The organism is Ewingella sp. AOP9-I1-14, from assembly GCF_052375995.1.
Classification (GTDB): domain Bacteria; phylum Pseudomonadota; class Gammaproteobacteria; order Enterobacterales; family Enterobacteriaceae; genus Ewingella; species Ewingella allii.
The window spans coordinates 57,363-518,735 of record NZ_JBQSVA010000003.1 but is presented as its reverse complement, the minus strand read 5'-3'; the positions used below and the strand labels follow the sequence as shown (position 1 = coordinate 518,735).

The window sequence follows — 461,373 nt, the reverse complement described above, 5'->3', positions numbered from 1 at the left end:
TTCCGACGCGATACCGGCAATTTCGCCGCGCGCTAACATCGCCGCTTTTAACTTTTCATTGGCGTAAAGGTCGAGTTTCATTTGAACTTCGCCCTGCACGTTTTCTACACCACTTGTACCGAGAATATCGACCAGCCCGGCTTTGTTGATGTCCCTATGAATGATTTTTGCGCCGAGTTTTATTGCTGAAAGGAGAGCGGTCAGCTCGCCGGTCGCATGGGGAAAATCCTGCTGCTTTTCAACAATAAATTCGCCTAACGTTTTCATGACGCATTCCCTAAATCTAGGATGGATAACGGTTTATTAATAAAACCTTAACATGAGCACGAGCAGTTTAGCCCAAATATATGGATGAATCCTAGGCAAATCCATTTCTTCTGGAGGATTCTGAGCGGTAGAATAGCGGCTGACTTAAAGGCATTAATGGAAAACATATGCGCATTCATATTCTTGGGATTTGCGGCACCTTTATGGGCGGGCTGGCAATGCTGGCACGCGCACAAGGGCATCAGGTTACCGGTTCAGATAACAACGTTTATCCACCAATGAGTACGCTGCTGGAGAATCAGGGTATTGAACTGATCCAGGGTTACGACCCCGCGCAGCTCGAGCCTCGTCCTGATCTGGTTATCATCGGCAACGCCATGACGCGTGGAAACCCGTGCGTGGAAGCCGTGCTGGAGCAGGGCATTCCTTACGTTTCTGGACCACAGTGGTTACACGACCACGTGCTGCCGGGCCGCTGGGTGATTGCCGTTGCGGGCACCCATGGTAAAACCACCACGGCTGGCATGGTCGCGTGGATCCTAGAAGCCTGCGGCTACGAGCCGGGCTATGTCATCGGCGGCGTGCCGGGCAACTTCGACGTCTCTGCACGTCTGGGTAACAGTCCGTTTATGGTGATTGAAGCCGACGAATACGACAGCGCGTTCTTCGACAAACGTTCCAAGTTTGTTCACTACAGCCCGCGCACGCTGGTGCTGAACAACCTTGAGTTCGACCACGCTGACATCTTCGACGACTTAAAAGCTATCCAGAAACAGTTCCACCATTTGGTTCGTCTGGTGCCGGGTCAGGGGAAAATCATCCTACCCGACAATGACACACCGCTGAAACAAGTGATGGCGATGGGCTGCTGGAGTGAGCAGGAGTTTGTTGGTGAAGCCGAAACCTGCGCCTGGGATGCCAAGAAGCTGACCCCGGACGCCAGTTCTTTCACCGTCTATCTGCACGGTGAGAGCGTCGGCGAAGTGCACTGGTCGCTGGTTGGCGAACACAACATGCACAATGGCCTGATGGCGATCGCCGCGGCGCGTCACGTCGGCGTTAAGCCAGAAGATGCCTGCAAAGCTTTGGGCGATTTCATCAACGCCCGTCGCCGTCTCGAACTGCGCGGCGAAGCCTATGGCGTGAGCGTGTATGACGATTTTGCTCACCATCCGACGGCGATTCTGGCCACCCTTGCTGCATTGCGCAGTAAAGTCGGCGGTACCGCGCGCATTTTGGCCGTGCTCGAACCGCGCTCTAACACCATGAAAATGGGCATGAGCAAGAATGAACTGGCGCCAGCGCTGGGCCGTGCCGATGAAGTCTTCCTGTTACAGCCTCAGCACATTCCTTGGCAAGTAGCAGAAGTTGCTGAGCACTGTGTGCAGCCTGCTCACTGGAGCGCGGATGTCGACTCGCTGGCCGATTTAGTGGTGAAAGCCGCGCAGCCGGGCGATCACATTTTGGTGATGAGTAACGGCGGCTTCGGCGGCATTCACACCAAACTGCTGGATGCTCTGGCGGCGAAATCTGTGGCGGTCGAGCAGGAATAAGCTTCAGCCTGTTGGAACCTTCTTAAACACAGCTCCGGCTGTGTTTTTTTATGGCTGAAAGGCAGCGGGGCGCGGAAAAAAGGATAAAAAAAAGCTCCCGCAATACACGGGAGCCAAAGGGTGTCGTCGGACAGGACGACGAGGGTCTCGGGAAGTTAAGAGCACGGCAGTGGCAGTGTCAGCTCTCTTTCCAGCCTCAACAGCGCTTATTCTTATCGCTGGGTGGCTATTGAAACCGGGACTTCAATGCAACAATTTTTCTACTTATGAGGGTGACTCGCTTCGCTCAATAAAGCTTATTTATAGAGTTCAGCCGTCGCGTGATATGCGCCTTCGTTATAAGCCTCAATCACACGATAAGAGGTCGCGCCTTTGCTGTCGGCTTTGTCAGACAGTTGCTGGCGGATATCCATAGGTACGCCGTTAACGCCGCTGACGCTAATGGTACCCATAGGTTGTAAATTCTGTGCCTGATCGTTGGTGACCAAGTTGGCAGCTGAAGCGCCAAATGAGATGGCAGAGAACAGGCTAAGTGCAGCGATAGTAGTAGTGATTTTCATGACAATTTCCTGATATTTATGACGTTGATGCAGGTTATTTGATAGCAACGTCGATTCATGTTTTGGATTCATCAGGTCTGTATTATCAAGATTGAAGGGCGTTTTTGCGCTCTGGAAACTTGGTGCGTTGCAGCGATAAATCCGTTTTTTAATGCTTCGGCCTCTATTTCTTAGGCCAGATAATTTACCTTACTCAAACTTCTCTTACTAAAACGTCTGCGACTTCAACGTCTTATTGGTAAATCTCTGCCGTTGCGTGGTAGTTGCCTTCTTGGCGAACTTCAATCACGCGGAAGGCTTTTGCACCTTGCTCATCGGCTTTATCAGATAGTGCCTGACGAATATCCGTAGGAGCACCGGCCACGCCGCTGACGCTAACCATACCGACGGATTGCAGATTTTTTGCCTGATCTTGTGTGACAGGTTGTGCTGCAAATGCGCCAAATGACAGTGCAGAGAGAATGCTGAATGCAGCGATAGTAGTTGTTACTTTCATGATTGACCTCGTCTCTTTTATTATGTAGTCCGAACAAACAGTGATTCACATCACGGAAATGAGTATACATCTAGTAACCCGAAATATTAATAGTTTGCTAATAGTTTTTGGTGTGGTTATAAGGGGGCTAGTAGTGTTTTTAATAACAGAAAAGAATAAAAAACGGCTTAAAATTGACCTTTTGAGGGTATTGTCTTGATAAATTAGTGGGTTATGTCATTTGAGCTATTTGTGCTGAATATTGCAGAGATTCACACTATTGAAACCAGCATGTGAAGATGGTGTGACTGGTAGGGTCGTATTTAACAGGATGACATCATGTCAGGCCGGTTGGAAAACAACCTGATAGGTGGGTTTAAGGGTTAATAATTTATAAATAACCAGAAAAGAAGGTAGAAAAGGGTGCTCGCAGGATACCGTTCAGTACTTCACGGGTCACCTGCGCATATAATGGAGTGGCTTTACGCTGAGGAAGAGCGCGATTAAAGCTCTTGTTCGAACAGACTGAGAATGGCTTCGTACAGCTGTTTCACGCTAAACCCGCGGGCTGGCGTGGTGAAAATGGTGTCATCCCCGGCGATGGTGCCAAGAATGCCTTCCGATTTGCCTAATGAGTCCAGCAGGCGGGCAATAAGCTGCGCTGCACCCGGGCTGGTGCGGATCACCACAACAGCATCGTTATAGTCGATATCCAGAACCAGGTTTTTTAACGGGCTGGTGGTGGTCGGGACACCAATCTCGGCCGGCAGGCAGTACACCATCTCCATTTTCGCATTGCGGGTGCGTACGGCACCGAATTTGGTCAGCATGCGAGAAACTTTAGATTGGTTGATGTTCTCAAATCCGTCCTCTTGCAAAGCAAGGACGATTTCGCCTTGAGAACTGAACTTCTCTTCCTTCAATAAGGCTTTGAAGGCTTTAATTAGATCTTCCTGTTTGGCAGGATTACGCATTTTGCACCCTAAGGTCATAACGATAGTGCGGGTGATTATGCATATATATGAATTTTTATGCAATAAAGATAATCACTCATTACCCTGAGTTGTGCGCAATGTCTGGTTATACCCATTTATCCAGCGATGAATTTAGTAATGAATATGCTGGAATTGTGCATTGTTGACATAAGACATAGTTATTAAATTGTTATGGAATTGATATTGTCCTAATGCCATCAACGGGTGTAATGTAACCGCCGGTTAACCTGTCGTGTTTCGTGACGCTATTTTTATGATGTCATTGATTTATGCCATTGATGCATAAGCAAATAATATTAAATAAAGCCGACATACAGCCAAAATTACCGCGTAGCTTCTCAATCTCAGGTATAGAGATTGTTGCAGTAGTGCAGTGGATGATGGTCACTACCTAGATGAATTCACGGCGCTTTTTAAGTTTATGATAATAAAGGAGTATAGGATGAAAGTTGCAGTTCTCGGTGCAGCTGGCGGTATCGGCCAGGCCCTCGCCCTTCTACTCAAGACCCAACTGCCTTCAGGTTCAGAACTCTCTCTGTATGACATTGCCCCCGTTACCCCGGGCGTAGCAGTTGACCTCAGCCACATCCCTACAGCAGTAAAAATCAAAGGTTTCAGCGGTGAAGATGCAACGCCTGCACTGGTTGGTGCTGACGTGGTGCTGATCTCTGCGGGCGTAGCTCGTAAACCGGGCATGGACCGTTCCGACCTGTTCAACGTGAACGCGGGCATCGTCCGTAACCTGATTGAGCAAGTGGCTAAAACCTGCCCGAAAGCACTGATTGGTATTATCACCAACCCAGTGAACACCACCGTTGCGATCGCAGCAGAAGTGCTGAAAAAAGCCGGTGTTTACGACAAAAACAAACTGTTCGGCGTGACGACGCTGGATGCTATCCGTTCAAACACCTTCGTGGCTGAACTGAAAGGCAAACAGCCTCAGGACATCGAAGTGCCTGTGATCGGCGGCCACTCAGGCGTGACTATCCTGCCACTGCTTTCTCAGATCCCTGGCGTCTCTTTCACTGAAAGTGAAGTCGCTGATCTGACTAAACGTATCCAGAACGCGGGTACGGAAGTGGTTGAAGCGAAAGCCGGTGGCGGATCTGCAACCCTGTCTATGGGTCAGGCTGCGGCACGTTTCGGTTTGTCTCTGGTTCGTGCTCTGCAAGGCGAAAGCAACATTGTTGAATGTGCATATGTTGAAGGTAAAGGCGAACACGCCCGCTTCTTCGCACAGCCAATTCTGTTGGGTAAAAACGGCGTAGCCGAGCTGAAAAGCGTGGGTACTCTGAGCGCATTCGAGCAGCAATCTCTGGATTCAATGCTCGACGTACTGCGTAAAGATATCGAGTTAGGTGAGCAGTTCATCAACAAGTGATATCTGCCTAAGCAGTGCCAAATCAACCGCCGGTCTCCCCGGCGGTTTTTTTATGCGTTGTTTGCAAGAACCTCAGGCTTTATTTGGGGAACGGATTTTTCGCTCAATTCTTTTAGAGGTCGTAGGATCAAAATATCTGTTCGGCCAAATGAGGGAAGGGTGGATACCTATTGCATCAGCAATAATACGCTCTCCTTTAGGCCACGGCCGCGATAATGCATTTGCTAGGGTTGATGAACTCAAACCGGCCTCTCGTGATACTGCCGCCAGAGTGGTGCCTTTCTTGCGTAATGCAGCAATAATGTCTGCCTGATGCCAATTTTCTTTATGTCCTTTCATACGTATTCCCTTTTATTATCGGCAAGTTGATCGTCGTAATATTGATATGATTTTTGGTATCAAGATCCAGAATATGAGCTTTAAAAATGGATGTTCTTGGTTTCTGAAAAGCTTTTCATTTTTGGGAAAATATCTCTTTATTCTTGCTAACGCAAATGAGTAATACAAATTGTTCTAAATTAATGGCGCAAGTTAATCAAAATCGCCTATTTATTAGGAGGATAAATGAATGACTTTTTTTGCTACTTTAAATATATGAATAAGATGTCTGACTAATTATCGACAGCCGTGAGGTCTTTGGTGGCAAGTGAGTGAGGGTTGTAAAAGATTTTCGCTCATCACTTTTGTTTTTATCTCTATGAAAAATATGGGTTTAATGATTTTGTTTGGTTTGTTGACTAACTGTTTAATACTTTCCAAAAAACACTGATTGTGTATTTATTAACTTTCATAAAAAAGATTAATCGATATCTGGGCTTCTTTTGTTACTTATTGAAGTGAGTTAATCAGCTTTATTACTTCTATTAAGTAGTGCTATAAGTTATCTGCTTTTATTAAATCTAAAGCTAAACGGAAAGCAGAACAGGCCATTTATGGACATTTTCATGGTCTCAGCGCGTTATAACAGCATTCTTTTGTGCAAATGCACAATATGAAAAGGAACGTTATGAAAAAAGAGTGGTTTTCAGCGAGGGAATTAATTGGTTTCGACGGTCTGCCAAATTCAACTCAGGGCATTCACAGTATGGCACGGCGTCAGGCATGGTTAAAACGCCGTCGTTGGGGTGTTCAGGGACGCGCCGTTGAATATCACATTGGCACTTTACCGATTAAGGCGATGAATAGCCTGGAAATGAAAGAGCAGTCCGCTGAATATGTTTACACTGCTCATCAAGATCCTCTGGCGATTTGGATTGAGAGCTACAAACAGTTAAAAGAAGATGAGCGGGATTTAATTATCAAATTCATTGTGCGGGAAGGGATGTCAGAGGTGTTAAATCGATTGAGCGCTAAGCCTTATACGCCTGATGTCTGAAGCCATGTGAAATGACAACTGTACCGCAGCCGAATCGCGGTACAGCCGTTTTAAGAGGCGTGAATTAGAAATCTCTTCTTACCGCAATATGCGCCAAGCCTTCCAGCGCCGTACGGTAAGGCGATTCTGGCAAGACCTGCAATGCGCGAATCGCCTTATCAGCTTCTTCTTCAGCGCGAGCGCGAGTGTAGTCCAGAGAACCCCACTGGTGCATCGCTGCCAGAACCGGCTCCAGCAGATGGCGGCCGTTTCCTTGCTCAATAGCACCACGGATCATGGCTGATTGCTCGGCATCGCCGTGCTTCATGGCGTGAAGCAGAGGCAGGGTGGGTTTGCCTTCGTTCAGGTCATCGCCGGTGTTTTTACCCAGCGTCTCGCCATTCGCATCATAATCCAGCAAGTCGTCGATCAACTGGAAGGCCGTGCCCAGATAGCGGCCATAGTCTTGCAGACCCTGAATTTGCTCGTCGTTGCCGCCGGCCAGCATGGCCGATGACTGGGATGCCGCTTCGAACAGGCGGGCCGTTTTGCTGTAGATAACCTGCATATAGATCTCTTCCGTAATGTCAGGATCGTTGCAGTTCATCAGCTGTAAAACTTCACCTTCGGCAATCACGTTGACGGCTTTCGCCATCAGCGCCAGCACCGGCATTGACTCTAAATCCGTCATCATCTGGAAAGCGCGGGTATAGATAAAGTCGCCAACCAGCACGCTGGCGGCATTGCCAAAGGCCGCATTGGCTGTCGCTTTTCCACGGCGCATATCAGATTCATCAACCACGTCGTCATGTAGCAACGTCGCGGTATGGATAAACTCGATAAGGGCGGCGATGGTCACATGCTTGTCGCCTTCATAGCCCAACGCGCGCGCGGTGAGTACGGCGATCATTGGGCGAATGCGTTTACCACCGCCACTAATGATGTAATAGCCCAACTGATTGATCAGTGATACATCAGAATTCAGCTGTTCCAGAATGGTTGCGTTGACCGCAGCCATGTCCTGCTCGGTGAGATCGATAATCTGTTCTAGGTTCATTGTGTTTTTTCGGCTGCGTTACTCTTCACCGCAATGAGATCTGGCTCACATTGGCACATGGCGCTAACTGTAAAGGGGATTGTACTTGAAAAACAATGGAGATAAATGCCATCTAGTGAACTGCGCTTTTTTTCTTCTTTTGTCGTGAAAGTGCTCTTGTCATATGCTGATTTTTTGCGTAGAATTCGCGCCCTATTGTGAATATTTATAGCGCCCTCTGGACTATACAAAGTTGAGTGCGCGGAAAGCGGAGTTTTATATGTACGCGGTTTTCCAAAGTGGTGGTAAACAACACCGTGTTAGCGAAGGGCAGACTATTCGCCTTGAGAAATTGGACATCGCAACTGGTGAAACAGTTGAGTTCGACCAAGTTTTGATGATTGCTAACGGTGAAGAAATCAATATCGGTCTGCCATTAGTTTCTGGCGGTTTGATCAAGGCTGAAGTTATTGCTCACGGTCGTGGCGACAAAATTAAGATCGTTAAATTCCGTCGTCGTAAGCATTACCGTAAGCAACAGGGCCACCGTCAGTGGTTCACTGATGTTACAATCACCGGCATTAGCGCTTAAGTTTAGGAGAGCGGAACAATGGCACACAAAAAGGCTGGCGGCTCCACACGCAACGGTCGCGATTCAGAAGCTAAACGTCTTGGCGTAAAACGCTTTGGCGGCGAAGCAGTACTGGCAGGCAGCATCATCGTTCGTCAGCGCGGCACCAAATTCCACGCTGGTAACAACGTGGGTTGCGGTAAAGACCACACTCTGTTTGCTTTGGCTGACGGTAAAGTCAAGTTCGAAGTTAAAGGCCCGAAAAATCGTAAATTTATCAGCATCGAAGCTGAATAAATTTCTCGAGTCTTAAGAAAATAGATGTAAGCCCCGCAATTCGTTGCGGGGCTTTTTACATTCTGGTTCGCCTAAGTATGGCAGGGACATGGACACGAAATCGCAGGCGCCTATAGGGATTCTGTTAGCGGTGATCACGGCAATGTGCTGGGGTTCGCTGCCTATAGCGATGAAGCAAGTGTTAGTGGTCATGGACCCTTTCACTGTCGTCTGGTTTAGGTTCTCTCTGGCCGCAGTGGTGCTGGGATGTATTTTGGCGTCACGGCATAGATTGCCGCCGATGCAAATGTTCAAAAGTCCTCGCTGGTTGATTTTATTGTTAGTCGCGACCTGTGGGTTATTGGGCAATTTCGTCTTATTTGGGTCATCTCTGCAATACCTCAGCCCTACGGCGTCGCAGGTTATCGGGCAGTTATCACCCGTCGGCATGATGTTCGCCAGCGTCATTATCTTGAAAGAGAAGATGCGCGTAACCCAAGTGATTGGGGCGGGCATGCTGATACTCGGCTTGGTACTGTTCTTTAATACCAGCCTGATTGAAATTTTCACACGTCTCACGGATTACACCCTGGGTGTATTGCTGGGGATAAGTGCGGCAACGGTTTGGGTTATTTACGGCGTTACGCAGAAGGTCTTATTGCGGCGGCTAGCCTCACCTCAGATCTTGTTTTTGCTGTACACTTTATGTTCTATCGCATTGCTCCCGCTGGCCAGTCCGGCGATGCTCTCGCAGCTCAATAGTTGGCAATTTGCCTGTTTATTGTTTTGTGGCGCGAATACGTTAGTAGGATATGGCGCATTAGCGGAAGCGATGGCGAGATGGCAGGCGGCACAAGTAAGTGCATTTGTTACCCTGACGCCATTGTTTACCCTGCTATTTTCAGATTTATTAGCACTTGCCTGGCCTAATATGTTTGCTGCACCAGTGCTTAACCTAATTGGTTATTTGGGAGCATTCGTGGTGGTGGCGGGAGCGATGTTTTCCGCAATTGGCCATCGTTGGTGGCCTGGTCGGACAGAACAAACCCTGGTGGCGACTCTTAAGCAGCCGGGTGAATGATTTACGGAGACGGTACACATGAAGTTTGTAGATGAAGCCACAATTTTGGTCGTGGCAGGTGATGGCGGTAACGGTTGTGTCAGCTTCCGTCGTGAAAAATATATCCCTCGTGGCGGCCCTGATGGCGGCGACGGCGGCGACGGCGGCGACGTCTATGTGCTGGCAGATGAAAACCTCAACACGCTGATCGATTTCCGTTTTGTGAAATCTTATCGTGCAGAGCGCGGCACCAATGGCCAGAGCAGCGATTGTACGGGTAAACGCGGCAAAGACATCGTCATCAAAGTCCCGGTCGGTACGCGTATTCTGGATCAGGGCACTGGCGAAGTATTGGGTGACATGACCCGCCACGGCCAGCAGCAGATGGTTGCCAAAGGCGGTTTCCACGGCCTCGGTAACACCCGCTTCAAATCATCCGTAAACCGTTCCCCTCGCCAAAAAACGATGGGTACCAAGGGTGAGATGCGCGACATCTCTCTGGAACTGATGTTGTTGGCTGACGTGGGCATGCTAGGTCTGCCGAACGCCGGTAAATCAACCTTCATTCGCTCTGTCTCAGCCGCTAAACCAAAAGTTGCCGATTATCCATTTACTACGCTGGTGCCAAGCTTGGGCGTTGTGCGTATGGATAACGAGCAGAGCTTCGTGATTGCCGATATCCCAGGTCTGATTGAAGGGGCTTCGGAAGGCGCAGGTTTAGGTATTCGCTTCCTGAAGCACCTTGAGCGCTGCCGCGTGCTGCTGCATCTTATTGATATCGCACCAATCGATGAATCTGATCCGGTTGAAAACGCTAAAGTTATCATCAACGAACTGCAGCAGTATGATGCCAAATTGGCAGAAAAACCGCGCTGGTTGGTGTTCAACAAAGTTGATCTGATTGAGAAAGAAGAAGCTGAAGCTCGTGCTAAAACCATCGCCGATGCTTTGGGTTGGGAAGGAGATTACTATCTGATCTCTGCCGCCAATCGCGAAGGCGTTAACGCGCTGTGCTGGGATGTGATGAAGTTCATCAATGAAAATCCTAAGCACATGGCTGTTGAGGCTGCCGTGCCAGAGAAAGTTGAATTCATGTGGGATGATTACCACCGTGAGCAACTGGCTGAAGTCGAAGCCGAAGATGACGACTGGGATGATGACTGGGACGAGGATGATGACGAAGGCGTAGAGATTATCTACGAACGTTAATTCTGCGTTTAAGTGATTGTTTACACGTCGATAAAGGCCGCTCTAGAGCGGCCTTTTTTCATGCATAAATTGGAGGTTCAGGCTGGGCTTAGTATTTGTCGATAAAGGTTTCTGGCAGCCAGCACTGGGCGCAAAGGCCTTGTATATCTTTGCGATTGCTCAATTGCAGATTGCCGCCGTGCAGTGCGGCAATGCGCACAATGATATTCAGCCCCAGCCCGCTGCCACCGTATCGCTGGTCAACGCGTTTGAAAGCCTGAGTCAGCTCACTGGCTGTCTGTTCATCAATTCCCGGGCCGTTATCTTCGACTTTTACCACTGCGCCCTGATTCTCACTCAGCAGGGTCAAGGCTATCTCACCACCCTCCGGGCCATACCTAAAGGCATTTTCCACCAGATTGCGCACCATCAGGCGTAATAGGATGGCGTCGCCCTGAATCACCCGCTTCTCAGGCAGGGAGTAGCGCAGAGACTGTTGGCGCAGGGTGAGCATCTCCTCCAGCTCCTCCTGCAGCGGCAGCACCACGTGCTCGACCAAGTCCACCTGATCATAATGCCCCTTCGCGAAGTTTTGCCCCGCCCGCGATAGCATCAGTAGCTGCTCGATAGTCAGCATCAGCTGATCGATGCGGCTAATCAAGGTCTTGCTGCCTTCCACACCTTTCTGCTCCATCAGCTCGAGATGCAAACGCACTCCGGCCAGCGGCGTGCGCAGCTCATGGGCGGCATCGGCGGTAAACAGCCGCTCTTGCTGAATGGTGTTGGAAAGCCGGGCAAAAAGCTGATTCAGCGCCTTAGTGACCGAGACGATTTCGCTAATTTCACTGTTAAGCGGCAGGGGGGATAAGTTGTCCGCCGAGCGAGTTTCCAGCCGATTCTGCAATTGGTTAAGTGGCCGAATGATCCAGCTTATAGCCCAGAAGGAGAGCAGCAGCGTGACGGCCATCATCAGTAGGGAAGGGGCAATCAGCGAGGCAATCGCCTCGGCTATCTCTTTCTCAACGTGGCTATTGCGCACCTTGGCAGAGAGCGTGTCGTTGACCAACAGGTTGATCTGTTCCTGACTCTCATGCCAAAGCCAAAATACGCTGGTGAGCTGAGTGACGAACAAGATCAGCGCCAGCATGACGAGCAGCCGACGCCGCATGCTGTTCATTCAGAGACCTCTAAACGATAGCCGTTACCGCGAATGGTGCGGATAACCTCTTTGCCTAATTTGCGGCGCAGGTTGTGCATATGCACTTCCAGCGTGTTGGAGCCGAGATCGTCATTCCAGGTGTAGAGATCTTGCTGTAGAAGTTCGCGATTCACGGTTTGGCCTGCCCGCATCATCAGCCGGGAAAGGATAGCGAACTCTTTCGGCGTCACTTCGACGGGAGCGCCATCTTTATAAACTTGCTGGGTGGAGAGGTTAATTTTGAGGTAGCCGACGATAACCTGATTATCGCTCTGCCCCTGATAGCGGCGGATTAAGGCTCTGACCCGCGCCAATAGCTCGACCAGCGCGAAAGGTTTAATCAGATAATCATCTGCACCGGCATCAAGGCCGTCTACGCGATCCTCAAGGGCATCGCGCGCGGTGAGGATCAGCACGGGGATGGAGATATGCTCCCGGCGCCACTGGCGCAGGAGAGAGGCGCCATCGCGATCGGGTAGGCCCAGGTCTAACACCACCAAGCTGTACTGGCTTGCCAGAATTAGGCCATGGGCCTCTGCCGCTGTCGATGCGCAATCACAAGCGTAATTCTCTCCGCTGAGGGCCAATGCCAGGCCCTGTCGTAAGAGTTCATCATCTTCAACGATCAGTAATTTCATCGTTTAGAACTCAGTTATTTTGATATACATCCCGATAGAGACGGCTTTCAAAACGAACCAACGGTGCTCTACGCGTGCGCTGATCTTCCGGCGGAACAGCATAGCCAGATAAGAACTGCACAAAGGCCATACGTTGGCCGCTGGCCGTCGTGATGAAGCCCGCGAGGTTATAAACGCCAGCCAGTGAGCCGGTCTTCGCAGAAACTTTTCCATCCACGCCCGCTTCGTGCAAACCGCCGCGATATTGCAATGTACCGTCATGGCCCGCCAGAGGGAGCATTGATATGAAGTTTAGCTCCTGATCGTGTTGAGCAATGTATTGCAGCACTTGCATCATGGTCGCAGGTGACAACAGGTCGTGGCGCGACAGGCCAGAGCCATCTACCTGAATAGAGTTACCTAAATCGATACCGGCTTTCTGGCGAAGGATCTGACGCACGGCGTCGGAGCCCGCACGCCACGTGCCCGGCACGCCAAAACGCTGGTGTCCTATGGTGCGGAACACGGTATCAGCAATCATGTTGTCCGATTTCTTCAACATGATGTGCAGCAAATCGTGCAGCGGCGCGGACTGCGTTTGGGCCAGAACCGTACCCACTGGCGTCGGCTGTGTCTGGCGCTTCAGCGTGCCGTCGATTTGGATCTCAGCCTGTTGCAGCTCATCTTTAATGATGGCACCGGCATAGCTCGCTCCGTCTTGAATGGCGAAGGCCAAAGGCAGAGGTTCGCTGCGCTGGGTCAGGCAGCCCGTCAGCGTGTAACGGTTGAGTTCGCCAGGCACCACGTCCAGCTCGCAATACTGCGCGTCAGGAGAGCCTTTCGCCAGCGTCCGCACTTCGCTAAACATGTGGACTGGATAGTATGATGCGACGCGAATGAAGGCGTTATCATTAGGTTTTGGCGCACTGTAGAGCGAAACCGAGAAGCAGTTTCGGTCGACAATCGCTGCCGCCGGTGGCGCGCTGAAGCACTGGGTTATATCGTTCCACGGCCAGCCCGGCGCTTTGTCATGGCTGGCGAAAACTGAGCTGTCGATGATCACATCGCCAGTGATTTGTTTGATGCCCTGCTTGCGTAATGCAGCCACCATATTGCGAATATTCTGACGCTTAAAGGTGGGATCTCCACCGAAACGCGCGACCAGATCGCCTTTCAGCACACCATCGCTGACGGTGCCTTTGGTTTCGAATGTGGTCGTAAACCGGAAATCCGGGCCTAGCTGGAGCAAGGCTGCCAGCGCGGTCAAAATTTTCATCGTACTGGCGGGCAAAGCCATCTGCTGCCCGTGATAGTCTATCGAAGGGGTTGTGGCTCCAATCTTCTGTACCAGTAACGCCAGGTTTGTACCGTCGGGCAGATACTCGGTGTAATTTTCGACCTGAGCTGCGTTTGCGTTCAAAACAAACGCGCAAGCTAATCCACTGACAATTTGTAAAAAACGCATTATTTTGAGTAAGGGCCTTGGGTAACTGCGGAATGACGTGCCGCCATACTACGATGCTACGAAGTGGGGTGCAACGAGGGCGAAAGTAAACGATGACCCTCAGGGAACTCTACGTTAAAATACGCATCAAAATGCAAAACCAATCCTGACTTGGGTCTTTGACTCCGGGTTAGGTTTTTTTTGTTTTTAGCCAGAGAGAGTCGGTCAAGAGCACTGACTTATTTCTACCTGATTCGATCAGGACGGTGTTTACCGAAAGGACAAGTTAGAGGTAGTTAATATATGAAACCGATTCCGATGACATTACGTGGCGCTGAAAGATTACGTGAAGAACTTGATCATCTTAAGAGCGTTCGTCGCCCGAAGATCATTGCAGATATCGCCACTGCACGTGAACATGGCGACTTGAAAGAGAATGCTGAATACCACGCCGCTCGTGAACAACAGGGCTTCTGTGAAGGTCGTATTCAGGAAATCGAAGCCAAGCTTTCCAATGCTCAGGTGATCGACGTAACCAAAATGCCGGCAACGGGTCGCGTGATTTTTGGTGCCACGGTATCCGTGATGAACCTTGATACTGAGGAAGAGCAAAAATACCGCATCGTGGGTGATGATGAAGCAGATTTTAAGCAAAATCTGATTTCTGTTAACTCGCCTATTGCTCGTGGTTTGATTGGCAAAGAACAAGATGACGTCGTGGTGATCCGTACGCCGGGCGGGGATGTCGAGTATGAAGTGCTGAAGGTTGAATACCTTTAATCTGCCTCAGCTAACCTGAATAAAAAGTGCCATTCTTCAGGCGCAGCGACCATTCAAAACGCTCACTTCCCGCGTGAATTACTTCACAGGGAAGTGAAAACTAACGTAAAAAGGCCGCGAGCGGCCTTTTATTGAAAGTAATAACGTGTCACCGTTCCACTTATCTACAGCGTTTTTCGTTAAACCTTAAACAATTAACGCGGTAAGATAATTTTGCGGTCTTCAGTCGAAGGGCGATAAAGTACCAGAATATTGCCGATGACTTGCACATTGCTCGCCTTGGTTTCACGCACAATAGCGTCAACAATCAAGGTCTTCGTTTCACGCTCTTCAGCGGCTACTTTCACTTTGATAAGTTCGTGGTGTTGCAGAGCCAGTTCGATTTCTGCGAGCACACCTTCGGTAAGGCCGTTATTACCTAGCATGACAACCGGTTTGAGTGGATGTGCCAGACCTTTCAGGTACTGTTTTTGCTTATTGTTAAGATTCATCGTCTTTTTTGCTTAAGTTGGGATTGAAAACGGGTCATTCTACCGCCATCTCATGGTTATCACCAAATCGGACTGCTTTGGCGCGAAGATTTGAGTGGCTTTAGCTATCGACGTAATGACGCTAAGAGCTTGTTCCAAATGCTCTATATGAGTGTTAATGGAAAATTAAATGGTTAATAAATAATGTCTAATAAAAAGCGTTCTGCAAGTTCCAGTCGCTGGTTGCAGGAACACTTTAGCGATAAATATGTGTTACAAGCACAGAAAAAGGGCCTACGTTCCCGCGCCTGGTTTAAACTGGATGAGATACAGCAAAGCGACAAACTGTTCAAACCAGGAATGACCGTGGTTGACTTGGGCGCTGCGCCGGGTGGTTGGTCACAATTTGCTGCCACCCAAATCGGGCATAAAGGCCGCATTATCGCATGCGATCTTTTACCTATGGATCCCATCGTTGGAGTCGACTTTCTTCAGGGCGACTTTCGTGATGAATTAGTTCTCAAAGCTCTGTTGGAAAGAGTGGGAGATAACAAAGTTCAGGTGGTCATGTCCGATATGGCCCCGAATATGAGCGGTACTCCGGCAGTCGATATTCCAAAATCGATGTATCTGGTTGAGTTAGCGCTGGATATGTGTCGTGATGTATTGGCACCAGGTGGAGGTTTCCTGGTGAAGGTGTTCCAGGGAGATGGCTTTGATGAATACCTACGGGAAATTCGCTCCCTTTTTACGAAGGTGAAGATTCGTAAGCCAGACGCTTCTCGTGCACGTTCGCGTGAAGTGTACATCGTAGCGACAGGGCGGAAACTGTAATACCCTAACGCTGTTTGTTAACACAGTTGTAATATGAGGTTAATCCCTTGAGTGACATGGCGAAGAACCTGATTCTCTGGTTAGTCATCGCGGTTGTATTGATGTCTGTATTTCAGAGCTTTGGGCCCAGCGAGTCTAATGGCCGTAGGGTAGATTATTCTACCTTCATGTCCGAATTGACCCAAGACCAGATTCGTGAAGCACGTATCAATGGACGTGAGATTGACGTTGTTAAAAAAGATAGCAACAAATACACGACCTACATCCCAGTTGATGACCCTAAATTGCTGGATACGCTGCTGAGCAAAAACGTGAAAGTTGTTGGCGAACCGCCAGAACAACCTAGCCTGCTGGCCTCTATCTTTATTTCATGGTTCCCGATGCTGTTGTTGATTGGCGTCTGGATATTCTTTATGCGGCAGATGCAGGGCGGCGGCGGCAAAGGGGCAATGTCCTTTGGCAAGAGCAAGGCGCGCATGCTGACGGAAGACCAAATTAAAACCACTTTTGCTGACGTCGCTGGTTGTGACGAAGCCAAGGAAGAGGTTAGCGAACTGGTAGATTACCTTCGCGAACCAAGCCGTTTCCAAAAACTGGGCGGTAAGATTCCAAAAGGCGTGTTGATGGTCGGCCCTCCAGGTACCGGTAAAACCTTGCTGGCGAAAGCCATCGCCGGTGAAGCAAAAGTACCTTTCTTCACAATTTCCGGTTCCGACTTCGTTGAAATGTTCGTGGGTGTGGGTGCATCTCGTGTGCGCGACATGTTCGAACAAGCGAAAAAAGCAGCGCCATGCATCATCTTCATCGATGAGATTGACGCCGTAGGTCGCCAACGTGGTGCTGGTTTGGGCGGTGGTCACGACGAACGTGAACAAACGTTGAACCAGATGCTGGTTGAAATGGACGGCTTTGAAGGCAACGAAGGCATTATCGTTATTGCTGCAACTAACCGTCCAGACGTACTTGACCCAGCGTTGCTGCGTCCAGGTCGTTTTGACCGTCAGGTGGTTGTTGGCCTGCCAGATGTTCGCGGTCGTGAGCAGATCCTGAAAGTCCACATGCGTCGTGTGCCACTGGCACCAGATGTTGACGCATCTGTGATTGCACGTGGTACGCCGGGCTTCTCTGGTGCTGACTTAGCCAACTTGGTTAACGAAGCGGCTCTGTTCTCTGCTCGTGGCAACAAACGCGTTGTTTCTATGGTTGAGTTCGAGAAAGCCAAAGACAAAATCATGATGGGTGCGGAACGTCGCTCCATGGTGATGACCGAAGCGCAGAAAGAATCTACGGCATATCACGAAGCGGGCCACGCCATCATTGGTCGCCTGGTTCCTGAGCATGACCCAGTACACAAAGTCACTATCATCCCTCGTGGACGTGCTTTGGGTGTGACCTTCTTCCTGCCAGTAGGCGATGCGATTAGCGCCAGCCGTCAGAAGCTCGAAAGTCAGATCTCTACCCTGTACGGTGGTCGTCTTGCTGAAGAGATCATCTACGGTGTAGAAAAAGTCTCTACCGGTGCATCCAACGACATCAAAGTGGCGACCTCCATTGCGCGTAACATGGTTACCCAGTGGGGCTTCTCTGAGAAATTGGGTCCATTGCTGTACGCAGAAGAAGAAGGCGAAGTGTTCTTGGGTCGCTCAGTCGCGAAAGCCAAACACATGTCTGACGAAACTGCCCGTATCATCGATCAGGAAGTGAAATCTCTGGTTGAGCACAACTACCAACGTGCCCGTAAGCTGTTGATGGAAAACATGGACATCCTGCATTCAATGAAAGATGCATTGATGAAATATGAAACCATTGATGCGCCACAAATTGATGACCTGATGAACCGCAAAGATGTTCGCCCGCCAGCTGGCTGGGATGAGTCTAGCGCGAAAAATGGTAACGACAGTTCCAATGACGGTGGCGCGCCTAAAGCACCAACGCCAGTAGACGAACCGCGTACGCCGAATCCAGGCAACACGATGTGTGAACAATTTAGCGGCAAATAAGCCGGTAATTGTGTCCCATTGTCGACGTTGTGAATAAAAACCTCGGGCTTGCCCGGGGTTTTTTTATGCATAATGTACGGACGACACAGAATATTTATCAGAAGCGATAGGACACCAGCATGCTGCTAAACGCCCAAGGGGTTTCGTTAGACCTCAGATTTCCTCAGGTCATGGGGATCCTAAACGTTACGCCAGATTCTTTCTCTGACGGTGGTCGCCATAACCGCATTGATTTGGCACTGCAGCATGCTCAGGCCATGGTTGATGCCGGCGCAACGATAATCGATATCGGCGGCGAGTCTACTCGTCCGGGCGCGGCAGAGGTCAGCGAGGATGAAGAACTTTCCCGCGTCATCCCCGTGGTCGAAGCTATTTATCGCCGGATGGAAGTTTGGATATCCGTCGATACCTCGAAAGCCGCGGTTATCCGAGAGTCAGCCGCCGCTGGCGCCCACATCATCAATGATATTCGCTCTCTGCAAGAGCCTGGCGCCCTAGAAGCCGCTGCGGCGAGCGGCCTGCCTGTCTGCCTGATGCACATGCAGGGGCAGCCAAAAACGATGCAACATTCACCGAAATATGACGATCTGATTGGTGAAATCGATAGCTACTTCGCCGCACAAATTGCGCGTTGTGTGAGCGCGGGTATTCCGAAAAATAAATTGTTGCTCGACCCAGGCTTCGGTTTCGGTAAGAATTTGAACCACAACTACCAGCTGCTCGCAAGGCTGGCTGAATTCCACCATTTTGGGTTGCCATTACTGGTTGGGATGTCGAGAAAATCGATGATTGGGCAGTTACTCAATGTGTCCCCGGAAAATCGGGTGAGTGGAAGTATTGCCTGCGCCGTTATTGCTGCAATGCAGGGCGCGCAAATAATCAGAGTGCATGACGTAAAAGAAACCGTCGAGGCGATGCGTATCGTTGAGGCAACACTTTCAGCAAGGGAAGAATAAAAATTATGAGCAACCGTAAATACTTTGGTACAGATGGCATTCGTGGCAAAGTTGGCGAAAGCCCGATCACGCCTGATTTCGTATTAAAGTTGGGCTGGGCCGCAGGTAAAGTCCTCGCCCGCCATGGTTCGCGCAAAGTCATTATTGGCAAAGATACCCGCATTTCTGGCTATATGCTGGAATCAGCACTCGAAGCCGGCCTTGCTGCCGCAGGTCTTTCCGCCTCTTTCACCGGCCCAATGCCAACTCCGGCCGTTGCTTACTTGACCCGCACCTTCCGCGCGGAAGCAGGTATCGTCATTTCAGCCTCTCATAACCCTTATTATGACAACGGCATCAAATTCTTCTCCATCGACGGTACAAAGCTGCCTGACGATGTTGAAGAAGCCATTGAAGCGGAAATGGATAAGCCGCTGACCTGCGTTGAGTCGGCAGAGCTGGGTAAAGCCAGCCGCATTGTGGATGCCGCTGGCCGCTACATTGAATTCTGCAAAGGCACATTCCCAAGCGAACTGAGCCTGAATGGCCTGAAAATCGTGGTTGACTGCGCAAACGGCGCGACCTACCACATTGCGCCAAGCGTGATGCGCGAGTTAGGCGCGAAAGTGATCGCTATCGGCTGCGAACCCGATGGGATGAATATCAACGAAAAATGCGGCGCGACGGATGTTCGTCTGCTGCAAGAGCGCGTTCTGGCTGAAAAGGCCGATGTCGGTCTGGCCTTTGATGGCGACGGCGACCGTATCATCATGGTTGACCATGAAGGCAACAAGGTCGATGGCGACCAGATCATGTATATCATTGCGCGCGAAGGTCTGCGCCAGGGCCAGCTGAAAGGCGGCGTGGTGGGCACCTTGATGAGCAACATGGGTCTTGAGCTGGCATTGAAACAGCTAGGTATTCCATTCACTCGCGCCAAAGTTGGTGACCGCTACGTTCTTGAGAAGATGAAAGAGAAGGGCTGGAGCATTGGCGCCGAAAACTCAGGCCATGTGATCCTGTTAGACAAAACCACCACCGGTGACGGTATTGTGGCCGGTCTGCAAGTGCTGACCGCCATGGCGCGTAACCACATGAGTCTGCATGACCTGTGCAGCGGCATGAAATTACTGCCACAGGTGCTGGTCAATGTTCGCTTTGCGGGTACCCATGACCCGCTGGAAACTGAAGAAGTGAAAACCATTACTGCTGAGGTTGAAAAACAGCTGGCAGGGCGGGGCCGAGTATTACTGCGTAAATCAGGTACTGAGCCGTTAATTCGCGTTATGGTGGAAGGTGAAGACGGCGCGTTAGTAGAAATGCTGGCTAACCGAATTGCTGATGCCGTAAAAGCGTCAAAGCCATAATTGAGTAATAGCACTGATTCTTAAAATAATTTGGGCCTTTTTTGAGCATGAAAAAGGCCCGAAATTTTTCTGACGCAAAGACTTTGACAGCTTTTGACGTTTTTTTCCGCAAACGAACAATCCTCGTCAAATTGCCCTTGCGTCCCCATACACCTTTGGTTAGTATTCACACCCGCTTCAGTGGGTCATTGAAACCCACTAAATTGGTGAGAAGCATTTAGCATGCGGTGAACCCGCAAGGATACAGGTACTACTATGTACGAAGCTCTTCTGGTGATTTTCCTTCTCGTAGCAATCGGCCTGGTGGCTATGGTTATGCTGCAACAAGGTAAAGGTGCTGATATGGGAGCCTCTTTCGGAGCAGGTGCTTCTGGCACATTGTTCGGTTCGAGTGGTTCCGGTAACTTCATGACCCGTACGACAGCTATTTTAGCGGCGCTTTTCTTCGTTATTAGCTTGATCTTGGGCAACATGAGTACCCATAAGGGCCAGCAAGGTAGTGAGTGGGAGAACTTAGGTCAGCCAGCGAAAACTGAGCAGACGACAACTGCACCAGCGGCTCCTGCAGCGCCTAACAGTGATGTTCCTCATTAATCTGTAGATTGAATGTTATTGCTCTTATAAAGAAGTGGAAGTAAGCTTTTCAATCAATGGCTTATGCTTGGACAGTAGAAGCGATTGTGAAAAATAAGTGCCGAGGTGGTGGAATTGGTAGACACGCTACCTTGAGGTGGTAGTGCCCGAATGGGCTTACGGGTTCAAGTCCCGTCCTCGGTACCAATCTTTGTGATAACTTGCTTTTAAGCGGTTATCGGCGTAGTATTTGCCACGTTTTCGGACGCGGGGTGGAGCAGCCTGGTAGCTCGTCGGGCTCATAACCCGAAGGTCGTCGGTTCAAATCCGGCCCCCGCAACCACTTTCCCTAAGTGTTTATTTCAAATAGACTTTCAGTTTTCTCCTGTCATGTTCTGTAGTTTCAATTTGAAATAACACTTTCGAAAGTTGCGCCGAAGTCGCTTTTCGGCGAACAGGGTCCAGTTTCATAAAGCCCCGATTTATCGGGGTTTTTTGTTATTTGGCAGCAGAATCACTGGGCTATTAGGCCCTTTTTTTATGTCTTGGGGGTGGGCTTGTCCACATTAGAACAAAAATTAACAGAGATGATTTCAGCACCGGTTGAAGCATTGGGCTTCGAGCTGGTAGGCATCGAGTTCGTAAGAGCTCGCCAATCGACGCTACGCATCTATATTGATAGTGAAGACGGGATCACAGTTGATAATTGTGCTGATGTCAGCCACCAGGTTAGCGCCGTGTTGGATGTCGAAGACCCCGTCACTGTTGCATACAACCTGGAAGTTTCCTCTCCCGGTCTCGATCGCCCTATGTTTACCGCTGAACATTACCAACGTTTTCTCGGTGACGAGGTGAGTCTGGTACTGCGGATGGCTATGCAGAACCGTCGCAAATGGCAGGGAATTATTAAGGCTGTCGAAGGCGAAATGATCACGGTTACTGTGGAAGGCAAAGATGAAGTGTTCGCGCTGAGCAATATCCAGAAAGCGAACCTGGTACCCCACTTTTAAAGTTTGGATGAGGCAACTAGGATGAACAAAGAAATTCTGGCTGTTGTAGAAGCGGTTTCTAATGAAAAATCACTCCCGCGCGAGAAGATTTTTGAAGCGCTGGAAACTGCGTTATCGACAGCGACTAAGAAAAAGTACGAACAAGAAATTGAAGTCCGCGTCACCATCGATCGTAAAACTGGTGACTTTGACACCTTCCGCCGTTGGGTTGCTGTTGACGAAGTTACGCAACCAACGCGTGAAATCACCCTTGAAGCTGCCCAATACGAAGACCCTTCTATTGAATTAGGCGGTTACATCGAAGATCAGATTGAGTCTGTCACCTTCGACCGTATTACAACTCAGACCGCGAAACAGGTTATCGTACAAAAAGTACGTGAAGCTGAACGTGCGATGGTGGTTGAGCAGTTCCGCGAACAGCAAGGCGAAATCGTCACTGGCGTGGTTAAGAAAGTTAACCGTGATAGCATCGCTCTCGATTTAGGCAGCAATGCTGAAGCGGTTATTCTGCGCGAAGACATGCTGCCACGTGAAAACTTCCGCTCTGGCGACCGTATTCGTGGCGTGCTGTATGACGTCCGCCCAGAAGCACGCGGCGCACAGCTGTTCGTCAGCCGTTCTCGTAACGAGATGCTGATTGAACTGTTCCGCATCGAAGTACCAGAAATTGGTGAAGAGCTGATTGAAATTAAAGCAGCAGCTCGTGACCCAGGCTCTCGTGCCAAAATTGCCGTTAAAACCAACGACAAACGCATTGACCCAGTGGGTGCATGTGTTGGTATGCGCGGTGCTCGCGTGCAGGCCGTGTCTAGCGAATTAGGCGGCGAGCGTATCGATATCGTATTATGGGACGACAACCCTGCCCAGTTCGTTATCAATGCTATGGCGCCTGCCGATGTTGCTTCCATCGTGGTTGACGAAGACAAACACACTATGGATGTCGCTGTTGAAGCCAGCAATCTGGCTCAGGCGATTGGTCGTAATGGCCAAAACGTACGTTTAGCCTCTCAACTGAGCGGTTGGGAACTGAACGTTATGACTGCGGATGACCTGCAAGCCAAACATCAGGCTGAGGCTCATGCCGCGATTGAAACTTTCACCAAATATCTGGCTATCGACGAAGATTTCGCCACTGTCTTGGTAGAAGAAGGTTTCTCAACGCTCGAAGAATTGGCCTATGTGCCAATGAAAGAATTGCTAGAAATCGATGGCCTGGATGAAGACACGGTAGATGCTCTGCGCGAACGTGCGAAAGAAGCATTAACTACACTGGCTTTAGCTCAGGAAGAAAGTCTCGGCGACAATAAGCCTGCAGAAGATTTGCTGAACCTGGCGGGTCTGGAACGTAGCATGGCATTTAAACTGGCTGCACATGGGGTTTGTACGCTGGAAGATCTTGCCGAGCAGGGTGTCGACGATCTGGCGGATATTGAAGGTCTTAGTGACGAACAGGCTGGTGAACTTATCATGGCCGCGCGCAATATCTGCTGGTTTGGCGACAATGCGTAATAAACTGTAGCAGGAAGGAACAGCATGACAGATGTAACCGTAAAATCGCTGGCAGCAGAGATTCAAACTCCGGTTGATCGCCTGGTACAGCAATTTGCTGATGCAGGGATCGACAAGTCTGAAGCTGACTCTGTCACCCAGCAAGAAAAAGAGACATTATTGGCGCACTTGAACCGTGGAAACGGTAGTGCTCCAAACAAACTGACCTTACAACGCAAAACGCGTAGTACACTGAACATTCCGAGCACCGGCGGAAAGAGTAAATCGGTGCAAATCGAAGTCCGCAAGAAACGCACTTATGTAAAACGTGATATGACCGAAGCTGAACAAGCCCAGGCCGAAGCGGAAGAGCAGGCGAAGCGTGAAGCGGAAGAACAGGCACAGCGTGCAGCAGCAGAGCAAGCCCAGCGCGAAGCTCAAGAAAAAGCGAAGCGCGCCGCCGAAGAGCAAGCCAAACGTGAGGCCGCTGAAAAAGCTAAGCGCGACGCAGCGGAAAAAGACAAAGTGACAAATCAACATACCGACGAAGTAACCAAACCAGCTCAGGCAGATAAAGCACGCCGTGAAGCTGAAGCCGCAGAGCTGAAACGCAAAACGGAAGAAGAAGCCCAGCGTAAGATCGAAGAAAACGCGAAACGCGTTGCTGAAGAGGCCCGTAAAATGGCTGACTCTGGCGTCTGGACTGAAGTTGTTGCGCCAAGCGAATCCGAATCCGCTGACTATCATGTCACCACTTCTACCCACGCTCGTGCAGCTGAAGACGAAAATGACGCCAAGGTTGAAGGCGATCGTCGCAGCCGTACTCGCGGTGGCAAAGCGACCAAGCAGAAGAAAGGCAATAAACTGTCTGAATCTAAAGCAGACCGCGAAGAAGCGCGCGCTGTAGGTCGTAATGGTAAAGGCAAACGTAAGCCAAGCACGCTGCAACAGAGCTTCAATAAGCCAGTTGTTGCTGTAAACCGTGACGTTGTGCTGGGTGAAACCATCACCGTTGCTGAGCTGGCGAACAAAATGGCTGTTAAAGGCTCTCAGGTCATCAAAACGATGATGAAGCTGGGCGCGATGGCGACCATCAACCAGGTTATCGATCAGGAAACTGCTCAGCTGGTTGCTGAAGAAATGGGCCATAAAGTTATCCTGCGTCGTGAAAACGAGCTGGAAGAAGCGCTGATGAGCGACCGTGACACAGGTGCGTCAGCAGCTGCTGAGCCACGTGCTCCAGTTGTGACCATCATGGGCCACGTTGACCACGGTAAAACCTCTCTGCTTGACTACATTCGTTCAACGAAAGTCGCAGCGGGCGAAGCCGGCGGTATTACCCAGCACATCGGTGCTTATCACGTTGAAACTGAAAACGGCATGATCACCTTCCTGGATACTCCAGGACACGCCGCATTTACCTCAATGCGTGCTCGTGGTGCTCAGGCAACGGATATTGTGGTTCTGGTTGTTTCTGCAGATGATGGCGTTATGCCACAAACCATCGAAGCTGTTCAGCATGCGAAAGCCGCTGGCGTGCCAATCGTGGTTGCAGTAAACAAAATTGATAAACCAGAAGCGGATCCAGATCGCGTTCGCACCGAACTGTCTCAGTACGGCGTTATGCCAGAAGAGTGGGGCGGCGAGTCTCAGTTCGTACACGTTTCTGCGAAAGCAGGTACAGGTATCGACGAACTGCTGGACGCTATCCTGTTGCAAGCCGAAGTTCTGGAACTGAAAGCAGTTCGCAGCGGCATGGCAAGCGGTGTTGTTATCGAATCCTTCCTGGATAAAGGCCGTGGCCCAGTGGCGACTGTTCTGGTTCAAGAGGGTACGCTGAACAAGGGTGATATCATCCTGTGTGGCTTCGAATACGGCCGTGTTCGTGCAATGCGTGATGAGTTGGGCCGTGACATTTCGTCTGCGGGTCCTTCTATCCCTGTGGAAGTGCTGGGTCTGTCTAGCGTTCCTGCTGCCGGTGACGAAGTGACTGTTGTACGTGACGAGAAGAAAGCTCGTGAAGTTGCCCTGTATCGTCAAGGTAAGTTCCGTGAAGTTAAACTGGCTCGCCAGCAGAAATCTAAACTGGAAAACATGTTTGCGAACATGACCGAAGGCGAAGTTTCTGAACTGAACATCGTTCTGAAGTCTGACGTACAAGGTTCTTGTGAAGCGATTTCTGACGCGCTGCAAAATCTGTCTACCGACGAAGTGAAAGTTAAGATTGTTGGTATGGGCGTAGGTGGTATCACCGAAACCGACGCAACGCTGGCTGCTGCTTCTAACGCTATCATCCTTGGCTTCAACGTACGTGCCGATGCATCTGCTCGCCGTGTCGTAGAAAGCGAAAGTCTGGATCTGCGTTACTACTCCGTCATCTATAACCTGATTGACGAAGTTAAGCAGGCGATGAGCGGTATGTTGGCGCCAGAATACAAACAGCAAATCATTGGTCTGGCTGAAGTTCGTGACGTGTTCAAGTCACCGAAATTTGGCGCAATCGCAGGCTGTATGGTTACTGAAGGTATGATTAAGCGTAACAACCCAATCCGTGTACTGCGTGACAACGTGGTTATCTATGAAGGCGAGCTGGAATCCCTGCGCCGCTTCAAAGATGACGTTGCCGAAGTTCGTAACGGCATGGAATGTGGTATCGGCGTGAAGAACTACAACGATGTGCGTACTGGCGATGTGATCGAAGTATTCGAAATCATCGAGATCAAACGTACCATCGCGTAATCTTAGCGACGTCGCTTATATCCAGTTGGGGGGCCTTGAGCCCCCCTCTTTGTCTGGAGATTGTCTGAAGGAGTTTTATCATGGCAAAAGAATTTAGCCGTACCCAACGTGTCTCCCAAGAGATGCAAAAAGAGATCGCCATCATCCTACAGCGCGAAGTCAAAGACCCGCGCGTAGGCATGGCGACCGTTTCTGGCGTTGAAGTGTCTCGTGATCTGGCCTATGCCAAAGTCTTCGTGACCTTTTTAGATGTTTTGACGACAGACAATCACGACCCTGATCGTGTTAAGAATGGCATTAAAGCTTTGCAGGACGCGTCTGGTTTCATCCGCACGTTGATTGGTAAAGCCATGCGTCTGCGTGTTGTTCCAGAGTTAACCTTTGCTTACGACAACTCACTGGTTGAAGGCATGCGTATGTCTAACCTGGTGACGAACGTAGTGAAGAATGACGCTGAGCGTCGTTCTGCTGCAGGTGATGACGAGGAATAACAATGAGTCGCCCACGTCGTCGCGGCCGTGATATTCACGGCGTTCTGTTATTGGATAAGTCCCTTGGTCTGTCCTCTAACGACGCGCTGCAAAAAGTAAAACGTCTGTATAACGCCAACCGTGCGGGCCATACCGGTGCGCTAGACCCACTGGCTACCGGTATGCTGCCACTCTGCTTAGGTGAAGCGACCAAGTTCTCGCGTTTCCTTCTGGACTCAGACAAGCGTTATCGCGTTGTTGCCCGCATGGGGCAGCGCACGGATACCTCTGATGCAGAAGGTCAGATTATCTCCGAGCGCGATGTCACCTTTAACCAACAGCAGTTGGATGAAGCACTGGATAGCTTCCGCGGCAAAACTCAGCAAATTCCTTCTATGTATTCCGCACTGAAATACGAAGGGAAGAAGCTCTATGAGTACGCCCGTCAGGGGATTGAAGTCCCTCGCGAATCTCGCCCGATTAACGTGTATGAACTGAAGCTCATTCGTTGGGAAGGCTTTGAGGTTGAGCTTGAGATCCACTGTTCCAAAGGCACTTATATCCGCACTATCGTTGACGATTTGGGTGAAAAGCTAGGCTGTGGCGCGCACGTGACTTACCTGCGTCGCTTGCAGGTGGCGACTTATCCTTTCGAACGCATGGTGACGATGGAACAGCTGCATGCGCTGATCGCTCAGGCGGAAGCCGAAGGCATTGAACCGCGCCTGTTACTGGACCCTCTATTATTGCCGATGGACAGCGCCTGTGAAGATTTCCCTGAAGTAAACCTTTTGCCAGTTGTGGCGGGATACGTGAAGCAGGGGCAACCCGTACAGGCTTCCGGCGCCCCGACGTCAGGCATGGTGCGCATCACCGAAGGCGAAGAACGTAAGTTCATTGGCGTCGGTGAAATTGACGATGATGGCCGCATTGCGCCGCGTCGTTTGGTGGTTGAATACACCGAGTAAGCCCTTTCTGCTCACCTTGCGATCGTATTATGCAAAGAGTAGAATAGCGCAGCTTATGCATTGGGTAGCTGAATTAGAGATCGGCACCCGTATTAATTATCTATAATATTTTGGAGTATGATTATGTCTCTAAGCGTTGAAGCTAAAGCTCAAATCGTTGCAGACTTTGGTCGTGGCACTAACGACAGTGGTTCTACCGAAGTTCAGGTTGCTCTGCTGACTGCTCAAATTAACCATCTGCAAGGTCACTTTGCAGAGCACAAAAAAGATCACCACAGCCGTCGTGGTCTGCTGCGTATGGTTTCTCAGCGTCGTAAACTGCTGGACTACCTGAAGCGTAAAGATGTAGCACGTTACACCAGCCTGATCGAGCGTCTGGGTCTGCGTCGCTAATCAAGCGAGTTTCAGTGTAAAGGGGCCTATAGGCCCCTTTATTCTAGGAAGCGACAGCAAATCAGGTTACTGTATGGCTGTTGTTTCTGTAGTACTTTTAAGAACATGAACTTCCGTTACAGATGTTTTCGCGCGGCTAATGAGAGACTTTATTGCCACTTTGTCAGGTATATAAGGATTGTCATTAGTCGCGAGAATGTAGTGAGAAGCTCGGATATTTATCGGCGTGAACTGCTGTCATAACAGCTGCGCGCCACAAAAAAGGATATTACATTGCTTAATCCGACTATTCGTAAATTCCAATACGGTCAACATACCGTAACGCTTGAAACCGGTATGATGGCTCGTCAAGCGACAGCCGCAGTTATGGTTAGCATGGACGACACCGCAGTATTCGTTACTGTTGTTGGCCAAAAGAAAGCAAAACCAGGTCAGAGCTTCTTCCCACTGACCGTAAACTATCAGGAGCGTACTTACGCTGCTGGCCGTATCCCGGGTAGCTTCTTCCGTCGTGAAGGCCGCCCAAGTGAAGGCGAAACGCTGACTTCACGTCTGATTGACCGTCCAATTCGTCCACTGTTCCCAGATAGCTTCCTGAATGAAGTTCAGGTTATTGCTACCGTGGTTTCTCTGAACCCACAGGTGAACCCAGATATCGTTGCGATGATTGGTGCTTCTGCTGCACTGAGCCTGTCTGGTATTCCATTCAATGGCCCAATCGGTGCTGCACGCGTTGGTTACATCAATGACCAATACGTTCTGAACCCAACCGCTGACGAACTGAAAACCAGCCGCCTGGACTTGGTGGTTGCCGGTACTCAGGGCGCTGTGCTGATGGTTGAATCTGAAGCTGAAGTATTGAGCGAAGATCAGATGCTGGGCGCAGTCGTGTTCGGTCACGAACAACAACAAATCGTTATCGACAACATCAACTCTTTAGTTGCTGAAGTGGGTAAAGAGAAGTGGGATTGGCAGCCAGAAGTCGTGAATGCAGAACTGCACGCACGCGTTGCTGCTCTGTCCGAAGCTCGTCTGGGTGATGCTTACCTGATCACTGAGAAACAAGAGCGTTACACTCAGATCAACACCATCAAAGCTGAAGTTATGCAGACTCTGCAAGCTGAAGATGAGACGCTGGACGCTGGCGAAATCTCTGATCTGCTGGGCAGCATCGAGAAAAACGTCGTTCGTAGCCGTGTGCTGCGTGGCGAGCCGCGTATTGACGGTCGCGAAAAAGACATGATCCGTGGTCTGGACGTGCGTACTGGCGTTCTGCCTCGTACTCACGGCTCTGCTCTGTTCACCCGTGGTGAAACTCAGGCACTGGTTACTGCAACGCTGGGTACTGCCCGTGATGCACAGAACCTTGACGAGTTGATGGGCGAGAAGACAGATAGCTTCCTGTTCCACTACAATTTCCCTCCATACTCTGTAGGTGAAACCGGTATGGTTGGCTCGCCAAAACGTCGTGAAATTGGTCACGGTCGTCTGGCGAAACGCGGTGTGTTGGCGATGATGCCTAAACCAGAAGACTTCCCGTACACCGTGCGCGTTGTTTCTGAAATCACCGAGTCTAACGGTTCTTCTTCAATGGCTTCCGTTTGTGGCGCTTCTCTGGCACTGATGGACGCAGGTGTACCAATCAAAGCGGCCGTTGCTGGTATCGCGATGGGTCTGGTTAAAGAAGACGAAAACTTTGTGGTTCTGTCTGACATTCTGGGTGACGAAGATCACCTGGGCGACATGGACTTCAAAGTGGCCGGTAGCCGTGACGGTATTACCGCACTGCAGATGGACATCAAAATTGAAGGTATTACCCGCGAAATCATGCAGGTTGCTCTGAACCAGGCTAAGGGTGCGCGTCTGCACATTCTGGGCGTGATGGAACAGGCTATCAGCACGCCGCGCGGTGATATTTCTCAGTTCGCACCACGCATCCACACCATCAAGATCAGCCCAGATAAAATCAAGGACGTGATCGGTAAAGGTGGTTCAGTGATCCGTGCGCTGACTGAAGAAACCGGCACTACCATTGAAATTGAAGATGATGGTACAGTTAAAATCGCTGCGACCGACGGTGAGAAAGCGAAATACGCTATCCGTCGTATCGAAGAGATCACTGCTGAAATCGAAGTTGGCCGTATCTACCAAGGTAAAGTTACCCGTATCGTAGATTTCGGTGCCTTCGTGGCTATCGGTGGCGGTAAAGAAGGTCTGGTCCACATCTCACAAATCGCTGATAAGCGTGTTGAGAAAGTGACTGACTATCTGCAGATGGGTCAAGAAGTTCCAGTTAAAGTTCTGGAAGTTGACCGTCAGGGCCGCGTTCGCTTGAGCATCAAAGAAGCGACTACGCCAAGCTCGGATGAAACTGCAGAGCCTTCAGCTGAGTAATATCTGTAACATTTGTTTTACAGCTCTCTGTCTATAAGGCAGAGAGCTGCTCGTATCATGAGCGCAGGATGCACTTGTGTTAAGCAGGCGGATGACAGGATGTTAATCCAATGTTTGTCTTCGGGAGTGGAAATGAAGCCTTTCTTGCGCTGGTGTTATGTTGCGACAGCACTTATGTTGGCAGGATGCAGCAACCATGATTGGCGTAAAAATGAAGTTCTGGCGATTCCGTTGCAGCCTACGTTGCAGCAGGAAGTCATATTGGCGCGCATGGAACAAATTCTTGCCAGCCGGGCTTTGACAGACGATGAACGCGCACAGCTGTTATATGAGCGCGGTGTACTGTATGATAGCCTTGGACTTAGAGCGTTAGCGCGAAATGATTTTTCACAAGCGCTGTCTATTCGTCCTGATATGCCAGAAGTTTTCAACTACCTGGGGATTTACCTAACGCAGGCAGGCAATTTTGATGCTGCCTATGAAGCGTTTGATTCTGTACTAGAGCTTGATCCAACTTACAACTACGCGCGTTTGAACCGAGGTATCGCACTGTATTACGGTGGCCGATTCTCGTTAGCGCAGGATGATCTGCAGGCGTTTTATCGAGACGATCCAAATGATCCCTTCCGTTCGTTATGGCTTTATCTTGCGGAGCGAGAAATCAATCCGAAGAATGCCGACGTAGCATTGCAACAGCGTTCCGACAAAGCGGACAGAGGGCAATGGGGATGGAATATCGTCGAATTCTACCTGGGTAAGATCAGCGAAAAAACGCTGATGGAACGCCTAAAGGCGGAAGCAACGGATAACACTTCGCTCGCTGAGCATCTCAGTGAAACTGACTTCTATTTAGGTAAGCATTACCTAAGTCTGGGGGACAAGAACAGCGCCTTGGCACTGTTCAAACTGACGGTAGCTAACAACGTTCATAATTTTGTTGAGCACCGCTATGCATTGTTGGAATTGGCGCTATTAGGCCAAGAGCAAGACGACCTATCAGAATCGGACCAGCAATAGCTGACGACACCAATCAGCCTTCTTAACCATGGTTTAACCATTTTTAAGCGCCTTAACGGGCGAGGGTTGCTTTGTTCGTTTTATAATCTAATTTGAGCCGGTTCACACTTTTCAATGAAAATGACAGAAAATTTTCTCGACGAGTTATGTAGACTGGCTGCCATTATTAATGAGGCACGTGTACATGACTACTGAGCTTGAAACCTCTTTTGCTGACCTGGGGCTGTCCGCTCCAATCATTTCTGCCCTTACCGATTTGGGCTACGAAAAACCATCACCAATCCAGGCTGAGTGTATTCCTCACCTGTTGAACGGCCGCGATGTTCTGGGCATGGCTCAGACCGGTTCCGGCAAAACTGCAGCCTTCTCTCTGCCACTGCTGCACAACATTGATGCTTCTTTGAAAGCACCACAAATTCTTGTTTTAGCACCGACTCGCGAACTGGCAGTTCAGGTTGCTGAAGCAATGACCGACTTCTCTAAACACATGCATGGCGTGAACGTTGTTGCCCTTTACGGTGGCCAACGCTATGACGTCCAGCTGCGCGCTCTGCGTCAGGGGCCACAAGTTGTTGTGGGTACCCCAGGTCGCCTGCTGGACCACTTGAAACGCGGTACTCTGAACCTCTCTAACCTGAGCGGCCTGGTACTGGACGAAGCCGATGAAATGCTGCGTATGGGCTTCATCGAAGACGTTGAAACTATCATGGCGCAGATCCCGGCTGAACATCAGACCGCGCTGTTCTCTGCAACCATGCCAGAAGCGATTCGTCGTATTACTCGTCGCTTCATGAAAGATCCACAGGAAGTGCGCATTCAGTCAAGCATCACTACCCGTCCAGACATCAGTCAGAGCTACTGGTCTGTGTATGGCCTGCGTAAGAATGAAGCGCTGGTTCGTTTCCTGGAAGCTGAAGATTTCGACGCAGCCATCATCTTCGTGCGTACCAAAAACGCTACGTTGGAAGTGGCTGAAGCTCTGGAGCGCAGTGGCTACAGCAGCGCAGCGCTGAACGGTGACATGAACCAGGCTCTGCGTGAGCAGACTCTGGAGCGTCTGAAAGATGGCCGTCTGGACATTCTGATCGCAACCGACGTGGCAGCACGTGGTCTTGACGTAGAACGTATCAGCCTGGTTGTTAACTACGACATCCCGATGGACTCTGAGTCTTACGTTCACCGTATCGGCCGTACCGGTCGTGCTGGTCGTGCTGGTCGCGCACTGCTGTTCGTTGAGAACCGCGAACGTCGCCTGCTGCGCAACATCGAACGTACAATGAAGCTGACCATTCCAGAAGTTGAAATTCCAACTGCGGATGTACTGGGTGAGCGTCGTCTGGCTAAGTTCGCCGCTAAAGTTCAGCAGCAGCTGGAAAGCAGCGATCTGGATATGTACCGTGCGCTGTTGGCTAAACTGCAACCCGCTGAAGAGCTGGACATCGAAACGCTGGCCGCAGCACTGCTGAAAATGGCTCAGGGCGAACGTCCACTGATCGTTGCTGCTGATCCAGTGTTCAAAAGCCGTCCGCCACGCCGTGAATTCGACGATCGTAATGATCGCGGTGACCGCCGTGAACGCCCATCTCGCGATGGTGATCGTCCTGCACGTGATGGCGATCGTCCACGTCGTGAGCGTCGTGACGCTGGCGAAATGGAGCTGTACCGTATCGAAGTGGGTCGTGATGACGGTGTTGAAGTTCGTCACATCGTTGGCGCTATCGCTAACGAAGGCGACATCAGCAGCCGTTATATCGGTAACATCAAGCTGTTCTCTTCGCATTCAACGATCGAGTTGCCGAAAGGCATGCCGGGCGAGATCCTGTCTCACTTTACCCGCACTCGTATCCTGAACAAGCCGATGAACATGCAGTTGCTGGGTGATGCACAGCCACAGGCTGCACGTCGTGAACGTCCTGCTGGTGCAGGCGGTGAGCGTCGTGGTAACGGTGCTCCGCGTCCTTTCAACGGTGAACGTCGTGAAGGTGGCCGTGGCCGTCCTTTCAATGGCGAACGTCGTGAAGGCAGCGCACCAGCCGGTGAGCGTCGCGCTCCAAGCCGTGCTCCGCGTCGTACTACTGACGCATAATTTGGCTTATGCTTCGGCAAACGTCAGATAAACAAAAACCAGCCTGCGGGCTGGTTTTTTTATGCGTGCAATATAGGAAGGAAGAAGAGGGCGTTAGCCGATCCGCACTTCTTTCACCAGGTCGCCCTGCAACTGCGAAACAATGTCGAAAGAGTGCAAGCGCGCCTGATGGTCAAAAATCTGGCCATTAATCATCAATTCGTCGGCTTCGGTTTCGCGCAGGATATTTTGCAGGCCGGTGCGGATAGTCTCTTTATTCCCCACCACTGACATGCGCAGTGCCTGATCTACGCCAAAGCGTTCAGACGCCGACCACAGACTTTCAATGTTATCCACCGGCGCTGGCAGTTTGCCCGGATTGCCGCGACGCAGATTGATGAACTGCTGCTGGTTCGAGGTGAACATGCGGCGCGCTTCTTCATCAGTATCGGCCGCGATGGCGTTGATGCACACCATGGCATGCGGCTTTTCAAGCTGCTCGGAAGGTTTGAACTGGCTGCGATAAATCGCCAGCGCCTGATACAGCATGTCTGGTGCGAAGTGGGAGGCGAAGGCAAACGGCAAACCTAGTGCTGCAGCCAGTTGTGCGCTATACAGGCTGGAACCCAGTAGCCACAGCGGTACGTGCAGGCCCTGACCCGGCACGGCTTGTACAGGCTGGCCCGGCTGGACATCGCCAAAGTAGTGCTGCAACTCCTGCACGTCGCGCGGGAAATTATCCACATCGCCAGACATATGGCGGCGCAGCGCAATCATCGTGCGCTGGTCAGTGCCCGGCGCACGGCCCAGGCCCAGATCGACACGGTCCGGATAGAGCGTTGCCAAGGTGCCGAACTGCTCGGCAATCACTAAGGGTGAGTGATTGGGCAGCATCACGCCGCCGGAGCCTATACGGATGGTTTTGGTGCCGCCAGCGATAAAGCCAAGCAGTACCGAGGTCGCCGCACTGGCGATACCAATCATGTTGTGGTGCTCGGCCATCCAGTAACGCTTATAGCCAAGCTTTTCAGCGTGTTGCGCTAACTCCAGCGAAGAATGAAAGGCTTGTTTAGGGCTTGAACCTTGAGGTACGGGGGCTAAATCCAGCACGGAAAGGGGAACGGTGTATTTCTCAGACATAGTCGTCGCTCACTCGTTGAGGGCTGAGGGCGAAGCCAATCGCCCGCTAATTATACAGGTCAGTATTACCGAATATATTTGGGCTGAATACTTGATTTGTGCTCTATGTATTTGGCTTTGGGTGAATGTATTTGGTTTAGTTTATAATTTTAACCAATATGTTGTTTCGTGTTAAAAAAACCAGACCGCACCCCGCTATCATGCGTCCTCTTCATGACCTGAAGACGCAAATAGCAACGGACGACGTTCGATGGAAATGGAAATGCCAATGCTCGAATCTCGAGGGTTCTCGCGCTGAGTTTCACTCTGGCAAATAAAAAGGAAGCTAAAACAATGAGTAAGAGAATGTTATTGACCCTGCTGTTAGTAGCAGTGGCCATTTCGCTGGCGGTACTTTTCCGCGCGGGCAACCAGGACTTATTATTGCAGGGAGAAGTGGACGCGCCGGAGGTGATTGTTGCGTCTAAGGCCAAAGGCCGGGTGATTGAACGCTACGTTGAGCGTGGCGATGATGTGAAAGCCGGGCAGCTGCTGATGTCTCTCGACAGTCCGGAACTGATGGCGCAGTTACGCTCACTGGAGGCGGCACGCGATCAGGCCAAATCACAGCTGGAATTGTCGATTAACGGCACCCGCGAAGAGAGCATCCGCAACCTGAAAGCGACGTTGGGACAGGCGCAAACTGAGTACACCAATGCACGCGACGAGTACAATCGTAATGCCAAAGTGGCCTCCAAAGGCTATGTTTCTGCATCAGATTTAGAGAATTCCCGCCGCGCGCGCGACAGCGCTTATCAGCAAGTATTAGTCGCCAAAGCCAACCTCGATGAAGGCGTTAATGGCGACCGTGCCGAGCAACGCCAAAGCTATGCCGCCCAACTGCGTCAGGCCGAAGAAGACCTGCTGGAAGTGAAAGCCCAAACGGATGACTTACAGGTCAAAGCGCCGGTTGATGGCGAAGTCGGGCCAATCCCGGTGGAAGTGGGGGAGCTGCAAAGTGCTTCCAGCCCGTTGCTCACTCTGCTGCGCTTGCCGGACGCCTATTTCGTTTTCAACCTGCGTGAAGACATCCTCGCCGGGATACATAAAGGCGACAAAATCAGAATTCGCGTTCCCGCGCTCAATAACCAAGAAGTGGAAGCCGAGGTGCGTTACATCGCGCCACTGGGGGATTACGCCACCAAGCGCGCCACCCGCGCCACTGGCGACTTTGACCTGAAAACCTTTGAAGTTCGGCTCTATCCGCTGCAAAAAGTGCCTAACATGCGCCAAGGCATGAGCGCGCTGTGGAACTGGAAAGAGTAGTGGCAATGTACCGGGTAAAAGCCGGCTGGCGCTGTTTTTCTCGCTCGTTCAACCGCGAAACGCGCGACGCCTTTCGCAAGCCGGTGATCCACTGGCTGGGTTGGATATTCCCTTTACTGCTGTTCATCCTGATCAGCAGTAACTTCTCCGAGGGTACCTTGCTGAACCTGCCGGTGTCAGTGGTGGATAACGACCACAGCACGCTGTCCAAAACGCTGATCCGCAAGATGGACGCCGGTTCGCACGCCCACGTGCAGACTTTTGACGGTGGGTTGCAGGAGGCTGAGCATCGGCTGCGCACCGCGCAGGATTACGCCTTGCTCTACATTCCGCCTGACTTTGAGGCCGACGCGCTGGAAGGCAAACAGCCAAGCGTGGTGCTCTATTACAACGCGCTGTTTTACGGCGCCGGGCTTTACTCCACGCAGGACTTCAGCGGTTTAATCACTGAATTAAATAGTCAATATCGGGCGATTCTGGCCAATGAAATGGGCAAAACCATGCCGCCGCTGGCGAGCGTGGAGCTGCTGTATGGCAGCCTGTTTAACGCCAGCGGCAGCTACATTTACTACCAGCAGTTTGCGGCGATGATCCACCTGATTCAGCTATTTACCGTGACGTGCATGATTTACGTGATGGCGCGCAGCCAGTCCCTGCTGGGCGCGCCGTCTTTTACCTTTGCGCTGTTGGGCAAACTCGCGCCTTATACCCTGTGTTTCACCACGCTGTTGCTGGTGGAAATCGCCATGCTGGTGGGTTTTTTTGACGCGAGGGTCAGTGGCAATCCGCTGTTTATGGTGTTGATTAGCTTCTTCTATGTGATTGCCGCCCAAAGCATCGGGCTACTGCTGTTCACCTTCACCAGCACCACGATCACCGCCTATACCCTGATGGGGATTTTCGTCAGTATCGCGCTGACTTTCTCGGGCATGGCGGTGCCGGAGCTGTCCATGCCACTAGTGGCGCGGATCATCTCGAATATTGAGCCGCTGACCCACGCCCTGTACGCGATGTTTGACATTTTCCTGCGGCAGGTGCCAGCCAGCGCTATCTTCAGCGTGTGCGCCATTTTGCTGATTTACCCGCTGATCACTGGATTACTGGTGCATAAGCGATTGTACCTGCGCCTTAAGAAGCAGGAGCCAGGAAAATGACGCTACGCCAATGGCTTACCACTTACTGGAAAACCTTCGTTAAAGTCCTGACCGGCATGCTCGACAAGCCAATGTGGATGATGTTGCTGATTTCGCTGTGCGTGATGAGCACGGTTTACGCCAATCGCACGGTGTGGGATTTGCCGGTGGCGGTGGTCGATCAGGACCACAGCACGGCCAGCCGGATGCTTATCCGCCAACTTGATGCTACCTCGAAAATCAAGATGAACAGCTATGACAGCGTGGATCAGGCCGAGAAGGATCTGGCGTGGCGCAAACTGTTCGCGGTGATCATCATGCCGGTCGATCTGGAGAAAAAGATCCTCGCAGGCAGCGACGTGGTGATCCCGGTGTACGGCGATGCCACCAACCGTCTGGCGAACGGCCAGATCCAGCAGGACGTGGTGGCGGCCTACCAGTCGATTTTGACCCAGTACAACACCGAATTGTTGATGCGTAGCGGCTTCAACAGTGAGCAGGCCAATGTGCTGCTGACGCCAATCGTCGGCCAGACGCTGGACCTGTTTAACCCCGGCATCAGCTTCGCGGCCATCATCTTCCCCGGCCTGCTGGTGATGTTGTTGCAACACTCTTTGCTGATCGCCAGCGTGCGGGTGAATATCACCCTCAATAGCGCGCCCGACGGCAAGCCTGCCATCCCGGTTTTCCTCGGCGGGCTGACGGCGCTAATCCCCATCTGGCTGTTCCTGTCCATCGTTCTGTTTGTACTCTGGCCTTGGATCTTGGGGTATCGGCAGACGGCGACCATACCCGAAATCATCATGCTGACCTTCCCGTTCCTGCTGGCGGTGCTCGGGCTGGGTAAACTGGTGACCGAATGTCTGCGCAGCGTGGAGATGATCTACCTGACGCTCTCTTTCATCACCATGCCGGTGTTCTACATTTCGGGGACCATTTGGCCGTTACAGGCTATGCCGACTTGGGTGCGGGGCGTGTCATCCATGCTGCCGTCCACCTGGGCCACCAAGGCGATTGCGGGGGTCAACCAGATGGGGCTGCCGTTCAAAGAGGTGGGCGGCGATATGCTGATGCTGCTGCTTCTCGGCGCGATTTATACCATTTTGGGTATTGGCTTGGGGATTTTGCGAGACAGCGGGCGGCTGCGTGGCCTGCTGCATCGCAAGAAACCGCTAAAGAATGATTAAGGGATGAAGCGTGGAGAACAGGCGCAGTCGCTGCGCCTGTTTTGGCTTTATTGCACTAATTCCAGCCCGGCGACGCGCTGCCAGTAGCCGTTACAGTCGGCTTTATCCTGCAACTCCAGCGCCGATAGCCCCTGTTCATTGCGGCGGAACTGCTCGAGCACCTGCAAGGTTTGCAGGCTTTCCGGCGACAGCCTGACGATATCCACCAAGCCCTGCATTGACGTTTGCTCATTGCCGAGGTTGTAGCAATAGCCGCTTTGGGTCTGAATGCCATTGAGCACGAACACCTGCTGGTTCTCCTGCGACAGCACTTTGCGGCCCTGCGGATACTTGATGCAGCAGGTTTCACAATCATCCTTGGCCCGATCTTCCGAGCGCGCGGTAAAGCAGCGCGCCGAGTAGGCCAGCGGCAAGTGGCCGTAGGAAAGCACTTCCACCTCGAACTTGCCGCCAATCCCCATGTCCTGACACTGATTGAGCAAGTTCACCAGCCAGTCGCGAGAAAGCTCCACCGGCATGCACCAGCGCGTCATGCCCTGTTGATGCAGAATCTTAAGAGTGGCGGCGTTGTAGCAGTTCAGCGCGTGCCCGGCGACAAACGGCAGTTTGCGCTCGGCCGCCATGTTCACCGCGCCAAAATCATTGGCTTCCAGCAGAAACTCGCCGTTTTCCACGTAGCGTTTCAACTCGTTCAGTTCCGACGGCGCTTGCAGCAGGGCGAGGGTTGAAAGCACCACCTGTTTGCCGCTGGCGGCGAGCTGGCGGGCGATTTCCAGCCAGTCATTGACCTTCATCTCGCGGCGTTTGGTACAGACATTTTCGCCGAGATAGATGATATCGGCGCTGCTGCTGGCGGCGGCCTGATAAAACGCCTCAACGTCCTGCTTCGGCCAGTAATAAAGGATGGCGCCTAAAGAGTATTTCATCGTTCCCCCTGCCATTATTGCCACTTGCGATGATAAGCACCGAGCGTGGTTTGGGTGCCTTCGGAAATAGAACCCAGCTGCGTCATCCACTGGGTATCCGTGGTGAACGCCTGCGGATTGGCCTTGCAGCGATCGATAGCGGCGCGCCAGACGCGGGTCACTTCGCTGACATAGGCCGGGCTGCGCTGACGCCCCTCGATTTTCACCGACGCGATATTGGCGGCAAACAGCTCAGGCAGCAGCTCCAGCGTATTCAGGCTGGTGGGCTCTTCCAGCGCGTGGTACTTCGCGCCGTCCACCAGATAGCGCCCCTTGCACAGCGTCGGATATCCGGCGTTTTCGCCTTCGTCATAGCGGTCAATCAGCACATTGTTGAGGCGCGACTCCATGCCCTGTGCCGTCTGCTGCCAGCGAACAAAACGCGCGGGAGAGCAGGCACCCACGGTGTTTGGCGACTCGCCGGTCAGATAGGAGGAGAGGTAGCAGCGGCCTTCCGCCATGATGCACAGGCTGCCAAAGGCGAACACCTCCAGCGGCACAACGCTGGTACGCGATAGCTGGCGGACCTGATGCATCGACAGCACGCGGGGAAGCACCACGCGGGCAACATCAAAATTGCGCTGATAAAATTTAATGGCTTCATCGTTGGTGGCCGAAGCCTGAACCGACACGTGGCGCTCAACCTGCGGGTAGCGTTTGGCGGCATAATCGAGCATCGCGATATCGGCCAGGATCAGCGCGTCGGCGCCCAGCTGCGCGGCCATGTCGACGGCGCGCTCCCAGCGCTCAAAGCCGTCAGGGTGGGCGAAGGTGTTAATGGCGATATGCAGCTTGCGGCGGTGGCGATGTACGTAATTTGCCGCCTCCTGCAATTTCTTCTCAGTAAAGTTCAGACCGGCAAAATGGCGGGCATTGGTATCGTCTTTCAGGCCGATATAGACCGCGTCGGCACCCTGATCAATGGCCGCTTTCAACGCGGGCAAATTACCCGCCGGGCAAAGTAGCTCCATGGTTTATTCCTGACTTTAGCCGGTAAAACTGCGCCGGTAAGAATGAAAGAGGGAGGCTCGCTGACGTAAAGCCTTCATCAGAGAGCATTTTACTGGGGACCTATTTTAGAGAAGGCGGACGCGCAGTATTTTGATTTGAGGCAGTTTATACCCGGTTGGAGCCGACTCGGGGCGAGGGTGGTTGTGCGCGCTTTCTTTCTGTTGCAGTATTTATTGATGCAGGACGCGGTACTGAATAGGCGATGTGGCAAAATAGGGCCCATCTCTTGAGCAAATCAGTGTCCAACGTTACTTAAAGGAGTGGTGCCAGTGTTGCAAAAACTACGAGCACGTATGGTGCGTCAGGGGCCGTCATTACTAAGTTTGCCGGTAAAATTCACGCCTTTCGCCGTACAGCGGCAGGTTTTGCAACAGGTACTTAGCTGGCAATTCCGGCAGGCGCTGGCCGAGGGCGATTTGGATTTTCTCGAAGATCGCTGGTTAAAAATCGAAGTCAGCGATCTTGGTCTAAGCTGGCTGATGTCAGTTGAAGATAGCAAGCTGGTGATTAGCGAGCAGGGCGAGGCGGATGTCAGTTTTAGCGGCAATGCTAACGATTTGGTACTGATCGCCGCGCGCAAGCAAGACCCTGATACGCTGTTCTTCCAGCGCCGGTTGCGTATCGAAGGAGATACGGAACTCGGGCTGTACGTCAAAAATCTGATGGACGCCGTCGATCTGGACAGCATGCCTTTGCTGCTGAAAAGCGGCTTAATGCGCCTGGCAGACTTCATTGAAGCAGGTTTACAAGAGGACCGCGAGCCTGGCGCTCCGGTAGTGCAAACATGTTAATTCGTACCGAAATACCGATTGATGCCGCCGGCATAGACCGTTTATTGCGCGAAGCTTTCAAGCGCGACGACGAAGCAGACTTGGTCAGAGAGCTGCGCGAAGACGGTTTGCTAACCCTCGGCGTGGTTGCCACCGATGACGAAGGTCAGGTGGTCGGCTACGTGGCTTTCAGCCCGGTTGATATCAAAGGAGAAGACCGTAATTGGGTCTCTCTGGCACCGTTGGCAGTCGATGAATCACTGCGCGGGCAGGGCTTTGGCGAAAAGCTGGTGTACGAAGGTTTGGACTCACTCAATGAGTTCGGCTACGCCGCCGTGGTGGTGCTGGGCGACCCCGCCTACTATGGTCGTTTCGGTTTCAAACCCGCAGCCCAGCACGACCTGCACTGCCGCTGGTCAGGCACGGAAGCCACTTTCCAGCTCTACACCCTGAGTGATGACGCCCTCAACGATGCCCACGGCGAAGTGACTTTCCCGGCGGCGTTTAATCGTTTTTGAGTCTGACGGGCTGCTTATAAAAAGCACGTATCCGTTGAAATATTAATCACTTCCTTCTATAGTATCTGTACGGTAAAAAACCGTACAGATATGCATTTCGTGCATCTCTCCAAATTATAAAATCACAAAAGAAGAGAATGGCTGCCGTCTGTGCGTTAGCAGTCTAGGAGTACCACATGTCAGCCTTGAAGAAACAGCGCATCGATCTGAGATTATCCGACGCTGATAAAAGCGCGATCGAAGAAGCTGCGGCAATGTCCAACCAGACCATCACGCAGTTTATGGTTGCCAGCGCCTCGAAACGTGCTGCCGAGGTTATCGAACACCATCGGCGACTCATCCTTAACGAAGAGTCGTGGAATTTGGTGATGGATGCCCTCAGCAACCCACCTGAACTGAATGATAGATTGAAACGAGCCGCCAAGCGTCTCGAGAATATGGAGTAAGAGGTGGACGATTTAACAATAGGGATGTTGGTTGAAGACGCCGAATATGATTTTGAGGCATTTGACTGCGGAGAGGAATCTCTCAACGTTTTTCTGGCCGAGCACCTTGTGCGGCAACACAGAAATCGCATTTTGCGCGGTTATCTGCTCATAACCAAAGAGCCAAAACCCAAGGTCTTAGGTTATTACACATTGTCGGGCAGCTGCTTTGAGAAGGCTGCTCTGCCATCAAATACTCAGAAAAGAAAAGTGCCTTATGAAAATGTCCCGAGCATTACATTGGGCCGTTTGGCGGTTCATAAAGATCTGCACGGGCAGGAGTGGGGAACCACGCTGGTAACTCACGCCATGAAGGTGGTTTACTTAGCTTCTAAGGCCGTTGGCGTTCACGCACTGTTTGTTGATGCGCTGAATGTGAAGGCAAAAGGCTTTTACCAGAAACTGGGTTTCATCCCTCTTGCTGGCGATAATGCCCATTCTCTTTTCTTACCGACTAAGTCGATAGAAAAGCTTTTCTCTTCCTAATTTACTGTTTACTTGACCAAATAACTCTCCAAACTCCCCGGCTGTTCTTTCACCAGTTTCTCTTTCTGCGCTTTCGTCAGTTTCTTCACTTTTAGTTCAAGCTTTGAGGCCAGTGAGCGATCTCCGGCGGCGCAGTGGAACACTAATTCTAGTTCGCCTTTACCGCGCAGCGCTTTGGCGCCTTTACCCGACTGATGCTGGGTCAGGCGGCGTTCGACTTCGGTGGTGATACCGGTGTAAAGCATGCCGGACGGCGTGCGCAGCATGTATAAAAACCAGCGTGATGGCTCGGCAGACTCGGACATTTTGAATGGCAACGCGATGCTATGAATTGAAGTTGAACGGCAAGTTTACCTTATCGCGCCGATAGCGCGCTAAACTGGCGGCAGTTAATTTTGAGGGGCAGTGCATGACTGACGCGACCGATGTAAAACATATCAGCACCTTTCTTGATGACAATCACGTGCTGGCGCTGTGCGCGTTGGCAGATGGGGAGATGTGGAGCGCCAACTGTTTTTACGTGGCGGACACGGAAATCATGACGCTCTATTTCATGACCGAGCTGAAAACCCAACACGGTGCGATGATGGCAAAAAACCCGCAGGTGGTGGGCACCATTGCACCCCAGCCGGAGAGCATTGCGCTGATTCGTGGCATTCAGTATCGCGGCGAGGCGGTGATTCTCTCTGGTGATGAAGAGCAGGCGGCGCGCCAGCGTTATTGCCAGCAGTTCCCCATTGCGGCAACGATGAAAGCCCCCGTTTGGGCGTTAAAACTCAATGAAATCAAGATGACCGACAATAATCTCGGGTTTGGCACCAAGTTGAGATGGCAGCGTAGCGAAAGCTAGATTGGCAGACACCAAAAGGGCCGGTTTCCCGGCCCTGTGGTTCAAACTATTCAGTCAAACTATCGCATTAGTTTGGCTATTTAGCTGAGTTATGCCGCCAGCACTCTAAGCGACTCGCGGTTAAACGCAGGTAAGTCATCTGGCGTGCGGCTTGTGACCAGCGTGTCGTTATCGACCACCACTTCTTTGTCGAAGAACTCGGCTCCGGCGTTTTTCACATCAACCACCACCGGTTTCACTGTAGTCAGCTTGCGTCCGCGAATGACATCCGCGTTAATCAGCAGCTGTGGGCCGTGGCAAATGGCGAAAATAGGCTTGCCGCTTTTGGCGAATTGGCGAGTAAACTCGACGAAGCGATCGTCGCCGCGCAGAGTATCTGGCGAGTGGCCGCCCGGCAGCAGCAGAGCGTCGAAGTCAGCGACTTTGACATCATCAATAGATTTATCAATGGTGACTTTGGCTTTGCCCTGCTTGCCATGAATGACATTTCCGGCTTTATGCTCAATGGTGATCACTTGGTGGCCGGCTTTCTTGTAGGCTTCCGCTGGCGAGGTGAATTCTGAGTCTTCAAATTCGTCAGTGATTAGGACTGCAATTTTCTTGCTCATCATGTCTCCCGTTGCTTAATGGAAAATGTCTTGATGTATAAAGCTTGGACCCCATGACGGCTGAGGTCAAACCGGATTCGTCCGAGTCTGTTTCTCCATCTGGCTTATAATCAGTCAGTAACAAGATATGTCTGATGGCGCTCCCGCGCAGAAAAGACAACGCTACGCGGCTGAATCGACATAAGGAAATATCATGGCAAAAGTACTTTTGCTGGGGGCCAGCGGGCTGGTGGGGGCGGAGCTGCTCTGCCTGCTTGAGCAAGACTCACGTGTGAGTCGCATTGTTGCCCCGACGCGGCGACCATTGGCCTCACTGAGTAAGCTGGTCAACCCCGTCGGCGATGATATCCCCGCGCTGGTGGCGGACCTGGATGAGCCGATAGACCTTTTTTTCTGCTGCTTAGGCACTACTCGCAAGCAGGCGGGAAGCGCGGCGGCTTTTCGCGAAATCGAATTCAAGATGGTGGTGAACAGCGCCATCGCAGCGCGTAAACTCGGCGCCAGCCATTGCCTGCTGGTCAGTGCCAACGGTGCCAACCCTCATTCACGTTTAATCTATAACCGCACTAAAGGTGAGATTGAACAGGCGCTGATTGCGCAGAAATGGCCACTGCTGACGCTGGTTCGCCCCTCATTGCTGGTGGGACAGCGCCAGCCTCCGCGCTTACTCGAACAGCTCAGCGCGCCGCTATTCAAACTGCTGCCCGGCAAATGGAAAGCCATCGATGCCCTCGACGTGGCGAAGGCGATGCAGCAACAGGCATTCAATGCCGGTCTGGGCGGTATCACCGTGCTGGAGTCCAACCAGCTGGCCGCTATCGCCCGTCAATAAAGCCCGTGATATTTACCAACTCAGCGTCTGCCCGTCTCGCGCCGCGATGACGTTTTCCGGCAATGGGTTGCTCTGGAGCCATAAATCCAGCTTGTGGCTGATATGGGTCAGATAGGTTTTGCCCGGTTTTAACTGCTCATGGATCGCCAGCGCCTGATGAACGTCATTGTGATTTTTGTCGGGGATGTCGCGCGGCGGGTGGCTGCAATCCAGCACCATGGCATCCAGTGGGATCTCCTCCAGATATTTTGCCGTCGCCAGCGGCAAACCGGCGGTATCGGTGAGGTAAGCCAGCGTCGCCCGCTCGGTTTTAATCAAATAGCCGAAGGTGATTTTAGAATGATTGAGCGGCAGCGGCGTCAGTTGCAGATTGCCGAAATTACGGGGGACAAAGGGTTGAAACGGCGGCCGAAAATTCAGAATGCCCGGATGTTTGAACAGGTCGTCACAGCCGTTTTCATCCGGCGGACCATAGACCGGGATCGCATTTCCAACACCCCAGCGCAACGGAAATAACCCCTGAACGTGATCCATATGATAGTGTGTAAGCCAAAAACGCTGAATTTCGCCCGCCGCAAACTGTTGGGCTAACTCCGGCAATCCTGCATCAATCAGCGTCACTCCCCCCTGATATTCCAACTTTGCACTGCAAGGCTGACGGCGAAACGCCGGGTCTTTACGCGCCTGTTCACACACGCCGCAGTCGCAGCCAAAAACGGGCACCTGCTGTGCTCCGCCGGTGCCGAGAAAGGTCAATTGCATGCACGGATCCTTTAATGGAGTACTCAAAGGTATTTTTCGACAAAGCTTTCGAGGTTGCGGAAATCAGGCATGCGCGCTCTTAGCGTCTCGTGATCCCAGTTCCACCACTGGCTGCGCTCGATTTTCTCAATCAAGCTGTCGTTAAAGCGCATGCCAATCTTCTTCGCCGGCACGCCCGCCACGATGGAGTAAGGCTCAACGTCTTTGGTTACCACCGCGGAGGTGCCGATCACCGCGCCATTGCCCACTTTCACGCCGGGCATAATCACCGCGTTGTGGCCGATCCAGACATCATTGCCCACGGTGACGTGATGCTCGCGGCGCCAGTCGAAGAAATTCACGTCATCTTCACCCAAATCATAGGCCGAAGCGCGATAGGTAAAGTGGTGCTGAGCAATGCGATTATAGGTCGGATGGTTGCCCGGATTGATGCGCACATAGGTGGCAATCGAGACAAATTTGCCAATGGTGGCGTAATGAATCTGGTTGTTACCGGCGGTATAGGAGTAGTCGTCGATAGTGGATTCTTCAAAGATGGCGTTATCGGAGATGTGAACGTAGCGCCCGGCACGGGACTTATTCATCACCACGTTTTCGCCAATTTTAGGCTGTGAGAAGTCGATTTCAGCGTTTTGCGGGTTTTCAACAATATCACTCATGGCTCAACCTTCTGGGGAGAAATAGGGTAGAGAAACGCGGTGGAAGGCGCAGCGAGTAGCTGCAACAGTCCTGCCAGCGTCTGTTGTAACTGGCCGTTGTTTTCCAATCTCTGACAATGGGCGGGCATCTGATTGGCGTACTGCGCCGCCCGTTGCAAACGATGCTGGATCTGCTCGCTGTTTTCCCGCCCGCGCTGCTCTAAACGCTGGCGCAAAACGTCTTCGGACACCTGCAAGCAGACCGGGATCAGCCGCTGGCCGTAGCGCTGCATCGCCTGTTCCAGATAAGCACGAGAGCCGTTGATCACCACGTTGCAGCCTTGCTGCATCCAGTGGTCTATCTCAATGCCGACCGCGTAATGGCAACCGTGAGCCTGCCACTCCAGCGCAAACAGGCCGCGCTCGGCTCGCTGGGAAAACTCATGCTGGCTGAGAGCAATATGGTTCTCCGAGCCAGCATTGGCAGGGCGAGTAATGTAGCGATGCGCCACCATCAAATTGGGTGGCAGGTCGTGGCGCAGGGCATCCAGCAGGCTATCCTTGCCTGCTCCCGATGCGCCCATCAAGTAAACGAGTCGGCTCATCAATCATTCCTTTATCAAAACACCTGAATCCCCTGACGCCACACGTTCTTCACATAGTGGTGGTCGGCGTGGGTGCGAGCCAGCACCAGATCGGCGCGTTTTCCTTCAGCGATCACGCCCCGGTCTTGCAAACTCAGCGCGCGGGCCGGGTTACGCGTCACCAGACCAACCGCCTGCGGCAGCGTGAAGTCGTTGCTGTCGTCATTGGCGATACGGAACACGGCGTCGAGCAGGCTGGCCGGGTAGTAGTCAGAAGACAGGATGTCGAGAATACCTAGTGACGCCAGATGATGCGCGGCGACATTGCCAGAATGCGAGCCGCCTCGAACGATATTTGGCGCACCCATCAACACTTGCAGGCCACATGCGTGTGAGGCCCGCGCAGCCTCTTCAGTGGTCGGGAATTCGGCAATCACGCTGCCCAGCGCGCGCGACTCTTCGACGTGCGCGGTGGTGGCGTCATCGTGACTGGCCAGCGCGATGCCCAGATTGCGGCAGTGCTCGGCGATGGCGTAGCGGTTCGGTTTGGCCCAGCGCAGGGAGTTCTGGATTTGATCTTCCTGAAACACCTCCATCTGGTCGTCATTCAGGTTGTATTTGCCCTGATAGTATTCGCGATACTTTTGCGGCGTGGCGAACTGGCGCTGGCCCGGCGAGTGGTCCATCAGGGAGACCAGCGACAGCACTTCGGTGTGCATCAGCTTCTCAAACAGCGGCAGAGTGCTTTCGTGCGGCAGCTCGCAGCGCAGGTGCAGGCGATGCTCGGCGCGGTTCAGGCCCGCCTTGCCGCTGTTGACCACGGCGTCGATCATCTTTTGCAGATTTTCCAGACGATGGCCGCCGTCGCGCACGTCGCCCACCGCCACCGCGTCGAGCACGGTAGTAATGCCGCTGGCGACCATCAGCGCGTCGTGGCTGCTCATCGCCGAGTGGGCCGGCCAGTCAACTTTCGGGCGCGGGGTGAAGAACTTGTCGAGGTTGTCGGTATGCAGCTCGATAAGCCCCGGCAGTAACCAGCCGCCTTCGGCATCGATCGCCTGCGGCAGTTGGCTGCTGGTGTCGGCGAAGGCGGTAATGACGCCGTCCTGCACTTCCAGCGAGCCTTTAACTACCTGATCTTCTAGGACCAAATTGACATTGTTAATGATCATGCTGGGATCTCCGCAGAGGGCGCTGGTGTCATGGCATAGAGTCTATCGGCGACGCGCTCGCGCACGTCTTCATCGTGGAAAATGCCTACGACGGCGGCTCCGCGAGCTTTGGCTTGCTGGATCAGGGTCACCACCGCGGCGCGGTTGGTGGCATCCAGTGAGGCGGTGGGTTCGTCGAGCAGTAAAATCGGGTAGTCGACGATAAAACCGCGCGCAATGTTCACGCGCTGCTGTTCGCCACCGGAGAAGGTGGACGGTGCGAGGTGCCACAGGCGCTGCGGCACGTTGAGGTGAGTGAGCAGGCGGCTGGCGCGATCTTCGGCTTCGGCTTTGTCGACGCCCAGTTCAATCAGCGGCTGCATCACCAGATTCAGGGCGCTAATGCGCGGAATAACCCGCAGGAACTGGCTCACCCAGCCGACAGTGTGGCGGCGCACGGCGAGAATTTCCCGCGCTTCTGAGCCCACCATGTCGATCCACTGGCCCTGATGCTCGACCCAAATGTGGCCGCTGTCCGGCAGGTAGTTGCCGTAGAGCGAACGCAGTAAGGTGGATTTCCCGCTGCCGGAGTGGCCGTGAAGCACCACGCACTCTCCGGCATCAACTTGCAGACTGGCGTTATTAAAAACCGGCAACCGTGCGCTGTTCTGGTTATGTAATACAAAGGTTTTACTGAGGTTTTCGACCCTGAGCTTTGTCGTCATTTTTGGTCACCTATTAAGACAGCACGGAAGACACGAGTAACTGCGTATAAGGATGATGCGGATCGTCGAGCACGCGGTCGGTTAAGCCACTTTCCACCACCTGACCCTGCTTCATCACCAGCAGACGATTGGCCAGTAGGCGCGCGACGCCCAAATCGTGGGTCACAATCACCACCGCGAGCTGCATCTCCACCACCAAGGTGCGCAGTAAGTCGAGCAGGCGGGCCTGTACCGATACATCCAGACCGCCGGTCGGCTCATCCATAAACACCAGGCGCGGGTGCGTCACCAGATTGCGGGCGATTTGCAGGCGCTGCTGCATGCCGCCGGAGAAGGTGGTTGGCATGTCGTCAAGGCGCGACACCGGGATTTCCACATCTTCCAGCCACTTTGCGGCCTGTTTGCGGATGTCGCCGTAGTTACGCTGACCAATGGCCATCAGGCGCTCGCCGATATTACCGCCAGCGGAAACCTGACGACGCAGGCCGTCCATCGGGTGCTGATGCACCACGCCCCAGTCGGTGCGCAGCAGGCGACGGCGGTCGCTCTCCGGCATGTCATAAAGCGACTGTGGTGCCTGCTGGCCGTTGTTATAAATAACCTGCCCCTGCTGCGGCGCGAGGCGGGCGGAGATTGACTGCAACAGCGTGGTTTTGCCGGAGCCAGATTCGCCCACGATGCCCAGCACTTCGCCCGGATAGAGATTAAAAGAGACATCGCTGAAGCCTTTGCCCGGCGCATACAGGTGGGTCAAGTTGTTGACCGACAGCAGAGGTTCAGCGTTGAGTTGGCGTGGAGTGGTCATCAGTGTTGCGCCTTATTCTGGGTTTGTTGGCTGTTCAGTTCGACCTGCTGGGCGCAGAAGTCGGTGTCTGAGCACACGAACATCCGGTTGCCGAGGTCGTCGAGCACCACTTCGTCGAGATAGCTGTGGTGCGAGCCGCAGATAGCGCAAGGCTCGTCCCACTGCTGCACGGTGAACGGGTGGTCCTCAAAGTCGAGGCTTTCCACCTTGGTGAACGGCGGCAGGGCGTAAATGCGTTTCTCGCGACCGGCACCAAACAGTTGCAGCGCCGGCATCATGTGCATTTTCGGGTTATCAAATTTCGGGATTGGCGACGGGTCCATCACGTAGCGATCGTTCACCTTGACCGGGTAGGCGTAGGTGGTGGCGATATGGCCGAAGCGCGCGATGTCCTCATACAGTTTCACCTGCATCACGCCGTACTCTTCCAGCGCGTGCATCTTGCGCGTCTCGGTTTCGCGCGGCTCGATAAAGCGCAGCGGCTCAGGGATGGGCACTTGGAAAATCAGCACCTGATCTTCGGTCAGCGGCGTTTCCGTGATGCGGTGGCGGGTCTGAATCAGCGAGGCATCAACGGTTTTCTCGGTGGTTTTCACCCCGGCGACGCTCTGGAAGAACTTGCGAATCGACACGGCGTTGGTGGTGTCATCCGCGCCCTGATCGATGACTTTCAGCACGTCTTGCTGACCAATAATGCTGGCGGTGATCTGAATACCGCCGGTGCCCCAGCCGTAGGGCATTGGCATTTCGCGACCGGCAAACGGCACCTGATAACCGGGGATCGCCACGGCTTTTAGAATGGCGCGACGGATCATGCGTTTGGTCTGTTCGTCGAGATAGCCGTGGTTATAGCCAGCGATGATGGGGGCGTGGTTATCACTGCTTTTCATGGTCTGAGTCCTGTGAAGTCGTTGAATCATGCTGCTGGCGCAGGCGTTTCAGCAGTTCCAGTTCGGCCTGGAAGTCAACGTAGTGCGGCAGTTTGAGGTGGGAAACAAAACCGGCGGCCTCGACGTTGTCGGCATGGGACAGCACGAACTCTTCGTCCTGCGCCGGGCTGTTCACCAGTTCGTTGTACTCTTTGGTCTGCAATGCGCGGTCGACCAGCGACATCGACATCGCCTTACGCTCGGCGCGGCCAAACACCAAGCCGTAGCCACGGGTGAAGTGCGGCGGCTTGTCGTCCGGGGTGACAAAGCCGTTCACCATTTCGCATTCGGTCAGCAGGATCTCGCCGATATCAATCGCAAAGCCCAGCTCTTCCGGCACGATTTCCACCGTCAGCCATCCGGTACGAATTTCGCCAGCAAAGGGGTGGGTGCGGCCATAACCACGCTGGGTGGAGTAGCTCAGGGAGAGCAGGAAACCCTCGTCGCCGCGCACCAGCTGTTGCAGGCGAGCCGCGCGAGAAGCGGGGTAAAACGGCGGGGTGCGGGTGATGTCTTCAGGCTCGCTGCCGTCGTCCTCTTCCTTCACCGCCAACTGTTGCGCGGTCAGCAGGTCAAACACGTGGCTGCACTGCTCTGGCAGGGTTTCGTCGGCGATGGGCGTGAACGGCGCTTCGCCTTCGGCCAGCAGGGCGAAATCCAGCAAACGGTGGGTGTAATCGTACGTCGGGCCAAGTACCTGTCCGCCCGGCAAGTCCTTATACACCGCAGAAATACGGCGTTCGAGGCGCATATCGCTGGTGTCCAGCGGCTGGCTGGTGGCGAGGCGTGGCAGAGTGGTGCGATAGGCGCGCAGCAGGAAAATCGCTTCGACCAGGTCACCGCTCGACTGTTTGATAGCCAGCGCGGCCAGCTGGCGGTCATAAATTCCGCCTTCGCTCATCACGCGATCTACCGCCAGACCCAGCTGCTGTTCGATTTGCGCGCATTCCAGTTCATCAACGCGGGTGTCGCCACGGCGCTCGTGCGCCAGAAGTTGATGGGCGGCAGCAATGGCTTTTTCGCCCCCTTTAACGGCTACGTACATCAGCAAACCTCCACGCGGGTGGTGCGCGGCACTGCAATCAGCTCGTCACCGCAGGTAAACATGAAATCCAGCCCCAGCGGGAAGCGGTGCGGACGGTTAAGCAGGTATTGGCGCACCGCGTCTGGCAATTGCGGGGTGATCACGCGTTCGGACTCAATGCCCGGCCCGGTCAGGCGCAGCGCAGGGCCGCCGCTCAAACCTTCGAGCTGCACAATCACGCTGGTGGCAAGCTCTGGAGACATTTCGTCGCCGCACGGGAAGGCCAGCAGGGTGGCGCTGTCGAGGGCCGGGTCTGCCAGCGCGAAGCTGACGGAGGAAGGCTCTTCGGTCAGAACCGCGCCAGTGTGGAAGCGCAGGTTGTTACGCAGAATGTCGTCATTCAGCGCGGCGCTTATCCACAGCGGCGTGTCTTGGTCAATCAGGGTTAACAGTACGCAGGCGCTGGCAGAGCCGAGCGCGCCGAAGCCCGGAACGGCAGGCAATTTGACGCAGGTTCCCGGCTCGCTGAGGGCTTTAAGGATGCGGCGAAAGCTAAACTGCGCATCGGCGACGGGATTTTGGAAGCTGGCAACAAGTGACATGGATTACTCTCCGCGAACCAAGGTGAAGAAATCGACGCGGCTGGCGGCCACTTCCCTGGCGCGCTGTTCGCGGCGCTCTTGTTGGGTAGCGGCCAGCGGGGCGATCAGGGATTTGTGCAACAGCTCATCCATGCCGTTTACCTGTAAAAGCGCGTCGATAATGGCGCACAGTTCGGCATGGGCTTTGTCGCGACCGGCGACATAGCTGTAGCCATAAACGCCGGAGTCGAGCTGCACCACGGCGCGAGTGACGGTCATATCACCCATCACAAAGCGTTTTCCGGTGCCACCCATGCGGCCTTGCAATTGGGTCAAGCCGGTTTCTGCGGCGCGCAGGCGTTCAAATTTTGGCGAGAGGTTCAGCGGTTGCCACAGCGCCAGAAGTTCGGCGGGCTGGCTGTGTGCCAGCACTGACATCCAGCGCTGGCGATTTTCGAGGGCGTGCATTCAGTGCTCCATTGTCAATTCAATCATGTCGGCGCGGGTCAGCCCGACGGAGTATTCCGCCACGTTGCCACTGCCGTCACAGGTGTTGAGAGTTCGCACGCACAGCAGCGGGGCCTGCGGGACGATTTCGAGTAATTTGCTTTCTTTCGCCAGTGCGCGGCGGGCGTTAATGCGGGTAGTGCGGCGGGTCAGAGTCTGTTTGATTTCAGTACGGATAAAGTCGTGCAGTGAACCATTGTGGAAATTTTGCAGAGAAGGCCACCAGTCGAGATCCGGCAGGTAGTGGTCGATAACGCTGACCGGCACCCCGTTCACCCGTCGCAGCGTGCGCAGGTGGATCACCGTGTCGCCCTCTTGCCGCGAAAGGGCCGTCGCGACGTGGTCTGTGCAAGGTCGCAGCACGGCTAACAATCTTTCGCTGGTGGGGTGACTGCCTTGCTCCAGCAGGTTCTGACTAAAACGGGCCTGCGAGTGCAGCGGGTAATCGTAAGGGCGCATCAGCACCAGGGTGCCAATCCCCTGACGGCGTTGCAGCCAGCCGCGCTCGACCAGCTCATCCACCGCGCGGCGCAGGGTGTGGCGATTGACTTGAAAACGGTCGGCCAGTTGTTGCTCAGGAGGAAGATAGTCGCCACAGCGATAGCCGTTGCGCAGTTCGAGTTCGAGTTCGGCAGCAATTTGCTGATATCGCGTGGGGTAACTGGTCGGATGTCTAGATAAGTTCATCATAATGAAAACCTCGCACGGTCTTAACGAGCAGACAAAACCTAAAAAGTTGAGCTGGCGGGGAAGCGATGAAGAGAGGGGAATACGCTTTCATAGTGCCAACCTCGTTTCGGTGTTGGCATCAGAATGGCCGAGCTAAGTGACAATTTGGTGAATGGCGGGTTGCAGATAAATGAAGAGTGGAAGACAGCTCGCAGGAAAGTGAGAGGGGAGTTTACGGGACAGTAGTGTTCAAATTACACTCAATGAGCGATAGGAAAAGGTAAGTCTCTCTCACATAAGGAATATGTATGTCTGAAGCAAATAATATGGATTTTCAGCCTGCCGAAAAGCCGGTATTACCCGAAACCGCCGCCGAAATTTGGTTGCGCGAAAATCAGCATGGCCTTGAGGCAGTCAAACGATATGCCGAAGAGAATGGCGCTTTCTCTGATTACCAGCGGGCTTTTTGATGGAGCAGTACGCTGTTTATGAGAATAAAGGTGGAGGAAAGGCCGCTTATCCTTTTCTGCTGAACATACAGCACCCTCTGGTTGAGGGCATTAGCCCTACCGTGATGGTCCCTTTAGTTCCGCTGGTTAAGTTAGCTGCTTTTCCGCCCAAAAAGCTGTGCCCACTGCTACGAGTGGAACATCAATCCTATGTTGCCATGACACACATGCTGGGTGGCGTACACTCGTGTGAGGTTGGGGAGCGGGTCAGTAGGCTTGATGGAGAAATTTACGACGTCAAAAATGCCTTTGATTTTCTACTGAATGGTATTTGAATAATAAGAGAGAGGAGTGAGATTCCTCTCTCTTCATTTACCTCACCACTTCACCTCAAGTAATGAATCACCTGATTTGAGCTGCCGCGCCAGATAAGGGCGGGGTCTTTCAGCTCTTGCACAAATTTGCCGTCCACCAACACGTTGATTAACTCGACCACTTGCTGCTGGTCGGCGGTTAATTCATCAAGCTTGTAGCCGGTCCACATCCAGACGTTTTTGCCGGGGCATTCGGCCTGAACACGTTCTAGCAGATGGCGTACTGCCGACAAATTTTGCGGATGCAAAGGGTCGCCGCCGGACAGCGTCAGCCCTTGGCGCGGGATCAATTCGTCTTGCAGGTCGGCAATAATCTTATCTTCATCTTGTTGGGTGAAGGGTTTGCCCGAGTCCAGCCGCCAGGTGCTTTTGTTGTAGCACCCTCGACATTCATGGACGCAGCCGGAGACGAACAGCACGCAGCGCGTTCCCGGCCCGTTGACGACGTCCACACTGTAATATTGATGGAAGTTCAAAGCGTTAGCCCAATTGCCCATTGCCTAAATGCTTGACGCGGCGTTTCACCTCTTCCTGCTTACCGGCGTTGAACGGGCGAGCGTCGGGGCTGCCGAGATAGCCACAAACCCTGCGAGTGACCGAGACGCGTGACGGCTCGTGATTGCCACATTTCGGGCAGGTGAAGCCTTTGCTGGTGCAGTCGAACTCGCCGGTGAAGTGGCATTCGTAGCACTCGTCAATTGGCGTGTTGGTACCGTAATAAGGCACCCGCGAGTAGCTATAGTCCCAGACATCTTCCAGCGCTTTCAGGTTATGTTGCAGGTTCGGGTATTCGCCATAGCAGATGAAACCGCCGTTGCTCAGTGGCGGATAGGGCGCTTCAAAGTCCAGCTTCTGATAAGGGTTCACCTTCTTCTCTACATCGAGATGGAAGCTGTTGGTGTAGTAGCTCTTGTCGGTGACGCCGGGGATCAGGCCGAACTCGGCGGCGTCCAAACGGCAGAAGCGATCGCACAGGTTTTCGCTCGGCGTACTGTAGAGGCTAAAACCGTAGCCGGTTTCCTCTTTCCACGCCTCGGTGGCTTCTTTCAGGCGATTGACGATGGCGATGGCCTTCTCGCGCAGCTGAACGGCGTCGAAAACGTGGGTCTGGTTGCCATACAGCGCGTTGATGGTTTCATGCACCCCGATATAACCCAGCGAGATTGATGCGCGGCCATTTTTGAAGATGGGCGCGATGTCGTCGTCAGCTTTCAGCCGGACGCCGCAGGCCCCTTCCATATAGAGGATTGGCGCGACGCGGGCTTTGATGCCGTCCAGCCGTGCAATGCGCGTCATTAAGGCCTTTTTCGCCAGCAGCAGTCTTTGGTCGAGCAATGCCCAGAAGGCCGTTTCGTCGCGGCCCGCTTCAAGAGCGATGCGCGGCAGGTTCAGGCTGATCACGCCAATATTGTTACGCCCGTCGTGCTGCATCTCGCCGTTCTCTTCATAGACACCGAGGAAGCTGCGGCAGCCCATTGGCGTTTTGAACGAGCCGGTGACTTTGACCACCTGCTCGTAGTTGAGAATGTCCGGGTACATGCGCTTGCTGGCGCACTCGAGCGCCAATTGCTTGATGTCGTAATTGGCATCGGCGTGCTGGCGGTTAAGGCCGTCGCGGATAGCAAACACCAGTTTGGGGAACACGGCGGTTTTGCGGTTTTTACCCAGACCGGCAATGCGATTACGCAGGATTGACTGCTGAATCAGGCGCGATTCCCAAGAGGTACCCAGCCCGAAGCCAAAGGTGACAAAGGGCGTTTGGCCGTTGGCGGTGTGCAGTGTATTCACCTCATATTCCAGCGACTGGAAGGCGTCGTAACACTCTTTCTCAGTGCGGCTGCGGGCGAAGGCTTCACAGTCTGCCACCTGCCACTCTTCGGCCACGGCTTTATGTTTGTTGAAACTCTCGGTCACAAAGGGGGCGAGGATCTCATCGATGCGATTGATAGTGGTGCCGCCATAAATATGGCTGGCGACCTGAGCGATAATCTGCGCCGTGACCGCCGTTGCGGTGGAAATTGACTTAGGAGTGTCAATTTCCGCATTACCCATTTTGAATCCCTGGGTCAGCATGCCTTTTAGGTCAATCAGCATGCAGTTAAACATTGGGAAGAAGGGCGAATAGTCGAGGTCGTGATAGTGAATTTCACCGCGCTCGTGAGCCAGAACCACGTCACGCGGCAAAATATGCTGTTTGGCATAGTGCTTGGCGACAATGCCCGCCAGCAGGTCGCGCTGGGTGGGAATGACTTTGCTGTCTTTATTGGCATTCTCGTTGAGCAGCGCCACGTTGCTTTGCTCGACCAGCCCGCGAATCTCCTGATTCAGCCTGCCGCGCAGCTCGCGCGTCACATCGCGGTCATGGCGATATTCAATATAGGCGCGGGCGAGTTTTTTGTAGGGGCCGGACATCAGCTGGTTTTCCACCGCGTCTTGGATCTCATTGATATCCACCTGCGATTTATCCAGCAGCGCCTCACTCACCACTCGGGCGACCTGTTGGCAATACTCTGCGTTATCGATACTGGCAGCACTCGCCGCGCGGCTGACAGCTTGATAAATCAGGCTGCTATCGAAAGGCACTTTGCACCCGTCCCGTTTGATGACGATCGGCAGTTGGTGGGGGGTATTGACGGGATCAGATTTCAACAGGTCAGCCTTCACAATTTAACTCCTTTTGGCGCAATGCCGCACTGCTCAAGGCCTGGAGCCTTAACAGCAGAGAATAGTGCATAACGCTATATGTTGGGTTGTTTTTCTTAATCGGCCCACAATATATAGTCTATAAAGAATTTCTGTATTCTTGAAATACGCCTTCCCTTGACCTAAAACAAAGATTCCCCGCATAAGTTTATAGAATGAGCAAACGGCCAAAACGGCCTGTTAAATGGCGTAAAAATTGCTTCCTTTTAAAGCAGTTATCGAGGTCACATTTCCCTGCAAATTGCCTGCAATAAGAGAAAATGCGGTGTCGGCTTGCTTGATACTTTAGGTTTAAACTGAATTGACCGCTGAGGGTCTACAGGGCAGGGCACGGACATGAAAAGATAGCCTCAACAGGCAGAGCGATGCCTCTCATATTACCTATTGAGGAAGTGAAAATGTCATCGATTTTAGTGTTAAGCGCCCACCGCACGCCGGACCAGTCTCGTATCAATAAGGCGCAGGTTGCCGCGCTGCGCGAGGTTCCGGGCATCACCGTGCACGAACTAATGCGTGAATATCCAGACTATAAAATCGACGTGGCGCGTGAGCACGAGTTGCTGAAAAACCACCAGCACATCGTCATGATGTTCCCGTTTTTCTGGTATAGCTCACCGGCGATTTTGAAAGAGTGGGAAGACGCGGTATTAACCTACGGTTTCGCCTACGGTACCAACGGCACGGCATTGCAGGGTAAGACTTTGCAGGTGATTGTTTCGACAGGTGGTGATGAAAAGGCTTATACGCCAGAGGGTTACAATCGTTATCCTGCCAAAGACCAGCTGTTGCCGTTCCACGCTGTGGCTAATCGTACTGGTATGGACTGGTTGGAGCCGCTGCTGATCCAAGGCGCGAACAACATGACTGACGAACAGGTTCCTCATCATGTTGAACGCACTCTGGCATTGCTGAAGAGCCAGCTTTAATCGCGCTGGCTCTGGGCTACTGCTTTATAACAGATAGAGGCACTCGTACGGTCGCAGGCAGTTGGCGACCGGCGCATCAGCATAGTTGCTGAAAATAGGTGCCTGCTGGTGGTTATCAATATTGAGGATCTGCTGCTCGCCGCTGAGGTTAGCAATCACCGTTAGCTGCTCCCCGTGCCAAGTACGACGATAGCACCACAGGTGTGGGTTATCTGGCAGCAGGTCTTGATAATCACCGTGCGTCAGCACCGGCAGCTCTTTACGCAGGCGAATCAGATACTGATAGGTGTAAAACACCGAATCGGTGTCCGCCAGCGCCTGCTCGGTGTTGATGTGGGTGTAATTCTCGCTCGGGGTGATCCACGGTGTGCCGGTGGTGAAGCCCGCATTGGCCGAGGCGTCCCATTGCATCGGCGTACGGCCATTGTCGCGGGATTTCGAGGCCAAAATCTCCAGCAGTTCTGCCTCGTTTCGGCCACTGGCCTTCAGCTCAGCAAACATGTTCAGGCTTTCCACATCGCGGTATTGCTCAAGATGCTGGTAGCCCGGATTGGTCATCCCCAGCTCTTCACCCTGATAGATGTAAGGTGTGCCCTGCATGCCGTGCAGCACCATCGCCAGCATCTTGGCGGCAGGCACGCGCAGCTTACCGTTTTCACCAAAGCGGCTCACGATGCGCGGCTGGTCGTGGTTACACCAGAACAGCGCATTCCACGCGTGGCCGTGCATCCCTTGCTGCCACTCATTGAAAATCTGCTTGAGCTGCACGAAGTCTGGCGCGGCCTTGGTCCACTTCTCACCGTTGGGATAGTCCACTTTCAGGTGGTGGAAGTTGAAGGTCATCGACAGCTCGCTGCCATCGTTGGCGGCGTATTTGCGGCAGTGCTCCAGCTTGGTTGACGACATTTCGCCGACGGTCATCAGGCCCAGCGGCTTGAAGACGTCGCGGCTGAATTCTTGCAGGAACTCGTGAATACGCGGGCCATCAGTGTAGAAACGGCGGCCATCGCCGATGTCGTCGGACGGGAAATCCTGCTGCTTGGAAATCAGGTTGATCACGTCGAGACGCAGGCCATCCACCCCTTTTTCCGCCCAGAATTGGCAGATCTTTTTCAGTGCTTCGCGTACCGGCGGGTGCTCCCAGTTAAGGTCCGCCTGCTCGCTGGCGAACAGATGCAGATAGTACTGCTCGCTCGCCTCGTGCCACTGCCACGCGCCGCCGCCAAACTTGGAACGCCAGTTATTTGGTGGACCTCCGGCGCTGTCGGCATCGCGCCAGATGTAGTAATCGCGATAAGGACTGGCGGGATCTTGTGCCTGTTTAAACCACTCGTGATGGGTCGACGAGTGGTTAAACACCATATCCATAACAATGCGGATCCCGCGGCGATGGGCTTCGGTGGTTAAATTTTCGAAATCTTCCAGCGTACCGTAATCCGGGTCGATAGCGCAGTAGTCGGCTACGTCGTAGCCGTTATCAACCTGCGGAGAAACGTACATTGGCGTTATCCACAGCGCATCAACGCCGAGGGTTTTCAGGTAGTCCAGACGGCGGGTGATACCGTTGATATCCCCCATGCCGTTGCCGGTGGTGTCCTGAAAACTCTTCGGGTAAATCTGGTAAATCACGCCGTTTTTCCACCACGGCAATTCACTGCTCATCGTCTTATCCTTTTCTTAATGCGTCATCTTTTACTAAACAATCGCCAGCTCGCCTTTACGCGCTTTACGCTTGTAAACCAGCACCGTCAGAATGATTGGAATGACGGTAGCGACCAGCATTGCCAGTGCGAATACGCCCCAGAACTGCGGTTTAATGGACAGAATGCCCGGCAGGCCGCCAACGCCGATACCGTTAGCCGTGACGCCGCTCAGGCCACAAATCAGGGAGGCCACTGCGGAGCCAATCATCGCGCAGAGCATTGGGAAGCGGTATTTCAGGTTGATACCGTACATCGCCGGTTCGGTTACGCCGAGGAAGGCGGAGATGGCGGCCGGGACTGAAACTTCGCGCTCGTTGTGTTTCTTAGAAGCAATAATGATGCCGACTACCGCCGCCGCCTGCGCGATGTTGGAGATAGCAATCAGCGGCCAAACTGGCGTGCCGCCGGTGCTCTGCACCATCTGCATGTCGATAGCCAACGTAGTTTGGTGCACGCCGGTGATAACCAGAGGTGCATAGAGGAAGCCAAACAGGGCGGCGCCAATCGGCGCGAAGCTGCCGGTCATCACGGCTTTCACCGCCCATGCCACGCCATCACCAATCATGCGGCCAAATGGACCAATCAGGGTGTGGGCCAGGAACACGGCGAGGATCAGCGACACCACTGGCACGATCACCAGATAGAGGTAGTTCGGCACGATTTTCTTCAGGGCGTTTTCGATAATGGCTAATGCCATACCCGCCAGCATAGAAGGAATGACCTGCGCCTGATAACCCACTTTCTCAATAGTGAACCAGCCGAAGTTCCACACTTCAGGAATTTGCTGGCCGAGGTTGTAGGAGTTCATCAGCTGTGGGGAAACCAGCGTGATACCCAGCACGATACCGAGGATCTCGGTGCCGCCCATTTTCTTCACCGTGGACCAACAGACCGCCACTGGCAGGAACATGAAGATGGCTTCACCCAGCAACCACAGGAAGTCGTAGATGGTTTTCCACATCGGGTGCATCTGGGCCAATGTCTGACCGCCGCTCATCGGGATATCACCGATGACGTTGCGGAAACCTAAAATCAAACCGCCGCTGATAAGAGCGGGCAGCAGGGGGAAGAAGATCTCAGCGAAGTGCGAAATGCCGCGCTCCACCCAGCTCATGTTCTGGCGGGCAGCCACCTTGGCGGCCTCTTTGCCGGTGTCATCTTTACCACTGCTGGCGATCAGGGCTTTGTAGTAATCGTCAACTTCAGGACCAATAACCACCTGGAACTGTCCGGCATTGGTGAAACACCCTTTGACCATTGGCAACTCTTCAATGGCTTTCGGATCGGCTTTCTCTGGATTGTTTAATACGAAGCGCAGGCGGGTAATACAGTGCGTGACCGTGGCGATATTTTCGCTTCCGCCGACCAGCTCTATTAGCCGATTAACAGCTTGCTGATTTACTTTGCTCATGGATTGACCTTATGTTCCCTTTGTACCTGACGCTAAGGAGGAGCCAAGGACGCTAGGGATATTGTGATTGTCGTTAGGGTACATTTCGACCTTTAGCATAGCCAAACCTATGGGAACTTGTCTGGGAACGTTCCCGGTTTTAAGCGGTAGATCACAATTTTTCTGCATGACTCAAAGTGAGGTATTCAGCTGGCCAATTGGCCGGGAATAATAATTTGCCTTAAGTCGGTTTTTTGGCTGAGTTGGGTGAGTAATTGGCGGGCAGCGGATTCGCCCCCCTTGCCATAACCCAGCTCGACCGAGAAGGTATTAGGGAAGAGGAAGCGGAGCAGGGGGTTGTTACCAATGCCGCACACCTGAACGCCGCTAACGTTCTGTTTTTGCAGGTATTTCTGTGCACCGAGCGCAATGGTGTCGGAGGCGCAAATCACCGCGTCGGTCTCAGGGAGCAAGACTTGAGAAATCAGCTCGAAGCCGCTTTCATAGTTCAGTTTGCCCAGCGCCATATGCGGCGTCAGGCCGTGTTCCGCGCAGTAGCTTTGGTAAGCCTGAAAACGCAGTTGGCCGGTGGTGGTATCTTGCGGCGAAACCCCGATAAAGCTTATCTGCCGATGGCCTTTCTCCAGCAGGGTGTCCATCAGCAGCCGCACCGCGCCCGCGTCGTCATAGCAAACCGAAGAAAACTGCGGCATTTCGCGCGCCATCATCACCAGATTGTCCTGCCAGCCTTGCAGCATCGCGGCTTCTAACCCGGAGAAGCCAAACAGCACCACGCCGTCGATATTTCTCTGCTTCAGCACCTGCAAATGCTCTTGCACCCGTTCGGCGCTGAACTGGCTTTCCATCACAATAGGGTCGTAACCCTGCTCGTAAAATAGCGGCAGCATGGCGCGCACTGCCTGATTCTCAGAGGGAGAATCAAGGCGCGACACGATGATCGCCACAATCTTATCGCTGAACCCGCGCATCGCCCGCGCCGACTTCGACGGGCTGAAATTATGCTGCTCAATCACCGCCAGCACCCTTTCGCGCGTGCGTGGGCTGACGTTGCCTTCATGGTTTAGCACGCGTGAAACGGTAGATTTACCGACCCCGCTCAGGCGGGCAATGTCATTAATGGTCAGGCGATTTTGCATGATTTTAGCGCTAATGATTGATCAGGTTTATGTTTGGTTGCAGTTAACCAGCGTAAACTGCGGGCGTTTGATAACCGCTGTATACCAATTTGCCGATGAGCTGATGGTTTTGCTCAGCCGATGAATTGTAATACCGGACGGGTATCTTTTCCTAAACGTTCCTTACCGGAGATGAAAACCTAATGGGACCCGACCCCAATTCTGTAGGTCCGTTGTGATCCGGTAAGCATCCGCTTTTTAGCTACTGCTTACCGTGACACTAACGCTTGAAAAAGTGCTGTACAGGTAAGCGGTGGCGATCGATTTTCGTTCGTCCCCCCAATTTTAATTTATCCAATCCCCTGCACGGGCTAGCCACGCCTGCGTGTTGCAGTGGGGCGGGTTTTGCTTTTGCCATGCCTAAATTTTAGATTCTGGGCGCAACAAAGGGTCGAACGATGTTCAAAACTATTACTCAACGGCTGCTAAATGCACTAAGCCGTAACTTACCACGCCGTCTGGTTCGCCGTGATCCCCTGCTGGGTGATGCATTGCAACAAAATGTGCACGGCGGCAAAACGCAGGAAATCCCTGCCAGCATGGCCAATCATAGCCTGAAGTGCGCCCGCGCGACGGAAGATCAGCTCTATCTGCAATTTGGCAGTCATCCTGAAGGGCTGACCGGCCCCGAGGTCGAGGCTATCCGCGAGCGCGTGGGCTTCAACCAGACTGACGACCAGCAGCCCGCCCCTTGGTGGCAGCACCTGTGGCACTGCTATCGCAACCCGTTCAACCTGCTGCTCACCGTGCTGGGGCTGGTTTCTTACGCCACTGACGACCTGACGGCGGCCTTGGTGATTGGCGCGATGGTGCTGATCTCCACCTTGATGCACTTCATTCAGGAAGCGCGCTCGAACCGCGCGGCGGACGCGCTGAAAGCCATGGTCAGCAACACCGCCACCGTGCTGCGTAGCGATGCTGAAACTGGCCGCAGTGAAACCTGCGAAGTGCCTATCAGCCAGCTGGTGCCGGGCGACCTGATTAAGCTTTCCGCCGGAGACATGATCCCCGCCGACCTGCGCATTCTGTCGGCCAAAGACCTGTTTATCAGCCAAGCCGCGCTGACCGGGGAGTCCCTGCCGGTCGAGAAGCAGGCCAACAGCCGCATGCCCGCCAATACCGACCCGTTGGAGCAAGACACCCTGTGCTTCATGGGTACTAACGTGGTCAGCGGCACGGCAATGGCCATTGTGATTGCCACCGGCGGCGAAACGTGGTTTGGCCAACTGGCCGAGCGCGTAACGCAAGAAGAGACGCAGCCGAACGCCTTCCAGGCTGGGATCAGCAAGGTCAGCTGGCTGCTGATTCGCTTCATGATGGTGATGACCCCTATCGTGCTGGTGATCAATGGCTACACCAAGGGCGACTGGTGGGAAGCGGCGCTGTTTGCGCTCTCCGTGGCCGTGGGCCTGACCCCAGAAATGCTGCCGATGATTGTCACTTCGACGCTGGCGAAAGGGGCAGTTAAGCTTTCAAAACAGAAGGTTATCGTTAAGCGTCTGGACGCCATTCAGAACTTTGGCGCCATGGACATTCTCTGCACCGACAAAACCGGCACCCTGACGCAGGATAAAATCGTTCTCGAGCGCCACACCGATGTGCTCGGCGTCACCAGTGATGAAGTGCTGCACTTGGCGTGGCTCAACAGCCACTATCAGACCGGCCTGAAAAACCTGCTCGACGTGGCGGTGCTGGATCGCGGTGATATCGCTAATGCGCTCAACTCATTGAAAGTCGATGAGATCCCCTTTGATTTCGACCGCCGCCGTATGTCAGTGGTGGTGTCTGACCATGCCGACAGCCATCGCCTGATTTGCAAAGGCGCGCTGGAGGAGATGCTGTCGATTTGCACCTTAGTGCAGCTCAACGGTGAGATTGTGCCGCTGACCGATGTGCTGCTGGCGCGTATTCGCCGTATTACCGACGACCTCAACCAGCAGGGGCTACGCGTGGTCGCCGTGGCGCACAAAGTGATGCCATCGCGCACCCAGGGTTACGGCATTAATGATGAATCCAGCCTGATTCTGGCCGGTTACATTGCCTTCCTTGACCCACCAAAAGAGAGCACCGCGCCTGCGCTGAAAGCCTTAAAAAACAAAGGCGTGACGGTGAAAATTCTTACCGGCGACAACCCGCTGGTGGCACGTAAAGTCTGTAAAGACGTCGGGCTGAAAGTGGATGAGATCCTGATTGGCAGCGATATCGAAAGCATGGATGACGCCCAGCTGCTGGCGGCGGCGGAGAGCACCACGGTGTTCGCCAAACTGACCCCGATGCACAAAGAACGCATCGTGCGCGTGCTGCGCGACAAAGGCCACGTGGTGGGCTTTATGGGTGACGGCATCAATGATGCTCCGGCGCTGCGCGCGGCGGATATCGGCATTTCGGTAGACTCGGCGGTGGATATCGCCAAAGAAGCGGCCGACATCATCTTGCTGGAAAAGAGCCTGATGGTGCTCGAGCAGGGCGTGACCGAAGGGCGTAGGACCTTCGCCAACATGCTGAAATATATCAAGATGACCGCCAGCTCCAACTTCGGTAACGTCTTCAGCGTGCTGGTTGCCAGCGCCTTCTTGCCGTTCTTGCCAATGTTACCGCTGCACCTGTTAATTCAGAACCTGATTTATGATGTGTCTCAGGTGGCTATCCCGTTTGATAACGTGGATGAAGAGCAGCTCGCCAAGCCGCAGAACTGGAACGCCGGGGATATTGGCCGCTTTATGGTGTTCTTCGGGCCGATCAGTTCAGTGTTCGACATTCTGACCTTCAGCCTGATGTGGTGGGTGTTCAAGGCCAACACGCCGGAAATGCAGACCCTGTTCCAGTCCGGCTGGTTTATCGAAGGCTTGCTGTCGCAGACGCTGATTGTGCATATGATCCGCACCCGCAAAGTGCCGTTTATCCAGAGCCGCGCCTCGTGGCCGCTGTGCGTGATGACCCTGTTGGTGATTGTTACCGGCATCGGCCTGATCTACACGCCAGCCGCCGGATTCCTGCAATTGCAGGCCCTGCCGCTGAGCTACTTCCCGTGGCTGATCCTGATTCTGGCGGGTTACATGGTGCTGACTCAGACAGTGAAAGGCTGGTTCGTTCGCCGCTACGGCTGGCAGTAACGGTGAGTTGTTAACATTAAGGCGGTGATTGTTAACTCAATCACCGCCTTTTTATTACACAAAGGCTATAGTTAATCCTTTACGATTCAGCAGGCTATGTCAGTCTGCTTTACCTCTAAGGGATCTTGCCAATGCCATTGCCATTCCGTCGTTCCTTATTTGCCTCGTCGTTACTCCTTGCTGTCAGCTCCTCGTCCTTGGCCGCTCCCGCCGGGAATTTGCCCCTTATGCCATGGCCGCAGCAGGTTGAAGTGGCCCCGCAGGCGGGGAAATGGGTGGTGGACAACAGTCTGTCGGTGGCGGTGAGTGGAGACAATCTCGGCGCGATCCCCCAGCGTTGGCGTGAACGCATTGAACAGCAGACAGGCTGGACGCTCCAGCCGCAGCCGACTCACGGCAAGCAGAGCAAAATTCAGGTAGTGATCAAACATAAAGTAGACGCCCTGCCGAAGCCCGACAGCGACGAAAGCTATGACCTTGACGTCACGCCGCAGGGCGCGACCATTACCGCCAACAGCCGATTTGGCGCGCTGCACGGCATGGAAACCCTGCTGCAATTGCTGCAAAACGACGGCGAAAACACTTTCCTGCCATTGGTGAAAATTCACGATAACCCGCGCTTTGCGTGGCGCGGCGTGCTGCTGGACTCCGCGCGGCACTTCCTGCCGATAAGCACCATTAAGCGCCAGCTCGACGGGATGGCCGCCGCCAAGCTGAACGTTTTGCACTGGCATCTGACTGACGATCAGGGTTGGCGCTTCGCCTCAGAGCACTATCCGAAGTTGCAACAGTTAGCCAGTGACGGCGAGTTTTACACCGTGGCCGAAATGAAAGAGGTGGTGGCCTACGCCACTTCGCTGGGCATCCGCGTGGTGCCGGAAATCGATATGCCGGGCCACGCCTCAGCGATTGCCGTCGCCTATCCTGAGCTGATTAGCGCCCCCGGCCCTTACCAGATGCAACGCGAGTGGGGCGTGCATGAGCCGACGCTCGACCCGTCTAACGAGCAGGTCTACCAGTTTGCCGACACCATCGTCGGCGAGCTGACCGCCATCTTCCCCGACCCCTATTTGCATATTGGCGGCGATGAAGTGAAAGACACCCAGTGGGTGAATTCCACGGCGATTCAGGCTTACATGAAGAAGCATAATATTGCCGACAGCCACGCACTTCAGGCCGCGTTCAACAAGCGTTTGCAGGAGATTTTGCATCAGCATCATCGCCAGATGGTGGGCTGGGATGAGATTTTCCACCCCGACTTGCCGCACGACATTGTGATCCAGTCATGGCAGGGGCCGGACTCGCTGGGGGCCAGCGCGCAGCAGGGGTATCAGGGGATCCTTTCCACCGGCTTCTACCTCGACCAGCCGCAAAGCTCGGCCTACCACTATCGCAATGAAATCCTGCCGCAGCCGCTTGGCGTGGAGCAAAACGTCGCCGAGGGTGAAAAAGCCCAGAGCTGGGCATTCTCCATGCCGCGCCTGAAAGGCAGCGCGGTAGACGGCAGCTTTACCCTGATTGAAGGCAAGCAGGGTTGGCGCGGATTCATTGATTTCAAAGGCAAAACCCGCCGTGCGGTGCGCGATATCGTTTGGCAGAATGACGGCAAAGTCAGCTTCGCGGTAGACACGTGGATGGGCGACACCCGCCCGGCGCTCACCCTGAAAGACGGCAAATTCGACGGCTATTTCCTGATTGGCAACGCGCGCTATCCGGCCACCGGCAGCCAGCTTGGCGAAACGCCGCAGGGCACGCCGCCAGTGGTGCCAGACGCCAAAGCAATGAAAAACATTCTCGGCGGAGAAGCCGCGCTGTGGCAGGAAAATATCACCTCGCAGATTCTCGATCTGAAGCTGTGGCCGCGCGGCTTTGTGGTTGCCGAACGCCTGTGGTCCGCCGAGGATGTGAAAGATGTCAACAACATGTATCAGCGTTTGGCGAAAGTGGATGCCTGGTCGGCGGTGTCGGTCGGGCTACAGCAGCATGCCGAAACCACCCGCCTGATGACCCGTCTGGCCAATAGCAGCGACATCACGCCGCTGCTGACCCTCTCCTCGGCCCTCGAGCCAGCGCAGTATTACACTCGCCAGCACCTGAAATTTAAGGCTGGAAACTACACCCAGTTTGAGCCACTGAATCGCCTGGTGGACGCGCTCCCTGCGGAGAGCAACGCGGTGCGCGAGTTGGATAATCAGGTTAAAACTCTGCTGGCTGACAGCAAAGACGCACAGGCCGCCGCCGCCATTCGCAATCAACTGACGCTGTGGCAGGCCAATACCGCGCAGGTTCAGCCTATTCTGGCGCAAAACTACGTGCTGAAGCCGGTACAGCCGGTGGCGGAGCAGCTCGGCAAGCTGTCCGAGCTGGGGCTGCAATGGCTGGATAAAATCCAGAAAGGCCAGAGTATCACCGCAGAAGAGCGCCAGCAGGCGCAGGCCCAGTTGGACGGCGCGGCGCAGATTCAGGATGAGTTGGTGATCGCGGCGGTCTATCCGCTGGAAAGACTGCTGCAGGGCGTGAAGTAAGGGAAAGTGCCGCCGGGAACACGCGGCGGCGCAATCTTATTATCAGGCAGGCTCGGGCGGCAGCTCTTGGCGTGGCTTGCCTGCCCGCATCAAGCACCACAAAGGCAGTGGCAGGGTGGTGGCCAGCAGAATCCACAGTAGCGGGTAAATCGACCCCACGCCGTCATTTTGCAGATTGATAAACAGCTTCACCGGTATCCCCTGCGGGAAGTAGCAGAACACCATCACGATGCCGAACTCACCAATCACTCGCACCCAAGCAATCGCCAGCCCGGCGGCTAAACCGCGCGCGGCGACCGGCAGCGTGAGCCGCCAGAACACCATCAGCGGCGAGGCGCCCAGCGTTTGCCCGGCCTCTTCGATATCCCTCGGGACATTTTCAAAAGCCACTCTGGCCGACAGCACAAAGTAGGGCAGCGCGCCGTAAACCTGCGCCAGTACAAAGGCCGGAGCATTGTTGTTCAGCGACACGCCGACGGCATTCAGCACTTCACCAATCGAGCCATAAGGCCCGTAAACCGAGATAAGCAGAATGCCCATCGCCAGCGGCGGAGTCAGCAACGGCACCAGCACCGCGACTTCCACCAGACTGCGCCAGCGATGCTGAGTGCGCGCCAACCACAGCGCCAGTGGCAATCCCAAGGCAATAATCAGCGGAATCGACACCATGCTCAGGCCGAGAGAGACGGCGACGGCCTGACCGTCACCGTAGGCGGTGTGGAAATCTGACCAAGGGGTGAGCACCGCCAGCGTGACAAAAGGAACCATCAGCAACGCCAGCGACGGCACGGATAGCCAGAATAAACGCACCTTACAGCGCTCCGCCTTTTGGCTTGCCGTAACCGTTTTGCTCTAACAGCGCCTGACCTTTGTCGCTTTGCAGGAAGCTGATAAAGGCTTTTGCCATCTCTGGGTGCGGCGCGTTTTTCAGCACGGCGGCGTAGAATACCAGCGGCTCGGTCTTAATGGTTTTGCTCTTGCCCTGCGGGTCAGTGATGTTGAAGCTCACCTTGCTGTACCACGGGGTTTCCATCTGCGGATTGCTCAGGTTGATCTCATCCGGCAGGCTGATGTAAGGCAGGCCCGCCGAGCGCGTGGCGCTTTCATAGCCCGAGGCAGCATCTACTTGCCCGGCTTCCAGACGGGTTAATAATCCACCTTCGCCGGAGATTTGTTGCTGATTTAGAGTGTCACCCAGCACGGTTTTGGTCAGCCCCGGCTGCTGGTAATAACGCTCTGCCAGCATCATGGTGAAGATAATGTTCTGGCCCTGTGGATCAGTGGTTGGGTCGGTACGGCCAAATTTCAGGCCCGGCGTTTGCAGCACTTTCCACCACGGCGCGGTGCCCGATTTCTGCTGTTTAATGGCGTTGAAAGCCTCGGCGTATTTGCCTTTCGGGTTATAGGCGATAACCATGCTGGTGCTCGCCACCGGCACGGCAGAGTCCACCAGACCGGCTTTTTTCAGCACTTCAATCGGGCCGGGGGTGATTGAGACAAACACGTCTGCCACCACTTTCTTCGACGCCAGCAGGTTCGCCATGCCATAAGCCCCTTGGCCCTGACCCTGATAATTGACGTGGTTCTGCTCGGCAAAAGTCGGCCCGAGGTGTTTGTCCATCACCACGCCCATCGAACCGGCGTAGGTCACGCGGAAGTCGTCAGCGGCATTGGCGGTTTGCACGGCGGTAAGGCTAAGAAGCAGGGCAGCGGCAGTCAGGATTTTCTTGCCAGAAAAAGTGGCGAGCGAAATGAACAGCGTCATGATAGTTATCCGTTATATAGTTAGAAGCATAACGATAATCCATCATTGCGACAGATTTATAAACCTGAATTCAACGGGACGATATGGACAAGGCTATCTTCTACTGGGCGCGAAGTTCATCTATAGAATTCATAAGGTGTTTAGCATTGGCGGTCGATTGCAATAAATAAGCCGTTTCCTCATGAGAATCAAAAAGTTCCAAGGGCATCAATACACAAGGTGCGCAGTTTTGGTGCGTTATGGTAAGAGGTGCCTGTTCCGTTGTGACTCGCGTCATCATGGCTGAAAGGTTTTTCTTCGCTTTGCTACAACTAATGCTTCTCATATAAATGTCCCTATTTGTTTAAGAAGTGCGCTCATTTTCTTCAATGAATAATGAGCGCATAAATTGTGTCACACCTTCTGGCATGCCGCCGCAGTAAAGATAACGTCGGTGGAGGAGTTCAGCGCGGTTTCTGCCGAGTCCTGAATGATGCCGATGATAAAGCCGACGGCGACCACCTGCATGGCGATGTCATTGGGAATGCCAAACAGGCTACAGGCCATGGGGATCAGCAGCAGCGAGCCGCCTGCCACGCCGGAGGCACCGCAGGCGCAGACCGCCGCCATCACGCTGAGCAGCAGCGCGGTGAGGATATCCACTTCAATACCCAGCGTGGTGACCGCCGCCAGCGTCAGCACAGTGATAGTGATTGCCGCACCGGCCATGTTGATGGTTGCGCCAAGAGGAATAGAGACGGAGTAGGTGTCTTCATCCAACCCCATTTTGCGGCACAGGTTCATGTTCACGGGAATGTTGGCGGCCGAGCTGCGGGTGAAGAAGGCGGTGACGCCGCTCTCGCGCAGGCAGGCGAAGACCAGCGGATAAGGATTACGACGGGTTTTTGCGAACACAATCAGCGGGTTGAAGACCAGAGCGACCAGCAGCATACAGCCCACCAACACTACTAGCAGGTGCGCATAGTCATACAGCGCGCCAAAGCCGCTGGTGGCGAGGGTTTCTGCCACCAAGCCAAAGATACCCAGCGGCGCAAAGCGAATCACCACGCGAACGATTTTCGTCACGGCTTCAGACACATCGCTAATCATCGTCTTACTGGTGTCAGCCGCGTGGCGCATAGCCAGCCCCAGACCAATGGCCCAAGCCAGAATGCCAATATAGTTGGCATCAATCAGTGCGCGGAACGGGTTCGACACGATGCTCATGATCAGTCCTTTCAGCACGTCGACAATACCGCCCGGCGGGGTGATGGCGACATCGGCGATTTTCAGATCCAGCGTCGAAGGGAACATAAAACTGACCACCACGGCGATCAGCGCCGCCGAGAAAGTCCCGAAAAGGTAGAGAAACAGGATAGGGCCAAGCACGGTTTTACGGCCCAGCGGGTGGTTCATGATCGAGGCAGTCACCAGTACCAATACCAGCAGCGGCGCGACGGCTTTTAATGCGCCGACGAACAAACTGCCGAGCAGCCCGACGGAGGTTGCAGCTGCCGGGGCAAGCCACGCCAGAGCAATACCAGCCAGCAGGCCGAAGAGGATTTGTTTAACCAAACTTGCGTGCAGGATACGTTGAAACAGCGATGGTGTTGATTGTTTTTGCATGTTGTTTTCCTTGTAGTGTTGCACCTTTCCCAATCCTGAGAGGTGGCCTAGCAGAATCTAGCTTAAAAAATAACGGGCACTTCGTGGTGCCCGTTTTGGCTTCTCATATTGCGAGCTATGCCCGCTTATTTTTCTAATTTTGCGCGGTCAGTTCGATGATTGACCCAAGTATTGATCAGCAGCGTCGTTACCAAAATGGTCGCGATCACGCCAAGCGATACGCCGACCGGAATATGGAACACATCGAGCAGCAGCATCTTGATACCGATGAAAATCAGAATCACCGCCAGACCGTATTTCAGCATCGAGAAACGTTCCGCCACGCCAGCCAGCAAGAAGTACATGGCGCGCAGGCCGAGGATGGCAAACAGGTTGGAGGTCAGCACAATGAACGGGTCAGTGGTCACGGCAAAGATAGCCGGAATACTGTCTACCGCGAAAATCACGTCGCTGAGTTCCACCATAATCAACACCAGCAGCAGCGGCGTGGCGAACAGCAGGCCGTTGCGACGCACGAAGAATTTCTCGCCGTGCAGCTCATCGGTCATGCGCATTTTACTGCGCAGCCAGCGGATCATCGGCTTCTCGCCAATCTCGCCATCATCCTCTTTTGCCAGCGCCATTTTGATGCCGGTAAACAGCAGGAATGCGCCGAAGACGTAGAGGATCCAACTGAATTGACCGACTAACCAGCTGCCCGCGAAAATCATCCCGGTACGCAGCACAATCGCGCCCAGCACGCCGTAGACCAGCACGCGGCGCTGGAGGTTTGCCGGAACAGAGAAGTAGCTGAACAGAATCAGCCAGACGAAGACGTTATCCACCGCCAGCGCTTTTTCCAGCAGATAGCCGGTGAGGAACATCAGCGCCTGTTTGTCCGCCACTTCGCGGCCAAACTCGCCGTTCAGGTACCACCAGAAGCCGTAGTTAAACAGCAGCGACAGGCCAATCCACACCAGCGACCACATCGCGGCACTTTTCATGGTCATCACCTGCGCGCCTTTGCGTCCCTGTAAGAACAGATCCACGGCGAGCATGATAACCACGACGACGGCAAAACTGCCCCAGAGCATCGGGTTGCCTACGGAATTCATCATTCTGTTATCCTCGAAAAAACATCAAAAAAAAACGGCCACGTCAGAAGACGTTAGCCGCTCTTATTGAGCTATAAGCAAACCTCGCCTGACGGCAAGGTCTCACTTACAACCCACTATGCTTTATCCTTCGAGCTGCAGGGGTACCTGCTACTCAAATGCTTCACATAGATGCTATTCACTCGATGAATATTTTGAATGAAATAAATAGCTGGATTGCCCGGAAACCGGGTGGCTGAGACGTGCGCTGTGACAGCGCGGGTCCAGACACCGTAATGACGATTATCCGACGAAGAAGTTACTCCCCTTTGCATGGCAGAAAGTAATCCAACCCGTGTCTAAAGTCAAACATTCTGACACATTATGAAATATTTAGCCTGCTAGCGCATTACGCTTGCCGAGCGCCGCAACAAACGACAGCAATAGCCCCTGAGCCAGCGGCGTGTCACTGAGTTGCTGCAATTTCTCAGCATAGTTGACGTTATCCTCAAACGCCTGCGCGTCCAGCCATTCCAGATAGGTTTTCATCACAGAACCCGAGAATTCAGGATGGAACTGCGTGCTGATGGCGTTCGGGCCGTAACGCAGGATCTGGTGTGGGTCGACGGAGGAGCGCGCCAGCACCGTGGCGCAGGCGGGTGGGGTGATCACGGCTTGCAGATGTATAAGGTTTGCCGCGAAGCGAGCGGGCAGGTGCGACAACAGCGGGTCGAGATGGCCGCTCGGCGTGAGTTCGATGTCCAAAGTACCGACTTCAATACCTTGCGCCAGATAATCCACTTCGCCGCCCAATGCATAGGCCATCAGCTGATGCCCGTAGCAAGCGCCAAACAGCGGCAGCTCTTGCAGCATCGCCAGACGCACCCAGTCGGCGGCGGCTTCGCTCCAGTCCAGATGCTCAGTCACCATGCTGCGCGAGCCGGTGATGATGGCGCCGCAGTAGTTTTCCGGCGGCAGGGGGCGTTCGCCCGCCTGCAGATCGACAATTTGCAGCTGCTGGGGATTGATGTCCCCCTGACGCAGGAACATCTGCGGGAAATTGCCGTGGACGTCCTGAATCGGCCCCGGTGCGTGGCCGGTTTGTAAAATCAGCAATGGCTTCAGATTGGCTGCGCTCATCTCAACTCCCACTCACATGTCGTCTATTTATCTGCCGGGAAAACCACGCCGGTCTGGCGGCGGATTTCGGTGAGCAGCTTGGCGGTAATACGCGAAACTTCCAGCCCCGGATGGCCTACGAACTGGTTATCGACCAGCAGCGCAAAAGTTTCAGCCTCATACAGCATGGTGTTGATGTGCTGTGGTTGGGTGAGATCTAACTTTTGGCTGCCGCGAGGCGTCAGGCTAAGTGTCTGGCATTCGGAGATTTTCTCCATCTGCAAGGTGCCTTCTTCTCCTTGGATCTCACTGGCAAGATGGGAGTCAGCGATTTTCGAATGGTTAATCACCACCTCGAAATCATCGGCATATTGCAGCACCACGGTGCCCTGACCATCGACGCCGCTTTCCAGCAGAGTGGCAGAGGCTTGAACTGAAAGGGGTTCGCCAAACAGGGAAACCGTGCTCGCCAGACAGTAATAGCCAATGTCCATAATCGACCCATTGGAGAAGGCCGGATTGAAGGTATTTGGGTTCTCACCCGCCAGATAACGCGGGTAGCGCGACGAATATTGGCAGTAGTTGAAAATGGCTTTGCGCAGCTTACCAATGCGATTTAGCGCGCCTTTCATATGCAGGAAATTCGGCAGATAGGCGGTTTTAAAGGCTTCGAACAGCACCACGTTGTTTTCGGTGGCGCAGGCAATCATCTCTTCGGCCTGTTGTAGATTCGACGACAGCGGCTTTTCGCAAATCACGTGCTTTTTATGGCGCAGGAACAGCAAAGATTGCTGGCAGTGCATCGAATTCGGGCTGGCGATATACACCGCGTCGATTTCGTCCGAGGCGGCGAGGGCGTCGAGCGAGTCGAAATAGTGCTCCACCGGATAATCGTGACCAAAGGCTTTAGCACCTTCGAGCGTGCGGGAATAGATCGCAGTGAGCTTCATTTTGCCACTCTCATGAGCGGCATCGATAAAGCGCTGGGTGATCCAGTTAGTTCCAATAACTGCAAAACGAATCATGGTTGCTCCAATCCCCTTCATCCTTCGAACCGCCTCGGCGTTATTTGCCTTGATGCAATCCGAATGATTTTGGGTAGGTATGGTGTATTTTGAGAAACACGCACCATCAGTATCACTGATAAAGTTTCCCGAATAACTCCAGATGCGTCAGGTACATGCGTGTGTCGAATTCTAGCTGATGGTAGTCGGGCGCCATATGACAGCAAAGGCTATAAAATGCCTTATTGTGCTCTTTCTCTTTAAGGTGCGCTAACTCGTGCACCACGATCATTCTCAAAAAGGCTTCCGGCGCGGTTTTGAATACCGTCGCCACGCGGATCTCAGCCTTGGCCTTCAACTTTCCGCCCTGAATCCGCGAAATGGCCGTGTGCAGGCCGAGCGCGTGCTTCATGACGTGAATTTTATTGTCATAGGCGACTTTGCTCAGCGGCGACGAGCTGCGCAAATATTGATTCTTGAGGTCCAGCGTAAACTGATACAGCGACTTGTCGGTGGTGAGTTCGTGCGGTTGCGGATAGCGCGACAGCAAAACTTGCCCCAGACGCTGCTGGTCAATCAATTGGCGTACCTGAGCCTGTAGCGACTCGGGATAACCTTGTAGATAGGTCAATTCAGGCATAACTGTTTGCTTTAGCTCTCATTGATCCAAAAAGAGTGCCGCAAAGGCGGCAGATAAAGCCTTTTTAACTGAAAAAACATTTTACTGATAGCCCAATTTAAGGGATAAACAGCGCAAATTGAATAATGAGGAGGGCCAATGAGCCAATTCGAACTCGAACAAGGTGATCAACTGCTGCAACTGGAACTGGAACGTTACCCGCAAGATGAGGCGGCGACGCAGTTGCAGGCATGGGAAGCTGCGGACGAATATCTGCTGCAAACCCTGACCACCGACGCGCTCAATGGCCGTCCTGTCCTGATCTTTAACGATGCTTTCGGCACGCTGGCTTGCGCGCTGCAACAGTTCGAACCGACCAGCATCAGCGACTCCTTCATGAGTCAGCTGGCAACGCGCCATAACCTGCGTTTGAACCATTTCGACGAAAGCCGCGTCGCCCAGCAAAGCAGTCTGGTCCCACTGCCTATTAATCCGGGCCTGGTGGTTATCAAGATACCAAAAACTTTGGCTCTGCTGGAGCAACAGCTGATTGCCCTGCGCGAAGTGGTGACGCCGGACACGCAGATTATCGCCGGTGCCAAGGCGCGTGACATCCACACCTCCACGCTACAGCTGTTCGAGAAGATTCTTGGTCAGACTAAAACCACGCTGGCGTGGAAGAAGGCTCGCCTGATTCACTGCCAGCCGACTTTGCCTGCGCAAGCCGCCGAGCCTGTTACCACCGAATGGGCGCTGGATGACAGCGAATTTCGCATCACCAACCATGCCAACGTGTTCTCGCGCACCGGGCTGGATATTGGCGCGCGCTTCTTCATGCAACATTTGCCGGAAGGCATTGAAGGGCGGATTGCTGATTTAGGCTGTGGCAATGGCGTGATCGGCATGACCGCGCTGGCGCTGAATCCAGATGCAGAGATGCTGTTTGTCGATGAGTCATACATGGCGGTGGAGTCGAGCAAGCTGAATGTCGAAAATAACCTGCCGGAAGATATCAGCCGCTGTCAGTTTGAAGTGAATAACATGCTGGCCGGCGTTGAGCGCGAAAGCCTGCACGCCGTGCTGTGCAACCCGCCATTCCACCAGGGTACGGTGATCAGCGATGACACCGCGTGGCGCATGTTCTGCGACGCCAAGCGCTGCCTGCAAACCGGCGGCGAGCTGCGCATCGTCGGTAACCGTCATCTGGACTACTACCAGAAGCTGCGCCGCCTGTTCGGCAACTGCACCACCATCGCCACCAATCAGAAATTCGTTATTCTGCGCGCGGTGAAGTCGGCGGCTAGAGGGTAGGTTTTTAATTTTTAGAATGCCTTCTTGGTGAATTTCAGGATGAAAGCACTGAGAAGGTGTTTCAGGAGAACGTTGTGGGAATTGATGTTTCTGCAAACAAGGATGTCACCTTTAATGCCACTCATGAGCACCGTGTCATCACGGCCATCCATTTAAATCCCAAAAAATCCAAAGTGGGGAAGAACCCGCGACTGGATATCTTCAGTATCTATACCCGTACTAAGCAAGGCGATGACCGCCGCGATGGTAACCCTTTGATTTACGGTTTGAAGAATATGCATGGTTTTACATTGAGCTATGCCAGCCTGCTTGAATTCAAACCAACGTTTTCAGCAATTGTTGATAAAACCCTCAACGGTTGGTCCTATCCCTATGTTCTCTCGATGCCGTCCTCTTCAAGGGTGGCTGAGCAGTTTGCGCGGCGTATAGCGCGAAAACTTGGCGCAGTTCTAATCAATAGTGCTTTCTCCAAAAGAACCGCCTCTGAGATCTTGGCGGACTACCATTCTCGCCATGTTGTTCCTAAAAGCAGACATAAGTCTGATGTGAATCGAGTATTAGCTGAACTGGCGAAAGTACCACCCAATACTCTGTTTTCAATGAAGAAAGTCGAAAACAATATCCGCGAATATTTCCGTCCGCTTAAGCTAAATCCGCATTTCGATTTTGCGCCCTTAGTGGGAGGAACGGTCATTTTAAGCGATGATTTACTTTCGACAGGAACAACGCTTTTGAATGCGCGAGATGCACTGCTTGAGGTCAAGGTGGCTTGTAACCAAGGGGTCTGTTTGTTGAGTGATTTATGAACGATGGTTTGCAATTAAGCCATGGCTGCCGTAGACTTCTTTCAGAGCCAACATACGCCCTTGGCTCTTTAAATATGAAGCAACTCGCGAGGGTTGTGGGTTCGCGCAGGCACTTTAGTGTTGGTCCAGTCGGTAAGCGACAAAATTAACACTTGATGAATGGCAGCGACATTCTCCAACTGGCAATGTTGTAAAAATGCATACTGGTGTCTGAAAACAGACTTTCAGTAGATTAAAAAGCCGCCGCAAGCGGCTTTTTTTTCGCACTTAAATCGCCATCGCCAATCTAGTTCCTTGATCAATCGCCCGGCGGGCGTCTAGCTCCATGGCCATCTCTGCGCCACCTATCAGATGCACGATTTTCCCGGCTGCCAGAAGGGGAACCTGCAAGTCACGCTGCGGCTCCTGACCCGCGCAAATAATGATGTTATCCACCGCCAGACACTCCTCCGCGCCGTCGCGCACGATGTGCAGACCTTGGTCATCAATGCGTTGATAGGTCACGCCGCTCCACATCTTCACGCCGCGTTGCAGCAGGCTGGCGCGGTGGATCCAGCCGGTGGTTTTGCCCAAGTTCGCTCCCACTTTGCTGGTTTTGCGTTGCAGCAGCACGATTTGCCGCGCCGCCGGTTCGGCTTGCGGGCCGTCGGCGCTCAATCCGCCGCGTTGGGTGAGGCTTTGATCGATGCCCCATTCGTGGCTGAAAGCGCGGCTGTCGAGACTGGCCGAAGGGCCGTTTTGCACCAGATATTCGGCGGTATCAAAACCAATGCCGCCGGAGCCGATGATGGCGACGCGTCGGCCAACCGGCTTTTTATCTCTGAGCACGTCGAGATAGGTCAGCACGCTCGGGTGGTCTATCCCCGGGATTTCGGGCAGACGGGGAAGTATGCCGCACGCCAAAACGATTTCATCGAAGCCATTGAGCTGGCTGGCATCCACTTTTTCGCCCAGACGCAGCGTCACCTGCAAAATAGCTAACTGGCGCGAGTAGTAGCGCAGCGTCTGGTAAAACTCCTCCTTGCCGGGAATTTGCTTGGCGATATTAAACTGCCCACCAATCTCACTGTTGGCGTCGAACAGGGTGACCTGATGCCCGCGACTGGCGGCCGTGATAGCGAAGGAAAGCCCCGCCGGGCCAGCGCCAACCACCGCCAGACGTTTGGCGTGCTGGGCCGGGATCAGCGGCATTTCGGTTTCGCGGCAGGCGCGCGGATTCACCAGACAGGAGGTGAGTTCGCCGACAAAAATCTGGTCCAGGCAGGCCTGATTGCAGCCAATACAGGTGTTTATCTCATCTGCGCGGCCCTGCGCGGCTTTCTGCACAAAGGCCGGGTCGGCGAGGAAGGGGCGCGCCATGGAGACCATATCCGCGCAGCCGTTAGCCAATAGCTCTTCGGCCACCTGCGGATCGTTAATGCGGTTGGTGGTGATCAGCGGAATGTTCACCTTGCCCATTAACTTGCGCGTCACCCAGCTAAACCCTGCGCGCGGCACCATGGTGGCGATGGTCGGCACCCGCGCCTCGTGCCAGCCAATGCCGGTGTTGATGATGCTGGCACCGGCCTGCTCAATGCCTTTGGCGAGGGCTTCTATCTCCTCCCAGTTCGAGCCTTCTTCCACTAAATCCAGCATCGACAGGCGATAGATAATAATGAAGTGTGGCCCGCAGGTCTGGCGCACGGCACGCACTATCTCCAGGGCGAAACGCATGCGGTTTTGCGCGTTGCCGCCCCACTGGTCGCTGCGCTGATTGGTGCGCGCAGCCAAAAACTGGTTAATCAAATAACCCTCTGAACCCATGATTTCCACGCCGTCATAGTCGGCCTGCTGCGCCAGCGCAGCGCACTTGGCGAAGTCGGCAATCGTCTCTTCAATCTGTTCGTGAGTCAGCGCCAGCGGGGAGAAACGGTTGATTGGCGCCTGCAACGCCGATGGTGCCACGGGGTTGGGCTGATAGCTGTAACGCCCGGCGTGGAGGATCTGCAAGGCGATTTTCCCGCCAGCCTGATGAACTGCCTCCGTCACAACTTGGTGATGGGCGATTTGCTGCTGCTGGTTGAGCACCGAGCCGCCGCGATAGACCACGCCTTGCGCGTTGGGGGCGATGCCGCCGGTGACAATCAGGCCCACGCCCGCGGCGGCACGCTCGGCATAGAAAGCTGCCATGCGCTGCGGCCCCTCTTCCAACTCTTCCAGCCCGGTATGCATTGACCCCATCAGCACGCGGTTTTTCAGCTGGGTAAAGCCTAAATCCAGCGGGGCTAACAGGTGAGGATAAAACGGCGCGTTGTGTTCGGTCATAAGTCAGACCCTTAAGTGGTCGGATGAGATAAGAGTCAATTTAGCCGCAGAACGCCAGATTGGAAAGGAGAGTGGTGCCGAATGTGATGCACTTCATAAAGATCATCCGATGTCGGAAAAACAACAAATAATGTCCATCGACGCTTATGCATTGAGATTAATTTATTAGCAGGCTTTGTCTTATGAAGAGTATTAAAAAGCATTTATTCCCTGTGCCAATAATTTCCCAACGAAATAAAAATAAGACCGTGGTTACCCCTATTTAATTTCTACCGGTTTATATAAAAGACATTATTTAAGAGTAATAAGATTATTTTTATAGTCGCGCTTCGAATCGATTCAGTTCAGGTGGTGGCTGGTCTAGGCTGGTGCTGCTTCACCCAACCTACCATTCCAACCTGGATATAAACTATGAATCTTATTGACCATACGGCATGCCGTCCATTCACCGAAGCTGGGCATTTATCACAAATAGCGGCCTATTATGAAGAGGGTCGAAATGTGATGTGGATGATGCTAAAAGCCTTCCCGCGCCCATGTTTTAATCAGCCTTTAATTGAAGACATTATGAAACTGACCTATGCGGCGAAAGCCTCGGGTCTGCGTTTTGATTTTTGGGTAACCGGATCGCTGGTGCCTAATATGTATAATGTAGGAGGAGATTTAAGCTTTTTTGTTGAGTCCATTCTCAATAATAAGCGTGAGGCACTGCGCGCCTATGCGCGAGCCTGCATTGACTGTGTACACGCCGCTGCGCGCGGCTTTGACGTAGGCGCCATCAGCCTGTCGATGATTGAGGGATCGGCGCTGGGTGGCGGTTTTGAGGCCGCGCTGGCGCACCACTATGTCTTAGCGCAAAACACCGCCCGGATGGGATTCCCAGAAATTGCCTTTAATCTGTTCCCCGGCATGGGCGGTTATTCGCTGGTTTCACGCAAAGCGGGAATGCGTCTGGCGGAGGAGCTGATCTCAACCGGCGAGTCGCACTCTGCGGAATGGTTTGAAAGCCGGGGGCTGGTGGATGTGGTGTTCCAGCCCGGCGAAGGCTTTCTCGCAACCCGTACTTTTATCGATACGATGCGACCAAAGTTAAACGGCATTCGGGCCATGCTGCGGGCGCGCCAGAGAGTGCTAAAGCTTTCGCGCTCCGAGTTGATGGATATCACGGAAGATTGGGTAGATTCAGCGTTTACGCTGGAGGAGAAAGATGTGGCGTACATGGAGCGTCTGGTGATGTTGCAAAACCGCCATACGGCTTCTCTGCGTAAATCCGGCTAGTCTGCTCATGATTGTCGTTAGCGCCGCCAGACGCTGTGACTGACGACTAGCGCGTAACGTTGTTCAAACTACCGGGTGAAGCAATTGCTTTCTGCACAAGCCAGTGCTCGAGCTCATCGGCGGGCATTGGTTTGGCAAACAGATAGCCCTGTTTGCTATCTACGCCAATTTCATCAATCAGCCGCTCTTCTTCATGGGTTTCAACCCCTTCGGCAACAACGGTCAATTGCAGGGTTCTTGCTACGGCAACGATAGCCCGGACCAGCGCCTGCGACACTGAATTATGATTAATACCGCGTACAAAGCTTTGATCCAGCTTGATGCAATCCAGCGGGATCCGCGCCAGCTGCGACAGGGAAGAGTAGCCGGTGCCGAAATCGTCCAGATGCACTTCCGCGCCCAACTTATGCAGTTGATTGATCATGGTGACGGCCGATTTTTCATCTTCCACCAGGCAGCTTTCGGTCAGCTCAAAATCCAGCATGCATTGAGTCATTCCGGCGTTTTGCATCGCCTCGGTAAAATCCGACACCAGCGAACTGCTGTTTAATTGGCGGCCTGACAGATTCACCGCCACGCGCAAATTCAGCCCTTTCTTCTGCCACTCGGTTGCCTGTTGGGTCGCGGTTTCGATAACCCATTTGCCTAGCGGCGCAATCAGGCCGGACTCTTCGGCGTAGGAGATAAAGCTCTGTGGCTGAATCACGCCGCGCTCGGGCGAGTGCCAGCGCAGCAGGGCTTCGACACTCTTTACTTCGCCATTGTTGGAGATTTTCGGCTGATAATAGAGCTTCAGCTGTTGCTCCTCGAGGGCTTTTCTCAGGTTGGTGTCGAGCCACATGTATTCGGAAACTTTTTTGTTCATCTCCGGTGAGAACACGCAGTGCGCGTTTTTGCCCGCCTCTTTCGCCACGTACATGGCCGTATCAGCGTTGCGGATCAGGCTTTCTGCATCTGTTCCGTGCTGCGGGCAGACCGCGATGCCGCTTGAGCAGCCGGTATAAACTTCGATTAACCCGATGCGGAAAGGGGCTTTGAGGCGGCCGAGGATCTGTTGGCTGATGGCTTCCAGCTTTTCGACCGACGCTTGGGTACTAAGAATAATGAATTCGTCACCGCCCAGTCGCGCCAGGGTTTCGGTGTCTTCTAAACAGCCCTGAATGGCGTGAGCCACCTCTTTGAGCAGGCGATCGCCAAACATGTGTCCGTAGGCGTCATTCACTTTTTTGAAGTTATCTAAGTCGAGATAAATCAGTCCGATAGAGGTGTTACCGCGCAGTTCCAGCGCGCTTTTCAGCTGGTCTTGCAGGGCGTTGCGGTTGGCAAGGCCAGTGATGAGATCGGTATTGGCTAAGACCCGCAGCCGTTCCTGCGCCATGCGCTCATCGGTGATGTCAGAGCCGGAGCAGATGAGGAATTTCTGCTGTTTTCCGCTGCCGCTGTGGACAAATTTATTGCGGAATAAGAACAGCCGCTGGCCTTTTACCGTGTTAATCCAGCGTTCTACTTCGTATGACTGCTCTTTTTGAAAGAAGCCGGTGATGTTCTGGCGAGAGGCGATGCCTTCTTCCATCGACATAAACATGTCGTAGGCGCTGCGGCCAATCACGTCCTGCTCGCGTAGGCCGGTGTACTCTTCGCTCAGACGGTTGAAGCGATGCACTTTGCCGTCTTGATCGATAATCACGATCACCGAGTTGGCTTCGGACACTACCTGTTCGGCGAAGGTCAGCCCCACTTCAAGGTCGTGCGCCACGGACGCGGTATCTTCGAAATCAGAGGCGGTGCCCGCCCAAACGTTGCTGTCTACCTTACGGCCAACCAAATAGAGACAAATCGGCACGCCGAACAGCGCGACGTCAATGGTGAAGCAAGAGGTGATGCCCGTCAGTTCGCGAATGCGCGCGGCTTGCAGGCTGGTGAGGGAAACGGCGACGTTGGTCACGCCCTGTTCCGCTGAGAGTTCTAATGCGTTGCTATCTGAACTTAACCGCCAGTAGGGGCGCGGTGTACCAAAATGCAGGTATAAAATGGAGTCATCTTGAGCGTCTTTCATGAAAGTTTCTCCGTGTCACCAGCAACCTGATCTGACAATGTTAAGCAACGTGCAATTAAAAGCGCGGGCCCTGAGAACAGAGGCCCGCTCTTGATTTTAGATGATTTTTATTACCAGCGATGGCGCTCCACGCGGCGCGCCATCACCTTCTCTGCGGCAGTTATTTCAGCAGGAAGCTACTTTGCTTCACATCCTGCGAATCCAATCCAATGAATACATTGAATTTGCCCGGTTCAGAGGCCCATTTGAGCTTGTCATTGAAGAAACGTAAATCTTTTTCATTGATCGCAAATGTAACGACTTTTTCTTCACCCGGCGCCAGATTTATTTTCTCGAAGTTTTTGAGCTCTTTAACCGGGCGGCTGATAGAGGCCGTCAGGTCACGCAGATAGAGCTGTACCACGGTCGCGCCGCTGCGTTTGCCGGTGTTTTTCACCGTCACGCTGGCAGTCAGTGGCTGCGTGGCACTCATGGTGGTCGAAGACAATGAAATATCAGAGACGCTGAACTGGGTGTAGCTCAAACCATAACCAAACGGGAAGAGCGGGCCATTGGTGATGTCGAAGTAGCGCGAGGTGTATTTATCTTCTCTCTGCGGATTCCGTGGTCGGCCAGTATTCAACTCGCTGTTGTATAACGGGATTTGACCAACAGAGCGCGGGAAGGTCATTGGCAGTTTGCCCGACGGGTTGTAGTCGCCGAACAGCACGTCTGCAATGGCGTGTCCGCCTTCTGTGCCGCTGAACCAGGTTTCTAGCATGGCATCGGCAATGTCATTTTCCCACGTCAGGGTCAGTGGACGGCCATTCATCAGCACGATCACCAGCGGCTTGCCGGTGGCTTTCAGCGCTTTAAGCAGGTCGCGCTGGCTTTGCGGAACGTTCAACTCAGTGCGGCTGGACGCTTCGTGCGCCATGCCCTGAGCTTCCCCCACTACCGCAACCACGACGTCGGCTTTCTCGGCGGTTTTCACGGCTTCATCAATCATTTCCTGCGCTGGGCGCGGGTCGTTAACCACCTGTTTCTCATAGGAGTTTAGGAAGTTGACGATGTTTTGATCGTTGGTGATGTTGGCGCCACGGGCATACAGCAGGGTGGCTTTGTCGCCAATCGCGTCTTTCATACCTTGCAGCACGGTGACGGTCTGGTTGGCTTTACCGGCAGCGGACCAGCTTCCCATGACATCACGCTGGCTGTCGGCCAGTGTACCAATCAGGGCGATGGTGCCTTTCTTCTGCAACGGTAGGGTTTCGTTCTGGTTTTTTAGCAATACCAGTGAGGTACGCGCCACTTCACGCGCCTCTTTGCGATGCAAACGGCTTTCTGCGTTGGTATCAACCGGGTCACTCGATGCCGGGCCAAGGTGGCGGTACGGATCAATGAACAGGCCCATATCCCACTTAGCATTCAGTACGTTACGCACCGCGCGGTCAATCTCTTTGACGCTAACAATCTTGTCGGCAACCAAACCTTTCAGGTACTTGCCGTACATGTCGTCGGCCATGTCCATATCGACACCGGACTTCAGTGCCATGGCGGCGGCCTGACGGTCATCTTCGGCCACGCCGTGCTTGACCAAGCCGCCGATAGCGCCGTGATCGCTAACGGTTAAACCTTTGAATTTCCACTGGTCGCGCAGAACTTGCTGCAACAGCCACGGGTTGGAGGTCGCCGGAATGCCATTCACCGAGTTCAGCGCCACCATCACGCCGCCCGCGCCTGCATCAAGCGCGGCTTTATACGGCGGCATGTAGTCGTTGAACATGCGCGTCAGGCTCATGTCCACGGTGTTGTACTCGCGGCCGCCTTCTACTGCGCCGTACAGCGCGAAATGCTTCACGTTGGCCATTACGCTGTCAGGGGCGGACGGATCGTTATTCTGATAGGCGCTGACCATTTCGTGGGCCAGGCGCGATGTTAAGTAGGTGTCTTCGCCAAAGCCTTCAGAGACGCGGCCCCAGCGCGGATCGCGGGTGATATCGACCATCGGTGAGAAGGTCATGTTCAGGCCATCGGCCGCGGTTTCAATGGCAGAGATACGCGCGCTGGTGGCGACGGCTTGCATGTCCCAGCTGGCGGCAAGACCAAGGCTGATAGGGAAGATGGTGCGCTGGCCGTGGACCACGTCATAGGCGTAGAACAGCGGGATTTTCAGGCGGCTGTGCTGTACCTGATCCTGAATGCGGCGAATGTCAGGTTTGGTCACGGTATTGAACATACCGCCAACTTTATCGGCGCGAACGTCAGCCATAATGGCTTCTTTCGGGTAGTCGGGACCAACGCTGACTAAGTTAAGCTGGCCGATTTTTTCGTCCAGCGTCATTTGGGTCATCAGATGAGAGACGAAGGCATCCCGCTCTTTTGTCTGATTTTGGGGAATGCTCGACGCTTGCTCAGCAAACGACGAGGTAGAACCTGCTATTAACACCAACGCGCCAATCAGGTGATGCGTATTCATCGAATATCCTTCAGACAAAAAACATGCGGCTTAGGTTAATGACAGCCCCTAGCCAGAACGCGAACAAGGTAATGATCATTATAAGAAAACTATAGCGTGAGAATCTAATACGTCGCCTCAATTATTAGCAATGAATAGTTTTCTGCAAAAACGACTTATTGACCGCGAGCCGTCACAGCTCGCAATTTACGCTGAATTAGGAATTGATGTGCAAATACTGATACGAGATAGCGCGCAATTTCCGTTATTTAGGAATATGCGCACAGTAATAAATAGGGCGAGGGGCGTTACAACAGCGGCATGTCAGTTGGCGTTTTGCTCATGACGTCGAAGAACACGTCTTTGGAGACTGACCAGAATTGCGCAACGGCTTCGGCATTGTAGCTAATACCCATCAGGCTCATGACGAAGAAACAGGTCACGGTCAGGCCAATCCCGCTACAGACGAAGGCCATGACATTATGGCTGGACTGGCGGCAGCGAATATTTAATTGGCTGGTGCAAAACATCAGAAACGCGCTCAGTAATTCCCAACGCATCATCATGAAACCTGCAGTTAACGTACCCATCGAACCTATTCCTCAACTGAATTAAGCACCTGAAATGCACCAATCCAAAGGCAGTCCTCGGGGGGGCTGAATACCGGGGTGGAGCAAGGAGGCGTAGAAATGAAAATGTGATTTGCGTCACATTGTAGCGAGGGTTAATTCGATGCGCAAAAAAAAGTCGATATAGGATTTGATCTTCGTCATCGAGCCATAAAAAAACCGCCCTTAGCGGCGGTTTTCGAGTGAAAAGGGAATGCGTCGAGCGCCATCAGGCACCGTAACCCATCACTTGCAGCAGGTGTTGCGCATGCTGCACGGCGTCCTGACGGTGGGTCACCCCCAGCTTCTGATACAGATTGCGAATGTGAGTTTTAATGGTGGTAGAAGCCACGGTCAGCTCGCCGGCAATCTGGTCATTACTGTAGCCGGAGTAGATAAGGCCGAGCACTTGCCATTCGCGCTGGGTCAGCGGGCTGGTGCGAATCAGCTCCGGCACCTGAGGATGGGTCAGTAATTTACTGACAAAGCCTTCGTCGAAATGGGCGAACTTGTGGCGATGGTGCTGGTTAATGTCGCGCAACACCTTCTGCGCCCGGCGCTGCTCCATCTCCGGCAGAAGATTTAACTGGATAAGCTGGCGCAACTGCTGCGCCATCATTTCGCCTTCGATAACAAAGTGGCTGACAAAACCCGTGCGGTTGGCTAATTCCAGCGCTTCAATCAGCACGCGCTGGGCTTCATTTTTGCGATCGGTGTGCCAATAGAGCAGGTTGCTGAGGATCAGATTGCGGTTGAGGTCACTGACCAGCTTCAGCTGGCGCGCGTAACCATTCAGCTCATCAATGATTTTTTCTGCTTCCTCATATTGACCCAGCAGGATGTGCACCCGGGCAATGTTGCGCCATTGGCCTTGCAGGAAGTGGTTATCCGCCATACCCGGTTTGGAGGTCTGGTTCAGCCAGCTGCGCGCCGCGTTTTTATCCCCGACCATCTGCCAGTAAATAACGCGCGGCTTATCAGTGTTGGTCAGCCAGTCAGTGTGATACTGCCCGCTCTGCAACAGGGCTTCGCAGCGCTGCAAATAGCGATGGGCATTGTCGAGATGCCCGCGCGCCAGCGAGCACTTCGCCAGCATCGCCAAACATTGCAACTGCTGTTGCGGCTGGAAGTTAGCCAGCACTTCCAGCCCTTCGCGCGCGGCGCTTTCGGCATCGTCGAGGCGCGCCCACGACCACAGCAGCTGTGAGCGCAGGCGCAGTAAGAATTCGTGCATCGGCAGCTGTTCGAGATGCTGCTCGCGCACCAGTTCGAAGGCTTTATCCTGCGTCTCGTAAGCCGCCTGCAAGAAGCCCTGAGCGATCAGAATTTCACTCTGCTGGAGCAAAGCCCACAGCGCGTAGTGATAGGCCTCATGGCGGCGGGCGATTTGCTCGGTTTGCTGCATCAGCGGCAGGGCGCGGGTCAAATCGCCTTTGCAGTGCTGGATCTCGCCGGTCACCGAGGTGGCAACAATGCGGCTGTAATAGCTTGAATAGGGAAGATATTTCAGCGCCTGCGCCGCCAGCTTCTCGGCTTTATCCTGCTTGCCGTCGTTGATGGCGACCTGCGCTCTCAGGGCGTCAAATTCGGCGCTGAGGGTTTTATCCATCTCGATTTGCTCGACCTGCATCTCGTTTTCGGCGCGCTCAAGCAGCATTTCTACTTCGCTGTAGCGGTGCTGGCTCTGCGCTAACCATGCCTGCAACAAGGCCAGTTTCGGGTTTTGAATCAGCCGCTCATAAGGCAGGGCGTTGAGACACTCTTCGAGCAGCACCAGCTCGCTTTGGTTGAACAGCGCCCAGGCGTGTTGCAGCAGAATGTCGCGCAGCATGTCGGTATCTTCGGCGCCCAACGCGTGGTGAATGGCCTCGGCGGGGAAGCCCAGCGCCAGCCAACCTTCGGCCGCCAAACGGTGGATAGCCGGGAGTTCAGCCGCCAGTTCCCACTGGCAGCGCTGGCGCAGGAAAGTGGCAAACAGCGGGTGGAAGTTAAACCATTCGCCGGAATCATCCATTCGGTGAATGAATAGACCCTGACGCTCCAGCTCTTCCAGCCGGTGCTGGCCGTTTTCCGCGCCGGTCAGTTGCACAATCAGCGAATCATTCATTGAGCGCAGTAAAGAGCAGCGCAGCAGGAAGTCGCGGGTTGGCGCGTCCACGCGATCCAGAACCTCATCCACCAGATATTCGGATAGATGGCTGGCATTCAGCCCGGCAAGTTTTTTGGCCGACTGCTGGGCCGAGGCCGTCGAAGTGTGCGACTGGCGGGCGGAGAGGGCAATCAGCTGGAGCGCGGTGGCCCATCCGGCCACGTCGTCGCACAGGCGGCTGCTGTCGGCTTGCTCGATAGGGTCGGCCAAACGGCAATCAAAGAACTGCTGGGCTTCGGAATGGTTGAAAGCCAACTGTGCGGCATTCAGCTCCAGCAGTTGGTCGCGCACGCGCAAATTGGCAATGCCAAGCTGCGGCAGGGTGCGTGACAGCACCATTAATGTGAGGTTTTCCGGCTGATGGCGCAGGAAGAAGCGCATGCCTTCGTGAATGGCGTCATTGGAAATCAGGTGATAATCGTCAATCACCAGTAACAGAGGTCGATGCCAATCAGACAGCTCAACAAAGAGCTGCGCAAACAGGGCTGACAGGCTGGCGTATTGATGCTTCTGACTGAGTGCCTCGCTCTTGGCGCAGTGGCCGCCGGTCGCCTGTTGAATTGCGGCGATCAGGTAGCTGGCAAAACGCTCGGGCTGGTTGTCGCTTTCATCAAGCGAATACCAGCCGAGGTCGTTTTTACCCGCGGCCCAGTGGGCAACAAGCGTGGTTTTGCCGTACCCAGCAGGGCAAGCAACCAGAACGAGTCGGTAATTCTGTGCGCTCGCCAATTTGGTTAATAGGCGATCGCGCACCACCGTATTTTGCAGTCGCACCGGGCGACTCAGTTTCGAAGGGATCAGCATTTTTATAGATTCTTATGAACTGTAAGCAAATGAAAGGTGTGTTTATTTATTTTACAGCGCGTAATTAATATTATTCCTAAGGTCTGCCAATGCCGAAAGTATTGCAAGGCTGTTACATAATTACGTGTCGTTTAGTTGCTCTTGATCACAGTTTAGGCCCCTGTTTTTGGCCGAAAAAATCCTGATTACGCTACGCCCTTTTCCTCCTCCCTGTCTAATCCTTTACGGGATGATGCTGCACTTTCTACTTGGTTGCAGCATAGCCTTATTGTTTCAGCTTTTTACCCTACACCTACTCTACAAATACCCCATAGAGGGAGCTTATGTTGCCATCCACATTAGAGAAAACCCGGTTTGAACACGCCCTGACGCGCCAATGGCAGCGCTTTGGTTTACAGAGTGCCCAAGACATGACGCCGCATCAGTGGTGGCAGGCGCTGAGCGGCGCGCTGTCCGAGCAGTTAGCCGCGCAGCCCACGCCTGCCAAGACTCAACAGCAGCAGCGCCACGTAAATTATATTTCGATGGAGTTTCTGATTGGCCGTCTGACCTCCAACAACTTGATTAATCTGGGTTGGTTCGACACCGTCAGGGACGTGCTGAAAGCGCAGGGCGTAGAACTGGCCGATGTCCTCGAGCAAGAAACCGATCCCGCGTTAGGCAATGGCGGGCTGGGGCGTCTGGCGGCCTGTTTTCTGGATTCGATGGCGACCGTGGGGCAGTCGGCCACCGGCTACGGGTTGAATTATCAATATGGCCTGTTCCGCCAATCCTTTAGCGAAGGCAAGCAGCAAGAAGCGCCGGACAATTGGCATCGCGAGAGTTATCCGTGGTTCAGCCATAACAGCCACCTGTCGGTGGATGTCGGCTTTGGCGGTAAGTTAGTGAAGAATGAGCAAGGACAGGAGCTCTGGCAGCCGGAGTTCACGCTGCGCGGCGAAGCCTGGGACCTGCCGGTGGTGGGCTATCGCAACGGCGTTACCCAGCCATTACGTCTGTGGCAGGCGACGGATGTGCATCCTTTTGACCTGACGCTGTTTAACGACGGGCAGTTCCTCAAGGCCGAGCAAAAGGGCATTGATGCCGCCAAGCTGACTAAAGTGCTCTACCCGAATGACAATCATCAGCAGGGCAAACGCCTGCGCCTTATGCAGCAGTATTTCCAGTGCGCCTGCTCGGTGCGGGATATTTTGCGCCGTCACCACTTCCTTGGACGCAAAATTGCTGAACTGCCTGATTTTGAAGTAATTCAGCTTAACGATACCCATCCGACCATCGCTATTCCCGAGCTGTTGCGCATTCTGCTCGACGAGCACCAGATGGAGTGGGACGCGGCTTGGGCTATTACCAGCCGGACCTTCGCTTATACCAACCACACCTTGATGCCAGAAGCTCTGGAGCGCTGGGATGAGAAGCTGGTGCGCAGCCTGCTGCCGCGTCATTTCTCGCTGATTAAGCAGATTAACGCGCGCTTTAAAAAGGTGGTGGAGAAGCAGTGGCCGGGCAACAAAGCCGTGTGGGAGAAGCTGTCGGTGCATCAGGACAAGCAGGTGCGCATGGCGAATCTCTGCGTAGTCAGCGGCTTTGCGGTCAACGGCGTCGCGGCGCTGCACTCGGATCTGGTGGTGAAAGACCTGTTCCCCGAGTATCACCAGCTGTGGCCGCAAAAATTCCATAACGTGACCAACGGCATTACGCCGCGCCGCTGGCTGAAACAGTGTAATCCGGCGTTGTCGGCGCTGATTGATGACAGCCTGAAAACCGAGTGGGTCACTGATCTTGATGCATTGCGCGGGCTGGAAAAATTCGCTGAAAATGCCAAATTCACCCAACGTTATCAACAGATTAAGCGCGAGAACAAAGTGCGGCTGGCGGAGTATGTGCAGCAGCGTATGGGGATCACCCTCAACCCAGACGCCATTTTTGACGTGCAGATTAAGCGCCTGCACGAGTACAAGCGCCAGCATTTGAACTTGCTGCATATCGTGGCCTTGTACCGCCAATTGCGCGAAAACCCGCAGCTCGACATGGTGCCGCGCGTGTTCCTGTTCGGGGCGAAAGCCGCGCCGGGCTACTATCTGGCGAAAAACATCATCTATGCGATCAACCAAGTGGCGGAAAAGGTCAATAACGATCCGATCGTCGGCGATCGTCTTAAAGTGGTGTTCATTCCCGATTATCGCGTTTCGGTCGCCGAGCTGATGATCCCGGCTGCCGACGTCTCCGAGCAGATCTCCACGGCGGGCACCGAAGCCTCCGGCACTGGCAACATGAAGCTGGCGCTTAATGGGGCGATGACCGTCGGCACGCTGGACGGCGCGACGGTGGAAATCGCCGAGCAGGTTGGCGAAGACAATATCTTTATTTTCGGCAACACCGTCGATCAGGTGAAAGCTCTAAAAGCTCAAGGCTATTCGCCGCTGCAATGGCGCAAAAAAGACACATTATTGGATGCCGTATTGAAGGATCTGGAAAGCGGCTTGTTCAGCCATGGGGATAAATCCGCCTTTAGCCCGATGCTCGACAGCCTGCTGTCAGGCGGCGATCCCTACTTAGTGTTAGCGGATTTTGCTGATTATTGTGAGGCACAACAGAGAGTTGACGTGTTGTACCGCGATCGGGCGGAGTGGACGAAGCGCACTATACTCAATACGGCCCGTGTTGGCATGTTCAGTTCAGACCGGTCGATCCGCGATTATCAGCAACGGATCTGGCAGGCGAAACGCTAAGGAGCAGCAATGGAGAGCAAACAGCTAGAACAAGCGGCGATCGAGGCTGGGATCGCCGCCGGTTATATCAATGCGCATGGTAAACAACAGGCTATTGCTGCCGCTACTAAACGGGATTTGCTGGAGGCGATGGGCTGGGCCGCGGGCGTTCCACACGCCGTCGAAGCCCCCGTGCCGGTAGTAAAAGTGTTTATTAAGGGCAGCCGTTTAGCCCTGCCGATTGGCGGCGAAGGCGAGTTTCAGTGGCAGTTGAAGTTGGAAAGCGGCGCGGTGCAGCAAGGGCGCACCAGCGCCAAAATGACCTTGGCCCTGCCGGGGCGCATTTCCAGCGGCTACCACCAGTTGACGCTGACGCAGGACGCGCAAAGCTGGGAGTGCAGCATCATCGTCGCGCCAAAACGCTGCTATGAACCCGATGCCCTGCTGGCGGGGAAAAAGCTGTGGGGCGCCTGCGTGCAACTCTACACGCTGCGTTCCGAGAACAACTGGGGCATTGGCGACTTTGGCGATTTACGCCAACTGGTGCAGGAGATGGGCAAACGCGGCGGCGCTTTCGTCGGCCTCAACCCCATTCACTCGCTTTATCCCGGCAACCCCATCGCCGCCAGCCCATACAGCCCGTCTTCACGGCGCTGGCTGAACGTGATTTACATTGACGTCAACGCGGTGGAAGATTTCCAGCTCAGCGAGGCGGCGCAGGCGTGGTGGCGCGAGCCGCAAACGCAGAAAATCCTTAAAGAAGTTCGCCGCAGCGCATGGGTGGATTACGCCCGCGTGGTGCCGCTCAAGCTCACCGGGCTGTCGCTGGCGCATCAGCGTTTTGTCACCCGTAGCGCGTCCGATCCGCTGCAAAAAGCCTATCGAAAATTTGTCCGCGAGGGAGGCGACAGCCTCTATCAGCAGGCGGCCTATGACGCGCTTTATAGCCATCTGGCAAAGCAGGGCGAGCAGCCACAAGGCTGGCCGCACTGGCCGGAAAAGTACCGCAGCGCGCAGAGTGCCGCCGTCAAAGCCTTCTGCCAGCAGTATGAGTCCGAGGTGGATTTCTACCAGTGGCTACAGTGGCTGGCGGAGTATCAGTTTGGCCGCTGTTACCACGACAGCCAGCAGGCGGAGATGCCGATTGGTTTGTATCGCGATTTAGCCGTGGGCGTGGTGGAAGGTGGAGCCGAAACCTGGGGCGATCGCGACGTTTATTGTCTGAAAGCCTCGGTCGGCGCGCCGCCGGATATCCTTGGGCCGCTCGGGCAAAACTGGGATCTGCGCCCGATGGATCCGCACGTCATGGTGCGCCGCGCCTATCAGCCTTTTATCGATCTACTGCGCGCCAACATGACCAGCTGTGGCGCGTTGCGCATCGATCACGTGATGACCCTGCTGCGCCTGTGGTGGATCCCTTATGGTGAAACCGCCGACAACGGTGCTTATGTGCAGTATCCGGTGGACGATCTGCTGGCGATTCTGGCACTGGAAAGCCAGCGCCACCGCTGCATGGTGATAGGAGAAGATCTGGGCACCGTGCCGGTGGAGATCGTCAGTAAGCTGCGCGAAGGCGGGGTCTACTCGTACAAGGTGTTGTACTTCGAGCGTGACGCGGAGAATAACTTCCGCGCGCCGCAGTCTTATCCGGTGCAGGCGATGGCGACCATCACCACCCACGATCTTCCTACGCTGCGCGGTTACTGGCAGGGGGATGATTTGGCGCTAGGCAAGAAGTTGGGGCTGTATCGCGACGAAGAGGTATTAACCGAGCTGTACGCCGATCGCGGTCGCGCCCGGCAGGGGTTGCTCAACGGGTTGCATCATTATGGCTGCGTGCCGAAAAGCACTGGTCACAATGCAGACGTGATGAGCATGACGCCGACGCTCAATCGCGGCCTCCAGCGTTATGTCGCTGATAGCGCCTGCGCCCTGTTGGGCCTGCAACCCGAAGACTGGCTGGACATGGGCGAGCCGGTCAACATTCCCGGCACCAGTGACGAATACCCCAACTGGCGGCGCAAACTCACCCGTACTCTGGAAGATATGTTCGCCGACGACGAAGTGAATAAGCTGATCAAGGACTTGGATAAGCGCCGCAGGAAGGTGTCGGTGAGTTGAGTTTTGGCTCTACTTCCTCCCCTAATTAGGGGAGGGATCAAATCAAAAGCCACAGCAAAACCGCACTACTCTAAATCCGGGTTATTGGCGATTTGCTCCACCGTCATTGGCCTGCCGAGCAAATATCCCTGCAACGAATCACAGCCTAGCTCGGTGAGGAAATCTTGCTGTTGGGTGGTTTCCACACCTTCGGCAACCACTTTCAGATTCAGCGTCTGGCCGAGGGCGATGATAGCTTGCACGATGCTGGCATCTTCGCTTCCCGCAATCAGATCATTAATAAAAGCGCCGTCGATTTTCAGTTCGCTGGCCGGTAAGCGTTTCAGGTAGAGCAGGCTGGAGTAGCCCGTACCAAAGTCATCAATCGAGGCTTTGACGCCAAAACGCGTGAGCTGCTCGAGGATCTCGACGCTGGCGTCGGGGTTGCGCATCGCGGTGGTTTCAGTCACTTCCAGCGTCAGCATCTCTGGCGGGATCTGATGCTTCTGCACAGTAGCAATCACCTTTTCCACCAGATTCGGCTGCTCAAATTGCAGGGCAGAGAGGTTTACCGCCACGGTCCAGGTGCGATGTCCCGCCAAGTGCCACTGGCGCAGCTGGCGACAGGCTTCGTTAATCACCCATTCGCCAATTGAGATAATAAGGCCGGTTTTCTCCGCCATCGGCAGGAAGACGTCCGGGCTGAGCATCACGCCGTGGCGCTCCCAGCGCAGCAACGCCTCAAAGCCGGTCACCGGGCCGTGTGGCGCGACAAATTTTGGCTGATAGTGCAGGCGCAGCTCGTCGTGCTCCACCGCCATGCGCAAATCGTTGAGCATTTGCAGCTGGTCTTGCGCATTGGCATTCATCGACGGCTGGAAAAAGTTGTAGCCGTTGCGCCCGGCATTTTTGGTGTGGTACATCGCCGCGTCGGCGTTGAGCATCAGCTCGCGCTCGTTTTCGCCATCGCCCGGATAAACCGCAATACCAATACTCACTGACACCAGCAGCTCGTAGCGCGAAACCTGGAAAGGTTTAGCAATCAGATGCCCGAGCTTGTCGGCCAGCGTCGCGGCGTCGTTGGGATCGCCGATTTCCATCAGCAGCACGAATTCATCGCCACCCAAGCGCGCCAAGGTATCCGAGGCGCGCAGGTGGGCCTGTAGCCGCTCGGTGACGGCAATCAGCAGCAAATCCCCCACGTGGTGGCCAAAAGCGTCGTTCACCGCCTTAAAGCCGTCGAGGTCGAAAAACAGCAGGGCGAAGGAGGATTGAGTACGCTCCGCTTTCTGGAAAGCCTGGCTTAGACGGTCTTCCAACAGGAGGCGGTTCGGCAAGCGCGTTAGATTATCGTGCAAGGCGAGCTGGGTTAGCTCGCGGTTGGCCTGCGCCAAAGAAGAAGCAAGAATCGAGGTGCGCGCCTGCAGGCGCGCATCCAGCACGGAAATAATCAGGGTGATGGCGAGCACGGCCAAGGTGACGACAATCACCAGCAGCGCCAGCCAGTTATTATTCACCCCGGAAACTGCCGCCATGCTGTGGCTATCGTGAGGGAAATTGGCGGCGGCCATGCCGATATAGTGCATGCCGACAATCGCGGTGCCCATGACAATCGCCGCGCCGACGCGCAGCATTTTGACATTCGGCGAGTGCTGGCGCAGGTGAAACGCCATCCACAGCGCGGCACCGGAAGCCACCACAGCGACCACCACTGACAGCGCCACCCAGCGAAGATCGTAATCTATGCCGGGCATCATGCGCATTGCCGCCATGCCGGTGTAGTGCATCGCCACAATGCCGCCGCCCATCAGCAGGGAGCCAAGCAGCAGGCTCTGGGTCGGCAGCCGGTCATGGCACACCAGCCAGAGGGCGAACGCGGAAGAAACGATGGCGATCAGCATCGAAAATAGGGTGATAAGCGGGTCATAGCCCATCGACACTGGCAAACTAAAGGCCAACATGCCGATAAAATGCATCGACCAGATACCAATCCCCATAGACAGCGCGCCGCCCGCTAACCACAGTTTCGACGCTCTTCCTTGTGTCGTTGCCACTCGTCCAGCCATGTCGAGCGCGGTGTAAGACGCGAGCATCGCAACGATGAAGGAGAACAGAATCAGGACATCGTTGTAATTACTGGAAAGCATGCAAACTCCACACAATAGGATATCTATATTAGGTGCTAATTTTGGCGCGGGATAATCGCATTAAATAATAATAAAGGCTATTGAATTAGCGCCTTTCTATTAAATTTACTTAAGCTTATTGCTCAATCCTTATAAATTCAGTTGCAAAACTCGTGAGAAGTAAACGTAATAGGAACAAGGTCTTTGCCTTTATAAAATACGCCAGCGAGCAGATGGTCTATAGTTAACTATTAATTTGGCTAATCAGTTTGGAGTTATAAACATGATCACGGTTCACCATTTAAATAACTCGCGGTCCCAGAGAGTACTCTGGATGCTCGAAGAGCTAGAATTGCCTTATCAAATTCAGCGTTATCAACGTGATGAAAAGACCATGCTGGCCCCGGCCTCACTGAAAAAAGTGCATCCTTTGGGGAAATCGCCGGTGCTGGTGGATAACGACCTGACGCTGGCTGAGTCGGGGGCGATTTTGGAGTACCTGCAAGAAACCTATGATGCACAAGGGAATTTCAAACCTACCGATCACTTCGCTCGCCAGCAGTATCGCTATTGGATGCACTATGCCGAAGGGTCGCTGATGCCGATTTTGGTGATGAAGCTGATTTTTGGACGATTAGGCAAACCGCCGATGCCTTGGCTGATCCGCCCGATTGCCGGTGCCATCGGCAAAGGGGTGCAGCAAAACTATCTGGATAAGCAGCTGGCGACTCATGGCGCCTATCTTGAACAGCATCTGACTGAAAACACATGGTTTGCTGGCGGCGACTTTAGTGCCGCCGACGTGCAGATGAGTTTCCCGGTGGAAGCGATGGTGTCGCGCGGAGGATTAGATAAATATCCGAAATTGCATACCTGGCTTTCTACCATTCATGCGCGGCCAGCTTATCAAAAAGCCTTAGAGCAGGGTGGCCCTTACCAAATTGGTAGCTAATCAAAATTCCAGTGTTCTCTATTTTTCAGCAACGCCGATTTATATTTTCAGCAATACATAAGTGTTGCTTAATATCTTCGAATCGGCGGGTCTGAATTTTGATAACGCAATAGGAATATTGTTAAGCTATTAATCCTCTCCGGTTTTATTTCTTTATCTCTTGGGCCTTTTTCCTCCCTTTCAAAATAGCGCGGTCTATTTTCTTTTCTTCTAATGCCTTGCCTGATTTTCCATTTTTTCATCACCGTTTTGGCATGTTGCACAGCCTGCTAACCATTCAAAATAGGCGGTTTGCGCAAATTCTGTGGCGATCTGGCTTTTTATTGAACAAATCGCCATAAAATGTCGTGAACGGGAGTTGAAAAGAGGGGGTTAATGGCTGGATAATCGTTTGCTTTGCAGTACCCGTGGTTTTTATTTCCGCCTTACGCGATGAGAGTTAAACGTTTGCCTTGGTTTTGCGCATCGATCTTGCAGGTTTTCGAGCACATTACGGCGGTTAGGGAAGCGAACGTGACGAAACGGTTTCGTAATGACCACGCAGGCATTTCAGCAAGACACTTCAGAGGGTTGCACATGGCTAGTCAACACAATCAAACGGGCAGTGGCGTTGCGCCTGCCGGTTCGCTTGATGCTTTCTTTAAAATATCTGCGCGTGGCAGTAACGTTCGTCAGGAAATCATTGCCGGTCTGACGACCTTTTTGGCGATGGTTTATTCCGTCATCGTGGTTCCGAGTATGCTGGGCAAAGCCGGTTTCTCCCCGAGCGCCGTGTTTGTCGCGACTTGCTTGGTGGCGGGCTTTGGTTCTCTGCTGATGGGGCTGTGGGCCAATTTGCCTTTAGCCATTGGTTGCGCAATCTCCCTGACTGCGTTTACCGCCTTCAGTCTGGTGCTGGGCCAGCACATTAGCGTGCCGGTCGCACTGGGCGCGGTATTCCTGATGGGGGTGTTGTTCACCATCATTTCCGTTACCGGGATTCGTTCGTGGATTTTACGCAATTTGCCGATGGGCGTTGCGCACGGCACGGGGATTGGTATCGGGCTGTTCTTGCTGCTCATCGCCGCCAACGGTGTCGGCTTGGTGATCAAGAACCCACTCGACGGCCTGCCGGTGACTCTCGGCGCTTTCACCTCTTTCCCGGTTATCATGACGCTGTTGGGCCTGGCGGTGATTTTCGGTTTAGAGAAACTGCGCGTGCCGGGCGGCATTCTACTGGTGATTATCGTGATTTCTATCATCGGCCTGATTTTTGACCCGGCGGTGAAGTATCAGGGACTGTTCGCCATGCCGTCTTTGTCAGACGCTAGCGGCCACTCGGTGCTGTTTAATCTCGACATCATGGGCGCGCTGAAACTGGCGGTTCTGCCAAGCGTGCTGGCATTGGTGATGACGGCAGTCTTCGACGCCACCGGGACTATCCGCGCGGTAGCCGGTCAGGCGAATTTGCTGGATAAAAACGGTCAGATCATCAGCGGCGGCAAAGCGCTGACCTCTGACTCCATCAGCAGCATGTTTGCCGGTTTGGTAGGTGCATCCCCAGCCGCGGTGTATATCGAATCCGCCGCCGGTACTGCCGCAGGCGGTAAAACCGGCCTGACCGCCACGGTGGTCGGCGTGCTGTTCTTGCTGATGCTGTTCCTCTCTCCACTGTCGTATCTGGTTCCTGCCTACGCTACCGCCCCTGCGCTGATGTACGTGGGTCTGTTGATGTTAAGCAACGTCACCAAACTGGATTTCACCGATTTCGTCGATGCGATGTCCGGCCTGCTGTGCGCGGTGTTTATCGTTCTGACCTGTAATATCGTGACCGGTATTATGTTAGGTTTCAGCGCGTTAGTGATTGGCCGCATCTTCTCCGGCGAATGGCGCAAGCTGAACATCGGCACGGTGATCATCGCCGTGGCGCTGGTGGTGTTCTATGCCGGTGGATGGGCAATTTAAGATTTTTGGGGGGCGAAAATCTGACGCCCTTTTAAGGTCAAGGTCGTGGGCATCGGCCCACACCGACCAAGGGAGGCGCAAAACAGCACCCACTGAAACGGCACGGTTGAAATGCCTCAAAACCGCAGTCAAAAATGGCGCTGAGCGAACGGTTCGAGACCTTAGGCTCGAAGCCTGAAGCGAAGGCACCGCCTAAGCGGCGACATTTTGCGGTGAAGAACCGAAGTGACTGAAACACGTCCATCCAACGAGCGATAGCGCGCAGTAAAGAGCCGGAGATTCTTAAGAGGCGCGGCGATAGGCGCCTCTTAAGGCCGGTTTGGGTGGCAACCCAAGGTTTTGAATTTGAAGTTAAGTCGGTGTGGGCCAACGCCCACGACCTTGAATTTGAATTTGAATTTAGTTTTTTAAATTAAAAATGCATTAAAAGGGGCGCGTGTGGCCCCAACCACACCCCTTTTCAGCACGCTCTGATTTAAACCGTAACGGTTTTTGATCTACTATTCCTTAGGTATGTGTCAGGCGCGCCTGATTGAAAGTCATAAAAATAAGAGTCTAAGGAAAGCATGGAAATCTTCTTTACCATCCTCATTTTGATTCTGGTGGTATCGCTCTCCGGGGTGGTGACCAGAATGTTACCTTTTCAAATCCCGCTTCCATTAATGCAGATAGCCGTCGGGGCGTTGCTGGCATGGCCGAATTTTGGCCTGCACGTAGACTTCGACCCTGAGCTGTTCTTGGTACTGTTCATCCCGCCACTGCTGTTTGCCGATGGTTGGAAAACTCCGACGCGGGAGTTTTTGCATCACGGACGTGAGATCCTCGGGCTAGCGCTGGTGCTGGTTCTGCTCACCGTGGTCGGCATTGGTTATCTGATTTATATGATGGTGCCGGATATCCCGCTGGTGGCGGCTTTCGCGCTGGCTGCGGTTCTGTCGCCAACGGACGCCGTGGCGCTGGGCGGCATTGTCGGCAAGGGGCGTATCCCGAAATCGATTATGGGCGTGCTGGAAGGTGAGGCGCTGATGAACGACGCGTCCGGTCTGGTATCCCTGAAGTTTGCTATCGCAGTAGCGATGGGCACCATGATCTTCACCGTCGGCGGTGCCTCGGTAGAGTTCCTCAAGGTGGCCATTGGCGGGTTGATGGCCGGTGTGGCGGTGACGTGGCTGTACAGTAAATCACTGCGCATCATGAGCCGTTGGAGTGGTGATGACCCGGCGACGCAGATCGTCTTCCTGCTGTTATTGCCGTTCGCCTCTTACCTGATAGCCGAACATATCGGCGTGTCGGGCATCCTGGCGGCGGTGGCGGCCGGTATGACCATCAGCCAGTCGGGCATCATCCGTAACGCGCCGCTGGCGATGCGCCTGCGTGCCAACAGCGTCTGGGCGATGCTCGAGTTTGTGTTCAACGGCATGGTGTTCATCATGCTCGGCCTGCAATTGCCGGGCATTCTGGAGAACTCGCTGGATCAGGCAACCCATGACCCGTCTATCGTCACCTGGCACTTGTTTGCTGACGTCGGCATTATCTACTTCGCCTTGCTGCTACTGCGCTTTGTCTGGCTGTGGGTGATGAAAAACATCAGTAACCGCTTCCTGAAAAAGAAACCGTTGCTGTTTGGCGCGTACAGTACGCGTGAACTGTGGGTAGCTTCCTTTGCCGGGGTTCGCGGGGCCATTACGCTGGCCGGTGTGCTCTCCATCCCGCTGTTCTTATCCGACGGCACGGCCTTCCCATCGCGCTATCAGTTGGTGTTCCTCGCCACCGGCGTCATCCTATTCTCGCTGATTGCGGGGGTGATTGCGTTGCCATTCCTGCTTAAAGGCGTGGTGGTGGCCGATGGCACGGCGTATCGCGAAGAAGAGCGCATGGCGAAGTCGATTGCCGCTGAAGTGGCTATCGAAAGCCTGCATAAGATGGAAGAGCGTCTGGCGGCGGATTCCGAAGAGAATATCGATGAGCAGACGCTTAAAGAGATCAGCTCGCGGGTGATTGGTACGCTGCGGCGACGCACGCTCAATAAAGATGATATTGAGACGGCGTTGAAGCTGGAAAACCTCGAGCGCCGCTTCCGCCTCACGGCGCTGCGCGCCGAGCGCGGGGAGCTATATCATCTGCGCGCGACGCAGAAAATCAGCAATGAAACGCTGCAAAAGCTGCTGCATGACCTCGATTTGCTCGAGGCGCTGCTGGTCGAAAAAGAGGTGTAAAGCCTCGCAACGCGCACGCTATCCGGCGTGCGCGTCTCTTTGCTGCTGCTTGAAGTGCTCCCGACACATGGCAATCCACGCCTGGGTGCTGTGCGACATATAACTTCCCTCCCGCCAAATCAGCTCTAGTTTCCACAGCATCTCCGGCTCGATAGGCATCCACATCAGGCTTGAATCCAGACGGCGGCAGATTGGCTCCGGCAGAATTGCCACGCCCATTCCCGCCTGCACCATCGCCGCCAGAAAGTCCCACTGGCCGCTGCGGGTGGCAATTTTAGGCGTGAATCCATGCGCCGCGAAGCTGTCCATCAGCATGCCGTGCAGCGCAAAATCTTCGTTATAAATCAGAATGCTTTCATCGGCTAATTCAGAAATCGGCAGGCGAGTGCGGTTGAGCCACTTCTCGCTGCGCGGCACCACGGCGCACATGGGGTAGCTAAAAAGCGGGATGGAAGTGAGGCCAAGACTTTCGTCAATCGACAGCAGGTTCATGGCTAAATCCAGTTCGCCGGAGACAATCGCCGACTGCACCGTGCGGCCGCCAAATTCGGAGATAATCAGCTCAATGCCGGGATATTTTTGGCGAAACGCGCCAATCAGCGGGGCCATCTGGGTACCCACCATCGGCGGGATGCCGATGCGCAACTGCCCGCGGGTGAGGGTGCTGATATCCTCCAGTTCGCTTTCCAGCTGGCGAAACTCTTCCAATATGTTCTGTCCGCGTTGATACAGCGCCTGTCCGCTGTCGGTCAATCTCAGGCGGCGGCCATCGCGAATAATCAGTGTACATTCAAGCTCTTCCTCCAGATGGCGCAGCATCTTGCTGATGGTTGGCTGAGTGACAAACAGCTTTTCCGCCGCGCGGGTAAAGCTCTGTTGGCGAACAACTTCGACAAAATAACGCAGGGTACGCACGTCCATAATGATCCTCTTAATCGACGTGTTTGCGGCGAAAGGCAAAACATGCCGATTTGGAATGATTTCGATGATTTTAATTCATTTCTATACCGGTTTTCCGCCAACGTATACTTCTTTCGTTCCCCTTTTTAACCCACCGAGGTTATTCCTATGTTGTTGGCGTTGCGCACTCGAGCGCCGTCTTATTTAAGTCGTCTACAGGTCCCCATTCAGGTGGTGCTGTACGCGGCTCTCTATCTGGTTGCGGACCGTCTGGTGACTTTGTTGCATCTGCCTCTGCCAGCTAACGTCGTTGGCATGTTCATGCTTTTACTCTTGATTATGTCCGGTATTTTGCCGCTGAAATGGGTAAAAGCCGGTTCCCGCTGGCTGCTGGCCGAAATGCTGCTGTTCTTCGTTCCTGCGGTGGTGGCAGTGGTAAATTACACCTCTCTGCTGATGGTCGAGGGCTGGAAAATATTCTTGGTGATCGCCGTCAGCACCACTCTGACGCTGGGTATTACGTCGCTGGTGGTGGACAGGATCTATCGTCTGGAGCTGCGTTTAGCGGAGCGGAAGGTGCGCGGTGAGTGACATTATTATTAGCGCCATCTGTTTTGTCGTAACCGTGTTGCTGTATTACGCCAACAAGAAGCTTTACCGCCAGCGCCGCACTCTTTTATTAATGCCGCTGGTGTTCACGCCGGTGGTGCTGGTTCTGCTGCTGGTGGTCGCCCGCGTGAGCTGGCAGGACTACATTGGTGAGACGCACTGGCTGCTGTGGCTACTCGGCCCGTCAACCATCGCCTTTGCCGTCCCAGTCTACGAGAATATGGCGATTATCCGCCGCCACTGGCTGTCGCTTTCTGCCGGCGTGGTGACGGCGGTGGTGGTCGCGGTGTTCAGCTCCGTCTGGCTGGCCCGGCTGTTTGCGCTGCCCGAGGTGATTCAGCGCAGTTTATCGGTTCGCTCCATCACCACGCCTTTCGCCCTGGCCGCCGCGAAGCAGGTGGGCGGGCAGCCGGATCTGGTCGCGCTGTTTGTGGTGATCACCGGCGTCTTCGGTATGGCGATAGGCGACATGATGTTCCTGCGTTTGGCGGTGAAAAGTAAGTTAGCGAAAGGCGCGAGCCTCGGGGCGTCATCCCACGGCGCAGGCACGGCCAAAGCCTACGATATGGGCGCCGAAGAGGGCGTGGTTTCAAGCTTAGTGATGATGCTGGCGGGGGTTGTCACCGTGGTGATGGCGCCGGCAATTGGGATTTTGATGTGGTAGTTCGGGTTTGCTCCTTTGTGAGAAATACTCCAGCCCAGCCCTCCCCTAAATAGGGGAGGGAGCAACTAGCCCTAAATTAATGAATCACCTGTGATAAAAACTCCCTGGTCCTTGCTGATTTCGGTGCGGCGAAGAACTCCATTGGTGGGGCTTCTTCTACGATCTCCCCGCGATCCATAAAGATCACGCGGTCCGCGACGGTTCTTGCGAACCCCATCTCATGGGTCACGCACAGCATGGTCATGCCTTCCTCGGCGAGTCCGATCATGGTGTCTAACACTTCTTTCACCATTTCCGGATCCAGTGCGGAAGTCGGTTCGTCGAACAGCATGATTTTCGGCTTCATGCAGAGGGAGCGGGCGATGGCGACGCGTTGCTGCTGCCCGCCGGAAAGCTGGCCGGGGAACTTGTGCGCGTGCTCGGCAATGCGTACCCGTTTCAGGTAGTGCATGGCCAGCTCTTCGGCTTCCTTCTTCGGCATCTTGCGCACCCAGCAGGGCGCCAGCGTGCAGTTCTGCAACACCGTCAGGTGCGGGAAAAGGTTGAAATGTTGGAAAACCATGCCGACTTCGGTACGAACGCGCTCGATATTGCGCGGATCGTCGTTTAACTCGGTGCCGTCCACGACGATCCGGCCCTGCTGGTGCTCCTCCAGATGATTAATGCAGCGGATGGTGGTGGACTTCCCCGAGCCAGACGGGCCGCATAGCACGATGCGCTCGCCCGGCTTCACGCGCAGGTTGATGTTTTTCAACACGTGGAACTGTCCGTACCACTTGTTAACGTCTTCCAGGGTGATCATCATTTTTTTAGCATCAATAGTGTGATGGTCGCTCATGTTTTACCTCAGTGTGCGGAACGTCCGGTGTGAAAGCGTCTTTCCAAATGTTGGCTATAACGCGACATGCTGAAACAGAAAATCCAGTAAACGGCGGCGGCGAAGACATAGCCTTCGGTCGACATGCCGAGCCACTCGGGATCGACGGTGGCTTGCTGCACGCTGCTGAACAGGTCAAACAGGCCGATGATGATCACCAGACTCGTATCTTTAAACAGCGCGATAATGGTGTTGACCAGGCCGGGGATCACCATCTTCAGGGCCTGCGGCAAAATCACCAGCCCCTGAGTTTTCCAATACCCCAGCGCCAGTGACTCGGCGGCTTCGGTCTGGCCCTTCGGCAGCGCCTGCAATCCGCCGCGCACCACTTCCGCGACATAAGCCGACTGGAACAAAATCACCCCAACCAGCGCGCGCACCAGTTTGTCGATGTTGGTCCCTTCCTGCATAAACAGCGGCAGCATCACCGAGGACATAAACAGCACGGTGATCAGCGGCACGCCGCGCCAGAACTCGATAAAAATCACTGACAGCACGCGAACAATCGGCAGGCGAGAGCGGCGAGCCAGCGCCAGCAAGATGCCGAGCGGCAAGGCTCCGGCGATACCCACTGCGGCGATGATCAGCGTCAGCGTCAGCCCGCCCCATTGGCGTGTTTCGACCACCGACAGGCCGAAGAAGCCGCCATAAAGCATGAACCAAGTGAATATCGGGAACAGCACCACCCAGGCGGCGATGTATCGGCCACGGCGCGGCATGGCGTGAATGAACATCGGTACCAAGGTGAGCAAGCCGACGATTAAGGTCAGATTGATGCGCCAGCGCTCTTCAAAGGGGTAAAGGCCATACATGAACTGGCCGAAGCGCGCATGGATAAACACCCAGCAGGCGCCTGCTTTGGTGCAGTCCGAGCGAGCCGTACCGACCCAGTTGGCCTGAAAAATAACCCAGTTGAGCAGTGGAGGAATAACCAGCCACATCAGCCACAGGCAGAAAATCGTCAGTAAGCTATTGAACCAGCTGGAGAACAGGTTTTTTCGCATCCACAGCAAAGCGCCGCCAACCGAGGCCGGGTGCTTATTGGTGGGCATGGCAGAGGGGAGTGTGCTCATCGTCATTCGATTCCCTTAACGTTCGACCAGCGCGATGCGCCGGTTGTAGATGTTCATTAAGAACGAAATCGCCAGACTGATGATCAAGTAGACGGACATGGTAATAGCAATAGTTTCAATAGCCTGGCCGGTTTGGTTGAGCACCGTTCCAGCAAACAGCGACACCATGTCGGGATACCCGATGGCGGCCGCCAGTGAGGAGTTTTTAACGATATTCAGGTACTGGCTGGTCAGCGGCGGAATAATCACCCGCATTGCCTGCGGCAAAATCACCTGACGCAGCGTCACCGGATTCGGCAGGCCGAGGGAGCGCGCGGCTTCATGCTGGCCGTGGGAAACCGACTGAATGCCCGAGCGAATCACTTCGGCAATAAAGGTCGAGGTGTAGACCGACAGCGCCACCGTCAGCGAGGCCAATTCAGGGATAAGCACCATGCCACCGCGGAAGTTAAATCCGCGTAGCGCCGGGATGTCCCAGTGAACCGCAGGCCCGAAGAACAGGTGCGCCAATGCCGGGAAGATCACCAGCATGGCAATCGCCCACGGCCAAATACGCCATACCCGCCCCGTGTGGATCTGGCGGAAATGGTTGTAACGCTTCAACGCCCAGATGCCAAACAGCGCCAGCAGCAGGGCGATGCCACTCTCCAGACTGCCCGGAGCCAGCTCGGGAGAGGGCAGATACAGCCCGCGATTGCTAATAAAGGCCACGCCAAAAGCCTCAAGGCTTTGACGAGGGCCGGGCAAGTTGCGCAAGACGGCGAAGTACCAGAAGAAGATTTGCAGGAGAGGCGGGATGTTGCGGAAGATCTCAATGTAAAGGGTAGAAACTTTGCGGATCAGCCAGTTTTCCGACAGGCGACCCAGCCCAATAATAAAACCGAGGATTGAAGCAAAAACGATACAGAGTGCCGAAACCAGCAGCGTGTTAAGCAGGCCAATCACGAACACGCGGCCGTAGGTGTCCCCTTCCTGATAGTCGATAAGATGTTGAACGATACCAAAACCTGCGCCGCTATTGAGGAAAGCAAAGCCCGAGGTGATGCCTCGTGTTGTCAGGTTGGTGATGGTGTTGTGCAGCAGATAGCCGAGACAGGCAACCAGCACGACGACGGCGATGATCTGATAGATCCACGCGCGCACGGCTGGGTTGGTCAGCGATAACGCACCTTTTCTAGCTGGGCGTTGTGGCATAGAAAGTACCTCAGAGATGAAGCCTGAAAACGGCGCGCTGGGGAACGGCCAGCGCGTCGTTTTTTATCATTACTTATTTAATTCAACTGCTTGGATTCCCAATAAAGAAGGGAATTAGCGAACCGGTGGTGCGTACTGGATCCCACCCTGATTCCACAATGCGTTTTGCCCGCGTTTGATTTTCAGTTCGCTGCCTTCGCCGACGTTGCGGTCGAAGCTTTCGCCGTAGTTACCGACTTGTTTAACGATTTTCACCACCCAGTCATTAGGCAATTTCAGGTCTTCGCCGTATTTGCCGGTTTTACCTAACAGGTTGCTCATGTCCGGCGTAGTCGGGTTAGCGGCCAGTTGCTCAACGTTTTTAGAAGTAATGCCCATCTCTTCGGCATTCAGCATGGCGAACAGTGACCAGCGCACTACCTCCAGCCAGTCTTCATCGCCACGGCGAACCACCGGGCCTAAAGGCTCTTTGGAGATCACTTCTGGCAGCACGATGAAGTCATCTGGCTTGCCGAGCTTGATACGCAGAGCGTAAAGCTGGGATTGGTCAGAGGCCAGCGTGTCGCAGCGGCCGGAGTCCAGCGCCTTGGCGCTTTCGTCGGAACGGTCGAAAGTCACCGGGGTGTAGGTCATTTTATTGGCTTTGAAGTAGTCGGCCACGTTCAGCTCAGTGTCAGTACCGGCCTGGATGCAAACGGTTGCGCCATCAAGCTCTTTAGCACTCTTCAAACCGGCTTTCTTATGGGTGAGGAATCCAATGCCGTCGTAGTAGTTAACGCCCGCGAAGATCATGCCCATACCCGCGTCACGCGATGAGGTCCAGGTGGTGTTACGGGAGAGGATGTCCACTTCGCCAGATTGCAGGGCGGTAAAGCGCTCTTTGGCGGTCAGTGGGGTGTATTTTACTTTTTCCGCATCACCAAAAACGGCGGCGGCGATGGCGCGACAGACGTCGACGTCGATGCCGGTGAATTTCCCTTTTGAATCAGCGTAAGAGAAACCCGGTAAGCCGTCACTTATCCCACATTGAACAAAGCCTTTCTTTTTCACAGCGTCCAGAGTTGTGCCTGCGTGAGCCTGACCTGCCAGCGTCATCATGCTGGCAGCAGCAATAAGGGTAGAAAGCAGTATTTTTTTCATAAGTCGTCCTGTGAGACATAACCAAAATTATTATTGTATGAATGCGCGAGGCACCCTGTCCGTTGCGGGGCATTGCCCTCTGCACGGGACATTGCAAAGGCAATGCCAACATGCAAAAACGCTTATCTATTGGGTTCTGTGATTGTTTCGCACAGTAACATTGATTTGCGTTATAGGATTTATTGCCCCAATCCTGTGCGTGGTCAATATTGCTGCAACAAAGTGGTGCGGCTTATTTTACTATTTGGAACTGGATCTCACTCTGGTTCCGCTGAGTGAGCCATGGCTAATCTATAAGCGCTATATGGAAGGTCAAAATGAGAGGAAAGTGGAATTAAAAAACTCTCAGGCGGGCGCCTGAGAGCCGGGGTATTACAGGGCTGCTTGAATCAATGCGCCAACCAGCGGCGGGAGCTGGCCTTTTAGCGCGGCGCGTTCCGGTTGGAAGAGCGTGGCGACGAAGAACGGGTGGTTTGGCAACTCGATCACGCGGATTTCACCCTGCTGGTCGTGGCCGGTCAGGCGCAGCGGCTGAGCTTCCAGCGCGGCCTGAAACTCAGTGTTAATCCCGTAGCGGCAGTGATAGCCCTCTTCGATATCCAACTTACCGTAGGCGCGGCCCGCGGTGCTGTCGGCCAGCAGAGTAATACCCGCTTTCTTCTCCACCATTTCGCAGGCCAGCGCGGCAATCACCAGCCGACCTTCGGTATCGGTTTCGCCATGGCCCGCATCCCGCCAGCCCATCACGTTGCGGGCATACTCGATAATCGCATGCTGGAAGCCGCCACAGGTGCCGAGAAACGGCCTCTGCTGCTCGCGCGCATAGCGAATGGCGCGCAATGCACCTTCGGTAGAAAGGTAAGGGCTGCCGGGCACGCACCAGAACGCATCGAACTCTTCAAGTGAAAGCTCAGCGTCAATGGTGTCGGTGTTAAGCCAGGTGGTGTGGATATCAAGGTCGAAAGTTTGTGCTGCGAGGTTTAATGCAAGGGGGATAGCTTGGTGGGCAAGAATGGCGGGGTTGTGGTCGCCGATTAGTGCCAAACGGACTTGCTGACTCATCACTTCTCTCCTGAGCAGGTAAAAGAGAATGTTATAGAAAAGTTAACTTGGCGTCATGAGAATTATTTTCATCAATAAAAAAGCCCGACCATTGCTGGACGGGCTTAATGCATGGCGATTCACTGCTTAGAGATAGAGTGAAGGCGCTCCCGTTGGGCGGGTTTTAAAGCGGCGATGCAGCCAGAGATACTGGTCTGGTGCGCGCATAATCTCTTTTTCCACCACGCGATTCATGTAGGCCGCGGCCGCCATTTCATCATCGATTGGGTAATCTTGCAGAGCAGGCTGGATAACCAGGTCATAGCCTTTACCCTTGTCTTTGCGCACCAGCACCACGGTGACCAGAGCCGGTTTCGCCAGACGCGCCAGCATGTAGGTGCCGCTGGTGGTGGCTGCCTGATCGACGGCGAACAGGGGAGCAAATACGCTGCCACGCGGGCCGTAGTCTTGGTCCGGAGCGAACCATACGGCTTCACCTTTCTTCAGCGCATGAACCATACCGCGCAGGTCTTTGCGATCCAGCATCGCTTTATTGGAGCGCATGCGTCCCCAAGTCTGCACGAACTCCATCGCTTTATTGTTGTGTGGGCGATACATCGCCATCATCGGCTGACAAATGCCCATGGCACGGCCACCCAGCTCAAGCGACATGAAATGCACGCCAATCACCAGTACGCCTTTCTTGTTCTGCTGCGCCATTTTCAGGTGATTCAGGCCACTGACGTCAAACCAGCGTTTTACGCGGGCGTCCGACCAGAACCACGCCATTCCCGTCTCCAGCAGGCCCATGCCCAGCGATTCGAAATTGCTGAGAATGCGGCGCTCAATTTGAGCTTCATCAAGATTAGGGAAACAGAGTTCTAAATTGCGGCGAGTGATGGAGACACGGCGTTTGAGGAAACGCATCGAGGTGCGGCCAAGCCAGTTACCAAGGCGGTAAAGGACCGGATAAGGCAGTTGAACAAGAAGGAACAGGACGCCCAAGCCAAACCAGGTCAGCCAGTAACGCGGGTGGAGAAACGATTTGCGAAAGCAAGATGGTGAAGTCATATAAGCTCAATCATCGGCATAATTAAATCTGAGGTACCGCGTTGGAAGTAGCTCGATCGCGATACAGGGGGTGTGTCAAAGATTGGGACAACGAAAGTGGGCAAATGTTTTAAACAACGCCGAACTTGACGCAATCTTTACACTAAAAGACGGGATCGCGGGCTAAAAGGCTTTCCGTAGGCGATGAGCGGGGCGAATACGACTTTAGGTGTGAAGTATATCACGCTCTGTTATCAATCCTGAGTGGGGAATCGTCCGATAACAACACTAATTCGTATCTTATTTTGTCAGGCGTTAAAATAGTCTTAGAATTAATGGTTTGAGCGATTGTAAGCTTTGTAAATTATGCAATAGGAGAAGTCTGAAGGTGATTGTGCTGGGCAAACGGCCGCTTCTCTGTAAAATATTTCACATTCTATTCCCACCGCATTAACTCTTTATGATCGTTCGTCCCCATCAACACTGGTTCCGCCGCCTGTTTGTCTGGCACGGCGCCGTGCTTTCAAACATTCTTTTCCGCCTCAGCCTGAACTTCGGTATGTCGATTGTCGCGGTGTTCAGCGTGCAGATTTACGAAGCATTGGGCATCCGCCTGACGCTGGCCCCGTTTAGCTTACTGGGCATCGCCATCGCCATCTTCCTTGGTTTTAGAAACAGCGCCAGCTACGCGCGCTTTAACGAAGCCCGGCTGTTATGGGGAAGCTTGCTGATCACACATCGCTCGCTATTTCGGCAGGTAAAGAGCCTGCTGGCGGACTCGCCGCAGGCCGTCGCCGCCTTCAGCCAGTTGCAGATAGCTTTTAGTTACGCGTTGAAGCACCAGCTGCGTGGGGAGGATGCCGCCAAGGATATGCAGCGCCTGCTGCCCGCTGAAGTGGCTACTGAGGTGTTGAACAGCCCGACTCCGGCTAATCGTCTTTTGCTACTCATGGGCAAATGGCTTGCCGAGCAGCGCCAGCAGGGGCGGCTGAGCGATATGCTCTTCCACAGCGTCGACCGCAACCTTAATGAGCTTTCCCACGTGCTGGGCGGCTGCGAGCGCATTGCCAACACGCCGATACCTTTCGCCTACAGCCTGATAGTCCATCGCACGGTTTATCTGTTCTGCACCTTGCTGCCGTTCGCACTGGCTCCGGCACTGGGTTATATGACGATTTTGGTGTCGGTGTTTATCTCCTACACCTTTATCTCAATTGATGCCTTAGCGGAAGAGTTGGAAGACCCGTTCGGCACGGCAGATAACGATTTACCGCTGACCGCGATGTGCCGGAATATCGAGATCAATCTGTTAGAAATGAATGACGTGCACCCACTGCCGGAGCACATTAAGCCGGACCAACATTACCGGCTGAGCTAAAACAAAAAGGCGCTCTCCTTGCGGAAAAGCGCCTTTTATCAACACAACTGATTAGTATCAGTTCATGCCGTATTTTTTCAATTTCTTACGCAGCGTACCGCGGTTGATACCCATCATCAGGGCCGCACGAGTCTGGTTGCCACGGGTATATTGCATCACCATGTCTAACAGTGGCTGTTCAACTTCAGCCAATACCAACTCATACAGGTCATTCACGTCCTGACCATTCAATTGAGCAAAATAGCCCTTAAGTGCTTGTTTTACCGAGTCACGCAGGGGTTTTTGGGTTACCTGATCCTGAGAATTAACGGTAGAAACGGTCAGTACGTCAGAATTCACGCGTTGTTCGAACATAGTTCTGTCAGCTCTTTTTTGTTACGCAAGATTTTCGAAATATGCTTCCAACGCCTCCAGCTGTTCGCTGGCATCCTCTATGGCGTTGAAGGAGCGCCGAAACTGGTCATTCGGGGCATGCTCCTGGAGATACCAGGAAACATGCTTACGAGCGATACGGAATCCCTTGCCTTGACCATAAAAGTCGTGCAATTCCCGTACATGCCCTAATAACAAGTGCTGAACCTCCCCAAGTGGTGGCGGCGGTAACAGTTCCCCTGTGTCCAGATAATGCTGGATTTCCCGGAAGATCCAGGGTCTCCCCTGAGCGGCACGTCCAATCATCAGAGCATCAGCTCCGGTGTAGTCGAGTACCGCCCTGGCTTTATGCGGGTCAGTTATGTCGCCATTCGCGATAATCGGAATGGAAACACTCTGCTTAACTGTCCGAATGCTGTCGTACTCTGCCTCTCCATTGAAGAGACAAGCACGGGTTCGGCCATGAATCGTCAGGGCCTGAATTCCACAGTCTTCAGCCAATTGTGCAATTTGTACACAGTTACGGTGTTCCGGTGCCCAACCAGTACGAATTTTCAACGTGACTGGCACATCTACCGCATTCACAACGGCAGAGAGGATCTGTTTGACCAAATCCGGATACTGCAACAAGGCAGATCCTGCCAGTTTGCGGTTCACTTTCTTGGCCGGGCAACCCATATTGATGTCAATGATCTGCGCACCGCTGTCCACGTTAATTCGGGCAGCTGCCGCCATATCTTCGGGATCGCAACCGGCAATTTGCACGGCCCGGATTCCCGGTTCATCGCTATGTACCATACGCAAACGGGATTTATCCGTACGCCACACTTCCGGATTGGAAGAGAGCATTTCGGAAACAGCCATCCCAGCACCCATCGCATGACATAAGGCACGAAACGGTCGGTCTGTTATACCGGCCATTGGGGCCGCAATCAGGCAATTTGTAAGTTGGTGGTGTCCGATGCGCATAGACTAGGAATGACCATACTGATGTCCGCAAGGGCGCGTATATTACGCATTTTTGAATCCAGATGAAAGGCCAAACTTTAACCAATAACCTAAGAAAATGCTTGCATTAGGCCTCTGAGGTCTGGGTTATGGGTTTTTATTGAGACTTAACATAGGGTTAATGAATAAAGGCTAAATTGTGCGCTTATGAAAATTCCTTAAAACTCGCTGTATATGCAGGTTAAGCCAGTTGAATCTAAGGCTAAATTTGCTGTTTTAAGTAGCAATAACCGCAAAATTTCCGTGACCCACCTCTCACCGTGGTCAAAAAATGAGTCATTTTTAGTAAGAATCCATAACCCTATGTTTGAGATAAAAAGCCAAGGCCGGGAGAGTCGAAAAAGCAGGGCGGGGCAATAAAACAGAAAAGCGCCGCCCGGTGAGCATTTAAGCCTGCGGGCGGCGGAGTATTAGGCTTTCTTGACGCCGGTAATGCGGCACCACTCTTCTTTTTCAGCCACTGGGTCTAGCTCGAACAGCGCCTCATAGGCTTCTGCGACGCCCTGCGCCTGACTTGCCAGCACGCCGGACAGCCCCAGATGGCCGCCTGCTACTGGCAGTACGCTGATAAGGGGCGCCAGCTCGCGCAGTGGGCCTGCAAGGATGTTAGCGACCACTACATCGGCCGACAGGTTGTCCGGCTGGTCTTTTGGCAGATAGAGCGATAGACGCTCGGAGACGCCGTTACGCTGCGCATTATCACGGCTGGCCTGAATCGCCTGCGGGTCGATATCAATACCGATAGCCTGCGCAGCACCCAGTTTCAGAGCGGCAATCGCCAGAATGCCGGAGCCACAGCCGAAGTCGATCACCGTCTTACCCTGTAAATCTAAACCGTCGAGCCACTCTAGGCACATGGCGGTGGTCGGGTGGGTGCCGGTGCCGAAGGCCAGACCCGGGTCGAGCATTACGTTGACGGCGGTTGGGTCCGGCACGTCGCGCCAGCTCGGGCAGATCCACAGACGCTGGCCGAAACGCATTGGGTGGAAGTTATCCATCCACTCGCGCTCCCAGTCTTTATCTTCCAACTGCTCGATTTTATGCACAAAGCCTTTGCCCAGCAGCGGCTCGTTTTCGAGCATAGCCACCACTTCCGCCATGTCGGTTTCTGCGTCATACAGACCGATAGCGTCGGTATCGCCCCACAGCAGCGTCTCGCCCGGCAGGGGTTCGAACACCGGATTGTCATGGGTATCCTGGAAAGTCACGGATACCGCACCACTTTCGATAAGCGCGTCGCTCAGCGTTTCCGCGTCATTACCGGTGGTGTTAATTTTCAGTTGGATCCAAGGCATAGCAATTCTCTTTTAAGCTTGCAGTAAATAGTTTGCCGCCCCTCAGGACGGCTTGAGCGCGGCTTCTGCGCGCGCATCGCCAAATTTATTGCCGATGTAAAACGCCAGCAGACTCAGGGTCAGCGACGGCACAATCGGGTGCAGACCGGCAAGGTGCAGGTCGAAACTGGCAAGCAGGGTATAACAAACCGCGCCAACAATCATTGAGCTAAGCGCGCCGGTGGCATTGGCGCGTTCCCAGTACAGCCCCAGCACCAGCGGCCACAGGAACACGGCTTCTAAGCCGCCAAAAGCCAGCAGATTCAGCCAGATAATCATTTCCGGTGGGCGCCATGCCGCCAGTAGCACCAGCAGACCAAGCACAAAGGTCGCCCAGCTTGAGAAGCGTTTGAGGCGTTTCTCATTGGTGATTTCTGCAGGGCGAATGCCAAGATAGAGATCTTTAACAATCGTCGCCGAGGACTGCAACAGCTGGGCATTGATGGTCGACATAATCGCGGCCATGGGTGCAGCAAGGAAGATCCCGGCGGCATAAGGCGGCAGCACGGTGATCATCAAGGTGGGGATCACCTGATCCGGGATTTTAAGATCAGGCAGGATAGCGCGACCTAATGCGCCGGCCAGATGCATGCCGAACATCAAAATCGCCACCACCAGCGTGCCGAGCACGATGCCGCGATGCACTGCCTTACTGTCTTTGTAGGAGATACAGCGCACGGCGGTGTGCGGCAAACCAATTACGCCGAAGCAGACCAGGATCCAGAACGAGGCCATGAACGGCAGCGACAGCACGTCATCCGCGCCGCTGACCGACACCAGTTTAGGGTCAATTTGTTGCAATTTATCGACCGCGCTGTGCAAGCCGCCCGCCGCGTGGATCACCGCAATCAGCAGCAAAATGGTGCCGAGCAGCATCACCAAACCCTGCATGGCGTCATTGAGCACGCTGGCGCGGAAGCCGCCGAAGGCCGTGTAGAGCGCGATGCTGATGCCGAAAATCAGCAGGCCGGTGTCGTAAGGGATGCCCGCCGCGGTTTCCAGCAAGCGCGCGCCGCCGATGAACTGCACGGTCATGGCGCCGAGGAAGGCAACCAGCAGACTCAGGCTCGCCAGCCAGACCAGCAGGCGGCTTTTGTAACGGCCGTACAGCATGTCGTTGAGCGTCACCGCGTTATAACGGCGAGCCAAAATAGCGAATTTCTTGCCCAGGATGCCGAGAGAAAGCCACACGGCGGGCAGCTGAATCATCGCCAGCAGCACCCAGCCCAGCCCAAATTTGTAGGCCGCGCCCGGCCCGCCAATAAACGAACTGGCGCTGATATAGGTCGCGGTCAGGGTCATGGCTAAGACGAAGCCGCCCATAGAGCGGTTGCCGAGGAAGTATTCAGTGAGGAAATTACCGGCCTGACGGCGGGTATAGGCATAAACCGACAGGCCAAAGACCAGCAGCAGATAGGCAATAAGAGGAAGTAAAACTTCAGTCTGCATGGGGAGTGTCCTCGAGCGAAATGTCGCGGTAAATCACCCGCACCATCAGCCAGCTTAGTAACACAAAAATCAGCGGAACCAACAAACAGGCCATTTCGAACCAGTGGGGCAGCCCGGTGATCCCCTGCTTGTCGTCGGGCAAATAGGCCGCCAGACACCAGGCCAGCAAGTAGGCCAGCGTCAGCCCAAAGGCCCAGCGCGCTTCGCGATTGGCTTGTCGAAAACGTGGGTCAGTGTCTTGAGTCTTCATCATAAAAGTCCCAAATGAAAAAAGGCCGGAATATCCGGCCTTGGTAAGAGAGTACGCAAGGTACGGTCTTATTTTTCCTGCAATCCGAGCTTCTTCTCTAGATAGTGGATGTTGGTTCCACCGTGCTGGAAGTTCTCGTCGCTCATGATGCGCATTTGCAGATCAACGTTGGTTTTGATGCCGTCGATGATCAGTTCAGCCAATGCGTTTTTCATGCGGGCAATCGCCACGTCACGGTTTTCACCGTAAGTGATCAGTTTGCCGATCATGGAATCGTAGTACGGAGGCACGGTATAGCCAGCGTAGATATGCGATTCCCAGCGCACGCCAAAGCCACCAGGAGCGTGGAAGCGGGTAATTTTACCCGGGCTTGGCAGGAAGGTATTTGGATCTTCAGCATTGATACGACATTCGACCGCGTGGCCCTGAATGCGTACTTCATCCTGTTTGATCGACAGCGGCTGACCGGCAGCGATACGCAGCTGCTCTTTGATCAAGTCAACGCCGGTGATCATTTCAGTCACAGGATGCTCAACCTGAATACGGGTGTTCATTTCGATGAAATAGAACTCGCCGTTTTCATACAGGAACTCAAAGGTACCCGCGCCGCGATAGTTAATGTCTACGCACGCTTTCGCACAACGCTCGCCGATGTAACGACGCAGCTCAGGCGTGATGCCCGGTGCTGGCGCTTCTTCGACAACTTTCTGGTGACGACGCTGCATGGAGCAGTCACGTTCTGCCAGATAAATCGCGTTGCCCTGACCGTCAGCCAAAATCTGAATTTCGATGTGGCGTGGGTTTTCCAGGTACTTCTCCATGTACACCATGTCGTTGTTGAAAGCCGCTTTGGCTTCCGCACGGGTCATGTTGATGGATTGTTCCAGATCTTTGTCGCTGCGAACTACGCGCATACCACGACCACCGCCGCCGCCAGAGGCTTTGATGATGACCGGGTAACCGATGCGTTTTGCATAGGCGCGGTTTTGGTCCATATCTTCGCCCAGCGGGCCGTCAGAACCTGGTACGCAAGGAACACCGGCTTTTTTCATCGCGCCGATGGCGGAAACTTTGTCACCCATCAGGCGGATAGTTTCAGCTTTCGGGCCGATGAAGATGAAGCCAGAGCGTTCAACTTGTTCAGCGAAGTCGGCATTTTCGGACAGGAAACCGTAGCCAGGGTGGATAGCCACCGCGCCAGTGATTTCAGCTGCAGCAATGATTGCCGGGATGTTCAGATAGCTTTTTACTGAAGGTGCAGGACCGATACAGACGGTTTCATCTGCCAGCAGTACGTGCTTCAGGTCGCGGTCGGCAGTTGAGTGCACGGCTACCGTTTTGATGCCCAGCTCTTTACAGGCACGCAAAATACGTAGCGCGATCTCGCCGCGGTTCGCGATAACAATTTTATCTACCATGGTACGCCTCGTTATTCGATGACGACCAGCGGCTCGTCGAATTCAACCGGTTGGCCGCTTTCCACCAGAATGGCTTTAACCACGCCAGATTTGTCTGCTTCGATTTGGTTCATCATTTTCATTGCTTCAACGATGCACAGGGTATCACCTGCGTTAACTTTCTGGCCGACTTCCACGAAGGCTTTCGCGTCCGGGCTTGGCGTGCGGTAGAAAGTACCCACCATCGGTGAACGAACGATGTGTCCGCTGATCGCAGCCGGTGCGGCTTCAGCTGGCGCCGCCGCTGGTGCAACTGCAGCAGCCAGACCCGGTTGCTGTTGTGGCGCAGGCATTGCGTACGCTTGTTGCATCATTGGGTAAGCTTGCGCAGGTGCTGCACGGCTGATGCGTACTGATTCTTCGCCTTCAGAAATTTCCAGTTCAGAAATGCCTGACTCTTCAACCAGTTCGATCAGTTTCTTAATTTTACGAATATCCATGGGTGTGATTCCGTACTCTTTTTGCGAAAAAAATTAATGGGTTTTAGACAAGCGGTTAACCGCTGCCTGTAAAGCAAAATGGTAGCCATCTGCGCCAAGTCCGCAGATAACGCCCACTGCGATATCAGATAGATAGGAGTGATGCCGGAACGGCTCGCGGGCGTGAACATTCGACAGGTGGATCTCGATAAACGGGATCTGCACTGCCAGCAACGCATCGCGTAGCGCTACGCTGGTATGGGTAAAGGCTGCGGGATTGATCAAAATAAAATCAGTGTTTCCGCGTGCCTGATGGATTCTATCAATCAGGAGGTGCTCTGCGTTGGATTGCAGATGGCTAAGCGCGACGTCTGCGGCGACTGCCTGCTGCTCCAAACCTTTAACTATATCGTTGAGCGTAGTGCTGCCGTAGGTTTCAGGCTCACGCGTCCCTAACAAATTCAGGTTAGGACCGTTTAGAAGCAAAATGTCAAACTTATGCGCCATTGTGAGCCTATCTCCGGCAATTAGACAAAGATTGTAGAAAATACCCTGATGTCACCGATTTGTCACCTATTTCGCGGCAAATCTACCCTGCTCATCAGCATGAGGTCGGGCATTATAATGATATCGTGGCAATTCGCAGCTAAATACTGGTCTTATCAGCGAAGATAATCAACCCTCAGAATGCTACTGAGGGTTTAGACTGTGGGATTATGCGGGGTAGAACACAGAAAAGTTAAGCCCGTTAACGCAGCCATTGGCGGAATTTTTTGTAGCGTAATGCTAACAAGATCGCTGCAATTGCCGCGTAGATGATGGGTTGTGGCGAGATAATTTTCACTGACCACATGTAGTGAATCGGTGCCAAAATGGCGACCACATAAATTAAGTTGTGCAATGTCTGCCATTTCGCCCCCAGCTTGCGCTGCGACCATAATGTCGAGGTGCAGGCCAGCGCCAGCAAGATTATCCAGCTGATAATGCCCAATGTCAGATAGGGCCGCGAAATCAATTCACTGCCCAGCAGCGCCAAATTGTTAATGCCCAACTCTAAGAACGAATAGCTGAGAAGATGCAGCGTTCCCCACGCAAAGCACCACAAACCCACTAATCTGCGCACGCGCATCAACAGCGGCTGTTTACCATAACGCGCAACGGGGGTAATAAGCAGCGTCGCCAGCAGCAATTTCAGAGTCATCCTACCGGTAAAATGCTGAATATCTTTCGATGGATCTGCACTAAACCAGCCCTGATTAATCGACAATATCAGCCAAATAAAGGGTAAGAACGCCGCCAGATGGATGACCACCTTCAGCCATTTAATTTGTGTCAGGCTTAAACGCCGCATCGCATTTCCCTCAAAATCATCAATAGTTCGCGCGCAAATCGAGGCCGCGGTACAGCGACGCCACCTGATCGCCATAGCCATTAAACAGCAGCGTCGGCTGGCGTTTAACATCCAAAATACCGCCAGAGCCGATGAAACGCTCGGTGGCCTGTGACCAGCGCGGATGGTCGACGTGCGGGTTCACGTTGGCGTAGAAACCGTACTCATTGGTCGCAATCTGGTTCCATGTCGTCGGCGGCTGGTTCTTGGTCAGGCTGATATTGACGATAGACTTGATGCCTTTAAAGCCATATTTCCACGGCACGGTCAGGCGAATTGGCGCGCCGTTTTGCGGTGGCAGGGCCTTGCCGTAGACGCCGACGGTCAGCATGGTGAGCGGGTGCATGGCTTCATCCATCCGCAGCCCTTCAACATAAGGGTAATCCAGCCCGCCGCCGATAAAGCGGTCTTTCTGGCCCGGCATGTGTTCCGGGTCATATAAGGTTTTAAACGCCACAAAGCGCGCATTGCCGGTCGGCTCGGCTAACTTGATGATGTTGCTCAGCTGGAAGCCAATCCACGGCACTACCATTGACCACGCCTCGACGCAGCGCATCCGGTAGATACGCTGCTCCAGCGGGAAGCGTTTCATGATGTCATCCATATCGAGGGTGATCGGCTTGCCGACTTCGCCATCAATCACGATTTTCCACGGCGAGGTCACCAACTGGCCCGCATTGGCGGCCGGGTCGGCTTTATCCAGACCAAACTCGTAGAAGTTGTTGTAGCCGGTGACTTTATCTTCTGGCGTTAACGTCAGGTCATTTTGATAGGCGGCGGGCTTGGTGAAGTCCAAAGGCTTTCCGGCTGGCGCTTTCGGCCGGTCGTGGCCTTTGAACCAGGATGAGATGTCGGCCTTGGCGGTCTGGGGAAGGGCCAGCGCCGCTGCGCTAAGGCCCAGTGCCTGCAATACTTTGCGACGATCGTGAAAGATGCTTTCAGGCGTGACGTCTGCCTCAGTCAGTTTGCGGGAATTGTTCATGGCGTACTCCAGAATTTCTTAATCATTATTGTTACTGAGGATTCTGGTTTAAGAATGGCTGTTAAATCGATTTTTGGCGAGAGGACTGGGGAAAATACGAAATTTCAGAGGAGAAGGGAACCAAGCAGCGCAGGGAGAGTTTTCCTGCGCTGCTGATTGGCTTAGCTGTTAGCGCACCTTGACCAGAGTGCGGCCCGTAATGGTGTTGGCCATAATTCCGGCGGCCGCCGCTGGCGCTTGTTCAAGGCTGATTTCCGTAGCGGCTTGCTCATAAAACGAAGCAGGAAGAGTCTGGGTCAGGCGCTCCCAGGCGTCCATTCGACGATGCAGCGGACACATCACAGAATCTACCCCTTGCAGGCGAACGTTGCGCAGAATAAATGGCATCACCGTGGTGGGAAGCTGGTAACCGCCCGCCAGACCGCAGGCCGCCACCGTACCGCCGTAGACCGTTTGCGACAGCAAGGTTGCCAGCGTGTGGTCGCCGACGGTGTCGATGGCGCCGGCCCACAGCTGTTTATCCAGCGCCCGGCCTTCTTTGCTGAACTCTTCGCGCGACAGCACGGTTTTCGCGCCGAGCTGCTTGAGATATTCGGTATTGCTGGCGCGCCCGCTGATCGCCACCACGTCATAGCCGAGGGTCGACAGCAGAGTGATCGCCGTGCTGCCTACGCCGCCGCTGGCACCGCTAACAATCACTTTGCCGCTGTCGGGCAGCACGCCGCCTTCCTCCAAAGCCATGACACAGAGCATGGCGGTGAATCCGGCGGTGCCGATAATCATCGCGTGGCGCGAGTCCAGACCTTCCGGCAGCGGCACCAGCCAGTCAGCTTTAACGCGCGCCTTTTCTGCCAGCCCGCCCCAGTGGTTTTCGCCCACGCCCCAGCCAGTGAGGATCACCTGCTGACCCACGCTAAAGCGTGAGTCTTCACTGCTACTGACCCGACCGGCGAAATCGATGCCGGGCACCATCGGGAATTGGCGGATAATTTTCCCCGTGCCGGTGATTGCCATTGCGTCTTTATAATTGAGGCTCGACCAGTCAACATCGACCACCACATTGCCTTCCGGCAAATCATCTATGCTGATATCACCCACGCTGGAAAGGGTCTGGCCTGCGTCTTGCTGTAATAAAAGTGCGCGCATTTTGAGCTCCATAAGATTTATCAATTGATTGTTTATGCAGTTGCTATGCTATGAATATAACGCAATAGGGGGGATAGGGACTGATATGAGACAAAAACGGTGCCACTGAGTGCAAATTTAGGCACAATTTTGCATAAATCTTTACCGGATCTGACATGCTTATGTTTTATGATAGCGGCGTTTAAACGGCGGCCTGACAATGAAGGAATATTCTCTGGTTTGCCTCCTTCATTTATAGGTTTCAGGTAAGGCACAAGGATGCGATTTACTAACAGACTCACCGCGCTTATTTCCATGCTGGTTTCAGTAGCTATGTTGCTGATGCTGCTCGGCGTGACGTTTAGCTTTGTCTATCTCAGCAAGCAAAATACTGAGCAGCATTTACGGGCGCTGGCGACCACTTTCGACCAATCTCTTCTGCAACACACTCCCGACGAAGCCCAGCGCTGGATGCCGACGGCAATGCGCATGCTGGATGTTTCAAGCATCACCCTGCTGGAAAATAAAAAACCCTTTTTGCAATACCGCGAGTCCGCCGATTTACACGCGGCCTGGGACAGCGGCTACCCCGACTATGCCGAGACAACCTTGCCGCTGATGCAGCACCCGTCGATGGCGCTGCACGTGGTGTATGTAGACCCCATTACCACTTACACCCATTCGCTGCGCTCGACCATCACCATCAGCTTCGCCATTATTTTGATGATTGTAGTGGTGCTGATGAGTTTCCGCTGGCTGCGCAGAGAGACGGCTGGGTTGGAACGACTGGAAGAGCGCGCCCAGCGCATTCTTCGCGGCGAGCGGGAGAATATTCGCCACGGTGATGTCTCCGAATGGCCGCCTTTTGCCAGTAGCGCCATTGATTTACTGATGGCGGATCTGGCCGAGGCCCGCGAGCAACGCAGCCGGGTCGACACGCTAATTCGTGCATTTGCCCAGCAAGATGCCCAGACCGGCCTGAGTAATCGGCTGTTTTTCGACAATCAATTGGCGACTCAGCTTGAAGAAAAGGGCGCGCACGGCGTGGTTATGCTGCTGCGACTGCCTGACTTCGACACGCTGCGCGAAATCCACGGGCAGGGGCACGTTGATGAACTGCGTTCCGCGATGATCAATCTGCTTTCGACCTTCGTCATGCGCTACTCCGATGCCCTGCTGGCGCGCTATTTCCACAGCGACTGTGCTGTGTTACTGCCTCACCGCACTTTAAAAGAAGCAGAAGTGATGGCGGCCCAACTGGTCAATGCGCTCGGCGCGCTGCCAACCTCTAACAATATCGATCGCGATGCCCTTCTATATATAGGTATCAGTGCTTATCGTTTTGGTCAGCAGGCGGAAGAGGTGATGGACCACGCCGAGCAGGCGACGCGCAACGCAGCCTTCCAGGGAAGTAACAGTTGGCTGGTTTATGACAGCAAAGTGCCTGAAAAAGGGCGCGGCAGCGTTAAATGGCGCACGCTACTGGAAAATACCCTATCGCGCGGCGGGCCGCGTCTTTATCATAAAGGCAGCTTTACCAAAGACCGCAAGCTGGATCATCGTGAAATTCAGCGCCGTATCTTTGATGGCGAGCAAGAGCTGCTGGCCGCCGAGTTTATGCCGCTGGTGGTGCAATTTGGCATGTCGCAAAGCTATGATCGCCAAATGCTTTCTCAGATAATTCCGTTACTGGCGCGCTGGCCGGACGAAACGTTGGCATTTCACCTGACGGTTGATTCATTATTGCAGCGCTCTTTTGTCCGCTGGTTGCGCGATACCTTGCTGCAATGCGAAAAAAAGCAGCGTAATCGCATTCTGATTGAACTTGCAGAGGCAGATCTCTGTCAACATACCGAGCGATTACGGCCCGTTGTCCGCCTGCTACAAGGAATGGGCTGCCGTCTTGCTGTTTCTCAAGCCGGGCTTACCGTGGTCAGCACCTCATATTTGAAAACTTTCCCGGTTGAACGGGTGAAACTGCACCCGGGATTGATTCGCGATATCGACAAAAGAATTGAAAATCAGCTGTTCGTACAAAGTCTGATTAGCGCCTGTGAAGGAACACAAGCCAAGGTTTTCGCTTCTGGCGTGCGCAGTAAAGAAGAGTGGGCAGTACTGTTAGAAAAGGGCATTCATGGCGGGCAGGGTGATTTTTTTGCTATCCCGCAGGCCGTGGAGCCCGTTAGCAAAAAATATTCACACAACGGTGATGTTTAAACTGATCGTAATGTGAAGATTTAACGTAGAATGGCGCAGCCTTTAACCGGTTACTGTCCAATGACGCCTGTTTGTAAAGTTTTTGGCGAATTGTGGCGGGAGTTCTCGGAGCGAGAGCAAGAATTCATGTGCGGTGTTGGTGCTTGTAAGTTGCTGGTTGTACACAGGTAAAGAGTGATTCTGGTTTAAATGAACAGGTCATTTTTCACCTCTGATTTCACAACCAAAAGTCATCGCAACTGTAAGCGGCCGACATCGTGGACAATTTCACCGAAGCAGAACGTTTTTGCGCCTTGTCGCTGCTTCGCGTGGTTGGTAAAGTAGGCGGATTTTATTTTCCGCCCCCAGCTAGCAGGATTATCCTTTCGTTATGTTTAAGAAATTTCGTGGCATGTTTTCCAACGACTTGTCCATCGACCTGGGTACCGCCAATACCCTCATTTATGTAAAAGGACAAGGCATTGTGCTGAACGAGCCATCAGTTGTGGCTATTCGTCAGGATCGTGCTGGTTCACCGAAAAGCGTTGCGGCCGTCGGCCATGATGCCAAACAGATGTTGGGACGTACTCCTGGCAACATCGCTGCTATTCGTCCGATGAAAGACGGCGTTATCGCTGACTTCTTCGTGACCGAAAAAATGCTGCAGCACTTCATCAAACAAGTTCACAGCAACAGCTTCATGCGCCCAAGCCCGCGCGTGTTGGTCTGTGTGCCAGTCGGCGCAACTCAGGTTGAACGCCGCGCTATCCGTGAATCTGCACAGGGTGCAGGCGCGCGTGAAGTGTTCTTGATTGAAGAGCCAATGGCAGCAGCGATCGGTGCAGGTTTGCCTGTCTCCGAAGCGACCGGTTCTATGGTTGTGGATATCGGCGGTGGTACTACCGAAGTCGCGGTTATCTCCCTGAACGGCGTGGTCTATTCTTCTTCTGTACGTATCGGTGGTGACCGTTTCGACGAAGCTATCATCAACTATGTGCGTCGTAACTACGGCTCACTGATTGGTGAAGCCACCGCTGAGCGTATTAAGCACGGTATCGGTTCCGCTTACCCAGGTGATGAAGTTCACGAGATTGAAGTTCGTGGTCGTAACCTGGCTGAAGGCGTTCCACGCGGCTTTACTCTGAACTCCAACGAAATTCTTGAAGCGCTGCAAGAGCCGCTGACTGGCATCGTTAGCGCGGTGATGGTTGCGCTGGAACAGTGTCCTCCAGAGTTGGCTTCTGACATCTCCGAGCGCGGCATGGTGTTGACCGGCGGTGGCGCATTGTTGCGTAACCTCGATCGCCTGCTGATGGAAGAGACCGGTATTCCGGTGGTTGTGGCAGAAGATCCGCTGACCTGCGTTGCTCGCGGCGGTGGTAAAGCGTTGGAAATGATCGACATGCACGGCGGCGACCTGTTCAGCGAAGAGTAATTTTAGCGACGCACGCTTTTGCTTAAGGCGTGCATAGCAAAGAATAAGTCTTGCCCGCCAAGGTGAATGTCCGTCTGGTGAAACCTGCTGCGTTAAAGTATGCAGTGTCAAATTGGGGTCGTGCATCGAACTACCTGAAGAAATGCGTATTCAGGTAGTTTTCGCTCGATCCGCTTCGCTTGCTACTTTTCCTGCTTAGGCTATCTTTCACTGGATTGGCTGAAACCTTCTGTTGCCGAGGAACTCGCATATTTTATGAAGCCGATTTTTAGCAGGGGACCTTCCCTGCAACTGCGACTTTTTTTGGCTATTCTCACGGCCATTGTCCTGATTTTTGCCGACAGTAAAGTAGGTACGTTCGTTAAGATTCGCACCTATATGGACACTGCCGTCAGCCCTTTCTATTTTTTGTCGAATGCTCCACGTGAATTCCTCGATCAGGTTTCCGCCACCTTCGCTACCCGCCAGTCTCTTGAACTTGAAAACCGCGCGCTGCGGCAGGAATTGCTGCTCAAAAACAGCGATTTGATGCTGCTCGGCCAATTCAAGCAAGAGAACGCGCGACTGCGCGAGCTGCTGGGGTCACCGCTGCGTCAGGATGAGCACAAGATGGTGGCTCAGGTGCTGTCGACCAGCAATGACCCGTATAGCGATCAGGTTGTCGTCGACAAAGGCAGCAACAATGGCGTCTATGTCGGCCAGCCGGTGATTAGCGATAAAGGCGTGGTGGGTCAGGTGGTCGCCGTGGGTGCCGTCACCAGCCGCGTATTGCTGATCTGCGACGCCTCCCACGCCTTGCCGATTCAGGTTTTGCGTAACGATATTCGCGTGATTGCCGCCGGTAGCGGCTGTGCTGACGACTTGCAGTTGGAGCACTTGCCGAGCAATACCGACATCCGCGTCGGTGACGTGCTGGTGACGTCCGGTCTCGGCGGTCGCTTCCCTGAAGGCTATCCGGTTGCCGTGGTTTCTTCGGTAAAAGTCGATAACCAGCGTGCTTACACCGTGATTCAGGCGCGCCCGACGGCGGGTCTGCAACGCCTGCGTTACCTGCTGCTGCTGTGGGGCTCTGACCGCAATGGCGATAAGCCACTGCCGCCGGACGAAGTGCATCGCGTCGCCAATGAGCGTCTGATGCAGATGATGCCTCAGGTCCTGCCGCCTCCGGGCGAAATGGGCCCTCCTGCTCCTATTCCTCAACCTGCTACTGGCACCATTACCACGCCAGTTTCGCCACGGCCTTCTAGCGGGGGCAGTCAATGAATCGCTACCGGAGCCACGGCCGCTGGATAATTTGGCTATCCTTTCTGATAGCCATGTTATTGCAAGTGATGCCGTGGCCGGACGAGATCTACATGTTTCGGCCATCCTGGTTGATGCTGATCCTGATTTACTGGGTCATGGCGCTGCCGCATCGCGTTAACGTAGGTACCGGATTTATCGTCGGTTTTGTGATGGATTTGATTCTTGGCTCGACGCTGGGCGTGCGCGCGCTGGCTTTGGCGCTGATTGCCTATCTGGTCGCCTTCAAGTTTCAGCTGTTCCGCAACATGGCCTTGTGGCAGCAAGCGCTGATCGTCATGCTGCTGTCACTGGCTGTCGACGTGGTGGTGTTCTGGGCCGAGTTTTTGGTGGTGAATGTCTCGTTTCGTCCGGAAGTGTTCTGGAGCAGCGTGGTCGACGGCATTCTCTGGCCATGGTTATTCCTGCTGATGCGCAAAATTCGCCGTCAGTTCGCTGTGCAATGAGGAAATGATGACTGAACTTTATCTGGCTTCTGGTTCACCGCGCCGCCGCGAATTACTGGCCGTGCTGGAGTTGGCTTTTGAACGTCTGGTGACTGACGTTGCCGAGCAAAAGCAGCCAGATGAAGCGCCAGCAGACTATGTTCTGCGCCTCGCCTGTGACAAAGCTTTAGCAGGCGTGGCCGTTGCGCCGCAGGACCTCCCGGTGCTGGGTGCTGACACCATCGTGGTGCTCAACGGGCAGGTTTTGGAAAAGCCGCGCGATGAAGCTCATGCCGCGCAGATGTTAACCGCATTGTCTGGCCGCCAGCATCAAGTGATGACGGCCATTGCTCTGGCAGACCGCCAGACGCATCGTAGTACGCTGGTTGTGACTGATGTCACCTTCCGCTCTCTATCCGCGGATGATATTCAGCACTATATTCTGAGCGGGGAACCCATGGATAAAGCGGGTGCATACGGTATTCAGGGAAAGGGCGGATGTTTCGTCCGTGAAATTCGCGGCAGCTACTACGCAGTGGTCGGGCTTCCTTTAGTGGAAACTCAAGAACTGTACAGTGAGTTTGCTGCATTACGCGAGCTTAGGAGAAAGCATGACAGCTGAATTACTGGTCAATGTTACGCCGTCCGAAACGCGCGTGGCTTACATTGACGGTGGCATTTTGCAAGAGATCCATGTTGAGCGTGAGGCCAAGCGCGGCATTGCAGGCAATATTTACAAAGGTCGCGTCAGCCGAGTTCTGCCGGGTATGCAGGCAGCCTTTGTTGATATTGGTCTAGAGAAAGCGGCTTTTTTACATGCTTCAGACATCATGCCGCACACCGAGTGCGTGGCTCGTGATGAGCAAAAGAATTTTAACGTTCGTGACATCGTAGAGCTGGTCCATCAGGGGCAAGATCTGATGGTGCAGGTGGTGAAAGACCCGCTGGGCACCAAAGGCGCGCGCCTGACCACCGACATTACTCTGCCTTCCCGCTATCTGGTCTTCATGCCGGGCGCCTCACACGTGGGTGTCTCACAGCGCATTGAGAGCGAAGCCGAGCGCGATCGCCTGAAAAATATTGTTCAGGAATATTGTGACGAGCAGGGTGGCTACATTATCCGCACCGCGGCAGAAGGGATTGGCGAAGAAGAACTTAAACAAGATGCCGCCTTTCTCAAGCGTTTGTGGACCAAAGTCATGGAGCGCAAGCGCCGCAATAAAACCAAGTGCAAACTCTATGGCGAGCTGGCGCTGGCGCACCGCGTATTAAGAGACTTTGCTGGCGAAGCGCTGGACAGAATTCGCGTAGATTCGCGCCTGACCTATGAACTGCTGGTGGAATTTACCAGCGAATATATTCCCGAAATGACCGCCAAGCTGGAGCACTACGCGGGCAAGCAGCCTATTTTCGATCTCTTTGACGTTGAGAATGAGATCCAGCGCGCGCTGGAACGCAAAGTCGAACTCAAGTCCGGCGGCTATCTGATTATCGATCAGACCGAAGCCATGACCACCGTGGATATCAACACCGGTGCCTTTGTCGGCCATCGCAATCTGGAAGAGACGATCTTCAATACCAATACTGAGGCGACCCAAGCCATTGCCCGCCAGCTGCGCCTGCGCAATCTCGGCGGCATCATCATTATCGACTTCATCGATATGGCGAACGAGGACCATCGGCGGCGGGTGCTGCACTCTTTGGAGCAGGCGCTGTCAAAAGATCGAGTGAAAACCGGCATTCACGGTTTCTCGGCGCTAGGTTTAGTCGAAATGACCCGCAAACGGACACGCGAAAGCGTCGAGCACGTGCTGTGCAGCGATTGCCCAACCTGTCACGGCCGGGGCACGGTGAAAACCGTCGAAACCGTATGCTATGAAATTTTGCGTGAAATTGTTCGCGTGCACCACGCCTATGACGCCGACCGTTTCCTGGTCTATGCTTCTGCGGCAGTCGGCGAAGCCTTGAAAGGGGAAGAGTCCCACGCGCTGGCCGAAGTGGAGATTTTCGTCGGCAAACAAGTGAAAGTTCAAATCGAGCCGCTCTACAACCAAGAGCAGTTCGACGTTGTCATGATGTGATTACCCGTCCGGCTTAGCGTTGCGGCGGCATAGGCCGCAACATAAATCATTGATTATGGGTAAATTTATTAAATTTCCATTGTAGTCCGGGGCCAACATGCCCGCGGAATGGAAACAAGGAGAGAAGTTTGAGGCGACTGCCGGGGATACTGTTAACTACCTGCGCAACAATTATCGTGATTGTTGCGTTGGCAATCAGTGGCTTGCGTCTGGCTTTGCCTCAGCTTCACCGTTTTCAGGATCAGCTGGTCAGCAAAATCGAGTCTGTGACCGGCGTGCCTATCGAACTGGACCAAATCAGCGGCAGCTGGAAAACCTTTGGCCCGACTCTTGAGTTAAAAAACCTTAGCGTGACCCTGCCAGACACCTCGGTGAAAGCCGAGCGCGTGACTCTGGCGCTGGATGTCTGGCAATCGCTGCTGCATTTCCGCTGGCAGTTCCGCGACCTGACTTTCTACAATCTCGACCTTGATACCAACGCCACTTTTGGTAATAAAACCAACGACGGCAAAGGTTTCGAAGCTAACCGCATCAGCGACATCTTCCTCAAGCAGGTCGACCATTTCGACCTGCGCGACAGCCATATATCCTTTATGACCCCTGCCGGGCAGCGCGCCGAAATCACTGTGCCGCAGCTGCGCTGGCTGAACAGCCGCAACCGCCACCGCGCCGAGGGGCTGATCAGCCTGTCGACCTTCAACGGCCAGCATGGCGTGGTGCAGGTGCGCATGGACCTTAACGACAACGACGGTTTGCTCAACAACGGCAAAATCTATCTTCAGGCCGACGATATCGACATGAAGCCTTGGTTTAGCCGCTGGCTGCGCAGCAACACCGGGCTGGAAAGTGCTGACTTCAGCCTCGCCGCCTGGCTGACCGTGCGCGGCGGCGACATCTACGCCGGTGACGCTTGGGTGAAAAACGGCGCGGCGACCTGGAGCAGCGCGGGGCAGGAGCATCGGTTAGACGTTGAGAACCTGACGCTGCACGGCAGCCGACAGGGCAATGGCTGGCAGGTCGATGCCCAGCAGCTCAACTTGAAAACTGACGGCGTGGCCTGGCCGAAGGGCCAAATCAGCGCGCTGTATCTGCCGGAAAACAATGAGTTTTTAGGGGCTTCGCAGGGGGATGAACTTCGCCTGAGAGCCACCAAGCTTCAGTTAGAGCGCCTTGGGCCGATTATCCCAACCTTCTCCTTCCTGACGCCAGAATTGCTCGAGCGTTGGCAGGAAATCCAGCCAAAAGGCTTAATCGACCAGCTGTCGTTAGATATTCCTCTTAAGCAGACCGACCACACGCGCTTTGCCGCCAAATGGCGCGATCTCAGCTGGGATCGCTGGCAGCTACTGCCGGGCGTGAATCACTTTAGCGGCCAGCTGAGCGGCAGCGTGCAGCACGGCCAACTGACGGTCAATTTGCAAGACAGCCTACTGCCGTATGGTGAGATGTTCCGCGCGCCGCTGGAGATCAGCGCGGCGCAGGGCACCGTCGATTGGAGCTATAGCCAAGAGGGCTGGGCGCTGTGGTCGAAGAGCCTGGATGTCAAAGCCAACGGCCTGTGGGCCAAAGGCGGCTTCCACTATAACCAGCCGGAGCACGGCGAGCCGTGGCTAAAAATCCTCGGCGGCATTCGTCTGTATGATGCAGGGCAAGCGTGGCGCTACTTCCCTGAGCCGCTGATGGGCAAACATCTGACGGATTATCTCAGCGAGGCGATTCAGGCCGGGCAGGTGGATAATGCCACGCTGACCTTCAACGGCAATCCGCACGACTTCCCGTTTAAAAAGCATGAAGGGCAGTTTGAAGTGTGGGTGCCGCTGCGTAACGCCACCTTCCAGTTCCAGCCTGAGTGGCCAGCCTTGACCAATTTGGATATCGACCTCGATTTCCTCAATGACGGCCTGTTCATGAAAGCTGAGCACACCAAATTGGGTAATGCCGACGGCAATAACGTGGTCGCCAACATCCCTGATTATCTGAAAGAGAAGCTGTTCATCGACTCCGACATTTCAGGTACCGGCAAAGACATTGGTGACTATTTTAAGGACACGCCGCTGAAGGACTCCCTCGGCGCGGCCCTAGATGAGCTGCAGATTGGCGGCAATGTGAGTGGTCGCTTACACCTTGATATCCCGCTGGATGGCGAAGAAGTTCGCGCCACCGGCGGCGTGACGCTCAATGACAACAGCCTGTTTATCAAACCGCTGGAAAGTACCATTGAGCACCTCAGCGGCCAGTTCACCTACGACAACGGCAACTTGCAGAGTAGTTTGCTCACCGCCAACTGGTTCGGGCAACCTCTGAACGTGCAGTTTAGCACGCACGAACTTACTGATAATTATCAAATTAATGTCGGTCTGGACGGCAACTGGGAACTGGGCAAAATCACCGGCATGCCGGATGCTGTTGCCAGCAAACTCAGCGGCAGCGCACCCTGGAAAGGGACGGTGGATATTTCACTCCCTCATAAGGGTGAGCCAAATTACAGTATCGGCGTAACCACCGACCTGAAGAGTGTAAGTAGTCACTTACCTAGCCCGCTCGACAAGAAGCCGGGCCGCAGTCTGCCACTGGCGGTAAATGCCAAAGGCGGGCTGAAGAGTTTTGAAATGAATGGCGTGCTGGGCGGCAAAGACCGTTTCAACAGCCGCTGGCTGCTGGGCAAGCAGCTACAGCTGGATCGCGCCTCCTGGCAGATGAATGCCCAGAAAACCCCGCCGCTGCCAGCGACCAGCAGCCTGACGTTGCACCTGCCTGAGCTGGATGGCGAGAGCTGGCTGGAGCTGATGTCGCCAGATAACGCCCCGAAAGCGCCAGTGCAGAAGAGTGCCAAAGGCGCGAAGAAAGCGGCCAATACCGCCGCTTCTTTTGGCTTCCCACATGAAGTGACGCTGACCACGCCGAAGCTCAAATTAGGCGGTCAGGTCTGGAATGACCTACTGATTAGCTCGACTCAGGCCAGCAATGGCATGAACATCACGGCGAAAGGCAAAGAGATCGACGGCACGCTGGCGATGAATGACCGTGGTCCGTGGCAAGCCAATATCCGCTACCTCTATTTCAACCCGCAGTGGACGGTGGCTGATGCGGCCAGCGGCGGTAAGTCAGGCCAGAATCCTTTTGCCGATGACAAAATTTCCTTCGCCAAATGGCCGGCACTGCTTCTGCGCTGTGAAGACTGCTGGTTCCTCGGGCAGAGCTTCCGCAAGGTGAATGCTGATATCACGCCGAGTGGCGATCAGCTGGCGCTGCGCAACGGCCTGATTGATACCGGCTCGGTGCGTTTAGACGTGCAGGGCGACTGGAAGCAGAACGGCAGCGTTGAATCTACCGGCCTGAAAGGCAAACTGTCGGGCAAAGATATTGAAGCCGCGACCTCCTTCTTCGGCGTCACTACCCCACTGCGCGGTGCGCCTTTCAACATCGACTTTGATTTGCACTGGAAATCTATTCCGTGGAAGCCAGATCTGAAAACCCTGAATGGCACCCTGAAAACTGACCTTGGCAAAGGTGAAATCGTGGATTTAGGCGGCGGCCGCGCCGGGCAATTGCTGCGTCTGGTCAGCTTCGACGCCCTGCTGCGTAAGCTGCAACTCGATTTCAGTGACACCTTCGGCAAAGGCTTCTACTTTGACTCTATCCGCTCAAACGCCTGGATCAAAGACGGCACGCTGCATACCGAGGACCTGCTGGTTGACGGGTTGGCGGCGGATATCGCCATGAACGGCAGCGTCGATTTAGTCAATCAGCGGCTAAATATGGAAGCGGTGATCGCTCCTGAAATCTCTGCCACCGTCGGGGTCGCCACGGCCTTTGCTATCAACCCAATCGTCGGCGCGGCGGTGTTTGCCGCCAGTAAGGTATTGGCGCCGCTGTGGAATAAGATTTCGTTAATCCGTTACCATATCGACGGCACCATTGCGGATCCAAAAATTAATGAAGTGCTGCGCCAACCGCGACCTGCAAAAGAGCCTGCCGCACCTTGAGTGCTGAACGCGCTGTGTTAGGCTGTTTAAAACCCGTGTTACGATAGAATTGTTTGGCGGCTAACGAATCACAGTTCAGGCCGCGACAATTCATCCCCAAAGAGAGTGAGAATCTATGAGTCTGGCATTAGTCAGTGAGCGGTTACTAACCGCTAACAATCTGAGTCATCAAGACCTGTTCGCTGTATTAGGTCAACTGTCTGAACGCCGTCTCGATTACGCCGATCTCTTTTTCCAATCCAGTTTCCACGAAGCCTGGGTGATTGAAGACAGCATTATCAAAGATGGCTCTTACAACATTGATCAGGGTGTTGGCGTGCGCGCGGTCAGTGGTGAGAAGACCGGCTTTGCCTACGCGGACCAAATTACCCTGAATGCCTTGCAGCAGAGTGCCACCGCCGCGCGCAGCATCGTGCGTGAGCAGGGCAATGGCAAAACCCACACGCTGGGTGAAATTGGCTATCAGGCGCTGTACCCGATCCTTGACCCACTTCAGAGCCTGTCTCGCGAAGAAAAAATTGAGTTATTACATCGCGTTGACCGCGTTGCCCGTGCCACGGACAAGCGCGTGCAGGAAGTCAGCGCCAGCATTACCGGCGTTTACGAAAGCGTATTAGTCGCCGCCACCGACGGCACTCTGGCGGCGGACATTCGCCCGCTGGTGCGCCTGTCGGTCAGCGTATTGGTTGAAGATGACGGGCGTCGTGAGCGCGGCTCTAGCGGCGGCGGCGGTCGTTTTGGCTATGACTATTTTCTTGAAACCGTGAATGGCGAAGTGCGCGCCGAAGCCTACGCCCGCGATGCGGTGCGCATGGCCTTGCTGAACCTCAACGCGGTAGCCGCCCCTGCCGGTGGTATGCCGGTAGTGCTTGGCGCAGGCTGGCCGGGCGTGCTTCTGCACGAAGCCGTAGGCCATGGCTTAGAGGGCGATTTCAACCGTCGCGGCACTTCTATGTTCAGTGGGCAGATGGGCCAACTGGTGGCGTCTGAACTCTGTACCGTGGTGGATGACGGCACCATGCCGGGCCGCCGTGGTTCACTGGCGATTGATGACGAAGGCGTGCCGGGCCAATACAACGTATTGATCGAAAATGGCGTGCTGAAGGGTTACATGCAGGACAAGCTGAACGCGCGCCTGATGGGCGTTGCGCCGACCGGTAACGGCCGTCGCGAGTCTTATGCTCACCTGCCGATGCCGCGCATGACCAACACTTATCTGCTGGGCGGCCAGTCTACGCCGGAAGAGATCATCAGCAGCGTGGAGTTCGGCCTGTATGCCCCTAACTTTGGCGGCGGCCAGGTGGATATCACCTCGGGCAAATTTGTGTTCTCCACCACCGAAGCTTACCTGATTGAAAAAGGCCGTATCACCAAGCCGGTGAAAGGCGCGACGCTGATTGGCTCGGGTATTGAAGCGATGCAGCAGATCTCTATGGTCGGCAACGATCTGGCGCTGGATAAAGGCGTCGGCGTCTGTGGCAAAGAGGGTCAGAGCCTGCCAGTGGGCGTAGGCCAGCCGACTCTGAAACTCGACAACATCACCGTCGGCGGCAGCGCCTAAGCCTTCGAGATAATAATAGAAAGGGAACCCGCGGGTTCCCTTTTTTTATGCTATTTCGGCCCGAGCTTGCCTTGCCGATAGCCCTGATAGACTTTCCCCACCTCTTTGAAGTACTCGGTCAGGTAGTTGATGCACACCTGCACTTTCAGCGGCATTTTGTCCTTTTCAGTGTACAGCGCGTAGACCGGGCGCGGGTCCGACTGATAATTGCCGAATAAAATTTCCAGCTCGCCGGAGTTAATCTCATTGATCACCCACATTAGTGGCACATAGGCGATGCCCACCCCGGCTTTCAGCCAGCGCGTTAAGGTTTGCGAGTCGTTGGTGACGAAGCGCCCCTGTGGGTTGATACGCGTGGTGATGCCTTCTGGCGCAATCAGCTCAAACTCGCTGTCGGGCCGCACGCTGTATTCAATCCATGAGAAATTCACCATGTCCGCCGGTTTTTCTGGCTTACCGTGCTGGCTGAGATAGCTGCGCGCGGCGCAGACGATCATCGGCATGGAGCCAAGCCTTTTGGAGAACAGGCTCGAATCCTGCAGTTTTCCCACGCGGATCACCACGTCGAGGCCGTCGGCAATCAGGTCCGGAGCCGGGATGCCGGTGACCAGATTCACTTTCAGGCCGGGGTACTCAATCAGCATCTCGGCGGTCATGGCGGCAAGAACGTTTTGTGCCATTGTCGACGAACTGCCGATGCGCAACGTGCCGGTCGGCGTGTTGTTAAAGGCATATAATTGCTCGTGTACTTCGCGTACATCCAGCAGCATTTTCATACAGCCTTGATAGTAAATCTTACCGGCTTCGGTGAGGCTCAGGCTGCGCGTGCTTCTGTTCAACAGTTTGACTTGTAAGTCATTTTCTAGTTTTGAGATCGTCTGGCTGATTGCGGAAACACTCATCTCAAGGCGGCGAGCGGCGGCAGTAAACGAGCCGCTTTCGACCACTTGAGCATAAACCGACATTCTTTTTAATCGTTCCATTGTTAACTCTGGCTTAAAAGTGATTGTGATCACAGAACGTTGATTACTTGATAATAAGCACGCTAATATACTTGCTCGGGTGAATACCTCGGGTTCGGCGCTCGCTGGCAACATAATGCTTACCTTCGCACACTTTTCTGGCAAACCCATTGTCTCTTTTTAACTCATTCTGGCTCTCAGAATGCAGTTGTATTGCCTAAAATAATGATAAAGCTCGGGCGTGTTGCGACGGGGCCTTCTGGTGAGAGTAACGCCACGAGACGAAAGCCCGTGACTATAAACTAAGGATTTTTGAATGAGTTTGCTTCCGGTAATGGTGATTTTCGGATTGTCGTTTCCTCCGGTGTTCTTCGAAGTACTGTTGGCGTTAGTGCTGTTTTTCCTGCTACGACGCCTATTACAACCCACCGGAATTTATGACTTTGTCTGGCATCCGGCGTTATTTAACACAGCGATGTACTGCTGTCTGTTCTACCTGATTTCCTGCTTCTTCATCTGAGGGTGTCGTGAAAAATTTCTCTATAAAAATAATACGTTACTTAATAACGTTAATCCTTGTGGTTCTTGCTGCCATCGCAATTTTCCGGGCATGGGCGTTCTATACCGAATCCCCTTGGACTCGTGACGCCAAATTTACCGCCGACGTGGTTTCTATCGCGCCGGACGTCACCGGCTTGGTGACGGATGTTCCCGTGGTGGATAACCAGTTAGTCAAAAAAGGCCAGACGCTGTTCAAAATAGACCAGCCGCGTTACCAACAGGCGCTGGACGAAGCCAATGCCGACGTTGCCTACTATCAGGCGCTGGTCGCGGAGAAAAAACGCGAAGCAGGCCGCCGCGTGAAGCTGGGCGTGCAGGCGATGTCGCAAGAAGAGATCGATCAGGCCAATAACGTCCTGCAAACGGCGCAACACCAGTTGGCAAAATCTCAGGCCGCACGTGACCTCGCGGTGCTTGATTTGCAGCGTACCGTAGTGACGGCTCCGGCTGACGGCTGGGTGACTAACCTCAATGTGCATCCGGGGAACTACATCAATCGCGGTTCGACCGCGGTCGCGCTGGTGAAGAAAAACACCTTCTATATTCTGGCTTATCTGGAAGAAACCAAGCTTTCCGGCTTGAAAAAAGGCGACCGCGCCGAAATTACCCCGCTGGGCAGCAATCGCATCATGCATGGCTCGGTGGACAGCGTCGCGGCGGCGGTCACTAACAGCTCGTCTTCTGCGGCAGCCAACGGGCTGGCGACGGTAGACAGTAATTTGGAATGGGTACGTCTTGCACAGCGCGTGCCGGTGAAAATCGTGCTTGATGATGTTGACCAGCAACACCCGTACCCGGCAGGGACCACCGCGACAGTGGTGATCACCGGCGATCACGATATCAAACATGAGCACCAGTCGCCATTCTCCAGAATGTTGCACCGTCTGCGTGAGTTCGGTTAATCGGCGATGAATAGCATACTGATCCCGCGTATCAGGTTCGCCTGCAAGCTGACTTTCGCCATTCTCGGCGCGTTGGTTCTCGGCTTCTATATGCAGCTGGAAACCCCGCGCTGGGCGGCGATGACCGCGGCGATCGTCACCTCCGGCCCGGCGATGGCGGCGGGCGGAGAACCCTTCGCCGGTGCCATTCGCCACCGTGGCTTCCTGCGCGTTATCGGTACCTTTTTCGGCTGTATCGCGGCGTTAGTCATTGTTATCGCCACGGCGCGTGCCCCGGTAGTGATGCTGCTTTTATGCTGCATCTGGGCTGGGGTCTGTACCTGGTGGTCCTCGCTGGTTCGCGTCGAGAACTCCTATGCGCTCGGGCTGGCGGGATATACGGCGCTAATTATCGTAGTGACTTCCGCCGCCACCCCTTTGCAGACGCCGCAGTTTGCCGTCGAGCGCTGTAGTGAAATCGTGATTGGTATTTGCTGCGCCATCGTGGCCGACCTGCTGTTTTCCCCGCGCTCGATCAAAACCGACATTGACCGGGCGGTTAGCCAACTGCTGCTAGACCAGTTCGCGCTGATGCGGCTGTGTATTAATCGTGGTGATAAAGAGGATGTTGACAAGTCGTGGGGCAATCTTATCAAGAGCACCACCGCGCTTAACGGCATGCGTAACAGCCTAATGATGGAGTCTTCGCGCTGGCAGCGTTGCAACCGGCGGTTGAAAGCATTGCACAGCACCTCGCTGAGTTTGATTACGCAGGCCTGCGAAACCTATCTTATTTTGCAAAACTCCCCTGACCGGGTGACGCCTGAGATCAAAGCGCTGTTTGCCGAACCGGCAGAGACGCCGCTGGAAGTGCGTCGGCGGATGAAACAGCTGCGTTTGGCGGTTTCTTCCTCCCATAGCAAAGATATTTTGCTCACCGTCACCAGCTGGATTGGAGCCGGAACGCGCGCGCTGCTGCTGATTAAGGGCATTCATACCAATAGCAGCATTAGCAATCTGGAAGCCGATTTGCTCAATACCGAGGTGGAAGTCAGGCCAGCCTCCGCCGAGCGCCACCACGCGCTGATTAACGGCATTCGCACCTTTGTCGCCAGCGCGGCGGGCTGCCTGCTGTGGCTATGGACCGGCTGGACCTCGGCGAGTGGTTGCGTAGTGATCATTGCGGTAGTGACCTCATTGGCGATGCGCACTCCAAATCCGAAAGGCATGGCGATAGACTTCGTGGTCGGCATGCTGCTGGCAATCCCGGTTGGCTCCATTTACTTCATGCTCATCATGCCCGCCACCCAGCAGAGCCTGTTCTTGCTCTGCCTTTGTCTGGGGATTTTGACCTTCTTCATTGGGATTGAAGTGCAGAAGCGTCGTCTGGGTATGCTGGGGCTATTGGCGGGTACTATCAACGTGCTGGTGCTCAGTAACCCAATGAAATTTAACGTAAGCGCATTTCTCGACAATGCAACGGGCCAGGCGATTGGTACCATTATCGCGCTGGTGGTGCTGCTGCTAATTCGCGACAAATCGCGCGATAAAACCGGGCGCACTCTGCTGAACCGCTTTATGAGCAGCGCGGTGTCGGCCTTAACCACCAAGGCGTATCGCCGTCGTGAGAACCACCTTCCGGCCCTTTACCATCAGTTGAATCAGCTGCTGGTGATGTTCCCGAATGACATTGATAAATACCGTCTGGCGCTGATGCTGATCATCGCGCACCAGCGAATGAAAATGGCGGAGATCCCGGTCAGCGAAGAGCTATCTGCCTTCCACAAGAAAATCCGTAATACCGCCGACCACGTGGTGTCGTCGGGCGAAGGCAAGCGAACTTACTACTACCAGCGGCTGTTGTCCGAGCTGAATGAGTATCAGCAAAAGCTAGTGGAACACGACGCGCCGCTCAAGGTGACAGAGCCGGTCAAACGACTCGCCGATATGCTGCACAAGTACCAGCACGCCTTTCTGGCCTAACGGTCAGACTCGCGTAAATCATGCCGGGGCCTTTAATGCTCCGGCTTTTTTTTTCCTTATGCCGCATGGACATGATGTGCGGTCTGAAGCCCGCAGTCCGTATTAGCCGCTATACTTAAGCGATTCAAGACTGAAACTTACATTCTTACGTCGTTGTTTTCGAACGATGTTTATTAGCAGGAGAGACAACCTTTATGTCAGCCAATCAACAGAAACTCACTTCTCACAAACTGTTTAAAACCGGGTTTTATGTGGGCGGCAAATGGCAAGAAGCCAAAGAAACTTTTGATGTGTTAAACCCAGCCACTGGCGACGTGGTGGCGAAAGTCGCCAAAGCAGGCAAAACGGAAACCAACGCGGCCATCAAAGCCGCCAGCGACGCACTGCCGGCATGGCGCAAAAAAACCGGCAAGGCGCGCTCTGAGATTTTGCACCGTTGGTATGAACTGATGATTGAAAACAAACAGTTCCTCGGCGAGCTGATGGTGGCCGAGCAGGGTAAGCCGCTGAAAGAGGCCTTGGGCGAAGTGGAGTACGCCGCCAGCTACCTGCAATGGTTTAGCGAAGAGGCCAAGCGCGCCAACGGCGAGATCATCCCGCCAGTGAAAGAGGGTTCACGCATCTTTGCGACCCGCGAACCGATTGGCGTGGTTGCGGCCATTACGCCGTGGAACTTCCCGCTGGCGATGCTGACCCGCAAACTCGGCCCCGCGCTGGCCGCGGGCTGTACCGGCTTGATTAAACCTGCCAACAACACGCCGCTGTCAGCCTTCGCGCTGCTGGAGTTGGCACAACTGGCGGGTGTTCCAGACGGGGTTATCAACGGCGTGGCCGGTGATACGCATGCTATCAGCGACGCCATCATGGCCAGCAACGAGGTGCGTAAAATCTCCTTCACCGGCTCGACCGAAGTGGGTAAAACGCTGGTGCGCAACAGCGCCGACACCATGAAGAAAGTGTCGATGGAGCTGGGCGGAAACGCGCCCTATATCGTGTTTGACGACGCCGACCTTGATGCCGCGGTGAAAGGCGCGGTGAGCTGCAAATTCCGCAACAGTGGGCAGGTTTGCGTGTGCATTAACCGTATTTACGTGCAGGACGGTGTCTACGACAAGTTCGTCACGGCGCTGGCGGAAGAAGTGCGCAAGCTGAAAGTCGGTAACGGCATGGACGACGGCGTGATTGTCGGCCCGCTGATTGATATCAAAGGGTTAGAGAAGGTTGAAGACCACGTCAAAGACGCGCTGGAGAAGGGCGGTCGTCTGGTGGTCGGTGGTCAGCGCCACGAACTGGGCGGCAACTTCTATCAGCCGACGGTGATTGCCGACGCCAACGACGACATGAAAGTGGCGGCAGATGAAACCTTCGGCCCGCTGGCGGCCTGTTTCCGCTTCAAAACCGAAGAAGAGGTTATCGAGCGCGCCAACGCCACGCCGTTTGGCCTGGCGGCATACTTCTATACTCAAAACTTGCAGCGCGTATTCCGCGTTGCCGAAGCGATTGAAAGTGGCATGATTGGGATTAACGAATCTGCGCTTTCTACCGAAGTCGCGCCGTTTGGCGGGGTGAAAGAGTCCGGGCTGGGCCGAGAAGGTTCGGTGTTAGGTCTGGAAGAATATTTACAGGTGAAAACCTTACATTTAGGTAATCTGTAGAGACATACTAAAATGCTGAATCAGTAATCTGAATGAGTATAAACAGGGCAATGATGAATCGATTGAAAGGGCTGCGTCAGCGCAGCGTTTGGATAAGTTTGTGCCTCGGGCTGTTGGCGGGGTCGTTCTCGTCTGTCGTTTTGGCGAAACAATCCTCTGATACGCTGGCTTGGTTGACCTCGGAGCAAACCGTGGTGAGCTATTTGCGGCAGAATCATCGGTTGCCCGACTATTACGTGACTAAACGGCAGGCACGTGATGCGGGATGGGACGCCCGCGCGGGCAATCTGTGTCAGGTCTTACCGGGTAAGGCCATAGGCGGCGACAGGTTCTCAAACCGTGAAGGGCGCCTGCCTAATGCTTATAAACGCGTGTGGCGCGAGGCGGATATCAACTATCGCTGCGGGCGGCGCGGCGCCGACCGCGTGCTGTTCGCCAGCGATGGCCTGATTTACGTCAGCCGCGATCACTATAAACAATTTGTTCGGGTGGAGTGACATCGATGAATAAAGTGGTCTTCGATTTTAATCATATTCCCGATTTGCCCGCGTTTTATAGCGAGTTTTCCCGACAATTTGGTCTGAGCGAGAGCTTTGGTGCCAATCTTGACGCACTCTGGGATGAGGTGACGGGAGGCATTACGCTGCCCGTTGAAATTGATTTTGCCCATCTGAATGCCAGCCGTAAACGGCGTTTTGGCGCACTGATTCTGCTGTTTGAAGAGGCGGAAGAGGAGCTGGACGGCGAGCTGCGTTTTAACGTGCAAGAGAAAGCGGCGGCAGCGACGGGTAAAGCTAAAGAGTAAGCGAAAGAGTAGGCGGGAGAGAGTGAAAAGTAGCAGCCACCCGGTGACTCGCGGTGGCTACTGCTGATGGCTGAAAAGACTTACAGGTCTTTGGCTTCGGCCAGCTCGCGCAGATATTGGAAAATCTGGCGGTAAGATTTAGGCGGCTTATTGGCTGCCTTTTCTTTTTGTGCGTTACGGATAAGCGCGCGCAGCTGCTGGCGATCGGCCTCTGGATAAAGCTCCAGCACCGGCGGGATCGCGTCGTCGCCATCTTCCACCAGACGGTCACGCAGCTGTTCCAGTTTGTGGAACAGGGAAACCTGCTGGTTGTGGCGGTTTTTCAGCTTATCCAGCGCGGTGGTGATAGGATCAACATCGCGGGAACGCAGCATTTTACCAATCAGCTGTAGCTGACGGCGGCGGCCTTCTTTCTTGATCTTCTGGGCTAAATCGATGGCGGCGCGCAGATCATCATCTAGCGGCAGCTTGTCCAGCGAGTTCTTGCCTAAATCGACCATCTCTTGACCCAAATCTTTCAGGGCTTCGGCGTCGCGTTTAATTTCACTTTTGCTGACCCAGATGATTTCATCATCTTCTTCGTTCTCGTTGCTCTCGGGAACGTCATCCAGCCAGTCGTCAATTTTCTTTGTCATGAGTGCTTCCTCCTTGGGAGGTTTTCCTATCATTTTTCATTGTGCTTTATTGCTTGGCGGCATTATGCATGGTTATGGGGTTTACCTCCACGTTCTGTTGCATATTAAGCCGCTTCCTAGCGTGTCGGGTGCGAAATAATGGGGCGTCTCTGTTAGACTCAAAGACAACGTAACCTCTTTTTTCTCATAAGTGATGGCAGGCTGATGAACGTAGTCAATCAAGTTGCAGAACAGCGTAAGACACTGGAACAGGCCGTAGCTCAGGCCCTCGAATTAGCGAAAGCCGGTTCAGACGGTGCTGAAGTCGCGGTCAGCAAGACCACCGGCATTGGGGTAAGCACCCGCTTTGGTGATGTTGAGAACGTCGAATTCAACAGCGACGGCGCGTTAGGCATTACCGTCTATTATCAGAATCGTAAAGGCAGCGCGTCATCTACCGATCTCAGCTCAGATGCCATTTCTCGCACCGTGCAGGCCGCGCTGGACATCGCCCGCTTCACGTCTCCTGACCCTTTCGCGGGCGTCGCCGATAAAGAGATGCTGGCTTTTGATGCGCCGGATTTGGACCTGTTCCACCCAACCGAATTAGACGCCGATCGTGGCATTGAGCTGGCAGCCCGCGCCGAGCAGGCCGCATTAGCCGCCGATAAGCGCATCACTAATAGCGAAGGCGGCAGCTTCAACAGCCATTACGGCATTCGCGTTTTCGGCAACAGCCACGGCATGTTGCAGAGCTACTGCTCGACGCGCCACTCGATTTCCGCCTCGGTGATTGCCGAGCACGATGGCGACATGGAGCGCGATTACGCCTATACCATCGCGCGTAAAATGAGTGATTTGGCGAATCCTGAATGGGTGGGTGCCGAGTGCGCACGCCGCACGCTGTCGCGCCTCTCTCCGCGTAAATTGCCAACGATGAAAGCCCCGGTGCTGTTCGCCTCTGAAGTAGCGACCGGCCTGTTCGGCCACTTGGTCGGCGCTATCAGCGGCGGCAGCATCTACCGTAAATCCTCTTTCTTGCTCGACAGTCTGGGCAAGCAGATTCTGCCGGAGTGGCTGACGATTGAAGAGCATCCGCACCTGCTGCAAGGCTTGGCTTCTACGCCGTTCGACAGCGAAGGCGTGCGCACCCAGCGGCGTGACATCGTCAAAGACGGCGTGCTGCAAAGCTGGCTGATGACCTGCTACTCGGCGCGCAAGCTCGGCCTGCAAACCACCGGCCACGCGGGCGGCATCCACAACTGGCGCATTGCCGGGCAGGGCGATGACTTCGCCGCTATGCTGCGCAAAATGGGCAAAGGCTTAGTCGTAACTGAGCTGATGGGCCAGGGCGTCAGCGGCGTGACCGGCGACTACTCGCGCGGCGCGGCGGGCTTCTGGGTGGAAAACGGTGAAATTCAGTATCCGGTTAGCGAAATAACCATCGCTGGCAATCTGAAAGACATGTGGCGCAACATGGTGAGTATTGGCAGCGACATCGAAACGCGCAGCAATATTCAGTGTGGCTCCGTGCTGCTGCCAGAGATGAAAATCGCCGGCGAATAATCGTTTTCTTCGCGTTATCCGCGCAGCGATCGCCCGATCGCTGCGTTTTTTTTATCCTTTTCCGCTCAGACATTACTTATTTACAAAAAAGCTCTGCCACTTTTTCCTTCGCCCATTTATTTTGTCATTGCTGAATAAGTAATGTCGTTTTTTAACAAAATTATAAATTTCTATTAACCTAGATGGATGACCCGAAAATGCGTAAACATTTGATAGCAATGGTTGCCGTTGCCCTACTTGGAAGCAGTTCTGTGGTTCTGGCGGCGGATGTCGGCACCAACATGGACACTATCGCCGATAACTACGGCAAAGCGCTGAAAGCCAGCAATGCACAGGATTTCGAAGCGAGCCTGGCGAACATGAAAGCCGCCGCGCTGGACGCTAAAAACGCAACCCCGCCAAAACTGGAAGGGAAAGCGGCCAACAGCCCAGAGATTCAGGATTACAAAAAAGGCATGGATGATTTAGTGGCCGGTATCGACAAAGCCTCTGCATTGGCGAAGGCTGGCAAACTGGATGACGCGAAGAAGGAAGCGCAAGGCTTCAAAGCGATTCGTGACGAGAACCATAAGAAGTTCAGATAAGATTTATACGCCCTCCCGATCATCGGGAGGGCGTGACGCTGACTAGCGGTACTCTCCGGCTGCTTCCGGCTGATACAACAACTCTAGCACTTTAACCAGGCTCTCTTTGCCATTGGGCATCGTCCACGTGATGCTACTACCCACGCGCAGGCCCAGCAGTGCCGCACCTAGCGGCGCCATCACGGACAGCTGCTCATCGGTATCTTTTAACGCCGCCGGGAAAACCAGCGTGCGAACATGTTCTTCCCCTTCGTTGCCTTCCGTGAAGCGTACCTTACTGTTCATCGTCACGACGGCGGCAGGCATCTCCTGCGGCGGCAGGATTTCAGCGCGATCCAGTTCTTCGTTTAATGCCTCTGCCACCGGGCTGCTTGCGTAAGCAGGCTTCGCCAGTAAGGAATCTAAACGTTCTGCATCCAGCTCGTTGATGGTCAGGGTCGGTTTGCTCATAGCATTATTCCTATTTCCTTCTGAGTCGCCATCGCGAGCGATGGTGTTGGGTGGCATGGTTGCCGATTGTCAAAAAGCAACACCCCCGCGCACTAGCGCAGGGGTGTTGGCGTTTTTCGAATTTCTCATCTGATACTAGGCAGAGATAGCGCAAAATGGAAGGGCTATCCTTTCATTCGTCACTACTAAAACTCCGTTAAGCAGTGAAATACCCTGAACCCTCGCCGTCTGATAGTCGTATCCCCAGATTAATCCCAGTTTTGAGAATGTGATCCGCTTAGGTCACTGCATTTCCACTTTGAACTGGAAAAAAACCATCTACACAGGAAATGCCCGCGGGGTTAGGGTAAAGACAGATGAAATAAACGCGCTTTTTTTAGCATTGCATGGCAAGGAGAGGGGTAACCGCGAGTGAATAACGGAACCGCATCTGTTAATACGGCAGGGCAAATTGGTTTGGAAGACGCAGAAGCAACCACAGAGAAAGTGTTAAAAGATATTCAGGTTATGTTGAACGCCGAAAATATCTATACCAATGATGTCCAGCAGCAGATGTTAGCCTCGCACGTTAAGGCAATGGTATTACGCTCTATTACCGGTGAGCCATTACCCGAGGTGGAAAAAGAGCTGTTTGACGAAATTTCTGCGGAGTCAATGCGAATGGCGGAGCGGGTTGTCGACCTGTTCGGTAATTTACCTATCGAAGAGGCTTATTTACTCTCGGTACATTTTGAAGTCGCAAAAGACAATAATTCTTAACAATTTAAATTTTACTCAATTTATCTGGAGAAAGAACTCATGGGACAAATTACCGTTGTTATCGGCGACCGTTTAGGGAAAGGCCAGAAAGTTGCAGCAGGCGTAGAAGCCGCAGGTGGCAAGGCTATCGTGGTGCCGGGCGTGGCCGCTGACATGAAATTAGGCGACGTGATGAAAGCAGAAAATGCCACCTTCGGCATCTCTTTCTGCGGCAGTGGCGGCGCGGGCGCAATTACTGCGCAAACCAAATACGGATATAAAGCAAAATATGGAATGCGCTCTGTGGATGAAGGCGTAACTGCAATTAACGAAGGCTGTAATGTATTAGGTTTCGGATTTATGGATAAAGAAGAGCTGGGTCAACGCCTGGTTGAAGCTTATATCAAGAAATTCGGCCAGCCGTAATGAAACAACAATTAACCACCACTGTTCGGGTTGAAGGAAAAGGCGAAAATAAGGCCGCCGCCTTTTCTGCCGCGCTGAGTCAGGTGCAAAGAACCGTTCTTAAATCTACGAATAATATCTTGCTGCGAATTGAACCGCAGGACGTCAAGGTGATCACCGCAGAAGAGACGGTAAGAAAGGAAAAGTTCCTGTTCTTTTTTCTGGCCAGAGAAAGGAAGAGTTATTACGTAGTGCTCGATATTACCGTCAATATGACGGCAATAGAGACTGACAAGGTAGTTTTTGTCACTAAATAAGGAGCCATTGAGTCAAGAATATTATTTCTTGGTGCAAGGCTCTAAAAACGTTAGCTATAAATGACAAGGATATACTGATGTTTTTAATTATTTTATTTAAGTCGCTTATTATCGGCGGATTGGTCGGCGTGGGCGTAGGTGCAGGTGCTGCACGTATGTTTCACGCGCCAAGCGTGCAAGGGATGGGGGCTTTTCGTACTCTTGGGGAATTAAATTCCTGTGAAGGCGATCCAGCTTCGCATTTCTCTTTCGGTTTAGGCTTCTTCTTCAACGCCTGGGCATCTTCTGTCGCTGCAGGTTCCTTCACACAAGACGTCGACCACCGCATTATTCCTCACTGGGCAGCCGCCTCGTTGATGGTGAAAAACCGCAACGTGTCTGAAACCCTGCATGATCCGCGCAAGATGGCCATCGCCGGTGCTGTTATCGGCATGATTGTCGTCGCGTTCCTTAACACCACCGCCTCCGCCGTACCGGCAGCCTTGCAGGTTACCGCGGTGAAAGTGCTGGTGCCCGCTGCTAACCTGTTGGTCAACACCGTCATGCCAGTGATCTTCTGGCTGGCTGCGATTGACGCAGGCCGCCGCTCCGGCTTCTGGGCCACCATCTTCGGTGGTTTGGCGCAGATGATCATGGGTAACGCCGTGCCGGGTCTGGTACTGGGTATCTTGATTGGTAAAGGCGTCGAAGAGGGCGGCTGGAACCATGTGACTAAGGTGATGATGGCGGCAATTATTGCGCTGTTCGTGCTCAGCGGGTTCTTCCGCGGTTTCGATGTGAAATTGCTGCAGTCCTTCATGTTGGATGTTCCGGCATGGTTGAACGGCATTCACAACTCTCTCAGCGGCAAGTAACAGGGGATTATGACAATGGAAGAACAAGCCAAAAGTGGTTTTTGGTACGCCGAGTGGTCGTTCCCGATCTTCGTCGGATTACTCTCCTCCGGGGTATTTGCCGGTACGCACATGTACTACCTGTACGGCATCGGTGCTTTTAACGAAGTCGCCTTCGTCTCAATGCTGCGTTCCGGCATGGATACCGGGGTGTATGGCGCAGTAGCGGCCTTCGGCGCGAGCTTCTTGTTCGCCCGTATTATCGAAGGTTCGCTGGTCGGTATTCTTGATATCGGCGGCGCTATCCAGACGGGTATTGGGCTAGGGGTTCCGGCGATTCTGCTGGGTGCTGGCATCGTGTTCCCGGTGGCGAACTTCGCGGCGTCTCTGGTGACTGGCCTGATTCTGGGGCTGGCGGTAGGTTACATCATCATTCTGGCGCGTAAATTTACCATCAACCAGAGTAACTCGACCTATGGCGCAGACGTCATGATGGGCGCGGGTAACGCCTCAGGCCGCTTCCTCGGCCCGTTGATTATCCTCTCCGCCATGGCGGCTTCAATCCCCATCGGTCTGGGGTCATTGCTCGGCGCGCTGGTGTTCTATATCTGGCAGAAACCGATCACCGGCGGCGCAATTTTAGGCGCGATGATCCTCGGTGCAATTTTCCCAGTATCGCTGTAGTAGAAAGCAATAAAACGAGTTAAATCAGGCGTCGGCGGCTCGCCGCTGACGCCTAAAAGCGGGACAGAACGGGTCGGGTGGCCACTGTGACTGCCCTGCGTTTACGGAGAATGGCGTATGTTGTATGACCTGATAATCCGACAGGCAAAAAGCTCAGACGGCAGCTTGACGGATATTGCAATTCACGACGGTAAAATCGCCGCCATCGGCCAGCTGGATTCCAGCGTCAGCGCCAAACGGATTCTCGAACTACAGGGCAAGGTTTTCGCCAGCGCCGGGTGGATCGACTCTCATGTTCACTGTTATAGCAAATCGCCGATTTATCACGACGAGCCGGATTTAGTCGGCGTCGCCAGCGGCGTCACCACGGTTATTGATGCAGGCAGCACCGGCGCGAACGACGTCGATGACTTCTACCAGCTGACCCGCCAGGCCAAAACCAACGTCTTTGCTTTCCTCAATATCGCCCGTACCGGCATCGTGACCCAAAACGAGCTGGCGGACATGGAGCAAATCGACAAAGTGGGCGTGCGCGAATCCATTGCCCGCAACCCCGGCTTCATCATTGGTATCAAAGCTCGTATGAGCAGCAGCGTAGTGGGCAAAAACGGCATTAAGCCGCTGATCCGCGCCAAAGAAATTCAGCAGGAAAACGACGACCTGCCGCTGATGGTGCACATTGGCAATAACCCGCCAAATCTGGATGAAATCGCCGATTTACTCACTTCGGGCGACATCATCACCCACTGCTACAACGGCAAACCCAACCGCATTTTATCGCCAGAGGGCGTGCTGCGAGATTCGATTAAACGCGCCCTGAGCCGCGGCGTGCGTCTCGACGTCGGCCACGGCAGCGCCAGCTTTAGCTTTGAAGTGGCCCAGTTGGCCATTCAGCAAGGCATTTTGCCGCACACCATCAGCTCCGATATTTACTGCCGCAACCGCGTCAACGGCCCGGTCCACAGCCTGGCCGCGGTGATGTCCAAGTTCTTTACCGTCGGCATGACGTTAGAACAGGTGATTGATTGCGTCACCTGTAACGCCGCCGACGCGCTTCGCCTGCCGTCAAAAGGACGCCTCGAAGTCGGTGCCGATGCTGACCTGACGCTGTTTGAGATCCAACACGCGCCGAAAGTCTTTCTCGACTCCGAAGGCCAGTCAGTGACCGGCGAACACCATCTGATCCCACTGGCCGCCGTGGTCGCTGGCGTCACCCTATTAACTGATGAAGGGAAATCAAATCATGTCTTCCAATGCTGATCTCTACGAAAAATATAAGCTAAAACAGGTCATTAATGCTTCAGGTCGTATGACCGCGCTGGGCGTGTCTACCCCGCGCCCGGAAGTGGCTGACGTGGTGAATACTGGTCTGAATCACTACTTCGAAATGAAGGATTTGGTCAATAAAACCGGGGCTTACATCGCCAAACTGCTGGATGTTGAAAACGCGGTAGTGGTGTCCTGCGCCTCGGCGGGGATTGCTCAGTCCGTCGCCGCCGTGATTATCAAAGACAATGCCTGGCTGCTGGAAAACCTGCACGCCGCGCCGCTGGACGTGCCGCACGACATCGTGCTGCCGAAGGGCCACAATGTAAACTTCGGCGCGCCGGTCGGCACCATGATCACCCTGGGTGGCGGTAAAATTGTTGAAGCCGGTTATGCCAACGAATGCTCTGCTGCCCAGCTGGCGGCCTGCATTACGCCGCGCACCGCCGCGATTATGTACATCAAATCGCACCACTCGGTGCAGAAAAGCATTCTCTCCGTGGAAGAAGCCGCCGCCGTGGCGCAGGAGCACAACCTCCCGCTGATCGTCGATGCCGCCGCTGAAGAAGATCTGACCTGCTACTACAACATGGGCGCAACGCTGGTGATTTACAGCGGCGCGAAGGCCATCGAAGGCCCAACCAGCGGCTTGGTGCTGGGCAAGCACCAGTACGTCGAGTGGGTGAAGCAGCAGGCCGGCGGCATTGGCCGCGCGATGAAAGTGGGTAAAGAGGGCATTCTTGGCTTAACGCAGGCGATTGAAAGTTACATCACTCAGCCGAAAACCACCGGGCAGGAGATGGTGGACAAGATGACGCCATTCATCGACAGCCTGAACCAAATCAACGGTGTGAGTGGCCGCGTGGTGTGGGACAGCGCCGGGCGCGACATTGCGCGCACCGAAATCACGTTCGACGAAGCCGTGCTGGGTTGGAAAACCAAAGCCATCGTGGAAGCGATGAAAGAGGGCGATATCGCGGTGTACTTCCGTGGCTACCGCGCCAACGAAGGCAAGATTGAAGTCGACGTGCGCAGCGTGACTCCGCCGCAGTTAGCCATCGTCGCTGAACGTTTCAAACAACTTTTTGATGGAGCAAAAGCATGAACCTGACCCCGAACTTCTACCGCGATCGCGTGTGTCTGAACGTGCTGGCAGGCTCCAAAGACAACGCCCGCGACATCTATGACGCGGCGCAGGGCCACGTGCTGGTTGGCGTGCTTTCCAAGAACTATGCCGATGTACCTTCTGCCGTGGCGGATATGAAAGAGTACGCGTCGCTGATTGAAAATGCCCTGTCCGTCGGGCTTGGCGCGGGCGATCCGCGCCAGTCGCTGATGGTCAGCCTGATTTCACAGCAGGTCCAGCCGCAGCACGTCAATCAGGTGTTCACCGGCGTGGGCACCAGCCGCGCGCTGTTGGGCCAAAACGACAGCGTGGTTAACGGCCTGATCTCCCCAACCGGCAAAGTGGGCTGGGTTAAAATCAACACCGGGCCATTGAGCGCCTCGCAGCCCGAAGCCATCGTGCCGGTCGAAACCGCCATTGCGCTGCTCAAAGACATGGGCGGCAGCTCGGTGAAATACTTCCCGATGGGCGGCCTGAAGACCCGTGATGAGTTCGCCGCCGTGGCGCGCGCCTGCGCCGAGCACGATTTCTGGCTGGAGCCGACCGGTGGTATCGATCTGGAAAACTTCGAGCCGATCATGGAGATCGCCCTCGAAGCCGGGGTGAGCAAAATCATTCCGCACATTTATAGCTCGATTATCGACAGCGCCAGCGGCGACACCCGTCCGGCCGATGTCAGAACCCTGCTGGCGAGCGTCAAAAAGCTCGTAAGCTGAGGTTTATTCTCGTATTCCAATCCGCGCCGTCAGTTCGCTGCGCTGTTAAACACCCTGCGTCGCCGTTTTATGGCGCAGGATCCCGCGTTTGTCTGGCAATCCCTTTGATTTGAGGAAATGTATGAGAAACTGGTTACTGATTTCAGGTTTAACATCCGCGATGCTGGCGATGTCTGCCACGCCGCTCTACGCAGCAGAAAAAGCTATGGCCCAAACTTCACACTATGCCTATGTCGGGACTTACAATCCCAATGGCGAAGGCGTCTATCGTTTTAAATTTGATAGCAAAACCGGCGCGCTGACTGAGCGCGTGCTGGCCAGCCAGTTGCCGAATCAGGCACAGATGGTGCTGAGCCATGACGGCAAAACGCTGTTCATTGGCAGCGAAATCGATAACTTCAATGGCGGCAAAAACGGTGCGATTGCGGCATATAAAATCAACCCGCAGGACGGCAGCTTAACGCTGATCAATCAGGTAGATTCACAGGGCGCAGGTCCGGTGTACCTATCGCTGACGCCAAAAGGCGATCACCTGCTGGTGGCTAACTACATCAGCGGCGTGGTGGCGACTTTCCCGGTGGATGCCAGTGGCAAACTGGGCGAAGCCAGCGATCATCAACAGGACTCGGGCCCGGCCGGTGCCGCCAAACCTGAAGCTGCGGCGCCGGGCAGCTTTGCCGCCAGCGACCACAACGGCCCGCACGCGCACATGATCGCCACCGATCCGAGCGGCAAGTTTGTCTTCTCAACCGATCTGGGTCTGGACAGGATCTATCAGTGGAAGCTGGACAGTGCCAGCGGCAAGCTGGAAGCCAACGATCCTCCGTTTATCAACGCCTCTTCCGCCGGTGCGGGGCCGCGCCATTTCGTGTTCCACCCGAACGGCAAAGTGGTGTTCCTGATTAACGAAGAAGCTTCGACCCTGACCAGCTATCGCTTCGACAGCGCCAAAGGCACGTTGACCCAGCTGCACGTGCTCTCTTCATTACCTGCTAACTTTAAAGGCACCAACTTTGCCGCCGGTATCGTGCTGAGCAAGGATGGCCATCACCTTTACGTGGCGAACCGCCTGCATAACAGCATCGCGCAAATCAACGTGACGGGCGAGGGGGCAATGACCTTCGCGGAAGAAGCCTGGACCCGTGGCGACTACCCGCGCACGCTGACCTTGTCGCCGGATGGAAAATACATTTACGCGATGAATCAACGAAGCGATAACATCACTCGATTCAAGATTGCCGCCGAGAGCGGTAAACTGACTTTTGTTGATGATTACACGCCAGTGGGCAGCCCGTCGCAGATGGTGATTGTTCCTTAAGCCGTTTTACCTCGTGAGGTAGGCGGAAAATAACGGGTGCGGGGTGACGCGGTTGGTCATCCCGCCTTGTCATTTCAAGTGGCAGTAGAATTGATGTTTCACAGCAACAACCGACTGGAAGGATTATGGTGAGATTTCCCTATCAACGACTGGCCCATCTGTTTGATGCCCTACAGGCCGAAACGCTGCCTCAGGACGAGCTGGCGAAGCGCCTTGACGTCTCCACTCGCACCGTGCGCGCTGATATTACCGCGCTGAATGAAATTATGGCCCAGTACGGCGCTTCCTTTGTGCATAACCGCGGTAGCGGCTATCAGCTGAAAATCGACGATCAGACGCTGTTCTCTGCGTTGCAGGAAACCAATAATCGTCGGGTCAGCCCAACGCCGCGCACCGCGCCGGAGCGGGTGAATTACCTGCTTATACGCTTTTTGACCTCAGCCTTTTCCCTCAAGCTAGAAGATCTGGCCGATGAATGGTTTGTCAGCCGGGGAACCCTGCAAAATGATATGGCTGAGGTCAGAGAACGTCTGGCACGTTACCACCTGAGCATTGAAACCAAGCCGCGTTACGGCATGAAGCTGTTTGGCGCCGAGCTGGCGATTCGCTCCTGCCTGACGGATTTGCTGTTCCAGCTGGAAAGCGACGAACAGAGCCATCCGCTGCTGAAAACCGAGAGTCTGGCGCTTGAGGCGCTGGGGCCGTTAACCGATTTTATGCACCAGTCGCTGGCGCAGTCCTCGATCCAACTGACCGATGAAGGTGAGCAGTACCTGATTCTGTACTGCGCGGTGGCGATTAAGCGCATTAGCGGCGGCTATCCGTTGACGGATTTTGATGCTGAAGAGGGCGACCCGGCGGTGAAGCAGGTCTCTACGCGCCTGGCGGCCGAGCTTAAGGCGCTAGTAGGTAAGGAGATCCCGGCGGCTGAAGAGGCCTATTTGCGGGTGAATATCGCGGCACGGCGGGTGCAGAACATCCTGCCGACGGATATTAATGCCGATGACGATGAGTCGCTGGTGGACTACATTCTGTCCTACATCAATGCGCACTATAATTATGATTTACAAGGGGATAAGCAGCTCCGCGCCGACTTGCTCACCCATATCAAAACCATGATAACCCGGGTGAAGTATCAGATTAACATCCCCAACCCGCTGCTGAGCAACATCAAACAGCACTACCCAATGGCCTACGACGTCACGCTGGCGGCGGTATCGAGCTGGGGCAAATACACCCCTTATTCGCTCAGTGAAAACGAAATCGGTTTTCTGGTGCTGCATATCGGCGTCGGGTTGGAGCGCCACTACAACATCGGCTACCAGCGCCATCCGCAGGTGATGCTGGTGTGCGATACCGGCAACTCGACCATTCGCATGATTCAGGCGCAGATCAGCCGCAAATACCCGCAGCTGGTGGTGACGCAAGTGGTGACGCTACGAGATTACGAGAAACTGGAGCACATCGACGAAGATTTCATCATCTCCAATGCGCGCATCACCGAGAAGAACAAGCCGGTGGTGGTGCTGTCGCCATTCCCCACCGAGTACCAGATGGAGCAGCTCGGCAAGCTGGTGCTGGTGGACCGCACGCGGCCCTATATGCTGGAGAAGTTTTTCGACGAGCGCCATTTCATGATAATCAATCAGCCGATGACCCAGGCCGAGCTATTCCACAAGGTGTGCAGCCAGCTGGAAGAAGAGGGCTATGTCGACGCAGAGTTCTATCCGTCAGTGGTCGAGCGCGAAGAGATTGTGTCGACCATGCTGGGCGAAGGCATTGCGCTGCCGCACTCGCTGGGGCTGCTCGCCAAGAAGACGGTGGTAATCACCCTGCTATCCCCGCAGGGCATTGAGTGGGGCGATGGCGAAACTGCGCACGTGATTTTCCTGCTGGCGATCAGCAAAGCGGACTATGAAGAGGCGATGGCGATTTACGATTTGTTCGTGACGTTTGTGCGGGAAAGGTCGATGAGCCGTTTGCTAAGTAGTGAGAGTTTTAATTCTTTTAAAGCGATAGCGATAGATTGTTTGAGTAGAATTTAAGAAAAATGCTGCTTTACCCAAAATAGTTCGAGGTGCAGCCAACGCACCTGCACCTTGAAATATGATGGGTCAATTAGTCTTCGTCGAAGCCGGAATTGATAAGATTAATCACGGCTTCCAAAGCTTGAACCTCATCGGAGCCGGTGGCTTCGATTTCAATCTGCTGGCCCTTTGGCGAGTCCAGCATCAGCAGCGCGATCACGCTGCTGGCCTCGGCTTCAATGCCTGCGTCGTTACGCAGCATCACTTCTGACTCAAAGCTCTGCACCAGTTCAAACAACTTCATTGCCGGACGAGCGTGCATGCCCAGCCGGTTTTTGATTTCTACCGTTTGTTTAACCGTCATGATTTGCGTTTTTCCAGCGTGCGATGGCGGGATTGCACATTCTTCCCGCGAGAACGGAAGTAGTCAGCCAGTTGTTCAGCGATGTAAACCGAGCGATGTTTCCCGCCGGTGCAGCCAATGGCGACGGTCAGATAACTGCGATTGTTGGTTTCCAGCATCGGCAGCCACAGTTCAAGGTAGCTGCGGGTCTGGTAAATGAAGTTATGCACATCGGTATGGCGGTCGAGGAACGCGGCGACGGGTTTATCCAGACCGGTCATCGGGCGCAGTTTCGGGTCCCAGTGCGGGTTCGGCAGGAAGCGCACGTCAAACACGTAGTCGGCATCAATAGGAATGCCGTGCTTGAAGCCAAAGGACTCAAACACCATGGTCAGTTCGCGCTCGCGCTTGCCCAGCAGGCGAGTACGCAGCATTTCAGCCAGTTCGTGAACTGACATCTCGGAGGTGTCGATGATCAGATCTGCGGAAGAGCGCAGCGGCTCTAGCAGGTCAGCTTCTTCATCAATCGCACTTTCGAGCGACAGATTTTTACTGGAAAGCGGATGCAGGCGACGAGTGTCGCTGTAACGGCGGATCAGCGTGTTGCGATCGGCGTCGAGAAACAGCAGCTGCGGCGAAAAGCTCGCGGGCAGCTGCGTCATTGCATGTTCGTAAACTTCCGGGGTTTCCGGCATGTTGCGCACGTCGATACTGACCGCGGCGGAGGTATTACGTTCAGCAAGGGTCTGTGCGAGCTGCGGCAGTAAGACCACCGGCAGGTTATCGACACAGTAAAAACCCATATCTTCCAGTGCCCGCAAAGCAACCGATTTCCCTGAACCGGAACGGCCGCTGACAATCATCAGCACCATGTTGTCACTCCCCTGCAATCAGTGTTCTGAATTCACTTTCCCGGAACACAATCCGGGAACCGTCATTGGCAAAATCGCGCCGGTAAACACTATTATCCGGCTGAACATTAAAGAGATCTTAAATCTGTATTCTTCTTATTATTCACTTTCGGTCATGATTTGGAACAGTTCTTCATCACTTTGCGCTCCGCGCAGGCGACGGCACACGGCTTTGTCCGCTAATTTCTTAGCTACCAAAGAGAGGGTGTGTAGATGGGTTTTACATTGATCGGCGGGGACCAGCAAGGCAAAAAGCAGGTCGACAGGTTGATTATCGATAGCGTCGAAAGCGATCGGCTGTTCCAGTTGAATGAACACACCTACGGCGCGCAGCGTATCCTCTTCCAATTTGCCGTGAGGAATGGCGATACCCGCACCGATACCGGTGCTGCCCATTCTCTCGCGGGTCAAAATGGCGTCAAAAATGACCTGTGGCGCCAGATTGAGCTGCTTGGCGGCGAGTTCGCTGATGATTTCCAGCGCGCGTTTCTTACTGGCGCAGTGAACGCCGCTTTTGGTGCACTCGGCATTAAGGACCGACGTTAACTGCATGGCTATATCGTTAATCATTTCATCATTCACTTTTTCGCTCTGACACCGGACAGGCTCTTTTACCCTAAATGACAGTTCGGCTCGCTGCCAGAAGGTCGCGAGCCGATACTCAAGGTCCGTAGTGCATAGAGACTATGTGGGTGCTAGTGCTGTTTCAGTTTATCTTTATGCTTATTGAGCTGGCGAGCCAGCTTATCAATCAGGAGATCGACGGCTGCATACATATCCTGATGATCCGAGGTGGCGTGCAACTCGCCTCCATTCACATGCAGCGTGGCTTCCGCCTTTTTCTGCACTTTTTCAACGCTCAACACCACGTATACCTGATTTATTCGATCAAAATATTGCTCAAGTTTGGCAAATTTTGTCGTAACAAATTCTCTGATAGGTTCCGTGATCTCGATGTGGTGTCCGGTAATGTTGAGCTGCATAATGTCTTCCTTCTCTGTTGAGGTCAAACTAACTGTTTACGTTGGTTTGAAGGCGGGATGGACAAAGACTCTCGGTATTTCGCTACTGTGCGACGTGCGACCATGATCCCTTGATCAGAGAGCATGGTGGCTAACTTGCTGTCACTTAACGGTTTGACAGGGTTTTCCGCCGCGATTAATTTCTTCACCAGCGCCCTAATGGCGGTAGATGATGCCTCGCCTCCGCTGTCAGTACTGACATGGCTGGAGAAGAAATATTTTAGTTCGAAGATACCGCGCGGGCTGTGCAGGAACTTCTGCGTGGTCACGCGCGATATGGTCGATTCGTGCATATCCACGGCGCTGGCGATGTCTGCCAACACCATAGGTTTCATAAATTCTTCGCCTGATTCAAAGAACGCCTGCTGCTGCTCGACAATGCAGCGCGTCACTTTTAACAGCGTGTCGTTACGGCTTTCTAGGCTCTTAATCAGCCACTTGGCTTCCTGCAAATTACTGCGAATGAACTGCCCGTCGCTGTCACTGCGCGTTGAGTTGCCCATCGCGGCATACTGCTGGTTAATCTTCAGGCGTGGAATGCTGTCTGAATTCAACTCGACGGTCCAGACGTTCGACACTTTACGCACCAGCACATCGGGGATCACATACTCAGATTCGCCGGTGTTGATCGACTGCCCTGGGCGCGGATCGAGCGACTGAATCAGCTGCATCGCACATTTAAGTGTATCTTCTTTTAAGCGGGTCGAACGCATAAGTGCGCGAAAATCATGATTGGCGAGCAGATCCAGATGTTCACTGACGATCAATTTAGCTTCGGCCAGAAAAGGCGTTTCCGCCACGTATTGCGATAGCTGGATCAGCAGGCAGTCGCGCAGGTCGCGTGCGGCAACCCCCACCGGATCAAAGCGTTGAACGCGCTTAAGCACGGCTTCAACCTCATCCATGCTTATCTCTTCATCGCCCATGCTTTCAAGGATATCTTCCAGCGAGACGGTGAGGTAGCCGGTGTCGTCAACGGCGTCGACGATAGAGGTGGCAATGGCGGCATCGGTGTCGGTGAAGGGGGTCAGTTCCACTTGCCACATGAGGTAATCTTGCAGCGTTTGGGTGGTTTCGCCCTGATAGATTGGCAACTCGTCATCACTGTAGTCATTACCAGTGCCTGACGGCGTTCCTGCGGTGTAAATCTCATCCCACGTGGCGTCGAGCGGCAACTCCTCGGGCATATCTTTCTGCTCAAGGGCTTCACGCGTATCTAAGCCTTCACTGGCCGTGGCTTCGACGGAATCAATTTCATCATGCAGATCGGTTTGCTCCAACAGCGGGTTGCTTTCCAGCGCCAGTTGGATCTCCTGTTGGAGCTCAAGCGTTGATAGCTGCAACAGGCGAATAGCCTGCTGTAGCTGAGGTGTCATGGCCAATTGCTGGCTAAATCTGAGCTGCAAACCTTGCTTCATATCTTGGCTTTACTTCCTGAACTGAACTACCCGCCGTCACTCAACGCGAATGAAAGCGGGCAGAATCGATGATTACAGACGGAACTCATTGCCGAGATAAACGCGTTTCACTTGTTCATCTTCCAGAATATCTGTCGGAGTACCATGAGCGATAAGCTTGCCCTGACTGACGATGTAAGCGCGCTCACAGACATCCAGCGTTTCACGAACGTTGTGGTCGGTAATTAATACCCCCAGCCCGCTGTCGCGCAGATGTTCGATAATCTTTTTGATGTCGATAACTGAAATAGGGTCAACGCCGGCAAAGGGTTCATCCAGCAGGATAAATTTCGGGTTTGCGGCCAGCGCGCGGGCGATTTCAACACGACGGCGCTCACCACCAGACAGGGATTGACCCAAGTTATCGCGCAGATGAGAGATATGGAACTCTTCCATCAGCTCGTTGGCGCGGTCGTTACGCTGCTCTTTGGTCAGGTCGTCGCGAATTTCCAGCACGGCCATCAGGTTGTTGAAAACGCTGAGGCGGCGGAAAATCGAGGCTTCCTGCGGCAGATAGCCAATACCGCGACGTGCGCGGGTATGCAGCGGCAGCAGACTGATGTCTTCATCATCAACCACAATACGACCCGCGTCGCGCTGAACGATGCCCACGACCATGTAGAAGGTGGTGGTTTTACCGGCACCGTTTGGCCCCAGCAACCCAACGATTTCGCCGGAGTTGACGGTCAGGCTGACGTCCTCGACCACTTTGCGGCCTTTATAAGCCTTAGCCAGATTTTCTGCGATTAACGTTGCCATAAATTATCACTTACTCTTTTTGGTCGGAGTTGTCGCCGGTTGCTGGCCTTTGTCTTGCAATTGTGAAGGCACCAGCACGGTGGTCACACGGCCGCCTTTATTGTCACTGAAGGCCTGCATCTGCTGTTTTTGCACCAGATAAGTAATTTTGTCACCTTTCACGTTGCTATCTTGTTGTTCCAGATAAGCATTGCCGGTCAGCGTCACCAGATCGCTCGCCACTTCATAGCGCACTTTCGAGGCGTGGCCACTGATTGGCTTGCCGTTATCCTGCATCTGATAGAAGGTCACGGGATTGCCGTAGCCTTCTACCACTTCTTGCCCGGAAACGCCGTTAGGGCGGATAACCACGACTTTATCGGCTTTCACCTGAATAGAGCCTTGATTCACCACCACGTTGCCCGTAAAGGTCGCGGTATTGGTGTTCACATCCAGTGCCTGGTTAGCAGAGTCGATGGTGATCGGCTTTGTGGTGTCATCTTTCAGCGCAAACGCCGGAATGCTGACGGCTAACAGAGAGCTGGTGATCAGGAGATTACGGATTCTGTTTTTTGTTTTGAATTTCATAAGAGGTATTTACCTTATCGATCAGCTCTGCGGTTTTGTTACGCAGATTTCCACGCATTTTCATGCCGTTAGATGTAAAGCCTGTGCCGTAAAGCGTCACTTCATCATCAGAGGCAACATCTTGCGTTACCAAATTGACAGAAGCGTTGTCGGTTCTAATACGCTGCAATTGCGAGGTATCAGGCGTCAGACTGTCGACCTGCACATGACCATACAAATAGAGCATCTTGTCATTGGTCATCTTGGCGCGATCTGAGCGAACCGTCCACACAGGAATTTTGTCTTTGTCATACATGGTCATTACCGGGTTGGTAAACCATGTTAATTGAGTCGTAGTGTAATATTTGACTTCGTCAGAGACTAGCTTGTAATTCAGGGCGCCCATAGGGTTATAAACGACCGTCACCGTGTGCTGGCTCTGATAAGTCGGGTCCTGATCATTTACTGTGACAGGGGCAGTGTTGTCTGAATCAGACAGGTTCCAGCCAATCAGGGCTAATACCACGATGGCCAGAACGATAGTTATCCAAAGCTTAGGTTTGTTCATATTGACAGCCCTTTGGCGTCCTCCAGCTTGCCCTGTGCCAGCAGAATGAGGTCACATATTTCGCGTACTGCGCCACGCCCACCGGGGATTTGGGTTACATAATGCGCCTTTGGAAGCAGAATAGGGTGCGCATCTTTTACGGCAACAGACAGACCTACTTCAGCCATCACCGGCCAGTCAATCAGGTCATCACCAATGTAGGCAACTTCATCAGCCTTTAAGGACAGTGTATCTAACAGTTCGCGGAAGGCCAAAAGCTTATCTGACTGCCCCTGATATAGATGACGAATTCCCAGCGTCTTGGCGCGATCTTCCAGCAATTTTGCATTTCTGCCGGTAATGATCGCCACTTCGACGTCGGACGTCAGCAGGCAGCGAATGCCATAGCCATCGCGTACATTGAAGGTTTTCAGCTCTTCGCCTTGATTACCCATATAAATCAGGCCATCAGACATCACGCCGTCCACATCACAAATCAGCAGGCGAATGGACTTAGCTCGCTCCAGCACATTGGCGCTGACCGGGCCATAACACGTATCCACCGTAGCTGCTTTATTACTCATTCAGGGCATTCCTCAATTAAATGACGCCAGCGCGCAGCATGTCGTGCATATGTACCACACCCATCAACTGGTCGCCATCGGCAACCATTACGCAGGTAATGTGTCGTTCCTGCATCAAGTTTAGGGCATCAACGGCCAGCAAATTCGGACGAACGCGGATGCCGCCCGTGGTCATGACATCAGCGATGGAGGCCTCATTGATATTGACGCCCATATCGAAGATGCGGCGTAAGTCACCATCAGTGAAGATGCCTTCGATTTTCATCAAGTCATCGCAAATGATGGTCATCCCGAGATTTTTGCGAGTGATCTCCAGCAGGGCGTCGCGCAGAGACGCATCGCGGCTGACGTGGGGGATTTCGCTCCCGGTGTGCATGATATCGCTGACGCGCAGCAGAAGCTTACGGCCAAGTGCTCCGCCGGGATGGGACATGGCGAAGTCTTCCTCGGTGAAGCCGCGAGCCTGTAACAGCGCCACGGCCAGCGCGTCGCCCATCACCATCACCGCGGTGGTGCTGGTGGTCGGCGCAAGGCCCAGCGGGCAGGCTTCTTCGGGAACGCGCACGCAGATATGCACATCGCCGGCTCGACCCATGGAGCTTTCCGGGTTGGCCGTCATGCAAATCAAGGGGATTGAAAGACGCTTCAGCACCGGGATCAGCGCCAAGATTTCGTGCGATTCACCGGAGTTGGAAATCAGGATAACAACGTCCTGTTTAGACACCATGCCCAGGTCGCCATGGCTGGCCTCGCCCGGGTGGACGAAGAACGCTGGCGTGCCGGTGCTGGCGAAGGTTGCCGCCATTTTGCGCCCGACGTGGCCTGATTTCCCCATCCCCATCACCACTATTTTACCGACGCAGGCGAACATCTTTTCACAGGCGCGGGTAAAATCGTCGTTGATGTATTGGTCGAGTTGCTCCAGTCCTTCGCGTTCCGTCTTCAGCACTGCTTTTCCTGCGGATTGATAATCAAACCCGCGCTCTAGCTCGAAATTTCCCATTTTTTCTTCCTGATGGGTCAAAAATCAACGCTGCCCGGCACAAAGTAGAGCAACGCGAGATAGGCGACAAAGCCGCATAATAACAAGGTTCCTGCCAGATGGCCGATGCGATGTTTGCGCATCAAACACAGGCCAGTTAGCACCACGCTGACGGCTAACATGACCCAGTAATCGCGGTGGAACGCCTCAGGGCTAAACGACCCTGGAGCCACCAGCGCGGGCAGGCCCAGCACCAAACAGGTGTTAAAGATGTTGGCACCGATAATATTACCCAGCGCGATGTCGTCTTCACCTTTCACCGCGCCAGCAATAAAGGTCGCCAGCTCCGGCAGGCTGGTGCCGATAGCCACCACCGTCAAACCGATAATCAGTTCGCTGACGCCAAAGTAGCGGGCAATCACCGTCGAGTTATCAACAATCATGCTCGACGCCAGCGGCATGATAATGAACCCCAGCGCCAGCCACAGGAAAGCGACCGTATTGCTACTGTCCTGCGGGAGCTCCGCCATCTGTTCATAGGTCAGGGTGTCCAACCCTTGCTTCTCGGCGGCGCGGGCAATTTTTATCATTAAGATGACAAAAATCGCGGCACTCGCCAGCAGCAGAAGGCCGTCCATTCTGCTCAATTCACCATCGCTAAGCAGAAAACCACAGAGCACGGTGACCAGTAACAATAAAGGGAGTTCGCGGCGCAAGATATCAGAACCCACGGAAAGTGGATGAATTAGGGCCGCTCCGCCCAAAATCAGAAGAATATTAATGATATTTGAACCGATGGCGTTACCCACGGCTAAATCCATCTGATCATTAATCGCGGCGGTGGTGGATACCACTAGCTCCGGCAAGGAGATCCCGATGCCAACCACGGTCATACCTATAATTAACGGCGGGATGCCAATTGAGCGGGCGAGAACGGCGGCTCCGTACACTAATCGATCGGCGGCATAAACCAGAAGCAGGAGGCCGACAACCATGAGTACGATAGCGAGAAGCATGAAAAGTCCTTTAATTAGGTATAATGCGAGGTTCGTAACCCGAACAGGCGACCAAAATGGTAGTCAAAAATGATCAACAAGCTTCAAACTGTCCTTAATACAGCCAGTCAAAGCTGCTATATGTTAGACGAATTGTTGATTTGTTTTAATCGTGTTTTCGAAGATTTTGACCCTCTGCCAGAGAAAAGTAAATCAATGGCAACTTTAGTGACGCAAACGCGGTAAGTTTTTGTAAAAATACCGGAGTTATGCGCTGATCCCTCTAACATCAGGGGTATCGTAAGCTGAAACAGTCCGAAGGGATAAACTGAATGAGTCAGAGCCAATCGAATCTGGTCGAGATCAAAGGCATGAGCTTCATGCGCGGCGATCGTCCCATTTTCGAAGAGATAAACATGACGGTGCCACGCGGCAAAGTCACTGCCATCATGGGGCCATCGGGGATCGGGAAAACCACCTTGTTGCGTCTCATTGGCGGCCAGTTAGCACCAGACAGTGGTGAAATCTGGTTCGACGGGGAAAATATCCCTGCCTTATCACGCAGTAAGCTCTACGAATCACGTAAAAAAATGAGCATGCTGTTTCAGTCCGGTGCATTGTTCACCGACCTCAATGTGTTTGAAAATGTCGCCTTCCCGCTGCGCGAACACAGCAAGCTGCCCGAAGAGCTGCTGCGCAGCACTGTTACCATGAAGCTGGAGGCCGTTGGCCTGCGCGGGGCAGGGGAACTGATGCCGGCGGAGCTGTCCGGCGGTATGGCGCGTCGCGTCGCCTTGGCTCGCGCCATCGCGCTTGATCCCGAACTCATCATGTTCGACGAACCTTTTGTCGGCCAGGACCCTATCACCATGGGCGTCTTGGTGAAGCTGATTGATGAGCTTAATCATGCACTTGGTGTTACCTGTATTGTCGTGTCGCACGACGTTCCAGAGGTCCTTAGCATCGCCGACTATGCTTATATCGTGGCGGCTCAGCATGTTATTGCGGAAGGAACGACGGAGGAATTGCAGAACAATCCTGACCCACGCGTCCGCCAGTTCCTGGACGGCATTGCGGATGGTCCGGTGCCTTTCCGGTTCCCAGCGGGTGATTATAAAACCGAGTTGCTTGGATGATGGAGTTGTATATCAATGTTAATTAAGGCATTAGCCTCAACGGGCCGCCGTGGCATTCAAACTTGCGCCTCTTTTGGTCGCGCCGGTTTGATGCTATTTCGCGCCCTGGTCGGTAAGCCGCAGTTTGCCAAGCAGTGGCCGTTGCTGCTCAAACAGCTGTACAGCGTGGGCGTGCTGTCACTGCTGATCATTTTGGTTTCAGGCCTGTTTATCGGCATGGTGCTGGGGCTGCAAGGCTATATCGTTCTGACCACCTACAGTGCTGAAGCCAGTCTGGGCATGATGGTGGCGCTCTCCTTGCTCCGCGAGCTGGGGCCGGTAGTCACGGCTCTGCTGTTCGCCGGGCGTGCGGGTTCTGCACTCACTGCGGAAATCGGCTTGATGAAAGCCACCGAGCAGATCTCAAGTCTGGAAATGATGGCAATTGACCCACTGCGCCGCGTTGTCGCGCCGCGCTTCTGGGCCGGGATGATCTCCATGCCTCTGCTCACCGCCATTTTTGTCGCGGTGGGGATTTGGGGCGGCTCTCTGGTCGGCGTTAACTGGAAAGGCATCGACAGCGGCTTCTTCTGGTCCGCCATGCAAAGTGCAGTAGAATGGCGTCATGACCTGCTCAACTGTTTGATTAAAAGCGTAGTTTTCGCTATTACCGTGACCTGGATTGCGCTCTTCAATGGTTATGATGCTATCCCAACTTCGGAAGGGATTAGCCGGGCAACGACTCGTACCGTGGTGCATTCGTCTTTGGCGGTGCTGGGATTAGATTTTGTGCTGACAGCACTGATGTTTGGGAATTAATCGATGCAAACGAAAAAGAGTGAAATTTGGGTTGGCGCATTTTTGATAATCGCCCTGTGCGCCGTGTTATTCCTTTGCCTCAAAGTGGCCGATATTCGTTCGATCGGTTCAGAACCGACTTACCGTATCTCTGCCACCTTTGACAACATCGGTGGCCTGAAAGCGGGCTCTCCGGTGAAAGTGGGCGGCGTAGTGGTTGGCCGTGTTAGCGCCATCACACTCGATAAAAACTACTCGCCAAAAGTGGAAATGGATATCGAGCAGAAATACAACCAGATCCCGAGCACCAGTACCTTGGCGATTCGCACATCTGGCCTGCTGGGCGAGCAATTCCTGGCCCTGAACATTGGTTTCGAAGACCCAGAGATGGGAACGACTATCCTTAAAGATGGCGGTTCAATTCAGGACACCAAATCAGCTTTAGTGTTGGAAGACCTTATCGGCCAATTCCTGTACAAGAGCGGTAACGATGGTAAAGATGCGAAATCCGGTGACGCACAGGCAGCGCCAGATGCTGTATCAGCCCCACAACCTGCGGCCCCAAGTCATTAAGTAGTTTCCATCGCAAAGCTTTATTAAGAGGAGCAAGGCATGTTTAAACGTATTATTTTGGCCACTCTGCTGGTGGTAATGGCACCCCTAGCCAATGCGGCAGTAGACAAGACCAACCCTTATAGCGTGATGAATGAAGCGGCGAAAAATACCTTTACCCGCTTGAAAACCGATCAGCCGAAAATCAAACAAGATCCAAACTATCTGCGTACCATCGTGCGTGAAGAGCTACTGCCTTTCGTGCAGATCAAATACGCGGGCGCTCTGGTGCTAGGCCGTTACTACAAAGATGCGACCCCAGCCCAGCGTGATGCGTACTTCAAAGCGTTCGGCGACTACCTGCAACAGGCTTACGGTCAGGCGTTGGCGTTATACCGCGACCAGACCTATCAGGTACAGCCTGAGCAGTCTTATGCCGGCCAGCAAATCATCGCTATCCGCGTTACCATCATCGACCAGCACGGCCGTCCGCCGGTTCGTCTTGATTTCCAATGGCGTAAAAACAGCCAGACTGGTGATTGGCAGGCTTATGACATGATTGCCGAAGGCGTCAGCATGATCTCTACCAAGCAGAACGAGTGGGCAGACATTTTGCGCCAGAAAGGCATTGATGGTCTGACTGAGCGTCTGAAACAAGCCGCTGCGCAGCCAATCACTCTGGATCAAAAATGAAAGGCCAACTGAGCTGGGAACATCAACCACCGCGCCTGATTTTGCGCGGTGAGTTGGATCGCGAAACCCTGCTGCCATTATGGAACCAGCGCCTGACTCTGATGGCGGGCGTTAACACTGTGGATGTTGCTGGCCTTGAGCGCGTTGATTCTGCCGGACTGGCGATGCTGGTTCACCTGCGTGAGCTGGCAGAGCAGGGCGGTGGCTCACTCAGCGTGACCGGCATGACCGACCGTTTGAGCACCTTGATCGCACTCTACAATTTGCAGGACATTATTCCTGTTAACTAAATGTGCCTTCCATGCCGGATAAAATAAGGCAATAGATACCGTGAGTTAGCCTGAAGTCATGGCTAAAGCGGCCTCCATACCGACAAGCCCCTGTGCGAAACTCTCGAACAGGGGCTTTTTCATGGTTTAAGAGTTGGCCGGATCTCTATAAGATGTTCGGCTGTTATGATCTCTTCAGAAGAATCGATTGCTATGGACACTAACGAAATTAAAGACGTGCTGATGAACGCATTGGCATTAGATGAAGCTCATATTACTGGCGACGGTAGCCATTTTCAGGCCATCGTGGTCGGCGCCATGTTCGACGGCATGAGCCGCGTGAAAAAACAGCAAACCGTGTACGCCCCGCTGATGGAATACATCGCTGATAACCGCATCCACGCCCTTTCTATCAAAGCTTATACCCCTGAAGAATGGCAGCGCGATCGCAAGCTGAACGGTTTTTAAGCTGCTGGTTCATCCGGCAGTTCCGCAATATTTGAAATGAAGTTTTTGAAATTAAGAGAGCCGTCATAATGGATAAATTTCGTGTACAGGGTGGGACTCGTCTAAGTGGCGAAGTGTCTATCTCCGGTGCAAAAAATGCCGCACTTCCTATCTTGTTTGCCGCGCTTCTCGCCGAAGAGCCGGTTGAGCTACAGAATGTCCCGCATTTAAAAGACATCGACACCACCATGAAGCTGCTTGGTCAGCTGGGGACTAAAGTCGAACGTAATGGTTCGGTTTTTGTTGATGCACGCGACGTAAATGAATTTTGCGCGCCATACGACTTAGTCAAAACCATGCGCGCTTCTATCTGGGCATTAGGCCCGCTGGTTGCTCGTTTCGGTCAGGGGCAGGTTTCCCTGCCGGGCGGCTGCGCTATCGGCGCGCGTCCGGTTGATTTGCACATTAGCGGCCTTGAGCAGTTGGGTGCCAAAATCGTGCTGGAAGAAGGCTATGTGAAAGCTTCTGTCGATGGCCGCCTGAAGGGCGCTCACATCGTGATGGACAAGGTGAGCGTAGGCGCGACCGTGACAATCATGTGTGCGGCAACCTTGGCTGAAGGCACCACCATCATCGAGAACGCGGCGCGTGAGCCAGAAATCGCGGACACTGCCGGCTTCCTCAACGCCATCGGTGCAAAAATCACTGGCGCAGGTACCGACAAAATCACCATCGAAGGCGTGAAGCGTCTCGGCGGCGGTGTTTACCGCGTCGTGCCTGATCGTATCGAAACCGGCACTTTCCTGATTGCAGCTGCTATCTCTGGCGGTAAAGTGGTTTGCCGCGATACTCGCCCTGACACGCTGGATGCCGTGCTGGCAAAACTGCGTGAAGCAGGTGCTGATATCGAAGTGGGCGAAGATTGGATCAGCCTCGACATGCACGGTAAGCGCGCGAAAGCCGTAACGCTGCGCACCGCCCCGCACCCGGGCTTCCCGACTGACATGCAGGCGCAGTTCAGCTTGCTGAACCTGGTTGCCGAAGGTACCGGCGTTATCACCGAAACCATCTTCGAAAACCGCTTCATGCACATTCCTGAGCTTATCCGCATGGGTGCTCACGCTGAGATTGAAGGCAGCACCTTGATTTGTCACGGTGTTGAGCAGCTGTCCGGTGCGCAGGTAATGGCGACCGACCTGCGCGCTTCGGCGAGTCTGGTACTGGCGGGCTGTATTGCGGAAGGCGTGACTATCGTTGACCGTATTTATCACATCGATCGCGGGTATGAGCGTATCGAAGATAAACTGCGCCAGCTGGGTGCAAAAATCGAACGTGTGAAAGGCGAGTAATTACGCCGTACTGCCCGACATATCCTGTCGGGCCACCCATAAAAAAGCCGGAAGATTGAATCTTCCGGCTTTTTTTATCGCTCTGGTTTTTATCGCCCGATCAATGCGACGGATATTCCTGAATGGTGACCTGTAGAGCAATCTTCTTGCCGTCGCGCATGATCTCAACCGGGATAACCGTGCCAGGGCGAATCTCTGCGACCTGGTCCATCGTCTCAATGGCTGACACCGCCGGTTTGCCGTTCACGCTGACAATCACGTCGCTCACCACGATACCCGCGTTGGCCGCCGGACCGTTTGGTGTCACTTCATTAACGATAATGCCCTGAATTCTATCTAAACCGGTATTTGGCCCGTGCAGAGGAGAAGCCTCGCGCCCGCCGATACCGATATAACCACGGATCACCCGACCATCGCGGATAAGCTTGCCCATGACTTTGGTGGCCAATGCGGTAGGGATGGCGAAGCCGATGCCCTCTGGCGTCGCGCCATCATTGCTCTGGTCGAAGGAGAGGGTGTTGATACCCACCAGTTCGCCCAGTGAGTTCACCAGCGCCCCGCCCGAGTTGCCTTGGTTAATAGAGGCATCGGTTTGCAGGAAGTTTTGGCGACCAGACGGGCTTAAACCAATACGCCCCGTGGCGCTGATAATCCCCTGCGTCACGGTCTGACCAAGGTTATAAGGGTTGCCAATCGCCATCACGATGTCGCCCACGTGAGGCACCCGCTTGGCGTTAATCGGAATGACCGGCAGATTAGTACCTGCATCGATTTTCAGCACGGCCAGATCGGTGAGGGTATCCGAACCGACCAGCAGGGCTTCAAACACGCGCCCATCCTGTAATGCGACGATGATTTGGTCAGCATTATTGATAACGTGTTTGTTGGTCAGAATGTAGCCTTTGTCATTCATGATGACGCCCGATCCCAGAGTGCGGATCTGCAACTCGCTTTGCGAGTTGGCTCCCATATTACGGTTATAAACGTTAACTACCGCAGGGGCTGCGTGACGCACGCCTTCGTTATAGCTGACCGGCTGTTGGCTATTTTCAGTGAAATTATGCTCAAACAGCGGCTGGGCGATATTTTTACGCAGCATAGGCACCGCGGCCAGCAAAATACCGGCAACAATCAGTCCAATAACGGCGGATCGCAATAACTTAACTAGCATGAGTGTCTGGAATGGTGGTTGAAATATGTCAGAAGGATAGCATGAGTTAATCGGACGCAGCACTGGCTACGTCCGATTTTCAGAGGTTTACGGCATTAACGACGCTTTTACGGCATCAACAAATAGATATTCTGCCCTTTACGTTGCACGCTCAGGGCAATCAAGGCCGGTTTGGTTTCCAGGATCTTGCGCAGTGCAGCCAGATTGTCGACGGCCTCGCGGTTTACGCCGACGATCACGTCATCTTTCTGCAAGCCGATTTGATCCGCCGGAGAGCCTTTCTTCACGTCATCGACCCGAATACCTTTGGCGGTTTTAGGATCAAGATCGCTTAAGGTCACGCCCTGCAGCGCCGGGTTTATCTTATCGATGCTGGTTTCCACCGTCGGGCTTTTATCTAGCGTGACATCCACATTCATCGGCTTGCCTTCGCGCAGCAAACCAATCTGCATGGTGACGCCCGGACCGGCAGTTCCCACTTTGGCACGCAGTTCGGCAAAGCTGCTTAGCGGTTTGCCTTGCAGGGTGATCAGCACGTCGCCAGCCTTGATACCGGCTTTTGCCGCTGCGGAATCCGGCAGAACTTCATTGACGAAGGCACCACGCTGGCTGTCCAGTTTGAAGGCTTTTGCTAGTTCCGGAGTCATTTCGCTGCCGCGAATACCCAGTAGGCCGCGTTTCACTTCGCCAAACTTAATCAACTGAGCGCTGAGGTTTTTCGCCATGTTCACCGGAATGGCGAAACCAATGCCGATGCTGCCGCCCTGCGAGGAGAGGATCGCGGTATTGATACCGATAAGCTCGCCTTTCAAGTTAATCAGCGCGCCACCGGAGTTACCCCGGTTAATTGAGGCATCGGTTTGGATAAAGTTTTCCAACCCTTCCAGATTCAAGCCACTGCGCCCCAGCGCAGAGATAATGCCGGACGTCGCGGTTTGACCCAGACCGAAGGGGTTACCTACGGCAACAGCGAAGTCGCCCACGCGCAGCGCGTCGGAGTCAGCCATGGCAATTTGGGTCAGGTTTTTGGCGTCAATCAGCTGAATCAGGGCGATATCGGACTGATCGTCTTTGCCAATCAGCTTCGCATCATATTCACGGCCGTCGTTGATCTGCACTTTGATCTTGTCGGCGTTGTTAACCACGTGGTTGTTGGTCAGTACATAGCCTTTGGCGGCATCAATAATGACGCCAGAACCAAGGCCTTCAAAAGCCTGACCGCCCTGATCTTCCGTTGGCGCCTGTGGGCCGAAGAAGAATTTAAATTCAGGGGGAACGTCGTTGCTGGCAGGCGTGGTGCCAGTGACCTGCACGCTGACCACGGCGGGCAGGACTTTTTCCAGCATTGGCGCCAGACTTGGCAATGCCTGACCGTCTACGGCGACAGGAATACTGGCGTTCGCAACAGGAACAGAAGCGAAGGTTAATCCGAGACTAATGGCTAATGCACTGAGTAAAAATGACTTTTTCTTCATCAGGATAACTCTCTCGCTGTCTGTTAGAGGCTCGAAACGGTAATGAGATTGTTTATATTTATAAAAGAAGACGGGTTTGAAGTTGGCGCGGCGAGACCGAAATCGGTGCGCCGCGAGTTGCCCGCAACGATGAATAGCGTCGCGGAGCAAGGTAGAACCTTATTTACGACCAGTACGCTCACCGCGCAGAAGGCCAGACGCGCCATCTGAGTAATCGCGTGGCATCTCAACCGGAGCCTGATCGTTATCTGCCTCTGAACCCGTCAAACGGTAGTTGAACGGATTGTCATGGGCCGGCATATCTGGCAGTAAATTGTTCGAGCTTTTCGCCATGTGCTGATACAGCTGGCGATAGTCGGTGGCCATGTTATCCAGCAGCTCAGCGCTGCGGGCGAAGTGGCCAGTGAGTTCCTGACGATACTCTTCGAGTTCTGCTTTGCTTCTCTCCAGCTCGTTTTGCATCACTTGCTGATCGCGTAATTTACGATTGCCAAAGCGCATCGCTACCGCACCAACGGCGATACCGACCACTAATCCAATGAGCGCATACTCCCAGGTCATAATGACTCCTATTTTAACTTCGTTGTTCCGTAGGGCTTTTTCACGCAATGGTTTTAACGTAAATTCAACATACGTTTCGACCCGTATAAGTCCACTATAACCGTTTACCTTGTCTGAGTGGAATCCTAGGCGAACAATCACCAAAGGAAAGCGGTTTTTTCACGAGCAGACGGGTGATAAAAGCGGCGAATAGGCATTAAATCTGCGCATAACCTCCGCGAAATACTGAAAAATATTTTCTCAGGGACGTTGAACCACATGCAACCCATTACACCACTGACAGTATATAAGAACGCATTATCGGCCGGTGAGTTCCAACCAGATGATGTTCAGCTTGCCGCCGTCACGCGGTTAGACGCTATTTATCACGCGTTAAATGCTCAAGCTGGTGCTGCGCCAGTTTCACCTTCAGCCCGGCCGGGCTTATTGGGAAGACTGTTCGGCAAAAGTGCTCAAAAGAGCCCGCAGAGACCAGCCCAGGGATTATATATGTGGGGCGGGGTAGGGCGGGGGAAAACTTGGCTGATGGATCTGTTTTTTCAGACACTTCCCGGCGATCGCAAGCTGCGTTTACATTTTCATCGCTTCATGTTGCGAGTTCACGAGCAATTAACTGAGCTACAGGGCAAGGAAGATCCGCTGGAAATCATCGCCGACGGCTTTAAAGCCGAAACGGACGTGCTGTGCTTCGACGAGTTTTTTGTCTCTGACATTACCGACGCTATGCTGCTGGCGACCCTGCTTCAGGCGCTGTTCGCCCGTGGCATCACGCTGATTGCCACTTCGAACATTCCTCCGGACAACCTGTACCGTAATGGCTTGCAGCGTGCGCGTTTCCTGCCCGCGATTGATTTGATTAAAGAGTATTGCGACGTGATGAACGTGGATGCGGGTATCGATTACCGCCTGCGAACGCTCACCCAGGCCAATTTGTGGCTTACGCCGCTACAGCCTGAAACTCATGTTGCGATGCAGCATATGTTCGACAAACTCGCGGGGCAAGAGGGTGAAGCCAGCCCGGTTTTGCAGGTGAATCACCGCCCGCTACAGGCGATTGCCTCTGGCGATGGCGTGCTGGCCGTGGAGTTCCACACCCTGTGCGAAGAGGCCAGAAGCCAGCTGGATTACATTGCGCTGTCAAAAATCTACCACAGCGTGCTACTGCACAACGTGCCGGTGATGGGCGTGAAAGATGAAAACCCGGCCCGCCGTTTTCTTGCGCTGGTGGACGAATTCTATGAGCGCCACGTTAAGCTGGTGATTTCCGCCGAGAAGCCGATGTTTGAGATTTATCAGGGTGAGCGGCTGAAATTTGAATACCAGCGCTGCCTCTCGCGATTGCAGGAGATGCAGAGCGAGGAGTACCTCAAGCGCCCGCATCTTCCCTAAGTTGCTTGGTTTAATGGGTGAAAAAAGAATCGGTTGCGAAATCTGCGTTTTAGTCAAAAAAGGGTTCGATCTTTGTGGGCGACTTCTCTATAATCTTGCGACCCCACGTTACTACGAAGTTTTTTTCCCGAAACTTTATAAGTGCCGGCATTGGCTATTCGAAGGGGTAGGTTTGCTGGACGATGGTCGTGTGAACCTCCAATACTTATTTTATGAACTTCGGCTCATAAAAACATATAGGCGTTAGGGTGTTCGCCAACGTGTAACTTTAATTGGGTAAGCTTTTAATGAAAACTTTTACAGCTAAACCGGAAACCGTACAACGTGACTGGTTCGTAGTTGACGCAACCGGCAAGACTTTAGGTCGCCTGGCCACTGAACTGGCTCGCCGTCTGCGTGGCAAACATAAAGCGGAATACACTCCGCACGTTGATACTGGTGATTACATCATCGTTCTGAACGCAGAAAAAGTTGCTGTTACCGGCAACAAGCGTAACGACAAGATTTATTACCATCACACCGGCCACATCGGTGGTATCAAGCAAGCGACCTTTGAAGAGATGATCGCTCGCCGTCCTGAACGCGTGATCGAGCTCGCGGTTAAAGGCATGTTGCCAAAGGGCCCGCTGGGTCGTGCAATGTACCGTAAAATGAAAGTTTACGCGGGTAACGAGCACACTCATGCGGCGCAACAACCGCAAGTTCTTGACATTTAATTCGGGATTATAGGCAATGGCTGAAAATCAATACTACGGCACTGGTCGCCGCAAAAGCTCCGCCGCTCGCGTTTTCATCAAACCGGGTAGTGGTAACATCGTAATTAACCAGCGTAGCCTGGAACAGTACTTTGGTCGTGAAACTGCCCGCATGGTAGTTCGTCAACCTCTGGAACTGGTCGACATGGTTGAGAAATTTGACCTGTACATCACTGTTAAAGGTGGTGGTATCTCCGGTCAAGCTGGTGCTATCCGTCACGGTATCACTCGTGCACTGATGGAATATGACGAAAATCTTCGTGGCGAACTGCGTAAAGCTGGCTTCGTTACTCGTGATGCTCGTCAGGTTGAACGTAAGAAAGTCGGTCTGCGTAAAGCACGTCGTCGTCCTCAGTTCTCCAAGCGTTAATTCTTTCTGCTTCGGCACAAAGAACAGCGTCAAAAACCCGGTGCTTCACCGGGTTTTTTTATGTCTGAAATTTGCGTAATGCCTCAACAAATTGCCTTCTGACACACATTTCACCACGAAATCCTCCATCCCGTCCCCACGGACCGGTCAAAATCTGGTAAACTATCACACACTTTTGTGCCTGTTCGCCGAGCAGTTCCCGTTACCGCACTCTATGGCTAGGGTTTACCTTGCCAACGTTTATTGAAGAAACTAGAAGCGAAACTACGGAGCGAGACTGCGGGCTGGTGGTGAAGATGACTGTTCAGGATATAAGCCTGACCAGTTGGCTATTCGCAGATTATTCTAGATAAACTTGGAGGTTTTCATGGCTGTCGCTGCCAACAAACGTTCGGTAATGACGCTGTTTTCCGGCCCGACCGACATTTTTAGCCATCAAGTACGCATCGTACTGGCGGAAAAAGGTGTTAGCGTCGAGATCGAGCAGGTGGATATGGATCACTTGCCGCAGGATCTTATTGACCTCAACCCATATCGCACCGTTCCAACGCTGGTCGATCGTGAGCTGACTCTGTTTGAATCACGTATCATCATGGAATACCTTGATGAGCGTTTCCCGCATCCTCCATTAATGCCGGTTTATCCGGTTGCTCGTGGTGAAAGCCGTCTGATGATGCACCGCATCGAAAATGACTGGTACTCACTGCTGCGCCAAATCGAACAGGGTTCTGCACAAGAAGCTGACGCTGCGCGTAAGCAACTGCGTGAAGAACTGCTCGCCATCGCGCCAATTTTCTCTTACATGCCTTACTTCAAGAGCGAAGAATTCAGTCTGGTTGACTGCTATCTGGCTCCGTTGTTATGGCGCTTGCCTGAGTTGGGCATTGAGCTGTCAGGCGCGGGTTCTAAAGAGCTGAAAGGTTACATGACTCGCGTATTCGAGCGTGATGCTTTCCTGGCCTCTTTGACTGAACCAGAGCGCGAAATGCGTTTGCATACCCGAGGTTAAGTGATGGAGATGACTGACATGTCTCCGCGCCGTCCCTACCTGCTGCGGGCGTTTTACGACTGGTTGCTCGACAACCAGCTGACGCCGCACTTGGTGGTAGACGTCACCATGCCAGGCGTTATGGTGCCGATGGAATTTGCCCGTGATGGTCAGATTGTCCTCAATGTTGCACCGCGCGCCGTCGGCAACCTCGAACTGGGTAACGATGATGTTCGCTTTAACGCACGCTTCGGCGGTGTTCCTCGCAACGTTTTCGTGCCTATCGCCGCCGTGCTGGCGATTTACGCCCGTGAAAATGGCGCAGGTACCATGTTCGAACCTGAACCCGCTTATGACGCTGATGGTACCTTTGAGGACCACAGCAACGAAGGCGAAATAGCAGATTCAGCGCCAACCATGTCGGTGATCGACGGCGATTTGCCGGATGTCTCTGAAGAGAATCCGGATGATGAGCCACCGACGCCGCCTCGTGGCGGGCGTCCTGCACTTCGCGTGGTGAAGTAAGCGCGAATAGCATGACCACAACATAAACCCTGCATCTTGATGCGGGGTTTTTTTATGGCTGTTTTCAGCGGAGTTGCCGGGCCACTCCCTAAGTTGGTGATGGGTATCACAAAGATTTCATCTGCCGCTGTTACTTGTTTACTCAGCAAAGTATCCCGACCATGCTAAATACTCATCACGACTGTGCATATATGGAGAGGATGGGTATGGACGTATTGAATGTTGAACACCAAGGCGTTGCTGCAATCATTGAAGGGAATCAGATGGCGGCGGAGGTGTTCGCATGAAGCTGAAACCACAGTTTTTATCTTTCCCGCAGGACTTCTGGTGGGGCAGTGCCTGGTCAGCAGAGCAGGCGGAAGGGCGCGGTAACACCGGCAAAGGCCGCACCCAGTGGGACATGTCTTGGGATAAATACCCTAACCGCTTCCACCACGGTATTAACACCGACGTCACCACCGACTTCTTTAATCGCTACCCCGAAGACATCCAGCTGATGAAGCAAACCGGGCATAACTCCTTCCGTATCTCTATCTCTTGGGCACGCATGTTCCCGCAGGGCGATAGGGAAGTCTGCGCCGAAGCCATCGTTTTCTATCGCAAAGTGCTGGGGGAGTTAACTCAGCAGGGCATCAAGCCTTTCGTTAATCTTTTCCATTTCGACATGCCAGAAGCCATGATGCTCAAAGGCGGCTGGGAGAATCGCGAGGTGCTGGCAGCCTATGTCCGCTACTGCGACATCTGCTTCCGCGAGTTTGGTGATTTAGTCTATCGCTGGTTTACCTTCAATGAACCGGTTGTACCGGTGCTGGGCGGCTTTTTAGAAGACTTCCACTATCCTAACGTGGTTGATTTCAAGCGCGCCGCTCAGGTGGCTTTCACGACGGTTCTCGCCAGCGCCATGACAGTCCGCGCCTTCAAGAGCCACGGTCTGAACAGCAAGATTGGCGTGATTTTGAATCTCAGCCCGAGCTATCCGCGCAGCGAAAATCCGGCCGACGTGCAGGCCGCGAAATACGCCGATCTGTTCTATAACCGCAGCTTCCTCGACCCATCAGTTAAAGGTGAGTTCCCGGCTGAACTTGTCGATGTGCTGAAGAAGCACGATCAGATGCCGGTAATTGAAGAGGGGGATTTGCAAATCATCGCCGAAAACACCGTGCAGATTCTGGGGATCAACTACTACGAACCTCGGCGAGTTAAGGCGCGGCTGACGGCGGTGGATCCGCAATCGCCTTTCATGCCGGAATGGTTCTTCGAAAGCTATGTGATGCCGGGACGCAAGTTCAATCCTTACCGTGGCTGGGAAATCTACGAAGAGGGGATTTACGATTTGTGCGTGGATATCCGCGACAACTACGGCAATATCGAAGCTTATATCTCGGAAAACGGCATGGGCGTGGCGGATGAAGAGCGTTTCATTCAAGACGGGCAAGTGCAGGACAGCTATCGCATCGGCTTCATTCAAAACCATCTGGTTTACTTGCATCAGGCCATCAGCGAGGGCTGCAACGTTAAAGGCTACCACCTGTGGACCTTCATCGACTGCTGGTCGTGGCTGAATACCTATAAAAACCGTTACGGGCTGATTGCGCTGGACCTCAAAACCCAGCAGCGAACCATCAAGAAGAGCGGCGAGTTCTACAAATTACTCAGCCAGAACAACGGCTTTGAATTTGAGGGGCTGTATACCCAGTTCTAGTCAGTCAGCGTTGAAGGCAAAAAAAAGCGGGGATGTTGCCATCCCCGCTTTTCATGTTGGTTACGCTTAAACTTCGAGATAGTTCATGATGCCGTCTGCCGCTTTGCGGCCTTCAGCAATGGCGGTAACCACTAAATCAGAGCCGCGCACGATATCGCCGCCAGCAAAGATTTTCGGGTTGCTGGTCTGGAAGGCGTTTTCGCTGCCTTCAGGTGCCACGACGCGGCCCTGAGTGTCCAGTTCGACGTCGTGTGATGCCAGCCATTCCATTTTATGTGGGCGGAAACCAAAGGCCATGACCACGGCATCGGCTTCCATCACATGTTCGGAACCCGCCACGATCTCCGCACGGCGACGGCCTTGGGCGTCTGGCGCACCAAGTTCGGTGCGTGCCATTCTCACACCACTGACGCGGCCAGCGCTGTTCAGTTCGATGCTCAGCGGCTGCAGGTTGAATTTGAATTCAACACCTTCTTCGCGGGCGTTCTTCACTTCACGGCGTGAGCCCGGCATGTTCTCTTCGTCACGGCGATAAGCACAGGTGACGTGCGTTGCGCCCTGACGAATGGAGGTGCGCACGCAGTCCATCGCGGTGTCACCACCGCCCAGCACCACGACGCGTTTCTTCTCCATCGAGGTGTAAGGCTCATCAACGCTGTCGTCATAGCCCATCAGCTGCTTGGTGTTAGCAATCAGGAATGGCAGCGCGTCGTAAACGCCCGGCGCATCTTCATTTTCCAAACCACCGCGCATGGACTGGTAAGTCCCCACGCCCAGGAACACCGCGTCGTACTCGGCCAGCAGGGCATCAATGGTGATGTCCTTGCCGACTTCGGTATTGAGTTGGAACTCGATACCCATTTCGGTGAAGATCTCACGGCGCTTGGTCATCACGGATTTTTCCAGCTTGAAGGCTGGGATACCGAATGTCAGCAGACCGCCGATTTCAGGGTGACGGTCATACACCACGGCTTTCACGCCGTTGCGGGTCAGCACATCGGCACAGGCAAGGCCAGCAGGGCCCGCGCCGATAATAGCGACGCGTTTGCCAGTTGGCTGCACGTGAGACATATCAGGACGCCAGCCCATTTCGATGGCTTTGTCATTGATATAACGCTCGATGTTGCCGATGGTCACCGCGCCAAACTCGTCATTCAGCGTACAAGAGCCTTCGCACAGGCGGTCTTGCGGACAAACGCGGCCGCACACTTCCGGCAGGCTGTTGGTCTGGTGAGCCAGATCCGCCGCTTCCATAATGCGGCCTTCGTTCGCCAGCTTCAGCCAGTTAGGAATGTAGTTGTGAACCGGGCATTTCCACTCGCAATACGGGTTACCGCAAGAGAGACAGCGGTCAGCCTGTGACGCGGCCTGAGTCGCTGAAAACGGCTCGTAAATTTCAACAAATTCAATTTTACGGATTTTCAGCGGTTTCTTTGGCGGATCAACGCGCTGTAAGTCGATAAATTGATAAACGTTTTGACTCATCTTGACCTCTTACTGCGCTTGTACCCGCAGCTCAGCTGCGGAACGACTACGGTGACCCAACAATGCTTTGACATCACTGGACTTCGGTTTTACCAGCGCAAACTTCGGCGCCCATTCCGGCCAGTTAGCCAAAATCTCTTCACCGCGTGTCGATGCGGTCAACTGTACGTGTTCGGTGATCAAACCGCGCAGATGCTCTTCATGGATTGCCAGCTCTTCAACATCAAGCACTTCAACCAATTCTGGGTTAACGCGTTTGCGGAACTCGCCATCTTCATCCAGCACGTAGGCGAAACCACCGGTCATGCCCGCGCCGAAGTTGACGCCAGTACGGCCCAGCACGCAGACGATGCCGCCAGTCATGTATTCACAGCCGTTATCGCCAATGCCTTCAACCACGGTGATAGCACCGGAGTTACGCACCGCGAAACGCTCGCCTGCGCGGCCCGCAGCAAACATCTTGCCGCCGGTTGCGCCATACAGACAGGTGTTGCCGATGATGCTGGCTTCGTGGCTGCGGAACGCCGACCCAATCGGTGGGCGAATAGCGATACGGCCGCCGGCCATACCTTTACCCACGTAGTCGTTAGCGTCGCCGGTTAACATCAGGTCTACGCCACCGGCGTTCCAGACGCCGAAGCTCTGGCCCGCAGTACCGTTGAAGTTGATGCGAACTGGGTCAGCCGCCATGCCCTGATCGCCATGCTTCTCAGCGATGGCGCCGGACAGCAGCGCACCCACGGAACGGTCGGTGTTACGGATATCGAAGAACAGCGGCTTGCTCTGTTTGGTATCGATATGCGGCGCGGCCTGATCCAGAATGTCTTTGTTCAGCTTGCCGTTGTCGAACGGCGGGTTGCTTTCGGTGCAGTACACCGCTTTGCCCGGATGTGGCGTTGCCGTCTTCAGCAGCGCGGACAGGTCCAGTTTGTTCTGCTTGGCGGTGAAGCCGTCGAGTTCCAGCAGCAAGTCAGTGCGACCAATCAGATCAACCAACTGGCTCACGCCTAGCTCGGCCATAATCTCACGGGTTTCCTGAGCGATGAACTTGAAGTAGTTAGTCACGCGCTCTGGCAGGCCGTGGTAGTGGTTGCGGCGCAGTTTCTCATCCTGAGTGGCTACGCCGGTTGCGCAGTTGTTCAGGTGGCAAATACGCAGGTATTTACAACCCAGCGCGACCATTGGACCCGTACCGAAGCCGAAGCTCTCAGCACCCAAGATGGCAGCTTTGATAATGTCAGTACCGGTTTTCAGACCGCCATCCACTTGCAGACGAATCTTGTGGCGCAGGCCGTTGGCAACCAGCGCTTGCTGAGTCTCCACCAGACCGAGCTCCCACGGGCAGCCCGCGTATTTCACAGAAGACAGTGGGCTTGCGCCAGTACCGCCGTCGTAACCTGCGATGGTGATGAGGTCCGCATAGGCTTTCGCCACGCCGGTGGCGATAGTGCCAACGCCCGGCTCAGAAACCAGTTTCACCGAAATCATGGCTTTTGGATTGACCTGTTTCAGGTCGAAAATCAGCTGCGCCAAGTCTTCGATGGAGTAGATGTCGTGGTGCGGTGGTGGAGAAATCAGGGTCACGCCCGGCACGGAGTAACGCAGTTTCGCGATGTACGGCGTCACTTTGTCACCCGGCAGCTGGCCGCCTTCGCCCGGTTTTGCACCCTGAGCGACTTTGATCTGAATGACGTCAGCATTCACCAGATAAGCTGGCGTTACGCCGAAACGGCCCGAAGCCACCTGCTTGATGCGCGACACTTTATTGGTGCCGTAGCGAGCCGGATCTTCACCGCCTTCGCCTGAGTTAGAGCGACCGCCAATGCTGTTCATCGCTTCAGCCAGAGACTCGTGAGCTTCCGGGCTGAGTGCGCCGATGGACATCGCTGCGGTATCGAAACGGGTGAACAGCCCTTCGGCTGGCTCAACCTGATCCACTGGGATCGGCTGGCCTTTTGGCGTGATCTGCAACAGATCGCGCAGGGCAGCAACCGGACGCTCATTGACCAGTTTGGCGTATTGCTGATAGTCGCTGTACTCGCCGCTTCTGACTGCTGCTTGCAGCGTGTTCACCACGTCAGGGTTATAAGCGTGATATTCGCCACCGTGGACGAATTTCAGCAGGCCGCCCTGTTCCAGCGTCTTACGCTTCAACCATGCGCGTTTGGACAGGTTTTGCAGGTCTTGCTCGAAGTCGCTGTAGCTTGCGCCACCGATGCGGCTCACCACGCCTTGGAAGCAGGTATTGGACAAGTCTTTGTGCAGACCCACGGCTTCGAACAGTTGCGAACAACGGTAAGAGGCGATAGTGGAAATGCCCATTTTGGACATGATTTTGTACAAGCCTTTGTTGATACCGTTACGGTAGTTCAACATGACTTCGCGGTATTTCTTGTCGATAACCTGAGTGTCGACCAGCTTCGCCAAGGTTTCATAAGCGAGGTACGGGTAGACCGCCGTCGCGCCGAACCCAAGCAGCACGGCGAAGTGGTGCGGATCGCGGGCACTGGCGGTTTCAACAATGATGTTGGCGTCGCAGCGCAGGCTCTTCTCAACCAGACGGCGTTGCAACGCGCCCACTGCCATTGGGGCTGGCAGAGGTAAACGGTTTGGCGCGATATTGCGGTCAGACAGCACCAGCAGCACGGCGCCGTCGCGCACTTTGCGCTCACCTTCGTCGCAGAGTTTGGCGACAAAGGCTTCCATATCTTGCTCGGCTGGGTCGTAAGTCAGGTCCAGCGTGTCGGCGCGATAGTATTTGCTGTCCAGCGTGGTCAGCTGTTTAAAGTCAGACCACAGCAGGATTGGCGATTTGAAGCTCAGACGGTGCGCCTGACCTTCGGCTTCACAGAACACGTTCATCTCGCGGCCAATGCTGGTCGCCAGAGACATCACGTGAGCTTCGCGCAGCGGGTCGATTGGCGGGTTAGTCACCTGCGCAAACTGCTGGCGGAAGTAGTCATAAATAATGCGCGGACGGCTTGAGAGCACGGCGAATGGCGTGTCGTCACCCATGGAGCCGACGGCCTCTTGGCCATTCTCACCCAGCACGCGGATGATCTGATCCAGCTCTTCGCTGCTATAAGCGAACTGCTTCTGGAAGGTTTCCAACTGGGTATCGTCGAGTTCGCGAGTGCCCACTTCGGCGTCGGAGAGATCTTCAAACGGCACCAGACGCTGAACGTTTTTCTCCATCCACTCTTTATACGGGTGGCGTCCTTTCAGGTCGTTATCGGTTTCTGCCGAGTGGTGGATCTTGCCGGTACGGGTGTCGATAACCATCAGTTCGCCAGGTCCGACGCGGCCTTTTTCGACCACTTCGTCCGGCTGATAATCCCAGATACCCACTTCAGACGCGCAGGTGATCAGCTTGTCTTTGGTGATGACGTAGCGCGCAGGGCGCAGGCCGTTACGGTCGAGGTTACAGGCAGCGTAGCGGCCATCTGACATCACGATACCGGCCGGGCCGTCCCACGGCTCCATGTGCATGGAGTTGAAGTCGAAGAACGCGCGCAGGTCGTCGTCCATGTCCGGGTTCTGCTGCCAGGCTGGCGGCACCAGCAGGCGCATAGCGCGCAGCAGGTCCATACCACCGGCTAGGAACAGCTCCAGCATGTTATCCAGCGAGCTGGAGTCAGAACCTGTTTCATTCACAAACGGCGCAGCGTCTTGCAGATCGGGGATTAACGGCGTCTTGAACTTATAACCACGGGCGCGCGCCCACTGGCGGTTACCGGCAATGGTATTGATCTCGCCATTGTGCGCCAAATAGCGGAACGGCTGGGCCAGAGGCCAGCGCGGCACGGTGTTGGTGGAAAAGCGCTGGTGGAATAAGCAAATGGCCGATTCCAGACGCAGGTCAGCTAAATCAAGATAGAAACGTGGCAAATCGGCTGGCATACACAAGCCTTTATAAATGTTCACCACGTTGGAGAAGCTACAAACGTAGAAGTCTTTGTCTTCAATACGTTTTTCCATACGGCGACGCGCCATGTACAGGCGGCGTTCCATATCACGCGGACGCCAGCCCGCAGGGGCGTTCACGAAAATCTGTTCGATGCGAGGCAGGGAGGAGAGGGCAATCTCACCGAGAACGTCAGGGTTAGTCGGCACGTCGCGCCAGCCAACGACTGACAGCGTTTCGTTTTGCAGTTCTTCCTCAATAATGCGGCGACTTGCAGCAGCTTCTTCATCATCTTTGCTGAGGAATAACATGCCAACGGCGTAGTTTTTTGCCAAACGCCAGCCGCGCTCTTCTGCAACCATGCGGAAGAAACGGTCGGGTTTCTGTAAAAGTAAGCCACAGCCGTCGCCAGTCTTGCCATCGGCAAGGATTGCGCCACGGTGTTGCATGCGGGCCAGTGCGTGGATTGCCGTACGCACGACCTTATGGCTAGGTTCGCCTTCTATGTGGGCGATCAGGCCGAAACCACAGTTGTCCCTCTCGAGGGATTTATCGTACAACATATTAGTGAACCTCCCCAGGCTCTGCGAGACTCTCACACCTTTTGCGAGGGGGCTTTTAGACGGAGAGGGCTCACATTTCCGCGCACTCTTGCGGTGCGTTGAATGCCTGAGTTTCTCGGTCAAAGGCCCCTCGTGACGGTTCTCACAAGTGGTGGTTGACTTGTTTTAATGAGGGAGTCTTCAATTACTGCATAAATATGACGAGTGATGCACCCGTCGAGATTGCTTCCAGCGGACTCCCAACTTAGCGAGAAAGCCTACACAGGTCAAATAGGTATTTAAGTTATATCAAAATGTGCATAACTGAGGTTATGGCATTGAAAGTAAAGGATTTAAAGGTAATTTTAAACCCGCATAGTCGTTGCGGATAGGGGGCCGAAGTGTGAGCTGTCTCACTGTCCGTTAGCCACACTAACTATGTACCATGCTGGAAGTGACGATAATTGCAGTGTTTTATACTGCTAAACCCCTGCCACCTGTGCTTTGTGACTGTTTTTAACCAGACAGTAATAATGTACTAAGAGGGGGAGAATAATAAGAAATATTCATACAGCAAGAAGTGATTTTATTTGCAGTAATAATGAATAGTTATTCTTAATGTAAGTGATTCGCATTAAGGAGAATTTATGAAGAAAGGGCGGAATGACTGAGGATATTAGGGGCAAACCTGAATAGTTAAGGCGATCATTAATAATATCACACAGCTTATTAGTCAATATCTGCACGGATTTAAACTCCCTTGCACCATCACCAGCCCTGTCTGGGTGCAAAGCCTGCAGCAATAGCCGGCTCGCGGTTCAGACTCATCTTCGCCTCATTTCCGAGCATTATGCGGTATCATTTAATCGTCTTCGTTTTTAGGGAATGGTTATGAAGCAAATCCGAGTGTTAGCCCAGTATTACGTTGATCTGATGGTCAAGCTGGGATTGGTACGTTTTTCTTTGCTATTGGCATCCGCGCTAGTGGTGCTGGCGATGATTGTGCAAATGGCCGTGACCATGCTGCTGCGTGGGCAGGTTGATAGCATTGACGTGGTGCGTTCAATCTTCTTTGGTTTGCTGATAACCCCTTGGGCGGTCTATTTCCTCTCGGTGGTGGTCGAACAGCTGGAAGAGTCCCGTCAGCGTTTGTCGCGCTTGGTCGATAAGCTCGAAGAGATGCGCCATCGCGACCTGACCCTAAATCAGCAGCTGAAGGACAACATCACCCAGCTGAATCAGGAGATCGCCGACCGTATCAAGGCGGAAGAAGCGCGTTTGGCCGTGGTCGACAAGCTGAAACTCGAGATGCACCACCGCGAACAGGCGCAGATTGAACTGAGCCAGCAATCGGCTCTGCTCCGCTCCTTCCTCGATGCCTCGCCGGATTTGGTTTACTACCGCAACGAAGACAAGGAGTTCTCCGGCTGTAACCGCGCCATGGAGTTGCTGACCGGTAAAAGCGAGAAGCAGCTTATTGGGCTGACCCCTAATGATGTTTACAGCCCGGACATTGCCGAGAAAGTGGTGGAAACCGACGAAAAAGTCTTCCGCCACAATGTCTCTTTAACCTACGAGCAGTGGCTGGTGTATCCCGACGGGCGCAAAGCCTGTTTCGAACTGCGCAAAGTGCCATTTTATGACCGTATCGGTAAGCGCCACGGCCTGATGGGCTTCGGGCGTGATATTACCGAGCGTAAGCGCTATCAGGACGCGCTGGAGAACGCCAGCAGGGAAAAGACCACCTTTATCTCTACTATCAGCCACGAGCTGCGTACGCCGCTTAACGGCATCGTGGGGCTGAGCCGCATCCTGCTCGACACTCATCTGAACGAAGAGCAGCACAACTATCTGAAAACCATTCACGTCAGCGCCATCACCCTTGGTAACATTTTCAATGACATCATTGAGATGGATAAGCTCGAGCGCCGCAAAGTGCAGTTGGATAACCAGCCGGTGGACTTTACCGGTTTCCTGTCGGATCTGGAAAATCTCTCCGGCTTGCTGGTTCAGCCTAAAGGCCTGAAGTTCGTGATGCAGCCCGATTTGCCGATGCCAGACAAAATCGTTACCGACGGCACCCGTTTGCGACAAATCCTGTGGAATCTGATTGGTAACGCGGTCAAGTTCACTCACGACGGCGAAATCGTGGTGCGCGTCCATCACGACGGCAGCGAGCATCTGCGCTTTGAAGTGCAGGATTCGGGAATGGGCATTCCGAAAGATGAACAAGAGAAGATCTTCGCCATGTATTACCAGGTGAAAGATAAGAACGGCGGCAAGCCCGCCACCGGCACCGGGATTGGCCTGGCGGTGTCGAAACGCCTGGCGCAAAGCATGGGCGGCGATATCACCGTATGCAGCGAAAAGGGACAGGGTTCTTGCTTCACGCTGAGCGTTATCGCGCCTACGCTTGATGAACCCGTCGCCGAGAGCGAAGAGGAAGAGGATCTGCCGCTGCCGGCGCTGAACGTGCTGCTGGTGGAGGATATCGAGCTGAACGTCATCGTGGCGCGCTCGGTACTGGAGAAGCTCGGCAACAGCGTTGACGTGGCAATGAATGGCCACGACGCACTGCAAATGTTCGATCCGGACGAATACGATTTGGTGCTGCTCGACATTCAGCTACCGGACATGACCGGGCTGGATATCGCTCGCAAACTTCGTCAGGACTATGCCGGCCAGCATCTCCCACCGTTAGTGGCGTTGACCGCCAACGTGCTGAAAGACAAGAAAGAGTATCTCGATGCCGGTATGGATGACGTACTGAGTAAGCCGCTCTCCGTGGCGGCGCTGACTGCCATGATCCAGCAGTTTTGGGATCATCAACCTGAAGAATTGCCTACTGAGGAAAAAACCGTGGTCGCAAAAGCTAACGAGTCAGTGCTCGATGTCGCCATGCTGGAACAGTACATGGAGTTGGTTGGGCCGGGGCTGATTTACCAGAGTGCGGATATGTTTGAGAAAATGATGCCGGATTATCTCGCGGTGCTTGATTCCAACATGGTCGCCCGCGACCAAAAAGGCATTGCGGAAGAGGGCCATAAGATCAAAGGTGCGGCCGGGTCGGTAGGGCTTAAGCATCTACAAGTGCTAGCACAGCAAATTCAAACGCCGACATTGCCAGCTTGGTGGGATAACGTTCAGGAGTGGATCGATGAGTTGAAGCTTGAATGGCGTAATGATGTGCGAATTTTACGTGAATGGACGGCAAACGCTGAAAAAAAATAACCCCAGCCTAGGCCGGGGTGCGCGAATACTGCGCCAACACCAGGGAAATCGTTAACCCGCGTTAATTCTTAGGGTTTTGGTTTCGCAGGTTTTGGTCAATTCGACGTAAAGTCTAATACATATTCTATGAATCAACATAACAAATATAAGCGTTGCTGTTACAAGATTCATTAAAAACTGTGATGTAGATTAGTCTTTGTCTATACAAAACTACAAGTCTTTATCGCAGGATTTTTAGGAGAATACAAATGCAGGTTGTGGGTGTTTTCCTTTGTAGTCGTGATTTTTCTAATGGAACAGAGTTTTCAGACGCTTTTTTGACCGTTATGTCGGTGAGAAAACATACAGACAAGGCGCTGTTTATTGTTGCTAATGCCTCTGAACTCGCTGTTATTAAAGAGCTTATTGCAAAGTGTAACGTTAGCTTTACCGCTAACGAAAAAAAATCCTCATATTTTGATGATTATGAAATAATTTCACTCAAGGAATCGGTTCCTGAACAGCTCAGCGCGCTGATTTTTAGTGGCGGATTTGGAGTAGTTGGTCAGTTAACCACCTTCGAGAAAGATGGAAGCTATTACAGGATCGATGAACAACTGTTCACATTGGTGGATGAAATACATAAGAAACGTAAACCAATTGGCTTTGTCAGTCAGTCATCATTGTTAGCGCCGAAACTCTTTGATACATCAATAAGAGTTACCTTAGGAAAAGATGCCGATCGGGCGGAACTCCTTGATGCAATTGGTGCCGAGCCGGTTTTCTGTCCGGCGGATGATATTGTGGTCAATATGGAAATGCGGATTGTTAGCACTCCGGGGGGCTTGTCAGAAGATTCTGACACTCAAGCGGCTCTGGGGATTGATAAGCTGGTCAGATGTGTCATGGAATGGAGTGAATGAGGAAATCGTCTGGAATGGCTCTGCTTCGAGCCCCCTTAAAATGGTTAAAACGACTGGTAATTTTTGTTATCGGTGTATGGATTGCAGGGATCGTGCTGTTTTCCTTTTTGCCCGTTCCCTTTTCTGCTGTGATGGTCGAAAGGCAGATTTCGGCATGGCTGTCCGGGGATTTTGGCTATGTTTCACATTCTGACTGGGTACCGATGAGCGAAATATCGTCGCCAATGGCGCTAGCAGTCATGGCCGCAGAGGATCAGAAATTCCCTGAACACTGGGGTTTTGACGTTGATGCCATTCAATCCGTGCTCTCCAAAAGCGATCAGGAAAACGCCAGGATCCGTGGCGCATCGACGCTTTCTCAGCAAACTGCCAAAAATCTGTTTTTGTGGGATGGTCGCAGTTGGGTGCGCAAGGGGCTGGAAGCCGGTTTGACGGTAGGTATAGAAACCGTCTGGAGCAAACGCCGCATTCTCACGGTGTATCTGAATATTGTTGAGTTTGGCGACGGCGTGTTTGGCGTGGAAGAGGCGGCTCAGCACTTCTTCCATAAGCCTGCCAGCAGGCTGACAGCCTCACAAGCGGCGCTATTGGCCGCAGTGCTGCCTAACCCTCATCTGTTCAAGGTCAATGCGCCTTCGGCTTATGTGCTGCGCAGGCAGCAGTGGATTTTACGGCAGATGGGACAACTGGGCGGGGATGCTTTCTTGAAAGAGCATAACTTGCGTTAATCAGCAGTTAGCAAAGAAGATACTTCTTCCGGCCCATCCCCCCGTAAAAGAGAGGGGAGGGGCCGGGTAACACTTAGCGTTTCTTGAGTAGCAGATAGATACTGATAAACAGGAACAGCGCGCTCGGCAGGATAGCGCCAAGGATCGGCGGAATGCTGTACACCAAGCTTAATGGGCCGAAAATCTGGTCCATCACGTAGAACAGGAAGCCGAAGCAGATCCCCGTCACCACGCGCACGCCCATAGGCACGCTGCGCAGCGGCCCGAAGATGAACGACAGGGCCATCAACATCATTACCGCGACTGACAATGGCGAGAAAATCTTACTCCACATATTGAGCTGATAACGCTTGGCCTCTTGCCCACTCTGCTGCAGGTATTTCACATAGTTGTGCAAGCCGCTAATCGACAGCGCGTCAGGGTCTAAAGCCACCACGCCCAGCTTGTCTGGCGTCAGATTGGTTTTCCATTCGCCAGTCAGGGTTTGCGAGCCGGTGATCTGCTTGCCGTCGGTGAGGATAGACTCATCCACCTGCGACAGTTTCCAGGTGCCATTTTCAAATGACGCGGAAGAGGCATAGCGAACGGACTGCAGCTTATTGTTGTTATCGAAGTGGTAGATGTTCACGCCGGTGATTTCATTGTCACCCGCGACACGTTCGATAAAGATAAAGTCTTTGCCATCTTTCGCCCACAGGCCGCTCTGGGTGGAGAGCAACGAACCGCCGTACATTTGCTGTGCGCGGTAGTTTCTCGCCATCTGCTCGCCCTGCGGCGCCACCCATTCGCCGATTGCCATGGTTAGCAGGACCAGCGGAATGGCCGTCTTCATCACGGAAGAAGCAATTTGCATACGGGTGAAGCCCGAAGCCTGCATGACCACCAGTTCACTACGAGTTGCCAAGGTGCCCAAGCCCAAGAGTGCGCCTAACAGGGCCGCCATCGGGAAGAAGATCTCGATATCTTTTGGCACGCTGAGCAGGGTATAGAGGCCCGCGCCCGCCGCAGAATAGCCACCCTGACCGACTTTACGCAGCTGGTCGACGAATTTGATGATGCCCGACAGCGACACCAGCATGAACAGCGTCATCATGATGGTGTTGAAGATCGTGCGGCCGATATAGCGGTCTAATACTCCAAACATCAGGCTCTCCCTCTCAAGCGCGCGCGAATCTTACGCATCGGCAACGTGTCCCACATGTTCAGCACCAGTGCTAATAAGAAGTAGGCGAGGTTGGTCACCCACATCCATATCATTGGGTCCAGTTTGTCTTTCGCACCGTTAGAGCGCAGAGAGCTTTGCAGCAGGAAGAAAATCAAATACAGCATGATGGCTGGCAGCATACTGAGCACGCGGCCCTGGCGCGGGTTGACCACGCTGAGTGGCACCACCAGTAACGCCATGATGAACACGGAAGCAACCAGCGTCAGACGCCAGTGGAATTCAGAACGCGCCTCGGGCAAATCTGAGTGCCACAGCTGTTGCATCGACATCTGGTCGGAATCGCTGGTGTCGAGCGCAACCGCCTGATGACCAATGACCGCCAGATAATTGACGAAATCAGTGATACGGAAGTCACGCAGCAGGGCGGTACCTTCGTAGCGCGTGCCCTGGTCCAGCGTCACCATCTGTGAGCCGTCCGGGCGCTGTTCCATATGGCCTTTATCTGCGACCACTACCGACGGGCGCTGATTGCCGTTCGGGCGCAGCTGCGCCAGGAACACGTTGTGGAATTCTTTACCTTTCACGTTACCAACGAACAGCACGGCATTGCCGTCCTGAGCCTGTTGGAACTGGCCTTCGACCATGGCCGCCATGCTTGGGTTGGCTTTCGCTTCGGCTAACACTTCGTCTTGATGCTTGGATGACCAAGGGCTAACCCAGAAGGCGTTGATCCCTGCAAAAACAGAGGTAAATAAAGCCAGACATAGCGCAGCAAGGATTAATGAACGTTTACCAAGGCCGCAGGCGTGCATAACAGTGATTTCACTGTCTGTATAAAGTTTGCCCAATGTCATCAATAAGCCGAGGAACAGACTTAAAGGCAAGATGAGCTGTGCCATTTCCGGCACGCCTAAGCCCAGCAGAGAAAGGACTAAATTTGTTGGGATATCGCCATCAACCGCCGCGCCCAGAACCCTGACTAACTTCTGACAAAAGAAGATCAGCAGCAGGATAAAGAGAATTGCGATTTGGCTCTTGAAGGTTTCCCTAACCAGATATCTAATGATGATCACGCTTAATACGCCTGTGATAACTTGTCTTTTTGCAGGAAAATCGATAGTTTCATCGCTAATCCGCCATTTATTCTCATCATATGGCAACCTTCACAGCTAAAATAGTATTACAACACCGAGAATTGGGGTGTCCTATAGGAACATGCTTATAGCCGCCAAAATAAAAACTAACGCCGTTCAGGTTAACACAGGTCGTTAACACAGTGACGGGAGATGTCTCCGGCCTATTCATTCTAGCCGCAGCCCCCGCCGTTGTCTTTAAGATTCAGGAGAGTGCATGGAGTTCAGTGTAAAAAGCGGTAGCCCGGAAAAACAGCGCAGTGCCTGTATTGTAGTCGGCGTTTTTGAACCTCGCCGCTTGTCACCTATTGCCGAACAGCTCGACAAAATCAGTGATGGCTACATCAGCGCCTTGCTCCGCCGTGGCGAACTCGAGGGTAAAGTCGGCCAAACTCTGCTGCTGCATCATGTTCCGAACATTCTTTCCGAACGCATCCTGTTGATCGGTTGCGGGAAAGAGCGCGAGCTTGATGAGCGCCAGTACAAACAGGTGATCCAAAAAACCATCAACACCCTGAACGACACGGGTTCGATGGAAGCCGTCTGTTTCCTGACCGAATTGCATGTTAAAGGGCGTAATACCTATTGGAAAGTGCGTCAGGCGGTCGAAACCTCCAAAGAGTCGCTTTACACCTTCGATCAGTTGAAAAGCAACAAAACCGAGCCGCGCCGTCCGCTGCGTAAGATGGTCTTCAACGTGCCAACGCGCCGCGAATTGACCAGCGGCGAGCGCGCTATTCAGCACGGTCTGGCCGTGGCTGCGGGTATCAAAGCTGCCAAAGACCTCAGCAACATGCCACCAAACATCTGTAACGCGGCTTACCTGGCTTCTCAGGCTCGCCAACTGGCAGATGCGTTTAGCACCAACATCACCACCCGCGTCATCGGCGAACAGCAGATGAAAGAGCTGGGGATGAATGCCTATCTGGCGGTGGGTCATGGTTCTAAAAACGAATCCTTGATGTCCGTGATGGAATATAAAGGCAATCCGAATCCAGACGCTAAGCCTATCGTGCTCGTCGGTAAAGGTTTGACCTTCGACTCCGGCGGTATTTCCATTAAGCCTGCGGCTGATATGGATGAGATGAAGTACGACATGTGTGGTGCCGCAGCAGTTTATGGTGCGATGCGCGTGGTGGCCGAACTCAACCTGCCGTTGAACGTGATAGGCGTGTTGGCGGGCTGTGAAAACATGCCGGGTGGTCAGGCATTCCGTCCGGGCGACATTCTGACCACGATGTCCGGCCAGACGGTAGAAGTGCTCAATACCGATGCCGAAGGCCGCCTGGTGTTGTGCGACGCCCTGACCTACGTCGAGCGCTTCGACCCTGAGCTGGTGATTGACGTGGCGACCCTGACCGGCGCATGCGTGATCGCATTGGGTCATCACATCACCGGTTTGCTGTCGAATCACAATCCGCTGGCCCATGAGCTGATTGGCGCGTCCGAGCAGTCGGGTGACCGCGCGTGGCGTTTGCCGCTGGCCGACGAGTATTACGAGCAGCTGGATTCCAACTTTGCTGATATGGCGAATATCGGTGGCCGTCCGGGTGGTGCTATCACCGCAGGCTGCTTCCTGTCGCGCTTTACCCGTAAATACAGCTGGGCCCATCTCGACATCGCCGGTACGGCATGGCGTTCAGGTAAGAACAAAGGCGCCACGGGCCGACCTGTCGCTCTCCTGTCTCAGTTCTTGTTGAACCGCGCAGGGCTTGATGGCGACGATTGATCCATTTTGAGCCAGTGCAGTGCTCACACTGCCTGCGACAATTGGCCTAATCAGCAATCGAAACGCCTAAGGCCGGTTAATTCCGGCCTGATTTATTTTGGTTAAATGCACTGGATAACTGATGAAACAAGCCACTTTTTTTCTGCTCGATACGCCCGATGGCGACACCGGCCTTAGCTCGCACGAAGCGCTGGCCTGTCAGATTGCCGCCGAACGCTGTCGCGCCGGGAAACGCGTTTTGCTGGCATGTGAAGATCAACAGCAGGCAGAACGTCTGGACGAAGCCTTATGGCAGCGCGACCCAAGCCAGTTCGTGCCGCACAATTTGGCCGGCGAAGGCCCAAAATTCGGTGCGCCGGTTGAGCTATGCTGGCCGGGAAAACGCGGTAACGCGCCGCGCGATCTCTTGATAAGCCTGCTGCCCCAGTTTGCAGATTTTGCTACTGCTTTCCATGAAGTGGTAGACTTCGTACCATACGAAGATTCCCTAAAACAGTTGGCGCGCGATCGCTATAAAGCGTATCGCAGCGTTGGCTTTACCTTGACCACGGCCACGCCGCCGTCTGTCACTACATCGACCGACTAAAAAAACGAAGCGAAATGGATAAGACATATAACCCGCAAGATATCGAGCAACCGCTTTACGAGCACTGGGAAGAACAGGGCTATTTCAAGCCGCATGGCGACACCAGTAAAGAAAGCTTTGCCATCATGATCCCGCCGCCGAACGTCACCGGTAGCTTGCACATGGGTCACGCTTTCCAGCAAACCATCATGGACGCCATGATCCGCTATCAGCGTATGCAGGGTAAAAACACGCTGTGGCAGGCGGGTACTGACCATGCGGGTATCGCAACGCAGATGGTGGTTGAACGCAAAATTGCTGCCGAAGAAGGTAAAACGCGCCACGACTACGGTCGCGATGCTTTCATCGACAAAATCTGGGAGTGGAAAGCCGAATCCGGTGGCACCATTACTCGCCAGATGCGCCGTCTGGGCGACTCCGTGGACTGGGAGCGCGAGCGCTTCACCATGGATGATGGCCTGTCTGACGCCGTGCGCGAAGTCTTTGTGCGCCTGTATAAAGAGGACCTGATTTACCGCGGCAAACGTCTGGTGAACTGGGACCCGAAACTGCGTACTGCGATTTCTGACCTTGAAGTTGAAAACCGCGAATCCAAAGGTTCCATGTGGCACCTGCGTTATCCGCTGGCTGACGGCGCGAAAACGGCCGAAGGTAACGACTATCTGGTGGTGGCGACGACGCGTCCTGAAACCATGCTGGGTGATACCGGCGTGGCCGTTAATCCAGAAGATCCGCGCTACAAAGATTTGATTGGCAAAGAGATTATTCTGCCGCTGGTTGGCCGTCGTATTCCTATCGTGGGTGATGAACACGCCGATATGGAAAAAGGCACCGGCTGCGTGAAAATCACTCCAGCCCACGACTTTAACGACTACGAAGTGGGTAAACGTCACGGCTTGCCGATGATCAACATCCTGACCTTCGATGGCGATGTTCGCCAGACAGCCGAAGTTTTCGACACTAACGGTGAAGAGAGCGACGCGTGCAGCAATGAAATCCCAGAAGCCTTCCGCGGCCTAGAGCGTTTTGCCGCGCGTAAAGCCGTGGTTGCTGCTTTCGACGAAGCTGGCCTGCTGGAAGAGATCAAACCTCACGACCTGACCGTGCCTTATGGCGATCGCGGTGGCGTGGTTATCGAGCCAATGCTGACCGACCAATGGTATGTGCGCACTGCGCCGCTGGCGAAAGTGGCGGTAGAAGCCGTTGAGCAGGGTGAGATCCAGTTCGTGCCTAAGCAGTACGAAAACATGTATTTCAGCTGGATGCGCGACATTCAGGACTGGTGTATTTCCCGCCAGCTGTGGTGGGGCCACCGTATCCCTGCGTGGTACGACGCGGAAGGTAACGTTTACGTTGGCCGCGACGAAGCTGAAGTGCGCAGCGAAAACAATCTGGGCGCAGACATTGTGCTGACCCAAGACGAAGACGTGCTCGACACCTGGTTCTCTTCTGGCCTGTGGACCTTCTCCACGCTGGGCTGGCCGAACCAGACCGCCGATCTGAAGGCTTTCCACCCGTCTAGCGTCGTGGTCAGCGGCTTCGACATCATCTTCTTCTGGATCGCGCGCATGATCATGATGACCATGCACTTCGTGAAAGATGAAAACGGCAAGCCGCAGGTTCCATTCCACACGGTCTACATGACCGGGCTTATCCGCGACGACGAAGGGCAGAAGATGTCTAAGTCGAAAGGTAACGTAATCGATCCATTGGATATGATTGACGGCATTTCGCTGGAAGACCTGCTGGAAAAACGTACCGGTAACATGATGCAGCCACAGCTGGCGGAGAAAATCCGCAAGCGCACCGAGAAGCAGTTCCCGAACGGCATCGAGCCGCACGGTACTGATGCCCTGCGCTTCACACTGGCCGCGCTGGCTTCAACCGGCCGTGATATCAACTGGGACATGAAGCGTCTCGAGGGTTATCGCAACTTCTGTAATAAGCTGTGGAACGCTAGCCGCTTCGTGCTGATGAACACAGAAGATCAAGATTGCGGCCTGAACGGCGGCGAGCTTGAGCTGTCTCTGGCAGACCGTTGGATCTTGGCTGAATACAACCGCACGGTGAAAGCTTACCGTGACGCAATGGACGGCTACCGCTTCGACTTAGCAGCCAGCATTCTGTATGAATTCACCTGGAACCAGTTCTGCGACTGGTATCTGGAACTCACCAAGCCAGTAATGAATGGCGGCAGCGAAGCACAGCTGCGCGGCACCCGTCATACGCTGGTAGAAGTGCTGGAAGGCCTGCTGCGCCTGGCGCATCCGATCATTCCATTCATTACAGAAACCATCTGGCAGCGCGTTAAAACCCTGAAAGGCATCACAGCTGAAACTATCATGCTGCAACCTTTCCCAGAGTATGACGCGGCTAAGGCTGACGAAAGCGCGCTGGCCGACCTTGAGTGGATCAAGCAGGCTATCATCGCTATCCGTAACGTTCGCGCCGAGATGAACCTCTCTCCGGGCAAACCTCTGGAGCTGCTGCTGCGTGGAGCAAGTGCAGATGCACAGCGTCGCGTTGAGCAGAACCTGAACTTCATCTCCTCGCTGGCACGTCTTGAGTCCATCACCGTGCTGCCTGCGGGCGATAAAGGCCCGGTTTCTATGACCAAGCTGGTGGACGGCGCTGAGTTGCTGATCCCAATGGCCGGTCTTATCGACAAAGCCGCTGAGCTGGCGCGTTTGGATAAAGAGATGGCGAAGATTGACGGCGAAATCGCGTCAATCGAAGGCAAGCTCTCCAACGAAGGCTTCGTGGCTCGTGCTCCAGAAGCGGTTGTTGCTAAAGAGCGTGAACGTCTGGTTGCCTGTGGCGAAGCCAAAGTTAAGCTGGCTGAGCAGAAAGCGACTATCGCCGCGCTGTAAGATATCGTGTCTAAGTGATGTTATGCAAAAGGCCGCTCACGCGGCCTTTTTTGTTGCAGCGGCGCAAGCTAAATTTATTGCGTATTTTAAAACGGCATCCGTGGCCCCGGCGTTGCATCATTGCGCGGTTAGGTGGTATTAATTCGGACTGATTGTGTTTTTATCATCATATTGAGTGAGCCTTATGTCTACCGCCACACCCCTCAACTTGCAGGTGCGTCTGATACGTCCTGAAGACAATGCCGCTATTGCGAATGTTATCCGCCAAGTCTCTGCCGAATTCGGCCTGACCGCCGACAAAGGCTACACGGTGGCGGATCCCAACCTTGACCATTTATATGAAAATTACAGCCAACCGCGCTGCGCATATTGGGTGGTGGAGCTGGATGGGCAGATCGCGGGCGGCGGCGGGGTCGCACCTCTACAGGGCGCAGAAGATGATTTGTGTGAATTACAGAAAATGTATTTCCACTCGGCATTGCGCGGGAAAGGTTTAGCCAAGAAATTAGCCTTACAGGCATTAGATTTTGCCCGCACCCAAGGCTTTGCACGCTGCTATTTAGAAACCACCGGTAGCCTGACGCAGGCCGTGGCTTTATATGAGCACTTAGGTTTTGTGCATATTGACGGACCATTAGGCAATACAGGTCATACTGATTGTGAAGTTACCATGCTTAAACTGCTATAATCAGGCACGATTAAGTTTGGATCGGCTAACTTTGGCACAGGCATCAGTATGTTCACTTATAAAGAAATTTCGACGCTGAACGAATTAGAATTGATGGTGTATAACACCATCATTAAAAACACGGATAAAGTCATGTATATGACTATCCGTGAACTCGCTGATGCTGCGGGCGTTTCCACCACCACCGTGCTGCGTTTTTGCAAGAAAATGAATTGCGACGGATATTCAGAATTCCGTATTCGCTTTAAATTATATCTTGAACGTGATGAAAAGCCGCCGGTCTCTTTCGGTATTAGTGAGATTATTAGTTACTTCAAAAGTATTAATAATAGCGAGTTTGATGAGTTATTAGATAAAGCCGCTGCGCAAATTGCTTCCACCCGCAGAATTATATTTGTGGGCATTGGCACGTCGGGCGCTTTGGGTAAATATAGCGCGCGCTTTTTTTCTAATATTGGTAAGTTCAGTACTTATATTGATGACCCTTATTACCCAATTAATAGCGATATGTATCAGGATGCCATCGCGATTATTTTTTCGGTTTCTGGCGAGACAGAAGAGATCATCCGCATTGCCAGCCAGTTCAGTTTACAGAATTGCAAAATTATCAGCCTGACCAACAGCGAAAGCTCCACGCTGGCCCGCATGGCTGACCTCAACATCTCTTACCACATGCCACCCATTCTGCTCGAAGGCCACTACAATATTACGACGCAGATCCCAGTTTTGTATATTATCGAAACTATCGGCAAAAAACTGCCGCCGCTAATTAATGAAAATATTATTAAGCACCCTAAATAAAACAGGGTGTTTTAGATATGTAACATCTACCAAATAAGCCGCTTTGTTATATCGTGACTTCAAATTCTTTTTTGCTAAACTCCCGTCCGAAGTATAAAAATAATAATCTCACCTCTCGTGCCAAAAGTTATACCCGCAGTGATTGACGTCTCAGCTAAGCAGCCAAAGCGCCAAATACCACGGGTATTAGGAGAATAATAATGGCGATTGATTACGCTCAAACTGCTCAGGAAGTCGTAAAATATATTGGTGGCGATAATAATGTGATTAGCGTCACACATTGCGCAACCCGATTACGCTTTATTTTGAAAGATAATAGCATCGTCGATAAAGAGGAATTAAAACGCGTTAAAGGCGTTATTACCGTTATCGAAGCGGGCGGGCAGATGCAGGTGGTGATCGGCAACCACGTCAGCGATGCTTATAAACAGGTTCTGCGACTGATCACCGTTGACGAAAATGCCCCGGTCTCCGCGCCGAATGTTGGCATTGTCAGCCGGGTGATGGACGTCATTTCGAGTATTTTCACGCCATTCCTTTACCAACTCGCGGCCTGCGGTATTTTACAGGGGATCATCTCCTTCCTGGCCGCCGTCGGCATTATGGACTCCAGCAGCGGCACTTACCGCATCCTGAACTTTGTGTCGTGGACGGCATTCACCTTCCTGCCAGTGATGATCGCCTTTACGGCGGCTAAAAAATTCAACGTTCATCCATTCACCGCTGTTATCACCGCCTGTGCGCTGATCAGCCCTGACTACATGAACATGGTGACGGCGTTCAAAATCACCACTATCAACTCTGCGGACCCTGCGATGCAGCAATTGATGCGTGAAGCCGTTAGCAACCCGGAAATCGCCAATGCTCTGACCAATCTCGTGGGCATTCCGCTCTCCGCGCCGACGCTGGACTTCCTCGGCATTCCGGTGAAATACCTCAGCTACACCGCGTCAGTTATCCCCATCATTCTGATGGTTTGGGCGATGTCCTACGTTGAGCGTTTCTTCAATAAAATCCTGCCAGTGGTGATCCGCAACCTGTTCACCCCAATGTTCTGTATCGCGATTATGGTGCCGATGACCCTGCTGGTGTTTGGCCCGATTGGCAACCTGATTGGCGGCGCGATCGGCGGCGTTTATAACTACCTGTATCATCTCAGCCCGACCGTGGCAGGCTTCGTGGTGGGTGCCTTCTGGCAGCCGTTAGTCACCCTTGGCGTTCATTGGGGCATTACGCCGGTTACCGTCGGCAACTACGCAACCTTGGGTTATGACACCTTCACTGGCCTGCAGGCTTCTGCGGTATTCGCTATGACCGGCACCATGTTCGGCGTTTATCTGAAAACCCGTAGCCGTGAAATGAAAGGTATTTCACTGTCAGCGGGCGTAACCGGGCTGTTTGGGATCACCGAACCGGCTATCTATGGTGTGGCGCTGCGCCTGAAAAAACCTTTCCTGTGCAGCTGTGCTGCGGGCGGGATTGGCGGCGCGATTGCAGGCTCATTCAACGCCGTTTCATGGAGTTACTGCCTGCCGGGCATCGCGGTGCTGCCGGTGTTCTTCAAAGAAGGCCACATGCCGCAGTTCCTCGGATTCCTGCTTTCTATCACCGTGGCGTTCGTGCTCGGCGCGCTGTTCACCTATCTGGTCGGCTTTAAAGACGAAGTGGAAAGCCAACCCAAAAGCAGTGCCAAGGCGGCTGATACGACGGCGCCACAGGCCCAGTTGAATCAGGCTTAATCAGTATTTTGTAGATTGGGCGGGAGCTTCCCGCCCTGAATAAGGGAGAATTTGTATGAGAAGCAGCCAGCAATTACCGAAAGATTTTTTATGGGGCGGTGCCGTAGCCGCGCATCAGGTTGAAGGTGGCTGGGATAAGGGCGGTAAAGGCGTAAGTATCGCCGATGTGCTTTCCGGTGGCTCGCACGGCGTGGATCGCGTGAGAACCGATGGCGTGCTTGAAGGTTATCGCTATCCGAACCATGAAGCCGTCGATTTTTACTCGCACTATAAAGAAGACATCGCGCTATTTGCTGAGATGGGCTTCAAATGCTTCCGCACCTCGATTGCCTGGACCCGCATCTTCCCCAATGGTGATGAGGCCCAGCCAAACGAAGCTGGCCTGCAATTCTACGACGACATGTTTGACGAGCTGCTCAAGCACGGCATCGAGCCGGTGATCACCCTGTCTCACTTCGAGATGCCGTGGCATCTGGTAAAAGAGTACGGCGGCTGGAAAAACCGCAAAGTGGTGGATTTCTTTGTGAAGTTCAGTGAAGTGGTGCTGGAGCGTTATAAGCACAAAGTGAAGTACTGGATGACCTTCAACGAGATCAACAACCAGCGCAACTGGAAGTACCCGCTGTTCGGCTATTGCTGCTCCGGCGTAGTGTTCACCGAACACGAAAACCCGGAAGAGACCATGTATCAGGTGCTGCACCACCAGTTCGTGGCCAGTGCCAAAGTGGTAAAGCTGGGTCATGCCATTAACCCTGACTTCCAGATTGGCTGCATGGTGGCCATGGTGCCGCTGTATCCATTCTCCTGCCATCCGGACGACGTGATGTACTCGGTGGAGTCCATGCGTGAGCGCTTCCTGTTTGGCGATGTGCACATGCGCGGATACTACCCGTCCTACATTCTTAAAGAGTGGGAGCGTCGCGGCTTTAACATCCAGATGGAAGAGGGCGACGAACAAGCCCTGCGCGAAGGCTGCGCGGATTACATGGGGCTGAGCTATTACATGAGTAACGCGGTGTCGGCGCATAACCCGAGCGATGACAACGGCCTGTCTGGCTTTGCCGGCAGCGTGCCGAACCCGCACGTCAAGGCGTCCGACTGGGGCTGGCAGATTGACCCAGTAGGCCTGCGCTACTCGCTGAGCGTGCTGTACGAGCGTTATCAGAAGCCGCTGTTCATCGTCGAAAATGGCTTTGGCGCCATCGATAAGGCTTCTCCAGACGGCATGATCCACGATGACTACCGTATCGCCTACCTGAAAGCGCATATTGAGCAGATGAAGAAAGCGGTGTTTGAAGACGGCGTTGACCTGATGGGCTACACCCCTTGGGGCTGCATCGACTGCGTGTCCTTCACCACCGGCGAGTACAGCAAGCGCTACGGTTTTATCCACGTCGATAAAAACGATGACGGCAGCGGAACCATGGCGCGTTCGCGCAAGCAGAGCTTTGACTGGTATAAGAAAGTGATTAGCAGCAATGGCGAAGTGCTTTAAGGCAAGTTTTGTAGCAAGTTGTTGAAAGTCAAAAAGAATTCAGGCCCGTTAAGGGCCTGAATGTTATGAGCGAAATGATTTACTTCACGTAGGTAAAGGCAGTGGTGACGTGTTTCACACCACTCACACCGGCTGCAATGCTCGCCGCCGATTTCCCCTCTTCCTGAGTTACCAGACCCAACAAGAAGACTTCGCCGTTTTCAGTGGTCACTTTCACATTGGAAGATTTCACCGAGTCGCTGGTCAGGATCTGCGAACGGACTTTGGTGGTGATCCAGGTGTCCATTGATGCAGTGCCCATAGAGACAGGCTTGCCGGTACGGATTTCGTTGTAGACTTCGCTCGCGCCGTCAACACCCATGGTGATTTGCTTCGCGCGCGCGGCCATGTCTGGCGTTGGCGTCTGGCCGGTTAGCAAGACTTTGCCCTGATAGGCGGTCGCCACAATGCGAGCTTCATCTTTAAGCTGTTTATCTTTGCTAATGGCGTTAGACACGCGAGCTTCCAGCGTGCCGTCATCCACCTGAGTACCCACGGTACGTGGATCGGTGGTGGTTTTCGTTGCCACGCCCGCGACGCCAACAACGGCGGCCGCTACGCAGCCTTGTAATAGTAGGGCGCTTAACAATACTGCAAAGAGAGGACTCGCCTTCATTGGATCTCCTTAATCGTCCTGGTGAGGGAACAGCGTGTTATCAATCAGGTCACAGAGGCAGTTCACTGTGAGCATATGCATTTCCTGAATACGTGCGCTGCGATGGGACGGAATACGGATCTCAACATCGTGAGGCCCTAATAGACCGGCCAACTCACCGCCGTCATACCCTGTCAGTGCGACGATAGTCATGTCGCGGGTCACTGCTGCTTCAACCGCTTTGACAATATCACGGCTGTTACCGCGGGTGGAAATAGCCAGTAAAACGTCTCCAGCCTGCCCCAGCGCGCGAACCTGTTTGGCGTAGATTTCTTCATGCAGGCGATCGTTAGCGATAGCCGTCAGCACGATGTTATCCGCACATAGTGAGATTGCGGGTAAGCTTGGACGTTCAGTTTCAAAGCGATTAATCAGACTGGCTGAAAAATGCTGGGCATTCGCGGCGGAAGTACCATTACCGCAGCACAGTATCTTGTTACCGTTTAGCAGTGATTGCACCAGCGTCATTGCTGCGCGGGAAATCGCATCGGGCAGGGCTTCTGCGGCGGCAATCTGGGTTTGAATACTTTCAGTAAAGCAGGCTTTGATTCTATCCAGCACGTGATTTAGTCCAGTCAGTAAAATGTCGGCTGCGCTATGGCAGGCGTCAGTCTCAAAACAATCTTAATCCGCATTGAATGCATCACGCAGCCATTCTATCTGGCTACCCGTGATGGCTAAAACATCAAAACGGCAAGATGATGTGTCAAAGCTCGCATTTCTTCGTGCAAGCCAAAAAGAGGCGGCTTGTAATAAACGCCGCTGTTTTTGATGCGTCACGCTGGCCGCGGCTCCGCCAAATAAGGCGTTGCGACGGTAGCGCACCTCAACAAACACGATGGTTTGCTGGTCGCGCATGATCAGGTCAATCTCACCCTGTCGGCAAGCCACGTTGGCCTCGACGAAAATTAACCCGGCTTTTTCGAGATAACGCCGGGCGAAGACTTCATAGTCTGCGCCACGTTCGCGCGTTGTCGCGTTTTTTCCTAACATCTATACATCCTTGTACTTAAAAAACGGGGTAAATCCGATACCCCGTTCACGCTTTCAGCTTTGTCTTAAACCTATGATTTAAGAAGAAACCGGCACCAACGCGCCTTTACTGTACTGCAACCACGGCATTTTGCGATGGATCACGCAGTTTTGGTTCGCACTCAGCTGGCCGGTTTTGCCACTAATCTGGAAGCCTGGGATCTGGCGCATTTGTGAGAAGTGGTTTGCCAAGTCCCATGCGTCGATACCCATTGCGTAGAGGCGCACCAGCGAGTAGTCATTTTTGAACTGACCCGTAGCTTGCTGCATCAACGCCGGGTTGGTGCCCGCCAGCAGAGGAATATCGCTGAACTGCACGCCTTCCATCTCCAGACGGTAATCCGGGCCTGCGCCTGCCTGATAGCTGCGCGAACTGGCGTAGACAGCTGGCTTATTGCGGCCGCTGACAGCCAAATCAATCATCGGCTTAATCAGCGTCAGCTCGTCCTGCGTCGCCACGATATACACCGAATCTACATTACCCGATGCGCCGCCGCCGGTGGCCTGAGTGATCTGGTCATCGGTTGGTGGTGCCGGGATGGTGATGCCGCCAATGGTCACGCCCTGCGGCGCGGTCGCCGCCGCTTGCGCGCTGCTCGACACCGGCGTGCCGGTCAGACGAATGCCGCTGCGGATGGTGGATTTCAGTTCTGCATAAGAGCCAAGGCCCTGTTTCAGCACCGTTTGTCCACCCTGTTTCTGCCACTCATCGGCAAAAGCCTGAGCGATACGGTCGCCGAAGTTACCACGCGGCACCAGCAGCAGCGGAGCCTGACGATGCTGTTGCCACATGTGGCGCGCGGCGTCCTGAGCTTCGTCTTCCGGAGAGAGCGCAAAGTAACAGATATTCGGGCTGCTTTTCTCAGTTTCTGGCTGATTCAGCGCTAAAACGTTTAATGGCGTTTGATCTGCCGCCAAACCGTTGACCTGATCCTTCAGCAATGGGCCGACGACGATAGTCGCGCCATCTTGCTGAGCCTGCGCGAGCAAGGCTGGGATTGGCTGGGTGCTGGTGTCATACACTTTCACCTGAGCACTTGGGTTAGCTGGCGTGGTTGGCTGTGGGGTAGCCGGAGCTGCTGCAGTAGTGGCTGCCTGCTGCTCTTGATCCGCGCCGTCCTGCTGGGCAGAAGGGCTAACGGCGGCATTCGGGTCAACTGGAGCTGAGGCCGGTGCCGCGTTTGGATCTGCTGCTGGCTGCTGCTGCGCCGCAGGCTGAGCAGAAGGTAATCCGTTCATCGCTGCGTTGAAGCCTTGCTGAATGGCATTGCCATACACCTGCGCCGCGCCGCTCATCGGCAGGAACAGGGCAATCTTCTCCGTAGAAGAAGGTTGGAAGTTCAGCACGCTGTTTAACTGAGTCGGCAGGCTCTTAGCCGCCGGGTTCACCGGATAGCGGCGCTGCCAGTCTTTAATACCGGCTTTCAGCAGGTCAGGGTCTTGCTTGTTGCTCTGCCAGACGCTGAGCAGGTCGAGCCAGCCTTGCAGGGTGTTTTCATTCGCATTGATGGTGATGTTGCTAACGTCCTGCGGCGTCATCTGAGTCAGCGCGGCCCAGGTGGCGTCAATGTTGTTCTGATGCGGTTTACCCTGTAACAGCGGCTCCTGAGCGATATAGGCACGCAGCAGGCCTAGGCTGGTGCGGCCTTGGCTGGCGTCGATTTGCGCTTGATAGAAACGCGCCTGCTGGTCGCTGTTGAGGTTGGATGGATCGATTTTGCTCAGCGTGGTGGCCGCCGCTGGGTAATTCTGCTGGGCGACCTGCACTTCGGCGCTCACCAACTGCTGCTCTTGCGCCTGCACGGCGGTCAGGTTTTGCGGCAAATTGGCCAGCTGATCGGCTGCCTGAGGCACTTTGCCTTCGCGCAACAGGGCACGAACTGCAAGTAATTGCCAGTCAGCCTTGGTATCATCACCGCTTTGCTGGGCCTGCTGCAGATAATAGTCTGAGCTGCCCGTCGCCTTCGCCTGAACGGTTTCAGTCGGCGTTTGCGGTGCCTGGCTCGAACAACTGGCGAGAAGCATCGCCACGATAACGGCAGGGATCAAACGTCCCGTGCGGGTACGAAAAGTAGTTGAGGAAGGCATTCAGTTTCCAGTGATGTTTTTTTCAAGATGCTCAATATTAAATCGGCAATCCGGATGAAACAATGAATCAACACGATCAAGCAGATATTTCTGCATCAACGCTGTACATCGTACCGACACCAATCGGCAATTTAGGGGACATTACCCAGCGTGCATTGGCGGTGCTCAGCAGCGTAGATTTGATTGCGGCGGAGGATACCCGCCATACCGGATTACTGCTGCAACACTTCGCCATTAGCGCCAAAATGTACCCTTTGCATGACCATAATGAGCAGCAAAAAGCCGAGCATTTATTAGCAAAATTGCAGAGTGGTCAAAGCATTGCGTTAGTTTCCGATGCCGGAACGCCGCTGATTAACGACCCCGGCTACCATCTGGTGCGTCGCTGCCGAGAAGCCGGTATTCGCGTGGTTCCTTTGCCGGGGGCCTGTGCCGCGATTGCGGCTCTGAGCGCCGCCGGTTTGCCTTCGGATAAATTCTGTTACGAGGGTTTTCTGCCTGCGAAAACAAAATCACGAAAAGATGCCCTTCAGGCACTGATTGAAGAGCCTCGCACCCTGATCTTCTACGAATCCACTCATCGCCTGCTCGACAGCCTGCAAGATATGGTGGAAGTCTGGGGGCCAGATCGCTATGTCGTGCTGGCGCGCGAAATCACTAAAACCTGGGAAAACATCCGTGGTGACGCCGTGGGCGCGCTGCTCGACTGGGTAAAAGAAGATGAAACCCGCAAACGTGGCGAAATGGTGCTGATTGTCGAAGGCCATAAAGTAGATACCGAAGCCTTACCGGCTGAGGCACTGCGCACGCTGGCGCTGCTACAAAAAGAGTTACCGCTGAAAAAGGCCGCCTCGCTGGCCGCCGAGATCCACGGCGTGAAGAAGAATGCGTTGTATAAATACGCACTCGACCAGCAAGAGGGTGACAAGTAGGCCATTATGGCCTATCATCCGCGCCGGAGTTGACCAGACAGTCGCCGCTTCGTTGCCGTCCCTTTCGGGGGAGACAGATGAAGGGGAGGAAAGTCCGGGCTCCATAGGGCAGGGTGCCAGGTAACGCCTGGGAAGCGCGAGCTTACGACAAGTGCAACAGAGAGCAAACCGCCGATGGCCCACGCAAGTGGGATCAGGTAAGGGTGAAAGGGTGCGGTAAGAGCGCACCGCGCGGCTGGCAACAGTTCGTGGCATGGTAAACTCCACCCGGAGCAAGGCCAAATAGGGGTTCACATGGTACGGCCCGTACTGAACCCGGGTAGGCTGCTTGAGCCAGTGAGCGATTGCTGGCCTAGATGAATGACTGTCCACGACAGAACCCGGCTTAACGGTCAACTCCTCCAATACGAAAAGGCCCGTGTAACGCAAGTTACACGGGCCTTCTTCATTTATGGCGTTTCGCGGTGAAGCTTATTGCGTCACACCGGCAGGTCGATCAGCAGGGCCCGCAGCGGGGTGCTGGCGGTAAGGCTGATTTCTGACTCACCTTGGATAAACGCGCCGTCGCCACACACCAGCTTCTGCTTATCCTGACTCTCTGCGCCCAGGGCGTCGATGCGGCCGTGAATCGATTGCAAATAGGCTCGCGTGCCGCGTATCGGTAGAGTAATGCTCTCGCCTTCGCCCAGCTCAATATGATGGATCCACACCTGCTGGCGCAGCTGTAGGCTGCCTTTCTCGCCATCGGGCGATGCCAGCAACAGGTGCGGCTGCTGGCCGACCTTAAGCTGCTGGATCAGCGGATTTTCATGCTGCGGGCAGGCGTCCAGCCACAGTTGCATACGGGTCAGAGGCTGGGTTGAACTCAGGTTCAGCTCGCTGTAAGCAACGTTATTCTGGGTTGAAAGCAGCACGGCTTCGCCCTCGTTGACGCGAACGCTGTTGCCCTCGGCGTCGCGGTACTCCGCGCTGCCTTGCAGCACTAAATTCAGGATGTCGACGTGCGGGTAGGTGCGTGGCTGGAAGCTGGCACCCGGCGCCAGCACTTCCTGATTGAGAACGCGCAGTGACGCGTAGCCCATAAGTTTTGGGTCAAAATAGTGCCCAAATGAAAAGGTATAGCGCGCCTGAAGCCAACCAAAGTCAGCTGTGCCGCACTCTTTTGCAGTTCTGCTCTTAATCATTGCGGTCTGGCTCAGTTAAAAAAATTCCATACTTAAATGGTAAGCGTCTGGACGACTGATTGTTAGCCAGTTAATCTGGTCGGTATATTCAAATTTCCTGACAGAGAACCCCATGGCTAAGGATCGCGCACTCACACTTGAAGCACTCAGGGTCATGGATGCCATCGACCGGCGCGGCAGCTTTGCGGCGGCGGCAGACGAGCTAGGCCGCGTGCCTTCTGCATTGAGCTACACCATGCAGAAGTTGGAGGAAGAGCTGGACGTGGTGTTGTTTGACCGTTCAGGTCATCGGACAAAATTCACCAACGTTGGCCGCATGCTGCTCGAACGCGGCCGCGTTTTGCTCGAAGCCGCTGATAAACTTACCGTAGATGCCGAAGCGCTGGCGCGCGGTTGGGAAACCCAAATCACCATCGTTTGTGAAGCGCTGGTTCCCGCTACCCAGCTATTCCCGTTAATTGAAAAGCTGGCGCTGAAAGCCAACACGCAGGTATCGCTGATAACCGAAGTGCTAGCCGGTGCCTGGGAGCGTCTTGAGCAGGGCCGCGCCGACATTGTTATCGCGCCGGATATGCACTTCCGCTCATCGTCTGAAATCAACAGCCGCAAGCTCTATAAGCTGATGAGTGTCTATGTCGCCGCGCCGGATCACCCAATTCATCTGGAAGCCGAGCCGCTGTCGGAAGTCAGCCGGGTGAAATATCGCGGCATCGCGGTGGCGGATACCGCCCGCGAGCGGCCGACCCTCACCGTGCAGCTGCTGGATAAACAGCAGCGTTTAACCGTCAGTACCATTGAAGAGAAGCGACAGGCGCTGTTGGCAGGTTTGGGTGTGGCGACGATGCCTTATCCGATGGTGGAAAAAGATATCGCCGAGGGGCGTCTGCGGGTGGTGAGCGCGGAGTACAACCGCGAGGCGGAGATCATCATGGCGTGGCGCCGCGACAGCATGGGTGAAGCCAAGGCGTGGTTTCTGCGGGAAATCGCCAAGCTGCTTGCCACCCGCGACGCCAACTAGCCATGCTCCCCCTCGCCAGAGGGGAAGCATGCGGCTTAGCTGAAACGCAGGTCGCGGCCGTGCTCGGCATCCAGATCCTGCGCCGGACCCGTGGAGATCACCCCGTGCGGATTGATGGTCGCGTGGCTGCGGTAGTAATGATTGCGAATGTGCGCGAAGTCCACGGTTTCGGCAATGCCCGGCATTTGGTAGATGTCACGCAGGAAGCCGTAGAGGTTCGGGTAATCACTAATGCGATAGCGGTCGCACTTAAAGTGCGTGACGTACACCGGATCGAAGCGCACCAGCGTGGTCCACAGGCGCAAATCGGCCTCGGTTAGCCGGTTGCCGGTCAGGTAGCGATGTTTCTCCAGCAGGGCTTCGGCTCGGTCCAGCCCTTCAAATACCCCTTTTACTGCCTCATCATAAGCTTCCTGCGAGGTGGCAAAACCCGCTTTATAGACGCCGTTGTTAATTAGCGGATAGACCCATTCATTCACTTCATCAATGGCCGGGCGCAAATTTTCCGGGTAGTAATCCCCAGCGCGCGCGCCTTGGGCATCAAACGCGCTGTTGAACATACGGATGATGTCCGCCGATTCATTGCTGACGATGGTTTGCAGCTTTTTGTCCCACAGGATAGGCACGGTGACGCGCCCGGTGTAGTCCTTCTGCGCCCGCAGATAGATTTCATAGGCGAAGTTCAGGTGGTAAAGGTCATCGCCGGTCGCGGCAGGGAAGTCGGTGGCGAAGGTCCAGCCATTCTCCAGCATCAGCGGATGCACCACGGAAACTGGAATCAGCTTATCCAAGCCTTTCAGGGCGCGCATCAGTAAGGTGCGGTGCGCCCAGGGACAGGCGAGGGAGACATAAAGGTGATAGCGATTCGGCTCGGCGGCGAATCCGCTTTTGCCGTGCGGACCTGCCTCGCCGTTGGGGGTCACCCAATTGCGAAATTGCGATTCAGTGCGTTTGAAATGGCCGCCGGTGGATTTGGTGTCATACCAAACGTCATGCCATTTGCCTTCGACGAGTTGTCCCATGATCTCTCCTTTCCCATCATCCTTCGTGCTGAATCTTGATGTACTGCATTGATGCAACGCGAATCATGCTGGGGAGATGTGCAGATAAGAAATAAAAAGGGCGAGGTGAATAATCACATCGCCCATCAGTCTATTGAGTATAGCGGCACATTCTTATGTGCGAACTGTTACCAGTTTTTCTTGATCAGGCGATCGATGCTGATTGCGCCCGGACCCGCTACGAACAGGGCGAAGAAGCCACCGGCGATAGACAGGTTTTTCATGAACATCATCTGGTTTACGGCAACAGCAAAATCAGTGTGGAAGATCAGTGCAGTCAGGATGGTGAAGATTGCAGTGATAAACGCTGTAGTACGGGTCAGGAAGCCGAACAGAATGGCCAAGCCGCCGCCGAACTCAAGCAAAATGGTCAGTGGCAGCAGGAAAGATGGCACACCCATTGAGCTCATGTAAGCACCGGTTCCTGCGTAGTTGGTGATCTTGCCCCAGCCCGCAGTGATGAACAGAATCGGCATTAAGATACGAGCGATAAGCAGGACGGTATTGTTAACTTTGGTCATTTTCGACTCCGAAAAATGTTGCCCAAATTGGGCGACAATAATATTAACGGCACGTTCGGGTATTATCCCCAACCGTTACCGCGTCTGGTTGATGATGGGATAGTAAGGGGAAAGTTGAACAGTTGTTAGCAAGTAAAACTGTCTATTATTATCAAATAAATTGAACAGCGCGGCGGGAACTTAAAGAAACGGGCCAGTCGGAGAAACTCCGGACTGGCCCGTGGGGGAGCGCGTTGCGCGTTGATTAAAAATGAATTAGTCGAATTTAATCAATAAATTAGCGCTACGGCTTTATAAAGTTACGGCGGAAAAGCTGCACGGTGCCCCAGATACCAAAGGCGCGACGCGACCAGCGAACCACTTTACTTGGATGTCGGATGCCGTAAATCGCCAGAACGCTGGAACCCAGCACCAGATACTTACGCATATCAATAAACTTCACCCAGCCGCGATCTACTTTTGCGGTTGCTTCGAGCCATTCTAGGCGGCCCGCAGACAACTCAGCGCGTTGACGCTCGATTTTACGCAGCAGTTTTACTTTCTCGATAACGCGGTCAGGTGTGCTCATTGGTCATCCTTTTCCAGCAATGAACGGTCAATATCCAGCTGTTTACGCGTCATGCTCAACAAAGTTGAACGTTTCGCTTTCGACAGCGTCCAGAGACCTAATACCACCGCCAGGAACAGTAAAACGCCGGTGGTGGTGCCCATTGCAACAAGTCGATAAGCCGGGTCGATTGCCCAGAACAGCACAACCAATAGGCTCATTAAACCGAAAGCGGTAAAGATGAGGGTGATGCCCGCCATCAGCAAGAGTTGGAAAATATTGGCCTTTTCCTCTTCCAGCTCAATGACGGCCAGTCTGACACGCGTTTCAACCATGCCAACCAAAACGGTGACAATGCGTTGCGCCGTATCAAGTATCCCTTTGCCCGGTCCTTGTGGCGGAGTCTTTATCGGTTCAGCCATAATTAACGGCGTGCTAGCAGAACGCCAATAACTACGCCGACGGCAGCACCAATACCAACGCCAGTCCAAGGTTTGTCATGCACGTAATCATCAGCACGACCTGCGATTTCTTTCGAATGATGGGCCAGCTTATCGCCAGTATCACTCAGGCGAGAGCGGGTGTCTTTCAGCAGGCTTTCTGCCTTGCCGCGCAGCTTATCTAACTCTGCTTTTGGCTTATCGGTGGAAGTTTGAAGAACTTCTTCCAAGGTATCAGCCAACGATTTAAGTTCCGCGCGCAGATTTTCTGAGGTGGTGTTCTTAGCCATGTTTGTATCACTCCATACGTTAACTGATGCGAACTTTTAACATAGCGGATATCTGGGTTATCGCAACTTAGGCACCTGATTTAAGGACTAAAGCCCCCGATTTAAGGTTAAGCCTGAGTCAGATAACGCCATTTCACCGCTATGAACGGGGAAAATCGGTCTGACAGGGCTAATTATTGGCCCTGTGCTTCTTTCAATTCAGATTGTGCTTCGTCCAGCTTGTGCTGTTTCTTCTCGATCTTTTTGCTGTCGCCCGTGGCTTGGGCTTCTTTCAGCTCTTGCTCACGTTCCTGAACTTTTTCTTTCTTTTCAGCAACATGTTTTTCGTATTCGGCTTTGAGACCAGAGTCCGTGCAGTGCGCTTGGTTTTCGCTCAAGGCTTTTTGCAGGCCAGCGATCTGGTCTTTATTGTTGTGCTGATGTGCGTAATCAAGTTGGGTCTTGATTTGCTGTTGTTTAGCGGCGCAAGTCTGTGGCTGCGAAGCAGCGAGAGATGCGGCAGAAAATGCGAAAAGCGGTATAGCGAACAGCGCGGATAAACGCAGATTCATGAGGGTGTCTTCCTTAGTCATTGTGAAACGCTGGTGCATTTCTTCCGTAGGTAAAGCACTGAAAAACGTCTTATCGAAATGGGTCGATAGAAAAAATGCGCCGTCTTGGCACAGATAATTTTTCAATACAGTGGGATTAAGTATAACAGCAGATAATAGATGCGCTTAGGGGAGGATTCCGAAAGCGCGAGAGGGTTAACCTAATTTGAGCTGGTCGCGGGTGATTTTATGCACCCAGAGCTGGGATTGTGGCGGATCGCAGCGTTGGATGGAGAAGCCCAGCGGTAAGATATCCATCAAGGCGTGTTCCGCCAGTTCGCGCTGCTCCAGTGAGTCCAGTTCGACGATCAGCCCGTCCTGCACCGGCGTGATGCTCTGAATGCGAATGCCGCGCTGGTTCAGGCTTTGGTAAACATAAAAGCCGTCGGGCAGCGCCACGCCGGCCCGCACTGGGCGAATCTGCAGGGCGTTAGTGTTCTGCGGCATGCGGGCGACGGCAAATCCAATCACAATCGCCACCAACACCAGCGTCAGCAAGGTGATAGGCCACAGGATTGAGCGTTTAATCGGTTTGATTTTCACGGTGCCTTATCGCCCTTATTCTGACGATCGGCCTGCTTTTTACGCCACAGCAGCAGCAATGAGCCGCCAAGGCCACCCACCAGCAGCACCACCGGCAACAGCATCAGGCAGTTCATCAGTTGATCTTCGTACTTCAGAAACAGCGGAGTCTTACCCAAGAAATAGCCGAGGGTGGTCAAAATTAAGATCCACAGCAGGCCGCTCATCCAATTGAAGAACTGGAAACGCGCGTTGCTCAGCCCGGACAGGCCCGCGATGGTCGGTAATAAGGTTCTGACGAAGGCCAGAAAGCGGCCCACCAGCAGTGCGGAAAGGCCGTGGCGGTGGAACAGGTTGTGCGCCCGCTCATGATACTGCACGGGGAGATGCGCCAGCCAGCCTTGCACTATTCGCGTATTGCCCAGCCACTTGCCCTGAATATAACTCAGCCAGCAGCCGAGGCTGGCGGCGGTGGTCAGCAGCACGATGGTAAGCGGGAAATTCATGGCGTCTTTGGCAATCAATACGCCGACTAAAATTAATAAGCTGTCGCCAGGCAGGAAGGCGGCGGGCAGCAGGCCGTTTTCGAGGAAGATAATCAAAAATAAAACGGTATATAACGTCCAGACCAGCGAAGGGTTGGCCAGAGTTTCATAATCTTGTTGCCATAAGGCATCGATAAGCGAACTAATGATTTCCATGTACTTTTGCGAAACTCCATCGTTTTCAGTTAACCCGCCTGAATCGACTACGGAGCAAGCATGCTCAACGCGAGACTTTCAGACCGAGAAGTACGCCTTTCCCTGGCGCTGCATTCGGGGCAAAAAGCCCAAAACGCCGTGAGTATTGATACATGCAGTATAGGAATTGATACAAAAGGCCGATTGATCACTGGCAATCAAATGCATCTTAAGTGCAAAAAAAACGTTGTAACCTTTATTTTCCTTAGTCTTTATGCGGGTATTTTGGACGATTCCTCGCATTAAGCGCATTTTATCGCTCGGCGCTTAGGTAATAAAAGTCGTCTAACTGTAACAAAACAACCACCTTTGAGACAGGTAAATATACCTGCTTGAGCGCATTGGTTTAAGTTCGCAACGCCATACGGGGCGCGCTTTTACACTGACTGACACAACTCGACAATGGCTGACAGGTAGAGGCTTATTTTTCTGACAAATGGGTAGGATTATTCAGAAGAAATTGATGAAAGCAGGTCGAGAAATCGGCCTGCTATAAGAGGCACTATTTGTTGTTTAGCGGAGTAGGGACATTGAGAGGTGGTGAATCGAGATGCACCACCGGGTTTTCTGAGTACATATAGCGATCAACGTTGAATTCAAAGTCATCGCTGGTGGCGCGGAACAGCATCTGCTTGGTGTTTTCCAGATGTTGCCACATCGCCAGCTTGGCGGCGTGCGGGTCGCGACGGATCAGCGCCTTCAAAATTTTATCGTGATCTTCACACCAGCCTTCGATCGATTTCTCATCAATATGTTCGTGCAGCTTGCGCCAGTAAGGGTTCTGCCGACGCTGGCTCCACATCTTCTCGACGATGGTCGCCATGGCGCTATTTTGGGTGGATTGCGCCACCTGAATGTGAAATTTCAAATCCCATTCTGAATCGCGAAAACGGTCTTCAAGCCGCGCCTGCTCTTGGATCTCCATCAGCCGGATAATGTCCTGCTTGGTGACCTGAGTCGCTGCAAACTCCGCGATATTGCTTTCAATCAGCTGGCGCGCCTGAAGCAGCTCAAAGGGGCCTGCAGCGCCGAAATCAAGGCCGGTACCGCCGCTGCCCGCCACCACCAGATGCTTCTGCTGGTTGGACATCACGTGAATGCCTGAGCCTTTGCGCACCTCCACGTAGCCTTCTACTTCGAGCATGATGATGGCTTCGCGCACCACGGTGCGGCTAACATTCATCTCTTCCGAAATCAGACGTTCGGCGGGCAATTTCTCGCCGACCGGATAAACGCCACCCTCAATACGCTCCTTGAGCGTCGCGGCCAGTTGTTGATAAAGACGTCTGGTTTCAGTGGGTTCCATGATTTTACTCTTCATCGCTCTGATAAATTGAATTGCGCGGGTCTAGCGTTCAAAACTTGTTATACCAGTATACGGGGAAGTGCAGGGCGTTGCACCGTGCAACTCAAGTGAAAACCGGCATGCCTGATTCAAGACATGCCGGTTGGCGCGAAGTTTAGACTTTCGCGGGTTGCAACGGCTGCGGAACAGGCTCTACCGCCGAGCGATTTTGCAATACGGTCCAGATAACTATCGCGCCGAGCAGGTCAAATACCGACAGCGCGGCAAACAGCGGGCTGAAGCCCAAGGTGTCAGCCAGCGCGCCTACTACTAAGGCGAACAGCGTGCTGGCGGTCCACGCGGCCATGCCGGTTAAACCATTGGCGGTCGCCACTTCGTTACGGCCAAACACGTCAGAGGAGAGGGTGATCAGCGCGCCGGACAGCGACTGGTGAGCAAAGCCGCCGACGCACAACAGGGCGATGGCCGCATAAGGGCTGGCGAACAGGCCAATCATCCCCGGCCCAATCATCAGCAGTGCGCCCATGGTCACCACCAGTTTGCGCGAGACAATCAGGTTCACCTTGAAGTATTTCTGGAATAACGGCGGCAGATAGCCCCCCACGATGCAGCCTAAGTCGGCGAACAGCATCGGCATCCAGGCAAACATCGCAATATGCTTGAGGTCGAAGCCATAGGCTTTAAACATAAACAGTGGGATCCAGGCGTTGAAGGTTCCCCACGCTGGCTCAGCCAGAAAACGCGGCAGCGCGATGCCCCAGAACTGGCGATTACGCAGGATTTGCCACGCCGACATCTTCTTACTGTTGGAGGTTTGATGCTGGGCTTCCTGACCACCCAGAATGTATTCGCGCTCAGGCTCACTCAGCTTCTTCTGGTCTTTCGGATGCTTGTAGAACACCAGCCAGCACACCGCCCACACCAGACTCAGCACGCCGGTGATGATGAACGCCATCTGCCAGCTGTGCATCACAATCGCCCACACCACCAAAGGAGGAGCAATCATGCCGCCGATGGAAGAACCGACGTTGAAGTAGCCCACCGCGATGGAGCGCTCTTTGGCGGGGAACCACTCGCTGCTGGCTTTCAGGCCTGCTGGGATCATCGCCGCTTCTGCCATGCCTACCGCGCCACGGGCGATAGCCAAGCCGCCCCAACTGCTGGCCAGCGCCGTCGCCATACAAAACAGCGCCCACATAACGGCAAACATGGCGTAGCCCACTTTGGTGCCCATCACGTCCAGCACGTAGCCCGCTACGGGCTGCATGATGGTGTAACAGGCTGAATAGGCAGCAATAATATAAGAATATTGTTGTGTGGTGATATGCAGTTGATCTTGTAATGTCGGTGCTGCTACGGCGATGGCATTACGTGTTAAATACCCCAGAACAGTACCGACGGTCACCAGTGCGATCATGTACCAGCGTAACCCTTTAATCTTACCCATTTCGTTCTCTCCAACCCAATGTAGTCGGCGATGGCTCGATACGGCCACGGCGCGAATAGCTCCGCCTGACGGCGGGCCTCGGCTTTATTGCTTCTTGGTTTTTTCTTTTGCCCAGCGAACGGTTCGCTAAAAAATGCCCAAACAACGGTGCCGTCGAGGTGGCAGGATCTCGACGGCACATTTGTTCGGGCAAAATTACGATAACTTGTCATACAGATTTAAAATTTGAATGACATCACAAAACCACATTTGAATAGTGTGGATAATGTGCGCTGGCTATATAAATTGATAAAATCCTTAAATATCAATAATTTTAAAGATTTTTTATTATTTCTCAGTCTATTGGCGAGCCGGGTTTAGCAAGAAATAGCGCTGGACGATAGCTTAAATTGGTGTGATAACTTTGCATCAAGAGAGATAACTCAAATTCACATCAAGGCGAGGAACCCCAAGATGGCGCAGTTTTTAACTGAAGATTTCCTGCTCGATACCGAAGTCGCACGTCGCCTGTACCACGACTATGCGAAAGATCAGCCGATTTTTGACTATCACTGTCACCTGCCGCCGGAACAGATTGCGCAGGACTATCAGTTTAAAAACCTCTACGACATCTGGCTGAAGGGGGATCACTACAAGTGGCGCGCCATGCGCACCAACGGCATGGCCGAGCGCCTGTGCACCGGTGACGCCAGCGACCGCGAGAAGTTTGATGCCTGGGCCGCCACCGTGCCTCACACCCTCGGCAACCCGCTCTATATCTGGACTCACCTCGAGCTGCGCCGCCCGTTTGGCATTATTGGCAAGCTGCTGTCGCCGAAAACCGCCGATGAAATTTGGGAGCGCGGCAATGAGATGTTGGCGCAGAAGAGCTTCAGCGCGCGCGGCATCATGAAGCAGATGAATGTGAAAATGGTCGGCACCACCGATGACCCGATTGACTCGCTGGAACACCATAAAATCGTCGCCGAAGATGGCAATTTTGACGTCAAAGTGCTGCCGAGCTGGCGGCCGGACAAGGCGTTCAACATTGATGCCGCCGGCTTCAACGATTACATGAAGCGCCTTGAACAGACCTCAGACACCTCAATTTCGCGTTTTAGCGATGTCTGCGACGCGCTGAAAAAACGCATGGATCACTTCGCGGCGCACGGCTGCAAAGTGTCTGACCACGCGCTGGACGTGGTGGTATATGCCGAAGCTGACCAAGCCACGCTGGACGGCATTTTGTCCCGTCGCCTGAGCGGCAGCCTGCCGAGCAAAGAAGAGAGCGCGCAGTTCAAAACCGGCGTGTTGCTGTTCCTCGCTTCTGAATACCAGCGCCGCAACTGGGTGCAGCAGTACCACATCGGCGCGCTGCGTAATAACAACACCCGCATGTTTGAACTGCTGGGTGCCGACGTCGGCTTTGACTCTATTAATGACCAGCCACTGGCCGAGCCGCTGTCAAAACTGCTGGGCGCGCAGGGCATGAACGGCGGCTTGCCGAAAACCATTCTTTACTGCCTGAACCCGCGCGATAACGAAGTGCTGGCAACCATGGCGGTGAATTTCCAAGGCGACGGCATTCCGGGCAAAGTGCAGTTCGGCTCCGCGTGGTGGTTTAACGACCAAAAAGACGGCATGCAGCGCCAAATGATCCAGCTCGCCAACATGGGGCTGCTCAGCCGCTTCGTCGGCATGCTGACCGACAGCCGCAGCTTCCTGTCCTATACGCGCCATGAATACTTCCGCCGCATCCTGTGCCAGATGATGGGGCGCTGGGTAGAAGAGGGCGAAGCGCCGAACGACATCGCGCTGCTTGGCAACATGGTGAAAAACATCTGTTTCGACAACGCCAAAAGCTATTTCGCGATTGAGCTTAACTGAGAGTGACGCACAGCATGACTGACACGGCGACTATGCAAAGCACCATAACTATTCACCCTGCTGATAATGTCGCCGTGGCACTGCGCGATCTCACCTGCGGAGAAATTACCGACACTGGCGCTGCTTTGCTGCAAGAGGTGGTGCGCGGCCACAAGTTCGCGCTGCGCCCGATTGCCGCCGGGGAGCACATCATCAAGTACGGCTTGCCGATTGGTCATGCGCTGGTGGACATCGCCGCCGGAGAACACATTCATTCGCAGAATGCTAAAACCAACCTCAGCGATCTCGACGCCTATCAGTACCAGCCGGAGTTCGCCGCCGTGCCTGAACAAAAGGGCGATCGCGAGGTGCAGATCTATCGCCGCAAAAACGGGCTGGTCGGCATTCGCAACGAGCTGTGGCTGATCCCAACTGTCGGCTGCGTGAATGGCATCGCCAAGCAGATTCAGCAGCGTTTCCTCAAAGAAACCCAGCAGGCGCAAGGCATCGACGGGGTTTACCTGTTCACTCATCAGTTGGGCTGTTCGCAGCTCGGCGATGACCATATCAACACCCGCACTATGTTGCAGAACATGGTGCGCCACCCCAACGCGGGCGCGGTGCTGGTGATTGGTTTAGGCTGTGAAAACAATCAGGTGGACGTGTTCCGCGACACCTTGGGAGAAGTCGATGAAGCTCGCGTGCGCTTTATGGCGTTGCAGAAATTCGATGACGAAGTTGAGGCGGGCGTCGCACGTTTGCACGAGCTTTACGCCGTGATGCGCAGTGACCAGCGCCAGCCGGGCAGGCTGAGCGAGCTGAAATTCGGCTTAGAGTGCGGCGGGTCTGACGGACTGTCGGGCATCACCGCCAACCCGCTGCTCGGGCGTTTTTCGGATTACACCATTGCCAACGGCGGCACCACTGTGCTGACCGAAGTGCCGGAAATGTTCGGCGCAGAGCGCATTCTGATGAGCCGCTGCCGTGACGAGGCGACTTTCGACAAAACCGTCAGCATGGTGAATGACTTCAAACAGTATTTCATTTCCCACAACCAGCCGATTTATGAAAACCCGTCGCCGGGCAACAAGGCGGGGGGCATCACTACCCTTGAGGAGAAGTCGCTGGGCTGTACGCAGAAAGCCGGGCATAGCCAGATTGTCGACGTGCTGAAGTATGGCGAACGCCTGACCGCGCACGGCCTGAACCTGCTGAGCGCGCCGGGCAATGACGCCGTCGCCACCAGCGCGCTGGCCGGGGCAGGCTGCCACATGGTGCTGTTCAGCACCGGGCGTGGCACGCCTTATGGCGGATTTGTGCCGACGGTAAAACTGGCGACCAACAGCGAACTGGCGGCCAAAAAGCCGCATTGGATCGACTTCGACGCGGGGCAGCTGATCCACGGCGTGAGCATGGATCAGCTGCTGGACAGCTTTGTGGATCTGATTGTGAAGATTGCCAGCGGCCAGCAGACTAAGAACGAGCTGAATGATTTTCGCGAGTTGGCGATTTTCAAAAGCGGCGTGACGCTGTAAACGTCAGAGAGAACATGAGAGAAGGATCGGCCAGCGCCGATCCTTTTTTGATCAATCCAGCTTCAGCGGCGGCAACTGGGCAAAGATGCTCAGCAAACCTTCCCCCCAGCCTTTACGGATCATGTCGAAATAGGGATGTTCCTCCGTGACGCGGTACTGCTGCGCGGTGCTGAAACTGTCGGTCGGGTAGATCATCACGTCCAGCGGCAGGCCCACGGACAGATTACTGCGCAGGGTTGAGTCCATCGAAATCAGCGCGCACTGCATGGCCTGCTCCAGCGGCGTGTTATAAGTCAGCACGCGGTCGATAATCGGCTTACCGTACTTGCTTTCTCCCACCTGAAAATAGGGCGTGTCGTGGGTCGCTTCGATGAAATTGCCCTGCGGATACACGTGGAACAGCCGCAGCCCTTCACCCTTAATCTGCCCGCCTAACAGCAAGTTACAGCTGAAATCGGTCATACCGCCCTGATTGGCGCCGCTGTCGCGGGCAATCACTTCTCTTACCGTTTCCCCCAGCAGGCTGGCGGCGTCGTACATCGACTCCACGTTGAGCATATTCTCGCGGTCGGGGTCCAGACAGCGGCGGTGCAGCAGGCTGATGATGCTTTGTGTGGTCGCCAAATTTCCGGCACTTTGGATAACCAGCATCCTCTCATCGCTTTGATGAAAAACATGCAGTTTGCGGAAGGTGGAGATGTGGTCCACCCCGGCATTGGTGCGCGAATCTGAGACAAAAACCAGACCAGAGGACAAGCGCATGGCCACACAGTAAGTCATCGAAATCTACCTTTTCAGTAAGTCAGGGTCATTGGGGAATATCGAGCATTTGCACCGCCGCGACGGTATGCATATCTTCGCACCCTCCGCCTAACCGAACGCCACGCACCGGGCACGCATCAAGATAATCGATACCAATGGCGAGTTTCAAATGCTGATTAGGCTGGCAGGTATTGTTAGTCACGTCGAAGCTCTGCCAGTGTCCGTCGAGCCAGGCTTCGGCCCAGGCGTGCATCGCCACGTGGGTAGAATCCTCGGTGTAGAGATAGCCACTGACGTAGCGCGCCGGGATGCCCAAGCTGCGGCAGCAGGCGAGGAACACGTGGGTGTGGTCCTGACACACCCCCTGCTGGGCGGAAAACGCCTGCGAGGCGCTGTCTTTCACCGTGGTGGTGCCGGGGCTGTAAGGCATTTTCATCAACAGTTCGCCCATTAAGGCGCGCAGGCTTTCATGCTGGGCCTGCGGGCGATAATAGCGGCTGGCGAAGTCGCGGATCGCGCCGTCAGCCTGCGTTAGCGGGCTGGTGCGCAGGAACACCAGCGGCGATAAATGGCCGCAGTTGTCATCCTCCACGTTGTCTTCGATTTCCACCACGCCGTTAGCTTCAATGGTGATAGCCTGATGCGGCTGGTCCAGCGTCAGTACGTGCAGCACATTGCCATAGGCGTCCAGCGTGCGGGTGGCGAACTCCGGCAGGGTTAAATCCCACGACAAAATCTTCTGATGGCTGGAGTCCTGCGGGGTGAGGCGCAGATACTGAGTGCTGCGTTTCACCTGCTGCGCATAGGTGTAATGCGTCTGATGACTGACATTAAGCTTCATTATTGGGCCTCCAGATAAGTGTGGTGAATGCTTTCGGCGATGGCACTGGTTTGGCTCAGGAATTGCGCCAGCCATTCGCGCAGGCCCACCTTCAGAATGTCGTCCAGCGTGCTGAAACGCAGTTCGGCGTGCAGGGTGTGGACCAGGCGGCGCGGCAAGTTGCCGGTGCGGCCACCAATCAGCTCCAGCTGTTCGGCCATGATCTCCACGCAGGCCAGCAACGAGCGCGGCAGTTCGCGGCGCAGGATCAGCAGGTCGGCGATGGTTTCGCGGCTGATTTGCTGCTTATAAAGAGTATGGAAAGCCTCGCGGGCGCTGACCGCGCGCAGCAGGGTGTCCATCCGGTAATACTCGCGCACCGGGTCTTCATCGGCATCGAGCAGCTGGTTTTTGGCGTCCAGCAGCCGCGCCGTGCTGTCGGCGCGCTCGAGCATGGTGCCAAGGCGGATAAAATAGAGCGCGTCGCTGCGCAGCAGAGTGCCAAACATAGCCCCCCGAAACAGGTGCGAACGCTCCTTCACCCAGTCGAAAAAGGCGTCTGCGCCGACCGACGCCACGCCTTGACGGCGGATCTGCTTCATCTCAATCCACGAGGCGTTGATGCTCTCCCACACCTCCGACGACAGGCTGCCGCGCACCGCGTGGGCGTTGTTCCACGCCATCTGCATACAGCTGAAGATGCTGCTGTGGTTAAGGCTGTCCAGCGCGAAGAAGGTGAGCAGGTTGCCCATAGTGACCTGCGGATAATTATCGCTGAACAGCTGCCGGGTGCCGGTGAGGGTCAGCGGCACCAGTAAATCGTTCCGCTCATCTTCCAGCTGGGATTTGTCGCGAATCGACATCATCGACAGCTTGTTGGTGACGTCGAGCAGGCGGGCAATGTTCTCGGCGCGCTCCAGATAGCGCGCCATCCAGTACAGCTCGCTGGCGGTTCTGCTTAGCATGCGTCATCCTCCGCAACCTTGCCGTTGGCCGGCTCATCCTCTAACACCCAGGTGTCTTTGGTCCCGCCGCCCTGCGACGAGTTGACCACCAGCGAACCTTCAGCCAGCGCCACGCGGGTTAGGCCGCCGGGCACCAGACGGATTTCCGCGCCGGTCAGCGCAAAGGGGCGAAGGTCGATATGGCGCGGGGCCAGCCCGTTGCCGACAAAGGTCGGGCAGGTGGAGAGCGCCAGCGTTTCCTGCGCGATGTAGTTCTGTGGGCGAGTTCTGAGCAGTTCGCGGAAACGTTCTATCTCGACTTTGCTGGCGGTTGGCCCTATCAACATTCCGTAGCCGCCCGCGCCGTGAACCTCTTTCACCACCATTTTTTCCAGATTCGCCAGCACGAAGCTCAGGGCTTTTTCGTCTCGGCACTGCCACGTCGGCACATTATTGAGGATCGGATCTTCCGCCAGATAGAAGCGAATCATCTCCGGCACATAAGGGTAGATGGACTTGTCGTCGGCGACGCCGGTGCCGATAGCGTTCGCCAGCACCACGCCCCCGGCGCGATAGACCGACAGCAGCCCCGGCACGCCGAGCATGGAGTCAGCGCGGAAGGCCAGCGGGTCGAGGAAGGCGTCATCAATGCGGCGGTAAATCACGTCGATTTTGCACGGGCCGGAGGTGGTACGCATAAACACCGCGCCATCTTTGACAAACAAATCAACGCTTTCCACCAGCTCGACCCCCATCTGCTGGGCGAGGAAGCTGTGCTCGAAATAGGCGCTGTTGAAACGCCCCGGCGTCAGCACCACCACGGTTGGGTCATTGACCGGCGTGCTTTCACGCAGGGTTTGCAGCAGGTGGGAAGGGTAGCGCGACACCGGCGCGATGCGCTGCTCGGCGAACAGTTCGGGATAGAGCCGCATCATCATTTTGCGGTTTTCCATCATATAAGAGACGCCGGACGGCGTGCGCAGGTTGTCTTCCAGCACGTAATATTCGCCATCGCCGCCGCGCACCATGTCGGTTCCGGCAATGTGTGCGTAGGTGTTGCGATGCAGATCTACCCCCTGCATGCAGGGCTGATACTGCTCGTTAGCGAGCACCTGCTCGGCAGGCACGATGCCCGCCTTAAGGATCTTCTGGTCATGGTAGATGTCATGTAGAAAAGCATTAAGTGCCTGAACGCGCTGGCGAATGCCGAGATCTAACATCTTCCATTCATTGGCTGGAATGATGCGCGGCACGCTGTCGAACGGGATCAGCCGCTCCGCGCCGTCATCTTCGCCATAAACATTAAAGGTAATCCCCACCCGATGAAACAGCAGCGCGGCTTCCTCCTTCTTGCGCTGTACGGCCTGTTGATCTGCCTGCTGTAACCATTGCCAGTAAGCTTGATAGTGGTCGCGGTGTTGCCCCTGCGCCATTAACATTTCATCAAAAAAGGGTGAATCAGAAAGCTCAATATTAATCATGTTCACCTCACTGACAGGACGGGCTGCTTCATTGTTTTTCAATACGCATTAGTGATCAGGCATAAACCATGCCAGCGTGCAAAAACCGTAGAAAACTCAGTGGAAAGAGGCTATTTCGCGCTATTTCAGTGCGCCAGATAAGGCGGCTGCCTGAATACAGGGCAGAAAACGGGCAGATGTCTTAAGTATGGTCGGTGATGAGGCAATAACAATGTGGCGGGAAATGGGGCAGAAAAAGGCATAAAAAAGCCAGCCCGCAGGCTGGCTATTGCACCGCGCTCGGGTCGAATTAACGACGAACGGCGATGGCTTCGATTTCGATTTTCACGTCTTTCGGCAGACGAGCCACTTCAACGCAAGAACGTGCCGGGAATGGCGCGTTGTGCTCGGTGAAGAAAGCTTCGTAAGTGGCGTTAACCGTGGCGAAGTCATTCAAATCTTTTACGAAAACGGTGGTTTTCACGATGTCTGAGACTTTCAGGCCAGCGGCTTCCACGATCGCCTGAACGTTGACCAGAGACTGACGCGCCTGAGCGGCGATGTCATCGGCAACCGCACCGGTTTTTGGATCAACCGGGATCTGGCCGGAAGTGATGATCATGCTGCCAAGATCAACGCCCTGAACGTAAGGACCGATAGCTGCTGGTGCATTTTCAGTGCTGATTTCGCGGGACATAGTGTCTCCTGATTTATGTGATAAGGAAGGATAGCTTGCCGACAGTATAAAGGGCGCAGATGAAAAGTCATTACGCCCGATCACGTCACGGCTTATTCTTCGCTGCTCATCACCACCTGATGCTCGAACTCTTTCTCGCAATATTTGCATTGCAGGTGCACTTCGCTCTGGCGCTGCTTGACGCTAAAGCTCGAGGCCACCGGCTCAGAGCGGCTGATGCAGTTGCTGTTCGGGCAGTGCAGCACGCCGTCGATACGGTCCGGCAGGCTTGGGGTCAGCTTCTTCACCACTTCATAATCGTCGATGCGGTTCACCGTGGCTTTCGGCGCGTAGACCGCCAGCTGGTTGACCTGCTGCTCGGTCAGGAAGGTGTTTTCGATTTTAATAATGTCTTTGCGGCCAAGCTCGTTCGACGGCAGATTCAGGCCGATGGTGATGCGCTGGTCGGTTTCAGTCAGCTTAAACAGCGACAGCAGCTTGAAGCCTACCTGAGCCGGAATATGGTCGATTACGGTGCCGCATTTGATGGCTTCAACCTGAAGTTTATTATCGTGAGTCATGTTGTTATCTCCTCAAGTTTAGTGGGCAGTGTCGGCGTTAAGAACCAGTGCCAGCAAGGCTTGGCGGGCATAAATGCCGTTACCGGCTTGCTGGAAGTACCAGGCGTAAGGGGTTTTATCGACGTCGGTGGTGATTTCGTCAATGCGCGGCAGCGGGTGCAGCACTTTCAGATGTGGCTGGGCACTCTGTAGGTCATTGGCGCGCAGGATGAACTGGGCTTTGACGTTGGCGTACTCCGACGGGTCCAGACGCTCTTTCTGCACGCGAGTCATGTAGAGAATATCCAGCTCCGGCACCACTTCGTCGATGCTCTGATGCAGGCTGTACTCAATGCCTTTCTCTTCCAGCAGGGAGAGAATGTAGCCCGGCATGGCCAGCGCGTCCGGCGCGATAAAGTAGAAACGGTTGCCTTTGAATTTCGCCAGCGCCTGCGCCAGCGAGTGGACGGTGCGGCCATATTTCAGGTCACCGACCATGGCTATTTTGATGTTGTCCAGGCGACCCTGAGTTTCGCGAATGGTGAACAGGTCGAGCAGGGTCTGCGTCGGGTGCTGGTTGGCACCGTCGCCGGCGTTGAGGATGGGAATGCCGCCGGAGAATTCAGTGGCTAAGCGCGCCGCGCCTTCCTGCGGGTGGCGCATGACGATGGCGTCCACGTAGGTGCCAATCACCGATATGGTGTCGGCCAGCGTTTCGCCTTTCTTGCCGAGCGACGTGTTGGAACCGTCGGCAAAGCCAACTACTGAAGCGCCCAGACGATGGATTGAGGTTTCGAACGATAAGCGCGTGCGGGTCGATGCTTCGAAGAAGCAGCTGGCAATCACTTTATGCTTCAACAGTTCAGGCTGTGGATTGGCTTTCAGGCTGGCCGCGGTGTCGAGCACCAGTTCTAACTCTTCACGACTGAGATCGTTAATCGAGATGATGTGTTTTTGGTACAGCGGATTAGCCATGACGTATTTCCTCAGCAGTTAGGGTTCTTAACCTCAAATTCTGGACAAAAAAAAGCCCCTTCAATGAGGGGCTTTCAATAATTCAGCAATGCAACGGAAGAACAACGGCAGCGGGCTGCCTTCAGGTACGGCGTGTTGAGCATGTTTTTTAACATCACAAACCTGACAATTGTTCATGGGTTCTCCCGGCAAATTGTGGCGCATTATACGCGCAGATTTTCGTGCTGCAAGCGAAAATCGGCCTGAATCGATTCTAAAAGCAAACGATTGGCAGCCCACTTACCGTTTGAAGATTTTCATTCTCCAGCGACGCATGCGGCCCAGACGCTCCGGCGCCTTCAGCTTATGCTTGATCCACACCACCTGCCACGGCTGGAGGCGGGTTTGGCCGTCAAACGGCACATCGGCAATCAAGTCCTTGCCTTCAATTGCCAGTTTCACCACCTGCGTTTGGTCGCTGATATTGAACACGCAGGTGATTTTGTCTTCCGTCAGCGGGTCATAGCGCTCCATCGCAAACAGCGATTTGCCCATATCGAATACCCGCTGCCCGGCCTGTGGCGAGAAGGCCGGATGGGCGCGACGATGCTTAATAAGATTACTCAGCCCGTAAAACACTCTCGCGCTTAGGCTGTCAGTTTTTTCTAGCCCGGCCTCGACGTCGTCTAGCTTGAGCTTCTTGCGGTTAATGCGGCGATTCAGCCCCGACTGGTGCATACCCTCGAGGTCATTTTCGCTGCCCAGCAGGCTGTGAATATAGATGGCCGGCACGCCGATGAAGGAGAGCAGCAGGGCCTGCGCCGCGAGGAATTTCCGCGCTTTGGTGTCGACGTCGTCATCCGGCTCGGTCAGGGCGCTGAGGAAGTTGATGTTCAACTCGTAGGGCGAATGGGTGCCGTCGCCGTTGTCCTTGTAGGAGACGCGCCCCTCTTTGCGCAAGGTTTCTTGCGCCATGTATTTGCGCTCGTCGTCGCTGAGGAAGGTTTCCGTCGGGCGTAGCCCAATGCCGTCGTGGCTGGCTAAAAAGTTGAAATAGGTGGTTTCCGGGTAGCGCGCCTCGGCGTTGAGGCTTTGCGCCCACTGGGTCAGCGTGGTGGTGTCCTGACGCAGAAAGGCGTGCAGCGTCAGCGGCGGCAGTGGGAACTGATACACCATGTGGGCTTCGTCGCCCTCGCCAAAGTAGCTGATGTTCTCGTGATGCGGCACGTTGGTTTCGGTGATGAGCCGCGTGCCGGGGATCACTTCATCCAGAATGGTGCGCCACACTTTGATGATGTTGTGCGCCTGCGGCATATGGATACAGCGAGTGCCGACCTCTTTCCAAATGTAGCCAATGGCGTCGAGGCGAATCGACTGCCCGCCGCTGGCGGCGTATTGCAGCAGCACGTCGATACTTTCCAGCAGCACCTGCGGGTTTTTGAAATTGATATCGACCTGATCCTCGCTGAAGGTGGTCCACAGATACAGCTCGGTGCCGTCGGCTTTGATAAACGGCGTCAGCAGCGGCAGGGCGCGGGGGCGTACCACGCGGCTGTAATCCAGCTCCGGGTTGGAGTCGATAAAGTAATCTTTGTAGTAAGGATCGTCGTGCAGATAGCCCTTCATCCAGTCGCTGGATCGCGAGATGTGGTTGATCACGCAGTCAAACATCAGGTTGAAGTGGGAAGAGAGCTGGTGGATGTCCTGCCAACCACCCAGATTTTCGTCAATCCGGCGATAGTCGATGACGCTGAAACCATCGTCCGAACTGTAGGGGTACATCGGTAAGATGTGGATATCACTGATGATTTCGCGCAGATACTTGTCGGCAAAATGGTTCAGGGTCGCCAGCGGTTTCTGCTCGCCGTGGCTGATATTGTCGCCATAGGTGATGAGGTAAATGTTGGTGCCATCAACCCAATCCTGAGTGCGGTGTTTGCCGTAATTCCATTTTTCGGCCAGTTGCAGGATCTGTTTCAGTAAATCGGCAATGTGTTCTCTGGGATAGATCCGGCTCAGTAAACTTTCCAGTCGCAGGACATATTCCAAATTGACTGATTTCATATCGTTTCCCTTTTCTTTATCACTCCAAAAGATGGCAAAAGAAGCGGCGCATAATGAAAAGGTTAGTTGAAAACGGGGCGTTCAGGCGGGGATTAGCCGTGAAAAACTGCAATGTTGTGTAAAAGGGTATGTGCGAAGCTGGAGGAAATAACCTGACGCGCGATGATTGTCGCGTCAGGCAGAAGGCGAATCAGAGTGAACCAAGAGTGGCGACCATCACTGCTTTGATGGTGTGCAGGCGGTTTTCAGCCTGATCAAAGACCACGCTGTGCGCCGACTCGAACACTTCGTCGGTCACTTCCATCCCGCCGTGCAGGTTGTACTCTTCCGCCATCTGGCGGCCGAGGGTAGTCTGGTCGTCATGGAAGGCGGGCAGGCAGTGAAGGAATTTCACCTGCGGGTTGCCGGTCAGGGCCAGCATGGCGCTGTTCACCTGATAGTCACGCAGCAGGCTAATGCGTTGTTTCCACGTCTCTTTTGGCTCACCCATTGATACCCAAACGTCGGTATAGAGGAAATCCGCGCCTTTCACGCCCGCCGCAATGTCTTCGGTTAGAGTGATGTTGCCGCCGTTTTCCTGCGCCAGCTTCTTACAGGTTTCCACCAGCTCGGCTTCAGGCCAGCAGGCGGTCGGCGCGACCAGACGGAGGTCCAAACCGCAGAGCGCGGCGGCTTCCAGCAGGGTATTACCCATGTTGTTGCGCGCGTCGCCCAGATAGGCCAGCGTCATTTGTGACAGAGATTTGCCCGGCAGATGCTCTTGCATGGTCAGCAGGTCGGCCAGCAGCTGAGTCGGGTGAAATTCCGTCGTCAGGCCATTCCACACCGGCACGCCGGAGAACTCCGCCAGCGTCTCAACTTTATCCTGACCAAAACCGCGATATTGAATACCGTCATACATTCTGCCCAGCACGCGGGCGGTGTCTTTCATTGACTCTTTGTGACCAATTTGGCTGCCACTTGGGCCGAGGTAGGTGACGTTAGCACCCTGATCATAGGCGGCAACTTCGAAAGAGCATCGGGTGCGGGTTGAGTCTTTTTCGAAGATGAGCGCGATGTTTTTCCCTTGCAGATGGGCTTTTTCGCTGCCGTTTTTCTTAGCGGCTTTCAGCTCGGCGGAGAGCTGGAGAAGGGATGAAATCTCCGACGGGGTAAAATCCAGTAACCTGAGAAAATGACGTTTACTCAACAGACTCATGGTGTTCCTCTCCAATGCCTTTGCATTCTTTAGTGAATTAAAATTCAATTTATATGTATGAATATGCAATTACAACCCCGTCGTTAAAACTTTATAGTGGAGGCTGGCCCCGCGCTGTGTGAAAATGGTCTAGAGAAACGTCACATTGATTGAGGACAGAGGCATGGCAAATCGTGAATTGCTAGAAGAACAGAGTGAAGAGACCCGCTTAATCATCGAAGAGCTGCTGGATGATGGCAGCGATCCAGACGCGCTTTACACCATCGAACATCACTTATCTTCTGATAAGTTTGAAGATTTGGAGAAAGCCGCGGTTGCCGCTTTCAAACTGGGTTATGAAGTTAATGACGCAGAAGAGTTGGAATTAGAAGACGGTTCAACCGTGATGTGCTGTGACGTGATCAGCGAAATTGCGCTGAACGCCGAACTGATTGATAAACAGGTTGAGCAGTTGATGGACCTGGCCGAAGCCCACGGCGTTGATTACGACGGTTGGGGCACTTACTTCGAAGGCGACGACGAAGATGAGGACGGCGAAGAAGGTGATGAAGAAGATTTGGTTGATGAAGATGATGACGGTAAGCGTCATTAATAACTAACTCTATCAGTAAGATAGGGTTTTGATCCTCCCCTTGAACTAAGGGGAGGATAAGCCCAGCTTGCAATTCCGTGCTTTAAATCATTCCGCGCTTTAAATCTCGTTATTACGCACTAACTCCGCAACCAGATCGTTTACGCCGTCACTCATATTTTTAAACTTGGTTAACTCGCTGCGCGTCACTACCACGAACACGCCTACGCCGCGCTGAGGCACCATCGCCACATAAGTAATAAAGCCACCGCCACCGCCGGTTTTCTGAATAATGCGCGGTAACAGCGGCGTCGGCGCCATCGTCACCCAGCCCATCCCCAGAGAGTCGGCCATGCCCGGCACGTCCATGCCTTTTAGCGATACCAAATCAGTACGCTTAAAGTACATCTTCTGCGCCATTTCGGCGGTCAGGGTTGGCTTGCCGAGTGGTGAAGGCAGGAACTGACGCATCCAGCGCGCCATATCGGCCGGGGTCGAGTAAATCCCGCCGCTGCCCGCCGCCGCCGTGGTATTCAGGCACGGGCTTGGGCGCAGGCCGGACATCAGGCGAGCACACTGGCTGGCGTTTGGCGTCAGCGTGGTGTCGACCATGCCCAGCGGCTGGGTTATCTGTTCGCGCAGCAGCTGGGTGTAAGGTTTGCGCGCCGCGTTGGATAGGGCATCAGCCAGCAGGTCAAAGGCTAAGTTGGAATAGGCCGCACGCGCGCCCGGAGGCGTGGTCATTTTGGCGACTCGCAGCCACGCCCAGCGATCGGCCTTGGTCGGCCAAGTAAACACCGGGCGATTTGGCGCGCCGCCCGGCTGCTCACGCGGCAGGCCGCTGGTGTGAGTGGCGAGATTAAGCAAGGTGATTGGCGTGGAGCCGCTATAGGAAGGCACCGCTTTGCCGCCGGAATATTTGCGCAGCGGGTCGTTAATCTTGACGGTGCCCTGCTGCGACAGCTTCACCAGCACTTCGCTGGTCATCAGCTTGGTCAGCGAGGCAATTCGAATCACGGAGTCTTCGCGTGGACGAACGTCTGAGCCGGGGCGGGTTTCGCCAAAGCTGCGGAAAACTTGTTGGTTATTATCGACAACCACCAGCGCCATTCCCATCGCGCCGCTGCCGTAGAAGATATGTTCGGCATAGTCATCAACAACTTGAGAAGCCAATCGGGCGTTTTTCGCCTGGCTCAACAGCGGCGTGCTGGCAAAGGCCAGAGCCAAAAGTGAGAGAGAAATTTTTTTCAGCAAACCGGTATCCATCAACTAGGCAGAGTATTCATTCGGAATTTGTATACTAATGCGAAGTTTCTGAAACGGCATGGGAAAAAAGCGCCCAATTGGCAAAATGTTGTAAGAAATCTCCTTTATCTGGTCATTCCGGTTGCGGCGCGTGTTTTTCGCGCACCAGCAGCATGGCTCCGATTCCCACCAGCGTGATGATCGCCGCGAAGTAGAAACCGGCGTTGAGTGAGCCCGTGCGGTCGGCGATAAAGCCGGTCACGTAAGGGGCAAAAATCGATGCCGCCATGCCAAAGAAGTTATACAGGCTGAAGGCGGTGCCGAGGGCTTTCTTCGGGGCGTTATCCGCGACCAGTGCCACCAGAATCGGGTTCAGGCTGATTTTTCCGATAAAGCCATACAGCACCAGCACGACGATCAGCATGGTTTCCGAGGTGGAATAGACAATGCCGAACAGCGCCAGCAGCGAGAGCGGCAGCATGCACAGCACCACCGGCTTTCTGCGTCCCAGCTTGTCCGAGGCGTAGCTAAAAATCAGCGTCCCGAGAATCGAAATCCACGGCACAATCGACGCAATATTACTGGCGCGCGCCATGTCCATTCCGCGCTCCTGCTGCAAGTAGTAAGGCAGCCAAGAGATGATCACAAAGAAGCCGTAAATCGAGCAGAAAATGGTGATGTAAGCGAGGATCAGGTTGCGATTTTTCAGCAAATCCATAAAACGGAACGGCGGTTCCTGCTCGGCGGCCTGTACGGCTGCGGGCGCGGCGACCGGCGGGCGTTTATGGATAACAAACAGCATCAACAGCGCCACCACCAGCACCGGCAGGGCGATGATCACAAAGGGTAATTTCCAACCAGTATGGAAATGATTCACCGACACGCTAGACAGCTGATAGCCCAGCGCAATACCAAAGGACATGCCGCTGCCAATTACCGCGCTACCCAGCGTCAGCCATTTCTTCGGAATGGCTTCCGAAGAGAGCGCGTACTGCGGGCCGTAATAGACCCCTTGCGCCGCGCCGGTCAGCATCCACAGCAGGATAAAGCCTAAGAACCCCGGTGAAATGCTGATAGAAGCAATAAAAACGGCGAACAGCATAAAGCCGGTGACTAAGACTTTTTTGTGGCCCAGCCGGTCGCCGAGCAATCCGGCGGGAACCTGTAGCAGGGTGTAGGCCAAGAAGAACAGGCTACTGATGATGCCCAGCTCGGCCTGATTCAGCCCGTATTCGTCCTGAATCATCGGCATTAGCGGGCTGAGAACCGAGCGTCCGGCGTAGATAACCACCCAGCCGAAGAAGAAGATAATCACCAACTGGATCCAGTAGGGGAACCGGCTGGCGTGCGCGTTTTTTTCCATGATGTGTGCCTCAAAAGTTCAAATGCTTCAACGTTGAAAGGCCGGTGAGAAATCGCTCTCCGCCGGCCTGATTTTTGCGGCTGTAACCAGCCTGCTTCAGTGTTTTGGGTGGATTAGCGGGCGGGGTGGATCAGGGTTCCCGCGCTGCCGTTCAACACGGCATCAATGTCTTTGAGCGCGCCAATGTGCGCCTCTTTACCTGAGCGTTCGACAAAGCGGCTCACCGCCATGATCTTCGGCCCCATTGAGCCGTCCGGCACCGCCAGCGGAGCCAATTGCTGCGGCGTGGCGCTGCGAATGGCCTGCTGGCTTGGCGTGCCCCAGCCGGTATACACCGCGTCGGCGTCGGTCAAGATGACCAGATGGTCAGCATCCAGCGCTTCGGCCAGCAGCGCCGCGGCGAGATCTTTATCAATCACTGCCTCAACGCCCTGTAACCCCTGCTCGGTCGCCACCATCGGAATGCCGCCGCCGCCGCTGCAAATCACCACCTGATTTTTCGCCAGCAGCGCGTGAACGGCTTCTATGTCCAAGATCTGCTTAGGCTCGGGGGAAGGCACCACGCGGCGCAGATGCTCGCCGTCCATCTTCATGGTCCAGCCATACTGCTGGCGCAGGTGCGTCTCTTCCTTCGGGGCGTAGACCGGGCCGATAAACTTGGTTGGCTGCTGGAAAGCTTCATCGTCACCGTCCACCAGAATGCGGGTCATCAGGGTGGAAACCGCCTGCTGGGGGTGAGACGCGGAGAGCTTTTGCGCCAGCATGTAGCCAATCATCCCTTGGGTTTCCGCCACCAGAATATCCAGCGGATAGGGCGGCACGTCGCGATAGTTGAGATTCTGCAAGGCCAGCAGGCCGACCTGCGGGCCGTTGCCGTGGACAATGGCAATGCGGTATTTCTTGGCTAACTCGCCAATCGCATCGGCAATCAACGCAATGCTCTTATATTGATTTTCAGCAGAAAGCACCGCGCCGCGTTGCAACAGGGCATTCCCGCCTAAAGCGATAACCAAAGTTTCCATGTTCAGTTCTCTAGTGTGTTGAATCACAAGTAAAAACCACGCTTTCAGCAGGCCGCTAAGTGCGGCGAAGTGCTGACTGAGTGAAGTTGATTAATGGTTTGCGCCGCCAGCCAGATGCCCAGCAGCGCGTCCGCGCCCGAATAGTGGCCGACACTCAGCAGGTCGCGCACGGCGGGGAGTAAGGTCTGTGGAGCCAGTAGCCCGTGGGCGATAGCCAGCAGCGGCGAGGAGAAAATCCCCCGCGCGGCATAAGCCAGATAGTGATGACTCACTAACGTGGTCAGCCCGGCCAGTGGCTTGCTGTGCGCAAAAAAGGTGACAGCTGGCTGGGATTAACGCGGCTGTCGCAGTAGGCGACCAGCAGCATGCCGACCAGCGTGTCGTCGTTGCTTGGCGTGAGGCCTGGCCCCTTGCCGATAAACGCCGTCCAGTCCACTTCGCCGCCCAGCAGCCAGTCCGCAAATTGGCGCTGCATTTGCTGTAATTCGCCGACGGCGGGTAAAGCCACTAGCGCGTCTAACCCGCCAAACAGGCCGGTTTGCGCTGGCGAACAGCGTAGGGTTTGGCGCAATGTTTGCGTGGTCACCAGCCCCGGCTGGCTCAGCGTTAAGTTGCGCTGGAGGCCGATATTTTTCACCCGCAGGCCATCAATCAATAAGCCTTCGGCATCAAAATGGAGCTGTTCGGCCCCTTGCAGCTGGTCAGCAATCAGGTCGAAATCCGTTTCATCCACCACCCATCCCATCGGGCTGAGGCCGTGCCCGCTGCGGTGCAACGTCAACAGCTGATGGCGCGGAGGTAAGAAAGTTCATCGCGTTGTTGAACAAGCCGGCGCGGCGCAACGGACCATAATCACAGGTGGCGTGAGCGCTGGAAGAGAGAACGATGCAAACCATGGTGGCTCCTGATTGCCCGACGGCTCCGCCGGGCAAAGTGGCGTGAAGGGTTACGCGCTGATACCAAGCTTCTCGGCTAAGGCTTCAATGGCTTTTTCGAAGCAGGCGAGCGGTGGGCGAACTGTCCCCGCGCCAATCTGACCGACGCCCGGCGAGCGGTGTGCTATCCCGGTGTTGATCAGCGGCGTGATGCCGGTTTCCACCACGCGGCGAGCGTCCAGACCTAAACAAGCACCTTGGAAGTCCCACGTCGGGATTTGCAGCATCATGTTGCGTTCGAGGAAGATTTCGGCCATCTCTTCGGAGACGTCCAGCGCCGCGCCCATGCCGCCCGCCGCGCCAACAAAGCGCGTCACGCCCGGCGCTGCGACCATGGCCGCGCCGCCGATACCAAAGGTTTCAGTGATAGCGCTGTCGCCGATGTCAGGGTTGGCGTCGGCTTGGCTGTAGCCTGAGAAGAACAGGCCTTCCGGCGTGTTAACCGGCGCAGTGAACCACTGGTCGCCCATGCCACTGATTTTGATACCAAAATCTTTGCCGTTGCGGGTCATGGCGGTGACGATGGTGCCTTGTTTGATTTCGGCCCCGGCATCCATGGCGGCTTTGCAGTAGGCCATCGCCAGGTTGAGGAAGAACTGATCGGTAATGGCAAGGAAGGAGAGCACGCTGGTCAGCTCGCTTTGCGGGCGATCCAACTGGGCGATTTTCGGAGCCAGCTGGCGCATTAACAGCGCGGAGGCGGCGATATTACGCTGGTGGAATTCATCCCCCATGGTGATAGCCTGCGCCATCACGGCGGTCAGGTCGATGCCGCCATCAATGTGGCTTAGAACCTCTTTCAGCACCGGAGCCAAGGTGTCGCGCATCCAGCGCAGGCGCTCCTGCACGTCAGGGCCGTACGCGCCGAAGCGCATCACTTTACCAATCCCTTCATTCATATTGCAGAACGCCAGATTGCCGTGAGTGTGGTTTTCCACTACCAGCATCGGCATATGGGCTGAAGTGATGCCGCCCATCGGGCCAACGGCGCGCACGCTGTGGCACGGAATAAATTCAATTTCGCCGTTTTCCAGCAGGGCCAGCGCCTGCTGTTCATTTTCGGCCCAGCCTTCAAATAGGCAGCAACCAATACAGGCGCCGCGCACCGGGCCGCTCATGTCTTGCCAGACCACCGGCGGACCGGCGTGCAGTAGCTTGCGACCTTGCTGTAATACCGGCACCACTTCCTGCGCCGGTTTGACGTCACACCAGTGTGGACGGGCTTCGCGGATCCGCGCAATTACGGCTGCATTGGCTTCATTAATAGTTGTAGTCATGTGATCCCTCAGTGCAATTTTTTCAGAATGGCGGCTAAACGCTGATTTCCACCCGCGACCGGTGCCCATTGGTAATGCACCACGGGAACCTGATTGGTTTGTAAATCAGTGGCGAAACTGCGCAGACCGGCGTTGATAACAGAGACGCCATCCAGCAAGTGGTAAGGCGTCAATGGCCCGGTTTCGGTCGGCGGACTGATTAGTTGATGAGCCAGCAGTACGGCTTCCGGCAGGGTGTTCATCACCACGATGCCCGCGGCGGTGAGCGTGTCGATTTGCCGACTGCGCTGTTGTGGGTCCTGCTCGGTGCCGGTGACGGTAGCGATCACCACCAGCGGGTGAGCCGGGTCGCGATGCTGTTTGAGTGCGTGAACCGTGTCGGCCAGCGAGGTTGCCGGGTCAGCCTGCGCGCCAAAGCCAATCACCACGTCAATCAGCAGCACGCCGGTTTCAAGCTGATTAGCTAACTGGGCGATGGTCTGGTTGCGGGTCGACGGGTCAATCATCGGGTGGGGTTTGCCTTGGGTGTAGAAGTCATCACCCATATCAATGATTCGATGGCCCTCGGCGTCGAGCATGCTGCCGTGGTGGTGCTGGCTGTCCGGCGCGACCTGCAAATGCTCGGCCAGCAGCATGGCAACTTCAGCGGCCAAGGTGCCTCCGGCGTAATATCCGGCGATTTTCTTGCCATGCACGGCGGGCAGGGAAGCTATCTGCTGCTGGACATTCGCCAATGTGGCGGCGAGGCGGGCGGCTTCGTCCAGCGTGCTGGCGAGCCACACGTTGCCCACACGCGGGCTGGCCGGTTTGGTGCCGAGGAACAGCGCCACAATCGGCTTATTGATGCCCTGCATTTCATCCATTACGCGCTGGCGCACGGCTTCTGCCGGAGGCTTAGAGACGAAGGCGATGACCTGCGTTTTGCTGTCATTAGCCAGCATCGCCAGCGCCGTCAGGGCGCTGATGCCGCCGACTTCAGCCGAGAGGTCGCGCCCGCCGAGGCCAATGGCGTGGGAGACGCCCTGGCCCGCCAGCGTAATTTGCGATGTCAGCTCCTGAATGCCGGTGCCTGACGCGCCGATAATGCCGATGACGCCTTTGGGCGCAACGTTGGCAAAGGCCAAAGGACCTCCGGCGATATTGGCGGTGCCGCAGTCCGGCCCCATCACAATCAGCTTTTTGCTGCTGGCTTTCTTCTTCAGCGCAATCTCCTGTTCCAGCGAGACGTTGTCGGAAAACATCATCACGTTGCAGTCGTTGTCGAGCGCCTGATCTGCCAGACCGGCGGCGTATTCACCGGCAATAGAGATCAGCAGCAGATTGGCGTCCGGCGCTTTTTGGCGAGCCGTCTGCCAGCTGCGGGCGACTGGCAGGCGTTTGCCCCCTTGCTGCCCTTGCGCAATGGCTTTGAGCGCCTCTTCCAGCGCGTCGCTGATGAACTGGGTGATCTCTGGGTCTTGGCTGTCGGCCTTAATAGCGACACAAATGTCGTTCGGCGTGGCGTCGTTGAACTGGGCGTGCCAAAAGCCGGTGGCTTCCAGCAGGGATTTATTGGCGGGGGTGCCCATCATCACCGAAATTTCATCTACTTGTGGAAATTCGCTGAGCTTTCGGGAGATCAACATCAGGCTTACCGAGTCCTGAAAACTCCCTTTCTTAATAAAAGCGTGGACCATGACTGTTTCCTTTTGCTTTTTTTCTCATGCTTGGTGAGAAGCGGTTCGTGAAAAGCCTGATAAAGAATTTCATTTTAAAATTTCCCTTAATGGCTGGCTGGAAATTACAAATATCTGGGGTGTCACAAGGAGAGGTGAGTCACACTTCGCGGATTGTTAGAAATATTCATGGCAAAGAGAAGACTTTATTAAAATCGCTCAATCAATGCCGACAGGCTTTATCAAAATAATTTTTATAATTCGACGGTGAGTGAATGAAATTTTAATTTAATAGTTTAAAAACGTCGCCGATCACATTTTTAAAGTCTGAGGGTTATAGATTGTGACCATAAATAGGTTCTATCAGTGGTTAGCAAAAAGGATTATCTATGAAAGTCACCCGGGAACAGCTCCACACTTTAATTAGCAATAAGATCAACAAGGCGGGACTGCCAAGAGAACAGGCCAATATCGTGGCGGATGTTCTGGTCCATGCCGATGCAAGGGGCGTACATTCTCACGGTGCCGTTCGGGTGGAATACTACTCGGAACGTATCAGCAAAGGCGGGACTAACAACAACCCGGATTTTAGATTTGAGAAAACCGGACCTTGCAGCGGCGTGTTTGACGGCGATAACGGCGCGGGGCACGTGGCGGCCAAAATTGCCATGGAGCACGCGATAGACATCGCCAAAGACAACGGCGTGGCGGTGGTGGGCATCCGCCGTATTGGCCACAGCGGCGCGCTCTCTTATTTCGTACAACAGGCGGCTAAACAAGGGCTTATCGGGATTTCACTCTGCCAATCCGACCCAATGGTCGTGCCCTACGGCGGCGCGGAAGTCTATTACGGTACCAACCCAATAGCCTTTGCCGCACCGGGCGAAGATGGCCATATGATCACCTTCGACATGGCAACCACGGTGCAGGCGTGGGGCAAAGTGCTGGATGCCCGCTCGCGCAATGCCAAAATCCCTGACACCTGGGCCGTGGATTCCAACGGCGAACACACCACCGATCCTTTCGCCGTCAGCGGTCTGCTGCCGATTGCCGGGCCGAAAGGCTATGGCCTGATGCTGATGGTGGACGTGCTGGCGGGCATCCTGCTTGGTCTGCCGTTTGGCCGCAACGTCAGTTCCATGTATCACGACCTGACCGAAGGCCGTAACCTCGGCCAGCTACATATCGTTATCGATCCTGCCGCTTTTACTAATATCGACAGCTTCCGCAAAAATATTAATCAGGTGATGAGTGACCTCAATGGCATTAAACCTGCGCCGGGCGTGAGTCAGGTAATGTATCCGGGGCAAAATAGCGAAAACAATGAGCGTAATAGTGAAATCAATGGCATCGAAATTGTTGATGAAATTTACGATTACCTCATCTCCGATGAAATCTATTTGCGTTCTTACGACCACAAAGATCCGTTCGCTAGTTAATTAATGGATTTTTTATATTAATAAGACAGTGAAATAACTCACTTGAATCAATAAGTGCTTTTTGCGCGGATTATTGGCCAATAACCTGCCAGTAATTCGCGGTTCTATTTCTACCTCCTCGTGATTAATGACCTTCAATATGGAAATTAAATAAGGACCGGAATATGCAAAACTTCCCTCGCCAGATACAAGAAATCTCCGCATGGCTTTCGCAGATCGGCGCAGACCCGACCGGAGGTATGACGCGTCTTCTCTATACTCCCGAGTGGTGTGCCGCGCAGCGCGCACTACAGGAAAAATTTGAAAGTGCCGGGCTGAAGACCCAGTTCGACCACGTCGGCAACCTATCGGCGCGCCTCGAAGGTAGCCGCTACCCCGAGCAGACCATCATGTCGGGCTCACACATCGACACCGTGGTGAACGGCGGCAACCTCGACGGCCAGTTTGGTATCGAAGCCGCTTTTTTGGCAATCAACTACCTGAAAGAGACTTACGGCCAGCCACTGCGCACTTTAGAAGTGCTATCGATGGCGGAAGAAGAGGGCAGCCGCTTCCCGTTTGTCTTCTGGGGCAGCAAAAACATCTTTGGCTTGGCGAATAACGCCGACATGCATCAGGTCCAAGACGCCAAGGGCGTGGGCTTTGTGGATGCCATGCATCAGGCTGGTTTTGACTTCCGCCCGGAAAACACGCCGGTGCGTCAGGACCTGCGCGCGTTTGTCGAGTTGCACATTGAACAGGGCAAAGTGCTGGAAACCGAGGGCAAAACCGTCGGCGTCGTCACCAGCATTGTCGGACAGCGCCGCTACGACATTCACTTGACCGGCGAGTCCAACCACGCGGGTACCACGCCGATGGGCTACCGCCGTGACACCGTGCACGCTTTTAGCCGCATCTGCTATGAGTCCATTGAAAAGGCGCGTAAAGAGGGCGACCCGCTGGTGCTGACCTTCGGCAAAGTGGAGCCAAAACCCAATACCGTCAACGTGGTGCCGGGCTTCACCCACTTCACCATGGATTGCCGCCACACCGACCAACAGGCGCTGCTGCGTTTCACTCAAGAGATTGAGGCTGACATGCAACGCATTTGCGGCGAGATGGGCATTGAGGTGGAGATCAACCTGTGGATGGACGAAGCGCCAATTCCGATGGACCCGCAGCTGGTGAAACAGGTCGCGGAGGTGTGTGAAACACAGAAAATGAACTATCGCCTGATGCACAGCGGGGCGGGGCATGACTCACAAATCTTCGCGCCACGGGTGCCGACCGTCATGCTCTTTGTGCCGAGCATCGCCGGTATTAGCCACAACCCGGCGGAGAAAACTGAACTGAGCGACTTAGCCGAAGGCGTTCGCGCGCTGGCCCACGTGCTGTATCAGCTGGCTTACCAAGAAAACGGGGGCGCAGTATGACCACTCGCACTACCTCATCACCCGCCAGCGGCGGCATTGACCCACTGTACTGGAAGAAAATCGTCGTCGTGCTCTGCCTCGGCTGGGCGGTTATCTGGATCTACCGCACCGTCCTGACGCCGATCTTCCCTGAAATTCAGGCTACCATTGGCGCGCAGTCCGACACCGAAATGGGGCTGATCGCCAGCTTCTACTTCTTCGCTTATACCGGCATGCAGATCCCTGCCGGGATCTTGGTGGATAAGTTCGGCAAGAAGATTGTGCTGATCCCCGGCTTCTGCCTGTTCATCATCGCCACGCTGCTGATTGGTAACGCCACCAGCTTGCACATGATCTACGCCGGTAGCCTGCTCGCCGGTGCGGGCTGTGGTTCCTACTATGGCTCGGCGTACTCGCTCTCCTCGGAAAGCATTCCGCTGGAGAAACGCGGGTTATCCACCGCCATCATCAATAGCGGCTCTGCGCTGGGGATGGGGATTGGCCTGATTGCCTCCAGCCTGCTGGTGAAAAGCGTCGGCATGAACTGGCAACTGTTGCTGTTCATGATCACCTTCTTGCTGGTTATCATGACGCTGGTGTTCTTCTTCGTTATCAAAAGTGCCCCGAAACAGCAGGCAGCGGCGCAAGCCGTAACCGCCGCGCCGGAAGTGGAAGAGGTCAATCAGAATCCGGGCGGCTTATTCAGCCTGAAGATGATTTCCGCCTACGTCATGTATTTCGCCACCTGTTACGGCTATTACATGATTGTCACCTGGCTGCCGTCATTCTTGCAGCAGGAGCGCGGTTTTCAGGGCGTCGCCATTGGCTTCTCGTCGGCGCTGGTGGCCTTCGCCTCGGTGCCGGGGGCGCTGTTCTTCAGCCGCATGTCCGACCGTTTCCGCAACAAGAAAGTCAGCCTGATCATCTTCCTCGAGATTTGCGCGGCGGTGATGCTGACCTGCACCGTGCTGTCGCCAGATTCCACCATGCTGCTGATTAGCCTGATCCTCTACGGCCTGCTCGGTAAGCTGGCGGTCGATCCGATCATGATCTCTTTCGTCGCCGACAACGCGCCGAAAAAGGGCTACGGCACCAGCTTCGGCGTCTTCAACTTCTTCGGCATGTCTTCTTCGGTGATTGCGCCGCTGGTGACCGGGATGATCTCCGACCATACCGGCTCGAAGGTCATGGGCTTCTATATCTCGGCGGCCATTCTGGTTATCGGTACGCTGATGTTCTTCACCGTAAACGTATTAATGAAAAAACATCAAACCGCTAAACCGGCTTTATCTCAATAATCTTTATATAGGCCGATATCTCTTATCGGCCTATGGAATAAATAAGGAAAAATCATGGGTTATATTAATCAGCAGACCGGTTATCGTGCCGACGTATTATCTTCACGTTCTATTATTAAACGCCATAACTATGCCTTAATTGAGCCGGACGGTTTAGTTAAAAACGTCATTCCCGGCTTTGAGAATTGCGATATTACCATTCTGTCCACGCCGAAATTAGGCGCGACCTTTGTGGATTATCTGGTGACTTTATTAGACGGCGGTCGTAATCATCAAGGTTTTGGCGGTGGCGATATAGAAACTTTCGTTTATGTCATTGACGGCGAAATTATGGCGGCGGCGGATGATAAATCTTACGCGCTGAAGACTGGCGGATATTTATATTGCCCGGCGGGCGTTAAGCTCTATCTCGATAATAATAGCGAAGGCAAACCAAGCAAACTGTTCCTCTACAAACGCAAATATCAGCCATTGGCGGGCCATCAGGCGTATGTGGTGAGCGGCAATGTCAGCCAGCTTGAGCGTATCGAGTATGAAGGGATGAGTGACGTTATCTTGCAAGACTTCCTGCCGAAAGAGCTGGGTTTTGACATGAACATGCACATCTTGTCCTTTAATCCGGGTGCCAGCCACGGTTACATTGAGACCCACGTGCAGGAGCACGGCGCTTATATCTTGAGCGGCGCGGGCATGTACAACCTCGACAACGACTGGGTGCCGGTGAAGAAAGGCGACTACATCTTTATGGGCGCGTACTGCCCGCAGGCGGGCTATGCGGTGGGCAAAGACGAGGTGTTTAGCTACATCTACTCCAAAGATTGCCATCGCGACGCCGAGCTTTAATCCCGCATTTCGTTTTACCTAAATAACCAAAAGCGCCTGAGGATCTCTCCCCAGGCGCTTTTTTCATGCTTCTCGTTTTCTCTGCTAAGACAATTAGTTACTACTTATTCACCATCTTCGCGGGCACCGTTAGCGTCAGCGCCGCACCGAGGATCATCATCGACGCCAGCACACACATCGCCACTAAATTACTGTCAGTAGCATTTTTAAAATGGCCGATGATATAGGGTGAGATAAAGCCGCCAATGTTGGCGATGGAGTTGATCAGCGCAATGCCCGCTGCCGCGCAGGTGCCGGTAAAGATGGCATTCGGCAGGCTCCAGAACAGCGGCGAAGGCACCAGACTGGCGGCCACGGCGATGCACAGTGAGAACATCACGATGCTTTTGTTGTCCTGAAATACGCCAATGCTGACCATGGCGACGGCGGCAATGCAGAAAGGAACCACGATGTGCCAGCGGCGCTCGCGGTGCTTATCGGAGCTACGCGCCGCCAGCAGCATCGCCACCACCGCCAGCATATAAGGCACCATGCTCAGCAGGCCGACGTCGAAAACGGACTTCACGCCGGTGTCTTTGATAATGGTCGGCACCCAGAACGCCAGCCCGCCTTGGCCCATCACGGTACAGAAGCAGATCAGCCACATTTTGGTGAACGCCGAGGATTTCAGCATGGTTTTCATCGTCCATTCGTGGGCGACAATACCGTTTTTGGCGTTTAACAATCGCTGTTGATTGGCCTGATCCATATCCTCGTGGATCATGGCTTTCTCCTCATCTGTCAGCCACTTAGCATTTTGATAGGTGTTGTCGAGGAAGAAGAAGATCACCAGCGCAATCAGCAGCGCGCGCGGGCCGCTGATGAAAAACAGCCACTGCCAGCCAGACATCTGCATCAAGCCATTCATGTGCTCAATGATCCAGCCGCACAGCGGGCCACCGATGATATTACTGATGGGAATGCCGCAGACAAACAGGGCGGTCATCTTGGCGCGCTGACCAGAGGGGAACCACAAAGTGAGGTAGAGAATGACGCCGGGGTAGAAGCCCGCTTCGGCAATGCCGAGGAAAAACCGGGCGATGTAGAACTGCGTGGGTGAGGTGATAAACACGCTGAGCATCGAGATGCCGCCCCAAATCACCATCAGTAGCGCAATGATTTTTCGCGCACCGTACTTACTCAACACCATATTGCTCGGCACGCCGGCAATAATATAGCCGATGAAAAACACTCCGGCGCCCAGACCATATACCGATTCCGCCAGCGCCATGTTGCCATTTAAAATGTCCGGCATCATTTGGAATTTAGAGAAGGAGATGCCGACGCGATCTAAATAACCCACAATATAACTGATTAATAGAATGGGCATGATTCGCCATGCAACTTTTCGATACAATTTTGATTTATTAATTTGTTGTGAAATTGATGATCCATTGATTGTTTCTGAAACAGCCATACCTATCTCCTTGGATTAAGATCCTGATAATTTTTTATGAAGGCTGGTCTTATTTGTAGAGTTCCCGCTCAGGGTGATGAATAACCCTGAGCGGAGAGAGGTAATTATCATTCCCGGTCCCGATTAAAAGTCTATCAGACCGCCATAATATATTTTTCCCGTGACTCCCTTTGTGAGTTGATTAACGTTGTCGATGATTTAGCCAAGATAATCCGGCTGCCGTGTCGCCCTGCGGGTTATATTCACAGCCGATCCAGCCGCTATAGCCCATTTGATCCAGCGCGCTAAAAATGTTGTCGAAATTGATCTCGCCGGTTCCCGGCTCGTGACGCCCCGGATTGTCCGCCACCTGAATGTGCGCGATCTGCGACAGGTGGTTGCGCAGGGTCTGGATCAGCTCGCCTTCCATTCTTTGCATATGGTAAATGTCATACTGCAACCAGAGATTCTGGCTGCCGACCTGCTCAATCAGCGCCAGCGCCTGACGGCTGGTGTTGAGATAAAAGCCCGGCATATCAAGGTTGTTAATAGGCTCGATCAGCAGCCGAATGTTCTCTTTTGCCAGCGCATTGGCGGCAAAACGCAGGTTAGCCACCAGCGTTTTTTCTATCACTTGCGGGTCACTGCCCGCCGGGACTTTACCTGCCAGACAGTTCACCTGCGGGCAGTTCAGGGCTTTGGCATAGCGAATCGCCTGACTCACCCCTTGGCGGAACTCGTCCACTCTATCTGGCAAGCAGGCAATGCCGCGCTCGCCCCCGGCCCAGTTCCCTACCGGCAAATTGAACAGCACCTGAGATAAGCCGTGTTGAGCCAGCTCGGCCTGTATTACTTCGGGCGGAAATTCATAAGGAGAGATGTATTCCACGGCGCTGAACCCGCAGGCCCTGGCCTGAGCGAATCGAGCCAAAAAATCGACGTCGGTGAACAGCATGGAAAGGTTGGCGGCAAAGCGACTCATGAGTTCTCTCCTTGGCGGTAATCGTTAAAAGCCACGGCGGTCGGGGCTTCAGCCTGTAGCGCGGTGGTCGGCTCAAATTCAGTGACATTATCCAGCTCGGTACCCATCGCAATATTGGTCACGCGCTCGAGGATAATTTCTACCACAACCGGCACCTGATGTTCTTTCATTAGCTTTTCAGCCTGCCTAAATGCCGGGGCAATCTCTTCCGGTTTGAATACGCGAATGGCCTTACAGCCCAGCCCTTCGACCACCTTCACATGGTCCACGCCGTATTCACCCAGCTCGCTACTATTGATATTTTCGAAAGAAAGCTGGACGCAATAGTCCATGTCGAAGCCGCGCTGTGACTGACGAATCAACCCCAGATAGGCGTTATTGACTAGCACGTGAATGTAGGGGAGTTTGAACTGTGCGCCGACCGCCAGCTCCTCAATCAAGAACTGAAAATCGTAATCGCCGGACAGCGCCACCACCTTGCGAGCGGGGTCTGCGGCGCGAACGCCCAGCGCCGCAGGCAGGGTCCAGCCCAGCGGGCCAGCCTGTCCGCAGTTAATCCAGTGCCGTGGTTTGAACACGTGAAGGGTCTGCGCCGCCGCGATTTGCGACAGGCCGATGGTGGTCACGTAGCAGGCGTCGGCACCAAACGCGCGATTCATCTCTTCATACACCCGGTGCGGTTTGACCGGCACTTGGTCAAAATGAGTTTTGCGCAGCAGGGTGGCTTTGCGCTTGTTGCACTCTGCGACCCAGCTGTCGCGGTTTGGCAGGTCGCCCTTGGCGAACAGGCGTTTGGCTGATTCAACCAGCATCAGCAGGGCTTCGCGGGCGTCCGACACAATGCCCAGATCGGGGCAGATCACCCGACCAATCTGCGTGGCTTCAATGTCGATGTGCACCACTTTGCGATCTGCGACGTATTTCTCCACCGATCCGGTATGACGATTGGCCCAGCGATTGCCAATGCCGAACAGCAGATCCGACGCCAGCAGGGTGGCATTGCCGTAGCGATGCGATGTTTGCAGCCCGACCATGCCCGCCATCAGCGGGTGATCGTCGGGGATCGCTCCCCAGCCCATCAGGGTTGGGATCACCGGAATATTGCAGATCTCCGCCAGCTCTTGCAGCAGATCCGCCGCGTCGGCGTTGATCACGCCACCCCCGGCAATAATCAGCGGGCGCTCGGCCTGACACAGCATCGCCAGCGCCTTGTCGATCTGCGCCTGCGTGGCGCAAGGCTTGTAAGGCACCAGCGGCGAATAAGTCTCGGGATCAAATTCAATCTCCGCCATCTGCACATCAAATGGCAGATCGATAAGCACCGGGCCGGGGCGACCAGAACGCATCAGATGAAAGGCTTTTTGCAGCATGCGCGGCACCAAGGCAGGTTCCAGCACGGTCACCGCCATCTTGGTCACCGGCTTGGCAATTGACTCAATATCCACTGCCTGAAAATCCTCTTTATGCAGCCGGGCGCGCGGGGCCTGCCCGGTAATGCACAGGATTGGAATCGAGTCCGCCGAGGCCGAGTAGAGCGCGGTGATCATGTCCGTGCCCGCCGGTCCCGAGGTGCCGAGACAGACGCCGATATTGCCTGCCTTAGCGCGGGTATAGCCCTCGGCCATGTGCGACGCACCTTCCACATGGCGTGCAAGAATATGCCGAATGCCGCCGTGCCTGCGCATGGCATCGTAAAACGGGTTAATTGCCGCGCCGGGCACGCCAAAGGCGGTGGTCACTCCCTCTTTCTCCAGCACCCACATTGCTGCATCAACTGCTCTCATCTTAGCCATGGTTTACATTCCTTATCGTCGATAAATCCATTTATTGGAAAGTTTTTCCAACTTAACTTTATGCCAAAAAAAAGCACGAAGCTTTGTGATTGGCAGACCGTGCGACCTGACGCCATCGCTGACGTCAGGCCCTGAGATTCTAGGTGTGCGGGTCACCCAGCGCGGTGCTGATGTCGCGCGCGGCGTCGCGTACCAGTTCGCCGAGTTCGGCAAAGCGCGCCGGTTCCATCCGCGAGCTTGGTCCCGAGATTGAGATGGCGGCAATCGGCTGATTATTCTTATCAAAAATCGCCGACGCGAGGCAGTTCAGCCCCAGCGCGTGCTCCTCGTGGTCCACCGCGTAGCCGCGCTGGGCCGAGGTCGCCAGATCCTTCTTCAATGGGATCAGGCTATTGAGCGTGTGCGGAGTAAAAGTCTGCAAACCTGATCGCACAATCAGATCCAGCATCTCTTCTTCATCCAGTGCGTAGAGCAGCGCCTTGCCCGCGCCGGAGGCGTGCAGTGGCAGGCGGCTGCCGAGCGGGGCGCACATGCGCACCATCGCCTGACACTCGCACTGGCGGATCAGCACGGCGTCCATGTTATTACGGATCGCCAGATTGGCGGTCTCGCCGGAGAGCAGCATCAGGCGGCGCATAAAGGGCCCGGCGACCGACACCACGTCGCGATCGTTCATATACGTCGACCCGACGGTGAACGACTGAATACCAATGTGCCACCAACCCAGCTGCGGGTCTTGGAACACAAACTCTGATTTCTCAAGCACTTTCAGCAGGCGGAAGGTGGTGGAAAGCGGCAGATCCAGCTTTTCCGACAGCACAGATACCGAAGAACTTCCCCCCGACTGCGCCAAAAACTGCAAGATCTCCAGCCCACGATCCAGCGCCTGCGCGCCCTTGGTCGCAGAGGTGCCTTCCTGAGCAGGCCGACCTCTTCTCCGTAATTCAGTCATTACATCCTTTCTCTTATCGCGTCGATTCGATCCCTACTGTAGCAAGGGAATTTTCAATTAAAAGTGATAAATGGAATATATTTCCATAATTGTATTTCGCGCACGCTTTCCCTATCTCAGCAATTAAAACCATTTTTGTGATGAAGGTCAGGGGAGATGGGGAGGATTTTAGGCTCAATAGGCGGCATAGTGAGGTGAGACAAACCTGCAAGGAGCGCCAATGCTGGACCACGAGACAATCCGTTCATTTGTAAAAGTTGCCGAGTGCTGTAGCTTTTCCCGCGCCGCCGAGTCGCTGCACAAGACCTCGGCCACCATCAGTTATCGCATCAAAGTGCTAGAAGAGGGGATTGGCACTCAGCTATTCCTGCGCACCACCCGCAGCGTGACGCTGACTCCGGCGGGCAGCTATTTGCTCGAACGCTGCCGCCAGTGGCTGAGCTGGCTCGACTCCATGCCCGGCGAACTCAAGCAGATCAATCAGGGTGTAGAGCCACGGGTTGATATTGTTATCAATAACTTACTGTATAACGGTGACAGCGTTGCCGACCTGCTGGCGCATTTAAATGTGCGTTATCCCTTCACTACTTTCCACATCACCCGACAGGTGTATATGGGCGTGTGGGACACCTTGCTCAATGGCGATTGCCATCTGGCGATTGGCGTGGCGGGCAGGGAGTCGCTGGAGAACAGCATCAGCATTCTGCCGCTCGGCAAAGTCGAGTGGGTGTTTGTGGTTGCGCCGCAGCACCCGCTGGCGCAGGGCGGGGAGACGCTGAGCGAAGAGCAGCTGCGCTGGTATCCGGCGGTCAATATCGAGGACACGGCGGTGCATCTCGCCAAACGCGTCGCCTGGCTGCTGCCGGGCCAGCAGGAGATTAAAGTGGCGGACATGAACACCAAGCTGCAATGCCACCTGCGCGGCGTCGGCATTGGGTTTCTGCCCCGCACGCTATGCCAGTCCTATCTCGACAGCGGGGAACTGGTCGCCAGAACGCTGGTTAACCACCGCCAAAGCTCGCCATTGTCACTCGCGTGGTCACACGAACGCGGCGGCGAGGTGGTCAAAGAGTTGGTGGCGATGTTCGAGCGACACGACCCACTGATTCAAGGCTTTTATTCACCCCTTCAGACTCTCGATTTGTAGTAAAAACAGCCAGAAAGACGCGGTTTTGCCGTTTTTTTCGGCACTCAGTCAAAACCCGTCAGGATAAGTATTGCGTGAGGTCTTCGGAAAGGTATAATGCACCCGTTTTCCGCATACTACTTTCAGTGCCGAAGTGGCGAAATCGGTAGACGCAGTTGATTCAAAATCAACCGCCGCAAGGTGTGCCGGTTCGAGTCCGGCCTTCGGCACCATTAGTAAGTATGAAAATTAAGTCACCCTCGGGTGGCTTTTTTTATGTCTGCGATTTGGCTCAATCAAAAAGATTAAGTCTCAAATTCAGACAGTTAATGGTCCGTTTCTTCGACTTCCCAGTTTGTCACTCGCACACTCATTCAACTCAAACAGTAGTGGCACCAGATGCGCCACGGCTTTTAGATAAGCACTGATTTGAGGCACCCCCTCTGGCGGCACAATCTCACTGTTCTCCAGCCCTTCGCTAAGACACAGCAAGCCATGACAAAGCCCTTCGGCAGACTCGGAGGCCAATGCGCTCAGGTCATAAAGCTGGGTGTCTTCCAAGTGGCTGAAATCCAGCCCGGCAATCAGTGAACGGAATACGGTGATAGAGTTTTCAGTGGTTTCGGTGTGAGTCATGATGATCATTCCATTGCTAGATTTTAAATTTCACCACGCCTTCAGGTTCCAATCTAAAGGTGTGGCTCAGACAGGTTTGGAACTCCGGATCTAGCGACCGGCCAACCACAAGGGTTGCCCTATCTGAGCCACGATTTAAAGTGTGCACGTAGCCGCTGAAAAAAAACAAGTTTTTTCAGTACCAGATAGTCGGAGTTCCAATTCCGGCTGCGGATTTTGCCGCAGCGAAGAGAGTGTATTCCCACCATCAACATAAAGAAATGTGCTGGATGCATTTACAGGGATTTGTATGTGATTTTGGAATGTGGATCGCAGGATTGGGGGGTAGTGGGGAGTCTTAGTTGTATGCATTAGTTATCCCTGTTTCGTATAGGCATTATGAAATATAAGCGCGGGCTGATTTTAGCGTTCTAGATTCAGGCATAGAGATGAATGTGCTACTTGTTACGGGCCATAACATGAGAGTGGAGGTTTGTTGCCGCAACTTTAAGGGCTTAAACATGAAGTTCTTGGTTGGAGGCGGGGATATGGTAGCGCGGTGGGAGATTTATCAGGAGTCTAATTCTATTCAGGAAAGTATATTCATAAGGATTCACACGAGGATAATGGTTAAGCATTTTCTAAATGATGGCTTTTAAATGAGTAAGGGTAATTATATTGCTATAAGAGGATTATAATTCTCTACAAATAATTTGTTTTTTTCACTAAAAAACATAGGTGGACTTTACTTGAGATTGTGTTTTCTTCAGAGATTGAATTTACGTTACACCAATGTCATTTTTTACTTTTGACAATGGCACAACCTCAATATGACATTGTTGTTGTGCCTGAGTGATGATTAACTCCTCAATGATTATTATTTATGTATCTATATATTAAATTAGGAATAATAGCTGGGAGAGTATTATGACGCCATTCTCATGGCAACACCTAGAACAGCCATACACATACTACTTGCAAGTAGAGCAACAAATGAGTAGGTATATTTATTATAGTTAGCAAATAGCCATACGAATCTCATTAATGATAGGGAAGCAATTGAAATAGAAGAAAAAAACATAAAAAAAACAAATATCCCAGAAATAATCCATCCAGTTGCCTCGTAAACCTCCTTTACAGTAAACAAAAGAATGGATAAGTAAAAGGCTGATAGCGCAAGGCCGCTTAAAAAATCATATAAATCAATGTATGTGATGCTTTTACTTGGTGTTGGTAAAGCGATGAATTTATTTAGCGCTTCATTGCTTACCCGTGATAATAAACGACTTGTGAGCGGGGATAAAATTGCAAATATCATTATTAGATGTATAAATAATAAAACTAATTTGACTCTGTTATCTATTGATTCATTCTTTTGCCAACTTGAAAATATTGAATAATCCATCTTTATAAGTAAGAAAAGACATATTATTGATGGGGCGTAATCTGAAATTAAAATATTTCTTATCCATTTGAACATTCTTATTAATCCTGTATGTTTTTTGAATGAGGAGGAGTGGGGCTATGTGCTGGTTAACTATTACTCTACTGCTGTTGGGGGTGTTAAAACTGTAAATATATAATGTAAGAGAAAAGGGATATTACCTCATTGATTTAAGGCTTGAAGCTCAAGATTATAATAAATACCTTAGCCATTATAAGTGTGTGTTTTTGTTAATAATGTTAATTTCTGGCTTTAAGTTCTCAGATTTTCCTTCATCAGTCAAGAGCAAAAGTAGCAGTGATAGCAGCGATCGTAGTGCATTTGCGTCAACTAGATAAATCATTGTCGTTTTCCAGATTTTAAATTTTCCATTAAAGCTCTGTAGTGTTGTCTGGTGGCAGTTACTCCTAACTCATCTGTTACATGTGATTGATTTCATTAGCCAGGTTATGAGTGCTAAGAATGAAATATTTTCAGGTGTCGGTAATTACTACTTGCACTACTTTATATCATATGAGGTCTTTAACATTCCGTTCTTTAATTGAACTAGGTATTTAGGTGACCCAGGCGAATATAGGTCGAGTTCTCCATTGAGCCTTTTGTAGCAATTCGTCATCAGGCGATCATGTTCACCAAGTATGTCAACATTTTGGTCCAAAGCCGACATTCAGAAAATTTGTCCTCATTTTGGCCTAGGGCAATTAAGTCCGGCTGATTTTATGAGATAATCCCAGTCAATATAACTTTGTATACATTGGCGACCACTCGCACAGGGATTAACCCATAATGAGGTTTACGCTCATCAGGTTTTAGCTCCTAAATCGAGGGAATCCGATTGTTTTTCCCTTAAGAAAAAGAGAATGCATTTACATGGCTAAATCACCAACCAAGAAAGCTGGCAAAGGCTTCGAAGAAACACTTTGGGATACTGCCAATCAGCTGCGTGGCAGCGTGGAGTCCTCCGAATACAAGCACGTAGTGTTGAGCTTGGTATTCCTGAAATTTATCAGCGACAAGTTCGAATCTAAGCGCAAGCAACTGATCGCAAACGGTCAGGAAGCCTTTGTTGATATGGATGTTTTCTATCAGCAGGATAACGTCTTCTTCCTGCCACCAGAAGCTCGATGGTCCTTTGTAAAAGCCCGCGCGAAGCAAGATGACATCGCGGTGATTATCGATACGGCCCTTTCTACTATAGAGAAACGTAATGCGTCGCTGACCGGTGCCCTGCCGGATAACTACTTCTCCCGTCAGGGATTAGAGGTGAAAAGGCTCGCTTCTCTCATTGATACTATTGAGAACATCGACACCCTCGCTAACGAATGCGATCTGACCGAAGAGGATCTAGTAGGCCGCGTCTACGAATATTTCCTTGGCAAGTTTGCCGCCAGCGAAGGTAAAGGTGGTGGAGAGTTCTATACCCCTAAAGCAGTAGTGACTTTGCTTGCTGAAATGCTCGAACCCTATCAAGGCAAGATCTATGACCCATGCTGTGGCTCTGGCGGTATGTTTGTGCAGTCCCTCAAATTTATCGAGAGTCATAAGGGTAAAAGCAGGGACATCGCCATTTACGGCCAAGAGCTCACTAGCACTACCTACAAGTTAGCCAAGATGAACCTGGCAGTACGCGGTCTTTCCGGCAATCTGGGAGAGCGTGCTGCTGATACCTTCTTTGCCGATCAGCACCCGGACCTCAAGGCCGATTTTATCATGGCCAATCCACCGTTTAACCTGAAGGACTGGCGCAACGAAGCGGAGCTCACCAACGATCCACGTTTTGCTGGTTTTCGCACTCCGCCTACCGGCAACGCTAACTATGCCTGGATCTTGCATATGCTTTCCAAGCTGAGTGAAGACGGCACTGCGGGCTTTGTGCTGGCCAATGGCTCTATGAGCTCGAATAGCAGCGGTGAAGGCGAGATCCGTCAAAAGCTGATTGAAGATGACCGTATCGAATGCATGATTGCCTTGCCGGGACAGCTGTTTTTCACCACCCAGATCCCGGTTTGCCTATGGTTTATCAGCAAAAGCAAAAAAGCCAATCCTCAATACGGCTACCGCGATCGTCGCGGTGAGACTCTGTTTATCGATGCCCGCAATCTTGGCACTATGGTGAGCCGTACCCAAAAAGAGCTGACTAAAGAAGATATCGCCACCATCGCTGATACCTTCCACGCCTGGCGCAGCAGCGAGAGCGAACTCAAACGCCGCATTAAGGCCAAGGAGATCGGTGCCGAGCAATATCAGGATCAGGCCGGTTTCTGCAAGGTTGCGACTCTTGATGATATGAAGGCCAACGACTTTGTGTTGACTCCAGGTCGCTATGTTGGAGCTGCTGATATTGAGGATGATGGGATTGCTTTTGAAACCAAGATGCAGGAGCTGACTCGGGCCCTCTATCAACAATTGGATGAAGCTACAGAGCTGGATCAGGCAATTCGTTCCAATATGGAGGCGCTGGGGTATGGGAAATAAAACAACATTAATGACTCTTGGCGATGTTTGTTACATAACTGATGGCGCCCATGCAAAAGTTGAGCGACAAGTATCCGGTATTATGTATTTAACGTCGAAAAATATTGGTGACGGAAAATTAAAACTTGATAATTTTGATTTTATCTCTGAATCAAGTTTTTCAAAGCTATTTACGAATACAAAAAAAGCACAAAGGAAGTTACAAGCTGGCGATGTGCTGATGGGAATCATAGGGACATTCGGGAATTGTTATTTATACAAGGAAACGGATTACTTTGGGATTTCAAGTTCCGTTGCAATACTGCGTCCGGCCCAAAGTAAATTGCTGCCAGAGTATCTGTATTACTACATATCAAGTGCCTCGTTCAAAAAAATCTTAGAGAAATTTAAAGGTGGTTCAGTTCAAGGCTATACAAATATTGCAACTATTAAAGCTTTACCGATTCCCATACCTTCACTTGAAACACAAAAAGTAATTATTGCTAATCTTACGCCACTAGACAAAAAAATAACTCTCAATTGCCAAGTCAATAAGACCCTAGAAAATATGGCACAAACCCTGTTTAAATCCTGGTTTGTAGACTTCGATCCCGTGGTTGATAACGCGCTGGATGCAGGCTTTTTCGAGCAGGATTTAGAGTTCCCTGATGAGTTGCTGCGCCGTGTTGAGGCCCGCAAAGCTGCGCGCGAAAGTGCCGACTTCAAACCATTGCCGGAGGATATCCGCCAGCTATTCCCTGCTGCTTTTGAGGAATGCTCGGAGCCTTCACTTGGTTTAGGTGGTTGGGTGCCGAAGGTGTGGGAATCATTGCCAGTAGGCTCATTGATAGATTTGATTGGTGGTGGTACGCCTAAAACGTCTGAACATAGCTATTGGGGTGGGGATATACCTTGGTTTTCAGTAGTTGATGCTCCGAATGATAGTGATGTATTTGTACTGAGTACCGAAAAAAAAATCACAGATTTAGGCGTTAAAAACTCATCAACTAAAGTTTTGAGAATAGGTACAACTATTATAAGTGCTAGAGGTACTGTTGGTAAATGTGCCCTAGTTGCTACACCTATGGCTATGAATCAATCTTGTTATGGTGTTATCGGTACAAATGGAATCCATGATTATTTCATTTACTATCTTATCCGCCAGTCAGTATCCCAACTGCAACAAAGAAGCCATGGTTCTGTTTTTAGTACAATTACTAGAGATACTTTTAATTCTTTCAAATTCGCGTTTTCTGGAGAGTTAATAGCTAATGCATTTGGAGAAACTATATCCCCTTGGTTTGAAAAAATACGGGCCAATAACCAACAAAGGTATATGTTGGCGAATCTTCGCGACATTCTGCTACCTAAGCTAATCTCCGGTGAGCTGCGCCTTAGCGATAGTGAGGCCGACACCGCAGACGAAGTATTGGCATAAATCATCTGACCGCCGCACGGTTTATTTATGGTGAGGCGGTTATTACTTGATCGGCCATACCGACCACAACACGAATAAGAAGCCATTGCCATGAGCCATATTTTCACGGAAGCGAAGCTGGAACAGGCCATTATCTCCCTACTGGGGCAGCACTCGAATGCGGAGGGCCAAGCCTGTTACCCTCATTTTGTGGGTGGCAATGTGCCGCGCAAAGAAAAAAGTGAGGTGCTGATTACCGATGACCTGCGCCAGTATTTAGCCAACCAGTATCAGGCAGAGGGGATCACGGAAGGGGAGATTTCTCACATCCTCCATCAGTTGCAGACGCTTCCTGCCAGCGACCTCTACCAGAGCAATAAAACCTTCTGCCACTGGCTCAGCAACGGCTTTTTACTTAAACGTGAAGATCGTAATAAGAAAGACCTCTATATCGAGCTGATGGATACCCGCAGCTTGTCAGGGCAGTTAGCCAGCTTATTTACAGGGCATGGCGAAGAGATTGCCGAGGTGGGCAATAATATCTACCGGTTGGTTAATCAACTGGAGATAGAAGGCCAGACCCGTGACGGCGGGCTGCAACTGCGCATCCCCGATGGCATCTTGTATGTGAACGGCCTGCCGCTGGTAGTCTTCGAGTTTAAATCAGCGGTACGGGAAGAAGAGGCCACCACCTATGACGCTTGGCGCCAACTTTGTGTGCGCTACAAGCGCGATATTCCTAAGCTATTCGTCTATAACGCGCTGTGTATTCTCAGCGACGGGGTGAACAATAAGCTGGGAAACCTGTTTGCCCCTTACGAGTTCTACTACGCTTGGCGCAAGGTGAACGGTAATGAATCCACCGAGCAAGATGGTATCAACGGCCTCTACACTCTGATCCAAGGGTTATTTCATCCGGTTCGTCTGCTGGACGTGTTAAAGAACTTCGTTTTCTTCCCAGACACCAGCAAACAGGAAGTGAAGATCTGCTGTCGCTATCCGCAGTATTACGCCGCCCGCAAGCTTTACTACAACATTAAAAAAGAGCGCAAGCAGATAGCGGCCAACGACGAGAATATCGGTGGCACCGGTAAAGGGGGAACCTACTTTGGTGCCACGGGCTGCGGCAAGAGCTACACCATGCAGTTCTTGGCCCGCCTGCTGATGAAGAGCGTCGATTTTGCCAGCCCGACCATTGTTCTGATTACCGACCGTACCGATCTTGATGAGCAGCTCGCCAAGCAATTCTGCAATGCTACCGCTTTTATCGGCGATGCGGTGATTGAGCCGGTCACCAGCCGTCAGGATCTGCGAGACAAGTTGGCTGGATGCGCGAGCGGCGGGGTATTCCTGACCACCATCCACAAGTTTACTGAAGATATTCAACTGCTCTCCAATCGCAGCAATATCATCTGTATTTCTGACGAAGCCCACCGCAGCCAGATCAACCTCGACCTAAAGATCAGCATCGATGCTGAAAGCGGAACGGTGAAAAAGACCTACGGCTTTGCTAAGTATCTACACGACTCGCTGCCTAACGCGACCTATGTTGGCTTTACCGGCACCCCTATCGACGCCACTCTGGATGTGTTCGGCCCTACCATCGATAGCTACACTATGACCGAATCGGTTAACGATGAAATCACGGTGCGGATTGTCTACGAAGGGCGAGCTGCCAAAGTGGTGCTTGATAACAGTAAGCTGGAAGAGATCGAGCAGTACTACCAAGAATGCGAAAAACTGGGTGCCAGTGAACACCAGATTGAAGAGAGCAAGAAAACTACGGCCAATATGAACTCCATCCTGGGCGATCCGGATCGCATCGAGGCATTGGCCAAGGATTTCGCCCAGCATTACGAAAAACGGGTGACGGAAGGTTCGACCATCAAAGGCAAGGCGATGTTTGTTTGTGCCAGCCGCGAGATTGCCTACGATTTCTATAAGAGACTGAAACTTCAGCGCCCCGAGTGGTTCGAGGCGAAACAGGCTATCGATGGTGTCACTCTGACCGAGCAAGAGAAAAATGAATTGATGAGTCTTCCTCTGGTCAATATGGTCATGACCCGAGGCCAAGATGATGATGAGGCCATGTATAACTTGCTCGGTACTAAGGAGTACCGCCGTGAGCTAGACAAACAGTTCAAGAACCCTAAGTCCAACTTCAAAATTGCCATTGTGGTGGACATGTGGCTGACCGGTTTTGACGTGCCCGAACTTGATACCATTTACATCGATAAGCCGCTGCAAAAGCACAATCTGATTCAAACGATCTCGCGAGTAAACCGCCGCTTTGAGGGCAAAGAGAAGGGCTTGGTAGTCGATTACATTGGCATCAAAAGTCGAATGAATATGGCTTTAGCGATGTACTCGAAGGCTGATAAATCCAACTTTGAAGATATCCAACAGTCGCTGATTGAGGTGCGTAATCACCTACACCTGCTTGCTCAGGTGTTTCATAATTTCGATAGCCGCGGTTACTTCTCTGGCACACCGACGCTACAGCTGGAATGCCTTAACCGGGCCGCCGAGTTTGCCCTGCAGACCAAGAAGATTGAGCTGCGTTTTATGGGATTGGTGAAACGCCTGAAAGCCGCCTATGACGTTTGCGTGGGTAGTGAAGAGATCACTCAGGATGAGCGTGAGCGCATTCATTTCTATCTGGCCGTGCGTTCTATTGTCTACAAACTGACTAAGGGCGATGCGCCGGATACCGCGCAGATGAACCAGAAAGTGCGTGAGATGATTGCCGAGGCACTCAAGGCTGAAGGGGTAGAGGAGATTTTCACCTTAGGCGAAGATAAAGCCGAGACCATCGACATATTTGATGACGAGTACATGGCTCGCATTGGCAAGATCAAGTTGCCTAATACCCGGATGCAACTGCTGCAAAAGATGCTGGCAAAAGCTATTAGTGATTTTCAAAAGGTGAACCAACTGCAGGGGATCAACTTCTCCAAACGTTTCCAGGCCTTGGTCGAACAGTACAATCAGCGCAAAGAAAACGACGTGCTCAACGGTGAAGAGTTCGACACTTTCACCCAGCAGATGACCGACATGATCTACGACATCAAGACTGAGATGATGTCTTTTGCCGATATTGGTATCGACATGGAGGAAAAGGCCTTTCTCGATATTCTGGTGCACATGTGTGAGAAGTACGACTTCACCTATGACGATGACAAGATGTTGGCCTTAGCCAAGGATATGAAGGTGATTGTTGACGACAGCGCCCAGTATCCCGACTGGAGCAACCGCGACGACATCAAGGCTAAACTGAAAGTAGATCTTATCCTGCTGCTACACCGCTATGGCTTCCCTCCAGTGGCCAACGATGAGGTCTACAAGAGCGTGCTGGAGCAGGCGGAGAACTTTAAGAAGTACCTGCATAGCTGATTTATCGAATTGAGGTTTGGCATGATGTTTTATATGGAACTGATTGCCACCTCAGACCGAATGAATTCTTATTTATAGACTTTTATGAGTCCATTTAGGAGCTCCCTCGGAGCCCATAGATAAAGCGAAACTATATTTGGAGCACTGCCCAACCAATAAGTAAAAAACTTCATTAACAGCGCTTTCGTTCTGGCCGTTAGGAAATACACATAAAACTTCAGCTCTTAAATACCTGACTCTGATGCCATTCAATGAAATTGTTTGCAGGCCAGAAAGCCTTGTCCTGTGGCAAGAAGAGTTTTTGCCCATCACGTTGCCAGAACAACTGATCCACAACCGGGCTTCTGTTTACCCCGCCGGAAATACGGATTTTAAAATGTTCATCTATACCTATTGCTCCCCTATCAAAGGCAGAATGGTGCAGAGAACAAAGCGCTAGCCCATTATTCACTTCACATGGCCCGCCATATTGCTTCCACCGGATATGGGCTGCTTCAAGTCCAACGAGTGCGCCGTCAAGTCGTAGATCGTAGCCACAGAAAGCACAACGTGAGTGATATGCCCGTAAGACTATATCTCTGAAACGCGGGTCACGTGCTTTCATCAGGGCTGTGAAATCAAAGCCTAAAAGGTCTGCAAGAACTAACTGGACACTTTCTGGGAAACGCTCAGTCATGATCTGTTGCGCTAGCTTATTAATCATTTCTGGAGTTTCACAAAGTATTTGGTAGCTGTGTTCGTCGAAACCACCCGAAACATGATTCTCAATTAGTTCACGCTTTGTTGGTTGGGTATTGCCTTTGCGTGGCTTGCAACCTTCGGTATTTTCAAGCGTCCAAAATCCATCAGTTCTCAGGCGCCAGAAGGGCATGTTTGGATAGTAATCACGCCTTTTAGGGCCGTAGTCAGCGAGCAATTTTGTCAGAGGTTTGTGAATCTCTTGTCCATAGTCAAATAGTCGGGGATGCCCCTTTAAGTATTGCGATAAAACATAAAGCAACAGCAGTGGTTTATGTGGAGCACACTGGTCGCCTTTACGCCAGATAGCTACGCTAGAAATTGCAATTTGCAATGCTTTATGTGAAGTCATAGCACAAGGTTAACAGATTGAAGTTGTTGAGATCTTGCTCGCAAAGAATATGTAATTCAACTATTGCGCAGTAAAACTATTCAAGGTGATACCAACCCCTGTTGACTATATCGGAATAGTAATTCCAAAAGTTGGGTCTTTAAGAAACAACCGTCACTACGACGAAAAGCCCAGTCACCTTCAGCAACTGGGCTTTTGCACCATCCAGCCAACCCACACCCCCCTCCACACATGTCGACAAAACCCCTTTTTATAAACATATCCCCCAGATATGTTTATACCATCGACACGTTTTGGCGATATGTCGATAAAACGCGATTTTATAAACATGTTGTCTGAAGAGAAGTTTCTTCGACTCAATCTCAGCTGCCAAACCCGCCCAACTTCCACCCACGCTCCCCAACCCCTTCTTTTACTTCTTTAGCAGTCAACACATCCAACTCCGCCAATCTTGGGTAGCAATACTTGCTGCCGAGAATGGTGTTATCGATGAATGACGGGTGGCACATGATTTCCAGGGAGTGGTCGCCGCGCTGGTTGGCGTGGTCGAGGATGCTGAGGAACAGCTCCTCGGTGATGCTGTCGCCGTAGAAGGTGCTGTCGAAAGCCGTGGTGCTGCGCGCGCCGCACAGGGGGATGTTGTGCTGCTGGATTGCATCCCGATCGATGCGTATCGCGACGTCTTGCTGTTGGGCGAAGGCTTCGACGATAAGGAAGATCTGCGGGATCATATGCACGTGGTGGTGGCTGTCGATGTGCGTCGGTTTGCGGCCGAACAGTTCAATAAATCTGGCGAACTGGGCGGCAAGTTCTTGTTTTATCTGGTCGAGGGGCAGGGTGTCGGCTTCGGCCATCTCCCAGATCCATTTACCCAGCTCGCCGTTGTCGCGCACTAAGCCCGGCATCTCGGTGAGAGGTTTACCGAGGGTGAGCACGAAGTGCATGCCGACGGGCAGCAGTGGGTTGGCGGCGCTGAGTTGGGCGGCGTGCTCGGCACCCGGCTGGTTGACCATCGCCGTGGTAGAGCTGACCACGCCGTGGGTGAAGGCGTCGATAATGCCGTAGTTCTGTGCTTTGCAAAGCCCGAAGTCGTCGGCATTAACTATCAGTAATTTATCCATAAATTGCCCTTTGGCAGCCCTCCCGCGAAGGAGGGCGCACAGGTTATTTTAGTTCAGCGATGGCTTTCGCAAAGTTCGGCAGCAGCGCTTCGTGTGCCAGCAGCATGTCGCGGGCCAGCTTCTCAGCGTCTTTGTCGGAATGAATCAGCGGGCTGAGGTTCAGCGCCAGCAGCACATCATTCAACTTGCCGCTCAGGGCTGCCTCGCTCGCCGCAATCTCAAAGCCTTTGATGGTGTAAATCAGGCCCAGCACTTTCTCATCGAAATGGGTAATGCGCGGAGTTGGCGTCGCACCGTTGCGCCCAATAGTGCAGGTCATCTCGACCGCCCAGTCAGCCGGAATATTATCAATATGCCCGTGGTGGGCGAAGTTGACGTATTGCTCGGTCTGCTTGTCATTGTAGATGGCGCTGATCACTTCGCACGCCGCGTCGGAGTAATAGGCCCCGCCGCGCAGCTCCAGCTCTTTCGGTTTTACGTTCAGCTCTGGGTCTTTATAAAGTTCGAACAGCTGTTTCTCGACCTTTTGTACCACGGTGGCACGCGCGCCGCCTTTGTAGAACTCGCCCATCTCGATGGCCAGCATCTCTTTGGGTTTGAAGTAGTAGAGCAAGTAGGAGCACGGCAGCAGGTTGAGCGAGCGGATCAGCCCTTCGCTGAATGGCAGGTCGAAGATGTTTTTTACCGAACCGGCGGTCAGGGTGCCGGAGGCCACGCCGTCCAGCAGCTCGGCGAAGCGCGACTCGCCGTTGACGATGACGTCTTTGATAAACACCAGATGGTTGAGGCCGAACAGGTCAATCGACAGCTCATCCTGCGGGCTAATCTTCAGCACGTCCTGAATGAACATCTTCATGCCGACCGGAATGTTGCACACGCCGATAAACTTCTTGAAGTTGGTGTGGCGAACCACGGCTTCGGTGACCATACCGGCCGGGTTGGTGAAGTTGATAACCCAGGCGTCCGGGCAGATCTCTTCCACATCTTTGATGATGTCGAAAATCACCGGAATGGTGCGCAGGCCTTTGAACAGGCCGCCCGCGCCGTTGGTCTCCTGACCCAAATAGCCGTGGCTCAGCGGGATGCGTTCATCCAGCTCGCGGGCTTTTAACTGGCCGACGCGCAGCTGGGTAGTGACGAAGTCGGCGTCTTTTAATGCTTCACGGCGATTTAATGTTTTATGCAAACTGATTGGCACGCCCGCGCGCTTTATCATGCGCTGGCAGAGGTCGAAAATAATATCCTGCTTCTCTTTACCGGCTTCGACATCCACCAACCATAATTCACTGATCGGCAACTCTTCATAACGTTTAATAAAGCCTTCGAGTAGTTCCGGGGTATAGCTGCTGCCACCGCCAATGGTGACTACTTTAAGTTTTTTAGACATAGGGGCTCCCGTGCAATATGAATGCACTTTAAACAAAGGTAAATATAGGAATGAGTGAAGACTATTATTGAGTCCGCATTAATTCATATACAGTCAGCTATTATTAAATAACTCCTTGCGATAATGCTTAGGCGTAAAGGTAGTTATTTTTTTAAAGTTCTTAATGAACATGCTAGGACTGCTATATCCCGAATCGTATGCAATATCAGTAATAGAGTAATTGGTTATCTCTAATTGCTTTTTGGCGAAATCAACGCGGATCTCATTAATAATCTGCATTGGCGTTTTGCCATAATGGCGCTGAGTGGCGCGCGTTAAATACTCCTGCGATTTTCCCGAGAGTTGCACCATGGTCGACAAAGCTTTATCGCCGAACTGGGTTTTATCGTGCATCTTCTCAATGGTCTCTTTGAGCCAAACCGGCACGTCAGGCGCGATATCCGACTCGCGATGATGACGAATACGGTTGATGGCGTAGAAGGTCACCATCTCAAGAAACTCGTTAAACTCGCCGTTTTTGAAGTTGAGAGACGCCACCATCGACTCGATAAAGTTAAGAAACTCACTCTTAATTTTATACACCTGCGAGGCCACAAAGCAGGTCGGCAGCAGGGCCAAATAATGCTGTTCGAAGAAGGCTTTACTGATGCCGACGTTTAATATCCGGGTTGGGCCAAACTCATAGAAACTCTGATGGTTGGAGCCCAGCGGGATAAAGGCGAAATCGCCACGCTCGAGCAGCACTTGCTTGCCGTTGATCTGCTGGTAGTAGCGGCCAGTGAGCACGATGGTGAACTCGTAGTAGTCGTGTTCGTGCAGCCCTGAGATGCTCTCTACCTTGTTGTAGATAAACATGTGGAAATTTTGACCGTCGAATAGTTGATCTTCGCGTGCTGTCTTAATGTCCATACTCAGTAACTGTGGCTGCATGATGACTCCCAACGCTATTTTATTTTCTCGTGAAGCTCAATGATTTCTGTCACTAACTCGCGGGCTAACATGGAGGTCATCAGGTGGTCTTGGGCGTGAACCAGCACCAGGCTGACCTTGGTTTTGCCTTCACCGGCGTCGCCTTCAATCAGTTTGGTCTGCACCAGGTGGGCTTCATGCAGCGACTCGCGTGACTTGGCCATCAGCTCCCAGGCCTTGGTGAAATCGCCTTGTTTAGCGACCTTCAGTGCTTCATACGCCAGGCTGCGCGCCTGCCCGGAGTTGATGATAAGGCCCATCACCACTTCTTCCAGACTGTCTAACTCTTCTTCACTGTCTTCGATGTTGTCTAAATCAAACATGGTTATCTCCCTGAGTTAACTCTTTGGATACTGGGGAGAATCTCCTCTCCCCAGCTTGCCTTAGATTAGAATTTTAGTGATGCAGCAATGTCTTCTTCGCTCTCTTCTTCTTCGATAATCGCCTGCGCCTTGTTCGACAAGATGACGAATGGCATGTAGACCAGCGTGGCAATACCGAGGTTGAACAGGGCGACTAACAGCGCCGCAATGCTGCCGTTACTGTTGAAGAAGGCCCCCAGCCCGGTAGGCATGGTCCAGGGTGCGAGGTTGGTCACCGGCGGGATAATCCCCATGGTGTACGCCGTCAGCGTGATAATGGCCAGAATCGGTTGCACCAGAACGAACGGGATAAACATCACCGGGTTCATGATAATCGGCAGGCCGAACAGGATAGGTTCGTTAATCTGGAAGATGCCGGATGGCAGTGCCAGTTTGGCGACCTGACGGTGGTCCGCACGACGTGATGCGATAAAGATGGCGATGATCAGGCCCAGCGTTGCCCCAGAACCACCCAACAGGATGTAGGAGTCGAGCATTGGTTTAGCCCAGAAGTGGAAGGTCTGGCCCGCATCCAGCGCGGCTTGTACTGAACCATACTGGTTGTAAATGGCGATGTTCTCCAGCGCCCACGGGGTCATGATGCCGCTGTCCAGCGCGGTTAACGCGAGGGAGCCGTGAACACCAAAGAACCACAACAGGGAGTTGAAAATCACGTATGCCCAGCCTACCACGCTTCCCATTGATGCCAGAGGTCTGGAGATGGAATCCATAATAATCTGGTGGAAGTTGTGGCCGTACAGCCCCAGCAGCCAAGAGATAACCCCAAAGATACACAGAATGATGAAGCCTGGGATCAGTGCGGAGAAGGAGCGGGATACGGAGGCCGGTACGCTGTCTGGCAGGGTGATAACCCAGTTGCGGCGGATAACAAAGGTAAACATCTCGGCAACCACTAAGCCGATCACCATGCCGGAAATAATGTTCGCGCCACCTAGCCAGTTGGCCCCGACGGCGTAAGCTTCGCCCACGCTATAAGGGGTGACGGTCATAAAGGCTGCCACGGAGAGCAGGCCTGCGGCTAGAGGGTCCACTTTGCGCTCTTCGGCTAAGGCCATCCCGATAAAGAACGGCGCCATGAGCGACATAATCCCTAATGTGCCGTTATACACATTGACGCCGATGGTTTTTAAACCGGCTAATGTCTCAATAGTGGAAGCGTCTAAACGAATGCCGAGAGAATAAAAGAAAGAACCCTCGCCGAAACTCAGAAATACGTTATTAATTAAAACGAACATCGCCCCTGCGAGGGTCAGCGGCATTAATCGGATGAAACCATTTTTAATAGCGTTAATATGGGGCTGTCTACCTATTTTTACAGCAAAAGGTAGAAGCACCTTTTCAAGTGAATCAATGGCTTTACTCATTTTTATTTTCCTTTAATGCCGCCTTTTAGACGGCCAGGGTATGAAATTCGCTCTTTGACTGCTGACTCTTTGACTTTTAAGTAATGCAAAATAAAAAATTAATTAATGACTCACAGATTGCTGACTTGATGCTTTAATTAAAGCGACTGCTGATTGAAGAACTTTTAACCCATCAACCTTGCCGTAGTGGATTGAATCAATCACTTCGACAGTTTTACCCGGTAGTAATCTTCTTATCTCATCCAACTTGTAAGCGATTTGCGGGCCGAGCAAAACTAAATCCGCTTCACCGCCTTTTTCTGCCGCCAGTGACTCGGAGAAGGCTTGGATGATGACTGGCACTTGGTGTTTTTCAGCGACGTCGTTCATTTTTTTAACCAGCAACGAAGTGGACATACCCGCCGAACAGAACAAATAAATGACTTTCTTTTCCATAACGTAATCCTCGTTTTTCTGAGAAATAACAGGGCAGAATGATTCGTCCTGATTGTCTCTGCTTGCAGTGAGTATAATCCAGCAAGCTCGACGGACGATAATTCATCTCTTACTAAAATTGTCTCTCCTTGACCAAAAGTTATGACTCCCTTCACATTTTGGGGAATTAAACAGCAAGATGGTATTTGAAGCGGCAATGAATCGCCGATGCGGCCATTCGTTATACCTATAGAATTAAAGACTATTTTGCTGTTTTCGCCAGAAAAGAAGGTTCACGGGAAATTAGCTCTTAACCTAGGAAATTCGCCTGATGCCTAGCGTGCTCTGCTTTCCCCCGTAACGAGAATCACTATCAAGCGCAAGATAACCAATCCGCCCGACGCCTCGGCAAAAATGTGCAGTTCCGCGCTGCCGATGATCGGCGCGCCAATCAGTACGCTCGACCCAAAGTGAGCATTAAATACTTCGATATTGATTGAGGCAGCCGCTTCAGCCTCTCTGGCAATGACTGGGCTATATTGAATCTAAACCGCCCGCTGATAGCTGCTGGATGCACATTTATCAATCGGACCTATTTAAAAGCCGGACAACCGTCTGCGAGCTATAGGGTCTGGAAAACGGCCAGGATATGGAAATCATCAGAGCTCTTACCAAACTATCTGGAGTAAAAAGGCTTATGAAGGAGAGAGGAAGCCCAAGTTATGATTTTGTTATTGGCAGCGATATCGCCCGTGATGGCATGTATGTAGAAGTACGGCTCAAGGATTCAAATCCGTTATTAGTACTCGCAGAAATCTTCTTCTCCGACCAAACCCACACTTTTGCCCTCAACTGCTATGTCCAAAATATCCCTCTGGACGTGATACTCGAACTGATCGACATTGCAAAAAAGAGATTGCCTCCCACCCATCAATGACGTTCTGTCATATTTCTCTGCTAATCTCCTTCTATATAAGCCCAATTTCTATTAATCACACCAAGAAATAATAAATAGCGTCATTAATTTTGCTTCCACAATGTCAAAAATTGTTTTGTTCAGACGTGCTCTGTTACATAGTGATTTGTTATCAAATATGTCGACACAGTCTAAAAAGCCTGCCCGTATTGAGTGTATATCCAACAGTTTGAAATCAAAGTGAGCAGTAAAGTATTCAATGTTTCATAAGCTAACAACTGCATACATTGCTGATTAATTAATGATCTGATTTTAAAAGAATCACTCTGGGAACTTTCTCATTTTCTTCTTTGTGACCCTCATCACCTATGTTAATTATTTGTTCGTGGCGCAACACCACTGCAAACACATAACAATAGAAATTGATCAGACAGGGTAATTTATGAGCAAATTTATTAAGCCAATGATTATTGGCGGCGTCGTTCTGTCGGTATTATCTGCCAGCGCACAGGCCGAGATCACCGTTTTAGAAAAGAATAAGCAAAGCGATGCTTTGCTCGCGCCATTAAGCGTTAAAGTTGGCGGTAGTATTCGTCCAGAGTGGATTTTTAATAACGGCCCAGAGCCAGGTTATTATAAAAATGGTCACGACGGCGGTACGCGCTTTCGTTTCAGCACTGATTATGCTCTGAGCCAAGATACCTCAATCATTGGTTATTACGAGTTAGGTGTAGACCTGGCGCACGCGCTGAGCTGGGATGACCACTACAACGAAGATGGCCGTCGCGACAAGCAACGCCAGTTATACGCCGGTATTAAAGATGATCGTTACGGTACTTTCACTTACGGTCACCAGTACGGCATTTATTATTCCGTCGTCGGTATTAAAAGTGACGTCTGGGATAACGATGGTCACGCAGGCGCAACCGGTATTGGTGTAAATGGTGATTACGACGGTGCAAATAAACCGAAGAACAGCCTGAAATACACTAATGATTTTGGCCCAGTCACTTTATATGCCAACTACTTATTACCTGAAGATCAAACAACCGCCGGTGGCAATTTAGATTACCGTCGTAATAACGGCGCAGGTATTGGTGCAGATTATAAAATCACTAAAGATTTAGTCTTCAGTGCCGCATATAGTGCCAACAACGCCACTATTAAAGAAACGCCGGAAAACGAAAAAGATTATCATCAGGAAATCTCCGGTACTGCTTTAACCTGGCAGCCGAACAACTGGTATATCGTCGGTACTGCGAGCTACTACAAAAACTTTGTGCCAAGCACGCATGAACAGTCTGTTGACCGTTACTTCGCGGGCAGTGGTTACGGCGTAGAAGGCTTTGTTGGTTACACCTTCAATATCGACCAGCCGTTCCTGAAATCTATCCAGCCATATGTTGCAGCCGATTCCCTGCAATTGAAAGGCGACGAAGATTACCATCAGAACAATGTGTACTTCGGTGCGGGCACCGTTATTGGCCACGGCCTGTCTGTGTATGTAGAACGTACTCTGGCAACCTCAACCAACAACGAAGTGCCAGACTCTACTTGGGTCACCGTGTTCTACGACTTCTAATCCCTGTCCTGCGCGGCAACACGCCGCGTAAACAGACAAAGCCAGTGCCGAGAGGTGCTGGCTTTTTTGTTTTGGTAAACCGGCATGAAATGTTGGTTCGAGGATTGTATGAATTGCCTATCGCTTTATACTTCACGTTAGTGATTTCAATAACGGATATCGATAAATGTCTGATGAAGAACAGTTCGTTGTACTGACTGAAAATGATGTGTCGCAATGGGATGATAAAACGGGTGAGCGTTATCATTTTCCCAAGCAATACAGTAAATCGATAAAGCCGGGTATGCAGTTTGTCTACTATAAAGGCAGGTTAAAACCTGAGAATAAGGCTTTTGAAGGTCAACGTTTATCGAAGAACCCACATTATTTTGGTATTGGCCGAATAGTTGATGTTCAACCTGATAAAGCAGGGCATTTGATCGCAACACTTAGTGATTTTCAGGCATTCGAAGAAGCCGTGCTGGCAAAAAACGACGATAATTATCTTGAGGAAATTCCTGAATCAAAAAAATCTAATTATTGGCGTGTCAGTGTTCGTAAAATCTCTAGAAGCGTTTTTGATAATATTGTTCTTAATGCGATCACCTCTGCGCCTCTTTCATTAAGTGATGCAGTTCCCAAGCAGAATGAAATCGAAAATGAAAAGGATGAAGAATCCCTTTTTTCTTATGAAGAGGGTAAAAAGTCATCGAAGTTCGTCACCGTATATGAACGGAATCCTAAGCTAAAACAACAAGCTAAAGCACTTCACGGCACAACCTGTTTTGGCTGTGGGTTCAATTTTGGTGAATTCTATGGAGAGTACGGGCAGGACTTTATTCACATTCATCATGTAGTGCCTGTCTCACTCTTCGGCAAATCGAAACGGGTCGATCCCAAGACGGACTTGATCCCAGTTTGTGCCAACTGCCATAGCATAATCCATCGTAAGAAAGACCGGACGCTCAGTATTGAAGAACTGAAGACAATGATTGCTATAAACAACAAGAAGGTCATTTAGCCCTTCAACTGCTTTCTTGCAGTTTAAATTCGTTTAATTGTGGTTTTACAGGCGCGGTGATCATTCTGACTACCGCGTATGGCCTATGCATCATTATTTATCGTGGCATATTGAGAGAAAGCACCTGCCTTATAATTAGTTTTTTTCCGCAACTATTCACATCCTCTAAATCACCCCAATAACAAAAACGCCAAAATTATCGTCAATTGGTTTTATTTTTGTGCGATCTGAACAAATAACGCGCAGATATAAGTAGGTGGCTACAAATATAATTTGTTACTGAATGTCCTAAGTTGGGATCATCTACAGGGCAATTATGTTAATAAAAGGTGTTTTCTAAGGCTTATTATCGAGCATTAGCTATTAATCGTGACTTTGATCTCAAAGCAGAGCGAAATGACAGCTTTTTATGCTGCTGATAGGTATCATCCCGCCATTAATGATATGTTTTAAACGATTCATTGGTTTTTTAACGGCGCGCTTGTGGCATTAAAACGTAGTTAAAAATCAATTATAAATAACAGATTGTTTTTTATACCGAGGGATTATGGACAACACACATATTGATACGCAGGTAAATGTCTCAACCAGTACCTGGCGTAAAACCGATACCATGTGGATGCTGGGTCTGTATGGTACAGCAATTGGTGCAGGCGTTCTGTTCTTACCTATTAATGCCGGGATTGGTGGTTTAATTCCGCTACTTATTATGGTCGTACTCGCTTTCCCAATGACCTTTTTTGCTCACCGAGGTCTGACGCGTTTTGTATTGTCAGGTAAAAATGCGGGCGAAGATATTACCGAAGTTGTTGAAGAGCACTTTGGTATTTCAGCCGGTAAGTTAATTACTCTGTTATATTTCTTTGCTATTTATCCTATCTTGTTGGTTTATAGCGTCGCGATAACCAATACGGTCGAAAGCTTTATTACTCATCAGATGCACTGGACGGCACCGCCGCGCGCGCTGTTGTCTCTGGTCTTGATCCTTGGCCTAATGGCGATCGTCCATTTTGGGCAGGACTTAATCGTGAAAGCGATGAGCATTCTGGTGTTCCCTTTTGTTGCCGTGCTGATGGCGCTGGCGTTTTATCTCATCCCGAACTGGAATACCTCGGTATTTGAAAACGTCTCAATGTCTGGCAATGGCGTGGGCAGCGGCATGCTGATGACGCTGTGGCTGGTCATTCCGGTGATGGTGTTCTCCTTCAACCACTCGCCGATTATCTCTTCATTCGCGGTGGCCAAGCGTAAAGAGTATGGCGAAGGCGCTGAGAAGAAATGTTCACGCATCCTGGCTTATAGCCACATCATGATGGTGCTGACCGTGATGTTCTTCGTGTTCAGCTGCGTGCTGAGCCTCTCTCCGACTGACCTGATGGAAGCGAAAACGCAGAACATCTCTATCTTGTCTTATCTCGCCAATCACTTCTCTAACCCACTGATTGAATATATCGCGCCATTTATTGCCTTTATCGCGATCACTAAATCTTTCCTCGGCCATTATTTAGGTGCTCGCGAAGGCTTTAACGGTATGGTGATTAAGTCATTGCGCAGCAAAGGTAAAAATATCGCGCTGCCAACACTGAATCGCTACACCGCTATTTTCATGTTGCTGACGACCTGGGCCGTGGCGACATTAAACCCAAGCATTTTGGGGATGATTGAAAATATCGGCGGGCCTATTATTGCAATGCTGTTATTCCTCATGCCGATGTATGCGATTCGCAAAGTGCCGGCAATGAGAAAATACAGCGGTCATATTAGTAACGTGTTCGTGGTTATTATGGGTTTAATTGCCATGTCTGCGATTGTTTATACTCTTCTGGGTTAATCTTCACCTTTAATAATAAAGAAGGGGCAGGGATGTTCTGCCCCTCTATCCAAAACTTTCCTTCCTGATTTTTCTGACATTTTATTGCCATGGAGTCTAACGTGATTAGCATCTTCGATATTTTCAAAATTGGTATTGGGCCTTCGAGTTCTCACACCGTCGGGCCAATGAAAGCCGGGAAAATATTTAGCGATGAGCTTATCGCCCTCGGCCATATTAATAATACTTCTCGTGTCGTGGTGGATGTTTATGGTTCTTTATCTCTAACCGGTAAAGGCCACCACACGGATTTAGCCATTATCATGGGGCTTGCTGGTAATTTACCCGATACAGTAAATATCGATGCGATCCCTGGTTTTATTCGTGATGTGGAAAGCACGGGCAAGCTGATGCTGGCCAATGGTGCCAAAGAGGTGGAGTTCCCAATGCAGGGCAGCATGAACTTCCATTCCACCAACCTTCCTCTGCATGAAAATGGCATGACCCTGAGCGCCTTCGACGGCGAGCAGCTGCTTTATAGCCAAACTTATTACTCGATTGGCGGCGGGTTTATCGTCGAAGCCAGCCGTTTTGGTATGCAGGAAGAGAGCGCGGTCACCATGCCATTCCCATTCAAATCCGCCCATGACTTGCAGCAGCACTGCAATAATACCGGCTTATCGCTATCCGGCGTGATGATGCAAAACGAACTCGCGGGTCACTCGAAAACTGAGATTGCCGAACATTTTGCGGCTATCTGGGATGTGATGAGCGAGGGCATTACTCGCGGTATTCACACCGAAGGCCTGCTGCCGGGCCCTATGAAAATTAACCGCCGCGCCGCTGCTTTGCGCCGGATACTGGTAACGCAGGATAAGAATAATGTTGACCCGATGGGCGTCGTCGACTGGATAAACATGTACGCCATGGCGGTCAATGAAGAGAACGCCGCCGGTGGCCGCGTGGTGACTGCGCCAACCAACGGCGCCTGTGGCATCATTCCCGCGGTGCTGACTTACTACGATCAGTTTATTCGGCCGGTCAGCCCAGACTCTTACAGCCGCTTTTTCTTAGCCGCTGGCGCGGTGGGCGTTCTGTTCAAAATGAATGCCTCTATTTCGGGTGCCGAAGTCGGGTGTCAGGGGGAGGTCGGCGTGGCCTGTTCAATGGCGGCGGCTGGGCTTACCGAACTGCTGGGCGGCAGCACGGCGCAGGTGTTTATGGCAGCAGAAATCGCTATGGAACACCATCTCGGTTTAACCTGCGATCCATTGGCCGGGCAGGTTCAGGTGCCTTGCATCGAGCGAAATGCCATCTCAGCCGTGAAGGCGGTGAATGCTTCGCGTATGGCGTTACGCCGCACCAGCGAGCCACGCGTCTGTCTCGATAAAGTCATTGAAACCATGTATGAAACCGGCAAAGACATGAATTCTAAATATCGCGAAACATCGCGCGGAGGATTGGCCATCGCCGTTGTGGCGTGCGATTAGTCAAAAAATCTGTTTTCTCTAAGGCGGGAAACCGCCTTTCCGCCCCAAATCTCCTGCTGCTCTGTGCTATGTTGGTTTAGAGGTATTCACAAATCTGACCATACTCAATAACAGTTAAAGGGACGAATCGGCATGTCGACATTTTTCATGAATGACCGCAAGAATCTGATTAACGACGTAATTGAAGGCGCAATTCTTACTTCCCCCTACAAAAATCTCGCCAAGCTGGACATCGATCCGGCCATTCGCGTTGTGGTTCGCAGCGACTGGGACAAAAAGAAAGTCGCGCTGATCTCCGGCGGCGGCTCCGGCCATGAACCGGCGCACGTCGGATTTATCGGCAAAGGCATGTTAACCGCCGCCGTCTGTGGCGATGTTTTTGCTTCTCCCAGCGTCGACGCGGTGCTTAGCGCCATTATTGCCGTCACGGGCGAAGCTGGCTGCTTGTTGATTGTGAAAAACTACACCGGCGACCGTCTCAACTTTGGGCTGGCGGCTGAAAAAGCCAAAAACCTGGGTTACAAAGTCGATTTAGTGATGGTCTCCGACGACATCTCCCTGCCGGATAACAAGCAGCCTCGCGGCATTGCCGGCACCGTGCTGGTGCACAAAATCGCGGGCTATGTGGCTGAAAAAGGTAAGTCACTCAAGGCGGTAACCGCCGCGGCGCAAAAGGCTATTGATGCCACCTCGAGCATTGGCGTGGCGATGACCGGCTGTAGTTTGCCGGGAGACAGCGGCAAAGAAGAGGAAGAGAGCCGCATCCCTGCCGGACAGGTTGAGCTAGGTTTGGGTATCCACGGCGAGCCGGGCGTGTCGAAAATCAAAACTCAGAACAGTGAAAAAGTCGTTGCCACCCTGGTCGAGAAGCTACAGGCGCAGGTGAAGAAAAGCGACAAACTGGCGGTATTGATTAATAACCTCGGCGGCGTTTCTCCTCTGGAGATGAATCAGCTGACCAAAGAGCTGGTGCATTCGGCGCTCGGCAAGTCGATTCGCTATCTGATTGGCCCTGCGGCGCTGGTCAGCGCGTTAGATATGAAAGGCTTCTCGCTTTCCACCATTGTGCTCGACGATGAAACAGAAAAAGCGCTGTTGGCGGATGTCGAAGCCGCAGGCTGGCAGCCCCTGGTGAAATTGGAAAAACTGCCGACGTTGAAAGCCAAAAAGCTGGGGCAGAAATCAAAAGTTAAGGCCTCAACCAATGCCGAAGTGGGCAAGATTGTCGAGGTAGTCACCGAGACGTTATCCGGGCTGGAAGATGAGCTGAATAAGCTGGACGCCAAAGTCGGCGATGGCGATACCGGTTCAACCTTCGCCTCCGGCGCGCGTGATATCCAAGAGCAAAACAAAGGCAAAAGGCTGCCGCTTAACGACCTTTCTGCGCTGTTAGCCGTGGTCGGCGATCGCCTGGCAACTGTCATGGGCGGCTCGAGTGGCGTACTGATGTCGATTTTCTTCACCGCCGCCGGGCAAAAAGTGGCAGAAGGGAAAAAGATCAACGAGGCGCTGTTGTTTGGTTTGGAACGCATGAAGCACTACGGCGGGGCTGACTTGGGCGACCGCACCATGATTGATGCCTTGCAGCCCGCTCTGGAAGCTTTGGGTAAAAAAGGCGACCTGAAAGCCGCCGCCAAGGCCGCCGCAAAAGGCGCCAAGGACACTTCCACCATGAAGAAAGCCAACGCGGGGCGCTCCTCTTACCTCAGCAGTAATAGTCTGAAAGGGGTGAAAGATCCGGGCGCAGTGGCAGTGGAAAAAGTGTTTGAGGCGCTCGCCAAATAACCTTCTTTATATGCTGTATATGCGCTGAAATAAAAACGGCCTGTGTGGTTTTCCATGCGGGCCATTTTTTATGGGCGCTATTTATTTCTGCATGAAGCCTTATTGCGAAGCTCCAGCAGTTCGGCCAAAAGGTTGATCTAAAGCAGGCAAAGTCGCTTCTCCCCCACGCTCTGTGTGGCTTATCCGTATAATTCCTCGCCAAAATATTCATAATGTCACTCCGCTAACGAAGAGCTTCTATGTCTGCCAGCCTGATCCAGCCCGAGCGCCATCTGTTTTCCTATCCCCTTTATTGGGCCGAGTGCTATGGCACCGCCCCATTTTTACCCATGTCCCGCGAGGAGATGGACCAGCTTGGCTGGGATAGCTGCGATGTGATTGTGGTGACGGGCGATGCCTATGTGGATCACCCCAGCTTTGGTATGGCAATCATTGGCCGCATGCTCGAAGCGCAGGGGTTCCGCGTGGGGATCATCTCCCAGCCTGACTGGACGTCCAAAGATGACTTCATGAAGTTGGGCAAGCCGAACCTGTTTTTTGGCGTGACGGCGGGCAACATGGACTCGATGATCAACCGTTATACGGCAGATAGAAAATTGCGCCATGACGATGCATACACCCCGGATAACGTCGGGGGCAAACGGCCAGACCGCGCCACGGTGGCGTATTCCCAGCGCTGCAAAGAAGCCTTTAATGATGTGCCAGTGGTGCTCGGCGGAATAGAAGCCAGCCTGCGTCGTATCGCCCATTACGACTATTGGTCTGACACGGTGCGTCGTTCGGTGCTGGTTGACTCCAAGGCCGATATGTTGATTTACGGCAACGGTGAGCGACCGCTGGTTGAAGTGGCGCACCGGCTGGCAGCAGGGGAGCACATCAGCGAGATCGTTGATGTGCGCAATACGGCGGTGATGCGCAAAATGGCATTGACGGGCTGGAGCGGGGTGGACTCAACGCGCCTTGATAAACCAGGCCGCATCGAGCCAATAATGAACCCCTATGGTGAAGACCTGCCTTGCGCTGAAGGAATACTGCCCGAAGCCGATGGCCCGCAGCCCATCACCGTTCGCGCACCTAAGCCGAAACCTTGGGAAAAAACCTACGTTCTGTTGCCCTCGTTTGAGAAAGTTAAAAATGACAAAGTGATGTATGCCCATGCTTCTCGGATCTTGCATCACGAAACTAACCCCGGCTGCGCGCGGGCGCTGATGCAAAAACATGGCGACCGTTACGTGTGGATCAATCCGCCTGCGATCCCCCTCGCCACCGATGAGATGGACTCAGTTTTCGCCCTGCCTTTCCAACGAGTGCCGCATCCCTCTTATGGTCAGATGCGTATCCCCGCGTATGAGATGATCCGTTTTTCCGTGAATATCATGCGCGGTTGCTATGGCGGCTGCTCTTTCTGCTCGATCACCGAACATGAAGGGCGAATTATTCAGAGCCGTTCTGCCGATTCTATTGTCAGAGAAATTGAAGAGATCCGCGATCGCGTGCCGGGATTCACCGGCGTGATTTCGGACTTGGGTGGGCCTACTGCGAACATGTATATGTTGCGCTGTCAGTCGCCACGTGCAGAACAAACCTGCCGTCGCGCCTCCTGCGTCTACCCTGATATTTGCCAGCATATGGACACTAATCATGAGCCGACCATTAAGTTATATCGGCGTACTCGTGCTTTGAAAGGTATCAAGAAAATCCTGATTGCATCGGGTGTGCGTTATGACCTCGCTGTACAAGACCCGCTTTATATTAAGGAGCTAGCGGAGCATCACGTTGGGGGATATTTGAAGATTGCCCCTGAGCATACCGAAACGGGACCTTTATCTAAGATGATGAAACCTGGCATGGGCAGCTATCATCGCTTTAAGAAGCTCTTTGACCAATATTCGAAAGCTGCCGGGAAAAAGCAGTATCTGATCCCCTATTTTATTTCGGCACATCCGGGGACGCGGGACGAAGATATGGTTAATTTAGCCCTGTGGTTGAAAGAGAATCGCTTCCGACTGGATCAGGTACAAAACTTCTACCCATCACCACTCGCCAGTGCGACCACCATGTATTACAGCGGCAAAAATCCGTTGAATAAGGTGGATTACAAAAGCGAAGACGTGGTGATACCTAAAGGAGATCGCCAGCGGCGTTTGCACAAAGCCTTACTACGCTATCACGATCAGGCGAACTGGCCAGTGATCCGCGAAGGGCTAGTGACGCTGGGGCTCAAGCATCTTATCGGCGAACGTTCGGAGTGTCTGGTTCCCGCCGAAAATGGCAGGGGCTATAACGCCAATCGACCAAAATTCAGCGCCCGTCCGGCAGCTACACGCTTTACAGAGGGGCCGAAGCCCCTCCAATCTGGCGTGAGAAAGAGCACCGCTAGTCGAGGTAAAAAACCGGCTTAAGACTATGACTCACTGGGCTATTATCGGCATTCGCGGGCATAATGTCCGCCATATGTCGCCACCATTTTTGGCAAATTTGGGTGTCTGCTACTGCATTCCAGCGCGCTTCAGATTCAATCTCTACGGTGGCAAACAGCAAGCTGCGCTGCTCATCCAAGAAAATGCTGTAGTGATGCGCTCCGTGGGCCTTCAGCGTTTCTTCTAACTCCAGCCAGATAGGGGTGTGCCGCCGCTGATATTCGGCGTGCGCGTCAGGATTCACCTGCATCACAAAAGCTTTACGAATCATTTGTGTCCCCTCATTACATCGCGTTGAGATAGAGTTCACGGACCTGTTCCCGAGAAGCTTCTCTTGGGTTGCAGGGCGCGCAAGGGTCTGCCAGTGCTTTATCCAGCCAGCCTTCGATATCGTCTTTCGTGATGCCGAGCTCGGCAAAACCTGAAGGAATACCCACGCGTTGAGAGAGTGCGCGGATAGCGTCGAGCGCAGCGTGGCTGGCGCTTTCTTCATCCATCCCGCTGATATCTACCCCCATAGCACGAGCAATCTCTGCAAACCTCTGCGGACAGGATGGCCGATTAAAGGCTTCAACGATCGGCAGTAATATGGCGTTGCAGACACCGTGCGGCAGGTTGTGCGTGGCGCCCGGCTGGTGAGCCAGTGCGTGAACCAGTCCCAACCCGGCGCTATTGAATGCCATACCCGCCAGATATTGACCGTGGGCCATCTTCTCGCGTGCCTGTAAATCCTTGCCGTTCTCTACTGCTGCTGGCAACCATTGGCTAATGGTACCGATCGCCGCCAGCGCCGTCGGATCCGTCAGGGGATGTGCCCCAACAGAGACGTAAGCCTCGATAGCATGGGTAAGGGCATCCATGCCGGTTGCGGCAGTGACGCTTGCAGGGATGGCCAACATAATGGCGGGATCATCCACGGCGATATCAGGGATCAGGTTGGTGTCGATGATCACTTCTTTGACCTGACGCTGGCTGTCGGTGATCACCGCGTTACTGGTTAACTCGGCCGCGGTGCCTGCCGTAGTGTTGATCGCCACCAAAAACGCACCTGGGTTTTTCACCTTGCCAACGCCCGAATAGGCCGTGACCGGCGCAGGGTTGGCAGTGAGGATTTTGATGCCTTTCGCTGTATCAATCGGGCTGCCGCCGCCAAACGCGATCAGATAGCTGCATTTATTCTGCGCATAGAGCCGGTAGCCTTCATCCACGATTTCACTGGTGGGGTTTGGCGAGACGCCGCTATAGAGTGCATAGGGCAAGCTGGCTGCTTCTAAAGCGTCAAACAGGCCGTCGAGCAGGCCGAGTTCGATCAGCTGGGCATCCGTGACTATGAGCGCTTTGCCGGAGATCTTGGTCTGGAGCAGTGCCACCATATCCGTGATGGCACCTTGCCCATGTAAGCTAATTTTAGGTAAAGCCAACATAAAGCTCATAACGCGTTCCTTTTCATCATTATGCTTTGAGTGCGGCGGCAAAAGGTTTGACGTCGAAACGCTCGCCCAATGCAATCAATTCCTCGGTAGAAATGGTTTGCTTCTTGCCGCCCATGGCAATCACTTTGACCAATATCTCTGCGGATTTCTCAGCGGTATCAATAAGTCCAAAGGCATCGTCGAGGGAAGGGCCGCTGCCGAAAATGCCGTGATAAGCCCAGAGCACCAGAGTGTGGTGTTGCATCTGATCGGCAGTCGCTGCACCGATGCCATCCGTGCCCGGCACCATCCACGGCACAATGCCGATACCATCAGGGAATACCACCAGACATTCGGTGCTGCATTCCCAAATTTCGCGAGTGAATTTTGCGCTATCAAGCTCAAGCACGTAGGTCAGAGCAATCAGGTTAGTGGCATGGCAGTGCATGATCACTCGATCCTGACCATCAGTCACTTTCATGCGAACGATATGAGATTGAAGATGCGCAGCCAGCTCGGAGGTCGGTAAGCCCCCGGCAGTTAAGCCCCACAGAATGCGGTAACCCGTCCCCTGACCGTTAAGTTGTATAACGGCCAAAGACTCGGCGGGCGAAAGCTGAACATTGCGGAAGAACTTGCCCGAGCCCGTGACGATAAAGTAGTGATTCGCCAGTTCCGGTGCTGCTTGAGTTAAGGCTACTGACCGTGGCTCGCTGTAAAAATCGGCTTTATAGGGCGCGACATCTTCTGGCAACAGGCGCAGGCTGACGTTGCCGCCGTTGCGCTCATCCCAGCCTTTCAGCCACATATCGCTGGTGGCTTTGATCATGCCCTGGACGAACCAAGCGTTGAGTAAAGTTTTCATCGTTAAATACCTTTAAAATCTTAAAAAATAGTGAGTTAGCTTTTATCGTTTTGCGAGTTCAGTTTTTTCATAATGGCGAACGTTATCCAGCCATTGGCTGCCGACCGGCACGTCATGGCGCAGGCAATACATATCCCACACGGCTTGCCACGGCAGGCATTTCTGTTCTTCGAGCAGCGCCAGCCTTGCGGTGTAGTCCCCCTCGTTCTCGAGCTTTTTCAGCAAGTCGGTGGGTTCGAGCAGGGCGCGCAGTAACGCTTTTTTCATATTGCGCGTGCCGATGACCCACGCCGCGATACGGTTGATGGAGGCGTCGAAGAAATCTAATCCGATGTGTACGCGGTCAAACAGCTTGTGGCGGATGATCTCGTTGGCGATGGCCTGAGTTTCGTCATCCAGCAATACCACGTGGTCGCTGTCCCAGCGTACCGGGCGGCTGACGTGAAGTAGCAAGCGCGGGACGTACAGCATGACGCTGGAGATTTTGTCGGAGATGACTTCCGTTGGATGGAAATGACCTGCATCCAGACACAGTGCAGTTTGGCGGCTGGACGCATAGCCCAGATAAAACTCATTCGAGCCGACGGTATAGCTTTCCGTGCCGATGCCGAACAATTTGCTTTCTACTGCGTCAATGTGATGGTGGGGATCGAGCTTCTCAGCAATGACTTCATCAAGCGCGCTTAATAGCCTTTCACGCGGGGCGAGGCGATCGACGGTGAGATCTTTCATGCCATCAGGGATCCAGATATTCATCACCGATGGGGTATTGAGCGCCTTGCCGAAAGAGGCGGAAATCCGGCGACTGGCCTGACAGTGTTCAATCCAAAACTGGCGGATTTCAGGATTAGCGTGCGACAGCGTGAAGCCATCTGCACTCAGTGGGTGTGAGAAGCAAGAAGGGTTAAAGTCCAGCCCTAGCTGGTTTTTCTTCGCCCATTCGACCCACTGGCTAAAGTGTTTGGGTTCGATTTCATTGCGTGCGACAGGCTTGTCAGATTCCAAATATAAAGCATGTAAATTCAGGCGATTAGGGCCGGGAATAAGCGACAGGGCCTGTTCTAAATCGGCACGCAGTTGCTGTGCATTTTTAGCTTTACCCGGATAACTGCCGGTGGCCTGAATCCCTCCTGTTAATGCGCCTTCTGGATTTTCAAAACCGGCAACGTCGTCACCCTGCCAGCAGTGCATTGATACAGGTAGAGTGTCGAGTTTCTGCATCGCGTCTTCGGCATCAATACCGAGTTGGGAAAAGCGCTCTTTCGCGAGCGTCCATGCATGATCTATAGATGAAGTCATACTGCGAGTTCCTCATTGGCGTTACTGAGTGCCTGAAAGCGACACCAGTGGGTAGCAAGATTGGGTACAGGCTGCGGCACATAGCGCTGCTGTGGGAATTGGCTAGAGAGCATTTGCCGATAAAGGTCGACATCTTTGACCAAGTTAAGGGCCATAAGCTGGCAGCCGATATTGCCAAGGGTGGAAGCCTCGACAGGGCCAGCGGTCACAGGAATTTGGCAGACATCGGCACAAAGTTGATTGAGAAAAGCATTCTGGCAGCCGCCGCCGACAATATGGATTGCCTCCAGCGGTGCTCCTTGTAATTCAGCGAGCTGCTGAGCCGTTTGACGATAAAGCATGGCAAGGCTGTCAAAGATGCAGCGTGCTAATGCCGCAGGGTTTGTTGGGACCGGCTCCCCCTGCTCATGGCAGGCTTCACAGATGGCATCGACCATGGATGCGGGGTTAATAAAGCGCGAATCGTTAGGATTGATAAGGCTGACAAAGGCCGGCAGCGCGGCCGACTCGTCAATTAAGGACGGCAAATCCTGCACGTTCAGCTCGTTGCAGATGCGCTGCAACAGCCACAGTCCCATGATGTTTTTTAATACGCGATAACTGCCGTTAATCCCGCCTTCATTGGTGAAATTCGCCTCAAGAGCCGCACGATGGGTGAAGGCTTTCGGGCTTTCGATCCCCATCAGCGACCAGGTACCGGAGCTGAGATAAGCTGAGTTTTTTCCGGACATTGGGGCGGCCACCACGGCACTCGCCGTGTCATGGGTGGCAACGCTGGTTACCGGCACGCGGTGCCCGTTAGGAGAAAGCCAATAGCCTAATGATTTACCCGGTTGTGAGGGCTTCTCTAGCCAGCTTTGCGGAATGCCCGCATATTCGAGCAACTTTTCATCCCACTTTCCGCTGTGAATATTGACCATCTGTGTGGTACTGGCATTGGTATGTTCCCAGTTCATCACGCCGGTTAAACGGTAATACAGATAGTCAGGCATCAGCAGAAGGCGGTCTATTTGCGGGAGCCATTCTGGCTGCTGGCGAGTCAGCGCTTTTAACTGGTAGAGGGTATTGAACGGCAAGAACTGAATGCCCGTGGTGCGATAAATCACGTCTCGACCAAGCTCCAAACAGGCTTGTTCCATCACGCCGTCCGTGCGTTTATCACGGTAAGCGACGGGCAGGCCGACACGGTTTCCCTGCGCGTCCAGCAAGACAAAATCGACTCCCCAGGTATCAATCCCAATGCTGTCGAGGCGAATATCGGCACTCTCCAGCAGGGTCAGGCCAGTAAGAATATGCTGCTCTAGAGCGTCGAGATCCCAAGTGTCATAGCCATCAACTTTCACCAGCGTATTAGGAAAACGATGGATCTCTTTCAGCGTCAGTTGCGCTTTATGTTCACTATTAAAGGTTGCAAGCATCACGCGCCCACTCGAGGCGCCCAGATCAATTGCAGCAATATGGTGGAGTGTCATAACGGCCATTCCTTTTCAGATATGGTCGCAGTTTAGGCGGGGAGCTGGGGCATGACCTTCCCGTGAATGCCAAGCAATGGAGGCAGTTGGCAGCATCAAAAAGGTGATGGGGGAGTGGATCACAAAACGATAAAAACGAAGGAACTTCACCGCGAATGTAATGGGAAGAATTTTGCAATTATAGGTTGTGATCTTCGCCGCAGTTCCTTTCAACAGTCGGCAAATCTTTAAAAAATAACCGCGAACGCGTTTTCTATGCCGTCGTTTTAAGGTTATCCGCCAGTGGTCAGGATAGGGTTATTTCACTTATTGAGGACAGGAGGCGAGACATGACGTTACTAATTGGCGATGATTATTTTGCTTCACCAGAGTTAACCATAGCCGTGGAACGGCGAACTCCGCAGGAAGCCTTCCCTGAGCATTACCATGATTTCCACGAGATCATGCTGGTGGAGAGTGGGTCCGGCGTACATATCTTTAACGATGCACCTTATACACTTACCGTCGGCACTGTCTGTTTCGTGCGCGCCAGTGACCACCATCTTTTTGAAAGCGTCGATAATCTTCGGCTGACGAATGTGCTTTATCGTTCACCACAGGCATTTCGTTTTCTGCACGACGTCGGGCAATTTCTCCCGCAAGAACATCACTATCAGCAACAGGTGCATTGGCAGCTTAGCCCAACTTTGTTGCAACAGGCTCTACAATGTATCGCTGTTTTAGAGCAGCATGCGGGGGGAACCCACCCCCAGCAAATCGCGGCGACGGAAAGCCAGTTTCTGCACCTGTTGATCCTGCTCTATCAGGGGTGTTTCCAGCCACTATTGCGAGACACCTCGGAAAACAAAATTAACCAGCTACTCGAATGGCTGCATGGCCATTACAGTGAGGAGATTAACTGGCCGGAAGCCGCAGATCGATTTACGTTGGCACTACGCACCTTACACCGGCAAATGAAGCAGCAAACTGGTATGACGCCCCAGCGTTATCTTAATCGCCTACGTTTGCTCGAGGCGCGCCGCAGGCTACACCATAGCGATCAAAGCATTACCGATATCGCCTACGCCTGTGGCTTCAGCGACAGTAATCATTTCTCGACGCAGTTTCGCCGGGAGTTCTCCATGTCGCCAAAACTGATGCGCAACCAATTGCGTTAGCTGCCGCACCTTTTGGCTGCTTGATGCGGGTATAAAATTTGCCCTGCGCTTATATTCCTTTGACTGAATGGGTTTGGGGATAGCCACGATGCAGCTTAAATTAATGAAAAATGATTTTTTTCTGACCAATAAAAACTCCGTCATGGTGGCCGAACGCCACCCTCAGGCAAATTTCCCTTCCCATGATCACGACTTTGACGAGTTGGTGATTGTTTGGCGGGGTAACGGCACGCATATTTGGAATGGCATTCCTTACCCCATTACCTGCGGCGATCTGTTCTATATCAATGCCAATGACCGACATAGCTATGAGTCAGTCAATGACCTGGCGCTGGACAATATTCTGTATTGTCGCGAACGCTTTCGTCTGGCTGCCGATTGGACCCAACTGCTGCCAGGGGAGGGCGTAAGCCAGGAGCAGCGCTATTGGCGGCTCAGTTCCCTTGGCATGACGGCTTTACGGGATAAAGTCGACGAGCTTTCTGCTGAATGTATGAAATCAGAATCGATCTCGGTTCAGCTCAGTGAAGCCTTATTGATGCAGCTCGCCCTCTTGCTGCTGCGTTATCGTCACCCGCCAAATAGCGGCGTTTTACCCGATGCTCACCAGCTAGATCTGCTGCTGATGGCACTGCGAGCGAGTATTAGCGAGCCGTTCCATCTGGAGAGTTTCTGCCAGAAGCACGGCGTAGGGCTACGCGCAGTGCGAGCCTTGTTCAAACAGCATACCGGCATGAGCGTGTCGCACTACTTAAGACAACTACGGCTGTGTCGGGCTATGAGTTTGCTGCGCTATAGCGATCGGACCATTGGTGAAGTTGCGGCGGAATGCGGCTTTGATGACAGCAACTATTTTTCAGTGGTGTTTAACCGAGCCTGCGGGGTATCGCCAAGAGATTATCGCCAGCGCTTTATGAAACATGTCGTTAAGCCGATGGTGGTGCCGACATTATCCTGATGCTCATGGAGCGACTGCCACAGTGAGTTTATCTTTGTGGCAGTCGCTGTAGGCAATGTGATTAAGGGATTAGGCCGACATTCCCATGCCCACGATGTTGGCGGCCAGAATAATGATCAGACATCCCAGAGACAAAATTGCCACCGGCTTCTTGCCCACGCCTAGCCACTCTTTGAGCAACAGGCCAACAATACCGCCGCACAAGACGTAGAAACTCATGTGTAACATCCAGCTCATGTAGCCGTACTCTGACGGAATGCTGGCGTGGCCCCACGCATAGAAGAAGAATTGCAGGTACCACATGGTGCCGCCCAAGATGGCAAACAGCGCATTCGTGATGAGCAGGGGTTTAGCAATCGACAGATCTGCTTTCACGGAAAGTTCGCGACGGGTTGCCAGCCGAATAAAGCAGAAGCCGAGGTTGACGATCGCGCCGCCGCCCATAATGACAACATAGCTTGGCAAGGCAACATAGAGGGGATTCAAACCTAGCTGCGCGGCTGATTCATGCATAGGCGTCGCGGCGCTCATGGCAAATGACATTCCGGCGGAGAAAATACCGCAGAAAGCGGCCAAAATAAGCCCCTTCTTGAGGTTAAACTCCTCTGCTTTGATGCCCAGCGATTTTTCCTTCAGGTAGCCTGCGTAGCTGACCACGGCAACGCCAATCACCGCGACCAACACGCCGAGCAGCGTCATTCTGCCGCCCGCCGTTCCTATCAGCACATCAACTTTCCCTTGCAGAACGGGTGTCATGAGCGTGCCAATTATGAGGGTGATACCGATGGCGATGCCTATCCCCAGCGACATGCCTAAATAGCGCATGGTCAGGCCATAGTTGATATTACCTATGCCCCACATTGCCCCAAACAGGAAGATAGGTAGCAGTGTTGAAAGACTGAATGAGCTGTAATAGGCCCAAAAATCTGGCAATAAAACATAGCTCACTGCCCAGGGCAGAACTATCCATGAGAAGAGGCCGGCCATCGACCACATGGTCTCCCACGACCACTTTTTAACTTGCTTGAGCGGGGCGTAAAAACAAGCTGCGCTGGCGGCGCCCACCAAGTGCCAGATAATGCCAAGAATAATAGAACTGCTCATACTGATAACCCTTTTTCGTTATTCATACTGGTTGTAGATGAGGTTGTTATGTGAGGGCACGTTTTACTGCCGCGATAAACGTTAAGGGCGGCATTGAGCGAAGTTTAGGCAGGGTTGTTATTGGGTACCTTCCACTGAGTGCCATCATTGGGGCGCATTTGGCATTCGCTAAAAGATGGTGATGTGGCAGTTCACAGATTAGAAATGGCAGCTAAAAAAGAGGGGAGGGGGTATTTAATTTGGTCAGGCTAAGAAGGCCATAATCACCATCGCAGAATATATCCGGGTAATTTCTACTCTTGGCACTCGTCCGAGAGGTAACAGACTGATGTAACATAGGCAGTGAATGGTGCTATTTCATTCAGCAGCCTTAATGGATAAACGAGGTTGTCATAATAATGAAATAAATTTTCTCAGGAATAATGGTTAATGCCAATTTTCTTGGCGTATTAAGCATCCATTTTTTTAATGTTTGAAACATTAAACTCGCCGTTATTCACAGCGAGTTTTTCATGTTATCTGTCGAAAGAATAGCTTCCCAAGAATAAAGTATTTTATTTCTTCCGCTATTTTTGGCGTGATAAAGCAACTGATCTGCCGCAGTTAATGCGGAAGGGAAATCGCCGTCATGGAGGGTAGAAAGCCCGGCGCTGACTGTCACATGGGTGGAAACATCAGCATTAAAGTTATGGGGAATATTTAAGCTCAGCACCTTATTTTGAATGCGCTCAGCCATGCGTACCGCGTAGTCCTGGGACACATTCGACATCACGACCAGAAACTCTTCACCCCCGTAGCGCACCACCACGTCGCGAGAACGAACGGCATCGCGTATGGCTGCTGCGACCCGCACCAAAGCCTGATCTCCCATGGTATGACCATAGTTATCGTTGTAGGCTTTGAAGTGGTCAATATCGAGTAACATCACGTAATGGCTGGATTTGTCCTGACTGAATACGGTTTCTAGCTTGTTTTGTAAGCCGCGGCGATTATACAAACCGGTAAGGGGATCAAGCATACTGAGATCGCTAAATTTTTCCCTTTCGCTATAGAGATTGGTCAACATTCGGCGGGTGAAGGCGTCGCTGCGTTTAAGCATCATATGGTGCAGATACAGACCAATGAGCGGCAGGGCAACGGTGAAAATTATCTTGGAGATGTGAGTGAAACCGTCTAAAAAAATAACGGTTCCAGTGGAAGGTGCTACATGAAGGCAAAATGCCAGGAAATTATCCGATAAAGCGATAACGCTAATAAAGAATATACTGAGCAGGCTGACCAGCAAGTAACTCTTATCATAGTCACCGATTTTATCGAACTGCAGAATTATATGCCATGCCCATAAACTGCCGACCAAGATGGAGCAGATACTTAAACGGAATAGCTCAGTTTTTTTATTCAAATAAATGAATATTAATCCTGATACGCACACCACCCCAATAATCATTAAGGGCAAGCTGGCTTTAGCCATCTTTACTGCTGGGTTAATCATTGAAAATAGGGCCGATGCACTATTTAAGAAAAAGAATAACAATAGCGAAAGACGATGTTTGCTTTTTAGCAATTCATCATAGGCATGAAATATCATTAAAATTCACTCTATTTAGGGTCCGGCCTTATGAATAGATCAATGCTGCAATATCTGCAGTAAATAGCTGAGTTCAAATAAATTGACGACTAATAATCTAGGAAGGTGATTATTTAAATTCGATAGGTTATTAAATACCGAACTTAAAACTATCACTTTTGGTTACCACTGTCACCTTAACGGGCGCGTGGCGGGCAAAATGATGCGCGATGAGAAAAATTGCTATATGCTATTGGTTCTCATTATCACTGTATGGCAAAAATCATGATTGCAGCGATGGTAGCGGCGTGTGGACTCTGGGGAGTGAGTTGGTTTTTAGGTAAAAGGCTGACCAGCGGCTGGGGCGTACTTTTGCCTTGTGCGCTGCTGCCCTTCTTGGCTTTAGCCAATCTTTCGTTGGATAACCTACGCGTACTGGTCGTTATTGCGATGCTCGCCACGCTGGTGATGTTGCTGCATAAAACACTTCGCCACTATTTACTCCTGCCGTCGTTTGTTGCACTGGCAGGCGGGCTGACAGCACTCTCTTTAAATTTCAATCTGCTATAACCGGACGGGCGAAAGGATAAATCGTTTAACAAGGTTTAGGGGTTTTGGGTGACTGACTGTTGCCTGAAAGGCAGAGATTTTTTTAGAAAAGACAGAGACTTGCAAGAGGGGATGTCGATATTTGAAGAGAATCATGTGGTGCGAAGGGAGGGACTCGAACCCTCACATCCTAAGGACACTAACACCTGAAGCTAGCGCGTCTACCAATTCCGCCACCATCGCACAGATGATTTCTTCTTTATATCTAACTGCCTGATTTATATCACCGGAGTGGTGCGAAGGGAGGGACTCGAACCCTCACATCCAAAGGACACTAACACCTGAAGCTAGCGCGTCTACCAATTCCGCCACCATCGCATCGTGCCGTGCAATATAAATTCAGTTTACTGCTGTTAACTCACTCAGTAGTTGTATTGGTGCGAAGGGAGGGACTCGAACCCTCACATCCAAAGGACACTAACACCTGAAGCTAGCGCGTCTACCAATTCCGCCACCATCGCATTCTCAGCAGAAAATTCATCAGAACTTACTCTGCGAGTAATACAACTACGGGGCCGAATTCTAGAGATTTCCGCTCCGCCGTCAATACTTATTTCCCCCATTGCCGACGTTTGGTGTAAAAAGCAGCATATTCATGGGGAATAAGGCTGTTTAGCTTTTACCAATAGGCCAAATGCAATGACTCGAGGGAAAGTTCGCCGCGTTTGATGTCTCCCTGAGTGAAGCCAAGGCCGCGGCGATGTAAGGTGCCGCAGCCTGTACGGCTCCGGCGAGTTAAGGTTAGCGTTTTTTCTTTTTCGGATCGCGTGGCGTGCGGCCTAGCGTGGCTTGATACACCTTAAAGCGGCCATTCTGCGCCAACACTTCGTGGCTGCCGAAGGTGGCATCCAGCAGGGCAGCGTATGGCAGGAAGGCGTTAGCTACGATGCGCAGGTGCCCGCCGGTATTCAGGTGCTTGGCTGCGCCGCGAATCAGCTGTTCAGCCGCATGGAGGCTGGTTTGCAAGCCTTCGTGGAACGGCGGGTTGGAAATGATCATATCGAAACGACCCGCGATGTCGGAGTAGACATTACTGGCGATAACCTCACCCGGCAGGTCGTTAGCTGCCAGCGTCGCCCGGCTGGCTTCGATAGCCGCTGCGCTCACATCGCTGAGGGTGATTTTCATTTTTGGCGAATAAGTGGCCAATACTACCGCCAGCACGCCGGAGCCGCAGGCGATATCCAGCACTTTGCCTTTCACCGGCTCTTCAAAGCTGTTGATTAACAACAGGCTGCCGCTATCTAGCCCTTCGCGGCTGAATACGCCAGGCAGGGTTTTAATGGCGACTTCTTCCACCATATAGGTGTCCCACCACTCTTCGGCGTCGAACGCAGGCTGTTTTTCCAAACGGCCGTGGTATAAGCCACAGCGGCGCGCGCTGTCGATTTTGCTCACTGCGCACAGGCCTTCGAGCACGGTTTCCACGCTGCGAACGCCACTGCGGTTCTCGCCGACCACAAAGATGTCGATACCGACTGGCAGCTGCGACAACAGGTTGAACAGTTGGAATTTTGCTTCCTGCTTGCTCTTCGGCCAGTAGTAGACCAGCAGGTCAGAAGGCTGGATAAATTCAGCATCGGCTAACAGGCTAAATTGCACATTGTCTTGTAATGCGCCGCTCAGCATCTGCCAGTGGTGATATTGATTGGTATGAACGCGAACCTCTTCGGCCTCGCACTCATCAACGAAAATGGCGGGTAAATCATCTTGTAAGTCACCGGCAAACAGCACGCGGCGCCCTGTAAATTCGTCACTGTGGCGCAGTATTACTTCACTTGCCGGGGTTAATGCAGACATCAGGTTGTGGCTCCTCAGGAATATGACCGGTGATTATAGAGGTTTATTGGCGCGCGTTCGATGTGTTTGCTAGCATAGCGCGGCATTTCGGGTGTTCAACAGGCAGGGAACAGGTATGGCATCAAGACGAGACTGGCTGTTACAACAGATGGGGATCACCCAGTGGACATTGCGCAAACCCTCTGTTTTACAAGGGGAAGTGGCCGTTAGCTTGCCGGAAAATACCCGTCTGCTGATCGTCGCCGATGTGCCTCCTGCTGAAGATGATCCGTTGGTAAATGATGTGGTGCGCAGCCTCGCGCTGGCGGCTCAACAGGTTTACCGTCTGACGCCAGAGCAGGTGAGTATGCTCCCCGAAGGCACGCACTGTAATACATGGCGACTGGGCATTAACGCACCCTTAGCGGTCGAAGGCACACAGTTATCCAGCCCGGCTCTGGCCGAGCTTTATCAAAATGCCGCAGCCAAACGCGCGCTCTGGCAGCAGATTTGTGAAAATGAACAACATTTCTATTCTGACGCCCGCTGATTTACCCCGTGCCCTGCAAATTGAAAACGCCAGCCACGCTTTCCCCTGGACCGAGAAAACCTTGGCCAGCAATCAGGGCGAGCGTTACCTCAATCTCAAAATCACGCAGGGCGAGCAGATGGCCGGTTTCGCCATCACGCAGATCGTTCTCGACGAGGCGACGCTGTTCAACATCGCCATCGACCCCGCATTCCAGCGCCAAGGTTTAGGCCGCAAGCTGCTTGAAGATGTCATCGAAAAGCTCGAGCAGCGCGACGTCGTCACCCTGTGGCTTGAGGTCCGCGCCTCCAACAGCAAAGCCATCGCGCTGTATGAAAGCCTCGGCTTTAATGAAGTTTCCGTTCGCCGCAACTATTACCCCGCCGCGCAAGGCCGTGAAGACGCCATCATGATGGCGCTGATTCTGGGTTAGCGTAAACCCTGCCTAAAAAACCATTGATTGCCCATCCAGCTTAAATCAGTGAAAATAGCCGGCTATTAACTTTTATTACCGCTTTGCCTGACGTCCTGTGACGTGATGAACAATGATGCAGGGCGGCCAACCGAAGAAACGTGAAAAACATGTCTCCAAGTGAATTCGCCCTCGAAGTGGCTAAACGCCGTACCTTCGCTATTATTTCTCACCCCGATGCGGGTAAAACGACCATCACTGAAAAGGTGTTGTTATTCGGACACGCGATTCAGACCGCCGGTACGGTAAAAGGCCGTGGCTCCAATAACCACGCGAAATCCGACTGGATGGAAATGGAAAAGCAGCGCGGTATCTCCATCACCACCTCCGTGATGCAGTTCCCGTACCGCCACTGTCTGGTTAACCTGCTCGACACCCCTGGGCACGAAGACTTCTCGGAAGATACTTACCGTACTCTGACGGCGGTGGACTGCTGCCTGATGGTGATCGACGCCGCGAAAGGTGTAGAAGACCGTACCCGCAAGCTGATGGAAGTTACCCGTCTGCGCGATACGCCAATTCTTACCTTTATGAACAAACTCGACCGTGACATCCGCGACCCAATGGAAGTGATGGACGAAGTTGAGCGCGAGCTGAAAATTGCCTGCTCGCCAATTACCTGGCCTATCGGCTGCGGTAAGCTGTTCAAAGGGGTTTACCACCTCTATAAAGACGAAACTTACCTGTATCAGACCGGTAAAGGTCACACCATTCAGGAAGTGCGCATTGTTAAAGGGTTGAACAACCCTGACCTCGACGCCGCCGTGGGCGAAGATCTGGCGAAACAGCTGCGCGAAGAGCTGGAGCTGGTGCAGGGCGCGTCCCACGAGTTCGAGCAAGAAGCATTCCTCAGTGGCGAACTGACGCCAGTGTTCTTCGGGACTGCATTGGGTAACTTCGGCGTTGACCACATGCTGGACGGACTGGTTGAGTGGGCACCTGCCCCAATGCCACGCAACACCGACCTGCGCGAAGTGAAAGCCAGCGACGAGAAGTTCACCGGATTCGTGTTTAAGATCCAGGCCAACATGGACCCGAAACACCGTGACCGCGTGGCTTTCATGCGCGTGGTGTCCGGCAAATATGAAAAAGGCATGAAACTGCGTCAGGTGCGTACCGGCAAGGACGTGGTGATTTCCGACGCGCTGACCTTTATGGCGGGAGACCGTTCGCACGTGGAAGAGGCTTATCCGGGCGATATTATCGGCCTGCATAACCACGGCACCATTCAGATTGGTGACACCTTCACTCAGGGCGAGAACATGAAGTTCACCGGCATTCCGAACTTCGCCCCAGAAATGTTCCGTCGCATCCGTCTGCGCGACCCACTGAAGCAGAAACAGCTGCTGAAAGGGCTGGTTCAGCTGTCGGAAGAGGGCGCAGTGCAGGTATTCCGCCCAATCGCCAACAACGATTTGATTGTTGGCGCAGTCGGCGTACTGCAGTTTGAAGTGGTGGTCGCGCGTCTGAAGAGCGAGTACAACGTTGAAGCGATTTACGAATCCGTCAACGTCAGCACCGCCCGATGGGTTGAATGCAGCGACGTGAAGAAGTTCGAAGAGTTTAAGCGTAAGAACGAAGTTAACCTGGCGCTGGACGGCGGCGATAACCTGACTTACATCGCGCCAACCATGGTGAACCTGAACCTGGCGTCAGAGCGTTACCCGGAAGTGACGTTCCGCAAAACCCGCGAGCATTAATTTTCACTGCTCGGTTAACCTATTTCATTGGTTAACTCAGCCCCCCTCAAAAGGCGACGATCCGGTCGCCTTTTCTCTTCCCGCTTGCACAATTCTGCTGTTTTAATCTTTCCGCTGCGAAACTACTTTTGCGGTTTTCGTTGATTTATTGGGCAATATTGTGGTGTTTTGATCGGACTTGTCTGCATTTGGCGCCGATTTAGCATTCTTTCTCCCCATCTTCGATTTCTCAGCTATATTAAATCTGTGTGCAGCGAACGGTGGGTTAAACCACTGCTTCCGATTAATAAAGCAGAGTGTTATAGGGTAAAGGTGACAAATCTCACCCTTTAACAAATGACTCTACTGCACATGCAATAAGAGAAAGGTTTTTAACTAAGTTACAGACCTTGAGTCTGGTTCGATATTGCACAAAACCGTCACGACCATGTGACGTAAAGAGTCCGCCATTTAGGACTTATAAACTAAAGGAAGAAATCGATGAAAAAGTCTAACTTTGCCTATTCCATGCTGGCCGTTGTTTTGAGCACCGCTGTAATGAGCGGGAGCGCATTGGCTGCAACCACCACTGATAGCGCGGGTGCAAAAATCGATAGCTCCATGAAGAAAGTTGATAGCTACATGGGCGACAGCGCCGTTACAGCAAAAGTTAAAAGCGCACTGATCGATGACAAAGCGATCAAGAGCAATGATATCTCCGTTAAAACCGACAACGGCGTCGTCACGCTGAGTGGTTTTGTCGGTTCACAGGCTGAAGGCGAGCAAGCCGTGGCCGTTGCAACTAAAGTTGAAGGCGTAAAATCCGTCAGCGATAAACTGCACACTAAAGACAGCAAAGAGCAGTCCGCAAAAGGCTATGCTGGCGACACCGCCACCACCACGTCGGTGAAAGCTAAGCTGCTGGCTGATGACATCGTTCCATCACGCATGGTCAAAGTTGAAACCACCGACGGTGTTGTTCAACTTTCCGGTTCAGTGAAAGATCAGGCTCAGGCCGATCGTGCTGAAAGCGTGGCTAAAACCGTTGACGGTGTAAAAAGCGTCAAAAATGATTTGAAAATCGCACCATAAGATTTTCGATCAAAGATTGCCTGTTTAGGCAGGCAATCTGCTCTTCAGCAGTAAGCGTTAACACCATAAAACAGAACTCATAGGACCTTTCGCGCCATAAAACAGTCAGTTTTCCTAACAGTTTCATTTTTACGACTATCTTTAAAAGGTAAGCATTTTTCTTTCAACACGTAAAAAGCACTTTTGAAGCAGCCGAAAAGAAATGTTTAAAGCTGAACTGAGGCCCGGAATATTGGGTACCACATTGATTTGGGTAAAAGTTAAATAGGGTAAGGAGAAGCTTATGTTTCGTTGGGGCATTATATTTTTAATCATCGCGCTTATCGCGGCGGCACTTGGTTTTGGTGGTCTGGCTGGTACAGCTGCTTGGGCTGCAAAAATCGTCTTCGTCGTCGGTATCATTCTGTTCTTGGTGAGCTTGTTTACCGGACGTAAACGACTCTGACACCAGGTCGGAAAGATTAAGTAGCACTTAGAATCCTGCCGGGGATTAAATCTTACGCTGAGTACCAACTTCTAGAGATTAGATAGCTTGGTTAACAGAAAGTAACGATTTAATCCCCGGTATTTTGTCTGTTGATTACCCATATTAGAAAGACAATGTATGCTCTTAGTTGAGGCCCGCCATCTGTGAGGCTGAAATACTGAGGGAAAGGCGTTGGGATACAGAATACCTGTCACGCTCGGCAACATTGAACCACTGGCTTACAAACCCTACAAACCAGGCAAGATAGCACTGGTGTGCGAAGGCGGCGGACAACGCGGAATTTTCACCGCTGGCGTGCTGGATGAGTTCCAGCGTGCGGGGTTTAATCCGTTCGACCTGTATATCGGCACCTCTGCCGGGGCACAAAATCTTTCCGCTTTCGTCTGCGGCCAGCCGGGTTATGCCCGACGCGTCATCACTCGCTACACAACCAGCCCCCACTTCTTCAATCCACTGCGCTTTGTGCGTGGCGGCCACCTGATCGATCTCGACTGGCTGGTGGAAGAAACCTCAAAAAATATGCCGCTGGCGATGGATACCGCCGAAAAGCTGTTGATCGACGGCCGCGAGTTCCTGATGTGCGCCTGCCGCAGCGATGACTACTCCGCCAACTACTTTGCGCCGACGCGCGAGAACTGGCTGCCGGTGATCAAAGCCTCCAGCGCCATTCCGGGCTTTTATCGCATGGGCGTGGAGCTGGACGGCGTGAGCTATCAGGACGGCGGCATCAGTGACGCCATCCCGGTGGAAGAGGCTTATCGCCGCGGCGCGGACACGATCGTGGTGATCCGCACCGTGCCGTCCGCCATGTTCTATACCCCGCAGTGGATGAAGCGGATGGAGCAGTGGCTGAGCGAAAGCAGCCTGCAACAGCTGGTGCGCATGATGCAACACCATGAAAGCAGTTATCACCGTATTCAACAATTCATCGAAAACCCACCGGGTGATCTGCGCATCTTTGAGATTTTCCCGCCAAAACCCCTGGCCAGCCACGCGTTGGGCAGCCGTTTCCCGGCGCTGAATCAGGATTACCATCTCGGACGCCGCTGTGCGCGCTACTTCCTGTCTGCTGCGTCACACTGGCTGATCCCGCGCGAAAAAGATAAACCCTTGCCCTACATTTTGCCGCGCAAAACCCGGCCAAAACGCGTGGTGGTGCCGGAGGAGAATCCAGAAAACGTGGTGCCGATCGCCGCGCAGGCCGGTCCGGTGGAGCAGATCATTCTCGATCCCGCCGTGCTCACTGACATCGTGGCCGATGGCGGCATGGTACTCCCGGCCGCATTCCACGATGAGAGCCAATACGCCGCCAAAAGCAGCACGCCTAAGCCCGACGCCTCGCCAAAAGCCGAGGACAAACGCAGCGATGGTGAGAATCTGTAATGGCGCATTTTATTGATACCCACTGCCATTTTGATTTCCCGCCTTTTACCGGCGCCGAGGCTGAGAGCCTCTCCATGGCGGAACAGGCGGGTGTTCGCCAAATCATCGTGCCTGCCGTTACCTCAGACCGTTTTCAGGGCATCGTGCGGCTAGCCAAACAGCATCCCCAGCTTTACGCCGCGCTGGGCCTGCATCCGCTGTATATCGCCCAGCACCGGGATGCCGATATTGATTTGTTGGACGGTTTTCTGGCTCAGCGTGATAACAAGCTGGTGGCGGTAGGGGAGATTGGTTTAGATCTCTATATGGAAGAGCCGCAGTTTGAAAAGCAGCAGCGGCTGCTCAAATCGCAATTTGCCTTGGCGAAACGCGAAAACCTGCCGGTTATCCTGCACTCTCGCCGCAGCCACGATCCGCTGGCCGCCATGCTGCGTCAGGCGAAACTGCCGGCGACGGGCGTGGTTCACGGTTTTGCGGGCAGCCTTTCGCAAGCACAAGCCTTTGTTAAATTAGGCTTTGCTATCGGCGTCGGTGGTACCATTAGCTACGAGCGAGCGCAGAAAACCCGCAATGTGATGGCCCAGCTTCCTCTCTCCAGTCTGCTACTTGAAACCGACGCGCCGGACATGCCGCTGCAAGGTTTTCAGGGCCAACCCAACCGCCCCGAGCGCGCCGCAGCGGTATTTGATGTGCTGTGCGAACTGCGGGAAGAGTCCCCGGAGCAGATTGCCAGCGCACTGCTGGAGAACAGCCGCCGCGTTTTCGCCCTTCCGCTTTAAATTTCCCGGTCAGTTTGGGCTTCTTAAATGTAATTTTGTTATTTAAATAACATTTATAATCCACCAAATTTCTAGGTATAGCTTTTAGTGCGCTTTTTAAACGCGATGCTTCTCCTTTAAATGTTATTATTATAACATTCATTTCAAGATCACCGGTCGGTGATCACAGAGTGGGCAACCCGCCATCAGTTGTCATGAATCGGGTGTACACTCTTATTAGGGCCGGATATTGAGCATAATTGCGCCAATCTCAGAATTGCTGCAGCGTAAGTGTGATGCGAATCTCATTTGTGGAAGTAACGTTGCAAGCGGTTTTCATAATTTGTGAAATACTGCACAGAGCAACCTGATACGGCGTGTTCAAATAGTCACAACGCATTGGCTGATGCCAATCAGGTGCGGTGAGAAGGATCTCATCTGCCAGCAGGGCGCAAATTCGCCTCTGTTCGCTGTCTTCAAGGAACCAAGTCCGCTCGCCAACCGTGCAGAGTTCGGCATCTTTTGCCGGGTTCATGACTGTATGCTCAGTTCTGGCTGGTCGCTGGAATTGAAAATTGTTGGAGAGTTTTATGACCGATTTAACCGCCGCAGCACAACGCGCACTGAACCTGATGGATTTAACTACCCTGAATGACGACGACACTGACGAAAAAGTGATCGCCCTGTGTCATCAGGCCAAAAGCCCGGCGGGCAACACCGCTGCTATCTGCATCTATCCACGTTTCATTCCGGTTGCGCGTAAAGCCCTGCGTGAGCAAGGCACTCCTGACATCCGTATCGCGACCGTCACTAACTTCCCGCACGGCAACGATGACATTGAGATCGCCGTAGCTGAAACCCGCGCGGCTATTGCCTATGGCGCAGATGAAGTTGACGTTGTATTCCCATACCGCGCGCTGATTGCGGGCAACGAGCAGATCGGTTTTGAGCTGGTAAAACAGTGCAAAGAAGCCTGTGCTGCCGCCAATGTGCTGCTGAAAGTGATTATTGAAACTGGCGAACTGAAGCAAGATTCGCTGATTCGTAAAGCCTCAGAAATCGCCATCAAAGCCGGTGCTGACTTCATCAAAACTTCAACCGGCAAAGTTCCGGTCAACGCGACCCTGCACAGCGCAGAGTTGATGATGACAGTGATTGCAGAGATGGGCGTAGGCAAAGACGTTGGCTTCAAGCCAGCGGGCGGCGTGAAAACGGCTGAAGACGCCGCGCAGTATCTGGCACTGGCAGACCGCCTGCTGGGCCGCGAATGGGCTGACTCGCGTCATTTCCGTTTCGGCGCATCCAGCCTGTTAGCCAGCCTGCTGACCACGCTGGGCCACGCTGACCAAAAGTCTACCAGCAGCTATTGATCGTTAAGGCAATTCGCTAACGCATTCGGCGTTACGGGGTCCGGCTCGCCGGGCCCCAGCCCTGGAACATCAATAACTTCCTCTCTACATTCCTAGTCATTCAGGAGCACTCCGTGTTTCTCGCACAAGAAATTATTCGAAAAAAACGTGACGGACAGCCGCTAAGCGAAGAAGAGATTCGCTTTTTCATCAATGGGATCCGTGACAGTCAGGTATCGGAAGGGCAGATTGCTGCCTTGGCGATGACCATCTATTTCAACGACATGAACATGAAAGAGCGCGTGGCGTTGACCATGGCGATGCGCGACTCCGGCACCGTTCTGAATTGGAACAGCCTCAACCTCAACGGGCCGATTGTCGACAAACACTCCACCGGCGGCGTGGGCGATGTGACTTCGCTGATGCTGGGTCCGATGGTAGCGGCCTGTGGCGGCTACGTGCCAATGATCTCCGGGCGCGGTTTGGGCCATACCGGCGGCACGCTGGATAAACTGGAAGCCATTCCGGGCTTTGACATTTTCCCGGATGACAACCGTTTCCGCAGCATTATCAAAGATGTGGGCGTGGCAATCATTGGCCAGACCAGCTCTTTGGCTCCGGCGGATAAACGCTTCTACGCCACCCGTGATATCACGGCCACCGTCGACTCCATTCCGCTAATCACCGGCTCGATTCTCGCCAAAAAGCTGGCGGAAGGGCTGGACGCGCTGGTGATGGACGTCAAAGTCGGTTCCGGCGCCTTCATGCCGACCTACCAGCTGTCCGAAGACTTGGCGCAGGCGATCGTTGACGTAGCCAATGGCGCGGGTTGTAAAACCACCGCGCTGCTGACCGACATGAACCAGGTGCTGGCATCCAGCGCGGGTAATGCCGTGGAAGTGCGCGAAGCCGTGCGCTTCCTGACTGGCGAATACCGCAATCCACGCCTGCTGGAAGTCACTATGGCGCTGTGCGTCGAAATGCTGATTTCCGGTGGTTTAGCCAGTGACGACGCCGATGCACGCCGCCAGTTGCAAGCCGTGCTCGACAACGGCAAGGCGGCAGAGATCTTCGGCCGCATGGTCGCCGCGCAAAAAGGCCCGGCTGACTTCATCGAGCGCTACGACAGCTATCTGCCGAAGGCGACCCTCAGCAAGCCTGTGTATTCAGAAAAAGCCGGGATCGTCAGCGCCATGGACACCCGCGCGCTGGGCATGGCGGTGGTATCACTGGGTGGCGGCCGTCGTCGCGCCAGCGACCCAATCGACTACAGCGTTGGGCTGACCAACATGGCGCAATTGGGCCAGCAGGTGGATACCCAGCAGCCATTGGCGATGATCCACGCCAGCAATGAAGAAGCCTGGCAGAGCGCCGCTGAAGAAGTTCGCGCGGCGATTGTCCTCAGCGACAAGGCGCCGGAAACCACCCCGGTGGTGTATCGCAGAATTAAATAATCGGATATTTGGGGGTTGAAAATGCGTAGCGACGCCCCCAATTCAATATGATCTGTGTGTCGGCCTGAACCGATGCACGCAACGAATAATTGAGCATAGGAGTGCAAGATGAAACGTACGTTTATCATGGTACTGGACTCATTCGGTATTGGTGCCAGTAAAGATGCTGAAAAATTCGGTGATGCAGGTTCTGACACATTGGGCCATATTGCCGCTGCCTGTGCACGTGGCGATGCCAACGTTGGACGCCAAGGGCCACTGAATCTGCCTAACCTGACCCGTTTAGGTTTGGCGAAAGCTGCCGAAGCTTCTACCGGCAAGATCCCTGACGGTATGGACGGTAACGCTGAGATAACCGGCGCTTACGCCTACGCCAGCGAGCTTTCTTCCGGTAAAGACACCCCGTCTGGTCACTGGGAAATCGCCGGTGTTCCGGTCTTGTTCGACTGGGGTTACTTCAGCGACACCACCAACAGCTTCCCGCAGGAACTGCTGGATAAGCTGGTAGAGCGCGGCAACCTGCCGGGTTATCTGGGCAACTGCCACTCTTCCGGTACCGTGGTGCTGGACGACTTGGGCGAAGAGCACATGAAAACCGGCAAGCCGATTTTCTATACCTCTGCTGACTCCGTGTTCCAGATTGCCTGCCACGAAGAGACTTTCGGCTTAGATCGCCTGTACGAGCTGTGTGAAATCGCTCGTGAAGAGCTGACCGAAGGTGGCTACAACATTGGTCGTGTTATCGCGCGCCCGTTCATTGGTGACAAAAAAGGTCACTTCGAGCGCACCGGTAACCGCCATGACTTAGCTGTAGAGCCGCCAGCGCCAACCATTCTGAAAAAGCTGGTTGATGAGAAAAACGGCAACGTGGTGTCTGTGGGTAAAATCGCCGACATCTATGCTCAGGTGGGTATCACCAAAAAAGTGAAAGCCACTGGCTTGGACGCGCTGTTTGACGCGACCATTCAAGAGATGAAACTGGCTGGCGACAAAACTATCGTCTTCACCAACTTCGTAGATTTCGACTCCGCTTACGGCCACCGCCGTGACGTGCCGGGCTACGCGGCTGCGCTAGAGCTGTTCGACCGCCGTATGCCAGAGCTGCTGGAGCTGGTGAAAGAAGATGACATCATCATCTTCACCGCTGACCACGGTTGTGACCCAACCTGGCGTGGCACCGACCATACCCGCGAGCACATTCCAGTGTTAATCTACGGCCCGAAAGTGAAACCTGGCTCGTTAGGTTACCGCGACACCTTCGCGGATATCGGCCAGACCGTGGCGAAGTACTTCGATTTGTCGCCGATGGATTACGGTAAATCCATGCTGTAAACACAGCGCCTTTCGCGCCGTAGCGTTGTTGGCTTCGCGCCCGGCTACGGCGTGAAATCCACCCTGTTTTTTATCTATAAAATCTAAAAAGAATGAAAGGACGATAACAATGGCAACTCCACACATTAATGCCGAGATGGGCGACTTTGCTGACGTAGTGCTGATGCCGGGCGATCCGCTGCGCGCCAAGCACATTGCTGAGACTTTCCTGCAAGACGTGAAACAAGTGAACGACGTGCGTGGCATGTTGGGCTTCACCGGTACTTATAAAGGCCGCAAAATTTCTGTAATGGGCCACGGCATGGGTATTCCTTCTTGCTCAATCTATGCCAAAGAGCTGATCACCGAATTCGGCGTGAAGAAAATCATCCGTGTGGGTTCTTGCGGCGCAGTTCGTCCAGACATCAAGCTGCGCGACATCGTTATCGGCATGGGCGCATGTACGGATTCCAAAGTGAACCGTATGCGTTTTAAAGACCATGACTACGCGGCTATCGCTGACTTCGACATGGTGCGCAACGCCTCTGACGCGGCCAAAGCCAAAGGCATCACCGCGCGCGTGGGTAACATCTTCTCCGCTGACCTGTTCTACACGCCAGACCCGCAAATGTTCGACGTGATGGAAAAATACGGCATTCTGGGTGTTGAAATGGAAGCTGCCGGTATCTACGGCGTGGCAGCAGAGTTCGGCGCTAAAGCACTGACTATCTGTACTGTTTCTGACCACATCCGTACTCACGAGCAAACCACCGCTGAAGAACGCCAGACCACCTTCAACGACATGATCGAAATCGCGCTGGAATCCGTTCTGCTGGGCGATAAAGAGTAAGTTCTGTAGCCAGACTACAAACAACAAAACGGGGACCCTTAAAAGTCCCCGTTTCTATTCATATTTTTCAGCTTTTCTATTCACGAAATCACGGTTTTTTGTGCTTTATTTGATCGGCAATCTTTCTCGTATTTTCAGTAATCGCTCTAAATTTCTATTTTTAATAGTTTTTTCCTCGCTTGTTCTTCAGTGTTGATCTATAAATAATTATCTCTTTCTATTCATCTTTCTATTCAGGATGCTATTCATCGATGAGCGAGTTAGCTGATTTACTGCGTCAGGGCAGCCTGACGGCGAAAGAGATCATGGCCCAAATCGGGGTAAGTCAGGCAACCCTTTCCCGCAGGCTTGCCGAGCAGAATGATGTACGCAAGATTGGCCGCGGGAAGTCGACGCGCTACGCCCTGCTGCGACCCATTGGTGGAGAGAGCGAATTTGCATTCTACCGAATTGATACCCAGGGGCAGGCGGAGCAAGTAGGCCGCATTGTGTCGATATGGCCTGCGGAGAGCTGCGCGTTTGAAACTGTCGATGGCCAATGCGTGCTGTTCGACGGGCTGCCGTGGTTTATTACCGACATGCGCCCTCAGGGATTTTTGGGCCGCGCGTGGGGTCGGGATATCAGCGCGCTGCTGGCCCTACCTGAAGACATTAAGCTGTGGAATGAATCGCAAACCCTGCTGGCCCTCAGCCGACATGGCAATGAAACCGTGGGCAACCTCATTGTGGGGCAGGCCGCGTATCAGCAGTGGGCGTTAAAGCCGGATGAGGCGGCCGTGGCTTTCCAAGATAAGATCTCTGCTTTCGAGAAGCTGGCGCAAAAAAGCCTCGCGGGGCAAGAAGTGGGTTCTTCGGCCGGGGGAGAGCAGCCGAAGTTTAGCGTTTTTGTCGAGCACCAGCAGAAGCCCGCTTCCCACGTTTTAGTAAAATTTTCACCACAAGAAGCCAATGAAAACACCCGGCGCTGGGGTGATTTACTGCGTGCGGAGGCTCACGCGCTGGCCGTGCTGCAACAGGCAGGCATTGCAGCGGCGCAGGCAGAGGTGTACAGCGGAAGTCATGGTGAGGTGTTCTTAGAGGTCGAACGCTTTGATCGCCTTGGCGAGCGCGGGCGGCGCGGTTTGGCCTCGCTGGAGGCCGTCGCCGCTGAATTCACGGGCAGCCACGGTAGCTGGGTCGCCATCGCGGCAAAATTGCAGCAGGAGAAACTGATTTCGCAGAGCACGCTGATGCGCATTGGCGAGCTTTACGCCTTTGGCAAGCTGATCGCCAACGGTGACATGCATCAGGGCAACCTGTCGTTTATCGACCCACCGCTGTTGCCGAACAAGTTCGCCTTCGAGCTATCGCCGGTTTACGACATGCTGCCGATGAGCTTCGCGCCGGACAGAAGCGGCAACATGAAACGGCAGGCAATCAATATTGTTTTAGACCCGGCCGTGGCGAAAAGCCAGTGGCTGCGGGCCCAGCGCTGGGCGTTAGATTTTTGGCAGAAGGTGGAGCAGGATGCGCTTATCAGCCCTGAATTCCGCCTGATAGCCAGCCAGATGCTGGCTCAGGTTACGGAAATCACCGCCAATATTCGGCGGCTGGCCTAATCCCGCTTTTCGCGGCTGCGTTTCAGGCTGCGGTAGGCGGCCTGGGCGGCTTCTTTGGTTTGTTGCTCGGTGGCGGGTTTGGCCGGAGCCACTTCGGCATCGGGTTCGGTCATATTGAGCGTCGGCGGTGGGCCAAACTCGTCCGTTTCTTCTTCCTCTGGCTCATCATCCTCTTTCACCGGCGTGCTGGCAGTCAGCAGGAAAGGGGATTGCTGCCAGCGGCTGCGGCGGCCCTGCAGCAGGGTGCGGGCGAGAATAATGCCGACGCCTAGCGCGGCGAGCATCATCAGGCGCAGCAGGTTGGTGGTGTTATCCACCTGTTTGGATTCGGTTGCCAGCACGTGGGTGTCGAGGGTCAGGCGCAGAAAGCCGTTCGGGCCGTCTTTATCTTCAATCGGCTGAACGATTTGGTGGTTGAAGTAGCTTCCCGCGCGCTTGCCGTCGAGTGCCAGCCGGTCGCGAACCGGCACCTTTTCACCGGCATGGGCGATCAGCGTGCCGTCCATCTGATACACGCTGGCATCAAGAATGCGACTGTTGTCGGTAAGTTGATTCAAAATAGTGGAAATCTGGGCGATATCCGCGCCATCATTCTCGCTGTCCATCAGCGGAGCCAGAGTAAAAGCCAACTGTTTCGCCAGTGTCTGGGCAAGTTGTTCCACCTGCTGGGAACGGGCAAGCTGATGCCCCAAGCTAAAGTAAGAAGCTCCTTGCATCAGAATTACCAATAAAGCCAAGCAAATCAAAACGATAGCTGTGCGATGCAGGCGAAATTTCAGTTTGGCCTTTGCCATTCTGTTTCCTTAAGATTTTCGACGACTTTAATGTTGCCAGAAGCGCGGGCTATAGGGTAGCTTGTTGCCTCATTTACCCAGCATCCTTCAAGCTGCTTCTGCGTTGGCTGCCTTCGCGAACCCCAGTCACATACTGATGTATGCTCCTGGATTTCACTCAGTTGCCGCCTTGACGCAACGTGAATGATTTTGGGTAATCTTTGAATTTGTTAAATCCTTGTTTCTACGCCTAACTGCTCGACAGGAGTAATCATGCCAAACAGTCTGACCTATTGCGATCTTCCCGCGGAGATCCACCAATGGCCGGGACTTCCCCTTTCACTCAGCGGTGACGAAGTGATGCCGTTGGACTACCGTGCTGGGCATACTGGCTGGCTGCTGTACGGCAGGAAACTGGACAAAACAAGCATTACGAACTTCCAACGCCGTCTGGGCCGCGCTCTGGTGATTGTCAGCGCCTGGACCGTTGATGATTATCAGGTTATTCGTCTGGCCGGTGCATTGACCGCGGACATAGAAGCGTTGGCCGAGTCCTTCGAGCTTGATGTCACCCAGCTTGGCAAAGTGCCGCACATGCGCACGCCGGGGCTGCTGGTGATGGACATGGATTCTACCGCGATTGAGATTGAATGCATCGACGAAATTGCCAAATTGGCGGGCGTCGGCGAGCAGGTGGCTGAAGTGACCGAACGCGCGATGCGCGGCGAGCTGGATTTTTCGGCCAGCCTGCGTCAACGCGTCGCCACCCTACAAGATGCTGATGCCGGTATCCTGCAACAAGTGCGTGAAACTCTACCGCTGATGCCGGGCCTGACCAAAATGGTGCAGCGCCTGCAAGAGCTGGGCTGGCACGTGGCTATCGCCTCCGGCGGCTTCACCTATTACGCCGAATACCTGCGCGACAAGCTGAACCTGATTGACGTGGCGGCCAACGAGCTGGAAATCCGCGACGGTAAGCTAACTGGGCGCGTGATTGGTCCCATCGTCGATGCACAATATAAAGCCGATACTTTGCTCAAGCTGGCAGAGAAGCTTGAGATCCCGAAAGAGCAAACCGTGGCCATCGGCGACGGCGCGAACGACCTGAAGATGATGGCCGTCGCGGGCATGGGCATTGCCTATCACGCCAAGCCGAAGGTCTACGAGCAGGCGGAGGTCTGTATCCGTCATGCCGACTTAATTGGCGTTCTCTGCATTTTAAGCGGAAGCTTAGCCTAAGTTTTAAATCCAATATTTCGAGGTAAGTTGTGGCAAAAGCAGCAAAACGAGCATTTGTGTGTAATGAATGCGGCGCAGATTATCCGCGCTGGCAGGGGCAATGCAGTGCCTGTCAGGCCTGGAACTCCATTACCGAAATCCGTTTGTCTGCATCGCCAACCGTGGCCCGCAACGAGCGTTTGAGTGGTTATGCCGGCGATGCGGGCGTTAGCCGCGTGCAGAAGCTGTCTGAAATCAGTCTCGACGAACTGCCGCGCTTCAGCACCGGGTTCAAAGAGTTTGACCGCGTGCTGGGCGGCGGCGTGGTGCCGGGCAGTGCGATCCTGATTGGTGGTAATCCGGGGGCGGGTAAAAGTACGCTGCTGTTGCAGATCCTCTGTAACCTCGGCGAAAACATGAAAACCCTGTATGTCACCGGCGAGGAGTCACTCCAGCAGGTAGCAATGCGCGCCCATCGCCTCGGGCTGCCGACCGCCAACATGAACATGCTGTCTGAAACCAGCATTGAACAAATCTGCCTGATTGCCGATCAGGAGAAGCCGAAGCTGATGGTGATCGACTCCATTCAGGTGATGCACATGGCGGACATTCAGTCGTCGCCGGGCACGGTGGCGCAGGTGCGTGAAACTGCTGCCTACCTGACGCGCTTCGCCAAGACGCGCGGCGTAGCGATTGTCATGGTAGGCCACGTGACCAAAGACGGTTCTCTGGCCGGGCCGAAGGTGCTCGAGCACTGTATCGACTGCTCGGTGCTGCTGGACGGCGATGCCGACTCCCGCTTCCGCACCCTGCGTAGCCATAAAAACCGTTTCGGCGCGGTCAACGAGCTTGGCGTGTTCGCCATGACTGAACAGGGTTTGCGCGAAGTGAGCAACCCGTCGGCCATCTTCCTGAGCCGCGGTGATGAGATAACGTCCGGCAGCTCGGTGATGGTGCTGTGGGAAGGGACTCGCCCGCTGCTGGTGGAAATTCAGGCGCTGGTGGACCACTCGATGATGGGCAACCCGCGTCGCGTGGCGGTAGGCCTTGAGCAGAACCGACTGGCGATTCTGCTGGCGGTGTTGCACCGTCACGGCGGCTTGCAGATGGCGGATCAGGACGTGTTCGTCAACGTGGTCGGCGGCGTAAAAGTCACGGAAACCAGTGCTGACCTCGCACTTCTGCTGTCGTTGGTTTCCAGCCTGCGTGACCGCCCGCTGCCGCAAGATTTAGTGGTGTTTGGTGAAGTGGGGCTGGCGGGAGAGATTCGCCCGGTGCCGAGTGGTCAGGAGCGAATCACCGAAGCCGCCAAGCACGGCTTCAAACGCGCCATCGTGCCTCATGCCAACGTGCCGAAAAAGGTGCCCGCCGGAATGCAAGTGTTTGGCGTGAAGAAGCTGGCAGATGCGCTGGCGATCCTCGACGATCTGTAACATTTTCTGAGTATTCCTCTACCCGCCAGTTGTGCTATTTTTGTTTAGTAAATTAAACGCAGGGTAGAGGACAAGGTATGTCACAGTTTGATTATCTGAAGACGGCAATTAAGAAACAGGGATGTACATTACAGCAGGTCGCGGACGCCAGTGGCATGACCAAGGGCTATCTAAGCCAACTGCTGAATGCCAAAATCAAAAGCCCGAGTGCGCAAAAGCTGGAAGCGCTGCACCGTTTCCTCGATCTTGAATTCCCCCGCCGGGAGAAAAACATCGGCGTGGTGTTTGGTAAATTTTATCCCCTGCATACCGGACACATCTATTTAATCCAGCGCGCCTGTAGTCAGGTCGATGAACTGCACATCATAATGGGCTATGACGAACCTCGCGACCTGAGCCTGTTTGAGAACAGCTCCATGTCTCAGCAACCCACGGTGAGCGACCGATTGCGCTGGCTGCTGCAAACCTTCAAGTATCAGAAAAATATCCATATCCACTCATTTAACGAAGAGGGGATGGAGCCTTATCCGCACGGCTGGGACGTGTGGAGCAAGGGGATCACCGACTTTATGAACAAGCAGGGGATCGTGCCGAACACCATCTATTCGAGCGAAGAGAACGATGCGCCGCGCTACCGCGAGCATCTGGGGATCGAAACCGTGCTTATCGATCCCAAACGCTCGTTTATGAATATCAGCGGATCGCAAATCCGCCGCGACCCATTCCGCTATTGGGACTATATCCCGACCGAAGTGAAGCCGTTCTTCGTGCGAACCGTGGCGGTTCTGGGCGGCGAGTCGAGCGGAAAGTCCACGCTGGTCAATAAGTTAGCCAACATCTTCAACACCACCAGTGCGTGGGAATATGGCCGCGATTATGTCTTCTCCCACCTCGGTGGTGACGAGATGGCGCTGCAATATTCCGACTATGACAAAATCGCGCTTGGGCAGGCCCAGTACATCGACTTCGCGGTGAAATACGCCAACAAGGTGGCTTTCATCGATACCGACTTCCTGACCACGCAGGCATTTTGCAAAAAGTACGAAGGCCGCGAGCATCCCTTTGTCCAAGCGTTGATGGACGAATACCGGTTTGATCTGGTGATCCTGCTGGAGAACAACACGCCGTGGGTGGCGGACGGGCTGCGCAGTTTGGGCAGCACCACTGACCGATCCTCCTTCCAGAACCTGTTAATCGAGATGTTGCAGCAGAACAACATCGACTACGTGCACGTGAAATCCTCGGACTACGACGAGCGTTTCCTCGAGTGCGTGGAGCTGGTGCAGATCATGCTGGCGGCCGATACCAGTCGGGTGAGCGCGCTGCCGAAAGAGTAAATAGTCATAATGAAAAAGCCCTCGATTCTCACAAATCGAGGGCTTTTTTTATGCAAACGCTACGGCTTAGAAGGCGATAACCACTTTGCCTTGCATATGGCCGTCGAGCACTTTGGCGTGGGCGGCTTCAATGCTTTCCACCGTCAGGCCGTGCAGGGTATCGCTCAGCGTGGTTTTCACATTGCCCGCGTCCACTAACTCAGCCACCTGCTTGAGGATTTCACCCTGCTGGGCGATGTCCGGCGTATTGAACATGCTGCGGGTAAACATCAGCTCCCAGTGCAGCGCGGCGCTTTTAACTTTCAGGCTGCTCTGGTCCAGCGGATGCTCATTCTCAACGATGGTGCAGATGTGGCCCATTGGCGCGATCAGGTCGCTGATGGCGGCCCAATGGCCGTCGGTGTCATTCAGGCAGAGGATGAAATCTACCTGTTTGATGTCGTGTTTCGCCAGCTCACCTTTCAAATCTTTGTAATTCACGGTCAGGTCCGCGCCGCGATCCAAACACCATTGGGCTGATTCCGGGCGTGAGGCGGTGGCGATCACTTTCACTTTGCTGCGCAGCGCAGCGAAAGGAATGGCCAGCGAGCCAACGCCACCGGCACCGCCGATGATCAACAGGGTTTTCTCTTCACCGGCGTTCTGGATGTGCAGGTGTTCGAACAGGGCTTCCCACGCGGTCAGCGCGGTCAACGGCATGGCGGCGGCTTCTGCCCAGTTGAGGGAGCTTGGTTTACGGGCCACAATGCGCGAGTCAATCAGCTGCTCGGTGGCGTTGCTACCTGAACGGGTGATGTCACCGGCGTACCAGACTTCGTCGCCCGCCTTAAAGTTTTTCACCGCGCTGCCGACGGCTTTCACCACGCCGCTGGCATCCCAGCCCAGCACGCGCGGGGCATCCAGACCATTTTTCTGTGCGCCTTTGTGCACCTTGGTATCGACCGGATTGACGGAGACGGCTTTTACTTCAACCAGCAGGTCAAACTCGCCGACTTCAGGCTGTGGCAGTTCAATCGCAATAAAGTGCGCTGGGTTTTTAGGGTTTACGGCAATGGCGTTGATAGACATCTTTGTTCCTCCGAATTGGGTATAGAGAGAGTGTAGTCGCCATGGGCTAAGCTGATAAGATGGACAATAACTAACAAAGTGTTCGTCTGAGGTGAACAATCATGTTCAAACAATTGCAGGATATGGCGCTGTTCGCCTTGGTTGCCGAGTGTGGAAGCTTTACCGCCGCCGCCGAGCGCGCGGGGTTGCCCAAGTCGAGCGTCAGCCAGCGCGTGAGCCAGTTGGAGAAGTCAGTGGGCATTCGCTTACTGAACCGCACCACGCGGCAGCTCAACCTGACCTTCGCCGGTGAGCGCTATTTGATCCACTGCCAAGAGATGATGCTGGCGAGCGAACGCGCCGAGCTGGCGATCCGCCGTCTGCGGGACAACCCCAGCGGCCGCCTGCGCATCACCAGCCCGGCGGGGCTGGGCGCGACGCTGCTGGCGCGCATGAACGTCGAGTTTCAAAAGCGTTATCCAGACGTGTCGCTGGAAGTGTCGGTGTCGGACGCGATGGTCGACCTGGTGCAGGAAGGCTTCGATTTGGCGCTGCGCACCGGCAAGCCGCAGGACTCGTCGCTGATTGGCCGCGAGCTGGGCCACAGCCCGCGCTATCTCTTGGCCTCCCCCGCCTATCTCGCGGCACACCCGCCGCTGACGCATCCGCAGCAATTGGCGTCGCACCACTGTATCGCGCACCGGGCGTGGGCGGAGTGGGTGCTGCATCGCGGCGAGACTTATCATCGCTGGCTGCTGCCGGGGGCGCACTCCACCGACAACCTGCTCTATGCCCGCGAATGCGCGGTGGAAGGGGCGGGGATCACGCTGCTACCGGCGTTTTTATGTCATGACGAAGTGGCGAAAGGGCTGCTGGTGCGGGTTCTACCAGAGTGGGAAGCCGAGGGCAATGACCTCTATTTGGTCTACCCGAGCCGTAAGTTGAACTCACCGGCGCTGGCCTGTTTTATCGATTTTATGCTGGAAGAGTATGGCTTTGCGAAAAGCTACAGCGAGGCGTTGGCGGTTAAAGCGGAGCAATAAAAAAGGCCCGTTTCCGGGCCTTTCATCAAGCAAAGGATCGGGACTTATTTGATCATCTTCTTGTATTTAATACGCTTAGGTTCCAGCGCGTCAGCGCCCAGCGTGCGTTTTTTGTACTCTTCGTATTCGGTGAAGTTACCTTCGAAGAATTCAACTTTACCTTCATCCTGGTAATCAAGGATGTGAGTCGCGATACGGTCGAGGAACCAGCGGTCATGGGAAATGACCATGGCGCAGCCCGGGAACTCCAACAAGGCGTTTTCCAGTGCGCGCAGGGTTTCGATGTCGAGGTCGTTGGTTGGCTCATCGAGCAGCAGCATGTTGCCGCCCACTTGCAGCAGTTTCGCCAAGTGCAGACGACCACGCTCACCACCGGACAGCTCGCCGACGCGTTTGCCCTGATCAACACCTTTGAAGTTGAAGCGGCCAACGTAGGCGCGGCTTGGCATTTCGGTGGTGCCGATGCGCATGATGTCTTGACCACCAGACACTTCTTCCCACACGGTTTTGCTGTTGTCCATTGCGTCACGGAACTGATCGACAGAGGCCAGTTTCACGGTGTCGCCTAGTTCAATGGTGCCGCCGTTTGGCTGCTCTTGACCAGACATCATGCGGAACAGGGTAGATTTACCCGCGCCGTTTGGACCGATAATACCGACGATCGCGCCTTTCGGTACGGAGAAGGAGAGGTCGTCAATCAGAACGCGGTCGCCGTAGGATTTGCTCAGATTCTTCACTTCGACCACTTTGTCGCCTAAGCGTGGACCAGGTGGAATGAACAATTCGTTGGTTTCGTTACGTTTCTGGTATTCCGTGCTGTTCAGCTCTTCGAAACGTGCCAGACGGGCTTTGCCCTTAGACTGACGGCCTTTCGCGCCCTGACGCACCCACTCCAACTCTTTCTCGATAGATTTACGACGCGCCGCTTCAGAAGACGCTTCCTGCGCCAGACGTTCATCTTTCTGCTCCAGCCATGTGGAGTAGTTGCCTTCCCATGGAATACCTTCACCACGGTCAAGTTCCAGAATCCAACCCGCAACGTTGTCGAGGAAGTAACGGTCGTGGGTGATCGCCACCACGGTGCCTTCGAAGTCGTGCAGGAAGCGTTCCAGCCAGGCCACGGACTCGGCGTCCAAGTGGTTGGTCGGTTCGTCGAGCAGCAGCATTTCTGGCTTTTCAAGCAGCAGGCGGCACAGCGCCACGCGGCGGCGCTCACCACCGGATAGGGTGGCCACTTTGGCGTCCCAGTCTGGCAGACGCAGGGCATCAGCAGCGCGCTCCAGCTGGGTGTTCAGGTTGTGACCGTCGTGCGCCTGAATGATCTCTTCCAGCCTGCCTTGCTCAGCAGCCAGTTTGTCGAAATCTGCATCCGGGTCTGCGTAGAGAGCATAGACTTCATCAAGGCGTTTTAACGCGCCGACGACTTCTGAAACCGCTTCTTCCACTGACTCGCGGACGGTGTGCTCCATGTTGAGCTGAGGCTCCTGAGGCAGGTAGCCGATTTTCAGGTCTGGCTGCGGGCGAGCTTCACCTTCGATGTCGGTATCAATGCCGGCCATAATGCGCAGTAAGGTGGATTTACCAGAACCGTTAAGACCCAATACGCCGATTTTGGCGCCAGGGAAGAAACTCAGGGAGATGTTTTTAAGAATGTGACGCTTCGGCGGAACCACTTTGCCGAGGCGATGCATTGAGTATACGTATTGAGCCACGTTGTTTTGAGCCTCTTTCTATGCGAGCCGCGCGCTGTCTGCAACAAGCAGGCGCTGCGGCGGATTAAAGTCAGCCCCGCCGTAAACGGCATGACTGATAAGTGTTCCGACTGCGAAGTTTAGCCTGTTTCGCTACGCTTCCCAACCATCGAACCTCACAGGACGCCAATAATCTCCTTTAAAGATGAAAAATGATCGCGCGGGAGAGAAATCGGCTTGCTGTCGTCTGGTATCTGCGCGCGGCTTGCACCACACTGTGTAAAGTTTGTGATGCTGTGAACGCATGACTTCAATTTTAAAAATGAATCGATTAGCGTAGTTGGTGTCTACGCATTGCGGCCTTGATTCGTCATTGATGAGCGACGAAGGCTGCACCCTGTTTGGCAGTCAGCAATACAACCAGCGAGGATAAAGGCAAGTATGGTCAAGGTGGACAAAGGGTATCTTTTGGCAGCAGGCATGTTGTTGGTGGCCGTTTCTGGAGTCGCAAAAGCGGACTCATTGGACGCTCAGCGCCAGCGTTATATGCAAATCAAGCAGGCGTGGGACAATAACCAGATGGACGTGGTTAATCAGCTGATGCCAACCCTGAAGGATTATCCACTTTATCCTTATTTGGAATACCGTCAGTTGACGCAGGACTTAAGTCTGGCGACGCCGCAGCAGATTAGCAGCTTCGTGCAGTCTCATCCTACTTTGCCTCCGGCGCGTTCTCTGCCTTCACGCTTCGTCAATGAGTTGGCCAATCGTCAAGACTGGACGGGCTTGCTCACCTTCAGCCCGCAGCCGCCAAAACCGGTGGCCGCGCGCTGTAATTACTATTACGCCAAATGGTCGACGGGCGATCAGCAAACCGCGCTGAACGCGGCGAAAGACATCTGGCTAACCGGCACCTCGCTGCCGAACGCCTGCGACAAGCTGTTTAGCCTGTGGCAGCAGGGCGGCAATCAGACGGCGCTAGTGACCCTGCAACGCATTGGTTTGGCGATGAAGCAGGGCAACAGCAATCTGGTGAATTTCCTCGCCAAGCAGCTGCCTGACGACTACCAGACTATGCGCGACGCCTTGCTGAAACTGCAAAGCGACCCGAACAGCATTGAAAGCTTTGCCCGCAGCGTCGGGCCGACCGATTTCACCCGTAATGCCGTGGCGATCGCTTTTAGCCGCATTGCCCGTGAAGACGTGGAAAACGCCCGCTCGATGCTGCCGATTTTGGCTCGCTTGCAGAAGATGAGCGACAGTGACCGCCTCGAGCTTGAAGAGGCCGTGGCGTGGCAGCTGATGGGCAGCACCGCGACGCCAGAGCAGGCCAAATGGCGCGATAGCGTGATTCTGCGCAGCCATTCGACCTCGCTGGTGGAGCGCCGAATTCGCATGGCGCTGGCCGCCGGGGATCGCCAAGGGCTGAGCCAGTGGATGGATCGCCTGCCTGCGGATGCTCAGCAGGAAGATGAATGGCGCTACTGGGAAGCCTCGGTGCTGATTGACCAAGGTAAACGCCAGCAGGGCGAGGCGATGTTGCGCACGCTGATGCAGGGGCGTGGCTTCTATCCAATGGCCGCCGCGCAAAAGCTGGGCGTGCCTTATCCAATACAGGTGTCTGTCGCCGCCAAACCGGACGCCAGCTTTGCTTCACTGCCTGAAATCGCCCGCGTGCGCGAGCTGATGTACTGGCACATGGACAACCTGGCGCGCACCGAATGGACCTATCTGGTGCTTAGCCGCAGCAAAGAGCAGCAGTCGGCGCTGGCGCGTTACGCCTTCGAGCGCAACTGGGCCGATCTCAGTGTGCAGGCGACCATTGCCGGCAAGCTGTGGGATTATCTCGAGGAGCGCTTCCCGCTGGCGTGGGCCCCTGAATTTAAACAAGCGACGGACGATAAAGGCATTACCCAGAGCTACGCGATGGCGATTGCGCGTCAGGAAAGCGCGTGGAACCCGGAAGCTCGCTCACCGGTGGGCGCCTCTGGCCTGATGCAGGTCATGCCTGCCACGGCGCAGCACACGGTGCAGATGTTTAATCTGCCGGGATACAGCAGCCCAAGCCAGCTGTTCGATCCACAGACCAATATTCTGATTGGCACCAACTATCTGGAATATGTTTATCAGCAGTTCGGGCGCAACCGTATTTTGTCCAGCGCCGCCTATAACGCCGGTCCATCGCGCGTGAATACGTGGTTGGGCAACAGCGCGGGCCAAATCGACGCCGTGGCCTTTATCGAAAGTATCCCTTTCTCCGAAACTCGGCGATATGTTAAAAATGTGTTGGCATATGACGCATTTTATCGCTACTTTTTGCATCAGCCGGCGAAAGTTTTAACCGATGCCGAATGGCAGAGGCGTTACTGATTTTTAACAGCTATGTTATGCTGCCGTACTAGTTTAATAGTATGGCAGCCATGACATGACCCAAACTCCGGTAATCGATCCCGCTCTTTCCCAACAAGGCAATGAGGACTGGCAGTGCTTTATGGCGCTGTTACAGCAATCTTTCGCTGAAAATCTCCACCACGAACTGCTGCAATTGCTGCTGACGCCCGATGAACGGGCTGCCTTAGGCACGCGTGTCAGAATTGTTCAGGAGTTGATGCGTGGCGAGCTGAGCCAGCGAGAGTTGAAGAATCAATTGGGGGCAGGGATTGCAACGATCACGCGAGGGTCTAACGGCTTGAAAAACGCACCGGCCACGCTGAAAGCCTGGCTCGGCACACAATTATTAGGCCCGGACGAAGTCAGTAAAGACGTCTGACGCAGGCGTCAGTGCGTTTGCACTCTGACTTGATACACCGCGTTATGGAAGGGCGCTAACGCCAACACTAAAGCTTGATGATAGACGCTGGTGCGGGTCAGTTTGCCGGCGGTAAAAATGCCTATCGCCCCGCCTTTGCGTTTAACTTCGGCAATTCCCGTCAATTTTTCCATTTCATCGCCCAATTCACTGCCTTGGTTGATCTCTTGTAATATAATTTCAGGCAGCATCAGGCTGGCTGAACGGGATTCACCGCGTTGATGCATGTTTTCGATGACCATCCAGGCGAAGGTCATGTTGTCTTCAATACCGGCTTCTATGCCAACCCAAAAATCCGCCTCTGGGCGCACCTGTCGTGCGCTAATGACGCGGTGTCTGGCACCAGTGCGGGTTTCGCTGCTGCCGATGGGTTGATTGGACACGCCGCTGTCGACATCTACGCCTTCGATACGGAACGAGTCAGTACCAAAAATGTCCTCAAATGCCAGAGCAATAGCTTTAATTTTTGCCGGGTTAGTGGTTGCAGCGACAACGTGGTACATAGAGTTTGAGCATCCTTTAGCAAATTTCACGCAGTATAACGGAAAACACTCATGTTACAGGTATATCTCGTCCGTCATGGCGAAACCGAATGGAATGCAGCACGCAAGATTCAGGGACAGTCAGACAGTCCGTTGACCCAAAAGGGCATTTTTCAGGCACAGCAGGTGGCCGAGCGCGTGCGCCGCGAAGGCATCACGCACGTCATCACCAGCGATCTGGGGCGTACTCGTGCCACGGCGCAAATCATCGCTGACGCCTGTGGTTGCGCTGTCACCGAGGAGCCGCGTCTGCGCGAGCTGCACATGGGCGTGCTGGAAACCCGTAATTTGGATGGCCTGAGTGCTGACGAAGAAACCTGGCGTAAGCAGATGGTTGATGGCACGCCGGATGGCCGCATTCCACAGGGCGAGAGTATGATTGAGCTGGCCGAGCGTATGCGCTCTGCACTCGACAGCTGCCTTGATTTACCGGCGGGCAGTAAACCGCTGCTGGTGAGCCACGGCATCGCGCTGGGTTGCCTTATCAGCACGATTTTAGGGCTTGAGCCTTATGCCGAGCGCCGCCTGCGCCTGCGCAACTGTTCCATTTCGCGTGTGGATCATCAGGAAAGTGCGTGGCTGGCGTCTGGCTGGATTGTGGAGACGGCGGGCGATATTTCGCATCTGGATCAGCCCGCATTAGATGAGCTGCAGCGCTAAACGCGGCAGCCTTACAGCAGAATTAACGGCGAATAGGGATAAGATAATCGCATTCTATTTCGGTCGGCGGCGTGGCGCTCGGCACTTTATGTTTGGTATAGAATCGCTCAATGTCTTGTCCCTTTCTGCGCGTCATTTTCAGCGACGGCAGACAGGTTCCGTACAGCGTCAGGATGAATTCCTGCAACAGTTCCGGTGAACCTTTGTAGTGGAACATCGCGTATTCACCTTCCTGCACGACAATCGGTTGACCTTCCACATTCTCTGGCAGATGCTTCGGTTCGATGGCCGTGGTGTACAACACTTCCTGCTCGTCATCTTTCTCCTGACTCGGGCGAGAGTGGTGCAAACCGTAGAGTACCGGCGGCAAGGTTTTAGCTTCACCAATGTACTGACGCCAGAAATGCAGGCGCATTTCATTACGGTAAGTGGTGATCTGTTCCAGCGTACAGGAGTAGCTCTGCGTAATGCCGATCAGATTTTGCTCCGGCAGCGAGACGAACTCGGGCTGTGGCAAAATGAAAGCGCCAAGGCGAATCGGCGGGCAGATCCCGAAGGAGTGCCAATCTTCTGAACGACGGTAAAGCGCGGGCGTCTGTGCGAACTGTTTTTTGAATGCGCGAGTAAACGTCTGCTGAGAATCAAAACGGTATTGCAGGGCAATATCCAAAATTGGTCGGCTGGTCAATCGCAGAGCGACGGCAGCTTTTGACAGGCGACGAGCACGAATGTAAGCACCAATTGCGTTACTCGTGACATCCTTAAACATACGTTGCAGGTGCCATTTCGAATATCCGGCTTTGGCTGCGACGTTGTCGAGTGATAACGGCTGGTCTAAATGGGTTTCTAACCAGCTGAGAAGATCACGAATGATTCCTGCTTGATCCATAGATCGTCCTCGTTGAACTAAGATAAATGCACAGAATGTTGACGCCGCATAATAGCAACTTTTTCTGCTTAAGACTTCTTAAGATTTTTTTAGCTAAACGTGCTTTTTGCTCAGCTAACCGAATATTCCTACTACAAATTGTGAGCAAGGGCTTTGTTTAATATCGTCTTTGCTTGATCTCACCATTAGCAGCGTGCTGCGGAGTAACCTAATGAAAAAGTGTTGTATTTTTGTTTTTGGACTGTTCTTGATTTGTTCCAATTCGGCGTATGCGGAGCAGGTGGGCTCGGTGGATACCGTGTTCAAATTCCTAGGTCCAGACCACAAAATTGTGGTTGAAGCCTTTGATGATCCTGATATTAAAAATGTAACCTGTTATATCAGTCGGGCCAAAACGGGCGGGATAAAAGGCGGCTTAGGGCTGGCCGAAGACACCTCTGACGCGGCAATCTCTTGCCAGCAGGTTGGGCCAATCGAACTCAGCGATAAGATTAAGCAGGGTAAAGATAAGGGGACGGTGGTGTTCCAGAAACGCACCTCGCTGATATTCAAAAAGCTGCAGGTGGTACGTTTTTATGATGCTACCCGCAATGCGCTTATTTACCTGAGCTATTCCGACAAAGTGGTCGACGGCTCGCCAAAAAATGCCCTTAGCGCGGTGCCAATCATCCCTTGGGGTTCTCGCTAGTCGCCTGATTCCCAAAAGAAAAGGCCAGCATATGCTGGCCTTTTTCATTGACGATGACTGACAACAGGGTTGGCAACCTGCCGCTTAGTCTTCTAAATCACCACAGAAACGATAGCCTTCACCATGAATGGTGGCGATGATTTCTGGGGTATCCGGCGTGGCTTCGAAGTGTTTACGAATGCGACGGATAGTGACGTCAACGGTACGGTCATGAGGCTTAAGCTCACGGCCGGTCATTTTCTTCAGTAAGTCACCACGGGTTTGAATTTTGCCCGGATTCTCACAGAAATGCAGCATCGCGCGGAATTCACTGCGCGGCAGCTTGTATTGCTCGCCAGCCGGGCTCACCAGCGAACGGCTGTTGATGTCCAGTTCCCAACCGTTGAATTTGTAGCTTTCTACCAGACGACGTTCTTCACCGGTGGTGCTCAGATTCATGGTACGGGAGAGCAGATTGCGTGCACGGATAGTCAGTTCACGCGGGTTAAAAGGTTTGGTGATGTAATCATCAGCACCGATTTCCAGACCGAGGATCTTGTCGACTTCATTGTCGCGGCCGGTCAGGAACATCAGGGCAACGCTTGCTTGTTCGCGCAGTTCACGGGCCAGCAGCAAGCCATTTTTACCTGGCAGGTTGATGTCCATGATGACCAGATTGATGTCATGTTCCGACAAGATGTTGTGCATTTCTGCACCATCATTGGCTTCATGCACCATGTAGCCTTCTGCTTCAAAAATACTTTTTAGCGTATTACGGGTCACTAACTCGTCTTCGACGATCAGGATATGAGGAGTCTGCATGTTTGCTACCTAAGATTGCCAACAAATTGAAAATAGGAGTACAGAAGTCCTTGTTATTCCGATGAATTTTGACAGCGAATGCGCTATCTCACTCGTTACATGACTAAAGTACGTAAATGCGTTTCTGATGCGCTTTACATCAACACCAATGTCGTCGCCAGCTCTGTCGCGAAGCCCACTTTGTGACTTCCTATTGGGTGCTGGAATGGCGCTTATCCTAACCCTATTAACAGCAATATAACAGCGAGTGCCGACATTACCACCCAACAAAACTACGCTTTGTTGACATATATCAAATTCAATTGTAGCACGGTAACACTTTAGTGAAAAACACTTATAGGAATGCACGGTTAAGTCACATTTTGCGCAAAATTGGTCACGATTCAGCAGGTTATAATTTCCGCCCACTATATTGAGAGAATTGATTCTAATCATTCAATATATCAATATGATTAGTAAGGCTTATTTAATTTTATAAGTCATGTAGTAGTGGTTCATTTCTATTTTCTGGCTAATGGCAGATTTTACGGCATTTAGTTATTAGCCCATATTTGACTGTTAAGTTTATGTGAAAAGTTGATCATTTTGAGAAGTCACTTTTACTCAATTAAAAGCTCACTTAAGATCGACCGCAGATATTCCAATACGAACATTCAGAGGACTGATGCAACTTCATATTATTTTGGTTTCCCCGGCGCGGCCTGAAAATGTCGGCGCAGCGGCACGAGCAATGAAAACCATGGGGTTCGCGTCATTGCGTATTGTCGACAGTCAGGCTCATCTGCAACCCGAGGCGGGGTGGGTGGCGCACGCGTCCAATGAGATTCTGCATAATGCGCAACATTTCGAGACGCTTGAGGCGGCGCTGGCCGATATCGATTTCACCGTGGCGACCACAGCGCGCAGCCGCGCCCGTTTCCACTACTACAGCACGCCTGTGGAGCTGCTCGGCCAGTTAGAGGAGAAGCGTGGATGGATAAGCAACGCCGCGCTGGTCTTCGGGCGGGAAGATTCTGGGTTGACCAATGAAGAGCTGGATCTGGCCGATATTCTCACCGGCGTGCCGATGGTGGCGGATTATCCTTCGCTGAATCTTGGCCAGGCCGTAATGGTGTTCTGCTATCAGTTGTCGGCGCTAAACCAAATTTCGGCACCCGTGGCGGTTCAACCCGATGCCGGACAGTTGGGTGCGTTGCGCTCAAGAATTAACCGTTTATTGGACGCGGTAGAAGCCAGCAACGACCAAAAATTGTCAGATTGGGTGCAGCAGCGCGTAGGACTTTTACAGCAAAGAGATGCTGCAATGTTGCACACTTTGCTGCATGACATCGAAAAAAAGCTGACGAAGTGATCTGAGGCGCAGCGTGGTTTGTATGGGGAAATGCTCGGGCCTGTGCCTCACGACCTCTCTTTTTCACTGATTTAGGCCGTTTTGGCAGAGAATAATCTGTTTGTATTTCATTGCGACGCTTGGCGCAAAATCAGAAAAAAATTGACTTGTTGTGCCTGATGCTTTAGCTAATAGGGGCAGACAGAGTAAAAAACACAACATATAAACAGACAGACAGAAAATAAAAATGCGAATGATCAGCCTGAACACAACAATTATTACCACCACCGAAACCACTGGTTACGGGGCGGGCTGACGCGTACAGGAAAAACAGAAAAAAGCCCGCACCTAAACAGTGCGGGCTTTTTTTTTAGCGACTTTTTTAACGAATCGTCATCTACGAATGAGCTTCAGGAGAGTACCAGAAATGCGAGTGTTGAAATTTGGCGGGACTTCAGTAGCAAACGCGGAACGCTTCTTGCGCGTCGCGGACATCATGGAAAGCAATGCACGTCAGGGACAGGTTGCCACGGTACTTTCTGCGCCGGCCAAAATTACCAACCACCTCGTCGCGATGATTGAGCGAACGGTTGCTGGGCAAGAGATCCAGCCAATCATGAGCGATGCAGAACGCATTTTCTCCGAATTAATCACCGGCCTTGCTGAGAAAGTACCGGGCTTCGACTTGCCGAAAGTGAAAACCTTTATCGAGCAAGAGTTCGGCCAGCTTAAGCAATTACTGCATGGAATCAGTCTGTTAGGACAGTGTCCTGATAGCGTCAACGCGTCCATCATCTGCCGCGGTGAAAAGCTCTCTATCGCCATCATGGAAGCCGTATTCGTCGCCAAAGGCTATGGCGTCACTGTGATCAACCCAGTGGAAAAATTGCTGGCTCTGGGTAGCTATCTGGAATCCACCGTTGATATCAACGAATCGACTCTGCGCATCGCCGCCAGCGGTATTCCTGCTGATAATATCGTGCTAATGGCGGGCTTCACCGCCGGTAATGACAAAGGCGAGCTGGTGGTGCTGGGCCGTAATGGCTCCGACTACTCGGCGGCGGTATTGGCGGCCTGTCTGCGCGCCGACTGCTGCGAAATTTGGACTGACGTCGATGGCGTTTATACCTGTGACCCGCGCACCGTGCCCGATGCTCGCTTGTTAAAATCGATGTCCTATCAAGAGGCGATGGAGCTTTCTTACTTCGGCGCCAAAGTCCTTCACCCTCGCACCATCCTGCCCATTGCCCAATTCCAAATTCCATGCCTGATTAAAAACACCACCAACCCGCAAGCGCCGGGCACCCTGATTGGCAGCGAAAGCCTTGATGACAATACGCCGGTCAAAGGCATCACCAACCTGAACAACATGGCGATGATCAATGTCTCCGGGCCGGGCATGAAAGGCATGGTCGGCATGGCGGCGCGGGTGTTCGCGGTGATGTCACGCTCGGGCATTTCGGTGGTGCTGATCACCCAGTCCTCCTCTGAATACAGCATCAGCTTCTGCGTGCCTCAGGGCGAGCTGGAGCGCGCGCGTCGCGCACTGGAAGACGAATTCTATCTGGAGCTGAAAGACGGCCTGCTCGAGCCGCTGGACGTGATGGAGAAGCTGGCGGTTATCTCGGTCGTTGGCGACGGCATGCGCACGCTGCGCGGCATCTCGGCCAAGTTCTTCTCGGCACTGGCTCGCGCCAACATCAATATCGTGGCAATTGCCCAAGGCTCTTCCGAACGCTCAATCTCAGTGGTCGTCAATAACGAAGAGGCCACCACCGGCGTGCGCGTCAGCCACCAGATGCTGTTCAACACCGATCAGGTTATCGAAGTGTTCCTGATTGGCGTCGGCGGCGTCGGCGGGGCGCTCATCGAGCAGGTTCGCCGCCAGCAGGCGTGGCTTAAGGCCAAGCATATTGACCTGCGGGTGTGCGGCATCGCCAACTCGCGCGCTATGCTGACCAACATTCACGGCATCTCTTTGGACAACTGGAGTGACGAGCTGGGCGCGGCGAAAGAGCCGTTCAATCTTGGCCGCCTGATTCGTTTAGTTAAAGAGTATCACTTGCTTAACCCGGTGATTGTTGACTGTACCTCCAGCCAAGAAGTGGCTGATCAATATGCGGATTTCCTGGCTGACGGCTTCCACGTCGTGACGCCAAACAAGAAAGCCAACACCTCGTCGATGAACTATTACTATCAGTTGCGTAAAGCGGCTGAGCATTCACGCCGCAAATTCCTTTATGACACAAACGTCGGCGCGGGCCTGCCGGTGATTGAAAACCTGCAAAACCTGCTCAACGCGGGTGACGAGCTGGTGCGCTTCTCCGGCATTCTTTCTGGCTCGCTGTCCTACATTTTCGGCAAGCTGGATGAGGGGATGTCGCTGTCCGAGGCCACGCTGCAGGCGCGTGATATGGGCTATACCGAGCCAGACCCGCGTGATGACCTGTCAGGAATGGACGTAGCTCGCAAGCTGTTGATTCTGGCCCGTGAAGCCGGTTACAAACTGGAACTCTCTGATATTGAAGTTGAATCCGTTCTGCCGTTATCCTTCGACTCTGAAGGTAGCGTGACCGACTTTGTGAGCCGCCTGCCGACGGTGGACGCTGATTTCGCCCAGCGCGTGGCCGATGCCACGGCACAGGATAAGGTTTTGCGCTACGTTGGTGCTATCGAAGAGGGGCGCTGCACGGTGAAGATCGAGGCCGTCGATGGTAACGATCCACTGTATAAAGTGAAAAATGGCGAGAATGCGTTGGCGTTCTACAGCCGTTATTATCAGCCTCTGCCATTAGTCTTACGCGGTTATGGCGCGGGCAATGACGTTACTGCTGCCGGCGTATTTGCCGATCTTTTGCGAACGCTGTCATGGAAGTTAGGAGTTTAATATGGTTAAGGTGTATGCCCCTGCCTCAATTGGCAATGTCAGCGTCGGTTTTGACGTGCTGGGCGCCGCGGTTTCTCCGGTTGACGGCACGCTGCTCGGCGACTGCGTGAGCGTAGAGGCAGCGACAGAGTTCAGTTTGAAAAGCGAAGGTCGCTTCGTCTCCAAGTTACCGGATCGCATGGAAGACAATATTGTCTTCCAGTGCTGGCAGCGTTTCTGTCAGGAAATCGGTAAAGAGATCCCAGTCGCCATGACGCTGGAAAAGAATATGCCCATTGGCTCCGGCCTGGGTTCTAGCGCCTGTTCGGTGGTCGCTGGCTTGATGGCGATGAACGAGTTCTGCGGCAAGCCGCTGGATGAAAACACCATGCTTTCCCTGATGGGCGAGCTGGAAGGGCGCATTTCCGGCAGCGTGCACTTCGACAACGTCGCGCCATGCTATCTCGGCGGCATCCAGCTGATGCTGGAAGAGCTGGGTGTGATCAGCCAAAACGTGCCGAGCTTTGATGATTGGCTGTGGGTGATGGCGTATCCGGGCATCAAAGTGTCGACCGCCGAAGCGCGCGCGATTCTACCGGCCCAGTACCGCCGTCAGGACTGCATCAGCCACGGTCGCTATCTTGCTGGCTTCATTCACGCCTGCCATACGCAACAACCGGCGCTGGCTGCTAAATTAATGAAAGACGTAATTGCCGAGCCTTATCGCACGCGCCTGCTTCCGGGCTTTGCCGAAGCGCGCACCGCCGCTGAAGAAATTGGCGCTCTGGCTTGTGGTATTTCAGGCTCCGGCCCGACGCTGTTTGCCGTGTGCAACGACAGCGCAACCGCCAAACGTATGGCGGACTGGTTGCAGAATCACTATCTGCAAAATGATGAAGGCTTTGTTCATATTTGTCGTCTGGATACCGCAGGCGCGAGACTATTGGGATAAATGATGAAACTGTACAACCTGAAGGACCACAATGAGCAGGTCAGCTTTGCTCAGGCCGTTAAGCAAGGTTTAGGAAAGCAGCAGGGCCTGTTCTTTCCTCTCGAGTTGCCTGAGTTTGCGCTGAGTGACATCGACGGCCTGCTGGATCAAGACTTTGTTACCCGCAGCAGCCGCATTCTGTCCGCGTTCATTGGTGATGAAATTCCAGAAGACCAGCTCTACCAGCGCGTAAAAAGTGCTTTTGCTTTCCCTGCGCCGGTTGCCAAAGTGTCCGACGATATTGCCTGTCTGGAGCTGTTCCACGGCCCAACTCTGGCGTTCAAAGACTTCGGCGGCCGCTTTATGGCGCAGGTGCTGACACAGGTTTCTGGCGACCAGCCGGTGACCATTCTGACCGCCACCTCTGGTGACACCGGCGCGGCCGTCGCTCACGCCTTCCACGGCATGAAAAACGTTCGCGTAGTGATCCTCTATCCGAAAGGCAAAATCAGCCCGTTGCAGGAGAAGCTGTTCTGTACGCTGGGCGACAACATTCACACCGTGGCGATCGACGGCGACTTTGACCAGTGTCAGGCACTGGTGAAGCAGGCGTTTGATGATGAAGAGCTGAAGCATGAGCTGAAACTGAACTCAGCAAACTCGATTAACATCAGTCGCTTGCTGGCGCAAATCTGCTACTACTTCGAAGCCGTGGCGCAACTGCCACAGGAAGCGCGCAACCAGCTGGTTATCTCCGTGCCGAGCGGCAACTTTGGTGATCTGACGGCTGGTCTACTGGCGAAATCACTGGGCCTGCCGGTCAAACGCTTTATCGCAGCAACCAACGCCAATGACACCGTGCCGCGCTTTCTCGCCAATGGCGAATGGGCGCCGAAAACTACGGTGGCGACATTATCCAACGCGATGGACGTCAGCCAGCCAAACAACTGGCCGCGCGTGGAAGAGCTGTACCGCCGCAAAATTTGGAAGCTGAAAGACCTGGGCTTCGGCGCGGTGAGCGATGACACCACTGAAGACGCGATGCGCGAGCTGGCGGACATTGGCTACATCTCTGAACCTCACGCCGCGATTGCCTACCGCGTGCTGCGCGACCAACTGCAACCGGGCGAATTCGGCCTGTTCATCGGCACCGCGCATCCGGCCAAGTTCAAGGAGAGTGTGGAGGCGATTCTGGGTCAGGACATTGATTTGCCGAAAGAGCTGGCGGAGCGCGCGGATCTTCCGCTGCTGTCGCACGACTTGCCGGCTGATTTCAGCGAAATGCGTCGTTTCCTGATGGCGCTGCCAAAGTAACGATCTGCTGACTTTTAGAGACTAAAAAGCCCTCATGCGAGGGCTTTTTTTATGGTTTGAAGCGCGGCTTACTGCTCTGGGCGGGTGAACACCAGCTCATTACCTTCTGAGCGGGCTGGGTCATACTCATAGCCTTCCAGATTGAAATCTCGCAGTTGACTGACCTTGCTCAGACGCTCTTTGATGATGAAACGACTCATCAGGCCACGGGCCTTTTTAGCGTAGAAGCTAATGACCTTGTAATTCCCCTTTTTCTGGTCGAGGAACACCGGCTTGATGATTTCACCGTCAAGCTTAGCCGGTTTCACGGCTTTGAAATACTCATCAGATGCCAGGTTAATCAAGACTTTATCGCCTTGTTCAGCCAATAATTTATTGAGCTTCTCCGTCAATAAATCGCCCCAGAAAGTATACAGATTCGACCCCTGCGGGTTCTCCAGGCGGATCCCCATCTCCAGACGATAAGGCATCATTAAGTCCAGCGGGCGCAGCAGGCCGTACAGACCAGAGAGCATGCGCAGATGGTCTTGGGCGAACTCGAAATCTTTCTCGCTGAAATCTTCCGCCTGCAAGCCGGTATACACATCACCTTTAAACGCCAAGATTGCCTGACGCGCGTTGTCCGGGCTGAAATCCGGCTGCCAATCGTTAAAGCGTTCGGCATTGAGCAGCGCCAGCTTGTCGCTGATGCCCATCAGGCTGGAGATCTGGGCTGGCGTCAGTTTGCGGGCAATGCTGATTAACTGGCTCGACTTATCCAGTAATTCAGGTTGGGTAAAGCGTTTTGTGGCGAGCGGGCTTTCGTAGTCGAGCGTTTTAGCAGGAGAAATAATGGTCAGCATAGTCGCATCCGTTGGTCGGCTATCGGTTCATCGTGAGATCTTGGTTTCGGCTCTATTTTAGCAAAAATCTGCCCTGAGCCGGCCATAAAAATGGCGCAAAGGCCGGGCAGAACGGAAATTGCTGCAATAGGAAAAACTTAATGTTTCGCCTGAGGTGGGGTTTTCTGCCACACGTCGGGAGTGAGCTGTTCGCGGAATTCCGGGAAGTGGTCGGGGTTGAACACCGGCGTTCGCCCCATGCGGCGCTGGCGCTCGTAGTCCTTGATGACTTTCAGCGCAATGCCCGAAAGCAGCATCAGCGCGGTGAGGTTGATGATAGTCATGAGTGCCATGCTGATATCCGCCATTTTCCACACTGTTGGCAGTTTTGCCAGGCAGCCGAAAGCCACCATGCCCAGAACTAGCAGGCGGAAAACGTAGAGTTTGGCTTTCTCGCCACTGCGCAGGAATACCAAATTGTTCTCGGCATAAACATAGTTGGCGGAGATAGAGGAGAAGGCGAAAATAAACACAAAGGTCGCCACCAGATAATGGCCCAGCTCATTGCCGGTCACGGCAGAGACGGCCTGCTGAATCAGCGCGATGCCCTTGAGCTGCTGGTCAGGGGCATCTAACAGGCCTGAACTGAGGATAATCAACGCCGTGGCGCTGCAAATCACGATGGTATCGATAAATACGCCGAGCATTTGCGAGAAGCCCACCGCCGCCGGATGAGCGGGCTCGGGAGCGGCAAGGGCAGCGGCGTTGGGGGAAGAGCCCATGCCCGCCTCGTTGGAGAACAGACCGCGCTGCACCCCTTGGGTCAGCGCCTGTGTAATAGCAAAACCGCCCGCGCCCGCGGCGACTTCCTGCAAGCCAAAGGCACTTTTAACTATCAGAACAAAGACTTGCGGCAGGCGTTCAACATTATGCCCAATCACCCAGGTAGCCATCAGCAGATAGCCCACCGCCATGACAGGCACCATCCATTGCGACAGTTTAGAGAAGCGTTTTAGGCCGCCAAACAGAGTGACGGCGGTCAGTAACACCAGACCTGCGGCGACGTAATGAGGATTACTGTCAAAAGAGAGGGCGGCCACCTGAGCAATCGCATTGGCCTGTAGCGCATTGAAAATTAAACCAAAAGAGAGCACCAGCATGATGGAAAACAGCACGCCCATCCAGCGCATGCCGAGGCCTTTCTCCATGTAATCCGCCGGACCGCCGCGATAATGACCTTTTAAATCACGCCCTTTAAACAGCTGGGCCAAGGTGTTTTCGAACAGTGCGGTCACCATGCTAATGAAGGCAACGACCCACATCCAGAAGATGGCTCCCGGCCCGCCTGCGGCAATAGCCAAGGCCACGCCCGCCACGTTGCCTGTACCAATACGGGCAGCAAGGCTGATACACAGGGCCTGAAAGGTTGAAATACCGCGCGGGTTGGCGCCGTTTTTATGCAGATGTGAGGAGAAAATATGGCCAAAGAGGCGGAACTGAATAAAACGGGTGCGCAGGCTAAAGTAAATGCCCGTCCCCAGCAGCAGGTAAATCAGGATTGAGCCCCAAAGAATGTTGTCGAAAAAATTCAGCATTTCGCTCATTGGGCGCCTTTGTTGATCAAGGTATTGATAGTTGACCCCTGCATGGGTGGTTGTATTTTAGCCATTTTGTATAGAGTGCTGGTTAACATAGCCTTTTTGCCCCCATGGGGACACTGTCATTTTGACTGAAAAATTAAGATTCTGCAGACGATAAACCCATTTTCGTCATGCCTATCGCACCGCCATATCTGCCTTGCGCGTGGCTTTTTGCATGTTATCATCAGGCAAAGGCAAGGCATGAAAATGCCTCAACGAAAATGTACAAACGATGAGATATGCCAAATGACCGATAAACTGACTTCCCTACGCCAACTCACTAAAGTTGTTGCAGACACCGGGGATATTGCGGCAATGAAACTGTACCAGCCGCAAGATGCTACGACCAACCCGTCTCTGATCCTCAACGCTGCACAAATTCCTGAATACCGTAAATTGATCGACGAAGCCATTGCATGGGCTAAAGATCAAAGCAGCGATCGTGACCAGCAGGTTGCTGACGCGGCTGACAAACTGGCGGTAAACATTGGTCTGGAGATCCTGAAACTGGTCCCAGGTCGTATCTCTACCGAAGTTGACGCGCGTCTGTCTTATGATACCGAAGCGAGCGTGGCTAAGGCCCATCGTCTGATCAAACTTTATAACGATGCGGGCATCAGCAACGACCGTATCCTGATCAAACTGGCTTCAACCTGGCAGGGCATCCGTGCCGCAGAGCGTCTGGAAAAAGAAGGCATCAACTGTAACCTGACTCTGCTGTTCTCCTTCGCTCAGGCTCGTGCTTGTGCCGAAGCTGGCGTTTACCTGATTTCTCCGTTCGTTGGCCGTATCCTCGACTGGTACAAAGCTAACGGCGACAAAAAAGAGTTCGCGCCGCATGAAGATCCAGGCGTTATCTCTGTGACCGAAATCTACGAATACTACAAACAGCACGGCTACGAGACTGTGGTTATGGGCGCAAGCTTCCGTAACATCGGCGAAATCATCGAGTTGGCTGGTTGTGACCGTCTGACTATCGCACCTGCTCTGTTGAAAGAACTGGCAGAAAGCGAAGGTCCGCTGGAGCGTAAACTGTCCTTCACTGGCGAAACCAAAGCACGTCCAGAGCCATTGACTGAAGCTCAGTTCTACTGGGATCACAGCCAAGACCCAATGGCTATCGACAAACTGGCGGATGGTATCCGTAAGTTTGCTATCGACCAGGGTAAACTGGAAAAAATGATCGCTGACCTGCTGTAATCACGGCACTCGGTATCAGAAAGGCGACTCATTGAGTCGCCTTTTTTAATGTCTGAAGAAAAAAATCTCGCCCCGACTTACCGATATACTTATCCTTTATCCCACTAACGGCTGGGTTGCCGAACAAATGCTTGGGGAGAAGAAAAGCATGGATAACTTACGAATTGGTTTGGTGTCGGTTTCGGACCGCGCTTCAAACGGCATTTATCAGGATAAAGGCATTCCGGCATTAGAAGCCTGGCTGGAAAAGGCGCTGATCACGCCCTTCAAGGTGGAGAAGAGATTGATCCCCGACGAGCAGCCGCTGATTGAGCAAGCGATTAGCGAATTGGTGGATGAAAGTGGCTGCCATTTGGTGCTGACCACCGGCGGTACAGGCCCCGCACGTCGCGACGTCACGCCGGATGCCACCCTGGCCGTTGCCGACCGCGAAATGCCAGGCTTTGGCGAGCAGATGCGTCAAATCAGCCTGCACTTTGTGCCCACAGCTATCCTTTCTCGTCAGGTTGGGGTTATCCGCAAACAGGCGCTGATTTTGAACCTGCCGGGCCAGCCAAAATCGATTCAGGAAACGCTTGAAGGCCTGAAAGATGAGTCGGGTAAGGTGATTGTTTCAGGCATTTTTGCCAGCGTGCCTTACTGCATTCAACTGCTCGACGGCCCTTATATTGAAACGCACGAGGACGTGGTAGCAGCTTTTCGTCCCAAAAGTGCCCGCCGCGATACAAAAAACTAAAGTTAGACTTTTTCTGACATAAGATTCAGCCCATCTGGTGCGCAAAACGTTTGCCGTTATAGTAATCATTCCTTTACAGGTAGCGGCTCGTTTTTTACACCTTCCACTTTGTGCTATACGGTATCTTATGCAACAAGCTAATAATCGTCGGCTTAACCGGCAAGATTTCAAGACACTGTCCCTTGCTGCACTAGGCGGCGCCCTCGAGTTCTACGACTTCATCATTTTTGTTTTCTTTGCTGCGGTCATCGGCGATCTGTTCTTTCCGGCGGATATGCCTGATTGGGTTCGGCAGGTGCAAACCTTCGGGATCTTCGCCGCTGGCTATCTGGCGCGCCCGCTGGGTGGTGTCATCATGGCGCACTTTGGCGATCTGATTGGCCGTAAGCGAATGTTTAGCTTCAGTATTCTCTTGATGGCGCTACCGACGCTGGCGATGGGCCTGCTGCCAACCTATTCCTCCATTGGTATTGCCGCACCTCTGTTACTGCTGTTGATGCGCCTGTTGCAAGGCGCGGCGGTGGGCGGGGAAGTGCCGGGAGCCTGGGTGTTTGTGGCCGAACACGTGCCGCGCAGGCACATCGGTTTTGCCTGCGGTACGCTGACGGCGGGCCTGACCGTCGGCATCTTGCTCGGCTCGCTGGTGGCGACCGTGCTGCACAGCACGCTGTCAGCAGAGGCCGTGCGTGACTACGGCTGGCGCATTCCTTTCTTCATCGGCGGGATTTTCGGCCTGGTTGCCATGTATCTGCGCCGCTGGTTACAAGAGACGCCGATTTTCCTTGAGATGAAAGCCAAGAAAACCTTGGCGGAAGTGCTGCCTCTGAAGTCAGTGGTGGTCAATCACAAAAAAGAAATTGTGATTTCAATGCTCTTGACCTGGCTGCTGTCGGCCTGTCTGGTGGTGGTTATTCTGATGACGCCAACCTATTTGCAAAAGCAGTTTGCTATCCCGGCGGCTCAGGCTTTGCAGGCTAACAGCATGGCGACCATTGCTCTGACCTTTGGCTGCATCGTGGCGGGCTGGATTATCGACCGCATCGGCGCCAGCAGGATGTTTATCTTCGGTAGCCTGTTCTTGGGCGTTTGTACTTGGGCCTTCTACCACGTGGTTGCCACTGACCCATCAAAACTGATGGTGATGTATGCGCTGGCGGGCTTTAGCGTCGGGCTGGTGGGGACGGTGCCTTATGTCATGGTTCGCGCCTTCCCGGCGGAGGTGCGTTTCACCGGCATCTCTTTCTCTTATAACGTCTCTTACGCCATTTTTGGCGGGCTGACGCCAATCTTCATCTCCTTTATTACGCACGTTACGCCGATGGCACCGGCCTATTATATTCTCGCCATGGCGGTGGTTGGGGTGCTGATTGGTTTCTACCTGACGCGTGATTTGAATAGCGATGAGAAGAGTGAGTTTACTCGGCAGGCGGCCTCAGGCCGTTAATCGAAGCAGGTAGCGTGAAAGCAAAAAGCCCCGACGAAGATGCCGGGGCTTTTATCTTTTGGAGCAAGCCCAATTAGGCTTTTTGCATCTCGCCAATCGGCAGCACGGTTCGGCCATACTGCTCGTTCAGCACTTCGGCCATCGCCAAATAAATGGCGCTCGCGCCGCAGAAGATCCCTTCGAATCCGGCGATATGCAGCACGTCCGCGTCACCGGTAATATTGCCCACGGCCAGCAAAGCGAACAGTACCGTCAGGCTGCCGAAAACCACCTGTAATCCGCGGTTTGCTTTCAAGGTGCCGAAAAACATGAAAAGGGTGAAGACGCCCCACAGACCAAGATAAACCCCTAAGAAGCTTTCGCTACTGGCATCTGCCACGCCCATGCGCGGCAGCATCAGAATGCCGACCAAGCTCAGCCAGAATGCGCCATAAGAGGTGAAGGCCGTGGTGCCAAAGGTATTGCCCTTTTTAAACTCCATGATGCCCGCCAGTATCTGAATCAGGCCACCATAGAAAATCCCCATGCTGACGATGACGGCAGTCAGGGGGAAGAAACCGGCATTGTGTAAATTCAACAAGATAGTTGTCATGCCAAAACCCATCAGACCCAAGGGGCAGGGGTTGGCCATCATTTTGCTTTGCATAATTCCTCTGGACTATAAATGTCGCGAATAAATAACCGGGCTAGATTCACTTGTGAAAGGGGCAAAAAGGCCACATATCGTCACCAGCGCGCGGCATCATAAGGAGGTGTCAGCGAGCAAACATTGATCTGGCGTAACCGCAGTTGAAGATTTTTTTTCATTGAACCCCTTGATGCTGGCTCGCATGGCCCCATCTTATTCTCAACCGCAGTTGTTACCGCCAGTAAAAGGCAATATTGGGCAGTTGAAATTAAACAATTCGTCCACATATACAGTAACAACCTGACCGAATATGAATTTTTAGTGGAGACGTTTTAGATGGGTAAAATTATTGGGATCGACCTGGGTACCACCAACTCTTGTGTGGCTATTATGGATGGCACAACTGCACGTGTGCTGGAGAACGCAGAGGGTGATCGCACCACTCCTTCCATCATCGCTTATGCAGCAGATGGCGAAACTCTGGTGGGCTCACCAGCTAAGCGTCAGGCTGTCACTAACCCGCAAAACACCCTGTTTGCGATTAAGCGCCTGATTGGCCGTCGCTTCCAGGACGAAGAAGTACAGCGTGACAAAGGCATCATGCCTTACCAGATCGTTGGCGCAGATAACGGCGACGCATGGATCGACGTTAAAGGCCAAAAAATCGCACCTCCGCAGATTTCTGCAGAAGTGTTGAAGAAAATGAAGAAAACGGCTGAAGATTATCTGGGCGAACCAGTAACTGAAGCGGTTATCACTGTACCTGCTTACTTCAACGATGCTCAGCGTCAGGCAACCAAAGACGCCGGCCGTATCGCAGGTCTGGAAGTAAAACGTATCATCAACGAACCAACCGCTGCTGCTCTGGCATACGGTCTGGATCGTGAAGTCGGCAACCGCACTATCGCGGTATACGACTTGGGTGGTGGTACTTTCGATATTTCAATCATCGAAATCGATGAAGTTGATGGCGAGAAAACCTTCGAAGTTCTGGCAACCAACGGTGATACCCACCTGGGTGGTGAAGACTTCGATAGCCGTCTGATCAACTATCTGGTTGAAGAGTTCAAGAAAGAGCAAGGCATGGACCTGCGTAACGATCCGCTGGCTATGCAACGTCTGAAAGAAGCGGCTGAGAAAGCGAAAATCGAACTTTCTTCTGCACAACAGACTGACGTTAACCTGCCGTACATCACTGCTGATGCGACAGGTCCAAAACACATGAACATCAAAGTGACCCGTGCAAAACTGGAATCACTGGTTGAAGACTTGGTAGGTCGTTCTATCGAGCCACTGAAAGTAGCTCTGAAAGACGCTGGCCTGTCAGTTTCTGACATTCAAGACGTTATCTTGGTAGGCGGTCAGACCCGTATGCCAATGGTTCAGAAGAAAGTCGCAGACTTCTTCGGTAAAGAACCACGTAAAGACGTTAACCCGGACGAAGCGGTAGCTATCGGTGCTGCAGTTCAGGGCGGCGTGTTGTCTGGTGATGTTAAAGACGTTCTGTTGCTGGACGTGACTCCACTGTCTCTGGGTATCGAAACCATGGGCGGCGTGATGACTCCACTGATCACCAAGAACACCACCATCCCAACTAAGCACAGCCAGGTGTTCTCTACTGCGGAAGACAACCAGTCTGCAGTAACCATCCACGTGGTGCAGGGTGAGCGTAAACGTTCTAGCGATAACAAGTCTCTGGGTCAGTTCAACCTGGACGGCATCCAAGCTGCACCACGCGGTATGGCGCAGATCGAAGTCACCTTCGACCTGGATGCTGATGGTATCTTGCACGTTTCTGCTAAAGACAAAAATACCGGTCGCGAGCAGAAAATCACCATCAAGGCTTCTTCTGGTCTGAGCGAAGAAGAAATCCAGAAAATGGTGAACGATGCCGAAGCTAACGCCGAGTCTGACCGTAAGTTCGAAGAACTGGTCCAGACCCGTAACCAAGCGGATCACCTGATCCACGGTACGCGTAAGCAACTGGAAGAGTCTGGCGACAAGCTGCCAGCTGAAGATAAAACCGCGATTGAAGAAGCCCTGAAAGCACTGGAAGTTTCTGCTAAAGGCGAAGATAAAGCGGATATCGAAGCTAAGCTGCAGGCGCTGGTGCAGGTTTCTGGCAAGTTAGCAGAAATGGCACAGCCACAAGGCCAGGCCGAAGGCGGCGACGACAGCGCGAAGAAAGATGATGACGTTGTTGACGCTGAATTCGAAGAAGTTAAAGACAAGAAATAATCGCCCTTAAGCGGGCACAGTAAGAGTTCTTAACTAAGACCTTTTATTGAAAACCAGCACGGGCGTCGAGGAAACTCTGCGCCCGTGCACGCATGTTGAGGGCAGGAAAAAGCATGGCGAAGCAAGATTATTACGAGCTGTTGGGCGTTTCCAAAACAGCCGACGAGCGCGAAATCAAAAAAGCCTATAAGCGGCTAGCGATGAAGCACCATCCTGATAGAAATCAGGGTGATAAAGAATCCGAAACCAAATTTAAAGAAATCAAAGAAGCTTACGAAATTCTGACTGACGCACAGAAACGTGCTGCTTACGACCAATATGGTCATGCTGCCTTCGAACAAGGCGGAATGGGCGGTGGTGGCGGCTACGGTGGCGGCGGTGCAGACTTTAGCGACATCTTTGGTGACGTCTTTGGCGACATCTTCGGTGGTGGACGCCGTCAGCGTGCCAGCCGAGGTTCAGATCTGCGTTACAACATGGATCTGACTTTGGAAGAGGCCGTTCGTGGTGTCACCAAAGAGATCCGCATTCCGACACTGGCCGAGTGTGACGTTTGCCACGGCAGCGGCGCGAAAGCCGGAAGCTCTCCGGTAACCTGTCCGACCTGTCACGGTGCCGGTCAAGTGCAGATGCGTCAGGGCTTCTTTACTGTGCAGCAGGCTTGTCCTACCTGCCAGGGACGCGGCCAAATCATTAAAGATCCGTGCAACAAGTGTCACGGCCATGGTCGCGTAGAACGCTCGAAAACCCTGTCAGTGAAAATCCCTGCGGGTGTGGACACTGGCGACCGTATTCGTCTGGAAGGTGAAGGCGAAGCGGGCGAGCACGGTGCTCCGGCGGGCGACCTGTACGTTCAGGTTCAAGTCAAAGCGCACAAAATCTTTGAGCGCGAAGGCAATAACCTGTACTGCGAAGTGCCAATCAACTTCGCGATGGCGGCTCTGGGCGGCGAGATTGAAGTGCCAACCCTCGATGGCCGCGTGAAGCTGAAAGTGCCAGCAGAGACTCAGACTGGCAAGCTGTTCCGCATGCGCGGTCGCGGTGTGAAATCCGTTCGCGGTGGGGCTCAGGGCGACCTGCTGTGCCGCGTCGTCGTTGAGACTCCGGTTAGCCTCAACGATAAACAGAAGCAGTTGCTGCGCGATCTGGAAGAGAGCTTCGGTGGCGCATCGGGCGAGAAAAACAGCCCGCGTTCTAAAAGCTTCTTAGATGGCGTGAAAAAGTTCTTTGATGATCTGACGCGTTAATCCCTTCAGACTCAAGACGTTAGTTAATGCTTTCAATCCCCGTCAGCCTGTTCAGGCGGCGGGGATTTTTTTATGGCGGGGCTATAGGGCGTCTTGGCGTATAATTCGGTAAAACCGAGCTATGAAGTAGCAATAATCGATTTTTTCCGAGCTTTGCTATTGGCTATAATTTGCCGCAACTGCGCAGGAAATGGCTGCGTTAACGCATTTAACAGGAGTCTGAAAGTGTCGAATATTATTCGTCAGTTTTTACGTATGGAAGCCGCGGGCGGCATTGTATTGATTGTGGCCGCAATCATTGCATTGGTTATGGCCAACACGCCAATGCAGGGGCTTTACCAAGCCTTTCTCGACATACCTGTCACGCTGCGCTTTGCTGACCTATTAATTGATAAACCGCTGCTGCTGTGGATAAACGACGGCCTGATGGCGGTGTTCTTCCTGATGATTGGCCTTGAGGTTAAGCGCGAACTGCGCGAAGGCAATCTGGCAAATCGCGAGCAGGCGCTGTTCCCGGCCATTGCGGCAGTGGGCGGTATGGTTGCCCCGGCGGTGATTTACCTGATGTTTAACGGAGCGGATGAGGTCGCGCGCCAAGGCTGGGCTATTCCGGCGGCGACTGATATCGCTTTCGCACTCGGCGTAATGGCGCTGCTGGGTTCGCGCGTGCCGACCGGGCTAAAGGTGTTCTTGCTGGCGCTCGCTATTATTGATGATCTTGGCGCTATCGTGATTATCGCGCTGTTCTACAGCCACGATATCTCGGGCATGGCGTTAGGGCTGGCGGCGTTGTCCATTGCCGTACTGGCATGGCTGAACTGGCGCGGCGTCGGCAAACTCACGCCGTATCTGCTGGTAGGCGCGGTGCTGTGGGTCTGCGTGCTGAAATCGGGTATTCATGCCACTCTGGCGGGCGTGATCCTCGGCTTCTTCATTCCGCTGGAGACAAAACAGAAAGTCTCTCCGGCTCGCCGTTTAGAGCATGGCATTCACCCTTACGTGGCCTGGTTTATCCTGCCGATATTTGCCTTTGCTAATGCCGGTGTCTCGCTGCAGGGCGTGTCGGCGGAGAGTGTCTTCTCGCTGTTGCCGATGGGTATCGCGGCCGGTCTGTTACTTGGCAAGCCAATCGGCATCATGATTTTCAGCGGCATAGCGGTAAAACTTGGCATTGCGCGCTTGCCGGAAGGGATTAATTTCAAACAGATTGCCGGGGTATCCGTGCTCTGCGGTATTGGTTTTACGATGTCGATTTTCATCGCCTCGCTGGCCTTTGCCAAAGCCGATCCAGAGCTACTGACTTACTCGAAAATCGGTATTTTGCTCGGCTCCACCGTCTCGGCTGTTTTAGGTTATCTGCTGCTGAATAAGTTATTGCCGAAGAAAGCCCCGTGCCACGGCGCGTAAGCCCATGCGCTGAATTGAAGTAATCTCGAATCGCCAGAAGGAGCAGGTATGTCACATATCAATTTCAACCACCTGTACTACTTTTGGCAGGTTTGTAAAACCGGATCGATGGTCGGCGCGGCAGAAGCTCTGTTTCTGACGCCGCAGACTATCACCGGGCAGATTAAGTCATTGGAGGAGCGTCTCGGCGGCAAGCTGTTTAAGCGTCAAGGGCGCGGGCTGGTGCCTTCTGAGCTGGGGCAACTGGTCTTTCGCTATGCCGACAAGATGTTTGCCATGAGCCAAGAGATGCTGGATATCGTCAACTATCGCAAAGAGTCTAGCCTACTGTTTGATGTGGGCGTGGCCGATGCGTTGTCGAAAAGATTGGTCAGCCGGGTGCTGGATGCTGCCGTGGTGGATAACCAAGATATCCACCTGCGCTGCTTTGAATCGACCCACGAGATGCTGCTGGAACAGCTTAGCCAGCACAAGCTCGACATCATTCTGTCGGATTGCCCGGTGGACTCCACCCAGCAGGAAGGGCTGTTTTCAGTCAAGCTGGGGGAAAGCCCTATCAGCTTTTATTGCTGCCAGCCGAAGGAAAGTGAGTCTTTCCCCGAGTGCCTTGAGAAGCGCCCATTGCTTATCCCCGGCAGGCGCTCAATGCTTGGCCGCAAGCTGCTCAATTGGTTTAACACTCAGGGGCTGAAGGTGAAAATCTTGGGCGAGTTTGATGATGCCGCGCTGATGAAGGCTTTTGCCCAGAATCACAATGCGATCTTTGTCGCGCCGTCGGTGTATCTGACCGAGGTGTTTCACGGGGATGATATTGTCGAGGTAGGGCGGGTAGAGGGCTTACAGGAAGAGTACTACGTGATTTTCGCCGAGCGGATGATTCAGCACCCTTCGGTACAGCGGGTGTGTAACACCGACTTCTCAGGGCTGTTCACTGGCTGAGGGGGATTTGCGAAGTAATGAGCCGGGAAGCTCAAAAAACAGATATAAAAAAACCGGCAGAAGCCGGTTTTTTTATCAAGCAGACAACGAAATGCGATTATTGCATTGCGTTGATTTGCGCAGTCAAGTTTGACTTATGACGCGCTGCTTTGTTTTTGTGGATCAGGCCTTTGCAAGACTGACGGTCCACAATTGGTTGCATTTCGTTAAATGCATTTTGTGCAGCAGCTTTGTCGCCTGCTGCAATAGCCGCGTATACCTTCTTGATAAAGGTACGCACCATAGAACGACGGCTCGCGTTATGCTTACGACGTTTCTCTGACTGTACGGCGCGTTTCTTAGCTGATTTGATATTAGCCAAGGTCCAACTCCCAAATATTTTTCTATTGAGGACAATTCGAAGGCCGAGGAATATGCCTTTTCGGTCTTCTTTTGTCAATGGATTTGTGCAAATAAGCGCCGTTTCTATATTCAAATCGGATTCAAACTACAATCGGCGCTTGTTACGTTGTGATGGCGCAGGATTTTAACAGCTTCCCACCTTGGAATACAGTCTTTCGCAAGAAAATTCGACAGGAGAGTGGTTATTTAGCCAACGGGGGGCATTAACGCTTTGTTTCTACGAAAAGTCACGCTTTCCGTACATATATAGCCAAAATAATTCGAGCTACGGCTATCGCACCTGCAACTCGCACTCTGAAGGAGAGAAAGTAAGATTTTCCTCGGTGATGCCGTAATTGCGCCGTAAGATCTGCCGTATGGCGAAGAGATTGCGCTGATCCAGTGAATCGCTGGTTAACCTTGGAGGCTGTACAAGGTATAATCCGCCGATTTCCACCGTTATGAGTCAGCTATGGATTTGAGCCAGCTATGGAGCTAATTCGCGGGATACACAATATTCGGGCGCGCCATCATGGCTGCGTCCTTACTATTGGTAATTTTGATGGCGTGCATCGCGGCCATCAAGCACTGATTGAACAACTAAAGCTGGAAGGGCAGAAGCTTGGCGTTCCGGTAATGGTGATGATTTTTGAACCGCAACCTCTTGAGCTGTTTGCGGGCGATAAAGCGCCTGCTCGACTGACCAGTTTGCGAGATAAGGCCAAGTATCTTGCCGAATGCGGCGTTGATTACTTGCTATGTGTGCGCTTTGAACCGCGTTTTGCGGCTAACATTGCTCAGGCATTTATCTCCCAGCTATTGGTGGAGAAACTAGGCGTCAAATTCCTGACCGTGGGCGATGATTTTCGCTTTGGTGCTGGTCGTCTGGGCGATTTCGAATTGCTACAGAAAGCCGGCGCTGAATATGGTTTTGAAGTCATAAGCACCCAGACTTTCCGCGAAGGCGGCAGTCGCATTAGCAGTACGGCGATTCGTGACGCGCTGCGTGATGACGATTTAGCATTAGCTGAAACGCTGCTCGGCCACCCGTTCAGCATATCCGGGCGCGTGGTTCATGGCGACAAACTAGGCCGCACCATCGGCTTCCCGACGGCCAACGTGCCGTTGAAGCGTCTGGTGTCTCCGGTGCGCGGCGTGTATGCCGTGGACGTGCTGGGTCTGGGCGATGAGCCTATTCCTGGCATTGCCAACATTGGTATTCGTCCGACGGTTGGCGGCGTGCGCAAGCAGCTTGAAGTGCACCTGATCGATACCAATATCAATTTATATGGGCGCCACATAGACGTGGTGCTACGCGCAAAATTGCGCAATGAACAGCGTTTTTCGTCGCTTGATGCCTTAAAGCAACAAATTGCGAACGATGAGGTGACCGCCCGGGAGTTCTTTGGGCTGACAGCACCACGCTAATTATTTATGACAGGTTTACTGGCAGCCGCCATGGGCCTGACATCCAGCAGAAAAACGGAACCGAGAATCTAATGAGTGACTATAAGAACACCCTGAACTTGCCGGAAACAGGGTTCCCGATGCGTGGCGATTTGGCCAAGCGAGAACCTGACATGCTGAAAAACTGGTATGAACAGGATCTGTACGGGATTATTCGCGCAGCCAAAAAGGGCAAAAAGTCCTTTATTTTGCATGACGGCCCTCCGTATGCGAACGGCAGCATTCATATTGGTCACTCAGTTAACAAAATTCTCAAAGACATTATTGTTAAGTCCAAGGGCATGGCCGGTTTTGACTCGCCTTATGTGCCGGGCTGGGACTGCCACGGTCTGCCAATCGAGCTGAAAGTAGAACAGCTGATCGGCAAGCCGGGTGAGAAAGTCTCCGCTGCTGAATTCCGCGCAGCATGTCGCAAATACGCCGCTGAGCAGGTTGAAGGTCAGAAGAAAGACTTCATCCGCCTTGGCGTGCTGGGCGATTGGGACCACCCATACCTGACGATGGATTTCAAAACCGAAGCCAACATCATCCGTGCTTTGGGCAAAATCATCGGCAATGGCCATCTGCACAAAGGCGCTAAGCCTGTCCACTGGTGTGCGGACTGCGGCTCTTCTCTGGCTGAAGCCGAAGTGGAGTATTACGACAAAGTGTCGCCATCCATCGACGTGACCTTTAACGCCGTCGACCCAGCCGCCGTGGCGGCAAAATTTGGCGCGACCGCCTTCAATGGCCCGGTTTCTCTGGTTATCTGGACCACCACGCCGTGGACCATGCCAGCTAACCGCGCGATCTCATTGAATGCCGAGTTTGCTTACCAGTTGGTGCAGGTTGAAGGCCAGTGCCTGATTCTGGCAACCGACTTGGTGGAAAGCGTTATGAAGCGCGCGGGTATCGCTGAGTGGACCGTGCTGGGTGAGTGCAAAGGCGCTGACCTCGAGCTGCTGCGCTTCAAGCATCCGTTCCTCGACTTCGACGTGCCAGCGATTCTTGGCGACCACGTCACGCTGGATGCCGGTACGGGTGCTGTTCATACCGCGCCGGGCCACGGCCCAGATGACTTTGTTATCGGCCAGAAATACGGTTTGGAAGTGGCTAACCCGGTTGGCCCGAACGGCTGCTACCTGCCGGGCACCTATCCTTCACTGGATGGCAAATTCGTCTTCAAAGCCAACGACCTGATCGTTGAACTGCTGCGCGAGAAAGGCGCACTGCTGCACGTTGAGAAGCTGAATCATAGCTATCCGTGCTGCTGGCGTCACAAAACGCCAATTATCTTCCGCGCTACGCCGCAGTGGTTCGTCAGCATGGACCAGAAAGGTCTGCGCGCGAAATCTCTGGAAGAGATCAAAGGCGTGCAGTGGATCCCAGATTGGGGTCAGGCGCGTATCGAAAACATGGTCGCTAACCGTCCGGACTGGTGTATCTCCCGTCAGCGTACCTGGGGCGTGCCGATGTCTCTGTTCGTGCATAAAGACACTGAACAGCTACACCCGCGCACTCTGGAACTGATGGAAGAAGTGGCGAAACGCGTTGAAGTTGACGGTATTCAGGCTTGGTGGGATCTCGATCCTGCCGACATTCTGGGTGCTGACGCCGCAGATTACGTGAAAGTGCCTGACACGCTGGACGTGTGGTTCGACTCCGGTTCAACCAGCGCCTCGGTGGTTGCCGTGCGCCCTGAGTTCAACGGCCACGAAGCTGACATGTATCTGGAAGGCTCCGACCAACACCGTGGCTGGTTCATGTCATCTCTGATGATCTCAACCGCCATGAAAGGCAAAGCGCCATACAAACAAGTTCTGACTCACGGCTTCACCGTTGATGGTCAGGGCCGCAAAATGTCCAAGTCCATCGGCAACACCGTCAGTCCTCAGGACGTGATGAACAAGCTGGGCGGCGACATTCTGCGTCTGTGGGTTGCGTCAACTGACTACACCGGCGAAATCGCCGTGTCAGACGAGATCCTCAAGCGTTCCGCCGACTCTTATCGTCGTATCCGTAACACCGCGCGCTTCTTGCTGGCTAACCTGAATGGGTTTGATCCTGCGCTGCACTGCGTGAAGCCGGAAGAGATGGTGGTGCTGGATCGCTGGGCCGTCGGCCGTGCCAAAGCCGCTCAAGAAGAGATCATTGCCGCTTACGAGCGCTATGACTTCCACGAAGTGGTACAGCGCCTGATGCAGTTCTGCTCGGTTGAAATGGGCTCGTTCTATCTCGACATCATTAAAGACCGTCAGTACACCGCGAAAAGCGACAGCGTGGCTCGCCGCAGCTGCCAGACCGCACTGTATTACATCTCTGAAGCACTGGTGCGCTGGATGGCGCCAATCATGTCCTTCACCGCCGACGAAATCTGGGCCTTCCTGCCAGGTTCTCGCGAGAAGTTCGTCTTCACCGAAGAGTGGTTCGACGGCCTGTTTGGCCTGGCTGGCGACGAATCGATGAATGATGACTTCTGGGACGAGCTGCTGAAAGTGCGTGGCGAAGTGAACAAAGTTATCGAGCAGGCGCGTGCTGATAAGCGCGTGGGAGGATCGTTGGAAGCTGCGGTAACGCTGTACGCTGACGATAAACTGGCTGCTGACCTGCGTTCTCTGGGTAACGAGCTACGCTTTGTGTTACTGACGTCCGGCGCTCGCGTGGCGCCATTGGCGGATGCTGATGACAGCGCGCAGGCCAGTGAGTTGCTCAAGGGCCTGAAAATCGGTCTGGAAAAAGCAGAAGGCGACAAGTGCCCACGCTGCTGGCACTACACCACTGACGTCGGCCAGGACGCGGAACACAGCGAAATCTGTGGCCGTTGTGTGACTAACATTGCCGGCGACGGCGAAGAGCGTAAGTTTGCATAATGAGTAAACCTATTTGTTCTACCGGACTCCGCTGGCTTTGGCTGGCGGTTTTGGTTGTCATCCTTGATCTCGGCAGCAAGTTCCTGGTCATGGGGCATTTTCAGCTTGGCGAATCCATGCCGCTGATCCCGTTCTTTAACCTGACTTACGCCCATAATCCGGGGGCGGCGTTTAGCTTCCTGGCGGATAAAGGCGGCTGGCAGCGTTGGTTCTTTGCCCTGATTGCTCTGGCTATCGTGATTATTCTGCTGGTGCTGATGTACCGTAGCAGCGCCACTCAGCGCATGAATAACATCGCTTTTGCGATGATTATCGGCGGCGCGCTGGGCAACCTATTCGATCGCATGGTGCACGGTTTTGTCATCGACTTTATCGACTTCTACGTCAATGACTGGCATTACCCGATCTTCAATCTGGCAGACAGCTTTATCTGTGTGGGTGCCGTGCTGGTGGTGCTGGAAGGCTTCTTAGCCAAACCCAATGCTGCCGCGAAGAGCAAAGGATAAAACATGTCTGAACAGGTAAAACACGACAGCGCGGTGCTGGTGCATTTCACCCTGAAGCTGGAAGATGGCTCAACGGCGGAATCCACCCGTGGTAATGGCAAACCGGCCCTGTTTCGACTGGGAGACGGCAGCCTGTCCGACGCGCTGGAGAATGAACTGCTCGGGTTAAAAGTGGGCGATAAGCACGCTTTTACGCTGGCACCTGAATCTGCTTTCGGCTCGAAAAGCCCTGATCTGGTTCAATATTTCTCGCGTCGAGATTTCCAAGAAACGGGCATTCCTGACGTGGGCACCATCATGTTATTTACTACCCGTGACGGCAGCGAAATGCCTGGCGTGGTGCGTGACGTGACCGAAGATTCCATCACCGTTGATTTCAATCATCCACTGGCGGGCCAGCATATCGATTTCGATATCGAAGTGCTGGAGATTGATCCGCAACTGGAGGAGAAAGATGCAAATACTGCTGGCTAACCCACGCGGGTTCTGCGCAGGCGTAGATCGTGCGATCAGCATCGTCGAGCGCGCCCTTGAGCTGTATGGCGCGCCGATTTATGTGCGTCATGAAGTGGTTCATAACCGCTATGTGGTCGACAGCCTGCGCCAGCGCGGCGCGGTGTTTATCGAGCAAATCAGCGAAGTGCCGGACGGCTCAATCCTGATTTTCTCAGCACACGGCGTTTCTCAGGCCGTGCGTGCCGAAGCCAAGGCGCGTGAGCTGACCATGCTGTTTGACGCCACCTGCCCATTAGTGACGAAGGTCCATATGGAAGTCGCACGTGCCAGCCGTAAGGGCACCGAGGCGATTTTGATTGGTCACGCCGGTCACCCAGAAGTGGAAGGCACCATGGGGCAGTACAGCAACCCTAATGGCGGCATGTACTTGGTCGAATCGCCAGCGGACGTCTATAAGCTGCAGGTGAAAGATGAAAGTAACCTGTGCTTCATGACGCAAACCACGCTGTCGGTGGATGATACTTCAGAAGTGATCGACGCCCTGCGCGACCGTTTCCCGAAAATCATTGGCCCACGCAAAGACGACATTTGCTACGCCACCACTAACCGTCAGGAGGCCGTGCGCCATCTGGCCGACGGGGCTGACGTGGTGCTGGTGGTCGGCTCGAAGAACTCGTCAAACTCTAACCGCCTGGCCGAACTGGCGCAGCGCGTTGGTGTGCCTTCTTACCTGATCGACTCCGCCGCTGATATCCAAGAGTCTTGGCTGAAAGACGCCAAGAGCATCGGCGTCACCGCCGGTGCTTCTGCTCCAGACATTCTGGTGCAGGACGTGATCAGCAAGCTGAAAGCCTTTGGCTGCGCGGATGTGATTAACGTGGAAGGGCGCGAAGAGAATATCGTTTTCGAAGTGCCGAAAGAGCTGCGGGTTGATGTGCGTCAGGTTGACTAAGTTCATCAGCTAATCGAGCAAGACGCGCAAGAGTAGAAAGCGGTCAGTGAAAACTGGCCGCTTTTTTTTATGATAATCAGTTGAGACGGAACAGGTTCTGCGGCGTACCCGTGGTGCCGGTCTGCACGTGGAGCAGGGCGCCGTCCAGTTCGCTTGGGTTCTCCAAGCCTTTGCGCGCCGAGGTGATGAACAGCTCGCTCATGTCCGGCCCGCCAAAGGTACAGCAGCTTGGCTGAGCGACGGGGAGGGCAATGGTGTCGAGGGTCAGCAACTCGCCCTGATTGATTTGCTGGCGTAACAGGCAGCTGCTGCCCCAGCAGGCAGTGAGCAGCAGGCCGTCCAAGGAGACTGCCGAGCCATCCGGCGTTTTATCCCCAGACGAGAAGCAGGCGATTTTCAGCGGATTGATGTGGCGGGCGTTGGCAGAGTAAAAACGCTTCTTCATGCTGTCGGCAAACCACACTTTGCTTTCATGCCACGCCAGCGTGTTGGGAATGCCCACGTTGTCCATCATCAGCTCGGGATGTGGCGCACCGCTCTCATAGCGATACCACCCGCCCAGCGTCTGCTCTTCCTTCACATCCATAGTGCTGAACCACAGGGAGCCGTCTGGCGCGATAGCGGCTTCATTGGTTCTGGTGCCTTCTCTGCCGACATAATCACAGATTTTCTCTGTCTTGCTGAAGGCATAGTCATACAGGTGCAGGCCATCTTGCGAGACCAGCAAAAAGCGATTCAGCGCGCTGGTTAACAGCACGGCGCTGGTTAACGAGGGCAGCTTGCGTACCTCGGTTTTGTGCTGGGACGGCCAGTAGCGCAGCAGTTTTAAGTTGAGAATATCGACCCACAGTAATGACTGCGTGCGTTGACACCATACCGGCGTCTCTCCCAGCTCGGCACGGTAGTCGTCTATCGCAGTGATGGCGGATCGTAAAAATGCTGACATCGTAAAGCTCTCCTTCATGGCAGTGTCTTTACATAGTCTAGTCTGGCTTTGCTGATGGAGGATAGAATAAAAGGCGTAAAAAGAAGGGGCCGGCCCGTTAATAAAACGTAAAGCCAGCCCCTGAGGTGAGTTAATGAGGGTTAGAAATCGTATCTCAGACGAACCAGGTTCATGTCGCCACGGTCGTCGGTGGTGGAGCTAAATACGTGTTCATAATCAACGCGGAAGCCGTAATCGAGTTGAACCGATACGCCTAAGCCATTATCGATACGCTGATAATCACGGCCGGAGACGTAGGTTAGTCGGTCACCCATGAAGTATGGCTGAACGGTTTTCACCGCGTACTGGTTGATTAGGAAGGCGTAGCCCAGGAAGTATTCCAGACCGTAGGCGTCGCCAGCAAAGTAGTTATTATCCGCTTTCTGCTTAGTCGTCAGGAAGTTGTTGTAATAACCGCCGCCGAAAGAGGCTGTCCAGTTGCCCGGTTTCCAGCTTAATGCGGTACCAATGATATTTTGGTCATAGTTGGTGGAGCTGTTGCCGCCCGGGTTTTTCATCTCGGCGTTGGTGTAGTTGTACGCCGTGCCCCAAGTCAGTTCTTTGGTGATGTGGTAATCCACGCCGATAGAGCCGCCGCCTTTACGTTTATAACGCAGGCCATCGCCGGTCAGCAGATCGGTATCGGCGAACAGGTAAGAGGCGTAAACATCAGCATCGCCGAAGGTGTTCTTGTATTTCAACATCTTGCGGGAACGATAAGAGCCGTCGTAGTCGCCATTCACGCCGTTACCCGGCGCCTGAGCAAGCATGTCGTAGTCCCAGATGTCAGTTTTCACGCCAACCACATCGTAGTAGACACTGTTTTGCTGGCCGAAGGTCAACTGGCCGTAGGTTTTGCTTTTCAGGCCGGTATAGAGCTGGCGACGCGTGGTGTTGTGCGCGCCGTCGGCATAATGATTGTCCCAATCAAACAGGGCAGGGAAGTTAACGCCCAGTTCGTAGTAGCTGACCCAGCTGATATCATCAAACAGATAGTAATCAGCCGTGAAGCGGAAACGCGAGCCGCCGTCAAAGCCATTGTTTTTTGTACGAACCTTTATCTTTATCGCCCGTTTCCATATTCCACTGTGGACGAATGCTGCCGCCCACTTTGAAGTCGAGGCGGCTCAGCGGGTCATTTGGCTGCGGATCTTGCTTAATAAGGGTGATTTCAGCCTGTGAAGCGAAAGACGTCAGGCCAAAGAGTAGCCCGGCAGAAGCCACCTGTGTGACTCTGTTTAGTTTGAATTTCATCGTTGCCCCTGCGCCAACACGATGATTTTAAGAGAATCATCAATGATGTTGGCTCATTATTATTTTATATTCCCTTTACCGGTGACTATCTGGCAAAGGTGAAAACGCGCCGAATTATTAACGCAACGAAATCAAGTTTCGCGGGTTAAAATTAGCGGGCTATTTATTACCATATTTATTGGTTTTATCAATATCATTTCGTTACATATAATGAAAAATTGATGTTTTAGATCGTTAAAAGTGCGCGTTTGTTGCTTTATGTAGCAATTAGCGAGGGGGATTGTGCTGCGTAAAGACAAATCGGGGATACGCCAACGGTGCTGTATGCCGCAGCCAAACTCTGTGCAACCCTATGCATAAAATTGAATGATTATGCGCGAGTGGGGAATGGCTATTTTCAGAAACGCGCCTTGCTTGCCCTGACGCTTTTCATTGATGAGTAACATAAAATCATCAAATGGATAACTTTTGAGCTGATATGTTTTACTGATGTTAGCTGGGCTATATCATAATTTTCTAATTATGCCGCAATTTTGCTGGCTCCTCTCCTGAGGGGCCGATAACCTGCTGCTGTTATAAAGCAGAACACATTTATAAAGAGAGAGATTATGAGTAATGCTGAACTGCGCATGGCCATTGTGGGCGCGGGTGGAAGAATGGGACGCCAGCTTATTCAGGCGGTTTGCGAAGCTGATGGCGTAGTGCTGGGCGCAGCCATTCAGCGCCAAGGCTCCTCGCTGGTGGGAACTGACGCGGGCGAGCTGGCGGGCGTCGGCCGTTTGAATATCAAGGTGAGCGATAGCCTCGATGACGTGGTGAACGACTTCGACGTCTTGATCGACTTCACGCGTCCAGAAGCTTCTCTGGCTTATCTCGACTTCTGCGTGAAACACCGCAAAGGTATTGTTATCGGCACTACCGGCTTTGATGACACCGGTAAGGCGGCAATCCAGCAGGCAGCCGAGTCTATTCCGGTCGTTTTCGCCGCGAACTTTAGTGTGGGTGTCAATCTGGTCCTCAAGTTGTTGGAAAAAGCCGCCGAGGTGATGGGCGACTACACGGATATCGAAATTATTGAAGCTCACCATCGCCACAAAGTTGACGCGCCTTCGGGCACGGCGTTAGCGATGGGTGAGGCGATTGCCGACACATTGGGTCGCAATCTCAAGGAGCACGGGGTGTTTTCCCGCGTCGGCCATACCGGCGAGCGTGATCCTAAGAGCATCGGCTTTGCGACCGTGCGTGCAGGAGACATCGTGGGTGAGCATACGGCGATTTTTGCCGATATCGGCGAACGCGTTGAGATTACCCATAAGGCGTCTAGCCGAATGACATTTGCAAAAGGCGCAGTTCGTGCAGGAAAGTGGCTGGAAGGCGTTAAAGTTGGCTTATTCGATATGCGTGATGTGCTGAAATTAGATGATATTTAAGTTTTACACCATTGTGATGTGGTTGTTTTAATCATATTTCTTTGATTATAGGGCGGTTCCTTGACTGCCCTTTTCTTTTTTATAAAAAAAATGAAGCTTGGCTCCTTTTTCTTGATTTGATGCCTATTTAAATGTGTTTTGTGAGTTTTTAAGCTCTTCGCTGACTACAAAACGACCTCCTCAACAGATCCGATGTGTAACATTTGCCGATTTCCCGCCTTTTTTCAGACAACCGCCCTCGCAAACGTTTACTATAGTGACTTAGCCCGTGCTTTTATGGCTGTGAGGTCGCTATTTCACTGAGTTCTGTATAAAACAGAGAAATATTGGTGCTTTTGGTAGACAAAGCGAGCGCCCATCATTAGAATGCGCGCAATTTGCCGAAAATTGGCTTCGAGGGCGATTTTTGCATTGATTTAGATCGGCTTATCTGAATTAATATGCAAATAATGTGATTGATTATTCCTGGAGGATGCTTTGATAAAGTCAGCGCTATTGGTTCTGGAAGACGGAACCCAATTCCACGGTCGGGCCATCGGGGCAGAAGGTACGGCAGTGGGGGAAGTGGTCTTCAATACGTCGATGACCGGTTATCAAGAAATCCTTACTGATCCTTCCTATTCCCGCCAAATTGTTACTCTTACTTATCCCCATATTGGTAATGTCGGCACTAACGCCGCTGATGAAGAATCCTCTGCAGTACACGCTCAAGGTTTGGTTATCCGCGATTTACCTCTTATTGCCAGCAACTACCGCAGTACCGAAAACCTTTCTGACTATCTCAAACGCCACAACATCGTCGCTATCGCCGACATTGATACCCGTAAACTGACTCGCGTGCTGCGTGAAAAAGGCGCACAAAACGGCTGCATCATCGCTGGCGATTCCGTGGACGCGTTGCTGGCACTGGAGAAAGCCAAAGCCTTCCCAGGCCTGAAAGGGATGGACTTGGCGAAAGAAGTGACCACCAAAGAGTCTTACAGCTGGCAGCAGGGCAGCTGGACATTAGAAGGCGAACTGCCAGAAGCGAAACCGGCCGAAGAGCTGAAATTCCACGTGGTGGCCTATGACTACGGCGCAAAACGCAACATCCTGCGCATGCTGGTTGACCGCGGCTGCCGCCTGACCGTGGTGCCGGCACAAACGCCAGCCGAAGACGTGTTGAAGCTCAATCCAGACGGCATCTTCCTGTCCAACGGACCGGGCGACCCTGAGCCATGCTACTACGCCATCGACGCCATCAAGGCCTTCCTCGAGACTGACATTCCGGTCTTCGGCATCTGTCTGGGCCACCAGTTACTGGCACTGGCCAGCGGCGCGAAAACGCTGAAAATGAAACTGGGCCATCACGGTGGTAACCACCCGGTGAAAGATCTCGACAACAATGTGGTGATGATCACCGCGCAGAACCACGGCTTTGCGGTAGATGAAAATGGCCTGCCAGCCAACCTGCGCGTGACCCACAAATCGCTGTTCGACCACACGGTTCAGGGGATTCATCGCACGGATAAAGCCGCGTTCAGCTTCCAGGGGCACCCAGAAGCCAGCCCAGGCCCGCACGACGCGGCGCCGCTGTTCGACCACTTTATCGAGCTGATTGAGCAATACCGTTCTCACGCCACTCAGACTGGCAAATAAATCAGGAGCACTAAAACATGCCAAAACGTACAGACATAAAAAGCATCCTGATCCTCGGCGCTGGCCCGATTGTTATCGGTCAGGCCTGTGAGTTTGACTATTCCGGTGCGCAGGCGTGTAAAGCCCTGCGCGAAGAGGGTTACCGCGTCATTCTGGTGAACTCGAACCCGGCGACCATCATGACCGACCCGGAAATGGCCGACGCGACTTACATCGAGCCAATTCACTGGGAAGTGGTGCGTAAAATCATCGAGAAAGAGCGTCCAGATGCCGTGCTGCCAACCATGGGCGGCCAGACAGCACTGAACTGCGCACTCGAGCTGGAACGTCAGGGCGTGCTGGCGGAATTTGGCGTCACCATGATTGGTGCCACCGCCGACGCTATTGACAAAGCCGAAGATCGTCGCCGTTTCGACGTGGCGATGAAGAAGATTGGCCTCGACACCGCGCGTTCCGGCATTGCTCACAGTATGGAAGAAGCGCTGGCGGTTGCCGCTGACGTTGGCTTCCCATGCATCATCCGCCCATCATTCACCATGGGCGGCACCGGCGGCGGTATCGCCTACAACCGCGAAGAGTTCGAAGAGATTTGCGAGCGCGGTCTGGACCTTTCCCCAACTAAAGAGCTGCTGATTGATGAGTCGCTGATTGGCTGGAAAGAGTACGAAATGGAAGTGGTGCGCGATAAGAACGACAACTGCATCATCGTCTGTTCAATCGAAAACTTCGACGCCATGGGCATCCACACCGGTGACTCCATCACCGTGGCTCCGGCGCAGACCCTGACCGACAAAGAATACCAAATCATGCGTAACGCCTCGATGGCGGTACTGCGTGAAATCGGCGTGGAAACCGGCGGTTCTAACGTGCAGTTCTCCGTGAACCCGAAAAACGGCCGCCTGATTGTTATCGAAATGAACCCGCGCGTGTCGCGCTCTTCTGCACTGGCATCAAAAGCGACCGGCTTCCCGATTGCTAAAGTGGCTGCCAAGCTGGCGGTAGGCTATACGCTGGACGAGCTGATGAACGACATCACCGGCGGCAAAACCCCGGCGTCGTTCGAGCCATCAATCGACTACGTTGTCACCAAAATTCCTCGCTTCAACTTCGAGAAGTTTGCCGGTGCCAACGACCGTCTGACCACGCAGATGAAATCTGTCGGCGAAGTGATGGCGATTGGCCGCACCCAGCAAGAATCTCTGCAAAAAGCCCTGCGCGGCTTGGAAGTGGGTGCCAGCGGCTTCGACCCGAAAGTGAGTCTGGATGACCCGGAAGCGCTGACCAAGATCCGCCGCGAACTGAAAGAAGCCGGTTCAGACCGTATCTGGTACATCGCCGACGCCTTCCGCGCTGGCCTGTCTGTCGACGGTATCTTCAACCTGACCAACATCGACCGCTGGTTCCTGGTGCAGATTGAAGAACTGGTGAAGCTGGAAAACGAAGTGGCCGAAGGCGGCTTCAACATCCTGACCCACGACTACCTGCGCATGCTGAAGCGCAAAGGCTTTGCCGACCTGCGTTTGGCGAAGTTGGTTGGCGTGTCAGAGAGCGAAGTACGCAAACTGCGTCACAAATACAACCTGCACCCGGTCTACAAACGTGTTGATACCTGTGCGGCAGAATTCTCCACCGACACTGCCTACATGTACTCCACTTATGAAGAAGAGTGCGAGTCCAACCCGACTAACGATAAGCCAAAAATCATGGTGTTAGGCGGCGGGCCAAACCGTATCGGTCAGGGCATCGAGTTCGACTACTGCTGCGTTCACGCCTCGCTGGCGCTGCGCGAAGACGGCTACGAAACCATCATGGTGAACTGTAACCCTGAAACGGTTTCCACCGACTACGACACCTCTGACCGCCTGTACTTCGAGTCAGTGACGCTGGAAGACGTGCTGGAAATCGTGCGTATCGAACAGCCAAAAGGCGTGATCGTGCAATACGGCGGGCAAACTCCGCTGAAACTGGCTCGCGAACTCGAAGCAGCGGGCGTGCCAATTATCGGCACCAGCCCTGACGCCATCGACCGCGCCGAAGACCGCGAGCGTTTCCAACAGGCGGTTAACCGTCTGGGCCTGAAACAGCCCGCTAACGCCACGGTCGCGACCATTGAGCAAGCGGTAGAAAAAGCCAGCGGCATTGGTTATCCGCTGGTGGTGCGCCCGTCTTACGTGCTGGGCGGCCGTGCGATGGAAATCGTGTATGACGAAATCGACCTGCGTCGCTACTTCCAGAACGCGGTTAGCGTCTCTAACGACGCGCCGGTGCTGCTCGACCGTTTCCTTGATGACGCGGTAGAAGTGGACGTCGATGCTATCTGCGACGGTGAGCGCGTACTGATTGGCGGCATCATGGAGCACATCGAGCAAGCTGGCGTGCACTCCGGCGACTCCGCCTGTTCTCTGCCAGCCTACACGCTGAGCAAAGAGATTCAGGACGTGATGCGCCAACAGGTTGAGAAACTGGCCTTTGAGCTGAGCGTTCGCGGCCTGATGAACGTGCAGTTCGCGGTGAAAAACAATGAGGTTTACCTGATTGAGGTTAACCCACGCGCCGCGCGTACCGTGCCGTTCGTCTCTAAAGCCACGGGCATTCCGCTGGCGAAAGTGGCGGCTCGCGTGATGGCGGGGCAGACGCTGGCTCAGCAAGGCGTGACCGAAGAGATCATTCCACCGTACTACTCGGTGAAAGAAGTGGTGCTGCCGTTCAACAAGTTCCCGGGCGTTGACCCAATCTTAGGGCCAGAAATGCGCTCTACCGGTGAAGTGATGGGCGTCGGTCGCACCTTCGCCGAAGCCTTCGCCAAGGCGCAGCTCGGCAGTAACTCCGGCATGAAGAAAGCCGGACGTGCACTGCTGTCAGTGCGCGAAGGGGATAAAGGTCGCGTGGTGGATTTGGCCGCCAAGCTGCTTAAACGCGGCTTCGAGCTGGACGCTACTCACGGTACTGCTGTGGTGCTGGGCGAAGCGGGGATTAACCCACGCCTGGTTAACAAGGTGCATGAAGGCCGCCCGCACATTCAGGACCGCATCAAAAACGGCGAGTATGTGTATATCGTGAACACCACGGCGGGTCGTCAGGCGATTGAGGATTCCAAGCTGATTCGCCGCAGCGCGCTGCAATACAAAGTGCACTATGACACCACCCTGAACGGCGGTTTCGCGACCGCAATGGCGCTCTCTTCCGACCCAACCGAGCAGGTGATTTCGGTTCAGGAAATGCACGCTAAAATTAAAAAGTAACCTTAAGACTTTAGTGTCTGGTACTGCGACGCCCGCAACCGAAAGGAAGCGGGCGTTTTTATTACTTTCGCTTGGCACTGGCGGCAGTTATAAACCGCAGAAATACTTTATGATTAATCTATGTTTTGACGATATGAGCTGACTGATGATTTTAATTGTTTACGCCCACCCTTATCCACGCCACTCCCGGGCCAATCAGCGCTTGCTGTCGGCAATCGCTGATCTTCCTGATGTCGAAGTCCGCTCTCTTTACGATCTCTATCCCGATTTCAGCATTGATATCAGCGCTGAGCAGGCGGCGGTCGAGCGCGCCGATCTGGTGGTTTTCCAACATCCTCTTCAGTGGTACAGCATGCCGCCGCTGCTAAAACTGTGGATTGATAAAGTGCTGGAGCACGGTTGGGCCTATGGCCATGAAGGCAATGCCTTGAATGGTAAACACTGTCTGTGGGCGGTGACCACCGGCGGCAATGAGCATCACTTTGAGCTGGGCGACCATCCTGATTTCGACGTTCTAGCCCAGCCGCTGCAGGCCACTGCAGTTTACTGCGGGATGAACTGGTTGCCGTATTTTGCCGTACATAACACCTTTATTTGCGACGAGGTGGCGCTGAAAGCCTCCGGCGAAGAGTATCGCCGCCGCCTGTCGGCTTGTCTGAGTTTGAAAGAAACCGCGCCAGTGGGAGGCAGCGATGGAAAACCATAATTTGCTGCTTGAAGGGCTGCTCTACCTCGGCTCCGCCGCGCTGTTTGTGCCGATTGCCGTGCGCCTTGGCTTAGGCTCGGTGCTGGGCTATCTGATTGCGGGCTGCATCATCGGCCCGTGGGGGCTAAAGCTGGTTTCTGACCCTGAGTCGATTCTGACCTTTGCGGAGATCGGCGTGGTGCTGATGCTGTTTATCATCGGCCTTGAGCTGGACCCGAAACGCCTATGGACCCTGCGCGCCTCGGTATTCGGCGGTGGCAGTATCCAGATGGGCGGCTGTGGTTTACTGCTCAGCCTGTTCTGTTATTTGCTGGGTCTGGACTGGAAAGTCGCTTTGCTGATTGGCCTGACGCTGGCGCTTTCCTCCACCGCCATCGCCATGCAGGCCATGAGCGAGCGCAGCCTGACCACTTCACCCATTGGCCGTAGCGCCTTTGCCGTGCTGCTGTTTCAGGATATCGCGGCCATTCCGCTGGTTGCCATGATCCCTCTATTGGCGAGCACCGGAGAAGCCACTACGCTGGCAAGCTTTGGGCTATCCGCCGCGAAAGTGATTGGCGCACTGGCAGCGGTTATTCTGCTCGGGCGCTACGTGGCGCGGCCCTTGCTGCACTTTGTTGCCCGTTCGGGTATGCGCGAAGTGTTCAGCGCCGTGGCGCTTTTTCTGGTATTCGGCTTTGGTATTTTGCTCGAAACGGCGGGCCTGTCGATGGCGATGGGGGCGTTTTTGGCAGGTGTGATGCTGGCGAGTTCGGAATACCGCCACGCGCTGGAAAGCGATATTCAGCCCTTTAAAGGCTTGCTGCTGGGGCTGTTCTTCATCGGCGTCGGCATGTCTATCGACTTCGGCACGCTGGTGCATCAGCCGCTGTTAATTGCCACTTTGCTGGTGGGCTTCATGCTGCTGAAAGCCGCGCTGCTGTGGCTTATTGGGCCGATGCTCGGCGTGCCAAAACGCCAGCGCGGCCTGTTTGCCATTCTTATCGGGCAGGGCAGTGAATTCGCTTTCGTGATTTTCAGCACCGCGCAGATGGCCGGTGTGCTGCCAGTAGAGTGGGCGAAAGCCCTGACGCTGGCGGTGGCGCTTTCCATGGCGGTCACGCCGCTGCTGCTGGTGCTGGCGAGTCGTCTGGAGCGCAACGCGCCGAAAGACAATCGCCCTGACGATACCATTGATGATGAAAATGCCACGGTGATCATTGCCGGATTTGGGCGTTTCGGGCAGATCGCCGGCCGTCTTTTGCTGGCCAATAACGTGCATACCGTGGTTTTGGATCACGACCCGGACCATATCGAAACGCTGCGCAAGTTCGGCACAAAAGTGTTTTACGGCGACGCCACCCGCGTTGACCTGCTGGAGTCCGCTGGTGCGGGGCAGGCCAAGGTGCTGATTAACGCGATTGACGACGTTGAGGCCAATCTCCAGCTCACCGAGCTGGCAAAAGAGCATTTCCCGAACCTGAAAATTATCGCCCGCGCTCGCGACGTCGACCACTGGTATCAGCTGCGTCGCCTTGGCGTTGAGGCGCCAGAGCGTGAGCTGTTTGAAGGCTCGCTACGCGTCGGGCGTGAGACGCTGGAGTTCCTGGGATTAGATGCTTACGAGGCGCGGGAAAAAGCCGATCTGTTCCGTCGCTACAACCTTAAAATGCTCGAAGCCACTATCGAGAATTATGAGGATACCGAGTTCCGCGTTGCCAGTATGCAGCGTGCCAAAGATATGCTGACGGACGCCATCGAGCAGGATCAGAAGCGTCTGGCCTCAGGGCAGCAGCAGGGCTGGCGTGGAAGTATTGACGGTAAAGCGCCGGAAGATGAGGTGATTGAAGCCAAGGGATAAGGCGAACTTGAAGAGATAAGAAGTTTATTATTAAACGGGCGGTGCGCAGGCATCGCCCGTTTTGCGTTAAGGCCGCGGGGTATTAGCTCAGCGCGACTTTAATCCCTAAACCAATCAGCACGCCACCGAGCAGCTTATCGACAATCTTCTGTGCTTTTGCCAGACCACGGCGCACCGGCGCGCTTTGGATCAGCAGGGAGAGCAGCGGCCACCAAATGGCTGACAGCCCAATGATAATCGAGGCATACCACAGCTTTTCGCCCACGCTGGAGTTCACTTGCAGCACCTGAGTGAACATCGCCAGGAAGAACAGAGTGGCCTTTGGGTTGAGCAAATTGCACAAGTAGCCCTGAATGAAAGCTTTGTGCAGCTTGATTTGTTGCTGCTCTAAGCCGTCCAGATTCATTTTGCTATTGGAGCGCGAGAACAGCGCCTGAATGCCAACCCAAATCAGGTAAGCCGCGCCGACATACTTCAGCATGTCGAACAGCCACGGCGTGGTGGTGATCACTACCGCCAGCCCGGCCACGCAGTAAGACATATGGGTTATCACCCCGCAAATCACACCCAGAGACGTCATCAGCGCCGCCACTTTCGGATAGCGCGCCGCATTCTTTATCACCAGAAAGAAATCTGGGCCGGGGGAGAGCATGCCGAGCAGGGAGATGCTGGCGACAAACAGGGAGGTTTCAAGCATGGTAATAACCGTCGTTGATTCAATAGCAGATAGGGCGGCATCATACGCCAATCCTGAAAGTCATAAACTACGGGCGACGCTTTTTTTTTGTGTTTCGTATAAAGTCGCGTCGGCGGAGTGGTGAGGGCTGTACGGCCCTGTACGCGAATGACGCCAGCATGTAAGCCGCACTGTACAAGCTCTGAAGAGTCTGGAATTCGTATAAGTGATATATACCGTTTTAAGATAATTATCCGTTATATATGACGTGGATTAAGGTGCCGAATTGGAACTTTTATAATGATAAATCGCGCATGACTAAGAGCCATCTTATATCTGTAGGTTGGGCAGTTATCGCTATCGACGGCTTGAGGGGCTTTCCGTATAGTGTCTGCACTTTTTTGAGTCACCGTAAATATCCTCTTCTACACAGGGCTTCATAATGATTATCAGCCTGATCGCCGCACTGGCGGCGGATCGCGTTATTGGCATGGAAAACGCCATGCCTTGGCATTTACCGGCTGACCTGGCTTGGTTTAAGCGTAATACGCTGAACAAACCGGTCATCATGGGACGCAAAACGTTCGAGTCTATTGGTCGTCCTTTGCCTGGTCGCTTAAATATCGTGATCAGTTCACAACCGGGCACGCACGACGGCGTCACCTGGGTTACCTCCATTGATGCTGCTATTGCTGCGGCGGGCGATGTTGAGGAAGTGATGGTCATGGGCGGTGGTCACGTATACGACCAGTTCCTGGCGCGCGCTGACCGTTTATACCTGACGCACATTGATGCCGAAGTAGAAGGGGACACACACTTCCCCGACTACGAGCCGGATGAGTGGGAAAGCACCTTCAGCGAATTCCACGACGCTGACGAGCAGAACTCTCACGGCTTCTGCTTTGAAATTCTGGACAGAAACCGCGGCTAAGCCCCAACGCTGGCTAAATAAAAAAGGCACCTGAAAAGGTGCCTTTTTTGATCTGCCCACGAGTACTCAGGACGCGGTAGGTGCCGCAACCTGCTCTTTGTCGCTGCGGCGATTAGAGCGTTGGGTGAAATATTGCTTATCTTCCCAACGAATCATGGTCAATACGCCACCCCAGCAGCAGCCGGTATCCAGCGCATAAACGCCTTCCGGCGCGCCTTTACCTTCCAGAGAAGCCCAGTGCCCAAAGGCGATACTGTATCCGGCCTGGCGGATCGGGCTTTCAATATCAAACCAAGGTTTAAGTGGGCGCGGCGCGTTCTCCGGCGTGTCCTTGCACATCATGTCTAACTGACCGTTCGGGAAGCAGTAGCGCATGCGGGTAAGGGCGTTGGTGCTAAAACGCAGGCGGGCTAAGCCGCTCAGCTCTGGCGACCAGTTGTTCGGCATATCGCCATACATGGCGTCGAGGAACAGCGGGTAGGTGTCGCTGCTCAGCACGGCTTCCACTTCACGGGCGCACATCTGCGCGGTTTCCAAGTCCCACTGCGGCGTGATGCCCGCATGAGCCATCACCAGCTTCAGCTCTTCATCAACCTGCAATACCGGTTGACGACGCAGCCAGTTGATCAGCTCATCGGCGTCTTCGGCTTCCAACAGCGGATTGAGACGATCTTTGGGTTTGTTAAAGCTGATCCCCGCATAGATCGCCAGCAAGTGCAGGTCATGATTTCCCAGCACCATGCGCACTGACTCCCCCAAGCTGCTGACATAGCGCAGCACTTCGAGCGAGTTGGGGCCGCGCGCCACGAGGTCGCCCGTCAACCATAATCGGTCTTGTTCAGGATTGAAATTGACTTGCGCCAATAGCGCTTTGAGTTCATCGATACAGCCGTGAACATCACCAATAAGATATGTCGACATGAGAGTTAATTTATCAGCGTTGGGATTGCGAGGCGAAAAACAGGGATAGGGACACGGAATAATTCACCGTCCTCTGCGACCATTTCGTAATGCCCTTCCATGGTACCCAGTGGCGTTTCAAGCACGGCGCCACTGGTGTAATGGAATTCGTTACCAGGAAGAATAAGCGGTTGTTCACCGACCACACCTTCACCCTGAACTTCTATCTGCCGGGCATTACTGTCAGTAATCAACCAGTAACGGCGGAGTAACTGTACGTTGAAGCGGCCGAGATTACGGACGGTCACGGTGTAAGAGAAGACATAGCGCTCTTCTTCAGGTATCGACTGCGATTCAATGTAGACACTTTGCACCTGAACACATACGCGTGGTGAATCAAGCATAGCGTTACTCCTCGCTTCCTTTATGTTTCGAGGCGCAGTGTTTTAGCACTTGCGCCCCTTATCATATTGGCTCAGTACGATTATTGTTCTGGCTGCGGATGGCCGTTTTTTGGCCGGGTAGATAAGCGATTAGCCAGTTTGCAGTACATCTCAACAGAAATATTCTCTGCGCGCATCTGTAAATCCAGACCCAGCTCTACCATCTCTTCAACGGTGAACAAATGGCCGAGGCTGTTACGCACGGTTTTGCGACGCTGGTTAAAGGCATCGGTGGTCAAACGACTCAGAATACGGATGTCGTCAACCGGATAAGGGATTTCAGCGTGCGGAATTAAACGCACCACCGCAGATTCCACTTTTGGCGCTGGCGTAAAGGATTCCGGCGGAACTTCCAGCACGGGAATAATATGGCAGTAGTACTGCGCCATCACGCTCAGGCGGCCGTAAGCTTTGCTGTTCGGCCCGGCAACCAGACGATTAACCACTTCTTTTTGCAACATAAAGTGCATGTCGCGAATAGCATTAGTATAGAGGAACAGGTGGAACATCAGCGGCGTGGAGATGTTATACGGCAAGTTGCCGAACACGCGCAGCGGCTGGCCCAGCTCTTTCGACAGCTCGCCGAAGTCGACTTTCATGGCGTCAGACTGGATCACACGCAGCTTGCCGGCCATCTTCGGATTGGTCTCCAGACGGGCGGCCAAATCGCGGTCAAGCTCGACCACGGTCATACTATTAAGGCGCGAGGCAACCGGCTCTGTTAAAGCAGCCAGGCCGGGACCGATTTCGACAACGGCCTGATCGGGCAATGGATGGATAGCCGATACGATGCTGTCGATAACAAACTGATCGGTTAAAAAGTTTTGCCCGAAACGTTTACGAGCAAAGTGGCCTTGGTGTACACGATTATTCATTGTAGTTGTTTTACTTTTCTTTATAGAACAGCAGAATTGGTTGCCATGCGAATGGCGAGATTTATTGCAGTCTTGAAGCTGCCTGCATCGGCAGTGCCGGTGGCGGCCAGTTCAAGTGCGGTACCGTGATCAACGGAGGTCCGGATAAAGGGCAGGCCGAGTGTGATATTCACTGCGCGGCCGAATCCTTGGTATTTTAGCACCGGAAGGCCCTGATCGTGATACATCGATAACACCGCGTCGGCATGTTGCAGATATTTCGGCTGGAACAGCGTATCTGCTGGCAGCGGACCAATCAGACTCATTCCCTTTTCGCGCAGTTCATTCAGCGCAGGAATGATGGTATCAATCTCTTCATGCCCCATGTGACCGCCTTCCCCCGCGTGCGGGTTAAGACCACAGACATAAATTTGCGGATCGACAATACCAAATTTGGTCTGCAAGTCATGATGCAAAATGGTGATCACTTCATGCAAGCTTTGACGAGTGATCGCTGCGGGGACGTCCATCAGCGGCAGATGCGTCGTCGCCAGAGCAACGCGCAGCTCTTCCGTCGCCAACATCATCACCACGCGATTGCATTGGCTGCGATCGGCGAAGAACTCGGTATGGCCGATAAATGGAATTCCGGCATCATTGATAATGCTTTTCTGCACCGGACCGGTCACTAAGCCGGCGAATTCGCCGTTGATAGCGCCGTCACAGGCGCGAGCCAGCGTTTCCACCACGTAACCTGCATTAGCTACGTTAAGCTGACCAGCGATCACTGGAACCGCGGTTTTCACCGGCAAAACGGTCAGCGTGCCCGCAGCCTGAGGCTGAGGCGCCGCGCCCGGCTGGTAATCACGTAACTCGATTTTCAATCCCAAAATCTGGGCGCGCTCAAGTAACAAAGCCGGATCGGCACAAACCACTAACTCAACAGGCCACGCCTGTTGAGCCAGAGCAAGTACCAGATCCGGCCCAACCCCGGCTGGCTCGCCGGGGGTGATGACCAAACTTTTTGTCGCTAAAGAATTATTGTCCATTACCGTCCAGAATCTTCACGTACGCATTGGCACGTTGTTCCTGCATCCAGGTCTGAGCTTCTTCAGAGAATTTACGGTTGAACAGCATGCGATACGCGCGCTCTTTCTGCGCTGCGTCGGTTTTATCCACCTGACGGGTATCGAGTAACTGAATCAAGTGCCAGCCGAATGAGGAGTGAACCGGTGCGCTGAGTTCGCCTTTTTTCAGGTTCATCAGGGCGTCACGGAACGCCGGATCGTACATGTCAGGAGATGCCCAGCCTAAGTCGCCGCCCTGATTCGCTGAACCAGGGTCCTGAGAAAGCTGCTTCGCTTCATCAGCAAACTTGGCTTTACCGCTGCGAATATCCGCCGCGACCTGCTCAAGCTTCGCGCGAGCCTGATCGTCAGTCATGACCACCGACGGCTTCAGCAAGATGTGACGTGCGTGAACTTCGGTAACAGAAACGGTTTTGTTGTCGCCACGGATATCGTTAACTTTCAGGATATGGAAGCCGACGCCGGAACGGATTGGACCGATGATTTGGCCTTTCTGCGCGGTGCTCAGTGCCTGAGCAAACAGCGTTGGCAGCTCCTGCAATTTGCCCCAACCCATGTTGCCGCCTTTCAGCGCCTGGGAGTCAGCAGAGTAGGCGATCGCCATTTTGCCGAAGTCGCCACCGTTGTTCAGTTCAGCTACCAGTTTCTTGGCTAAAGCTTCAGCCGTATCGACCTGGTCCTGCGTTGGGTTTTCCGGCAGAGGGAGCAAAATGTGGCTCAGGTTGAACTCAGTGTCGCCGCCGTTTTGTGCGCCAACCTGTTTGGCCAGTGCATCAACTTCCTGTGGCAGAACGGTAACGCGACGACGAACTTCGCTGTTACGCACTTCGCTGATCATCATCTCTTTACGGATCTGGGCACGGTAAGTGCTGTAGTTCAGACCGTCGTAGGCCAGGCGGCTACGCAGTTGGTCAACCGTCAGTTTGTTCTGTGCGGCAATCCCCGCGATGGCTTTATCAACGTCTTCATCAGTCAGTTTGATGCCCATTTTATCGGCCATCTGTAACTGGATCTTGTCCATGATCAGGCGATCAAGGATTTGGTGGCGCAGCGTTGCGTCATCAGGTAATTGCTGATTTGCCTCTTTAGCCTGCTGTTTAACAGATTGCATCAGGCTGTTGACATCACTGTCCAGGACCACGCCGTTATCCACCACGGCGGCCACTTTATCAACCTCTTGAGGGGCTGCAAACGCGGTGCTGGCACAAAGCGTTACGCCGAGGAGAAGTGTTCTCCAGTTCTTCATACATTTTCCATTTGTTTAATCCGCAATTGCGGATGCAAGTTCACTGAGTTCAACATGTCGTCGGTCTTAGAATGCACGTTGATAAGGCAATATACCGCGGCCCAGCATTTCTGCGGTTCCGAGGGTATGACTATTACTCAGGCCACGAAGTTCAAGAGTGAGTGAAATCTTGTTGTCATACTTACTTTCTGCGTTGACGTTATCAAAGTTGGTGATTTTACGCTCGTAGCCAAAGCCAACCGCCCAACAGCAGGTATTGTATTGCAGACCGAGCAATTGATCAGCCGGTTGCTGTGCTTTGGTGTCGTAATAATAGGCACCCACGATGGCCCAACGATCGGCGATCGGCCAGCTGGCGATACCGCCCACTTGCGAAATACCTTGCTGATAACCTGGGTTTTGCACGTTTGGCAGCGTAGCCTGAATATACTCTGGGCTGGCATAACGGTAGCTCAACTGAACCATTTTGTCCGAGTCAGCACGGTATTCAAGCACCGCATCACCCAGCGCTAAGGCATCAAGGCGTGTGTCATACTGCGCACCGCCGCGAACACCCCAGAAGTCGTTGATTTTATAGTAAGTGTCACCCGCCCACACCAGGCTGCCAGTGTCATCATTCTTGTCCAGAACGCTGTTCTGATCGCCAGTGCGCGGAGGGGTGAAGTAGTAAATCTGCCCCAATGACGCGTTAAAGCGTTCAACCAAACCATCATCGTAAATACGGGTGGTTAAACCACTCGCCACTTGGTTAGCTGAAGCAATGCGGTCAAGGCCACTGTAACTCTTATCGCGGAACAGGCCGGTGTAGTCGGACTGTAGCAGCGTGGAGTCATAGGTGTTGATCCCACTCTGGTCGCGGTAAGGAATATAAAGATACTGGGCGCGTGGTTCGAGGGTTTGGGTATAGCCCGCGTTCCAATCCATGGTGCGTTCAAACACCATCTTGCCGTCAGATTTAAACTCAGGCAGCGTGCGGTTTACCGAGCTTTGCAGCTTAGAGTTAGGGTTAGCAGCAAAGAACGAGTCAGGAATATCCTGCTGATAATGGGTCGTCATTAATTTGACTTCATTATCCAGGCTACCCAGCCTGTTACTCAGCGGCAGGCTTAATGTTGGCTCTAAGTGCAGTCGCGTGGCTTCAGGGTTATCCGGATTCACGCTGGTGAACTTGGCGGCCTGGCCGTAAACATGAAGGTCAAACGGACCGAGATCATTTTTGTAGTAGTTGACGTCAAACTGCGGCATTGCGCGGTATGCGTTGGTGTTACCTGCGCCGTTAAAGATTTGGAACTGCTTACTGGCTAAGGTCGCGTCCCAGTTCTGATTGGCATAGCCGACGCTGAATTTCTGCGCCGCATAGCCGTCGGTGGTTGAGCCATACTTGGAGTCAAAGTCGGTGAAGTAGTACGGATCGCTGACCTTGGTATAGTCAACGTTGAAACGCCAGACTTGATCCACGACGCCTGAGTGCGCCCAGTAGTACATCCAGCGCTTGGTTTTATCGCTGGTACGCGCCTGACTCTTCACATAATCGTCGTCAATTTTTTTGTCATTGCCCAAATAATCGAACTCCATCATACCCGCGCCGAGGCCGGTCAGATAACGGAACTCGTTCTGCAATTGCAGTCCACGGTTGCTCATGTAGTTTGGGGTGATGGTGGCGTCGTAGTTAGGCGCGATATTCCAGTAATAAGGAATAGTAACGCCGAAGCCATTAGTGTTGCTGTAGTTGGCGTTCGGGATTAAGAAACCAGAACGGCGGCGGTCGCCGATAGGCAACTGCATATAGGGACTGTAGAACACCGGCACCGGGCCAATATGGAAGCGCGCATTCCAGATTTCAGCCACTTCTTCCTGACGATCTTCAATGATGGTCGAACCCACCACGCTCCAGCTGTTATCGCCGGGCAGACAGGAAGTAAAGGTACCGTTATCCAAGATGGTGTAGCGGTTGCTGTCACGCTGCTTCATCTTATCTGCCGTACCGCGACCTTGGCGGCCTACCATCTGGTAGTCACCTTTTTCCAGATCGGTATCTTTGGTGGTCAGATTCGAGAAACCTTTAGGGCCGTTCAGTTTGATCTGCGGATCGCTATATCTTACGTCACCGGTAGCGGTCACGGTGCGAAGTGGCGTGGCTTCGCCAGGGGTTGTCACCTGGTTAAGCTGCACCTGATCGGCAGTCAGAGAGCTGTTACCCTGCTCGACATTAACGCTACCGCTAAACAGCGCGTTGTCTGGATAGTTGCCGGTGGCCTGATCCGCCTGAATATTAACAGGAAGCTTATTCGGATCACCGGTTACCAGAGGTTTATCATAAGTAGGTACGCCGAGCATACACTGCGCAGCGAGATCAGCTAAAGCGCCATGGCTGTACAGGGCCGTCCAAATAGTGGTGGCCAGCAGCGTGGGGAAGCGTGTTTTCAGACGTCTGTTTTTCATACGTAAAATGGTGTTCCGTCATCAGAGGCATCATGCCGGCAAACGGTCAGAGACTATATTACTCATCATCGTTGCGCTAGTGTTAAATCCAACCGGTAAACGTCGTCGCCGTTAGGCACAACGATAAATGCCAGTTATGATAAAGCAATTTTTCGACGACGCCATGGTGAATTGAGGAGTATATGCAGTATTGGGGAAAGCTGCTCGGGCTTGTGCTGGGTTTAATGTCCGGCGTGGGATTCTGGGGAATCGTTATAGGACTGTTGATTGGGCATATGTTCGACAAGGCGCGCTCGGCTAAAAGCCGCGGCTATTTTGCCGATCAACAGACAAGACAAACACTATTTTTCCGCACCACCTTTGAGGTGATGGGGCATTTAACGAAATCAAAGGGGCGTGTTACCGAGGCTGATATTCAGATTGCCAGCCTTTATATGGACAGAATGCAGCTGCACGGCGAGAACCGAAATGCGGCACAGCGCGCATTCCAGAGTGGTAAAGAGTCGAGTTATCCACTGCGTGAGAAGATGCGCGAACTGCGCAGCGTCTGTTTTGGGCGTTTCGACCTAATCCGGACTTTTCTGGAAATTCAGATCCAGGCCGCCTTTGCCGATGGCTCGCTGCATCCTAATGAACGGCAGGTGCTGTACGTCATCGCCGAAGAGTTAGGCATCTCCCGCCAGCAGTTCGACCAGTTCCTCAGCATGATGGAGGGCGGTCAGCAATTTGGCGGGCAGCAGGGGCATTACTCACAGGGCGGATTCCGGCAGGCTCCGCAAGGGCCGACGCTGGCCGATGCTTGTAAAGTGCTGGGTGTCAGTCCGTCAGACGATAGCGCCGTCATTAAGCGCGCCTATCGCAAGCTGATGAGCGAACATCATCCCGACAAGCTGGTGGCGAAAGGCCTGCCGCCGGAAATGATGGAGATGGCGAAAGAGAAGGCGCAGGCGATTCAGGCGGCTTATGACCTGATTAAACGCGAGAAAGGTTTTAAATAAGCATCCATGCAAAAGGCACCTAAAAAGGTGCCTTTTTTACTTCCCAGCTTTCTAATTATTAGAAGCTAATCTTAACCCCCGCAACCCCTTGCCAGTAATTCACACCTTCGTTATCCAATCTGCGCTGATACTGCACACCGGCATTCAGTGAGATGTTGGCGACAGGATTATTAATAATCCCCACATCGATCATCCCAGAGCTACCGGTTGAGCCGCTGATGAAGCTATTAGTGCGACTATTGAAGGTACTGCCGATATCCAGCGTTGCATCACTACTGAGATCCTTAATAAAGGTGGTATTAGCTATCAACGCCCATTTTCCGGTTTTTGAGGTATCCCAGTTGTAACGATAACGTAGCCCAGTGCGAATGGTAGGGCGATTTATGTCGTTATAATCCACCTTAGTGTTATCGACGTCAGTCACATCATCGATTTGCAGATGCTGGATACCCACGCCGACCAGAGGAGTGAGCTGATGATTACCAAGCTTAAATTTACGACCTACATCCAGCGTAGCGCCGATTGATTTTGCATGAATATCAGCTACGTCACCACCGCGTAGATCGGTAGAAACATTACCGTCGTACTTCGCAATATCAGCACTGAGGTCAACCGTGATGCCACTGTTGTGTTCATAAGAAGCCAAAGATGAGATACCCCAAGCTGTGTACTGGATTTTGCTATTTCCGTCAGCAGCCTGCGGTGTGACATCAAGCTGGGTGTTGGAGAGACCGAGATTAATGTCCAACGAGTGAGTATCATTTGCTAAGTGCAGGGCTTTTCCACCCAGCAGCCAACCACTCTGTTTCTGCGTATAGTCGTAGCCATAATTCATAAAGCCTAGCGAAGAATGATATTTGTCTTCTCCGTTAAGATACTGGAAGAAAATGTTCAGCTTAGTATCTTGAGTCGCCAGAACCTGATTGCGGAAGGTTTCATTCAGCCGCGAACTGTAGTTCAAAATGGCAGATGACAGTGAAAGATATGATGGGATCTGCGGCGTCACGGCTTTCCGAGAGGCTTTTGATGAATTTTGTTTTGCTAGCCTGCTGCCATCGTTGCCAGATTTTAGAGCTAGTTCCTCAATCAAACCGTTACTTGGTTCCGGCGCAGGCCTCTCATCCCAATAAGCCTCGTTCTGAGGGATCGCATTTTCTCCTTCGCTCAGCAGGGTGTTTTGCAGACGATAATCCCAATACTGGTTACCGAAACCTTCAACTTCACGTTGCTTTGCTGAACTCTTCCCAGGTGCAAACGCGTATAGACCATAGGCATAGGCTCCGCGTGCGACATAGCCTTGAGCCAGTTTAAAGCTGTTTTTCGATGCCTGGCCAGCTACCTGGATAAGCGACAAGCCTTCATCATTATCCGCATGACCCAGATTATGAAAGTCAGTCAGCAGCCCGTTTCCCGATAGCGAAATTCGCACTGAAATAGGCTCTTTGGTGATCACATCGCCTTTTATCAGCAGTTTGTCGGTTTGTGCAGACTGTCTATCTAAATGGGTACGTAGGCTGAGAAGCGTATTATTGCCTGTAGTGAGATTGCCGTTAATTCTCTGCACCGCAGGGTTGAAGTTATAACCATCACTCGTGGCCGTCCTGCTAGGTGCCCATCGCACATTGTCTTTAAAGATAAGGTCAGAGAATAAGGTGCCACTACCGTAGAGTTGGGTGTTATCTCCCATCGTCAAAGTAGAGTGCAGCGAACCATTGAGTACGAGCGAACCGCCGTTGATGTCCGTGGAGCCAGTAAAGGGACTAAAGCTGTTGAAATACAGGGTGCCTGGCCCGCCTTTCACCAGTTTCCCATCACCGCGGATTTCAGCATCAATAACTACATCATTCCCGCCGTCAGTACTGGTTGTGCTCTCAACTTTTTGGTCAACACTAATCAAACTACCTGATGTTAAATCCACTTCGCCTTTCAGGTGTGATTTGCTGTTAAGCACCATGCGGGCGCGTTCATTAAGTTTTACCTTCGCAGTTAATGACGCATGTTCACTCACCCGAAGCGTTGAAAAACTTGCCACATCGATGTTGTTAAAGCTGTAGGTTTCATCGATCCAGTCATTATCGACTACCACACCTCCGGCATGGAGTGTCGGTCTGCCACTCAGAATAAAGGTGCCTCGATTGACAGATAATTTATTTAGCTCTGCGCCGCCCGCAAGTTCCCAGCTATGGAGAGCTGACTCAGGTGAATAGTCGATATCTAGATTAAAGCGTGTTTCTTCACTACCGAGGTGACCGATAAACCTCTGATTATTCGAATTGTTAAAACGCAGAGTGCTGAGTTTGTTTGGATGACTGTTAAGGATTTTAGCGCCATTATCATTATGATTAATGGTTTTAAAGGCAAAGTCATGCCCGTTAACATCCAGTGTGCCGCCGCGATAACCGAAATTGATTCTGTTGCTTTCAATTTGATTCTGGCCTTCAATACGCACAGTCGGGCGGCCACTGACTAGCGTCACACTGGAAAAAGCCTGCTGCTGCCCCCGAGCATTTACCCGCTGGTTCAGAATAACCAAGCCATCGCCGACGTTTAACCCACCCTCGTTATTTCCAATACCATTAACGTGCAGGGTGCCTTTACCAATTTTATGCAGGTTATCGCCTAGTAAGCCATTGACTCGCCAATCGACCGTTTTTTCAGCGTCGATTTCAATCCCCCCGCCGACCCAGGTACTATTTTTTCCTGGAGCAGAGTCGACTTGGTAGTTGTTGGAGAACCTTAATTTTGCTGCGCCATGGTTGATAGAGTCTTCCAGAACGATCCGGCCTCCATCCCCTGCAAATCTCAGGTCTTTACTGGCATCAAGTTGAGCATTGCTAGCCAGATAGGGCAGGATCGCGTCGACGCCATGCCATTGCCAACTATTATTGCCTTGACTGATGCTTGCCTTAGTCCAGTGGATATCACCCATGCCAGTACTGTCAGTGACATCTGGATCTGTATTTTTGGCAAGTACACTGTTCATGAATGATTGCTGCATATAGAGTGTGTAACTTTCTAAGTTATAGGGGCCATTGCCACCTACCCAAGGCGACACACCGATTAACTTCCAGATTTTTTCTTTATTATCGTAGACATAGAGCGGGCTTCCGCTGTCCCCAGGCTGAATACCACTACTAAAAGGTTCGACCCGAGGATCGTTTGGACCATAGTTTTTCCAAGTTAAATGACCATTTTGGAAAGTCGGATTGGTTATGGTGCCGCCGGTTTTCCAGCTATAAGCTCCTGAAAGCCATTTTTTCTCTTTTGTCACCGGGTCGATTTGATATTGAGTACCCGTACCCGCTCGTGCGAAATATTGGTATCGCTCGCTGTCGTTTTTAACATCGTTAGGGTCGGCAATTGGCATCGGTGCAGTTTCGGTAACTACTTTATTAAGACGTGGAAGATGAAAATCCTTATTATTTGTTTTATATGCCGGGTCATCGTTGCGGTTAATTATCTGATACTCAGTATTGTACTTGGCCTTATTACCGAAATTAACACTTTGATATCCCCCATTATGCGCCACGCTGGCAATATAAGAAGGGTGCGTCAGTGTGGCTATCCCATTACTATCAATGGCGCTAAAATCGGGAATAGGGAAGTTTAGCTTTCCCGCCGGCGTGCCATCCTTCTTTAAAACTTCAACGCCTTCCTTCCCTGGACTGTACTTGCCAAGATTTTCAGCAAAATCGCGGTAATCCTGTACCGAGACATCTTCTCGCATGACGGCCGCGTCAACATCAAAAAGAGCCAAGGCAATTAAGCTACTTAGTAACTTTGGTTTCCATGTCATATTCATATTTCCCTAAATAATTATAATTCCGGTCAATGTTTAATTTGAAACTATCTAATTAATATAGGGATAATCCAGATTCTATTACCGGTTACTTAGAGAGAATATATTGATTTACATCCCCAAACACGGGGTTGTTTATTATGGGAGTAGAATGATTAATTAGTTAAATATAAAATACAGAATCACACATTACTTATTCTGTTTCTGAGTAATGTGTTCTTCATCTTATTAGAAATCCGGCTCGCAGTTGAAGACCAGCGGCGTATCGGTGATCGGATGGTAAAACGACAACTCCTGCGCGTGCAGCTGCAGGCGATTGACCACGGCAATTGCCTCGGGCGGCGCATAGAACTTATCGCCAAGGATCGGATGACCAATAGCCAGCAGGTGAACGCGCAACTGGTGCGAGCGGCCGGTGATCGGGCGCAGCTTAACGCGCGTGGTGCCGTCATCGTCCCAAGACATCACTTCATACTGGGTGAGGGCTTTTTTTCCGGTTTCGTGACACACCTTCTGTTTCGGGCGATTCGGGTAATCACAAATCAGCGGCAAATCGATAATGCCGTAATCCTCTTCCACCCGGCCCCAGACGCGGGCGATATAGACTTTTTTGGTCTCGCGCTCGCGGAACTGGCGTTTCAGCTCGCGCTCGGCTTCCTTGGTTAACGCCACCACAATCACGCCGCTGGTGGACATATCCAGGCGATGCACCGACTCGGCTTCGGGAAACTCTTGCTGAATGCGGGTCATCAGGCTGTCGTGATGCTCAGCCAGCTTGCCGGGAACGGACAGCAGGCCGCTTGGCTTATTGACCACCATGATGTGCTTATCCTGAAAAATCACCTGTAACCAAGGATCCTTCGGCGGGTGGTAATCCTCCAGCGGCTTGGTATTGGAAGGGATGTAGGATGTGGATTGATTTTCACTCATCGCGGTTTCAATTATCTACTGTCATGAAAAGGGAAGAGGCAGGGGGCACCTGCCTCTTGGCTGGCATTACTGGTGGCTAACCACCACCAAGCGGATTGCATCCAGACGCCAGCTGGCATCGTTCAGGTTAGCCAGAACCTGTTGGCGGTTCGATTCTATCGCTTCCAGCTCGTCATCACGAATGTTTGGGTTAACCTCTTTCAGCGACTTCAGGCGCGCCAGCTCTTGGTTCAGCTGCACGTCGGCTTCGACCTTGGCGGCTTCAATCAGCGTGCGGGCTTCTTCGGCAATCTGCGGCTCAGCCTGTTGCAGCATGGCGTGGACATCAGCCTGTACCGCGTTGACCAGCTTGCTGGAGTTGTGACGGTTAATGGCATTTAACTGGCGGTTGAAGCTTTCGAATTCAACCTGAGCCGCCAGATTGGTGCCTTTACGGTCCATCAACATGCGAACCGGCGTCGGTGGCAAGAAGCGGGTTAATTGCAGGTGCTTCGGTGCCTGACACTCCACCACATACACCAGCTCGGCCAGCAGCGTGCCGACCGGCAGCGCCTTATTCTTCAGGATAGACACCGCGCAGCTGCCGGTATCGCCTGACAGGATAAGATCCAGACCATTGCGAATGATCGGATGTTCCCAACTGATGAACTGCGTGTCTTCGCGGGACAGCGCCTGCTCACGGTCGAAGGTCACGGTGCAGCCATCTTCCGGCAGGCCAGGGAAGTCCGGCACCAGCATGTGATCCGACGGCGTCAGCACGATCAGGTTATCGCTGCGGTCTTCCTGATTGATCCCCACGATGTCGAACAGGTTCAGCGCGAAGTTCACCAGATTGACGTCGTTATCCTGCTCGCCGATCTCTTTTGCCAGCTGCTGCGCCGGTTCGCCGCCGTTGGAGTGCATCTCCAGCAGGCGGTCGCGACCGTTTTCCAGCGCCAGCTTCAGCGCGTCGTGCTTACTGCGGCATTCAGCAATAAACTCGTTCAACCCTTCTTGCTCGTTTGGCGTCGCCAGGAAAGCAATCAGCTGCTCATAGGCGCTGTCGTAAATGGTGCGGCCGGTCGGGCAGGTGTGCTCGAAAGCGTCCAGACCTTCATGGAACCAACGCACCAGCACCGACTGCGCGGTCTGCTCGAGGTAAGGCACCATGATGTCGATGTTATTCTGCTGACCGATACGGTCCAGACGGCCAATACGCTGCTCCAGCAGGTCCGGGTTAAAGGGCAGATCGAACATCACCATTTTGCTGGCGAACTGGAAGTTACGCCCTTCGGAGCCGATTTCAGAACAGAGCAGCACCTGCGCGCCATCTTCCTGAGAAGCGAAGTAGGCCGCCGCGCGGTCACGCTCAATAATCGACAAACCTTCGTGGAACACGGCGGCGCGAATGGCTTCTCGCTCGCGCAGCACCTGCTCCAGTTGCAGCGCGGTGGCGGCTTTGGCGCAGATCACCAGCACTTTTTCGTCACGGTTAGCCGTCAGGTAGCCCAACAGCCACTCCACGCGCGGGTCGAAGTTCCACCAGGTGGCGTTGTCGCCTTCGAACTCCTGATAAATCTGCTCCGGGTAGAGCATGTCGTAAGCGCGCGCTTCTACCGTTTTCTTGGCGCCCATGATGCCGGACACCTTAATCGCCGTCTGGTACTGCGTTGGCAGAGGGAGTTTCACCGCGTGCAGGTGGCGCTCGGGGAAGCCTTTCACGCCATTACGGGTGTTACGGAACAGCACGCGGCTGGTGCCGTGGCGGTCCATCAGCATCGCGACTAGCTTCTTGGCGGCGGCTTCATCACCGGCGTTGGCGGCGGCCAGCAGGGTGTCGACGTCGGCATTGCCCACGCGTTCGCCCAGCAGCGCCAGTGCTTCCGGCGTTAATTGCTCTTGGTTGAGCAGCAGGGTCACGGCGTCAGCCACCGGCTGATACTGCTGCTGCTCTTCAATGAATTCTTCGTAATCGTGGAAACGATCCGGGTCGAGCAGGCGCAGGCGGGCAAAGTGGCTCTGCTGGCCCAGTTGCTCGGGGGTTGCGGTAAGCAACAGCACGCTTGGGATCTGCTGAGAAAGCTGCTCGATAACCTGATATTCGCGGCTCGGCGCGTCTTCGCTCCACACCAAGTGGTGCGCTTCGTCGACTACCAGCATGTCCCACTCTGCTTCGGACAACTGCTCCAGGCGAGACTTATTGCGGCGCACGAAGTCCAGCGAACAGATAACCAACTGCTCGGTTTCAAACGGGTTAGTGGCTTCATGGACCGACTCGGCGTAGCGATCGTCATCAAACAGCGAGAAGCGCAGGTTGAAGCGGCGCAGCATCTCGACCAGCCACTGGTGTTGCAGGGTTTCCGGCACCACGATCAGCACGCGTTCAGCGCGACCAGAAAGTAATTGCTGGTGGATAATCATCCCGGCTTCGATAGTTTTACCCAGACCCACTTCGTCGGCTAACAGCACGCGCGGGGCGTGGCGCTGGCCCACTTCATAAGCAATGTGCAACTGGTGGGGGATCAGGCTGGCACGCATACCGCGCAGGCCGCCGAACTCCAGACGGAACTGTTCACGCTGGTATTTACGGGCGCGGAAACGCAGGGCGAAACGGTCCATGCGGTCGATTTGACCGGCGAACAGTCGGTCTTGAGGCTTGCTGAAGGTCAGCTTGCTGTCGAGCAGCACTTCGCGCATCGCGACGCCCGTCTCTTCGGTGTCGGTACGCGTACCGATGTAGGTCAGCAGCCCTTTATCTTCAACCACTTCTTCAACCAGTAGCTGCCATCCTTCATGGCTACTGATGGTGTCCCCGGTGTTAAACATCACGCGGGTGATTGGGGAATCATTACGAGCATACAGTCGGTTTTCACCAGTGGCGGGGAAAAGCAGGGTTACCATGCGCGTATCAATCGCGACGACGGTCCCTAATCCTAATTCGCTTTCCGTGTCGCTTATCCAGCGTTGACCCAATGTAAACGGCATAATCTCTCTCTGTGTCTGTCTGTTATGAACGGCTTTACTGCGCCCTGATTTTTAGTAATAGCTTGCTTTCCTCGCCAGTGGCGCGGAATGGTTAATTTTATGGGGGTGGTTCAGATTCGGGAAAGGGCGCTATGGTAATAGAAGGCGGCCCTTACGTCACGATACATCTTTACTAAACAGACCCGCGCGCCTGATTTAAAACAAACCCATCTGGCCAGTGATAAGTGTAGCAAAGTCATCATGCAGGAAGGGCAGAATGCCGTCGGCCACCGGCTCGAGCTGGCGCTCAATATAGTGGTCGTAATCAATCGGTGAATGCAGATTCTCCAGCGGCTCCGGCCCCGAGGTGGTCATGACATAGCTTATCCAGCCGCCGTTTTGATACTGCTGTGCGCGGCCTTGGGCCACATTATACTCGTCGGCCAGCCTTGCAGCACGGACGTGCGGCGGCACATTGCGCTCGTAGTCGCTGAGTTTGCGGCGCAGGCGTTTGCGATAAACCAGCCGGCTGTCGAACTCGCCCGCCAGCGTGCTTGCCACGTAATCCCGCACATAGTCCTGATAGGGCTGATTATGGAAAATACGCTGATACAGCGCCTGCTGGAAATCTTGCGCCAGCGGCGTCCAGTCGGTGCGTACCGTTTCCAAACCTTTATAGATGATATGTTCGCCGTCCGGCCCTTGGGTTAATCCGGCATAGCGCTTTTTACTGCCCTGGTCGGAGCCGCGAATGGTCGGCATCAAGAAGCGTTTGAAGTGGGTTTCAAACTCCAGCTCCAGCGCGCTTTCCAGTCCATATTCCTGCTGAAGATGGGCCTTCCACCAGGCATTCACCTGCTCAACAAGGCGGCGGCCAATGGCTCCGGCCTCCTCTTCAGAATGAGCTTTATTCAGCCAGACAAAGGTGGAATCAGTGTCGCCATAAATCACCTGAAAGCCCTCGGCTTCAATCAGTTCGCGGGTTTGGCGCATGATGTCGTGGCCGCGCAGAGTGATGGATGACGCCAGCCTTGGGTCGAAGAAGCGACAGCCGCTGGAACCCAGCACGCCATAAAAGGCGTTCATGATGATTTTCAGCGCCTGCGACAGCGGCTTGTTATTTTGCTGCTTGGCGGTTTCGCGCCCTTGCCAGATTTGCCGGACGATCTCCGGCAGGCAGTGCTTCTCACGGGAAAAATGCGCGCCGCGATAGCCCGGCACGGCGTGTTGCTCGTCGGGCTGCTGCAAGCCCGCGACCAGCCCGACGGGGTCAATCAGGAAGGTGCGGATAATCGACGGATAAAGGCTTTTGTAGTCGAGCACCAGCACGGAATCATACAGGCCGGGGCGGGAGTCCATCACGAAGCCGCCGGGGCTCATTTCCCCTTCGCGTTCGCCCATGTTCGGCGCGACATAGCCGATGCGATGCATGCGCGGTAAATAAAGGTGGGTGAAAGCGGCCACCGAGCCGCCGTGGCGATCGACCGCCAGCCCGGTCACCGAGGCGCGTTCGAGCAGGAAGGGCATCAGCTCGGTTTTAGCAAAAATGCGCGTCACCAGCTCGCAGTCTTTCAGGTTGTAGTGGGCCAGCGCGGGCTTATTTTCGCGAAAACGCTGTTCAATCTCGGCCAGCCGCTGGTAAGGGCTGTCGCTGGCTTTGCCTTCACCGAGCAAAGTTTGCGAGACGTTTTCCAAACTGAAAGAGGAGAAGTTCCAGAAAGCCGATTTCAGTGCTTCAATGCCGTCAATGATCAAACGCCCGGCGGCCGCAGCAAAGAAATGCCCCTGTTTGAAGCCGTGCTCGCGCCATTCTAGGTCGCTGCCGTCGCGGCCAAAACGCAGTGGAATATGGTAGCGCTCGGCGTGTTTTTGCAGCACACGCAGGTCAAACTGCACCACATTCCAGCCGATAATGACGTCAGGATCATAAGCTGCCAGCCACTCATGGAGTTTCTCCAACAGCTTCGGGCGGCTGTCGACATACTCCAGAATGAAGTCGCGCGGAGTATTAGGGTCACCATTCGGCGGCCCGAGCATATAGACGTGGCGTTGGCCGCAGCCTTCAAGGCCAATGCAGTAAAGCTCGCCGTTGCCGCTGGTTTCAATGTCCAGCGAGCAGAGCTTTAGCGGCGGACGATAGGCTTCGGCGGGCTTTATGCGGGTTTCAACCAGCAGATTGTCGCCACTCTGCTGGCCGCTGAACCACACCGGCGCGGTGATGAAGCGCTCCATTAAATAGCGCTCGGGCGGGCGAATATCTGCTTCGAACAGGGTGACTCCCCCTTCTTTAAGCAGTTTTTCCAGCCGCATTAGCTGGCGGTGCTGAGTGCAATACAGCCCGAGTACCGGGCGAGACTGGAAGTCCTGCAAAGGCAACTCGCGCAGGCTGTAGCCTTTCTCACCGACCAGTAGTCGTTCGGCCTGCTCTTGTTGCTCGACCGGCAGAAAAGCCACCGACTCCTGCAAAGGCAAACGCACGCGCTGGGGGCCGCTGTCGGTCGCCAGCCACAGCTCCACCTCCGTACCGCGCGGGGTGTCACGCCAGTGTCGGGTTAACACAAACCCCTGACGTGGCGAGGTGAGCGTCGAAGCGTGCGAAGTGGGTGCGTTGATAAGCGCCTCATTAGGTCGAGTAAAAAAGCAGGGTAGAGCAATATAGTATGGTTATTTATACAGTTCTTGTCCATCGGCGCGGGTTTAAGGCGCATTTAGGCAAATATGCATACAATTCGCCGGTTGACTCACTTTCGCACTGCACTGACAATTCAGCCGCGTAATGTTTTATAAAGCTACACTTATGAATTACTGGACTGAAATGCATTTTGTGAATGTTTTTCATTTATAAAGTATTCAGCCATTTACCTGATAATGCAGGGATGGTCAGCCATTATTTTGACCATGCAAGACGCACATAACACTGGGATTTTATGGAAGCCTATTTACAGCATCTCGTCGCGCAGTCGGTGGGAATTGCACTGATTATCGTTGCGGTGGTGGCGTTTTTTGAATCGCTGGCGCTGGTCGGGTTGATCCTTCCCGGCACCGTCATGATGGCCACTCTGGGCACCTTGATTGGCAGTGGACAGGTTGGCCTGTACGAAGCCTGGCTGGCCGCAGGGCTGGGCTGTTTCGTGGGCGACTGGGCCTCCTATTTCATCGGCCGTCGCTTCAAGGGGCCGCTGCATAACTGGAAGTTCCTGCAACGCTATCAGGCGCTGCTCGACAAAACCGGCAGCGCGCTTGACCGTCACAGCTTCGCGACGGTAATTATCGGCCGCTTTATTGGGCCGACTCGCCCGCTGGTGCCGATGGTTGCCGGGATGCTCAGCCTGCCGCCGTATAAATTTGCTCCGCCGAATATTGTCGGCTGCATCACCTGGCCGCCGGTCTACTTCCTGCCGGGCATTTTGGCGGGCGTGGCGATTGATATCCCCGCCGGGCATAACAGCACGGTGTTCAAGTGGCTGCTGCTGGGCTCTGCCGCCTTGTTGTGGCTGACGGCGTGGTTACTGTGGCGGTGGTTCCGTTCAGATAAAAACAGCGGCGACGCTATGGCGCGCTGGCTGCCTTTGGCGCGAGTGCGCGTGCTCTCCGTGCTTGGCGTGATCGGCACAGCGGTCTGCTTTGTGATGTTGAGCAAGCAGCCCTTAATGCCGGTTTATGGGCATCTGCTGTGGAAAGTGATCACCCGTTAACCCTCTCTCAGCGCAGCGGAATGCCCAAGATCTGGGCTTCTGCTGCACTGCCTTCCACCAGAGCCTGCGTCGGGCCGTCATAGTAGATGCGGCCGTCGACAATCAGCAGCGTGCGTTGCGCCACCCGAACCGCATCATCCAGATTGTGCGACACCATCAGCAGCGTCAGACTGCGCTCCGAGCAGACCTTATCCAGCAAATTGAGCATCTCACTGCGCAAGGCCGGGTCGAGGGCAGAAAATGGCTCATCCAGCAGCAAAATAGGCTGGCTGCGTAACAGGCATCTCGCCAAAGCCACGCGCTGGCGCTGCCCGCCGGAAAGCTGCGAAGGCAGGCGATCCAGACAATCCTCAAGCCCCACCTGCCGGGCGATTTCCAACAATTCTTGCTGCTGCGCGGCGCTCAGTTTCAACCCCGGATGCAGCCCCAGCCCCATGTTCTGGCGCACGGTCAGATGGGAGAACAGGTTGTTCTCCTGAAACAGCATGGAGACCGGGCGCTTGGCCGGTGGCGTTTGGCTATGGTCTTGATCATTAAGCAGAATCTTCCCGCTGGTCGCCGCCAAAAAGCCCGCCGTCAGGCTGAGCAGGGTGCTTTTCCCCGCGCCACTTGGCCCTAGAATGGCGACGCGCTCTCCCGCCTCAATCTGTAAATCAAAGCGCATCGGCAGGTGTTCATACAGGTAAGTCAGTTTATTTAGCGTCAGCATGGCGGCCCGGTAAACGTTCAATCAGGGTGAACAGCAAGAAGCATAGCAGCAGCAATAGCAGCGCGGTCACCGCGCCGTCCTGACTGCGATAAGAGCCAATCTGCTGATAAAGGTAGAAAGGCAGCGTGCGGAAATTCTCATTGCCAAACAGCGCAATGACGCCGAAATCCCCGAGGGAAAGCACGCAAGAGAAGGCCAGCGCCTGGGTTAAAGGGCGTTTCAGCGCGCTGAATTCCACCCAGCGCAGTCGACGCCAGCCGCGCATATCCAGAGACAAACAGAGCAGGCTGTAGCGTTCGGCGACGTCACGCATCGGGTTATCCAGCACCTTCATGGCATAGGGCACCGCCATTAGCGCGTTGGTCATGATAACCAGCGACCATGGCGATTGCGGCAGACCGATGGTGTCGCTGAGCAGTAAGAAGAAGCCGGTCGCCAGCACGATGCCGGGCATCGCCAGAATCAGCATGCCGCTGATATCCAGCGCCTGCGCCCAGCCGCTGCGCTGGCGAAGTCTCAACTCGCGGCTGCTCCACAGCAGCATCATGGTCAGGATCACGCACAATATTCCGCTGCCTGCCGCGATACGCAGAGAGGTCCAAAGAGCCTGCCACAGCGCCGGTTGTTGAAGCACGCTGAGCACGGCGCGGTTGGCACCATCAACCACTACCGCCAGCAGCGGAGGGAGAATAAGCAGCAGCGCGAGGGCGATCAGCAGGGCGTCGCAGCTTCGGCGCAGCAGCGAGTCATTGGGGTCGTACCACTTCTGCGCGTGGGTATGGCCGACCGGCAGCGCGCGGCTGAGTTGCTGGCTTAGCATCACCAGCCCGAGGCAGCACACCAGTTGGATCAGCGCCAGACTGGCGGCGCGGGTTAGGTCATAGTCGTAACTCAGGGCCTGATAAATCGCCAGCTCGATGGTGGTGGCCTGCGGGCCGCCGCCCAAGGAGAGCACGGTGGCAAAGCTGGCGAAGCACAACATAAAGATTAGCGCAGCGGCGGGCAGGATCTGGCGGCGCAGCGCGGGCCATTCGACAAAACGGAACTGCTGCCATGCGTTCATGCCGAGCTGGGCGGCAAGCTGGCGCTGCTCGGTAGCGATGTTTTCCAGCGCCTGAAGCAGCAGGCGGGCGGCCAGCGGCAGGTTAAAGAAGATGTGAGCCAGCAAAATGCCTTTCAGCCCATAGGGCGAGAAGGCGTAATCCACGCCCAACCATTGGCAGAGCTGGGCCAGCCAGCCCTGGCGGCCATAGACGCTGAGAATGCCGAACACCGCAACCAACACCGGCAGCACTAAGGTCATGGCGCACAGGCGCAGCAGGATTTGGCGGCCGAGAAAGCGGCGGCGGAACAGGGCGCGCGCCAGCAGAATCGCGGGCAGCACGGAGAACAGCGCCGACAGCAGCGCCTGCCAGAAGGTGAAGCGAATGACATGCCACAGATAGGCGTCTTGCCACAGCGAGGGGCCAGCTAACTGTGGCGCATGACGCCACAGGGAACCCAGAGCCAGCACGGCCACCGCTAAAATACTCAGGGCGGCGACCATGCCCGGCCATAGCCAGTGGGGGATTAGCGGCTGACGGCGGTTTGCCATGCCTGAATCCATTGACTGCGGTGATCAGCGACGTCTTGCGCGCTGTATTGCAGGGATTTGCTCGGCACGGCCAGCTGACCAAAGGCGGCAGGCAGCTCGGATTTGACCACCGGGTACATCCAGTTGCCGGTCGGGATGGCGTTCTGGAAGCCCGCGCTGGTGACGAATTTGATGAATTTCGTTGCCAGTTCCGGCTGTTTGCTGGCGGCCAACTGCCCTGCTACTTCAACTTGCATATAGTGGCCTTCGCTGAAGTTTGCGGCGGCGTAGTTGTCTTTCTTCTCTTCAATGATGTGATAAGCCGGAGAGGTGGTGTAGCTCAGCACCAGATCACTTTCCCCTTTCAGGAACAGCCCGTAAGCTTCGCTCCAGCCCTTGGTGACGGTGACGGTTTTCTTCGCCAGCTTCTGCCACTCTTGCGGCGCTTTGTCGCCATAGACTTTCTGCATCCACAGCAGCAGGCCGAGGCCCGGCGTGCTGGTGCGCGGGTCTTCGTAAATCACTTTCCAGTTCTGCGGGCTGTTGATCAGCTCATCGAGACTTTTCGGCGGGTTCTTCAGTTTGTTCTTGTCATAGACGAAGGCGAAGTAGCCGTAATCGTAAGGCACGAAGGTTGAGTTGTTCCAGCCACCCGGAATATCCAGTTTGGCCTCGGTAGCCGGGGCTTTGGCGAACAGGCCCGTTTGCTCGGCGGCTTGCAGCAGGTTGTTATCCAGCCCGACCACCACGTCGGCTTGACTATTTTTGCCTTCCATCCGTAAGCGATTGAGCAGCGAGACGCCGTCTTCCAGCGCGACATATTTCAGTTCGCAGCCGCAGTCAGCTTCAAAGGCTTTTTTAATCGCCGGGCCGGGGCCCCAGTCAGCAGCGAATGAGTCATAGGTGTAAACGGTGAGGACAGGCTTGGCGGCGAAGGCCGGGGCGCTCAACAGCAGCAGGAAAGGCAGTAATTTCTTCAACTTTGCACTCCATAAAAGAAAAGGGGCAAAGGATTTTGAGTAAGCAGGCGCAGTCTCAAATCCCTCCGCCGGGGCTAACCGGATCAGGTTCGACGGGTTTATCTCAGCCTTTAAACTTGCTGCGCGGGTGTTGATCGGGCGTCGTGCAGTGCTCGCCATGCTCACGTACTTGAGTACGCTGCGCTGGCTGTGCGCTGGACTTCATCCGCTGAACACTCGCTCGCGGCGTTTAAATAGAGTTCATAAAACAATGAACTTCAGGCACCCCGTTGAGAACGATTGCCATTCTAGAGACTTCGCGCGGCTTGTGGAAGAAGCTTTAGCTGTCGGGCGGCGCGAACCAGGCGGATTTAAAGTCGAACCAGCCGAGGGTGTTCATGCGCACCCCGCGCATGCTGCGCTGTCCCTGTAGCACCAGCCAGTGATGGAACAACGGATGCAGATGGTTATTCTCCACCAACTTTTGCGCCCACTCCGCCATGTTCAACTGTCCGGCGCGCCACTTTGCGCCGTCGGATTTCAGGTCGCAATCCATGCAGTAGTTGATTAACGGCAGCTCAAGCAGGGTAGCAAACAGCGAAAACTCAAGGGGCAGGGTGAAGTTGGCGCTGCCCAGCCAGACATCGCTTTTCGCTTCCCCTCTGTGCCAACTGGCGTAATCCACCACCTGAATGTTGAGCTTCACCCCGTGCGCCGCCAGCAGAGGCGTAATGGCCTTGCTGATTGCCTGATGCTCCGAGTGCTCGCTGTAGTAAGTCAGGGTTATCTCCCGCAGGTGGGCGGGCTTGGGATGCGGAAGGTGGGTCTGCAGGTGGTGCCAGCGCGGCAGCAGGCCAAAGGCGGGTGCCCAGTAGCGCTGGTAAATGGTCTCGGTGGCGTTGAGCAGGGCAATCGGGCTGAGTAACTCGCTGAGCCACAGGCGGCTGGCTTCGTCACTGCCGATAGGCGAACGCTGGTCATAAAGCAGAAAATAGCAGCCTTCCTCAAGGCGGCTTTCCGGCTCGCTGTCGCCAGATTCGTCGGCCTGCAGCTGGACGCCGGAATGCACCAAGTCCTCGGTGAGTTCCGGCAGAACCCAAATATTGACTTCATCAATCAGCGCGCGAAAACCGAAATACTCGTCAAAGGCGCGAATGCGTAGCTGGGTATTTTGGTTGAGCACCACGGCGTAGGGGCCGGTGCCGACAGGGTGACGGGCAAAGTCCGGCATTGACGCCCACTCTTGCGGCAAAATCATGGCGTGAACGTTGCCCAGCAGCCACGGCAGCCACTTGTCGGTCGAGGTGAGATGAATGTCGATGACGTTGAGCGTCGGCGACGTCACGGATGAGAAGTGCGCGAACAGCGGATGGGTGCTCAGCCGGGCAAAGCTGCTGATGATATCCGCCATGTTCAGCTCGCGGCCGTGGTGGAAGTGAATGGCCGGGCGCAGATAAAAACGCCAGTGCAGCGGGGAGATCTGCTGCCAGTGGTGAGCTAAATCGCCTTCCAGTTCCCCATTTTCCTCATTTATGCGCGTCAGGCCGCTGAAGATTTGCCGGGCGATATGGGTTTCTGAACGCCGCAGCATGGTGCCGGGCAGCAGATTGAGCAGCGGGCGATAGTAGAGCACGCGCAGGATATGTTTCCCCTGACGAAAGCTGCGGCCCAGCTGAGAAATCAGCATCTGGCGCACGGCCTTTTTGTCGCCGACCAGCTGCACCAGCTGATCGATTTTATCCTCTTCTAATAGCTCTTCGGCCCGCTGTTGCTGGAGTGCCAGTCCGGTATAGAGAAAGCTCAGTGTAGATCGTTTTCCGCGACCGGCCTCGGCCTGCCAGTTGATCCAACCCTGCTCCTGCATGGTAGTGAGCAAGGATCGCATATGGCGGCGCGAGCAGTTCATCACCACGGAAAGCGCCTGCAAAGTGGTGTGCGTCTCTTCCCCGTGGCAGCTTTGCCAGAGGCGAATGAACTGCTGTTGCAAACGCGGTGATGACATAAAAGAGGAACTCCAAGTGCTGTTTTCATCAATTTATCTTTCCTCATATTACTCCGATACTGTTTAGCAACAAAGGCGTGATGCACATACCCCGGAGGTCAGCATGCAAGGTCTTTTAAATCGAGATTTTTTCCAGCGCTATTTCCGCGCGGTCGCCCCAAAAAGCGCGCCAGCCGAGTGGTTGAACTGGGTGCCGCAAGAGTATCGCGTTGCCACGCTGACTCAGCTAATGCAGTGGGATATCGACGAGATGAGCGACGAGCAGTACCGCAAACATACCTAAGTCTGGCCTGAACTTAAGCGGCTTCAGGCTGGCTAAAACGATTTCTGAGTAATGGTGTATTGTCACCAGCCAGTGGGGTAACTCACTGGTTTTTTTATTTTAAAACGCGGCTACACTGAGGGTTGTTTACCTGCCTTCGACCACTCTGGGATGGCTCATGCTTACGCGTCGTATCAATTCAATCTATGCCACTTTTCTGACCGTTTCCCTGCTGTGCGGCATTGCCGGGGCATTACAGGCACCTACTCTAAGCCTGTTTTTGACCAACGAAGTGAAGGTCAGGCCGATGTGGGTTGGGCTGTTTTATACGGTGAATGCCATCGCGGGCATTGCCGTCAGCTTCCTGCTGGCCAATCGCTCGGATAAGAAGGGCGACCGCCGAAAGCTACTGCTACTTTGCTGCGTGATGGCGGTGGGCAACGCGCTGGTTTTTGCCTTTAGCCGCGACTATTTAGTGCTGATCACCGTCGGCGTGCTGCTGGCGGCGATTGCCAATACTTCGATGCCGCAGCTGTTTGCGCTGGCCCGCGAGCACGCGGATCGCTCCGCCAGCGAAGTGGTAATGTTCAGCTCAACAATGCGCGCCATGCTGTCGCTGGCCTGGGTGCTCGGCCCACCGCTCTCCTTTATGCTTGCGCTCAATTACGGCTTCACGCTGATGTATCTCAGCGCGGCGGCGGTGTATATCGCCAGTATCCTGATGATTTGGCTGTTTCTGCCGTCGGTGCCACGCGTGGAGCAGCCGGTGGATAATGCCGAGGTGGCGGTGAGCGCGTGGCGCAATCGGGATGTCAGGCTGCTGTTTTTCGCGTCGTTATTGATGTGGACCTGCAATCTGATGTATGTGATTGATATGCCGCTGTATATCGCGCGCGATCTGGGTCTGCCAGAAGGCTTAGCCGGGCTGCTGATGGGCACGGCGGCGGGGATTGAGATCCCGGCGATGCTGATTGCGGGCACTTTGGTGAAACGCTGGGGCAAGCGCCGCCTGATGCTGGTGGCCGCCGTCAACGGCGTGCTGTTCTATGCCGGGTTGGTGCTGTTCGAGGCGAAAACCGCGCTGATCCTGCTGCAACTGTTCAATGCGATATTCATCGGCATTATTGCGGGCATCGGCATGCTCTATTTTCAAGACTTAATGCCCGGTCGGGCTGGGTCGGCGACCACGCTGTTTACCAATAGTATTTCGACCGGCGTGATTTTCGCCGGGCTGCTGCAAGGCACTATCGTGGAGAACTTCGGCCATTATCCGGTCTATTGGGCGATCACCCTGTTATCCCTACTGGCGTTTGGCCTGATGTGGAGAGTCAAAGACGTGTGAGCTGAGTCATCGGCAATAAAAAACCCGCGAAATTCGCGGGTTTTTTTATCAGACGGCTCAGCCATTACTTCATGAATGCGGGCTGTTTGTTCTCGTAAGTAGAGATATTAGCTTCGTGTTGCAAGGTCAGTCCAATGCTGTCTAAGCCATTGATCATGCAGTGGCGGCGGAAACTGTCGATTTCAAACGCGTAGCTTTTGCCACCGGCGTTGACCACCTGCTTTTCCAGATCCACCTCGAACGTGATGCCTTCGTTAGCTTCAACCAGTTTGAACAACTCATCCACTTGCTCATCGCTCAGGGTGATAGGCAGCAGCTGGTTGTTGAACGAGTTACCGTAGAAAATATCGGCAAAGCTTGGGGCGATCACGGCGTGGAAACCGTAGTCAGTCAGCGCCCAAGGAGCGTGCTCACGAGATGAGCCGCAGCCGAAGTTTTCACGCGCCAGCAGGATGCTCGCCCCTTTGTAACGCGGCTTATTCAGCACGAAATCAGGGTTAGGCTGCTGCCCTGCGTCGTCCAAGAAACGCCAGTCGTTGAACAGGTGCTGGCCGAAACCGGTACGGGTCACTTTCTGCAAAAACTGCTTAGGAATGATGGCATCGGTATCGACGTTAGCCGCATCCAGCGGAACCACCAGACCAGTATGTTGGGTGAATTTAGTCATGATGGATTCCTTAGTTCAGTTCACGAATATCAGCGAAACGGCCAGTGACCGCGGCGGCAGCTGCCATTGCCGGGCTCACCAAATGAGTACGACCGCCGCGACCCTGACGACCCTCGAAGTTACGGTTGCTGGTGGAAGCACAACGCTCGCCCGGATTCAGACGGTCATTGTTCATCGCCAGGCACATTGAGCAGCCCGGCAAACGCCATTCGAAACCGGCTTCGATGAAGATCTTATCCAAACCTTCTTCTTCCGCCTGCGCTTTCACCGGGCCGGAGCCTGGCACCACGATAGCCTGCACGCCGCTGGCGACTTTGCGGCCTTTGGCAATGGCCGCAGCTGCGCGTAAATCTTCAATACGTGAGTTGGTGCAAGAGCCGATAAACACTTTGTCGATGGAGACGTCGGTCAACTTAATGCCCGGCTGCAAGTCCATATAAGCCAACGCTTTTTCAGCTGACGCGCGTTCTACCGGGTCGCTGAAAGAGGATGGGTTAGGGATAACCTGATTCACCGCCATCACCTGGCCTGGGTTGGTGCCCCAAGTGACCTGAGGCGCGATGTCCGCCGCGTTCAGGGTGACAGTGGTGTCGAACGTGGCGTTTTCGTCGGTTTTCAGCGTCTTCCAGTAAGCCACGGCTTCATCCCAGTCTTGGCCTTTCGGCGCGAACTGGCGGCCTTTCAAGTAAGCGAAGGTGGTTTCATCGGCGGCAACCAAGCCCGCTTTAGCGCCCATTTCAATAGCCATGTTGCACAGGGTCATACGACCTTCCATGCTCAAGGCTTCAATCGCTTTACCGCAGAACTCGACCACGTGACCCGTACCGCCCGCGCTGCCGGTTTTACCAATGACGGCCAGCACGATGTCTTTGGCGGTGATGCCTGCCGGAGCGTCGCCAGTCACTTCGATTTTCATGGTTTTCGCACGACCCTGCTTCAGGGTTTGCGTCGCCAAAACGTGTTCAACTTCAGAGGTGCCGATACCGAAGGCCAATGAGCCGAAAGCGCCGTGCGTGGCGGTGTGGGAGTCGCCGCACACGATGGTCATGCCCGGCAAGGTCATGCCTTGCTCAGGTCCAATAACGTGGACGATGCCTTGGAACGGGTGGTTCAGGTCGTACAACTGCACGCCGAACTCAGCACAGTTCTTGATCAGTTCCTGCATCTGGATGCGGGCCATTTCGCCACTGGCATTGATGTCTTTGGTCTGCGTCGAGACGTTGTGGTCCATGGTGGCGAAGGTTTTGCCCGGCTGGCGCACCTGACGGCCCTTGGCACGCAGGCCGTCGAACGCCTGCGGGGAGGTCACTTCGTGCACCAAATGACGGTCGATATACAGCAATGGAGTTTCGTTTGGCGCTTCGTACACCACGTGCGCATCAAACAATTTCTGATATAAAGTCTTCGCCATGTTATGCCCCTTCTGCCACGAAGCGGGCAATAATGTCGCCCATTTCGTTGGTGCCAATTGCGTTACCGCTGTTGGCCAAATCGCCTGTGCGATGGCCTGCCTCTAATGCTTTATTTACTGCTTGCTCGATAGCGTCCGCCGCGTCGTCAGCACCGAGGCTGTAGCGCAGCAGCAGGGCTGCGGAGAGGATTTGCGCAATCGGGTTAGCGATATCTTTGCCCGCGATATCTGGCGCAGAGCCGCCAGCCGGTTCGAACAAGCCGAAGGCCTGCTCGTTCATGCTCGCCGATGGCAACATGCCCATGGAGCCGGTGATCATCGCGCACTCGTCAGACAAAATGTCGCCGAACAGGTTGGAGCACAGCAGCACGTCGAACTGCGACGGGTCTTTGATCAGCTGCATGGTGGCGTTGTCGATGTACATGTGGCTCAGGCTGACGTCCGGGTAATCTTTGGCGATTTCGTTAACCACTTCGCGCCACATAATGGAGGTTTGCAGCACGTTAGCTTTATCAATTGACGTCACTTTGCTGCGGCGTTTGCGGGCAGATTCAAAGGCGATGCGGGCAATACGTTCGATTTCGAAACGGTAATAAACTTCGGTATCGAAGGCTTTTTCGTGCATGCCTTGGCCTTCGCGACCTTTAGGCTGACCGAAGTAGATGCCGCCGGTCAGTTCGCGCACGCACAGAATGTCGAAACCTTTTGCGGCGATGTCGGCACGCAGCGGGCAGAACTCTTCCAAACCTTGATACAGGCGGGCAGGGCGCAGGTTGCTGAACAGCTTGAAGTGCTTACGCAGCGGCAATAACGCGCCGCGCTCTGGCTGATCGTTTGGTGGCAGGTGTTCCCATTTCGGGCCACCCACTGAGCCGAACAAGATAGCGTCCGCTTGTTCACAACCGGCAACGGTGGCCGGTGGCAATGGGCTGCCGTGCTTGTCGATAGCTGCGCCGCCAACGTCGTATTCGCTGGTGCTGATTTTCAGGCCAAAGCGCTGACGTACCGCGTCCAACACTTTATACGCCTGTTGCATTACTTCCGGGCCAATGCCGTCGCCGGGTAAGACGGCAATATGATGGGTCTTGCTCATGTTCACACCGTTTCCTGATTGTTTTGTTTTTCGGTTTGCAGGCGCTGTTTTTCAATTTCTACCTGCTTGCTGCGCCAAATGCTGTTCAATACGTGGACCATCGCTTTCGCGGAGGATTCGACGATGTCGGTCGCCAGACCTACACCGTGGAAACGGCGTCCATTAAAGGAAACCACTACGTCCACTTGGCCTAATGCGTCGCGGCCATGGCCTTTGGCAGTCAGTTGATATTTGACCAGTTCGATCTGGTAGCCAGTAATACGGTTGATTGCCTGATAGACCGCGTCTACCGGGCCGTTACCTGTCGCGGCTTCGGTTTTGATCTCTTCGCCACAGGCTAAGTTCACAGAGGCGGCGGCGGTGATGCTGGAACCTGACTGCACGCTGAAGTTGTCCAGACGATAGAACTCAGGCTCTTCTTGCTGTTTATTGATGAACACCAGCGCTTCTAAGTCGTAGTCGAAAACCTGACCTTTTTTATCAGCCAGCTTCAAGAACGCGGCATACAGATGATCCAAATTATAGTCGGATTCTTTGTAGCCCATCTCTTCCATACGGTGTTTGACCGCGGCGCGACCGGAGCGTGAAGTCAGGTTCAATTGAATCTGGTTCAGACCGATAGACTCTGGGGTCATGATTTCGTAGTTTTCGCGATTCTTCAGCACGCCGTCCTGATGAATACCGGAGGAGTGGGCGAAGGCGTTAGAGCCAACAATCGCTTTGTTGCCTGGGATTGGCATGTTGGTGATTTGGCTGACAATCTGGCTGGTGCGGTAAATTTCTTTGTGATTGATATTGGTATGGACATTCATGTACTCGGAGCGAGTGCGGATAGCCATAATCACTTCTTCCAGCGCGGTGTTACCTGCGCGCTCACCGATACCGTTTAATGTGCCTTCCACCTGACGCGCACCGGCCTGAATTGCCGCGATGGAGTTGCCGACGGCCATGCCCAAGTCATCGTGGCAGTGTACTGAAATAATGGCTTTATCAATGTTTGGCACGCGCTCATACAAATTAGTAATGATGCCGCCGAACTGTGTTGGCGTGGTGTAACCCACGGTGTCAGGAATGTTGATGGTGGTAGCACCGGCCTTGATGGCGGCTTCCACGACGCGGCACAGGTTATCCAGTGGCGTACGGCCCGCATCTTCACAAGAGAATTCAACGTCATCGGTATAGTTACGTGCACGTTTTACTGAGTGCACGGCCATGTCCAATACTTGGTCGAAAGAGCGCTTTAATTTTGATTCAATGTGCAGGGTAGAGGTTGCCAAGAACACGTGGATACGGAAGGCTTCGGCGACGCGCAATGCTTCAGCGGCGGCATCGATATCCCCATCAACGCAGCGCGCCAGACCACAAACGCGGCTGTTTTTGATTTGGCGAGCAATGGTCTGCACAGATTCGAAGTCGCCCGGAGACGAAACTGGGAAGCCGACTTCCATTACGTCGACGCCCATTCTTTCCAGCGCAATCGCAATCTGCAACTTATCTTTGACGCTCAGGCTTGCTTGTAACGCCTGTTCACCGTCACGCAGCGTGGTATCGAAAATAATGACTTGTTCGCTCATGGTAGATTCCTTGTCTGTTTTACTTTCACGCCGTGGAGGTAAAAAAAAACCCGCGCATCGGCGCGGGTTTAGTGTCTGTGGAAGTTGAAATCAGTTCTGATTTTCGCCCACTGGCATACCGCGCAAGATTTCTGCGTTGAATAGTAGGCCTAGTAGACGAGTAGTAGTGAACATGGGTTTCAGCTTCTCTTAAATTTCGTGTTGAATCGGAGGTTGTTTTAACCGTTGCCTAAATTGATACGTGAATGTGCGTGGCGTGTCAACCGTTGGAATAGCTTCACTATTTAATTAGCAATGAATGAGATTGACTCTCATTTGGTGAAAAATTCTGCTAAATACTTATTGGCCGAAGTAATCGATTTTGACACGCTGATTTTCAACCAAATGGCCAACATCCGGCTTTCTTAACTGATTAAGCGCGCGTTTTAAGGCTATTTTAATTGAAAATCATAGAGTTGGGTCTTGTTGCGAATTACTTAATTAATAATTCTATTTTCGTATATTGTGAGGATATCTATTTTGTAGTTTTATATCATTCGATTTAAATAATGAATGATAGAAATTAATTCATTTTTAATATCACTTGAGTCTTCATAAGGTATTGGCATTTTTATAATCATTCCCCTTATAAAGACGCCTGTTTTATTGTCATTGTTCTGGTTAATAAGCAAAGCTTAAAAACAAGTAATTATTGATTTTTTATTTTAAAAGACTTCGGGGGAATTATGGCTGTTAATTTAATCGACGAGCAACAAGATACCACCAATGCCGCAGGAAGTTTGCGTAACGCAGACCTTAATTTACTCACCGTATTTGATGCTGTGATGCAGTTACAGAATATTACCCGCGCCTCTGAGTTGCTGGGGATGTCACAGCCTGCGGTAAGTAACGCGGTGTCGCGTTTAAAGATTATGTTCAATGACGATCTCTTTGTTCGGTACGGAAGAGGTATTCAGCCGACGACGCGAGCGAAACAACTTTTTGGCCCTATTCGCCAGGCATTGCAAATTGTCATGAATGAGCTGCCGGGCGCAGGTTTTGACGTCAGAACCAGTAACCGCCAATTTAACGTCGCGCTCTGTAGCCCTCTGGATATCAGACTTACCGCGAATATTCTCAACAGTCTTGAGGATGTCACCTCCTCCGTGGGGATCAAATTCCAGACGATAGTCCCAGATAATATTGAGCATCAGCTGCGTTATCAAAATATCGAATTTGTTATTAGCTATCGCCGCTTTGAGGGCAGCGATTTTTGTAATCAGGAATTATTCACTGATGAGCTGGTTTTAGTTTGCGCGCAGAACCATCCGCGAATTAGCCCGCACATGCCTGACGAAAGATATCTCCGTGAACAACATGCGGTGGTTATGTTAGATCGCCACTCATTCTATTTACCTTATTATGACTCTTCTGAAATACAGTCTTTAATTGCGTTTCAGGGAACTGACCTTAATAGCGTGATGAATATTGTTGCCCGCACCCAAATGGTTGCCTTGGTACCAAGTTGGTTAGCTCATGCAAATGCGGGAATTTTAAATCTCAATATTATCCCTGTGCCATGGTTGAAAAATAAACTGCCTTGCTATTTGTCCTGGCACGAATCATCCAGTAAAGACAAAGGGAATATGTGGCTAAAAACTCTTCTAGAAGAGAGCGCCGCCCTATAGCCCCTAAGCCAGTGCGGGTTCAGGGAGGAAACCGACTCACCCTGTTTTATTTCAAAAAACGCGGGTTCCTCCCCCTTCAACATAGATGCAATCACTGGTTTTGTTTCTAAAAATAGTTTTTTACTCTGCGTGGAAAGTGGCAGTTGCTGGCGTCTTTTCACCTGCGGAATTGGTAACATTTTCTTTCACCGCTTTTGGTCATTTCTCATTTCCCTGCCATTCTTGAATAATAATTTGTTTGTCTGCTGACCATCCCTCGGTAGACTGCGCGAATTGTTAATAACGGTAAGCAATTTTTATGCCCCACTGGTGGCCACTGCCGCTTACTGTCTCTTCATCTTTCAGGTTTGCGGGTTATGACGACAACTCTTACTGACTTCCATTTGGTTTCACGCTTTCAATACCAACTTTCATCGCAGCCTGACAACATTGCTTTTCGGGAATGGTCGCCGGAAAAAGAGCACTCCCTCACCTGGCGTGAAGCCGGTGAGAAGATAGACCGGCTTTCCGGCATCTTATTGCGTTTGGGCGTCGAGGTGCAGGAGAGGGTGGCGCTTTGCGGCAGTAACGCCATGGCGTGGACGCTGGCTGATTTGGCGCTGTTGCATATTCGGGCGATCACCGTTCCTCTTTACGCTACCAACACCCCGGCGCAGTCGGCTTATGTGGTTAATGATGCCGGCATTCGCATTTTGTTTGTGCTCGAGCAAAGTCAGTTCGACGCCGCGCTGGCTTTACAGGCGCTTTGCCCGCAGCTGGAACATATTCTGGTGCTGGATGAGTCAGTGAATCTGCGCGACGCGCCCATTGCTCGCCACGTTAGCTGGCTTGAAACGCCCGACCCGAGTTCGCGCACAAGCCTTGAACAGCGCCTAGAGCAGCGCAGCCTTGAAGATCTGTTTACCCTGATTTATACGTCGGGTACCACCGGCGAGCCAAAAGGGGTGATGCTCGATTACCTCAGCATCGCCACCCAGCTGCAACAGCATGACCACCGCCTCAGCCTCACTCGGGACGATATCTCGCTCTGTTTCCTGCCGCTGGCCCACGTTTTCGAACGCGCGTGGAGCTTCTTTGTGATGCACAGCGGCGCGCAGAATGTTTATCTGCGCCAGACGGATTTAGTCCGCGAGGCGCTGTCTGCTGTCAAACCTACCGTGATGTGCGCCGTTCCGCGCTTCTACGAAAAGGTTTTTAGCGCCATTAATCAGAGCGTGTCGCACTCCGGGCTGGTGAAGAAAAAGCTGTTTCACTGGGCGATGGCCCAAGGGCGAGAGAAGTTTTTGGCTGCCAGAAAGCACGAATCGCAGTCATGGTGGCAAAAAAGCCAGTTCGCGCTGGCGGACAAACTGGTGCTGAGCAAGCTACGCGGCCTGCTCGGCGGCAATGTGCGTTTCCTGCCCGCCGCCGGAGCAAGCTTAGATGACAATGTGATCCTGTTTTTCGAGTCCATTGGTCTGAAGATCAAATATGGCTACGGCCTGACCGAGACCTGCGCCACGGTCAGTTGCTGGGAGGAGAACGATTTCCAGTTTGGCTCAGTAGGCACGGCGCTGCCCAAGGTGGAAATTCGCATTGGCGAAGAGAATGAGATTCAGGTTCGCGGGCCGACTCTGCTGCGCGGCTACTTTAATAAACCGGGAGAGACGGCGGCGAGCTTTACAGCCGACGGCTGGTTTAAAACCGGCGACGCGGGGAAAATGGATGAGCAGGGCAACCTGTTTGTTACAGAACGCCTAAAAGATCTGATGAAAACCTCGGGCGGCAAATACATTGCTCCACAGCGCATTGAGGGAACTTTGGTGCAGGACCGTTATATTGAGCAGGCGGCGGTGATTGCCGATGCCAAGCATTTTGTCTCGGCGCTGATTGTTCCCGACTTCAACGCGCTGAGTGAATATGCTCAGGCGCACCACATTGATTACTTCAACCGCGAAGGGCTGCTGAAAAATGAGCAGATCCTGTCGCTCTTCACTTATCGCGTTCGACAGATCCAGCACGAGTTGGCAAGTTATGAGCAGGTGAAGAAGTTTGCGCTGCTGACCACGCCCTTCACCATGGAGGCGGGTGAGCTGACCCCTACGCTGAAAATTCGCCGCAAGATTATCGCTGAGCGCTACAAGAAAGAGATCGACACCTTCTATTGTGACTAAGCTCACACTTCTGGCCCGCAGCGCGCTTTGCTTCGGGCCACCTGTTTTTTGTTTCTGTTCAAATCGGCCGTTTTTAGGTCAATTCCCACCCAGTGGAACAAGAATATTGTCATAATTTAATGCTGTAATTTATTCCCCCTTCCTGATATTCCTGAGTAGTAACCTTCTTTGTGCAGTGTTTTGTCTCGCACTAGATGAGGCCAGCAGCGCGACACAAAATAGCGGCCTGGCCAGCGGCATTTTGCCGTTTGCTTGACCTAAATTCAGGCGCTAAGGTATTGAGTTACATTTACGTCATAAGATAAGAACAGCAGGGCTAAGCCCTCTTACCCGGACGATGGAAATGAATTCCATTTTCCTTTGAGTTGTTTATTCACCGGGCAGCTCTCTTATAAAAAGACTCTTATTAAAATAAGTCATCCTATAGAAACAAAAAGCCTGGAGGCAAAACCATGGAGATGTTGTCAGGAGCCGAGATGGTCGTCCGGTCGTTGATCGATCAGGGCGTTAAACACGTATTCGGTTATCCCGGCGGAGCGGTGTTGGATATCTATGATGCCCTGCACACGGTCGGCGGGATTGATCATGTGCTAGTCAGACACGAGCAGGGCGCTGTTCATATGGCGGATGGTTATGCACGCGCAACGGGTGACGTTGGCGTGGTGCTCGTGACCTCTGGCCCCGGCGCAACCAATGCCATTACCGGCATTGCGACTGCTTATATGGATTCCATTCCGCTGGTGGTGTTATCAGGCCAGGTTCACAGTTCGCTGATTGGCTATGACGCTTTTCAGGAATGCGACATGGTGGGGATCTCCCGCCCGATAGTGAAACATAGCTTCCTGGTGAAGCACGCAGAAGATATTCCGACGGTATTGAAGAAGGCGTTTTATCTCGCTTCTACTGGCCGTCCGGGCCCGGTAGTGGTTGATTTGCCGAAAGATGTGGTCAACCCGCAGGTGAAATTGCCGTATTCCTACCCAGAGCAAATCACCATGCGTTCTTATAACCCGACGGTGCAAGGCCACCGTGGGCAGATTAAACGCGCGCTGCAAACCCTGTTGGCGGCGAAAAAGCCGGTGCTGTATGTCGGTGGCGGCGCGATTAACTCTGCATGTAGCGCCGAGCTGTTACAGCTGGCCGAAAAGCTCAACCTACCGGTGACCAGCTCACTGATGGGCCTTGGTGCTTTCCCCGGTACTCACCGCCAAAGCGTGGGTATGTTGGGGATGCACGGCACCTACGAAGCCAATATGACTATGCACAATGCCGACCTTATCTTCGGCGTGGGCGTGCGTTTTGATGACCGCACCACCAACAATCTGGCCAAGTACTGCCCGAACGCCACCATCATGCATATCGATATCGACCCGACCTCTATCTCGAAGACGGTGAGCGCGGATATCCCTATCGTGGGTGATGCCAAGCAGACGTTGGAGCAGATGCTGGAATTGCTGGCGCAAAGCGATGAGAAACAAGAGTACGACGCGCTGCGCGACTGGTGGCAGAGCATCGAGCAGTGGCGCGCGAAAGATTGCCTCGGCTACGATAAAAACAGCGGCACGATTAAGCCTCAGGCGGTTATCGAAACTCTGCATCGTTTGACCAAGGGCGATGCCTACGTGACGTCAGACGTCGGCCAGCATCAGATGTTTGCCGCACTCTATTATCAGTTTGATAAGCCGCGCCGCTGGATTAACTCCGGTGGTCTGGGGACCATGGGCTTCGGCCTGCCTGCGGCCTTGGGCGTGAAGCTCGGCCTGCCGGAAGAAACCGTTATCTGTGTGACCGGTGACGGCAGTATCCAAATGAACATTCAGGAGCTGTCTACCGCGCTGCAATACGACCTGCCGGTCATTGTGGTTAACCTGAACAACGGTTATCTCGGCATGGTTAAACAGTGGCAGGATATGATCTATTCCGGCCGCCATTCGCAGTCGTACATGCAGTCTCTGCCTGACTTCGTCAAACTCGCCGAGGCCTATGGGCATGTGGGTATTGCGATTCGCTCTGCCGATGAGCTGGAGAGCAAATTGCAGCAGGCATTGGATCAGAAAAACCGTCTGGTATTCGTGGATATCAGCGTGGATGAAACAGAACACGTTTACCCGATGCACATCCGTGGCGGTGCGATGGACGAAATGTGGTTAAGCAAAACGGAGAGGACCTAATCATGCGCCGGATTTTATCAGTATTGCTCGAAAACGAATCAGGCGCTTTGTCACGCGTCGTCGGCCTGTTCTCCCAACGCGGCTACAACATTGAAAGTCTGACCGTAGCGCCGACTGACGATCCAACGCTGTCGCGCATGACCATCCAAACCGTGGGCGACGCCAAGGTGCTGGAGCAGATTGAAAAGCAACTACATAAGCTAGTGGACGTTCTGCGCGTCAACGAGCTGGTGCAGGGCGCGCACGTTGAGCGCGAAATCATGCTGGTTAAGTTGCAAGCCTCGGGCTACGGGCGTGAAGAGGTGAAACGTTCCACTGAGATTTTCCGTGGTCAGATTGTTGACGTCACGGCGACCCTCTATACCGTGCAATTGGCCGGAACCAGCGACAAGCTGGACGCCTTCCTGGCAACCGTGCGTGAAGTGGCGGAAATCGTTGAAGTCGCGCGTTCTGGCGTGGTTGGCGTCTCTCGCGGTGACAAAGTCATGCGTTAATCCTTGATATCATGGGGGCTGTTCTGGCCCGATGAATCATGTGCTGCTCAGAAGCCCAACTCCGGTTGGGCTTTTATTTTGTCTTTCGTCTCACGACGAAGGTACTGCCTTCTTTAATCCTTGAGGTGAAGCGATTCGGTAAAACACCTTGCTCAACAGGGTCTTCTGCGGTTAGATAAAGACAAGTTTATTTAATCATTTCGTCATTCACGTCGCTTTTCGCACGGCGGCTGAATTGCCAACGGACAGCAGTCATTGCCTCGCCAGTCGTTAAAATCGGCCATTTCAAGGCGTGCTGCACTTCACTTAATGAGTTATGTAAGGGGTTTTCTCGGTGAAACTGGATGAAATCGCGCGGTTAGCGGGCGTTTCGCGTACCACTGCCAGTTATGTTATTAACGGCAAAGCGAAACAGTATCGTGTCAGCGATAAGACAGTTGAAAAAGTCATGGCTGTCGTGAAGGAACATAACTACCACCCTAACGCCGTCGCCGCTGGGCTACGCGCGGGCCGAACCCGTTCCATTGGTTTGGTGATCCCCGATCTGGAAAATACCAGCTACACCAAAATTGCTAACTACCTCGAGCGTCAGGCGCGCCAGCGTGGCTATCAGTTGCTGATCGCCTGTTCCGAAGACCAGCCAGACAACGAAATGCGCTGCGTTGAGCATCTGTTGCAGCGTCAAGTCGATGCCATCATTATTTCCACCTCCTTGCCGCCGGAGCACCCGTTCTATCAGCGCTGGGCCAATGATGACTTCCCCATTATTGCCCTCGACCGCGCCCTCGACCCTGAACATTTCATCAGCGTGGTGGGGGCCGATCAGGAAGACGCCTTTACGCTGGCGCAGGAGCTGCGCGCGTTTCCGGCTGAATCGGTTCTCTATCTCGGCGCGCTGCCAGAGCTTTCCGTCAGCTTCCTGCGCGAGCAAGGTTTCCGTCAGGCCTGGGCCGATGATGCCCGAGAGCCGCAGTACCTCTATGCCAATGCTTACGACCGTGAATCAGCAGCGCTGGCGTTTGCCGAGTGGCTGAAAACCCATCCTATGCCGCAGGCGCTGTTCACCACCTCGTTCCAGCTGTTGCAGGGCGTAATGGATGTCACCCTGAAGCGGGAAGGGCGTTTGCCGATGGATTTAGCCATCGCCACCTTTGGTGATAATGAGCTGCTCGACTTCTTAGATTGCCCGGTACTGGCCGTGGCGCAGCGCCACCGCGACGTGGCCGAGCGTGTACTAGAGCTGGTGCTGGCCTGTCTCGATGAGCCAAAAAAACCGAAAGCCGGTTTGACTCGAATTCGCCGCAACCTGTTCCGCCGTGGGCGTTTGAGCAGAAAATAATCTTCAACGCGGGTTTAGGTTCGCTAAACCCGCGACTTACTTATCTTTGTCATTCTCCTCGCAAAAATATGTCGCAAAACTAGCCCATAACGTTTAAATGGGTATTTTGGGACATTTCCTACGCATTGAATTATTAGCAAATGTTTTGCTGCCTTTTCTGGCTGATATAAACCGCTAAATCAATTTTTAAATACGTTAATACTGGCGCTAAAAGTGCTGTAGAATTCACGCCTCAATTTTTATCGGCCGATTTTCTGTTTAATTTGTAAAGGCCGTAAAAAGGGACAAAAGCTTGCTGCATGCGGGCTGGCAACAAGAGTAATCGTGTTTTAGCAGTAATCATCTTAAAACGAATCAAGATTCTGTTTTTGATGATGGAGAGGTTAAGAACTGAGAGATCGTTAGCAGAAGAATATAAATAGTTAAATAATGTTCAATTTGATTTTTTTTTAATCATAATTATTTTCACTACGAAATTTCCTCAACTAATCATGACGTTATTTTCTATTCCGCTACTAAAAATCCTTACTCCCTTGCGATAAGGCTCCTCGACGCCCGCGAAATAATGCCAAACCGCCTCTGCTCTGGCTTGACAAGGTTTTAATACCATCCGTAAACTCTTTTATGTGGGAATTTGTGGAGGAAAGTGGTGAAAAGGGTCATAGAGGGGTAGATCGGTCATGTTTCGTGGCGCGACGATGGTTAACCTCGACAGCAAAGGGCGACTTGCCGTACCCACCCGATATCGGGATTTGCTGAGCGAAGAATCGCAAGGTCAAATGGTTTGCACCATAGACCTCCATCACCCATGCCTCCTCCTTTACACCCTGCCCGAATGGGAAGTTATCGAACAAAAATTGTCCCGTCTGTCGAGTATGAACCCCGTTGAGCGCCGTATTCAGCGCCTGCTGTTGGGCCATGCAAGTGAATGTCAGATGGATAACGCTGGGCGACTGTTGATTGCAACTACATTGCGCCAACACGCCGGGCTTGCCAAAGAAGTGATGCTGGTTGGGCAGTTCAACAAGTTTGAACTGTGGGATGAACAGACCTGGTATCAACAAGTTAAGGAAGACATTGACGCTGAACAGTCGTCTCAGGAACCACTTTCTGACCGATTACAGGACTTGTCACTATAAGCATGGTTGAAAATTTTAAGCACACATCCGTTTTGCTGGATGAGGCCGTAAACGGCCTGAACATTCGTGAAAACGGAATTTACATTGATGGAACTTTTGGCCGTGGTGGCCATTCGCGTCTGATTCTGTCCCAACTTGGGCCGGACGGGCGCCTGCTCGCTATCGATAGAGACCCTCAGGCGATTAAAGCCGCCGAATCCATTCAAGACCCGCGTTTCTCAATTATTCATGGCCCGTTTTCCGACTTAGCGACTTACGTCAAAGACCTTGGTCTTGAAGGCAAGATCGACGGCGTGCTGTTGGATTTAGGCGTTTCCTCTCCGCAGTTGGACGACGCCGAGCGCGGTTTTTCCTTCATGCGTGACGGGCCGCTGGACATGCGTATGGACCCAACGCGTGGCTATTCCGCCGCAGAATGGCTGATGAAGGCCGAAGAAGAAGACATTACCTGGGTGCTGAAAACCTTTGGTGAAGAGCGTTTTGCTAAGCGTATTGCCCGTGCCATCGTTGAGCGCAACCGCGAGCAGCCGATGACGCGCACCAAAGAGCTGGCGGATTTGATCGCTAACGCTTCGCCATTCCGCGAGAAGCACAAGCATCCGGCAACCCGTAGCTTCCAGGCAATCCGTATTTACATCAACAGTGAGTTGGAAGAGATCGAACGCGCACTCGACGGCGCGCTGGAGATCCTGGCAACCGACGGTCGTTTATCGGTGATCAGTTTCCACTCGCTGGAAGATCGCATCGTGAAACGCTTTATTCGCCAGCACAGCCGTGGTGCGCAGGTTCCAGCGGGCATCCCGATGACCGAAGCGCAAATCTCCGAGCTGGGCGGCCGTTCGTTGAAGTCCATCGGCAAGATGATGCCATCGGACGCTGAAGTGTCAGAGAACCCACGTGCCCGTAGCTCCGTGCTGCGTTTTGCCGCGAGAACGGCCTCGTGATTGGTAATGAGCGTCATGGTCTGGTTGGCGTTATTGCGGGTGACATTCTGCGCAATGGCAAGCTTCCGCTGCTTTTACTAATTGCCGTGTTGGTCAGCGCCATATTTGTGGTCACTACCTCTCACAAAACGCGCTTATTGACGGCACAGAGAGAGCAGCTGGTGTTGGAACGAGATGCGCTGGACATTGAGTGGCGCAACCTGATTTTGGAAGAAAATGCCCTCGGCGATCATAGCCGGGTGGAACGCATCGCAACGGAGAAATTGCAGATGCAGCACGTTGATCCATCACAAGAAAACATTGTGGTTCAACCTTAAAACGCTTATGGAGAAGACTCGTAAAAGATGAAAGCAGCGCGCAAAACGAAGTTAAAACGTCCTGAAGATCAAGCCAGCTTTATCAGCTGGCGTTTTGCGTTGCTGTGCGGATGTATTCTTCTGGCCTTAGTGGGCCTGATGCTGCGAGTGGCTTTCTTGCAGGTCATCAGCCCCGACAAGCTGGTTAAAGAGGGCGATCTGCGCTCTTTACGCGTGCAAACCATCGAAACTTCCCGTGGCATGATCACCGACCGCGCCGGACGCCCTCTGGCGGTCAGCGTGCCGGTCAATGCTATCTGGGCCGATCCTAAAGAGATTAACGATCACGGCGGGATCACCGTCGATACGCGCTGGAAAGCGCTGGCCGACGCCCTGAATATCCCCCTCGATCAACTCTCTACCCGAATCAACGCCAACCCTAAAGGCCGCTTTGTCTATCTGGCGCGCCAGGTGAATCCCTCGATTGGCGAGTATATCCACAAGTTAAAACTGCCCGGCATCTCGCTGCGTCAGGAATCCCGCCGCTACTATCCGGCAGGGCAGGTGACGGCTCACGTGATTGGCGTGACCAATATCGACAGTCAGGGTATTGAAGGCGTTGAGAAAAGCTTCGACCGCTGGTTAACCGGCAAGCCGGGCGAACGGACTATCCGTAAAGACCGTTTTGGCCGCGTGATTGAAGATATTTCATCCGTTGACAGTCAGGCGGCACACAACCTCGCACTGAGCATTGACGAACGTTTGCAGGCGCTGGTTTATCGCGAATTGACTAACGCCGTGGCGTTCAACAAAGCGGAATCAGGCACCGCCGTGCTGGTGGATGTGCAGACCGGCGAAGTGCTGGCGATGGCTAACAGCCCGTCTTACAACCCGAATAATCTGCCGGATACGCCAAAAGAAGCCATGCGTAACCGTGCGATCACGGACATCTTCGAGCCGGGTTCTACCGTCAAACCTATGGTGGTGATGACCGCGCTCAAAAACGGTGTGGTGAAAGAGAACAGCGTTCTTAACACCCTGCCGTACTACGTTAATGGTCACGAAATCAAAGACGTGGCCCGATACCCGGAGCTTTCAGTGACGGGTGTCTTGCAGAAGTCGAGTAACGTCGGTGTATCAAAAATGGCGTTAGCGATGCCGTCCGCAGAGCTGGTAGATACTTACTCGCGATTCGGATTGGGAAAACCGACCAATTTGGGGCTGGTTGGAGAAAGCAGTGGCTTATACCCTAAAAAACAACGGTGGTCTGACATAGAGAGGGCCACCTTCTCTTTCGGCTACGGGCTAATGGTGACTCCACTTCAATTAGCGCGTGTCTATGCAACGATTGGCAGCCTGGGCGTTTATCGCCCTTTGTCGATCACTAAGGTTGATCCTCCTGTATCGGGTGAACGCGTTTTCCCTGAACCTCTGGTGCGTAAAGTGGTTCACATGATGGAAAGCGTTGCACTGCCGGGCGGTGGTGGCGTTAAAGCTGCTATCAAGGGCTACCGTATCGCGATTAAAACCGGTACGGCGAAGAAGGTTGGCCCGGACGGTAAATACGTTAACCGCTATATCGCTTACACCGCCGGCGTTGCGCCAGCGAGTAATCCGCGTTTTGCATTGGTCGTGGTTATTAACGACCCGCAGGGCGGTAAATACTATGGCGGTGCGATTTCAGCACCGGTCTTTGGGGCGATTATGGGTGGCGTATTACGCACCATGAACATTGAGCCTGACGCGCTAACCGTCAGCGAAAATGACGACATAGTTAACAATCAAAAAGAGGCTTCAGGTGGCAGATCGTAATTTGCGCGACCTACTAGCGCCCTGGGTGAGTGATGCCCCAGACGTAGCGCTGAAAGAACTGGTTTTAGACAGCCGCGTGGCGGCTGCCGGAGACTTGTTCGTCGCGATTTCAGGCCATAGCAACGACGGGCGTCGTTTTATCCCACAGGCAATCGCGCAAGGCGTGGCTGCCGTGGTGGCCGAAGCTAAAGGTGAACAGGAGCATGGCGCGGTATCCCAGATGCATGGCGTACCGGTTATCTATCTGAATGACCTGAATTTATTGCTGTCCGAGATGGCCGGGCGTTTCTACGCCGAGCCGGGCAAATCCCTGCGATTAGTCGGCGTGACCGGCACCAACGGCAAAACCACCACTACCCAGTTACTGGCGCAGTGGGCGCAACTGCTGGGCGAAACCAGTGCCGTGATGGGCACCGTGGGCAACGGTTTATTGAATAACGTGGTTCCGGCGGAAAATACCACCGGTTCCGCGGTACAGGTTCAGCATGTTCTGGCTGACTTAGTGAAGCAAGGCGCGAGCTTCGCCGCGATGGAAGTCTCTTCCCACGGTCTGGTTCAGCATCGCGTTGCCGCGCTGCCTTTCGCCGCCGCCGCCTTTACTAACCTGAGCCGTGACCATCTGGATTACCACGGCGATATGCAAACTTATGAAGAAGCCAAATGGCTGCTGTTTGCGTCGCATCAGGTGGGGCAGAAAATCATTAATGCTGACGACGAAGTGGGTCTGCGCTGGCTGCAAAAGTCACCGGACGCCATCGCCGTCACGATGGAAGATAAGATCCCGGCTGATTGGAAAGGGCGCTGGTTGGCAGCTCGCAGCGTGAATTACCACGACGGCGGCGCCAGCGTGAACATTGATTCCAGCTGGGGTGAAGGCCTGATTGAAAGCCGCCTGATGGGCGCGTTCAACGTCAGCAACCTGCTGGTGGCCTTGGCGACTCTGCTCTCCCTCGATTATCCGCTGAAAGACCTGCTGGCAACCTCCGCTCAGTTGCAGCCGGTTTGCGGCCGTATGGAAGTGTTTAATGCGCCGGGCAAGCCGACGGTGGTGGTGGATTATGCCCACACGCCGGATGCTCTGGAGAAAGCGTTAGCCGCCGCGCGTCTGCACTGTAAAGGCCAGCTGTGGTGCGTCTTCGGCTGTGGCGGCGACCGCGACAAAGGTAAGCGCCCACTTATGGGCGGCATTGCCGAGCAGTACGCCGACCGCGTGATTGTGACTGACGATAATCCGCGTAGCGAAGAGCCTCGCGCCATCGTGGCCGATATCCTTGCCGGGCTGCTCGACGCGGGCCGTGCCTTAGAGATTCATGGCCGCGCCGAAGCTGTCACTAGCGCCATCATGCAAGCCGCAGAAGATGACGTGGTGTTGATTGCCGGTAAAGGCCACGAGGATTACCAGTTGGTGGGGAATCAGCGTCTGGACTACTCGGACCGCACCACCGCAGCCCGCTTACTGGGGGTAGTCGCATGATCCGCGTTTCCCTTCAGGCTCTGGCTAACGAACTCAATGCTGAGTTGATCGGCGCGGACGCGCAGATTGACGCCGTGGTGACCGACACCCGCAAAATTGAATCTGGCTGCCTGTTCGTCGCCCTCAAGGGCGAAAAATTTGATGCTCACGACTTCGCTGCTGATGCCATTGCAGCCGGAGCGGGGGCATTGCTGGTAAGTAAGCGCTTACCGGTGGAGGTTCCGCAACTGGTGGTTGCCGACACTCGCATCGCGCTCGGCCGTCTCGGCGCGTGGGTTCGCCAGCAGGTTCCAGCCCGCGTGGTTGGCCTGACCGGCTCCTCTGGCAAGACCTCGGTTAAAGAGATGACCGCGGCGATTTTGCGCCAGTGCGGCAACGTCCTTTATACCGCAGGCAACTTCAACAACGACATCGGCGTGCCATTAACCCTGTTGCGCCTGACTGCGGAACACGATTTCGCCGTGATCGAGATGGGCGCTAACCACGGCGGCGAAATTGCTTACACCACCGATTTAGTGCGTCCTGAGACTGCACTGGTCAATAACCTCGCCGCTGCCCACCTCGAAGGTTTTGGTTCACTGGCGGGCGTTGCTCAGGCCAAGGGTGAAATCTTTGAAGGTTTACCGGCCAATGGCGTCGCCATTCTCAATGCTGACAGCAGCGACTGGCCGCACTGGCAGCGCCATCTGCATAACAAAACCGTCTGGCGCTTCTCGCCGGAAGCTGGCGAAGACATTGATTTTTATGCCTCAGACGTAGAGATAAGCCCGCTGAAAACGGCGTTTACTCTGCATGCACCGCAAGGCGTGGTGGACGTTTCTCTGCCGCTGCCGGGGCGTCATAACATTGCAAATGCGCTGGCCGCTGCGGCCTTGGCGCTCTCCGTTGGCGCGACGTTAGACAATGTTCGCCAAGGCTTATCCACTTTACAAGCCGTGCCGGGGCGTCTGTTCCCCATCGCTCTGAGTGAAGGCAAAACGCTGCTTGATGACAGCTACAACGCCAATGTGGGTTCCATGACGGCTGCCGCGCAGACGCTGGCTGAAATGCCGGGTTATCGCGTGATGGCGGTGGGCGACATGGGCGAGCTAGGCGCAGAAAGCGAGAATTGTCACCGCGAAGTGGGCGAGGCTATTCGCGAAGCGGGCATCGATAAAGTTTTCAGCGTGGGTAACGCCAGTAAAACCATCAGTGACGCCAGTGGCTGTGGCGAACATCTGCAAGATAAGTCAGCCCTGACGGCCCGTTTAACAAGCTTGCTGTCAGAACATGCGGTCATCACCGTTTTAATTAAGGGTTCACGTAGTGCCGCCATGGAGCAGGTAGTACGGGCGTTACAGGAGAATGCAACATGCTAGTTTGGCTGGCCGAACATTTGGTCAAATATTATTCCGGCTTCAACGTCTTTTCATACCTGACGTTTCGCGCCATCGTCAGCCTGCTGACCGCATTATTCCTCTCTTTGTGGATGGGGCCTCGCGTGATTGCCCGTCTGCAAAAAATGTCTTTCGGCCAGGTCGTGCGTAACGACGGCCCTGAGTCGCACTTCAGTAAGCGCGGCACGCCAACCATGGGCGGATTGATGATCCTGACCTCCATCACCATTTCGGTGCTGATGTGGGCCTATCCGTCTAACCCTTACGTCTGGTGCGTGCTGTTCGTGCTGGTCGGCTACGGCATCGTCGGCTTTGTAGATGACTATCGCAAAGTGGTGCGCAAAGACACCAAGGGCTTGATTGCTCGCTGGAAATACTTCTGGCAGTCAGTGATCGCACTGGCCGTGGCTTTCACCATGTACGCGATTGGCAAAGACACACCGGCCACCGAGCTGGTTGTGCCGTTCTTTAAAGACATCATGCCGCAGCTCGGCCTGCTGTACATCTTGCTGAGCTACTTCGTGATTGTCGGCACCAGTAACGCCGTCAACCTGACCGACGGCCTTGATGGTTTAGCCATCATGCCAACCGTGTTTGTTGCCGCAGGCTTTGCGCTGGTGGCATGGGCGACGGGCAACATGAACTTCGCAAACTATCTGCACATTCCTTATCTGCGTCATGCGGGTGAGCTGGTGATCGTCTGTACCGCCATTGTCGGCGCGGGCTTGGGCTTCTTGTGGTTCAACACCTATCCGGCGCAGGTCTTCATGGGCGACGTGGGTTCACTGGCACTGGGTGGCGCGCTCGGCACCATCGCTGTGCTGCTGCGCCAAGAGTTCTTACTGGTGATCATGGGCGGGGTGTTTGTGGTTGAAACTCTGTCGGTCATCTTGCAGGTAGGTTCCTTTAAGTTACGTGGGCAGCGCATCTTCCGCATGGCGCCAATTCACCACCATTACGAACTTAAAGGCTGGCCAGAACCACGCGTCATCGTGCGCTTCTGGATTATTTCGCTGATGCTGGTGCTGATTGGCCTGGCGACGCTGAAGGTACGGTAATTATGGCTGACTATCAGGGTAAAAAAGTCGTCATTATCGGGCTGGGCCTTACCGGGCTCTCCTGTGTTGATTTCTTTATGGCGCGCGGCGTAACGCCTCGCGTTATTGATACCCGCGTCAGCCCGCCGGGCTTGGATAAGCTGGCGGACAGCGTAGAGCGTCACCTTGGTTCACTCAATGAAGATTGGCTGTTGGATGCCGATTTGATCGTGGCAAGCCCGGGCATGGCATTGGCAACCCCGGCGCTTAGCGCGGCGATTGACGCCGGTGTCGAAGTCGTTGGCGATATCGAGCTGTTCTGCCGCGAAGTGCAGGCGCCGATTGTGGCTATCACGGGTTCCAACGGTAAAAGCACGGTGACCACGCTGGTCGGCGAAATGGCCAAGGCGGCGGGCTGGAAAGTCGGCGTCGGCGGCAATATCGGTTTACCGGCGCTGAGCATGCTGGGGCAGGACTACCAGCTGTTCGTGCTGGAACTTTCCAGCTTCCAGCTTGAAACCACCCATAGCTTGCAGGCGGCGGCTGCCACCATCCTCAACGTGACGGAAGATCATATGGATCGCTATCCGTTTGGTTTGCAGCAGTATCGCGGCGCGAAGCTAAAAGTCTATGAGAACGCCAAGCTGTGCGTGGTGAATGCCGATGACGCGCTGACCATGCCTATTCGCGGCGCAGACAGCCGCTGTGTGAGCTTCGGCGTTGATGTCGGTGATTACCACCTCACGCGCCAGCAGAATGACATCTGGCTGCGCGTGCGCGGGGAGCGGGTGTTGAACACTAAAGAGATGCCGCTGACTGGGCGTCATAACTATACCAATGCGCTGGCCGCGCTGGCTTTGGCGGATGCCGTCGGCGTGCCGCAATCCTCAAGTTTGCAAGCACTAACCCACTTCACCGGCCTTGCCCATCGCTTCCAGGTGGCATGGCAGCATAACGGCGTGCGCTGGATTAACGATTCCAAAGCGACCAACGTTGGCAGCACTGAAGCGGCCTTAAATGGCCTTGAAGTAGAAGGCACTTTGCACCTGCTGTTGGGCGGTGACGGCAAGTCAGCCGACTTCTCGCCGCTGGCCCGCTATCTGCAAGGCGACAACATCCGCGTCTACTGCTTTGGCCGTGACGGCGCAGAGCTGGCTGAACTGCGCCCCGAAGTGTCCAGCACCTTCGACACTATGGAGCAGGCGATGCGTCATATTAGCGGACAGCTTTCTGCTGGCGATATGGTATTGCTGTCGCCAGCTTGCGCCAGCCTCGACCAGTTCCGCAACTTTGAACAGCGCGGCGACCTGTTTGCTGCTCTCGCGAAGGAGCTTGGCTAATGCGTATTCCAGGGTTGAGCCTCGCGGGCAAATTTAATGACTGGGTGATGGGGTCGAAAGAGAACGAGTCCACCACGCTGGTGCTGTATGACCGAACGCTGCTGTGGCTGACCTTTGGTCTGGCGATTATCGGCTTTGTAATGGTGACTTCGGCCTCCATGCCGATTGGCCAGCGTCTGGCCGATGACCCTTTCCTGTTTGCCAAGCGTGATGCGATTTACCTCGGCCTGGCCTTCGGCCTGTCTTTGGTGACGCTGCGCGTGCCGATGATTGTCTGGCAGAAGTACAGCAACGTTTTACTGCTGATCTCCATCGTCATGCTGCTGGTGGTGCTGGTGGTAGGTAGCTCGGTCAACGGGGCATCGCGCTGGATCTCATTCGGTCCGCTGCGTATCCAGCCTGCGGAGTTCTCCAAGCTGTCGCTGTTCTGCTATCTCGCCAGCTATCTGGTGCGCAAGGTTGATGAGGTGCGAAGCAACTTCTGGGGCTTCTGTAAGCCAATGGGCGTGATGGTGATTCTTGCCGTCCTGCTGCTGGCCCAGCCCGACTTGGGTACCGTGGTGGTACTGTTCATTACCACCCTTGCCATGCTGTTTCTGGCCGGGGCGAAGATGTGGCAGTTTCTGGCGATTATCGGCTCCGGCGCCTTCGCGGTGGTGCTGCTTATCGTGGCAGAACCTTACCGTATGCGACGCGTGACTTCCTTCTGGAATCCATGGGCCGATCCGTTCGGCAGTGGCTACCAATTAACCCAGTCACTGATGGCGTTTGGTCGCGGTGAATTCTGGGGGCAGGGTTTAGGTAACTCCGTACAAAAGCTAGAGTATTTGCCGGAAGCACATACCGACTTCATCTTCTCCATTTTAGGGGAAGAGTTAGGGTATTTCGGTGTGGTTTTAGCGTTGTTAATGGTATTCTTCGTCGCTTTTCGTGCGATGTCGATTGGCCGTCGCGCTTTAGAGATCGATCAGCGTTTTTCAGGCTTTTTATCTTGCTCCATCGGCGTGTGGTTTAGCTTCCAGGCGCTGGTAAACGTCGGGGCCGCGGCGGGTATGCTGCCGACCAAAGGCTTGACCCTGCCATTGATCAGTTATGGTGGTTCGAGCTTGCTGATTATGTCCACGGCAATCGTATTGTTGCTGCGTGTAGATTTTGAAACGCGTCTGGCTAAAGCCCAGGCGTTTGTAAGGAGTGCCCGATGAGTGGCAAGACCAAGCGTTTAATGGTGATGGCAGGCGGTACCGGCGGACACGTTTTCCCGGGACTGGCGGTTGCACATCATTTGATGGCGCAGGGCTGGGAAGTGCGCTGGTTAGGCACTGCCGACCGCATGGAAGCCGATTTAGTGCCTAAAAACGGCATCAAGATTGATTTCATTCAGATCTCCGGATTACGTGGGAAAGGTCTGAAAGCGCAACTCACCGCGCCACTTCGCATATATCATGCGTGGCGTCAGGCGAAAGTCATCATGCGTCGTTTTCAGCCAGACGTGGTTCTGGGCATGGGCGGATACGTCTCTGGCCCCGGCGGTTTGGCGGCGTGGTCTTGCGGCATCCCCGTAGTGCTGCACGAGCAAAATGGTATCGCCGGGCTGACGAATCGCTGGTTGTCGCGCATTGCGAAGAAAGTATTACAGGCATTCCCGGGTGCATTCCCGAATGCCGACGTGGTGGGTAACCCGGTGCGCACTGACGTGCTGGCGCTGCCACTGCCGGATGTGCGTCTGGCGGATCGTCAAGGCCCGATTCGCGTGTTGGTGGTGGGTGGCAGTCAGGGCGCGCGCGTGCTGAACCAAACCATGCCGGAACTGGCCGCGCTGCTGGGGGATAAAATCACCCTGTGGCATCAGGTGGGCAAAGGCGCGCTGGGGACTGTCGAGCAGGCGTATGAAAAAGTCGGCCAGACCCAGCATAAAATCACCGAGTTTATCGATGATATGGCCGAGGCCTACGCGTGGGCGGACGTGGTGGTGTGTCGCTCCGGCGCATTGACCGTCAGCGAAATCGCTGCGGCAGGCTTGCCCGCGATTTTCGTGCCGTTCCAGCACAAAGACCGTCAGCAATATTGGAACGCGCTGCCCCTGGAGAAAGCCGGTGCAGCCAAAATTATCGAACAGGCGAATTTCAGCGCCGCTGCGGTGGCTGATGCGATGTCTGGCTGGGACAGAACCCACTTGCTGGAAATGGCGCGGGCCGCGCGTGCGGTAGCCATTCCTGACGCCACCGAGCGCGTTGCCGCAGAAGTGGTTGCCGCCAGCGAAAAATGAATATGAACGGGCCGCTTTTTATGCGGTCCGAGCCGTAAGTAACGGATTAATCAGTAACCGGAAATAGTGAAGAAAAACGTGAATACACAACAATTGGCGAAACTACGTACCTTCGTGCCCGAGATGCATCGCGTTCGGCACATTCACTTTGTTGGCATCGGTGGTGCTGGCATGGGTGGTATCGCCGAAGTGTTGGCAAATGAAGGCTATCAGATTAGCGGTTCCGACTTGGCACCCAATGCCGTGACTCAACAGCTGACCGAGCTGGGCGCGCAGATTTACTTTAATCACCGTCCAGAAAACGTGTTGGACGCCAGCGTCGTCGTGGTATCGACGGCTATTTCCGCCGACAACCCGGAGATTGTTGCCGCGCGCGAAGCCCGTATTCCGGTGATTCGCCGCGCTGAAATGCTGGCCGAATTGATGCGTTTCCGCCACGGCATCGCCGTCGCCGGAACCCATGGTAAAACCACGACCACCGCGATGGTCACCAGTATTTATGCCGAAGCCGGGCTGGACCCGACTTTCGTAAACGGCGGTTTGGTGAAAGCCGCAGGGACTCACGCAAGACTGGGTTCCAGCCGTTTTCTGATTGCAGAAGCCGATGAAAGCGACGCGTCTTTCCTGCATTTGCAGCCGATGGTGGCGATTGTGACCAACATCGAAGCAGACCACATGGACACCTATCAGGGTGATTTTGAGAACCTGAAACAGACGTTCATCAACTTCCTGCACAACCTGCCGTTCTACGGGCGCGCGGTAATGTGCATTGATGACCCGGTGATCCGCGAGCTGCTGCCACGCGTTGGCCGCCATATTACGACTTACGGTTTTAGCGAAGACGCCGACGTCTTTATCGAAAGCTATCACCAGGAAGGCGCCCAAGGGCACTTCACCATTCGTCGCCAGGATAAGCCATTGATTAGCGTCACGCTCAATGCGCCGGGCCGCCACAATGCGCTGAACGCCGCAGCGGCCGTTGCCGTGGCGACAGAAGAGGGTATTGAAGACGAAGCCATTCTGCGCGCGTTAGCCGGTTTCCAAGGCACGGGTCGCCGCTTCGACTTCCTCGGCGAATATTCGCTGGAGAACGTGAATGCGAAAAGCGGCAGCGCGATGCTGGTGGACGACTACGGTCACCACCCAACGGAAGTGGATGCCACCATTAAAGCAGCGCGTGCGGGTTGGCCAAACAAGCGTCTGGTGATGATTTTCCAGCCGCACCGTTATACCCGTACTCGCGACCTGTATGACGATTTCGCTAACGTGCTGTCGCAGGTCGACGTGCTGATCATGCTCGACGTTTACCCGGCTGGCGAAGCGCCAATTCCGGGAGCAGACAGCCGCTCGCTGTGTCGCACCATCCGCGCTCGCGGCAAGCTGGACCCGATTTTGGTGTCTGATATTGATGCCGTACCAGAAAATCTGTCGCAAATCCTTGAAGGCGGCGATCTGGTTATGGTGCAGGGCGCCGGTAACATCGGCAAAGTGGCCCGCAAATTGGCTGATCAAAAATTACAGCCGGTGAAAAAAGGGGATGAACATCATGGCTAATAAAGTTGCGGTTTTATTTGGTGGTACTTCCGCAGAGCGCGATGTGTCCCTTAACTCTGGCGCAGCCGTACTGGCTGGGCTGAAAGAAGCCGGCATTGATGCCCACGGCGTCGATACCAAAACGTTTTCTGTTACTCGCCTGAAAGACGAAGGTTTTGACCGCGTCTTTATCGCGCTGCACGGCCGTGGCGGTGAAGATGGCACGCTGCAAGGCCTGTTGGAGCAAGTTGGCCTGCCTTATACGGGCAGCGGCGTGATGGCTTCGGCCTTAACCATGGACAAGTTCCGCACCAAGCTGGTGTGGCAAGCCTTGGGCTTACCGGTGGCTCCTTTCGTCGCGCTGAATAAAAAACAGCTGGGCGAAGTAGGGCAGGGCGCTTTGGCCGACAAAATCGCGAGTTTAGGTCTGCCGCTGATTGTTAAGCCAAGCCGCGAAGGTTCAAGCGTTGGCATGAGCAAAGTCACTTCCGCCGAGCAGTTACTGCCTGCGTTAGAAGAGGGCTTCCGCCATGACGACGACGTGCTGGTGGAGAAGTGGCTGAGTGGCCCTGAGTACACCGTGGCGATTCTGGGTGACCAAGTAATGCCTTCGATTCGCATCCAGCCAGCCGGCGTCTTTTATGACTATCAGGCCAAGTATCTGTCTAACGAAACACAATATTTTTGCCCGAGTGGCCTGAGCCGCGAGCAAGAAGAGCAGCTTTCAGAACTGGCGTTACAGGCTTACCGCGCGCTCGATTGCAGCGGCTGGGGCCGGGTTGACGTGATGCAAGACGCCGATGGCAGCTTCAACCTGTTGGAAGTGAACACTTCTCCGGGCATGACCAGCCATAGTCTGGTGCCGATGGCGGCGAAACAGTTCGGCTTGAGCTTCTCGCAGCTGGTGGTCCGTATTCTGGAGCTGGCCGACTGATATGTCTCAAGCGGCCCTGAATGCACGAGAGCGCGCGACAGCTGAAAACAAAGGCGGTCGTCGCAGTAATGGCGGGCAATTAGCAGGAATCATCTTCCTGCTGATGGTGCTAGGTACAGTTTTATGGAGCGCATGGGCAGTTATTGGCTGGATGCAGGACGCAAATCGTTTGCCTCTGTCCCAGTTAGTGGTCACTGGCGAACGCCACTACACCACTAACGATGATATTCGTCAGGCAATTCTGGCCTTAGGTGCGCCAGGAACGTTCATGACGCAGGATGTGAACGTCATTCAGCAGCAGATAGAGCGTTTACCCTGGATAAAACAGGTCAGCGTACGCAAGCAATGGCCGAATGAGTTGAAGATTCATCTGGTGGAGTATGTGCCGGTCGCACATTGGAATGATTTGCATATGGTCGATGCCGACGGCAAACCATTCAGCATACCCGCCGAGCGAGTAGTCAAACAGAAGATGCCGTTGCTTTATGGTCCGGAAGGCAGCGAACAGGATGTTTTGCAAGGTTATCAATCGATGAGCCAGACGCTTTCAGCGGCCAAGTTCACCGTGAAATCAGTGGCAATGAGTGCTCGTCACTCGTGGCAAGTGACTCTGGATAGCGACATCCGGCTTGAGCTGGGAAGAGATGATCGCATGGGGCGCCTACAGCGTTTCATCGACCTTTATCCAAAGCTTCAGCAACAGGCCGAAACCGATAAGAAACGCATCAGTTATGTCGATTTACGTTACGACACCGGTGCATCGGTCGGCTGGGCTCCAGAGTTTATCGATCAGCAAAACAGTAATCAGCAACAGAATCAGGCACAGGCTAAACAACAATGATCAAGTCGACGGACAGAAAACTGGTAGTTGGGCTGGAGATCGGTACGGCGAAAGTCGCCGCATTGGTAGGGGAAGTTCTGCCCGATGGCATGGTCAATATTATCGGTGTGGGAAGCTGCCCGTCACGCGGCATGGATAAGGGCGGCGTGAACGACCTCGAATCAGTGGTGAAATGCGTACAGCGCGCCATTGATCAGGCCGAATTAATGGCGGATTGCCAAATTTCTTCGGTTTACCTTGCTTTGTCTGGTAAACATATCAGTTGTCAGAATGAAATAGGGATGGTTCCTATTTCAGAAGAAGAAGTAACGCAGGAAGATGTAGAGAACGTGGTACATACCGCTAAGTCGGTCCGCGTTCGCGATGAGCATCGCGTGTTGCACGTGATCCCGCAAGAATATGCCATCGACTATCAGGAAGGGATTAAGAATCCGGTGGGGCTTTCAGGTGTGAGAATGCAAGCAAAAGTGCATTTAATAACCTGTCACAATGATATGGCTAAGAATATTGTTAAAGCCGTCGAACGTTGTGGCCTGAAAGTTGACCAACTGATCTTCGCCGGTCTGGCGGCAAGCTATGCCGTGCTGACCGAAGATGAGCGTGAATTGGGTGTTTGCGTCGTGGATATCGGCGGTGGCACCATGGATATCGCGGTTTATACCGGCGGCGCGCTGCGTCATACTAAGGTTATTCCTTATGCGGGTAACGTGGTCACCAGCGATATCGCCTACGCCTTCGGTACACCACCGACTGACGCAGAAGCTATTAAAGTACGCCACGGATGCGCGTTAGGTTCGATTGTTGGCAAAGACGAGAATGTCGAAGTGCCAAGCGTAGGCGGACGCCCGCCACGCAGCCTGCAGCGTCAGACGCTGGCAGAAGTGATTGAACCGCGTTACACGGAATTGCTGAATTTAGTAAATGATGAAATTTTACAATTGCAGGAGCAATTACGTCAGCAAGGCGTAAAACATCATCTGGCCGCTGGCATAGTTCTTACAGGCGGCGCAGCACAAATTGATGGTCTGGCAGCCTGTGCGCAGCGGGTATTCCATACCCAGGTGCGTATTGGACAACCGCTGAACATCACCGGGCTGACAGATTATGCGCAGGAACCTTACTACTCAACGGCTGTAGGGCTACTGCACTACGGGAAAGAGTCTCACCTAAGTGGTGAGGCTGAAGTGGAAAAACGCGCCTCAGTGGGCAGCTGGTTCAAGAGAATCAGTAGCTGGTTGAGAAAAGAGTTTTAATGTTTTAAAAACGGGATCATGCTGTTAGCAATTGCGATCTCGAAGCGACAGGCACAAAACGGAGAGAAACTATGTTTGAACCTATGGAACTGACCAACGACGCGGTGATTAAAGTCATCGGCGTCGGCGGTGGCGGCGGTAACGCCGTAGAACACATGGTGCGCGAGCGCATCGAAGGTGTTGAATTCTTTGCCGTTAACACCGACGCACAGGCGTTGCGTAAAACGGCTGTAGGCCAGACTATCCAAATCGGTAGCGGTATTACCAAAGGTTTGGGTGCTGGTGCGAACCCAGAAGTGGGTCGTAACTCTGCTGAAGAAGACCGTGAAGCTCTGCGTGCTGCACTTGAAGGCGCGGATATGGTCTTCATCGCGGCAGGCATGGGCGGCGGTACCGGTACCGGTGCAGCTCCTGTGGTCGCTGAAGTAGCGAAAGATTTAGGTATTCTGACTGTGGCCGTCGTGACTAAGCCTTTCAACTTCGAAGGCAAGAAACGTATGGCTTTTGCAGAGCAGGGTATCGCCGAGCTGTCCAAACACGTGGACTCCTTGATCACCATTCCTAACGACAAGCTGTTGAAAGTCTTGGGCCGTGGTATCTCCCTGTTGGATGCATTCGGTGCAGCTAACGACGTACTGAAAGGTGCAGTGCAAGGTATCGCCGAACTGATCACCCGTCCGGGTCTGATGAACGTCGACTTTGCTGACGTGCGTACCGTGATGTCCGAAATGGGTTATGCCATGATGGGCTCTGGTGTGGCATGTGGCGAAGACCGTGCGGAAGAAGCTGCCGAAATGGCAATTTCCAGCCCACTGTTGGAAGACATCGACCTGTCCGGCGCTCGCGGCGTACTGGTCAACATCACCGCTGGCTTCGACCTGCGCTTAGATGAGTTCGAAACCGTGGGTAACACTATCCGTGCTTTCGCTTCTGACAATGCGACCGTGGTTATCGGTACGTCACTTGACCCAGAAATGAATGACGAATTGCGTGTCACCGTGGTGGCAACAGGTATTGGCATGGATAAGCGCCCAGAAATCACTCTGGTCACTAACAAGCCAGCCAGCCAGCCAGTTATGGATCACCGTTATCAGCAGCACGGGCTGTCGCCTCTGCCGCAGGAAACTAAGCCAGCAGCGAAGGTGGTTAATGATCCGAACACGCAATCTAATAAAGAGCCTGACTATTTGGACATCCCAGCCTTCCTGCGTAAGCAGGCAGACTAGTCCTAATTGTAGGATCTCCGCTCTTTGTGCTAAACTGTCCCGCCGAGCTTAATGTATTATAGGCTCGGTTGGATGGACAACATTGCGAGATAAAAACGATGATCAAACAACGTACATTAAAACGTATCGTTCAGGCGACGGGCGTCGGTTTGCATACCGGCAAGAAAGTCACCCTGACTCTGCGTCCTGCACCGGCCAATACCGGGGTCATCTATCGTCGCACTGACTTGAATCCACCGGTCGATTTCCCGGCAGATGCCAAATCCGTGCGTGATACCATGCTCTGTACTTGCCTGGTTAATGAGCATGACGTACGTATTTCTACGGTTGAGCACCTTAATGCGGCGCTGGCAGGCTTAGGCATCGATAACATCGTTATCGAAGTTGATGCTCCAGAAGTGCCGATTATGGACGGTAGTGCAGCACCTTTCGTCTATCTGTTGATGGATGCAGGTATTGAAGAACTGAACTGCGCCAAGAAATTCTTGCGCATTAAAGACACTGTCCGTGTTGAAGACGGCGACAAGTGGGCTGAATTTAAACCATTCAATGGTTTCTCTTTGGACTTCACTATCGACTTCAATCATCCGGCCATTGATGCGAGTTCTCAGCGCTACAAAATGAACTTCTCCGCAGAAGCATTTGTTCGCCAAATCAGCCGCGCTCGCACCTTTGGATTTATGCGTGATATCGAGTACCTGCAGTCACGTGGTTTGTGCCTGGGTGGCAGCTTTGATTGCGCAATTGTTGTGGATGATTACCGCGTGCTTAACGAAGATGGTCTGCGTTTTGAAGATGAATTCGTTCGTCACAAAATGCTCGATGCTATCGGCGATTTGTTCATGTGTGGACATAATATTATTGGTGCGTTTACCGCATACAAGTCTGGTCATGCACTGAACAACAAGTTACTGCAAGCGGTACTGGCTAAGCAGGAAGCCTGGGAATACGTTACCTTCCAGGATGAAGCTGAAGTGCCATTGGCCTTCAAAGCCCCTTCCACAGTATTGGCGTAATCGGTACTGATATTATTTATTACGACTGGTTGTTTTGGCACCCTCTCCGGCCAATCCAGCCAGTCGTTCTAATGCCTTTCTAAGTTTCTCTGGGCTTCTGCTCGCCAAACCTCGTAATTCCTCAGCACTTTGTGCACTCAGCTGTCTAAATGGTTTTTCCTCAGAATTCACCGAGCTTTCTTTCGCGCTAATCTGCGACGCATTTTCCATTTTCACCATTAACGATGGATTAATCCTGATGTCGATTGACGACAATGATGGTAGAATTTGCGCTCGAAGTGCAGAGAGTAATGCCGGTTGTTCATAGCGTAAGCGCATCATCCAGCTAGCATTTGCTATCTCAAGCACTAATATACCTTGTCGATAATTACCGACACGGCACCATGGTCGCATGGGCGTGGGTAATAAACTCTTCACGGCGCGGTTTAGTTTTAATAACGCCGCTGCCCGCTGCTGAACAAGCCGCAACGGACTTTTATCCGCTGAAGACGCATCGTCAAACAGAACATCTAATAATTGTGGGCGACTATCGCGCATGACTGGCTCCGGCGGATTGTAAACTTGTGATTGGCATTCTAAATCGTTGGCGACAATTTGGCAGAAGGTATTTTTGGCCGCATCTCCTATTGGGGATGGTCGCGGCTAGCCTCGGCGTGTCGACAAATCTATCACAAACGGAATTAGCGTCAGTCCCGAATGCATCGTCCAGTGTAAACCGCCTTAACATCGGGAGTACAGGGCTGACGAATCTGGCCCTGCTTCAGGCGCATCGCCGCCCGGCGTTTGGGGTAGATTACTGGCAACAGCACGCGCTGCGCACGGTTATTCGCCATCTCTCTTTTGCTTTAGCGCCTCAGGTGGTTTATACCGTTACGCCTGAAGTGGTGGCTGACCAAGCCGAACCTCTGCATATTCAGCAGCTTGCACTGCTGGTTACGCTTAATTCTTTACTGACGCATGAGCCGAAACCTCCGGTTATTATTCGTCAGACCAAACAACCCCTCATTCTCTCCACGCACCAGCATCAGCCCGGCTTGTGGCTTGCTCAGGTGCAAGGTATCCGCGCCGGTCCAATATCATTGAGTTAATTACTCTCTGATTTCAGAAGTCTTATTTGCTATTTCTTTCAATAAATCAACAAAATAGTGGCTGCTATTAGCAGTCTCAAAGAGACATTAAGCATTATGTTAATCAAATTATTGACCAAAGTTTTTGGTAGCCGTAACGATCGTACTCTGCGCCGCATGCGCAAAGTTGTTGATCTCATTAACCGCATGGAACCTGAGATCCAGAAGCTGACCGACGACCAGTTAAAAGCCAAGACGGATGAATTCCGCGCACGTTTAGCAAAAGGTGAAGTTCTGGAAAACCTCATTCCCGAGGCTTTCGCCGTCGTTCGTGAATCAAGTAAGCGCGTCTTCGGTATGCGTCACTTTGACGTCCAGCTTCTGGGCGGTATGGTGCTGAACGAGCGCTGCATCGCGGAAATGCGTACTGGTGAAGGTAAAACCTTGACCGCGACGCTGCCGGCATACCTTAACGCTCTTAGCGGCAAAGGTGTCCATGTTGTTACCGTCAACGACTACTTGGCCCAGCGTGACGCCGAAAATAACCGTGCACTGTTTGAATTCCTCGGCCTGACCATCGGCATCAACTTGCCGAACATGCCAGCGCCGGCCAAGCGTGCTGCTTATGCCGCGGACATCACTTACGGCACAAACAACGAATACGGCTTTGACTACCTGCGCGACAACATGGCTTTCAGCCCTGAAGAGCGCGTTCAGCGTAAACTGCACTACGCGCTGGTCGATGAAGTTGACTCAATCTTGATTGACGAAGCCCGTACCCCGCTGATCATTTCCGGCCCGGCTGAAGACAGCTCCGAAATGTATATCCGCGTGAACAAGCTGATCCCTAAGCTGATTCGTCAGGAAAAAGAAGACTCAGACAGCTTCCAGGGTGAAGGTCACTTCTCCGTGGACGAGAAAGCGCGTCAGGTTCACCTGACCGAGCGCGGTCTGGTTCTGATTGAAGAAATGCTGATGGAAGCGGGCATCATGGACGACGGCGAGTCACTCTACTCCCCGTCTAACATCATGCTGATGCACCACGTGACGGCGGCACTGCGCGCCCACGTGCTGTTCACCCGTGACGTTGACTACATCGTTAAAGATGGCGAAGTTATCATCGTTGACGAACATACCGGCCGTACCATGCAAGGTCGCCGCTGGTCTGACGGTCTGCATCAGGCTGTTGAAGCCAAAGAAGGCGTCGACATTCAAAATGAAAACCAGACGCTGGCTTCCATCACCTTCCAGAACTACTTCCGTCTTTACGAGAAGCTGGCGGGTATGACCGGTACTGCGGACACCGAAGCTTTCGAATTTAGCTCCATCTACAAACTCGACACCATCGTGGTGCCAACCAACCGCCCAATGGTACGTAAGGATTTACCGGATCTGGTCTACATGACGGAAATGGAAAAAATTGGCGCAATCATTGAAGACATCCGCGAGCGCACAGCCAACGGCCAGCCGGTTCTGGTCGGTACTATCTCAATTGAGAAGTCAGAAGTGGTTTCGCGTGAGCTGGATAAAGCAGGCATTGCGCACAGCGTTCTAAACGCCAAATTCCACGCCAAAGAAGCGGATATCGTTGCTCAGGCGGGCCAACCAAGCGCGGTAACCATCGCCACTAACATGGCCGGTCGTGGTACTGACATCGTGCTGGGTGGTAGCTGGCAGGTTGAGATTGAAAACCTGGGCGAAGACGTGACTGACGAGCAAAAAGCGCAGATCAAAGCAGCATGGCAGATTCGCCATGACGCGGTTCTGGCTTCTGGTGGTCTGCACATCATCGGTACAGAACGTCATGAATCTCGCCGTATCGATAACCAGCTGCGTGGTCGTGCGGGGCGTCAGGGTGACGCCGGTTCATCTCGTTTCTACCTGTCGATGGAAGATGCGCTGATGCGTATCTTCGCGTCAGACCGCGTTTCCAACATGATGCGTAAGCTGGGTATGAAGCCGGGCGAAGCGATTGAACACCCTTGGGTGACCAAAGCGATCGCTAACGCACAGCGTAAAGTTGAAAGCCGTAACTTTGATATTCGTAAGCAACTGCTTGAATATGATGATGTTGCCAGCGATCAGCGTCGTGCAATCTACAGCCAGCGTAACGAGCTGTTGGACGTGTCTGACGTGAGCGAAACCATTCGCAGCATCCGCGAAGATGTGTTCAAAAGCACCATCGACAGCTACATTCCACCTCAGTCTCTGGAAGAAATGTGGGATGTTGAAGGTCTGGAACAGCGCCTGAAAAACGACTTCGAGCTGGAAATGCCGATTGCAGAGTGGCTGGACAAAGAGCCAGAACTGCATGAAGAGACGCTGCGCGAGCGCATTCTGGCCAACGCGATGGAGTCTTACGCACGTAAAGAAGAAGTGGTTGGCGTTGAGATGATGCGCAACTTTGAGAAAGGCGTGATGTTGCAAACGCTGGACTCACTGTGGAAAGAGCACTTGGCGGCGATGGATTACCTGCGTCAAGGTATCCACTTACGTGGCTACGCGCAGAAAGATCCAAAGCAAGAGTACAAGCGCGAATCCTTCGCGATGTTCGCTTCTATGCTGGAATCACTGAAATATGAAGTGGTTAGCGTACTGAGTAAAGTTCAGGTTCGCATGCCGGAAGAAGTCGAAGCGATGGAAGAGCAGCGCCGAGAAGAAGCGGAGCGTCTGGCACGCCAGCAGCATCTTAGCCATCAGGACCAGACTTCTTTGGAAATCGAAGAAGCCGAGCGTCTGGCATCTGGCTCTCAGGGCGACCGTAAAGTGGGCCGTAACGACCCATGCCCATGTGGTTCTGGTAAGAAATACAAACAGTGCCACGGCCGTTTACAGAAGTAAGCTATTAGCTCGGTGAGTCTATAAAGTCAAAGGGCGGTTAATCACCGCCCTTTGCTTATGGTCAGCACCTTAAGATGAATAAGGATGGAAACATGTCGCTGAAAAGAATCACTATTTCGGTGGGAATTATTCGTAACGCGCAGAAAGAGATCTTCATTACTCAGCGCGATGCTTCCTCACATATGGCTGGGTTCTGGGAGTTTCCGGGCGGTAAAGTCGAGCAGGGCGAAACGCCTGTGCAGGCGGTGATTCGCGAGTTGCAGGAAGAGGCGGGTATTGTGGCTGAAAAGCCGGTGCTGATTAAAAGCCTTGAGCATATCTTCCCGGATCGCGTGATTAACCTGCATTTCCACCTGGTGGAGCAGTGGCAGGGTGAGCCTTATGGCAAAGAGGGGCAGCCAATGCGCTGGGTACCCCAGACCGAGCTAAAAGTAGAAGATTTCCCTCCGGCCAATGAGTCTATCGTTAAGGCCTTAAATAATGGTGAGATTTAACTCGCGCCAAAGTAAAAAAGGAGCCTAAGGCTCCTTTTTTATTGACTGGCTGAAACGCCGGATTAATGAATTTCCTCTTCACTCCAGTCATCCAGATCATTGATATCGCCTTTGCTTGGAATGCGCTTCTCTTCGTCAGCCCATTCGCCAAGGTCGATAAGCTGGCAACGCTTGCAGCAGAAAGGTCGATAAGGGCTCTGTTCGCCCCAGACTACGGCTTTGCCGCAGGTCGGGCAGTTTACCATGGTAATTTCAGGGTCCATCTTTACTCCTAACAACAGGCAAGTTCAAAAGTCAGTCTGGCAGGCACTTGACCACGTTCGCTATCGAGTGGCAAGAACCGAATGGCGTAACGGGTTTTATGGCCAGACACTTGCGGATACAGCTGATTTTCCAAAGAGATACGCAATCTTAAAAGATCGGCGCCTTCGGCATTCTCTTGGAAGAATCCATTGAGGCTGATTTGATTTTTAAATGCACCAGATTGGCGAATTAAATCTAATACCTGCGTCAGCGCATTATTCAGCGGATTAAGGGTTGCGAGCCACTCCTGCACGTCGCCGTCACGCTGAGACTGTGGCAGATGCAGCCAGATATGCAGGGTTGGCAAGTCGAAACTACAGCAGCCGCCGGGAATACTGAGGCGTTGACGAACCAGCGCCATCAGCCGGTCTTCGCGCAGCGCCTGGCCGATTCGCGGGGCTTTCATCAATATGGCCGCAGTGTGCTTGAGTTCTGCACGCAGGGAATCTATGCGTGAAAGATCAACGCCGGGAACATCTTGCCATTGCGATAGCTTTTGCTGCTGGCGTTCTAGCTCTTTGAGTAAATCAGTCCTTACTTCTCCACGCTCCAGAACGTCCAATAAATCAGACGCAGTGCGGAAAAAAAGTAACGCGGTAGAAATGGACGTGATTTGAGTATTAGCATGCATCTGCTGCAATAAAAACTCAATGCGCAGCCATGTCCGCATTTTTTCATTTAAAGGATGTTCAAAGAGAACGGTAGTTACTACATCACTCATTCTTGTCAATATCCTGTCGGGTCGCTGAAGCCGCCAATTCCAGATAACGGCTATGTAATGAAGCAACACGCGGTTCGAGCGTCTCGGCACCACCGTTGTTATCAATAATGTCATCCGCGCAGGCTAATCGCTGTTGGCGAGTCGCTTGCGCAGACAGAATACTTTGAGCCTGCTGTAGGCTGATACCATCGCGCTGCATGGTTCTGGCTAGCTGCGTCTGTTCGCTGACATCCACCACCAACACGCGATCCGCCACGCTATGCAATCCGTTCTCCACCAGCAAAGGAACAACCCAAAGGAGATAGGGGGTTGTCGCCGCCGCGAAAAGTTCGCGCGTTCTGGCATGAATTAAAGGGTGAAGAAGCTGATTAACCCACTGTTTTTCTTCTGGATGAGTGAAGATTTTTTGTCGCAATGCGCCGCGATTCAGCGAGCCGTCATCATGAGCAATCTCTTTGCCAAAGTGATCAATTAAAGCCTGTAATGCCGGTTGCTCAGGTTCTACTACCTGGCGAGCAATGACGTCAGCATCAACGATACTCACGCCGTGGCGGGCGAAGCTGTCGGCGACCGTACTTTTGCCGCTGCCAATACCCCCGGTCAATGCAACGATATAACTCATGCGTTCACTCTAAAAAGACTGTTGGCTTAAATGATAAAGAGATTATGAGTAAGTGCAAGCCGGGCTGGTCTCGCTTTTAGCTCAAGGTTTCGCTTAATTGCAGATTCAAAGTCTGTGATTAAAGTTGTGAAAGCAGTCTTGCCGTTACGGTTTTCCTGCGTATGATAAAACCACTGGAAAGGGTGGCAAACAACCCCGTTTGTACCTTAGCGATCCGTCGCCACGATTTATCGCAACAAACCAGGACATGACCTCATGCGTATTGAAGAAGATTTGAAGTTAGGTTTCAAAGACGTTTTAATCCGGCCAAAACGTTCTACCCTCAAAAGCCGTTCAGAAGTAGAGTTAGAGCGCACTTTCACCTTCAAACACCCCGGTTTCAGCTGGTCTGGCACCCCGATTATTGCGGCCAATATGGATACCGTGGGGACTTTCCGTATGGCGCAGGCTCTCGCTTCATTCGACGTTCTTACCGCGGTGCATAAGCACTACAGCGTTGAACAATGGAAGGCGTTCGTCGATGCGTCCAATGAATCTGTCCTGCGTCACGTTATGGTTTCTACCGGCACTTCAGAGTCTGATTTCACCAAGCTGAAGCAGATTTTGGCGCTTTCTCCGCTTCTTAAATTTGTGTGTCTTGATGTTGCCAACGGCTATTCAGAGCATTTTGTCTCTTTCTTGCAGCGCGTGCGTGAAGCATGCCCAGACAAAGTGATTTGCGCCGGTAACGTCGTGACGGGCGAAATGGTTGAAGAACTGATCCTCTCTGGCGCAGATATCGTCAAAGTTGGGATTGGACCTGGCTCAGTCTGCACCACGCGTGTAAAAACCGGCGTGGGCTACCCGCAGCTCTCTGCCGTAATTGAATGTGCTGACGCGGCACACGGCCTAGGCGGCCAAATCGTCAGTGATGGTGGATGTGCCGTGCCGGGCGATGTCGCCAAAGCCTTTGGCGGCGGTGCTGACTTCGTGATGCTCGGCGGTATGCTGGCTGCCCATGACGAGTGCGAAGGTACCGTGGTTGAGGAAGATGGCGAGAAGTTCATGCTGTTCTACGGCATGAGCTCTGAATCTGCCATGAAGCGCCACGTTGGTGGCGTTGCAGAATATCGCGCTGCTGAAGGTAAAACGGTAAAACTGCCTTTACGCGGGCCGGTGGAAAATACCGTTCGCGACATCCTCGGCGGATTACGTTCTGCCTGCACCTATGTCGGCGCAGAGCGTCTAAAAGAGCTGACTAAGCGAACCACGTTTATTCGCGTAGCTGAGCAAGAAAACCGTCTTTTCGGCTCTAAATAACTCGCTCGGGCACGGTGGCTTTTGCCTATGGCCGCCGTGCTCTCTGCCTCACCTGCTTCACCCCATAGCTGCACCCAGCTGGAATATCGGCAAGTACATCGCTATCACTAAACCCCCCACTAAGACCCCCATGACCACCATCATCAGTGGCTCGATGGACTGCGCCATGGTGTCGGCCAACTGGTTTGCCTGCTGGTTATGCCACTGAGCGAGTTTCAATAAGATTTCATCCAGTGACCCTGACTCTTCGCCAATATGAATCAACTGCTGGCAGAGGGAAGGGAATAGGGGCGAATGGCCAAAGGCTTGGTGTAGGGGCGTACCAAGAGCGATTTGATGCTTAATGTCTAAAATAGCCTGCTCAAATAGCAGATTGGTTGAAGCCGTTGCCGCAGCTTCTAGGCTAGCAATGAGTGTCAAACCCGCCTGTTGCGTCATGGCCAGCGTTTGGAAAATCTGCCCTAAGCAGCTGTCTGCTATGAGGTTTCGGATCAGCGGCACGCGCATCAGTAACCTCTGTTCTCGACTACGCCACAGGGCCTGGGGATGATATTTTTTGAAATAAAAGACGACGGCAATAATGATAAGAAAAGTTGTTGCCGGACCAAAACGTATCAATCCCTGCGAGGCAAGGATCAGTAGGGTAGTAAACCAAGGGAGCTGGGCGTCAAATGATGCATAGATTTTAGCGAATTCCGGCAAAACCATGGTTAGCATTAAAATGGTCACCGTGCTGGCAATCGCTAATACGATCAGCGGATATCTCAGCGCTTTTTTCACCTTCTGGCTCAATTCCGCCTGTTTTTCCTGCTGTAGAGCCAACTGTAAGCAGCAATGGTCAAGCTGCCCGGTCATTTCCCCAATAGCAATAATACGGCGAAAGATAACGGGAAAAACCTGCGGAAACTGCCCCACCATGGCGGAAAGCGGAGTGCCCTCGCGCACTCCGGTGAAAATATTTTGCAGAATGCATCGCCATGGCGCTTTCGGATGCTCCTTCGCCAGCAGCGTCAAGCTGTTCACCAGAGGTAGCCCCGTTTGTAGCAGCGTCGCCAATTGCCGGATAAAGGCAATCAGGTCGGCACCTTTCCAATAGGACGCGCGTACCCTCTGGTGGCGTTTCACTCTGATCGGCTGAAGAGCCATGGTGAAAAGTTGTTGATGCACGGCAAGCTCATCCGTCGCTAGCAGTTCTCCTGACTGGAAGTGGCCAAGCGCGTCGACACCCTCCCAGCGATACAAATTCAGGCGATGTGTTGGCGGATGAGCTTCAGTCATGCAGCTTCTCCTTCACCTGAAACGCGATAGAGCTCCTCCAGCGAGGTAGTACCTTGCTGGACCAGCAACATCCCCGCTTCCATCAGCGTTTTATATCCCTGCGAGCGCGCAATTTTATTCAAATCTGTCACGCTTGCGCCATTAACCAGTGCCTGTTGTAGCGCAGGAGTAATGGTTAAAATCTCATAAATCCCCGTCCTGCCATAATAGCCTTGATAGCAGCGCTCACAGCCTACTGCAATCCATAACGGCATCGGGCCGGGGCGGCCTTTCTCACTATGATTGACGAAAGAAGCATGAGGTTTTCGACAGTGTGGACAGAGCTTGCGTACCAGCCGTTGGGCAATCACCAGCTTTAAACTGGCGGCAATGTGATAGCCCTCAATACCCATCTGCCCCAATCGATTAAGGGTTTCGCAAGTTGAATTGGTGTGCAGAGTCGACAGCACCATATGGCCCGTTTGTGCCGCCTTGATGGCGATTTCAGCCGTTTCCTGATCGCGTATTTCGCCAACCATGATGACGTCGGGATCTTGCCGCAGTAGGGCGCGCAGCACGGTAGCGAAGCTTAAATCCGTTTTGGTATTAATCTGGGTTTGATTAATACCCGTCACGGGGATCTCGACCGGGTCCTCGACGCTACAGATATTACGCTGTACAGCATTCAGGTGCCGCAAACCGCCATACAGCGTGACGGTTTTGCCACTGCCTGTTGGGCCAGTGACCAGAATCAGCCCCTGCGGGCATTTCAAGGCGTTGATGTAATGGCATAAATCTCGTGGAGTGAAACCCAGCTGGTCCAACCCTAAATCTTGCTCAGTGATCTTCAGCACCCGCAAGACGATTTTTTCACCATAAAGCGTGGGCAGCGAAGAGATACGCAGTGAAAAGCGTTGGTTTTGTAGTGTCACCATCAGTTGCCCGTCCTGCGGCAATCTTCGTTCTGCCACATTGAGCTGGCCCATGATTTTGATTCGAGCGCACAGGCTGGCGGTCATTGAAGCCTCTGGCCCTGGGATCTCCTGCAACACCCCATCAATGCGTAAACGGATACGCAGAGCATTTTCATTAGGCTCGAAATGGATATCTGAAGCGCGGCGAAGTATGGCAGTGCGCAGAACCTGATTTAAGAAATTCACCACCGGCGCTTCACTGTCATCATCCAGCTCGTTACTGCTGGTGGAGAGCACTGACGCCATAGCCGTCGGTTCTTCTAACGCCACTTCTTGTTGAGAAGCCGTAGATTTTTCGATGGCCTGGGTGAAACGTTCCGCAGTCCACAATTCAATTTCAATTTTTAGGGCACAGGCAAATTCAAGCGCCTTTTTAAGTGCATCGGTATCGCTTTCAATTTCATGACAGGCGACCCGTATGATTGAATCATCCTTGTGTAAAACAATGGCTTTATAGCGCTGGCAAAGCTTATCAAGCGCTTCGTCAGTCGGGTGAGTATGGCTTGCTGATATGTTCATTCCGCAGCCTTAGGCGGTGTGGCAAAGCGGAAGACGCTTTCACAAGCCTGTTTCATTACTGCGTTTTGGGTATTGGTGCAGGTTCTGCTCCAGCTGATTGTTCCTGAGGTGGCATTGAGGGAAGGGGCCATCACCACGCTTAAACCATTTAGCGCCTGTTGGCCTGTCAGGGTGATCACGCCCGCTGCCACGGCAACCTGACTGACATAGCGCGTTGCGGCCGTCGCCGGAATGCCTTGAGTGGCGATATTGCAGGGGGTGAGGGTGCCCTGATCAATAGCGCAAAGCTCAACGCCGGTTTTATAGGGCACCATGGTTTGCAGCATATCGGTGAGCGCGGCTTTTTGAATGTAACTTTGGTAGGCCGGAATACCAATGGCGCTGAGTATGGCAATAATGGCAATCACCACCATCAGTTCGATAAGTGTAAATCCTTGTTGTCTAAGCTGATTGTTTCTCGTCATGTGCATTTCTCCTTAATATTAATGGCTTGAAATCGGGCCTCCATCGCCCTTGGCCAGCAACTTAGCGATTAATATTTTCAGGTGCTACTCCCGTTGAACGGCTCTCCGCGACACCTCCAGAAATTAAAATGAGCGCATGCAAAAGCCCGCAAAGATTGCGGCATGTCTCGCAATGTTGAAGGTTGGGGTCAGAAGAATTCCGTATTACAAGAAATAAGGTGATAGAAGGTAAGGCAGGAAGAGAAATGCCCTCTGATGACAGAGGGCGAGGTAACAATGAGAAGCTAAAAGGATTAGCTAAAGCGCATGGAGAGGTCCATGGCGCGGATATGCTTGGTTAAAGCGCCGACGGAGATGTAATCGACACCCGTCTCGGCAAATTCGCGCAGGGTTTTGTCAGTGACGTTGCCAGACACTTCGAGCTGCGCACGCTGATTGGTGAGAGCAACGGCATCGCGCATCATCGGCACGGTGAAGTTATCGAGCATGATGATATCTGCTCCGGCATCCAGGGCCTGTTGCAGCTCATCGAGGGTTTCGACTTCAACCTCAACGGGCACGCTGGCGTGGATCTGCTGCGCCTTGGCAACGGCGGCTTTGATCGAGCCGCTGGCAATGATGTGATTCTCTTTTATCAGGAATGCATCGGCCAGACCTAAACGGTGGTTGCTGCCACCGCCGCAAAGCACGGCATATTTCAGCGCGGTGCGCAGGCCTGGCAGGGTTTTACGGGTATCCAGCAGGCGGGTTTGGGTGCCTTCCAGCAGCTTCACGTAATGGCTCACTTCGGTGGCGACGCCCGATAAGGTTTGTACGAAGTTCAATGCAGTACGTTCGCCGGTCAGCAGCACGCGCGCAGACCCAGAAAGCTCACAAAGGGTTTGATTCTCAACCACTTTGTCGCCGTCCTGTACCTTCCATGAGATTGTGACACTGCCGTTGCTCAGCTGGTTGAACACTTCATCAAGCCATTTCTGGCCACAAAAAATGCCGGCTTCTCGGGTAATAATTGTCGCCTTTGCGAGCGTGTTTTCATCGAGAAGTTGGGCAGTCAGATCGTTATCGGCGTTGGCCTCACCACCGAGGTCTTCGCCCAGTGCCTGAGTCACTGATGCAGGGATATCATTTTGAATACGTTCGAGTAACAGCGCCCGGCGACTTTCAAGGCTGTAGCTGCGGGTAGACATACAAATACTCCGAAATGGCGGCTAAGGGAGAGAAAAAAACATGCTACCCTGTTGCCGTAATAAGTACCACCAAAGCCCACCGTTGAGGTCCTTGATGCAGTTAGAAAATGGCTGGATTACCGAAGCCCGAAAGGTAATTTCCCCGCACTTTGATCTTCGCCCTGAAGATGAAATTCCTTCGTTGCTGGTTATTCATAACATCAGCCTGCCGCCCGGTCAGTTTGGCGGTCCTTATATTGATCAACTGTTTACCGGAACGCTGGACCCCAACGAGCACCCTTATTTTGCTGATATCCATCATTTACGCGTGGCGGCGCACTGTCTGATTCGTCGTGATGGGGAGATTGTGCAGTATGTGCCTTTCGACAAACGTGCATGGCATGCTGGCGTTTCGGTGTGGCAGGGAAGGGAGCGCTGTAACGACTTTTCAATTGGTATTGAGCTGGAAGGGACGGATTCCGACCCCTTTACCGAGGCGCAATATCAAAGCCTGATTTCAGTTAGTGAGTTGTTAATTAAGCACTATCCTATTAGTGTTGATAGCATCACTGGTCACAGTGACATCGCCCCCGGCCGCAAAACGGACCCCGGCCCTGAGTTTCAGTGGGAGCACTATTTGTCATCATTAGGGCAACATCAGGTTAACGAGAGCGACAGGGACTGACGTAAACTACGGCGTAATGGATGGGCTATTTTCCGCCCTTGACGTGCAACAGAGAGAGTAATTACCGATGACGTTATTTACCTTATTGTTGGTGCTGGCTTGGGAGCGCCTGTTCAAATTGGGCGAGCACTGGCAGTTAGATCATCGTTTCGAAGTGATTTTCCGTCGCGGGCATAATGCCAGCCTGACGAAAACTCTGGCGATTGCCATTGTCTGGATGGCCCTGCTGTGGCTGGTACTGCGGGCGTTTCACGGTTTCTTCTTCGGCGTGCCATCTTTAATTCTTTGGGTAGTGATTTGCCTGTTCTGCATCGGCGCGGGTATTAAGCGCAAGCATTACCGTGCCTATCTCAAGGCAGCGCGTCAGGGAGATGCTAACGCTTGTTCGGCTATGGCCGAGGAGCTAGCCCTGATCCACGGTTTACCGGTTGATTGTACTGAAGAAGTTCGGCTAAGAGAGTTACAAAACGCGCTGCTGTGGATTAACTTCCGCTACTATCTGGCACCGCTGTTTTGGTTCGTGGTTTTCGGTCCTTACGGCCCAATTGCGCTGGGTGGTTACGCCGTCTTGCGTGGCTATCAAACTTGGCTGGCGCGCCATACCACGCCGATGAAACGTTCGCAGTCTGGTGTGGATGCCTTATTGCATATTCTGGATTGGATCCCTGTTCGGCTGGCGGGTGTGGCTTACGCGCTGCTGGGACATGGCGAGAAAGCGCTGCCAGCATGGTTTGCTTCTCTGGGGGATATCCACACATCGCAATATCAGGTTTTGACTAATCTGGCACAGTTCTCTCTGGCCCGTGACCCGCATACCGACCCGGTGCAAACGCCGCGCTCTGCTGTCTCTCTGGCGCGAAAAGTCACCATGATTATTCTGGTGGTGGTTGCTATTCTGACCATTTACGGCACTCTGGTTTAAGCTCGAGCAAACCTCCCGCCCATAAAAAAAAGCCCGATTATTCACCGGGCTTTTTACTTTTAACATCTATAAGCCAGAACGCTTGTAAATGAAATACCTTACTTTGCCGCTGCGTTCAACGCTTTACTATTTTTGCTTTTCAGCAGGTAACCCACGGCCAGAATGGCGATCCACACAGGGATCAGCCATACGGAGATGGCCATGCCCGGGGTGATAGCCATAATCACCAGAATTGCCGCCATAAAGAGCAGGCAGATGTAGTTACCGACTGGATAGAGCAGCGCTTTGAACTTCGGCTCCACGCCTTCTTTACGTTTAGCCTGGCGGAACTTGATGTGTGCCAGGCTGATCATCGCCCAGTTGATCACCAATGCTGAAACCACCAACGCCATCAGCAGTCCAAAGGCTTCGCCCGGCATCAGGTAGTTAATCAATACGCAAAGCGCGGTAGTCGCAGCTGACACCAGAATTGAGCTTACCGGCACGCCGCGTTTATCCACATTGAGCAAGGCTTTTGGCGCATTGCCCTGTTGAGCAAGGCCGAACAGCATACGGCTGTTGCAGTATACGCAGCTGTTATAGACCGACAGCGCCGCCGTCAGGATAACCACGTTCAGGGCGTTAGCCACCAGCGCGTCTCCAAGCTCATGGAAAATCAGTACGAACGGGCTGGTGTCTGGCCCTACGCGCGTCCAAGGCATCAGTGAAAGCAGCACTGCCAGCGAACCCACATAGAAAATCAGGATGCGGTAGATAACCTGATTGGTCGCTTTTGGAATGCTGACCTCTGGATTATCGGCTTCTGCGGCAGTAATACCAACCAGCTCAAGGCCGCCAAACGAGAACATAATGATCGCCATCATCATGACTAGCCCGGTCATGCCGTGAGGCAGGAATCCGCCTTGTTCCCACAGGTTTCGCACGGTTGCCTGCGGGCCAGCGGTGTCGCTGAACAGCAACCAGCCGCCGAACAGGATCATGGCAACAACGGCCACAACCTTAATGATTGCAAACCAGAATTCCATCTCACCAAACACTTTGACGTTGGTGAGGTTGATGGCGTTAATCAGCACGAAGAAAGCTGCTGCAGAGGCCCATGTTGGGATCTCCGGCCACCAGAATTGAATGTATTTACCGACGGCGGTCAGTTCTGCCATGGCAACCAGGATGTAAAGCACCCAGTAGTTCCAGCCCGACGCGAAGCCAGCAAAACCCCCCCAATATTTATAGGCAAAATGGCTAAATGAGCCTGCTACAGGCTCTTCCACGACCATCTCACCCAGCTGACGCATAATCAAAAAAGCTATAAATCCAGCAATAATGTAGCCAAGGATAATTCCCGGGCCCGCGGACTGGATAACGGAGGCGCTGCCCAGAAACAGGCCTGTCCCGACAGCCCCGCCCAGCGCAATCAACTGAATGTGGCGGTTTTTTAACCCGCGCTTCAGCTCATCGCCATGTTGTCGATCATCCATCTACTGATCCTCTGTGTTTGGGTAAACCCCATACAAATCTGCAAGTTAAGCAAGTTGTAAGGCGATGATTACAGTTATTGTATCTATTTATTTACGGCTGTCATGAAGCAAAAAATCAGCATGAACTACCGTTGGGGCAAGAATAGTGGTATGCGAAAAAGTTTGCACCTGCTTTATGCAGCATTTGAATAACTCATAAGCAAATAATGTGGAAATTTGTCCCAGATCTAAAAAATGTGATCCCGACCCGAGCAAAAAATAGGAATGCTAAATATTTGTTAAAATGTGCGAGCCTTGCTCATTTGCGGGGCGACCATATGGACACAAGGTGAATACTTTGTTACTTTACGGCCACGTTTTTTAAATTGGTATTACCAATTTACTCCGTGCACTCACAGATGTGCTACTCGCAGATTGCTATTCGTAGAGACCGTCACATGGCTTACAGCAAAATTCGACAACCTAAGTTGTCAGATGTGATCGAGCAGCAACTTGAGTTCCTAATACTTGAAGGGACGCTGCGCCCGGGTGAAAAACTTCTCCCTGAGCGTGAACTGGCAAAGCAGTTTGATGTTTCGCGTCCTTCTCTAAGAGAAGCAATCCAAAGTCTTGAGGCCAAAGGGTTGCTCCTGCGCCGTCAGGGTGGTGGCACTTTCGTGCAGAGTAATCTCTGGCAAAGCGTGAGTGACCCACTGGCAGAATTACTCGCCGATCATCCTGAGTCACAATTTGATCTCCTTGAAACTCGTCATGCTCTAGAAGGCATTGGGGCTTATTACGCCGCGCTTCGTGGCACTGACGATGATTTGCAACGCATCCGCGACTGTCACGTGTTGATTCAGGTCGCGCAGGATAGCGGAGATCTTGACGCCGAAGCGGACGCCGTTATGCAGTATCAAGTGGCTGTCACAGAAGCCGCGCATAATGTGGTGCTGCTGCATTTGCTTCGCTGTATGGGGCCAATGCTGGAGAAAAACGTTCGACAGAATTTTGAATTGCTCTATGCGCGCCGGGAAATGCTGGCGGTGGTGAGCAAGCATCGCGCTGGGATTTTCGAGGCGATTGTGGCACGCGAACCGGAAAAAGCGCGTGAAGCATCACATCGTCACCTGGCGTTTATTGAGGAAGTCATGCTGGATGTCAGCCGGGAGCGCAGTCGTCGCGATCGGTCTTTACGTCGACTACAGCAACGCAAGGAAGAAAACTAGTCCACCAGGACCAACGTTGACGTTCTTATTTTGAGAACTGCGGCAACTAAACTGACGGGCCTGTCTTCGTGTGCTTTGAGTGGCACGCACTTTCTGCAACAGCAACATCAGAGCGCAGGAAGACAGGCTCCAGATAAACCAACGTATTAGATACAGATAAGGAAAAGCACCATGTCAGAACGTGTAAATAATGACGTGGATCCGATCGAAACTCGCGACTGGCTACAAGCGATCGAATCGGTCATCCGTGAAGAGGGTGTTGAGCGTGCACAGTTCCTGCTTGATCAGGTTCTGAATGAAGCACGTAAGGGCGGCGTAAGCGTCGCAGCTGGCGCTGCCAGCCGTAACTATGTCAACACCATCGCTGTTGAAGACGAACCTGAGTATCCGGGTAACCTGGAGCTGGAACGCAACATTCGTACTGCTATCCGCTGGAACGCGATCATGACCGTTCTGCGTGCCTCTAAAAAAGACCTGGATCTCGGCGGCCACATGTCCTCCTTCCAGTCTTCAGCAGCTATTTACGAAGTGTGCTTCAACCATTTCTTCCGTGCTCGCAATGAGAATGATGGCGGCGACTTGGTGTACTTCCAAGGCCACATCTCTCCAGGCGTGTACGCGCGTGCTTTCCTTGAAGGCCGCCTGACCGAAGACCAGATGAACAATTTCCGTCAGGAAGTTCACGGTAAAGGTCTTTCTTCTTATCCGCACCCTAAACTGATGCCTGAATTCTGGCAGTTCCCGACCGTTTCTATGGGTCTGGGTCCAATCGGTGCTATCTATCAGGCTAAGTTCCTGAAATATCTTGAACACCGTGGTCTGAAAGACACCTCCGCGCAGCGCGTTTACGCGTTCCTCGGCGACGGTGAGATGGATGAGCCAGAATCTAAAGGTGCGATAACTATCGCGACCCGTGAGAAGCTGGACAACCTGTGCTTCATCATTAACTGTAACCTGCAGCGCCTTGATGGCCCGGTTACTGGTAATGGCAAAATCATCAACGAACTGGAAGGCATCTTCGCGGGCGCTGGCTGGAACGTGATCAAAGTGATTTGGGGCAACCGTTGGGATGCGCTGTTACGTAAAGACACCTCCGGTAAACTGATCCAACTGATGAACGAAACCGTTGACGGCGACTACCAGACCTTCAAGTCTCGTGACGGCAAATACGTTCGTGAGCACTTCTTCGGTCGTTATCCAGAAACTGCTGAGTTGGTTAAAGATATGACCGACGACGAGATCTGGGCACTTAACCGTGGTGGTCATGATCCGAAGAAAGTCTTTGCTGCACTGAACAAAGCGCAGAACACCAAAGGCCAGCCAACTGTGATCCTTGCTCACACCATCAAAGGTTACGGCATGGGTGAATCAGCAGAAGGCAAAAACATCGCTCACCAGGTTAAGAAAATGAACATGGACGGTGTGCGTTATATCCGCGACCGTTTCAGCGTGCCAGTGACCGATGAAAACCTGGAAAAACTGCCATACATTCAGCTGGAAAAAGACTCTGCAGAGTACAAGTACCTGCATGAACGTCGTCAGGCGCTGAAAGGCTACCTGCCAACGCGTCTGCCTAACTTCACTCAGAAGCTTGAACTGCCGAAACTGGAAGACTTCTCTCAGCTGCTGGAAGAGCAGAAGAAAGAGATCTCTACCACTATCGCTTTCGTGCGTGCTCTGAACGTGATGCTGAAAAACGACTCTATCAAAGACCGTCTGGTACCGATCATCGCCGATGAAGCGCGTACTTTCGGTATGGAAGGTCTGTTCCGTCAGATTGGTATTTACAGCCCGAACGGTCAGCAATACACCCCGCAAGACCGTGAGCAGGTTGCTTACTATAAAGAAGACGAGAAAGGTCAGATCCTGCAGGAAGGTATCAACGAACTGGGCGCCGCATCTTCATGGCTGGCCGCAGCGACTTCTTACAGCACCAACGATCTGCCAATGATCCCGTTCTACATCTACTACTCCATGTTCGGTTTCCAACGTATCGGCGACCTGTGCTGGGCAGCGGGTGACCAACAGGCTCGTGGCTTCTTGGTCGGTGGTACTTCTGGTCGTACAACGCTTAACGGCGAAGGCTTGCAGCACGAAGATGGTCACAGCCACATTCAGTCTCTGACTATCCCTAACTGTATTTCTTACGACCCAGCTTACGCTTACGAAGTTGCAGTCATCATGCATGACGGCCTGACTCGTATGTACGGCGAAGCGCAAGAGAACATTTATTACTACATCACTACGCTGAACGAAAACTACCACATGCCAGCCATGCCAGAAGGCGCGGAAGAAGGCATCCGTAAAGGTATCTACAAGTTAGAAACCGTGGAAGGTAGCAAAGGCAAAGTGCAGCTGATGAGCTCCGGTTCTATCCTGCGTCACGTACGTGAAGCAGCGCAGATCCTGGCGAAAGACTACGGCGTAGGTTCTGACGTTTATAGCGTGACTTCCTTCACCGAGCTGGCTCGTGATGGTCAAGACTGTGAACGCTGGAACATGCTGCACCCAACTGAGGCACCGCGTGTTCCTTATGTTGCACAGGTGATGAACGATGCACCGGTAGTGGCTTCTACTGACTACATGAAGCTGTTCGCCGAGCAGATCCGTAACTTCGTTCCTGCCAGCGATTTCCGCGTACTGGGCACCGACGGCTTCGGTCGTTCTGACAGCCGCGAAAACCTGCGTCACCACTTCGAAATTGATGCTTCCTACGTTGTGGTTGCTGCGCTGGGCGAACTGGCCAAACGTGGCGAGATCGATGTGAAGGTTGTGGCTGAGGCCATTACCAAGTTCGGCATCGATGCTGACAAAGTTAACCCGCGTCTGGCATAAGAGGTAAAGACAGATGGCTATTGAAATTAACGTACCTGATATCGGTGCAGATGCAGTTGAAGTCACCGAAATTATGGTGAAGGTCGGCGATAAAGTTGAAGCTGAACAGTCGCTGATCACTGTTGAAGGCGACAAGGCTTCAATGGAAGTTCCTTCACCACAAGCGGGTGTTGTGAAAGAGATTAAAGTGGCAGTGGGCGACTCGGTTGAAACCGGCAAACTGATCATGATCTTCGATTCCGCTGAAGGTGCTGCTGATGCAGCACCTGCTAAAGCCGAAGAGAAAGCAGCACCGAAAGCAGAAGAGAAACCTGCTGCTGCGGCTTCAAGCGAAAGCAAAGAAGTCAGCGTACCGGACATCGGTGGTGACGAAGTTGAAGTTACCGAGATCATGGTTAAAGTTGGCGACAAAGTTGAAGCAGAACAGTCCCTGATCACTGTTGAAGGCGACAAAGCCTCAATGGAAGTTCCGGCTCCGTTCGCGGGTACCGTGAAAGAGATCAAAATCGCTGCGGGCGACAAAGTCAGCACCGGCTCTCTGATCATGGTGTTCGAGGTTGCAGGTTCTGGTTCAGCGGCTCCGGCTAAAGAAGAAGCTAAATCTGAAGCCGCACCGGCAGCCCCAGCGGCGTCGGGCAGCAAAGAAGTCAACGTACCGGATATCGGCGGCGACGAAGTAGAAGTCACTGAAATCATGGTTAAAGTGGGCGACAAAGTCACCGCTGAGCAGTCTCTGATCACCGTTGAAGGCGACAAAGCTTCAATGGAAGTTCCGGCTCCGTTCGCGGGTACCGTGAAAGAGATCAAAATCGCTGCGGGCGACAAAGTTAGCACCGGCTCCCTGATCATGGTCTTCGAAGTAGAAGGCGCTGCTCCAGCTCCTGCTGCTAAGAAAGAAGAAGCGGCTGCACCGGCTAAGCAAGAACAAAAAGCCGCTGCACCTGCTGCTAAAGCAGAAAGCAAAGGCGAGTTCGCTGAGAACGATGCCTACGTTCACGCGACTCCGGTTATTCGTCGCCTGGCGCGCGAATTCGGTGTGAACCTGGCGAAAGTGAAGGGCACGGGTCGTAAAGGCCGTATCCTGCGCGAAGACGTGCAGACTTACGTGAAAGAAGCCGTGAAACGCGCTGAAGCTGCACCTGCTGCAGCAACTGGCGGCGGTCTGCCAGGCATGCTGCCATGGCCGAAAGTCGACTTCAGCAAGTTTGGTGAAATCGAAGAAGTTGAATTGGGTCGTATCCAGAAAATCTCTGGTGCTAACCTGAGCCGTAACTGGGTGATGATCCCGCACGTTACGCACTTCGACAAAACCGATATCACCGAACTGGAAGCTTTCCGTAAACAGCAGAATGACGAAGCGGCTAAACGCAAACTGGATGTGAAATTCACCCCAGTCGTCTTCATCATGAAAGCCGTTGCAGCTGCTCTTGAGCAAATGCCTCGCTTCAACAGTTCTCTGTCCGAAGATGGTCAGAAGCTGACGCTGAAAAAATACATCAATATCGGTGTTGCGGTTGATACGCCTAACGGCCTGGTTGTTCCAGTCTTTAAAGACGTGAACAAGAAAGGTATCGCTGAGCTGTCCCGCGAACTGATGGCTATCTCCAAGAAAGCGCGTGACGGTAAGCTGACTGCTGGCGAAATGCAGGGCGGTTGCTTCACTATCTCTAGCCTTGGTGGTATCGGGACGACCCACTTCGCGCCAATCGTCAATGCGCCAGAAGTGGCGATCCTCGGTGTCTCCAAGTCCGCAATGGAGCCAGTCTGGAACGGTAAAGAGTTCACACCGCGCCTGATGATGCCAATGTCGCTCTCCTTCGACCACCGTGTTATCGACGGTGCGGATGGTGCGCGCTTCATTACCATCATTAACAACGTGTTGTCTGACATTCGCCGCTTGGTGATGTAAGCCAAAAAAGCCGGCCAAACGGCCGGCTTTTTTCTGCTAATCTCGCCATGCTGTTGGGGATTATCAGTAGCAAAGCACAAATCGTATGCCGTTTGTTGTTTCAAATTTGTTAACAATTTTGTAAACTGCGGGCGATAGAACGACCCGGTGGACGATGGGCGTTACGACATAAATAAAGACGTCTGACCCGCCGGACAAACAATTAAGAGGTCATGATGAGTACTGAAATTAAAACTCAGGTCGTGGTACTTGGGGCGGGCCCTGCGGGCTATTCTGCTGCTTTCCGTTGCGCTGATTTAGGTCTTGAGACAGTTCTGGTTGAACGTTATTCCACCCTCGGTGGCGTGTGTCTGAACGTTGGCTGTATCCCTTCCAAAGCCCTGTTGCACGTGGCGAAAGTCATCTCCGAAGCTAAAGCTTTGGAAGAGCACGGCATTATTTTCGGCGAGCCGAAAACCGACATCGACAAAGTGCGTGTCTGGAAAGAAAAAGTCATCAACCAGCTGACCGGTGGTCTGGCAGGTATGGCGAAAGGCCGTAAAGTCAAAGTCGTGAACGGCTTGGGCAAATTTACTGGCGCGAACACTCTGGTTGTTGAAGGCGAAAACGGTGCTACCACCATCAACTTCGACAATGCGATCATTGCGGCGGGTTCCCGTCCAATCAAACTGCCATTTATTCCACATGATGACCCACGCGTTTGGGACTCAACGGATGCGCTTGAGCTGAAAACCGTCCCAGAGCGTCTGCTGGTCATGGGCGGTGGTATCATCGGTCTGGAAATGGGTACCGTTTACCACGCGCTGGGTTCAAAAATCGACGTAGTGGAAATGTTCGATCAGGTTATCCCTGCGGCTGACAAAGACGTTGTTAAAGTCTTTACCAAGAAAATCAGCAAGCAATTCAACCTGATGCTGGAAACCAAAGTTACCGCTGTTGAAGCCAAAGAAGACGGCATCTACGTAACAATGGAAGGCAAGAAAGCCCCTGCAGAACCACAGCGTTATGACGCAGTGCTGGTGGCAATCGGCCGCGTGCCAAACGGCAAATCGCTGGAAGCTGGCGCAGCAGGCATTGAAGTTGACGACCGCGGTTTCATCCACGTCGACAAACAAATGCGCACCAACGTGCCACACATCTTTGCTATCGGCGACATCGTCGGTCAGCCAATGCTGGCACACAAAGGCGTGCACGAAGGCCACGTGGCTGCCGAAGTTATCTCTGGCAAGAAACACTACTTCGATCCGAAAGTGATTCCATCCATCGCTTACACTGAGCCAGAAGTTGCTTGGGTCGGTCTGACTGAGAAAGAAGCGAAAGAGAAAGGCATCAGCTACGAAACCGCCACCTTCCCGTGGGCTGCTTCTGGCCGTGCTATCGCTTCCGACTGCGCAGACGGCATGACCAAACTGATCTTCGACAAAGAATCTCACCGCGTAATTGGTGGTGCTATTGTCGGTACTAACGGCGGCGAGCTGTTGGGCGAAATCGGTCTGGCGATTGAAATGGGTTGTGATGCAGAAGATATCGCGCTGACCATCCATGCTCACCCGACTCTGCACGAGTCCGTGGGTCTGGCAGCAGAAATCTACGAAGGCAGCATCACTGACCTGCCGAACCCTAAAGCGAAAAAGAAATAATTTAAGCTTTAGAGTTTGAACAAACGGCGCTGAAAGGCGCCGTTTTTTTATGTCCGCTATTTGCCAGAACCCGCCTTTAATCCCTTGTTAATCTAAGCCTATTATGCTGTTCTAATGCGCGGCGAGAGGGCGCGCAGTCGATCCGTCTGCGCTCAACGATTCAGCAAAGATTTAATGTTGCTTTTATGTGAACGAATTAACAAGCGAGATAAATCCTGCTATGCTGCCTCGGCGCAAAGGGCCACTGTGCTTAGGTTCAAGGACTTGTTATGACGACAAAGAAATCAACATACCCGCAGTGTCCCGATTCATCAGAAAGATTGAAAAACCCTGCCCCTACAGGCATGACGCCGTTCTGATGATGGAAGCCAGGCATAATAAATGACAATGAGAGCGAGGAGAAAGTCGTGCTAGAAGAATACCGTAAGCACGTAGCCGAGCGTGCTGCAGAGGGCATCGTCCCTAAGCCACTTGATGCTTCACAGATGGCAGCGTTGGTTGAGTCACTGAAAAATCCGCCGAAAGGCGAAGAAGACACTCTGTTAGACCTGCTGATTAATCGTGTACCGCCAGGCGTTGATGAAGCCGCCTATGTTAAAGCCGGATTCCTGGCTGCCGTCGCCAAAGGCGAAACAACCTCCCCGTTGGTTACCCCTGAAAAAGCCATTGAACTGCTGGGCACCATGCAGGGCGGCTACAACATTCACCCGCTGATCGACGCACTGGAAGATGCCAAACTGGCACCTATCGCGGCTAAAGCGCTGTCCCATACTCTGCTGATGTTCGACAACTTCTACGATGTGGAAGAGAAAGCGCAGGCAGGCAATGAGCACGCGAAAAAGATTCTTCAGTCCTGGGCTGATGCGGAATGGTACCTGTCTCGTCCAAAGCTGGCCGAGAAAATCACCGTTACCGTTTTCAAAGTCACGGGCGAAACCAATACCGACGATTTGTCGCCTGCTCCGGATGCCTGGTCCCGTCCAGATATCCCTCTGCACGCGCTGGCTATGCTGAAAAACGAACGCGAAGGCATCGTGCCTGACGCGCCGGGCAGCGTAGGTCCAATTAAACAGATCGAAGAACTGAACAAAAAAGGCTTCCCGCTGGCTTACGTGGGTGACGTAGTCGGTACCGGCTCTTCCCGTAAATCTGCAACCAACTCCGTGTTGTGGTTCATGGGCGACGACATCCCATTCGTGCCGAACAAGCGCGGCGGCGGTGTGGTGCTGGGCGGCAAAATCGCACCTATCTTCTTCAACACTATGGAAGATGCGGGCGCGCTGCCAATCGAAGTGGACGTTTCTGACCTGAACATGGGCGATGTTATCGACATCTTCCCGTACCTCGGCGAAGTGCGTAACCACGACACTGGCGAAGTGATTGCTAAGTTTGAGCTGAAAACTGACGTCTTGCTGGACGAAGTTCGCGCCGGTGGCCGTATTCCATTGATCATCGGCCGTGGCTTAACCACCAAAGCCCGTGAGTCTCTGAAACTGCCAACTAGCGACGTGTTCCGTATCGCTAAGCCAGTTGCTAAGAGCGACAAAGGCTTCTCACTGGCACAAAAAATGGTTGGCCGCGCCTGTGGCGTTGCCGGGATTCGTCCTGGTGAATACTGCGAACCTAAGATGACCTCCGTAGGCTCTCAGGACACCACAGGTCCAATGACCCGTGATGAGTTGAAAGACCTGGCCTGCTTGGGCTTCTCGGCTGATTTAGTGATGCAGTCTTTCTGTCATACCGCCGCTTATCCTAAGCCGGTTGACGTGACGACTCACCACACTCTGCCAGACTTCATCATGAACCGTGGCGGTGTTTCACTGCGCCCGGGTGACGGTATCATCCACTCATGGCTGAACCGCATGCTGTTGCCAGACACCGTCGGCACCGGCGGCGACTCACACACTCGCTTCCCAATCGGCATCTCCTTCCCGGCTGGTTCCGGGCTGGTGGCCTTTGCGGCAGCAACCGGCGTGATGCCCCTTGATATGCCAGAATCCGTTCTGGTGCGTTTCAAAGGTAAGATGCAACCGGGTATCACCCTGCGTGATCTGGTTCATGCGATCCCTTACTACGCAATTCAAGAAGGTCACCTGACCGTTGAGAAGAAAGGTAAGAAGAACCTGTTCTCCGGCCGTATTCTGGAAATCGAAGGTCTGCCAGAGCTGAAAGTCGAACAAGCCTTTGAACTGGCGGATGCGTCCGCAGAGCGTTCGGCGGCGGGTTGTACGATCAAACTGGATCAGGCGCCGATCAAAGAGTACCTCAGCTCCAACATCGTGCTGTTAAAGTGGATGATCTCTGAAGGTTACGGCGATCGTCGTACCATCGAGCGCCGCATCAAAGGCATGGAAGAGTGGCTGGCGAATCCAAACCTGCTCGAAGCCGATGCTGACGCGGAATACGCGGCAGTGATTGAAATCGATCTGGCTGAGATCAAAGAGCCAATCCTTTGTGCGCCAAACGACCCGGACGACGCTCGTCTGCTTTCTTCTGTGCAGAACAGCAAAATTGATGAAGTGTTCATCGGTTCTTGCATGACCAACATCGGTCACTTCCGCGCAGCAGGTAAACTTCTCGACAGCCATAAAGGCGCGTTGCCGACTCGTCTGTGGGTTGCTCCACCGACCAAAATGGATGCGGCTCAGTTGACAGAAGAGGGCTATTACAGCGTCTTCGGTAAGAGCGGTGCGCGTGTTGAAATCCCAGGCTGTTCACTGTGCATGGGTAACCAGGCACGCGTGGCCGACGGCTCGACCGTGGTTTCAACCTCTACCCGTAACTTCCCGAACCGTCTAGGCAATGGCGCAAACGTCTATCTGGCCTCGGCAGAGCTGGCCGCGGTGGCTTCCCTGCTGGGTCGCTTGCCAACGCCGGAAGAGTATCTGGGCTATATGGCCGAAGTGGACAAGACAGCGGTAGACACCTACCGTTATCTGAACTTCGACAAGCTGAGCGAATATACTGACAAAGCTGACGGCGTTATCTTCCAAACCGCAGTCTAAATCGTTATATTCTGACCATTGTTGAAAGGGGAGCCTCGGCTCCCCTTTTTGTTATGAATTTTCAGAGGACTCAACCATGGACTACGATTTTTTGCGTGATATCACCGGTGAGGTCAAAGTTCGTTTTTCAATGGGGCATGAGGTTCTGGGCCACTGGCTGAACGAAGAAGTCAAAGGCGACTTGAGCGTATTGGATAAAGTCGAAGCGGCCCTTGCCGAGTTGAAAGGCAGCGAGCGGCAGTGCCAGATTGAAGGCCACGAATACACGCTACTGCTGGCCGATGATGAAGTGATGATCCGCGCCAACCAGCTCGGTTTTGAAGGCGACGAAATGGAAGAGGGCATGAGCTATTATGATGAAGAGAGTCTGGCGTTTTGCGGCGTAGAGGACTTTCTGCAAGTCCTCGAGAAGTACCGTTCTTTCGTCACCACCTATCGGTAAGCCCTTACTTGCCGCGCGACGCGCTCCAGCATAGCAGCGACCCCGCCACCACCATGCCGACGCCCGGCCAGAAACTGGCTCCCGGCAGGGTATGTAGCCACAGCCCCGCGATGAAAATAGCCGATAACGGCGTGAAATAGGAGAGGGCCGCCACCAGCGTGGCATTACCTTTTCTCATCGCGATGTCCCAGCACTGATAGGAAATCGCGGTGATCGCGCCCATCACCAGTAACTCAGTGACGGCCGGCCAGGTCATTCTGATTCGGGTAGAAGAGTAGTTGAAGTAGAGCGCCCACAGCACCGCGCCGGTTGCCAGCAAGAACAGCGGCAACACCCCAGCCCCTTTACTAAATATCCGCACCAGATTGGAATAGAGCGCCCAAGACACTGCTGCGCCAAGCGCCAGCGCATAAGCCACCGGGTTGCTGCGCACATTGCGCATCAGCTGGTGGATATCCAAACCGTGCCCGCCGCTAATAGCCCATAGCACGCCAACAAAGGCTAACACCGCGCCCGGCCACATCCACCAACGCACCTTTAATTTCAGCAACGGCACGGCGAACAGCAGGGTCAGGCTGGGCCACAAGTAGTTAATCAGGCCAAGTTCTAAGGTTTGCTGGCGGCTATGTGCCAGACCAATCGCCAGCGAAAACGACACCATATAGAAAACGAACAGCAGGCCGCAAATAATCAGATAAGCCGCAGATTGCCCGCGCAGCGTCGGCCGGCCGCTGGCCATCCACACCATAATTCCACTCACGGTATAAATAGAGGCTGCCGCGCCAAATGGCCCAAGGGCTTCGGCCAGACTGCGGGTCAGAGCAACGCTCATGCTCCACAATACAATGGCAATAACACCAAACAGCGTCGCAAAACGATCCATGGATTCGGTCTGAGTCAGGGAAAGGGATACCCAAGATAAGCGATTGCCGCGGCTAAGCAAACCTGAAGAATCTCAATCCCCTTCATCAACAGCAATTCATGATGAAGGGGAGTGAAAGGCGGGGATCAGAAGTAGTAACCGACCTCTAAGCCCAGCGTCGAGGTGGTGGTGGCTGGCTGATAGTAGCCGACATTCTGACCGTCGAGCTGGCCCTGTTTATCGTCCGATTTACCGTATTTCTGGTGAATATAGGACGCCTTCACAAATAGGTCTTTGTTGATATTCCACGTCAGGCTGGTGAACGGTGACAGGCGCGATTTCGGCTCAAGCCAGACACCGCCCTGATTGCTGTGGGTCCAGGTCTTAATCGGATACAGCGCGCCGCCTTCCAAACTGAGGCGCGACTCGCTGGTCATCTGCCAGTTTGCGCCAAGAGAAGCTTTGGCATAAGGCTGGAGCGTGACTTCCAGCGCGCTAAATTGGCGGGTGCGATTCTCTGAGGCAATATAAACATCGTCGGAACGAATATTGCGCAGCCAGAATTGCCCGCCCAACGCCCCTTTGGCATCAAAAGAGACGCTGTCCGAGGCGCGATAACGGTAACCGCGCGTGATATCCGCGCTGTAGCCGGTATAGGTTGTTTTGCCTTTTAATGAGCCATCGGGCACGTCGGCTTTATCATCCAGCGTGCTGCCCTGATAATTAACGATGCCAAACATCAGGCTCATGTCCCAGGCTTTTAATAACCCACTTGGGGCATCGAGATAGTTATTGGCGCCAAAGTTTACTCGCAGGCGAGGACCATGTTCTGCAACGTATTTGCCGTCTTGGTTAGCGACGGTTTCATCCCATTTATAATATTCCGCCCCATAACTGACATAGTGGCGTGTTCCATCGGTATTGCTGCTGAACAAACTTTCCCCGGCCCGGGAAACCCCGGAAACCAATAAAGAGCTCGATACCAATAAGGTGGCAACGGTCTTTAATTTACAGATTGTCATTTTATTATTTCTTTGTGTCGGTGAAGGAGAGCGGTGATTTTAAAAACAGCGGGGGGATGCTAACGCAGGATAAGGTGGGTAAAACAGCCTCTATTCATTTTTGGTCAAAATGAGATCAATACAGAGGTATTAAGTTAAATTTAAAGACTTGATGGTTAACTATTTGAGTTAGTTAGTTTTTTATATTCTTTAAATTTGACTTAATACGTAGATCATTTTCTGATCAATTTGACTTAAGGTAATGAAAAAAACAGCTTTAGTGAATTTTTTAGGTAGAAGCGGGGATTTCTATAAGAATTAAATGTAGCTGAGCGTGGAGTTAAGTCAAATTAAAATGGCGGACATGTGATGCCCGCCATTTATTAACTTCTTATTAACCTCTGTTCGGCTGAAAAATCTTACAGCGAAGGGATATTGCGACCGTAATAAATTTCCTGCATCTCTTTATACAGCAGGTCGGTAATTTCTTTATGCTCTGCCGCGCTTAATTGGTCGGGCTTGGCATTGAAAAGATAATGTTTAAGGTCGAACTCTTTCAGCATCATTTTGGTGTGGAATATATTTTCCTGATACACGTTCACATCCATCATGTCATACAGCGCCTTCATATCCTTCGACATGAAGTTCTGAATCGAGTTGATCGAGTGGTCGATGTAATGTTTGACGCCATTAATGTCGCGAGTGAAGCCACGCACGCGATAATCAATGGTGACAATGTCAGATTCCAGCTGGTGAATAAGGTAGTTCAGCGCCTTGAGTGGCGAGATAACGCCACAGGTGGAGACTTCAATATCGGCGCGGAAAGTGCAAAGGCCGCCTTCAGGGTGGCTTTCTGGATAGGTATGCACGCAGATATGGCTTTTATCGAGATGCGCCACCACGGAGTTTGGCAGCGGGCCAGGGTGCTCGGTGGTATCCACGTCGCGTGGGTCCATTGGCTCTTCGCTCACTAAAATCGTGACGCTGGCGCCCTGTGGCTCATAGTCCTGCCGCGCGACGTTGAGGATATTGGCACCGATGATGGAGCAAGTTTCGGTGAGAATTTCCGTCAAACGGTTCGCGTTATATTCTTTGTCGATGTAGGCAATATAGCCGTCACGATCGTCAGCCGTTTTGGCATAACAGATATCGTAGATACAAAAACTCAGGCTTTTTGTCAGGTTATTGAAACCATGCAGTTTCAGTTTTTGCAATTTAGTTCACCCCCTCATGGATGCCGGATCAGCGCGAGGCTGACAGGGCATTCAGTAGATATTGCGGCAGGGCAAAGCTGCCATAATGGATTGCCGGATTGTAATAACGGCAGGCAATGTCTGCGGCGTCGAAGCGCGCTTGCAGCGTCTTAGCGTCGAGCTGGCGATGCTCCGGGCTGTTGGTGGCCCAGGCGAAAGTCATGATGCCACCGTAATAGGTCGGGATCGCCGCTTGGTAAAAACTGACGTCGCTAAAGTAGTGACTCAGCTTCTGGTGGCTATTAACGGCTTCATCCTGCTGTAAGAAGCAGACGCCGTTTTGCGCCACGAAAATGCCGCCCGGATTCAGACAGCGCTCGCAGCCTTGGTAAAACTCTGAGGTAAACAGGCTTTCTCCGGGACCAATAGGATCGGTGCAATCTGAGATGATCACATCAAAGGTTTCGCTGGTCTGATTGACGAACTTCACCCCGTCGTCGATCACCAAGTTAAAGCGCGGATCGTCATAGGCACCGGCATTGTGGTTCGGCAGATACTGACGGCAGAACTCCACCACGCCGGCATCAATTTCTACCATGGTGACAGACTCAACCTGCGTATGACGGCACACTTCGCGCAGCATTCCGCCGTCGCCGCCGCCGATAATCAGCACTTTCTTAGCCTTACCGTGAGCCAGAATCGGCACGTGGGCCATCATCTCGTGATAGATGAACTCATCCCGCTCGGTGGTTTGCACCACGCCGTCGAGCGCCATCACGCGGCCCAGCTCGGCGTTTTCGAAAATGATCAGATCCTGATGCTCGGTTTTATCGCGATACAGCTCTTTTTCGACGCGAAAATATTGGCCAAAGTTGGCGTGCAGCGTCTCAAACCACATTTCTTTTTCGGACAATTTCTGTGACGGATTCTGGGACATTGTGCAATCTTCTCCTGAGTATTCACAGCCTTGGAAAATGGGGGCAACATGATAGCCAACATCGCCATTGTATGCACGATTGAATATTACTCAGACGTTTTAGGAATATAAGTGTAGCTGAGGTGGGGAAATACGCTGGAAAGCGGCCCGGCCAGAGGCGAAAGTCAGTGGGAAGATGCTAAAGCCGGGCGAGAGAGGAAGTTAGTTAGAGTAGGCCAGCAGGCTCAGGGAGTCGCGTGCCAGCGCCTTGCACTTGGTCGGCTTGGCGACGGCAATCCCGCTCAGGTCGCGATAGCTATCTTCACCCATCGCCTGCATGTTGAAGCTGCTGTAATTGGTTAAATCCCAACGGTTTTGTTGAGCGAAAAACACAATCGCGCGCTTAATTTGCGCGTTAGGAAGCTGTTCGTAGCCGCAATTATTTTTCAAATACACGAAGACGGCGGTCAAATCTGCCAGATCTTCAGCCTCTGATTCGCTTAAAGCCTGGCTGGCGGAGGAGAATCCGAGCAGGGCGAGCAACATCAGGGTTAGCGTCGTTTTTTTCATGGAGTGGTTCTTTATAAAGAGAAAAAAGCAGGCTCAGATAGAATGAAACGACGTTAACATATTTGCCCTGAGTCACACTAAATTTCTTTTGTCGGCAATGCTGCTTGACCCTTCCCTTGGTGGAAGGTTTACCCTCTGTGTTATATCTGCCCGTTCTTTGCCAACCCCGACAGAGGCACGGAACATCGCCAAAAGGATCTGAACATGCATCGTCGTGACTTTATTAAATGGACAACACTGATGGGGGCGGCCACTACGCTGCCGGGCTGGAGCCGTCTGGCATTTGCTGCTGACAGGCCAGCATTGCCGATTCCCATGCTGCTCAAACCCAACGCCAAAGGCGTGATGGTGCTGAATTTACAGCGCGGGCAGAGCCAGTTTACGCCGGGCGTGAATACCGAAACCTGGGGCATTAATGGCAATATCCTCGGCCCCGCGCTGCGCGTCAAACGCGGCGAGCCGGTGACGGTCACGGTGAATAACCAACTGAATGTCGCCAGCACGGTACACTGGCACGGGCTGGAAATTCCCGGTCAGGTGGACGGCGGCCCGCAGGGCGTGATCGCGCCGGGTGCCAGCCGCACTGTGCAGTTCTCCCTCGACCAGCCTGCTTCTACCTGCTGGTTCCATCCGCATCCGCATCAGACCAGTGGCTATCAGGTGGCGATGGGGCTGGCCGGTTTGGTACTGATTGAAGATGACGAAAGCAACCAGCTGCAACTGCCGTCGCGCTGGGGCGTGGATGATATCCCGCTGATTCTTCAGGACAAGCGCCTGAACTACGCCGGGCAGATCGACTACCAGATGGATGTGATGACCGCCGCCGTGGGCTGGTTTGGTCAACACATGCTGACCAATGGCGTGGTCTTCCCGCAGCACGGCGTGTCGCGCGGCTGGCTACGTTTCCGCCTGCTCAACGGCTGTAATGCGCGCTCGCTCAATGTCTCGACCAGCGACGGTCGCCCACTCTACGTGATTGCCAGCGACGGCGGCTTCCTCGCCGAGCCGGTGAAACTCAGCGAGCTGCCGATGCTACCCGGCGAACGTTTCGAAGTGCTGGTCAACTGCCCGGATGCCAAAGCTTTCGACCTCGTCACCATGCCGGTCACTCAGATGGGCATGACCCTTGCGCCGTTCGATAAACCTCTGCCGGTGCTGCGCGTGCAGCCGACCCTGACGCAGGGCGAGCAGAACATACCGGATAAACTGATCACACTGCCGGAGCTGGTTTCCGTCGATGGCCTGCCAACCCGCTGGTTGCAGCTCTCCATGGATCCGCGCCTTGACCAGCAGGGCATGGCGGCGCTGATGGCGCGCTATGGGCATCAGTCCATGGCGGGCATGAGCATGGACCACGGCTCAGGCGACGGCGGCCACGATATGGCGGGCATGAATATGCAGGGCATGTCCCATGACGACCACGGCAACATGGCAGGCATGGACATGAGTAAGAAGGATGACGGCAAGTTCGACCTGATGACCGGCAACCGAATCAATGGCAAAGCTTATGACATGAACAGCCCGGCCTTCGATGTCAAACAGGGCCAGTACGAGAAATGGACCATTTCCGGTGAAGGCGACATGATGCTGCACCCGTTCCACATTCACGGCACCCAGTTCCGCATTCTGTCTGAGAATGGTAAGCCAGTGGCGGCGCACCGCGCGGGCTGGAAAGACATTGTGAGAGTGGAGGGCGGGCGCAGCGAGGTGCTGGTGCGTTTCAACTATCTGGCGAGCAAAGAGCAGTCTTACATGGCTCACTGCCACCTGTTGGAACACGAAGACACCGGCATGATGCTTGGATTTACGGTTTCCAGTTAAGGCCTCTGTTTGTTGAGTCGATATGTCGATCACTGACATTCGGCTCAGCAGACTGTATGGTAACGCGGCTGAAAACCATGATATTCACATCATTCTGAGGGGAGAATAAGATGAAAAAGTCGCTGCTGGGTTTTGCGCGGGAAACGCTGGAAATCGAAATCGAAGAGGCGCAACGGCTGCTGACTCGGCTGGATGACAATTTCGTCGACGCCTGCCAGTTGCTGCTCAACTGCACAGGCAAAGCCGTGGTGTCGGGAATGGGTAAATCCGGGCACATCGGCAAGAAAATTGCCGCGTCCCTTGCCAGCACCGGCACGCCAGCCTTCTTCGTCCATCCGGCCGAGGCGCTGCACGGCGACTTAGGCATGATTGGCAGTAACGACGTGCTGATCTTCATCTCCTATTCCGGCCGCGCCAAAGAGCTGGATATGATCCTGCCTCTATTAGCCGAAAACCAAACCAAGCTGATTGCTATTACCGGCGGCAAAGATTCCCCGCTGGCGCAGGCCGCCGATGCCATTATTGACGTCGGCGTAGAGCGCGAAGCCTGCCCAATGGGGCTGGCCCCGACCTCCAGCGCGGTCAATACTTTGATGATGGGCGACGCGCTGGCGATGGCCTTAATGCGCCATCGCGGCTTCGGCGCAGAGGACTTTGCTCGCTCACATCCGGGCGGCAGCCTCGGCGCGCGCTTGCTCAATCGGGTTCACCATTTGATGCGCACCGGCGACCGACTGCCGGTTATCGACAGCCAGGAAAATGTCATGAATGCCATGCTGGAGCTGAGCCGAACCGGGCTGGGCCTGATTGCGGTCTGCGACAAACAGCGCCACGTGGTGGGGGTATTTACCGACGGCGACCTACGCCGCTGGCTGGTGAAAGGCCATACTCTCGACGAGCCGCTAATGAATGCCATCACACGTCCCGGCTTCCAACTGCCGGAACAGTGGCGCGCGGGCGAGGCGCTGGAAGCCCTGCACCAGCAGAACATCAGCGCCGCGCCGGTGGTGAATAGCGACGGCGTGCTGGTCGGGGCGATAAATCTGCATGATTTACATCAGGCGGGCATTGGTTGATCCGACGGCGTTACTCATTAACTGGTTATTTGTTATAATCCCCGCGCTTTAAGGTCGCCATCACGGTCAGTGGTGGCGATGACTCTTTCAAATTCCAGGTGGTTAGGCTTTATATGAAACACAGAGTAGACGTCATGATTTCCGAGCAGGAAGTCAAAACCCGAATTGCTGAGTTAGGCCGTGAAATCACCGAGCACTACCGTGATAGCGGCAGTGATATGGTGCTGGTCGGGCTGTTGCGCGGTTCATTCATGTTTATGGCTGACTTGTGTCGCACCATTGACGTTTCCCACGAAGTGGATTTCATGACCGCCTCCAGCTACGGCAACGGCATGTCCACCACCCGTGATGTCAAAATCCTCAAAGATCTGGATGAAGATATCCGTGGCAAAGACGTGCTGATCGTCGAAGACATCATCGACTCCGGCAACACCCTGAGCAAAGTCCGCGAACTGCTGCAACTGCGCGGCCCGAAATCGCTGGCAATCTGTACGCTGTTGGATAAACCACAGCGCCGCGAAGTGGACGTGAAAGTCGAATATGTAGGTTTCGCCATCCCCGACGAATTCGTGGTGGGTTACGGCATCGACTACGCCCAGCGCTATCGCCACCTGCCGTACGTCGGCAAAGTAGTGATGCTCGAAGAGTAAGTGGCTGGCTGCCCGCCTTAGTATTTCTAACGCGGGCAGTACACACAGAGCGACGCGCCGGAAAAAGGCACAAAAAAAGGCACATAATGTGCCTTTTGCTTTTTATTCTTTTGTACAGTTACTGCGGATTGCCGTGCAGCAGGGCGGAGACGCCTTGGCGGTAACGTTGTTCCAGCGTTTCGCGGCTGGTGGAGGTCACTTCGAGGTCGCGCAGACGCCCGTCTTGAATGCCGTAAACCCAGCCGTGTAGCGAGACTTTTTGTCCGCGCTTCCACGCGGTCTGCATCACCGTTGAGTGGCCGAGGTTGTAAATCTGTTCCACCACGTTCAGCTCGCACAGCTTGTTCAGACGCTGGTCTGGGGAGAGCTCGCCGAGCAGTGAACTGTGTTTGTACCAGATGTCGCGAATATGCAGCAGCCAGTTGTTGATAAGCCCCAACTCAGGATTCTCCACCGCCGCCTGAACACCGCCACAGCCGTAGTGCCCACAGATAATCACGTGCTCGACTTCCAGCACGTCGATGGCGTACTGCACCACGGACAGGCAGTTAAGGTCGGTATGGATAACCAGATTGGCGACGTTGCGGTGAACGAAGAGTTCACCCGGCTCAAGCCCGGTCAGTTGTTCGGCAGGCACGCGGCTGTCTGAGCAGCCAATCCATAGAAAGCGGGGTTTTTGCGATTCGGAAAGACGTTCGAAGAAGCCTGGATCTTCTTCCACCATGGTTTTTGACCAAAGGGCGTTATTATTTTTAAGTGTTTCAATGTCATTCATGGACGTTAATAGCCTGTAACCGATCAACTGCGATGGGTTAATATAGGGCAACACTCCGCTATTTCATATCGATTCAGCATCCCATTAAGCAACAAATCATAACGCCAGAATTTATAACAAGGTTCTCTACACAAGGTAAGCTCCACTTATGACATACGCATTGGAACTGGAGAAGTTAACCAAGACTTACGCCGGTGGCGTGCAGGCTCTACGCGGCATCGACCTCAAGGTAGAAGCAGGTGATTTCTACGCGCTGCTCGGGCCAAACGGTGCCGGTAAATCGACCACCATTGGCATCATCAGCTCGCTGGTGAATAAATCTGCCGGTAAGGTTCGAGTCTTTGGTTACGACATCGATAAGGATATCGTCAACGCCAAGCGCCAGCTCGGGCTGGTGCCGCAGGAGTTCAACTTCAACCCGTTTGAAACCGTCATGCAAGTGGTGGTCAATCAGGCCGGTTACTACGGCGTTCCGCGCCCGCTGGCTTTACAGCGCGCTGAAAAATACCTAACCCAGCTGGATCTGTGGGGCAAGCGCAACGAGCGTTCCCGCATGCTGTCGGGGGGGATGAAGCGCCGCCTGATGATTGCCCGCGCGCTGATGCACGAGCCGAAGCTGCTGATCCTCGATGAACCAACCGCCGGGGTGGATATCGAGCTGCGCCGTTCCATGTGGGGCTTCCTTAAAGAGCTTAACGCCCAGGGGACCACCATCATCCTGACCACCCACTATCTGGAAGAAGCGGAGATGCTGTGCCGTAATATCGGCATTATTCAGGGCGGCCAGCTGGTGGAAAACACCAGCATGAAAGAGCTGCTGTCGAAGCTGAAATCTGAAACCTTCATTCTCGACTTGGCACCGAAAAGTAATCTGCCGCAGCTCGAAGGCTATCGCCACAAGCTGACGGATACCTCGACGCTGGAAGTGGAAGTGATGCGCGAGCAGGGGCTGAACTCGCTGTTTAGCCAACTGAGCAATCAGGGCGTGCAGGTGTTGAGTATGCGTAACAAGGCTAACCGTTTGGAAGAGCTGTTTGTCACCTTGGTGAACGGCAGTGAGGAATCGAAATAATGTCGCAATTGTATTGGGTTGCACTCAAAAGTATCTGGCTAAAAGAGATTAACCGTTTCGGGCGTATCTGGATCCAGACGCTGGTTCCGCCAGTGATCACCATGACGCTGTACTTCATCATTTTCGGTAATTTGATCGGTTCGCAGATTGGCCAAATGCATGGTTTCACCTACATGCAGTTCATCGTGCCGGGCCTGATCATGATGGCGGTGATCACTAACTCCTACGCTAACGTGGCATCCTCTTTCTTTAGCGCCAAGTTCCAGCGCAATATTGAAGAGCTGCTGGTGGCCCCTGTGCCAACGCACGTGGTGATTGCCGGTTATGTCGGCGGCGGCGTGGCGCGTGGTATCTGCGTGGGGATTTTGGTCACCGCGATTTCACTGTTCTTCGTGCCGCTGGTGATCCACTCATGGTGGGTTATCGCGCTGACTCTGCTGCTGACGGCGATCCTGTTCTCCCTCGGCGGCCTGCTCAACGCAGTATTTGCCACCACCTTTGATGACATCAGCCTGATCCCAACCTTCGTGTTGACCCCGCTGACCTATCTGGGCGGCGTGTTCTACTCGCTGACGCTGCTGCCGCCAATCTGGCAGGCGGTTTCTAAGCTCAACCCAATTGTCTATATGATCAGCGGCTTCCGCTACGGCTTCTTGGGGATCACCGATGTTCCGTTGGTGTTCACCATGGGCGTGTTGGTGGCGTTTATTGCAGTGTTTTACTTGCTGGCTTGGTACTTGATTGAGCGTGGCCGCGGCTTGCGTAGCTAATCCACGTCATCCTTTGCGCTGTCTCGGCGTTGGCTGCATGGCAATTTAAAAATAAAAAAAACGGGGCCAGTCAGTGGCCCCGTTTTTTTATGCCTGAATCAAGGTTATGCCACTTGAACAGGTACCGCCTTGGCGGTGCGTTTCAGTTGGTTTTCACCTTCGAAATAGGCGACTTTCGGCTGGTGCTTGCGGGCTTCGGCGTCTGACATCTGCACGTAAGAACAGATGATCAGCAGGTCGCCGACGCAGGCGCAGCGCGCTGCCGCGCCGTTCACCGATATAATCCGTGAGCCGCGTTCAGCTGCGATAGCATAGGTCGAAAAACGCTGACCGTTATCAACGTTATAAATGTCGATGGCTTCGTATTCCAGAATCCCTGACGCGTCGAGGAAGTCTTGATCGATGGCGCAGGAGCCTTCGTAGTGCAAATCAGCCTGAGTCACGTGAACTCGATGCAGTTTGCCTTGGAGCATAGTACGTACCATGTAGGTGACCCTTCATTTACCTTTAACTTTCACACTGTTGCTTCATTGCGACAGCGGGAAGGCTTGGGATAACAAATTGATGAAATACAAAAAATCCGATACCCAGATCGACCACATCTTTGCCGATTTAGTACCCGTTGTCTACTGCGTCAAATCAACCTGCTGATTATCAATCAGTCGCGCTTTACCCAGCCACGCCGCCATCAGAATCACGGCCGACGTGCTATCCACATTCAGCTCTTGCAGGGTCTTGGCGTCGCGAATAAACAGCTCGTCAGGGGTGAAGCCGGCGTCGCGTAGCTGCTGCGCCGTCTCTTCCAGCATCTCTTCGACGTGGCGCTCGCCTTGGCTCAGGCGCTCGGCCAGCTGGTTCATGATTTTCGCCAGCTCAGGCGCGGTTTTGCGCTCGTCGTGAGTGAGATAACCGTTGCGCGAACTCAGTGCCAAACCGTCTTTGGCGCGCACGGTCGGCACACCGATAATCTCGATGTCATAACCCATGTCTTCCACCAGCGTGCGGATCAGCGCCAACTGCTGGAAGTCTTTTTGGCCGAAGCAGGCGACGTCAGGCTGCACCAGATTGAACAGCTTGCTGACGATGGTCGACACACCGCGAAAATGCCCCGGACGGCTCGCGCCCTCCAGAATGGTGGAGATAACCGGTACGTCGACCTGAGTCTGGGTGGCCAAGCCTTTCGGATAGATATCCGCCGGCGATGGCGCGAAAACCAAGTCCACGCCGCGTTTGTTCAGCTTCTCGCAGTCTTCCTGCAAGGTGCGCGGGTAGCGTTCTAAATCGTCAGGGCGCTCGAACTGCATCGGGTTAACAAAGATACTTACTACCACCACGTCGCCCCGGGCTTTGGCTTCTTCCACCAGAGTCATGTGACCTTCGTGCAGGTTGCCCATGGTGGGAACCAGTGCGATACGTTTGTTGTTCTGGCGGTAAAAACGAATTTCACGGCGCAGCAGCGGCACATTTTCAATAATCAGCACGTCGATAACCCTTCTTATTTAAAACTGTGTTCTTCGCCCGGATAGACACCCTGAGCAACTTGTTCAACATACAGGCGCACCGCGCCGCGAATGTCGCCAGCCTCGGTGAGGAAGTCTTTGGCGAACTTCGGCGTGTGGCCGCCGGTGATGCCAAAGGCGTCGTGCATCACCAGAATCTGGCCGTCGGTCACGTTGCCCGCGCCGATACCAATCACCGGAATGGCAAGCTCTTCGGTCACGCGCTTCGCCAGCTCGACCGGCACGCACTCCAGCACCATCAGCTGGGCTCCGGCTTCTTCGAGTGCCAGCGCATCTTTCACCAGCTGGTTAGCCGCCACTTCGTCACGGCCCTGCACTTTATAGCCGCCGAACACGTTGACCGACTGCGGCGTTAAGCCCAAATGACCACAAACCGGCACCGCACGCTCGGTGAGCATTTTCACCGTTTCACATAGCCAGCTTCCGCCTTCTAACTTCACCATATTGGCCCCGGCGCGCATCAGCACGGCCGCGCTGGTGAAGGTCTGCTCTGGGGTGGCATAGCTCATAAAAGGCAGGTCAGACAGCAGCAGCGCCTTGGGCGCACCGCGACGCACGCAGCGCGTGTGATAGGCAATCTCTTCGACAGTGACTGGCAGGGTAGAGTCATGGCCCTGCACCACCATGCCGAGGGAATCACCAATCAGCATCACGGGGATACCCTGCTCGGCGAACAGCTGCGCGAAGCTGGCATCGTAGGCGGTAATGGTCGCAAACTTGTGGTTCTCTTGCTTCCACTGGCGTAACTGGCTGAGGGTTGTAGCTTTCATGAGATCTTCCTATGAACAATTCATTCGGTGAATATCTTGCCGACATTCTACTGTATGACCGAATAAGCAGGTAGTGAAGTTCCTGCTCAGGGCACGGAACATCTTAAGAACTGCTTAAGGTGGTTGACGTATAATCAAAGAGTGGAGATTTCGGGCGAATATTAAGGAAGAGCAATGCGCATTTTACTGATTGAAGACGACAACATGATTGGCGATGGTATCAAGGCCGGGTTGGGCAAGCTGGGGTTTACGCTGGACTGGTTTACCGACGGTAAAATGGGCAAAGCGGCGCTCGACAGCGCGCCTTATGACGCAGTGATTCTGGACCTGAGCCTGCCGGGCCTCGATGGTATGCAGCTTTTACGGGAATGGCGGCGCGAGGGCAAAGACACGCCGGTGCTGATCCTTACGGCGCGTGACGCACTGGAACAGCGGGTGAGTGGCCTACAGGCCGGCGCCGATGACTATCTGTGCAAACCTTTTGCGCTCGTGGAAGTCGCGGCGCGGCTACAGGCACTGATCCGCCGCCGCCACGGGCAGATCACCCCGATTGTCACCCACGGCAGTTTACAATTCGACCCTGCCTCTCGCAGCGCGACGCTAAATGGCGAAGTCGTGGTGCTCACCCAGCGCGAAATCACCGTCATGGAGCTGTTTCTCAACAACAAAGGCCGGGTTCTGCCTCGCCCGCTGATTCAGGAAAAGCTCTACAGCTGGGACGATGAGGTCAGCAGCAACGCAGTTGAAGTGCATATTCACCACTTGAGGAAGAAGCTCGGCAACGGCTTTATCCGCACCGTCCACGGCGTGGGCTACACCCTGGGCGATGCCACAGAGGAGGGCCAGTGAGAGCTAGATTTGCGCGTCTCAGTTTGCGGCTGCGGCTGATTTTATTGTTCGGCCTTTTGGCGCTGCTCACTTGGCTGGCCGCCTCGGTTATCGCCTGGCAGCAGACTCGCCACAACATTAATGAAGTGTTCGACACCCAGCAGATACTGTTCGCCAAACGACTGGCAGGGGCGGGGCTGGCGGAGATGATGGCGGTGGAGCACGACGTGCGCCTGCCGGAAACCAAGAAAATCCTGCATAAAGGCAATCGCGGCCATACCGATGATGACGCGCTGACCTTCGCCATTTTTGATCGTCAGGGCAAGATGCTGCTCAACGATGGCGAGAACGGCAAGCATATCCGCTTTGACAGCAGTACGCAGGGGTTCACCGACAGCCAGCTGGAAGGGGATGACGACGCGTGGCGACTGCTGTGGCTGACCACCGCCGACGGGCAGTTCCGCGTGGTGGTCGGGCAAGAATATGACTATCGCAACGATCTGGCGTGGACGCTGGTCAGCGGGCAGTTAATGCCGTGGCTGGCGAGCTTGCCTATCCTGCTTCTCGCGATGATCCTGCTGATCACTCGCGAGCTAAAACCTTTGCGCCGGGTGGCGGACGATCTTCATCGCCGCGCGCCTGACGACGCTGCGCCCATCTCCACCCGGCAGGTTCCCTCCGAGGTTTTGCCTCTGGTGACATCCCTTAACTCGCTGTTTAGCCGCACCGGCGAGCTGCTGGTGCGCGAGCGCCGCTTCACCTCCGATGCCGCCCATGAGCTGCGCAGCCCGCTGGCGGCGCTGCGCGTTCAAACCGAAGTGGTGCAGCTTTCCGGCGATGACGCCAGCGCGCGGGAACATGCACTGGGGAATCTCACTACCAGCATTGATCGCGCCACGCGGCTGGTGGATCAACTTCTGAACCTGTCGCGGCTGGAGTCTTTTGACGGTTTAGAGGAGCTTGAGCCTATCAACTGGGCCAGCCTGCTGATGCAGATGATGGGTGAGCAGGACGCCGCCGCGCACGCCCGTGGCATCGCGCTGCGCTTTGAACCTCTGGGCGAACCGGCGATGATTCAGGGCCAGCCGTTGCTGCTTTCGATGATGCTGCGCAACCTGATTGATAATGCGGTTCGCTATTCGCCGCGCGGGTCGAACGTCACGGTGTGGCTCGACGAGCAGGGGATTCGGGTTGAAGATCAGGGGCCGGGCATTGATGAAGAGCACCTTGCGAGGCTGGGGGAGAGGTTCTATCGGCCGCCGGGGCAACAGCAGACCGGCAGCGGGCTGGGCGTTTCGATTGTGCGGCGTATCGCCCAGTTGCACGGCTTGCAGGTGAGTTATCGCAATCGCCAGCAGGGTGGCTTAGAAGTCGCAATCAGATAAGCAACGGCCAGATGAACTGGCCGCGAATTACCAGTGTTCCAGCCCGTTCAGCGGCACGCGGGTGAGAACAGTTTGCAGAGATTCGCCGTCAGGGAACACCACGTCTGGCGCGATTTCTGCCAGCGGATAGAGCATAAACTCACGGTTTTTCATGTCGTAATGCGGCACGGTCAGACGTTCGGTGTTGATCACCCGATCGCCATACAGCAGCAGGTCTAAATCCAGCGTGCGCGGTCCCCAACGTTCCAGCTTTCGCACCCGGCCCTGATTCTGTTCAATGGCCTGAGTGCAGTCTAGCAACTCTTCTGGCGGCAGTTCGGTATCCAGTGCCACCACGGCATTGAGGAAATCAGGCTGATTTTGCGGGCCGAGGGGCTTGCTGCGGTAAAATGCCGAGCAGACCACCAACTGGGTGCGGGGCATGTGCGCCAGAGCTTCCAGCGCACAGTTAACCTGGTCTACAGGCTTGGCAAGGTTACTGCCGAGCGCAATGTAGACCCGAATCATTGCGCATTGTCCTTGCGCGGTGCCCGTTTGCGAGGGCGACGCGGACGGCTGCGGCGCGGTGCGGCGTCATCACCCAGCGTACCCAGCATGTTTTTCTGCGAGGCCGGTGTCGCTTCCTGGAACTCACCCCACCATTCGGTCAGGCTTTGCAGTTCGCGATGCTGCTCGACTTCGGCGCGCAGCGCCAGCAGGTCGAAGGCGGCGCGGAACTTAGGATGCTCCATCAGCTTGTGCGCACGTTTACCCTGACGGCGAGACAGGCGCAGTTGCAGCGCCCAGATATCACGCACCAGCGTAGTAATACGTTTTGGGATCGCCAATGTGCGGCACTGCTCGTCGAGCACGTCGTTCATCGCCAGCGAGAAGGCATCGTAATAGGTCAATCCGCCTTCCTGTGCCAGCTTCTGCGCGTGTTCAATCACCGGATACCACAGCATCGCGGCGAACAGGAACGCAGGGTTAACGCGCTGATCGTTTTGCAGACGGAAGTCGGTGTTTTTCAGCACCTGAACCAGAATGCGCTCCATCGGGCTGTCACCCTCTTCGGTGAACTGGCGGGCAATCAGCGGGAACAGCGGCTGGAACAGCTGATATTCACGCAGCTTCAGGTAGGTCTGGTAGCCGTTGCCCGCTTGCAGCAGTTTTAAAGACTCTTCGAACAGGCGCGCCGGAGGGATTTCTTGTAACAAGGTCGCCAGTCGTGGAATAGGCTGTGCGGTTTCCGGGCTGATTTTCATGTCCAGCTTGGCGGCGAAACGCACGGCGCGCAGCATACGCACCGGGTCTTCGCGGTAGCGCGTTTCTGGGTCACCAATCAGGCGAATAATGCCGTTTTCAAGGTCACGCAGGCCACCGGTGTAGTCACGCACGGTGAAGTCGGCCACGCCGTAATACAGGCTGTTGATGGTGAAGTCGCGGCGCTGGGCGTCATCTTCGATGGTGCCAAAGATGTTGTCGCGCAGCAGCATGCCGTTGACGGCCTGCTGGGAAGAATTTTTGTCTTCCACTTCTTCTTGCTGCTCGTGATGACCACGGAAGGTGGCGACCTCAATGATTTCCGGCCCAAACATCACGTGAGCCAGACGGAAGCGACGGCCCACCAGACGGCAGTTGCGGAACAGTTTGCGTACCTGCTCAGGCGTGGCGTTGGTGGTGATGTCGAAGTCTTTCGGTTTCTTTTCCAGCAATAAATCGCGCACGCCGCCGCCAACCAGGTAGGCTTCGTAACCGGATTTATTTAAGCGATACAGCACTTTAAGGGCGTTTTCGCTGATATCACGACGAGAGATGTTGTGCTCATCGCGAGGAATAATGGTCATGGCGCGGGTTTCGCCTTCGTAATCAAAGGAGACGCGGGCTTTCTTCGCCGGCTCTTCGGTCACATAACGTTCAACGAATGGGCGATCGCCGCGTGGCGCTTCGCTGGCTGAACGGCGATTGTCATGATTTTCGTTCTGACGAGGGGCAGAGCGGGATGGCTGTCTCGCGCCTTGCGCAGCATTATTGCCGCGTCGATCGCCTCGATTGCCATTGTCATCCCGGCGATTACGGTTATCGCGATTGCCACTGCGTTCGCGGCGTGGGGATGACGGCGTTCTTGGGTTGCCGTCGGCAACGGAAGCAGAGTCCACGGAGGTTGGGTCGCGGCGGTCTTTATCTTCACGAAGAGGGGCTGGTTCAGGCACCGCGTTTTCTTCACGGATGACTTTGTCTTCACGAACTAGCACCTTACGGCAAAAATTGGCTACTCGGGTAAAAATGGGACACCTCGATAGTGACTGATAAAAATGACGCGACGCAAAAACAGCGGCTAATCATAGCTCACACTGGCTACTTTGAGAATGCCGAAGTCAAATCTGGCGGAGCTTTCGCATGCTGACGCGGCATCTGCGCGGGGGACCAATGTTCAATCGCCCAGCGTAATAATAAATCTAATGGTAAATCCTGCCAGTTTTCCGGCAAGGTTTGACCTAAAAATTGTAACGCTTTCAACAACACGGGGCGCGGATCGCCGGGTGGCAGGCCGGGCGCGTGATTTTGTTTGGAAAGCTTATCGCCACTCTCATTGACCGCCAGTGGCAAATGCAAATATCCCGGCTGCGGGTAGCCAAGATGCTGATAAAGCGAAATCTGCCGTACCGTTGGCTCAATTAAGTCGGCTCCGCGCACCACGTGATTGACTCCCTGATAGTGATCGTCGACCACCACGGCGAGGTTATAGGCGAACAGGCCGTCTCGGCGGCGGATAATAAAATCCTCTTCGGCGAGAGTCTGGCTGGCGTGCAGCTGGCCCTGAAAATCATCGTCGAAGGCGTAAACCGGGCGCGTCTGGCGCAGGCGAATCGCCGCATTCTCAGGGCCAAGGCCTAAGTGCTGACAGTGGCCATCATAGGTGCCGCCGAGCTGGGCGACGCGCTGGCGGGTACAGGTGCAGTAATAGCTCAGGCCATTGTTGTGCAACGAGTCTAGGGCGGCGCGGTAGGCGTCATGGCGTTTCGACTGCCAAACCACTTCACCATCCCAGTGCAGGCCAAAACGTTCAAGCGTGGCAAGAATGCTGTCGGCGGAACCGGCGATTTCGCGCGGCGGGTCGAGATCGTCAATACGCACCAGCCACTGGCCCTGTGCGGCGCGGGCGTGCAAATAGCTACCGAGGGCGGCAATCAGAGAACCAAAGTGAAGTTCACCGGAAGGTGAGGGAGCAAAGCGGCCGATGTAGGGCGACGTGGCGTGGGTATCTGACATAAGAAGTTTGAAACGAAAGAGGGTGCTGCGTTGTTAAGGGAACGCGGTGCGTAATGCACCGCGTGGGACCCGAGACTTAACCTGCCATCTGCTTTTCGCGGATTTCAGCCAATGTCTTACAGTCAATGCACAAATCAGCGGTAGGACGTGCTTCGAGACGGCGGATACCGATCTCAACGCCACAGGAATCGCAATATCCGAAATCCTCGTCTTCCACTTTTTTCAGCGTTTTTTCAATTTTTTTGATCAGCTTACGTTCACGGTCGCGGTTACGTAGTTCAAGGCTGAATTCTTCTTCCTGAGCGGCACGGTCGACCGGATCTGGGAAGTTTGCAGCTTCGTCCTGCATGTGCGAAACGGTACGGTCAACTTCATCCCTGAGCTGATTGCGCCACGCTTCAAGGATCTTCTTGAAGTGGGTCAGCTGAGCGACGTTCATGTACTCTTCGCCTGGCTTCTCTTGGTATGGTTCTACCCCAGCGATGGCGAGAATGCTCAAGGACGATGTCTTACGGGTTTGCCCTTCTTGCATGATGCTTCTCCTACATAAAACGCACTATACTCTTCATCCTTTAAGCTACTGCTGCGTTGTCCGCCTTGCTGTAATTCAACGATGTTGAGTATTTCGATCCCCAAAAGGGGGAAAAAATCAGGCCGCTATAAATACCAGAAGGCAACGAGGTAAGCAATTAATCATCGCAGGGTCTTGACAGACCTGTGAGGAAAAGCGTATTCGCGACTCCTTAATCCTTCAAAAATTGAACAATTTAGAGTCTCTGCCCCCATGTGGTCGCCGCCGATGGCTTTAATAACAGGGGTTATCCGACAAACTGGCGGGTAGCCAGAGGTAAACGTTCTGTGAGGCGGATACCCTCGGCAGAAAGTTTTGCACCGTAACACATCACTTCGACACCGTTTTTCTGTACCTGCGTCAACAATGCTGCATAACGCGGATCAATATGGTGTGCCGGAGAGACGCTTTCAATGCCTGAATGCAATACAGCGAAAAATAAAACGGCTCGCTGTCCCTGTTCTGCCATCGCTTGAAGCTCGCGTAAATGCTTCTGACCTCGCAGGGTCACTGCGTCGGGGAAGAAGCCGCATCCTTGTTGCAACAAGGTGACAGATTTCACTTCAATATAGCAGTCAGAACCATTATCCGCCTGTAACATAAAATCTATGCGACTGTTTTCGGCGCCGTATTTAACTTCGCTAGAGATCTTACTGTAAGCAGATAATTCTGGAATAGCGCCTAATTCCAGCGCTTCTCGCACTAGCTGGTTGGCCCGCAGCGTGTTGACGCAAATCCAGTGCCCCTGCTGCGTTTCGGTAAGCTCCCAGCTATGGGCGTACTTGCGTTTTGGGTTGTCGGAGGTGGAATACCAGACGGTATCGCCCGGCGTAGCGCAGCCGGTCATCGCGCCGGTATTGGCGCAATGCAGGGTTAATTCCTTACCTTCTGGGGTGACCACGTCCGCCAGAAAACGTTTGTAACGTTTGATCAGGGTTGCGGGTTGAAGTGGTGGCTCGAAGTGCATGACATTTCCTGATTGAAATTAGTCGTTAGGCGCGGCGGGCGACAGCGGCCAGCTTTGCAACAAGGAGTATCGGGTGCGGCCACTCTCATAAAGGGACTGGTACAGACCAAACTCGGTGGCGTCCAGCGTCCAGTTGGGTGTTGTGGGAGGAATGGCGACCGGACGAGTGGCGGCGCGGAACAGCGAAATATGCGGATGAAACGGCAACGCGCTCTGGTAACAGCCGTTGCGCGCCGCGTGGGAGCGCAGCACCTCGGCCAGTTGCAGCAGCGCGCGTGGCGCACGCCGAGTGCCGAGCCAAACCACGCCGGCTCCGGGCCAGTGGCCCGCGTCATCGATTTGAAAGCTGAAAGCTTTGGCATCGATTCGCCCGGCGACGCCGCGTAAAGCCGCCTCTTTTTGTTCGCTCACCTCGCCCAAAAAGGCCAGAGTGATATGCAAATTGGCCGCCGTCAGCGGGCGTCCTGTCTCGGCCGGGAAATTATCAGCACGCCATTTAATCACCTGTTTTTGTAATTTCGGTGGCAGTGATAAAGCAAAAAACAGACGGCGTTGAGCGGACATTGCAGGTTCCCTTAAGGCAGAAGCAGGCCCAGATGCTACAATGCTGGCGCTTTAAATCAACTCATATGGGGCTTTTTCATTGTCATCTTCTTTGCCGGTCAGTGCCGTACTTGACCCTTTATTAGCCGCGCTAAAAAGCGCACCGCAGGTACTGCTGCTGGCCCCGACAGGCGCGGGCAAATCGACCTGGCTGCCGCTACAGCTGCTGCAACAGGCTAACCTGCCCGGTAAAATCCTGCTGCTCGAGCCGCGTCGGCTGGCGGCCAAGAACGTGGCTTATCGTCTGGCCCAGCAGCTTGGTGAAACGCCCGGCCAGACCGTCGGCTATCGCATGCGCGCGGAAAGCAAAACCAGCGCCGCCACTCGTCTTGAAGTGGTCACCGAGGGGATCCTGACCCGCATGGTGCAGGCCGACCCTGAGCTGAGCGGCGTCTCACTGGTTATCCTCGACGAATTCCACGAGCGCAGCCTGCAAGCCGATTTGGCGCTGGCGCTGCTGCTCGACGTGCAAAACGCCCTGCGCGATGACCTCAAGCTGCTGATTATGTCCGCCACCCTCGACAATCTGCGACTCACCCCGCTGCTGCCCGACGCGCCGGTAATTGTCTCCGAGGGGCGCAGCTTCCCGGTGGATCGCCACTATATTTCTCTCGCCAGCCACGAGCGCCTCGACGAAGGCATAGCGCGGGTGGTGAGTCGCCTGATGAGCGAAAACGGCGGCTCGATGCTGCTGTTCCTGCCCGGCGTGGCGGAAATCACTCGCGTGCAGAACCTGCTGGCAGGGAGAGTGTCTGACGATATCGACCTCTGCCCGCTGTATGGCGCGCTGACGCTCGATCAGCAGCAAAAGGCGATTCAACCTGCGCCAGCGGGCCGCCGCAAAATCGTGCTCGCGACCAATATTGCTGAAACCAGCCTGACTATCGAAGGTATTCGGCTGGTGGTGGACAGCGGGCTGGAACGCAGCGCGCAGTTTGACCCGCGCTCCGGCCTGACCCGTCTGGTGACGCAGCGGATTAGCCAAGCTTCGATGACCCAGCGCGCGGGCCGCGCCGGGCGTCTGGAGCCGGGTCTGTGCTGGCACCTGTTCGCCAAAGAGCAGGCTGAACGCGCCAGTGCGCAGGGCGAGGCGGAAATTCTGCAAAGCGACCTGAGCAGTTTCTGGCTCGAACTTTTGCAGTGGGGCTGCCAGCAGCCGGAGCAACTGTCGTGGCTTGATGCGCCGCCCGCCCCCGCGCTGGCGGCGGCCAAAACCTTGCTGCATTCTCTTGGCGCGACGGATAGGCAGGGCAAACTTACCTCGGCGGGGCAGCGCATGGCCAAGCTCGGCTGCGAGCCGCGCCTTGCCGCGATGCTGATTGCCGCCGATGCTCAGGGTGCCGATGCTTTAGCAACGGCGGCGCTGCTGGCCGCCATGCTGGAAGAGCCTCCGCGCGGGGGCATGCCGGATATCGATTATTGGCTCAGTCGCCCGCAGGGCAATTGGCAGCGCCGCGCCGGTCAGCTAGCTCAGCGGGTTTCGGCCAAAAAAGGTCAGGTGGACGCGGCGCTGGCTCCGTGGCTACTGGCCGTCGCCTTCAGTGACCGCATTGCCCAGCGCCGGGGAGCCGATGGCCGCTATTTGTTAGCCAACGGCCTCGGGGCTTCTCTACCGCAGGACGATGCGCTAACCCGCGCCGCGTGGCTGGTGGCGCCGCAGCTGTTGCAGGGCAATAACAGCCCGGACGCGCGAATTTTGCTGGCAGTGACGCTGGATGCCAGCCAGTTGGCCGAGCGTTTGCCGCAAATTGTCAAAGAGCAAACTGCGGTCGAGTGGGATGAAGAGAAAGGCACGCTACGCGCGTGGCGGCGCTGGCAGGTGGGGCGGCTGGTGTTGAAAGCTAACCCACAGGCCAAGCCGGATGACGCCGATTTACAACAGGCGCTGATTGACTGGGTTCGGCAGCAGGGTTTGGCGTCGCTTAACTGGTCGGTAGCCGCCGAACAGCTGCGCCTGCGCCTGACTTGCGCCGCCAAATGGATGCCCGAAGCTGACTGGCCCGCGATGGATGACCAAAGCCTGCTTGACGGCCTCGAGCAGTGGCTCTCGCCGTCGCTTAACGGCGTGCGTTCGCTCAAAATGCTGCAACAGGTGGATTTATATGACGCGCTGCTGCGGCTACTGGATTGGCATCAGCGCCAGCGATTAGATAAGGCGCTGCCGACTCATTACACCGTTCCTACTGGCAGCCGTTTGCCAATCCGCTATTATGCTGACCAGCCGCCGATTTTGTCGGTGCGGATGCAGGAAATGTTTGGCGAGGAGCGCAGCCCGATGCTGGCCGAAGGCCGCGTCGCCGTGGTGCTGGAGCTGCTTTCCCCCGCCCAGCGCCCGTTGCAGATCACCGCCGATTTGGCGGCATTCTGGCAAGGGACGTATCGCGAAGTACAAAAAGAGATGAAAGGTCGCTACCCTAAGCACCCCTGGCCGGATAATCCGGCTGTGGAAATGCCCACGCGTCGCACCAAAAAATATCAATGACCAGAAAACCCAAGTCGATAGACGCGAAATTGTCTGATTTTTTTCAGAGATTTCTTCTGGTCATAGCCACAACCGAGGCAGAGAGTAGGCCGCAATTTATGAACACAGCAGTTTTTATGGAGAGTTGTCATGTCTGGCGATGATCGCGAGCCGATTGGCCGTAAAGGCAAACCCGCAGGACGTAAGCCTTCGCGCTCGCGTCCGGTACGTCGCCGTAGGGATGACGATTATGAAGAATTCGATGATGACTATGAAGAAGACCGCGAAACGGATGACGACTATGACGATGAAGAAGAGACCCGTCGGGAGTCGCGTATGACCCGCAAAGCCGCGCCACGCAAAGCGGCGAAATCCGGAAAAGGGGGCAAGCCGCGCAGCAGAAAACGCTGGTGGTTCTGGCTGCTGTTTAAGCTGTTCATCATCTTCGCCATCCTGATGGGGATTTACGGTTTCTATCTCAATACTGAGATCCGTGGCCGTATTGATGGCAAAGTCTGGCAGCTGCCAGCGGCGGTGTATGGTCGTCAGGTGAACCTTGAGCCGGACATGCCGTACAGCAAAAAAGAGATGATTAACCTGCTGGAAGGCACGCAATACCGCCAAGTGACGCGTATTACCCGTCCGGGCGAGTTTACCGTGGCTGCCAACAGCATCGACTTGCTGCGCCGTCCGTTTGATTTCCCAGATGGTAAAGAGGGCCAGATCAACGCTCGCCTGATGTTTGAAGATAACCATCTTTCGGAGATTAAGAACCTCGACAACAACCGCGATTTCGGGCTGTTCCGCCTCGATCCGCGTTTGATCACCATGCTGCAATCTCCGAACGGCGAACAGCGCCTGTTCGTGCCGCGCTCTGGTTTCCCGGACCTGCTGGTGGACACGCTGCTGGCAACCGAGGACCGTCACTTCTATGAACACGACGGTATCAACTTCTGGGCGATTGGCCGCGCGGTGGTGGCGAACTTAACCGCCGGACACGCGGTGCAGGGCGGCAGTACGCTGACCCAACAGCTGGTGAAAAACCTGTTCCTGACCAACGAACGCTCGCTGAGCCGTAAAGCGCGCGAAGCCTATATGGCGATTCTGGTCGACGCCAACTACAGCAAAGATCGCATCCTCGAGCTGTACCTGAACGAAGTCTATCTCGGCCAGAGTGGCTCAGATCAGATTCGCGGCTTCCCGCTGGCGAGCCTCTACTACTTTGGCCGTCCGGTGGATGAGCTGAGTCTGGATCAGCAGGCGCTGTTAGTCGGCATGGTGAAAGGCGCCTCGCTGTACAACCCGTGGCGTAACCCGAAACTGGCCCTTGAACGCCGCAACTTAGTGCTGCGTTTGCTGGTTAATCAAAAAGTTATCGACCAAGAATTGTATGACATGCTCAGCGCGCGCCCTCTGGGCGTCCAGCCGAAGGGCGGGGTGATTTCTCCTCAGCCAGCCTTTATGCAGATGGTGCGTCAGGAGCTGCAGGCCAAGCTTGGCGATAAAGTACAGGATATGTCAGGGGTGAAAATCTTCACCACCCTCGACCCGATTTCTCAGGATTCCGCCGAGAAAGCCGTGGAAGAAGGCATTCCTTTACTGCGTAAGAAGAGCGGGTTGAACGACATTGAAACCGCGATGGTGATTGTTGACCGCTATACCGGCGAAGTGCGTGCCATGGTCGGCGGCGCCGAAACCCAGTTTGCGGGCTTCAACCGTGCCATGCAGGCGCGTCGTCAGGTCGGCTCTTTGGCCAAGCCTGCGACCTACCTGACTGCCCTGTCGCAGCCGGATAAATACCGCCTGAACACCGTGCTGGCTGACCAGCCGCTGACCCTGAAACTGGCCAATGGCCAGACCTGGTCGCCGAAGAACGATGATCACCAGTTCCGTGGACAGGTGCTGCTGGTGGACGCGCTGGCGCGCTCGATGAACGTGCCAACGGTTAACCTCGGTATGGCTGTCGGTCTGGATAACATTACCAAGCAGCTGATTAACCTGGGTATTCCAAAAGAGTCGCTGAACCAGCTGCCGTCAATGCTGTTGGGGGCTATTGCCCTGACGCCGATGGAAGTTGCGCAGGAGTACCAGACCATTGCCAGCGGCGGCAACAAAGCGCCACTGTCCGCCGTGCGTTCGGTAATTGCGGAAGACGGTACCGTGCTCTACCAGAGCTTCCCACAGGCGGTTCGGGTTATTCCGGCTCAGGCTTCTTATCTGACCATGTACGCGATGCAGCAGGTGGTTTCCGAGGGGACTTCACGCGCCTTGGCGAACAAGTTCCCGAACCTGCATCTGGCGGCGAAAACCGGTACCTCCAACGAACTGCGTGACAGCTGGTTCGCGGGTATCGACGGCAATCAGGTGGCGATCACCTGGGTTGGCCGCGATAACAACGGCCCGTCTAAGCTGTGGGGCTCTACCGGCGCGCTGGTGCTCTATAGCCGCTATCTGGATAACGAAACGCCGCAGCCGCTGACCTTGCAGGTGCCGGAAGGCATCACCACAATGAATATCGACGGCAGTGGAAACTTCGTCTGTAACAGCGGTGGCCTGACGGGCGGCGTAGCGCGCAGTATCCCGGTTTGGACCGATTCCCCTGACCAACTCTGTCAGGCGTCGCAAGCCGCGATTCAGCAGCAGCAGCAGCAGCAACAACAGCAGCAGCAACAGCAATCTCAACAAGAAGATGGCAAAGGCGTTGCGGGCTGGATTAAGGATATGTTCGGCTCAAGTCCGTAGGATCAGATGCTGAAATGAAAAAGGGCGCGACTCAGTTCGCGCCCTTTTTTTATCGAATATTGAAATTTAATAAAAAGTGAGCAAACGCAAGACCCAATGTGGTTTTGCATTGCGCCTCCGTGACTGTCTGCTACCCTCTAAGCACTTGTTATTTTAGAAGGATTCTAAGTATGAAAAGGGTTTTGGGCGCGATACTCATCACGTTGTTGTTGGCAGGCTGCGGCGAGCCAAAAATAGATGCTTCAACGCCAGACAAAATGAAATCGTCCATCGATAAGGTTCGAGATACGCTGCCAAAATATAAACGCGGGCAGTTTGATGACGCTTTGGAGGTGGCAGCAATGAGCCAATTGACACTGAAAGAACTGATGCAGGCGGGGGCCTCCGAGGATAATTCAGTGTTGCAGCGTAAAGTGGGTGCCGTGCTGGACGGCAAAACCGGTGAACAGGTGATTGCTTACGCCAAGACGGTCAAGGAAGAGAGAGCTAAAAAGGAAAAGGATGAAGAATTAAAAGAGTTAAAAGTTTTAGACGCTAAAGTAGCTGAAGCCTCAAGCAACTACGATAAACTAAAGGCTTTCAAGGTGATTGAGGCTAACTTCCACATGGAAAGTTCACCAAACAAGCCGAATGAACCCATTATCACAATGAATGTGGAAAACGATACTTCTCATGTTGTGTTTTCAGCTGATTTTGTCGGTATGATCACCAGCCCAGCGAGCAAGGCGCCTTTGTTGAGTGATTTTCTTACTCACCCTTTCCCCTCAGGACTCAAGCCGGGCGAAAAAGCGAAATGGGTTCAGAAACCTGGTCCACATTCCAAATGGGCGCAGATCAATAATCTGCCAAAAGATGCTCAGGTAATATTTTTCCCTACTACGCTGATTGATGAACATGGCAAATCTATTTTCGGCTCCTTAATTACCTCTGAAAAGGATCGTAAAAGATTGGCGCAATTGAAAGCCAAATATCAGCCAGAGGCAAAGTAGAGTGAAAAGGGCGCGACTCAGTTCGCGCCCTTTTTTATTGGGAGGGGATTAGCTGTTTTCAGCCGGTTTCTGCTGGTTTTCCATCATGCGACGGATAGGGACAATCAGCAGGATCAGCACCGCGGCGCAAATCAGCAGCGCGATGGAGCAGCGTGCGAACAGGTTTGGCAGCATTTCCAGTTGGTCAGCTTTCACGTGACCGCCAATCAGGCCCGCCGCCAGGTTACCCAGCGCACTGGCGCAGAACCACAGGCCCATCATCTGGCCGCGCATTCTTTCTGGTGCCAGCAGGGTCATGGTCGCCAGCCCGATCGGGCTAAGGCACAGTTCACCCAGCGTCAGCATCAGGATACTGCCTACCAGCCACATCGGGGAGACACCCGCACCGCCGTTGCTCAGCACGTTTTGCGCCGCCAGCATCATCAGGCCAAAGCCCGCCGCAGCAAACAGGATGCCGATAACAAACTTAGTGATGCTGCTCAGTTGGATTTTTTTACGCGCCAGCGCAGGCCACGCCCAGCTGAAAATCGGTGCCAGTAGGATAATGAACAGGGCATTGATCGACTGGAACCACACCGCAGGGATCTCGAAATCACCAATCATTCGCTGGGTATAGTCATTGGCGAACAGGTTGAACGAGGTCGGTTTCTGCTCGAAGGCGGACCAGAAGAAGGCTGCTGATACTAACAGAATGAAGCAGACCAACAGGCGGGCGCGCTCTTTGCGGCTCAAACCGGCGAACACGAATAGATAGATGAAATACAGCGTGACCGAGGCGGCAATCACGTAAACCAGCATGCTGGCTACGGCCAACGGGTTAATAACGATAATGCCCTGAGCGATAAGCGTAACAATCACTGCCACGCCGACGGCCAATGCCAGCAACCAAGTGCCAACGCCATTCTTCTTAGCAACCGGTGTGTTCCAGGTGGAGTCCAGACCCACTTCTTTGTCATAGCGCTTCATCGAAGGCACGGCAAACAGGCGGAAAATAACCAGCGCCACCAACATTCCGATACCACCGATGCCGAAGCCCCAGTGCCAACCGTGGTCGCGAACCAGCCAGCCGGAGATCAGCGGGGCGATAAACGAACCCATGTTGATGCCCATATAGAACAGCGAAAAACCGCCGTCGCGGCGGGTATCACCCTTCTTATATAGAGTGCCGACCATCACCGAGATACAGGTTTTGAACAGACCCGACCCCAGCACGATAAACATTAAACCGATGAAAAACAGGTTGTCGCCCATTACCGCCGACAGGGCGATGGAGAGGTGGCCCAGGGCAATTAGAATCGAGCCATACCACACGGCTTTTTGCTGACCCAGCCAGTTATCGGCCAACCAACCGCCCGGCAAAGCGGCCAAATACATGCTGCCCGCGAAAATACCGACAATCGCCGAGGCATTCTCACGCGCCAGCCCCATGCCGCCGTCGAACACCGCGGCAGACATAAATAAAATTAATAATGGGCGGATGCCGTAGAACGAGAATCGCTCCCACATTTCAGTGAAGAACAGGGATCGAAGTGGGTAAGGATGGCCGAGGAACGTCCGGCTTTCTTGTTTGTTAACAGAGGATTGCATAATGTATTGCCTATTTGGTTTGCTGTATTAAATGCAGCTTTTATTGTCGATGTATGTGTATCTATAGCCTCGGCAATTTCCCTATTAGCCTTAATTATCCCGGTGCGGATTTAACTCCTTTGAGC

401 protein-coding genes, 6 tRNA genes, 1 other RNA gene, 2 pseudogenes and 1 other annotated feature (1 of these 411 cut by a window edge) are annotated in these 461,373 nt (G+C 53.6%); of the genes and pseudogenes, 214 read left to right on the top strand and 196 right to left on the bottom strand.

The genetic code is table 11. The annotated features are described in order from the left end of the window. Positions 1-267, bottom strand: the 5' end (the start) of a protein-coding gene (gene fbp, locus ACT3RT_RS12290) for a class 1 fructose-bisphosphatase (RefSeq protein WP_353500665.1). Its footprint begins 750 nt before the window's first position; only the first 267 of its 1,017 coding nucleotides appear in the window; the start codon lies at positions 265-267; its stop codon lies off the left edge, out of view. Positions 268-434: 167 nt separating this feature from the next. Here fbp and mpl point away from each other — a divergent pair, with 167 nt between their 5' ends. Further along, on the top strand, positions 435-1,820 hold the full coding sequence (mpl, locus tag ACT3RT_RS12285; RefSeq protein ID WP_496200824.1) for a UDP-N-acetylmuramate:L-alanyl-gamma-D-glutamyl-meso-diaminopimelate ligase: 1,386 nt from the start codon (positions 435-437) through the stop codon (positions 1,818-1,820). A 296-nt stretch (positions 1,821-2,116) separates the two neighbouring features. Here mpl and yhcN (ACT3RT_RS12280) read toward each other — a convergent pair whose 3' ends face one another. From yhcN (ACT3RT_RS12280) to argR, 3 genes are all read right to left on the bottom strand, one after another. Then, positions 2,117-2,380 carry a peroxide/acid stress response protein YhcN gene (yhcN, locus tag ACT3RT_RS12280; protein ID WP_353500667.1) on the bottom strand — a complete coding sequence of 88 codons (264 nt, stop codon included), beginning with the start codon at positions 2,378-2,380 and terminating at the stop codon, positions 2,117-2,119. Positions 2,381-2,612: 232 nt separating this feature from the next. Continuing rightward, positions 2,613-2,876: a peroxide/acid stress response protein YhcN gene (gene yhcN, locus ACT3RT_RS12275; RefSeq protein WP_100938234.1), complete on the bottom strand. Its 264-nt coding sequence runs from the start codon at positions 2,874-2,876 to the stop codon at positions 2,613-2,615. A gap of 482 nt (positions 2,877-3,358) precedes the next feature. Further along, positions 3,359-3,829, bottom strand: a complete 471-nt coding sequence (gene argR, locus ACT3RT_RS12270) for a transcriptional regulator ArgR (RefSeq protein ID WP_353500668.1) — start codon at positions 3,827-3,829, stop codon at positions 3,359-3,361. Between the two features lie 463 nt (positions 3,830-4,292). Here argR and mdh point away from each other — a divergent pair, with 463 nt between their 5' ends. Next, positions 4,293-5,231, top strand: coding sequence for a malate dehydrogenase (gene mdh, locus ACT3RT_RS12265; RefSeq protein ID WP_034795231.1), 939 nt, complete (start codon positions 4,293-4,295; stop codon positions 5,229-5,231). A 72-nt stretch (positions 5,232-5,303) separates the two neighbouring features. On the opposite strand, the gene ACT3RT_RS12260 is transcribed toward mdh, so the two are convergent. Beyond that, a complete protein-coding gene (locus ACT3RT_RS12260) occupies positions 5,304-5,570 on the bottom strand; it encodes a helix-turn-helix domain-containing protein (protein ID WP_353500669.1) in 267 nt (88 codons plus the stop codon). A 667-nt stretch (positions 5,571-6,237) separates the two neighbouring features. Between ACT3RT_RS12260 and ACT3RT_RS12255 the strand changes: the two genes are divergently transcribed. Continuing rightward, the gene (locus ACT3RT_RS12255) at positions 6,238-6,606 is read left to right on the top strand and encodes a DNA-binding protein (RefSeq protein ID WP_396132291.1); all 369 of its coding nucleotides are present in this window, start codon (positions 6,238-6,240) and stop codon (positions 6,604-6,606) included. A gap of 64 nt (positions 6,607-6,670) precedes the next feature. Here ACT3RT_RS12255 and ispB read toward each other — a convergent pair whose 3' ends face one another. Beyond that, a complete protein-coding gene (ispB, locus tag ACT3RT_RS12250) occupies positions 6,671-7,642 on the bottom strand; it encodes an octaprenyl diphosphate synthase (protein WP_396132292.1) in 972 nt (323 codons plus the stop codon). Positions 7,643-7,901: 259 nt separating this feature from the next. Here ispB and rplU point away from each other — a divergent pair, with 259 nt between their 5' ends. From rplU to cgtA, 4 genes are all read left to right on the top strand, one after another. Next, positions 7,902-8,213, top strand: coding sequence for a 50S ribosomal protein L21 (gene rplU / locus ACT3RT_RS12245; RefSeq protein ID WP_496203033.1), 312 nt, complete (start codon positions 7,902-7,904; stop codon positions 8,211-8,213). 18 nt (positions 8,214-8,231) lie between these two features. Next, a complete protein-coding gene (rpmA, locus tag ACT3RT_RS12240; protein ID WP_034795241.1) occupies positions 8,232-8,489 on the top strand; it encodes a 50S ribosomal protein L27 in 258 nt (85 codons plus the stop codon). A gap of 88 nt (positions 8,490-8,577) precedes the next feature. Continuing rightward, the gene (locus ACT3RT_RS12235; protein WP_353500672.1) at positions 8,578-9,549 is read left to right on the top strand and encodes a DMT family transporter; all 972 of its coding nucleotides are present in this window, start codon (positions 8,578-8,580) and stop codon (positions 9,547-9,549) included. A gap of 18 nt (positions 9,550-9,567) precedes the next feature. After that, positions 9,568-10,737, top strand: a complete 1,170-nt coding sequence (cgtA, locus tag ACT3RT_RS12230) for an Obg family GTPase CgtA (RefSeq protein WP_353500673.1) — start codon at positions 9,568-9,570, stop codon at positions 10,735-10,737. Between the two features lie 88 nt (positions 10,738-10,825). Here cgtA and pmrB read toward each other — a convergent pair whose 3' ends face one another. Genes pmrB through dacB form a run of 3 tightly spaced genes read right to left on the bottom strand, consistent with a single transcriptional unit; the run spans position 10,826 to position 13,996 of the window. After that, a complete protein-coding gene (gene pmrB / locus ACT3RT_RS12225) occupies positions 10,826-11,893 on the bottom strand; it encodes a two-component system sensor histidine kinase PmrB (RefSeq protein ID WP_485902018.1) in 1,068 nt (355 codons plus the stop codon). Further along, positions 11,890-12,552 (bottom strand): two-component system response regulator PmrA, encoded by a 663-nt coding sequence (gene pmrA, locus ACT3RT_RS12220; protein WP_353500675.1) that lies wholly within the window; start codon positions 12,550-12,552, stop codon positions 11,890-11,892. The genes pmrB and pmrA overlap by 4 nt, the downstream gene beginning before the upstream one ends. 10 nt (positions 12,553-12,562) lie before the next feature. Next, the gene (dacB, locus tag ACT3RT_RS12215; RefSeq protein ID WP_396132294.1) at positions 12,563-13,996 is read right to left on the bottom strand and encodes a serine-type D-Ala-D-Ala carboxypeptidase; all 1,434 of its coding nucleotides are present in this window, start codon (positions 13,994-13,996) and stop codon (positions 12,563-12,565) included. 282 nt (positions 13,997-14,278) lie between these two features. Between dacB and greA the strand changes: the two genes are divergently transcribed. Beyond that, on the top strand, positions 14,279-14,755 hold the full coding sequence (gene greA, locus ACT3RT_RS12210; RefSeq protein WP_353500677.1) for a transcription elongation factor GreA: 477 nt from the start codon (positions 14,279-14,281) through the stop codon (positions 14,753-14,755). A 194-nt stretch (positions 14,756-14,949) separates the two neighbouring features. Here the strand turns inward: greA and yhbY are convergent, their stop codons facing one another. Further along, positions 14,950-15,246, bottom strand: a complete 297-nt coding sequence (gene yhbY, locus ACT3RT_RS12205; RefSeq protein ID WP_034795256.1) for a ribosome assembly RNA-binding protein YhbY — start codon at positions 15,244-15,246, stop codon at positions 14,950-14,952. A 183-nt stretch (positions 15,247-15,429) separates the two neighbouring features. Here yhbY and rlmE point away from each other — a divergent pair, with 183 nt between their 5' ends. The 17 genes and pseudogenes from rlmE (at position 15,430) to ACT3RT_RS12120 (ending at position 33,499) form a co-directional block, all read left to right on the top strand. Beyond that, complete coding sequence (gene rlmE, locus ACT3RT_RS12200) at positions 15,430-16,059, top strand: 23S rRNA (uridine(2552)-2'-O)-methyltransferase RlmE (protein WP_034795258.1); 630 nt, start codon at positions 15,430-15,432, stop codon at positions 16,057-16,059. A gap of 56 nt (positions 16,060-16,115) precedes the next feature. After that, on the top strand, positions 16,116-18,059 hold the full coding sequence (ftsH, locus tag ACT3RT_RS12195; protein WP_353500678.1) for an ATP-dependent zinc metalloprotease FtsH: 1,944 nt from the start codon (positions 16,116-16,118) through the stop codon (positions 18,057-18,059). A 119-nt stretch (positions 18,060-18,178) separates the two neighbouring features. Then, a pseudogene (gene folP / locus ACT3RT_RS12190) lies at positions 18,179-19,034 on the top strand (dihydropteroate synthase). Continuing rightward, entirely contained in the window at positions 19,021-20,361 is a 1,341-nt protein-coding gene (gene glmM / locus ACT3RT_RS12185) for a phosphoglucosamine mutase (RefSeq protein WP_353500680.1), read from the top strand. Before folP ends, glmM begins: the two are co-directional and overlap by 14 nt. Before the next feature lie 255 nt (positions 20,362-20,616). Beyond that, on the top strand, positions 20,617-20,955 hold the full coding sequence (gene secG / locus ACT3RT_RS12180; protein WP_034795265.1) for a preprotein translocase subunit SecG: 339 nt from the start codon (positions 20,617-20,619) through the stop codon (positions 20,953-20,955). 99 nt (positions 20,956-21,054) lie between these two features. Continuing rightward, positions 21,055-21,141: transfer RNA gene (locus tag ACT3RT_RS12175), tRNA-Leu, on the top strand. Between the two features lie 59 nt (positions 21,142-21,200). Beyond that, a tRNA-Met gene (locus ACT3RT_RS12170) sits at positions 21,201-21,277 on the top strand. Between the two features lie 214 nt (positions 21,278-21,491). Then, positions 21,492-21,944, top strand: a complete 453-nt coding sequence (rimP, locus tag ACT3RT_RS12165; protein WP_072009938.1) for a ribosome maturation factor RimP — start codon at positions 21,492-21,494, stop codon at positions 21,942-21,944. Between the two features lie 21 nt (positions 21,945-21,965). Continuing rightward, a complete protein-coding gene (gene nusA, locus ACT3RT_RS12160; RefSeq protein ID WP_034795271.1) occupies positions 21,966-23,453 on the top strand; it encodes a transcription termination factor NusA in 1,488 nt (495 codons plus the stop codon). Positions 23,454-23,477: 24 nt separating this feature from the next. After that, positions 23,478-26,171, top strand: a complete 2,694-nt coding sequence (gene infB / locus ACT3RT_RS12155) for a translation initiation factor IF-2 (protein ID WP_353500681.1) — start codon at positions 23,478-23,480, stop codon at positions 26,169-26,171. A gap of 80 nt (positions 26,172-26,251) precedes the next feature. Then, positions 26,252-26,662: a 30S ribosome-binding factor RbfA gene (gene rbfA, locus ACT3RT_RS12150; protein ID WP_034795277.1), complete on the top strand. Its 411-nt coding sequence runs from the start codon at positions 26,252-26,254 to the stop codon at positions 26,660-26,662. Positions 26,663-26,664: 2 nt separating this feature from the next. Beyond that, on the top strand, positions 26,665-27,609 hold the full coding sequence (truB, locus tag ACT3RT_RS12145; protein ID WP_496203032.1) for a tRNA pseudouridine(55) synthase TruB: 945 nt from the start codon (positions 26,665-26,667) through the stop codon (positions 27,607-27,609). 123 nt (positions 27,610-27,732) lie between these two features. After that, positions 27,733-28,002: a 30S ribosomal protein S15 gene (rpsO, locus tag ACT3RT_RS12140; protein WP_034795283.1), complete on the top strand. Its 270-nt coding sequence runs from the start codon at positions 27,733-27,735 to the stop codon at positions 28,000-28,002. A gap of 273 nt (positions 28,003-28,275) precedes the next feature. Beyond that, positions 28,276-30,396 (top strand): polyribonucleotide nucleotidyltransferase, encoded by a 2,121-nt coding sequence (gene pnp, locus ACT3RT_RS12135; RefSeq protein WP_496203031.1) that lies wholly within the window; start codon positions 28,276-28,278, stop codon positions 30,394-30,396. A 132-nt stretch (positions 30,397-30,528) separates the two neighbouring features. Further along, a complete protein-coding gene (gene nlpI, locus ACT3RT_RS12130) occupies positions 30,529-31,413 on the top strand; it encodes a lipoprotein NlpI (protein ID WP_496203030.1) in 885 nt (294 codons plus the stop codon). Positions 31,414-31,527: 114 nt separating this feature from the next. Then, entirely contained in the window at positions 31,528-31,608 is an 81-nt protein-coding gene (gene yrbN / locus ACT3RT_RS12125) for a protein YrbN (protein WP_096335046.1), read from the top strand. Further along, positions 31,598-33,499: a DEAD/DEAH family ATP-dependent RNA helicase gene (locus ACT3RT_RS12120; protein ID WP_353500684.1), complete on the top strand. Its 1,902-nt coding sequence runs from the start codon at positions 31,598-31,600 to the stop codon at positions 33,497-33,499. The genes yrbN and ACT3RT_RS12120 overlap by 11 nt, the downstream gene beginning before the upstream one ends. A 93-nt stretch (positions 33,500-33,592) precedes the next feature. On the opposite strand, the gene ACT3RT_RS12115 is transcribed toward ACT3RT_RS12120, so the two are convergent. After that, a complete protein-coding gene (locus ACT3RT_RS12115) occupies positions 33,593-34,618 on the bottom strand; it encodes a luciferase-like monooxygenase (RefSeq protein WP_396132296.1) in 1,026 nt (341 codons plus the stop codon). 333 nt (positions 34,619-34,951) lie between these two features. Here ACT3RT_RS12115 and ACT3RT_RS12110 point away from each other — a divergent pair, with 333 nt between their 5' ends. Genes ACT3RT_RS12110 through ACT3RT_RS12100 form a run of 3 tightly spaced genes read left to right on the top strand, consistent with a single transcriptional unit; the run spans position 34,952 to position 38,243 of the window. Further along, positions 34,952-35,923 carry an HlyD family secretion protein gene (locus ACT3RT_RS12110; protein WP_353500686.1) on the top strand — a complete coding sequence of 324 codons (972 nt, stop codon included), beginning with the start codon at positions 34,952-34,954 and terminating at the stop codon, positions 35,921-35,923. A gap of 5 nt (positions 35,924-35,928) precedes the next feature. After that, entirely contained in the window at positions 35,929-37,077 is a 1,149-nt protein-coding gene (locus tag ACT3RT_RS12105; RefSeq protein ID WP_353503877.1) for an ABC transporter permease, read from the top strand. Beyond that, positions 37,074-38,243, top strand: coding sequence for an ABC transporter permease (locus ACT3RT_RS12100; RefSeq protein ID WP_496203029.1), 1,170 nt, complete (start codon positions 37,074-37,076; stop codon positions 38,241-38,243). The genes ACT3RT_RS12105 and ACT3RT_RS12100 overlap by 4 nt, the downstream gene beginning before the upstream one ends. 47 nt (positions 38,244-38,290) lie before the next feature. On the opposite strand, the gene ACT3RT_RS12095 is transcribed toward ACT3RT_RS12100, so the two are convergent. After that, positions 38,291-39,169 carry a U32 family peptidase gene (locus ACT3RT_RS12095; protein WP_485902028.1) on the bottom strand — a complete coding sequence of 293 codons (879 nt, stop codon included), beginning with the start codon at positions 39,167-39,169 and terminating at the stop codon, positions 38,291-38,293. Positions 39,170-39,183: 14 nt separating this feature from the next. Next, a complete protein-coding gene (gene ubiU / locus ACT3RT_RS12090; RefSeq protein ID WP_485902030.1) occupies positions 39,184-40,179 on the bottom strand; it encodes a ubiquinone anaerobic biosynthesis protein UbiU in 996 nt (331 codons plus the stop codon). A gap of 309 nt (positions 40,180-40,488) precedes the next feature. Between ubiU and ubiT the strand changes: the two genes are divergently transcribed. The 4 genes from ubiT (at position 40,489) to ACT3RT_RS12070 (ending at position 42,478) form a co-directional block, all read left to right on the top strand. Further along, complete coding sequence (ubiT, locus tag ACT3RT_RS12085; RefSeq protein ID WP_353500690.1) at positions 40,489-41,010, top strand: ubiquinone anaerobic biosynthesis accessory factor UbiT; 522 nt, start codon at positions 40,489-40,491, stop codon at positions 41,008-41,010. Continuing rightward, positions 41,004-41,507: a GNAT family N-acetyltransferase gene (locus tag ACT3RT_RS12080; RefSeq protein WP_485902032.1), complete on the top strand. Its 504-nt coding sequence runs from the start codon at positions 41,004-41,006 to the stop codon at positions 41,505-41,507. The genes ubiT and ACT3RT_RS12080 overlap by 7 nt, the downstream gene beginning before the upstream one ends. Positions 41,508-41,683: 176 nt before the next feature. Continuing rightward, on the top strand, positions 41,684-41,953 hold the full coding sequence (locus tag ACT3RT_RS12075; protein ID WP_485902034.1) for a type II toxin-antitoxin system TacA family antitoxin: 270 nt from the start codon (positions 41,684-41,686) through the stop codon (positions 41,951-41,953). 3 nt (positions 41,954-41,956) lie between these two features. Then, complete coding sequence (locus tag ACT3RT_RS12070; protein ID WP_496200819.1) at positions 41,957-42,478, top strand: GNAT family N-acetyltransferase; 522 nt, start codon at positions 41,957-41,959, stop codon at positions 42,476-42,478. Positions 42,479-42,486: 8 nt separating this feature from the next. On the opposite strand, the gene ACT3RT_RS12065 is transcribed toward ACT3RT_RS12070, so the two are convergent. Continuing rightward, complete coding sequence (locus ACT3RT_RS12065) at positions 42,487-42,783, bottom strand: GIY-YIG nuclease family protein (protein ID WP_485902038.1); 297 nt, start codon at positions 42,781-42,783, stop codon at positions 42,487-42,489. A 104-nt stretch (positions 42,784-42,887) separates the two neighbouring features. On the opposite strand from ACT3RT_RS12065, the gene ACT3RT_RS12060 reads away from it, so the two are divergent. Next, positions 42,888-43,328 carry a YhbP family protein gene (locus tag ACT3RT_RS12060; protein ID WP_496200818.1) on the top strand — a complete coding sequence of 147 codons (441 nt, stop codon included), beginning with the start codon at positions 42,888-42,890 and terminating at the stop codon, positions 43,326-43,328. Between the two features lie 89 nt (positions 43,329-43,417). On the opposite strand, the gene ACT3RT_RS12055 is transcribed toward ACT3RT_RS12060, so the two are convergent. After that, positions 43,418-43,936, bottom strand: a complete 519-nt coding sequence (locus ACT3RT_RS12055) for a type 1 glutamine amidotransferase domain-containing protein (RefSeq protein ID WP_034795315.1) — start codon at positions 43,934-43,936, stop codon at positions 43,418-43,420. A 193-nt stretch (positions 43,937-44,129) separates the two neighbouring features. Between ACT3RT_RS12055 and ACT3RT_RS12050 the strand changes: the two genes are divergently transcribed. Beyond that, positions 44,130-44,768: a Rossmann-fold NAD(P)-binding domain-containing protein gene (locus ACT3RT_RS12050; protein WP_486031529.1), complete on the top strand. Its 639-nt coding sequence runs from the start codon at positions 44,130-44,132 to the stop codon at positions 44,766-44,768. 12 nt (positions 44,769-44,780) lie between these two features. On the opposite strand, the gene phnP is transcribed toward ACT3RT_RS12050, so the two are convergent. Genes phnP through phnF form a run of 11 tightly spaced genes read right to left on the bottom strand, consistent with a single transcriptional unit; the run spans position 44,781 to position 53,161 of the window. Further along, entirely contained in the window at positions 44,781-45,530 is a 750-nt protein-coding gene (gene phnP, locus ACT3RT_RS12045) for a phosphonate metabolism protein PhnP (protein WP_496203028.1), read from the bottom strand. Positions 45,531-45,553: 23 nt separating this feature from the next. Continuing rightward, complete coding sequence (locus ACT3RT_RS12040; protein WP_496203027.1) at positions 45,554-46,189, bottom strand: DapH/DapD/GlmU-related protein; 636 nt, start codon at positions 46,187-46,189, stop codon at positions 45,554-45,556. Beyond that, positions 46,186-46,773 (bottom strand): ribose 1,5-bisphosphokinase, encoded by a 588-nt coding sequence (gene phnN, locus ACT3RT_RS12035; protein WP_396132309.1) that lies wholly within the window; start codon positions 46,771-46,773, stop codon positions 46,186-46,188. The genes ACT3RT_RS12040 and phnN overlap by 4 nt, the downstream gene beginning before the upstream one ends. 14 nt (positions 46,774-46,787) lie before the next feature. Next, positions 46,788-47,924, bottom strand: coding sequence for an alpha-D-ribose 1-methylphosphonate 5-triphosphate diphosphatase (phnM, locus tag ACT3RT_RS12030; protein WP_496203026.1), 1,137 nt, complete (start codon positions 47,922-47,924; stop codon positions 46,788-46,790). Beyond that, the gene (phnL, locus tag ACT3RT_RS12025) at positions 47,921-48,628 is read right to left on the bottom strand and encodes a phosphonate C-P lyase system protein PhnL (protein ID WP_353500699.1); all 708 of its coding nucleotides are present in this window, start codon (positions 48,626-48,628) and stop codon (positions 47,921-47,923) included. Before phnL ends, phnM begins: the two co-directional genes overlap by 4 nt. Positions 48,629-48,641: 13 nt before the next feature. Next, positions 48,642-49,433: a phosphonate C-P lyase system protein PhnK gene (gene phnK, locus ACT3RT_RS12020; RefSeq protein ID WP_353500700.1), complete on the bottom strand. Its 792-nt coding sequence runs from the start codon at positions 49,431-49,433 to the stop codon at positions 48,642-48,644. Continuing rightward, entirely contained in the window at positions 49,433-50,323 is an 891-nt protein-coding gene (locus ACT3RT_RS12015) for an alpha-D-ribose 1-methylphosphonate 5-phosphate C-P-lyase PhnJ (protein WP_496203025.1), read from the bottom strand. Before ACT3RT_RS12015 ends, phnK begins: the two co-directional genes overlap by 1 nt. Beyond that, positions 50,310-51,407: a carbon-phosphorus lyase complex subunit PhnI gene (locus ACT3RT_RS12010; RefSeq protein ID WP_496203024.1), complete on the bottom strand. Its 1,098-nt coding sequence runs from the start codon at positions 51,405-51,407 to the stop codon at positions 50,310-50,312. Before ACT3RT_RS12010 ends, ACT3RT_RS12015 begins: the two co-directional genes overlap by 14 nt. Then, positions 51,407-51,988 carry a phosphonate C-P lyase system protein PhnH gene (gene phnH, locus ACT3RT_RS12005; RefSeq protein ID WP_185688726.1) on the bottom strand — a complete coding sequence of 194 codons (582 nt, stop codon included), beginning with the start codon at positions 51,986-51,988 and terminating at the stop codon, positions 51,407-51,409. The genes ACT3RT_RS12010 and phnH overlap by 1 nt, the downstream gene beginning before the upstream one ends. Positions 51,989-51,991: 3 nt before the next feature. Further along, complete coding sequence (gene phnG / locus ACT3RT_RS12000; RefSeq protein WP_034795348.1) at positions 51,992-52,435, bottom strand: phosphonate C-P lyase system protein PhnG; 444 nt, start codon at positions 52,433-52,435, stop codon at positions 51,992-51,994. Then, positions 52,436-53,161 (bottom strand): phosphonate metabolism transcriptional regulator PhnF, encoded by a 726-nt coding sequence (gene phnF / locus ACT3RT_RS11995; protein ID WP_034795434.1) that lies wholly within the window; start codon positions 53,159-53,161, stop codon positions 52,436-52,438. Positions 53,162-53,451: 290 nt separating this feature from the next. Between phnF and ACT3RT_RS11990 the strand changes: the two genes are divergently transcribed. Both ACT3RT_RS11990 and ACT3RT_RS11985 read left to right on the top strand, forming a co-directional pair. Then, the gene (locus ACT3RT_RS11990; protein ID WP_496203023.1) at positions 53,452-53,613 is read left to right on the top strand and encodes a type II toxin-antitoxin system CcdA family antitoxin; all 162 of its coding nucleotides are present in this window, start codon (positions 53,452-53,454) and stop codon (positions 53,611-53,613) included. Further along, the gene (locus tag ACT3RT_RS11985; protein ID WP_353500705.1) at positions 53,613-53,927 is read left to right on the top strand and encodes a CcdB family protein; all 315 of its coding nucleotides are present in this window, start codon (positions 53,613-53,615) and stop codon (positions 53,925-53,927) included. The genes ACT3RT_RS11990 and ACT3RT_RS11985 overlap by 1 nt, the downstream gene beginning before the upstream one ends. 50 nt (positions 53,928-53,977) lie before the next feature. On the opposite strand, the gene nrdG is transcribed toward ACT3RT_RS11985, so the two are convergent. Both nrdG and nrdD read right to left on the bottom strand, forming a co-directional pair. Then, positions 53,978-54,442 (bottom strand): anaerobic ribonucleoside-triphosphate reductase-activating protein, encoded by a 465-nt coding sequence (nrdG, locus tag ACT3RT_RS11980; RefSeq protein ID WP_278877786.1) that lies wholly within the window; start codon positions 54,440-54,442, stop codon positions 53,978-53,980. 4 nt (positions 54,443-54,446) lie between these two features. After that, a complete protein-coding gene (gene nrdD / locus ACT3RT_RS11975) occupies positions 54,447-56,582 on the bottom strand; it encodes an anaerobic ribonucleoside-triphosphate reductase (RefSeq protein ID WP_496203053.1) in 2,136 nt (711 codons plus the stop codon). 485 nt (positions 56,583-57,067) lie between these two features. Between nrdD and ACT3RT_RS11970 the strand changes: the two genes are divergently transcribed. Next, the gene (locus ACT3RT_RS11970) at positions 57,068-57,595 is read left to right on the top strand and encodes an NAD(P)H-dependent oxidoreductase (protein WP_034795356.1); all 528 of its coding nucleotides are present in this window, start codon (positions 57,068-57,070) and stop codon (positions 57,593-57,595) included. 24 nt (positions 57,596-57,619) lie between these two features. On the opposite strand, the gene treC is transcribed toward ACT3RT_RS11970, so the two are convergent. From treC to treR, 3 genes are all read right to left on the bottom strand, one after another. After that, positions 57,620-59,257: an alpha,alpha-phosphotrehalase gene (gene treC, locus ACT3RT_RS11965; RefSeq protein WP_353500706.1), complete on the bottom strand. Its 1,638-nt coding sequence runs from the start codon at positions 59,255-59,257 to the stop codon at positions 57,620-57,622. 33 nt (positions 59,258-59,290) lie between these two features. Beyond that, positions 59,291-60,709, bottom strand: coding sequence for a PTS trehalose transporter subunit IIBC (treB, locus tag ACT3RT_RS11960; RefSeq protein WP_353500707.1), 1,419 nt, complete (start codon positions 60,707-60,709; stop codon positions 59,291-59,293). A 185-nt stretch (positions 60,710-60,894) separates the two neighbouring features. Continuing rightward, on the bottom strand, positions 60,895-61,845 hold the full coding sequence (gene treR / locus ACT3RT_RS11955; RefSeq protein ID WP_496203022.1) for a trehalose operon repressor TreR: 951 nt from the start codon (positions 61,843-61,845) through the stop codon (positions 60,895-60,897). Positions 61,846-62,282: 437 nt separating this feature from the next. Between treR and mgtA the strand changes: the two genes are divergently transcribed. Next, positions 62,283-64,997: a magnesium-translocating P-type ATPase gene (gene mgtA / locus ACT3RT_RS11950; RefSeq protein ID WP_496200810.1), complete on the top strand. Its 2,715-nt coding sequence runs from the start codon at positions 62,283-62,285 to the stop codon at positions 64,995-64,997. A 131-nt stretch (positions 64,998-65,128) separates the two neighbouring features. Beyond that, entirely contained in the window at positions 65,129-67,522 is a 2,394-nt protein-coding gene (locus tag ACT3RT_RS11945) for a beta-N-acetylhexosaminidase (RefSeq protein WP_496203021.1), read from the top strand. A gap of 42 nt (positions 67,523-67,564) precedes the next feature. Here the strand turns inward: ACT3RT_RS11945 and ACT3RT_RS11940 are convergent, their stop codons facing one another. The 8 genes from ACT3RT_RS11940 to ACT3RT_RS11905 form a co-directional block, all read right to left on the bottom strand. After that, entirely contained in the window at positions 67,565-68,290 is a 726-nt protein-coding gene (locus tag ACT3RT_RS11940) for a molybdate ABC transporter permease subunit (protein ID WP_496203052.1), read from the bottom strand. A 43-nt stretch (positions 68,291-68,333) separates the two neighbouring features. Continuing rightward, a complete protein-coding gene (locus ACT3RT_RS11935; protein WP_496203020.1) occupies positions 68,334-69,287 on the bottom strand; it encodes an extracellular solute-binding protein in 954 nt (317 codons plus the stop codon). 100 nt (positions 69,288-69,387) lie between these two features. After that, complete coding sequence (locus tag ACT3RT_RS11930; protein ID WP_496203019.1) at positions 69,388-69,612, bottom strand: type II toxin-antitoxin system prevent-host-death family antitoxin; 225 nt, start codon at positions 69,610-69,612, stop codon at positions 69,388-69,390. Positions 69,613-69,680: 68 nt separating this feature from the next. Continuing rightward, positions 69,681-70,892 carry a serine/threonine transporter SstT gene (sstT, locus tag ACT3RT_RS11925; RefSeq protein WP_496203018.1) on the bottom strand — a complete coding sequence of 404 codons (1,212 nt, stop codon included), beginning with the start codon at positions 70,890-70,892 and terminating at the stop codon, positions 69,681-69,683. A 125-nt stretch (positions 70,893-71,017) separates the two neighbouring features. After that, positions 71,018-71,989, bottom strand: coding sequence for a TerC family protein (locus ACT3RT_RS11920; RefSeq protein WP_034795384.1), 972 nt, complete (start codon positions 71,987-71,989; stop codon positions 71,018-71,020). A 369-nt stretch (positions 71,990-72,358) separates the two neighbouring features. Continuing rightward, on the bottom strand, positions 72,359-73,105 hold the full coding sequence (locus ACT3RT_RS11915; protein ID WP_353500715.1) for a glutamine amidotransferase: 747 nt from the start codon (positions 73,103-73,105) through the stop codon (positions 72,359-72,361). Between the two features lie 23 nt (positions 73,106-73,128). After that, complete coding sequence (locus ACT3RT_RS11910) at positions 73,129-74,109, bottom strand: Gfo/Idh/MocA family protein (RefSeq protein ID WP_485902064.1); 981 nt, start codon at positions 74,107-74,109, stop codon at positions 73,129-73,131. Positions 74,110-74,221: 112 nt separating this feature from the next. Continuing rightward, a complete protein-coding gene (locus ACT3RT_RS11905) occupies positions 74,222-74,728 on the bottom strand; it encodes a M48 metallopeptidase family protein (protein ID WP_496203017.1) in 507 nt (168 codons plus the stop codon). Positions 74,729-74,866: 138 nt separating this feature from the next. On the opposite strand from ACT3RT_RS11905, the gene rlmG reads away from it, so the two are divergent. Both rlmG and ACT3RT_RS11895 read left to right on the top strand, forming a co-directional pair. Then, positions 74,867-76,018, top strand: a complete 1,152-nt coding sequence (gene rlmG, locus ACT3RT_RS11900) for a 23S rRNA (guanine(1835)-N(2))-methyltransferase RlmG (RefSeq protein WP_496200806.1) — start codon at positions 74,867-74,869, stop codon at positions 76,016-76,018. A gap of 74 nt (positions 76,019-76,092) precedes the next feature. Beyond that, positions 76,093-76,824: a phosphoribosyltransferase gene (locus ACT3RT_RS11895; protein ID WP_485902068.1), complete on the top strand. Its 732-nt coding sequence runs from the start codon at positions 76,093-76,095 to the stop codon at positions 76,822-76,824. A gap of 267 nt (positions 76,825-77,091) precedes the next feature. Here the strand turns inward: ACT3RT_RS11895 and ACT3RT_RS11890 are convergent, their stop codons facing one another. After that, the gene (locus ACT3RT_RS11890) at positions 77,092-79,128 is read right to left on the bottom strand and encodes an oxidoreductase (protein WP_496203016.1); all 2,037 of its coding nucleotides are present in this window, start codon (positions 79,126-79,128) and stop codon (positions 77,092-77,094) included. A 411-nt stretch (positions 79,129-79,539) separates the two neighbouring features. Between ACT3RT_RS11890 and ACT3RT_RS11885 the strand changes: the two genes are divergently transcribed. Then, the gene (locus tag ACT3RT_RS11885; protein ID WP_485902072.1) at positions 79,540-80,406 is read left to right on the top strand and encodes a crotonase/enoyl-CoA hydratase family protein; all 867 of its coding nucleotides are present in this window, start codon (positions 79,540-79,542) and stop codon (positions 80,404-80,406) included. 46 nt (positions 80,407-80,452) lie between these two features. Here ACT3RT_RS11885 and pdeR read toward each other — a convergent pair whose 3' ends face one another. The 4 genes from pdeR to malT all read right to left on the bottom strand — a co-directional run bounded on the left by pdeR (position 80,453) and on the right by malT (position 88,460). Further along, on the bottom strand, positions 80,453-82,462 hold the full coding sequence (pdeR, locus tag ACT3RT_RS11880; protein ID WP_496203015.1) for a cyclic di-GMP phosphodiesterase: 2,010 nt from the start codon (positions 82,460-82,462) through the stop codon (positions 80,453-80,455). 160 nt (positions 82,463-82,622) lie between these two features. Then, positions 82,623-84,920 carry a beta-glucosidase BglX gene (bglX, locus tag ACT3RT_RS11875; protein WP_496203014.1) on the bottom strand — a complete coding sequence of 766 codons (2,298 nt, stop codon included), beginning with the start codon at positions 84,918-84,920 and terminating at the stop codon, positions 82,623-82,625. Between the two features lie 287 nt (positions 84,921-85,207). Next, a complete protein-coding gene (locus ACT3RT_RS11870; RefSeq protein ID WP_353500724.1) occupies positions 85,208-85,489 on the bottom strand; it encodes a YjcB family protein in 282 nt (93 codons plus the stop codon). Between the two features lie 247 nt (positions 85,490-85,736). Next, on the bottom strand, positions 85,737-88,460 hold the full coding sequence (gene malT, locus ACT3RT_RS11865; RefSeq protein ID WP_496200802.1) for an HTH-type transcriptional regulator MalT: 2,724 nt from the start codon (positions 88,458-88,460) through the stop codon (positions 85,737-85,739). Between the two features lie 323 nt (positions 88,461-88,783). On the opposite strand from malT, the gene malP reads away from it, so the two are divergent. Then, the gene (malP, locus tag ACT3RT_RS11860; RefSeq protein WP_496203013.1) at positions 88,784-91,189 is read left to right on the top strand and encodes a maltodextrin phosphorylase; all 2,406 of its coding nucleotides are present in this window, start codon (positions 88,784-88,786) and stop codon (positions 91,187-91,189) included. A gap of 9 nt (positions 91,190-91,198) precedes the next feature. Continuing rightward, positions 91,199-93,289 (top strand): 4-alpha-glucanotransferase, encoded by a 2,091-nt coding sequence (gene malQ, locus ACT3RT_RS11855; protein WP_100938191.1) that lies wholly within the window; start codon positions 91,199-91,201, stop codon positions 93,287-93,289. Positions 93,290-93,354: 65 nt separating this feature from the next. Here the strand turns inward: malQ and ACT3RT_RS11850 are convergent, their stop codons facing one another. After that, positions 93,355-95,415, bottom strand: a complete 2,061-nt coding sequence (locus ACT3RT_RS11850; RefSeq protein WP_496203012.1) for a putative bifunctional diguanylate cyclase/phosphodiesterase — start codon at positions 95,413-95,415, stop codon at positions 93,355-93,357. A 262-nt stretch (positions 95,416-95,677) separates the two neighbouring features. On the opposite strand from ACT3RT_RS11850, the gene ACT3RT_RS11845 reads away from it, so the two are divergent. From ACT3RT_RS11845 to ACT3RT_RS11835, 3 genes are all read left to right on the top strand, one after another. Further along, positions 95,678-96,346 (top strand): glutathione S-transferase family protein, encoded by a 669-nt coding sequence (locus ACT3RT_RS11845; protein ID WP_353500728.1) that lies wholly within the window; start codon positions 95,678-95,680, stop codon positions 96,344-96,346. 576 nt (positions 96,347-96,922) lie between these two features. Next, positions 96,923-98,290: an NCS2 family permease gene (locus ACT3RT_RS11840; RefSeq protein ID WP_353500729.1), complete on the top strand. Its 1,368-nt coding sequence runs from the start codon at positions 96,923-96,925 to the stop codon at positions 98,288-98,290. Between the two features lie 566 nt (positions 98,291-98,856). Continuing rightward, entirely contained in the window at positions 98,857-100,506 is a 1,650-nt protein-coding gene (locus ACT3RT_RS11835) for a Na+/H+ antiporter (RefSeq protein ID WP_100938189.1), read from the top strand. A gap of 18 nt (positions 100,507-100,524) precedes the next feature. On the opposite strand, the gene ACT3RT_RS11830 is transcribed toward ACT3RT_RS11835, so the two are convergent. Further along, positions 100,525-101,427, bottom strand: coding sequence for a LysR family transcriptional regulator (locus tag ACT3RT_RS11830; protein ID WP_485902085.1), 903 nt, complete (start codon positions 101,425-101,427; stop codon positions 100,525-100,527). Positions 101,428-101,574: 147 nt separating this feature from the next. Between ACT3RT_RS11830 and ACT3RT_RS11825 the strand changes: the two genes are divergently transcribed. Together ACT3RT_RS11825 and ACT3RT_RS11820 are read left to right on the top strand one after the other, a co-directional pair. Then, complete coding sequence (locus tag ACT3RT_RS11825; RefSeq protein WP_034786623.1) at positions 101,575-101,997, top strand: CidA/LrgA family protein; 423 nt, start codon at positions 101,575-101,577, stop codon at positions 101,995-101,997. After that, positions 101,990-102,679 (top strand): LrgB family protein, encoded by a 690-nt coding sequence (locus ACT3RT_RS11820; protein WP_353500732.1) that lies wholly within the window; start codon positions 101,990-101,992, stop codon positions 102,677-102,679. Before ACT3RT_RS11825 ends, ACT3RT_RS11820 begins: the two co-directional genes overlap by 8 nt. 76 nt (positions 102,680-102,755) lie before the next feature. Here the strand turns inward: ACT3RT_RS11820 and ACT3RT_RS11815 are convergent, their stop codons facing one another. The 6 genes from ACT3RT_RS11815 to lpxP form a co-directional block, all read right to left on the bottom strand. Then, positions 102,756-103,517, bottom strand: a complete 762-nt coding sequence (locus tag ACT3RT_RS11815) for an amino acid ABC transporter ATP-binding protein (protein WP_485902088.1) — start codon at positions 103,515-103,517, stop codon at positions 102,756-102,758. Positions 103,518-103,525: 8 nt separating this feature from the next. After that, positions 103,526-104,635, bottom strand: a complete 1,110-nt coding sequence (locus ACT3RT_RS11810; protein ID WP_485902090.1) for an amino acid ABC transporter permease — start codon at positions 104,633-104,635, stop codon at positions 103,526-103,528. A 9-nt stretch (positions 104,636-104,644) separates the two neighbouring features. After that, entirely contained in the window at positions 104,645-105,823 is a 1,179-nt protein-coding gene (locus ACT3RT_RS11805; RefSeq protein WP_353500734.1) for an amino acid ABC transporter permease, read from the bottom strand. A gap of 114 nt (positions 105,824-105,937) precedes the next feature. Continuing rightward, a complete protein-coding gene (locus ACT3RT_RS11800; protein WP_353500735.1) occupies positions 105,938-106,963 on the bottom strand; it encodes an amino acid ABC transporter substrate-binding protein in 1,026 nt (341 codons plus the stop codon). A 372-nt stretch (positions 106,964-107,335) separates the two neighbouring features. Next, positions 107,336-108,025, bottom strand: coding sequence for a CTP synthase C-terminal region-related (seleno)protein (locus ACT3RT_RS11795; RefSeq protein WP_485902093.1), 690 nt, complete (start codon positions 108,023-108,025; stop codon positions 107,336-107,338). A 126-nt stretch (positions 108,026-108,151) separates the two neighbouring features. Next, positions 108,152-109,075 (bottom strand): kdo(2)-lipid IV(A) palmitoleoyltransferase, encoded by a 924-nt coding sequence (lpxP, locus tag ACT3RT_RS11790; protein WP_353500737.1) that lies wholly within the window; start codon positions 109,073-109,075, stop codon positions 108,152-108,154. Positions 109,076-109,514: 439 nt separating this feature from the next. Between lpxP and ACT3RT_RS11785 the strand changes: the two genes are divergently transcribed. Beyond that, a complete protein-coding gene (locus ACT3RT_RS11785; protein WP_353500738.1) occupies positions 109,515-110,432 on the top strand; it encodes a bestrophin family protein in 918 nt (305 codons plus the stop codon). A gap of 57 nt (positions 110,433-110,489) precedes the next feature. On the opposite strand, the gene fis is transcribed toward ACT3RT_RS11785, so the two are convergent. From fis to acuI, 11 genes are all read right to left on the bottom strand, one after another. Further along, on the bottom strand, positions 110,490-110,786 hold the full coding sequence (gene fis, locus ACT3RT_RS11780) for a DNA-binding transcriptional regulator Fis (RefSeq protein WP_004097144.1): 297 nt from the start codon (positions 110,784-110,786) through the stop codon (positions 110,490-110,492). 21 nt (positions 110,787-110,807) lie between these two features. Next, complete coding sequence (dusB, locus tag ACT3RT_RS11775) at positions 110,808-111,773, bottom strand: tRNA dihydrouridine synthase DusB (protein ID WP_034786639.1); 966 nt, start codon at positions 111,771-111,773, stop codon at positions 110,808-110,810. Positions 111,774-112,222: 449 nt separating this feature from the next. Then, on the bottom strand, positions 112,223-113,107 hold the full coding sequence (gene prmA / locus ACT3RT_RS11770) for a 50S ribosomal protein L11 methyltransferase (RefSeq protein ID WP_034786641.1): 885 nt from the start codon (positions 113,105-113,107) through the stop codon (positions 112,223-112,225). Between the two features lie 42 nt (positions 113,108-113,149). Next, on the bottom strand, positions 113,150-114,595 hold the full coding sequence (gene panF / locus ACT3RT_RS11765; RefSeq protein WP_353500739.1) for a sodium/pantothenate symporter: 1,446 nt from the start codon (positions 114,593-114,595) through the stop codon (positions 113,150-113,152). Next, positions 114,585-114,848 carry a YhdT family protein gene (locus ACT3RT_RS11760; RefSeq protein WP_353500740.1) on the bottom strand — a complete coding sequence of 88 codons (264 nt, stop codon included), beginning with the start codon at positions 114,846-114,848 and terminating at the stop codon, positions 114,585-114,587. Before ACT3RT_RS11760 ends, panF begins: the two co-directional genes overlap by 11 nt. Positions 114,849-114,913: 65 nt before the next feature. After that, positions 114,914-116,263: an acetyl-CoA carboxylase biotin carboxylase subunit gene (accC, locus tag ACT3RT_RS11755; RefSeq protein ID WP_353500741.1), complete on the bottom strand. Its 1,350-nt coding sequence runs from the start codon at positions 116,261-116,263 to the stop codon at positions 114,914-114,916. A gap of 11 nt (positions 116,264-116,274) precedes the next feature. Beyond that, positions 116,275-116,742 (bottom strand): acetyl-CoA carboxylase biotin carboxyl carrier protein, encoded by a 468-nt coding sequence (gene accB / locus ACT3RT_RS11750; RefSeq protein ID WP_034786647.1) that lies wholly within the window; start codon positions 116,740-116,742, stop codon positions 116,275-116,277. Positions 116,743-116,775: 33 nt separating this feature from the next. Beyond that, positions 116,776-117,228, bottom strand: coding sequence for a type II 3-dehydroquinate dehydratase (gene aroQ / locus ACT3RT_RS11745; protein ID WP_485902099.1), 453 nt, complete (start codon positions 117,226-117,228; stop codon positions 116,776-116,778). A gap of 241 nt (positions 117,229-117,469) precedes the next feature. Then, positions 117,470-118,072, bottom strand: coding sequence for a protein-methionine-sulfoxide reductase heme-binding subunit MsrQ (gene msrQ / locus ACT3RT_RS11740; protein ID WP_353500742.1), 603 nt, complete (start codon positions 118,070-118,072; stop codon positions 117,470-117,472). A gap of 19 nt (positions 118,073-118,091) precedes the next feature. After that, the gene (msrP, locus tag ACT3RT_RS11735; RefSeq protein ID WP_353500743.1) at positions 118,092-119,093 is read right to left on the bottom strand and encodes a protein-methionine-sulfoxide reductase catalytic subunit MsrP; all 1,002 of its coding nucleotides are present in this window, start codon (positions 119,091-119,093) and stop codon (positions 118,092-118,094) included. A gap of 168 nt (positions 119,094-119,261) precedes the next feature. Further along, positions 119,262-120,239, bottom strand: a complete 978-nt coding sequence (gene acuI / locus ACT3RT_RS11730) for an acrylyl-CoA reductase (NADPH) (protein ID WP_485902102.1) — start codon at positions 120,237-120,239, stop codon at positions 119,262-119,264. A 258-nt stretch (positions 120,240-120,497) separates the two neighbouring features. Between acuI and csrD the strand changes: the two genes are divergently transcribed. From csrD to tldD, 8 genes are all read left to right on the top strand, one after another. Further along, entirely contained in the window at positions 120,498-122,435 is a 1,938-nt protein-coding gene (csrD, locus tag ACT3RT_RS11725; RefSeq protein ID WP_496203011.1) for an RNase E specificity factor CsrD, read from the top strand. A 370-nt stretch (positions 122,436-122,805) separates the two neighbouring features. Then, positions 122,806-123,849, top strand: a complete 1,044-nt coding sequence (gene mreB, locus ACT3RT_RS11720; protein ID WP_007891976.1) for a rod shape-determining protein MreB — start codon at positions 122,806-122,808, stop codon at positions 123,847-123,849. Positions 123,850-124,104: 255 nt separating this feature from the next. Next, positions 124,105-125,112: a rod shape-determining protein MreC gene (gene mreC, locus ACT3RT_RS11715; RefSeq protein ID WP_034786661.1), complete on the top strand. Its 1,008-nt coding sequence runs from the start codon at positions 124,105-124,107 to the stop codon at positions 125,110-125,112. Continuing rightward, positions 125,109-125,597 carry a rod shape-determining protein MreD gene (gene mreD, locus ACT3RT_RS11710; RefSeq protein WP_034786663.1) on the top strand — a complete coding sequence of 163 codons (489 nt, stop codon included), beginning with the start codon at positions 125,109-125,111 and terminating at the stop codon, positions 125,595-125,597. Before mreC ends, mreD begins: the two co-directional genes overlap by 4 nt. Before the next feature lie 7 nt (positions 125,598-125,604). Continuing rightward, a complete protein-coding gene (locus tag ACT3RT_RS11705; protein ID WP_496203051.1) occupies positions 125,605-126,198 on the top strand; it encodes a Maf family protein in 594 nt (197 codons plus the stop codon). Next, positions 126,188-127,657, top strand: a complete 1,470-nt coding sequence (rng, locus tag ACT3RT_RS11700; protein WP_353500747.1) for a ribonuclease G — start codon at positions 126,188-126,190, stop codon at positions 127,655-127,657. Before ACT3RT_RS11705 ends, rng begins: the two co-directional genes overlap by 11 nt. 128 nt (positions 127,658-127,785) lie before the next feature. Continuing rightward, the gene (gene yhdP / locus ACT3RT_RS11695) at positions 127,786-131,643 is read left to right on the top strand and encodes an AsmA2 domain-containing protein YhdP (RefSeq protein WP_496203010.1); all 3,858 of its coding nucleotides are present in this window, start codon (positions 127,786-127,788) and stop codon (positions 131,641-131,643) included. Between the two features lie 115 nt (positions 131,644-131,758). Beyond that, entirely contained in the window at positions 131,759-133,204 is a 1,446-nt protein-coding gene (gene tldD, locus ACT3RT_RS11690) for a metalloprotease TldD (RefSeq protein ID WP_353500749.1), read from the top strand. Between the two features lie 50 nt (positions 133,205-133,254). On the opposite strand, the gene aaeR is transcribed toward tldD, so the two are convergent. Then, a complete protein-coding gene (gene aaeR, locus ACT3RT_RS11685; protein ID WP_034786670.1) occupies positions 133,255-134,187 on the bottom strand; it encodes an HTH-type transcriptional activator AaeR in 933 nt (310 codons plus the stop codon). Between the two features lie 295 nt (positions 134,188-134,482). Between aaeR and aaeX the strand changes: the two genes are divergently transcribed. The 6 genes from aaeX (at position 134,483) to ACT3RT_RS11655 (ending at position 140,051) form a co-directional block, all read left to right on the top strand. Then, entirely contained in the window at positions 134,483-134,686 is a 204-nt protein-coding gene (aaeX, locus tag ACT3RT_RS11680) for a p-hydroxybenzoic acid efflux pump operon protein AaeX (RefSeq protein ID WP_034786671.1), read from the top strand. Positions 134,687-134,693: 7 nt separating this feature from the next. Continuing rightward, entirely contained in the window at positions 134,694-135,629 is a 936-nt protein-coding gene (aaeA, locus tag ACT3RT_RS11675) for a p-hydroxybenzoic acid efflux pump subunit AaeA (RefSeq protein WP_496203009.1), read from the top strand. Between the two features lie 6 nt (positions 135,630-135,635). Continuing rightward, entirely contained in the window at positions 135,636-137,591 is a 1,956-nt protein-coding gene (gene aaeB, locus ACT3RT_RS11670) for a p-hydroxybenzoic acid efflux pump subunit AaeB (RefSeq protein ID WP_353500751.1), read from the top strand. 194 nt (positions 137,592-137,785) lie between these two features. Beyond that, complete coding sequence (locus ACT3RT_RS11665; RefSeq protein WP_496203008.1) at positions 137,786-139,246, top strand: NAD-dependent succinate-semialdehyde dehydrogenase; 1,461 nt, start codon at positions 137,786-137,788, stop codon at positions 139,244-139,246. Between the two features lie 50 nt (positions 139,247-139,296). Next, positions 139,297-139,743, top strand: a complete 447-nt coding sequence (locus tag ACT3RT_RS11660) for a ribonuclease domain-containing protein (protein ID WP_496203007.1) — start codon at positions 139,297-139,299, stop codon at positions 139,741-139,743. Positions 139,744-139,748: 5 nt separating this feature from the next. Further along, a complete protein-coding gene (locus ACT3RT_RS11655) occupies positions 139,749-140,051 on the top strand; it encodes a barstar family protein (protein ID WP_353500754.1) in 303 nt (100 codons plus the stop codon). Between the two features lie 80 nt (positions 140,052-140,131). Here the strand turns inward: ACT3RT_RS11655 and yjgA are convergent, their stop codons facing one another. Next, positions 140,132-140,686 (bottom strand): ribosome biogenesis factor YjgA, encoded by a 555-nt coding sequence (yjgA, locus tag ACT3RT_RS11650; protein ID WP_353500755.1) that lies wholly within the window; start codon positions 140,684-140,686, stop codon positions 140,132-140,134. Between the two features lie 204 nt (positions 140,687-140,890). Here yjgA and pmbA point away from each other — a divergent pair, with 204 nt between their 5' ends. Together pmbA and cybC are read left to right on the top strand one after the other, a co-directional pair. Beyond that, complete coding sequence (pmbA, locus tag ACT3RT_RS11645) at positions 140,891-142,231, top strand: metalloprotease PmbA (protein WP_353500756.1); 1,341 nt, start codon at positions 140,891-140,893, stop codon at positions 142,229-142,231. Between the two features lie 197 nt (positions 142,232-142,428). Next, positions 142,429-142,815 carry a cytochrome b562 gene (gene cybC / locus ACT3RT_RS11640; RefSeq protein ID WP_485902116.1) on the top strand — a complete coding sequence of 129 codons (387 nt, stop codon included), beginning with the start codon at positions 142,429-142,431 and terminating at the stop codon, positions 142,813-142,815. 42 nt (positions 142,816-142,857) lie between these two features. Here the strand turns inward: cybC and rnk are convergent, their stop codons facing one another. Further along, positions 142,858-143,265, bottom strand: a complete 408-nt coding sequence (gene rnk / locus ACT3RT_RS11635) for a nucleoside diphosphate kinase regulator (protein WP_496203006.1) — start codon at positions 143,263-143,265, stop codon at positions 142,858-142,860. 411 nt (positions 143,266-143,676) lie between these two features. Between rnk and ACT3RT_RS11630 the strand changes: the two genes are divergently transcribed. The 10 genes from ACT3RT_RS11630 to ACT3RT_RS11585 all read left to right on the top strand — a co-directional run bounded on the left by ACT3RT_RS11630 (position 143,677) and on the right by ACT3RT_RS11585 (position 152,713). Further along, entirely contained in the window at positions 143,677-144,024 is a 348-nt protein-coding gene (locus ACT3RT_RS11630) for a PRD domain-containing protein (RefSeq protein WP_034786687.1), read from the top strand. 39 nt (positions 144,025-144,063) lie between these two features. Next, the gene (locus ACT3RT_RS11625; protein WP_034786688.1) at positions 144,064-144,429 is read left to right on the top strand and encodes a glycine-rich SFCGS family protein; all 366 of its coding nucleotides are present in this window, start codon (positions 144,064-144,066) and stop codon (positions 144,427-144,429) included. After that, positions 144,429-144,725 carry a DUF4312 family protein gene (locus ACT3RT_RS11620; protein WP_353500759.1) on the top strand — a complete coding sequence of 99 codons (297 nt, stop codon included), beginning with the start codon at positions 144,429-144,431 and terminating at the stop codon, positions 144,723-144,725. The genes ACT3RT_RS11625 and ACT3RT_RS11620 overlap by 1 nt, the downstream gene beginning before the upstream one ends. Positions 144,726-144,802: 77 nt before the next feature. Next, entirely contained in the window at positions 144,803-145,579 is a 777-nt protein-coding gene (locus tag ACT3RT_RS11615) for a DUF4311 domain-containing protein (RefSeq protein ID WP_034786690.1), read from the top strand. Positions 145,580-145,594: 15 nt separating this feature from the next. Then, positions 145,595-146,242 carry a DUF4310 family protein gene (locus ACT3RT_RS11610; protein WP_034786691.1) on the top strand — a complete coding sequence of 216 codons (648 nt, stop codon included), beginning with the start codon at positions 145,595-145,597 and terminating at the stop codon, positions 146,240-146,242. A 120-nt stretch (positions 146,243-146,362) separates the two neighbouring features. Then, entirely contained in the window at positions 146,363-147,502 is a 1,140-nt protein-coding gene (locus tag ACT3RT_RS11605) for an amidohydrolase/deacetylase family metallohydrolase (protein ID WP_353503881.1), read from the top strand. Beyond that, positions 147,486-148,613 (top strand): DgaE family pyridoxal phosphate-dependent ammonia lyase, encoded by a 1,128-nt coding sequence (locus ACT3RT_RS11600; protein ID WP_496203005.1) that lies wholly within the window; start codon positions 147,486-147,488, stop codon positions 148,611-148,613. Before ACT3RT_RS11605 ends, ACT3RT_RS11600 begins: the two co-directional genes overlap by 17 nt. Next, positions 148,610-149,350 carry a 2-dehydro-3-deoxy-phosphogluconate aldolase gene (gene dagF, locus ACT3RT_RS11595; protein WP_496203004.1) on the top strand — a complete coding sequence of 247 codons (741 nt, stop codon included), beginning with the start codon at positions 148,610-148,612 and terminating at the stop codon, positions 149,348-149,350. The genes ACT3RT_RS11600 and dagF overlap by 4 nt, the downstream gene beginning before the upstream one ends. 121 nt (positions 149,351-149,471) lie before the next feature. Then, entirely contained in the window at positions 149,472-150,668 is a 1,197-nt protein-coding gene (locus ACT3RT_RS11590; RefSeq protein ID WP_353500762.1) for a lactonase family protein, read from the top strand. A gap of 125 nt (positions 150,669-150,793) precedes the next feature. Beyond that, the gene (locus ACT3RT_RS11585) at positions 150,794-152,713 is read left to right on the top strand and encodes a BglG family transcription antiterminator (RefSeq protein WP_353500763.1); all 1,920 of its coding nucleotides are present in this window, start codon (positions 150,794-150,796) and stop codon (positions 152,711-152,713) included. 73 nt (positions 152,714-152,786) lie between these two features. On the opposite strand, the gene npr is transcribed toward ACT3RT_RS11585, so the two are convergent. From npr to ACT3RT_RS11530, 11 genes are all read right to left on the bottom strand, one after another. Then, the gene (gene npr / locus ACT3RT_RS11580; protein ID WP_034786698.1) at positions 152,787-153,059 is read right to left on the bottom strand and encodes a PTS phosphocarrier protein NPr; all 273 of its coding nucleotides are present in this window, start codon (positions 153,057-153,059) and stop codon (positions 152,787-152,789) included. Then, positions 153,056-153,910, bottom strand: a complete 855-nt coding sequence (rapZ, locus tag ACT3RT_RS11575; RefSeq protein WP_353500764.1) for an RNase adapter RapZ — start codon at positions 153,908-153,910, stop codon at positions 153,056-153,058. Before rapZ ends, npr begins: the two co-directional genes overlap by 4 nt. Before the next feature lie 138 nt (positions 153,911-154,048). Then, positions 154,049-154,531: a PTS IIA-like nitrogen regulatory protein PtsN gene (gene ptsN / locus ACT3RT_RS11570; RefSeq protein ID WP_172468494.1), complete on the bottom strand. Its 483-nt coding sequence runs from the start codon at positions 154,529-154,531 to the stop codon at positions 154,049-154,051. Between the two features lie 113 nt (positions 154,532-154,644). Beyond that, positions 154,645-154,932 (bottom strand): ribosome hibernation promoting factor, encoded by a 288-nt coding sequence (gene hpf / locus ACT3RT_RS11565; RefSeq protein WP_034786702.1) that lies wholly within the window; start codon positions 154,930-154,932, stop codon positions 154,645-154,647. A 23-nt stretch (positions 154,933-154,955) separates the two neighbouring features. Further along, on the bottom strand, positions 154,956-156,389 hold the full coding sequence (gene rpoN, locus ACT3RT_RS11560; RefSeq protein WP_353500765.1) for an RNA polymerase factor sigma-54: 1,434 nt from the start codon (positions 156,387-156,389) through the stop codon (positions 154,956-154,958). 72 nt (positions 156,390-156,461) lie between these two features. Then, a complete protein-coding gene (lptB, locus tag ACT3RT_RS11555) occupies positions 156,462-157,187 on the bottom strand; it encodes an LPS export ABC transporter ATP-binding protein (protein ID WP_353500766.1) in 726 nt (241 codons plus the stop codon). 6 nt (positions 157,188-157,193) lie between these two features. Beyond that, the gene (lptA, locus tag ACT3RT_RS11550) at positions 157,194-157,754 is read right to left on the bottom strand and encodes a lipopolysaccharide ABC transporter substrate-binding protein LptA (RefSeq protein ID WP_486031487.1); all 561 of its coding nucleotides are present in this window, start codon (positions 157,752-157,754) and stop codon (positions 157,194-157,196) included. Continuing rightward, on the bottom strand, positions 157,723-158,301 hold the full coding sequence (gene lptC / locus ACT3RT_RS11545) for an LPS export ABC transporter periplasmic protein LptC (RefSeq protein ID WP_353500768.1): 579 nt from the start codon (positions 158,299-158,301) through the stop codon (positions 157,723-157,725). Before lptC ends, lptA begins: the two co-directional genes overlap by 32 nt. After that, complete coding sequence (gene kdsC, locus ACT3RT_RS11540) at positions 158,298-158,864, bottom strand: 3-deoxy-manno-octulosonate-8-phosphatase KdsC (RefSeq protein ID WP_396132356.1); 567 nt, start codon at positions 158,862-158,864, stop codon at positions 158,298-158,300. The genes lptC and kdsC overlap by 4 nt, the downstream gene beginning before the upstream one ends. A 16-nt stretch (positions 158,865-158,880) precedes the next feature. Further along, positions 158,881-159,867: an arabinose-5-phosphate isomerase KdsD gene (gene kdsD, locus ACT3RT_RS11535; RefSeq protein ID WP_353500770.1), complete on the bottom strand. Its 987-nt coding sequence runs from the start codon at positions 159,865-159,867 to the stop codon at positions 158,881-158,883. 17 nt (positions 159,868-159,884) lie between these two features. Further along, positions 159,885-160,862, bottom strand: a complete 978-nt coding sequence (locus ACT3RT_RS11530; protein WP_353500771.1) for a calcium/sodium antiporter — start codon at positions 160,860-160,862, stop codon at positions 159,885-159,887. Positions 160,863-161,173: 311 nt separating this feature from the next. Between ACT3RT_RS11530 and mlaF the strand changes: the two genes are divergently transcribed. From mlaF to murA, 7 genes are all read left to right on the top strand, one after another. Continuing rightward, positions 161,174-161,977 (top strand): phospholipid ABC transporter ATP-binding protein MlaF, encoded by an 804-nt coding sequence (gene mlaF / locus ACT3RT_RS11525; RefSeq protein WP_034786714.1) that lies wholly within the window; start codon positions 161,174-161,176, stop codon positions 161,975-161,977. A gap of 15 nt (positions 161,978-161,992) precedes the next feature. Beyond that, complete coding sequence (mlaE, locus tag ACT3RT_RS11520) at positions 161,993-162,775, top strand: lipid asymmetry maintenance ABC transporter permease subunit MlaE (protein ID WP_034786715.1); 783 nt, start codon at positions 161,993-161,995, stop codon at positions 162,773-162,775. Positions 162,776-162,778: 3 nt separating this feature from the next. After that, positions 162,779-163,327, top strand: a complete 549-nt coding sequence (mlaD, locus tag ACT3RT_RS11515) for an outer membrane lipid asymmetry maintenance protein MlaD (RefSeq protein ID WP_353500772.1) — start codon at positions 162,779-162,781, stop codon at positions 163,325-163,327. A 39-nt stretch (positions 163,328-163,366) separates the two neighbouring features. Further along, positions 163,367-163,999, top strand: a complete 633-nt coding sequence (gene mlaC / locus ACT3RT_RS11510) for a phospholipid-binding protein MlaC (protein WP_353500773.1) — start codon at positions 163,367-163,369, stop codon at positions 163,997-163,999. Next, positions 163,996-164,289 (top strand): lipid asymmetry maintenance protein MlaB, encoded by a 294-nt coding sequence (mlaB, locus tag ACT3RT_RS11505; RefSeq protein ID WP_353500774.1) that lies wholly within the window; start codon positions 163,996-163,998, stop codon positions 164,287-164,289. The genes mlaC and mlaB overlap by 4 nt, the downstream gene beginning before the upstream one ends. 192 nt (positions 164,290-164,481) lie before the next feature. After that, the gene (gene ibaG / locus ACT3RT_RS11500) at positions 164,482-164,736 is read left to right on the top strand and encodes a BolA family iron metabolism protein IbaG (protein WP_034786719.1); all 255 of its coding nucleotides are present in this window, start codon (positions 164,482-164,484) and stop codon (positions 164,734-164,736) included. A gap of 68 nt (positions 164,737-164,804) precedes the next feature. After that, a complete protein-coding gene (gene murA, locus ACT3RT_RS11495; RefSeq protein WP_353500775.1) occupies positions 164,805-166,064 on the top strand; it encodes a UDP-N-acetylglucosamine 1-carboxyvinyltransferase in 1,260 nt (419 codons plus the stop codon). A 100-nt stretch (positions 166,065-166,164) separates the two neighbouring features. Here murA and degS read toward each other — a convergent pair whose 3' ends face one another. From degS to zapG, 3 genes are all read right to left on the bottom strand, one after another. Next, entirely contained in the window at positions 166,165-167,235 is a 1,071-nt protein-coding gene (degS, locus tag ACT3RT_RS11490) for an outer membrane-stress sensor serine endopeptidase DegS (RefSeq protein ID WP_353500776.1), read from the bottom strand. A 107-nt stretch (positions 167,236-167,342) separates the two neighbouring features. After that, positions 167,343-168,710 carry a serine endoprotease DegQ gene (gene degQ / locus ACT3RT_RS11485; protein WP_278877592.1) on the bottom strand — a complete coding sequence of 456 codons (1,368 nt, stop codon included), beginning with the start codon at positions 168,708-168,710 and terminating at the stop codon, positions 167,343-167,345. A 159-nt stretch (positions 168,711-168,869) separates the two neighbouring features. Next, positions 168,870-169,271: a Z-ring associated protein ZapG gene (gene zapG / locus ACT3RT_RS11480; protein ID WP_353500778.1), complete on the bottom strand. Its 402-nt coding sequence runs from the start codon at positions 169,269-169,271 to the stop codon at positions 168,870-168,872. Between the two features lie 258 nt (positions 169,272-169,529). Here zapG and zapE point away from each other — a divergent pair, with 258 nt between their 5' ends. The 6 genes from zapE to ACT3RT_RS11450 all read left to right on the top strand — a co-directional run bounded on the left by zapE (position 169,530) and on the right by ACT3RT_RS11450 (position 175,000). Next, positions 169,530-170,660, top strand: a complete 1,131-nt coding sequence (gene zapE / locus ACT3RT_RS11475) for a cell division protein ZapE (protein WP_485902134.1) — start codon at positions 169,530-169,532, stop codon at positions 170,658-170,660. A 287-nt stretch (positions 170,661-170,947) separates the two neighbouring features. Further along, a complete protein-coding gene (gene rplM, locus ACT3RT_RS11470; protein ID WP_013577239.1) occupies positions 170,948-171,376 on the top strand; it encodes a 50S ribosomal protein L13 in 429 nt (142 codons plus the stop codon). Positions 171,377-171,392: 16 nt separating this feature from the next. Next, positions 171,393-171,785 carry a 30S ribosomal protein S9 gene (gene rpsI / locus ACT3RT_RS11465; protein ID WP_013577238.1) on the top strand — a complete coding sequence of 131 codons (393 nt, stop codon included), beginning with the start codon at positions 171,393-171,395 and terminating at the stop codon, positions 171,783-171,785. A 367-nt stretch (positions 171,786-172,152) separates the two neighbouring features. Beyond that, complete coding sequence (gene sspA / locus ACT3RT_RS11460; protein ID WP_034786725.1) at positions 172,153-172,794, top strand: stringent starvation protein SspA; 642 nt, start codon at positions 172,153-172,155, stop codon at positions 172,792-172,794. A 3-nt stretch (positions 172,795-172,797) separates the two neighbouring features. Continuing rightward, positions 172,798-173,298 (top strand): ClpXP protease specificity-enhancing factor, encoded by a 501-nt coding sequence (sspB, locus tag ACT3RT_RS11455; RefSeq protein ID WP_496203003.1) that lies wholly within the window; start codon positions 172,798-172,800, stop codon positions 173,296-173,298. 283 nt (positions 173,299-173,581) lie between these two features. Continuing rightward, positions 173,582-175,000, top strand: coding sequence for a glycoside hydrolase family 1 protein (locus tag ACT3RT_RS11450; RefSeq protein WP_496203002.1), 1,419 nt, complete (start codon positions 173,582-173,584; stop codon positions 174,998-175,000). A gap of 66 nt (positions 175,001-175,066) precedes the next feature. Here the strand turns inward: ACT3RT_RS11450 and ACT3RT_RS11445 are convergent, their stop codons facing one another. After that, positions 175,067-176,485 (bottom strand): glutamate synthase small subunit, encoded by a 1,419-nt coding sequence (locus ACT3RT_RS11445; RefSeq protein WP_496203001.1) that lies wholly within the window; start codon positions 176,483-176,485, stop codon positions 175,067-175,069. Positions 176,486-176,494: 9 nt separating this feature from the next. Beyond that, positions 176,495-180,952, bottom strand: a complete 4,458-nt coding sequence (gltB, locus tag ACT3RT_RS11440) for a glutamate synthase large subunit (RefSeq protein ID WP_496203000.1) — start codon at positions 180,950-180,952, stop codon at positions 176,495-176,497. Positions 180,953-181,822: 870 nt separating this feature from the next. On the opposite strand from gltB, the gene arcB reads away from it, so the two are divergent. From arcB to mtgA, 3 genes are all read left to right on the top strand, one after another. After that, on the top strand, positions 181,823-184,162 hold the full coding sequence (gene arcB, locus ACT3RT_RS11435) for an aerobic respiration two-component sensor histidine kinase ArcB (RefSeq protein ID WP_353500784.1): 2,340 nt from the start codon (positions 181,823-181,825) through the stop codon (positions 184,160-184,162). Between the two features lie 248 nt (positions 184,163-184,410). Further along, positions 184,411-185,064: a hypothetical protein gene (locus tag ACT3RT_RS11430; protein ID WP_496202999.1), complete on the top strand. Its 654-nt coding sequence runs from the start codon at positions 184,411-184,413 to the stop codon at positions 185,062-185,064. Continuing rightward, positions 185,061-185,792 carry a monofunctional biosynthetic peptidoglycan transglycosylase gene (mtgA, locus tag ACT3RT_RS11425; RefSeq protein ID WP_485902146.1) on the top strand — a complete coding sequence of 244 codons (732 nt, stop codon included), beginning with the start codon at positions 185,061-185,063 and terminating at the stop codon, positions 185,790-185,792. The genes ACT3RT_RS11430 and mtgA overlap by 4 nt, the downstream gene beginning before the upstream one ends. 73 nt (positions 185,793-185,865) lie before the next feature. Here the strand turns inward: mtgA and lptG are convergent, their stop codons facing one another. Both lptG and lptF read right to left on the bottom strand, forming a co-directional pair. Then, the gene (lptG, locus tag ACT3RT_RS11420; RefSeq protein WP_034786737.1) at positions 185,866-186,936 is read right to left on the bottom strand and encodes an LPS export ABC transporter permease LptG; all 1,071 of its coding nucleotides are present in this window, start codon (positions 186,934-186,936) and stop codon (positions 185,866-185,868) included. Beyond that, a complete protein-coding gene (gene lptF, locus ACT3RT_RS11415; RefSeq protein ID WP_353500787.1) occupies positions 186,936-188,030 on the bottom strand; it encodes an LPS export ABC transporter permease LptF in 1,095 nt (364 codons plus the stop codon). The genes lptG and lptF overlap by 1 nt, the downstream gene beginning before the upstream one ends. Positions 188,031-188,307: 277 nt before the next feature. Between lptF and pepA the strand changes: the two genes are divergently transcribed. The 7 genes from pepA (at position 188,308) to ACT3RT_RS11380 (ending at position 197,998) form a co-directional block, all read left to right on the top strand. Further along, complete coding sequence (gene pepA, locus ACT3RT_RS11410; RefSeq protein ID WP_353500788.1) at positions 188,308-189,819, top strand: leucyl aminopeptidase; 1,512 nt, start codon at positions 188,308-188,310, stop codon at positions 189,817-189,819. Between the two features lie 121 nt (positions 189,820-189,940). After that, on the top strand, positions 189,941-190,405 hold the full coding sequence (locus tag ACT3RT_RS11405; RefSeq protein ID WP_034786742.1) for a DNA polymerase III subunit chi: 465 nt from the start codon (positions 189,941-189,943) through the stop codon (positions 190,403-190,405). A 14-nt stretch (positions 190,406-190,419) separates the two neighbouring features. Next, on the top strand, positions 190,420-193,275 hold the full coding sequence (locus tag ACT3RT_RS11400) for a valine--tRNA ligase (RefSeq protein WP_496202998.1): 2,856 nt from the start codon (positions 190,420-190,422) through the stop codon (positions 193,273-193,275). A 184-nt stretch (positions 193,276-193,459) separates the two neighbouring features. After that, on the top strand, positions 193,460-193,963 hold the full coding sequence (locus ACT3RT_RS11395) for a GNAT family N-acetyltransferase (RefSeq protein WP_353500790.1): 504 nt from the start codon (positions 193,460-193,462) through the stop codon (positions 193,961-193,963). A 48-nt stretch (positions 193,964-194,011) separates the two neighbouring features. Continuing rightward, the gene (locus ACT3RT_RS11390) at positions 194,012-194,764 is read left to right on the top strand and encodes a MurR/RpiR family transcriptional regulator (protein ID WP_034786749.1); all 753 of its coding nucleotides are present in this window, start codon (positions 194,012-194,014) and stop codon (positions 194,762-194,764) included. Between the two features lie 200 nt (positions 194,765-194,964). Then, positions 194,965-196,503, top strand: a complete 1,539-nt coding sequence (locus ACT3RT_RS11385) for a PTS transporter subunit EIIC (protein ID WP_353500791.1) — start codon at positions 194,965-194,967, stop codon at positions 196,501-196,503. Between the two features lie 55 nt (positions 196,504-196,558). Beyond that, entirely contained in the window at positions 196,559-197,998 is a 1,440-nt protein-coding gene (locus tag ACT3RT_RS11380) for a 6-phospho-beta-glucosidase (protein ID WP_496202997.1), read from the top strand. Between the two features lie 79 nt (positions 197,999-198,077). Here ACT3RT_RS11380 and dolP read toward each other — a convergent pair whose 3' ends face one another. The 4 genes from dolP to ACT3RT_RS11360 all read right to left on the bottom strand — a co-directional run bounded on the left by dolP (position 198,078) and on the right by ACT3RT_RS11360 (position 201,812). Further along, positions 198,078-198,653 carry a division/outer membrane stress-associated lipid-binding lipoprotein gene (gene dolP / locus ACT3RT_RS11375; RefSeq protein ID WP_034786754.1) on the bottom strand — a complete coding sequence of 192 codons (576 nt, stop codon included), beginning with the start codon at positions 198,651-198,653 and terminating at the stop codon, positions 198,078-198,080. A gap of 9 nt (positions 198,654-198,662) precedes the next feature. Further along, positions 198,663-199,253, bottom strand: coding sequence for a DnaA initiator-associating protein DiaA (gene diaA / locus ACT3RT_RS11370; RefSeq protein ID WP_034786756.1), 591 nt, complete (start codon positions 199,251-199,253; stop codon positions 198,663-198,665). Between the two features lie 63 nt (positions 199,254-199,316). Then, a complete protein-coding gene (locus ACT3RT_RS11365) occupies positions 199,317-199,685 on the bottom strand; it encodes a YraN family protein (RefSeq protein ID WP_353500793.1) in 369 nt (122 codons plus the stop codon). 78 nt (positions 199,686-199,763) lie between these two features. Continuing rightward, a complete protein-coding gene (locus ACT3RT_RS11360) occupies positions 199,764-201,812 on the bottom strand; it encodes a penicillin-binding protein activator (protein ID WP_496202996.1) in 2,049 nt (682 codons plus the stop codon). Between the two features lie 62 nt (positions 201,813-201,874). Between ACT3RT_RS11360 and rsmI the strand changes: the two genes are divergently transcribed. Together rsmI and rnpB are read left to right on the top strand one after the other, a co-directional pair. Further along, complete coding sequence (rsmI, locus tag ACT3RT_RS11355) at positions 201,875-202,744, top strand: 16S rRNA (cytidine(1402)-2'-O)-methyltransferase (RefSeq protein WP_353500795.1); 870 nt, start codon at positions 201,875-201,877, stop codon at positions 202,742-202,744. Positions 202,745-202,769: 25 nt separating this feature from the next. Next, positions 202,770-203,148, top strand: an RNA gene (gene rnpB / locus ACT3RT_RS11350) — RNase P RNA component class A. A gap of 75 nt (positions 203,149-203,223) precedes the next feature. Here the strand turns inward: rnpB and ACT3RT_RS11345 are convergent. Further along, positions 203,224-203,928, bottom strand: coding sequence for a pirin family protein (locus ACT3RT_RS11345; RefSeq protein WP_353500796.1), 705 nt, complete (start codon positions 203,926-203,928; stop codon positions 203,224-203,226). Between the two features lie 112 nt (positions 203,929-204,040). On the opposite strand from ACT3RT_RS11345, the gene ACT3RT_RS11340 reads away from it, so the two are divergent. Next, the gene (locus ACT3RT_RS11340; protein ID WP_396131515.1) at positions 204,041-204,946 is read left to right on the top strand and encodes a LysR family transcriptional regulator; all 906 of its coding nucleotides are present in this window, start codon (positions 204,041-204,043) and stop codon (positions 204,944-204,946) included. 35 nt (positions 204,947-204,981) lie between these two features. On the opposite strand, the gene ACT3RT_RS11335 is transcribed toward ACT3RT_RS11340, so the two are convergent. From ACT3RT_RS11335 to ACT3RT_RS11290, 10 genes are all read right to left on the bottom strand, one after another. Then, positions 204,982-205,968, bottom strand: coding sequence for a glutathione S-transferase family protein (locus tag ACT3RT_RS11335; RefSeq protein WP_496202995.1), 987 nt, complete (start codon positions 205,966-205,968; stop codon positions 204,982-204,984). Between the two features lie 167 nt (positions 205,969-206,135). Then, positions 206,136-206,528: a DoxX family protein gene (locus tag ACT3RT_RS11330; RefSeq protein WP_034786772.1), complete on the bottom strand. Its 393-nt coding sequence runs from the start codon at positions 206,526-206,528 to the stop codon at positions 206,136-206,138. Between the two features lie 283 nt (positions 206,529-206,811). After that, positions 206,812-207,096 carry a YqjK-like family protein gene (locus ACT3RT_RS11325; RefSeq protein ID WP_353500798.1) on the bottom strand — a complete coding sequence of 95 codons (285 nt, stop codon included), beginning with the start codon at positions 207,094-207,096 and terminating at the stop codon, positions 206,812-206,814. Continuing rightward, positions 207,093-207,497 (bottom strand): phage holin family protein, encoded by a 405-nt coding sequence (locus ACT3RT_RS11320; protein ID WP_034786781.1) that lies wholly within the window; start codon positions 207,495-207,497, stop codon positions 207,093-207,095. Before ACT3RT_RS11320 ends, ACT3RT_RS11325 begins: the two co-directional genes overlap by 4 nt. A 2-nt stretch (positions 207,498-207,499) precedes the next feature. Continuing rightward, entirely contained in the window at positions 207,500-207,805 is a 306-nt protein-coding gene (locus ACT3RT_RS11315) for an ElaB/YgaM/YqjD family protein (protein ID WP_353500799.1), read from the bottom strand. Positions 207,806-207,978: 173 nt separating this feature from the next. Next, a complete protein-coding gene (locus ACT3RT_RS11310) occupies positions 207,979-208,356 on the bottom strand; it encodes a DUF1090 domain-containing protein (protein WP_496200860.1) in 378 nt (125 codons plus the stop codon). 195 nt (positions 208,357-208,551) lie between these two features. Next, a complete protein-coding gene (gene mzrA, locus ACT3RT_RS11305; RefSeq protein ID WP_353500801.1) occupies positions 208,552-208,938 on the bottom strand; it encodes an EnvZ/OmpR regulon moderator MzrA in 387 nt (128 codons plus the stop codon). After that, positions 208,935-209,618, bottom strand: coding sequence for a DedA family protein (locus ACT3RT_RS11300; protein WP_353500802.1), 684 nt, complete (start codon positions 209,616-209,618; stop codon positions 208,935-208,937). Before ACT3RT_RS11300 ends, mzrA begins: the two co-directional genes overlap by 4 nt. Positions 209,619-210,159: 541 nt before the next feature. After that, a complete protein-coding gene (gene exuR, locus ACT3RT_RS11295) occupies positions 210,160-210,963 on the bottom strand; it encodes a transcriptional regulator ExuR (RefSeq protein WP_353500803.1) in 804 nt (267 codons plus the stop codon). 154 nt (positions 210,964-211,117) lie between these two features. Next, positions 211,118-212,410, bottom strand: a complete 1,293-nt coding sequence (locus tag ACT3RT_RS11290; protein WP_396131520.1) for an MFS transporter — start codon at positions 212,408-212,410, stop codon at positions 211,118-211,120. A gap of 453 nt (positions 212,411-212,863) precedes the next feature. On the opposite strand from ACT3RT_RS11290, the gene uxaC reads away from it, so the two are divergent. Then, positions 212,864-214,276, top strand: coding sequence for a glucuronate isomerase (uxaC, locus tag ACT3RT_RS11285; protein WP_396131521.1), 1,413 nt, complete (start codon positions 212,864-212,866; stop codon positions 214,274-214,276). A 32-nt stretch (positions 214,277-214,308) separates the two neighbouring features. Continuing rightward, positions 214,309-215,790: a UxaA family hydrolase gene (locus ACT3RT_RS11280; protein WP_496202994.1), complete on the top strand. Its 1,482-nt coding sequence runs from the start codon at positions 214,309-214,311 to the stop codon at positions 215,788-215,790. Between the two features lie 51 nt (positions 215,791-215,841). Here the strand turns inward: ACT3RT_RS11280 and ACT3RT_RS11275 are convergent, their stop codons facing one another. From ACT3RT_RS11275 to argF, 9 genes are all read right to left on the bottom strand, one after another. Beyond that, a complete protein-coding gene (locus ACT3RT_RS11275) occupies positions 215,842-216,570 on the bottom strand; it encodes a proteasome-type protease (RefSeq protein ID WP_486031464.1) in 729 nt (242 codons plus the stop codon). Between the two features lie 28 nt (positions 216,571-216,598). Next, positions 216,599-217,393, bottom strand: a complete 795-nt coding sequence (locus ACT3RT_RS11270) for a transglutaminase family protein (RefSeq protein WP_034786809.1) — start codon at positions 217,391-217,393, stop codon at positions 216,599-216,601. Next, on the bottom strand, positions 217,393-218,337 hold the full coding sequence (locus tag ACT3RT_RS11265; protein ID WP_486031463.1) for an alpha-E domain-containing protein: 945 nt from the start codon (positions 218,335-218,337) through the stop codon (positions 217,393-217,395). Before ACT3RT_RS11265 ends, ACT3RT_RS11270 begins: the two co-directional genes overlap by 1 nt. Beyond that, positions 218,331-219,797 (bottom strand): circularly permuted type 2 ATP-grasp protein, encoded by a 1,467-nt coding sequence (locus tag ACT3RT_RS11260; RefSeq protein WP_496202993.1) that lies wholly within the window; start codon positions 219,795-219,797, stop codon positions 218,331-218,333. Before ACT3RT_RS11260 ends, ACT3RT_RS11265 begins: the two co-directional genes overlap by 7 nt. Before the next feature lie 289 nt (positions 219,798-220,086). Next, the gene (gene ridA / locus ACT3RT_RS11255; protein ID WP_034786820.1) at positions 220,087-220,473 is read right to left on the bottom strand and encodes a 2-iminobutanoate/2-iminopropanoate deaminase; all 387 of its coding nucleotides are present in this window, start codon (positions 220,471-220,473) and stop codon (positions 220,087-220,089) included. 92 nt (positions 220,474-220,565) lie between these two features. Then, the gene (gene pyrI, locus ACT3RT_RS11250; protein ID WP_034786823.1) at positions 220,566-221,033 is read right to left on the bottom strand and encodes an aspartate carbamoyltransferase regulatory subunit; all 468 of its coding nucleotides are present in this window, start codon (positions 221,031-221,033) and stop codon (positions 220,566-220,568) included. 18 nt (positions 221,034-221,051) lie between these two features. After that, positions 221,052-221,987: an aspartate carbamoyltransferase gene (gene pyrB, locus ACT3RT_RS11245; protein WP_034786826.1), complete on the bottom strand. Its 936-nt coding sequence runs from the start codon at positions 221,985-221,987 to the stop codon at positions 221,052-221,054. 279 nt (positions 221,988-222,266) lie between these two features. Next, entirely contained in the window at positions 222,267-224,030 is a 1,764-nt protein-coding gene (locus ACT3RT_RS11240; RefSeq protein WP_496202992.1) for a sugar phosphorylase, read from the bottom strand. A gap of 190 nt (positions 224,031-224,220) precedes the next feature. Continuing rightward, positions 224,221-225,228 carry an ornithine carbamoyltransferase gene (gene argF / locus ACT3RT_RS11235; RefSeq protein WP_486031460.1) on the bottom strand — a complete coding sequence of 336 codons (1,008 nt, stop codon included), beginning with the start codon at positions 225,226-225,228 and terminating at the stop codon, positions 224,221-224,223. A 163-nt stretch (positions 225,229-225,391) separates the two neighbouring features. Between argF and rraB the strand changes: the two genes are divergently transcribed. Continuing rightward, a complete protein-coding gene (gene rraB / locus ACT3RT_RS11230; RefSeq protein ID WP_034786830.1) occupies positions 225,392-225,820 on the top strand; it encodes a ribonuclease E inhibitor RraB in 429 nt (142 codons plus the stop codon). A gap of 99 nt (positions 225,821-225,919) precedes the next feature. On the opposite strand, the gene ampH is transcribed toward rraB, so the two are convergent. The 7 genes from ampH to fdrA all read right to left on the bottom strand — a co-directional run bounded on the left by ampH (position 225,920) and on the right by fdrA (position 233,317). Beyond that, complete coding sequence (gene ampH, locus ACT3RT_RS11225; protein ID WP_496202991.1) at positions 225,920-227,065, bottom strand: D-alanyl-D-alanine-carboxypeptidase/endopeptidase AmpH; 1,146 nt, start codon at positions 227,063-227,065, stop codon at positions 225,920-225,922. A 112-nt stretch (positions 227,066-227,177) separates the two neighbouring features. Then, the gene (locus ACT3RT_RS11220) at positions 227,178-228,407 is read right to left on the bottom strand and encodes an MFS transporter (RefSeq protein ID WP_496202990.1); all 1,230 of its coding nucleotides are present in this window, start codon (positions 228,405-228,407) and stop codon (positions 227,178-227,180) included. Positions 228,408-228,520: 113 nt separating this feature from the next. Continuing rightward, positions 228,521-229,429, bottom strand: a complete 909-nt coding sequence (locus ACT3RT_RS11215) for a carbamate kinase (RefSeq protein ID WP_353500815.1) — start codon at positions 229,427-229,429, stop codon at positions 228,521-228,523. 44 nt (positions 229,430-229,473) lie between these two features. Beyond that, positions 229,474-229,701: an oxamate carbamoyltransferase subunit AllH family protein gene (locus tag ACT3RT_RS11210; RefSeq protein WP_496202989.1), complete on the bottom strand. Its 228-nt coding sequence runs from the start codon at positions 229,699-229,701 to the stop codon at positions 229,474-229,476. Positions 229,702-229,709: 8 nt separating this feature from the next. Continuing rightward, entirely contained in the window at positions 229,710-230,210 is a 501-nt protein-coding gene (locus ACT3RT_RS11205) for an oxamate carbamoyltransferase subunit AllH family protein (RefSeq protein WP_496202988.1), read from the bottom strand. Between the two features lie 165 nt (positions 230,211-230,375). Beyond that, positions 230,376-231,641 carry a YlbE family protein gene (locus tag ACT3RT_RS11200; protein ID WP_353500817.1) on the bottom strand — a complete coding sequence of 422 codons (1,266 nt, stop codon included), beginning with the start codon at positions 231,639-231,641 and terminating at the stop codon, positions 230,376-230,378. 8 nt (positions 231,642-231,649) lie between these two features. Beyond that, positions 231,650-233,317: an acyl-CoA synthetase FdrA gene (fdrA, locus tag ACT3RT_RS11195; RefSeq protein ID WP_353500818.1), complete on the bottom strand. Its 1,668-nt coding sequence runs from the start codon at positions 233,315-233,317 to the stop codon at positions 231,650-231,652. A gap of 368 nt (positions 233,318-233,685) precedes the next feature. Here fdrA and allD point away from each other — a divergent pair, with 368 nt between their 5' ends. The 4 genes from allD to allE all read left to right on the top strand — a co-directional run bounded on the left by allD (position 233,686) and on the right by allE (position 238,267). After that, on the top strand, positions 233,686-234,735 hold the full coding sequence (gene allD, locus ACT3RT_RS11190; RefSeq protein WP_353500819.1) for an ureidoglycolate dehydrogenase: 1,050 nt from the start codon (positions 233,686-233,688) through the stop codon (positions 234,733-234,735). 164 nt (positions 234,736-234,899) lie between these two features. After that, the gene (gene allC, locus ACT3RT_RS11185; protein ID WP_496202987.1) at positions 234,900-236,147 is read left to right on the top strand and encodes an allantoate deiminase; all 1,248 of its coding nucleotides are present in this window, start codon (positions 234,900-234,902) and stop codon (positions 236,145-236,147) included. Then, a complete protein-coding gene (locus tag ACT3RT_RS11180) occupies positions 236,144-237,424 on the top strand; it encodes an MFS transporter (RefSeq protein ID WP_496202986.1) in 1,281 nt (426 codons plus the stop codon). The genes allC and ACT3RT_RS11180 overlap by 4 nt, the downstream gene beginning before the upstream one ends. 54 nt (positions 237,425-237,478) lie before the next feature. Then, the gene (gene allE, locus ACT3RT_RS11175; protein ID WP_486031451.1) at positions 237,479-238,267 is read left to right on the top strand and encodes a (S)-ureidoglycine aminohydrolase; all 789 of its coding nucleotides are present in this window, start codon (positions 237,479-237,481) and stop codon (positions 238,265-238,267) included. Positions 238,268-238,367: 100 nt separating this feature from the next. Here the strand turns inward: allE and ACT3RT_RS11170 are convergent, their stop codons facing one another. From ACT3RT_RS11170 to allR, 4 genes are all read right to left on the bottom strand, one after another. Further along, positions 238,368-239,636: an MFS transporter gene (locus tag ACT3RT_RS11170; protein ID WP_496202985.1), complete on the bottom strand. Its 1,269-nt coding sequence runs from the start codon at positions 239,634-239,636 to the stop codon at positions 238,368-238,370. Between the two features lie 268 nt (positions 239,637-239,904). Continuing rightward, positions 239,905-240,684 carry a hydroxypyruvate isomerase gene (hyi, locus tag ACT3RT_RS11165; protein WP_496202984.1) on the bottom strand — a complete coding sequence of 260 codons (780 nt, stop codon included), beginning with the start codon at positions 240,682-240,684 and terminating at the stop codon, positions 239,905-239,907. Continuing rightward, entirely contained in the window at positions 240,681-242,477 is a 1,797-nt protein-coding gene (gene gcl / locus ACT3RT_RS11160; protein ID WP_496202983.1) for a glyoxylate carboligase, read from the bottom strand. Before gcl ends, hyi begins: the two co-directional genes overlap by 4 nt. A gap of 139 nt (positions 242,478-242,616) precedes the next feature. Next, complete coding sequence (gene allR / locus ACT3RT_RS11155) at positions 242,617-243,429, bottom strand: HTH-type transcriptional repressor AllR (protein ID WP_496202982.1); 813 nt, start codon at positions 243,427-243,429, stop codon at positions 242,617-242,619. Positions 243,430-243,649: 220 nt separating this feature from the next. Here allR and allS point away from each other — a divergent pair, with 220 nt between their 5' ends. Further along, on the top strand, positions 243,650-244,576 hold the full coding sequence (allS, locus tag ACT3RT_RS11150) for an HTH-type transcriptional activator AllS (RefSeq protein WP_496202981.1): 927 nt from the start codon (positions 243,650-243,652) through the stop codon (positions 244,574-244,576). 127 nt (positions 244,577-244,703) lie between these two features. Continuing rightward, a tRNA-Leu gene (locus ACT3RT_RS11145) sits at positions 244,704-244,788 on the top strand. A gap of 85 nt (positions 244,789-244,873) precedes the next feature. On the opposite strand, the gene ACT3RT_RS11140 is transcribed toward ACT3RT_RS11145, so the two are convergent. After that, positions 244,874-245,191 (bottom strand): hypothetical protein, encoded by a 318-nt coding sequence (locus tag ACT3RT_RS11140; RefSeq protein ID WP_496202980.1) that lies wholly within the window; start codon positions 245,189-245,191, stop codon positions 244,874-244,876. Positions 245,192-246,095: 904 nt separating this feature from the next. Further along, positions 246,096-246,650 carry a hypothetical protein gene (locus ACT3RT_RS11135; protein WP_496202979.1) on the bottom strand — a complete coding sequence of 185 codons (555 nt, stop codon included), beginning with the start codon at positions 246,648-246,650 and terminating at the stop codon, positions 246,096-246,098. Between the two features lie 834 nt (positions 246,651-247,484). Here ACT3RT_RS11135 and ACT3RT_RS11130 point away from each other — a divergent pair. The 3 genes from ACT3RT_RS11130 (at position 247,485) to ACT3RT_RS11120 (ending at position 253,878) form a co-directional block, all read left to right on the top strand. Continuing rightward, positions 247,485-249,089 carry an N-6 DNA methylase gene (locus ACT3RT_RS11130; RefSeq protein WP_496202978.1) on the top strand — a complete coding sequence of 535 codons (1,605 nt, stop codon included), beginning with the start codon at positions 247,485-247,487 and terminating at the stop codon, positions 249,087-249,089. Next, the gene (locus tag ACT3RT_RS11125) at positions 249,079-250,506 is read left to right on the top strand and encodes a restriction endonuclease subunit S (RefSeq protein ID WP_254303063.1); all 1,428 of its coding nucleotides are present in this window, start codon (positions 249,079-249,081) and stop codon (positions 250,504-250,506) included. The genes ACT3RT_RS11130 and ACT3RT_RS11125 overlap by 11 nt, the downstream gene beginning before the upstream one ends. A 90-nt stretch (positions 250,507-250,596) precedes the next feature. After that, positions 250,597-253,878: a type I restriction endonuclease subunit R gene (locus ACT3RT_RS11120; RefSeq protein ID WP_496202977.1), complete on the top strand. Its 3,282-nt coding sequence runs from the start codon at positions 250,597-250,599 to the stop codon at positions 253,876-253,878. A 217-nt stretch (positions 253,879-254,095) separates the two neighbouring features. Here ACT3RT_RS11120 and ACT3RT_RS11115 read toward each other — a convergent pair whose 3' ends face one another. The 7 genes from ACT3RT_RS11115 to ACT3RT_RS11085 form a co-directional block, all read right to left on the bottom strand. Next, positions 254,096-254,968: a phosphorothioated DNA-binding restriction endonuclease gene (locus tag ACT3RT_RS11115; protein ID WP_496202976.1), complete on the bottom strand. Its 873-nt coding sequence runs from the start codon at positions 254,966-254,968 to the stop codon at positions 254,096-254,098. Between the two features lie 362 nt (positions 254,969-255,330). Beyond that, entirely contained in the window at positions 255,331-256,089 is a 759-nt protein-coding gene (gene chbG, locus ACT3RT_RS11110) for a chitin disaccharide deacetylase (protein ID WP_496202975.1), read from the bottom strand. 43 nt (positions 256,090-256,132) lie between these two features. Then, complete coding sequence (locus ACT3RT_RS11105) at positions 256,133-257,476, bottom strand: 6-phospho-beta-glucosidase (RefSeq protein WP_034786892.1); 1,344 nt, start codon at positions 257,474-257,476, stop codon at positions 256,133-256,135. A 93-nt stretch (positions 257,477-257,569) separates the two neighbouring features. Continuing rightward, a complete protein-coding gene (gene chbR, locus ACT3RT_RS11100; protein WP_353500833.1) occupies positions 257,570-258,406 on the bottom strand; it encodes a transcriptional regulator ChbR in 837 nt (278 codons plus the stop codon). Positions 258,407-258,420: 14 nt separating this feature from the next. After that, entirely contained in the window at positions 258,421-258,768 is a 348-nt protein-coding gene (gene chbA, locus ACT3RT_RS11095) for a PTS N,N'-diacetylchitobiose transporter subunit IIA (protein ID WP_034786899.1), read from the bottom strand. A gap of 65 nt (positions 258,769-258,833) precedes the next feature. Next, positions 258,834-260,192 (bottom strand): PTS N,N'-diacetylchitobiose transporter subunit IIC, encoded by a 1,359-nt coding sequence (gene chbC / locus ACT3RT_RS11090; RefSeq protein ID WP_496202974.1) that lies wholly within the window; start codon positions 260,190-260,192, stop codon positions 258,834-258,836. 102 nt (positions 260,193-260,294) lie between these two features. Beyond that, the gene (locus ACT3RT_RS11085) at positions 260,295-260,627 is read right to left on the bottom strand and encodes a PTS sugar transporter subunit IIB (protein WP_353500835.1); all 333 of its coding nucleotides are present in this window, start codon (positions 260,625-260,627) and stop codon (positions 260,295-260,297) included. Positions 260,628-261,255: 628 nt separating this feature from the next. On the opposite strand from ACT3RT_RS11085, the gene ACT3RT_RS11080 reads away from it, so the two are divergent. The 7 genes from ACT3RT_RS11080 to ACT3RT_RS11050 all read left to right on the top strand — a co-directional run bounded on the left by ACT3RT_RS11080 (position 261,256) and on the right by ACT3RT_RS11050 (position 271,591). Beyond that, a complete protein-coding gene (locus ACT3RT_RS11080) occupies positions 261,256-261,543 on the top strand; it encodes a hypothetical protein (protein ID WP_486031408.1) in 288 nt (95 codons plus the stop codon). A 421-nt stretch (positions 261,544-261,964) separates the two neighbouring features. Continuing rightward, the gene (locus ACT3RT_RS11075) at positions 261,965-263,104 is read left to right on the top strand and encodes a porin (protein WP_353500851.1); all 1,140 of its coding nucleotides are present in this window, start codon (positions 261,965-261,967) and stop codon (positions 263,102-263,104) included. A gap of 166 nt (positions 263,105-263,270) precedes the next feature. Next, complete coding sequence (locus ACT3RT_RS11070) at positions 263,271-264,104, top strand: HNH endonuclease (protein ID WP_485902226.1); 834 nt, start codon at positions 263,271-263,273, stop codon at positions 264,102-264,104. Positions 264,105-264,651: 547 nt separating this feature from the next. Beyond that, entirely contained in the window at positions 264,652-265,935 is a 1,284-nt protein-coding gene (locus ACT3RT_RS11065) for an HAAAP family serine/threonine permease (RefSeq protein ID WP_353500854.1), read from the top strand. Between the two features lie 101 nt (positions 265,936-266,036). Continuing rightward, positions 266,037-267,404, top strand: a complete 1,368-nt coding sequence (locus tag ACT3RT_RS11060; RefSeq protein WP_396131561.1) for an L-serine ammonia-lyase — start codon at positions 266,037-266,039, stop codon at positions 267,402-267,404. A gap of 132 nt (positions 267,405-267,536) precedes the next feature. Continuing rightward, the gene (locus ACT3RT_RS11055) at positions 267,537-269,189 is read left to right on the top strand and encodes a dihydroxyacetone kinase subunit DhaK (protein ID WP_496202973.1); all 1,653 of its coding nucleotides are present in this window, start codon (positions 267,537-267,539) and stop codon (positions 269,187-269,189) included. 239 nt (positions 269,190-269,428) lie between these two features. After that, positions 269,429-271,591 (top strand): YgiQ family radical SAM protein, encoded by a 2,163-nt coding sequence (locus tag ACT3RT_RS11050; RefSeq protein ID WP_353500857.1) that lies wholly within the window; start codon positions 269,429-269,431, stop codon positions 271,589-271,591. Here ACT3RT_RS11050 and rhaM read toward each other — a convergent pair. The 5 genes from rhaM to rhaB are packed head-to-tail and all read right to left on the bottom strand — an operon-like array spanning position 271,566 to position 276,657. Further along, positions 271,566-271,880 carry an L-rhamnose mutarotase gene (gene rhaM, locus ACT3RT_RS11045; protein WP_353500858.1) on the bottom strand — a complete coding sequence of 105 codons (315 nt, stop codon included), beginning with the start codon at positions 271,878-271,880 and terminating at the stop codon, positions 271,566-271,568. The genes ACT3RT_RS11050 and rhaM overlap by 26 nt on opposite strands. Before the next feature lie 13 nt (positions 271,881-271,893). Beyond that, the gene (gene fucO, locus ACT3RT_RS11040) at positions 271,894-273,042 is read right to left on the bottom strand and encodes a lactaldehyde reductase (RefSeq protein ID WP_485902231.1); all 1,149 of its coding nucleotides are present in this window, start codon (positions 273,040-273,042) and stop codon (positions 271,894-271,896) included. Between the two features lie 19 nt (positions 273,043-273,061). Then, positions 273,062-273,886: a rhamnulose-1-phosphate aldolase gene (gene rhaD / locus ACT3RT_RS11035; RefSeq protein ID WP_353500860.1), complete on the bottom strand. Its 825-nt coding sequence runs from the start codon at positions 273,884-273,886 to the stop codon at positions 273,062-273,064. Positions 273,887-273,928: 42 nt separating this feature from the next. Further along, positions 273,929-275,185, bottom strand: a complete 1,257-nt coding sequence (locus ACT3RT_RS11030) for an L-rhamnose isomerase (protein WP_485902235.1) — start codon at positions 275,183-275,185, stop codon at positions 273,929-273,931. Beyond that, positions 275,182-276,657, bottom strand: coding sequence for a rhamnulokinase (rhaB, locus tag ACT3RT_RS11025; RefSeq protein ID WP_485902237.1), 1,476 nt, complete (start codon positions 276,655-276,657; stop codon positions 275,182-275,184). Before rhaB ends, ACT3RT_RS11030 begins: the two co-directional genes overlap by 4 nt. A gap of 329 nt (positions 276,658-276,986) precedes the next feature. On the opposite strand from rhaB, the gene rhaS reads away from it, so the two are divergent. After that, a complete protein-coding gene (gene rhaS, locus ACT3RT_RS11020; RefSeq protein ID WP_353500863.1) occupies positions 276,987-277,814 on the top strand; it encodes an HTH-type transcriptional activator RhaS in 828 nt (275 codons plus the stop codon). An 88-nt stretch (positions 277,815-277,902) separates the two neighbouring features. Next, entirely contained in the window at positions 277,903-278,772 is an 870-nt protein-coding gene (gene rhaR / locus ACT3RT_RS11015) for an HTH-type transcriptional activator RhaR (RefSeq protein ID WP_353500864.1), read from the top strand. A 69-nt stretch (positions 278,773-278,841) separates the two neighbouring features. Here the strand turns inward: rhaR and rhaT are convergent, their stop codons facing one another. Together rhaT and ACT3RT_RS11005 are read right to left on the bottom strand one after the other, a co-directional pair. After that, the gene (gene rhaT / locus ACT3RT_RS11010) at positions 278,842-279,876 is read right to left on the bottom strand and encodes an L-rhamnose/proton symporter RhaT (RefSeq protein WP_485902240.1); all 1,035 of its coding nucleotides are present in this window, start codon (positions 279,874-279,876) and stop codon (positions 278,842-278,844) included. A 496-nt stretch (positions 279,877-280,372) separates the two neighbouring features. Beyond that, positions 280,373-281,464, bottom strand: a complete 1,092-nt coding sequence (locus ACT3RT_RS11005) for a GGDEF domain-containing protein (RefSeq protein ID WP_485902242.1) — start codon at positions 281,462-281,464, stop codon at positions 280,373-280,375. Positions 281,465-281,728: 264 nt separating this feature from the next. Between ACT3RT_RS11005 and ACT3RT_RS11000 the strand changes: the two genes are divergently transcribed. After that, entirely contained in the window at positions 281,729-282,013 is a 285-nt protein-coding gene (locus ACT3RT_RS11000; RefSeq protein ID WP_353500867.1) for a DUF1435 domain-containing protein, read from the top strand. 136 nt (positions 282,014-282,149) lie between these two features. Here the strand turns inward: ACT3RT_RS11000 and ACT3RT_RS10995 are convergent. From ACT3RT_RS10995 to rsmC, 4 genes are all read right to left on the bottom strand, one after another. Continuing rightward, positions 282,150-282,235 (bottom strand) — tRNA-Leu (locus ACT3RT_RS10995). A gap of 49 nt (positions 282,236-282,284) precedes the next feature. Then, positions 282,285-282,370: transfer RNA gene (locus tag ACT3RT_RS10990), tRNA-Leu, on the bottom strand. Positions 282,371-282,427: 57 nt separating this feature from the next. Then, positions 282,428-282,513, bottom strand: a tRNA-Leu gene (locus ACT3RT_RS10985). 280 nt (positions 282,514-282,793) lie between these two features. After that, the gene (rsmC, locus tag ACT3RT_RS10980) at positions 282,794-283,852 is read right to left on the bottom strand and encodes a 16S rRNA (guanine(1207)-N(2))-methyltransferase RsmC (RefSeq protein ID WP_485903066.1); all 1,059 of its coding nucleotides are present in this window, start codon (positions 283,850-283,852) and stop codon (positions 282,794-282,796) included. A gap of 115 nt (positions 283,853-283,967) precedes the next feature. Between rsmC and ACT3RT_RS10975 the strand changes: the two genes are divergently transcribed. From ACT3RT_RS10975 to ACT3RT_RS10945, 7 genes are all read left to right on the top strand, one after another. Next, entirely contained in the window at positions 283,968-284,381 is a 414-nt protein-coding gene (locus ACT3RT_RS10975; protein WP_396131573.1) for a DNA polymerase III subunit psi, read from the top strand. Further along, complete coding sequence (gene rimI / locus ACT3RT_RS10970; protein ID WP_353500870.1) at positions 284,350-284,793, top strand: ribosomal protein S18-alanine N-acetyltransferase; 444 nt, start codon at positions 284,350-284,352, stop codon at positions 284,791-284,793. The genes ACT3RT_RS10975 and rimI overlap by 32 nt, the downstream gene beginning before the upstream one ends. 149 nt (positions 284,794-284,942) lie before the next feature. Continuing rightward, positions 284,943-286,532 carry a peptide chain release factor 3 gene (prfC, locus tag ACT3RT_RS10965; RefSeq protein WP_034786949.1) on the top strand — a complete coding sequence of 530 codons (1,590 nt, stop codon included), beginning with the start codon at positions 284,943-284,945 and terminating at the stop codon, positions 286,530-286,532. Between the two features lie 480 nt (positions 286,533-287,012). After that, positions 287,013-287,603: a molecular chaperone OsmY gene (gene osmY / locus ACT3RT_RS10960; protein ID WP_034786952.1), complete on the top strand. Its 591-nt coding sequence runs from the start codon at positions 287,013-287,015 to the stop codon at positions 287,601-287,603. Between the two features lie 283 nt (positions 287,604-287,886). Continuing rightward, a complete protein-coding gene (locus ACT3RT_RS10955) occupies positions 287,887-288,048 on the top strand; it encodes a DUF1328 domain-containing protein (RefSeq protein ID WP_013577105.1) in 162 nt (53 codons plus the stop codon). Between the two features lie 213 nt (positions 288,049-288,261). Then, a complete protein-coding gene (locus ACT3RT_RS10950; protein ID WP_496202972.1) occupies positions 288,262-289,473 on the top strand; it encodes a patatin-like phospholipase family protein in 1,212 nt (403 codons plus the stop codon). Then, positions 289,473-290,252 (top strand): TatD family hydrolase, encoded by a 780-nt coding sequence (locus tag ACT3RT_RS10945; RefSeq protein ID WP_353500926.1) that lies wholly within the window; start codon positions 289,473-289,475, stop codon positions 290,250-290,252. The genes ACT3RT_RS10950 and ACT3RT_RS10945 overlap by 1 nt, the downstream gene beginning before the upstream one ends. Before the next feature lie 250 nt (positions 290,253-290,502). Here the strand turns inward: ACT3RT_RS10945 and ACT3RT_RS10940 are convergent, their stop codons facing one another. Beyond that, on the bottom strand, positions 290,503-290,766 hold the full coding sequence (locus tag ACT3RT_RS10940; protein WP_353500927.1) for a hypothetical protein: 264 nt from the start codon (positions 290,764-290,766) through the stop codon (positions 290,503-290,505). Positions 290,767-290,821: 55 nt separating this feature from the next. Between ACT3RT_RS10940 and deoC the strand changes: the two genes are divergently transcribed. The 5 genes from deoC (at position 290,822) to yjjJ (ending at position 296,793) form a co-directional block, all read left to right on the top strand. Then, positions 290,822-291,601: a deoxyribose-phosphate aldolase gene (deoC, locus tag ACT3RT_RS10935; RefSeq protein ID WP_353500928.1), complete on the top strand. Its 780-nt coding sequence runs from the start codon at positions 290,822-290,824 to the stop codon at positions 291,599-291,601. 113 nt (positions 291,602-291,714) lie between these two features. Continuing rightward, positions 291,715-293,034 (top strand): thymidine phosphorylase, encoded by a 1,320-nt coding sequence (gene deoA / locus ACT3RT_RS10930; protein ID WP_353500929.1) that lies wholly within the window; start codon positions 291,715-291,717, stop codon positions 293,032-293,034. A gap of 108 nt (positions 293,035-293,142) precedes the next feature. Then, positions 293,143-294,366 carry a phosphopentomutase gene (gene deoB, locus ACT3RT_RS10925; RefSeq protein ID WP_353500930.1) on the top strand — a complete coding sequence of 408 codons (1,224 nt, stop codon included), beginning with the start codon at positions 293,143-293,145 and terminating at the stop codon, positions 294,364-294,366. 109 nt (positions 294,367-294,475) lie between these two features. After that, complete coding sequence (gene deoD / locus ACT3RT_RS10920; RefSeq protein WP_353500931.1) at positions 294,476-295,195, top strand: purine-nucleoside phosphorylase; 720 nt, start codon at positions 294,476-294,478, stop codon at positions 295,193-295,195. A 251-nt stretch (positions 295,196-295,446) separates the two neighbouring features. Further along, positions 295,447-296,793, top strand: coding sequence for a type II toxin-antitoxin system HipA family toxin YjjJ (gene yjjJ, locus ACT3RT_RS10915; protein ID WP_485903069.1), 1,347 nt, complete (start codon positions 295,447-295,449; stop codon positions 296,791-296,793). On the opposite strand, the gene ACT3RT_RS10910 is transcribed toward yjjJ, so the two are convergent. Continuing rightward, on the bottom strand, positions 296,790-297,587 hold the full coding sequence (locus ACT3RT_RS10910) for a YtjB family periplasmic protein (RefSeq protein ID WP_496202971.1): 798 nt from the start codon (positions 297,585-297,587) through the stop codon (positions 296,790-296,792). The two genes, yjjJ and ACT3RT_RS10910, sit on opposite strands and share 4 nt — an antisense overlap. Positions 297,588-297,839: 252 nt before the next feature. Here ACT3RT_RS10910 and serB point away from each other — a divergent pair, with 252 nt between their 5' ends. The 3 genes from serB to nadR all read left to right on the top strand — a co-directional run bounded on the left by serB (position 297,840) and on the right by nadR (position 301,554). Continuing rightward, positions 297,840-298,805, top strand: a complete 966-nt coding sequence (serB, locus tag ACT3RT_RS10905) for a phosphoserine phosphatase (RefSeq protein ID WP_396131580.1) — start codon at positions 297,840-297,842, stop codon at positions 298,803-298,805. Positions 298,806-298,834: 29 nt separating this feature from the next. After that, on the top strand, positions 298,835-300,217 hold the full coding sequence (gene radA / locus ACT3RT_RS10900; protein ID WP_396131581.1) for a DNA repair protein RadA: 1,383 nt from the start codon (positions 298,835-298,837) through the stop codon (positions 300,215-300,217). 77 nt (positions 300,218-300,294) lie between these two features. Next, complete coding sequence (gene nadR, locus ACT3RT_RS10895) at positions 300,295-301,554, top strand: multifunctional transcriptional regulator/nicotinamide-nucleotide adenylyltransferase/ribosylnicotinamide kinase NadR (protein WP_034786984.1); 1,260 nt, start codon at positions 300,295-300,297, stop codon at positions 301,552-301,554. A gap of 66 nt (positions 301,555-301,620) precedes the next feature. Here the strand turns inward: nadR and ACT3RT_RS10890 are convergent, their stop codons facing one another. Next, the gene (locus tag ACT3RT_RS10890; protein ID WP_496202970.1) at positions 301,621-302,622 is read right to left on the bottom strand and encodes a zinc-binding alcohol dehydrogenase family protein; all 1,002 of its coding nucleotides are present in this window, start codon (positions 302,620-302,622) and stop codon (positions 301,621-301,623) included. Between the two features lie 101 nt (positions 302,623-302,723). Here ACT3RT_RS10890 and ACT3RT_RS10885 point away from each other — a divergent pair, with 101 nt between their 5' ends. Next, the gene (locus tag ACT3RT_RS10885; protein WP_396131583.1) at positions 302,724-303,644 is read left to right on the top strand and encodes a LysR family transcriptional regulator; all 921 of its coding nucleotides are present in this window, start codon (positions 302,724-302,726) and stop codon (positions 303,642-303,644) included. A 44-nt stretch (positions 303,645-303,688) separates the two neighbouring features. On the opposite strand, the gene ettA is transcribed toward ACT3RT_RS10885, so the two are convergent. Beyond that, positions 303,689-305,356: an energy-dependent translational throttle protein EttA gene (gene ettA, locus ACT3RT_RS10880; RefSeq protein WP_353500937.1), complete on the bottom strand. Its 1,668-nt coding sequence runs from the start codon at positions 305,354-305,356 to the stop codon at positions 303,689-303,691. 420 nt (positions 305,357-305,776) lie between these two features. On the opposite strand from ettA, the gene sltY reads away from it, so the two are divergent. After that, positions 305,777-307,705, top strand: a complete 1,929-nt coding sequence (gene sltY, locus ACT3RT_RS10875) for a murein transglycosylase (RefSeq protein WP_396131584.1) — start codon at positions 305,777-305,779, stop codon at positions 307,703-307,705. Between the two features lie 55 nt (positions 307,706-307,760). Beyond that, positions 307,761-308,105, top strand: a complete 345-nt coding sequence (gene trpR / locus ACT3RT_RS10870) for a trp operon repressor (RefSeq protein WP_396131585.1) — start codon at positions 307,761-307,763, stop codon at positions 308,103-308,105. 8 nt (positions 308,106-308,113) lie between these two features. Here the strand turns inward: trpR and yjjX are convergent, their stop codons facing one another. Beyond that, positions 308,114-308,647: an inosine/xanthosine triphosphatase gene (gene yjjX / locus ACT3RT_RS10865; protein ID WP_034786997.1), complete on the bottom strand. Its 534-nt coding sequence runs from the start codon at positions 308,645-308,647 to the stop codon at positions 308,114-308,116. 51 nt (positions 308,648-308,698) lie between these two features. Between yjjX and gpmB the strand changes: the two genes are divergently transcribed. Next, the gene (gpmB, locus tag ACT3RT_RS10860) at positions 308,699-309,346 is read left to right on the top strand and encodes a 2,3-diphosphoglycerate-dependent phosphoglycerate mutase GpmB (RefSeq protein ID WP_353500939.1); all 648 of its coding nucleotides are present in this window, start codon (positions 308,699-308,701) and stop codon (positions 309,344-309,346) included. 22 nt (positions 309,347-309,368) lie between these two features. On the opposite strand, the gene robA is transcribed toward gpmB, so the two are convergent. Then, on the bottom strand, positions 309,369-310,235 hold the full coding sequence (gene robA / locus ACT3RT_RS10855; protein WP_353500940.1) for an MDR efflux pump AcrAB transcriptional activator RobA: 867 nt from the start codon (positions 310,233-310,235) through the stop codon (positions 309,369-309,371). 211 nt (positions 310,236-310,446) lie between these two features. On the opposite strand from robA, the gene creA reads away from it, so the two are divergent. Continuing rightward, complete coding sequence (creA, locus tag ACT3RT_RS10850; RefSeq protein WP_353500941.1) at positions 310,447-310,923, top strand: protein CreA; 477 nt, start codon at positions 310,447-310,449, stop codon at positions 310,921-310,923. Between the two features lie 84 nt (positions 310,924-311,007). Here creA and arcA read toward each other — a convergent pair whose 3' ends face one another. Then, on the bottom strand, positions 311,008-311,724 hold the full coding sequence (gene arcA, locus ACT3RT_RS10845; RefSeq protein ID WP_034787008.1) for a two-component system response regulator ArcA: 717 nt from the start codon (positions 311,722-311,724) through the stop codon (positions 311,008-311,010). 664 nt (positions 311,725-312,388) lie between these two features. Between arcA and ACT3RT_RS10840 the strand changes: the two genes are divergently transcribed. The 5 genes from ACT3RT_RS10840 (at position 312,389) to thrC (ending at position 318,165) form a co-directional block, all read left to right on the top strand. Beyond that, on the top strand, positions 312,389-313,075 hold the full coding sequence (locus ACT3RT_RS10840) for a tRNA/rRNA methyltransferase (RefSeq protein ID WP_353500942.1): 687 nt from the start codon (positions 312,389-312,391) through the stop codon (positions 313,073-313,075). A gap of 226 nt (positions 313,076-313,301) precedes the next feature. Then, positions 313,302-313,370: a thr operon leader peptide gene (gene thrL, locus ACT3RT_RS10835; RefSeq protein WP_072009845.1), complete on the top strand. Its 69-nt coding sequence runs from the start codon at positions 313,302-313,304 to the stop codon at positions 313,368-313,370. After that, positions 313,309-313,426: a sequence feature (Thr leader region), on the top strand. Its footprint overlaps the gene before it by 62 nt. A 55-nt stretch (positions 313,427-313,481) precedes the next feature. After that, on the top strand, positions 313,482-315,941 hold the full coding sequence (gene thrA, locus ACT3RT_RS10830) for a bifunctional aspartate kinase/homoserine dehydrogenase I (RefSeq protein ID WP_496202969.1): 2,460 nt from the start codon (positions 313,482-313,484) through the stop codon (positions 315,939-315,941). A gap of 1 nt (position 315,942) precedes the next feature. Beyond that, complete coding sequence (gene thrB, locus ACT3RT_RS10825) at positions 315,943-316,872, top strand: homoserine kinase (RefSeq protein ID WP_496200503.1); 930 nt, start codon at positions 315,943-315,945, stop codon at positions 316,870-316,872. 3 nt (positions 316,873-316,875) lie between these two features. Next, positions 316,876-318,165 (top strand): threonine synthase, encoded by a 1,290-nt coding sequence (gene thrC / locus ACT3RT_RS10820; protein WP_353503894.1) that lies wholly within the window; start codon positions 316,876-316,878, stop codon positions 318,163-318,165. 68 nt (positions 318,166-318,233) lie between these two features. Here the strand turns inward: thrC and yaaA are convergent, their stop codons facing one another. Further along, complete coding sequence (gene yaaA / locus ACT3RT_RS10815; protein WP_353500945.1) at positions 318,234-319,007, bottom strand: peroxide stress protein YaaA; 774 nt, start codon at positions 319,005-319,007, stop codon at positions 318,234-318,236. A gap of 137 nt (positions 319,008-319,144) precedes the next feature. Continuing rightward, positions 319,145-320,590: an alanine/glycine:cation symporter family protein gene (locus ACT3RT_RS10810; protein WP_496202968.1), complete on the bottom strand. Its 1,446-nt coding sequence runs from the start codon at positions 320,588-320,590 to the stop codon at positions 319,145-319,147. A 282-nt stretch (positions 320,591-320,872) separates the two neighbouring features. Here ACT3RT_RS10810 and tal point away from each other — a divergent pair, with 282 nt between their 5' ends. From tal to ACT3RT_RS10795, 3 genes are all read left to right on the top strand, one after another. After that, positions 320,873-321,826: a transaldolase gene (tal, locus tag ACT3RT_RS10805; RefSeq protein ID WP_496202967.1), complete on the top strand. Its 954-nt coding sequence runs from the start codon at positions 320,873-320,875 to the stop codon at positions 321,824-321,826. A gap of 148 nt (positions 321,827-321,974) precedes the next feature. Further along, positions 321,975-322,562, top strand: a complete 588-nt coding sequence (mog, locus tag ACT3RT_RS10800) for a molybdopterin adenylyltransferase (RefSeq protein ID WP_353500948.1) — start codon at positions 321,975-321,977, stop codon at positions 322,560-322,562. Between the two features lie 127 nt (positions 322,563-322,689). Further along, entirely contained in the window at positions 322,690-324,006 is a 1,317-nt protein-coding gene (locus tag ACT3RT_RS10795) for an MFS transporter (protein ID WP_496202966.1), read from the top strand. A 73-nt stretch (positions 324,007-324,079) separates the two neighbouring features. On the opposite strand, the gene satP is transcribed toward ACT3RT_RS10795, so the two are convergent. Then, positions 324,080-324,652 (bottom strand): acetate uptake transporter, encoded by a 573-nt coding sequence (gene satP, locus ACT3RT_RS10790; protein WP_485903074.1) that lies wholly within the window; start codon positions 324,650-324,652, stop codon positions 324,080-324,082. Between the two features lie 318 nt (positions 324,653-324,970). On the opposite strand from satP, the gene dnaK reads away from it, so the two are divergent. From dnaK to nhaR, 4 genes are all read left to right on the top strand, one after another. After that, entirely contained in the window at positions 324,971-326,872 is a 1,902-nt protein-coding gene (dnaK, locus tag ACT3RT_RS10785; RefSeq protein ID WP_353500951.1) for a molecular chaperone DnaK, read from the top strand. A gap of 113 nt (positions 326,873-326,985) precedes the next feature. Next, a complete protein-coding gene (dnaJ, locus tag ACT3RT_RS10780; protein WP_485903075.1) occupies positions 326,986-328,119 on the top strand; it encodes a molecular chaperone DnaJ in 1,134 nt (377 codons plus the stop codon). 225 nt (positions 328,120-328,344) lie between these two features. Then, complete coding sequence (nhaA, locus tag ACT3RT_RS10775; RefSeq protein ID WP_496202965.1) at positions 328,345-329,526, top strand: Na+/H+ antiporter NhaA; 1,182 nt, start codon at positions 328,345-328,347, stop codon at positions 329,524-329,526. A gap of 48 nt (positions 329,527-329,574) precedes the next feature. Then, entirely contained in the window at positions 329,575-330,465 is an 891-nt protein-coding gene (gene nhaR / locus ACT3RT_RS10770; protein ID WP_496202964.1) for a transcriptional activator NhaR, read from the top strand. 97 nt (positions 330,466-330,562) lie between these two features. Here nhaR and rpsT read toward each other — a convergent pair whose 3' ends face one another. Beyond that, entirely contained in the window at positions 330,563-330,826 is a 264-nt protein-coding gene (rpsT, locus tag ACT3RT_RS10765; RefSeq protein ID WP_034787052.1) for a 30S ribosomal protein S20, read from the bottom strand. 509 nt (positions 330,827-331,335) lie between these two features. On the opposite strand from rpsT, the gene ribF reads away from it, so the two are divergent. The 5 genes from ribF (at position 331,336) to ispH (ending at position 337,076) form a co-directional block, all read left to right on the top strand. Beyond that, a complete protein-coding gene (ribF, locus tag ACT3RT_RS10760) occupies positions 331,336-332,274 on the top strand; it encodes a bifunctional riboflavin kinase/FAD synthetase (protein WP_496202963.1) in 939 nt (312 codons plus the stop codon). A gap of 71 nt (positions 332,275-332,345) precedes the next feature. Beyond that, positions 332,346-335,162, top strand: a complete 2,817-nt coding sequence (gene ileS, locus ACT3RT_RS10755) for an isoleucine--tRNA ligase (RefSeq protein WP_353500956.1) — start codon at positions 332,346-332,348, stop codon at positions 335,160-335,162. Beyond that, the gene (gene lspA, locus ACT3RT_RS10750) at positions 335,162-335,668 is read left to right on the top strand and encodes a signal peptidase II (protein WP_353500957.1); all 507 of its coding nucleotides are present in this window, start codon (positions 335,162-335,164) and stop codon (positions 335,666-335,668) included. Before ileS ends, lspA begins: the two co-directional genes overlap by 1 nt. Positions 335,669-335,671: 3 nt before the next feature. Further along, positions 335,672-336,142 (top strand): FKBP-type peptidyl-prolyl cis-trans isomerase, encoded by a 471-nt coding sequence (gene fkpB / locus ACT3RT_RS10745; RefSeq protein ID WP_034787062.1) that lies wholly within the window; start codon positions 335,672-335,674, stop codon positions 336,140-336,142. Next, entirely contained in the window at positions 336,123-337,076 is a 954-nt protein-coding gene (gene ispH / locus ACT3RT_RS10740) for a 4-hydroxy-3-methylbut-2-enyl diphosphate reductase (RefSeq protein WP_154145902.1), read from the top strand. The genes fkpB and ispH overlap by 20 nt, the downstream gene beginning before the upstream one ends. Before the next feature lie 76 nt (positions 337,077-337,152). On the opposite strand, the gene ACT3RT_RS10735 is transcribed toward ispH, so the two are convergent. Together ACT3RT_RS10735 and ACT3RT_RS10730 are read right to left on the bottom strand one after the other, a co-directional pair. Next, entirely contained in the window at positions 337,153-338,022 is an 870-nt protein-coding gene (locus ACT3RT_RS10735) for an SMP-30/gluconolactonase/LRE family protein (RefSeq protein WP_353500958.1), read from the bottom strand. A gap of 140 nt (positions 338,023-338,162) precedes the next feature. Continuing rightward, a pseudogene (locus ACT3RT_RS10730) lies at positions 338,163-339,315 on the bottom strand (porin). A gap of 608 nt (positions 339,316-339,923) precedes the next feature. On the opposite strand from ACT3RT_RS10730, the gene dapB reads away from it, so the two are divergent. From dapB to kefC, 5 genes are all read left to right on the top strand, one after another. Further along, positions 339,924-340,745, top strand: a complete 822-nt coding sequence (gene dapB / locus ACT3RT_RS10725) for a 4-hydroxy-tetrahydrodipicolinate reductase (RefSeq protein ID WP_496202962.1) — start codon at positions 339,924-339,926, stop codon at positions 340,743-340,745. A 477-nt stretch (positions 340,746-341,222) separates the two neighbouring features. Further along, entirely contained in the window at positions 341,223-342,383 is a 1,161-nt protein-coding gene (carA, locus tag ACT3RT_RS10720) for a glutamine-hydrolyzing carbamoyl-phosphate synthase small subunit (protein WP_496202961.1), read from the top strand. Positions 342,384-342,400: 17 nt separating this feature from the next. Continuing rightward, positions 342,401-345,625: a carbamoyl-phosphate synthase large subunit gene (carB, locus tag ACT3RT_RS10715; protein ID WP_496202960.1), complete on the top strand. Its 3,225-nt coding sequence runs from the start codon at positions 342,401-342,403 to the stop codon at positions 345,623-345,625. Positions 345,626-345,770: 145 nt separating this feature from the next. Then, positions 345,771-346,331: a glutathione-regulated potassium-efflux system oxidoreductase KefF gene (gene kefF / locus ACT3RT_RS10710; protein ID WP_353500963.1), complete on the top strand. Its 561-nt coding sequence runs from the start codon at positions 345,771-345,773 to the stop codon at positions 346,329-346,331. Beyond that, on the top strand, positions 346,318-348,171 hold the full coding sequence (kefC, locus tag ACT3RT_RS10705; protein ID WP_353500964.1) for a glutathione-regulated potassium-efflux system protein KefC: 1,854 nt from the start codon (positions 346,318-346,320) through the stop codon (positions 348,169-348,171). The genes kefF and kefC overlap by 14 nt, the downstream gene beginning before the upstream one ends. 82 nt (positions 348,172-348,253) lie before the next feature. Here kefC and ACT3RT_RS10700 read toward each other — a convergent pair whose 3' ends face one another. Next, the gene (locus ACT3RT_RS10700; protein ID WP_353500965.1) at positions 348,254-348,868 is read right to left on the bottom strand and encodes a LysE family translocator; all 615 of its coding nucleotides are present in this window, start codon (positions 348,866-348,868) and stop codon (positions 348,254-348,256) included. Between the two features lie 421 nt (positions 348,869-349,289). Here ACT3RT_RS10700 and folA point away from each other — a divergent pair, with 421 nt between their 5' ends. Next, positions 349,290-349,778, top strand: coding sequence for a type 3 dihydrofolate reductase (folA, locus tag ACT3RT_RS10695; protein ID WP_278878633.1), 489 nt, complete (start codon positions 349,290-349,292; stop codon positions 349,776-349,778). Between the two features lie 66 nt (positions 349,779-349,844). On the opposite strand, the gene apaH is transcribed toward folA, so the two are convergent. The 6 genes from apaH to lptD form a co-directional block, all read right to left on the bottom strand. Beyond that, positions 349,845-350,699 (bottom strand): bis(5'-nucleosyl)-tetraphosphatase (symmetrical) ApaH, encoded by an 855-nt coding sequence (apaH, locus tag ACT3RT_RS10690; RefSeq protein WP_396131607.1) that lies wholly within the window; start codon positions 350,697-350,699, stop codon positions 349,845-349,847. Positions 350,700-350,704: 5 nt separating this feature from the next. After that, a complete protein-coding gene (apaG, locus tag ACT3RT_RS10685; RefSeq protein ID WP_396131608.1) occupies positions 350,705-351,082 on the bottom strand; it encodes a Co2+/Mg2+ efflux facilitator ApaG/CorD in 378 nt (125 codons plus the stop codon). Positions 351,083-351,162: 80 nt separating this feature from the next. Beyond that, positions 351,163-351,996, bottom strand: a complete 834-nt coding sequence (gene rsmA / locus ACT3RT_RS10680) for a 16S rRNA (adenine(1518)-N(6)/adenine(1519)-N(6))-dimethyltransferase RsmA (protein ID WP_496202959.1) — start codon at positions 351,994-351,996, stop codon at positions 351,163-351,165. Positions 351,997-352,016: 20 nt separating this feature from the next. Further along, positions 352,017-353,024 (bottom strand): 4-hydroxythreonine-4-phosphate dehydrogenase PdxA, encoded by a 1,008-nt coding sequence (pdxA, locus tag ACT3RT_RS10675; RefSeq protein ID WP_353500970.1) that lies wholly within the window; start codon positions 353,022-353,024, stop codon positions 352,017-352,019. Then, positions 353,014-354,309 (bottom strand): peptidylprolyl isomerase SurA, encoded by a 1,296-nt coding sequence (surA, locus tag ACT3RT_RS10670; RefSeq protein WP_496202958.1) that lies wholly within the window; start codon positions 354,307-354,309, stop codon positions 353,014-353,016. Before surA ends, pdxA begins: the two co-directional genes overlap by 11 nt. A 66-nt stretch (positions 354,310-354,375) precedes the next feature. Further along, on the bottom strand, positions 354,376-356,751 hold the full coding sequence (gene lptD / locus ACT3RT_RS10665) for an LPS assembly protein LptD (protein WP_353500972.1): 2,376 nt from the start codon (positions 356,749-356,751) through the stop codon (positions 354,376-354,378). Between the two features lie 182 nt (positions 356,752-356,933). Here lptD and djlA point away from each other — a divergent pair, with 182 nt between their 5' ends. Continuing rightward, entirely contained in the window at positions 356,934-357,749 is an 816-nt protein-coding gene (djlA, locus tag ACT3RT_RS10660) for a co-chaperone DjlA (RefSeq protein WP_441656070.1), read from the top strand. Between the two features lie 58 nt (positions 357,750-357,807). Here djlA and ACT3RT_RS10655 read toward each other — a convergent pair whose 3' ends face one another. The 4 genes from ACT3RT_RS10655 to ACT3RT_RS10640 all read right to left on the bottom strand — a co-directional run bounded on the left by ACT3RT_RS10655 (position 357,808) and on the right by ACT3RT_RS10640 (position 368,034). Next, positions 357,808-361,545, bottom strand: coding sequence for a S6 family peptidase (locus tag ACT3RT_RS10655; RefSeq protein ID WP_496202957.1), 3,738 nt, complete (start codon positions 361,543-361,545; stop codon positions 357,808-357,810). Between the two features lie 231 nt (positions 361,546-361,776). Continuing rightward, positions 361,777-362,478, bottom strand: coding sequence for a bifunctional tRNA pseudouridine(32) synthase/23S rRNA pseudouridine(746) synthase RluA (gene rluA / locus ACT3RT_RS10650; RefSeq protein ID WP_496202956.1), 702 nt, complete (start codon positions 362,476-362,478; stop codon positions 361,777-361,779). Positions 362,479-362,544: 66 nt separating this feature from the next. Further along, the gene (rapA, locus tag ACT3RT_RS10645) at positions 362,545-365,442 is read right to left on the bottom strand and encodes an RNA polymerase-associated protein RapA (RefSeq protein WP_496200514.1); all 2,898 of its coding nucleotides are present in this window, start codon (positions 365,440-365,442) and stop codon (positions 362,545-362,547) included. 195 nt (positions 365,443-365,637) lie between these two features. Beyond that, positions 365,638-368,034, bottom strand: a complete 2,397-nt coding sequence (locus ACT3RT_RS10640; protein WP_496203050.1) for a DNA polymerase II — start codon at positions 368,032-368,034, stop codon at positions 365,638-365,640. Between the two features lie 314 nt (positions 368,035-368,348). Between ACT3RT_RS10640 and ACT3RT_RS10635 the strand changes: the two genes are divergently transcribed. Beyond that, the gene (locus tag ACT3RT_RS10635) at positions 368,349-369,116 is read left to right on the top strand and encodes a DedA family protein (protein WP_185688587.1); all 768 of its coding nucleotides are present in this window, start codon (positions 368,349-368,351) and stop codon (positions 369,114-369,116) included. Positions 369,117-369,123: 7 nt separating this feature from the next. On the opposite strand, the gene thiQ is transcribed toward ACT3RT_RS10635, so the two are convergent. The 4 genes from thiQ to sgrR all read right to left on the bottom strand — a co-directional run bounded on the left by thiQ (position 369,124) and on the right by sgrR (position 374,359). Beyond that, on the bottom strand, positions 369,124-369,825 hold the full coding sequence (thiQ, locus tag ACT3RT_RS10630; RefSeq protein WP_485903085.1) for a thiamine ABC transporter ATP-binding protein ThiQ: 702 nt from the start codon (positions 369,823-369,825) through the stop codon (positions 369,124-369,126). Next, on the bottom strand, positions 369,809-371,419 hold the full coding sequence (gene thiP / locus ACT3RT_RS10625; protein WP_496202955.1) for a thiamine/thiamine pyrophosphate ABC transporter permease ThiP: 1,611 nt from the start codon (positions 371,417-371,419) through the stop codon (positions 369,809-369,811). Before thiP ends, thiQ begins: the two co-directional genes overlap by 17 nt. After that, complete coding sequence (thiB, locus tag ACT3RT_RS10620; protein WP_496202954.1) at positions 371,395-372,378, bottom strand: thiamine ABC transporter substrate binding subunit; 984 nt, start codon at positions 372,376-372,378, stop codon at positions 371,395-371,397. The genes thiP and thiB overlap by 25 nt, the downstream gene beginning before the upstream one ends. A 319-nt stretch (positions 372,379-372,697) precedes the next feature. Further along, positions 372,698-374,359 (bottom strand): HTH-type transcriptional regulator SgrR, encoded by a 1,662-nt coding sequence (sgrR, locus tag ACT3RT_RS10615; protein WP_496202953.1) that lies wholly within the window; start codon positions 374,357-374,359, stop codon positions 372,698-372,700. A 103-nt stretch (positions 374,360-374,462) separates the two neighbouring features. Here sgrR and sgrT point away from each other — a divergent pair, with 103 nt between their 5' ends. Both sgrT and ACT3RT_RS10605 read left to right on the top strand, forming a co-directional pair. Next, entirely contained in the window at positions 374,463-374,642 is a 180-nt protein-coding gene (gene sgrT, locus ACT3RT_RS10610; protein WP_353500982.1) for a glucose uptake inhibitor SgrT, read from the top strand. A 157-nt stretch (positions 374,643-374,799) separates the two neighbouring features. Further along, positions 374,800-375,963 (top strand): MFS transporter, encoded by a 1,164-nt coding sequence (locus tag ACT3RT_RS10605; RefSeq protein ID WP_496202952.1) that lies wholly within the window; start codon positions 374,800-374,802, stop codon positions 375,961-375,963. Between the two features lie 64 nt (positions 375,964-376,027). On the opposite strand, the gene leuD is transcribed toward ACT3RT_RS10605, so the two are convergent. Genes leuD through leuA form a run of 4 tightly spaced genes read right to left on the bottom strand, consistent with a single transcriptional unit; the run spans position 376,028 to position 380,708 of the window. Continuing rightward, positions 376,028-376,633, bottom strand: coding sequence for a 3-isopropylmalate dehydratase small subunit (leuD, locus tag ACT3RT_RS10600; protein WP_353503896.1), 606 nt, complete (start codon positions 376,631-376,633; stop codon positions 376,028-376,030). Positions 376,634-376,640: 7 nt separating this feature from the next. Further along, the gene (gene leuC, locus ACT3RT_RS10595; protein ID WP_185688581.1) at positions 376,641-378,041 is read right to left on the bottom strand and encodes a 3-isopropylmalate dehydratase large subunit; all 1,401 of its coding nucleotides are present in this window, start codon (positions 378,039-378,041) and stop codon (positions 376,641-376,643) included. A 1-nt stretch (position 378,042) separates the two neighbouring features. After that, on the bottom strand, positions 378,043-379,134 hold the full coding sequence (gene leuB / locus ACT3RT_RS10590) for a 3-isopropylmalate dehydrogenase (protein WP_485903089.1): 1,092 nt from the start codon (positions 379,132-379,134) through the stop codon (positions 378,043-378,045). Between the two features lie 2 nt (positions 379,135-379,136). Then, positions 379,137-380,708: a 2-isopropylmalate synthase gene (gene leuA, locus ACT3RT_RS10585; RefSeq protein WP_034787141.1), complete on the bottom strand. Its 1,572-nt coding sequence runs from the start codon at positions 380,706-380,708 to the stop codon at positions 379,137-379,139. Between the two features lie 722 nt (positions 380,709-381,430). Here leuA and leuO point away from each other — a divergent pair. The 21 genes from leuO (at position 381,431) to lpxC (ending at position 407,019) form a co-directional block, all read left to right on the top strand. Continuing rightward, on the top strand, positions 381,431-382,375 hold the full coding sequence (gene leuO / locus ACT3RT_RS10580; protein WP_485903144.1) for a transcriptional regulator LeuO: 945 nt from the start codon (positions 381,431-381,433) through the stop codon (positions 382,373-382,375). Positions 382,376-382,731: 356 nt separating this feature from the next. Then, the gene (locus tag ACT3RT_RS10575) at positions 382,732-384,528 is read left to right on the top strand and encodes an AMP-dependent synthetase/ligase (RefSeq protein ID WP_496202951.1); all 1,797 of its coding nucleotides are present in this window, start codon (positions 382,732-382,734) and stop codon (positions 384,526-384,528) included. A 452-nt stretch (positions 384,529-384,980) separates the two neighbouring features. After that, positions 384,981-386,699 (top strand): acetolactate synthase 3 large subunit, encoded by a 1,719-nt coding sequence (gene ilvI, locus ACT3RT_RS10570; protein ID WP_353500989.1) that lies wholly within the window; start codon positions 384,981-384,983, stop codon positions 386,697-386,699. Positions 386,700-386,701: 2 nt separating this feature from the next. Continuing rightward, on the top strand, positions 386,702-387,193 hold the full coding sequence (gene ilvN, locus ACT3RT_RS10565; RefSeq protein ID WP_034787147.1) for an acetolactate synthase small subunit: 492 nt from the start codon (positions 386,702-386,704) through the stop codon (positions 387,191-387,193). Between the two features lie 334 nt (positions 387,194-387,527). Continuing rightward, a complete protein-coding gene (gene cra / locus ACT3RT_RS10560) occupies positions 387,528-388,532 on the top strand; it encodes a catabolite repressor/activator (protein WP_034787149.1) in 1,005 nt (334 codons plus the stop codon). Positions 388,533-389,212: 680 nt separating this feature from the next. Next, positions 389,213-389,671 carry a division/cell wall cluster transcriptional repressor MraZ gene (mraZ, locus tag ACT3RT_RS10555; RefSeq protein WP_034787151.1) on the top strand — a complete coding sequence of 153 codons (459 nt, stop codon included), beginning with the start codon at positions 389,213-389,215 and terminating at the stop codon, positions 389,669-389,671. A gap of 2 nt (positions 389,672-389,673) precedes the next feature. Then, entirely contained in the window at positions 389,674-390,615 is a 942-nt protein-coding gene (gene rsmH, locus ACT3RT_RS10550; protein ID WP_353500990.1) for a 16S rRNA (cytosine(1402)-N(4))-methyltransferase RsmH, read from the top strand. Next, positions 390,612-390,932: a cell division protein FtsL gene (ftsL, locus tag ACT3RT_RS10545; RefSeq protein ID WP_353500991.1), complete on the top strand. Its 321-nt coding sequence runs from the start codon at positions 390,612-390,614 to the stop codon at positions 390,930-390,932. The genes rsmH and ftsL overlap by 4 nt, the downstream gene beginning before the upstream one ends. A gap of 27 nt (positions 390,933-390,959) precedes the next feature. Next, complete coding sequence (locus ACT3RT_RS10540) at positions 390,960-392,723, top strand: peptidoglycan glycosyltransferase FtsI (RefSeq protein ID WP_100938078.1); 1,764 nt, start codon at positions 390,960-390,962, stop codon at positions 392,721-392,723. Beyond that, positions 392,710-394,197: a UDP-N-acetylmuramoyl-L-alanyl-D-glutamate--2,6-diaminopimelate ligase gene (gene murE / locus ACT3RT_RS10535; RefSeq protein WP_185688576.1), complete on the top strand. Its 1,488-nt coding sequence runs from the start codon at positions 392,710-392,712 to the stop codon at positions 394,195-394,197. The genes ACT3RT_RS10540 and murE overlap by 14 nt, the downstream gene beginning before the upstream one ends. Then, on the top strand, positions 394,194-395,555 hold the full coding sequence (gene murF, locus ACT3RT_RS10530; RefSeq protein WP_485903091.1) for a UDP-N-acetylmuramoyl-tripeptide--D-alanyl-D-alanine ligase: 1,362 nt from the start codon (positions 394,194-394,196) through the stop codon (positions 395,553-395,555). Before murE ends, murF begins: the two co-directional genes overlap by 4 nt. Further along, positions 395,549-396,631: a phospho-N-acetylmuramoyl-pentapeptide-transferase gene (gene mraY / locus ACT3RT_RS10525; protein WP_034787164.1), complete on the top strand. Its 1,083-nt coding sequence runs from the start codon at positions 395,549-395,551 to the stop codon at positions 396,629-396,631. The genes murF and mraY overlap by 7 nt, the downstream gene beginning before the upstream one ends. Before the next feature lie 2 nt (positions 396,632-396,633). After that, positions 396,634-397,950 (top strand): UDP-N-acetylmuramoyl-L-alanine--D-glutamate ligase, encoded by a 1,317-nt coding sequence (gene murD, locus ACT3RT_RS10520; protein ID WP_496200522.1) that lies wholly within the window; start codon positions 396,634-396,636, stop codon positions 397,948-397,950. Beyond that, positions 397,950-399,152: a cell division protein FtsW gene (gene ftsW / locus ACT3RT_RS10515; protein ID WP_185688573.1), complete on the top strand. Its 1,203-nt coding sequence runs from the start codon at positions 397,950-397,952 to the stop codon at positions 399,150-399,152. The genes murD and ftsW overlap by 1 nt, the downstream gene beginning before the upstream one ends. Further along, on the top strand, positions 399,149-400,216 hold the full coding sequence (murG, locus tag ACT3RT_RS10510) for an undecaprenyldiphospho-muramoylpentapeptide beta-N-acetylglucosaminyltransferase (protein WP_496202950.1): 1,068 nt from the start codon (positions 399,149-399,151) through the stop codon (positions 400,214-400,216). The genes ftsW and murG overlap by 4 nt, the downstream gene beginning before the upstream one ends. Before the next feature lie 78 nt (positions 400,217-400,294). Next, positions 400,295-401,770 carry a UDP-N-acetylmuramate--L-alanine ligase gene (gene murC / locus ACT3RT_RS10505; protein ID WP_353500995.1) on the top strand — a complete coding sequence of 492 codons (1,476 nt, stop codon included), beginning with the start codon at positions 400,295-400,297 and terminating at the stop codon, positions 401,768-401,770. Further along, the gene (locus ACT3RT_RS10500) at positions 401,763-402,683 is read left to right on the top strand and encodes a D-alanine--D-alanine ligase (RefSeq protein ID WP_485903093.1); all 921 of its coding nucleotides are present in this window, start codon (positions 401,763-401,765) and stop codon (positions 402,681-402,683) included. The genes murC and ACT3RT_RS10500 overlap by 8 nt, the downstream gene beginning before the upstream one ends. Before the next feature lies 1 nt (position 402,684). Next, positions 402,685-403,524 carry a cell division protein FtsQ gene (ftsQ, locus tag ACT3RT_RS10495; protein ID WP_034787176.1) on the top strand — a complete coding sequence of 280 codons (840 nt, stop codon included), beginning with the start codon at positions 402,685-402,687 and terminating at the stop codon, positions 403,522-403,524. After that, positions 403,521-404,777: a cell division protein FtsA gene (gene ftsA / locus ACT3RT_RS10490; RefSeq protein ID WP_034787178.1), complete on the top strand. Its 1,257-nt coding sequence runs from the start codon at positions 403,521-403,523 to the stop codon at positions 404,775-404,777. Before ftsQ ends, ftsA begins: the two co-directional genes overlap by 4 nt. 71 nt (positions 404,778-404,848) lie before the next feature. Continuing rightward, on the top strand, positions 404,849-406,003 hold the full coding sequence (ftsZ, locus tag ACT3RT_RS10485; protein ID WP_034787181.1) for a cell division protein FtsZ: 1,155 nt from the start codon (positions 404,849-404,851) through the stop codon (positions 406,001-406,003). A gap of 98 nt (positions 406,004-406,101) precedes the next feature. Beyond that, positions 406,102-407,019: a UDP-3-O-acyl-N-acetylglucosamine deacetylase gene (lpxC, locus tag ACT3RT_RS10480; RefSeq protein WP_185688570.1), complete on the top strand. Its 918-nt coding sequence runs from the start codon at positions 406,102-406,104 to the stop codon at positions 407,017-407,019. Between the two features lie 12 nt (positions 407,020-407,031). Here the strand turns inward: lpxC and ACT3RT_RS10475 are convergent, their stop codons facing one another. Beyond that, positions 407,032-407,556 carry a DUF721 domain-containing protein gene (locus tag ACT3RT_RS10475; RefSeq protein ID WP_185688569.1) on the bottom strand — a complete coding sequence of 175 codons (525 nt, stop codon included), beginning with the start codon at positions 407,554-407,556 and terminating at the stop codon, positions 407,032-407,034. A gap of 26 nt (positions 407,557-407,582) precedes the next feature. Here ACT3RT_RS10475 and secM point away from each other — a divergent pair, with 26 nt between their 5' ends. The 3 genes from secM to mutT all read left to right on the top strand — a co-directional run bounded on the left by secM (position 407,583) and on the right by mutT (position 411,421). Beyond that, positions 407,583-408,107, top strand: a complete 525-nt coding sequence (secM, locus tag ACT3RT_RS10470) for a secA translation cis-regulator SecM (protein ID WP_353500998.1) — start codon at positions 407,583-407,585, stop codon at positions 408,105-408,107. 96 nt (positions 408,108-408,203) lie between these two features. Beyond that, positions 408,204-410,927, top strand: coding sequence for a preprotein translocase subunit SecA (gene secA / locus ACT3RT_RS10465; RefSeq protein ID WP_353500999.1), 2,724 nt, complete (start codon positions 408,204-408,206; stop codon positions 410,925-410,927). A gap of 92 nt (positions 410,928-411,019) precedes the next feature. Then, positions 411,020-411,421 carry an 8-oxo-dGTP diphosphatase MutT gene (mutT, locus tag ACT3RT_RS10460; protein ID WP_485903094.1) on the top strand — a complete coding sequence of 134 codons (402 nt, stop codon included), beginning with the start codon at positions 411,020-411,022 and terminating at the stop codon, positions 411,419-411,421. Between the two features lie 62 nt (positions 411,422-411,483). On the opposite strand, the gene yacG is transcribed toward mutT, so the two are convergent. Genes yacG through coaE form a run of 3 tightly spaced genes read right to left on the bottom strand, consistent with a single transcriptional unit; the run spans position 411,484 to position 413,067 of the window. Continuing rightward, complete coding sequence (yacG, locus tag ACT3RT_RS10455; protein WP_485903095.1) at positions 411,484-411,684, bottom strand: DNA gyrase inhibitor YacG; 201 nt, start codon at positions 411,682-411,684, stop codon at positions 411,484-411,486. An 8-nt stretch (positions 411,685-411,692) separates the two neighbouring features. After that, positions 411,693-412,445, bottom strand: coding sequence for a cell division protein ZapD (gene zapD, locus ACT3RT_RS10450; protein ID WP_496200526.1), 753 nt, complete (start codon positions 412,443-412,445; stop codon positions 411,693-411,695). Beyond that, positions 412,438-413,067: a dephospho-CoA kinase gene (gene coaE, locus ACT3RT_RS10445; RefSeq protein WP_496202949.1), complete on the bottom strand. Its 630-nt coding sequence runs from the start codon at positions 413,065-413,067 to the stop codon at positions 412,438-412,440. The genes zapD and coaE overlap by 8 nt, the downstream gene beginning before the upstream one ends. Before the next feature lie 255 nt (positions 413,068-413,322). Between coaE and ACT3RT_RS10440 the strand changes: the two genes are divergently transcribed. Next, a complete protein-coding gene (locus tag ACT3RT_RS10440; RefSeq protein WP_034787211.1) occupies positions 413,323-414,366 on the top strand; it encodes a GMP reductase in 1,044 nt (347 codons plus the stop codon). Between the two features lie 57 nt (positions 414,367-414,423). Here ACT3RT_RS10440 and hofC read toward each other — a convergent pair whose 3' ends face one another. The 4 genes from hofC to nadC all read right to left on the bottom strand — a co-directional run bounded on the left by hofC (position 414,424) and on the right by nadC (position 418,767). After that, positions 414,424-415,644, bottom strand: coding sequence for a protein transport protein HofC (gene hofC, locus ACT3RT_RS10435; protein ID WP_496202948.1), 1,221 nt, complete (start codon positions 415,642-415,644; stop codon positions 414,424-414,426). Then, positions 415,641-417,116 (bottom strand): type II secretion system protein GspE, encoded by a 1,476-nt coding sequence (gspE, locus tag ACT3RT_RS10430; RefSeq protein ID WP_353501005.1) that lies wholly within the window; start codon positions 417,114-417,116, stop codon positions 415,641-415,643. The genes hofC and gspE overlap by 4 nt, the downstream gene beginning before the upstream one ends. Then, on the bottom strand, positions 417,113-417,580 hold the full coding sequence (ppdD, locus tag ACT3RT_RS10425) for a prepilin peptidase-dependent pilin (RefSeq protein WP_353501006.1): 468 nt from the start codon (positions 417,578-417,580) through the stop codon (positions 417,113-417,115). The genes gspE and ppdD overlap by 4 nt, the downstream gene beginning before the upstream one ends. Positions 417,581-417,873: 293 nt before the next feature. Further along, positions 417,874-418,767 carry a carboxylating nicotinate-nucleotide diphosphorylase gene (nadC, locus tag ACT3RT_RS10420; protein WP_353501007.1) on the bottom strand — a complete coding sequence of 298 codons (894 nt, stop codon included), beginning with the start codon at positions 418,765-418,767 and terminating at the stop codon, positions 417,874-417,876. 94 nt (positions 418,768-418,861) lie between these two features. Here nadC and ampD point away from each other — a divergent pair, with 94 nt between their 5' ends. Both ampD and ampE read left to right on the top strand, forming a co-directional pair. Next, on the top strand, positions 418,862-419,431 hold the full coding sequence (gene ampD, locus ACT3RT_RS10415; protein WP_353501008.1) for a 1,6-anhydro-N-acetylmuramyl-L-alanine amidase AmpD: 570 nt from the start codon (positions 418,862-418,864) through the stop codon (positions 419,429-419,431). Between the two features lie 67 nt (positions 419,432-419,498). Beyond that, positions 419,499-420,353 (top strand): beta-lactamase regulator AmpE, encoded by an 855-nt coding sequence (gene ampE, locus ACT3RT_RS10410; RefSeq protein ID WP_353501009.1) that lies wholly within the window; start codon positions 419,499-419,501, stop codon positions 420,351-420,353. 98 nt (positions 420,354-420,451) lie between these two features. Here the strand turns inward: ampE and aroP are convergent, their stop codons facing one another. After that, positions 420,452-421,828, bottom strand: a complete 1,377-nt coding sequence (gene aroP / locus ACT3RT_RS10405; protein WP_396131638.1) for an aromatic amino acid transporter AroP — start codon at positions 421,826-421,828, stop codon at positions 420,452-420,454. 437 nt (positions 421,829-422,265) lie between these two features. Between aroP and pdhR the strand changes: the two genes are divergently transcribed. The 6 genes from pdhR (at position 422,266) to yacL (ending at position 432,867) form a co-directional block, all read left to right on the top strand. Beyond that, positions 422,266-423,036 (top strand): pyruvate dehydrogenase complex transcriptional repressor PdhR, encoded by a 771-nt coding sequence (pdhR, locus tag ACT3RT_RS10400; RefSeq protein WP_034787223.1) that lies wholly within the window; start codon positions 422,266-422,268, stop codon positions 423,034-423,036. A 171-nt stretch (positions 423,037-423,207) separates the two neighbouring features. Further along, positions 423,208-425,871: a pyruvate dehydrogenase (acetyl-transferring), homodimeric type gene (gene aceE, locus ACT3RT_RS10395; protein ID WP_353501011.1), complete on the top strand. Its 2,664-nt coding sequence runs from the start codon at positions 423,208-423,210 to the stop codon at positions 425,869-425,871. 13 nt (positions 425,872-425,884) lie between these two features. Then, positions 425,885-427,780 carry a pyruvate dehydrogenase complex dihydrolipoyllysine-residue acetyltransferase gene (aceF, locus tag ACT3RT_RS10390; protein ID WP_185688562.1) on the top strand — a complete coding sequence of 632 codons (1,896 nt, stop codon included), beginning with the start codon at positions 425,885-425,887 and terminating at the stop codon, positions 427,778-427,780. A gap of 215 nt (positions 427,781-427,995) precedes the next feature. After that, positions 427,996-429,420, top strand: coding sequence for a dihydrolipoyl dehydrogenase (gene lpdA / locus ACT3RT_RS10385; protein WP_353503897.1), 1,425 nt, complete (start codon positions 427,996-427,998; stop codon positions 429,418-429,420). 407 nt (positions 429,421-429,827) lie between these two features. Next, complete coding sequence (gene acnB / locus ACT3RT_RS10380) at positions 429,828-432,425, top strand: bifunctional aconitate hydratase 2/2-methylisocitrate dehydratase (RefSeq protein ID WP_324254502.1); 2,598 nt, start codon at positions 429,828-429,830, stop codon at positions 432,423-432,425. A 76-nt stretch (positions 432,426-432,501) separates the two neighbouring features. After that, a complete protein-coding gene (yacL, locus tag ACT3RT_RS10375; RefSeq protein ID WP_034787239.1) occupies positions 432,502-432,867 on the top strand; it encodes a protein YacL in 366 nt (121 codons plus the stop codon). 4 nt (positions 432,868-432,871) lie between these two features. On the opposite strand, the gene yddG is transcribed toward yacL, so the two are convergent. The 5 genes from yddG to ACT3RT_RS10350 all read right to left on the bottom strand — a co-directional run bounded on the left by yddG (position 432,872) and on the right by ACT3RT_RS10350 (position 437,409). Continuing rightward, entirely contained in the window at positions 432,872-433,750 is an 879-nt protein-coding gene (gene yddG, locus ACT3RT_RS10370) for an aromatic amino acid DMT transporter YddG (RefSeq protein ID WP_496202947.1), read from the bottom strand. 125 nt (positions 433,751-433,875) lie between these two features. Then, positions 433,876-434,664 carry a hypothetical protein gene (locus ACT3RT_RS10365; protein WP_496202946.1) on the bottom strand — a complete coding sequence of 263 codons (789 nt, stop codon included), beginning with the start codon at positions 434,662-434,664 and terminating at the stop codon, positions 433,876-433,878. Positions 434,665-435,149: 485 nt separating this feature from the next. After that, on the bottom strand, positions 435,150-435,944 hold the full coding sequence (gene speD, locus ACT3RT_RS10360; RefSeq protein WP_353501016.1) for an adenosylmethionine decarboxylase: 795 nt from the start codon (positions 435,942-435,944) through the stop codon (positions 435,150-435,152). A 28-nt stretch (positions 435,945-435,972) separates the two neighbouring features. After that, positions 435,973-436,836, bottom strand: coding sequence for a polyamine aminopropyltransferase (gene speE, locus ACT3RT_RS10355; protein WP_396131712.1), 864 nt, complete (start codon positions 436,834-436,836; stop codon positions 435,973-435,975). A 225-nt stretch (positions 436,837-437,061) separates the two neighbouring features. Continuing rightward, entirely contained in the window at positions 437,062-437,409 is a 348-nt protein-coding gene (locus tag ACT3RT_RS10350; RefSeq protein WP_034787248.1) for a YacC family pilotin-like protein, read from the bottom strand. 204 nt (positions 437,410-437,613) lie between these two features. Here ACT3RT_RS10350 and cueO point away from each other — a divergent pair, with 204 nt between their 5' ends. From cueO to hpt, 3 genes are all read left to right on the top strand, one after another. Beyond that, positions 437,614-439,230 carry a multicopper oxidase CueO gene (cueO, locus tag ACT3RT_RS10345; RefSeq protein ID WP_496202945.1) on the top strand — a complete coding sequence of 539 codons (1,617 nt, stop codon included), beginning with the start codon at positions 437,614-437,616 and terminating at the stop codon, positions 439,228-439,230. 110 nt (positions 439,231-439,340) lie between these two features. Continuing rightward, positions 439,341-440,306: an arabinose-5-phosphate isomerase GutQ gene (gene gutQ, locus ACT3RT_RS10340; protein ID WP_353501018.1), complete on the top strand. Its 966-nt coding sequence runs from the start codon at positions 439,341-439,343 to the stop codon at positions 440,304-440,306. A 113-nt stretch (positions 440,307-440,419) separates the two neighbouring features. Continuing rightward, entirely contained in the window at positions 440,420-440,956 is a 537-nt protein-coding gene (gene hpt / locus ACT3RT_RS10335) for a hypoxanthine phosphoribosyltransferase (protein ID WP_353501019.1), read from the top strand. Between the two features lie 118 nt (positions 440,957-441,074). Here the strand turns inward: hpt and can are convergent, their stop codons facing one another. Continuing rightward, positions 441,075-441,731 carry a carbonate dehydratase gene (can, locus tag ACT3RT_RS10330; protein WP_034787270.1) on the bottom strand — a complete coding sequence of 219 codons (657 nt, stop codon included), beginning with the start codon at positions 441,729-441,731 and terminating at the stop codon, positions 441,075-441,077. Positions 441,732-441,879: 148 nt separating this feature from the next. Between can and ACT3RT_RS10325 the strand changes: the two genes are divergently transcribed. Further along, a complete protein-coding gene (locus ACT3RT_RS10325; protein WP_353501020.1) occupies positions 441,880-442,803 on the top strand; it encodes an ABC transporter ATP-binding protein in 924 nt (307 codons plus the stop codon). Beyond that, complete coding sequence (locus tag ACT3RT_RS10320) at positions 442,803-443,573, top strand: ABC transporter permease (RefSeq protein ID WP_353501021.1); 771 nt, start codon at positions 442,803-442,805, stop codon at positions 443,571-443,573. Before ACT3RT_RS10325 ends, ACT3RT_RS10320 begins: the two co-directional genes overlap by 1 nt. A 104-nt stretch (positions 443,574-443,677) precedes the next feature. On the opposite strand, the gene panD is transcribed toward ACT3RT_RS10320, so the two are convergent. The 3 genes from panD to panB form a co-directional block, all read right to left on the bottom strand. After that, positions 443,678-444,058 carry an aspartate 1-decarboxylase gene (gene panD / locus ACT3RT_RS10315; RefSeq protein ID WP_353501022.1) on the bottom strand — a complete coding sequence of 127 codons (381 nt, stop codon included), beginning with the start codon at positions 444,056-444,058 and terminating at the stop codon, positions 443,678-443,680. Positions 444,059-444,199: 141 nt separating this feature from the next. Next, on the bottom strand, positions 444,200-445,054 hold the full coding sequence (gene panC / locus ACT3RT_RS10310) for a pantoate--beta-alanine ligase (protein WP_396131644.1): 855 nt from the start codon (positions 445,052-445,054) through the stop codon (positions 444,200-444,202). A 14-nt stretch (positions 445,055-445,068) separates the two neighbouring features. Then, entirely contained in the window at positions 445,069-445,863 is a 795-nt protein-coding gene (gene panB / locus ACT3RT_RS10305) for a 3-methyl-2-oxobutanoate hydroxymethyltransferase (protein ID WP_485903104.1), read from the bottom strand. Between the two features lie 174 nt (positions 445,864-446,037). Between panB and qseB the strand changes: the two genes are divergently transcribed. Both qseB and qseC read left to right on the top strand, forming a co-directional pair. Then, a complete protein-coding gene (qseB, locus tag ACT3RT_RS10300) occupies positions 446,038-446,712 on the top strand; it encodes a quorum sensing response regulator transcription factor QseB (RefSeq protein ID WP_396131645.1) in 675 nt (224 codons plus the stop codon). Beyond that, positions 446,709-448,076, top strand: a complete 1,368-nt coding sequence (gene qseC, locus ACT3RT_RS10295) for a quorum sensing histidine kinase QseC (protein ID WP_496202944.1) — start codon at positions 446,709-446,711, stop codon at positions 448,074-448,076. Before qseB ends, qseC begins: the two co-directional genes overlap by 4 nt. Before the next feature lie 27 nt (positions 448,077-448,103). Here qseC and folK read toward each other — a convergent pair whose 3' ends face one another. The 6 genes from folK to thpR form a co-directional block, all read right to left on the bottom strand. After that, a complete protein-coding gene (gene folK, locus ACT3RT_RS10290) occupies positions 448,104-448,583 on the bottom strand; it encodes a 2-amino-4-hydroxy-6-hydroxymethyldihydropteridine diphosphokinase (RefSeq protein WP_485903107.1) in 480 nt (159 codons plus the stop codon). Beyond that, the gene (gene pcnB, locus ACT3RT_RS10285) at positions 448,580-449,902 is read right to left on the bottom strand and encodes a polynucleotide adenylyltransferase PcnB (protein WP_353503899.1); all 1,323 of its coding nucleotides are present in this window, start codon (positions 449,900-449,902) and stop codon (positions 448,580-448,582) included. The genes folK and pcnB overlap by 4 nt, the downstream gene beginning before the upstream one ends. A 511-nt stretch (positions 449,903-450,413) precedes the next feature. After that, positions 450,414-451,328: a tRNA glutamyl-Q(34) synthetase GluQRS gene (gene gluQRS / locus ACT3RT_RS10280; protein ID WP_485903108.1), complete on the bottom strand. Its 915-nt coding sequence runs from the start codon at positions 451,326-451,328 to the stop codon at positions 450,414-450,416. A gap of 76 nt (positions 451,329-451,404) precedes the next feature. Further along, positions 451,405-451,860 (bottom strand): RNA polymerase-binding protein DksA, encoded by a 456-nt coding sequence (dksA, locus tag ACT3RT_RS10275; RefSeq protein ID WP_034787382.1) that lies wholly within the window; start codon positions 451,858-451,860, stop codon positions 451,405-451,407. A gap of 286 nt (positions 451,861-452,146) precedes the next feature. Then, complete coding sequence (gene sfsA / locus ACT3RT_RS10270; RefSeq protein ID WP_485903109.1) at positions 452,147-452,866, bottom strand: DNA/RNA nuclease SfsA; 720 nt, start codon at positions 452,864-452,866, stop codon at positions 452,147-452,149. A gap of 18 nt (positions 452,867-452,884) precedes the next feature. Then, a complete protein-coding gene (thpR, locus tag ACT3RT_RS10265) occupies positions 452,885-453,430 on the bottom strand; it encodes an RNA 2',3'-cyclic phosphodiesterase (protein WP_496202943.1) in 546 nt (181 codons plus the stop codon). Between the two features lie 79 nt (positions 453,431-453,509). Between thpR and hrpB the strand changes: the two genes are divergently transcribed. The 3 genes from hrpB to ACT3RT_RS10250 all read left to right on the top strand — a co-directional run bounded on the left by hrpB (position 453,510) and on the right by ACT3RT_RS10250 (position 459,661). Then, entirely contained in the window at positions 453,510-455,951 is a 2,442-nt protein-coding gene (gene hrpB / locus ACT3RT_RS10260; protein WP_496202942.1) for an ATP-dependent helicase HrpB, read from the top strand. Between the two features lie 129 nt (positions 455,952-456,080). Beyond that, positions 456,081-458,672, top strand: coding sequence for a bifunctional glycosyl transferase/transpeptidase (gene mrcB / locus ACT3RT_RS10255; protein ID WP_496200537.1), 2,592 nt, complete (start codon positions 456,081-456,083; stop codon positions 458,670-458,672). 170 nt (positions 458,673-458,842) lie between these two features. Continuing rightward, positions 458,843-459,661 (top strand): DUF6694 family lipoprotein, encoded by an 819-nt coding sequence (locus tag ACT3RT_RS10250; protein ID WP_496202941.1) that lies wholly within the window; start codon positions 458,843-458,845, stop codon positions 459,659-459,661. Positions 459,662-459,709: 48 nt separating this feature from the next. Here ACT3RT_RS10250 and ACT3RT_RS10245 read toward each other — a convergent pair whose 3' ends face one another. Beyond that, the gene (locus ACT3RT_RS10245; protein ID WP_353501033.1) at positions 459,710-461,248 is read right to left on the bottom strand and encodes a peptide MFS transporter; all 1,539 of its coding nucleotides are present in this window, start codon (positions 461,246-461,248) and stop codon (positions 459,710-459,712) included. Positions 461,249-461,373: the final 125 nt, after the last annotated feature.

What these genes read in the sequence shown, in the direction of transcription:
- mpl (WP_496200824.1), top strand. Translation starts at nt 435, where the DNA reads ATGCGCATTCATATTCTTGGGATTTGCGGCACCTTTATGGGCGGGCTG.
- yhcN (WP_353500667.1), bottom strand. Translation starts at nt 2,380, where the DNA reads ATGAAAATCACTACTACTATCGCTGCACTTAGCCTGTTCTCTGCCATC.
- yhcN (WP_100938234.1), bottom strand. Translation starts at nt 2,876, where the DNA reads ATGAAAGTAACAACTACTATCGCTGCATTCAGCATTCTCTCTGCACTG.
- argR (WP_353500668.1), bottom strand. Translation starts at nt 3,829, where the DNA reads ATGCGTAATCCTGCCAAACAGGAAGATCTAATTAAAGCCTTCAAAGCC.
- mdh (WP_034795231.1), top strand. Translation starts at nt 4,293, where the DNA reads ATGAAAGTTGCAGTTCTCGGTGCAGCTGGCGGTATCGGCCAGGCCCTC.
- ACT3RT_RS12260 (WP_353500669.1), bottom strand. Translation starts at nt 5,570, where the DNA reads ATGAAAGGACATAAAGAAAATTGGCATCAGGCAGACATTATTGCTGCA.
- ACT3RT_RS12255 (WP_396132291.1), top strand. Translation starts at nt 6,238, where the DNA reads ATGAAAAAAGAGTGGTTTTCAGCGAGGGAATTAATTGGTTTCGACGGT.
- ispB (WP_396132292.1), bottom strand. Translation starts at nt 7,642, where the DNA reads ATGAACCTAGAACAGATTATCGATCTCACCGAGCAGGACATGGCTGCG.
- rplU (WP_496203033.1), top strand. Translation starts at nt 7,902, where the DNA reads ATGTACGCGGTTTTCCAAAGTGGTGGTAAACAACACCGTGTTAGCGAA.
- rpmA (WP_034795241.1), top strand. Translation starts at nt 8,232, where the DNA reads ATGGCACACAAAAAGGCTGGCGGCTCCACACGCAACGGTCGCGATTCA.
- ACT3RT_RS12235 (WP_353500672.1), top strand. Translation starts at nt 8,578, where the DNA reads ATGGACACGAAATCGCAGGCGCCTATAGGGATTCTGTTAGCGGTGATC.
- cgtA (WP_353500673.1), top strand. Translation starts at nt 9,568, where the DNA reads ATGAAGTTTGTAGATGAAGCCACAATTTTGGTCGTGGCAGGTGATGGC.
- pmrB (WP_485902018.1), bottom strand. Translation starts at nt 11,893, where the DNA reads ATGAACAGCATGCGGCGTCGGCTGCTCGTCATGCTGGCGCTGATCTTG.
- pmrA (WP_353500675.1), bottom strand. Translation starts at nt 12,552, where the DNA reads ATGAAATTACTGATCGTTGAAGATGATGAACTCTTACGACAGGGCCTG.
- dacB (WP_396132294.1), bottom strand. Translation starts at nt 13,996, where the DNA reads ATGCGTTTTTTACAAATTGTCAGTGGATTAGCTTGCGCGTTTGTTTTG.
- greA (WP_353500677.1), top strand. Translation starts at nt 14,279, where the DNA reads ATGAAACCGATTCCGATGACATTACGTGGCGCTGAAAGATTACGTGAA.
- yhbY (WP_034795256.1), bottom strand. Translation starts at nt 15,246, where the DNA reads ATGAATCTTAACAATAAGCAAAAACAGTACCTGAAAGGTCTGGCACAT.
- rlmE (WP_034795258.1), top strand. Translation starts at nt 15,430, where the DNA reads ATGTCTAATAAAAAGCGTTCTGCAAGTTCCAGTCGCTGGTTGCAGGAA.
- ftsH (WP_353500678.1), top strand. Translation starts at nt 16,116, where the DNA reads ATGGCGAAGAACCTGATTCTCTGGTTAGTCATCGCGGTTGTATTGATG.
- glmM (WP_353500680.1), top strand. Translation starts at nt 19,021, where the DNA reads ATGAGCAACCGTAAATACTTTGGTACAGATGGCATTCGTGGCAAAGTT.
- secG (WP_034795265.1), top strand. Translation starts at nt 20,617, where the DNA reads ATGTACGAAGCTCTTCTGGTGATTTTCCTTCTCGTAGCAATCGGCCTG.
- nusA (WP_034795271.1), top strand. Translation starts at nt 21,966, where the DNA reads ATGAACAAAGAAATTCTGGCTGTTGTAGAAGCGGTTTCTAATGAAAAA.
- infB (WP_353500681.1), top strand. Translation starts at nt 23,478, where the DNA reads ATGACAGATGTAACCGTAAAATCGCTGGCAGCAGAGATTCAAACTCCG.
- rbfA (WP_034795277.1), top strand. Translation starts at nt 26,252, where the DNA reads ATGGCAAAAGAATTTAGCCGTACCCAACGTGTCTCCCAAGAGATGCAA.
- truB (WP_496203032.1), top strand. Translation starts at nt 26,665, where the DNA reads ATGAGTCGCCCACGTCGTCGCGGCCGTGATATTCACGGCGTTCTGTTA.
- rpsO (WP_034795283.1), top strand. Translation starts at nt 27,733, where the DNA reads ATGTCTCTAAGCGTTGAAGCTAAAGCTCAAATCGTTGCAGACTTTGGT.
- nlpI (WP_496203030.1), top strand. Translation starts at nt 30,529, where the DNA reads ATGAAGCCTTTCTTGCGCTGGTGTTATGTTGCGACAGCACTTATGTTG.
- yrbN (WP_096335046.1), top strand. Translation starts at nt 31,528, where the DNA reads ATGAAAATGACAGAAAATTTTCTCGACGAGTTATGTAGACTGGCTGCC.
- ACT3RT_RS12120 (WP_353500684.1), top strand. Translation starts at nt 31,598, where the DNA reads ATGACTACTGAGCTTGAAACCTCTTTTGCTGACCTGGGGCTGTCCGCT.
- ACT3RT_RS12115 (WP_396132296.1), bottom strand. Translation starts at nt 34,618, where the DNA reads ATGTCTGAGAAATACACCGTTCCCCTTTCCGTGCTGGATTTAGCCCCC.
- ACT3RT_RS12110 (WP_353500686.1), top strand. Translation starts at nt 34,952, where the DNA reads ATGAGTAAGAGAATGTTATTGACCCTGCTGTTAGTAGCAGTGGCCATT.
- ACT3RT_RS12105 (WP_353503877.1), top strand. Translation starts at nt 35,929, where the DNA reads ATGTACCGGGTAAAAGCCGGCTGGCGCTGTTTTTCTCGCTCGTTCAAC.
- ACT3RT_RS12100 (WP_496203029.1), top strand. Translation starts at nt 37,074, where the DNA reads ATGACGCTACGCCAATGGCTTACCACTTACTGGAAAACCTTCGTTAAA.
- ACT3RT_RS12095 (WP_485902028.1), bottom strand. Translation starts at nt 39,169, where the DNA reads ATGAAATACTCTTTAGGCGCCATCCTTTATTACTGGCCGAAGCAGGAC.
- ubiU (WP_485902030.1), bottom strand. Translation starts at nt 40,179, where the DNA reads ATGGAGCTACTTTGCCCGGCGGGTAATTTGCCCGCGTTGAAAGCGGCC.
- ACT3RT_RS12080 (WP_485902032.1), top strand. Translation starts at nt 41,004, where the DNA reads ATGTTAATTCGTACCGAAATACCGATTGATGCCGCCGGCATAGACCGT.
- ACT3RT_RS12075 (WP_485902034.1), top strand. Translation starts at nt 41,684, where the DNA reads ATGTCAGCCTTGAAGAAACAGCGCATCGATCTGAGATTATCCGACGCT.
- ACT3RT_RS12065 (WP_485902038.1), bottom strand. Translation starts at nt 42,783, where the DNA reads ATGTCCGAGTCTGCCGAGCCATCACGCTGGTTTTTATACATGCTGCGC.
- ACT3RT_RS12060 (WP_496200818.1), top strand. Translation starts at nt 42,888, where the DNA reads ATGACTGACGCGACCGATGTAAAACATATCAGCACCTTTCTTGATGAC.
- ACT3RT_RS12055 (WP_034795315.1), bottom strand. Translation starts at nt 43,936, where the DNA reads ATGAGCAAGAAAATTGCAGTCCTAATCACTGACGAATTTGAAGACTCA.
- ACT3RT_RS12050 (WP_486031529.1), top strand. Translation starts at nt 44,130, where the DNA reads ATGGCAAAAGTACTTTTGCTGGGGGCCAGCGGGCTGGTGGGGGCGGAG.
- phnP (WP_496203028.1), bottom strand. Translation starts at nt 45,530, where the DNA reads ATGCAATTGACCTTTCTCGGCACCGGCGGAGCACAGCAGGTGCCCGTT.
- ACT3RT_RS12040 (WP_496203027.1), bottom strand. Translation starts at nt 46,189, where the DNA reads ATGAGTGATATTGTTGAAAACCCGCAAAACGCTGAAATCGACTTCTCA.
- phnN (WP_396132309.1), bottom strand. Translation starts at nt 46,773, where the DNA reads ATGAGCCGACTCGTTTACTTGATGGGCGCATCGGGAGCAGGCAAGGAT.
- phnM (WP_496203026.1), bottom strand. Translation starts at nt 47,924, where the DNA reads ATGATCATTAACAATGTCAATTTGGTCCTAGAAGATCAGGTAGTTAAA.
- phnL (WP_353500699.1), bottom strand. Translation starts at nt 48,628, where the DNA reads ATGACGACAAAGCTCAGGGTCGAAAACCTCAGTAAAACCTTTGTATTA.
- phnK (WP_353500700.1), bottom strand. Translation starts at nt 49,433, where the DNA reads ATGACCACTCCACGCCAACTCAACGCTGAACCTCTGCTGTCGGTCAAC.
- ACT3RT_RS12015 (WP_496203025.1), bottom strand. Translation starts at nt 50,323, where the DNA reads ATGAAAAGCAGTGATAACCACGCCCCCATCATCGCTGGCTATAACCAC.
- ACT3RT_RS12010 (WP_496203024.1), bottom strand. Translation starts at nt 51,407, where the DNA reads ATGTACGTAGCCGTTAAAGGGGGCGAAAAAGCCATTGCTGCCGCCCAT.
- phnH (WP_185688726.1), bottom strand. Translation starts at nt 51,988, where the DNA reads ATGTCACTTGTTGCCAGCTTCCAAAATCCCGTCGCCGATGCGCAGTTT.
- phnG (WP_034795348.1), bottom strand. Translation starts at nt 52,435, where the DNA reads ATGCACGCCCTCGAAAATCGCCAGCGCTGGATGTCAGTGCTGGCACAC.
- phnF (WP_034795434.1), bottom strand. Translation starts at nt 53,161, where the DNA reads ATGAACTTATCTAGACATCCGACCAGTTACCCCACGCGATATCAGCAA.
- ACT3RT_RS11990 (WP_496203023.1), top strand. Translation starts at nt 53,452, where the DNA reads ATGTCTGAAGCAAATAATATGGATTTTCAGCCTGCCGAAAAGCCGGTA.
- ACT3RT_RS11985 (WP_353500705.1), top strand. Translation starts at nt 53,613, where the DNA reads ATGGAGCAGTACGCTGTTTATGAGAATAAAGGTGGAGGAAAGGCCGCT.
- ACT3RT_RS11970 (WP_034795356.1), top strand. Translation starts at nt 57,068, where the DNA reads ATGTCATCGATTTTAGTGTTAAGCGCCCACCGCACGCCGGACCAGTCT.
- treC (WP_353500706.1), bottom strand. Translation starts at nt 59,257, where the DNA reads ATGAGCAGTGAATTGCCGTGGTGGAAAAACGGCGTGATTTACCAGATT.
- treB (WP_353500707.1), bottom strand. Translation starts at nt 60,709, where the DNA reads ATGAGCAAAGTAAATCAGCAAGCTGTTAATCGGCTAATAGAGCTGGTC.
- treR (WP_496203022.1), bottom strand. Translation starts at nt 61,845, where the DNA reads ATGCAAAATCGCCTGACCATTAATGACATTGCCCGCCTGAGCGGGGTC.
- mgtA (WP_496200810.1), top strand. Translation starts at nt 62,283, where the DNA reads ATGTTCAAAACTATTACTCAACGGCTGCTAAATGCACTAAGCCGTAAC.
- ACT3RT_RS11945 (WP_496203021.1), top strand. Translation starts at nt 65,129, where the DNA reads ATGCCATTGCCATTCCGTCGTTCCTTATTTGCCTCGTCGTTACTCCTT.
- ACT3RT_RS11940 (WP_496203052.1), bottom strand. Translation starts at nt 68,290, where the DNA reads ATGGTTCCTTTTGTCACGCTGGCGGTGCTCACCCCTTGGTCAGATTTC.
- ACT3RT_RS11935 (WP_496203020.1), bottom strand. Translation starts at nt 69,287, where the DNA reads ATGACGCTGTTCATTTCGCTCGCCACTTTTTCTGGCAAGAAAATCCTG.
- ACT3RT_RS11930 (WP_496203019.1), bottom strand. Translation starts at nt 69,612, where the DNA reads ATGAGAAGCATTAGTTGTAGCAAAGCGAAGAAAAACCTTTCAGCCATG.
- sstT (WP_496203018.1), bottom strand. Translation starts at nt 70,892, where the DNA reads ATGCAAAAACAATCAACACCATCGCTGTTTCAACGTATCCTGCACGCA.
- ACT3RT_RS11920 (WP_034795384.1), bottom strand. Translation starts at nt 71,989, where the DNA reads ATGATGAATTCCGTAGGCAACCCGATGCTCTGGGGCAGTTTTGCCGTC.
- ACT3RT_RS11915 (WP_353500715.1), bottom strand. Translation starts at nt 73,105, where the DNA reads ATGAGCGCAGCCAATCTGAAGCCATTGCTGATTTTACAAACCGGCCAC.
- ACT3RT_RS11910 (WP_485902064.1), bottom strand. Translation starts at nt 74,109, where the DNA reads ATGATTCGTTTTGCAGTTATTGGAACTAACTGGATCACCCAGCGCTTT.
- ACT3RT_RS11905 (WP_496203017.1), bottom strand. Translation starts at nt 74,728, where the DNA reads ATGCCTGAATTGACCTATCTACAAGGTTATCCCGAGTCGCTACAGGCT.
- rlmG (WP_496200806.1), top strand. Translation starts at nt 74,867, where the DNA reads ATGAGCCAATTCGAACTCGAACAAGGTGATCAACTGCTGCAACTGGAA.
- ACT3RT_RS11890 (WP_496203016.1), bottom strand. Translation starts at nt 79,128, where the DNA reads ATGACCGAACACAACGCGCCGTTTTATCCTCACCTGTTAGCCCCGCTG.
- ACT3RT_RS11885 (WP_485902072.1), top strand. Translation starts at nt 79,540, where the DNA reads ATGAATCTTATTGACCATACGGCATGCCGTCCATTCACCGAAGCTGGG.
- pdeR (WP_496203015.1), bottom strand. Translation starts at nt 82,462, where the DNA reads ATGAAAGACGCTCAAGATGACTCCATTTTATACCTGCATTTTGGTACA.
- bglX (WP_496203014.1), bottom strand. Translation starts at nt 84,920, where the DNA reads ATGAATACGCATCACCTGATTGGCGCGTTGGTGTTAATAGCAGGTTCT.
- ACT3RT_RS11870 (WP_353500724.1), bottom strand. Translation starts at nt 85,489, where the DNA reads ATGGGTACGTTAACTGCAGGTTTCATGATGATGCGTTGGGAATTACTG.
- malT (WP_496200802.1), bottom strand. Translation starts at nt 88,460, where the DNA reads ATGCTGATCCCTTCGAAACTGAGTCGCCCGGTGCGACTGCAAAATACG.
- malP (WP_496203013.1), top strand. Translation starts at nt 88,784, where the DNA reads ATGTTGCCATCCACATTAGAGAAAACCCGGTTTGAACACGCCCTGACG.
- malQ (WP_100938191.1), top strand. Translation starts at nt 91,199, where the DNA reads ATGGAGAGCAAACAGCTAGAACAAGCGGCGATCGAGGCTGGGATCGCC.
- ACT3RT_RS11850 (WP_496203012.1), bottom strand. Translation starts at nt 95,415, where the DNA reads ATGCTTTCCAGTAATTACAACGATGTCCTGATTCTGTTCTCCTTCATC.
- ACT3RT_RS11845 (WP_353500728.1), top strand. Translation starts at nt 95,678, where the DNA reads ATGATCACGGTTCACCATTTAAATAACTCGCGGTCCCAGAGAGTACTC.
- ACT3RT_RS11840 (WP_353500729.1), top strand. Translation starts at nt 96,923, where the DNA reads ATGGCTAGTCAACACAATCAAACGGGCAGTGGCGTTGCGCCTGCCGGT.
- ACT3RT_RS11835 (WP_100938189.1), top strand. Translation starts at nt 98,857, where the DNA reads ATGGAAATCTTCTTTACCATCCTCATTTTGATTCTGGTGGTATCGCTC.
- ACT3RT_RS11830 (WP_485902085.1), bottom strand. Translation starts at nt 101,427, where the DNA reads ATGGACGTGCGTACCCTGCGTTATTTTGTCGAAGTTGTTCGCCAACAG.
- ACT3RT_RS11825 (WP_034786623.1), top strand. Translation starts at nt 101,575, where the DNA reads ATGTTGTTGGCGTTGCGCACTCGAGCGCCGTCTTATTTAAGTCGTCTA.
- ACT3RT_RS11815 (WP_485902088.1), bottom strand. Translation starts at nt 103,517, where the DNA reads ATGAGCGACCATCACACTATTGATGCTAAAAAAATGATGATCACCCTG.
- ACT3RT_RS11810 (WP_485902090.1), bottom strand. Translation starts at nt 104,635, where the DNA reads ATGACGATGAGCACACTCCCCTCTGCCATGCCCACCAATAAGCACCCG.
- ACT3RT_RS11805 (WP_353500734.1), bottom strand. Translation starts at nt 105,823, where the DNA reads ATGCCACAACGCCCAGCTAGAAAAGGTGCGTTATCGCTGACCAACCCA.
- ACT3RT_RS11800 (WP_353500735.1), bottom strand. Translation starts at nt 106,963, where the DNA reads ATGAAAAAAATACTGCTTTCTACCCTTATTGCTGCTGCCAGCATGATG.
- ACT3RT_RS11795 (WP_485902093.1), bottom strand. Translation starts at nt 108,025, where the DNA reads ATGAGTCAGCAAGTCCGTTTGGCACTAATCGGCGACCACAACCCCGCC.
- lpxP (WP_353500737.1), bottom strand. Translation starts at nt 109,075, where the DNA reads ATGACTTCACCATCTTGCTTTCGCAAATCGTTTCTCCACCCGCGTTAC.
- ACT3RT_RS11785 (WP_353500738.1), top strand. Translation starts at nt 109,515, where the DNA reads ATGATCGTTCGTCCCCATCAACACTGGTTCCGCCGCCTGTTTGTCTGG.
- fis (WP_004097144.1), bottom strand. Translation starts at nt 110,786, where the DNA reads ATGTTCGAACAACGCGTGAATTCTGACGTACTGACCGTTTCTACCGTT.
- dusB (WP_034786639.1), bottom strand. Translation starts at nt 111,773, where the DNA reads ATGCGCATCGGACACCACCAACTTACAAATTGCCTGATTGCGGCCCCA.
- prmA (WP_034786641.1), bottom strand. Translation starts at nt 113,107, where the DNA reads ATGCCTTGGATCCAACTGAAAATTAACACCACCGGTAATGACGCGGAA.
- panF (WP_353500739.1), bottom strand. Translation starts at nt 114,595, where the DNA reads ATGCAGACTGAAGTTTTACTTCCTCTTATTGCCTATCTGCTGCTGGTC.
- ACT3RT_RS11760 (WP_353500740.1), bottom strand. Translation starts at nt 114,848, where the DNA reads ATGATGAAGACTCAAGACACTGACCCACGTTTTCGACAAGCCAATCGC.
- accC (WP_353500741.1), bottom strand. Translation starts at nt 116,263, where the DNA reads ATGGTAGATAAAATTGTTATCGCGAACCGCGGCGAGATCGCGCTACGT.
- accB (WP_034786647.1), bottom strand. Translation starts at nt 116,742, where the DNA reads ATGGATATTCGTAAAATTAAGAAACTGATCGAACTGGTTGAAGAGTCA.
- aroQ (WP_485902099.1), bottom strand. Translation starts at nt 117,228, where the DNA reads ATGGCGCATAAGTTTGACATTTTGCTTCTAAACGGTCCTAACCTGAAT.
- msrQ (WP_353500742.1), bottom strand. Translation starts at nt 118,072, where the DNA reads ATGCGGCGTTTAAGCCTGACACAAATTAAATGGCTGAAGGTGGTCATC.
- msrP (WP_353500743.1), bottom strand. Translation starts at nt 119,093, where the DNA reads ATGAACAATTCCCGCAAACTGACTGAGGCAGACGTCACGCCTGAAAGC.
- acuI (WP_485902102.1), bottom strand. Translation starts at nt 120,239, where the DNA reads ATGCGCGCACTTTTATTACAGCAAGACGCAGGCCAGACCCTTTCCAGC.
- csrD (WP_496203011.1), top strand. Translation starts at nt 120,498, where the DNA reads ATGCGATTTACTAACAGACTCACCGCGCTTATTTCCATGCTGGTTTCA.
- mreB (WP_007891976.1), top strand. Translation starts at nt 122,806, where the DNA reads ATGTTTAAGAAATTTCGTGGCATGTTTTCCAACGACTTGTCCATCGAC.
- mreC (WP_034786661.1), top strand. Translation starts at nt 124,105, where the DNA reads ATGAAGCCGATTTTTAGCAGGGGACCTTCCCTGCAACTGCGACTTTTT.
- mreD (WP_034786663.1), top strand. Translation starts at nt 125,109, where the DNA reads ATGAATCGCTACCGGAGCCACGGCCGCTGGATAATTTGGCTATCCTTT.
- ACT3RT_RS11705 (WP_496203051.1), top strand. Translation starts at nt 125,605, where the DNA reads ATGACTGAACTTTATCTGGCTTCTGGTTCACCGCGCCGCCGCGAATTA.
- rng (WP_353500747.1), top strand. Translation starts at nt 126,188, where the DNA reads ATGACAGCTGAATTACTGGTCAATGTTACGCCGTCCGAAACGCGCGTG.
- tldD (WP_353500749.1), top strand. Translation starts at nt 131,759, where the DNA reads ATGAGTCTGGCATTAGTCAGTGAGCGGTTACTAACCGCTAACAATCTG.
- aaeR (WP_034786670.1), bottom strand. Translation starts at nt 134,187, where the DNA reads ATGGAACGATTAAAAAGAATGTCGGTTTATGCTCAAGTGGTCGAAAGC.
- aaeX (WP_034786671.1), top strand. Translation starts at nt 134,483, where the DNA reads ATGAGTTTGCTTCCGGTAATGGTGATTTTCGGATTGTCGTTTCCTCCG.
- aaeB (WP_353500751.1), top strand. Translation starts at nt 135,636, where the DNA reads ATGAATAGCATACTGATCCCGCGTATCAGGTTCGCCTGCAAGCTGACT.
- ACT3RT_RS11665 (WP_496203008.1), top strand. Translation starts at nt 137,786, where the DNA reads ATGTCAGCCAATCAACAGAAACTCACTTCTCACAAACTGTTTAAAACC.
- ACT3RT_RS11660 (WP_496203007.1), top strand. Translation starts at nt 139,297, where the DNA reads ATGATGAATCGATTGAAAGGGCTGCGTCAGCGCAGCGTTTGGATAAGT.
- ACT3RT_RS11655 (WP_353500754.1), top strand. Translation starts at nt 139,749, where the DNA reads ATGAATAAAGTGGTCTTCGATTTTAATCATATTCCCGATTTGCCCGCG.
- yjgA (WP_353500755.1), bottom strand. Translation starts at nt 140,686, where the DNA reads ATGACAAAGAAAATTGACGACTGGCTGGATGACGTTCCCGAGAGCAAC.
- pmbA (WP_353500756.1), top strand. Translation starts at nt 140,891, where the DNA reads ATGAACGTAGTCAATCAAGTTGCAGAACAGCGTAAGACACTGGAACAG.
- cybC (WP_485902116.1), top strand. Translation starts at nt 142,429, where the DNA reads ATGCGTAAACATTTGATAGCAATGGTTGCCGTTGCCCTACTTGGAAGC.
- rnk (WP_496203006.1), bottom strand. Translation starts at nt 143,265, where the DNA reads ATGAGCAAACCGACCCTGACCATCAACGAGCTGGATGCAGAACGTTTA.
- ACT3RT_RS11625 (WP_034786688.1), top strand. Translation starts at nt 144,064, where the DNA reads ATGGGACAAATTACCGTTGTTATCGGCGACCGTTTAGGGAAAGGCCAG.
- ACT3RT_RS11620 (WP_353500759.1), top strand. Translation starts at nt 144,429, where the DNA reads ATGAAACAACAATTAACCACCACTGTTCGGGTTGAAGGAAAAGGCGAA.
- ACT3RT_RS11615 (WP_034786690.1), top strand. Translation starts at nt 144,803, where the DNA reads ATGTTTTTAATTATTTTATTTAAGTCGCTTATTATCGGCGGATTGGTC.
- ACT3RT_RS11610 (WP_034786691.1), top strand. Translation starts at nt 145,595, where the DNA reads ATGGAAGAACAAGCCAAAAGTGGTTTTTGGTACGCCGAGTGGTCGTTC.
- ACT3RT_RS11600 (WP_496203005.1), top strand. Translation starts at nt 147,486, where the DNA reads ATGTCTTCCAATGCTGATCTCTACGAAAAATATAAGCTAAAACAGGTC.
- dagF (WP_496203004.1), top strand. Translation starts at nt 148,610, where the DNA reads ATGAACCTGACCCCGAACTTCTACCGCGATCGCGTGTGTCTGAACGTG.
- ACT3RT_RS11590 (WP_353500762.1), top strand. Translation starts at nt 149,472, where the DNA reads ATGAGAAACTGGTTACTGATTTCAGGTTTAACATCCGCGATGCTGGCG.
- ACT3RT_RS11585 (WP_353500763.1), top strand. Translation starts at nt 150,794, where the DNA reads ATGGTGAGATTTCCCTATCAACGACTGGCCCATCTGTTTGATGCCCTA.
- npr (WP_034786698.1), bottom strand. Translation starts at nt 153,059, where the DNA reads ATGACGGTTAAACAAACGGTAGAAATCAAAAACCGGCTGGGCATGCAC.
- rapZ (WP_353500764.1), bottom strand. Translation starts at nt 153,910, where the DNA reads ATGGTGCTGATGATTGTCAGCGGCCGTTCCGGTTCAGGGAAATCGGTT.
- hpf (WP_034786702.1), bottom strand. Translation starts at nt 154,932, where the DNA reads ATGCAGCTCAACATTACCGGACACCACATCGAGATCACGGAACCTATC.
- rpoN (WP_353500765.1), bottom strand. Translation starts at nt 156,389, where the DNA reads ATGAAGCAAGGTTTGCAGCTCAGATTTAGCCAGCAATTGGCCATGACA.
- lptB (WP_353500766.1), bottom strand. Translation starts at nt 157,187, where the DNA reads ATGGCAACGTTAATCGCAGAAAATCTGGCTAAGGCTTATAAAGGCCGC.
- lptA (WP_486031487.1), bottom strand. Translation starts at nt 157,754, where the DNA reads ATGAAATTCAAAACAAAAAACAGAATCCGTAATCTCCTGATCACCAGC.
- lptC (WP_353500768.1), bottom strand. Translation starts at nt 158,301, where the DNA reads ATGAACAAACCTAAGCTTTGGATAACTATCGTTCTGGCCATCGTGGTA.
- kdsC (WP_396132356.1), bottom strand. Translation starts at nt 158,864, where the DNA reads ATGAGTAATAAAGCAGCTACGGTGGATACGTGTTATGGCCCGGTCAGC.
- kdsD (WP_353500770.1), bottom strand. Translation starts at nt 159,867, where the DNA reads ATGGGAAATTTCGAGCTAGAGCGCGGGTTTGATTATCAATCCGCAGGA.
- ACT3RT_RS11530 (WP_353500771.1), bottom strand. Translation starts at nt 160,862, where the DNA reads ATGCTTCTCGCTATCGTACTCATGGTTGTCGGCCTCCTGCTTCTGGTT.
- mlaF (WP_034786714.1), top strand. Translation starts at nt 161,174, where the DNA reads ATGAGTCAGAGCCAATCGAATCTGGTCGAGATCAAAGGCATGAGCTTC.
- mlaE (WP_034786715.1), top strand. Translation starts at nt 161,993, where the DNA reads ATGTTAATTAAGGCATTAGCCTCAACGGGCCGCCGTGGCATTCAAACT.
- mlaD (WP_353500772.1), top strand. Translation starts at nt 162,779, where the DNA reads ATGCAAACGAAAAAGAGTGAAATTTGGGTTGGCGCATTTTTGATAATC.
- mlaC (WP_353500773.1), top strand. Translation starts at nt 163,367, where the DNA reads ATGTTTAAACGTATTATTTTGGCCACTCTGCTGGTGGTAATGGCACCC.
- mlaB (WP_353500774.1), top strand. Translation starts at nt 163,996, where the DNA reads ATGAAAGGCCAACTGAGCTGGGAACATCAACCACCGCGCCTGATTTTG.
- ibaG (WP_034786719.1), top strand. Translation starts at nt 164,482, where the DNA reads ATGGACACTAACGAAATTAAAGACGTGCTGATGAACGCATTGGCATTA.
- murA (WP_353500775.1), top strand. Translation starts at nt 164,805, where the DNA reads ATGGATAAATTTCGTGTACAGGGTGGGACTCGTCTAAGTGGCGAAGTG.
- degS (WP_353500776.1), bottom strand. Translation starts at nt 167,235, where the DNA reads ATGCTAGTTAAGTTATTGCGATCCGCCGTTATTGGACTGATTGTTGCC.
- degQ (WP_278877592.1), bottom strand. Translation starts at nt 168,710, where the DNA reads ATGAAGAAAAAGTCATTTTTACTCAGTGCATTAGCCATTAGTCTCGGA.
- zapG (WP_353500778.1), bottom strand. Translation starts at nt 169,271, where the DNA reads ATGACCTGGGAGTATGCGCTCATTGGATTAGTGGTCGGTATCGCCGTT.
- zapE (WP_485902134.1), top strand. Translation starts at nt 169,530, where the DNA reads ATGCAACCCATTACACCACTGACAGTATATAAGAACGCATTATCGGCC.
- rplM (WP_013577239.1), top strand. Translation starts at nt 170,948, where the DNA reads ATGAAAACTTTTACAGCTAAACCGGAAACCGTACAACGTGACTGGTTC.
- rpsI (WP_013577238.1), top strand. Translation starts at nt 171,393, where the DNA reads ATGGCTGAAAATCAATACTACGGCACTGGTCGCCGCAAAAGCTCCGCC.
- sspA (WP_034786725.1), top strand. Translation starts at nt 172,153, where the DNA reads ATGGCTGTCGCTGCCAACAAACGTTCGGTAATGACGCTGTTTTCCGGC.
- sspB (WP_496203003.1), top strand. Translation starts at nt 172,798, where the DNA reads ATGGAGATGACTGACATGTCTCCGCGCCGTCCCTACCTGCTGCGGGCG.
- ACT3RT_RS11450 (WP_496203002.1), top strand. Translation starts at nt 173,582, where the DNA reads ATGAAGCTGAAACCACAGTTTTTATCTTTCCCGCAGGACTTCTGGTGG.
- ACT3RT_RS11445 (WP_496203001.1), bottom strand. Translation starts at nt 176,485, where the DNA reads ATGAGTCAAAACGTTTATCAATTTATCGACTTACAGCGCGTTGATCCG.
- gltB (WP_496203000.1), bottom strand. Translation starts at nt 180,952, where the DNA reads ATGTTGTACGATAAATCCCTCGAGAGGGACAACTGTGGTTTCGGCCTG.
- arcB (WP_353500784.1), top strand. Translation starts at nt 181,823, where the DNA reads ATGAAGCAAATCCGAGTGTTAGCCCAGTATTACGTTGATCTGATGGTC.
- ACT3RT_RS11430 (WP_496202999.1), top strand. Translation starts at nt 184,411, where the DNA reads ATGCAGGTTGTGGGTGTTTTCCTTTGTAGTCGTGATTTTTCTAATGGA.
- mtgA (WP_485902146.1), top strand. Translation starts at nt 185,061, where the DNA reads ATGAGGAAATCGTCTGGAATGGCTCTGCTTCGAGCCCCCTTAAAATGG.
- lptG (WP_034786737.1), bottom strand. Translation starts at nt 186,936, where the DNA reads ATGTTTGGAGTATTAGACCGCTATATCGGCCGCACGATCTTCAACACC.
- pepA (WP_353500788.1), top strand. Translation starts at nt 188,308, where the DNA reads ATGGAGTTCAGTGTAAAAAGCGGTAGCCCGGAAAAACAGCGCAGTGCC.
- ACT3RT_RS11405 (WP_034786742.1), top strand. Translation starts at nt 189,941, where the DNA reads ATGAAACAAGCCACTTTTTTTCTGCTCGATACGCCCGATGGCGACACC.
- ACT3RT_RS11400 (WP_496202998.1), top strand. Translation starts at nt 190,420, where the DNA reads ATGGATAAGACATATAACCCGCAAGATATCGAGCAACCGCTTTACGAG.
- ACT3RT_RS11395 (WP_353500790.1), top strand. Translation starts at nt 193,460, where the DNA reads ATGTCTACCGCCACACCCCTCAACTTGCAGGTGCGTCTGATACGTCCT.
- ACT3RT_RS11390 (WP_034786749.1), top strand. Translation starts at nt 194,012, where the DNA reads ATGTTCACTTATAAAGAAATTTCGACGCTGAACGAATTAGAATTGATG.
- ACT3RT_RS11385 (WP_353500791.1), top strand. Translation starts at nt 194,965, where the DNA reads ATGGCGATTGATTACGCTCAAACTGCTCAGGAAGTCGTAAAATATATT.
- ACT3RT_RS11380 (WP_496202997.1), top strand. Translation starts at nt 196,559, where the DNA reads ATGAGAAGCAGCCAGCAATTACCGAAAGATTTTTTATGGGGCGGTGCC.
- dolP (WP_034786754.1), bottom strand. Translation starts at nt 198,653, where the DNA reads ATGAAGGCGAGTCCTCTCTTTGCAGTATTGTTAAGCGCCCTACTATTA.
- ACT3RT_RS11365 (WP_353500793.1), bottom strand. Translation starts at nt 199,685, where the DNA reads ATGTTAGGAAAAAACGCGACAACGCGCGAACGTGGCGCAGACTATGAA.
- ACT3RT_RS11360 (WP_496202996.1), bottom strand. Translation starts at nt 201,812, where the DNA reads ATGCCTTCCTCAACTACTTTTCGTACCCGCACGGGACGTTTGATCCCT.
- rsmI (WP_353500795.1), top strand. Translation starts at nt 201,875, where the DNA reads ATGAATCAACACGATCAAGCAGATATTTCTGCATCAACGCTGTACATC.
- ACT3RT_RS11345 (WP_353500796.1), bottom strand. Translation starts at nt 203,928, where the DNA reads ATGATTAAGAGCAGAACTGCAAAAGAGTGCGGCACAGCTGACTTTGGT.
- ACT3RT_RS11340 (WP_396131515.1), top strand. Translation starts at nt 204,041, where the DNA reads ATGGCTAAGGATCGCGCACTCACACTTGAAGCACTCAGGGTCATGGAT.
- ACT3RT_RS11335 (WP_496202995.1), bottom strand. Translation starts at nt 205,968, where the DNA reads ATGGGACAACTCGTCGAAGGCAAATGGCATGACGTTTGGTATGACACC.
- ACT3RT_RS11330 (WP_034786772.1), bottom strand. Translation starts at nt 206,528, where the DNA reads ATGACCAAAGTTAACAATACCGTCCTGCTTATCGCTCGTATCTTAATG.
- ACT3RT_RS11325 (WP_353500798.1), bottom strand. Translation starts at nt 207,096, where the DNA reads ATGAGCACACCTGACCGCGTTATCGAGAAAGTAAAACTGCTGCGTAAA.
- ACT3RT_RS11320 (WP_034786781.1), bottom strand. Translation starts at nt 207,497, where the DNA reads ATGGCTGAACCGATAAAGACTCCGCCACAAGGACCGGGCAAAGGGATA.
- ACT3RT_RS11315 (WP_353500799.1), bottom strand. Translation starts at nt 207,805, where the DNA reads ATGGCTAAGAACACCACCTCAGAAAATCTGCGCGCGGAACTTAAATCG.
- ACT3RT_RS11310 (WP_496200860.1), bottom strand. Translation starts at nt 208,356, where the DNA reads ATGAATCTGCGTTTATCCGCGCTGTTCGCTATACCGCTTTTCGCATTT.
- ACT3RT_RS11300 (WP_353500802.1), bottom strand. Translation starts at nt 209,618, where the DNA reads ATGGAAATCATTAGTTCGCTTATCGATGCCTTATGGCAACAAGATTAT.
- exuR (WP_353500803.1), bottom strand. Translation starts at nt 210,963, where the DNA reads ATGGAACCCACTGAAACCAGACGTCTTTATCAACAACTGGCCGCGACG.
- ACT3RT_RS11290 (WP_396131520.1), bottom strand. Translation starts at nt 212,410, where the DNA reads ATGGGTAAGATTAAAGGGTTACGCTGGTACATGATCGCACTGGTGACC.
- uxaC (WP_396131521.1), top strand. Translation starts at nt 212,864, where the DNA reads ATGGCGCAGTTTTTAACTGAAGATTTCCTGCTCGATACCGAAGTCGCA.
- ACT3RT_RS11280 (WP_496202994.1), top strand. Translation starts at nt 214,309, where the DNA reads ATGCAAAGCACCATAACTATTCACCCTGCTGATAATGTCGCCGTGGCA.
- ACT3RT_RS11275 (WP_486031464.1), bottom strand. Translation starts at nt 216,570, where the DNA reads ATGACTTACTGTGTGGCCATGCGCTTGTCCTCTGGTCTGGTTTTTGTC.
- ACT3RT_RS11270 (WP_034786809.1), bottom strand. Translation starts at nt 217,393, where the DNA reads ATGAAGCTTAATGTCAGTCATCAGACGCATTACACCTATGCGCAGCAG.
- ACT3RT_RS11265 (WP_486031463.1), bottom strand. Translation starts at nt 218,337, where the DNA reads ATGCTAAGCAGAACCGCCAGCGAGCTGTACTGGATGGCGCGCTATCTG.
- ACT3RT_RS11260 (WP_496202993.1), bottom strand. Translation starts at nt 219,797, where the DNA reads ATGATTAATATTGAGCTTTCTGATTCACCCTTTTTTGATGAAATGTTA.
- ridA (WP_034786820.1), bottom strand. Translation starts at nt 220,473, where the DNA reads ATGTCCCGCGAAATCAGCACTGAAAATGCACCAGCAGCTATCGGTCCT.
- pyrI (WP_034786823.1), bottom strand. Translation starts at nt 221,033, where the DNA reads ATGACTCACGATAATAAACTTCAGGTTGAAGCCATCAAATGCGGCACC.
- pyrB (WP_034786826.1), bottom strand. Translation starts at nt 221,987, where the DNA reads ATGGCTAATCCGCTGTACCAAAAACACATCATCTCGATTAACGATCTC.
- ACT3RT_RS11240 (WP_496202992.1), bottom strand. Translation starts at nt 224,030, where the DNA reads ATGAAATCAGTCAATTTGGAATATGTCCTGCGACTGGAAAGTTTACTG.
- argF (WP_486031460.1), bottom strand. Translation starts at nt 225,228, where the DNA reads ATGAGTCTGTTGAGTAAACGTCATTTTCTCAGGTTACTGGATTTTACC.
- rraB (WP_034786830.1), top strand. Translation starts at nt 225,392, where the DNA reads ATGGCAAATCGTGAATTGCTAGAAGAACAGAGTGAAGAGACCCGCTTA.
- ampH (WP_496202991.1), bottom strand. Translation starts at nt 227,065, where the DNA reads ATGGATACCGGTTTGCTGAAAAAAATTTCTCTCTCACTTTTGGCTCTG.
- ACT3RT_RS11220 (WP_496202990.1), bottom strand. Translation starts at nt 228,407, where the DNA reads ATGGAAAAAAACGCGCACGCCAGCCGGTTCCCCTACTGGATCCAGTTG.
- ACT3RT_RS11215 (WP_353500815.1), bottom strand. Translation starts at nt 229,429, where the DNA reads ATGGAAACTTTGGTTATCGCTTTAGGCGGGAATGCCCTGTTGCAACGC.
- ACT3RT_RS11200 (WP_353500817.1), bottom strand. Translation starts at nt 231,641, where the DNA reads ATGACTACAACTATTAATGAAGCCAATGCAGCCGTAATTGCGCGGATC.
- fdrA (WP_353500818.1), bottom strand. Translation starts at nt 233,317, where the DNA reads ATGGTCCACGCTTTTATTAAGAAAGGGAGTTTTCAGGACTCGGTAAGC.
- allD (WP_353500819.1), top strand. Translation starts at nt 233,686, where the DNA reads ATGAAAGTCACCCGGGAACAGCTCCACACTTTAATTAGCAATAAGATC.
- allC (WP_496202987.1), top strand. Translation starts at nt 234,900, where the DNA reads ATGCAAAACTTCCCTCGCCAGATACAAGAAATCTCCGCATGGCTTTCG.
- ACT3RT_RS11180 (WP_496202986.1), top strand. Translation starts at nt 236,144, where the DNA reads ATGACCACTCGCACTACCTCATCACCCGCCAGCGGCGGCATTGACCCA.
- allE (WP_486031451.1), top strand. Translation starts at nt 237,479, where the DNA reads ATGGGTTATATTAATCAGCAGACCGGTTATCGTGCCGACGTATTATCT.
- ACT3RT_RS11170 (WP_496202985.1), bottom strand. Translation starts at nt 239,636, where the DNA reads ATGCCCATTCTATTAATCAGTTATATTGTGGGTTATTTAGATCGCGTC.
- hyi (WP_496202984.1), bottom strand. Translation starts at nt 240,684, where the DNA reads ATGAGTCGCTTTGCCGCCAACCTTTCCATGCTGTTCACCGACGTCGAT.
- gcl (WP_496202983.1), bottom strand. Translation starts at nt 242,477, where the DNA reads ATGGCTAAGATGAGAGCAGTTGATGCAGCAATGTGGGTGCTGGAGAAA.
- allR (WP_496202982.1), bottom strand. Translation starts at nt 243,429, where the DNA reads ATGACTGAATTACGGAGAAGAGGTCGGCCTGCTCAGGAAGGCACCTCT.
- allS (WP_496202981.1), top strand. Translation starts at nt 243,650, where the DNA reads ATGCTGGACCACGAGACAATCCGTTCATTTGTAAAAGTTGCCGAGTGC.
- ACT3RT_RS11140 (WP_496202980.1), bottom strand. Translation starts at nt 245,191, where the DNA reads ATGACTCACACCGAAACCACTGAAAACTCTATCACCGTATTCCGTTCA.
- ACT3RT_RS11135 (WP_496202979.1), bottom strand. Translation starts at nt 246,650, where the DNA reads ATGTTCAAATGGATAAGAAATATTTTAATTTCAGATTACGCCCCATCA.
- ACT3RT_RS11130 (WP_496202978.1), top strand. Translation starts at nt 247,485, where the DNA reads ATGGCTAAATCACCAACCAAGAAAGCTGGCAAAGGCTTCGAAGAAACA.
- ACT3RT_RS11125 (WP_254303063.1), top strand. Translation starts at nt 249,079, where the DNA reads ATGGGAAATAAAACAACATTAATGACTCTTGGCGATGTTTGTTACATA.
- ACT3RT_RS11120 (WP_496202977.1), top strand. Translation starts at nt 250,597, where the DNA reads ATGAGCCATATTTTCACGGAAGCGAAGCTGGAACAGGCCATTATCTCC.
- ACT3RT_RS11115 (WP_496202976.1), bottom strand. Translation starts at nt 254,968, where the DNA reads ATGACTTCACATAAAGCATTGCAAATTGCAATTTCTAGCGTAGCTATC.
- chbG (WP_496202975.1), bottom strand. Translation starts at nt 256,089, where the DNA reads ATGGATAAATTACTGATAGTTAATGCCGACGACTTCGGGCTTTGCAAA.
- ACT3RT_RS11105 (WP_034786892.1), bottom strand. Translation starts at nt 257,476, where the DNA reads ATGTCTAAAAAACTTAAAGTAGTCACCATTGGCGGTGGCAGCAGCTAT.
- chbR (WP_353500833.1), bottom strand. Translation starts at nt 258,406, where the DNA reads ATGCAGCCACAGTTACTGAGTATGGACATTAAGACAGCACGCGAAGAT.
- chbA (WP_034786899.1), bottom strand. Translation starts at nt 258,768, where the DNA reads ATGTTTGATTTAGACAACATCGAAGACAGTGAAGAAGAGTTAGACAGT.
- chbC (WP_496202974.1), bottom strand. Translation starts at nt 260,192, where the DNA reads ATGAGTAAAGCCATTGATTCACTTGAAAAGGTGCTTCTACCTTTTGCT.
- ACT3RT_RS11085 (WP_353500835.1), bottom strand. Translation starts at nt 260,627, where the DNA reads ATGGAAAAGAAAGTCATTTATTTGTTCTGTTCGGCGGGTATGTCCACT.
- ACT3RT_RS11080 (WP_486031408.1), top strand. Translation starts at nt 261,256, where the DNA reads ATGGAAATCATCAGAGCTCTTACCAAACTATCTGGAGTAAAAAGGCTT.
- ACT3RT_RS11075 (WP_353500851.1), top strand. Translation starts at nt 261,965, where the DNA reads ATGAGCAAATTTATTAAGCCAATGATTATTGGCGGCGTCGTTCTGTCG.
- ACT3RT_RS11070 (WP_485902226.1), top strand. Translation starts at nt 263,271, where the DNA reads ATGTCTGATGAAGAACAGTTCGTTGTACTGACTGAAAATGATGTGTCG.
- ACT3RT_RS11065 (WP_353500854.1), top strand. Translation starts at nt 264,652, where the DNA reads ATGGACAACACACATATTGATACGCAGGTAAATGTCTCAACCAGTACC.
- ACT3RT_RS11055 (WP_496202973.1), top strand. Translation starts at nt 267,537, where the DNA reads ATGTCGACATTTTTCATGAATGACCGCAAGAATCTGATTAACGACGTA.
- ACT3RT_RS11050 (WP_353500857.1), top strand. Translation starts at nt 269,429, where the DNA reads ATGTCTGCCAGCCTGATCCAGCCCGAGCGCCATCTGTTTTCCTATCCC.
- rhaM (WP_353500858.1), bottom strand. Translation starts at nt 271,880, where the DNA reads ATGATTCGTAAAGCTTTTGTGATGCAGGTGAATCCTGACGCGCACGCC.
- fucO (WP_485902231.1), bottom strand. Translation starts at nt 273,042, where the DNA reads ATGAGCTTTATGTTGGCTTTACCTAAAATTAGCTTACATGGGCAAGGT.
- rhaD (WP_353500860.1), bottom strand. Translation starts at nt 273,886, where the DNA reads ATGAAAACTTTACTCAACGCTTGGTTCGTCCAGGGCATGATCAAAGCC.
- ACT3RT_RS11030 (WP_485902235.1), bottom strand. Translation starts at nt 275,185, where the DNA reads ATGACTTCATCTATAGATCATGCATGGACGCTCGCGAAAGAGCGCTTT.
- rhaB (WP_485902237.1), bottom strand. Translation starts at nt 276,657, where the DNA reads ATGACACTCCACCATATTGCTGCAATTGATCTGGGCGCCTCGAGTGGG.
- rhaS (WP_353500863.1), top strand. Translation starts at nt 276,987, where the DNA reads ATGACGTTACTAATTGGCGATGATTATTTTGCTTCACCAGAGTTAACC.
- rhaR (WP_353500864.1), top strand. Translation starts at nt 277,903, where the DNA reads ATGCAGCTTAAATTAATGAAAAATGATTTTTTTCTGACCAATAAAAAC.
- rhaT (WP_485902240.1), bottom strand. Translation starts at nt 279,876, where the DNA reads ATGAGCAGTTCTATTATTCTTGGCATTATCTGGCACTTGGTGGGCGCC.
- ACT3RT_RS11005 (WP_485902242.1), bottom strand. Translation starts at nt 281,464, where the DNA reads ATGATATTTCATGCCTATGATGAATTGCTAAAAAGCAAACATCGTCTT.
- ACT3RT_RS11000 (WP_353500867.1), top strand. Translation starts at nt 281,729, where the DNA reads ATGATTGCAGCGATGGTAGCGGCGTGTGGACTCTGGGGAGTGAGTTGG.
- rsmC (WP_485903066.1), bottom strand. Translation starts at nt 283,852, where the DNA reads ATGTCTGCATTAACCCCGGCAAGTGAAGTAATACTGCGCCACAGTGAC.
- ACT3RT_RS10975 (WP_396131573.1), top strand. Translation starts at nt 283,968, where the DNA reads ATGGCATCAAGACGAGACTGGCTGTTACAACAGATGGGGATCACCCAG.
- rimI (WP_353500870.1), top strand. Translation starts at nt 284,350, where the DNA reads ATGAACAACATTTCTATTCTGACGCCCGCTGATTTACCCCGTGCCCTG.
- prfC (WP_034786949.1), top strand. Translation starts at nt 284,943, where the DNA reads ATGTCTCCAAGTGAATTCGCCCTCGAAGTGGCTAAACGCCGTACCTTC.
- osmY (WP_034786952.1), top strand. Translation starts at nt 287,013, where the DNA reads ATGAAAAAGTCTAACTTTGCCTATTCCATGCTGGCCGTTGTTTTGAGC.
- ACT3RT_RS10955 (WP_013577105.1), top strand. Translation starts at nt 287,887, where the DNA reads ATGTTTCGTTGGGGCATTATATTTTTAATCATCGCGCTTATCGCGGCG.
- ACT3RT_RS10945 (WP_353500926.1), top strand. Translation starts at nt 289,473, where the DNA reads ATGGCGCATTTTATTGATACCCACTGCCATTTTGATTTCCCGCCTTTT.
- ACT3RT_RS10940 (WP_353500927.1), bottom strand. Translation starts at nt 290,766, where the DNA reads ATGAACCCGGCAAAAGATGCCGAACTCTGCACGGTTGGCGAGCGGACT.
- deoC (WP_353500928.1), top strand. Translation starts at nt 290,822, where the DNA reads ATGACCGATTTAACCGCCGCAGCACAACGCGCACTGAACCTGATGGAT.
- deoB (WP_353500930.1), top strand. Translation starts at nt 293,143, where the DNA reads ATGAAACGTACGTTTATCATGGTACTGGACTCATTCGGTATTGGTGCC.
- deoD (WP_353500931.1), top strand. Translation starts at nt 294,476, where the DNA reads ATGGCAACTCCACACATTAATGCCGAGATGGGCGACTTTGCTGACGTA.
- yjjJ (WP_485903069.1), top strand. Translation starts at nt 295,447, where the DNA reads ATGAGCGAGTTAGCTGATTTACTGCGTCAGGGCAGCCTGACGGCGAAA.
- ACT3RT_RS10910 (WP_496202971.1), bottom strand. Translation starts at nt 297,587, where the DNA reads ATGGCAAAGGCCAAACTGAAATTTCGCCTGCATCGCACAGCTATCGTT.
- serB (WP_396131580.1), top strand. Translation starts at nt 297,840, where the DNA reads ATGCCAAACAGTCTGACCTATTGCGATCTTCCCGCGGAGATCCACCAA.
- nadR (WP_034786984.1), top strand. Translation starts at nt 300,295, where the DNA reads ATGTCACAGTTTGATTATCTGAAGACGGCAATTAAGAAACAGGGATGT.
- ACT3RT_RS10890 (WP_496202970.1), bottom strand. Translation starts at nt 302,622, where the DNA reads ATGTCTATCAACGCCATTGCCGTAAACCCTAAAAACCCAGCGCACTTT.
- ACT3RT_RS10885 (WP_396131583.1), top strand. Translation starts at nt 302,724, where the DNA reads ATGTTCAAACAATTGCAGGATATGGCGCTGTTCGCCTTGGTTGCCGAG.
- sltY (WP_396131584.1), top strand. Translation starts at nt 305,777, where the DNA reads ATGGTCAAGGTGGACAAAGGGTATCTTTTGGCAGCAGGCATGTTGTTG.
- trpR (WP_396131585.1), top strand. Translation starts at nt 307,761, where the DNA reads ATGACCCAAACTCCGGTAATCGATCCCGCTCTTTCCCAACAAGGCAAT.
- yjjX (WP_034786997.1), bottom strand. Translation starts at nt 308,647, where the DNA reads ATGTACCACGTTGTCGCTGCAACCACTAACCCGGCAAAAATTAAAGCT.
- gpmB (WP_353500939.1), top strand. Translation starts at nt 308,699, where the DNA reads ATGTTACAGGTATATCTCGTCCGTCATGGCGAAACCGAATGGAATGCA.
- robA (WP_353500940.1), bottom strand. Translation starts at nt 310,235, where the DNA reads ATGGATCAAGCAGGAATCATTCGTGATCTTCTCAGCTGGTTAGAAACC.
- creA (WP_353500941.1), top strand. Translation starts at nt 310,447, where the DNA reads ATGAAAAAGTGTTGTATTTTTGTTTTTGGACTGTTCTTGATTTGTTCC.
- arcA (WP_034787008.1), bottom strand. Translation starts at nt 311,724, where the DNA reads ATGCAGACTCCTCATATCCTGATCGTCGAAGACGAGTTAGTGACCCGT.
- ACT3RT_RS10840 (WP_353500942.1), top strand. Translation starts at nt 312,389, where the DNA reads ATGCAACTTCATATTATTTTGGTTTCCCCGGCGCGGCCTGAAAATGTC.
- thrA (WP_496202969.1), top strand. Translation starts at nt 313,482, where the DNA reads ATGCGAGTGTTGAAATTTGGCGGGACTTCAGTAGCAAACGCGGAACGC.
- thrB (WP_496200503.1), top strand. Translation starts at nt 315,943, where the DNA reads ATGGTTAAGGTGTATGCCCCTGCCTCAATTGGCAATGTCAGCGTCGGT.
- thrC (WP_353503894.1), top strand. Translation starts at nt 316,876, where the DNA reads ATGAAACTGTACAACCTGAAGGACCACAATGAGCAGGTCAGCTTTGCT.
- yaaA (WP_353500945.1), bottom strand. Translation starts at nt 319,007, where the DNA reads ATGCTGACCATTATTTCTCCTGCTAAAACGCTCGACTACGAAAGCCCG.
- ACT3RT_RS10810 (WP_496202968.1), bottom strand. Translation starts at nt 320,590, where the DNA reads ATGAGCGAAATGCTGAATTTTTTCGACAACATTCTTTGGGGCTCAATC.
- tal (WP_496202967.1), top strand. Translation starts at nt 320,873, where the DNA reads ATGACCGATAAACTGACTTCCCTACGCCAACTCACTAAAGTTGTTGCA.
- mog (WP_353500948.1), top strand. Translation starts at nt 321,975, where the DNA reads ATGGATAACTTACGAATTGGTTTGGTGTCGGTTTCGGACCGCGCTTCA.
- ACT3RT_RS10795 (WP_496202966.1), top strand. Translation starts at nt 322,690, where the DNA reads ATGCAACAAGCTAATAATCGTCGGCTTAACCGGCAAGATTTCAAGACA.
- satP (WP_485903074.1), bottom strand. Translation starts at nt 324,652, where the DNA reads ATGCAAAGCAAAATGATGGCCAACCCCTGCCCCTTGGGTCTGATGGGT.
- dnaK (WP_353500951.1), top strand. Translation starts at nt 324,971, where the DNA reads ATGGGTAAAATTATTGGGATCGACCTGGGTACCACCAACTCTTGTGTG.
- dnaJ (WP_485903075.1), top strand. Translation starts at nt 326,986, where the DNA reads ATGGCGAAGCAAGATTATTACGAGCTGTTGGGCGTTTCCAAAACAGCC.
- nhaR (WP_496202964.1), top strand. Translation starts at nt 329,575, where the DNA reads ATGTCACATATCAATTTCAACCACCTGTACTACTTTTGGCAGGTTTGT.
- ribF (WP_496202963.1), top strand. Translation starts at nt 331,336, where the DNA reads ATGGAGCTAATTCGCGGGATACACAATATTCGGGCGCGCCATCATGGC.
- ileS (WP_353500956.1), top strand. Translation starts at nt 332,346, where the DNA reads ATGAGTGACTATAAGAACACCCTGAACTTGCCGGAAACAGGGTTCCCG.
- lspA (WP_353500957.1), top strand. Translation starts at nt 335,162, where the DNA reads ATGAGTAAACCTATTTGTTCTACCGGACTCCGCTGGCTTTGGCTGGCG.
- fkpB (WP_034787062.1), top strand. Translation starts at nt 335,672, where the DNA reads ATGTCTGAACAGGTAAAACACGACAGCGCGGTGCTGGTGCATTTCACC.
- ispH (WP_154145902.1), top strand. Translation starts at nt 336,123, where the DNA reads ATGCAAATACTGCTGGCTAACCCACGCGGGTTCTGCGCAGGCGTAGAT.
- ACT3RT_RS10735 (WP_353500958.1), bottom strand. Translation starts at nt 338,022, where the DNA reads ATGTCAGCATTTTTACGATCCGCCATCACTGCGATAGACGACTACCGT.
- dapB (WP_496202962.1), top strand. Translation starts at nt 339,924, where the DNA reads ATGAGTAATGCTGAACTGCGCATGGCCATTGTGGGCGCGGGTGGAAGA.
- carB (WP_496202960.1), top strand. Translation starts at nt 342,401, where the DNA reads ATGCCAAAACGTACAGACATAAAAAGCATCCTGATCCTCGGCGCTGGC.
- kefF (WP_353500963.1), top strand. Translation starts at nt 345,771, where the DNA reads ATGATTTTAATTGTTTACGCCCACCCTTATCCACGCCACTCCCGGGCC.
- kefC (WP_353500964.1), top strand. Translation starts at nt 346,318, where the DNA reads ATGGAAAACCATAATTTGCTGCTTGAAGGGCTGCTCTACCTCGGCTCC.
- ACT3RT_RS10700 (WP_353500965.1), bottom strand. Translation starts at nt 348,868, where the DNA reads ATGCTTGAAACCTCCCTGTTTGTCGCCAGCATCTCCCTGCTCGGCATG.
- folA (WP_278878633.1), top strand. Translation starts at nt 349,290, where the DNA reads ATGATTATCAGCCTGATCGCCGCACTGGCGGCGGATCGCGTTATTGGC.
- apaH (WP_396131607.1), bottom strand. Translation starts at nt 350,699, where the DNA reads ATGTCGACATATCTTATTGGTGATGTTCACGGCTGTATCGATGAACTC.
- apaG (WP_396131608.1), bottom strand. Translation starts at nt 351,082, where the DNA reads ATGCTTGATTCACCACGCGTATGTGTTCAGGTGCAAAGTGTCTACATT.
- rsmA (WP_496202959.1), bottom strand. Translation starts at nt 351,996, where the DNA reads ATGAATAATCGTGTACACCAAGGCCACTTTGCTCGTAAACGTTTCGGG.
- pdxA (WP_353500970.1), bottom strand. Translation starts at nt 353,024, where the DNA reads ATGGACAATAATTCTTTAGCGACAAAAAGTTTGGTCATCACCCCCGGC.
- surA (WP_496202958.1), bottom strand. Translation starts at nt 354,309, where the DNA reads ATGAAGAACTGGAGAACACTTCTCCTCGGCGTAACGCTTTGTGCCAGC.
- lptD (WP_353500972.1), bottom strand. Translation starts at nt 356,751, where the DNA reads ATGAAAAACAGACGTCTGAAAACACGCTTCCCCACGCTGCTGGCCACC.
- djlA (WP_441656070.1), top strand. Translation starts at nt 356,934, where the DNA reads ATGCAGTATTGGGGAAAGCTGCTCGGGCTTGTGCTGGGTTTAATGTCC.
- ACT3RT_RS10655 (WP_496202957.1), bottom strand. Translation starts at nt 361,545, where the DNA reads ATGACATGGAAACCAAAGTTACTAAGTAGCTTAATTGCCTTGGCTCTT.
- rluA (WP_496202956.1), bottom strand. Translation starts at nt 362,478, where the DNA reads ATGAGTGAAAATCAATCCACATCCTACATCCCTTCCAATACCAAGCCG.
- rapA (WP_496200514.1), bottom strand. Translation starts at nt 365,442, where the DNA reads ATGCCGTTTACATTGGGTCAACGCTGGATAAGCGACACGGAAAGCGAA.
- ACT3RT_RS10635 (WP_185688587.1), top strand. Translation starts at nt 368,349, where the DNA reads ATGGAAGCCTATTTACAGCATCTCGTCGCGCAGTCGGTGGGAATTGCA.
- thiQ (WP_485903085.1), bottom strand. Translation starts at nt 369,825, where the DNA reads ATGCTGACGCTAAATAAACTGACTTACCTGTATGAACACCTGCCGATG.
- thiP (WP_496202955.1), bottom strand. Translation starts at nt 371,419, where the DNA reads ATGGCAAACCGCCGTCAGCCGCTAATCCCCCACTGGCTATGGCCGGGC.
- sgrR (WP_496202953.1), bottom strand. Translation starts at nt 374,359, where the DNA reads ATGTCATCACCGCGTTTGCAACAGCAGTTCATTCGCCTCTGGCAAAGC.
- sgrT (WP_353500982.1), top strand. Translation starts at nt 374,463, where the DNA reads ATGCAAGGTCTTTTAAATCGAGATTTTTTCCAGCGCTATTTCCGCGCG.
- ACT3RT_RS10605 (WP_496202952.1), top strand. Translation starts at nt 374,800, where the DNA reads ATGCTTACGCGTCGTATCAATTCAATCTATGCCACTTTTCTGACCGTT.
- leuC (WP_185688581.1), bottom strand. Translation starts at nt 378,041, where the DNA reads ATGGCGAAGACTTTATATCAGAAATTGTTTGATGCGCACGTGGTGTAC.
- leuB (WP_485903089.1), bottom strand. Translation starts at nt 379,134, where the DNA reads ATGAGCAAGACCCATCATATTGCCGTCTTACCCGGCGACGGCATTGGC.
- leuA (WP_034787141.1), bottom strand. Translation starts at nt 380,708, where the DNA reads ATGAGCGAACAAGTCATTATTTTCGATACCACGCTGCGTGACGGTGAA.
- ACT3RT_RS10575 (WP_496202951.1), top strand. Translation starts at nt 382,732, where the DNA reads ATGACGACAACTCTTACTGACTTCCATTTGGTTTCACGCTTTCAATAC.
- ilvI (WP_353500989.1), top strand. Translation starts at nt 384,981, where the DNA reads ATGGAGATGTTGTCAGGAGCCGAGATGGTCGTCCGGTCGTTGATCGAT.
- ilvN (WP_034787147.1), top strand. Translation starts at nt 386,702, where the DNA reads ATGCGCCGGATTTTATCAGTATTGCTCGAAAACGAATCAGGCGCTTTG.
- mraZ (WP_034787151.1), top strand. Translation starts at nt 389,213, where the DNA reads ATGTTTCGTGGCGCGACGATGGTTAACCTCGACAGCAAAGGGCGACTT.
- rsmH (WP_353500990.1), top strand. Translation starts at nt 389,674, where the DNA reads ATGGTTGAAAATTTTAAGCACACATCCGTTTTGCTGGATGAGGCCGTA.
- ACT3RT_RS10540 (WP_100938078.1), top strand. Translation starts at nt 390,960, where the DNA reads ATGAAAGCAGCGCGCAAAACGAAGTTAAAACGTCCTGAAGATCAAGCC.
- murF (WP_485903091.1), top strand. Translation starts at nt 394,194, where the DNA reads ATGATCCGCGTTTCCCTTCAGGCTCTGGCTAACGAACTCAATGCTGAG.
- mraY (WP_034787164.1), top strand. Translation starts at nt 395,549, where the DNA reads ATGCTAGTTTGGCTGGCCGAACATTTGGTCAAATATTATTCCGGCTTC.
- murD (WP_496200522.1), top strand. Translation starts at nt 396,634, where the DNA reads ATGGCTGACTATCAGGGTAAAAAAGTCGTCATTATCGGGCTGGGCCTT.
- ftsW (WP_185688573.1), top strand. Translation starts at nt 397,950, where the DNA reads ATGCGTATTCCAGGGTTGAGCCTCGCGGGCAAATTTAATGACTGGGTG.
- murG (WP_496202950.1), top strand. Translation starts at nt 399,149, where the DNA reads ATGAGTGGCAAGACCAAGCGTTTAATGGTGATGGCAGGCGGTACCGGC.
- ACT3RT_RS10500 (WP_485903093.1), top strand. Translation starts at nt 401,763, where the DNA reads ATGGCTAATAAAGTTGCGGTTTTATTTGGTGGTACTTCCGCAGAGCGC.
- ftsQ (WP_034787176.1), top strand. Translation starts at nt 402,685, where the DNA reads ATGTCTCAAGCGGCCCTGAATGCACGAGAGCGCGCGACAGCTGAAAAC.
- ftsA (WP_034787178.1), top strand. Translation starts at nt 403,521, where the DNA reads ATGATCAAGTCGACGGACAGAAAACTGGTAGTTGGGCTGGAGATCGGT.
- ftsZ (WP_034787181.1), top strand. Translation starts at nt 404,849, where the DNA reads ATGTTTGAACCTATGGAACTGACCAACGACGCGGTGATTAAAGTCATC.
- lpxC (WP_185688570.1), top strand. Translation starts at nt 406,102, where the DNA reads ATGATCAAACAACGTACATTAAAACGTATCGTTCAGGCGACGGGCGTC.
- ACT3RT_RS10475 (WP_185688569.1), bottom strand. Translation starts at nt 407,556, where the DNA reads ATGCGCGATAGTCGCCCACAATTATTAGATGTTCTGTTTGACGATGCG.
- secA (WP_353500999.1), top strand. Translation starts at nt 408,204, where the DNA reads ATGTTAATCAAATTATTGACCAAAGTTTTTGGTAGCCGTAACGATCGT.
- mutT (WP_485903094.1), top strand. Translation starts at nt 411,020, where the DNA reads ATGTCGCTGAAAAGAATCACTATTTCGGTGGGAATTATTCGTAACGCG.
- yacG (WP_485903095.1), bottom strand. Translation starts at nt 411,684, where the DNA reads ATGGACCCTGAAATTACCATGGTAAACTGCCCGACCTGCGGCAAAGCC.
- zapD (WP_496200526.1), bottom strand. Translation starts at nt 412,445, where the DNA reads ATGAGTGATGTAGTAACTACCGTTCTCTTTGAACATCCTTTAAATGAA.
- coaE (WP_496202949.1), bottom strand. Translation starts at nt 413,067, where the DNA reads ATGAGTTATATCGTTGCATTGACCGGGGGTATTGGCAGCGGCAAAAGT.
- ACT3RT_RS10440 (WP_034787211.1), top strand. Translation starts at nt 413,323, where the DNA reads ATGCGTATTGAAGAAGATTTGAAGTTAGGTTTCAAAGACGTTTTAATC.
- hofC (WP_496202948.1), bottom strand. Translation starts at nt 415,644, where the DNA reads ATGACTGAAGCTCATCCGCCAACACATCGCCTGAATTTGTATCGCTGG.
- gspE (WP_353501005.1), bottom strand. Translation starts at nt 417,116, where the DNA reads ATGAACATATCAGCAAGCCATACTCACCCGACTGACGAAGCGCTTGAT.
- ppdD (WP_353501006.1), bottom strand. Translation starts at nt 417,580, where the DNA reads ATGACGAGAAACAATCAGCTTAGACAACAAGGATTTACACTTATCGAA.
- nadC (WP_353501007.1), bottom strand. Translation starts at nt 418,767, where the DNA reads ATGTCTACCCGCAGCTACAGCCTTGAAAGTCGCCGGGCGCTGTTACTC.
- ampD (WP_353501008.1), top strand. Translation starts at nt 418,862, where the DNA reads ATGCAGTTAGAAAATGGCTGGATTACCGAAGCCCGAAAGGTAATTTCC.
- ampE (WP_353501009.1), top strand. Translation starts at nt 419,499, where the DNA reads ATGACGTTATTTACCTTATTGTTGGTGCTGGCTTGGGAGCGCCTGTTC.
- aroP (WP_396131638.1), bottom strand. Translation starts at nt 421,828, where the DNA reads ATGGATGATCGACAACATGGCGATGAGCTGAAGCGCGGGTTAAAAAAC.
- pdhR (WP_034787223.1), top strand. Translation starts at nt 422,266, where the DNA reads ATGGCTTACAGCAAAATTCGACAACCTAAGTTGTCAGATGTGATCGAG.
- aceE (WP_353501011.1), top strand. Translation starts at nt 423,208, where the DNA reads ATGTCAGAACGTGTAAATAATGACGTGGATCCGATCGAAACTCGCGAC.
- aceF (WP_185688562.1), top strand. Translation starts at nt 425,885, where the DNA reads ATGGCTATTGAAATTAACGTACCTGATATCGGTGCAGATGCAGTTGAA.
- lpdA (WP_353503897.1), top strand. Translation starts at nt 427,996, where the DNA reads ATGAGTACTGAAATTAAAACTCAGGTCGTGGTACTTGGGGCGGGCCCT.
- yacL (WP_034787239.1), top strand. Translation starts at nt 432,502, where the DNA reads ATGGACTACGATTTTTTGCGTGATATCACCGGTGAGGTCAAAGTTCGT.
- yddG (WP_496202947.1), bottom strand. Translation starts at nt 433,750, where the DNA reads ATGGATCGTTTTGCGACGCTGTTTGGTGTTATTGCCATTGTATTGTGG.
- ACT3RT_RS10350 (WP_034787248.1), bottom strand. Translation starts at nt 437,409, where the DNA reads ATGAAAAAAACGACGCTAACCCTGATGTTGCTCGCCCTGCTCGGATTC.
- cueO (WP_496202945.1), top strand. Translation starts at nt 437,614, where the DNA reads ATGCATCGTCGTGACTTTATTAAATGGACAACACTGATGGGGGCGGCC.
- gutQ (WP_353501018.1), top strand. Translation starts at nt 439,341, where the DNA reads ATGAAAAAGTCGCTGCTGGGTTTTGCGCGGGAAACGCTGGAAATCGAA.
- hpt (WP_353501019.1), top strand. Translation starts at nt 440,420, where the DNA reads ATGAAACACAGAGTAGACGTCATGATTTCCGAGCAGGAAGTCAAAACC.
- can (WP_034787270.1), bottom strand. Translation starts at nt 441,731, where the DNA reads ATGAATGACATTGAAACACTTAAAAATAATAACGCCCTTTGGTCAAAA.
- ACT3RT_RS10325 (WP_353501020.1), top strand. Translation starts at nt 441,880, where the DNA reads ATGACATACGCATTGGAACTGGAGAAGTTAACCAAGACTTACGCCGGT.
- ACT3RT_RS10320 (WP_353501021.1), top strand. Translation starts at nt 442,803, where the DNA reads ATGTCGCAATTGTATTGGGTTGCACTCAAAAGTATCTGGCTAAAAGAG.
- panD (WP_353501022.1), bottom strand. Translation starts at nt 444,058, where the DNA reads ATGGTACGTACTATGCTCCAAGGCAAACTGCATCGAGTTCACGTGACT.
- panB (WP_485903104.1), bottom strand. Translation starts at nt 445,863, where the DNA reads ATGAAAGCTACAACCCTCAGCCAGTTACGCCAGTGGAAGCAAGAGAAC.
- qseB (WP_396131645.1), top strand. Translation starts at nt 446,038, where the DNA reads ATGCGCATTTTACTGATTGAAGACGACAACATGATTGGCGATGGTATC.
- folK (WP_485903107.1), bottom strand. Translation starts at nt 448,583, where the DNA reads ATGATTCGGGTCTACATTGCGCTCGGCAGTAACCTTGCCAAGCCTGTA.
- pcnB (WP_353503899.1), bottom strand. Translation starts at nt 449,902, where the DNA reads ATGACCATTATTCCTCGCGATGAGCACAACATCTCTCGTCGTGATATC.
- gluQRS (WP_485903108.1), bottom strand. Translation starts at nt 451,328, where the DNA reads ATGTCAGATACCCACGCCACGTCGCCCTACATCGGCCGCTTTGCTCCC.
- dksA (WP_034787382.1), bottom strand. Translation starts at nt 451,860, where the DNA reads ATGCAAGAAGGGCAAACCCGTAAGACATCGTCCTTGAGCATTCTCGCC.
- sfsA (WP_485903109.1), bottom strand. Translation starts at nt 452,866, where the DNA reads ATGCACTTCGAGCCACCACTTCAACCCGCAACCCTGATCAAACGTTAC.
- thpR (WP_496202943.1), bottom strand. Translation starts at nt 453,430, where the DNA reads ATGTCCGCTCAACGCCGTCTGTTTTTTGCTTTATCACTGCCACCGAAA.
- mrcB (WP_496200537.1), top strand. Translation starts at nt 456,081, where the DNA reads ATGTCTGGCGATGATCGCGAGCCGATTGGCCGTAAAGGCAAACCCGCA.
- ACT3RT_RS10250 (WP_496202941.1), top strand. Translation starts at nt 458,843, where the DNA reads ATGAAAAGGGTTTTGGGCGCGATACTCATCACGTTGTTGTTGGCAGGC.
- ACT3RT_RS10245 (WP_353501033.1), bottom strand. Translation starts at nt 461,248, where the DNA reads ATGCAATCCTCTGTTAACAAACAAGAAAGCCGGACGTTCCTCGGCCAT.